Here is a 461,373-nt window from a genome sequence, read left to right as displayed (position 1 = left end):
TTTCCAGCAGAAGTGGTCCTCTAGTTTCATCGAGCACAATGTCCACACCCAAATACCCAAGACCAGACATATCATAACACCGAGATGCCATTTCTAAAATCGTTTCCCAATGAGGCAGAACCCTACCGCTTAATGTTTGTTTTGTGTCAGGGTGTAGGTGAATGATTTTATCATTACAAACGGCATGAGTGAGAGTTCCAGTTCTCAGGTCTACCCCAACACCTAAAGCTCCTTGGTGAAGATTTGCCCTCCCCCCCGATTCTTTAGTCGGTAACCTTAACATAGCCATCACAGGATAACCCAAAAACACAATCACACGAATGTCAGGAATCCCACGAAACGAAATCTCCTGAAAGAAAGAATGACATTCCAACCTTTCTTGTAATACACAAGAATCCGAGTTTCCATCCAAGGAATACAATCCAGATAAAATTCCAGAGATATGGTGATGAAGTTCTTTTTCAGAAAGGGTTTTGTCGTCTACTTTATGATAATGAATCGAACCACTCTCACTTTCTGATTCACGAACAATCACAAGGATTCCGTTCCCCATACCACCGTTAGCTGGTTTTACAACAAAGCCTGGTCGATTTTGAATGAGTTCACGAATCTTTCGAATCCCACCAAAAGTATCGACAACCCCATAATGATGGGGCATAGGAACATTGAATTGCCTAGCAAGTTCCGCTGTTTTCCACTTATCATCAACTAATGGATAATATTCCCTTGGATTGAAGGGTAAAATATATTCACCAATCCTACGATTGATTCCAAGGATTCCTTCTCCTTCAAATTTTTTGAAAAGAGAAATCACTACTTAAAAATTTCCTTAAAACGGAAGAGTTCAGATACTCGATACCCTTTGTATTGGCCAAGAAGGATTTGAATGGCAATCACAACCAATAACAACTCTGGATGTGTAAAAAAGAGAATTTGCAAAGAGCCAAAAAAGAATATCGTATAACTAATGAGGGCAATGAATAGAGTTCCCGCAAGCGTAACAAAGGTATTGAGGATACCTTCCTCAATGATCATAATCGAAAACCTTTCTATAAAAATAGTAGTGATCACAATAGGAAATAAGGTCACACTCATTTGATTAAAAAAAGAAATTTCTTCATTCAGAACAGAAAACAAAATCAATGTAAGAACAGTAATGGTAAGCAAAATCGAAAGTCTAGGAACAGCCAGTAGATAGTATTTATCCAAAGCAAACCGTTCAAAAAAACCTAACCCAATCATCAAAAGGAAAAAACTAATCCCAAAAACCAAATTGGTTTCATAAAAAAACATAGCGAGCAAAATGGGGGTAAAGATTCCAAAGGTTGGAATCCCAATCATATTTCTAGCAACAGACAATACCAAAGCTCCAATGGGAATTAGAATCACCAATCGGAATAAATTTTGCAAAGGTGTTGGCAAACTATATAAGGAATAATAACGTAAAAAACTATTACTCGACGCCACCTCTTCGCTATATTCTTTAAAATTATATCTGTTTACATTCGATTTTGTAATATACGCCGTGTAACGGAAGGTAGCTGGATCTTCACCAAGCGACCTTCTTTCCTCTACTGATTTCCAAAGTGGCAAATATCCATTCACACTACCGGCAAAAATATTTTTGTAAGTAGATACAAAATACCATTTTCCGTGGATACGAATTTCGTTCCAAAAACTGAGTTTTGTTTTACTGTCTTTTGGGTTTTGTTTTGATAAATCAAAACCAGCGACCGTACGAGCCTGGATTCCTTTCATACGACAAAGTAATGAAAACAAAATTGATTGTGTATAGGCGCTGCCATTGTTCAAACGAATCGTATCGGAAAGAGTAATGTCTTTTGTGGTATTCAAAACTTCTTCTGAAATAAAATAATAAATTTGTTTGGCGGCAGCAACATTGTCTTTGTCGTAAGGATGAATCTGTTCGAATAATTTTTTTGCCAAACGAATCTCCTCTGGTGAGAAGTTCTTGAGAGAAAGATAATATGGTTCTTTCGCATTTTGTTTTCCCACCGATTGGGGAATCTCTGGCTCTGGATTCGTATGTGAGTAGGGAAGGATTTTTATTTTTGCATAATATCCGATGGATGAATGCCAATCCTCTCCTTCCCAAATTCCCAAATGACCAAATTGTTTTTTTTGTAATCGAAAATCTAAATCTTCAATTTTGGTATTGGATTTTAAAACCCTTGATTGGATGAATTGTTTGGGAATGGGGAAGGTTACTTCAGAAACGGCGACATTCTCTTTGGGGAGGATGACCACCTGTAAATTCACAGTATCATCAACTTCCACAGGAAGTAAGGACAACGCAGCAATATTCAATTTATAAAGAATCGAAATGATAGGTAATATGATCAGAATGGAAATAGTAATTAAAGTTTTACGATCCAAACTAGTCCCCTAACGCATGTGATAAAGAAACATCCACGAGAAATTTACCCATTAGATAATTACGTCCAATGAGTATGGGATAAGTTAGATTGGTTCTATCGTTCAAATTGATAATCACTTCCTCTTTATACTTTCCCATTTTCATCACTTCACTGATGATGATTCTATTTTCAGAAACACCCGAAGTACTTGTGACTTTTGCTTCTTTTACAAACTTACTTTTTAATCGAACCGGTTTTTCGTCTACAAAGGTATCAAATAAAACGAACACTTCGCCATTTTCAGTCACTCTTTCAATATTGACGGCATGAATGGAACAAGACTTGGCTCCTGTATCTACTCTTGCTCGAAGTTTGAGTTTCCAATTGGGAAATTCGACCCATTCCACTCTACCAACGATGGGTTTTAAATACTGTGGAGGGATGACAATTGGTTTGATATGTGCATCAGTTTTTTTTTCAACCACTTGCCTTGCTCCAAAACAATTGGCGAATAAAACCATACACCCAAGTAAAAATAAATAAAATAAGCGGGGCAAAATTTGACCTAATATTACAAATTGAAATTTCATAAAATGACTAGAGAATCTCATACTGATTTACGTTGTTTATTTTTCACTTCATTTTGGTATGCATTAAACAAATCAATATATCGCAAATAACCCAAACATTTACCATCTTCAACAATCGCAAGTTTGTCGACATCATATTCTAATAGAATTTGCAAAGCTTTACCAAGAGTATCATTTGTGCAAACAGAAGGAACATCTTGCACAATTTCTCCGCAAGTGATCAGGTTTTTTAAATCTTCTTCAAATTCTGGAAGGATTCTATTTTTTCGAAGAGAAACAATCCCCTTATATTCATCTCCCGCACCAAGCAAAATGAAATCACTAGCTTGGATTCCAGGTGCATTGGTTTGTAACTCTGTTAATGACAAGGTTTCAGAGACCATTGCATATTTGCGAAATTCAGAAAAATGATCCGTGATCCGGATCCGATCCATAATGTCTTGGTTCATATCCCAATGATGGGAAGGAGATAAAAATCTGTTTTTAATTTGGTTTCGATAAATAGAGATTTTTTGAGATAAAACAACGGCAATGACGGATACAATCATTAACGGAGGCAGTAATTCATAACTCCCGATCATATCACAAACCATAATCATTCCCGCAATGGGAGCCCTTGCCACCCCTGCAAAAAAAGATCCCATACCCACTAGTAAAAAAGGAAAGATGATGATATTCAGTTCGGGAAATAAAACTTGAGCCATTGTACCCACAAAGGCACCTAACATACCACCGATGGCAAAAGAAGGACCCAGTAATCCGCCAGAACCTCCAGACCCAACCGTAAATGAAGTAGAAAATACTTTAAATAAGGCAACCGCTAGTAGGAAAAAAGGGCCAGAGAATCCAAAACTTGTAGATTCCAAAACTTCTCCATTGATCATTCTTTGGATGAGGCCAAACCCAGAACCCAAAACTTCAGGAAAAAGTAAAGCAATACAACCTACAATCAAACCACCAAACGCTGGTTTTAAGTAATTTGGAAGAGGAAGTTTAGAAAATAAATCTTGTACCAGATGATATACTTTTACAAAAAAATATCCCACTACATAACAAAGTAAACCTAACACAATGTATAATGGAATATGTCGATAATCATTTAAACTATATTCTTGAACTGAAAATATAGAGCCACTTCCGACAATACTGATATAAGTTAAATAAGCAGTGACAGAGGATAGAATACAAGGCACAAGAGAATCACTTTCGATATCTTCTTGGTATACCATCTCTACTGCAGTGATCGCTCCACCAAGAGGAGCGCGAAAGATGGCTCCAAGCCCTCCCGCGGTTCCTGCCAACATCAAGGTTCTACGAGCCCTTGCACCGGCTCCTAAAAACCCAGCCAAACTAGATCCAAAACCGGCTCCAATTTGTGCCGTTGGCCCTTCCTTTCCTCCCGATCCACCGGAGCCTAACGTGAGTATGGTGGCTATCGCCTTATAAAAAGGTACTTTAGCCTGAATCTTTCCTTCTTTAAAATGGAATGCATAAATGAGTGAATCGGTTCCACCACCATGAGCCTCTGAACAAAAGAAGCTAGTAATGATTCCCACAAGGAGACCACCAATGGCCGGTAAAAAAACAACCCAAAGAGGTGAGATCGACCCAACATTCCCCACCGAATGGAAATGCGAATCACCTGAAGGAATGCCTGGATCGTAACCCATTAGGCTACCAAAAGTAAAAGATTCCGTCCAAGTCAAAGCCCAGTTGAAGCCTATGGCTCCGAAACCAGAGAGGAGGCCAATGATTAGGGAATAGACATAAATCGATCTCGGTCCCTGGATAGAAAACACAGTCTTTAGACCGAAATTTGACCCCATAGGGCAAGATTCTATTTTCGTCTAAATTTCCCAAGGAAATTCTGAATCCTCTTGACCAGGGAATGAATTCCTGCGACGATTGGATGGTATGTTTCGATCGATAGTGGTTCTAGTGGCATTTTCCTCCCTTTTTCTGGCTTGTGGTCTTAAAAACGAAAACAAAGCAGAAATCTCATTACTTGCTGATGGAGAACCAGCCCTTTACTTTTTAGGGGAAGTGGACAGCGATATCACAACAAGTTGTGGGCAAGCAACCCCAGCCACAACGACAACCACAGGAACAGGCACTACGACTGGCTCAACAGGATCTACATCAACAACAAATAACACGCGCTTTACGGTTATTTCACAGTTAATTTTTAAAACAAAAGAAACCCTCAATTTACGTTTCACTTACGATAGCACTCAGATCCAAGGGAAGATCGACCCACAACAAGGTTTTGTTCTTGCTGGTGGAGCCTTTGGAAAAACGGTTCAAGGAACACAAGGGACAGTGGAATGGTTCAACCAAGGGATCAACATTGACACGGCTCTTCAAAGTGCCCAACAAATTTCCTTCTTCAATCTAGAAATCACCCTGAATGGAACTTATAGCAATATAGCATCCTCCGCAACTACTGTTCTTAACTCTTGTAATACATTAGATAGCGTGAACTGTACATCGGGAACTTCCACTACGCAATGTTTCACATCAGACAACAAAACTTGTTTGGTACAAAATACAACAACCGATGCCAAGTCTGTCATCATCCGCGGAACCTTAAAGTGTAACGCTCCGAATATTGTTCCACAATAAGATCTAAGATATAAAACCTGATTGTATCGAATTCTTTTTTGCCTGCTCTTCCTTCCTTTGGCTCTTCGAGCAGAAGGAAGTTTGGGACTTTGGCATCTAGGAACCAATTCCGATACAAAAATTTCTAACCTAACCCCTAAAGACTACAACACACATTTTTACTTCGGTTTCACCGAAGAATACCACTACTACCAAATTCAATTTGATGAAGATGCATCAAGATATCTTCATTTTGAAAACGGAATGATCTCTGAACTGGATATGACTCTTTTCCAGAATGATAGGCCGGTCTCTCTAATCCAAACAGGACTTTTAAGAAAAAAACATCCCGATGTTTTATTTACAGGCGGTTTTGTTTTACCCGCTAAAGAGAAAGGAATTTATCAATTTAAAATCCATTCTGATGATGCTCATCGAATCAATTTTCAAGTTCGAAATGAATCTAATATACTACAATATACTAAATCGATTTCTTTATGGCAGGGTTTTCATTTAGGTCTTTGTATCCTAGTCTGTTTAATCTCTGCAACACAGTTTGTATTATTAAGAGAAAGAGTCTATTTATTACTCACTTTTGCGACTCTTACAATTTTATTCACAAACACTCTCAGATCTGGGATATTGTATGAATATGGTGTCAGTAATTTCGAATGGTTTTATCGTTACGTTCCTGGTCTCATTTCCTTAACTCCTTTCGGGCTTGTTATTTTTTTACGAGAGTTTCTGCATACCAAAGAAAAATATCCAAATGCTGATAAGTATTTTGTATCCTATGCGATCTTTATGTTGGTGTCTATTTTTATTGTATTTGTAGATTTACAGATATATTTTCGATTCATTTATTCCAATAGTCTAATTCTCACAACAGTTACGTTCGGCTATGCGATCCTTAGTATGATCAAAAAACAAGAAAATGCGAATGTATTGTTCTACGCATTTCTGGTAAGACAAGTTAGTACGAGCCTTTTAGTTCTAACAAACTTAGGCCTACTACCTTCCTATCCTTTTTTAAGTTCTGCCAATGAGATTGGAGCTGCTTTACAAATGACAATTTTTACAATTGCCATTTCAAAATTTCAGATCCAAACCCGAATGAGAAAAGAAGAATCGGTCACCAAAGAAAATGCAGAACTAGAAACGATGGTGATAGAACGCACAAAAGAAATCCAAACACAGAAAGAGGAACTCGAAAAAGCATTATTACAAATCAGTCATACAGAAAGTAAACTTGTGTTTTCTGAAAAAATGTCAGAGCTGGGAAAGTTGATTGCTGGTGTGGCTCATGAAATTAATAATCCATTAAGTGCCATCAAAGCATCGATTGAAACCCTTATTGAATCCAAAACGAATGAAATCAAACACTTAGGTTCTAAAGAAAATATTTATTCTTCACTGACTCCATCTGAAATTAAAACGATGAAACAAATCCTTAGTTTCCAATCCGATTTTGGACTTGTAGCAAGTTATACAGAACGAAAAGACAAAAAAGCAGACTTAAAAAAAATCTTTAAAGACAATGGACTCGAATATGAGGATGCTATTTTAGAAAGATTTTTAGATGTAGGAATTACCAACCTATACGAAGAAGAAATCCAATTATTAAAATCAGGACAAGAAAAACTTTCTAACCTTATCTTAGAGGAAAAAAATTTTAGACTACACCTATCCATCATTCAAATTGCGGTAGATAGATCCTCCAAAACAATTTTAGCTTTAAAAAACTTCTCTCGCGTTACAAAAGCAGAGGAAAGAAGAATTTTTACCTTACTCGAAAATATAGAAACCGTAATTACAATTTACCAATATAGAATGCGAGGAAAAGTTTCACTCAAAAAAACGTTCATCACAGATGCCACTCTCATCGGTTGGCCCGAAGATTTAATTCGAGTTTGGACCAATCTGATCCTAAACGGATTAGAAGCAATGAACCAATCAGGAAACCTAATGATCACAACGGAAAGAAAAGGATCTCTTGTGGAAATCAAAGTGATCGACAATGGACCAGGAATTTCATTAGAAATACAAAACAAAATCTTTGATCCATTTTTCACTACAAAAAATCACGGAGAAGGAACGGGAATGGGTCTTGGAATTACGAAGTCAATTGTTGAAAAACACAAAGGTAATATTTTTGTGGAATCAGAACCAGGCCGGACTTGTTTTTCAGTCAGACTTCCTGTCATTGAATTTATTGATCCCAACGAACCGTGGGTAGACGAAACTTAAGTCAATCGTTCTAATTGTTCTATAAACAACTGTCTTTCAATACTATCAGGAAATTGATTTAAAAAACCAAGTAGGTAGTTCTTTTCGGAATTCAATTCTTTATGGAGTTTTTCAGCGATTTTTTTAGATTCCATCAAACCAAGAATATAAGACTCATCAGAAGAATTCCTTTCTTCTTTTTTAAATACCGATTCCATTTTTCTTTTTTCTAATACACCAAGGTGACTTCGAAGCACTAAAACTGGATAAGTATATAATCCGTTTTTAAAATCTTTTAAGAACTCTTTACCACTAGCACTGGATTCTACAAAATAATCCAAACAATCATCTTTTTTCTGAAAAAGTTTTCCCAACCTAACACCAAAATCACGAACAAGTGCTCTTTCTTTTTTAGACTTACCCGCAAGGATTGCAGCCGATTCTGTACAAACTCCAAATAACGATGCGGTTTTTCCATAAATGATGGAATCGTAAATCTTTAAGGTAATTTTAGGATTTTTTTCCCATTCCATTTGCAAAAGTTCACTGACAGACAAATCCTTCAAAACTTGGGAAAAAATCTCCATCAGTTCCGGATTTCCAAGTGAATTGAGCCGACTAATTCCACAAGCTAACAGATAGTCGCCGGCAAGAATGGCGGTTTTATTTCCAAACAAAGATCCAATGGTTGGTTTACCACGACGAATGGGTGCATTATCCACCACATCATCATGAAGTAAACTGGCAGCATGGATGAGTTCTGCCACACTTCCTACATCTAGCCAATTTTTATCTTTTACATTTAAGAACTGACAAAATAAATAATGAGAGAAAGGACGAATTCGTTTTCCACCAGAAGTGATGACATGTTTTTTAATCTTTTTAAGAACAGGAATGTCTTCTTTGATAATTCCATCTAAATTTTTATCAAACTTAGTTAGTATAGATTGAATACGAATGTTTTGTTTCATTCATTATTCCACATGAGTGGATCGGCTTTCTAGAATCTGAAGATGATCCTTAATGATGTTCTCCATTTCTTTGGATTGGTTGTCTCTGTAGATATGGATTAGATTTCTGCACATACGTTTGATCATGGAAAGTGTAGATGCTTTTGTAAAATATTTCGGAGAATTACTGTATCCGTTTGCTTCCAAAAATTTTTCACAGGTGAATTTATCTAACAAAACACCACCATGAAATGGATCAATATAGGTAAAATAACCTTCCGACTCATATTGCAAAAGGAAATGAAGAGGTAAATTGGTTCCGTAAAGTGGAAGCCCCAACCTTTGACCAACTAACAGATATACGACAGACAAAGAAATAGGAATCCCTAACCTACTTTTAGTCACTTGGAATAAGTAAGAATTCCCAGGATCATTATAATTTTGAATATTCCCAACAAATCCTTCTTCTTGAAATAAAACTTGGCAAAGGATTTGGACTTTGAGTTCATCTGTTAAATAACCAGAATGGTCATCATACAATTCAGAGACACGAATGGCAATCCGATCCAACTCTTGTTTGATCTCTGCATAGTTTTGATCTGGGAAACCAATGCTGGACAATTGCACAACCATCTCTTCTAAGTCTTTGTAATGGTTTGTATTCCCACGTAACGTAAGTTTAAAGAAGGAATGACGAAGTCTATGACGAGTGATTTCGGATTTTAAACTACGAGCCTGAACTCTTAAGTAAGGATCTTTTACTTCATCCAAAGCAGACTCTAATTGGATCTGCCATGGAATTCGAGATGCGATGAGTTTTAATAAAAAACGTTTTTTCTCAGGTGGCGCAACTTCCCAATCATACAACAAACGAGTGATATCATCTGGATAAAAATCAGGAAAGGAAGTTTGACCCATGCAAAAACTATCGGTATAAAATCAAAAATGTCAACCTAATCTAAAAGATTATACTAATTCTGCAAGTGCTTGCGCTTCTTGTTCTTTGTTGGGAGGAGTTCCATGCCATTTAGGATTGTTTTCCATATAGGAAACACCTTTCCCTAAAATAGTTCTAAAGACAATGAGAGTTGGTCCACCAGTATGTTGTTTTGCTTTTGCAAATGCAGAGAAAATTTCTTCCATATTATGTCCGTCTGCATTGATGACGTTCCAACCAAACATCTCGAACTTTTTATCCAATGGTTCTAACTTCATTACTTCTTCGGTGTTACCATCAATTTGAATGTAGTTACGATCCATAAAAGCAATGAGGTTGTCTGTTTTGAAGTGAACTGCTGACTGAGCAGCTTCCCAAGTCATTCCTTCTCCACATTCTCCATCGGATATACATGTATAAATTTTATATGTCTCTTTTTTTAACTTCGCGCCAAGAGCTAAACCAACTGAAACTGATAAACCTTGTCCGAGAGATCCTGAACTGGATTCGATTCCTTTCATATAACGTGTAGAAGGATGACCTTGGAGATAAGAATTGATATTACGAAACGTAAGTAAATCTTCTACAGGGAAATAACCAGAAAGACCCATAGCAGCATAGCGAACGGCACAAACGTGACCATTCGAAAGAATGAGGCGGTCTCTTTCAGGTAATTCAGGATTTTTTGGATCATGATTTAAAATAGAAGTATAGAGTGCAGCGTAGATATCAGCAAGCCCCAATGGACCACCTGGGTGACCGGAATTGGCAGCAGTTACCATTTTGATCACTTGAATTCGGATATCTTTTGCAAATTTCTTTGCGACTTCAATTTTTTCCATGAACATTCCTTAAAGCGGTTTTGATTGAAATAAAAACAGACCGGAGATATAAACAATCGTGTACAATGGCAAAAAGATGTAATGCAATTTTACATGTAAGTTACGTTTTCTTTTCCATCCCAAATAACCCATACACAACATAAGAACGAGTGCATTCGCTGCAAAAAAACGATGGATATGAATGATGATTTCCGGGGCTGTTGGATAGATTTGGTGCTCCGCAATCCCACCTAACAAATACTTGATGCTCAAGAGATAGACAGCGGCGATGAGATTTGCCAAAATCCCAACAGAATTGAAGACCCTATGTCGATTTCGGTCTCTCTTTCGAAAGAAATACCCCAAATAAAATCCAATTATGGAGATCGTCATCAGAGAATTGACCAAAAACAGTGCCATCTCCGGTCATTCTGAAAGAATCCATCTCCACTCAAAGAATTTTTATTTGACCTTAACAGCTTTTCACAAAAATTGGATATGCATGCCGCCTTAGCTCAGTGGTAGAGCAGCTGTTTTGTAAACAGCCGGTCGGAGGTTCAAATCCCTCAGGCGGCTCCATGCAACTTCTTCGGGTAGGTACTCAAGTGGCCAACGAGGGCAGACTGTAAATCTGCTGGTTTTACCTTCGAAGGTTCGAATCCTTCCCTGCCCAAACTAAGTTCTGAATCACAGAATCAAATCCCCGACTAACAACTGATTGAAGGATTCGAATAGAACCCGAACGACTGCGACAATAGGAGCAGTTTCCGCATGGATGCGGAAAAGTGAGTGGTGACGGGCCCGCGCAAGCGTAGCCAGGATGGCGGAGCGAAGGGTGGGCGAATCAGGGCAACGACCAAAACTGTCCGAACCCTGCTTCAATAAGATTTCCACAATCAATAGCCTTTATTTAGAAATGAATTTCGGAAACACCAAATTGTTGTAAAGAAGGATACTTCAGTTTTCTCACACTGACAAAAAATGGAATTCAATCAACGATTGCAAATAAACTTACCGAAGTTGTCCGACTGAGTCCCGGAACGAGACGTTTGGGACTGGCACGAAACAAAGTGGTAAGTTGCTGCTATGCGTAGTCATTTATTTTAATCAGAAAGAGTTTTTTCTTTTAGATAATTTCTTTTATTTGTGTTTCAAGAACTGGGATTTTGTTTTGAACCAGGTCCCATACTATTTCATAATCAACAATAAAATAGCCATGAATTAAATGGTTTCTAGTGGCAGAGAATTTTCTCCATTCAAGTTCATTTTATTTTTTCAATGTGTTTTGAATAAAATTAAAATTTAGAACTTCTATCGCAGACATACCAATAGTTTGGTCAGTTTAGTTCAAAAGCAAGCGATTGAATATGAGGTCATTGTCTCTTTCTTTGAATTTTTCCTTTGCTTCAAAGTGTTACCCATATCTTAATGGCATACATTTTATCGAATACGCGTGGCCTCTGGCAGAGGCCATGCAGTAGGTTCTTTTTTACATTTCTGTATGTCTTGGTGTGTAATTAGGCAATTTGTCAAAATCAAGTCGACCCTCATATTTCGTTTCCTTTCTTCGTCAGCGTTTTGATAATTCTGAAGTAAGAAAAAACAAACATCATAATTATCATTTGGGGTTTGACTTTCACACTGCTCCTTGAAATTACATTCAATAAAAAATAACCCAGTCAATAGGTAGAATATAAAAGCGAATTTTTTTCTACAACTTCCCATTTATCATTCCTCTTAATACTATACAAAATCTTTGTTCGTCCTAGTTTTTATATGATCTAAAACATAAGTTTATGATGAAGTCCCAATCCTCATTGGATTAAATTCAAATCAAAATAGAAAATGCAACCGATGGTTTCCAAGTCTTCTTTACCACGACTAAGAATCTAATCAGGTATAGGCCAGCGCGTAGATCCTTGAATTTGCCATTTAATCTTCCTCTACTAAACGCAGAAAAAAAATCAAATTCAACTCTTCTTTATTTTTGTGATAGCATCCAAATTTTCCCTGGTTTCATTCATCCCATACAAACCTGGCAAGTATTGATTTTCTTTTCTTTCACATTCCTTTTTCTTTTTAAGGTAGGTCGCGCAACCGACTAACACAATGTTGGAAGCGATAGCTTGTCCTAAATTTTTATCCTCTTTCAATATTGCAGGCGATAAAAGAACTAGTTGTTCACAATATAGTTTAAAATCCCTTTCCAGATAGTATTTACATGCATCTTCCTTTTTACCAACGTTACAGTTTTCCAAAATAACAATGAACACCAGGCAAAATATGTTTCGAAGCTGCTTCATCACTTTCCCCTAATACCCAAAATGTGGGACGAATTCCGATTTTCCTTCACATTTCCGTTCCTTATATGTTTTTTGAAGGCATAATATTAACATGGAGTTTACAATTGAATTTTCCCGAATCGTAATCACTCCATCTTCTCTTTTTTTGTTTAACTCATTATCATAATATACATATAAAGAACCGGCACCTTTGGAATCAATTCCTTGAATATCCGGGCCTTCTTTTAGACTAGAAGAACAATACTCCTTTTGATTTGAGCAACATAAAAAAAATAACAACAGAAAGAGAAACAATCCTTTTTTCAAATGAAGATCCTTATCAAAATTAAATTTAAAATTTCTTTTTAAATACAAAGAGATAGATCCCAAATTTAAATCTCCTACCTTCTAAAAATATAGTCAGGACTTCCAACAATTAAATTCATCCCATACAAGCCTGGGAGGTATTGGTTTTCTTCACGTTCACATTCCTTTTTCTTTTTGAGATAAGTATAACAATTTACCAAATAATAGTTAATCCCAATTGCTCTTGATGGTGCATTTTCTTCTCCAAAGTTATATCCTATGGCAAGACCAAGACAGGCATTTCCATAGTCTCTCTCTAAATAGTATTTACATGCTTCTTCATTTGTCCCAACAGAACAATATGTTAGAATTAGTATGAACACCAGATAGAAAACTTTTCGAATCTGTCTCATCACTTCCCCCTAATACCCAAAATGTGGGACGTACTCTGACTTTTTTTCACATTTCCGTTCTTCGATGGTTTTATAAAGGCAACCCACTAAATTTTGATCAGCAATAAAACGAGTAGCGGATGAAGGGCGTCCACGTTCTTCATTGATTCTTACTGAATTGTCAAGAACTAAATAACCTAAGCAAAGCGATTTAGCCTCACCCTCCAAGCTCCCACCTTTTCTTCTTACGCTTTCCATACAAAAATCCTTTTGATCGGTGCAATTCAAAAAGATCAACAAAAAATAGAATAACATAAATTTCATATTACTCAATCTCCTAGCAAGTATTAGTGGAACATAACATAGATCGACAGTTTTTTTCTAAAAAATATGACTAAAATTATAGATTGCTCCCAAAAACCCATATTGCTATAACAGGCGCAAATGAGTAAAAAAGAAAGAATCCTACAGATCCTATTTTTCCTTGTGTTTCTCATTGGTCTTTCCGGTGGAATTACCAATTTGATCAAAGGTGTTTCCCTGATTCTGCCTGAAGGAACGGCAGTGACTCCTTATGCAGATAACGTCTATCGTTACTTAGCCGGGATTCTTCTCGGTGCGGGCCTCATTGCATTGTGGGTGGCAGTTACTATTCGTAAACAAGGAGATCTTATCTATGTTATGGGTGCTGCTGTTTTCATTTCAGGAATCGGTCGCGTGATTTCGATGACAACGGTGGGAATTCCAACAGAAACTAGGCTCTATGTTTATGTAGTTTTAGAATTGAGTTTGCCTATTGTGATATGGATTTTACAATTTTTAAGACAAAAGGAAATGACGACAAAGTAAGTCGAAATACTTAAATCAACCAGTTCTGCATCTTGGTTCTATAGAAAAAATAGGCTCCGTCTTTCTTTCTTTGTACTTGAACTCCAAACTGACCTCGTTTGGAGCGAACCACTGACACTAAAAAAGAAGTCTCTTGGCCTTCCCAAGAGACGGTAGGAAAAATTTGTTTTCCAGATCCATCATAGAAAGCCCATTGTGTTTCTTCTGTGTCGGTGAGTTCTTCTGTAAAAAAACTATCTAAACTAACCTCCGCTAAAGAAAGATACTGGCAAGTATTTGATGGAGCAATCCCATTCCGACCAAATACTTGAACTGATTTTTGTTTGCAAAAACGAATTTGATCTCTGGAAACCCCACCAAGGTCTAATCGTAAACTCTGTTCTGGTGTGACTAAAAAATTCGATAACAAAGGATATGTGGAAAATAAAAAGAAGGCCACAGAAAACCTTATCAAACAAAGGGATCGATATGATAAAAATTTCATTGATTTGTCCCAGGAAAAAGTGAATTTAGGAATTCATTTCCTTCTCTTTCTGCTAAGATACGAATGCTTGGTTCATACGGTTTCCAAGATGGATTGGCGCTCGGAGAACAATAATAATGCAAAAGAGTTTCGATTTCATCAGTAGAAGAATTACCAAACTTAAAAGTAGTACACATTTCTTTTGTATTCCCTTGGATCACAAGAGATTTGGTAGTTTCTAGATCAGCTCTCGGTTTGGATCCAAAACTTCCACTCATTCGAAAATAACGTGCAGAAAGATCATATTCCTTAGTTTGGCGGTAATACACACCCATCAAATATAAAATGTCCGACTTCTCTTGGTCGGATCGTTCTGTTTCTGATTCGCCTAAAATAGTTTTTAAAAATTCCTTACCGGAATCAGCCCCAATTTTAAACTCAGAAATTCCTATGAATAATGGAGTTTTCGCCATAGATGGGTTTTCTGCATAAATTGATAAAATCACTTTATATTGTTTTCGTTTCAAAAGAATAATGGAAGCAAATTCATATAACTTTTGTGAGTTGGATGATTTCAAATGTTCGGATAGTTCCGTAAATTTATCAGCAGAAGCCTTTGATGCATGGACATAGGTTGCTGAAAGCTCAGAAACACCGATTGGTTTATAAATCTCTGCTAAATGAGACCAAATCCAACTTCTTTCCTTGGAAGGGATGAGAGAAGGAAACTTACTTCCTAAAAATAAAGCATCTAAAAGTTTACCATGTTTTTTATACAAAAAGAAAAGTCGAGAGACTACAGCCTTTTGTAGTTTCCCAGATGGTTTCTGAGTTAAAGCTTTTTCATACAAAGAAATGGCAAAAAGAGTATTCAATTGTTCCATCTCATACCCTTCTTCATAATAGGAATTGGCAGAGACCGATGAAGAAAATAAAAACAGAATCAAAAAAAAACGAACGAATGTTAAGTGAAAAATTTTCATCTAATACAATCCTTTCATTAAATCTTTGTTCTCTGAGTGCGTTGCCTTATGATCTTCTGTACAAATTCCTTCAGGAGGATAATCAGAAAGATATAGTTCGTTTGTCACTGGACAATTCGTACCCGCTTGTTTTCCGGTCAAAGAACAGATTTTATATGATTTTGCATACACCGGTTGGCTGAATTGAATTTTAGGAATGATATTTTTTTTATCAATCGAAGAAACAATCTCTCCCCAAAGTGGTGCTGCCACTGCCCCACCAAGTCCACTCGGCCCCATTCCAAACTTTGGATTGTCGTAACCAATCCAAACTGCTAAAGCTAAGTCGGGCCTTGCTCCCACAAACCACGCATCTTTATAATCATTTGTGGTTCCTGTTTTTCCAATGAGATCACCCGCATAACCACCACCTCGCACTCCACTCGCACGACCACTGTCTCTGAGTAATGATACCATCACTTCGGCTGTGTCTGGTCGGATCACTTGTCTTTCTGGTGGTAATTTTAATTTAAATTCGTCAGAACCACCCACTTCATACAAAACCATCCCTTTCGAATTTTTGATCCTTTGGATGAGATAAGGACGTTTCACTGTACCTTGGTTGACAAAACCAGTAAAGGCAGATGCCATCTCTAAAGGAGAAATTTCTAAAGTCCCAAGTGCCAGAGACAAATCCCCTCGATATCTATTTTTTTTCTCTGTATCATTTGGAAAAAAATATTTTGTGAAATAACGTTCAATCCCTGCACTTCCCAATCGTTCAGCAACTTGAACCGCAGCTGTGTTTTTCGATTTTACAATGGCCGTCCGTAAAGAGATTTCTCCATCAAAACTTCCCCCCAAGTTTTCAGGAGCCCACTCTTTACCCCCACCACCACGGTAATAAAGTGGTGCATCTAAAATTCTTGTTCCCGATTGAATCACACCAGCATCAATCGCGGATGCGTATAACACTGCTTTGATGGAACTTCCAGTTTGTCTACGCATCTGTGTGGCCCGGTTGAATTGGTTTTGTGAGTTAAATTCTTCCCCACCATGTAAAAATAAAACCTGACCCGTGTTTGGTTGAATCCCTACAACAGCAGCTTGGACAGAACTTGTATCTTTTTCTGATTCTAAACTTTCTGTGTTCCAAACCATTTCGTTTAAGATAGAAACTTCTTCCATCTTTTGTCTGAATGCTAAATCCATTGGGGATTCAGGTTTGACGCGGACTCGTTTTTTTTGGATTCTTCCTGACTTACGATTTCGACTCAAATACTCTCGAACCATAGGACCAATGAGTTCCTGTGCCCCGCGGTCCAATGTGGTTTCAACGGTATAACCACCACTTTCGTAAATATTTTTATCCCCTTCAAGAGAAGATAAAATTCCCCGAACATGTTCTGTTACGTACGGTGCAATGTCTTGCCTAGAACCAAAAACAGTTTCATTGGGAGAGCGAGTGGAAAGATTATGATAAAAACTAACAAACTTCTCTCGATCTAGATTGGGATATATTCCACGATTTCGAAACATCTGTAAAATGGCACGGACACGAGAATAAGAATCTTCCGGATTTTTTAACGGTGAATATTTATTAGGAGCAGAAGGAAGAGATGCTAGTAAAACCATTTCTTCTTTACTAAGTTCCATTGGATTTTTTTGAAAATAAAACTTAACCCCTTCTCCAAATCCAAAAGCACCATGCCCCAAATAAACATGGTTCATATACGTTTCTAATATTTGTTCTTTGGTGAGCACTGACTCTAAAGCAAAGGCTAATTGTGCCTCTCGCCACTTTCTGTTCAAACTTTTGCGACGATCGTCTAAAATAATCCGAGCCAACTGTTGTGTAATCGTGGAGGCACCTTGTTTATAACTTAAGTTAATGACGTTTTTAAAAAAGGCACGAAGGATCGCTGAATAATCAATCCCTCCATGAAAGAAAAACTTTTGATCTTCAATATTCAAAAGGATCGAGATCATATCTTCTGGATAATCTTGCAAACGTAAGGTGGAAGTTCTTTTCTGAAAAATTTCACTTACCATTTGTCCGTTACGATCCAAAATTTTAGTGGGGATGTTTTTCGAAAGAGATTCCAAATACAGAGGCACTTCTTTTTTAGTCGCAAGCACTCCCGCAACAAAATAAGAGAATCCAAGGATGAATAAAAACAAACAAACCGAAGTGGCTGTGAACGCAAGTTTTAGATAGGAAAATCTGGGGGACTTACTTCGTCCATTACTGATGAGTCTTTGTTTGAGTGGTTTGGGTTTGAATGTCCTCGTTTCAGGTTCTCTTTCGAAAACCACTTTACGTTCCCAAAATGGTTTCGACTTATATCCGGAATTATCTCTCCTAGAATCTGTTTTTGTCGCTTCAGGAATGGGAATTCGAAAAGGCTGAAATGTCTGGGCAGGTTCAGAAACTTTTTCAGGCGTTTCCTTAGGAACAACTTGTAAAATCTCAAAACGATAGTCAGAAAAATTAAGTATTACCTTCTCACTACAATGAGCACACGTTAGCTGAAACTTACCTTCTTTGGGCAAAGGTTCTGGCAAACGCGATGCTTTTTGACAGTGTGGACAAAGGTATTTGAGAGAAGGGGCCGACATAGGTTCTCCCTATTCTTATCGGCCGTTTGTTAAAATTACAAAATCAGCGATTTTCACAAATTCTCGGCTCTCTTCCCGGTCCTTAACAAATCCAGAGATCACTAAGACAGAAAGCCCCATTTCTCGGAGCCTGTGGACAACTCCACCCTTTCTATCCGAATGAAAACGCCCATTTAAGTGAACCACCCTCTTCCCCGTTTTGTAGAATTCTCGAGAAATGGATTCCGCCATTCCTTGGTCCCAAGTGGCTTGGCCAAGAACCATGTAGCCCGAACCATGCCCTGCTCCATGACCCTCCGCAAATAATGCCGTTAACCTTTGTTTGTAATCTTCGGTTAAATATTTTTCTAAACTATAAGCCGGAGGGAGGTATTGGATGGCAGAATCAGAAAACTCGCGATACGCAGATAAACCCTTTCTCGAAATCGAATTCACATACCGTCTCGGAGGATTGGCAGCAATCACGTTACATTTTTTTTCTTTGGCAATGGATACCAAAGGTAAATAATCCGTTTTAAAAGATTTCCAATAAGAAACAGAAGAAAGAAAATGAGCTTCCGTAATGCTCCCTTGTAAAAATTCATTCACTAAGTTTTGTTGGTCTTTCTCCAACATTTCCAAAGATAAAGAAGTAGGTTCTAAATCAGCTATACTTTTAAATAAAGTATCATAAAAACGATGGAGATCTCCGTTATCATGTTCTTCTCCAAAAATGATAACATTGTATTTAGAAGTTTCTTTAACAATGTCCGCGATAGAAACAGTTTCCATTGTCGCCGTTCGAACAATTTGTACGGGCGGTGGATTCTCTTCAGCAGAAATAACAAAACCAGAAAGGACTAAAAAAGAAAAAACAAATCGACTAAAGAAGGTTTTCAATGGCTTGTTTTAACTCCGCACTTTCTGGTTTGGTTCCTGATGGAAACCGTCCAACAACATTCCCATTTTTATCGATTAAGAATTTTTCAAAGTTCCATTTTACATCGCCTTTGTCTTTAGCGTTCTCGGTTAGAAATTGATAAATTGGATCTTTATCTCCACCTAAAACTTTGGTTTTTTTCATAAGATCAAAACTCACCCCAAAGTTGAGTTTGCAAAACTCAGCAATTTGAGATTCGGATCCTGGTTCCTGGCCACCAAAATCATTCGAAGGGAACCCAACTACTTTTAATCCTTTGTCTTTGTAGGTTTGATGGATTTTTTCTAGACCTTCATATTGTGGCGTATAACCACACTTAGATGCTACGTTGACAACTAAAACGGGATGACCCTTGTATTCGGAAAGGGAAACATCCTTTCCTTGGATGGATACAGATTTAAAATCATGGAATGACATCTTTTTTCCTCCGGCATAGATATGAAAACTCATAAAGAGAAATATAGCAAACAAAACTTTTCTTTGCATGGAACCCCCCTGTTTCATGTTTAGACTATGTCTGCACTGTTTTTCGCTGTTCTTTCTGAAGCCAAACCATGGCTAGAACGTTTACAGGCAAAACCCTTATCTTATACGGGGAAATTTCGGATCTTTCAAAAAAACTCTCATTATATTATCATTTCAGGTACAGGGAAACTTTCTATGGCTTTGGCAGTTTCCGAATTTGCACATCTTATTTCCAAATCAGAACGAAACCAAATGAAAGTTTGGAACTTAGGAATTGCTGGAGCCACAAATCCAGAACTTTCATTAGGTGATTTTTTTTGGATTCATAAAATTACTGACTGGGGTTCTAAAAGAGATCATTACCCTGACAGAATTTTAAAGTCTGAGTTTATAAAAGAAACGACTCTCACAACCTTTGATAGACCCATCACTAAAGAAAAAAATTTAGATCGATTTCAATCTCTCACAAAAGAAGAGTTAAATGGCATTCATTTGGTTGATATGGAAGGATCTGGTTTTTTCGAAGCGGCCTCTCTTTATTTTCCATTAGAAAATATAACACTTGGAAAAATTGTATCCGACCATTTGGAAGGAAAATTTTGCCAATCGGAAGATGTGGAAGTGATGATGTCTAAAGTCAGCGAAAATTTATTTGAAGAATGGACATCCCCTCTACCTTGGATTCAATCTGATGAAGTGGAAACCACTGACTGGCCAAACGTCGAAACCTTCATTCAAAATATCCGCCTCACTGAAACGATGAAACATGATCTGAAAAAATCGGTTCGTTTTTTCCGATTGAGAAATCCAAACAAACCCCTCCCTCTCCCCGAAGAAAATGCTAAGGCAAATTTAAAATCAAAAACAGATCTCAAAAATTACCTAGATGAGTGGAGAGCTGCCCTCCATGTTTAAATCTTTTTCTCATATTTATATTGAAGAAAGTATTAAAGATCATTTCAGAACCAAAGAAATTTTAAGTCGATTTCCAAATGCGGTAAAGATTCCTATCAGGCATTATAAAGATAGTTTTAACCGAAATTCTCAAAACTTTCGAATCCAAAAAGAAACTCCCAAACTCATCCTCGCCGAAAAAAAAGAACATTTTTTGTATCCTGGGAGCGGATTTGCACCTAATTTTTCTAATCCACATTTTTATTATAATACATTAGCACTTAATTGTATTTATGATTGCGAATATTGTTACTTACAAGGGATGTTTCCTTCCGCCAATCTTGTGTTGTTTGTCAATTGGGAAGATTTTTTTACTGCCACAAAAGAGTTTTTAGAAAAAAATAAGTCACTTTACCTTGCTTTATCCTACGATACAGACCTTTTGGCCTTAGAATCTTTTTTTCCTGCAACCAAAGCATGGTTGGAATTTGCAAAGACCGAACCAAATTTAAGTTTAGAAATCAGAACCAAGTCAACTAACTACAGTCAAATTGCTAAAATACCTCCTAATCCCAATGTGATCCTGGCTTGGACCTTAAGCCCCCAAGCAGTGAGCAAAGCTATTGAACATGGAACTCCCTCTTTGGAAGCCAGACTAAAGGCCATAAAACAGGCCATTAACGATGGATGGAAGGTTCGAATTTGTATTGATCCCATCCTTCAAGTTCCTGATTGGCGAACCCATTACCAATCGTTAGCTGATATATTAGGGAAAGAACTAAATCTAGAAGGCATTCTTGACATTAGTATTGGCGGATTTAGGATGAATATTGACTTTTTGAAGAGGATGGTGGATGTCAGAAAGGACTCTTCCATTTTATTTCATGATTTTGAAAAAAAAGATAAAATCGTTTCCTATTCTCAATTAGAAACAGAAGAAATTTTAAATCTTATGTCAGGAGCACTCCAAAAACATTTTTCTCCTTCTCAAATAAAAGTCAGTTATTCTTGAATTTTTCCTTTTCTTTTCCATCACTAGTTCTTAATCTTAGTAGCCTACCTATGAAGAAAAGAGTCTTTTTGTTAATCTTATTCAGCATGATCTTTGGATTGTCTCAATGTAAGGAAGTCAATCGCAACAAACCAATCGCTAAAGAAGGAAAGATGGACTTATCCTCATGGGACTTTCATAAAGATGGGAATATCAATCTTGATGGAGAATGGGAATTTTATTGGAAACAAACTAACAGTGGAATCCAAATGGATTCAGAGTTTGGGAAAGAACCCAAATACATCTACCAAACAGTTCCATCTAACTGGAAGGGTGTCGATTGGTTTGGCGAGACCCTCGATGGTTTTGGTTATGCGACATATAAGTTAAAAGTATTTTTCCCTCCCAACACACCTGCCTTAGCCTTCCACAACCTAGACCTTTCTTCTGCTTATAGAATGTACATCAATGGTAAATTAGTGGTAGAACAAGGTAGCTTTGGAATCAATCCCAATTATTTTGAACCCTCCTACAAATCGGTTCTTATGGATTTAGAACCTTTATCCGGTGAAACTGAAATTGTTTATGAAATTTCCAACTTCCATTATTCCAAAGGTGGGTTTTGGGAAAGTATGGAACTTGGCGAAAGACGAATGCTATATGACAAAGTCAATCGCAGTTATCAAATCACCTCCTTCTTAGCAGGAAGTATTTTCCTTTGGGCCTTGTATCATTTGGGACTATTTGTCATGCGTAGGCAAGACAAGGCTAGTTTGTTTATTTCCCTTTTTAGCCTACTCATTGTTATGCGCCTTCTCACAATTGGAGAAAGAAATATTCTAAGTATATTTCCTGAAATGCCAATGGATTTTTTAATCCGTTTAGAATTTGGTACCATCTACATAGCTACCATTGTTTTTGCTTACTTCTACAGGTTAGTATTTCCCAATACCGTCGGACAAAGAACTATGTGGGTTCTTTATATCCTCATCACACCATTTCTTGTTTCCTTATTTTTGCCGGTTGCTGTTTTTAGTGCCAAAATTCATTTTTTCCAACTCTTTTTAGTTTCGGTCTGCGTTCGGATCACCATTGCGATCATTATGGCTTACCGGTCCGACGCAGTGGGTGCAGGACTATCATTGATTGGTTTTAGTTTTGTTTTTGGAACCGTTGTTCATGACATCCTCTATCAAAACAATGTTATCAACACGATGAACCTGACACCTTTTGGGTTTTTAGGTTTCATTTTGTTCCAGGGATACATTCTTTCTTATGGATTTACCAGAGCCTACCTCTCTATTGAAAAATTAAAAGAAAAACTCGAAGTTTCGAACAAAGAGTTAAACATCCTTAAAGAAGGATTAGAAGACATTGTTGTAGAAAGAACACAAGAGTTAGAAAGTTCGAAAGCCAATATAGAAAAACTAAACGAGTTTGCAAAAACTCTAAACACATCTCTTGAACTAGATAGCATTCTCGCAAAGGCCTTTGATTATTTAAATGAACAAGTTTTTTGTGATTCTATGATTCTACTTTTAGTAGATTCAGAAAACTCAAAAATTATATATCATAAGTCAATTGTTTCACCTAACTCTGGTCTAACCCTAGAATCCAAATTACAAGGAATGAGTTTTCCTTTAGATCCAAACGCTGGACTTTTTTATCATGTATACAAAAGAAACCGCCCTTTCCGGTTTGCAAAGGTTTGGGAATCTCGTCTCAATGAATCAAATCAAAAATTTGTCCAATTAATTGGAAAAAATCCTGGGATGATCATTCCACTCAGTTCGCAAGGAAAAGTCATAGCAATGTTAACACTCCTGAGTGGACAAAAAGGAGCTAGTTTTTCCAAATCACAACTTCAATTGGTAGAAAATACTGCAGAAAACATCGCAACTGCTGTTACCAACTCCATCCTTGTAGAAGAAATGAACCGCGAAAAGTTCATTGCTGAAAATGCAAGAATGCAAATGGAAAATGCTAAAAACGAGGTAGTAAAGTTAAACGAATTCACAAAAAAAATCAATTCGGAATCCAGTCTTTCGCAAATCATTGAAGAGATGTTTAACTACATTTTAAAAACTTTTGAAATAGAAGCGACACTCCTCCAACTGATTGACCCAAAGAAAAAAGAATTATACACTTACAATACTACGATCCCCACTTATGCAACAGAAGAACAATTGTTATTTGCAAAATCATTCAGAGTTCCTCTAAACGAAAAAGGTGGGATCATCTACAAAACTTATTTAAGAAAAAGAGCATTATTTGTTCCGAAACCTCCCAAAAAATATGAATCAGAGTTAGATGAACAAATTTTTACAAACTTGAGCCTAACCTCATTTGTTGCGGTTCCGCTAGTCGTTCAAAACGAAGTGATTGGTATGGCATATTTTACTTCTTACCAAAAACCAATGGAAGTCACACGAGAAGTCCTAAGACGGATCGCTGGATTTTGTGACCAAATTGCCGGAGCCATCCAAAATTCTCTTTTATTACAAATTACCGAAGCAGAACGTAAAAAATCAGAACAAGCCAAAGCAGAAATCCAAAAAATGAATGAGTTTGCCAAAACCGTAAACTCTCAAAATAACTTAGAGAATATTCTGGCAGAAATTTTTGGATTCATCCGCAAAAACTATAAAATCGAACACTGTGTTCTCTACTTTTTGGACAAAGAATACAATGAATTTCGTTACCTAAACCATTCTGGATTTGATCTATTAGTGGATGATAATATAAATTATTTCAAATCTCTCCGTTTCCCACTGAGAGAAGAAAGTGGATTTGTATACAAATGTTACCAAAGAAAACGTCATTTTTATATGAAACACGTTCCCAATTCTATGCCCTATGCCATCGACAAACAAATTACAGAAAAATCGGGGATGAAAGGATTTCTCATCTCTCCTCTAGTCAACAATGATGAAGTGGTAGCGATGGCAGTTTATGGGATCAACGATGAAAATATTAAATTAGATACTGATGAAGTAAATTCCATTGTAGGTGTTTCAGAACACATTGCCAGTGCCATCAACAACCACTTCTTACTGAAAAAAATTGAAGAAGAAAAACAAAGATCTGATTCTCTTCTACTCAACATCCTTCCCAAAAACGTAGCAGAAGAATTACAGAAAAAAGGAAGAGTCAATCCCGTTGAATTTGAAAATGTCACTCTACTAATGACCAGTTTTCCTGGGTTCTCTCAAATCACGGGACAACTCACACCAGAAGAACTCATCGAAGGATTGGATTTATATTTTTCACGTTTTGATGAAATCATCAAGGCACAAGGAATGGAAAAACTTCGGATGACAGGAGATATGTATCTCGCAGCGGGAGGACTTCCCTTAGGAAACTTCACTCATGCAGTTGATGCTTGCCTTGCCGCCTTACAAATCAAAGACGAAGTCAATCGAATGATAGAAGACTTTAGGGACATTCCTTTCCGTCCCAATGGAATTACCATTGCCATCCATTCAGGGCCTGTCGTTGCAGGAGTGATTGGTAAATCAAAGTTTAATTATGATGTATGGGGAAAAACAGTAACACAAACCCAAGCGATACGGAGGGGTGGCGTAGGAGTTCCTATCAACATTTCACAGGAAACTATGGAAAAAGTAAAACGGCTATTCCATATCGGCAACCAACGTCAAATCAATACATACGAAGGTGACCAAGTTCCCATTTACGAACTATTATCCTTAAAACCTGATTTGTCCGATGACACAGGTTCCCTACCCAATGAAAAGTTTGGAAGGTTATACACCCAACAAAAACGAGGAGCTAAAATTCTAATCAAATGATCTACGGACTTTTTGGTATCGCGATTCTTTTTGTTGGAATTCTTTATGGAGCCTATTCTTTATACAAACAAAAGGAAGATAAAGAGAATAAACTCTCAGAGCTCCAAGAAGAATTAAATTCTTTAAAAGAGGAATTAAAAGAAAAGGAAAAAGAACTAGTTAACACAAAATCCATTTCAGAAGATTTTTCAGACAAACTAGTTGATTCCTATAGCCAACTTTCTGATTTGGATGGTCTCCTTAGAGAAATCAATTCTGCCTCTGACTTAAAAGACATCCTTAAGATTTTAGGGCGTTATATCCGAGAGAAGTTCAAAGTTCCACATTACCTTCTCTATGTTTACAAAGAAGAATTAGAATCTTTAGAATTTTTTCACAGTAACTTTCCAGAAGAACTCACCGAACAAGTAAAAGAAGAAATTATGAGCAGGAAAATTCCTGTTTCAGACTCCTATGTTACCATGTATGCACATGCATATGTAAGAAAACGCAAAAGAAGTTTTTACATTCAGGATTTTGAATCTTACAAAACAGAAGGGGTTGAGCTTGCGAATAAAAAATCTGCCAACTTAAAATCTTTACTCATTGTACCACTTTATTTACGTAATAAATTCATTGGGACTTTGGATTTATTGGATTATTCAGGGATTTTTGATCTCACCGAACAACAATTAAATCAAATTAAAATCATTGCCGATTATATCGCGGGGACCATTGAAACGGGATACCTACTCAATGAACTTAAAGAAGGAAATCTCACCATCCAAAAAGAAAAAGAAAATATTGAAATCAATCGAATGAAACTGGAAAACTTACACCGCTTCAATCGAAAGATCAATTCGTTTTCACAAATCGAAGACATTGCTAGAGAGGTTTTTACATATCTCAAAATCAACCACAGAGTAGAACTTGGTTTTATTCTTTTGGTGGATCCAAAAACGCATTCTCTTGTTCCTCTTATGGAAGGTGCGGAAGTTTTTAACAAAGGCCTTCTTGTTACTAATTTTCTAAGAACATTTCGACCTGTATTATCTTCAAACATAGGTTCTCTATTCAGAACTTATGAAAAACAAAAACCGGTTTATTTAAAAAAATCAATTAAATGGAAACAGCTGTCCACCATTGACACTTCGATTGTGGATAGTTTCAAACTAGAGCTCTTTGGACAAATCCCATTAGTAGTCCAAGGCCAAACCATTGGAATCATTTGTGTTACAAGACTCACCAGAGAACAAGACTGGACAAAAGATGAATTTGGAGAAATCACTTCGTTTTGTGAACAAGTAGCTGGTGCAATTCACAACGCAAACCTTAGAAGAGATTTAGAAAAAGAAAGGGAAAAAACCCTACACTTCATTCGAAACATTTTACCAGGTGATTTGGCTGATGAACTGATTGAGAGAGGGGAAGTTGTCCCTATGGAATACGAATCCGTTAGTATTCTTTTCACGGACTTTAAAAATTTTACTACTGCTGCAGAATCTCTTTCTCCAGAAGATTTGATTGAACAATTGGATGGATGTTTTTCTCAGTTTGATGATATTGCTGTCCGCCATAATTTTGAAAAATTAAAAACCATTGGCGATTCTTATATGGCCGCGGGAGGAATTCCTCAAGGAAATTTCACCCATCCAGTGGATGCCTGTTTATTTGCGATGGAAATCAAATCCTTTATGACTCAAATTCGATCTTTCAAACAGATGTTAGGTCAAGATTTTTGGGAAATACGAATTGGGATCCATACGGGTCCCGTAGTCGCAGGTGTTGTTGGTAAAACAAAATTTGCTTATGATGTTTGGGGAGATACGGTCAACACAGCCAGTCGTATGGAAAGTTCGGGAGATGCTGGTGAAATCAATCTTTCTGAAACGACTTATGACAAAGTGAAACGATTCTTTGAATGTGAATACAGGGGTAAAGTCAAAGCAAAAAACAAAGGTGAACTTGGGATGTATTTTTTAAAACGACTCCGTCCTGAATTTTCAAGAGATGCAGAGGGAATGGTTCCCAACCAAATCTTTTTGGACTTATATAAAAACTTACAGATCGGTGCCAAAATCATCTACAGACAAACCGGATCCTAGTTAATTCCCTCCTCCAGAGGAACCGGAACCACTGCCTGATCCCGAACTGGAACTACTACTTCCTCCGCGATTTCCTGAACTAGAAGAACTGCTGGATCTTGTTGTTGTGGTAGACCTAGTCGTAGTCGTAACGGGACATTTTTCATAACACATAACATACAAACTAACACAAGTAACGGTGGCCACCGCCGCATTGTCCATTTGAGGTGCCAAAGCGAGAGCACAGACATACTGTTCACGAACGCAACGATCCATACACTCCGATCTTGTCTCATAGTTTTTGGAATTGGTACACCCCCAAAAAGCCAAAACAAATCCGAAAGAGAAAAACCAAACTTTTAATTTCCATCGGTTCATGCGAATAGGATCTCATGGTTTCTAGAACCTTTCCATGGAGGAAAACCGCAAATGTGGAGATTACCTAAGAAACTGACTTGCCTATCTAGGGACTAGTCACAAAGTTTAGATAGAAGTATGGAGACTCGCAAAGTAAGAATTCTATTTTTAGCATTTTATGTTTTATCTCTCATCGTTTGGATCGCTGAAGAAGTTTTCACTTTAACAAATCCATCCTACTTTGATCGCTTTCGAATCATCATTGCTACGGTTGAATCCTTCATTGCACTCTCCTCCTTTCTTGTCGTCTTTATCCTCTACAAAGAACTAAAAGCTGAGGCTGTTGAGAATGTACATGCAAAATCCCAAATTCATGATTTAAAACGTACCAACAGAATCTTAAAAAATCCAGAACTCGGATTCTGGGCCGAGGCAAAAGCACAAATGGAAGAGTGGAAATTGTCAGAAGCCGAAACAGAAATCGCCATTCTGCTACTTCGTGGATTTTCCCAAAAACAAATTGCTGCCGTTCGGAAAAAAAGCCTCCGTACGATCGAAAACCAAACCGCATCCATCTACGAAAAATCTTCCATGCGAGGGAAATTAGAATTTATTTCTTACTTTCTAACTCCCCTTCTCCCCGAAGAAGACTAAACAAAAAACCTTGACCATTCCCATTTTCTTTGTTTTTTTTAGACTGTTTTATGAAAAATCAGAGAATCCTTCTAACGTCTATTTTTCTAATCTTTCTATCTTTGCCTGTTCTTTCGCAGAATAGCCTCGAAGAAAAAGACAAACAAAGACAATCCGGTCTTGTCACGACAAACCAAAAGAAACAGGAAGAAATTTTACAAAAATACAATGACTTTGTAAATCGTATTCAAAACAGATTTCCTGGGCTCAAAATCTCCTCCTCCCCCATTGATTTAAAACTAGCAGAAGGAATCGCGGATCATAATGCAGCACCTGGTGCCAAAGAAAAAAAATCAAAATCATTATCAGCAATCGCTTCCGATAATTTTTACTTACAATTAGAGCCCTCTAAGAATCCATCCGCTCATGCCTCGGTGAAAGTAAAAAAAGGGGAATCTCTAGAAGTGGTGATGGTTTTAAAGGAAGACGTAACCGCAAAGTCCGAAAAACCTCACTGGGTACTGGTACGAACCAAATCCAAACAGGAAGGATATGTTACACAAGACCTGCTTTCACCAAACAAACCAGCAGTAAAATCCAGAAATACAGAAGGTTTATCTTTAGATCTATCGACCCTCTCTGGTAGAATTACAGAAACACCTAACACAAGCTATAATGATTCTAAAAAAGGAAAGGATCTATGGGTGGGTGCCAGTTCTCTCAATATGAGAGGGGAACCCGATGTCAATGCCTATGTAATTGCCAGATTACCAAAAGGCCTCAAAGTAAAAGTGGAAACATCAAGTGCTACCGAAGAAACCATTGATGGGATCACATCACAATGGCACCAAATTTCTTCTGCCTACGGAAATGGATGGGTATTTGGTGGTTATTTAAGTTCTTCAGAAGTTGTTCCTTATGATGTCCAACCTGGAGAAATCTCTTTCCCACAAGAAAATCCTGATGAATTAAAAATAGGAGAGAAACGATATGTTCGCTCCATCAGTCTAAGAATGAGAGACGAACCAAATGATTATGGTTCGGTTGTTTCAACCATTCCTGGAGATGAAAAAATCAAAATCATCGATACTAAAAAAGAAATAGAAACCATAGGAGGAGTTAGATCCAAATGGTTGTATGTTTCTTGGAATGATGAGTGGGAAGGTTGGGTATTTGGTGGATTTGTTTCCAAAGAACGAGGGCCTCTTGTGGATAACGACGACATTTCCAAATACTTTCAGATTCCAGTAGATAACGACCGTTATGTTTCCTCTAACTTTGGAACCAGAGTTGATCCCGTCACAGGGAAACAAGGAGCCTTCCACTCGGGAATTGATTTACCTGCATCGATTGGCACACCAATCAAAGCTGTCAGTGATGGGAAGGTATGGCGAACCATAACAACTAGCGGTGGTTATGGGATGTTGACAATCTTAAGCCATAAAAACAATATATTCACCTACTATGCTCACCAAAATGAACGCCAAGTAAAAGAAGGTGACAGTGTCCGTTCTGGTGACATCATTGGTCAGGTTGGAAATACCGGAAAATCAACCGGTCCACATTTACATTTTGAAGTTAGGAAAGGCCCTGACCAACAAGCATTGGATCCAGATGCCTATTTACCCAAATGAAACAAAAACTTTTAACCTTTAGTTTACTCCTTTTACTTGTATTTTCCCGAAGTTCTTTTGCTGAAGAAAATATTACCGAATCCATTGCAATTACACCTGTGGCTCCCGACATGGTGCAGATTTTATCCAAAGGGAATCTTAAAGAATTTGAAACTGCTATAACCAATGGTGGTGATATCAATGCCAGCGATGAATCCGGAAAATCTCTCCTCGTTCTTGCTGTTGAAAAAAATAAACCCAAACAATTTGAAATCCTTTTAAATCATGGTGCTGACCTAAACAAAAGAGATTTATCCGGTAAAACATTATTACATTATGTAGTCACCTCTCGTTTCACAAATCAAATCAAAACTATAGTTGAAAAAGGGGCAGATCTAAATGCCTATGATGCCGATGGGAATACAGCCCTTCATGTGGCGATACTCAAATCTAATCTCGCTGTACAGAAGTTACTTGTTGAAAGTAAAGCCGACGTAAATTTAAGAAACAACCCAAGAAAGTCTCCTATCTATTTGGCATTTGAAAAATCAAAAACAGATTCTATAACTTATCTTCTTCAAAATGGAGCGGACATCAATCTCCCGGACCTTACAGGAAGGACTGTGGTTTTTGTGTCCATTGAACAAAAAAACTTAAAACTATTAAACCTAAGTTTGGATTCCAATGCAAATCCAAATGTGGAAGACACAAAGTCAATTCGACCCATTGTATTTGCCATTGAAAAAGGTTTTACGCAAGGTTTAGATGTTCTCTTAAACCGTGGTGCTGATGTAAATACCAAAACACCAGAAGGTGAATCCTTACTTTTTTATGCAGTAGAAAAAAAGAATCTATCTGCAGTGAGCTTACTACTTAAAAAAGGACTAGCTGTAGATTCCAAAAATTTAAGTGGAAAAACTTTATTTGAACTCGCATTACAAAAAAATGATTCTAATTTATTAAAATTAGTTTTGGATGCTGGTGCTAACCCGAACCAACTACTTTCTACAAACAAAAATCCTCTAGAAGAATCGATTGAATCATCCAAATGGTCGGTAACCGAAATTCTAATTCAAAAAAATGCAGATCTCTTAACACCGAATGCATCTGGTTACCTTCCCATTCATTTGGCTTCTAGAAAATCGGGACAAAAAACTGTCGAAGAATTAGTGAAAAAGAATGTTCCCGTTGATGTTTTAAATGAAAAAACTGGTGAAACTTCCCTTGCATTAGCTTTAGAAAACAAACAACTTGGAATCACAAAATTTCTTTTATCCAAAAAAGCCAATCCAAACCACAAACAAAAAGATGGGGCTAGTTTGGTTTTCTCAACCATCGAAAGAAAAGATGCAGAAGGATTTAAACTTTTGGTCGCAGCAGGGGCAGACCTGCAGATGTTAAATGAGGAAGGAGAAAACTTAATCACAACCGTTTGTAAATTAGACATTGATAAAAAAGAACAAAAGTTTGCTGATGAAACAATCAAGTTACTTGTTACAAAATCGGTAAACCCCAACACAAAAAACAAACGGGGGTTAAGTGCTCTTCACATCGCTCTGAATCGAAATCGAATCGAAACCATGTCTCAGCTCATTACCTTAGGTGCTGATCCTAACCTAACAGACAATAATGGTCTTACTGTTTTACACAAAGCAGTACAAAAGTTTCTCTCTTCTCGGGAGAACACACAAACAGAATCCTATAAGAAGTTAGTACTATTCCTAGTAGAAAGACGAGCGAACTTAAACCAACAAGACAAACTAGGGAAAACTATACTTTCCGAACTAGCAATCCAGTTTGATCCTGGTAAAAGTGATTCCATTTTGGAATTGGCGAGAGTTTTCGTTTTGAACGGCGGAGATTCTAAATTAGAAGATAAAACAGGAAAATCCCCTCTGGAATATGCAGAGGATAAGAGAATACCAGAACTGATTGAGATTTACCGCGGCCTTTAATGTCCATTCCTAAAAAAGACAATCGAATCAACATCTTTGACTTCGTGAATACTGTCCCCACCAAGACATTCAAACGAGGGGAAATCATTGTCAGAGAAGGAGAACCATCTAACGAGAAGATGTATTTCATCTTAAGCGGATCTCTTTCTGTAGGGATGGGAGCACCCGACCAAGGAAACTTCCACGAAGTGAGAAAACTTTCCACTGGTGAATTTTTTGGTGAAATTGCGCTCATCTCAAGTCATCCAAGAGCGATGACTGTTTTTATAGATTCGGACCGTGCGCAACTTGGAATTTTAGATAAACAAAATCTAACTCGAATTGCAAATTCAAATCCAATGTTTGTTTATGCCCTTCTACAAACTTACGTAGAACGTTTGATTGAAGCAGAACAAAAACTAAAAGATCTAACGGAGTCAAGTGGTGGGACTTAAAGAATCTCTCGCAAAACTAAGTATGATCAATATCAAACGTGGAGAGGTGCTCTTTAAAGAAGGAGTCCCTTCCAACGGTGCTATGTTCTTTTTATTCGAAGGACAGTTAGATATATATAAACAAATCGAAGGGAAACATATCAAACTAAGAAGTATCCTGCCTGGTGAATTTTTTGGTGAGATGGCGATCATTAATAATAGCCCAAGGGCCGCATCCATTGTTGTAGTTTCGGAAACTGCAAAATTAGGAATCATCAATCGAACCACTTTTGTTCAGATGGGTCAGGAAAGTCCGGAGTTTCTTTTTTTATTACTGAAAAAAGTAATTGAAAGACTTTATGAAACCGATGGAAAAATCAGAGCCATCAAACGCAAACAAGACGAAGATTCAATCATTGCCAAGGTAACAACATCTCCAAACGATTCTGCTGAAGAAGGTGATGGAACAGAAACACCTCCAGATCCATTTGCAGAAAATATAACACCAGTCGGCGAGTGAACTTCCGTTAGTTCTGTTTTTTTCTTTTTAACTTAAATAGTTCGGGTGAAATTTGAATTTCCGGAACCACCCAGCCTTTATCCTCTAGGATCAAATCTTCAATCACTTCTGCAATCTGATTGGGTAACAAATATGATTTTGGATCATCATCAGGTTCAAAGTTTAAGTAATTATAAAAATCCGTTTTGGTGATGTCTGGGATGATCAAATGAACTTTTACACCAAACTTTCTAAGTTCAGCAAATAACTCTCTTGCGTAATGATGGATCCCTGCTTTAAGGGAAGCATATACATTCCCCCAAGGGGAAATTTCTTTTCCAGCAACAGATCCAATAAAAATAATTCGACCTTGGTTCTGCTTTAGAATACGAGTGAAATGACTTGTTAGCAACATAGGAGCTGTTATATGAAGATTCACCATCTCTCGAATTTTTTCAGAGGATAGTTCTTCGACAGGAGCAAAATAAGCAAGGCCAGCATTATGAACCAACAAACTAATATCTTTTTTCTCAAGGATTTGTTGGTTCATTAAATGATCTATTTCTTTAGAATTAGAAAGATCACATCCAATCAATTGGAACAAATCATGTTTAAAATCACATTTTTCTGGATGTTTACAAATCCCATAAACCTTGTATCCCGATCTAACTAACATTTGGGAAATGGAAAGTCCTATCCCTCGAGAAGCACCAGTAACGAAAGCAACTTTTTGTACGGTCACAGGCTTTCCATAAAGTCCCAAACAAGTTTAGAACCATCTAAAACATTTGTTGTTTTTCCTTGGTCAATGAAAGGGATCATTGGAGTTTCTCCAGGCCAACTATGTCCTAGACCATTTAATTGGATCAAACCAACTTTAGTATTTTCCGCACAGGATTCATATCGAATAAAATCTATTTTTAGTTCGGTAGATTCTTCTTTATAATTTTCTGTTTTTTGGTTAGCAGGTTCCTTACAAGAATTCCATTCTTTCCACCTTAAGATAGAGTCTTCTACAGAAAGAATTTCACCCCCATCTCTCACATAACCTCCACTAAATGGAACAATAGGATCTTCTGTCCCTGCCATAATACCAACAGAAACAGGATTAGATTTTAAAGTTAATTTTCTTTTAAGAGTGAAAACAGAAACTTGGGCCGCCACACTTAGAACTCCTTTCCATAACTCAGGTTTTTCTACAGCCAATCTTTGTGCCATAAAACCGCCGTTAGAATGCCCAACCAGAAAAATTTCTTTGGGATTTACCGAACCTTCTGCAATCAATCGTTTTACCAAAAGTTCAATGAAGGTAATGTCGTTGATTTTGTTTTCATCAGCAGGGGTATTCCCCCTCCCATCGGCCCAGCTCCTTTTATAACCGTCAGGAAATACAACAATGAAACCCTTCCTATCTGCTAAAAGATCCAACTTCGTTTGTTTGATCATAGAATTTCCTGATCCAAACCTGCCATGTAATGCCACGAGTAATCGTATTGGTGATCCGTTCCAACCTTTGGGATAATGTACAATATACGTCCTTTTTTGATTTTGAATTTCAATTGAATCTAATTTTTCGTTAGGAGCCAATTCTCGAAAAAATCCCATACAAGAAGAAGCTAAAATAAAAACGAATAAGATATTTAGAATTTTCATATATCTTTAATCTCCAATTCGGTAGCTTCCACCAATTGTTCTTTATAAATTCGTGTAGGCCATTGTATGATCATCAAAATGATTACAGGTATCCCTCTCCACTGGTCCATTCCAATATGATAAACAGATTCCCTTTCTATCACACCAAGTTTGGAATAACGAAATGTAAGGGTTTGTTCTGTCCGAATGTGAGAAGGAATCATTCCACCTGACAAAAAAGTAGCCAATAAATTAATCCGATGTAAAAATAAATATTTATAAACTGGGTCTTTTTTTTGTAAAATTAATTCCAACTCCAAATTTGAATTAGAATCTTCTACTAATCCTCGTTTGATGAGAGTTTCTAGTAATACCTTTTTTTCTTGTTCATAACGGTAAAACCCAGTGAATACAACTTTTATCTTATTTTTATCGATCGGTTGTAACTTACGTTCACTTGAAGTCACAGGATCAGGAAATGCTGCACAACCGACAGAAAAAATCAGAAGTATCAACTGAATGGACAAATGAATTAAAAAATTATATTTCATTACCTGAATCTCCTAAAAATTTTGATACTTTTTCTGTAAGGATAGGTTTCCATTCCTTACGATCATCACCCCAAACCAAAAGGAGCGAGACCCAACCAAACACTCGATAGGATTCCATCGGATACCTGTATTCTTTTTCAAGTTTTCCTTTTTTACTCAGCCTAAAGACCAAGTGGTCATCATCCCGATCAATATCAGGAACCACAAAAAAAGTACTGATTGCAATAAAGCGATTCAACAAATAAGCACCAAACCTTTCCGGGTTACGCTCCGGTAAATACGAAACAGGTTCTGATGATTCACCTAGAAAAAAAACAAACCTCGGACTCGATTCTAAAATGATTTGTAAATGGATATCTGAATTCGGTTGGTTTTGGTACCTGACCGATGAAAATTTTCCTGAATTTTGTAAAGCTGCTAAAATATAAGAAACACGACGACGATCCGTTTCACCATCCCATCCTATCAATTCATAACTTAACGACTTATCTTTTGTTCCAGTAGGAAAATCAATTTTGGGTCGTTCGGAAGAATAAAAAACAGCACAAGAAGATAAAGTAAGAAAGAAAATAGAAATTCCAATACGATTGATGATAACTTTATACATTTTGGCTACTTTTCCTTTTTCAATTCAAATTTTTGCAATTGGTATTCATTTCCATTCAGCAAAATGGAAATGGTCTGTGTTCCTAGATAATAAACTCGGGTAGTGATCGGTGCAAAAGAATGTCGTTTATTTATTTTTATTTTTTCTTTTGGCAATAAAACTCTTTCACCTAACTGAAATACTTTATGGCCATAAGAACCATTTGATAATAAAAAACCAATTTTATATTCTAATCTTATTTTTGTTTTATCTTTTGGTGTTTGTTCAAGAAAAACCTCAAACTCAAGTGAACTTCCAACCTTAACTTCTTTTTTTGATAAAGTAAGTTTTATTTTGGCCGGTTTCCATTTTGTATTATACGAAAAGAATCCTAGAGCCTTTTTATTTCCTTTTTTCAGAAGGGTTCGCAATGCATGTTTTAGATTTTTATCCAACTCTTTTGATTTACCGAATTTACCCTCACAAAATTCTAAAACCAAATTTGGATTTAATTTAGATATATCATTCAAATGATTGGCAACACTTCTACGGACAATTTCATTTTCATCATCCCAAAGAGTTTTGATTATCGATAAATGAATTTCGGGATTTCGTTTGATTTCAGGAATCCCAATTCCCCATGGCAACATAGGGCGACTTCCTTCACTTGCAAGCCTTCTGACAAAAGCCTCTTTATGTTTCGACCATTTCTGCATTTGTTTTAAAGTTTTATCGAAATGGTGTTTATAGAAAAAACGAATCGCAAACTCAGCACTAGAGAAAACTGTAATTTTTTCTAATGCCTTCATTGAAGTTTCGAAATCATCTAACCCAGTTTTGGTGACAAGATCGTTTAAAAAAATATAGGGGAAATTAAAGTCAGCGACCCCTTTTTCGCGAAGGTTACTAATTAATGAGATTATATTTGGATAAATACCAGCAATTGGCCCGGGCCAATTTTGGATCAATACATCAGAGAGTCGGTCTATCCTTTGTTTTAATTCCATGTCCCTCCAGGGGGAGGAAAAAACTTGTTTCTGGAATTCCAGTGGACTAATCCTCACATCCACTTGATTTAAGTGGTTTCCCAATTCGAGAACCCAATCAGGGGAATACATTTCTTTCAAAGGTTCCATACAAACTAGAACGAAATTACATTTCCCTACTCCCAATGAAATCGAAAAAACAATTTAAGAAAATTTACGCAATGCGCATATTTAGCAATTTTAGCCGATTTTCTGGGGGTAATCATGATAATTTGCCTAAGAGTGGCGGATACGCGTATATCTCGCCAGCCAGTTTGTTAGTTCGCAAACTAAAAGATGCTAAGTTGTAATTCTGTTTGGGAAGGTTCAAAAATAAAAATTTTCAGGGAATTTGGATAGTATCCAGAGAATATCTGCTAATCGGATATTACTCATTAAACAAAAGTTAATTTATATCTGCAATAGGCAAACAAACTGAAAAACAAGCACCCCGAGGAACCTCTTCTAATTCAATTGTTCCATCCATTTGCCGAATGATTTTTTTACAAATATCGAGACCTAACCCCATCCCACCACCATCTGGTTTTGTTGTAAAAAAGGGATCAAAAATTTTTCCTTTAATGGAATCAGAAATACCAATACCAGAATCGATGATCGATACTTTAATCCACTGGTCGATACATTGAATTTTGATCTCTAGAATACCGTTGTAAGCCATTGCTTGTAACGCGTTATTCAATAAATTAATCCATACTTGATTTAATTTATCTCTATTTCCTTTGCATTTTTTATCAGTTAAATAAGATTTAACGATTGTTACTTTAGTTAAATTGTAATGATAAAGAGAAAGGATAGTTTCCATTTCAAAAATGATATCGACATTCGTATTACTATGCAAAATATCTTTTTCGGAAACCAAATAACTTTTTAAAGCTTTTATCACATGTGTTGCCTTTTCAGAAGCAACAGAGATAATCTGATTCGAACGATATGCTGCAGAAATGCAGGCAACAACTTCTAAGATTTTTAATGAATTCTCACTTTCTAATAAATCAATTAACTCATCACCTAAACGAAAAGCCCCCGTTTCAAGAACAAGTTGCATATGTTCTCCATACAAATTCATTTTTTCAATGGATACATATTTAGAAGCCAACTCTTTCTTAATCGAACGTTCTGTCTTTCCTTCAATAAAAGTTTGATTCTTTAAACTTTCTTCTAATACTTTATGAAATCGATAAGAATCTTCAGCATTAAACCCAACAATGGCATCGATTGATCTGTTTAATTTATGATTCAAAAAATCAGAAAGTGAAAAATTCGACGAAACGATAGCTCCTAGTGGTGTGTTTAATTCATGGGCCATTCCGGCTGCCAACTGACCGAGAACGGCCAATTTTTCTGAAGCAAGAAGTCTATCTTGTGCTTCCGTTAATTCTCCAAGAGTATTTAGCGAACTTTGGTTCAGAACCTGCAGATAGTCATTCGAATGTTTTAATTCTTCGGTTCTAACCTCGACTTGTTTTTTTAGATTCTCTGCATATTTCTGATTTAATCTTCTTCTTTGAATCACACCAAATACTACTAAAGAAAACAGAATGACTCCAAAAGAATAATAAACAAAATCATAGTTAGTTGGTGGATTTGGATCATAGATAAATCCCTTTAGATTGATATTTTTAGGAAGCATTCCAAGTTCAGAATAAATATCGTTAATATGTTTCCACCGTCCTGGATTCATATATCCAATTTCCACAAGGACTGGTTGGATGAGCGGAGTCATTTGTTTTGCTTCAAAAAGTAATTTTTCCTTCGAGTTTTTTTGCGAATACTTTTCATAAATCAAATCAACAATTTCTTCCTGGTGGCTCATCGCATAGTGCCAACCTCGAAGGCTTGCTTCTCGAAATGCTTTTACCCTCTCTGGGTGTTCACGAACTTCCGCTTCGCTTGTAAAAAAATTATCACCATAAAAATCAATACCCGCAACTCTCGGAGAATATTCCACAAAAGGGAAACCTGCTTTCCTAAAATCATAAGCTTGAGTCGTTGCATAACCAGAATATGCATCGACTCTACCTGAAATTAAATCATCAGGATTAAATCTGTGCTCTAATATTTGTAAGTCTTTTAAATCAATTCCTTCTTTTTTTAAATAGGCAATAATTTCAAGCATTCTTGGGGTCAACATCACTCGTTTCCCAAACAAATCGTGAATGCTTTGGATATTTGAACTCTTTTTAAAAAACAAAACAGAAGGCGAGTGTTGGAAGATAACAGCAAGAATGACTACTGGTTTTCCGTGGTATCTTTCTTGGATTAATTCATTACTACCGACGCCATACTGGCCTGTAGACCGAATGACCTTCTCATGAATTCCTTTGACTCCAACTGTACTTTCCAGAAGTTCTACATCAAGCCCAGCTTCTTTATAATATCCTTTCTCTAAAGCTGTATAATAACCTGCAAATTGAAATTGATGGAACCACTTAAGATGGAGAGTGACCTTTTCCATCCCAAAAATTGGATTATGAAACGGAATTACAAGATAAACTAAAAAGACATAGTAAAACTTTTTAAAGTTAGCTCTCCCGCACATAGATTGTTTATATATAACTTTAATTTTTCAAATCAATAAATTAAATTAATTTGAGGATTTTATTTTGTGATAATTATTTGAACAGTGTGAAACTTGAATCGGATCCTACCAAGGAAAGAATCATTCCTTTATTCTATTTTTTACTTTTTCAATCCAATCTAAATTTAACTTTGTTTGTTTTTCTGCATATTCCAGTGTGAGCGACCAGTATTCTTGATCGGGATGTTTGTTCCAATCTCTGTCTAATTCTTTCTGAAAGCTCTTTAACGATTTTAAATCTTCTTTTTGTTTGTGAACTTCTTCCTCTAATTGTTTCGTCAAAAGTTTAGGACTCATATGCCTTCCAAAAAAAACTTTAAACAATAATTCGTTTCTTTGATTCGTTTGAATGGGTGATTTTTCCATCCATCGACGAAAAACATCTAAACCTGGACGCGTAATTTTATAGACTTTTTTCGTCTTTCCACTAACATCTGTTTTTTCCCATTCTCGAATTAGACCATCTTCTTCTAACTTAGATAACGTTGGATAAATTTGACCAAAACTCTCATTCCAAAAAAAACTTATGGTGGATTCAATATACTTTCTAATTTCATATCCATTCATTTCGCACTGTGAAAGGATACCTAATAGGGCATATTGAGTTTTACTTTCTCGTTTCATTTAATAAATCATTTCCCAAGGACTGCTAACGACTGAACAAACTCTGTCCATTTCAGGAAATCGCGAGTTTTACGAGTTCGCACCTGACCAAATATTTTTACCTTTACTGGAGAGACTCCACAAAACTCTAAAGTTCCAAATTTCAACAATTGAACTCCAGGAGATTTATTAAACCATTGATAATACCAACTTGGGGCATCCATCGTTACAAAGATACGTGCTGATTTACCTAACAAAAGTTTTTCAGGGAATGGAGAATCTTTCCTATACTTAAAAGAAAATCCTGGCAAAAACACACGATCGATCCAAGCTTTTAGAACTGCTGGCATACTTGCCCACCAACTCGGAAAAACAAAAACCAAATGATTTGCTTCCGCAATTAATTTTTGACTTTGGATCAAATCAGGTTCTAAGACTTGTGAAGAATCTTTTTTATGACCTGCATATAAATTATAATCGAATTTTAATTCTGAAAGTTTTAGGAAATTCACCGTATGGCCAGAAACTTTTGCAGCATTTACATAGGTTTCTGCTAAATGTCCACATAGTGAATTCGTATTCGGATGACCAAGTATCACAAGAATATTTTTATCTTTTGTTTTCATATACCACCGTATCTAATAGATATATCTATTAGATACTCATTATTCACGAAAAAGACATTTTTTTTACTAATCTTACTGTTCAGCGCAATAAAATTTTAAGTCACTCGTACATCCTACATTCAAATTACTGAGAACCGAAGCAGATGTGCTGATAGAATCACCCACAACGCCATTGCCAGAAATTGAGTTACCCCAGTTCGAACAATGATCCGGCTGTGAATCCCAAGAACTTCCCATTCCTGTCCATGTTGTCACAGATGCAGAGTCAATCCCAGCTTGAAGTGGAAAAATTAATAATGAAACCGCATTGGTACTTCCAATCAGAGTTATATTATCTGAGCGGTAATATGAGGTAAATGGTTTTAGAACCCAATCCACTTGCCCATCACCAAGATTTCCAGTGACGGTTGCCCTGCGTATTCCTGAATCAGTAACAAGCATTGCCTTGCATTGAGATCCCAAAGGACAATTCGGATCGGAAGAACAGGTGGCATCTGCTCCAGAAATACCACCTAAATTGCCTTTAGTGGTATTTGCATTGAGAAATAAATGTTTTTCATTATCCAAAATTTTCATAGAGATAAATTGCTCTTGGAGTTTTAGCGATGTATCCAAAGAAGTAGGAACGACCCGAATTAAAAAATCTCTAGTTCCATTCAAAAGTGAATCGTTGACTGCGGTGACTGTGACTGTTCTTTCCGAATTCCAATCCGAAGGTTTCCATTGAAACGAAGTTGGAGTTACAGTGGCAAATGCAGGATTGGAAACAATCACCTGAACATTTACTTCCTCTTTGGGTTCTGATCCAAAAGATACAGTAAAGTTTAAAGAAGATCCCTGAACTGAACTCCCGCCATACTCAGAAATTTGGCCAAACGATTGGCTTAGATTTAGACCAGGGTTATTTTTTATGATAACTCCCGGATAACAAACATTCTTATGATCCCCCACAAGTTCCGCTACCAAGGTAGTTTTAGCGTAAGCGTTTGTATTGGGGTCACAAGGGTTGTTGAGGGGAATTCTGCTACAAGAAAGGACAAGAACACTCAATAGAAAGGTTCTAAAAAACATGGGTAAAATATCTCTTACCTTTACCAGATCTTGGAGTTAGTAAATCTAAGCAATGATAAATAGAAATACTTTTCAGCTAACGTAACACAAATGAAACGCCAGAAAATTAATATTCAACACAGGATAATTTTAGCGGATTTGCACAACCATAGTTGGTTCCAAAAAATAAATTGTTAACCTCCTGAGTTCTGAATATAAGTCCTGAATCATTATTTACGAGCGACGTCCAAGTAAAACAACTAGTGTTTGTGTCATAAACCCATCCGGCAGTACCACCAAACCAGGCTCCATAATTTGTTGAGTGAATCGCATTGGAAAACGGAATTTGCAGTAATGAGGTATTGTTTGTATTCGAAATTAAAGTAGATCCACCAGTTAAATAATAATGTGCATTGGGATGTAAAACCCAATTGACTTGCCCATCACCTAAATTCGCAGTAACAGATGCAATGCGAGTGGTTCCATTCAAAATCATTGCCTTACATGTCGAACCATGTGGACATAAAGGATCTGAATTGCAAATGGCATCGGCACCTGCTACCCCGCCAAACCCACCACCTTGGTATGTACCAGAAGATAAAAATAATCTTTTTTCATTATCCAAAATTTCCATTTGGATCTCTGCAGGATTCAAATCTAGTTTTTTATCTTCTGAACTCGGACTTAAAATTACACGAAATTTACGAGTCCCGTTAAATATTGAATCGTTAACACCTGTCACTTGAATGTTCTGTGCGACAGACCAATTGTCCGCTTCAAAAATAAGCGTAGTTGGAGAAACTCGTGCAGAAATAGGATCAGAAACAACCAACTGTATTTGCACTTGTGTTTCCGGTTTTTCTTTTAGGCTAACCGTAAAATCAAGTGGACTTCCAAAAAGTAAACTTCCTCCTTCTTCCGAAACCACTCCTGATTTTGAACTTAAGGAAATCACGGTAGGAAAAAATTCAATCATACCTGTGGAACAGTATCCCTTTCCATTACCTAACAAATTAAAAAGAATTGTAGATTCTAAATAGGAATCGGAATTGATATCACAAGCATTGTTCATAGATTTATCACTGCAGGATAAAACCAAAACGAAAAAAGGAAGACAAAGAAATCGAAACATAGAATAGGAAGAATGTTTACCAATAGAGATAAAAACGGTATATTCACAACCAATAATAAAAAAATGATAATTTATTTCCTAAGTTTATCGTATTCCCTTAAACTAACAAACGTCATCTTAATGGATATCAGCAAATTCGTTACAGTTCTATTTAGAATCTAAAGAATAATTCTACTAAACTTTTAGTGATTTCAGAAATGAATCCATCATGTCATGAACTTCTTTTTTTGTAGATTCATCTATAATCTTACCATCTGCGGCAACTTTCCCTTTGACTCCAGAAATCAAAAGATTCGTATTTTCAGATAACTTTGCTCCAATTGTTTTTAAAACTAATAATAAAGATTCATGGGCTTTCTGCCCAACGGAAGCCGCAGTAATCAACGCAACAGGTTTATCTGTAAACACCACAGATGAAACTGCCCACTCCAATGCATTTTTCAAAACACCAGGAATACTAAATACATATTCAGGAGAACAAATCAGGATACCATCTGCATTCTGAATTTCATTTAAAAACTCCTTCACAATATTCGGAATGTTTTCATCCGAAATTCCCGACAAAAAAAATGGAAATTCAGAAATCCCTTCATATAGTTTGATATTAGAATCTTTTGAAAAATCGAGGAGGATGGTTTGCAAAATCTTTTTATTATAAGAGGTAGAACTAATTCCTCCAGAGATTGCGAGGATTTTTGGTTTTGAATTTTTCATGATTTAAATTGATATACCCATAATTTTTTTTGTTCCGTCCGTTTCTTTTGTATAAGAAAATAATTTTAATATAGAAAACTTTTCATATCCATTCTCTTCTGTTTGGTATTCCCAAAGCCATCCCCAAAGGCTTCCCCTTTTCAAATAACCTCTTTCCAATTCTGTTTTCTCCTGGTATAAGGCTCCGAGTAATATATATGTCGAATACTGTTGATCTGATTTTGTTTTATTGTGATAGTAACCGAGACCAGCGAGCATAAGTTCTGTTTTTTCTTCTTCTGAATCAAAAAGATAATAAAGAAACGGCCCATAGAGCCTAGACTTCTCTTTGTCCGCATCCGCAGTTCTGACTATTGGGAAAAAATTATATATGGTTTTATAAGACCTATCATCATAACCTAACCATAAAAAAGTAATTCTTTCCATCTCAGAAGGTTTTTTTTGAAAACCACTTAACAAACCACCCAAACTTTTAAATTTGTAGTTTGATTCTGTATTTTCCGACTCAAATAAATATAGGAAATTATAATAATGTCCTGTTTTGTTCCAGCTAAGATAATTTAGCAAAGTAAAAGTAGTAAAACTATCCTTTGTCCAAGAATTAAACGAAAGCGGAATCACTGAAAAACTAGTATTCGATTTATAAAAGGGGAATATCAAAAGATGAGATAATGATTCTTTTTTCTCGACATTGATGACAGGTTTCGTTTGAAACTTTGTTGCTAAGTCTGATTCCTTAGACCATTCCCAATCGATAAACCATAATATATTTGTTCTTGTCCCGCTCTCCCTCCAGTTTCGATAGAAAAAAGGAGTGACCCAAAGAGAACTTTCTTTTTGGTAATTAGAGTTATCTCGGTTTTCATAAGAAATCCATAAAGGCCAAAATAGAAAATCACGATGAGATCCAGATGGGTTTTCTGATTTCTGATAAATAGAAAATAAAGTATATGTATTACTTATCTTGGTTTCTGCTTTTTGATTTATACGATGAATGTAGAAAGGAAGAACCCTATGACCCGAACCTTGATCAGATTCATAAACATTTACAATGGGCCAAAGGTAAGATCGTTCCTTTCGATTGTCTTCTTTCGAATCTTCTGTCAGATATACATTAAGTAAATAAGCTCTGAATTCAGAATCTTTATCTTTTTGTTTTCCATACAATGGGAACAAAACTTTATATTCTAAATCATCTGATTGGTAACTCAGCCAGATTGGAAAAAACGGAGGCAGTAAAACAACATTATCATCAGAAGCCTCATCCCAGGTAAACCAAGCAAGTGGCAACAATCGAATGTGTTTTTTCGAATCGGATTTTTCGTATGAAAAAATTCCAAAAAGTAATTGATAACCAATAAAACTATTGCTATTTTCCCGATTAAATTCTCTTTTTTTCACAACCTTCGGATCAGTTGAATCTATAGTTTTATTTTTTGGAGTAGAACCAACACCACTCAATACTTTCGTTCTCTGAGAGAATCCAACTAAATTATAAAAAAGACCAAAGTCAAAATCAAGATATATATTTCCATCATTGGTCGCTAGATTTACATTGGCAGAATTTGTTTTGGTATACCACAATAAATTGATATGATAGTCTTCTTCCTCGTTCGCATAATTGAGGTACAATGGAAAAACTAGATCAAATTCTTTCCCTTCTGCACGGTAATGTGCAATGAACGGAAATCCCACAAACAATCGCTCTTCCTTGGCTTTGTTTGTCCAAAAGTAAATTGGGCCGAACCAATATTCGTTAATATTCGTATGATGATTTTGATAAAACAAAATCAAAGGAAGGAATAAATAATTATCTTTCGAATAATAAATTAAAGGGAAAATAGAAAAATTATGAAACCCTTTTTGATCACTAACCTCTGAGTGAAATAATGTCAAAAAACGAGTGTAATGATTTCTGTTTTCACCAGAAATATCTCGATTATGGTAATATAACAATGGAATAACGGGAAACCCCAACTTACTTTTTGTTTCACTTCTACTTGAGAAAAAAAATGGAATGGAAGTCATATAAGAACTCCCCGTATCTTTTCCCCAAAACAGAAAAGGATAAAAAGATTGGTCAACTGCATCCTTTTCTACTGTTCGGTTTAAGTTGATGATTCGTTTATATTCACGATGATCCGATTTACTTTGAATATGATAGTAAAAAGGAAACACGGACTTTGTTTTGGCTTTAGGGTAATCATAAAAGCGATAAATTCCAAGAGCACGAACAGAATAATGATTTGTCCAATTTTCTACATCATAAAAAATATTACTGGATGTAAACTTAGCACTCCTTTCACTTCCATAAACCTGTATTTCTTTTTCAGATTCCAAATCTGCCCAAGTTTTTGAGAAAATTCCATACGAAAAAATAAAGATAACGAAAATAAAAATATTTTTAACCAAATTAATGATCATTCTTTCGGCCCTCGAACTTTATTCCTATTGAATCAACAATACATCGTTTCTGATTAAAAAACTAATTTGTTGTTTTGGATGGTTCTTTCATTGGAAGAACAACTACCCTTCTCGTTTTTTTCGGAATATGTTCTATAATCTCTGCTGATTTTGGTATTTTAATATTTTTGTTACCACTGGTATATTGATAATTTATTTCTGACAACAAAATCGGTTTAGAGGAAGGGTACATTTGGCCAATTTGTTTTTTCCCATCCCGATCATAAAATGGAATCACTGATTTAGAAATAGAACGATAAGGAAGATAACTAGAAACCTTAGTCAAACGTCCTTCTTTATCATATTGATAATCATTATAACCCAAAACAATTTCCTCATTAGAAACAATGATTCCGTCCATGATATCCTCGGTGAACTCATAAGTTCCTTTTCCCAAACCGACCACAAAAGCAGTCCCAGTAGAAGCAACATATACGATACCAAAAGCAGCAAAGGCGACTACAGCCGAGGTGGCATACACAGGCATATAAACAGGAGAGCTATCTCCGGCCCTTCTAATATCATACTCAGTACGAAAGCGATAACCAAAAGAAAAATGTTTCGAAACATTCACAGCATAGTAAACTGGATAATGTAAATATTCTTCTGGGCTCAGATTTAAGTCTTTTGAATCAACGAGTATAGCAATACTTCTTACAATTCGATTGGATTTTTTATCTCGAAGAAGTCCATAATACATTTCTCCATGAGACGAGGGTCTTTCTATAGGTTCGGATACCTCTGGAAGCAAAGACTCGGAAAACTCTAATTTTTTGACAAATTGTGGCGGGTTTAGCGCAGTATTAAGATTTTCTTTTGGTATGTATACTTTTTGCGTTGAACAAGAATAAAAAGATAAAAGCAAAACACACGTAATGCTATTTAAAAATATAGATTTCATTTCAATATGAAATAAATGAAAAAATAGAGATAAGAAACAATCAATTTTTAATGATTAGATTCAAAATCAGCGCCTTCCAAATAAAACCATTAATTATTTGAGAATTTCTAATATTTATAAGTTTCTACAACAGTTTGTAAATGTTCCCCTGTAACCTCAATGTCTTTTGCTGTTTCAAGAAGAACTAAGGAATTATCAGCGATTACTTGTGTGCCTGTAGCGATTGTCTCTATAGATTTAGAAATTTCTTCAACCGCTATTCTCTCTTGAGAAGCGGCGCTCAGAATCTGAAGAGAATTTTCATTGATCCTATGCACTGACTCCACGATCCGATTGGTATCCGAAGTTTGTTTGTCCTGAGCTATCCTCACGAGTTTCGCCGTTTCTTGGATTTTAGAAATATTGTTTAATAGATCAAGAAAACTTTCTTCCGTATTTTTCATTAGGCCAACACTTGTTTTGATAGCATCTTTTGTATCGGTGGTTAGCGATTGGATATTTCTTGTGTTAAGAGCCGTTTGTTCTGCAAGTTTTCCAATTTCTTGTGCAACCACTGCAAACCCTCGGCCGAGTTCACCAGCCCTTGCAGCTTCGATTGAGGCATTGAGTGCAAGTAAATTAGTTCTCTCCGAAATCTCGTTGATAATAATTACAACTTCATCAATGAGTTCTGCTTTTTTATTTACAACATAAATTGAATCTGCTGTATCTTTTGTTGTTAACATCCCATCGTTTGCCTTTTTATAAAATTCTTCTGTAAGATTGGTCATTGCCATCATTGCATTAGCAACCTCAGACATTGCCATTTTAAAATCTAAAGTTACTTTTTCGATTTCTTTCAAGTGATCTGCTTGTGCAGAAATACTAACAAAAACATTCTCAACGGAAGCCGCCAACTCTTCGGTGGCAGCAGATGTTTCTTCTGTTGAGGCGGCTTGGTCTTGCGTTGTTACCGAATAATTACGAACTAAACTTGCTGCACCTTTTGATTTGTCGGATAACTCACCAGATACTTGTCTCAGAACAAATACAATCTCAGTTATATTTAAGATGAAAACTCCCATCCACTTGAGAAGGCCTCCGATTTCATCGTTAATTCCATAATCCAAGTTTTCTTTTAATTCCCCTGAACCACGTACGATCTGGCTAATGATATTTGTACTATTTCTAATCACGGACATAATGCTTTGAATAATTAGATATTGGAGAATCACTAATAAAACTAAGGTCACTGAAGTAAGAACAAGGATGGCCCTGGCAGAATTTTTTGCAAGATTGGCTCTCTCTGTAAACTTCTCTGAGAGTTGTTTGGATATGAGTTCGTTTACATTAAAGATTTGATCCACCAAATTCGTTGTCGCATTGTAATATTCAAGGGGTTTTACTGTTGGTATTTTTTCTTTGATGATTCTAGATTGAATCAGTTCACGTAAACTAGGGAAGTCTCCTTCCGCATGTTTGTATGCATCCACAATCGTTTTGCTATCAGGATTGAACTTGGTAATTGATGACATACTGACGGCAATGGATTCAAAATGACCTAAAACAGATCCCATGATCTCTTGGATCAAATTTTTTTCTGACGGATCTGCGTTCACTCCTTTCACCAAATAAGCAAGTCCAGTTCCCCGAAGTTGTCCCAGTTTTTCAGCTAAATATGGTAACTTGGTCAAAGATACATCGATCATAAAGTAAGTATCTTTATCTGGATCTAAAAACAATCCCGAAGACTCACCTACTTCATTATTTACATTTAACATTTTTTTAATCAGGCTAACATGTTCTTTATAACTTTCCTTTGTCGTTAAGTTTGCGTTGATATCTCTTAGATGATTCCAATTTTTGAATATTTCTATGGACAATTCATAAACCTGAAAACGATTTCCTTCCGTCTCATTTAAATCTAAAAACACTTTAAAAGCGACTTCTAGTTCCTTTTCAATAGCGACAGCACCTTCTTTGGCTGTGAGATCTCCACTCAAAACTCGAGCCATAAAGCCACGGTGTTTTGCGGTAAGCCGCATTAGTTTTGCTAAACTTAAATTGTATTCTGCTCCTTTGAGTCGGTTAAAAGCTCCTTCATATTCCTGGTTTTTAATTAAAATCAAATTGATACCCAAAACCAACATGAGGATCGCCATAAGACCAAACACAAAGAGAAGTTTGGTCTTTATTTTAAACTTATATAATATTTTTTGCGGATTCAAACTAAAACCAGCTTCTATTGTCTCGGGATTTAAATAGAAACGTTCACCCTCTGTGATTTGCCTTTCTGAAGCCGACCTTATGACATACATATACCCCAAAGTATTTCCTTCGGTATCGTAATAAGGTGTTATGGTTGTATTAGCCCAAAAATAATTTCCCGACTTGGTTTGATTTTTCAAAAAGCCATTCCAAGGTTCATTCGATTTTAAGGTTTTCTGAATGTTTATGTATATGGATTCAGGAGTTTCAGGATGTTGTATCTTTTGAAAGGACTGACCCAATAACTCATTCAGTTCAAATTCACTGAATCTCAGCAAATCTTCGTTAACAGACACGATTTTACCCGCAAGGTCGGTTTTAATCGATAAAGTGGTGTTTTGTGGGATTTTAACCTGAAAACTCATACCGATGCTCCAAACTAAATATTGAATCTAGAAAGAATGAAAAATGAACGAACGAATATGAAAATATGTTAAAACTATCAGATATTTATCTCTAGCTGACAGGACTTGGAAATTCTTTTTTTAGAGATATTCAAAAAAAATAAGTTCCCTAGAGGGGAGTTTTCCTCAGCTAACACGACTTCCGAACTCAAGTTTCTAGTTTTTTCCAGGAATTTCTAAAAAACGACCTCTCTTCTTAGCAAAACCAAGAGATAACAAAAAAAACATAACTCTCGTTAACTATATAAATAAAAACGCAAACACCATTTTTATGATTTCGATCTCGAATTAATGATCCAAAAAAAATAACTCATCTATAATCAGAGCCAAAGGAAACATCAAAGAAAATAAGCACAGTATTTTTAATTAAGAAAATTATACTAACAATTGATAAATGACAAAAAACATAAACAATATTCGAACTATTCTAATAATAATTATAATTTATAAAACCATCGTTTGAATCTTATATTCATTCTAATATTTGAATTTATTAAATTTTAAAAATTTAAGTCGCCTTTGTTTATTTTAAAAAGATACTGTGTACATTGTGTTATAAATATGTCTCGATGAATCAAAAATTACGATTCATTTTATAATCATTCAAAATTTTATAAAATGCTTCATAAGAAGATGGAGGGTCTGGTAGTGGTCGTAAAAAGAAGCGATGTCATTATAGTCGGAGCGGGAATCGCTGGTTTGGTGGCGGCATATGAATGTCTAAACCAAGGGAAATCTGTTTTAATTATTGAAAGAAATACCGAGGAACATTTCGGCGGTCTCGCAAAATTATCGTTTGGTGGTATGGCCCTAGTAGGAACTCCACTGCAAAAACGTCTTGGAATCAAAGATACTCCCGCAATTGCTTTGGAAGATTGGAACTCTTTTGCCAATTTTGGAGCAGACGATGTTTTACCAAAAAAATGGGCTGAACAATATGTTCACGAAAGTGTGGGGCAAGTGTATCATTGGCTTGCAAACCTTGATCTGAATTTTTTTCCCGTAGTCAATTGGGTAGAACGCGGATTATACCATAGAGGAAATTCCGTTCCTCGTTATCATGTTCTTTGGGGAACAGGGTACAGGCTCGTAGAAAGATTTGAAGAATTATTAAAGAAATATCTTCAAAATGGAAAATTAAAATATCTTTTTGAACACAAAGTTACTGATTTAATCAAAGAAAATGGAAGGATTGTTGGTTGCATCGCCGAACAAGAAAAAACGGAGAGTAAAGATCTATTATTTTATGCAGATCATGTGATTGTAGCAACTGGTGGGATCACAGGTTGTTTGGATAAAGTAAGAGAACACTGGTACAAACCTTGGGGGCAAGCACCGAAAGAAATGCTGAACGGTTCCCATCCCTATGCGGATGGTTTGGTTCATGAAGCCGTGAGTCGGCATGGGGGCAATCTAACACATCTAGATAAAATGTGGAATTATGCCGCAGGGATTCCCAATCCAAAACCGCAATTTGAAGCACATGGACTCAGTTTGATCCCTTGTAAGTCAGCTTTATGGTTGGATCATTCGGGTCGTCGAATTGGACCCGAACCTATGATGACAGGATTTGATACCAATGAACTTTGTCGACGTATCTCTCAACTAGAAAAACCCCATACTTGGCAATTACTCAACTGGAGAATTGCTGCCAAGGAACTAGCAGTTTCCGGTTCGGAACATAACCCGATGATCCGTGACCGAAAGTTGGTTTCTTTCCTAAAGGAAATTTTACTTGGTAACCACCGTCTGATACGCCAGTTACAAAAAGAAAGTGATCATTTCATCGTGGCAAAGAACTTACATGAATTAGTTGATAAAATGAATCAATTAAATGGCGACCAGTCCATCAATTATGAAGTTTTAAAACAAGAAATCACTCAATATGATGATGTGATCAAACGTGGGAAAGGACAATGGAATGATGATCAATTAAGACGAATCCTACATGCTAGGTCTTGGCGTTCTGATAAGTTCCGCACTTGCGCGCCAAAACCGATTCTTGATCCAAGTGCAGGTCCTCTCATTGCCATTAAACTCCGATTAATTACAAGAAAAAGTTTAGGTGGGATTCAAACCGATTTACAAAGCCGCGTATTGGACAAGTTAGGTGCTCCTATCGATGGTTTGTACGCAGTTGGTGAAGCCGCAGGATTTGGGGGTGGTGGTGCTAGTGGTTTTAAATCTTTAGAAGGAACTTTTTTATCAGGATGTATACTCACTGCAAGAGCAGCCGCTAAGTCGATCCATGAAAACCTTTCATAAAAAACAAAACAAATTAGAGGAGTATTAATATGAAAAAAACAGGTGCTTGGTTAGTAAGATATGCTTTGGAACAAATTGGAGTTCGTTATACCTTTGGCATTCCAGGAGTTCACAATACTGAAATTTATGATGAGTTAAATAATTCTGATTCAATCCAACCGATGCTCGTGACCCACGAGGGTTGTGGCGCGTTTATGGCTGATGCCATCAGTCGCACGAGTGATTCTATTGGGACAGTTGTCATCGTGCCAGCAGCAGGTGTGACTCATGCGGCCAGTGGGATTGGCGAAGCTTTTTTAGATGGGATTCCGATGCTCGTCATTGCTGGTGGAGTCAGAAGTGATTCCCAATTTAAATATCAATTACATGATATGGACCAACATACCCTACTCAAACCCATAACAAAAAAAACCTTCAAAGTGAATACACAAGAGGAAGTAGTAAAAACGCTTTACGAAGCTTATCAAATTGCTGTTAGTGGAGAGCCAGGACCAGTATTTGTGGAGATTCCGGTAAATATCCAACTCTACACGGGTGAAGTGGAAAATTTACCAAGTTATGAAGAATATTGCAAAGAAAAAAATATAACTACCCTTACGTTTTCTGAATCAAGTCTCGATGAAGCTGTTGAGTTATTATGTAAGGCGAAATCACCAGGATTGTTTCTTGGATGGGGGGCAGTAGATGCAGCAGATTCTAGTGTAGAAATTGCGGAACTAATAGGTGCACCAGTGGCCACCACCTTACAGGGACTAAGTGCATTCCCAGCCAACCACCCATTGCATTGCGGAATGAGTTTTGGTCCTGCTGCCGTTCCAGCAGCCACAAAGGCTTTTTCGGAATGTGATTGTTTACTCGCAGTAGGAACTCGTTTTGCTGAAATTGCGACAGCTAGTTTCGGAGTGACAGTCCCTAAAAATTTAATCCATATAGACATCAACCCCAATGTATTTAACGCAAATTATCCGGCAAAAGTGACCATCCAAGGTGATGCGAAACTGATTTTGCCAGAGCTTGTGAAAAAGTTAAAAGCCAAAATTCTCCTGAATGATTTGAGCCGAAAAGACCGAATGCAAATTGTCTCATCCGAGATTAAACTCAATAAACAAAACTATCTAGAGGAATGGTTCCAACATGATAGTAAAGATCGAGTGAACCCAGCAAGGTTCTTCACCGCCTTAAGAACTACATTGCCAGATGATGGGTTTGTTGTGGTAGATGATGGTAATCATACCTTCCTCACGGCAGAACTGATGCCGATTCACAAACCAAGACATATGATCTCTCCCACAGATTTTAATTGTATGGGTTATGCAGTGCCAGCCACCATTGCCACAAAACTTGCCAACCCAGATAAGGCCGTTGTTAGTATTATTGGTGATGGGGCTTTTCTTATGACTTGTATGGAAATTGTGACTGCTAGTACAAACAATATTGGAGCAGTGTTTGCTGTATTCAATGATGGGGAGTTGTCTCAGATTGCCCAAGCCCAACAAGTTCCATACAATCGAAAAACGTGTACGGTTCTTGGAAACACTCGTTTTGAAGGAATTGCTCTAGCAACCGGAGCCGAATACTTGCGGATAGAAAACAATGAAGACATCGAAAGGCAGTTAGAAACTGCTTGGAACTTGGCAGGACAAGGCCGACCTGTCATCCTAGATGTGCACATTGATTACAGTAAAAAAACTCGTTTCACCCAAGGGATTGTAGGAACCAATCTAAAGCGCTTGCCTTTTGCTGCCAAACTCAGAATGATAGGTAGAGCCCTAGTGCGGAGAGTCACGGGTTAGGATGTTTACTTTTTGCGTATCTTACTTGCTCCTATGGAAGGACTTCTTGATTTTCGATTGCGAGATATTCTAACGCAAGTTGGTGGGTATGATGAATGTGTCAGCGAATTCATTCGTGTGAATGACACATTGCTTCCTTCGCATCGATTCTACAGATATGTTCCTGAGTTATATGAAGGTTGCCGAACCAAATCAGGAGTTCCCGTAAAGGTCCAACTTCTGGGTTCGGATCCAAATTGTATGGCAGAAAACGCAAGTAAGGTGGCATCCCTAGGCGCCTACGGAATTGACATTAATTTTGGATGTCCGGCTCCCACAGTGAATAGAAATCGTGGTGGAGCAGCCCTTCTCAAAGAACCTGATCTTATGTTTACGATTGTGAAAACAATTCGTAGTGCCGTTCCCAAAACAATTCCTGTGACTGCTAAGATGCGACTCGGATACGAATCCACCGAACAAGCGCTTGTTTGTGCCAAAGCCCTAGAAGAAGGTGGGGCCGAAGAAATTGTTGTCCATGCCAGAACCAAAACGGATGGATACAAACCACCTGCATATTGGGATTGGATTCACAAAATTCGCTCTGTAGTAGAAGTTCCCGTTGTGGCCAATGGAGAAATTTGGACTGTAGAAGACGCCAAAAGATGTAGAGAAGTTTCAGGTTGCACAGACATTATGATTGGACGCGGAGCTGTTGCAAATCCAATGCTTGCTCTTTTGATTCGAGGAAATAAAAATCAAAATCTGGCTTGGGAAGAAATCAAAGGAATTTTATTTCAGTACTGGCGAAATCTAGAACCATCCATGGAAACAAAAAGTCGAATCGGAAGAATTAAACAATGGTTACACTATCTTTCGCTTCAGTATCCCGAAGCGAAAGAAGAATTTGAAACCGTAAAACGGTTCACAAACCTAGAAACTTTTGAAAAATACCTTGGTTCTACCTCTCCAACTTTAGCAGTATAAAAAACTTTCTTCGCTAAAGTTAGAGAGTCCACTCTCCCAAAGATTTCTTTAAAAGAATCTGGATATTTTTTTCTTTAAAAACCAACAAGATTCTTTACACTGTTCATTATGTTCGATTCGTTTTCTAATTCTGAAATCCTTTCCGGTATGATCACACCTGCGGTTCTTGTTTCTGCCTGCGCTAGTTTGATATTTTCTACAGCCAATCGACTGGGACGAATTTTTGATCGTGTGAATCTTTTAAAGTCCGAAGTGGAACTTCTTCTAGAAGGCAAACGAGGTTTGCAAAAGGAAAGAATGGTTTACCTTCGAAAACAACTTTCGGTTCAAAAAAAACGGGCCGTCCTCATCCAACGTTCTATGGCTTTTTTGTATTTGGCCACTTCTCTCTTTGTAATTTCTAGTTTGTCCCTTGCCATCACTCTTGCTTTTGCCAAAGATCTGTCTTGGATTCCTACAGTTGTCGCAATATCCGGCGGAATTTGTTTGTTTCTCGCCAGTGCCCTTTTATTTTATGAAAGCAGATACAACCTAACATTCATTAACAGCCAAATTGAGTTCACTGAATTTTTGGAAAGAGAAGTGCAGGAGAAGAAAAGTTAAAAATTCTTTTCTAGGAACAAAGCCCAAAGGGAATTTTTTGGATTCTCCTTTGGGCGCCTCGAATCCGTTAGTTGACTAGAAGGGATTCGAAAACCAGGAAATTCCTTTGATTTCTTTATGTAATAATGATAAATAAATCTAAAGGTTTTGTTTGGAAATATCTTCTAAAAACTGTTCCAAACATCGATTGGTCGCTTTGTCAGCTGCATGTACTTGTCTTAAGCGTCCACTGAACTGTTCAGAACCCGTCGCTATTTCGTCAGCCGAGTAAGAATTAGAAAAAATCTCCTTTTTATCTTTTAATAAAATAAAAGTTAAAGAGAGTTTATGCCTGGCGTTGAATCCACCAAATTCTTGAATTTCCTCTTTTTCGTTATTAAGAACGCGAAGTTGGACATCACCATTAAAATTAACGATGGATTTAAATAAATCCGACTCGATCAGACCTTTTCGGAGAATTGCTCGCATCGCGATTTGAGAATATTCTTTATTATATTTATCGAGTGTGGTGTTCGGTTCGATAACTTCTATTGAGAAATTGAATTTCCCTTCTTTGAAATTTTTATACTTCAGAGGCTGAAGTTCAGCACAAGAAACGAAATTCAATAGTGCCAAAATAGATAAAACTATAAATTTCATTTGATGATTCCTTTTGATTTCCATTGATTCATAGCGTTAAACAAAATATTTCTAACTGTATTTTTTTCTACAACTGGGGTAAAGAAAAAAGGCGAAACTGGAATCAGTATCCACCCGGCATAATGTTTAGTATTAACTTTTTCTTGGTTTGTTGCTAAAAGTTTGTTTTTTGTATCATATATGGAAATTTTTATATTACGATCTAAATCAATACTCAAAGGGAACAACAGAACAGTTAAACCAGAAAGGAATGCTAAAACCATAGAACTTTTTTCATTTACATCGGATTCATAATACATAACATAATCATGAGCCTGATTTTCATCTGTCACAATATTCTGAAATAAATTTGTATCCTTCAGGGTATCGACCATATTTTCTTTTAAAATTGGTAGGTGTTGATACGTTTTGCTGTATTTCCCATTTAGTAAGTAATCACCATAGTATTTTAACAAAATAGTTTTCTTTTCTGTAAATTCAGGATTTGGCGTATTTGCCAATGATGGATTTTCATACTTCACAAAGGAAATGCAATTAAGTAATATTCCTAAACAAAAAGCTGAAACAAATATGACCCATTTGTTGGGGGGTTTTTCTTTCAAATTCATGGACAAAATTAAAAATTAAACATTCGTTAGGTCAAACATTTTTCGAAGTATACTAAATTTTAACTTAAAAAAATTAATGTTTTAATGAATTCTAAAATACTAAATTTTTGTAGTATATAAACTTTCCCATTCGTGGGTCTGTATCCGTTTTTCTTTTTTCCCAAATAGTTTAAATTTTTGAACTCCATCGTTTTTACTAAAAAAACAGCACACTCAATCAACAAAAAGATTTCTCACTGAATCCGACCCAATCCCGCACCAGGATCCGGAGGGCTTGGTCGAAAGAGGCGGTAAGCCTCTGAAGACGGGAGCGAACGCGAACCCCGAAGAGAGCCCGCCCGGGTGCCCAAAGCATAAACTATGAACTTATCGAAATTAAAATCGGGGATTTTGGGAAGTGGCGTGCCGTAGAAAGCAGGTCATGATAAAGGAGAACCATTGGGTGGCGGGTCTAGTTCCCCTCCCTCATTCAGGGCGGGGAGATTGTACCCACACCCCAACCCCCTCCGACCCTCTTTTGTAACAAATCTGACAAAAAAAAACGATTTTCGGGGTACCTCGCATTTCTACAAAGGTAAGTAAAAACTTAGATTCGGAAATTCCTTCATGAGAGAAATCAAAACTGTCACGATTTTAGGTGCCAACGGAGCCATGGGTTCTGGAAGTGCGGGCGTCATTGCTGCCTTCGGTGGTGCTAAAGTCTATATGCTCGCTAGAGATGTTGAAAAAGCAAAACAGGGTATCGAAGCCGCTGTCGCATCCGTAAAAACGGATACAATCCGCGCAAGAATGATCCCCGGTTCCTACGATGCGGATCTGGAAAAAGCTGTCGCAGAGTCAGATTGGGTATTCGAACTCGTGGCGGAAAGTTACGAAGTCAAAGAACCGATCAATACTCGTATTGCAAAAGCACGTCGCCCCGGAACCATCGTATCCACTGTGTCTTCTGGACTTTCCATCGGTCGTTTGGCAAAAGCTTACGATGAAGATGGTCAAAAACATTACTACGGAACGCATTTTTTTAACCCTCCTTATAAAATGATCCTTTGTGAACTCGTAACTCACTCCGGAAATGATAAAAAAGTCACACAAGCGTTAGGTGAATACCTAGACAAAGTTCTAGGCCGTGCTGTTGTTTATACAAATGACACTCCTGCTTTTGCTGGAAACCGCATTGGATTTCAGTTAATGAACGAAGTAGCACACTTTGCAGAAAAATATGCTGACAAAGGTGGGATTGCCCTCCTCGACGAAATCATGTCTGGTTACACTGGTCGCGCTATGGGACCACTCGCCACTGCTGACTTCGTGGGACTTGATGTTCACAAAGCCATCGTAGACAATATCTACGACAATACAAAAGACGAAGCTCACGAAACTTTCAAACTACCTGGTTACTTCCAAAAGTTAATCGATGCTGGTAAACTCGGTATGAAATCTGGTGGTGGTCTTACTAAAGTTGTGAAACACGCTGACGGAAAACGTGAGAAGTTTGTTTACAATATCAAAACGGGTGAGTACGATCCGTATCCAAAATTTGATATTCCTTTTATCAAAGAAGCTCGCCAAAAAATCAAAGACTCCGACTACAAAGGTGCGATGGATGTAGTAAAAAAAGCAAGTGGCGTTGAAGCTGACATTGCTCGTTATTTCATTTCACGTTACATTAGTTACTCGCTCTCTCTCGTGGGAGAAGTGGTTGATACTAAAGAAAACACTGATGGCGCTATGGGTTTCGGTTTTAACTGGGTTCCTGCTTCTGCTTTCGTTGATTTCCTTGGTGGACCAAAAGAAACAATTAAGTTAATGGAAGCGTCTAAAATACCAGTTCCAAAACTTTTAAAAGATGCAAAAGAAGGCAAAAAGTTCTACGAACTTGGCGACAAACTTGATGCAAGGTCTCTCTTCAAAGGTTAATTAGGAGTATCATATGAGTGAAAAAGTATTCGTATTAGGCGGAGAACAAACCGACTTCCAAAGAAACTGGACCAAAGAAGGAAAAACCTTCATGTCCATGATGCGTGAAGTTTTAGATGATGCTCTTGAAAAAGTTGGCATCAGTTATGATGAAATCAAACGATTGAACAAAGAAAACCGAGTGGCTGTTTTTGTTGGTAACTTCGATGCAGAACAGTATGCCAACCAAGGTCACTTGGGCGCTTTCCTTACAGAAGTAAACCCTGCTCTTTTTGGAGTTCCTGGTGCTCGTTACGAAGCAGCTTGTGCTTCTGGTTCCGTTGCCCTTGACGCTGCCATCACACATATCCGTGCCGAAGATTACGATTTAGCGATCGTTCTTGGTGTAGAAGTGATGAAAACAGTTTCTTCTTCTGTAGGTGGTGACTTTCTTGGAACAGCTGCTTACTACGACAAAGAAGCAAAAGGTGTTCAATTTCCTTTCCCTAAACTTTTCGGAAAACTAGCAGATGTGATCCTCGAACGTTACGAACTCAAAGAAGAACGTTTTATGGATGCTCTTGCTGAAATTTCTCGTATCAACTACGCAAACGCAAAACGTAACCCAAAAGCGCAAACTCGTACATGGTTCATGAACAAAGAACATGCTATGGCTCGTGGTGGTGACAACAATATGGCTGTGGGTGGAAGACTTTGTATCACTGACTGTTCTCAAGTAACAGACGGTGCTGCTGTCACTATCCTTGCTTCCAAAGATTACACAAAAGAATACGCGAAGAAAACTGGCCGTAAAGTTGACGATATTCCTCGAGTAAAAGGTTGGGGACACCGAGTGGCTCCTATCACTTTCGAAGCAAAAAAGAACGAATCCGTTGGGGACAAATACATCCTTCCATGGACTCGCCAAACAGTGAAAGATGCTTACAAACGTGCTGACTTAGATGTAAAAAACATTGATGTGTTTGAAACACATGACTGTTTCACTTCTTCTGAATATGCTGCGATTTCTGCGTTTGGAATTTCTGAACCAGGAAAAGAACATATCGCAATCGAAGAAGGAACCATTGACTTTGGTGGCAAAAAACCAATCAATCCATCCGGTGGACTGATCGGTGTGGGTCACCCAGTAGGTGCTTCTGGAGTTCGTATGATGCTCGACCTCTACAAACAAGTCACAAACACAGCTGGTGATTACCAAGTAAAAGGTGCTAAAAATGGCCTTATGCTTAACATCGGTGGATCTGCGACTACGAACTTCGTGTTCATCTTAGGGAAGTAGATTTTGAGTTCGCTGAATACAGAAAAATGGAATCGGATTTTAGTCCGGTTCCTTCTGGCCTTTTCATTTTGGGAAGCAGTTTCCATCCCCCTCAGGATGTTGTTTTTTTCAAAGTTCTACTTTGATCCAAACTTGAGAAACCTTTTCATTCCCATAACAGATGTTTTCTGGCTTGGTCCTGTGTTCAGTGACTTAGTATTTACTCTTTCCTTCGGTTTGTTATACAGTTTAACGAAAGAATCTTTACCCCAAGGTCTTGTTGGTGGGTTTCTTTTAGGAATTTTAGTTTCCGTGATCGGATTTGTCTCACCTATGTTATGGACACTTTCTCTTACAAACTTTGCTCCGACTGTCCTTGTTTGGGTTTGGGTAGCGTATTACGCGATCTTTACAACAGTCACAGCAGTGATCTATTCAATAGGTTGGAATTCAGAAGACTAAGCATTTCCGAGCCGATCGATCATCCTGACCACAGAAAACCTAAGGAATCTCTCCTTGGGTTTTTTTATTGGTTCTTAAGTTACAAATCCTTTTCTGAATCCATTCACGATTCCGCAAACAATAGACAGGGACTTTCTTTCCATTCTTCTTCCTTAATCTTTAAAACTGAAATCGAATGGCAACAGAATCCAATCTGTCCGCCACTTGTGCCAAATTGGCGATGGATCCTTCAATCGCAGCAATCGTTTGTTTTTGTTCGTTTGCAGCAGCGGACAACTCTTCCACAATCGAAGAAGTATGGACCAGTTGAGTTTGGATCTTTTCTATATTCCCTAGAACACTCCCGGACATCGATTCCGTTCCCTCTGTAGACCCATGAATTTTTTCAGCGCTCACTTTGGTTTCTTCTGCATTCTTTAAAATTTTATCCATTTCTACTTGAACGGTTTCAAATTCCAAAGAACCAGTTTCCACTTCTGTAAGTCCATCTTGGATATCAGTCACTGTTTGCAGAATCTTCGTTGTCAGTTCGGCGATAAAACTTGAAATTTCTTTCACGGATTTATTTGATTGTTCTGCAAGTTTTCCCACTTCTCCTGCAACCACTGCAAAACCTTTTCCAGCCTCTCCTGCTCTTGCAGATTCAATGGATGCATTTAAGGAAAGTAAGTTGGTCTTTTCTGAAATAGCTGCAATCGTTTCAGTAATTTTTCGGATGGCCTTGGTTTTTTCTCCCAATTCTTTGATGGTCTCCGAAGTTTTAAAAATTTGATTTTTGGCCTTTAGAAACTGCGCAATTGCTTTGTCAGAGCGATCTTTCCCTATCAGAGAAAACTGATACGCTTCTGTGGATTCGAGTTGTACTGTATTGGATTCCGATCGTATATTTGTAATGAGATGGTTCAGTGAATCCATTTGATGAAAGATGTTTTCCGAACTTTCACGAGTCACATTACTAGAATCTGCTAACGTAAACATGGCATTGGAGAGTTCTTGAAATGCTTTATGGATATGTTCCACTGCATAAGTAAGGCCTCCAATCTGTGATTTTACAATTTCAGCATTTCCGATTAGTTGAGAGATCATCCCACGAAATTCTACCTGAGTTTTTCGGATCAAAATAAGAAGATCTGCACACTCTCCTACTTTTTCCAAATCTACATCAAACTTAAGTTTTCCCCGAATTAAATTTTCGAGATATCTTTTTGCGTGATTGTAAGCATTGGAATTAGTAGTAATCTTCCAATACCCGATTGCAGACAAAATGAAAAATAATCCAAAACCCATTCCATAAAACAAAGGACTTGAAAAAAAAGAAAAACTTGGATTTGAATCTTTTGAAAACAAAACTAACAAAATTCCACTAACAATCGTTTGTGTAATGAAAATCATCCGAGTCGATAACTTAGTCAATAAACCATTTTTCTTTGGTTTATATTTTCCAGAGTTGATTGTATTATATAATTCTTCTGCATTACGAATCTGGTTTCTTGTTGCTTTGGTTCGCACCGACATATAACCCACATGTTTTCCATCTTCATAGATGGGAGACACATTCGCATCGACCCAATAATAATCTCCCGATTTAGCGCGGTTTTTGACAACACCCACCCAAGAGTTTTCGGCCTTGATGGTATCCCATAAATCTTGGAAGGCAAGCTTAGGCATATCGGGATGACGGATGAGATTATGTGGTTCCCCTACCAGTTCCTCTTCTGAGTATCCACTGATTCGCATAAAATCTTCATTCACATAAGTGATGATTCCCTTTAGATCCGTTTTTGAAGTGATCGTTGTCTCTTCCGAAAATTCGATTTCTTTGTCTGTAACGGGCAGATTCTTGCGCATTCTTTCGTTATCACACGAAACCTAGAATCATCCAAGAACAAATTAGAATATTTCCAACCAAAGACCAAAAGTCATAATTTAGAATTCTCTCAAAGAAGTGGGACTTGGCTTGACATTGTATTCGTTTTGTCATAAGTTCTCTCGGGATTCAAGACCCAGAATTTGAGAAACCTATATTCGATGGATCAGGCAAAAACGTGAAACGAGAAACTCTCTTTTGGGATCTAACCCTAAAACTCGAAGCGTTTACCCATACGGTTCCTGTTCCCTTCGCGGTGTATTATGCCATCATCACTCAAAAAATGGAACCAGAACATTGGCAGATCTTCATTGCCCTTTGTTTGTTTTTTGCAACTGGGATTGGTCTACTGGGTACTTTTGTTCGATTCCTCCTTCTTAAATATGTCTATGCAAAAATTGAAAGGATACCCATTCCATCTTCAGGGATTTCTTCTTTGTCCCAAGAAGAAATCGATTATGCCAAGTCTGTCAAAATACTTCTTTTTCGATATCCCTTACTCGAAGCCATCATCATCGTAATACGTTGGTTATCTGGCGTAATCCCAATCAGTTTACTATTTTTTCATTTAGTGACTTATATGCCTTCCGTTGTCCGTTCTGCGATTTTTACGTTTCTAATGATCGCGCCAATTTCATTTGTGACTTATTATTTTATTTCAGAAAGTTGTATCCGTCGTTTATTTGATGTACCACAAATTAAAAATATAGAACTGCAAGAAAAAGACATTCCTAAGTTTAATTATTTCAAAAGAATTCTCGTTGCCTTTTTTAGTTTGGCGGCCCTTCCCTTTGTTATTTTTTCCTATATTCTCTATTCTCTCTCCATGGGAGAAATTGCAGTCGAAGAACCAATGATTCCAATTGTCACAGTTTCATTTATATTTATCGTTCCCTTGATTGTCTGTTCGTACGTGGTAGCCAAGTCCGTGAATGAAGGTTTAAACGAAACAAGTCGATCTTTAGGTGAACTTGCAAAAGGTAATTTTGATGTAATCGTCACAGCAAAGTCGAGCGATGATTTTGCTAAACAAGCTCTGTACCTCAACTCTGTGATTTCAAAACTAAAAGAGATGTATGAAGAGATTAAAAACCTAAACGAAGGATTGGAAGAAAAGGTTACCTTAAGAACCAATGAACTCAAGTTATCCTTACAAGACATTAGTAAACTAAAAATCCAACAAGATGGAGACTATTTTCTCACCTATCAGCTACTCAGTCCTCTTGCGGTCAAAAATGTATCTTCGAAACAGCTGGAAGTAGATCACTTAGTCCGACAAAAAAAAGTTTTCGAATATAAAGACAGAAGGTATGACATCGGAGGTGATATCAACATTTCTCATTCGATTACTTTACAAAAAAGAAAGTTTTTGCTTTTTGTAAATGCTGATGCGATGGGTAAGTCCATGCAAGGTGCTGGTGGTGCTCTTGTTTTTGGGGCTGTTTTTCAATCAATTGTCCAAAGGACAAAAACAGATCCTAACTACGAACAAATCAGACCTGAAGACTGGCTAAAATCTAGCCTTCAAGAAATGCATATGATCTTTGAAGCCTTTGATGGCACTATGCTTGTTTCTCTCACCATGGGTCTTTTAGAAGAGGATACCGGTAAGTTGTATTTTTTAAATGCAGAACACCCTCCCATCGTATTGTATAGAGAAGGGAAAGCAGAATACTTACAGGCAGATGTTTCCTACAGAAAACTCGGAACTTTGGGAGCAACACCCATCCAAAACATAAAAGAATTCCAACTCGAATCGGAAGATGTTCTCATCATTGGTTCCGATGGAAAGGACGACTTACTCCATTTAGATGAAACCGGCAAATGGGAAATCAATTCCGATGAACAGATGTTTTTAAAACTAGTCGAATCCACTCATGGCAATCTACTTGCTATCTCCAAACAAATTGAGTCCCTAGGACAGGTCATCGATGATATTTCTTTGATACGAATCTGCTATTTACCAACAAAAAACTCTGAAACCAAAACTTAAGTCGAGAAAAGGATACAAATTTCTGATCCCAGACTCACCCCATCCCCCGTCCAATACTTGAGTCCAGGGATGAACCAAACCAAATTAAAACTGCCCATAAAATTGGGATATGGGTCTGCAGAAACTGGCATAACAGCTGTTCAACTTTTTACACAAATTTATTTGCTAAAATTCTATACAGAGATTGTAGGATTGAACTCAAGTTTGGCAGGGATTGCCCTTGCCATTTCTGTCATTTGGGACGCAATCAGCGATCCTTTGATGGGAAGAATTTCTGACCACACCCATTCAAGATGGGGACGACGTAGACCCTACATTCTCCTTGGTGGAATTCTCTTATCAATCGCAGTTTTACTTCTATTTTCCCCTCCTCACCTTACCACTCAGTTTGGTAAGTTCGCCTATCTTTTGTCTGTATATCTTTTTGTAAATACAGCCATGACCATCATCTCGGTCCCACACATTGCTTTAGGTGGTGAACTTAGTTTTGAAAGGAATGAAAGGACATCCATTTTTGGATGGAGGTTGTTTTTTAGCAATATTGGAATGTTAGTGGGAATGATTGTACCGGCAGCCATATTACAATCTTTAGGTGATGAATCAAACCAAAACAATATCATCAGTTCTCGGATCATTGCCGGTGAAATTGTATCTTTCTTAATTTTACTTTCTTCTGTAATCAGTTTTTTAGTCACCCGAGGGAAAGACAATACAAGTGAAAAACCCAAAGAGGCATTACCTTTTTTTTCTTCTTTTGCCTCTGTATTAAAAAACAAAATGTTTTTAGTTTTACTCTTTGCCTTCGTCACCGCTGCCATCGGAAGGACATTCAACTCAGCCATTGCACTCTACTACTACGAGTATAGATTGGGGCTCAAAGAATCATTAGTTGTCATCAATATCCTACTTCCTTTTTTTCTAGTTCTCATCCTTTCGATTGGGTTTTGGGTTTGGATCGCCAAAAGAATTGGAAAAAAGATCCCCGCTTTTTTCGGAGTTTTTGGTTTAGGGGTTCTAACGGTGATCGCCTATCCACTTTTTCCTTATGGAGAACTAAGACCGCCGCTCATCGTTGCCTTTGTGGGTGGGATTTGTGCAGGTTCCATTCTCATCATGGACTCCCTCCTAACAGATGTTGTCGATTACGATGAATTGAAAACCGGAGAAAAAAGAGAAGGATTGTATTTTGGAATCTGGAAGATGGGAGTGAAGTTTTCCCAAGCCTTTGGAATTGCTCTCACAGGTTTTTTACTGGATATCATCGGATTTCAAAATGGGGCCACCGTCCAGTCCCCTGAAGTGGGATTTCGACTTGCAATGATTTTTGGCCCGGGAGTTGGATTCTTTTTTATTTTAGGTTCCCTTCTCTTTTTATTTTTTCCTCTAACCGACGAAAAACACATCCAAGTCCAAAGAATCTTATTGAAACGGAATACAAAAAGAAACAATGTATAAGGAAGAATTATTTATATGAAATCAGGCCGCAAAGTACAGTTCATTGCTTTTTTATTAATTTACTTCATCGTTCCTTTTTGTGCCTGTTTGTTCACATTGATTTTTGCGAACTATACAGCTTCGGCTTTTTTACCAACAAAGTTTCTCGGCCTCTTTGAAGCTACACAAGTCACAAAAGATATAACACTTGGTATTTTCACTTGGGCTCCTTTTCCCATCATCACTCTCATTTTGTTTGTGTACAGTCTACCCATTGCGAAATTTCTTTTTTCTTCCAAAGGTTGTAACTTTATCTCTGAAGAAAGAGCTCGTCACAGGATTGTTCATTCACCACTCACTATTAGTTTATTAGGATTTATTGGTTGGGAAATCTCAAACTTTTTAAGTGTTTGTCGGATTGATAACCTGTTTCCAGAAGCACCCCACCAAAGTATCATTACCGTTTCCATTTTGTTTGCATTTTGGGGATTATTTGCTTTTGCTTTTTCTTATGCCACAACAACATACTTAAACAAACTTCTTATCATCCCTTCTGTATTTCCAGAAGGGGGACTTGGTAAATACGCCCATGGAAAACAATTTTCCATCGTCACAAAACAATTTATTTTTTGGGCCGCATCCACACTTTTCCCAATTGTATTACTCATCTTTGGAATTTTACTACGAACCAACCAAAGTATTTTAAACCTCCACGACCTCGTTCACAATGATGTTCTCTTTGAAGTCATTGCCATCATGCTCTTTTTCTCATTTGCCTTTGCTATGTCGTTTGCATCCAGTTTACAACATCCACTCAACCAAATCGAAAAAGCCACAGAACTCATCAAAGAACAAAAGTTTGATACAAGGGTAAAAATCTTTAGTTCTGATGAATTGGGTTTACTTGGGGATGCAGTGAATGAGATGGCAGAAGGGCTTGCCGAAAGAGAAAGAATCAAAGATACCTTTGGCCGGATCGTAGATCCGAGAGTTAGGGACTATCTTTTGTCCAACGAACATAGTTTAGGTGGCAAAGTTGTAGAAGCCTCTATTTTGTTTTCAGACCTCAGAGACTTTACTACTCTTTCAGAAAAAAGAAAACCAGAAGAAGTACTGTATATTCTCAACCGTTACTTTCAAGAAATGAGTAATGCCATCGAAATGCATGGTGGCTTTATTAACAAATTCATTGGGGATGCCATCCTTGCGGTATTTGGAACTCCCATGCCGATGAATGACCATGCCGAACGTGCGTTTGCAACGGCCTTAGAGATGCAAAAAAACCTGGATGCCTTAAATACAAAATTTTTGTCAGAGGGACTTACGGAACTCAAGATGGGAATTGGAATCCACACAGGAAGCCTTCTTGTAGGAAATATCGGTTCCGCAAATCGTATGGAATTTACGGTCATTGGAGATACGGTCAATACTGCTTCACGAGTGGAAGGACTTTGTAAGGGGTTAAAGAAAAACCTCCTCCTCACAGAAAATACTTCCCTACTTTTACCAGAAGAGATCAGATCCAAACTCCAATCGGAAGGTGAATATGAATTAAAAGGTAGGGAGACCAAAGAGAAGATTTATTCCTATTCTTTAGGTGAATAAAATGGTTGAAGAGGATTCAAAAACAATCCAAAATGGAATTGGAATGAAGATAACGTTTGGTTTGGTATTTTTTAGTTTCTTGTTTGTTTCCTGTAACGAGATCAAACTAGTCAACACTCAGGACATCTTAGATCTTCTGGAAGGAGATGGGACACAAGGGGGATATTCCTCTTCAGATTCTTCTGACTCTTCTTCTAGATCATCCACTAACACCGGCAATTCGAACAATTTAAATCACTACGGACTGACGGATCGAGCCACCGGAACCAACACCTACGGTTCCACGGGTACCACAGTGGGAAACCCGCTCGGATATTAATTTTTTCCGCTATTTGATAAATTCAAAAAAATCGTCCATCATCGGTCGAAAACAAGACCTGATGGTGATTTTTGCTACCTTCTCATTTTTTGGTCCATAATTCAAAACAATGTCGTTCGGATCACGAATGAAGGAGAAAATTTTGTTCACTTGCATCTCGGCATGACCATCTCGAATTTTGACGATGTATTCGAATTCATGTTCATTGGCATCCACTTCCCCAATTCCATAGGGAACGTAACATTTAATGAGCCCAGTTCCTCGAAGTTCCCCAGTTTCTTGGTTTTCTAATTCTATTTTAGAAAGTTCTGGATCTAGTTTGTATTCCAACCATTGTTTTGCCTTTAGAAAACTTCGAGTTTTCTGGTAGGTTTTATGGTCCCGAGCGTCTTCCGTAGTTCTGAATTTAGAAGAAACAATCCAAAGTTTCAAACACATAGAGTTTTGAAATAAAAGGAAAAATGCAGATAATAAGATGATTCGTTTTGCCATCATTTCTATGCTTCCCTCTCGTCACCCGGCTCGCAAAACAAATCTTCACAAAGATGGAAAATTTTCTCTTTATTCGGGAGTACGGGGAAGCGCACTACATTCGGCGGCAATAAGGATGTGTTCTGGTTTGTTTTTTTGATCTTATGTCTCTTGGACTCGATTCTATCTCTCACCTTATTATTTTCGGAACTGCCCTCCCCCATTCTAGAGTGCTCAAATAAAAATTGGATTGAATTTGTCGGGGCATCACTTTCAATCTTGATCATGCCCGATTTTGATCGTATTGATCTTATGAATTATGCCATGTACGGAAATGATTTTGATCCCCAATGGGATGAGATCCGTGCATTTTTAAAAACGAATGTATCTGCTCAAAAAGAGTTGGAAGAGATTAAAAGAACCGTTCCCAGCCCTCATGTAGGAAAAAAACGTAGAGAAAATATAAATCCAAGTGATCCCAGGGAGTCCAATGGAGGCGGTGGAATGAGTCCCGAGCCACGGAACCAAATCGCAGACCCAGAGACCAAGTCTTGGTGGCAAAAAATCTTAGGAGAATGAAATGGAAAACACCGTAGACCAAATCAAAAAGAATGTTGAGAACATCAAAAAGTTTGTCACTCCGTTCTTTAATTTGGCAGTCAACACAACTGTCTACGGTTACCATAACATTGTACCCAATGGCAAACTCATCCTCACTTGCAATCATAGAAGTGATATGGATCCCTTTGTCATTGGATCGGTTTTTCCCCGGTTCATTTCCTGGATTGCTGCAGAGTACACGACGAGAATTCCTCTCTTCAAAGACTTAGTCGAAAAAACAGGAACCATTCCTATGGCCATCGATGGCAATATCTCCATGGCCAGTATCAAAAAGGTACAACAAGTGTTTAAGAATGGGGATGTTCTGGGAATCTTTCCAGAAGGCCATGACTATATGGTGCAAAACGATTTTTCCGCACCCCTAGCCAACTTCCATTCTGGATTTGCCGCCTTTAGCCTTCGGAACAAAGTGGATATCCTTCCTACTGTCATCATTCCTGACGAAGAAACAGTCACCGACTATCCCATTCCTCCACTAGTGCGCGCCTTTATGGGAATGCCCAAAGAGGTTTGTGATATCAAACGCAGAGTGGTTTACAAAAAAATCAATGTGGTATTTGGGGAAGTGATTAAGTATGAAAACTACGCCCACCTACCGCTTGACAAGGGTATGGTGGAAGTTTCTAACGAAACCAAACGCAGAATGGGTGAATTACAAAAAGTAGATTATTTAAAAAAATAATCGAAATTATCAGGTTTATCCGACTTCAAGTCTTGGAAGAAATCGGTAAACCTTCATTCGTTGGTAGTGATCAAGAAAAACGACTCAAAAACTCGTCTGTCGATTGTTTGACCGTTTCCTTAGGTTAAATTTCCACTTCTCCTGAGAATACTTCTTTAGCCGGTCCAGTCATCATCACAGATCCATTTTCTTTCCATTCCACATGGAGAGTCCCGCCACGTAGATCGATCTTTACCGATCGTCCGGTTTTTCCATTTAAGATAGAAGCAACTGTCACAGCACAAGCTCCTGTACCGCAGGCCAAGGTTTCCCCAGTTCCTCTCTCCCAAGTTCTTTGGTAAAGATGGTCTTTTCCTCTGACAGAGACAAATTCCACATTCACTCTTCTTGGAAATAAGGGATGGTTTTCAATGATTGGTCCAATTTCGCGAACCGGAAAGGCATCCGCATCATCTACATAAATCACACAATGAGGATTCCCCATACTAACGGCCGTAAAGTGATATTTCTTTCCTTGGACTTCAATCTCTTGGTTGATGACGGGTTCCTCTCCCGGCCAAACGATAGGCACAAGTGTTGGTTTAAGAATGGGTTCACCCATATCCACGGTAACCATTTCTACTTTGCCAGAGTTTCCGGTTTTTAAATCGAGAGTGAGGACACCCTTTCCTGTTTCGATTGTTGGTTTTTGGTTTTTAGTAAGGCCGTGGTCAAAAACAAATTTTCCAACACAACGAACTCCATTCCCACACATCTCGGAAGAACTTCCATCGGCATTGTACATATCCATTTGGAATTCGCCTGTTTTTGAATTACGAATAAAAATCACCCCATCACCGCCGATTCCAAAGTTACGATCGGATAGTTTTTGGATTTGTTCCGAACTTAAGCGAATATCGTTTTTAGTTGCGTCGATATACACATAGTCATTTCCAATTCCTTCCATTTTGGTGAAGTTGATTTTCATTGGTTCCTCTCTTGTCTCACCCCATGATTTTTTTGCCATAGCTATTGGCAAGCCAGATCAAGGTTTTTGGTTTGACCCTTGCCCTCAGTGGTTAGACTGACCCACAGACCATGAAATCTTGTATCCTTTGCCAATCTTCCGAGTCCAAATCCGTATTCAATGAAAATGGAACCCCCATTTTAGAATGTAAAAACTGTGGACATGTATATTCCTCTTATGAACAAGAAGAACATTACGAAGGTTATTGGGACGGGGCAGAACAAACTTATGATTTAAAATGGTGGGATGATGCACACCGTGCTGTGTATTCCGATTTTATTTCTACTTACTTAAAATCAGACAAAGGAAACCTTTTGGATGTAGGATGTGGACTGGGTTTTTTTGTGAAAGCGGTGCTAACGAAAAAACCAGGTTGGTCTGCGGTTGGGTATGAGATTTCAAAACAAGCAGTCAAATTTGCCAACGAACAAAATGGAATGAAAACTGTTTATGCCGGTCTTGTGCAGGATTCCAAACTACCCAAAGAAAGTTTTGATATCATCACTTTATGGGATGTGATCGAACACATACCCAAACCACATTCTCTACTTACTTATCTACATGGACTACTCAAACCCGGTGGAATTCTTTTTTTACAAACTCCTAACTTCCCGATCCAACTAGCCAAAGCCAATCTAAAGGTAAAACTAAAAGGAATGAAGGAAGGAGTTCACTACTTAGAAGTCAAAGACCATGTGAACAATTACAAAATGCATACTCTGGCGGAGCTTGGAAAACAATGTGGATTTAAAGATCCAAAATACAAAGTGCTGATGCCCATTCTTTCTGTATCTGGAAGCAAAAGTAAACTCGCCGTTTATTTTAAGTTAGGTTATTATTATCTAACAAAACTCATTTTTGCAATTAGTTTTGGAACCATTAATTGGAATAATACTTTATTTCTTACGCTTCGAAAGCCATAATTCAGCAAAGTCAAGTGCGGTCATCGTACTCGGCGCCTTCCATATCGCGCTTGAGGATTCAAACGGATATTCCTTCACCTCGGAACCATCAGCCCACATGTCAGGAATGTGAATGCTAACAATTCCATGTCGGTTGGCACCGAGAATGTCATCATCCCAATTGTCCCCAAGTAAAATACAATCCTCTGGATTTTCCTTTGCCTGTTCCAAAACATAAGAAAAATATTTTGTATCAGGTTTTTCAAATCCCACTTCTTCTGATGTGATGAGCGTAAAACGGAAGTCATCTGGTAAAAAAGCAGATATTTTTAATAATTGCGTTCGTAAAGTTTCATTGGTGGTTAAAAAAACTGGAAACTGATTGGATAAGGTTACAAGTTTAGGAAATAACTTTGTTTGGTAAGATTCTTTTTTAGATTCATTTTTTAGGAAATTGGTAAAATGGAAATGGTATCTTTCTTCCATCCATAATAAATCAACAATGTCTTTGGTTTGAAATCCGTTCGTCAATTTTGAGTCAGTATCACTAGAATGATTATTTACGGCGGTATTATTTTTCACTTCATCCAACATCAATTTAAAACACAAGAGTCGCAACCGATTGGAACTATGACCCATGAGTTGGTTTTTTACCTTTTTTCTAGCAGATTCGTATAAGAGAAAAAAGTCTCCACCTAACTCTCGCTCCTTCCAATCTTTAGCACATTCTGTGATGGCAAATTCATATGCCGGTTTCGATGGTAAAAGGGTATTGTCCAAATCCAAAAACAAAGCCATATCAGAAAAGAAAACCGGGGGAAGTCATTCTGTCAACGGTTTGGTTGGAATAATTACTTGTATCGAATCTTTGTTCCACTAAAATAGCGGCATGATTTCTCTCTCCTCAATTCTGGCATTTTTGTTTATGATCCTTGGGTTAGTTTTATCCATTTATGGAGTTTGGACTTGGCCCGATCCTATGTATGAAAAATCTCTAGGTTGGAATCTAAATCTAATTTGGGGAGGAGTTGTTTTTTTGGTGGGGATTTTGTTTGGGATTGGGAACCGGATTTCTGCCCGATTCCCCAAAGAACCAAACCTTTAAACAGCGACTCTTTCTAAAACAAGAGAGAGAAAAGGAATGAAGGCATCGAGTAATTCTGGAAGTTCATATTCCAAAATATCGCCCGCATAAACAATATCATTTTTTTCCATCGCAGAAGCAATGTTAGAGAGGGTTTCATTCAGTTGTCCAATCACATCGGAGAGTTTTTTCTCTTCCACCGAAAGGGATTGCCAATCAAGTTCAGAATGACGAGTTTGAACGGCTACAAGAGCCGACATAAGGCCTGTTAGTCTTCCCACCGCATCATTTAAAATCTCAGAAGCCAAATGATCTTTTCCTGATTGGAAGTTTTCATTTACCAACATAAAATCTTTGATGATTTTTGCTTTATCATCCACAAAACGCGTAATGATTTCAATGAGTTCACTTTCCTCCATACGCATCACAGCAAGTCTAGTGCTAAGATCCATTAAGAAAAGTTTTACATCACGAAGGTCTTCCAAAAAGGTTTCGATGGTTTTTGTGGAATCCAAAACTTCGGATCCATTTTGTAAGGATTCCAAAATCTCTTCTACGTTTTTTCCTTTCCCCATTGGTTGGATGAGGTTTAGGTTTAAATTCAGAATTTTAGTGGTGGTGCGAATCATGGAAATGATCCATGGGATTCCTTCTTTTAAATCTTCAGTTTCTTTTTCCGTTAAAGAATCACGACCAACAAGTGTGGAACCTACTTTATCTACGTAATTATCCACTTCCCAGAGGCTATCTTCCACAACATCCAATTCTTCACCTACAAATAGATCCAAACGTTCTGTTTCTTCAACGCCAACTGTATTTAAATCCGAACGGTTGAACTCTTTGCCATTCACAGTGAAATGACGAAGATACTTTCCATTGGATTCAATCCATTTTTGAATTTCATCAAGCACTTGGCCGAGGTTAGTTTCGCCATCTAATTTAGTATCTAGTTGTTGTTCGTTGATATAAATATTCATCATTCCCCACCATTACCTCTAAACATATTATTCTGCAAATAGTTCCCAACTGATTTGTTTTTCCCCACACCTTGTTCCATGTAGAGAAACCTTTGTTTCAGTTTGGCCTCAAAACTAATGAGATGAGACTCATGTTCTTTGATTTTTTTATTATTTCCTGCGACACTTTCTTCCAGAAGTTTCACTTTGCTTGTGACAATTCCAGAAGCATATTGGTTATATGGTTTTAGGATTTCGAGTAGTCGAATTCCTACCCCTTCTTCCATCTTCGCATCGTTATTTGGGTCAGAAGCAAATAAATCACGAACACCATCTGGATTTTCCGAAAGAACAGCAATGAGTCGCTCCTGGTCAATTTGCAAAAGACCATCTTGGATTTTTTCCCAGTTGGAGCCCACAGCACCGGTAGAAATTCCAATATCAGTGAGCACTCTAAATCCGTTTTCTTTTGTTGCCGGATAATACGAGTTTGCTGTTGTTTTCAAAGAGGCAATGAGTCTTAAAATTGCGTTTTCACCGGCAAGGATTCCGGATTTAGATTTATTGTCCCAGAAATCGCGTGAGATATCCGCAGACTTAGAATCATCACTTTCTTTTTTATCAGAAATTTTTCCGTTCTTTTCAACGGATGTAACTTCCTTCGAAAACTTCATAAGTTCATTATAAGCATCCACCCATTCTTTGATGAGAAGAGATCCTTTGGCATGATCCACATGGATTTTTAAAGTGACAGGTTTTTCAGTCACCTTATGCACATTAAAGGAAATTCCTTCTAAAACATCGGCAATGGAATCGTTTGTCTCACGAGTGATTTCCACACCGTCAATTTTGATTTTGAGATCTTTGCCTTCTTGTAATACTTTCAGTGGTTCTGCAGTTCCTGGAGCAGGTGGAGTCACAAGAGTGACTGATTTAATAAGAACAGGAGTTGTCGCAGCATTTGACAGGATAATTGTTGTTAGGTTTTTATCAGAAGCATAATCTCCGGCAGGGAAAATGTATTTGGATTCTGTTTTGGTAATAGGAAGGAATTTGTTTCGCACACTGCCTTCCTTTTCAAAACCAATTCCAAGCTCCATCACCGCTGGAGCTTCTCCTAAAATTTCAACTTCAACAAAGGCTCTCTCTTTGATTTCTGTGACGGCAATTGGAACCGCAAAAGCAGTGTCTGGTTTGATCGAAATTCCTTCTTCTGTTTGAACCAACTTCTCAGTTTCTGTCTCCGATTTTTTAAACTTAGTCGGTTCCCAGACTTTGGATTTGAGAGTATCCAGGGATAATAATTGTTTTGTGTCTTCTGAGGTAGCTTGATTCTCACCCACAAGACCTGCCAGTTTCAAAATCCCATTTGGATCAGAAAACTGGAGTTCGTTTTTCTTTCCTGTTTTTACGGAAGTGACTGTAAGGATGGAAGAATCTTTGTCAATTTTGATGATAGAAGTTTCGGCAAGACCACCAGCCATGTTTTTGATAGCGTTTGTAAGTTCAGAAAGTCCCCCACCAGGGAAAGTGACGGTTTCTTTGGACTTTCCAGAATAAATCGTAAAACTACCTTCTGGGATCCGAATGTCTGTATCGACCGCAACACCAGATAACTGATGTTTGCTTGCCATTTCTGTAATTTCTAAAGCCCGGTTTCCGGACTTGGCTGCACGAGAAGCCTCACCAGTAATTACCCCTTCTTCCGAAGAAGAGACCGATTTGGTAGCGAAGGGAGCCGTAAAGGAAACAAGGGCACGGCTTTTCGTTTGGAGGTTTGTGGTTAAGTTTTTGACCTCACCCCAAATTTGGACCTGAGCCTTGGAATATTCATTTTCCGTTTCCCACCGTTTGATGGGTCGGCGTTCCAGTTCGACCAGTTTTTTAACGATATCGTTTGTATTTTGACCGGTCATCAAACCCGGCATGGTATATGCTGGCATATCGTCTCAAATTCCTCTGAATCTAATGTCGTCGAATTCTACAAAAGGATTAGGAATTTACAGAATTTTTTCCTTCCCAAATCCTAGAATTATGACCGCTAGCCCTACAGAAAAAATAGAACTGGGGAACCAAAATATCTTCTTCGACCGTGAACTTTCCTGGGTCGACTTCAACCATCGTGTTCTGGAGGAGTCCTTTGACAAAGAGAACCCTCTTCTCGAACGCCTTAAATTTCTTTGTATCACAGAATCCAATTTAGACGAGTTTTTTATGGTCCGCGTGGCCGGACTTTTGAACCTAAAAAATGCAGGAATCGAAGAACGAAGCCTCAATGGAAAACGAACTTCCGAAACCATTGCCGAACTTTATTCCAAAGTGGGACAGTTTGTCAAAAGGCAATACGAATCCTTAGACGAGATCCTAATTGAACTAAAAGAAAACAAAATTGTTGTGGTGCAAGATCCAAGCGAACTTGCTGGGGATGACATCCAGTTTGTAAAAAACTATTACAAAAGGGAAGTGTCTTCTATCTTAACTCCACTTGCCATCGATCCATCACACCCTTTTCCTCACATTCTCAACCGAACTTTAAATCTTGGAATCACCCTATATTCGGATGATGATAAAAACAAAGCAAAAGAACTTTTTGCCATCGTTCAGGTGCCAAGCGTTCTCCCTCGTTTTTTACAATTACCTCCTAATAAAGAAACGGATGTTAGAAGATACTTCCCATTAGAAGAAATCATCAAACTTCATTTAGGTGACCTTTTTTACGGAATGAATGTAAAACAAATCCATACATTCAAAATTGTTCGTGATGCTGATATCTCCATCAACGAAGAACAAAATATTGGTGACCTTCTCACCACCATGAAAAACGAACTAAAAAATAGGATGTGGGGAGATGCCGTTCGATTGGATGTTCATTCCGGTGCCGGCCATATCAAAGAACTATTACGAGGGCTTTTAGAACTAGAAGAATACCAAGTAATGGAAATACCCACCTTACTTAGTTTAAACGATATGATGTTTTTCCAAGGTTTGGAAAAAACAAGCCACTTAAAGTATTCTTATCCTGTTCCGAAGTCTGGATTTGCTGCTAAAAAAAGTGAATCTATCTTTTCTGAAATTCGAAAAAATGATCACCTCCTCCACCACCCTTACGAAAGTTTTAAATCCATCGAGGATATGTTAAAGATTGCAAGCCAAGACCCAAAGGTTCTTGCGATCAAGATGACTTTGTACAGAACCTCTGGAGACTCACCCATCATCCAATACTTAGGGGAAGCTGCCGAAAACGGAAAACAGGTAACGGTTCTCGTTGAACTCAAAGCCAGGTTTGATGAAGAAAGAAATATCCGTTGGGCAAAAAAACTAGAAGATAGTGGTGTTCACGTTGTTTATGGTGTGGTTGGACTTAAAATTCATTGTAAGATGTTACTCATTGTACGTAGAGAAGATGATAAATTAAATCGTTACGTTCACTTGGGAACAGGAAACTACAACTCTACCACAGCTAGATTTTATACTGATTTAAGTTTATTCACTGCAAACCCGGAGATTACAGAAGATGTAGCGATTCTTTTTAATACCATCACTAGTTCTGGAAAGATGCCAAGACTTTCCAAAATTTATGCAGCTCCTACTTTTCTAAAAGAAGAGTTTCTCCACCTCATCCAAAGAGAAACAGACAATGCAAAGAACGGAAAACAAGCACGTGTGATTTTTAAAATGAATTCCCTTGTGGATCCCGATGTGATTCTAAAACTCTATGAGGCTTCACAAGCGGGCGTTAAAATCGACTTAATCATCCGAGGAATTTGTTGTCTTCGACCTGGAATTCCAGGGGTTTCTGATCGCATCAGCGTTCGTTCCATTGTGGGTAGGTATTTAGAACATTCTAGGATTTATAGTTTTGAAAATGGCGGGAAACCAGAAGTGTATTTAGCTTCTGCTGATTGTATGCCAAGAAATTTTCTTCGCCGAATCGAAGTTATGTTCCCAATCTTACAGGATAAACATAAAAAAAGAATCGCTAAAATTTTAGAACTTCTCCTTCGGGACAACACCCAAGCAAGAGCTCTCGAATCTGATGGATCTTACACACGATTGACACCAGGAGATGATGACCCAGCTGTAAACTCTCAGATCGATATGGCGGATATTTAAAGGAAAATTAATGGATTTTACAAAAACAAAAAACGAATTAAGCCAACTGATTGGCGAAAAAAAAGTCATACTAAAAAACGACGGGACTATGGATGAATCTTTGTTCAATTCGTATGGAACCGATCGAACAAAAGTTTATCCTCCCAATTATCAAGTCCTTGTATTTCCAGAATCTACCGAAGACGTAGCTGCCACCATCGCTTATGCTTATCAAAATGAAATTGCGGTAGTACCTTCCGGGGGACGAACCGGTTATGCCGGTGGTGCCGTTGCCAAAAATGGCGAAATTGTGATTTCCTTATCCAAAATGAATCAAGTGGTAGACTTTGATCCTTTCCTTGGCACCTTACACGTACAAGCTGGTATGATCACAAAAAATCTACACAAAGAAGCGGAAGAACGTGGATTTTATTTTCCCGTAGATTTTGCGGCCACTGGGTCCAGTCATATCGGCGGAAACATTGCAACAAATGCCGGTGGTGTTCGGGTGGTTCACTATGGACTGATTCGGGACTGGGTGCTTGGTCTTACTGTAGTCAATGGGAAGGGTGAAGTTTACCGATTTAATGGTGAAATCCTAAAAAACAATACAGGATATGACCTCAAACACTTGTTTATTGGTTCAGAAGGAACTCTAGGAATCATTACTGAGGCCGTTGTCAAACTCACAAAACCACCAAAAGACATTCGTGTGATTTTCCTTGCCGTACCCGAATATAAAAACATCTTAGAAATTTTCAGAGAAACACATAACTTTGATTTACCTCTACTTGCTTTTGAATTTTTGACAGACTATTGTTTGAACAAAGTGAAAGAACATTTAGGAGTTCCCGATCCTTTCCAAGCACCTAGCAAATATTATGTGCTAATGGAATTTGAAGTAACAGGCGAAAAAGACGAAGAAAAACTCTATTCCATTTTAGAATCCATCACCGAAAAAGAACTGATCACCGATGGTTCGATTGCACAGAACTCACGACAAAACGAAACCTTCTGGAAATACCGAGAAGGAATTTCCGAATCCTTATCTCTTGCTTATACAGTTCATAAAAATGATATCTCACTCCCTCTCCGCAATATGGAAGCTTTTTTGGATGAGATGAGTTCCCTATTAAACCAGAAATACCAAGGGTTTCATATCGCCCTTTTTGGACATATCGGAGACGGAAACCTGCATTTAAATATCGTAAAACCCAAAGATCTAACGGACGCAGACTTCTTTTCTCAATGCAAACAAGTAGATCCAGAAATGTTCACCCTCATCCAAAAGTTCAAAGGGTCCATTTCTGCAGAACATGGGATTGGACTTCTCAAGAAAGATTACTTAAATTTCTCCCGGTCTCAGTCGGAAATTGACACGATGCGAGCCATCAAATTGGCATTTGACCCCAAAGGGATCCTAAACCCGGGCAAAGTGCTCTAAATCCAAACAAGGGCAGGTCTCTCAGAACAATCTGGTCGATCTGCCTAATTTATAGGCATACTCCAAAAAAAATGCTAGATTTTAATCAGGAGCCGTCTATACTGTAATTATGTTCAGGAAAGTGATAAAAATATTTGGGATTTCCCTTCTCACACTCTCTCTGGGCAGTGCTTTTCTTTCAGAAGAAAACGTTCTCGTTCGTACTCGTGGTGCCAAGTCCAGTCGATTGGGCAGCAAAAGCCAAGTCACGGGCTCACTTTCAAGTGCGATTAACAGATCTTCTTCTGAGGAATCCTCTGGTACAAAAGATTTAGAAGATGTGCTTACATCAAATGTAAAGGGTCAGTCTGTTTTTTTGGTCTCACCCCTAACACATAACAAAAATCTTCATACTTCCTTTATTTCAGGGCTTTTAGCCTCTCGTTACCTGAGTTTACCTCCACCCGTTTAACTCCTCTCTATCTCTTTAAACCTGTGTCCCGTGAGGGACACAGGATGTTTTTATATATCCATAACATTTTTTACGATTTGTTTCTCATTTGCCAAAGACTCTTAGCGACTGCTCCGGGGATTTCCTGACTCTGGGCAGTCTTTTTTTTAGATCCTATTTCGTCCTATATACCATATCATATTCAATTTGATCAATGTTTGAGTTACCTTTAAACTGTTAGAAGTATTTTAGAATTGAGTACATAGATCCAAATGAATGAGTGGACATTATGACGGCAAATTGGTCGGCAAAACTGATAGCATTTTTCCTAACGATAACCATTGGTTTCCCGTTGGACGGTATGTCAGACGCGGTTTCAGAATCTTTAGAAGCCAATATCCACCAGATCAAGAAATCGATTTCAGCCTCACTAGAAACTCCAGAAGATACATCCATTGATGATCCAAGAATCTCAGCTATTGATGATTCTGCGACCATCAGTCGTTCCAGAGCGGACTTTTTAGATTTTTTTAATGAAAGCAAATCTGATTTGTTATCAGCATTTATGTTGGTTTCGTTCGTTGATTTGATTTCTGATGGAATTTTTGTATCTAATTTACTCTCTTCTCTTCTCTTAAATATTCCTCCCCCAGTGTTTTTCGTTTAGTATATTTCAGCATTCGCTGAATCCAGAAGTATACCTATAACTTCTAGATAGTGGTATACCTATGTTTTCTTTTTTTTCTTAAATTTTGTATGTTTGGTAATTTATGAGTTTTTACAATAGAATTGGTATCTACCTCTTTCTTGTATTCTCTACCTCCTATTTATGGGGAGAAGATAGAGTCGCACAAGCAAGTGAAGCCCTGAAAAGGCAACTTTCAGATGAAAATCCAAGAACTTCTTTGGGTTCGAGTCTCTATCCCGATGACCAAAGGTTAACTCGAGAGATTGATTTAGAGTCTGCCGAAAGTTTGCTCTGGAAAAATAACCTTCTACTCATTGCTTCCCGTTTCCAAGTGGATGTAAAGAAAGCCGGAATTTTACAAGCAGGTCTCTATGCGAACCCAAATGTTTTTATTGACCAAAGTATCTTTGCTGAACCCACACAAAGATATTTTGATACAACAAGATCAGGGCAATCGGTCATCCAAGTTCAACAAGTGTTCCTACTCGGAGGAAAAATTGACAAACGCGTAAAAGTTGCTGAGTTAAACGCAAAGATTTCAGAACAAGAGTTTTATGATCTTGCTAGAGCAGTCATTACCAAACTAAGAAGAACTTTTTACACAATATATTTCTATAAGAAGGCGGTAGTATTTTACGATCAAAGTATTGCTTCCATTGAAAAAACAGTCGAGTCTTCGGAACTTGCATACAAAAGACGAGCCCTCCTCCAAGCCGAACATTTACGATTAAAAGCCCTTTTGTTTTTCTTAAAAAAGGAAAGAGAAGATTTAGCCATCAAGGTCTATGAAAAAGAAGCGGATCTCAAAGTTCTCTTAAATGATGATCTATATCGTAATGCCCAAGTTGAGTTCAATCCTAAAGTCAATGAAACGCAATTAGATTTACTCGTGCCAAACCAATTGCGACTAGAAGACCTAGTCGAAATCGCACGAGAAAATCGACCTGATCTAAAGAAATCCCTACAAACCTTACGATATGAAGAAGCTAACTTAGACCTTCAACATGCGAATGCTATACCTGATTTATCGTTTGGGCCAATGTACAATCGTGGTGGAACTGCTTTCCAAAATTATTGGGGAATCACAGCGCAGCTAAACGTTCCCCTTTTTGATAGAAATCAAGGGAATATTCAAGCAGCTGAAAAAGCCATACTTGTAAGGAAACAAGAGTTAAAGAACAACATTCTCGAAGTAGAAAACGAAGTAGCAGTAGCTTACCAAGCTGCAAGAATCAAGGATGCACTATATAAGCGGTTCATGAACGCCTATATAAAAGATTATGGAAGTTTATCTTTGGATATGATTATGAGTTATGAAAAGAAATACATAACGATCTTAGAATTTGCCGACTTCTTCGAAACTTACCGTTCGAGTATAGTGGAGATGTTAAAACTCCAAACAGATCGAATGGAAGCTATTGAAAATGTAAACTATGCCGTGGGAAAAGGAATCTTTATCCCTAAATCTGAAAACCAAACTAATCCGAAATCCGAGGAATAAAATGTTAATCACTTTAAAATCTTTAAACCAAAAAGCAAAAATCCTCCTGCTTTCAGGAGTATTTCTTGTAGTTGCTGCAGTCCTATTTATGATTTTTTCAAAACCAGCAAAACAAGTTCATAAACATCCAGAAAAAGCGGAAGTTTTTGATGGTGGCCTTCGAATCGTCTTCAAACCGAACAGCCCAGGACTTGAGATTGTTAAATCAACTGCTATTGGCGGCGGTGGAGAATTTGTTAGTTTAGAGGCACCAGCAAGACTAATTGCTTCGACTTCACCTTCTGTAAGTAATGGTGCACGAATCATTCTCTTCGAATCTGCTGAGTTAAATGATCTTTATGTAGGATATGTTCATGCAAAAAACAAACTGCATCGATCAAATAAAAACCTAAGCCGGATCAAAGATATGTTTGTTCACCGAGTTGCAACTGAAAAAGACCTAGTCGAATCAGAAACAGATTCAGGAAACGATGCAGCAGAACTCGCAGAATTTGAAGGTAAACTCCGAGCACAAGGATTAAACCCAAGTGAATTAAGTACAGCAGGAAGTTTAAAAGCATGGATCATCACAGATGTTCCTGAATCTCAAATTTCTACCTTACGCAAAGGGAAAAAAGTGAAAGTAGTTTTTGCCTCTTTTCCTGATGAAGAGTTTATCGGAACAGCAGAAGCTATCGGAGATAACGTAGACCCACTCACCAGAACTGCAAAAATGAGAATTATTGTGGTGAACGACAAATATCGATTAAAACCAGGTATGTTTGGAGTTGTAAAATTCCCAGAGCAAACAGGTGGAGACAGCGTGGTTCTTCCTTACACTGCCATTGTAACCGTTGAAGGGAAAAATTACGTTTTTGTTGAAGAGGAGCCACTCACTTTCAAAAGAAGAGAAGTGGTCTTAGGTATCTCTACAAAAGAAAGAGTCAATATCATTCAAGGACTGAATCCTGGAGAGAAAATAGCCATCCAAGGCTCTATTCTCTTAAAAGGCCTAAGTTTTGGTTTTTAATATGAAAAAACTTATCCTTTTACTAATTATATTATTTTTAGTAGGGTCCTCATTGTCTGCCCAATCCTCACCTTATCCAAAGGACATGGAAGGAAAAGAACTCCAACCAGAATGGACCCCAACTAAGTCCGATCAGTCGGCATTTGGTGAAGATGAAAAACTGAAAGCAGATAGTTTAGATGCCAAAAGACTCCCTAAATCTACAAATTTCTGGGTTTACGGTGCTTCCATCGGTTCTCCTGGAAGTATTAACTTTAATCTCGGTTACTATTTTAAAGACGTCGTATTACGAGGTTCAGGTGGTGCTTGGGGACCACATTGGTATGGTGGTCAAGTAGACCTAGGTTATACTTTTTGGAAAACACCTGTGATTGCTCATAGTATTTCCATCGTTGGCGGATATTTTGAAGTGAATCCATTTGCACCAGAAGTTGGGCGTGGTGGACAATCTTCTTATCCAACTGGAGTTAACATTCCTGGATACAACCGAAGGGACCCTTCCGAAACAGATTTACTCATCAGATCCTACGTAAACTCCATTGATAGTAATGTTGGAGCTTATTTAGAATATGAAAGTCGAGAAAGACAACGGGTACATTTATCCCAACGATACATCGGTCTTACTTACGACTTCCTACTTGGAAATTTCTTTTTACAAGTAGGTGGTGGGGTTGGACAAGGCGACTATAGAAACCCACAATTATTACTACAGATGGGTTACCTCTTCAATACGAGGGAATATCATGATTAAAGATTTTATTGAAATAGCTCTTAAGAACCGTATTTCAACACTGATTGCAGCCGCGGTTGCAATTCTTTTCGGAACATGGGCATGGATTGATATCCGCAAAGAAGCATATTCAGATATTGCAGATACGCAGGTTCGACTCATTGCAAAATTTCCAGGGAAAGCCGCTGTAGAAGTTGAAGAACGTGTTACCCTTCCCATTGAGCGGGTGTTAAATGCAATTCCCAAAGTTGCGGTACGACGATCAAGAACAATTAACGGACTCGTTGTATTCCAATTCGTTTTTGAAGATGGCACAGATGATTATTTTGCTCGTATGCGACTTATGGAACGAGTTGCCGATGCAGATATCCCAGAAGATGTACAACCGGCACTTGGGCCGATGAGTTCACCTGTTGGTGAAATTTATCGTTATGTCGTTGAATCTTCAGAAAACCATACGCCAATGGAACTTCGAACTATACAAGACTGGATTGTAATGCCAAAGATGTTACAAATTCCAGGGATAGCTGATGTTGTAACATTCGGTGGTCTTCCTAAGCAATACCATGTAGTTACATCGCCTGATAAGTTAATTCGATATAAATTAACCATTGGCGATGTCATTAAAGCAATTCAAGAAAACAACCTAAACACAGGTGGTAACTTACTTTTACAAGGGGAACAAGGATTCCCAATCCGTTCTCTTGGAGCCATTAGAGATCCGAAACACATTGAAAACATCGTTGTGAAAACCGTAAACGGGGTTCCTGTCTTTATTAGAGATTTAGGTTCTGTCGAAATTTCACACCCCATCCCCAGCGGTGTTTTGGGATATACCATTCAAAACGAAGAAGAAGGTCTGATTGATGTTGACTCATCGGTTCAAGGTTTGGTGGCAATGCGTCGTTGGGGAGATCCTAACGAGATGGGAGAAAGAATTAGTGCTAAGGTAAAAGAGATCAACGAAAACTATTTACCAAAAGGTGTTCAACTCAGAAATACTTACGACCGAACAGACTTAGTAAACTATACCCTGCGAACCATTGGTAAAACATTAGTAGAAGGTGTTGTTGTAGTTAGCTTAGTATTGATTTTCTTTATTGGAAGTGTACGTGCATCTCTTGTGGTTGTTGCTACGATTCCATTTGCCATGTTGTTTGCATTTTTACTGATGAATATGACTGGAATTCCAGCAAGTTTACTTTCGTTAGGTGCAATTGACTTTGGTATTATTGTGGATGGTGCTGTGATCATGGTAGAAAATATCATGCGACGGTATCGGGATGCAACACCAGAGGAAAAATCCCATGGAATTTTAGCATTTACTAGAGATGCGGCTTCTGAGGTCGGAACAGAAATTCTATTCTCCATTCTGATCATTATTTTAGCTTATCTACCGATTTTCTCTTTCGAAAGAATTGAAGGCCGTTTATTCAAACCAATGGCTTTTACGATTTCATTCGCTATTTTAGGTGCGTTGATTTTTGCGATGGCTGTCATTCCAGTCCTCATGTCAATTATCTACAAAACATACTTTGAATCAAAAAATCCTGGGCCGATAGAATGGCATAACCCAGTCTATGATTGGATCGAAGCTCGATACAAACGAATCATTGAGTTCATTGTTAACCGCTCTAAAAAAGCAGTAAAATACACTTTCAGTGTCGTCACTGTTTTCCTTGCTATAGGGATGTTCTCTCTTGGAACAGAATTTCTCCCTGAGATGGACGAAGGTGGATTCAACATTCGTATCTTCTTTCCTGTTGGGATCTCACTTCCCGAAGCAAGAAAGTTTATGCCTAAAATTAGGCAAACCATTTATAAAAATGAACAAGTCAGCGTAGTATTGTCTCAGTTGGGACGTAATGATGATGGTACTGACCCGCTACCACCTAACCGACTCGAAGTTTTAATTGGTTTGAAAGACTATAATAAATGGAAAGAGAACATCACCAAACAAGAGCTACTATTTCGAATGAGAAACGATTTAGAGGCAACACTTCCTGGGGCTAGAGTTAGTTTTTCTCAGCCGATTATGGATAACCTTTCCGAAGCAATTATGGGAACCATTGCGGATTTAGCAGTTTTCGTTTCAGGTAACGATCTAAAGATCATGCGTGGAATCGGTAACGAAGTCCTGGAAGAAATCAAAGAAATGAAAGGTGCGAGCGAATTCGGTATTGAACAAGAGGCCGAAAGTCCGCAGTTAACCATTAGTATCAATCGAGAAGCTGCTGCACGTTTCGGAATCAATGTGATTGATATCCAACAAATGATTGAAGCTGCCATCGGTATGCAACGAATCAGTACTCTATACGAAGGTCCTTCAGACAATCCTCCCAAAACCCCTGCAAGATTTGGAATTGTTGTTAGATTTTCAAAAGATTACCGTGCTTCCAAACAAGCTATCGAAAACATGCCAATCATTTCTCCAAAAGGGGAAAGGATACCATTGTCCCAGTTAGCTGAGATTGAAGTTGTGGATGGACCAACGATGATCTTTCGACAAGAAGGACGCCGAGTTGTTACCGTTCGAACGAATATTCGTGGTCGTGACCAAGGTGGATTTGTTTCTGAACTCCAAAAACGTGTTAAGAAAAAAATCAAACTCCCAGATGGATATGAAATCCGATTCGGAGGACAGTATGAGAACTTAGCACGGGTTGGTAAAAAATTAGCAATCGTAATACCAATCACCATTCTAATTATCTTTGGTGTTTTGTATATGTTGTATAGAAACCTCAAATACGTATACGTTGCTTTAGCATGTATACCATTATCATTACTCGGAGGTATATATGCATTGTTATTTAGAGGTTACTACTTCAACGTTTCTGGAGGTGTAGGTTTTATCTCACTTTTTGGAATTGCAACTATGGCCGGAGTACTCTTTGTTTCAAGAACCAACCATTTGTTAATCGAAGAACCTGATATCACAACAAAAGCAGCAGTCAAAAAGGCAGCGGTCATTCAATTACGTCCAATGCTTATGACCATGTTGCTTGCACTCCTTGGACTCATCCCTGCAACTCTTGGAACAGGAGTTGGGTCTGACGTTCAAAGACCACTCGCTACAGTCATCGTAGGTGGATTATTTTCTGCAATGTGCTTGGTTCTAACAATCCTTCCTTCCCTTTATTTAGTAGTTGTGGGTGAAAGAAAACCAGACGCAGCAGAAAGAGAAGAGATGAGTCATAAAAAGCATATCCCATTTCTCGACTTTGTTAGTGAACTAAGCGAAGAACCTTTGGAAGAAGAAGATGACGAAGACGGATCTCCGAAGAAAAAGAAAAAACCAATTAAGAAAAAGAGGAAAACCTAAAAGTCCTCCATAAACAAAGAACTTTCTCTCAATTCTCCTATTTTAAACTCCAAACCAGTATAGTGGTTTGGAGTTCTTTCTTAAAAACTTAATACCGAACAGAAAAAGCACCAACAACTAAACGCTCAACCCTCGTATGTTTATTGTTGTCAGTTTCAAATACAGGATCCATAGATTCTCTTTGAATGACTTCAAAACGAACAAGTCCCGGATGCCATTCTAAAAAATCAAAGGTAACCGTATAACCATTGGTAAGAAATCCATTACGTGTATAAGTGGTCGCCATCACTTGTTTGGGATCATAAAATCTTTCGACTCGAAAACTCAATCGATACAAATCTTCATAACGAAAACTTGCCCAAAAAGTTCCATGATACCACTGGTTGTAAACATTCGATTCTCTATTGGTATAAATTCCAAGAGTAGGATTGATTTCTTTCCACCAAGGTTCATATTGAAATGATTCTTTAGCTTTTTGTGCTCCCACATCACCAGAAGCCGCAAAAGACAACCAATCCAAAGCCTTCCATTCAAGAATTGTATTATTATAGAATCTGGTTTGTTTTCGTTCAAAGTCAGGGGCTTCATTTCCGGCAAATTGATTGGCTATGATTGTAAAATTGGGAGCAATCGAAAATTTAAACTGAGTTCCAAGAGATTTATCTTTATTTTGGTCCGTAATGTTTTGCCAACCATTCATAACATGGAATTGAAACTGGAACTTATCAGTAAACTTTGTAGTGAGTCGAACTCCCGATGCATAATAAGGAACAAAGTCTAGAGCCAGCGCTCTTGTATAATTCCAATTTTCAGAAGAAATCCAAGATTCATGCCCAATATGACCAAAATAAATTCCAGCATCGAGCCAAGTGTCTTTTGCAATCTTCACACCCACATAAGCTTCTTGGATATGTTTGACTGAATTTTGATTAGAACTTACATCTTTGTTTGCTTCTGGAGCATAATTCGTGTTTACCGATGTTCCGAACTGCAAGGCGATGCGTCCTCTCACTTTCTCTTCTTGCCATTTGGCATCCACAAATCCTAAATTAATATTAAACTCATCATTACGAACAGCTTGTGTGGTAAACTGTCTTTCTTTCGAAATGGGATGGTTTCTATTATGCGAGTAATAAGTATCAACAAAAGCTCCAAACTTTAAACTAGCAGGGAGCGGATTTGGATTCGATGTTACTACTGATGTTGTAGATACGGATTCTCCTGTTTTGGGTTGCACTTGTTCTTCAGCGGATAATACCGAAAAACAAAACAGCAAAGAAGAAATAAAAATTGGAAGTTTTAAACTAACGATTTGTTTCATGGAGTTCCGCCCCGAAAGAGCGGAGATTTTAATTTATTTTTTCAGAAGTTCTTTGATTTCTTTTGGGAATCCAAGAAGTTCATCTGGAATCACAATTAATTTTTTTCTATATTTCGCTTTGTATTCTTTTTTAAATTTAGTATGACAAGACTTACAGGTCTCATCTGGTTTTCCAACAGCGAGTTTGGCATCAATGATTTCTTTCCATTCTGCTTTTTGATCATCCGGTGCCATGTCAGGAACTTTTTCTAAGATTTTATTAAGATAATCAGGGTTATCCTTTTTATCATATAACTTAGTCGCCGGTTTTGTAAAATCCTCCATAAAATCATGAAGATTCATTTCCGTATTTGGTTTGGCTTTTTTCTCTGCGTTCAGTACAACTCCGAGTGCAGAAAAAAACAGTAATAAACTCAATACCATTCTCAATTTCATAATTACCTTCCGCTAGAAATCTTAAGGACTAGGCAAATGAGAATCAAGCCTGTTTTTACGAAGGATCGTCTCTCCAAGACCAAATTTTTTTACAGATTCCAGGTTCACTCGACCAGTATATTCATCTTCGTAGTTGCCGATAGATTGAATTAAGTCTGGATCCATACCCGCAAGTATCCTTGTTTCAGGAAGATAAAGATAACCCTTCGCCCGTCTAGGTGTGAACGGAAATTTAATTAAAGAAAGATAATGTTCCCATTGGTTTTTATTTTCTGGGATAGAATGTTCAAAGGCACGGAGCCCTCTTTTCACATGTTTGATTTCATCTTCAAAAATTGTTAACATGATCTCTGATGTTGTATGATCACCGTAGTAAGAAAAAACTTGGGCATAAATTTGTGCGTAATCTAAATTTGCTCCTTCAAAGGAAACAGACATGACTGCAGCAAAAGATTCCAAACTTCCAAATTGCCCTAATTGTTTCCAAAAAATATAATTTAATGGAAGATCACCAAAATCAACACCGAACTCTCTCATACGATGTAAATATAACTTTAAATGTGTTTGTTCCTCTTCTATAGTTTTTAAAAAACCGTTACGAACCGATTTAGGTGCCGAAGGAAAGGCGAGTAGAGCCCAAGCAAATAACTCAATTGCCATAAGCTCATGATTTGCAAAATGATGAAGGCTGAGGCCCCGATTGGATACCAAATTCAGATGTTCTAAACGAGGAATTTTTACCTTCTTATCAGAAAACTGAAGTTTGGGAGAACGACCAGGTCTTTCCATTCGTATGGGTGTAAAATCTGTTTCTTCCTCCCAAGGTCTACTTGGAGGAAGGAGTTTATCTTCTAAAGTAGGAGCAAGTAACAAATGTTTTGCGTATTCGGAGACTTTCATTCTGATTTGGTTTTGAAAAGAGATTTACAAGAATAAATTAAAAACTACGATATAAATCCAAATTCGATGGACAGTTCAAAAACTAAAAGTAAGAATTTTTATGATTCTGTTTATGCGGTCGTAAAAAAAATCCCCAAAGGCAAAGTTACCACTTATGGACATATCGCCCTACTTCTTGGGAATCCTAGAGCGGCAAGGGCTGTAGGTTATGCATTGAATGCACTGGGAAAAGATGCGGAACAAAAGGTTCCTTGGCAAAGGGTGATCAATGCCCAAGGAAGAATTTCCTTTCGAGGTGAAGTTTTCCGAGCTTCCTTACAGAAAAAAATTCTAGAATCAGAAGGTGTTTCCTTTGATTTAAACGATGATACGATCAATTTTGACAAGTACGGATGGTTCCCTTAGTATGACCAAAAATTTTCCCATTACTCTAACGGTTGCAGGCTCCGATTCCGGTGGTGGCGCAGGTGTCCAAGCCGATCTCAAAACTTTTTCTTCACTCGCAACTTTTGGAACGACAACCTTTACTTGTTTGACAGCTCAAAATCCCGATGGTGTGACTGGGATCTCTGAAATTTCTCCAGACTTTGTCTCGGCACAACTAAAAGCTGTGGCAGGATACTTTCCCATCAAAGCCGCAAAAACAGGAATGTTATACTCAGCAAAAATCATCGAGGCAGTAGCCGAATTTTTTTATGAAAATCCAGACATTCAACTGGTAGTGGATCCAGTGATGGTTGCTACAAGTGGTGCCAAGTTACTACAAGATGATGCCATCGAATCATTAATCAAAGATCTTTTGCCACTAGCAAAACTAATCACACCTAACCTTGATGAGGCCTCTCTCCTACTTGGTGAAAAAATTAACCAATACGACCAACTAGTTCCTATGGCGGAGAAGTTATACCAAAAGTACAAAGTTCCTATTCTTTTAAAAGGGGGGCACTTACCAAATGCAACAGAAGCTACGGATGTTTTATTTGATGGTAAGTCATCCTATCTATTTTCAAAACCTTTTTTAAAAGGTAAAAACACTCATGGAACAGGTTGTACTTATTCTGCTGCCATCACTGCATTTCTGGCACATGGAAAAAATCTTCCGGAAGCTGTTGGTTCTGCAAAAGAATACCTACATTTAGCACTAGAAGACGAAATCCAAACAGGACCGATCTCCCATTTGAATCATTTTCCAGAACCAACAAATTAAATCAGAACTTAGTATTCGATATTCAGTTCTTTGATTTTTTTATCTAAGGTGTTGCGGTTGATTCCCAAATACTTTGCGACCCGTGTTTTCGTATAACGGAACTTTTTCATTGCATACTGGATGAGTCTTGATTCCACTTCGCTCACCACAATTTCCATGGCACGACCATCAAGGCCATCAAGTTGGCCTGGTGTCAATCGACCCGAACCTAAATCTAAAGGTTCTGCTCCTGATACAGTTTCCACATGATTCAACTGGGTTACTTCATTCGAATGTTCCGGTAAATCTTCCAAACTAGAAAGAATATCTGAAAAATCATCTTCACTTAAAATTTCATCCTGAGCAAGAACCACGGCTCGTTCGATGACATTCTCTAATTCACGAACGTTCCCTGGCCATCGGTATTTTAAAAGGAGTTTGGAAGCTTCGCGAGAAATTCCTTTTACCACTTTATTATTATCTTTTGTATATTTTTCTAGGAAATGATTCATTAACAAAGGAATATCTTCCACACGATCACGTAACGCAGGTGTGTTGATCTTAACCACATTCAGCCTGTAAAAAAGATCAGCTCGAAATTTCTTTTCTGCAACTAGTTGCTCTAATTCTGCATTGGTTGCCGCAATGATCCTAACATCTACTTTTTTTGCTTTTGTAGAACCAATTGCTTCAATCTCTCTCTCTTGCAAAACACGTAGTAGTTTTGATTGTAAGTTTAAATCCATTTCACCGATCTCATCTAGAAAAATGGTTCCTGTATCTGCTAGTTCAAACTTTCCTTTTTTATCGGTCACCGCACCAGTAAAAGATCCTTTTTTGTGACCAAATAGTTCACTCTCTAATAAATTTTCAGGAATCGCAGCACAGTTGATTTTTATGAAAGGATTTTCGGATCGTGAACTATTATAATGAATGGCATTGGCAATCATCTCTTTTCCTGTTCCCGATTCTCCTGTAATCAAAACGGAAGCTCTAGAATCAGCAACTAACTGAATCTTTTCAAACATCTTTTCCATACTAGCTGCTTTGCCAATCAGGGATCCAAATTTATACTTATTCTTTAACTCTCTTTTTAATTGGATATTTTCTCGAGAGATTTCTTTTTTAGCCTCTTCCACCAAGTTCTGAATTTTAATCGATTGAGAGATGATGGATGCAACCACCTGCAAAAAGTCTAAAAATGATTTTAAATCAGTATGTTTGTTTTGAACAATAAAAGCATTCACAACACCGAGCATAGTTTGTTCACTCAAGATTGGAGCACACAATAAACTGACGTTATGTGGATCATGTTTAAAATGAGACAAGTATCCTACACGATTAAGAAAATCTGGATGGCTTGCAACGGATTCAATGATGATCGGCTCTCCCGATTCAAATACTTTCCCCGTAATTCCTTCTCCTGGTTGGTATGTTCCTTTATCAATTTCCTCTGGAGATAGACCGGACGCGGCCACAATTCGAAGAAGAGCCTCTTCCTTATTAAATAAAACAATACTCCCCTTTTCTAATCGAAGAGATTTTTCCATAGTGACCATAATCGAATCAAAAACTTCATTCTGATCCAAAGTGGAACTAACCACTTTGGAAATTTCAATGAGAGTTGCTTGAATTTTCGTTCTTTGTTCTAGACTTCGAATGGTTTGTAAGTTTTTAAAAATTTGACCAGCTTGGTGAGCAAGTACACTTACAATTTCCAACATATCTGCAGTAAAAGCATTTAACCTGTTCGAATCGAGTGAGATGACTCCAATGATATCATCCTCAACAATCATCGGGGCAACTAACTCTGATTTGATTTCTTCTTTTACTTGAATGTAGTCCGGATCTTTAGAAACATCATTCACCAACTTTGCTTTGCCCGTTGAAGCCGCGACCCCAGTAATCCCCTGCCCAATTCTTAGTTTGGTTTCGCGTAAAAGTTGTTGGTTCATCCCCCGAGAAGTAACAGCATCGAGGAATCCGTTTTTTTCATCGATGAGCATGAGCGAGCCGGACTCAACCCCACAGATTTGGATGCAGCGATCCAAAATCAGTTCCAGAAGCCCGTCCGGATCCTGGGTAGAGTTCATGGCAGTTGCGACTTCGTGAATGGATTGGATGGGATTGAATTTTTTGACGCTCATATTTCTTGCTCTTTAGTATTACGCTCTGCCTCGAAAGAATACAGAAGGCGGTTGCCGGTGACAAAAACAGTATGCCTATTATCTGAACAAATAAACCATTTTTTAATCATATTTACCGACATCCTTTCGATTTCTGCAGAAAAAACAACTTTTGCTTATAGATTAAGCATGAATCGTACCAGGTTTCTTTTATTTTAAGGAAATTCTTGTAGCTTATGAAAAAAGAAATCGAATAACCTGGCTTAGAATGGACCGCGAGCCCACCGATGACCGAATCTGTTTGCTCTGCACAGAACCACAGCTCCCCAACGGGATCACGAAAAATGGGCGCTTTTTCTGCCAAACCTGTAACCGGGAATGGATTTTAGAAAAACGGAAAACTCCCCGAATCGGGAAAAACATCCTCACCTCCCAAGAGAAAACAGAATTCCTCCTAGACAACCTTTCCCTGTTCAATTCAAGCATCGACTTGGAAGATTTGATGCAAAGATTTACCGAACTCATCTCTGTTCGTTTGAAACGAGATAAGGTTGCTGTTTTCATCACCAATCTAGAGTTAGGTGAAATTAAATTAGCCTATTATTCTACCAAACAAAAGAACTTACAAAGAGCCATTAAACGAATCACCTTGGATTATGATTTGAGTTACGGAATTTTGATTGAGTCTTTGGCAAAGAGAGAACCCTGTTTTTATAAATTCTCCGAACAATCGCATCCATTCTATGAGTTTTATTCCAAACTCACAGGAACAAAGTCACAACTAGTCATTCCCATCCTTTATGCAAATACAGCCGTAGGTATGGTGTCGATTGATTATGAAGAAGAAGATGAAACCTATTTTATTGAAGACCAGGAAATTTTGCAAATTGTAGTGGGCCAATTTGCCGTTTCACTTCGAAATTCTCTTTTATTTTCCAAATCAGAAAACCAATCTAAAAATTTTCAAAGTTTACATACGGCCGCTCTCACATTGAGTCAACTTTACTTAGGCAACCATGATGAAATGATTCGGATGATTCTTTTAACGCTATCAGGGATTGTGGAATCGTCGATCACTTGTTTAATCGAAAATCAAATTGGTTCATCAAAGACAAAAGTTTTTAAACTTTATAGAGATTTGGAAAATCATTATATCCAAACCAAAACAGAGATTATTGATATAAATAAGATTCTTTCATTATTAGAAATAAAAGAAAACAGAACCATTGATCCAATCACTAATCCTAACTTTGAGACGATTGGAATCGAAGGGAAAGAATCCATACTCTTTCCCCTGACCTTGGAAAATGGAACTCACCTTCTATTCATTTTAACAAAACAAAATAGTAGATTTCCTCATGATGAAATTGAAGCACTGAATGCCTTTGTTTCCTTAGCTAGAATTACGATGGAAAATTCCAACTTATTCCAAAACCTTTCGAACAAAGAAAGATTGGAAAAAGAAATTGAAATTGCAAAGGAAATTCAAAGTACCCTCTTACCAAGAAAAGCTCCCGAAGCCGAAGGATTTTCTTTTGGTGGTTTTATGGTTCCTGCTCGTGGGATTGGAGGGGATTATTACGACTTCATTCTTTCACCTAACAGAAACGAGCTGTTTATTTGTATTGGTGATGTCAGCGGGAAAGGAGTTGCCGCAGGCCTTGTGATGGCAACAGTACGAACCATTCTCCATTCTTTAGTTCGAGTTAAGGACTCTCCTTGGGAAATCTTAAACGATATCAATAATTATCTATATTCTAATTATAAAGAAGCCATCACTCCCCGGTTTATGAGTATGATTTTACTTCGTTGGAACTTAATTACAGGTGAAGTACAATTTTCGGGTGCTGGTCATGGAAATTTTTACCACCACCATGCAGATTCGAATTCTCTGACTGTCATCGAAACGGAAGGGGTGATTTTAGGCATCCAAGCAGATATTTCAAGTTTTCGGAATGAATCTAAATTACGATTTGAATCAGGAGACACCATACTACTCTATACGGATGGAGTGACGGAAGCTCGGAACACCGAGGGACTTCAGTTCGGGGAGTCAAAACTCAAATCGAGTTTTCTTTCCTGGATCAGTCTAGAGCCAAAAAACATTCTCGAGAAGATCTATTCTGAATTAAAAGAATTTGTCAAAGAACTGGAACAACACGATGATATCACTATGGTGGCAGTCAGGAAGATATGATCCCGGAAATTCCAGCTCCGATTGCAAAAATTTTCGAGATGGCTCTTGCCAGAATGGGAACAAAACTCCCAAAACTCTGGGCAGAAAACAAAACTCAGTTTCTTATCTCTTACTCTGGGGGTAAAGACTCCTCTATTTTGGTTTTGTTTTGGAAGTATTTGATGGACAGGTACCAAATCCAAACTCCCAAATTATTTTATTTATCTCATGGCATTCGTTCCATTGAACAGGAAGAGAAGGAATTGTTTCAGTTTCTGGAATCTATGAACTTTCCTTTCCTTTTTGTAAAAAAAAAATCCCAAATCTATCTCTCAAATTAAAAAAGGGATTAGAAGAGACGGGAAGACTCGTTCGGTATCACGAACTCAAAAAAATTACCGATAAAAATCCCTCCATCATCCTAACAGGACATCACTGTAAAGACTATACAGAATCAATTTTTTTACACCTAACAAGGGGTGGTGGGAAAAAAGCATTTTATACACTTCCTCCATTTGATGGAGAACGTTTTTTACCTTTGGTGTTTTTTGAAGATAAAGAATTAGATGAACTATATGAGTTTGTATCCAATCACTTAAAAATTTTTGAAGATGAATCCAACAAAGATTCCGTATACAAAAGGAATCGACTTCGAATGGAATTACTTCCTATCTTAAAAAAAGAAAACTGGAATTTTCATAAAACATATTGGAACTTTCATGATAGATCCCAACTCAATTTACAATTTGATTTAAAAAGAGAAAACATCCAAAAGCCGACACCACATTTGTTTCGAATCCCACACGAAACTTGGATCAGTTTAAATTTATCTGCAAAAAAAGAACTGATCGATTTCCATTTAAAACTATTAGGGCATTACCCCTTATACAAATCAGGATTTGATAATTTTCATCTCCAATCGGAAGGGGAAAGAGCATTTTTAGAAAACAAAAACTGCTTTTTATACAAATCAAAGTTTGGTGACTTATTCATCATTGATAAAAAATCTCCAGCCTTTAAAAAAGCGATCTCCTACAGAGAAGGAAACAATTTATGTATTGAATGGAATCAAAATAAGTTTAAACTCTCTGACCCTGAGGAAAAATACAATCTAGGATCTTGGCATCATGGCCAAAAAATTCAAATTCGCTCAGGAAATAAGGAAATTTCAGAATGTATGCGAGAAAATGGAATTCCTTTCTTCCTCAGGACTTATATTCCTATCCTATCCTTTGAAGGAGAACCCATTCAAATTTTGTTTTCTCTGTTTTCAAAAAGTGAAAAGAATTATCCTAAACGAATCTATCTGGAAAGATGAACTAGATGCATAAGTATTCTAAAGAAATTCCCTTTCCGGAAACTAAGTTCTTCACCTCCATTGCCCAGCTAAATGAAAAAGAAGACTTGGATTCCGTTCAGTCCATTGCCTTTATGGGAAGATCCAATTCTGGTAAATCAAGTTTACTCAATGCACTTTCTAATCATAGAGGTCTTGCCAAGGTTTCTAAAACACCAGGAAAAACAAAACTCATCAATATTTTCAGAACCAAAGTCGGATTTAATTTGATCGACTTACCTGGGTTTGGTTACTCAAAAGCATCTCATAAAGAACACAAAGAGATGATGAAACTTTTAGAAGGATTTCTAAATCATTGGCAAAATTTAAAAGTTCTATTCATTCTCTGTGATTCACAAAGAGAATTTCCAGAAGAAGAATTATCTACAATCGAAGTGGCCATGGAGAAAAAAATCAAACCTGTGGTAATTCGCACTAAAATTGACAAACTCAACCAAAGCGAACAACACAAAGTTCGCACTGAAATGGAATCAGCTATGAATGAAATTGGAGTTCCTTTTCGGGTTTTTTATCTATCTGCAACAACAGGAAGAGGTGTGGGAGAGTTACGTGAATTTATTGTGGAAACAATGGTTCCATCAAACAAAGGTGTCTAAATAATTTCCTGAGTTTGATCCAGTTTGAATGTTCATCATTCCAAATAAATTCGAAGTCATCATTTTACGAAAGTCAGTTAGTAGTGCAAAAGTTTCTCTTAATTGTTCTTTTACACGAATCAGTCGAACTTCTTCTTCCAAACGTTTTTTCTCTGATTCCATTTCTTTCAAACGTTCCTCAGAATGAACATCCGATGATGACTTTTTTGTTTTCTCAGATTCTAAACGTGTTTCTAGTTCTTTAATTTTTGATTCCAAATCTTTCTCATGCGTTTTTTGCATTTGCTCTTTCGCATTCAGTTTGGTTTTCTCGGAAGATTTAGATTTTTTATCATCCTCCTCTTTCAGTTGGAAAAGATCTTTAATTGATTTTCCATCGGAATAAGGAGTTAAAGCAGGATCTTCTTCTGAATTTGGTTTTGCCTTAGTGACCGCATGTGTCTCCCCACTAACTGCAACCATACGACCGTCACGGAGTTCGTAATTGATTTTGACTTGGACAGACTGAACATCACGTCCTTCTCGGAAGGCTTCATTTTTGAATTCAGCGGCATGGCCTAGTTCATGAGAAATCACATGGAGGGCAGAAAGAGATTCTGGAGCAGATTCCAATTGTCCATGGCCGACATAACTCACCCTGCGATCTTTCAGAAGATCGACATTCATACGATTGAATGGGGACTCGTCAATTCTCATGGAAACCTCACCACCTAATGGGTACTTCGGTTTGTTCTTAGAAAATATTAGTAGGAAATTGGATTTTTGGAAAGCGAAAACTCTCCTGAAGACTCAGGAGAGTGAATACAATTGACCTGTTTTAGTCGTAATTTACGGGCCTGTACGAACACAACGGACAAAATTCCTTTGTGTTTTGACGATGGTTTTTTCCACCCCGTAAGACTGCCTGTCAAAGGAAATGGCATGGGCCGTTTCCCCAGGAATGTCTTCGCTATTTGACCATGCTGTCCAATAGTCATCCTCTTGTGTGGAAGGAAAAAATTGGAGAGTGGCCGCCCGACCCGGAACCACAAGTCTTTGGTATTCAACCGCTGTAGGAACTCGCCAGGTTGCACCTAGATAGTTACTATTTTGGCAAGCTCCGTAAAGTTCACTTGCTCCCGCGATGGCAATGGAAGAGAAACCTTGCACCACTTGTGGGAAAGCAATCGAGTTACAGGCATGGGTTTTGGAATCACAATATGCCACCTGCACTGCCCCAGCTCGAGCCGTATCATTAGGATTAAAAATGGATCCTTGAGGAGCTCCCAAACAATCATTAAATCCGGCACGATAGACTTGGCCGTGAGTACATTTTTGCCAAACTAAATTGGCTACTGGATCAGAAATGGTTCCATTTCCATTGTCTCTGAGACTTTGGTTTGCAATGAGACCTGCGAAAAGTTGGTTGGTTTCTTCTGGGCTTAGACCGTAGACATCTTCTACAGGTTTCATTTCACAATTCATGAAAAAAGATAAGACCAAAAGAGCGAAACAATATTGAAGTTTTTTCATAATCTCTGCCCTCCTAAAATATATGGTTAAAGTTAATGAATGTTTGTCTATCTTCATTTGAAATTGCATGATCAATGTAGATAACAGTTGCTTGGTTCCAAGGGATTCGTAAACCCAATCCTCTCGAATGTTTATAGTTTTTAAGATTCGCATCTTCTGTGCGATCCCATACTCGCCCTACATCATAAAACGGAACCAATTGAAAGTCAAAGTGTTGGCCCCAAAATTCTGTTTCAGCAAACTTCCAACGAATTTCGAAGTTGGCGAATGCCATCGTTTGCCCTACAAAACGATCCTGTTTGTAACCACGAATGGTAGTTCTTCCCCCAAGACCCGATTGGTTGGTTTCTGTTCCCCACATATTGCGGTATTCATAAAACGGAGCGTCCCCATTCGTTTGGATCATGGTTCCTCTGGCAGCAACAACAAACTTTTCCAAAATCTCTGGAGGTTTGTTTGTGAACCACTGAACCGGACTTAAAAAAATACGACCAGATACTAAGTTCTTATTAAAATCATAAGTGGAACCAATTGCTTTGGCTGACCTTTCATGCGTATATTCTAAAAATACCCCACGGTTTGGATCCGGCTCAAAGTCACGAGTATCAAATACAATCCCTGCTCGAACTGTATTCGTATAACCACCATTAAGTCCAATAATTTTACCATCTTTATCATCACGGGTTAACTTGGTTTCCCCTTGTGGTGTTCCAAACGTACGTTCCACACCCAAAAGTCCTAAAACTCCGTCTGCAGGTCCTAATAGAGCATCATTATACTTTCCGTCGTAGGTACGGATGATTTGTTTCGAAAGACGAACCCCTGTTACCGTACGAAGTGTTCCCCCAAAGAAGGAATACTCACCCGAAGTACTAAAGTTAGGATTCTCAATATCATAACGATTGTATCTGTGATCACTGACGATAGGAGCTTCTCCCACTCCCGCATCCCCCGGACGGCGATAGTTCAAGTTGTCTTCGTAATCAGCAAAAGGTGCGTTACGTCTGATTTGACCATTCGGATCGTTTCTTTGTAAGTAGGAAAGGGGTTGGAGAGTATCAGATCCGATTCCAAAGAAAAGAGAGTTTGGGTTTCGTTCATAAACTAAGTCCGCACGAAGTCTCCACTTGGTATCAAAGATATACGGAGCATCCACACTCAATTGGTGGTAAGGTGCTCTTTTTGTTGTATTAAAATACTGAGCAAACACCCGAACACGGTATGGAGTGTATTCAAACATAGGGGATGTCTTTGTGCCATTGTAAAAATAAAGCACACGAGCTCCATAACCCACGCCAACGTTAGGATCGGAGTTAATCAAAGGAAGACCTGTAAAGTATCCTCCTTCTTTTTTATTCTTAAAATCCCGCTCGCTCAGCCTCTTTTTTTCAGAGATCTCAAACGGCAGGTCGGTACGGGGTTGACGTTCCTGACCGAAAACCCCATGGAAAAACGAAAAAAACAACAGAAGTGTCAAACTTCTTAAAATATGATTGTACATTCTCTACCTATCAGCCAAAGAAACTGCCTTATGCTGGGAAATTTGAAAAATATGTCAAATAGATTCGGAGATTTATGTTTTTTCCGGTTCGATTCTGTGTAAAATGATGAGCACTTCGTCTTGTTGGACGAGATCCCCTTGCGATTTTCGAATTTCTTCTACACGACAAGGATAAGGAGCCTTAACAGCGTTCTCCATTTTCATCGCTTCCAATATTAAGATGGTTTCGCCTGCTCTATGTTCCTTTCCAACCTCAGTAGAGATTTGCACTACTTTTCCCGGCATAGGACTTTTGATTTCTGGAGATGTTTGGCCTGCACCTTCATAAGAACGTTCCGTTAGTTTACTACTCCAAATTTCTCCTTTCCAATGTAGAAAAATCTCATTTCTTACTTTAAGATATTTTAATATAGATCCATCTTTCATTTTTACAGATTCGAGTGAGTTTGAATCAGAAAGATGGATTTCTTCTTGGATGAAGTCATCTAAGTGGAAAGAAGAAGTATCTTTTTCCAAACGAACACGTATGACAGAACCACTTACATAAACAGAAGCAGAACCAGATTTTGTTTCGAATAAATAATCCATATTAGATGGTTTCCTTAAACCAAGGGTCAGTTGGTTTCTTTGAAGTGAAAAAAGCACCTGCAAGAGCTAATTTTAAATCTTCTTTGGTTTTGTTTGCTAAAAGCTCTGATTCATTATCTGCAATGAAATGTGTGGATACCTGTCCATCAGCAAACTCTTTCGTAGAAACTAACCTTTGCAAAAATTGTAAGTTGGTTTTGGGACCAAACACAATTGTCTCCGATAAACATTCAATTAGGCGGTGAATGGCAGTGATTCGATCTTCACCCCATACAATCATCTTTGCGATCATAGGGTCATAAAACATAGTGATCTCAGATCCAGAAACTACCCCAGAATCAATACGCAAATATTCTCTAGTGGGAAAAGATAGATGGTGGATTTTTCCAGTAGAAGGTAAAAATCCTTCTTTTGGATCTTCCGCATAAATTCGAACTTCTAAGGCATGGCCTTTTTGTGGTGGAGTTTTGATTTCTGGTAATGATTCTCCCTGGCAAACACGAATCTGCCATTCGACTAGGTCAAGTCCTGTTGTCATCTCTGTGACAGGATGTTCCACTTGCAAACGAGTGTTCATCTCGAGAAAATAAAACTCACCTGCTTCACCTAATATAAACTCTACGGTTCCAGCTCCTTCATATTGTACGGCTTTTGCTGCCATCACTGCTGCTTCCGACATCTTTAATTTTAAATCAGAACTGAATCTAGGTGCTGGAGTTTCTTCGACCACTTTTTGGTGGCGTCTTTGTAAGGAACAATCCCTCTCATGTAAGTGAATGATATTTCCCTTACTGTCTCCAAAGATTTGAAACTCCACATGACGAGGGTTAGTAATGTATTTTTCCAAAAGAATACGATCGTCTCCAAAAGCAGAAAGGGCTTCGCGTTTTGCAGATAGAATTCCTGCTTCTAACTCTTCTGGCGAGTTGATCCTACGCATCCCCTTTCCCCCACCACCAGCACTTGCTTTGGCCATCACGGGATATCCAATTTTTTCTGCTTCCGTTTTAAATACGGACATTTCTTGGGAAGCCCCTTCGTAACCGGGAACTACAGGAACACCACTTTTTGCAACTAACAAACGTGAGCCGATTTTATCACCCATAGCTTCAATGGAATGGGGTTTTGGACCAATGAAACGAATTCCATGTTTTTCTAATTTAGCAGCAAAGTCCGTATTTTCTGACAAAAACCCATACCCAGGATGGACCGCATCTGCTCCTGTTTCGAGACAGGCCTGAATCACTTTTTCTACATTTAAATAAGAAGACCGGGCATCTGTTCCCCCCAAAGAGAACGCTTCGTCGGCAGAACGAACAAATAGGCTTTGTGCATCTGGATCGGAATAAACTGCAACTGTTTTGATGCCCATTTTTTTTGCGGTGCGAATGACACGAACGGCAATTTCACCACGGTTGGCGATGAGTATTTTTTGGATCGTCTTCATGTGAGTAGGATCAAAACTAAAGGGAGGTGAAAATAAATCAACAGAAAGATAGTAAGTCGATTGACCAAGTCATTCAATCATTAATTCTTTTTTTATGGTGAAACTGTTCCCCAGATTTAAATTTTCAGATCGAATCTTTCTAACCTATTTCCTCATTGGGTTTTTTACACTTTTTTTTAGCCGAGTTTTGTTTTTAGCAGTTTATTCTTATCGTTTGGAAGAATTTCCTTTTTGGATTCTTTTGAAAGCTTTTTTAATAGGATTTCGTTTCGACTGGGTTACCATATCGATTTTGTTAGTTGGTTTTTACATTCTATCCCTTTGGAACCAGGCCTCCCAATTTAAACTCTATCGATATTTTTGGATCATCACACCTCTTGTTCTTTATCCAATTTGTTTGGTACATTTATTTTCCGACTTAATGTACTTTGAAAACGCCAACAAACATATTGGATACGAAGCCATTGTTTTTCTTGGTGATTTAGATGTGCTCGTTTCTTCAGCTCTGGAAGAAGCTCCTTTTAAAATCTTATTTTTCATTATTTTGATTGTTTTATATATTTTTGGTGTTCGCTACTGGATGAGTAAACACCAAATCTTGAATCTCAAAAACGAAAAGGAAAACCTTCGTTTCAAACTCATAAAGGCTGCCGCTTGGATTTTATTTTTTTTCATTGGCCTACGTGGTGGCCCACAAGAATCACCTTTACGTGCCAGTGAAGCAATCATCTCCGATGACGCCCTAATCAATCAACTTGCGTTAAATGGAATTTATACAACGATCAATGATATCAAAAGCCAAACCATTCCCAAACACCTAAAGATGACGGATGAGGACATGTTGGCAGTGGTTAAAGAAGAAATTCATTATGAAGGTGCTGAGTTTGTTGATGATCCCGAATTTCCTTTAGTACGCAAAATCAAACCCATTCCTGGTAGAAAATCTATCAATGTGGTTTTGGTCATCCAGGAATCTTGGACCGGAAAATATGTTTGGCCAGTATCAAATGGAATTTGGTCGGGTCAGGAAGTAACACCGTATTACAATTCTTTGGCGAAAAAAGGACATAGTTTTCAAAAGTTCTATGCGAATGGTGGAAGAACCAGTAATGCTCTACTTTCTGTTCTCACCAGTGTTCCTGATAGGCCAGGCTTAACAGCAATCCGCACACCACAAATTTTAAGTAACTTTTCTGCCATTGGAAATCTATTTACTGGCTTCGGATACCAAACTAGTTTTATTACGGGGGATGATTTAAAATTTGATAGTTTGGCGACCATCCTTCCTCATTTCGGATTCAAAACATTGATTGGAAAGGAAGACTTTCGGAAATCTGGAAAATATGAAATTGGTGCTTGGGGTTATGATGATGAACATCTTTATTCCAAAGCATTGGAAGAAATGGATTTATATCAAAAAGAAAATAAACCCTTTCTCATGACCATTCTGACAATGACAACACATTATCCGTATAAAGTTCCAAATTCAAAATATGAAATTTATGATTCGAGTGTCACTGATTTTGATTATCTCAATACTTATCACTATTCTGATGCAGCTTTAGAAATGTTTATGAAAGAAATACAAAAACGAAAGTATTTTGAAGATACTTTATTTGTATTTGTCGGAGACCATACCCATCATCGGTATTTGTCATATTATGAAGATCGGATGGTCCCATTTTTATTATATGCACCTAAATACATCAAACCAAAGTTAGATGAAAAAATTGGATCCCAATTAGATGTACTTCCTACGATCTTGGGAGTGGTGGGAAAAGAAACCTACTTTGCTGGTTTTGGAAAAGACTTACGGGGTAAATCAGTCAAATCAGGAAGTACTTACTTTGCTTATGGGAGTGCTTGTGGTTGGATTGATGAAGAAAAAATTCTTTACCAAAGTGTGGATGGTGACACTCAATTTATCTTTCAAATGGTCCCGCCATACGGAGAAGATCCAATCTGCCGTTTGGATAGAAAACACTGCCTTCAGCAAACAGTAAAAGCACGTGCCTTCTTTAATTTATCACTAGAACTAATGAATCGAAATTCTGTATATCCATTAGAAGGATCTTTAAGGTACTCCAGGAAATGAATCCACATACTTAACTTTGAAGTCAGGAAAACTAGTAACAATCTGAACTTTAAAATCAGGAAAGGAAGAAACTTCTTGCCACTTTCCACAATCAGAAGGAAAACTACTGACCCTTTGCACTTTTAAGTCGGGAAAACTATCTACAATCTGTACTTTGAAATCAGGGAAACTCGTGACAAACTGAACCTTTCCGCTTAACTTTTTTCCTTTAAACGTACAATCAGAACCAACTTCCCCGGCAAAAAGCGTAGTTGTGAATAAAATTCCCATGCATAAACCAAGTAACTTCTTCATACAAACTCCTGTTTTTTAAGAAATAAATTCTAGATTTATTTTGGAACCTGTCAATCCTTTTGTCCATGAATTCGGAATCAGCCATTCTCTTCACCCAATGCCTCCAAAATGATTTTGCTGCTCTTTTAGATCAGTATGATCCACTTCCTAATTCCTTACATATTGGATACCAAGAAGCAAATCGATTACTCGGAGAGATGATGGAAGAAGGGCCGGTATTTTCTCTTTTAGATTGGGCTTATGAAACCGATCCCAAAAAATTAAAACTCATTCACATTCGAGACTGGCATGATCCCAATGCAAAGTTACAAGAAGACCACCTAATGCAGTTTGGTGATCACTGTTTAAAAAATACAACGGGTGCTGAATTTGTATTTCAAAAATGGATCGATGAAGAACCTGATCGAGGGGTCATTGTCGACGCTTCTGGACTGAATGACTTTGTGGATACAAATTTAGAGTCTATACTCGACCCATACAAAGGTAAAAAAATAAAAGTAGGAATCACTGGAGTTTGGACAGAAGCAAAAGTTACTTTTCTAGCTTATGATTTAAAAACCAGATACCCAGAATTTGAAATTGGTGTTTGTTCTGCACTCACGGCAAGTTCCTCCCTTTCTATGCACTTCATTGCCCTTGACCAATTAAAACAAATTTTAGGAGTAAAAGTATTTTCCTCCATTGGAGCCTTTACCGAATTTTTAACAGGAAGCCAACCCAATTTAGAAAAACGAATTTCCACAAATTCAAGGATATCAAGCGATAAACTAAAGTTAGATCCCAAATACCCAATTACCAAAACTGACATTCAAATTTTACTTTATCTCTTTCGAGATTGTAAAGAAGTAGAATTCAAAACTCTAGATGGAGGATTTTCCGGAAACGTAGTTTTAAAATCTAAATCCATAGATCATTTGGGACACTTACAAGTACCTTGTGTTGTTAAAATTGGAGACCGGGATTTAATTGCAAAAGAAAGAACCGCTTTCGAAAGAATCCAAGAAGTTCTCGGAAACAATGCCCCTTCCATAGTCGATTTTTGCGAGTTAGAAAACCGAGGTGCTATTAAATATCGTTATGCGGCGATGTTAGATGGGAATGTCAGAACCTTTCAAAAGGTATATGGTTCTATGCCAGATGGAACAGGTCTCGACCGCATCATCGATACGGTGTTTGGGGAACAACTAGGCCGTTTGTTTGAAGCAGCTTCCACAGAAAAACTCAATTTATTAGAATACTACGACTTCCAACCTAAATACGCTAGTTCCGTTCGGACAAGAGTGGAATCCTTACTCAGTGGACCACAAACAAATTCAGAAATCGAAATTCTTCCTGGATATAAACTTCCCAATCCTTGTGTTTTTTATGAAAAAGATTTACTCGAACTAAAAGAATACAATGCCATCACTCACAATACATCTTACATACATGGAGATTTGAATGGGGCCAATATCATTATTGATGGGCAAGACAATGTTTGGATGATCGACTTTTTTCATACTCATAGAGGGCATATCATTCGCGATTTATTAAAATTAGAAAACGATATCCTCTTTATTTTTTGCAAAATTGAATCGGAAATGGAATGGAAAGAAGCAGTCGAACTTACCGACTTTTTACATAGCAGGGAAGATTTGGGAATTGAACTTAGTTTTGAGTCTCCCGAATTCCTAACCAATGAAAAATTGAAAAAAGCCTACCGAGTGATCGCCAAATTAAGATCTTATTATCCTCGTTTGGTGAAATTAGATAGAGACCCTTATCAAATGCATGTGGGTGCTTTAAGATACGCAATGCATACCTTATCCTTTGATGAAAGTAATGAATGGCAAAGGAAATGGGCTTTGTATGTTGGTTCTAAACTGATTATCAAAGTTAAAGAATTTATCAAACGTTCCAAAGTATTGAGAATTGATTATTTAAAACCCTTAGTTAGTTCAGATTCAGATGGAATCACTCGGATTGGTCTTACCATCCTTCCCGGTAGAAAGGATAGAGCCCGTGTTTTAGCTGATGATATAAATACCATCAAAAAAGAAGGCATCACTCATATCTTAAGTCTGATCACTGAACAAGAATACATTCAATATGGAGTTCCTGATCTAAAGTCAGAACTGACTCAAAATAAGATCCAACAAAAACATATTCCTATTTTAGACCAACGAGTTCCAAGCCTCACACAAATGAAGGAATCTATGGACTGGATGGAGGAAGCTCTTTCCAAAAAAGAAAAGGTTCTCATCCATTGTGTGGGAGGTCTCGGAAGGTCAGGAACAGTTGCCGCAGCTTATTTGATTTGGAAACACGGTTTGGATGCAGAATCCGCCATCCAAAAAGTAAGGGAATCGAGAAGTGAACGAGCAGTGGAGTCACTCGAACAAATTCGATTCCTAAAATTTTGGGAAAAAGAAGTAAAAGCTAAAATTTAAACACTTACCTGTTTAGTTCTTTCTGCTTCTAACATGACATCTAACTCTTGTTTTTTGGAGTTCATTAGATTGTTTAAATAGGTTTGAAATTCTTCCCAAGAAGAAAAATCGGTAGGGTCATGAATCCCTAATCCTAAATAACCAACAACATTTCCTTTTTGGTATTCTTGGTAAGTGGTTAGTCCAGACTTCAAAGCAACAAAAACAGGAATTTTTTGATCGAAAGCTATTTTCACCATTCCTTTTTTTAGAGGAATGATTTCTTCAGAATAGGTATTTTTTCCTTCCGGGTAAACAATGTATGAAGTAGTTTTTAAACCTTCGATTAAGTTTTTTACAGAAATGGCAACAGACATAGCTTTAGAATTATCAAACACCTGAGAACCCATGGCAACCATCCACCAATAAGCAAACCAGGCTTTTTTAATGACTTGATTTGCCAAAAACGGTTTTCTAATCACATAACAATCATAAGGAAAATCCATCTCATTGACATGATTCAAAAAAATCATATGTCCTTTTTCAGGTACATCAATTTCATTAAATACTATGAGTTTGGTTTTAGTAATCTTTAGGACATCTTCTGCCCAAATTTTTGTTCCTTCTAGAAATTCACGGATACGTGCTTCTTTGTTCCCTGTGAGTGAACGATAAATCCCTCTGATCAGATATGGGCTTGCTTTTCCAAAAACAAGTAGGGTGATTCTTAAATAAACCTTCATCACCAAACGCCCGTAATGGACACTGAGTCCGTGTAAATTTTTTTTGATGAGATCGTCAACGACCGGAATTTTCGCCATAGCAACAATTAGACAAAAGAGGTCATTTTGTGGAAATAAAAAAGCCCAAGAAAATCTTGGGCTCATCATTCGGAAACAGTGTTAATTAACGTTTCTTATTGTTGCGGAGTGGATGTGGATCCAGCGGCAGGTTTCACAGGGATATTTAATGCTTTTTTACGTTCTTGGTCGTATTTCATGAATACCATATTGTTGGAATCCAAATCATATACCCGACCTCTTACGTCAGCATGATCCACACGATAGTCTTCTGGAACACGAACGTCAAACATAGCTTGTAATCTATTGTCATATTTGATGTAAGGGTTCTTTGTAAAATCGTAAGTGACACCATCAACTTTTACCGGTTGCCCTTCCACTGCCACACCATTTTCATCCTTAAGAGATTCTGATTTTGCTTGGGAATTGTTCAAGTAATAGTTATCATAAGGGTATTTCAACTTATAGATGTTAATTGCATTTGCTTTGGAATCGCGAGCTAGGTTGATTGCACCAAAATACAAATCAATTCGATACTTTCTGTGAGTTGGTTGGAGTTTTTGGTGTTTTTCCAAATTCTTTTCCACTTTCAAAGCATTGGCTCTCGCTTCTTTGGCAAGACCAAGGTGTTTGTATCCTAACTCCAAGTTTTTCTCAATATCATATTTATTATAACTGTAATGAGCTTCTTTTGGATCATACATTCGGCGTGAGTATGGAGCTTCTCTAGGAATGTCCATCACATCTTGACGGAAGTACGATCCTTTACCATATTCAATAGAAATATCAAGAAGGGCTTTATCCATTGGATTGTTTGGATTTTTTCTTTCCATAGCCGTTTTCATCATTTCTTCAGCACGTAAGATATAGAGTTGAGAAATTTCCTCTGTCATCTTCTCGATTCCCAATTGGCATTCGAGAAAACGTTGGTAAGCAGAAGAATAATTACCTTCGAAATGGTATTGGATTCCTTCTTGGTAGATCCGTTTGGCTTCGTTATATTTCTTCATACGAAAGCCTTCCTTCCCTTCCGGAGCATTGATTTCCGTAGGTTTTCCTTCTGGATCTTCACCACGAAAATTTTTTACAATTGGCTCTAACTCTCGTAAGTATGTCAAAAGCTCAATGCGTTTGTGGTATGATTTACTAGATACCGATTCTGCAAACATAGGTGCCTGCACCATGAGACTCGTCATGAGAATAAGAAGGGATTGTTTCATTGCTCTGCCGTTCATTCCGTTTCCGTATTTTCCTTCCTTGGAAGAAATCTTACAAGTAATTTCGGGGTGGCCCCTGTGAGTATTATCGGAGATTTCTGATATTGGATTGACAGATTGTATTTTAAAATTGAGCCTTTTCCTAGATTTTTCCTATGTCCCTAGCCGCAGCCCAGTCCAAAAAAGTATCTTTTCGCGCCAAAGAGTCCACAGCCTGCCCGATTTGTGATGAAAATCACCAAAAAGAACAAATGTTTCAGGGTGGTGGTCGGCTGATCGCAGGAAAGCTTGCCCAAGATTTACGACGTTTGTATGAAAAAAATAGAAAATTTGGTCGTGTCAGCCCACTAGATTATGTCATGTCCGTTTGCCCTCGTTGTTTATACTCTTCCTTTCCAAAAGATTGGAATGCACTGAATCCTGCTGACAATGAAGCCATCCGAATGGCCACCGATAGCCGAAGAAGTTATATTGAAAAAATCCTTGGCCCCCTTGATTTTACGGGTGACCGCCAAATTGCGTTAGGTGCTGCATCCTACCTACTAGGAATGGATTGTTACCAACTTCGCGGGGCGAGTGTTGCCCCTACTCCAAAAAAAGCAGTTTGTGCTATCCGAGCCGCTTGGTATTTTTCTGATCTTCATGATGAATTTCCACATATTGGTTATGATAAAATCAGAGACTTACTCTACCAAAAAGCAGCTGTCATCTATGGTTATACATTAGAACTGATGCAGAATGGAAACGAACCCGTTGACCAAGCTGCGGGAATGCTCGGTCCCGACACCGACAACAACTGGGGATTCGATGGTGTAATTTATTTGAATGCATTTCTCACTAAAAAATTCAAAGACCAGATGGCTCCCAAACCAGAAGACCAAGTTTTACTTTTATCTCGCGCAAAACGCACACTTGCAAGACTTTATGGTTCAGGAAAAGCATCCAAGGGAAAACCAGGTCCTATTGTAGAAATGACACGCGAATTGTATGACGAATATAATGCCATTCTAGAAGCGATGGGCGGCGAGAAGTAAGGGTTTGCCCAACTACGCTCTTCTCGTCGAATACGACGGCACTCATTTTTACGGATGGCAAAAACAAAAAAACTTACCAACAGTCCAATCGGCAATTGAATCAGCTCTTGCCATCATATTAAACAAAAATCCCGCCTCACGTTTGTCAGTTGCCGGGAGAACCGATACAGGTGTCCATGGCCTTGGAATGGTCTGTAATTTTAAAACAGAATTTCCCATTCCTAATTTTCATAAACTTCTTGTTTCCATCAATGCACTGACTCCTAAGGGTGTTTCTGTTAAAAACGTCGTTGAGGTTCCTTTAGAGTTTCATTCACGGTTCAGTTGCACAGGCAGAGAGTATATTTACAAAATTTATTATAATAAATATGAAAGTAGTTTTGTCGAAGGGCGTGCTTTTTGGGTCAAACATCATGTGGACTGGGATTTTGTAGAAAACCAACTCACGACCCTAATTGGAGAAAAGGATTTTCGTTCCTTAACGAAAGCAAAATCTATGGCAGGCAAAAGAGCAGTTCGTGAAATCTTTGACATCCGTTTGGAACGATTGACACCAGATTGGATTCAAATCCGGATCCGTGCCAATGGATTTATGCATAATATGGTTCGTATTACGGTAGGAACTTTACTGGACATTGGGAAGGGACGTTGGAATTCTAGATCCATCGGCTCCATTTTGGAAGAGAAGAACCGTTCGACAGCAGGGACCACCCTCCCGCCGGATGGACTCTATTTTGTCCGCGCATATTACGAAGATTATCCGGAAATTCATGAATTGTATAAAATCACTCTTCCTTAGCCTTTTTTTAGCTCTCACTCTATTTTCCGGTCTTCTTTCCGCACAAACCCTAGAGGAATACAACAAACGACGCTATGAAATTGGGGGTTGGGTCGGAGCTGCAAACCCCATGCCAGGAACCCCTACTGTTCGCATTTTGGACACAACCCTCGGTGGAGGATTTTACGCACGAATGCCCTGGCCTTGGATTTTTTACACTGAAGTGGGTGGTTCTTACGCTGTATTTTTGTCCAGATCCGAACGAGCTCTCACTGCTATGCCACTCTATGCTGCCTTGGCATATAAAATTCCCATTGAGCTTCCCATCCAATTCTTTATCAAAGGGGGCGGAGGCTCCTCTTATGTGGTTGCTCGTCCTTCCGATACGGCTCGTTGGAACCCAACCGCCTTTACTGGGTTAGAAGCAAGTTTTATTGCTGGCCGTAGAATTCGGATTGGGGTTCGATTGGACTATTATAAGATTTTTGAAACCAATATGGATGTTCCCAACCAGTACAGATACCCACTGGCCAGTCCTTATGATGACCCTCGTTTGCAAAACCCAGCCAATTACACTTTGCATAACGTAGATTTTTTCTATTTCGGTCTAACCGTTGGAGTGTTGTTTTGATTTATGAATCACAAGTATTTATCAGTCCTTATTCTTATTATTAATCTTTCAATCTTCCTAAACTGCAAACAAGGATTGGATTTAGGTGAGGAAACCAAACTTCCCGTAATTTCCACCCTCTTCAACAACAGAATGTTATTACTCCTCAAGGGAACCTACGCTACAGACAATCCACTCGACTGGAGTGAACTGAATAATGGAACCGGAGATTTATATGTTGATGCTCAAGGGGAAGGTCTTGATCCAATAATGACTTTGGTCAACCAACCCAAAGCCGGAAATATGCCTATCTTTCTTGATATTGGAGAGGTAAGGATATCCAGTAAATTTGAGAAAGGTTTTAATGAACTGACACAAATTCGAGACACGATAGATTCCAATAGATTCTGGGACTTCATCGCACCTAACAGGCAGGTGTTTTGTACGGTTACTTACTCTTTTGATAACAATACATGTACAGAAAGTAACGGGATTATGAAAGCCTATGACTTTTTTAATGGAATCGGTGCTCAGTTCCCATCCAATGATCCTTCTTCTGAAACTGTTGGTGGAGTTGCATCAGCGCTAACGACCGGAAGGTATTGGTTTGGACGCGAGTATTACTATGCAGGGATTTATTTTCGTTCGCTTGTGACAGGGTACGCACTGGATGCAGGAGCACCAATATCTAGTCGTTTTGACAATAGGCCTCTCATCAATGCCTTGAATATTGTTCCACGTAACAACTATGTAGCGGGCACTACTTCTTCTGCCAAAAGCACAATTGTTCCAAAAATGTTTCCTGCCTTATATTCTCAACTTTTTACTCAAGCGATCCAATCGGATATGATGATTCGGGATGGGTTTGATCCTTACATTTTAGAAGTAAGGATCAATTTAAAAGAAAACCTAATGTTGCATTCTTACTTATCCACTCGAGGAACTCCAGTTACTTATGTTGGCGTAAGCGATATTTTTTATGACCATAATGGGGAAGGAGACGCCGGCGGAAATATCTTGACAAGAGCGAGAATCATCTATCCAGAAACGGCATCCAGCCTCACTATCTCTGGTGGTGGTAACTCATTGTTACATTATTATGGCATTTTCCGGTATCACGAAGAAGAATTTATCAACGTTTTGCCTCTTGCTGCGACACCAGCAAAACAGGATGCTAAAATCAAATACCTAAACCCAGGAACATACAGAGCCGTTTGTTTGGGAGACCTGACGAAACAGGACGGTTATCCTGACACTGTAGTACGGCAGACTACATTTACGATTCCTGAATATCCATTCCGACAAACGTATAACGTCGATTTGGCCTGCCCATAGTAAAAAAATAACTTACCCTTTCAATTTTACTTTTTCTCTGGCACCGTTTTTTGTGAAGTTGGTAAAAGTACCAATGATATGAAAACGATATTGCTAAAACTCCGCTCTCTCTTTTCCAAGGATTCCCTGTCCCACGGGGAATTGCAATTTCCAATTCGATACAAACTCCTACTCATTACCTCGATTGTTTTACTTGTTTCGATGTCGGGGATCATCTTTCTTGCTTCTTATTTTTTCAGAAAAGATAGTGAGGTTCGAGTTAAAGAAAACAACATCAAAATCAATGAAATCCTTTCTTTAAAAGTGAAGTCGGATTTACATTCGATGAAACAGGATGTCCATATTACTGCATCGGCCATTCTTAGAAATCCCAATTCAAGTAATGCCATTGCCAAAGAGTTATTTGAAGAAGACCAAAACTTTCTATTGATTGGTGCCTATGACGTTAGCCTAAATCCAAAATTTGAAGCACTCAATGATGAATTTTTACAAAAATACGATTACCAAAAAGCAGAAGTAAGAACATTACTAAAAAACATCCAACCAAAATTAAAAAAATCATTCAGCGGAACTACTGTTATATGGAATGCAAGTCCCTATTTCCGCCATCCCATTCTTTGTCTTAGTTTCCCTCTATCAGAATCAAAAGACACACATACAATTCTAGTTACACTAATCAAACTGGATAGCCTACTTGATGCCTTTCAAACCTCAGGGCCAGTAGAAACCTTTCTTGTTAGTGAAGATGGAAGTGTCCTTGCTCATCCTGATGCCAAAGTAGTTTTGTCCGGAATCAATTTAAATGATCTGCCTATTGTAGAAAGAATGAAAAAGTCTACGGTTGATAACGGTCAGTTTCGTTATGAATCCAAAGATGGTGTGTCTTATCTCGGATCATTCAAAAAACTGGGACTCGGAGGTGTAGGGGTAATCTCTCAAGTTCGTGAAGCAAAAATTTTTGAAGAAGTTAATAACATTCAAAAACGAAATGTTTATATCTTAATCGTTTCACTAGCCCTATCGTTTATTGTTGTTTATATTTTTGCAAAGTCACTATCAACACCCATTCTAAAATTAGTAGATGCTTCTGAAGAAATTCGAAGAGGTAATTACCATATTGAACTTCATGCAACCACTCATGATGAAATTGGAACATTAACTAAATCGTTTGTGAGTATGGGACGCGGTTTAGAAGAACGTGAAAAACTAAAAGATTCCTTTGGAAGGTTTGTGAACCAAGACATTGCAGAACTTGCAGCGAAAGGAAAACTTTCCATTGGAGGCCAGAGAAAGTATTGTACAATCTTTTTCTCAGATATACGAAGTTTCACATCAATCTCCGAAAAGTTACAACCAGAAGAGGTTGTAGAATTTTTAAACCAGTACATGACAGAGATGGTAAAATGTGTTCAAGAAACCGGAGGGACTGTAGATAAATTTATCGGGGATGCTATCATGGCAACTTGGGGTGCTCTTCGTGACCACAGGCAACATGCGAAAGCAACAGTGGATGCAGCACTCCGTATGCGCGACAGACTCATTGAATTTAACCAAGGAAGAGGGAGTGTCAAAAAACCAATCATCCAAATTGGATGTGGGATTAACACTGGATATGTGATTGCAGGCCAGATCGGTAGCTCAGATAAAATGGAATACACAGTGATCGGAGATTCAGTAAACCTTGCCTCCCGTGTCGAGTCTCTAAACAAAGAAACGCAAACAGACATTCTAATTACGGATACCACTTACCAAGAAATAAAATCAGATTACCATGTCATCAGTATGGGAGAGATTGAGCTAAAAGGAAAATCCAAAGCTCAGAAAGTTTATGCAGTTCTTGGCAGAAAGTCAGATCCCGATTGCCCCAAAAGCTTAAGTGAATTACAAAAGTTAGTTGGAATCACAGCAGTGAAAAAGGGGAAAAAATGAATTTAGACAAACGAGATCGTCTCGTCTTATTTACCCTACTCGGTGTTGCTTTTTTATTTTCGATATTGTTTTATTTGGATTTAAATCGCAAAATTGGAATTGGCGACCGCGAAGTTGTTGGAACTATTTTTTTTAAAAACAATATTGTCCAAAGAAAATTTGAAGACGAAGTCATATGGGAAAAATTAGAAAATAATAGCCCTCTGACAAATAAAGATACGATTCGATCGGAAGCATTTTCTGACGCTCTGATTCGATTAAAAGATGGAACAGAAATTAACATTGATGAAAACTCAATGTTTAACTTGGATTTAACGGGAGAAGAACCAAATTTAGAATTCACTCAAGGTTCACTGGAAGTGAAAAAAGATGATTCTAAACCCAACCAATTAAAAATCACAAGTTCAGGAAGCGAAATCAATGTAGATTCTGGAAATGTCAAAATCGAGAAATCTAAAGAACGAGAACTTAGTTTATTTGTAGAAAAAGGAAAAACCACAGTTAAACAAAAGGACGGTAAATCTCTAGCTGTGGAAGAAGGGAAAAAAGCTGAGTTCAAAAAAACAGGAATTGAAATCAAAAAAATACCCGTTGTTCTTGTCGCTCCTACTTCTCAAAAATTATTTTATACAGAGCCAGACGATGTTTCAGTCCACTTCCAGTGGAAGTTGGAACCAGGATACAAAGATTCTAATTTAGAAATCTCAAGATCACCTAACTTTCAAATGACGTTAATTAACGAAAAAGTGGAAGGAACACAAACCTCTTTCCGGCTAAAGGAAGGAACCTTTTATTGGAGATTAAAAGTTAAAAATAAACAAGGCACAGATTTTGAATTTAGCGAAATCAATAAATTCTTTGTCACAAAACTTGAGTCCTTCCAAGGAGAATCACCAGAACAAGGAGCAGTTTTTCCTTTTGTTCAAACATTTCCATTGGTCACACTCACTTGGTCAAAACTAACAACTGCAAATTCATATAAATTAGTTTTATCAAATTCTCCAAAACTCACAAACCCAATCAAACAATTAGAAACCACGGCCAATCAGATTTCTTATGATGATTTAAAGGAAGGAACATACTACTGGAAGGTAATCGCGAAATCTTCTTTTCCTGATACCAAGGATCGTGAAAGCCAAGTTTTATCCTTTATCATCAAAAAACAAAATTCTATTCCTGCACCTAAATGGTTAAGGCCAACAAATGAATCAGAAATTTCTGCTGATGAAATTAAACAAAACCAAGCAATTCTCATTTGGGATGGGAATGCAGAATTAAAATCCTACCAACTAAAAATAGCAAATGATCCCAAAATGAAAAACATTGTTTTTTCCGAAGAAACTAGTTCTAACTTTCTTCTGCCAAACTGGAACGAACTCGGGAAAGGAAATTTTTATGCGAGTCTCGTTGGTAAATCAAAAGAAGGAAAAGAAACGGAAACTTCAACAATACTTAGTTTTACTGTTGTCGATAAAAAGAAAAAACAAGAACCCATAGAAGAACCAAACGAAAACAAACAAGAACCTAAACTTGAGATGATGTCACCGAACGGAACCATCGTTCAAATGAAGGGAAAAAATAGTTTAGACTTTCAATGGAAGGTATCTGGAACCACCCCAGACAAATATGATTTGGTTTTATACCAACATATAGCCGACAAAAAATCAGCAATCTATAAAATCACAACAAAAGAATCCAAACACAGCCTAAAAGATTTAGGAATCTTAGATGAAGGAACCTTCTCTTGGGACCTCAGTGTATATAAAGATTCCAACTTGTTATTGTCGAGAAAGGGAAGTTTTATTCTGGCATTAGATCAGTTTAAATCTTTAAAACCTTCTGATATTGAATTCATTTCACCAAAACGATTGTATAAAGAGAAACGATGAAACTAAATACAAAACAATTTTTATTATTTTTATGTTTGGTTTCGTTTTCTATCGGAGCTCAGGAAGGAACCAAACTCATTGCTTGGAAACCCATTCCTGATGCCAGTGGGTATCAAATCCAAATCAAAGAAAAGTCTGGCAAAATCATTACTGATAAGAAGATCGATACACCGTATCATTCCATTGAAGACCTCCCTTCAGGAATGTACTTAGTAAGGACTGCGCCCTTAAACTTATTTAAGAAACCTGCAGTTTGGTCTGTATGGAAAGATTTAGAAGTCATCATTTCTGAACCACCTCTAGTAGTGACAGAAGAAGAAAAACCCATCGTTCTTCCCAAATCAGAAACTAAGTCAGAAAAAACAATTTCCAACCTAACCATTGAAGGAGAACATTTTTTAGATGCAACAAAAGTAGATATCACTAAAAAAAATGAATCCCTTCCCATTTTGAGTAAGGAAGTAAAATCATCTGAACGGATCGACCTAAAAGTAGATACAACAGATGCCAAGTCAGGACCTTATGATTTAACAGTAACCAACCCTTACCAGAAACCAAAAGTGGTTACCAATTTTCTTCAGGTGGAAGAACCAAAACATACCCCCACTGCAGAAACTAAACAAGAATCTACTATTTCACAAAAAACTAATACAAAAGAAAATTCTGGACCTAAAAATTCAAAAGTTTCAGTTCCAAAAGGCAAACCATTTCGAGATTTTTCTTACGAGGAAATGTTAGCATTTTTAGAATCAGATGTTGCGCTCAATTGTAGACATACAAAAGTCCCAGCCCTCACTCTCAGCGAATGTCACAAAACATATGTTATTTTGAACTTTTCAAGTGAGGACAATCATTCCGTATTTGAGTTTTATAAATTGATTAGCGATAATGAATCTGACAGGACTAGTGCTTACCAGTATTTTAGTAGTAACTGTTCCCCTAAATTTCGGCCTGCTTTGGAAAGAATGGAAGTACAATCGAAAAATAGAAGTAATCTAGCCCCGGAAGAACGCCAATCGTTAGTCCAAGAATTGGCTAAATTTCGAAATTGTTCGCCATAATTTCTTTTTCTTTTGCTTGTAATGAATTCCTTTTTTTAGTCCTATTAAGAGAATGAGATACTCTTTGATCGCCTCGGTTGGAATTGTACTGGTAACCATACAAACCCTCCATTCCGAACCTTCCGTCCTGAGCCAAAATGTAAAAGAAGTCACAACTAGAATCCAAGATTTGGCTCTCTATCCTACTCTTTCGAAAAAAAGACTCTATGGTGCTGTTGCCAAAGGTGGTGCCATTCGATTTGATTTAAAAGCCGGAGAAGCCTCACCTCAATCCATAGGCATTGGGGTAGCTACTGATGGAAAACTAAAAGAATGGGTTCTAACTGTTTATTCTGGCAACGGACAAAACGAAAACCCATCCATTCTAAGAAAGGAAAAAATTGAAGGGGAAGTACAGTGGGTCTTTGAATTGTTAGCCCCACCAGACGAAATCACTGTAGAAATTCAGAACGTAAACTCTGATACACCTGTTACCGTGGTAGAAATTGTTCATGGTTATTATTATGGATATTCAGTGGATAAAGAAAACAATAACAAACCCCAACCACAGAATCCAACCAAACCAAATCCTACAGATCCAGAAAAACTTTCACCAAATGACGTTCAAAATAGAACTGAGTTTTACCGAGCACCTTTTACTAAAGACTGAAACAAGTTTTTAAAAATAAAATCAGTATACTCATCATAACAAGTCGGTGACATATGACCTGCATCACTAAAGTTGTTGCAGGTATAATTTGGATCGTCGTTCATATTCCAAAATGGAATCCCATTTTTCTTATGATACTCTAACATTCTTGGAAACCAATCGTGATAGACAGTGTCTTCTTTTCCATTCCCTACAGAAACTTTTAAATTTCGGATGTGATCCATATATGGTAAAGATAACCTAACCCAAATCACAGCAGATGGTACATCCAGTTCTTTTGCTAACATAAGAGATTGGTCTGTAAAACTCAAAATCTGATCCGAAAAATGAAATGGAACCAAATAGGAATGAAAATCTCCAAACGCAGATTTTTTTAATAATTCTTGTGGAAGAACAGATTTATGAGTTCCAGGTGTCATTGCAGAACCCTTCCCCCGACTCAAATTCTCCATTAAATTATTTCGTAATTCTCGATACGGAATCAACATTGTATCTTTGTTTTTAGCACGAGTCACAATCACTTCTAATTTAGGACGATATTGGTAAGCTCGAAACATTCGTTTGGCAACAAGAGTTGAGATATCATCTGTTGAAAATGATGAAAAATGTTTTAAAACAAAAGATACATTCAGTCCGTTTGTGAGTGTTTCATCCACTTTCAATGTCGCTGCGGAGTTATACATTTCCACAGAATGATCAAACAAAAAGAAATCTGGTTTTACTTTGTCTTTATGAAACTCTTCCATCCATTGCAAAACATAATCAGGTTTTCCTCCAGGAACAGAGAAGTTAAACATTACCCAACCTGGATATTTTTTATGAATGTATTCGTTATCGAATAATAAAGCACGTGAGTTTCCAAAATAAACAAGTACCTTGTCTCTATCTTTGTTCGATAGATAAACTTTTAAGTCTTCGTATAATTGATTTTTTTGAATGTAATTAATGTCAGAAAGTGATTTGGAAAAATAAGTATGTACATTTTCCAAAAGTAATAATTTATCTAGACAAAAGGTTAAAAATACAACTAGAAATGGGACAAGTAAATATCGATTACGAATTAAATCCACAATGTCTCCTAAAACTTATAATAGATAAATTCTCCGCCATCTTGTGAAAGTGTGGCGAGAAGGAAAATGGTAACAACACCAAGTATGGGAACAAGCCATACATCATGTTTACGAATCCGATCCCAAAACTCAGGAACATACTGGATATGATGAAAAAATAAAAGAGCAATAGAAGTATAAAAGATTCGTTCCAAGTTTTCAATGTGTTGGAACCGAAACGAAGAACCATTTCCAAATAAAGATGTAGCAGAAACCAACCATTCATTGGAATCACCAGAAAACATGATTTCTAAACTATGTGTGAAATGTGTAAAAATTCCGTAGAAATGATCGACCATATTGGTTGCGTTGTTGGATCGAAACATAAGTCCAGAAATAGAAAACAAAACAAAAACAATGAAGGCCTTAAAAACGATAAGAAACTTATTTTTTTCAGGAGTTAACTTCCAACCAAGTTTGTCTTCAAAATACCTTTCCCCCGCAAGAATCACTCCCCAATAAAATCCCCAACAGATAAAAGTATAATCAGCACCGTGCCAAAATCCTCCTAGAGTCATAATGATGATGAGGTTTAAGTAAGTGCGAAGTTCTCCTTTGCGAGATCCACCGAGTGGAAAATAAATATAATCCCTGAGCCAAAAAGAAAGAGTGATATGCCAACGTTTCCAGAGTTCCCTTCCCGATGTAGAGAAAAAGGGAGCTTTGAAGTTTTCCGGAGTTTCAAAACCTAAAAACAAAGCAATGGAACGCGCCATGTCGGTAAGACCAGAAAAATCACTATATACTTGGATGGAATAACAGATACCTGCCATGAACAGAGAGAAGGAATCATACTCGGCAGGAGCACCAAACACTGGTGATATGGTAAGAGACATTGGGTCTGCCACCAAAACTTTTTTTACAAGTCCTGACATAAGTAAATAAGATGCCCGATACATTTTTTCTTTGTTCGGAACGAGTTTGTCTAAGTTTGGAAAGAAGTCAGACATTCTCATGATTGGTCCTGCGATGAGTACAGGGAAAAAAGCAACAAAGAGAAAATAATCGTCTACCTTTACCAGAGGTTTTGAGGAATCGCGATAGGTATCAATGGCTGCGGCAATGACTTGGAAAGTGTAAAAACTAATCGCGAGTGGTAATGCAATGTGAATGAGATCAGGAACTTGTTTAAAGAACGGATAGTTCGTTAGATCAGCAAGAACCTTACTAAAGAAATATATATATTTAAAAAATCCTAAGTTGATTAGGTTGAGGGAAACTGTAATCCCAATCCAAAACTTTGTCGGAGTGGATTTGATTTTTCGATACAATAGATAATTGATGCTGATGACGATCAGAAAATGGAAAGTGAGAGTTAGCGAAAAATAAGCATAAAAGCCAATTCCTGAAATGAGTAGGAAATACTTTCGAAACTCTCTTGGAATGGCCCAATAGAGCAAATAAACAATGGAAAAAAAGATTAAAAATGGGATTGAGTTGAACAACATATCAAGGAAGGAATTGTCTCTCCCAGTAATCGGTTTCTGAACTTGGTGTCAATCCTTCTTTCAGGTGATTAAATTCTGTTTCGTCCTCTTCGGCTTCTCTTTTGAGCCATTCTGCATAAAATTCTTCTGAGCTCATTCGTTTGGCACGAAGCCTTCTGGCAAAACGGATAATTTCCTTATCTGTAGTAACCACCAAACACTGCGCAGGTACTGGACATAAGTTGAGATAACCGATGATGAGTTCGTCTGCTTTTTTTTCATGGCTATAGTGGATGGAAAACTTACCCCAATCTTCCGAATAACAATCAGAGGTAAGATCCTTTTTTCCGTCAAAAAAGACCAAAATTTTGGAGTGTTGATCCTCAGAATAGAATCGATCTAGATGGAGGAGTAACCCATCCCGGGCATCTTGTAGGCGATATTCACCTAAACAAAAAGCCAAATCGGGAAATTTATACATTAGATTCATCCCATCGATCAGGATTCTCTCAATTACGGGCACAACTCTATTGAAACCACTTGCCAGATCCGATTAAACCAAAAAAACGTAAACATGGGGAAAAAAATAATCATCGTCGGTGCCTCTAGTGGGATCGGAAAAGCCATAGCAGAAGCTGAATTGAACGCAGGGAATTCCGTGGTTCTTTTAGCTAGAAGGGAAAAGTCCTTAGAATCGATTGCCAAGAAGGCAAATACAAACAAAGACAAAAGAGCCTTCCCTTTGGTCTTTGATGTGACCAAGTTTTCCACAGCAGAAAAAACCTTTCAGAAAGCAGTGAGTTTACTCGGAGGAGTGGACGAGGTGTATTTTGCTTCGGGTGTGATGCCACAGATTTCTCCTAATGAGTACAATACGACAAAAGATTTAGAAATGTTAAACATCAATCTTCTTGGTGCTGTTGCCTTTTTAAATCCAGTGGCTACTTATTTTACAAACCAAAAGTCAGGTAAAATCATTGGAATCTCCTCCATTGCTGGAGAGCGAGGCCGAAAAGGAAATCCAGTTTATAATACATCTAAAGCTGGATTCAACACATATTTGGAAGCACTACGCAATCGACTTTCAGAATCCAACGTTCAGGTAACAACGATTAAACCAGGATTCGTGATTACTGAAATGACAAAAGGCCTAAGTCTTCCTGAAAAGGGATTACTAAAAGCAATCACTGCCGAAGAAGCCGCAGAAAAAATTCGTAACATCGTAAGTGCTGGAAAAGATGAGGCATTTGTTCCTGGAATCTGGGCTCTTGTTGGTCTTATCATTCGAAACATTCCCAATTTCATTTTTAAAAAACTGAGTATATAACATGGTAGCAAAAAAAACAAAATCCATTTCTGATTTAAAAATACCTCAAAAGGAAAAAGTTGAAGCTTGGGGAATGAGTTCCTTTTCCCTATCGCCAGTATTTCGCCCAGAAACAGAAGAAGAAATCAAAGAACTACTTGTTTGGGCGAACCAAACAGGCACCAAAGTCGCGTTACGTGGTGGCGGTTGTAGTTATGGGGATGCCTCAACAAATACAGATGGAATCGTTTTAGATCTAACTCATTTTAATAAAGTTTTAGATTTTAATGTAAAAACTGGTGTGATGACAGTTCAATCAGGAGCAAGGATCAAAGACCTTTGGGAAACCGGAATTGAAAACGGATATTGGCCTCCAGTAGTTTCTGGAACCATGATGCCTACACTTGGTGGGGCCCTTTCCATGAACATTCATGGGAAAAATAATTTTAAAGTGGGAACCATCGGCGAACACATCAAAGAATTTACTTTTCTCACTGCAAAAGGAGATATCTTAGTTTGTTCTCCTAAAAAAAATACAGACCTATTTTATTCTGCCATTTCCGGCTTTGGAATGTTAGGTTGTTTCTTAACAGTGCAAATCAAAATGAAACCGATCTACGCTGGCAAAATGAAAATTGATCCAGTTTATGTAAGAAACTTTGATGAGTTATTTGCATATTTTGAAGAACATTACAAATCTTCTGATTATTTAGTTGGTTGGATTGATGCTTTTGCTTCAGGGAAAGCGATGGGTCGCGGCCAAATTCATAAGGCTACCAACCTAAAAGAAGGAGAAGATCCTGATTTTCCAGGTAACTGTTTGTTAGAAAGACAACACCTCCCCTCCCGCCTATTCTATGTAATTCCTAAAAAGTGGATGTGGATCCTCATGCGTCCTTTCAGTTTTAATTTAGGAATGCGCCTCATTAATTTGGCAAAATGCATTGCGAGTATTCTAGTAAACAATAAAGCATACTACCAAGGACATGCAGAATATGCGTTTCTTTTAGACTATGTTCCGAATTGGAAATTTGTATATAAACCAGGAGCAATGATCCAATACCAAGTATTCATTCCGAAGGAAAACGCAAAACAAGCGTTCCGTGAAATTTTCACTATTTGTCAAGAACGTGGGATTGTGAATTATCTTTCTGTTTTCAAAAAACACAAACCAGATCCATTTTTACTCACACATGCTGTAGATGGATTCTCTATGGCGATGGATTTTCCTGTAACGAAAGGAAATAGAGAAAAACTTTGGTCTCTTTGTAAAGAGATGGATGAAATTGTTTTAAAACACAAAGGTAGATTTTATTTTGCAAAAGATTCCACTCTTCGTAAACGAGTGATGGAATCTTATTTCCCTAAGGACAATTTAAAAAGATTTTACTCTTTGAAGAAAAAATACGATCCAAAAGGAATTTTACAAACCGATCTCTACAAACGAGTGTTTTTAACAGAGAATTAAATCTTTAACGGTCATTAAAACAAACTTAAGCAGAGCATGAATATTTAGAACTAAAAATCAACTAGTTTTAAATATTCATTCTTCTATACAAAAAGTACGCTGCGGAAGTAAAAATTACCGGTGTCATCCACATTCCAATCCAAATGGGTAAGGCACCGTTCTCAGCCAAAGTTTTGGCTGTTGAATTTAAAATATAATACAAAAGTACAACTGCAATGGTAAGGCCCAAACTCGCTACACCTGCGGAACGTTTGGTGATGGCACCAGCAAGTGCCCCTAAGGTTACTACAACAAAAGCCATGAGTGGCATGGCAAAAGCCATGTGTTGTTGGATGATTACGTTTCGAAAAGGGATTCCTTTAGTAATTCTAGATTCAATTTCATCTGCTAATTCAAAAAAATTCATTTCTTCTGGGTTACGAATTGGTTTGGAAAAATAAGCCAAATCTTCTGGGAAGTCATAAGTTTTTTCTGGATATTTGATCCGAGACACAAGCTCTAGGTTTTCATTGAATCGTACTTCTTCGGCATCATACAAAACCCAACTATGAGGAGAAGGAATGAACTTTGCTTTTTGCGAAGAAACTGTATAGGTAGGATGTCCGTCAGGTTTGATTTCAATATAATTGAATCCACCCTTTACGGTGTTTTCTTTTTCATCGATCCAATAGACGTAATAAAATCCTTTTTTTCCTTTGATATGCAATTGGTAGACAAAATCAATCAGTCGATTGGAACCCTTTGCCATGATACTAAATTCTATCTGTGCTTTTTTGTTGGCTGGTATCACAACCGTTTGGCCAAAGAGAGTCATAATGAGCCACATTGCGATTCCAAAAAGTAAAATTGGTGTGATGATACGTATGAAGGATACCCCTGCTACCATCATCGCCACAAGTTCTTTGTTCACACTGAATTGGCCGATGACAAAACAAACAGAGAACATAAGCGCAGGAGCCACTACCTGATCCACCATCGATGGCAAAGAATATAAAACATGTAAATATACATGCGTTTGATTTACCTTGGAAGAAACCAAATACTTCATCACGTCTGTGAATTTATAAATCACAATCATGGATGTTAACATGATGAGAGTGCCAAGAAAGGTTTTAAAAAAATCTAAAAATAAATAACGATCCAAAGTTCGAAACGGAATGAACTCTCTTTTGAACCAAAGAAATGGTGTTAACAACAAATTCATAAAATTTCCAGTAGTAACATACTCATATCGTCGGAAATTCGTTTTGCCGAAAATGACATAGAGTCCTCATATAAAGCATTCAAAAATTCTTCACCTTTTTTGTCAGAATGATTTTTTATGGATGTTAGTAAATGTTCATCTCCATAGATTTCACCGGCCTCATCAAAAACTTCCAAAATTCCATCAGAATAGATTAAAATTCGATCTCCGGCGTTAGGAGTAATTATAAAATCTTTCAAATTGAGTTTTAAATAAGATACAATGAGGGTTCCTTTACCCTCCATAAAGGTTGGATCAAGATCTTTCTCGATTCGGATGAGGGGTGGATGACCCGCAATCGAATAATGAATTTCCTTTGTCACCGTATCTACAAATAAAACACAAGCGCTGATATGGTTATTCGGAACTAACCCTTGTAAATCGGTATGAATCGACTTTAAACAAGTAGATGGTTCTGGCGCATTTGCATGAATTTTAAAAGCAAGGACAGCCATGGCAGAAACCATAGCCGAAGCGATTCCATGGCCAGAAACATCTGCAAAAAAAAGAGCCAACTTTCCATCTTCTCTTTCCAAATAACTAATGGCATCACCACCTACTTGCCCAAAAGATCGAAAAAAAGAATGAATCCTAATTCCTTTTGTTTTTGGCCATTGTGAAGTTACAAGATTGGATTGAGTTTCATTTGCCTGTTCCAATTCATTCAACATTCGATCCTGAAAACCTTTGAGTTTTGACTCAGAGATTCTTAATTTTTCCACAGAACTCAGTCGGATATTGAGAGTAAGGTAAGAAACCAAAGTTGGTGTGATGATTGCTGATAGGTATAAAGGTAAATCTACTTGTGGTTCCTTTGTGTATAGACCAATGAGAATTCCCGCAGAAGTGACAGTCCCTAAATAAGAAACAAGAGATCTCCGATCCACAAAACTGACACCGATACAAGACAAAACCAAAATCATTCCCACCAAATAACCAATGTAAAGTGAATTCCAATACAAAAGAGCAAGGGAATGAGCGCTCATTGTATAAAAGAAAAACAACATAATGGTTTGGATATGTTTACGAACCCAATCAGAAAAATAAGTGGCAAAGAAAAATCCCAAGGTTAAAAGAGCATGTAAAACACGAATCCATTTTGGATCATATAATCCTAATTCACTAGTAGGAGCAAAAATTCCAAATCCGATAAAACTAAAAAAAACAACAAGGCAAATCCGAGAAATCTTCATCACCTCGTCATCAAGTTTAAATCGTTCTTGGAAAGATTTTTTCATCATACCAAATGGTCTCGTCCAAATTTTGTTTTGAAGTGATCTGGAAGTGCGGAAGGTTTTTGTAATTCAAAATCGAACCAAACAAAAGCAGCATTCCCCGTCAAAACACATTCTTCATTTTCATTCCACATAGAACAAACCACTGTAAAAGCTCTAGAAGAAATGGAATCTACTTCTAAGGTAATTTCCAAAGTTGCGGGGAATACTACCTGTTTGCGATAGTCCATATCTAGATGTGTTAAAACGGGTCCGCCTTTTACTGGTTTTGATGGAGAATCCCACAAACCTTCTTTTGTAAAATAATCTGCTCTTGCAGACTCAAAGTACCTAACGTACGTAACATTGTTTACATGACCGAAGGCATCCATCTCACCCCAAACTACTTGTTGGGTGAATTTATGTTTATATTTGACTGGTTTTGGCATGATTGATTATCGAACTTCAAATGAAGAAAGAGAGATAACTTTACCATCTCTATCCTTTACTTGCAGACGATATTCTCCCTTCTTCGGTTCCCAGAGATAAGGCCCTCTGACAGAACCGATGTTTTCATCGTTTAAATAATAAGAATAAGAAATATCGTAAGAACTGAAAGTAAAGAGGATTTTTTGACGGCCCAAAGGAATATCTGGATCCAATGCAAATATACTTCCATTTACAGGAGTAAGTATCCTTTGTGACTTTGTCTTTTCAATTCTACTCTCATTAGACGAAGTAGAAGTTGGATTTATTAAATTCATTTCTTCTGGACGATTCAATTTTGAACTGAGAGATTCATGAAATAAATCCATTGTTTCACGCCAAACAGGAGCAGCACCTGTAATCCCCGATACATCTAACATAGGATTTCCTGTCGGATTACCCACCCAAACCCCTACCGTAAAAATTTCCGAATAACCAATACACCAATTGTCTCTCATATCTTGGCTTGTTCCAGTTTTAACAGAAGTATAATAAGAAGTAGATAAAAAATTATCCCAACCAAAGCCCAGAGATCTGGCCTCTCGATCGGCGAGAATTTCTGATACCATATAACTTGAAATAGGTGAAAAAACCCTTCTCTGATTGGATGAATTTTCGGAAAGATCGAATGTTACCGAAGAATAAAGACCGCCATTTGCCAAACTTCGATAGGCATTTGTTAATTCCAATAAACTAATATCTGCTGTTCCTAATGCTAAAGAGGGACCATAAAACTCTGGGTATCGAAGCCCAGAGATTCCTAACCTTTCTAATACAGAAACGAATTCGTTGATGTCTAAAAACGATAAAGCTCGAATGGCCGGAATATTTAAAGAAGATCCCAGACTTTGTCTTACCGTCACATTTCCCTTATAAGATTTATCATAATTTAACGGACGATAAATTCCTTGGTAAACAGGGATTCCAACAGGAGAATCGGAAAGAATTGATTCAGGAGTGAGTTTGTTTTCTTGAAAGGTCTGTGCATAAACGAATGGTTTTAAAGTGGATCCTACTTGTCTTTTGCTTCGAATCAAATCGAGTTTTGAAACAGAACTCTCTTCTCCAATATTGGGAACATAAACAAGAACCTGGCCTGTGCGGTTATCGATTACAACCACAGCTCCATCACTCACATTTTTATTTGCGAGAGTTTTTACATTTCGTTTTAGAATCTCTTCTACCTTTCTCTGGAAGTTAAGAGACAGGGAAACATTCAACTTCGAATAAGGTTTTTCATTTCCTTTGGAAAAATCCAAAACTGCTTTTGTGTAAAGAGGAACAAAAGATGGGTATTGTGAATACTCGAAATTCCGAAATAAACTTTCTCTCACCAAACGAGAAATAGATTCACAATCATCTATCCCATCTCTTTCTTTTTTCAAAAGACAAACACGTTTGATTACTTTTTCGATGGAACTTTGAGGAGATCGAATGAGGGCCGCGAGCAAATAGCTTTCATTAGGTGTCAAAGCCTCAGGAGATTTTCGAAAAAGACCTTTACTTGCAGAAGTGATTCCCCTTAATTCTCCTCTAAAATAGATCAAATTGATATAAGCTGTGAAAATTTCTTCCTTTGACCAAGTTTCTTCTAAGTCCACGGCTCTTTGGATTTGTTTTAGTTTTTGAAAGATTGTTTTTCGTTTTGATTCAAAAGGTTTTAATTCTGGGTCCAAAAGAGAAACAAGTTGCATCGTAATTGTTGAAGCACCGCGAAGGGATGACCCTGTTAAGTTACTCCAAAAAGAAGATATAAGTGCATTCGAATCTAAACCCGTATGTTCAAAGAAACGTTTGTCTTCTGCATGAATCACTGAATCGATTAAAAATTTTGGGAGTTGGTTGTATTCTGTCCATTCTTCTGATCGGTAATCATTTCTAATTCGATATCTTTGAATGAGATCTCCAGTTCGATCAAATACTTGTATGTCGGAAGGTAGATATCCTGATTTTACTTCATTGTAAGTTGGTAAAGAGAAAAGTGGAGATCCAAAAAGTAGAAATAAAATGATAAAAACTAAATTTTGAATGGATCTAGAAACAAAACGATCTGTTTTACAGATCAGAAGTCTCGGCATTTTCATAACCTGTTTCAATGATCAAGTGGCTTCCATACTCTCTCACCTTATGTGGTAGATCCGCCCAAATTTTATTTGTAGGTTGGTGTTCCGGTATTTGGCATAAAATTAAAAATGGTTTTTTTAAAGAGACACAAAAGGAATGGAGCTGCTCCAACATCTCTTTCATTCTGGTGGGGGTTTCCGACCAATACGTATAAGGTGGATCCAAATAAAAAATATAAGCTTCTTCTTCTCCGATCTCCCACTTTAGCGCATGTTTGGTTGCATCTTTCCGAAACAACTGAACATTGGGAAGACCGCGAAATAGAGAATGGAGTTGTCTGAACCTAGTTTGGTCCAACTCATAAGTAAGAAGTCGTTTGGCTGATAAACTATAAGCTTCAGCAGAAATCTGTCCACTACCAGCAAAGTAATCACAAAACAAAATCGAATCAAAACCAATTCCCCAGGAAAGTAACCGCGAATCCATCAAAGAAAAAATTGCCTTTTTCACTAGACTATTGGTAAAATTCAAATGGCCTGATACATCAGGTGGTGACGGAATTTCTTTACCCTTCCACTTACCTTGTGATATACGTAACCCTTTCATTTATTTACCCGAAGATTTGATTTCCTCTAATTGAGATAACACATATTTGGAGGGAGAGTTGGCCTCAATTTCTGAAAAAATCTTCTTTGCTTCTGATTCGTTTTTTAGGTCCAAAAGTCCTAACCCATACAAAAGAAGGGCATCATTATACTTAGGGCTTTGTTTTCCCGACTTTTGAAATTCTTTTCCCCATTCAATGAGTAAATCAGGCTCACCAAAAACAAGTGCTCTTTCCATAAATAGGTAAACAGCGTTCCAATAATGAACCGATGATCTAAAGTTAGGTGGAACATCTCGAACCACCTTAGATTTTAATTGGGTCCAATTCTCTTCCGTGGAAACATAAAGAAAAAAAATCCGAGGATCCTTCTCCGTTTCCGACCCATTCAAATACTGAAGGGATCCTTTGGATACTGTGGCATAATTTCCTTTTTTAAATTCTGCATAAAGGGTCGAAAAACCAGAACCTTCACCCCAAAGGAGGGAAGGTAGAATCAAAAAACCAAAAATATACTGAAAATAAGACAAATTACAATTCGGTGATATTAGAAGATCCGCACATAGGGCAGATCAATTCCCAAGAATCGAGGTATTCATCCTCCCCTTCGGCTTCCCAACGGTGGTCACAATCCTCACAAGCATACGTTACGACGTCTTCGTTGAGGCTATCAGCATCGAATTCGTCATCATCTAAAAAGTCATCTTCCATACCCTTCCCACTAAATCACAAAGAAAAAGCCGTGTCAAGTGGGGAGGGCAAAAAAAAATGGGAACCAACGATGGCGATTTACTCCCGGTACGAACCGCACAGAAAGAAGAAATCAAAGACCCCGCTATTTCTATTGGTTTTAGCGCTTGGTCTGTCCGTGTTAGGGTTTACCTATAGAAAAGAAATTTATTTTCTTTTTGCAAAAGACCAAAGTGTCAGAGCGGAAAAAACCAAAGAAAAAACAATCGAACTTTGGAAATCAGGAAATCTGAAAGAAAAGGACATAGAAGACTTCCAATCGATTGCAACCACCTATTCGGAAAAAGATCCCACTGACCCCGTTGCTTTTCATTTGATTGCCCGAAGTTTATTTTGGAATTTATATCGAATTGGAATCTATTTCGATCACGATAGTTTGATTTTACATTTGGGATCCGAATTCAAAGATTTTCTAGGATCTTCTGTTCTTGCGGATTCCACTTTGGATTCCATATTTTGGAATGCAAGGACTGCCGAGTCCTTTGCCTCCTCTCCATTTTCTGACTGGGAAAATAACAAAGTATTGTTATTCCTTGGAGAAACACACCGCCAAGTAAAACGTCCACAAGTTCTCATCAATGAGTATGGAAGTTTGGATCGTTCTAAACTCTCCCCAGAGTTCCAAACCGTTTATATTTGGTTACTCACCTTCAATACTATGTTAGCTGGTGATGCTAGTGGACTCGACAAACTCATAACCATCACGAAAGATCCAACTTACAAAGTGGGAATTCAATTCACTCCTAGAGAGGAGAATTTTTTACGTGGTCTTGGGAAGTATTATAAAAAAGATTATGTAGGTGCTTTGTCACTACTCAGACAAGCGAAGTCAAATAATCCAGATAGAATTACCGAAACTTCAATCATCACGGAAGCCACAATCTTTCACTTACAAAATCTTTCCCAAAAAGGAATTGATTTATTAGAAGAATTTTACCTTTCTACGGGCAAAAGAAATCCAGAGATCCCTCTCCTTGTTGCAAAAATGATTTCCGAAAAACCGGGAACCAAAACAAAATTAGACTTAACACCGGAAAAAAAAGAATGATTGGTTTAGTTTCCCGACTATCTAGTTTTTCATCCAAAAACTTGATAAAAAGTTTTATCATCTCAAACAAAAGTTTTCTTTTTATATTCTTTTCCGTTTCTTTTTTCAACTGCGGATTGTTTTATAAAGGAGTTCCTAAGGCAGGTGAGTTTTGTTATGTTCTTACGAAACCTCCCGAATGTTTGTATGTAGACTTTGAATCCAAAAAATTAATTTGGAATGGTGTAGAATATACTTTGGAAGAAAAACTCCGAATGGATTATTTTTTTAAATCCAATGGAGAGTTGTACGAACTAACGGTTTCCACAGTCAATCGAGTCGATTTAAAAAATCTTACTACTGCAAACTTTAATCAGTTCTACATGAGGAAAAAAGAAAAATTTTCAGAAATCCCTGTACCGAGTATCAAACATGAGTAAGTCGATAGAGGAAATTCAAAAAGAAATCATAGCTGAATTTTCCGATCTCACTGATTGGGAAGAGAAATTTCAATATTTGATTGAGTTAGGTGAAGAACTCCCTCCCTATCCAGATGAAAAACGAACAGAAGAATATATAGTCCCTGGCTGCCAATCTCGAGTTTGGGTCGCACCGAAACTCGAATTAGGAAAATTAGAATTTGATGCTGATAGTGATACTGCTCTCACCAAAGGTCTAATCGCAATTCTGATACGAGTATTTTCAGGACAATCTCCACAAGATATAGCAAATGCCTCACTCAGTTTTATAGAAGAAGTAGGTCTTGCAAAATTTTTATCTATTTCAAGAAGAAACGGACTATTTTCCATGGTACAAAAACTAAAGGGATATGCAGAAAAAGCATAATCTCTTTCTTTTTTCCTTTGCAATCTGATCTAACCCCGCATAGAATTCTGAAACGAATCTGAATTAGGAATTCTATGAAACAAAGCCTTGTCCTTGCCCTCCTTATTTTATTTACCTTTCTACACTGTGGTAAAGACCTCTCTCCTTTTGGAGGAGAACCTGAAGTCACAACCCTCACCGAACGATTAAAACCAGAATGGCCAAGTCCCAACTGGAAAGTAGTTTCTCCCGAATCCGTTGGAGTGTCTACAAGCAAACTTAAGTTAGTAGAAGAATATGCTTTCACTAGAACCGGAGATGAAACTGATAGAAAAGGAAGAAGAACCGATGCACTTGTGATTTTAAGAAATGGAAAACTCATATATGAAAAGTATGGGAGAAATTTTTCCGAAGACAAAGTGCATTTAACTTGGTCAGTTTCCAAAAGCATTTTACAAACTATGTATGGAGTTGCCGTCAAAGCTGGGCTTGTTAAATTAGATGACCCTGGTTATTATCATTATGAACCACTTAGTCGTGACGAAGCTCATAAAAAAATCACCATTCGACATTTACTCAATATGTCCTCTGGCCTTGCTGCAGAAGAAGGATACGAAAGTGGGCCACTCAAATCATCTGTGATTGCTATGTTGTATACGAGGGGTCGTAAAGATATGGGAACATTCTGTGCTGGCCTACCTCTTCGTGCGGAACCTGGAACCCAAGTTTACTATTCTAGTTGTGACACCAATATCCTTTCTGCTATTCTAAAAAAAGTATATGGCGCTGAAGAATACGACAAACTTCCTTTCGAAAAAATCTTCAAACCACTAGGGATTACCAATGTAACTTTTGAAAGAGATGGTTCTGGAACTTATATTGGGTCTTCTTATCTCTATATGACAGCCAAGGATCTAGCAAAAATAGGTTATTTGTATTTGAATGATGGAGTTTGGAACGGTGAACGTCTGTTACCTGAAGGATGGGTTCAATTCACTAGAACTCCTGCTCCTGGATATAAAACAACACCTTACTCAGAAGACTTGGCAGAAGACAATTATACAGCTCATTGGTATGCCAACACAGGAGTGCCAGACAGAGGAATCCACGAACCTTGGCCAGATGCCCCTAAAGATACCTTTGCTGGTCTTGGGCATTGGGGACAAATGTTGTATGTAATTCCTAGTTTAGATTTAATTGTGGTTCGGTTTGGAGATGATCGCGAAAAAGCGTTTATCAAAAATGATTTTTTAAAATTAGTAAAAGAGTCTGTAATTCGGTAAGTTTATGAAAAGAAAAATCTCTGTTCTCATTTCTTTATTATTTTTATTCCTTTTGTTTTGGGCACAATGGAATTGGAAACATTTATCCAGTTTTCCATCCATCATCTCCAGTTTTTATTCAAAGGAATTTTGTAGTTGTTACTTTGTGATGGAACTTTCGGAAGAACAGTGTCACAACTTTGCTCGCCAGTGGGTTCCTATCAGTGAATTTAATCTAGATAAAGAAAACAAGTCGGTAACTGTGAAAGGACTTGGACGAACCAATACAACCAAGTATCTTTCCAAAGATTATGGCTGCACTCTTGTATCAGATTAATTCGTAATTTGTAACTAACGATAGTAGCGGATTCCAGGAAAAATGAAGTTGATTCCAAAGATAAGGCCTTTGGACTTAACTTCTTCTGGAACAGGACCAAAGTTTTGACCACGAATGGAATCCAAACAAGCTTGGTCTACCACCACTTGACCTTGTGAACTCACAAGTCGAACATCCAACACTTGGCCTTGTTCGCTTAACATAAACAAAACTTTGGTTTCCCCTTCTTTGATTCCTTCTCTTGCCACAACACCTGCAATGTCGCGATAGGCATAGTTTCCACCACCAGGGGGAGCAAAAGATTCCTCAATTCGTTTTAACATATTTTTAAAATAATAAAAACCTGCTAATTGTTTGGTGGGGATGGTAAGAGCCTTGGCACCATCCCATCGAAATAAAAAATCCTGTTGGAAGCGATAGTTAAAAGGAATTTTTGTCATTTGTCCAGAACTTGCGGATTGGTTTGGACTTTCTTCGGAGTTAGAATTGGTTTTGGGATCCGCTTTAAAAATTCCTACTTCAAAGAGTTCTTCTTCTTTGGATTGTTCTGATTTGGGTTGGGCTTTGCTCGGAGTAGAGGCAGAACTACCCATGATGAATTCACGAAATTGTGTTAGAGTATGAAAACCTTGTTTTTCAGTAATTCCACCACCACCCGACGAATCTTTGTTCGAAAGAGCTTTGTATTCATCTTTTTTATCTGGGTTGATGAACTGTTGTTCTACTAGAACTTCGTAAATTTTTTCCTGTTCTTTCGGCCCTAACATCTCAGAAGCTTGTTCTTCGGCCCACATCTTCCAAAGCATATTTCTAGTGATGAGGTGTGCGAGTACAAAGGATGACACAAGGACAACAAAGGTGAATGCAAAGAAAAGTCTGCGTTCCCCTTCTTCCTTTTCAGGCAATCGGAAATCAAAAGAGAGTTGGGCCATTTTCACGATTTTCACTTATATTTCCAGTATACACAATTCCCAAATGTTCGTAAGCCTTTTTCGTAGCCACTCGGCCTTGCGGGGTACGATCGATGAGACCTACTCGCACGAGAAAGGGCTCATAAGTGTCCTCTAAGGTGCGTTCCTCTTCTCCAAGGACAACGGCAATGGGTTTGATCCCCACGGGGCCTCCGCCGTAGCGATTGATGAGGATGTCCAAGATTTGACGATCCACGGAATCAAGGCCCAAATGATCCACACCCATCCTTTCAAATGCAAACCGACAGGTATCTAAACTAACAGAAGTTTCGTTCCGAACTTCTGCAAAATCCCGAACTCGTTTCAAAAGATGGTTAGCGATCCTGGGAGTTTTACGGCTTCGTTTTCCAATCTCTAAAGCGACCCCTTCTCCGAGAGAAACTCCAAGTAGTTTAGCCGAGCGATCCACTATGATTTGCATCTCCCCATCCGTATAAAAATCAAGTTTTAGATGGATCCCAAATCTTGTCTTTAAGGGTTCACTCACAAGTCCGGAACGAGTGGTGGCACCCACCAAGGTAAAGGGCTGGAGTTGGATCTGAAGGGCATTGGCCGTGACTCCTTCGCCAACCACAAGATCTACAAAGAAGTTCTCCATGGCAGGATACAAAAGTTCTTCCTGTTTTTTGACAAAACCATGGATCTCGTCGATAAAGAGGACTTCATTTGTTTTGAGAAGGGTTAGAAAACGCACCAAGTCTGCACCTTTGGAGATGGCAGGAGCGGAAGTGGGGGTGAAAGCCACTGCCAATTCATTGGCAATGATATTGGCGAGTGTGGTCTTGCCGAGCCCAGGAGGGCCGGAAATCAAAACATGGTCGAGGGGGCTCTTTCGTTTCCGAGCTGCCTCCACGTAAACCGAGAGATTGGCCAAAACCTCTTTTTGTCCGATAAACTCAGATAATTTTGTGGGGCGAAGGCTAGGTTCATCTTCGCCCGGTTGGATCCAATCTTCTCTTAAACTCACCTCAATTGGGTTTCTGCTCCGGAGTGATGGAAGTCAAGATTTCATTTTTATTTCGAATGATTTTTATCTCAATTCGTTTCCCAATTTTGGAAGATCTGACAAAACCAATGAGTTCTTCTGGAGTTTGGATTTGTTTTCCGCCCATTTCCACAATCACATCTAAAAGTTTCAAACCTGCTTTGTCCGCTGGTGACCCTTTCATGATTTGGCGCACAATGGCACCTTTATTATCTTTTAGTTTTAATTGTTCGATGTCTTCTTCATTCACTGCATCAAGTCCAACACCAATCCAAGGACGAGTGACTTTACCGTTGGTTTTGATTTCTTCCGCAACCCGGCGTGCTTCGTTGATCGGAATGGTAAATCCAATTCCCACTGACCCACCAGACTGAGAAGCAATCATACGGTTGATTCCAATGACCTCTCCTCTGATGTTAAGAAGTGGACCTCCACTATTTCCTTGGTTGATGGCAGCATCCGTTTGGATATAAGAAAGTCCGGAAGAATCAATTCCCCCGCGTTGCACCGCAGAAACCACTCCAACCGTGAAGGAATGTTCAAAGCCCAGGGGAGCACCAATCGCAATCGCCCAGTTTCCCACTTTGACTTTGTTGGAATCAGCAAGAACAATCGGACGAAGTGTTCCCTTAGGAGCATCTATCTTGAGTAAGGCGATGTCCATGGTCTCATCAGAACCAATGAGTTTGGCTTCAAAGGTTTTTTGGTTTTTAAACTTAACTGTAAGTTTGTCCATGTCTTTGATCACATGGTGGTTTGTCATAATATAACCATCTTCGTTAAGAACAATCCCAGAACCAAGGCCAGATTGTTTTTGTTTCATGACACGCGATCCACCATTGGGGCGTCCAAAAAAATGATCAAAATACGGGTCTCCCGAAAAGGGATGTTGTTGGAAATTGACTGTCCTTTCTGTGGCAATCGAAACCACACTAGGAGACACTTTATCAAAAACTTCTTGGAAAGCATCTTCCAGAGCTACGGCTTGTGTCTGAGCCGGAGACAATTTATCACTTCCATCTGCTTTGAGTTGCAGAGGATTTTCGGATGAATCTCCACATGTAAGTATGGGTGACAAAAATGTTCCCAAAAGTAAAAAACTAAAGGCAATCGCAAGGTAACGTAAAGGATTCGTTTTTTTAAGAGTCATAGACAATTAACTTTCTCTCCTACTATATAAGACCCCTGAAGTTCCAGGAAAGTTCTCATTTCTTGGGATCGTTTTTTTACAAAAAAACTTGAACATTTTGTATAAAGTCAATGAAGTCTTTCTATGGCAAAACGAGTTTTTATCCCACTCTGTACGGGCTTCGAAGAAATGGAAGCCATCATCCTCATCGATGTTTTACGAAGAGGGAATGTGGAAGTGGTTTCGGGTGGTAAGTCCAAAGATCCCATCTTAGCTTCGAGAAAAACTCTCCACTTAGCAGACAAAATTTTTTCGGAAATCATCCCCGATGATTTTGATGCCATCCTTCTTCCAGGTGGTTTAGAAGGAACGAGACAACTCATGAATGATCCAGAGATTAGTAGAATTTTAAAATCATTCCAAACAAAAAATAAAATGATCGGAGCCATCTGTGCCGCCCCGAATGTTTTACGAAACTTAGACATCATCACAGGAGAAGATCCTTATACAGCTTTTCCTTCCAACGAAGACCTAACCAAAGGAAAAGGAGGAAAATACACTGGCCAAAGGATAGAATCGTATAACAACATTCATACGAGTATTGGGCCTGGTTCTGCTTTTGAATTTGCTTTGTATATTTTAGAAAAATTAGAAGGGAAGGATGTGATGGAAAAAGTAAAACTGGGGTTACATCTACCTAAATAAACAAAGTAGGATAGATAAAATCAATTTTGTCTAAAGATAGAAGACTCTAATTGATTCGATTTGTTACAGAAACTATTCGGAAGAATCTCTTTCTTTGACCAAAGAAAGAACAGCCTTTTCTTCTGAATCAAATACTTCTAAATGACTTTCCATTCCAGTGAGTTTGAATACCTTCGCTACCGATCCGTGGACACTGCATACCTTTAGGTTTCCATGGTATTTTTTGAGTTTGTACATGGCTGTTACCAATGTCCCAATTCCAGAACTATCCATAAAGGGAACCTTTTCCAAGTTCACAACAATTTCGTATTGGTGTTTGCGCATCTTGTCATCCAGAATGTCTTTCAATTCTTTTGCATTGTACAAATCAACCTCACCTTCTATGGAGATGATAGCGACTTGGTTGGATGACTTCTCTTGGATGATCATTTGTAGTTAGTTTGCATTCTGAATGAGAATGAAAAGACAAAAATTACATTCGAAAGACACCAAATGGTTTTCTTTCTTCTTTTCTTCGGCTGAGAACAGACAAAGCCCTTCCTAAAACTTTTCTAGTATCTGCGGGGTCGATGATTCCATCGTCCCAAAGGCGAGCGGAACTATAGACGGCAGAAGATTTCTTTTCATAATCTTCTAAAATTGGTTTTTTAAAAATGGTCTCTTCACCTTCTGCGATGGTTTCGCCTGCTGCTTCTTTTTGGTCTTTTTTCACAGTCCAAAGAACGTTTGCGGCTTGTTCTCCGCCCATAACAGAGATTCGCGCATTCGGCCACATCCATAAAAATTCGGGAGCAAAAGCACGACCGCACATTCCGTAATTTCCAGCACCGTAAGACCCTCCAGTAACAATAGTTAACTTTGGTACAGTAGTAGTGGAAACCGCATTTACCATCTTGGCACCGTCACGTGCAATTCCATTGTTTTCGTATTTTTTTCCTACCATAAACCCTGTGATGTTTTGTAAGAATAAAAGAGGGATTCTCCTTTGGTCACAAAGTTCAATGAAATGAGAAGCTTTGAGTGCCGACTCAGAAAACAAAACTCCATGATTTGCGATGATTCCCACAGGGTAACCATAGACTTCTGCAAATCCAGTGACTATGGTTGTGGCATAGAGTTTTTTAAATTCATGAAATCTTGAGCCATCGACAATCCTTGCGATGATTTCTCTTGGGTCGTATGATTTTCTAGAATCCCTTTCGATAATTCCATAAATTTCCTCTGTAGGATACAAAGGTTCTTCTGTAGATTTAGGAAGCGTTTCGGTTTTCAGATTTAAATTTTTAACAATGGAACGAGTGATTTCTAAAGCATGGAAATCATCTTCTGCATAATGGTCTGTCACTCCTGAAACACGACAATGAACATCAGCCCCACCTAACTCTTCGCCAGTGACCACTTCTCCCGTTGCTGCTTTTACAAGAGGAGGACCACCCAGAAAGATGGTTCCGTTACCCTTAACAATCACCGATTCATCAGACATAGCGGGAATGTAAGCCCCTCCTGCTGTGCAAGACCCCATAACGACTGCTATCTGCGAAATACCTTTAGCACTCATTCGTGCTTGGTTGAAAAATATTCTTCCAAAGTGATCCTTATCCGGAAACACTTCATCCTGCATGGGTAAAAATGCCCCACCTGAATCCACTAAATAAATACAAGGAAGAGAATTATTCTCTGCAATCTCCTGGGCACGAACGTGTTTTTTTACTGTAAGAGGATAGTAGGTTCCTCCTTTGACTGTGGCATCATTGGCAACAATCATACAGTCCACACCTTCTACCTTTCCAATCCCAGTAATGATTCCTGCAGAAGGAACAGGATCCGAATAAACTCCTTCTCCCGCAAGACCACAAATCTCCATAAACTCAGTTCCCAGATCAATGAGTTCCGCAATACGTTCCCGAGCAGTCAGTTTTCCTCTTGATTTATGTTTTTCAAGAGCTTTCTTACCACCACCTAACTTCACTTGTTCGATTGTTTTACGAATAGGGACGATGGTTTCCAAATATGCTGTACGATTGGCAATAAATTCGGACGTGTTAGGGTTCGCCTTGGAGATGATTCTTTCCATATTAATCCTTATTTTGTTTATTAAAATGAAAGGTTTTTGTTTTTTTATGCGAGAAGGAATCTACAAAGTAGTGAAGTTTTTCGAAAACAATTTCAGGACATTCTTCCATAGGAAGATGTTTGGAAGGAAGGAAAACAAGACTACTTGTTCGCAAAGTTTCCTTCATATACTCGGTTTGGTTTGGAGAAATACGGAAGTCTTCCTCTCCTAAATAAATTTGGCGAAGACCTACAAAGTTTTTTGCACCCTCTTCAATTTCACGAAGCGCATGGGTAGAACGATCCACATTCCGAACAAATTCCAGTGTATTTTTTCGAGCTTTCCCTTCGAATAATAAATGATACATTGTTTTTTCCCATTCATAAGTGAGATGGTGTGTTTTTTTTACTAAAAATAGTTTATAAAAAAAACGAAGGAGTGGCGGGCGAAATAAAAAAGAAAAAACTTCACCCACTAACGGCAAACGAAGAAAATGTAAGGGAAAATAAAACCGAAACTTTGGTAAGTTCATAAACCCACCCAAAATGGATAAGGATTTATATTGATTGGCATGTTCTTTAAACGTAAAACAAAGAATGGGAAGAGCATAATCAAAAGCTACAACGTGAACTTTTTTATCCCCCACTACCTTCTCTAAAAAAGGAGCTAAATAATGTGCTTGGAGCCTATGAGAAAGTGGTCCATCAGGTCTTGAGCTAAACCCTGTTCCTAAAAAATCAAGTGCAATCACTCGGTAATGAGTTGATAACAAATCTACCAATTTACGATAGTTATATGACGTTGTCAAAAAACCAGGAAGTAGAAGAATGATCTCTTCACCTTTTCCTTCATCTAAATAAAAAAAACGTAAATCATCAATTTCTACTGTTTTTCCGGAATTGATATGTTCTAACAAACTGGGCGTCATGTTTACTCCACAAGATTTCCGTATAACTTTCTTAAATACTCTTCTTCAAAATCAAAAAGATTCATTCCACGTCGTGCCATAATTTTTTTGGTATCAAAAAGAAACTCTTCTAAACGGTAACGACCACCTGGCTTAATCCAAGTAAATGCAGGAACGTACCCTTGAATTCTAGATTCAACAATATTACTCGCAATATCAAAAACAGTACCTGTATTTGACATCACTCCAATAGCAAGTTTTGTAAATGGGGCAATGAGAGACCCAAACTTAATGGTGCCAGTATTAACAGTCGCATCACCTACCTTTAACTTCACAATTCCGTAATTGTTTTTTAAGTCACTGGTTGTAGATAAGGCACCTAAATTCACCCAAGTAGAGACAAAACTATGACCAAGAAAACCTTCATGGTGTTTGTTGGTATAATCAAGAATGATCGAGTTCTCCACTTCCCCACCAATCCGACACTGGTTTCCGATAAGGCAACCACCTGTGATCCGAGCATTATCAATTTGAGTGTTTTTTCCAACAAAAAGTGGGCCTTCTAAAAAACTAAAGGAAGATATTTTAACACCATCTTCTATGAGGATCGGTCCATGGGTTGTATCAAATACAACTCCCGGGTAAACAGATGCTCCAGGGTGGATATAAAGATGTTTGTCCTTTCCTACAATATGAAATCCTGATTGTTTTGCTTTGTACTTTTGACGAAACCGTTTCCAATCTTTTTCCAAACTTAAAGTGTCTTCTATAATAGAAGTTACAGTTCCCAAAAGTTCCCAAGGAAGGTACGAATCAGAACTATAAATCGAATCGTAAGACTCTAGATTTGCAGGCAGAACATGTGGATATCTATGAAAAATTAATGTTTCAAAATCCGGATTCGGACCTTTATAAAAAATCTTTGCTCCCGGATATTTCCGTTCTAGTTTTTCCAGTAAACTGACTCCACCTAGGTTCCATTCAAAAAAGGAATGAAACCTAGATAAAGGTTGGAGAGACGGATTTCTTTTAGAATCGTCAAGTAGGAGGTTCACTGTTTACTCCACAGTTACAGATTTTGCTAAGTTTCTAGGTTGGTCCACATTGCATCCCCTAAGGATTGCTATATGGTAAGACAAAAGTTGTAAAGGGATTACCGCAAGTAAAGGTACAAGCGCGTCAGCCGTTTTAGGAATTTCAAATGTATAGTCTGCCATGGACTTAATGTCTGTATCACCTTCGGTTACAACGGCGATGACTTTTCCTTTTCTTGCTTTTACTTCCTGGATGTTAGAAATTACTTTTTCATAAGATCCATCTTTGGTAGCTATGAACACAACAGGCATATCCTCATCAATGAGTGCAATTGGTCCATGTTTCATTTCTGCTGCAGGATACCCTTCGGCATGGATGTATGAAATTTCTTTTAATTTCAATGCTCCTTCCAATGCAACAGGGAAGTTGAATCCACGTCCCAAATAAAGAAAGTTAGACGCACGGTAGTATTTTTCCGCAATCTTTAAAATCTCATCGTCTTTTGTTAGAATTTTTGCTACTTTATCTGGGATGGAATCCAATTCTTGAAGTAAAGTTTGGTATTCAGATAAAGAGATAGAACCTTTTTTCAATCCCAAATACAAAGCCATCATCGTTAAGATGGTGACCTGTGATGTAAACGCTTTTGTGGATGCCACACCAATCTCAGGACCCGCATGGAGATAAGCACCTGCATGAGAAGCACGTGCGATGGAAGAACCCACCACATTACAAACCCCAAATATCAAAGCACCTTTGGACTTAGCAAGTTCGATGGCAGCAAGAGTGTCCGCAGTTTCTCCTGATTGAGACACGGCAATGATCACATCTCTTTCTGTCACAATGGGATTACGATAACGAAACTCGGATGCGTATTCTACTTCTGTAGAAATCCGAGCAAGATCTTCAAATAGATATTCACCAATGGAGCCGGCATGCCAAGAAGTTCCACAACCCACAATGATCAAACGATCCGCATTTAAAAACCGATTGAGGTATTGGTCTATCCCACTCATAAAAAGATGGTGTTCCCTTGAAACAAGGCGACCTCGCATCGCATCACGGACAGACTTTGGTTGTTCAAAGATTTCTTTCAACATAAAGTGTGGATACCCACCCTTTTCGATGTCTTCTAAATCAAGTTCCAATTTTTGAATGAATGGAGTTTTGGTTACGTTTTCTAAGTTTTTAACTACCAAATTTCCGTCTTTGATAATAGCCATTTCTTGGTCATTGAGATAAGTTACATTATTCGTATACTCAATGATAGGTGTGGCATCAGAAGCAACAAAGTATTCATCCTCACCAATTCCAATCACAAGAGGAGATCCTTTTCTTGCAGCAATCATCGTCCGATCGTTTTCTTTGGAAAGAATTACGATGGCATAAGCACCAACCACTTCATTCAAAGCAAGACGGACAGCTTCATCAATCGAACAATTATTTTGTTTTTTGATTTCTTCGATTAAGTGAATGAGAACTTCAGAATCAGTATCTGATTTAAAAACATGACCATTCCCTTCTAATTCTTTTTTGATGGATGCATAGTTTTCAATGATTCCGTTATGAATGATGGCAAGTTTCCCATCAGAACTAGTGTGTGGGTGGGCGTTACGGTCATTTGGTTCCCCGTGAGTCGCCCAACGAGTGTGTCCAATCCCAAGAGTTGCTACTAGTTTGCGATTGCCGATTTCATTTTCTAAGTCGGCAACCTTTCCTTTCTTTTTAACGATATCAAGTCCACCGTTTAACAAAGCTACGCCGGCACTATCGTAACCGCGATATTCTAAACGTTTAAGACCTTTGATGATGAGAGGGAGTGCCTCCCTTTTTCCTAAATAACCTACGATTCCACACATTGTTTTACCCTCTTTAAGGTAGTTTCCAAATCGGATTTGGATTTAGTTTCTGTAATCACACGAAAGATTGGTTCTGTATTGGAAGGACGTATATGAATCCAAGAATCGGATACATACATCCAAAGTCCGTCTTTCTCTGAAATCACTTTCGGAGAAAATGCAGACTGAAATTTTTCATAAAGACTTTCGAGAGACATCCCTTTAGCTAAAGGAAAGGATTGTTTGTCCATATACAACGCGGGCAGTTCATCTAAAAGAGCATCCACAGATTTTCCAGTTTCTGCCATAAGGTTTAGAATATGAGCGATTCCGGACAAAGTGTCCCGACCAAAAGATGGAATGGTGGGGTCAATCACACCACCGTTTCCTTCTCCACCGAACACCGCTTTGGTTTTCATCATCTCTTCCACAACATTGGCTTCACCCACTTTGCTGCGAATGACTTCGGCACCAAACCGTGAACCCACTTCTTCATTCAAAAAAGAAGTAGATAAGTTTACCACGACCTTCGATTTTTTCTTGGCGCTGGATAAAACATTCATTAATGCCAACGGCAATGTGTATTCTTCCGAAACTGCACCGCGTTTTGGGGAAAATAAAACAAGTCTGTCCGCATCTGGATCCAAAGCAAAACCAATCTCTGCTTTGGATTTTTTAAAGTAAGGTTCGACTGATTTTAAAGCAGCGGCCGTAGGTTCTGGAGGTCTGGGGAAAGTTCCATCAGGGTTACAGTTGTGAGCCACCACTTTACAACCTAACATTTGTAAAAATTTAGGAACCACATAAGATCCAGCACCACCAACCGCATCCACAAAGACGGTAAATTTTTTCTTTTTGATTTTGGCGACATTCACACGTTTCAAAACAGAAGACAAATGGAGATCAATATAATCTTCCCCAGAATCAATATAACCTTTAGGTGCAATTTGTTCTTTGGGATAAGAGCCATTTTGAATGATCGAAAGAAGTTTCTTATTTTCTTCAGCAGAAAAGAAAAATCCTTTTTTAGAAATAAATTTAAATGCATTCCACTCCATTGGATTGTGAGAAGCAGAGATCATAATTCCGCCATTGGCTTTCGAAAGATTCACAACAGCTTTAGTAGTCGGTGTCGGAACAAGACCTAATGTTAAAACAGAATTTCCAGAAGCTAACAACGCCGAGGTGAGAAGTGATTCTAAATAAGGACCACTGGGTCTCGAGTCCCTTCCAATCACAGCCGTTCCACCATTCATCATAGAAGCGAAGGATTTTGAAAACGCCAAGGCCTCTTCCAAACCAAATCCCTGCCCAATTTTACCCCGAACACCGGAGATGGAAATCATCAGAGAGGACAGATCATACTCTTTCGTAAATCGCATACAATACTATCAAGGCTCGCGGATTCCCACTGCAAGTCTATCTTTTTGCTTTTTGGAATGTGTCAGTGGAGTGGAATAAAAGTGAAGATAAAAAGAAAAACGGTTTGGGCGATGACAGGATTGAACTGCCGACCCGCTGCTTGTAAGGCAGCTGCTCTCCCAGCTGAGCTAATCGCCCGTTGTTATGACCAGTGAACCGGAGTGCAGATTTTTGTAAATCAGATTTAGAAATAAAAAAGGCCACCATTGGTGGCCTCATTCCTTCTAGCTAAAACCAAATGTTAGGCGGCTTTTGTTTCGATGGCGTTGATACGAAGAGCCATACGTGACTTTTTACGATCCGCATTTTTCTTATGAATTAATTTCGTTTTTGCAGCTCTGTCCAACTTGGAAGCAAGTTTGGAGAATACAGTGAGCGCTTCTGTTTTGTTTCCAGCTTTAATTGCTTTGAGAAGAAGGCGAGCATAAGTGCGCAATTCAGTGCGGTCCTCACCATTTCGCTCTTTTCTACGAGCGGTTCTACGAATGTCTTTTTTAGATGATCTTAAATTAGCCAAGGAATGTCCCCTATGAGGAATTTTTACTTATCTTTTGAGTACCACCCTGCCGGTCAAGGCGAAAGAGAAAAAAATGGAACCAAAGAGGGTTCCAAAAACCTCCTCCCTTAGGAGAAAACTATGTTCCCCATCCTACTCTGGATTGATTCCGAACTCTATGAAATCCTAAAACAAAAACATTTGGATCTGGCCCTTGTCATAAAAATGGCTATTTTGTCCCTGAAAATAGAGGGAATGAAGCCGGGAACCTTTGAGAAACGAGAATCTGGCCATTACGAACGTATGGAGCTTAGCCGGTATGATTTTTTTACCTTAAGTTTAATTTCTCGGGAGAAGGAAGTTGACCCGAACGTATTACTCTCGTATGCTTTCACTGAAGCTTTGTTGGAAATTTTACGACTGTGACCCCTGAAAAATCAAAATACAATTACATAAAAATTGGTTCCATTGCAGAAATTGATCCCATCAAATTATCAATTTCGCAAATCCAACAAAGATATATCGACAAAGATAACAATCGTTATGCACTCCGTTTTAACAAAGATACACGTAGAATCGAGATTTTAAAACTGGTTGGCAATCATTTTGAAGTGGTTCCGCCGTCTTCGCTTTCCGCTTCTTCGGAAACACCAAAACCTTCGACAAACCCGGTGACTGCCACAAACTCACAAACAACAACTCAGATCTCTGAAGGTTTGAAATCAAACCCCATATTAGGAAAGTTAGTTGGATCTCAAACACAAACACAACCTAGTCCTAATGAAAAACAGCAAGAATCGCCAAAAGATAAACTTGGTTCGTCCCCAGAAGAAAACCTAATGCGCGAAGACGTGGATTTGGATATATTTGATGGAGAACCACCACCACCCCTTCCCACCAAAGAACCACTTTCACATGACGGACTCCTCAATACTCCTGATTTGCCAAGTCCAAAAGAAACAGAAGAAACGGTAAGTGAAGAACCTAACCTACAAGTTGGAGCCGATTCCGATGAAAAAACTGCATTTCAAAGTATAGAAGACTTTATCAAATTATTATCCACTTATCGAGAACGAGTCACTGCCATCATTCGTAACTTACAATCTTCTCGAATCTTCGAACTGACAGGGGATCCTTCCGAAAATAAAAACATCGTTGGTAACTTTGCTCGTGAAATGGAATCACAGGTTTTCGAGTCCATCGATAAAATGGTCGACCTTCACAAAGAAATGACATCATATCCTCGTCCTATTACGTATTATATCTCAAAAGCACCTGCAGAAAAAAGAGAAGAAATGAAATTTATTGAATCGGATAAGGAAAAATTAAACAAACTCCACCTGTTTGAAATGCAAAGACATTCCGATACTATAGTGAAAGACTTCAAAAAACTAAGTTTGCAATTGTTGAATATATTGAACTTGAAAAATGAAATTCAGGTCAAACAATTACAATATGCAAATCAGTTAATGTACGTAGATGCAAAAAATGCATCTCTTTATTTTGCACAAGATTTGGATAAAACCATACTTGATATAGAGCACTGGAAACAATCGAAATGAAAGAACTGTCGGAAGCAGAAACAAAAGCAATATTAGAAAAAATCAGATCTGAATACAAAGAACACGGAAAACTAAATCCCAAAGCCTTCGACCAAACGGGTTTCGAACAAAGATATTTACAAGTTCTCAAACTTCGCGGAAACATCACAAAATTTCTAACGGAAGAAGTTACTTTCCTAGAACAATTAAAATCCAAATTCCAAGAACTGGCTGCGAAAAAAGAAGCCGCCAAAGCACAAACCTTAAATCGGATTATGGATGAATCCATTGAAAAGTTAGCTAATTATAAGAAGGTAGATTTCCACCCACTCGCCAAAGTAGAAACAAGGTATTTCTATGGAGCCATGTTGGATTTTACAGAAACAGAACTTCCTGTTCTCATTTATATCTTCAAAGGAACACCAGAGTATTCTTTTTTACAAGATGCTGTTTTGCAAGTGGAACGGATTGGAATGACAAGACGTGGCCTTCCATCCATGAAGATGCAAGAGTTTATCAAAACCTTACTTGATGCCAATGGAAATAATATTGTCATCGAAAAAGCCTCTCAAAATCTTTTGAAAGATGGATGTATTGCCTTAAAGAATATTACCGTTTCCGTTCAGGACTTGGTGAGTAAAAACAGAATCAATCCTGATATGATTGTGCAAGTGAATGAAAAAGATTATCCCCATGCACATGCTTCCTTCGGCGGTAAAAAATTTGGAGAAAGCCTCACTCGGATCACTGAACGATGCAAACAAATCATACAAGATTTTCGAATGAATGCGTTGATGAATATGGAAGGATAATTCCAATGTGCCATCATGCACCCAATTCTCCTCGGTGTCGCAGACACCATCGAATCTGAATTTGATTCGGAAGTTTACAAAAATCTTTCTCCTTTAGAAAAATACCACTCACTCCTTTTTCGTTCCGTAGATAAACTTTTTGGATATCTCGGAACAGATCGTGCTAAAATGGCACCATATCTAACAGATTTTGTTTCTATCGAAGCTCAATCTCTTGGTCGCGAGGGTTATGGATTTACAGTCAAAGATTCCAATGATTTGGGATTTGGTGGTCTTGCCTGCCATACTGTGGATTTAGGTGGAGCCAGTGTAGGTGGTGCCATCCAGCAGGCTCATACAATTGTCAAAGCCAATCCCTATGCGGTTGTCCTCGTAGCGGCCGCAGATGTTCCCAAATCCGTATTCAAACAAGTCTCTGACTTAAAACGACTCACTGCTACCGTCTGTCATAAAGATTGGGAAATGCCTTATGGAGCTACACTCATTGGTCTATATTCATTGTTATGTGAAAGAATGATGTTTGATACAGGAGTGACGAGTGAAGATTTGGAAGAAATCACAAAACACTTTCGTGGTTTAGCAGAAACCAATCCCCGTGCCTTCCAATACCAAAAACCACTGACAGAAAAACAATTAAAGAAACCCCTTTCTGGCGTTTATAGCACACCGATGATTGCCATTGTCACCGATCATGGATTTGCTACCCTCATCACTTCTGAAACCATGAAACAGAAGTTAATCGAAAATAAAATCATCAAAAAAGATGCAGAACATATTTATTTAGCAGGTTCTGGCCACAGTGCCCATGCAGAATACTTCATCCAAAAGAAAGACTTAAAAAGTCCAGCCGCCCTTGCTTGCGAAAGAGCCGTGGCTTCCTCTGGATGGAAACGTTCTGATATCGACTACGCTTGGATTTATGACTGTTTTACGGGAATGATCATTCATGAAGCAGGTTTGTATTTTGGAGTTTCACCCAAAGAAACAGCAACGGCACTCCGCAAAGGTAAAATCTCCAATGGAACCAAAGATATTCCGATCAACCTTGGTGGAGGAATTTTAAATTACCAAGCAGCTATGGCCCTTTCTGGTGCCACAGGACTCATTGACATTGTTAGTCAATATGGGCTTGCCGTTGATCCGATTCCAGAAAAACTAGAAAATCCACCTAATGTAAGTTTACTGGGAGGAAATGGAGGGATTGATAGTATTAATTCTGTTGTTATATTTTCCAAAGAAAAACCAAAATCGGAAGCAAAAGAACCACTCACTTTAAAACCATTGGAAGTCAATGTTCCTATGCCCAAAGTTGGAGAAAAGGCAACCATTCTCACAGCTAGTACCATCTATTTCAATCCCGGTGGGGAGAAAAAACCACCTTACCTCATTGTCTGCTCGACCAAAGAAAATGGAGAAATGGTTCTGACCAATCTTTTTAGTAAAGATGGATCAGAGATTGTATCGAAAGAAGGATTGGTACTAGGAAAATCAAAAATAGAATTCCAAGAGAAGGACGGAAAGATCCAAGCGATTTTACTCGAATAAAAGGTCACTGGCTCACCGAAATAACGTTACTCCTACAAAGGTCAGGTCACTGAGCTCGCCGAAGTGACCTGATTCAAAACTGTTTTAAAAATCGTAAATTCCCAGATTGGAAATAACGAATGTCATGGATTCCGTATCGCATCATGACAAGTCGATCCAGTCCAAGCCCAAAGGCAAACCCAGTCCATTTTTTAGAATCAAGTCCTGCTGCTTCTAAAACATTGGGGTGGACAAGACCACAAGGGAGGAGTTCCAACCAACCGGAATGTTTGCATACACTGCAACCATCCCCACTACAAACCAAACAATTGATATCAAGTTCAAAGCCTGGTTCCACAAAAGGAAAGTATCCTGGACGAAGTCTAGTTTTGATTTCTTTACGAAACACACGAGAAAGAAGTGTTTCCATTGTATAAATCAAATGTGCGACAGAAATATTTTCGCCCACAACCATCCCTTCTACTTGGTAAAAAGTATTTTCATGAGATGCATCCACCTCTTCGTATCGAAACACACGACCGGGTGCAATGATTCGAAATGGGGGTTTCAGTTTGCGAAGGGCACGCACTTGGATGGCAGAAGTATGAGTACGAAGTAAGTTTCCATCTTCTGTATAGAAGGTATCTTGCATATCACGTGCAGGATGATCCTCAGTAAAATTGAGAGCCCCGAAATTGTTTTCATCGGTTTCTACTTCTGGTCCATCCATCACAGAAAAACCCATCGAAGTAAAGATATCTTCGATTTCGTATTGGATTTGGGAAATAGGATGAAGGCTTCCTCGTTCTTTAGGAGCAAGCGGTCGTAAACTATCAAAAAATTCCTGGTTTAGTTGGTTTTCATAAAAACTTTCTTTTAAAGAAGAACGTTTTATTTCCACAAAACTTTCGAGTTTAGTTTGTGCTTCGTTCGCTTGTTTCCCCACTGTTTTTTTCTCTTCTACGGATAAGGAAGCAAGGCCTTTTAAAACAGAAGTGAGTTTTCCCTTTTTACCAAGGAATTGATTTTTTAAAGAATCCAATTCTTGTTCTGAGGTTGCAGAAGATAAAATAGATTCGGCCTCTTTGACTAAAGATTCGATTTCTTGGGATAGGCTCATACAGATTCTCGTAATTCTATTAATGATTTTAATTCAGGATAAATTCCACCAAAAGCTCCATTCGACATCGCAAGGATGATGACTTTTTCCTTTTGGAATTTTGGTAGAATCTTTTTTAAGATAGTAGGAATTTCTTTGGGATCTTTTGCATACAAAGCTTCTTTCTTTGTATTCTTTGCGATGTCTTTTACTAATTTTTTTACATTTAGACGAAGAGATTTGTTTACCTTATCGACTTGGTAAACTTCTGTAATCACACTCACATCGCTTCCTTTAAAACATTTTGCAAAATCATCTTGGAAAACATTTCTATGTGAAGTGGCACTTCTTGGTTCGAAAAGAGCAATGATTTTATAACCTGGATATGCTTCTTTGTGAGCTTTGATGGTTTCTTGGATGGCAACCGGATGGTGGGCAAAGTCTTCCACAAGTAGACTTTTTTCAGAAACAAAAAGATTTTCCTGTCTACGTTTGACACCGGGAAAGGATTCCACTGCTTCTATAATTTCTTTTCTTTTTTGAGGTGCGATTTCTAAACAGATACGTGTTGCCACTTCCACATTTCTATAGTTATGCGAACCAATGAGAGATGGTTTTAATTTGGCCTTGGTTCTGATCTCGGATAATACACCCTTTTCGAATTTAAAAATGGAATTTTTATCCCCTAAATCAAAAGATTCCACAGGTGCATGTTTGTATTCTTTGGTAATCTCCACCAGATTTTTGGATCCCTTCCAATAGAACACCTTTCCCCGTCCAGGCACAAGATTTAACAGGCGTTTGAACATAGTTTTAATTGCACTTAAATCGGCAAAAATATCAGCATGATCAAAATCCAATGCGTTCATCGCTAAATAATATGGTCTATAATGTAAAAACTTAGAACTTTTATCAAAGAATGCAGAATCGTATTCATCTCCTTCAATGACAAAGTAGTCACCTTCGCCAATTGCAAATCCTGGATATCCATCTTTGCGAATCCCACCCACAAATAAACCTGGTTTGAGTCCGATCGATTCCAAAATCCAATGTGTTAAAAAAGTAGTCGTTGTTTTCCCATGAGTTCCTGAGATCACGATTGGTTTTTTTCCTTTAAGGAAAAAAGTTCCAATCGCTTGTGCCATACTCATATATTCCATTCCCGTGTTCAGAACCTCTTCGACTTCAGGATTACCACGTGAGATGGCATTCCCAATAATCACTAAGTCCGCACCTTTTACATTTTCTTTATGGTAACCCGATTTAGGTGACAAACCCCATTCCACCAACTTATCAGACATAGGAGGATAAAGATTCTGATCCGATCCAGATACATCATGACCTTGTTGTTTCAGCATATAGGCCAAATTACCCATAGCAATCCCACCAATGCCGACCATAAAGATTTTCAAAAGAGTACCGTCCTAGCCAGGTTGTAAATAAATAGAGGAACAGAAAGAAGAACTAAAAAAAACAAAACCACTTTCATAAGAAAAAATAAAAAATCAAAGGATGACCATTCTCTTCGATGGGAAAGATAATAATACGCTAAATGTAAGGAATAAAGAAATCCAACACCTAACACTAGCAAGGGGATTGGAGCAGGAAAAATCCAAAAGATTCCCGTTGCACTAAATGGAAGATAAGAAATCAAAAATACATGTGGTTCTGGGCCGTCCCAATCTTTGGTTCGGTCACGCATCTGATGATACATTCGAAAACTATCTACAAGCCGAACGAGAATATAAAAACCCAAATAAAAAAAGAACAAGGTCGCCATTCCTTGTGTATAGGTGAGCTTCGTCTCTTCATCAACTGTGGAAACTTTGAAGAGAAGGATTTGTAAGAGATTTCCAAAAAACTTAGCAATGGGTGCCAGAAGGATGAGTTGGAGATGTGCCAACCAGATATCACGTCCACTTAAATCCGTTTTGTGATAGTAGGATTCAAAGGCAGACATGGGAGAATAAAATAAATCTCGGATCATTTCCATCCGAGATGCGATTGTAGAAACTTTTTGCACCTTATTGGATTTTCTGGTTGGGACGCTCGTAACGGGAAGCATTTTTCACTTTCATGACGGCATTCACCAAATTTTGGAAGCTTTCCTCTCTCATCCAAGTGACAGTCTCTGAAAAATAAGGCAGAAGTTCCCGGCGCACAGGCCTCCACTTTCCCGAATCCGATTCCCATAAAGGGAAAAAGGAAAGGCGAAATTTGATCCCTTCCGACTGGACCACATCCAAAACGGCTTCTGGTGCTTGCGTAGAGGAAAGTTCAGGAAACGATGGGGCACCAGATTCATCGGAATAAAATTCGACCTTTAGTCCTTTGACAACAGATTCCCATTGATTGCCGACATCGGGTGGTAACACAATTCTTTCACCAGTCGTTCGACTCCAATCATTCACATACACATTGTATTGATTTTTTTTTGCACGGTTTTCTGATTTTACATTCACAACTTGACCTGAAAATGAAAGTTCTTTCAGATAACCATTGCTAAACGTAACATACATTTTTTCCCGGAAATTTGTATTTGGTGTTCGAAACTTTTCAATCAAATAGTTATAAGGAGCTATGATTTCTTCATTTACTAAAACAGAAATACGACCTTCATCCGATCCGATTTTTTTGCCAAAAAACAATTGTTTGTCTTTTGAAAATTCAATATTTTCACCGTTATCTTCTGACAAAGACAAAGAAGGTGAACTCATCCCTAAACAATAGGATTTTTGAATCTCTTCTGTTGCCTTTTCAATCAGTTTTGTTTTGAGAACGCTGAGTTCTGAAAAACTATTTTTTACATTGTAATTGGCTTCGTAAGAAACGACCTTTCCATTCTGCGTCAAAGATACCGTATACAATGGAGTTTGGTTCCAACCACGTGGAATTTTCCGAAACACCATAGTTTCTTCCGCAAATTTGGGATCCAAAACACCACACCAATCAGATTTCGGAGGAATGTATTGAATGGATTTCCAATCTTCTTTCCAATAATTCGTTTCGTAAATATTTTCAGGATGGTCTTCCATCCAATAAAAAAGTAAAAATAATCCAACAAAGGCTAAAACAACTAAACTAACTTTCTGTTTCATACTTCAATCATAGAACTTTTTCTTCTGGAATATACAAAGTAAGATCCCACTGCCAAAATAAATCCAGGAAACAAAAACACCCCAATCACCCAAGCGACTAACTTTTGATTGTCGGACAAAGAAATTGTATCCAACTCTTCTTTTTTGAGTGGAATCTCAGCAACAGCCACATCTTGAAATAGTCCAGTGATGGAAACTGTTGAAAATTGAGAATTCATGGCATAAGGAATGAACTGATCAGTTATCCAGGAGGTTCCTGAATGAAGAATGATCTTTCCTGTTTTGTCACCAGCCAGTGTCATTGGTGTCATCGCAATCGACAAGATTTTACTTTCTTTCTTTTCGTTTGGATCTAATTTTCCATTATTGTTTTCATCAGTATAAGCTTCAAAACCAGATTCGAGCAAAGTATCGGACTTAAAAGTAAGTGGAGAGGGAGCAGTTGAATCTGTTTCCAAATAACCACTGTAAGGAAATAAAATCCCCATATCTTTTTTCTGGAGTAAATCAGTCAGTCTGTGATCTGGAAAACGTTTCGCCACAACAAACCCAGGTTTTTCTTCCCTTTCAATCAACTGTGAAGTTTTATATTTAAGACCAGCACTCGCAAGTAACCAAACAAAGTCTTCATTTCCTTTGGGCTCCATAGTGATGAGAAGTTTTCCATTTTTCTCCAGAACAAACTTTGTGAGTTCGTCTTTAGCTTCTTTGGAAAAAGGAACTGTTGGTCCAAGAACCACCAACATATCTGCATCTTCTGGTAATTTCGAAGGCCAACCTTGTGCAAACCCTAACTCAGCCACTTTGAAATTCAGAAACTGTAAAGAAGATACAAATCGGTTTACTTGTTCATTTGGAAGTGCCTTAAAAGACATCCCGTATCTTTCTCCATTGGAAACAGTAAAATAAACCTTTTTCTGTTCTGTGGTAACATTCAAAAGTGCACCCACTAACTTACGTTCTAGGTCCTCTAAGTCTTTAGTTTCTTTTGCAATTACCCTTTCTTCTGCAAAAGGAGTTCCTGATGCTAATAAAGATTGTTTTTGGGAACGAACAAAGATAGTTCCATTGGAAACCTGTCCAAACTCCTTTAATAAATCCACTTCAACGTCAGCATTGATAAACTGCACTGTAATGTGTGAGTTTTCTGCTTTGATTTGGTCCAAAAGAATTTCAATATCAGGGCGAACACGAGTGAGCGCAAAAGCCGTTAATTTATCACCGTTTGCAGGTCCATCCGCTTCTAAGGGACGGGGATAAAAGGCAGTGATGGTAACATCTTTTGTGATTGGTTTGATTAAGTTTCTAGATATTTGCGAAAGGGAAAATTTACCCTGGCTACTCAAATCAAAATTATAATTGCGTTTGATCGCAAAATAATTGACTGCCACTACAATCGGAAGAACAAACAAAAATCCTAAAACTGCATTTTGCAAAAGGGAACTTTTCGATTTGGCTAAATTACTTTGTGCCTCTAAAGATGACTTTCCGATCTCAAGCAAAATAATTTGCAGAAGAAATACGATAGAAAATAAAACCACACAAAGTAGAAGAAATTCTCTGACTTTAGGAATGGCGCTGACTTCTTCATTTAATCCAGCAACTGGTTTTAAATCTAAAAAATCACGTAATACGGATAATAAAAATGCACCGATCCCAAATCCAGCAGCGATGTATCGATTTTGATCTTCTTTTCGGAGTCCTTTGGAAAAGGCTCTGATAATCGTATCTGAAGCTAAAAATAAAAACACGACTCCCAAAAAAATAATTCTTCTTTTGGGATCTACCACCATTCCATCAAACAAGAAATAGGCGAAAAGTGATAATAAACTAATAAATGGTAAAATTCTATCTGCGGTTAAAAACATGGTCTACCCCCTCCATCTCCTGGATTCCAAGACCTTTACAGTAAGGTATAAAAACAAAAATGTTCCACTTAAGAAAAACACAATCCCGGTCAAAGGGACTACTCCTTTTGCAAAAGCAGCGAAGTGAGAAAAAATATGTAAATGGAACAAAACCTTTCTTGTTGTTGCTTGGAATAAATGTGAAAAATATCCCACAACCCAAAGTGTCAGTATGATTAAAACTGATATTAGTAAGGATATCATTTGGTTTTTCCCAAGACTTGATCCAAACATTCCAATGGTAAATGTAAATACACCTAACAAAAACACTCCCACACTTCCCGAAGCTACCATGTAAAATGGAGCTTTCCAAAAGGAATATAGAAGTAATGGAAACAATCCATTGATAAAAATGGTGATGATTCCACAAACCGTAACACCAAAAAGAAACTTACCAAATACGATCTCTAAATCGGTAACTGGGGAAGTAAAAAGTAATTCTAATGTTCCTTTGTTTCTTTCTTCTACAATCGATCCCATAGATATGATCACCATAGCAATGAGAATGGTTGTCATAAAAGAAATGAATGTGATGTAAGTTGCAATTTCATAATTGGCAGTACCATTAAAGTTTAAAATCATCACGAAAAGTGCATTGAGAAATGCAGTTCCGCCCAGAACCAAAGGTCCCATATATGTTCCAAAAAATAATCGTAATTCTTTTTTATAGATCCAAACAGCCGTTTGCCAGTTCATATTTTCTCCATAAAAATCTGTTCTAAGGACACTTCTTGTTTTTTTAAAGATTCAATTTGAATTCCATTCGCCAATGCTTTTGAGAATAAAGATTCTTTAAATTGTTTAGGATCGACGGTTCGAACCAAAAATTGTATTTCTTCTTTATTGGTTCCGAGCTCAGATAAACTATCCCCATCACCAATTACTGATTTCATAAAATTCAAAAGTTCATCAGAATTTTTTCCTGATAATCCAACTTCCCAACCGGCGAGGCGATTCATCTCTTCTTCCAAACGAGTCAGAGATAGTTCTTGTTTCAAACTTCCTTTGTGTAAAAATAAAAACTTATCACAAGTTTTATAAATCTCTGTAAGGATATGGCTAGAAATAAGAACTGTATGATCTCCTGCGAGACTACGAATTAAGTTACGAATCTCCACAATTTGTTTTGGATCAAGTCCCGAAATGGGTTCGTCCATAATCACAATTTCAGGATCTCCAAGGATTGCTTGAGATATACCGACACGTTTGCGATACCCAAGAGACAAAGTCCCTATTAGTTTATCTTTAACAGTCGTAATGTTAGTTTTATTAAGAACCTTTTCTATCTCAGAATCAAGTTTGTTCTCTTCGATTTTTTTGATTCGACCTACAAACTGAAGATACTCCGTGATTGTCATGTCTTCATAGAGAGGTGGAGTTTCCGGAAGATAACCGATTTTCTGTTTTGCTTCCAATGGAAAGTCAAATATGGACTTTCCATCAATCGAAGCATCTCCCGCACTGGGAATCAAATACCCCGTGAGAATGCGAATTGTAGTGGTTTTTCCGGCTCCATTCAGGCCCAAAAGACCGACAATTTCACCTTTTTCTAATTTAAAATTGAGCCCTGAGATGGCTCGTTTTTCGCCGTAAAATTTTGATAAATTGCTGACTTGAATCATAACTCTGGTTTAGTTTTCGTATACCTGCACCTATGAATGAATTTCTGGAAAAAATCAAAAGCTTTTTCAAGGATGAAGACAGCTTTTTTGATGCAAAGCAACTTCTGCAACAAAATTGGCACAAATTTGTCCCTCAATACTTCGACAAAATCCTGGAAACTCGTGCAAATGCCATATTTGTTCTGGATCAAGACCAAAATTATACCTATGTGAACTCTTCTGCAGAAAAGATGGTTGAGAAATCCGCCATTCAGATGTTAGGGCAGAATGTTTGGAGTTTGTTTCCAGACCTTGATTCAACCGAATTTGGTAAAAAATTATCTTATGCCATCAAAAATAGAGAACCATTCCACTCAGATGAGTTCTTTTTGGAATCTAAAGGATGGTTTGCTACCCAAGTTTTTCCCCAAGAAAACTTTACCATCCTCATTGCGACTGAAATCACTTCCGAAAAAAATGCTAAGGACAATTATAGCCAAGTTCTTAACAAAAACAAAGCAATCTTAAGTGCACTTCCGGACAAATTGTACGGTATTCGTAAAGATGGATCCGTTATCGATCACAAAGAATTCCCGGACTTTAAAGGTTGGGATTCCCTACACGAAGGAAAAGAAATTAAATTCACTCAAATTCAAAATCTTTTCCCTACCAGAAAACTTTCCGAAATAGAATCCATTTTGGAGCAAGTTTTAGACGTTGGCGGAACCAAAACATTCGAGTATTCGATTGAAGATTACGATGGAGAAAAATACTTTGAAGCTCGTTTCACCAAAACAGGGGAAGATGATGTTCTTGCCATCGTTCGAAATATTACGGAAAGGAAAAAAGCAGAAGCTTTAAAAAACGAATTCATTAGTTTAGTGAGTCATGAATTACGCACTCCCCTAACCTCTATCAAAGGATCGATTGATTTACTACTAGCTGGGGTTGCTGGTGAATTATCTAACCAAACAAAATCACTTTTAAACATTTGTCGAAAGAACACACAAAGGTTAGTCCGTTTTGTAACGGACTTACTGGATATCGAAGCTTTGGATTCGGGAAATATCAATTTCAAATTCCGCACCTATCGATTAGAAGAAATATTACAAAGTTCCGTGGACGGAATGAGAACCTTCGCAGAACAGTATCATGTTTTACTAAATTATGATCAAAATTTTCCCTCCACTTCTGTTTATGTAGATGAAGATAGGTTAAATCATTGTATTACGAATCTTATTTCCAATGCAGTGAAATACACTCCCAAATTTTCAGAAGTATACATTACTGTTATTCCCACAGAAACTCATGCACGAATTTTGATTAAAGACAATGGCCCTGGAATTGATCCCAATTTTGCACCAAGACTATTTCACCGATTTGCACAAGGAGCACCTCCGAAAGATAAATTAGTTGGTGGATCTGGACTTGGACTTTCCATTACCAAAGGATTTGTAGAAGCAATGAAAGGAAAAATATTTTTCACTTCTGATGATAAAGGAACCGAATTTACGATTGAGTTTCCTATCATACAACCTGGATCGATTCCGGCTGGATACAACCAATGACAGATAATACCTTAAAACATGTGTTAATTGTTGAAGATGAAGAAGATATTGTGGAGATACTCAGAATTGCATTGGAATTCAATTCATCTTATCAAGTCAGTTTTGCCAAAACAGGGCCTGAAGGATTACAAAAAGCAATCATCCTACAACCCGACTTAATTTTGTTAGATGTTCTAATGCCTGGAATGAATGGAATGGAACTGATTGAAGAATTAAAAATTTTTCCAGAAACCAAAGAGATCCCTGTGGCCTTTATGACATCTCGTGTTTTAAAAAACGAAATTTTAGAGTATCAAAAAAGAGGAGGCATTGGTGTGATCGAAAAACCCTTTGCCCCTCTTGAAATTGCTGAGAAAATTCAAACCCTCTGGGAAGATTCAAAAAAAAATTAACAGCCTTATTTGTCTTTAAACCCGTTTAAAATTTCATCCTGTCTTCCCATAAGGCGGACAGACAAACGAGGACCCACTTCACAAACAATACGGGAAGCAACATAGTTTCCCCAACGAGCTGATTTTTGTGCTGAATACCCTTGAGTCAGTCCATACAGAACTCCCGCAGCAAACGCGTCACCTGCTCCCGTTGTATCAATTGGTTTTACAGGGAAACCTGGAACAAGAGTAATGTTTCCATTTTCAGCAACATAAGCACCTTCTTTACCTGCAGTCATAAAGACCAAAGGACAAAGTTTAGAGATAAATTCGACAGCTTCCTCTGCTGTTTTTGCTCCACTAAGAGCCAAACCTTCTTCTGAATTACAAAAAACTACATCTACGTATTCTTTTGTTAGGTGAATAAATTCATCCCGAGAACGATTTACACAAAATGGATCGCTATAAGTAAAAGAAACTTTTACATTGTTTTCCTTTGCCACTTTCATTGAAAGTTCACTAGCCTTTTTTGTGGAATCTCCATCCCATAAGTAACCTTCAACATAAACAAATTTACTTTTTTTGAGATTCTCAACATCGATATCATTAGGGCCTAGTGACGTAGATATTGCAAGATTGGTGAGCATAGTTCTTTCTGCATCAGGCGTTGTTAGTACAACGCAAGTTCCAGTATGACCATTTTTATCAGGAGTGGTTTCAAACAATACGCCAGCTTCTTCCATATCTTTTTTATAGAATTCACCATAAGTATCATGTGTTACTTTTCCCGTATAACAGCAAGTCCCTCCGGAGTTTGCAATGGCAATCATTGTATTAGCCGCACTGCCTCCAGAGCGAAGTTCTTTCTTTTCATCATGAAGGTCTGCAAGGATCTGACCTTGTCGGGATTCATCCACAAGAGTCATAACACCTTTGGTGATATTTTGTTTTTCTAAAAAACTGGGATTTATAAAGGCAATGATATCTACCAGGGCGTTGCCCACGCCGAATACGTCGTAATGCTTCATGGGGACAATGCTTTTTTCCTTTAGGGAATTGACACTCAATTTTCATGTTTCAGTTTGGCAAGTACTGAGAAAATACGGCTTCATGATTTCTAATTTCAGGTTATCAATTCTAGTTTTCTTGAGTTTCACTCCCCTTGTAATTTTTGCACAAGATAAAAGCACAAAAGAAGTAGAAGTTAGAGCTAATGTAGAGAACCAATCAAAAAATTCAAATTTTGCCAAAACCCCAACAGGTTTTCAAAAAGAAATAGATTTATCACAAACTAACACAAGATACACGAGCCTACCAGATGTGTTAAACAGAGAAGCGGGTGTCCGCGTTAGACAATATGGGGGACTTGGCTCTTATTCTACTTTATCTCTAAGAGGAACCAATCCCAACCAATCAAAAATTTATTGGAATGGGGTTCCTATCAATAACTCTATGGGGGGTGAAATCAATTTAGCTGATCTTCCTTTTGACAATTTAGAGAAAATAGAAATTTATAAATCAGGGACACCTACGGGATTTTCAGGATCGTCCATTGGTGGCTCTATCAATTTAGTTTCCAAATCAAAAATTGATAAACCGATCACGCGAGTCAATTTGATGGGAGGAAGTTTTAGAACCGCAAAAGCTAGTGTAACTCATATGGATCAATTTTCGGGTGGTTCTTATTTTGTACAAGCGCTCCAAGAAACTTCTGATCAAAACTTCAGTTATCTCAATAACAAAGGAACTGTTTTATTTAATACTTACGACGATACGATTGACACACGTCGCAATGCTCAATTTAGAAAAACAGGATTTACCGGAAATATCTCATTAGAATTCGGAAAAACCAAAGTGAATGTACTTAACGATTACATTCACAGAAAACAAGGGTTACCCGGTCCAGGAAACAGACAGACTGTCGCAGTAGAAAGAGTATTTAGCAAACTTTCATCAGCAGTTACAACAGAAACAAATGAGTTTCTTTTGCAAAATTTAACTCTTGAAACAAAAACCTACGGTAATTTTTCTAAGGATGATTTTTTTGATCCCAAATCTGAATTTAGTTACGGAACTCCAAATTCGTATACTAAAACCAACCAATATGGGTTTCAACTCACACCAACCTTATACTTATTAGAATACAATCAAGTGCTCCGAGCCTCTTTTCAAACGGAACAAGAATTCTTTACGAGATATGAAAAACGTTACAACCACGAAACAGAAAGAAAGGAGCCAAAAAAACGTAGGGATAGTTTAAGTGCGAGTTTTCAAGATGAAATTAGGTTATTTTCCAATCGTCTTTTTTTGGTTCCACAAGTACGCTTTGAACGATTTACGGACCGATTCGGAAAAGATGAAACCAGTATTCGTAACCAACTGATTGATCCGTTAACAGATGTATTTTATGTTAGGCAAGCTTTTACCAATCCAAGTTTTGGGATTAAAATTGTTTGGATCAAAAAAGAAAATTTGGAATTTGGAACACTTGCAAATATTAGTAAAGATTTTCGAATTCCCACCTTCTTGGAGTTATTTGGTGAAAGAGGAAGTATCGTAGGAAATACCAAACTACGTCCAGAACAAAGCCGAAACGGCGACTTTGGATTTTATCTCCACTCAAAACCTTTCACAAATTGGAAAGTGCAATCAGATGTTTCCATTTTTCAAAAAAGAATCTACGATATGATTTTGTTTTTGCCAAATTCACAATTTACCTTAAGACCAGAAAACGTGGACCAAGCTTTCATCCGTGGTTTAGAAACAAGCCATAATATCATCTGGAACAAAGGAATCAAATTTAACTTTAATTATACGTATCAAGATGCAAAAAACTATTCGGAATCTCCCTCATTAAACGGAAAATATCTCCCGCTACGTTCCAAAAGCCAAGGAAGTGCCTTACTTGCTTTCTTTAAAGAGTATGGGGAGATTGGATTGGAATACCAATACATCGGTGCCAATTTTCGAGACAGAACCAATGAATATTTAGGTTATTTGCCCGCTAGACAATTATGGAATCTTTATATCCAATACACAGCTTATAAAAATTTAGAATCAGGAAACGAATTGATTTTAGGATTCGAAGTTCGTAATCTATCAGACAAACGGGTGGAAGATTTAGTTGGATATCCGCTACCAGGTCGCAGTTACTACTTTACGGGGAGTTACCGATTCTAATGAAAAAAACGACGTTTGAATCCATCTCTTCGCCCATACCTATTTGGTTTTTATCCGCAATGCGTATATTCGCGGGAAGATTATCATTCTTCCAATCTCGATCTATGCTGCGGCTATACGCATTACGTTTATTTCCAAGAAGAAGCCTTTTCAAACTAGTTCGGGGAATATACGCAATACACATATTCGCGGCAAAATCATCATTCTTCCAATCGCGATCTATGTTGCGGCTATACGCATTACGTTTATTTCCAAGAAGAAGCCTTTTCAAACTAGTTCGGGGAATATACGCAATACACATATTCGCGGCAAAATCATCATTCTTCCAATCGCGATCTATGTTGCGGCTATACGCATTACGTTTATTTCCCATATTCTTTTTCTATCTCCAATGTTCCCAGTTAGAGATTGAGAAACCAAATTTATTCCAATTTCTTTTTCTATCAGCTTCTCCTACTTCTGTCGGCGTTGTCACTTCTGACTTTGCTAGTGGTGGAAGGTTTAAAACCTTTGAACCAAACTCTTTTACAACCTTTCCCACTTCGATACCAATCCATTCCGATGCGGTAGGAAGGTATACCAATGATCGAGTGTTCATCGTCAATCGTTTGAATCGCGATAGTATCCAGGTATTAAATCCACAGCTAGGATTTATCACCGAACAAGAGTTTAGTGTTGGACAAGGCAAAAACCCCCAAGATATCTCCGTTTGGAACGATAAATATTTTGTTAGTTTATACAATTCCGATGAATTGGCCATTTATTCTAGATCAAATGGAACAAAAGTAGGTGGAGTTTCCTTTACAACCTTAAGAGAAACTTATTCTACTTCAGGAATTCCTGATAGTTCCGTTGAATCTGCCTATATGCTCCAAGACGGATCGAGTTTATTTGTATTATTACAACGTTTGGATCGGAACGATGTATCTGGATACTTACCACCTAACTCTGATTCTTACCTTGTAGAAATCGATATGGATTTGAATCAAATTAGAGCTGTTTACACTCTTCCTTACAGAAATCCGAGTTCCAAAATCCAAAAGGTAAATCTATTCGGAGAACCTCATTTAGTTTTCTCTTGTGTAGGACGTGTTGGTTTTATATCCCAAATCGATGCAGGAATCATTGCTTTTCGTTTGAGCACTCGCCAATTTCACCCCAACCGTCTTTTTGCAGAAGAGACAGCAGGTGGAGATATCCTCGCTTTTCAAATCAAAAATGAAGAACTAGGTTTTGCTGCTGTCCTTGATTCTGGATTTACGAAAACAGTTCAAGCCTTTCGCCCAAGAACGGGAGAGCGAATTGGAATTCTTTTACAAATTCCAGGGAATATTGGAATTAGCCTTTCGGGTTTACTATTAACGAACGAAGGCAAATTATTAGTAGGATCCACCGATTTCAATAGACCAGGTATCTATGTATATGACTCCAACCTAGGAAACGTACTTCTAAATCCCATACCAAGTTCCGTGGAACTAACACCTTTTGATATCTTCCAGTTGCAAAATCTTCAATAAATCTCAGAGTGGAAAAAGACAGGAGAATCTAATCTATGTTAACTCTAAAAAAACAACCTAAAGGTCCACTTGCCAAACAAGTTTTACTCATCGTCTTAGATGGAGTTGGGTTTACAGAAAAGGGATATGAAAACGGAAACGCCGTAGCCAAAGCACAAATGCCTGTCTTAAAAGGTCTTTGGAATTCGCATCCTACTGTTTTATTAAAAGCACATGGAACCGCAGTTGGTATGCCCAGCGACGAAGATATGGGTAACTCCGAAGTGGGTCATAATGTTTTAGGTTCAGGAAGAATTTTTGACCAAGGTGCTAAATTAGTTTCTCAATCAATCGAAAATGGGAGTTTGTTTATCGGCCCCATTTGGAAAAAAATGGTTTCTAATTGTAAATCGAACCAATCCACTTTTCATTTTCTAGGACTATTCTCAGACGGAAATGTGCATAGTCATATCGATCATTTAAAAGCTCTTATCGATAACGCAATCAAAGAAGACGTCAAAAAAATAAGACTTCACATTCTCCTTGATGGACGAGATGTCCCCGAAAAATCAGCGTTAGACTACCTTAATCCATTCGAAGAGTATTTGGATGGATATCGTAAAAAAGGGATCGATATACTTATTGCTTCAGGTGGGGGACGAATGGAACTCACGATGGATCGTTATGATGCTGATTGGTCTATGATAGAAAGAGGTTGGAATCATCATGTCGAAGGAGAAGGTAGAATTTTTGCAACTGCCAAAGAAGCCATCGAAACCTTTCGCACTGAAAATCCAGCAGTCATTGATCAATACTTACCTGGATTTGTGGTTGGAGATTCGAACGGCAAACCTATTGGAAAAGTGGAAGATAATGATTCAGTTGTATTTTTTAATTTCCGTGGAGATCGTGCCATTGAAATTTCAAGAGCTTTTACAGAAGAAACATTAACAAACTTCAATCGAAAACGGTTTCCAAAAGTCGAATTTGCTGGAATGATGCAATATGATGGAGACCTATTCATCCCCAAACAATACTTAGTTGCTCCACCTGCAATTGATCGTACTATGGGAGAATACTTTGCAAACGAAGGAGTCGCCCAGTACGCCCTCTCCGAAACGCAAAAGTATGGACACGTTACTTTTTTTTGGAACGGAAATAGATCCGGATATTTTAATCAAACTTTAGAAACTTACGAAGAAGTAAAATCAGACATCATTCCTTTTGACCAAAAACCTGAAATGAAAGCAAAAGAAATCACAGACAATCTTGTGCTTGCTCTTACTTCTCATAAATTTCCGTTTTTAAGAGTTAATTATGCAAATGGAGACATGGTTGGACATACTGGAAACATGGATGCCACTGTACGCGGTTTGGAGTACCTAGATGTTTGTTTAGATAGAATCAAAAAAATCTGTGATGAAACTGGTACAGTTTTATGTATTACCGCTGATCATGGAAATGCGGACGAAATGTACCAACTAAACAAAAAAGGAACAGCAGAAACTTCCAAAGAAGGAAAACCTGTTCCCAAAACAAGTCATACACTAAACCCAGTACAATTTGTGTTATACGATCCAAAAGGAAAAATCAAACTCAATCAGAACTTAAAAGAAAAAGGACTCGCTAATGTTGCTGCAACGATGATGGATCTTTTAGGGTTTGAAGCGCCAGAAGGATACCACCCAAGTCTAATCAACAGAGACTAATTTAAATGTTATTTCGGATTCTCATCTGTATTTTTCTCAGTTTATTAGTTACCAACTGTGGAGAATCCGAAATAGGTACTTTTTCAGAAGAAACCAAAGAAAAAATTCGCAGGAAAATCAAACAAGAAGGATTTCAAGGAGCAGTTTTAATTTCACAAGACGACAACATCCTTTTTCGAGAATCCATTTATCCGGGAAAAAAAAGAAAAAATTCACAACTTTATAAAAAACATAATTTTCCATTAGGTGAATCGACAAAAACTTTTACTGCTTATGTAATTCATATATTAGAAGAAGAAAAAAAAATATCATTAACTGACTCTGTATCTAAACACCTAAAATGGTTTCCCTATTCAAAAATCACCATTGGACATTTATTACGCCATACTTCTGGGTTACCAAAAATCATCGAATTTTTACCCAACTTCGATTCAGAAAAAAATCATTTAAAACGCGATGATATCAAACGACTTTTTTTAGAATCCAAATTAAAACCGGCCTTCCCTCCAGGAGAGTATTGGAAATACAGCCGACTTGATTATCTTTTTTTGTCTTATATCATAGAAAAAGTTACAGGAACATCTTATTCCCATTATTTAAAAGAAAAGGTATTTAGTCCTCTTGGGTTTCAAAATACTACAGTGGATTCGGGTGAGGTTTTATTAGGTAATAGCGGAATCTATTCTATCCCGGAAGACCTTTCTCTTTTCAGTTTGGAGTTAAAAAAACCAAAACTGATATCAAAGTTATCCAGAGATACCTTGATTAAAAAAACAGTTTTGTCTGATTCTATATCCGAAGATCCTATTGCTTTTGGAGAAGGAGTTTTTGTAGGAGATTACTTTTATTGGACTTACGGGAAAGAAAAAGGAATATCAAACTTTGTTTATCATGACTTAAAAAGTAGGATCTTTATAACAATTGTAAGTCCTTACGGAAAAAGTAAGGGGGATTTGTCTTCTGTAAAATCGGCACTAACAGAAATCATTTTTTATGCTAAAAAATTAAACCTCAGAAAAAAAACCAATCTTCCTAATGAAGTTTATATCGAAGACTTAATGAAAGAGGAAAAAGTTCCTTCACTTGGTATTGCAGTGTTTAGAAACCACGGATTAAGTTGGAAAAAAATGTATGGAACAAAAAGCCAAAACACTCTTTTCCGCGCAGGGTCACTTTCTAAAACAATGACTGCAACCGCAACACTTAGATTAGTTGAATCTGGCCAACTTGATTTATATTCTAATTGGATAGGAAAACTCAAAACATTTAAAGTTTCCGTACCTAATACAAAAAAAAGATCCCTCGTAAATCTCGACTTAATATTATCTCATACTAGTGGACTGACTGAAAAAGGAAACTGGGATGATCCAATCAATTCAGGAAAAAAACACTTACGAGAATTAAAAGATACAAACACCACAAAAGGAAACGGTTTAAAATTGTATTATAAACCGGGAAGTAAATCTCGTTATTCCGGTGGTGGGTATAGCATTGTACAAGAAATCCTAACTGACCGAACAAAAAAGTCATTTCAAAACCTAATGTCTGAAGTTGTATTCCAACCTCTACACATGACCAGAAGCACTTTCAAGCAGAACCTAACAACTGAAGATGATCGTTGTGATGGTTATGACGAACAAGGAAATTTACTCCCACAAAAATCCTTTGTCACACCAGAACTTTCCTCGGGAGGACTTTGGACAACTCCAGAAGAAGTCGGAATTTTATTTCACGAAGTAGCAAAGGCAAAACAAGGGAAATCAAACTTTCTCACCAAAGAGTCAGCAGAGTATTTACTTTCTCCCAAAATGAGTGCTGCAAATCTTACTGTCCACGCCCTCGTCGCCCATGGATTTTTCTTAAATCGCACAGGAAAAACAGAATATTTCTTCCATGGCGGGCATACAAAGGGACATAAGTCACTTGCCATTTTTAATACAGAAAAAGGTTATGGAGTGGTCATCATGACCAATTCGGAAAACGGTTCCAAACTGATTTGGCGAATCCTTAGATCCATTTCAGTGGAGGAAAAATGGGACAAGTTCGTGAATTAATCTATTGACCAAATCCGAAAATTGGCTATTCTCAAAGCGGTTCAATGGAATATACAGAATCTAAATCTGATGGAATTGTTGTCTTAAAATTGTTCGGCAACTTAGACATGTTAAATGCCGGCATTCTAAAGGAACGGATCAAAGAATCTGCATCACAAGAAGAACATAAATTTATCTTCGATTTAGAAGGAGTCAGCTTTATTGACTCTTCTGGCTTTGGCCTCATCATGTCTCTAAACGACAAATTGACTGAGTTAGGTGGTGGATTAAGAATCGTAAACGTTTCCAAAACGATTCGTCAGATCTTTCGTATTTCTAAAATTTCTTCTGTCATTCAAATCTTTGAAAGCACAGAAGAAGCCATCAACTCTTTTCAATAACTCAAGTTACAGAAGTAGATACCATTTTTTTCCAAAAGTTTTTTAGTTTTAGAAGTTTTGGATTTTCGGGAGCCATTTCTTGCAAAGCCAATAGAACTTCTTTGGAACGTTCAATATCTCTCCTATGCATTAGAATTTCCGCAAGTAACAGAAGGTTGTTAAAATTTTTAGGATCTCTAAAACGAAGTCTTTCTGCAAAATCTGTAGCCAAAACAAAATCTCTTCTTTGTTTGTGAGCATACGCAATATAAAACAAAAAGTCCGTGTCTCCTGGATTTAATTGTAAATAACGATTCGCAAGTTCAATGGCCTTTTCGTAATCTTTAGATTTCATATACAATTTGGATAATTCTCTAAGACAATAAAGATCATCAGGTTCTGAATCTAACGCTAGTTCTAATGCAAAAATTGCATTATTCCATTCACCATCACGATAAGATTGAATTCCTTCTCCCAACATTTGGTAATAGACATTTGTCTTAGTTGATTCTTTGGCAGCATGGGCAACTTCTTCCAAAAAGGAGATTCTCATTAAACTCAAATCATCTGTCAAATCCCCAAACAAAAACATTGTTTTACAGATTTGGTTCAAATCACCGCCACCTTCTTTGACATGGCGAAGGAAAACTGTTTCGTCGTCGTTAATGAGTCGGTTTCCACCAGATTGTCCTACAAATAAATCGTCTCGTCCGTCTGAACCCAAAATTAAAACATCACCCGCACGGAGAGGATAAATCTTAATCACCACTTCATCTCCACTCATCTCAGTAAAACCGATTTTACGTAATGAATGTTCATTCTCAATAAAACTTGCATTTCCATCTCGATACAACACAATCCAAGGATGTTCTGCATTGATATAATACAAAGTTCCTGTTTCCTCATCAACTAATCCGAGTATGGCGGATAGTAACATATGCCCATCAAAACTGATAAAAACATTGTGAACTTCTTGAAAACATTCCTTCAGCCACCTTTCGGGATGCCTATCTTGCATATAACGCAATTTTTGTGTTCTAGTGATGATTGATTTGAAAACTGTTCCCATCACGAGAGCACCACCGGCACCTTGAATGGATTTACCCATAGCGTCTGCGTTAAGGAATACAGTATATTTTTTACCCATCAAAAAGATAGAGTCAGAAACAGAAAGATCACCACCGATTTCAGATTGTTTATTACGAAACTTAAATTGTTTCATCTGGCGTTCAAAGATTTTGATCGAAACTGTTTCGGATTTCGCAAACGAACCACGTAAAGGTTTAATAAGCAAAGATGTTAGAAAGTAATCTCCATCTTGTTTATCCTGAAGTTTTTGCATCTCAGATAAAGTTTCATTTAATTCTCTGGTTCTTTGCTCTACCATTTCTTCTAAATGGTTTTGGTGTTCCGATAACTCTTCTTTCATTTCAACGAAAACTCTTCCCATTTGCCCGATTTCATCACTTCGATGAGTAGGCAAAGTTTCTGGTTTCCACTGGTCTAAATCCACCATAGCAGTGGTGAGTAATTTGATTGCCTCCACCATATCTCGGGAAAACAAAAAGGAAATGAGGAAAATAACACCACACAACACTAGTGATGCGATCACAAAAAAAGACCAAATTTTCCATGTTTTTGACTCTACTTCATTTTCATCAATCAACACATGGAATACTAAATGTTTTACTGATTGAGAACTTCCCACATAAGGTATTTTAACTAAATAATAAGGTTTACTTTGAAAATGAAACCTTTGTTCTTCCATTAACAAATTAGGTTTTTCATTCATCACCAAACGAATCATATCTGATCCAATAGTTTTTACTTTTCCTTCTTGAAAAATTGCTAAATGGATTCGGTTGTCTTTGGAAATGGTTTTTGTAAAGTTGTCATCTACTACTTGACCAATCAGAATTGTTCCTCGACCAAAAAGTGGAGCTGCCAATCGAAATCCAAGTCCACTGTGCCCATCTTCCAAAGCGGCAGTGGATTGCCCATTCAAAGCATTGCGAATGATAGGTTGATTTTTTTTATCATCACCGTAGTCTTTGGGGCGATGTACACGAAACAAAACCCTCCCCTGATTGTCTCCAATCTCGAAAATAGATAGGCCATATCTTTTTAAAATTTGTTGTAAATAAGGAAGTTCCTTTGATAAAACAGAACGATCAGCAAGTCCTCTTTCTAAAATCCCTCGAGTTTGAGAATTAAAAGTGATTTCTTCTAGTAACAAACGTAATTTTTCTTCTTTAAATTCCAGTTCTCTTTGAAAATTCCGCGAAAGGTCCTCCGCTCGTTGTGTTTGGGGGATATTTTTAACCGATTGCAGAAGGTAGGCAAAACTAGTTGTGAGAGCAATCACAAGAAGAATTTGACTCACACTCAATATTAATAAGAATTTGTAACGGATGCTCATAGAAAACTAGGTGAATCTTCTCAGTTTTGGGTTACAATCAAATGACAATCCCTTGAAGGAAATGTATCATCCTGAAAAATTCAAATGAAACCAAACGCCTTTCTTTTTTTTCTAATTATCCTAATACTGTTACTTTACTACACATTTGAATATTTTTTACACAATCGTACAATAAAAAAGTTCAAACATCGAATCCATGTGAATGGAACCAGAGGAAAGTCTAGTGTAACAAGGCTCATACGATCAGGACTTTCTTCTACAGGAATTTCCGTTTTTGCAAAAACCACTGGGACGATGGCTAGAATGATTTTTCCTGATGGATCAGAAGAATCAATTACACGATTTGGAAAACCATCCATTTTAGAACAAATTAAAATTCTAAAGAAAGCAGAACAATCAGGAGCCGAAATTGTTGTTTTGGAATGTATGGCTTTAGAACCGCGCTATCAATGGGCAAGTGAAGGGCAAATTCTAAAATCAGATATAGGTGTGCTTACAAATATCAGGGAAGACCATCTAGAGGTGATGGGACCGGATTTGGTAGACGTCGCCAAATCGTTATTATCTGCCTGTCCAGTCAATGGAACTCTAATTGTCGGGCAAATTGAATTTACATCGTTAGTCCTTAAAGTTTGTGAGGATAGAAATACGAATGCCATTTTAGTGAACGAAAACTCTGATGACTCAATCACTGACGAAGAAATGGCAAAGTTTTCTTATTGGGAACACAAAGAAAATGTGAACCTGGCACTAAAGGTTTGCGAAGTTTTAGGTGTGAATCGAAAACAAGCCCTTGAAGCTATGTGGAAAGTCACTCCAGATCCGGGTGCTTTGTCTGTATCAACAATCCATTTTTTTGGTAAGGAATTTCTTTATGCCAATGCGATGGCTGCGAATGATCCTAACAGCACTAAGTATATTTGGTCATCAGTGATCGAAAGATATCCTCAATATAAAAAAAGATACATTTTATTTCATACACGAGAAGACAGGCCGGAACGAAGCCATCAGCTAACAAAGGAATTTGCCAATTGGGAAGGTTATGATGCGGTAATCTTGATTGGTACATCTACATCTCTTGCTTTTAAATATTTAAAAGCCTATTCAAAAAAAGACATTCCCATCTTTGTTTGGGAACATTTGAGTTTAGATGGAATTTTTGAATCTTTACTCTCAATTCTCCCAAAACAATCTTTAGTTTTTGGTATTGGAAATATAGTTGGTCTGGGAATGGACTTATCTTTATATTTAAAAAACAGGTCGGAACAAATCAATGAATGAAATTCTTCCTCTTTCCATTGGACTCAGCCTTGTGGTTAGTTTAGTTTTTTCGGAATTGTTTGGCATTCTTGGGACTGGACTTGTTGTTCCAGGTTATTTAGCTTTGTCATTTAATCACCCAAAGGATATTGTCCTCACCTTTTTGATTGCGTTACTATCTTATCTTTGTGTGGAAATTTTATCTAACTTTTTACTTATCTTTGGAAAAAGGAAAATTGTTTTTATTTTATTATTTGGTTATTTTTTTGGATACCTTTTAAACTATCAGGTTCTACCAGATTTAGATATATCATATCTTTCCGAAGTTAGAGGGATTGGATTTATCATACCTGGACTCATCGCCATTTGGTATGAAAGACAAGGTGTATTAGAAACTACTTCTGTTCTCATACTCGCCTCTATATTTGTAAAAATTCTTCTTATTTTTCTTTTAGGTACTGAGTTAGAAACATTATGATGACTAAAATTTATTGGTCTCCCTGGAAACATTCCAGGCTTGCATTATTCCTTTTAGTAATTTTAGGAATTCTTGGTCTTATGTTAATTGAGACTTGTAAGGTAAAAAAAGAACAACCTTACTTTAAGAAAAAACTTCATGCAGCAAAACTTGCTGAACGAGGATTTCAAATTTTAAAACCAGAATTACTAAAACATAAAAAACCTGACTATAAAGAATTAGATCCAACAAATTCTGGATTTATTGGCGAATTTCTAACACCTGTTACAAGTAATAGTGGATCTCTTTCTGCAAAACAAACTTCCATCAATCCAAATTTTGCCGCCGTTATGGTTCAGTATTTAAAAAAAGCTAAGATAGAAGAAGGTGATACAGTAGCTGTGGCTGTATCAGGTTCTTTTCCTGCGTTGAATATTTGTTTATTTGCTGCTCTTGATACATTAAAACTAAAGCCGATTATCATCTCAAGTGCTTCCGCATCACAATTTGGAGCCAATCATCCTCAGATGTTATGGTTGGATATGGAAAATGAATTAGTCGAATCAGGAATCTTTTCGTTTAAGTCTAGTTATGCGTCTCTTGGAGGAATTCAAGATAAGGCAATGGGAATTTCCAAAGAGGGTAAAGAACTTCTTGGTCGTGCTTTACAAAGAAACCAAATAAAACTCCTCGATCCCATCCATTTTGATGATTCCATTGAAAAAAGAATGAAACTATATGAAGAATTGGCCGCTGGAAAACCCATCAAACTTTTTGTGAATGTAGGCGGAGGGACAACCATCCTGGGAACAAATCTCGGGAAACAAGTTTTCAAAAATGGACTCATCACTGGATTGCCTGAAGAAATCCACATTCCCAATTCCGTGATCAAATCCTTTTTAGAAAAAGAAGTTCCTGTCATCAATTTCATCCAAATTGAATCCCTTGCTAGAAAGTTTGGTTTACCCCAGACTCCGAAAAAAGCTCCCAAACCAGGCGAAGGAAAGGTTTTTTATTCAGAAGAATACAGTCCCTTACTTTATCTTTCCGTTTTCCTTTTTCTCCTAGTGGGATTGTATGGTGTTACTAAGCTCGGTTGGGGAGAAAATGAGGAAGACAGACACCTTCCCAAATCCCTCCGAGCGCGTTGAGGCATTATGGCAAAAATCCTAGTCCTTTCGATTCTTCTTTTTTTGGTTTTGCGCTGGGTGAGCCGCGTCCTCATTTTACCGGCAAAGATTGCTGAAGAATTCGGGAACAAACAAAGGGAAATGCATCCAGGAAACTCCAGTGAATTCAAAACCAAGGAGAAGGACATCTCGGACCGCGGAAAAATTATAGACTAAAGGTTTGATTTCCTAACAGGCAAATTCGGAATTTTGTCGAAGATAAAACTAAGATGAGACAGAATTCGGTGCCAAGTCCCTTCATTCGGATTTTTTCCAAAAGTATCAGTCCCCTCCTTCCCATTCTCTTCCTAGCCACTCTCATCCAATGCGGGGTTCCCAAAGGTGAATTTGGTTGGACCACCACTCAAATGGAAGAAATGGACATTTTGGAAAAACACATCCAAACCATCACCGACTATAAAATGATGCGAGATGATCTTATTTTTTCTCCCAGTGACACAATCCACTATGTATATCAGTTCTCCAGAAGTCCCGGTTTAGAAACAGATTTTTATATTTCACTCAATCGTTATGAATTGGATTTCGTTGAAATTGATATCAAAAAGAAACGAGTGGAACCCGATTCTCTTGCGATTCGAGATGAATTTTCTCTTTTAAGAACTGGTGAGTATTTAATTAAAATTGTTCACGAAGGTGATACTGTTGACGAAGTAAAATTTCGTGTTTTACCTGATGAAGGTTACACACAAGAGAACTTAGAACAAGAATTAGCTGGTGACCAAACAGACGAAATCATCAAATACTCTCGCTGATTGGTGGTTGTATATTTCCTGTTTCTAAAATTTTTCTAACTCGTTCCAATTCTTTTAGAGCAAGCCTGATTTCCGTTTCGCCCCCAACACTGATAATACGTTCATAAAATTCTTTTGCTTTAACAAAGTCCCTCGATTCCTCTGCAAGAACTCCCAACCTAAATAGTATTTTCATAAGTGGAATTTTACTTTTTTTAGTTTCTAATATACGAATGACTGCTTCTTGATCTTCAATTTTTAAATCCATCAACCTATACTGAGAAAGAATGTCATCCAGTGTAGTGACCATAAGATCTTTTTTAAGAGTTTGTTTTTTCTCAATTAATTCCTTAAGATCATTTTCAGCAAGGATCAATTTTTCATCTAATCTCTTCCACTGCGCATAAGAGATATTGAGTTTATTTTTTTCTAGTTCATTACGTTTGTATTTTTTATCTCTTTTGCTCAGATAATAATAAGCGATCGACTCAAGTTCAGTCAGTCCGGTGTCTGAATCTAAAGAAGGATTCCAGTCTCGACTATTTCGTTCCAGCCAATACTCCAAAAATGGAGTGGCACGATCAGGATCACCAATCTGCGAACTAAAAAAAACTCCAATTTCATAGGAAACTCTCGTTTTATCAGCCGAATCAGGGGATAAACTGAAAAACCTTTCATAATATTGACCTGCAAGGATATTCCGTTTTAGATCAGCATTGATGGTCGCCAAACGAAGATTTGATTTAATGATTTTCTCTTGTTCTTCTGGTGAAGGATTCTTTATTTTTAAAAGCTCATTCAAACCTTTTTCATAAAAATCAGTGGCTCTCTCTTTTCTGCCATCTTGCCTGTATTGTTCTGCAATATCAGTCAAAACGGAAGGGTTCTCATTCCAAACACGATAAGCTCTTTCTAAAATTAATTCATAAGCAAAAAAATCAGTGTTTCTTTTGTAATCGAATAATACATAAATCCCTTTGCCGGCAGTTCCAAGTTTGTTAACAATTTTAAGACGTTCTTTGTTATCATCTTCTAATTTTTTCACCACATTGGCAAATGCGTAAAGATCATTTGATTCAACTTGTTTTCTTTTATCTAGATAAGATAAATATCTCAAATTTACCGATTCATCATATTTCTGTTTTGTGGTTTTACGGTTTTCTTCTGCAATCCGAATATCCTCTTTCCAAATTTTGGACTGAGGCATCAAACTCGATAAACTCTTTCCTTCTCGAATCCAATTACTCTCTTTGATATGGATCTCATCTTTTGTTTTTTTTAATTTTTCTTCTGATTGTTTCCATTCATTAAATAAACGATCATGTTCTTTTGCAGCAGACGCATCATATCCCAAAATATCTTCTTTTTGCCATTCCCCTTTTCGAAATCCTTCTTCTGTCATCTCTAGTGGATGGTATCGAAATGCGGCAAGGTAATGGCGTAATGCAGGGGCATATTTTTCCGACTCAACATACAACTTAGCAAGTTTTATATGCAAATGATATAGTAATGGCGAATCCCTTACGATATATGTTTCTGAATTTTTATGAGTACTTTGCCATAATAAAAGGCGAATGTCATTCATCTCCGTTCTGGAATTATAAACATTTCCTTTTTCTCGATCTTCCCAAATTCTTTTTTCTTCAATGAACTGACTATAATAACGTTTAAGAAGACCTTCCGCCTCACGGATCTTAGTTTCTAAATTTTTCGGACCTGTTTCCAAACCAGGGCCTTCCACAGGGGTATCCGCTCCCGGAACCACGGGAACATCTGCGGCATTGGGATCGACAGCCTTCGGTTCCTCCCGAAGAGCAATCCCAGAATCTTCGTCTATGGGGATTCGTTTTTCTGAATCTAAGGTTTGGACTTCTTCCGTAGAGATCACTTGTAAGGGAGATAGATAAAGGCCAGATAAGGGATTTCGTCGGTCTTCCTCCCCTGCCCAGACTTCCCCATTCCCCAGAACAGCCAGATAAATCAAACCATAGGAAAAAGTTAGGCAGAGGACATGGTAACCCGCACGAAAAGGTAAGTGACTTACTTTTTTCACCGACTGAAAAGCGTGTCTCAATTTCCAAAGAAGGCGACTTTCCCTTTTCACTCGATTACCTTCCCCCAGATTTTCAGGGGTCCTATCCTGATACATCAATTTGTTTTTAGTTCCCTGGTCTTACTATCGGCGAAAAATCAAATTTCGACAACCAAAAGGTGTTGTATAATTGGAATGACTGGCGTTCACTGTAAGGCAATTCACCAGCAGAACTGGATCTCCTATGTCAAAAAACATCGTCGAAAGGTATCTTGTCCTAAAAAACAAATACCGAAATTATGATACCAAATACGCACTGAAACGAATGCAAGCCTTCCGACTTGCCACTCAAGAATTATCAAGAAAAGGTTACGAGGTGGCTTTAGAGTTATTAGGATCTATTAACTTTGGTATCGTGGATCCAACTTCGGATGTTGATTGCATTTTGCTCTTAGAATGTGATCTTCACAAAGACCAGAGTTGTTGCCCCGCACATTGTACAAATTTATCTTTTGTCAAAACGGAAATTTCTAAATTTGTTTCGAAGAGGTTGGCTCCGGAAACAGTTAACATTGATTATTTGGATACAATCAACCTAAAATATGTGGAAGAAAAAATTAGAACAGAGTCAGTTCTCGGTGATGAAACACTATATTGCCTACTATTCTATCGCAATATTGGCAGGCCGGTCAATCGTCCTTTGTTTATCCCTTTTTGTGATCAACTGGAAGAAAACCATGACTTTGTAAAAGAAATTATGTCTTGGGCTGCGGAAGCTTTAGAAGGGTATTTAAACACAAACCAACATCGAATGTCTTTTAATAAGTATAACGAAAGAATTCGTGCGCGGGGTCTTAGCCTTCCAGAAGGTCTACAACAAGAATTACAAGCTTATATGGAAGGGAAACACAATTAATCTCTAGTAACAGTACGAGTTTTTCCCAAACAAAATGGGACTACTAGTAACTTCGGTCTTGTTTTAAAAACAATCGAATTCTTTATTCGAAGCCAATCAGAATATTATTCTTTACCTCTAAAATCGAATCATTAAATTTCTGCCATGCCGGCGAGAATTTGGACCAAAAGAGGTAAATTATTCCCCTATCTGCTTCTAAACATCATTCTCTTTATTTTTGTCGCCATTGCCTTTGTGTTTTATACGGCCAGTGAAAGAAACATCGACGAAGCAGAGGAAAACAGATACTATTCTTTACAAATCGCCAATGAACTCAGACAATCTTCGGACCAATTGACAAACTTAGTTAGGTTATATGTCATTCAAAGAGAAGAAAAGTATAAAACATATTTCCAGATGATCTTAGACATTCGAGATGGAAAACGTCCAAAACCTAAAAACTATAGTTACGCCTATTGGGATCTTGTCATTGCAAACAAATTACCTCCACCCTCCGAAGAAGGCGAAGTCCTTAGCATTTATGAATCCATGCGCAATGCCAATTTTCATGAATCCGATTATAAGTTACTTTCAGAATCAAAACTCAAATCAGACCAATTAACTAAAATTGAATTTGAAGCCATGTCCATTACAGAAAAGGATATGGGAAGAGGATCAAACCATCGGGCTATTAATTTATTATACGATGATAATTACCTTCATGCGAAAGCAGAAATCATGAGGCCGATCAATGATCTGTACAATCAGTTAAATGAACGAACTACAAAAGCAATTCAAGATGCAAAAAAGATAGTTTTTCTTTTAAGAGGAATACTGATAACCACTGGTATTTTTTTCGCGATCAGTTTATTTCTAACACATAGATCTTTAACTACAATCATCGGTGGTAGTGTAGACGAAGCATTCCGAAAAATTTCTTTACTAGGTGACGGAAATTTTTATGGAGAAATCCATCCTATAAACCAAAAAAATTCCATTTTAGGTCGATTGAATATCACTCAAAAAAGATTACAAGAGCTATATGAAGATGGAGAGACAACAAAACAAAGGTTAATTGATAGCGAATATAGACTTCGCGAAATTTTGGACAATGTTTCTGCTTGTATCTATTTAAAAGATAAAAGTGGCAGATACATATTTGCAAACAAAGAAGTTTGTAATTTATTTGGTCACTCACTCGAAGAAATATTAAATCAAACTGATGAAAAATTCTTAGATAAAGAAGCGGCAAAGGTATTAATCGCAAATGATAAATCCGTTCTTTTTGATGGCATCACCTTAAGAAAAGAAGAATCCATCAAAAATTTATACGATGGAAAAACCACATCCTACCTGACTGTAAAAATTCCACTTCGAAATCAGGATGGGGAGATTTATGCACTTTGCGGTATCTCAACAGACATTAGCATCACAAAAGAAATCCAAAAAGAATTGGAACGAGCAAAAGATTCTGCAGAAATTGCCAACCGAGCCAAATCTGAATTTTTAGCTTCTATGAGCCATGAAATCAGAACTCCTTTAAATGGGGTGATTGGACTTACTCAAATTCTTTTCAAAACCAATTTGAATGAAGAACAAAAATCACTCGTAACATCGATTGCTTCAGCAGGAAAATCTCTTCTTATCATTCTCAATGATATTCTTGATTTTTCTAAAATAGAAGTTGGTAAGATGAAAATCGAAAAAATCAATTTTGATCTTCATCATTTAGTATCAGAAGTCTATGATTTGTTATCGATTGAATCAAAATGGAAATCCATTGATTTAAAACTGGAAATCGATCAGAATGTACCAAAAAATATTTATTCAGATCCAGGTAGAATTCGCCAAGTCACTTTCAATTTACTGGGCAATGCAATTAAATTTACAGAAAAGGGTTCAGTTTCCCTTCATATCAAAAGAGAACTTGATAAAATTCGAATTGAAGTCAAAGACAGCGGGATTGGAATTGCAAAAGATAAACTTGAATCTATTTTTCAAAAATTCTCACAAGCAGATACTTCCACCTCACGTAAGTATGGTGGAACTGGTTTAGGGCTTTCTATTTCAGAACGTTTGGTTTCTTTATTAGGAGGAACCATTGGTGTTAGTAGTGAGTTAGGAAAGGGAAGTTTATTTTGGTGTCTTTTGCCTATTGAAAACGAAGAATTAGTCCGAACAAAAATACCATCTAATATCAATAAAAATAATCCAGATTTATTTGAATCTACTTTTACAAATCATAAATTCCTTATCGTTGAAGATAACGATCTAAATCAAAAAGTTATGGGTGGACTCTTAAGAAAGTTTAATATCCAATTTGATGTTGCTGAAAATGGTGAAGTCGCACTTTCTCTCTTTCAAAAAAATAAATACGATTTGATTCTTATGGATTGCGAAATGCCTGTGATGGATGGGTTTGAAGCCACCGAAAAAATTCGAGAACTGGAAAAAAACCAATCAGACAAAACAATCATTATTGCAGTGACGGCACATGTCCTCGATGAACATAAAGAAAAATGTTTTGAAGTGGGAATGGATGGGTTTATTGGAAAACCGTTTTACATAGAAACCTTATTTCAAACCTATCAGGAAATCACTACATCCAGAATGAAAAACTCAAACTAAAATCCTTAGGAAACATTCCTTTTTATCGATTTGTCACATGTGTAATTCCACCATCACCATAAGTTTTTGTAACTTCAGCAATGATCACCTGATAACCCGCATACCATTTTGAATACTGAGACTTTGCAGATTTATGATCGGTATAAGTTTTTAAAGCCTCTAAACCAATATATGATTTAAAATAATAGACTACTGCCATAGTTCCCTGTTCTAAATTCACCCAACTATCTTTTCCAAGATACTCTGAATGATTTTCTACATAAGATTCAATAGAACGATCCAAAGTTTCAAACTCAGAATCTGATTTTTTTTGTTTAAAGATAAATGTTGCCGATATCATTTTTACAGTTTAAATAATGATAACTCTCGGTTCAGTTCCAGAATCAAGGAATTTAATTCTGCTGAAGATTTGGCAGTTTTCTCAGACATCAAAGATAACTTTGCAGTATCATTTGCGAGATTGTGAACAGAAACACTCATTTCTTCATTCACCTTTTTTTGTTCTTCTGTGGCAGAAGATACTGAACTAGAACGATCTACAATATTTTCTGATTGTTTACGTATTTCTTCCACTTCGGCGATTTGTTCTAAATTGGCCTCATTGACTTTGTTAATACTATCGATAATATCAACTACACTTTCCGATAGATACTTAAACGTTTGATTCGCTTCTTGAATTGATTCTACTGATTGTTTTGTAGATGCAGTGACCCGTTTGATTAATTCCGATATTGTTTTTGTAGAGGATGCCGTTCTTTCTGCTAATTTCCCTACTTCAGACGCCACTACAGCAAACCCTTTCCCCATATCACCAGCCCGAGCTGCCTCAATAGAAGCATTTAACGCAAGTAAGTTGACCTGTTCCGAAATTTCTTTGATGATGATCAATATCTTACCAATTTCAATAGCGTTTTTATCAACCTCTTCTATAGATCTAATGGTTGTCAGAATTGAATTAGCACTTTTTGATACTTCTGCCTCCACAGAATCTGTTGTTTCTTTTGCATGTAACGAAACTTGTTTTAAACCAGATGACAAAGTAAATAAATGTATAATGGAATCATTGGTTGAAGCTGTTAACTTTTTTTGTTCCAAAGCATCAGAATAAATTCCATTGATTGAGGATCCATTTTCTTCTAAAGCGGCCGCTACCTCTTCCAAAGAAGCAGCTTGGATCTGAGAATGTTCTGCAGAATCCCCAGACAAAACTTCCAATTTTTTTGCCTCCCCCTCAATCCGAGCGGAATGGTTGGTGATCGAGGTGATCAATCGATTGAGTTTTGTTTTTGCTTCATTTAAATAAATAGAGATGAGTCCAATTTCATTTTTTGTTTGGTCTGTTTTTATCTCTGAACGTAAATCTCCATCAGCAAATGCCTTTAACATTGATGATACGTTTCGAATGGTTGCGGAAGTATTGCCAGTTAATTTCCAAAGAACTAGAAACAAAACAGCAATCATAAAAAGAATAAAGATACTAAGTCCAATACAAATGGATTCTAGTTGTTTAGGATCTACCTGTGATCGAAACTCAGAATAAACATAAAAAGCAAATACAAAATATTCGAGAACAAAAGTGGAAAATACAGGGAAAAGTAAGTTTGCAAATAAACTTAAAGGAGGTAGATTTAGTCGATTATAAACATCATAAAGTTTCTTTTCTACCACTATATAAAAAAAGGAGGAAATAGACATCGCAAGCAGAATACCTTGAATGATAAAAAAGAAAACTTCCCCATAAGTTTTTACTAAACCATAATGATAAGCAAGTAACATTGTCAAGATGGGTCCACCCACATTGGTAGACAAAATGTTCAATGCTCCAGCTTTTGAAAAACCTCTAATGAAACTTAATTCCTTTTCTGTATAGATAATCCCCTCAGGGCGTCGCATCTGTTTGTGGAATTTATGATTTTTAAAATAGAATAAAACAGCATGAAGTCCAATGATCGGTGGAGCCAAATATATCAAAATTCGTAAAATTGCCTCAAAGTTTTCTAATCCAAAAAGGAGAAACATTCCAAGAAAAAAAAACAATGGATCTAAATTGGTGATAAGAAGGTAAGAAATCATAAATCCATAAGATTTCCGGTTTTGGTTGGTTCCATTTTTGATCATTGGAAAAAATCTACTCCCCTTGTTTTCCCTGTGTCAATTTATTTTGGAATCTCTTTCCAGTAAAACTAGAGGTTGGCAAAATAAATCATAAAGGAAGAGGACTATCTGTTGAAAAATTCTACATAATTTATGACTATCAATCAACGAGAGTTCTGCCTCAAAGAATATGAAATAAATACGATGAGTCACCCAAAAACTGATTGTAATTATTGTTAGGTTATGATGTTTTAACGCATACGAGGTCGTATGCGATTCAATCAAAAAAATCAAATTTTATCAGTTTTGACCCTCTTTTCATTTGTTTACCTTTCTTGTAGCAGTCTACAGTCTGTCATTCAAAGTCGTGATGTTTCAAAAATTACTGCTTATTTATCTGAAACACCAAAATCTTCATTAGAAGAGTTTGATGGTGATTGTAAAAGTCCTCTGATGATCGCAGTCGAAACCGACCAACCAGAAATCGTCAAACTCCTCTTAGACAAAGGAGCTGACCCAAACCTACGAGCACCCTCCTGTTTTGTGGCTGATTCCATGCCTTTATTATCAGGACATCATCTGGGCCAAACTGCCATTTTTTATACAAAGTCAGTTCCTGTCGCAAATCTACTGTTAAAAGCTGGTGCAGACATTAATCTAGGAAAAACAATTATTTATGATAACTATTACCGAACTGCTTCTTATAGAACACCCCTCGTCCAAGCAATTATAGCGGGAAATTTATCTTTAGTAGAATTTTTAATCCAGAACAAGGCAAACGTACATTGGTACAGTGCAGGTCTACAAAACACTTACCTTTCATGGAATCGAATTGAAAACAACTCCGATCCTTCTATTTTTTTAGGAATTAAAAAAGCATTACTGGATGCAGGAGCTAAAGAGAAAAAAGAACTCTCACCAGACGAATTCGAAAAAACGAAGTCAAAAACTTATACTCATTACAGACATATTCCCACAGGAGAAATTTATGAATTTAAACCTCATTCATCCAATTTGGTTCCGGTAATTCTAACTTGGAAAAACAAGCCGACACTACTCCCTTTGAAAAATCGCCAGCCGATCATCGAATACCATTTAACTGAGTTTCAATGGTTAGAATCCAAAGAAAATGTTTATGAATGGTATGCCCGTGAAGCCAATCGCGAGAATATGATTGGCCAATAAAATTAAACTAAAGGATATAACAACTATGAATCGAATTCTAAAAACAATAGCTCTTTTGAGTTTCTCTTCCCTAACTTTTGTCTCCTGTGCTAGCGGAGTGGAATTATTAAAACCAAATGCAAACAAACCAGTGGTTAAAAATGGCATCGAAACTACATTAAAAGGGATCAAAGCTACTGAGATGAATGCTAATTTTGTTTTTATCGATATTTCCCTAAAATTCAAAAATCAAACAAGTCAATACATTCGCCTTCAATTATGTGAATCAGAAACTCCTTTGGATAGTTCTAACCTCGAGTATAATCTAAAAAGAAATGGATTTTTAGATTTATATAAAAAATCACCTGAGAAGTTTGATACGAAATTTTGGACAAAAAATTCTGACACCAAAATCCATTCTTCACCAACAATCAACAAACCATATTATTACACTTTATATGTGAATCCAAAAGATGGAAAACGTAACAACTCCTACAATCCAGAAACAAACGTCCAGTTCATAAAACCATCAGATTATAAGGGAACATTTACACTTTCAGGTAAGTGCAGTGGCGTACCAAATGGTTCTTTTTTCGAAACTTCAACAGAATGGATTGCACCTAATGCTAGCATTGAAGTTGATCTTCGCCACTCTCTGATTCGTGGAACAAAACCAGTCCTCCTACAACATCCCGATTATTTTGAGTTTGAATTGGACATTGAACCAATCCGGTAGAACAAATTTAAAATTCCAAAAATCAATTTAAGACTTCTAAACGATAAAGATGGATTAGACATCCATCTTTAAAACGTTCAAATTGTTTAGTCTTAGTTATTGATAAGAGGAACGGTTAGTACCAATATTTTCCAAGTGACGAATGTCTTTACCGGTATTCAGTCGAACGAGTTCTTCTGCAACATTCACTGCATAATCACCTAATCTTTCTAAAGCGAGAATGATGCGATACACATCGGCAAATTCTTGTTTCTCCATATCAGGAACACAGCGATACTTATGGAAGGCTTGGTCACAAAGTGCATTCAATTCATCTTCTAAAGTATTGACACTTCCCATAAATCTTTCTTTTTCTTCCACAAGAGATTCGATAGCCATACCGGCAAGTGTGGTCACACGAGATAAAATGAGAGTCATAGGTTCTTCATTTTTAAAGAGACCTTTACGAATGGTTTTATGACGAAAGACATCCGCACAGTTCACCACTTGGTCTCCCATCCTTTCCATGTTCCTTGTAATCCGAATGGCAGAAAGAGCAAAACGCAAAGGGTCTTTTTTTAAAACGATGTCGTTATCCACATCACCCATACCCAGAATGTTTCGATTGCTCACCGCTTCTAAAATTGCATTTTGGGAAAGGTTATCATTTTCTTTTTCCAAGTCATCAATGAGATCATCTCTTTCGACAATCCGTTCTGCTTGGGCATAGTCATCGTCTTCCAAAGCTTCACTTAAGAGAATCACCTGCTCCAAAACAAGTTCTGCCATGGAGTATAAATTCTTTCTTAAATAATAAAACTTAGAGATGATCATAAATGATTATTTCGAATATAAACCTTTCAGGTTGGAAGTTAGGCAGTTGCTAACTCAGTAACTTCTTCGACCGTTAGGATTTTTTCAATATCGATGAGGATGATGAACCGATTGTCCTTTTTACCTACACCAGTGATGTATCTAGAGGATATTCCTTTCACTGATGGTGGAGGTGGGTCCACCTGGTTTGCTGGAAAATGAACCACATGAGAGACCTTGTCCACAATCACACCAATCGACTTACCAGAGACATTGATGACGATGGCCCGGTCAGCTGTCTCCGTAATATTTTTGATGTTCAGACGTTTGGCAAGGTCAATCATTCGAACTACTTTTCCACGAATGTCCATAATTCCCGCAAAGAAACTTTTGGATTGTGGAACACGAATTAGGTTGGTGATTTTGACAATTTCTTCAACAATCGTAATGGGGATGGCATACTCTTCATCGCCCAAATTGAATATAATGTACTGCTCATGAATGAATTGATTTGCCGATGATGTTTCTTTTGCCATATAACTTTTCTACAGTTCTAGACTACGTATTAGAAGTAGACGTAGCCGTTGTAGAAAAAATATGAACCGAAACTCAGAAATGACAACACTTTTGTCATTAAGACCGAACGTTTTCTCACAAGAAAATCGAGAAGGCCAGCCGCCATTCCCAAAAACCCAAGAGTGAGACCTAATACGACATAATCATAGTAGAGATAATAGACCAAACATCCAAATCCGATGCCCATGCAGATATCTTGCAAATCACCCCAGACTCGCCTCTTAAAACGCAACCAGAGCGATCCTCGTGCCTCTCTAGCCTCCCTTCTTTCCCTTCTCCAACGTTGGAACCGAGTTTCACGGACGATCCCAAAAATAGAATCATAACGAGTGGAAGGAAAGAGCGCTGATTCCAAAGGAAATCTTTGGGAACGACCTTTTTCTTGAGCATCAGGAGTAAACGGGGGATAAATTTCGTACGCCCCACCAATGCATGCAAGCATGTCTTTATCGGGGAGGGTACTAAAGTATTCTCGAAAGGGCCAAATCTTCCGAAAGACGGGATAAGCACGCCCAGAAGTAATATCCTTCTCAGCTTGTACGGTACCATTTTTTACGGTGGCACCATACATACGACCCTTCTCTTCTTTGATTTCGACAGCTAAACGAACGAGACGTTCGTGAAAGTTGAACTCAGCCTCCAGGACATCCCCGAGAGGTGTTTCCATGGTAAATGCTCGGATGAAACCGGGGGTGCGGGGTTTCTGTTTCCTCCAGACTTGTTTCATAACAAATCTATCGGAGGAAAAAGAAAGTCACTGAAGAAAGATTATTTCTTCTTTTTGTGTCTGTTGGCTCTGCGTTTTTTCTTACGTTTGTGTGTTGCGATTTTTCTACGCTTTCTCTTTTTTCCGGAAGGCATTCCTTCCTCCTTATATCAAGCCTGTTCTGTCAAATTTCTAGTCGAGGTACTTTTGTAAAACTTTATTTTTCCTCATTGTGGATAACATCGCTTTGATGTCCCCAACTCCATCACGTGAAGTAACGAGTAAAACATCTGGTTCTTCCACAACGATGAGATCCTTCACACCCAGAAAGGCAATGAGTTCCTTCTGCACCGAAGAAATATTCCCTGAAGCTTTGTGATAAAGAACCTCTTTTCCTTGGTGGTGGTTTTTTTCTTTATCACCAGGTAAGATTCTTTCCAAAGACATCCAAGACCCAACATCATCCCAATTGAAAGTGGCCTCTACCATTCGGATCCGATTGGATTTTTCCATAATGGCAGTGTCAATCGCCTCAGAAGGAAGCATTTGGAAGGCTGTTTTTAAATCCCCAAAACTCTTAAAAGGAAATCCATTTTTTAAAGGATTTAAGATATGAGGAGCGTGGCGTTCTAATTCCGAAAGAATGGTTTCTGTGCGGAAAAGGAAAATGCCCGGGTTCCAATAAAAATTCTTCTTTTTGATGTATTTTAGAGCAGTTTTAAAATCCGGTTTTTCGAAAAAAGCTTTTACCGTATAACCTACATCAGTTGGTTTTCCGGTACTGATATAACCATATCCCACTTCTGGCCGGTTTGGTTTCACTCCGAGTAGAACCATTCCATTTTCTGTCTCGTATAAGGCCTGCTCAATGGTCTTGGTAAATTCTTTAATCGGATCAATAAAGGCGTCCGCCGACAAAACGATTAAGTTGGGATTTCCAAATTTTTTCTGGAAATAAAGAGCCGAAAGAGCAATGATCGGAGCCGTGTTTTTTCCTTCCGGTTCTAAGATGAAATTGGTGGAAGGAAACTTTGGATCTTTTTTTAGGATCTCTGCTTTTAAGTTAGCATTGGTTCCAATATAAATTCTGTCTAGGGTGGTGATGGTGAGTGCGCGATCTATGGTCTCGCGGAGAAGCGTTTTATTGGAATAAACTTTCTGGAGTTGTTTAGGAGAATTGGTACGAGAGCGAGGCCAAAACCTCTCTCCCTTTCCACCAGCCATAATGAGAACAACCGGGGATTCTTTTGGTAATTTTGCCATAGGGTTTGGAACCAGAATTTAGAAAGGGAAACAGAGGAAAACCAGAAAAGAATTAGGCTCCGCCACCTTCTTTTGGTGCATCTTCAGTATGGAGTTTGATGGGTTTTGCTGGGATAATGGTAGAAATCGCGTGTTTGTACACCAAATTCTGTTTGTTATCGTTTTCTAAGATGATGGTGAAGTTGTCAAAACTAACAACCTTTCCTTTCAGCGGAACTCCGTTTAACAAGTAGATGGTGAGATCGATTTTCTCCTTTCTTGCTGTATTTAGAAGTTGGTCTTGGATATTATTTTTTGCCGACATTGGAAATCCCGAGTGTTTTCTCTATATTTTATCTATATTTGTATACAATTGGACGGCTGCTTCGAAGGAAATGGGTGAAAGTAACGGATCTTTTTTGAACCAAGTGATCTGTCGTTTCGCATAATTTCTATGGCTTTGAGCCAGCTGTTCAATGAATGTATTACTGTCTATGGTTCCATTTAAGAAAGCAAGCGCAAAATTATAACCTAAAGTACGTAGGCCCGGACAGTCAGATCCATACCTGGAAATTACTTCTTTTGTCTCCGCTAACATACCCGTGGCGATCTCACCTACTCTTTGGTTGATCCTTTGGTAGAGGATTTCTCGGGGCCAATCCAACCAATGTCCAACCACTTGGACATTTGGGTAATCGCTTAAATACCCTCCAACAGTTTCCGAGGAAACATCAGACCACAAAACTCCCGTGAGCACAACTTCCAAAGCCCTTTTGATTCTGTATCCATCTTGTGGTGACAAAGAGGCTAGGGCAATTGGATCTTTTGCAAAAAGTTCTGCCCTTGCTTCTTCCAAAGGAAGTTCGAGTACATAATCTTTTATTTCTTTGGGTACATTTGGTACGGGATACATACCTAAAAGAAAGGCTCGGAGGTAGAACCCAGTGCCTCCAATGAGAAAGGGAATTTTACCTCGGGCTCGAATGTCTTCAATGGCTTTTCTTGCCCAAAGGGAAAACTGACTCGCGTTGATGGATTCATTTGCGTTCAAAAAACCAATCAGTGAGTGGGGGATATACGTGGACTCTTGGAGAGTGGGGGCCGTCGTGCCTACCGGAAGATCCCGGTAGACTTGGCGTGAGTCAAAAGAAACAATTTCAAAACGTTTGGGGTCGAGAGTTTGAGTGAGAGCGGTCTTTCCAGAACCGGTAGGGCCACCAAGGACGGGGAGAATCACTCCTCTTCCTCGGCTACGACCTCCTCTTCTTCGGTCTCTTCCAATTCTTCTGTTTCTTCCATGAGTTCGTCATCTTCTAGAACTGGCTCTTCCTCTTCTTCCACTTCATATTCGGAACTACGAATGGCTGCCATTCGCGATTTGATTGCGGGTTTTGCCAATTGATCTGCCCCACATTTCGGGCATTTTTTTTCCGGTTTGTACAAATCGTAGAACTTGGTCCCACAAGAGTAACAATTGAATTTTTTGCCGAGTGGGTTGTTCGGATCGATTTTGACGGGAGGAGCCTTAACCACGGGAGCCGGTTTGTCTTTCACAGCGGCTGGGGCCGTTTTAGGGGCTGGGACGGCTTTCGCCTTCGTAGCAGGGGCCTTAGAGCCGGCTACGGCCTTTTTTTTATCTTCCTTCGGGGAAGCGGACTTCGAGTCCTTGGGTTTTTCTTTGGCTACCGCTTTTTTCTTGGGCGGAGCCTGCTTCTTGACTGCTTTTTTTGCGACCATAAACGTACTTTTGACAGTTTTGGAAATCCCCTCTCAGGGACAACCTTTTTGAAATTGGACGGTTTTCTCCTGGATGAAAATTAATGAAAAGTTTTTTTTTTCCTATGACCCAATTAAGTGTCAATGTCAACAAGATCGCCACCTTGCGCAATTCTCGTGGTGGATCCATTCCCAGTGTCATTCAAATTTCTGAGATCATTCTAAACACGGGTGCCCACGGCATCACCATCCATCCCAGAGAAGATGAAAGGCATATCACCAAACAAGATGTATTCGAATTACAAAATTTTCTAAAGTCTTATAATGAAAAATTAGTGAGGGATGGGTTTCCCGAGAAAGAATTCAATATCGAAGGGGAACCAAGTGAACGTTTTTTGGACCTGGTTCTTGCGGCAAAACCAGACCAAGCAACGCTGGTTCCTGTCAAACCAGGAGAAATCACTTCCGACCATGGGTTCGACTTAAAAAACAAAACAGTGTTCCAAACTTTGGAACCAATGGTCAAAAAATTAACCGACGAAGGGATCAGAGTTTCCTTGTTTATGGAAACAGATTTTTCACAATACCCACTGGTAAAAGAACTCGGAGCCCAGCGAATTGAACTCTACACAGGGCCTTTCGCTTATGCTTATGACAAATCTCCTGAAGAAGGGAAATCTAGTTTTAAAAGTTATGAAACTGCAGCCATCGAAGCAAACAAACTAGGGTTAGCTGTGAATGCGGGGCATGATTTGGATACAAACAACTTAAAAGTTTTTGCTAAACTCCCTCATTTGGCGGAGGTTTCAATTGGGCATAGACTGGTGAGCCAAAGTCTCATTGATGGTATGGAAACCACCATTCAGAATTATCTCAAAGTTCTTTCGCAAGGAATCGAAGTTTAGAATACTGTGGGTCTTGTTCCAAAAGTAGTTTTGCAGCTCTTTCCAAAGCAAGGGCCAACTGCCCTTCTAATTTTCCCTTTCGTTTTGCTGATTGGATCTCTGATAAAAAACTACGAAGGCCTTCTCTGCCTTGCGATTCATTTCCAGAAGCAGAGGCAAGTTTCACTTTTTTCCAAGCATCCGTGATCGGAACTCCTGACTTTGCCATCGATGTCTCGGTAGGAGTTCCCCCTTCCGTTCCAAGGGAGGAATTGACAGAAACCACTCCCGCACTTGCTCCCACTGCTTCTTTTGCTGATTCGCCACGGTGATAACTCGCAGTGTCCCAAATGCGAGAAAAAGGATCGGACTTCATTTGATCAGCATAAAGGCGTTCCTTGTAAGAAAGAGAGGAAATGCGAATTTCTTTTTGGAGGGTAGACTTATCTCCATCACTCAAACGTTGGAAACAATCAGCAAGGACTCCCCGTCGCATTGATTCTTTGGTAAGAACCCCTCGTTCGGCCAGAAATCGAAAAGAGGCAAATTCGGGTGGTTTGTTTTCCTTACAGAGTTTTTGTGTTTCTGTAAATACGGCCAAAACCTCTCCATCCCGTGAATGTGCTCTTAAATCTGGTAAATTCCCTGATTTTTCTGCGGAAATCCGCATCATATTTTTATAAAGACTATCGTTTGGATTTTTTTCTAGAGCCTTTCTAAAGGCAGTATAACTCTCTGCATAATTTCCTCGGTGGTATTCGAGTAAACCCCAAGTGTAACACAAGTATCCATCGTCAGTATCCCGAGTTCGGCAAACGTATCTTAGTCGAGACATAGCCCCTTCTCTGGTTTCCGAAGATTCCCATACATCCAAAAGCACCTCTTCCAAAAAGATGAGAGTTTCCAAACTGTACGGATCCCGGGTCGGATTCTTTTGTGGTTCCGAAGTACAAAACCCAAGGGAAAGAGCAAAAATCAGGACAACGAAAGGACGCATGACACCGTCTATGATATACGTGTGTCCCAGATTTGTCCCGATTTTTTTTGAGTTGCATGGACTGGAAAATCGGAAATTCTTAGGATAATCTATCCACTTTACGAGAGTTCCCTTGAAACGAATTGTTTACCTACTTTCCTTTTTCACCCTACTCAGTTTTGCCCTTCCAGTAGGATTCATTTCCTGCGAACCGGAAGCCAAAAAAGCCCCGAATCGTGTAACCAATTTTACCTACCAAGACTTTGAAACAGTGGTCAAATCTGTAGATAAGTACTATATTGATAAAAGTATCAATAAAAACCGAGCTTTCACAGATGCTGCATCCTTTGCCGCTCTTAGTATGCCTCACCCACTTTATATTTATCCAGAAAGTTATTTCAACGAAAGAGAAAAATACGATGAAAAGGAAGACCTCTGGCCAGGAAAAACTTTCAAAATTTCACCTTCCGATAAATTCGTGTTATTTGATCCTGATTATACTCTCGTAGAAAAAATTCAAAAAGAGAAACTAAAGAAAAACGAAAACAGAAAACTTTCGGACGCAGAACTTAAAAAACTGATCGAAAAAGAAAAACTGAAAAAATCAGTGATCGCGTCAAAATGGGAAGAAATTAATTTTTCACGTAAAGAATTTGACCGAGTTATCTCCTACATCCAAGACAATTTGGAAACTTACAAAACTCCTGTTCTCAAAGGACTTGTAGAACTTGATGGGGAACTTCCCGAAGAAGAGGAAGATAAAAAAGAATTTAGCATGGAACAAGTGTTTCTTGCTGCTGCCAATGGTTATCTGAATTCTCTTGATCCACATTCCAATGTTTTCTTGAAAGAAATGTGGGAAGAGTCCATGGCCAAAATCAGTGATGGTTCCTTTGAAGGAATTGGAGCGATTCTATCAGGTGGTGGTAGCCGAGAAGTCGTTGTTGAAAATCCATTAGAAGGAAGTCCAGCCGTTCGTGCCGGAATTCGCAGTGGTGATACCATTGTTGCCGTAGATGGAAAGGTGATTAAAAATCTTTCTCTTGATAAAGTGGTTAAAAAAATCAAAGGACCAAAAGCAACGAAAGTGGTTCTTACCATCACAAGAAAAGGGAATACAGGAAAAACGGATATCGAAGTGATCCGTGATAAGATTACAATTAAAAACGTAACACATCATATCGTAAAAGAAAATCCTCAAGTTGGTTATATCAAACTCACTGGATTTGTAAAACCAGGTCCTGGCGAAGCACCAATTGATACACAAATTGCTAATGCCGTTGTGGAAATGGAACAAAAAGCCAAAGAAGATGGGAAACCACTCAAAGCAATCATCTTAGACTTACGTGGAAACTCTGGTGGGTATTTGGATCTTGCGATTGATATTGCAGATATGTTTATCGAAAAAGGAATGATTGTCTTCACAAGAACTCCATTCCGTAGCGATGAAGAAAAATATGCCAAAAACAAAGACATTACCAAACTTCCTATGGTAGTGATGATCAACTCCAAATCCGCTTCTGCTTCTGAAATTGTGGCAAGTGCGATCCAACATCATGGTCGTGGAATTTTGTTAGGTGAAAGAACTTTCGGAAAAGCAACTGTTCAAAGTTTAAATAACTTAGAAAACAATCCGGATTACCTACTCAAAATCACCAACGCACGTTACTACTCGCCATCTGGAAAAACCATCCAAGTGGTAGGAGTTTCTCCTGATATCGAAGTTTCGGAAGAACCAGATGGCGGATTTCCTTTCCGTTATCGTGAAGAAGATATGTGGAACCACCTTCCACTCATCCCTCACGAAGGAGTTGTGAAATCTAAGTTCAATGTGAACGCAATCAAAGAGTATGCAAAGAAAAATGGGAAAGCAGATACTTTCTTAAAATCACATGCCAATGATGCTATCAAACCAGACTATATGCTCATCAGAAGTTTGGATTACATTGAAGGAATGTTGAACACAAAATAATCTTAAATCCCGAAAGGAATAAGATTAAAATCATTACCAATTATTGGAAACAATGTGACTCGAATTAAATCGGATTTTTTGATCATTGGAAGCGGAGTGAGTGGCCTCTTTACAGCACTCAAACTAGCTCCGCTAGGATCTGTAGTGGTTGTAACAAAAAAAGCAGACTACGAATCCAATACCAATTATGCCCAAGGCGGAATCGCTTCCGTCTTCGATGATAAGGATAAGTTCGAAGAACATATCCAAGACACCTTGGAGTCTGGAGCAGGTCTTTGTGACTTAGAAGCCGTGCGAGTCCTTGTAGAAGAAGGACCCACTCGGGTAAGAGAACTTTTGGACTTGGGAGTCCCTTTTACCAGAAACCAAACTGGGGAACTGGATTTAGCCCGCGAAGGTGGACACAGTAAAAACAGGATCATCCACTCTCTAGACAGAACCGGTAGCGCCGTAGAACAGTCGCTACTTGATCACGTCCATGCTAACAAAAATATCCAAATTTTAGAAAACCATGCTTGTGTGGATCTCATCACCAAACATCATTTAAAGGATAAAGACAATCTTCCTTTAAGATGTTATGGTGCTTATATTGTAGATACAGAAACAGGAGAGGTATTTCCTGTTCTCGCTAAAAAAACCATTCTGGCTACGGGTGGTGCGGGCCAAGTGTACTTACACACAACAAATCCAAACATTGCCACGGGTGATGGAGTCGCTAGTGCTTACCGAGCGGGTGCCATTGTTAAAAACATGGAATTCTATCAATTCCATCCGACTTCGCTTTTTCATGAACAAGGAAATAGTTTTTTAATTTCAGAAGCAGTTCGTGGCCATGGTGGCATCTTACGAGAGATAGGTGGTCGTCCTTTTATGAAAGACTACCATGATATGGGAGAACTAGCTCCGAGAGACATCGTAGCACGTGCCATAGACGATACGATGAAAAAAAGAGGAGAACCACACGTCCTTCTCGACATCACTCATAGACCCGCCAACGATATCATCAACCATTTCCCGTCCATTTATGAACGTTGTAAAAAACTAGGAATTGATATCACAACAGATCCTATCCCTGTCGTACCAGCGGCTCATTATATGTGCGGTGGTGTGGCGACCGATCTTCTCGGACGAACCAATATTGCAGACTTATATGCTTGTGGAGAGACAACCTGCACAGGAGTACATGGCGGAAATAGACTCGCTTCGAATAGTTTACTCGAATGTCTTGTATTTTCTCATCGCATTGCAGGTGATATAGAGTCGCAAGGGAAACTCAGTTATTCCGCAGAAACAGATCTCATTCCTGATTGGAATAAAGAAGGAACTACAAATACGGAAGAGTGGGTTCTTATCTCCCATGATTTGGTGGAAATCAAAACCATCATGAGTAATTATGTGGGGATTGTTCGTTCGGATATGCGACTCGAAAGAGCCCTTCGCAGGTTGAAGCTAATCTCCGAGGAAGTGAAAGACTATTACAACCGAACCACGGTTTCTATTGAATTATTGGAACTTCGGAACTTAGTGAAAGTGGCAGAACTAATTGTTCGCTCTGCTCTCCTACGTAAAGAAAGTCGTGGGCTTCATTTTAGTACGGATTATCCGGAAGACAGAACTCCTTCGAGACAAGATACCATCCTTTCTCACAAACTTTAAATACAAACAAAATTAAAGCGCCAGGGAACCTAGCGGAAATCCTTTCTCGTAAGAGAAAGATTGGAGCGGAGGGCCCGGTCCGTTTTGGGATGAATGTAAGTGAACCAACCAAATCGGAGGCGCCCACATAACTAAAATTTGTTGGACAACACAACCGTTCATCCAACACCTAACAGCCGATAATCAGTCACCTTTGAGCCCGAGGATCGTATATACAATTCCTAAAATGACGGGAAGGATCGAATAACTAAAGACATGGATGAAATACCCACGTTTTTCACCCCATTTTTGTTTCATCGGTTCGAGTTTCCAAAAAAATCCGGGTTTGTAGATCCGAAGGAAGTAGGTTGTGGTTCCGTAGAGAATAAAAAATACGCCGAGTCCAACAGTGATTGGGTTCATAAGTCTCCGTATTCTTAAACTTATGTGGGAATGTGAACTTTCCAAGAAAAAAAATACGTACGGGCAGATTTAGGTATCGGATTTGAGCACTGCGTGATAGAGGGAGCGTATTGGGTGGCGGGTCTAGAACCCCTCCCTAAATCAGGGCGGGGAGACTAGATTCACGCACCCCCACCAAAAAACTTCTCTCCACCACCCAAAATCGAGAACCAAACAAAAAAGAATCCACCTATTCTACTTAACAATACAAGGTTAGGTGCCATATGATCAAACTCCGATTTTCTCTCCCGGACAATCGTTTCTATTTACGATTTCGATTTTCGGAAACATTCGTTTCCATTGCAAAATCCATTCCTAAAGGAAGTTACCATCCAGAAGATAAGTCCTGGTCCTATCCGAACGAACCAACAATCATCAAACAATTGCTAAATGCCTTTGAGCCACACGACATCAGAATTTCACCAAAAGAAATTCCTAAACAATGTGGAATTTTAGAGGATTATTTCAAAGCCACAAGAGAACGAAATTTTACCTTTTGCACAACAAAAACATACTACTCTCATTTATTTCAGTTGTTGGATTTTACGGGGAAACTTCCTGCGAACGTTAAAATGTTCGATTTGGAAAATTACTTAGACCACTTGGTGAAAGAACGACGGACTAAAGTTGCTAGTGTCCGTTCCTCTAGACAAGCTTTTATTTTTTATTTTCGTGAAGTGAGAAAACAGTTCACAAATTTAAAATTCCCACGGATGAAAACCGAATCAAAACTTCCGGAGGTTTTATCCGCAGAAGAAACGAAAGCCATATTCAACGCACTTCCCAATCGAAAACACAAAATGTTACTTCTTATTAGTTATTCCTCGGGACTTCGTGTGAGCGAAGTCATTCATTTAAAAATAACCGATATCGATTTAACACGAAATATGGTGCGAGTGACACAAGGCAAAGGTAAAAAAGATCGATATACTGTTCTTGCTGCATCACTCATCGATGAACTAAAAGAATATTTAAAAGTAAGAGAATACAATTTACTCCTAAGAGAAAGTTATAACGAAATGCGAGCCAATCCTTGGTTATTCCCAGGAGCAAAGAACAGGCCACTTCACATCCGTACCGCAGAAAGTATATTCACAAACGCAGCAAAAAAAGCCAAAATCCAAAAGAAAGTTAGTTTTCATAGTTTGCGGCACGCTTTTGCCACCCATCTTTTAGAATTGGGAACGGATTTACGAATGATCCAAACATTACTCGGACATGCAAGTGTCCGAACCACTCAGATTTATACAAAAGTTGCCCGGAGTCGTTTGGAAAATATTATAAGTCCCTTAGATCGAATTACCAATACGATAGAAAAAACAAATCAAAACAAAGAACAAAAGAAAAATAAGTAAAAGTTTCTCTAACAAAAAATTTACCTCGAACCTACTATCTACTTCCTAACAAATAGTTGACGAAATCCAAACTTCCACTAAACTACAATTCAATTTCCTCTTCATCAAAATATTAAAACATAACAATGAAACTACGAATCTCCAACCTAATCTTATCTTTTTTATTACTTACCACTAATTTATTTGCCCAACTGAAACCAGAATTGGAAAACGAATGGGTACGATCCAAAAGTTTAGGACCAGTGATCGATAAAACAAACATCCGATGGAACTTTTTTGCTGAAATAAAAGTAGATAATCTCGAAAGCATCCAAGGTTACGAAGTCCAGTGGCCAGAGAAAACCAAATACATTTCACAAACCAAAACAATAGGTCAAGGAAACCTTTCCATTTTTAGTGAACCTCTCATTGAAAGTGAATATCTTTGGATTTTTGAAAAAGGGAACACTAGCCTATTTTTTACTTTCGAAATCATCAATACAAAAGGTGAAAAAAAGAATTTAAACATCCCTGTTAATTTTTCAGAAAAAAGCAAAGAATCTCTTCGACTAATTATCGAAAAAAATCTAAACATCAAAAAAGAAACAGTCCAAGTACCTTTTCTTCGAAACTTAGATGGCAGACGTTGGTATGTAGGAAACTCAGGAGAAAACAACGAACAGGTATTAATCGAAATGATTCCAGAAGGAACCAAAATCGAAACATGGACAGAAATCTATAGACTCAATCTTTTGAAAACCATTAGCATGTCCAACAGGAAGGCTTTCGTAAATGCCGTTAAAGATGGGCTTTCTGAAAACTGCCCTTCTTTATTTTTTAATGTCATCTCAGAATCGCAGAAAGAAATTATCTATGAATGGTCGCACGAGGGTTGTAATGGTTGGCCGGCTTCTACCGAAATCACACGAATGGTCTCAGGCCCTTCTAACTCTACAATGTTTACCTTTGCAAACCAAAGCGGCAAACTTTCCAAACAGCTACGAGAAATTTACCTTACCATTTTACAAAACGAAAAATAATAAGTTTTGCGTTCCCCAATCTTTCTTTTACAGAAATCAAATCAAAAAAGGGTCGGGCCACTTCGGGGTGCGCTAAACGCTCCCGTCACCCGTCATTTAACAATGACAGGTGACCAAGCCCTACGTCTCCCTAACGCCTAAAGGAAAATTTGATCTTAGGCTTGGTTTCTAAGCTTTTCCTTTTTGAGCCCAAAAGAAGATAAGCACCAGAACTCCAATTCCAGTCAGTCCAATCAATTGCCACCAACCACTCATTCCTACATCATGCAATCGTCTTGAACCCACACTCAAACTCGGTAGTAAGATTGCTAAAGAGAATATTCCTCCTATGATAGGAAGGATCATATTCAGTGCAAAACTGATGATAATACATGCGAGAACCCACCACCAGAACTCAGGTCGTTTCGCTTTGCCACTAAATTCGGCATACTTTTGTAAACAAACTTTGATCGAATCTTGGAATGACATAAATTTTTTACCTTTTTTGAATGAGTAAATTTGTTTCGTCAAAAACGAATGAAATTGGAAATTAATTTCTCATTATGTAAAGAAAAAAACTATTTTTTTAACCAACGTTAGCATGTAATTTGATCAAAAACTAAACAAACCTTAGTCGAAAATAGAACATTCTCTTAAAAGTTAAGCAAATTTAAAAATGATAAATTTCTGAACTTACAAATAGTTTCTCCCTCGATAGGTTTTCTACTATCCATTTAAATAAATTCAATTTATCTAATATACTAAATAATCATCATAATTTTCAAAAACTAATCAGAGATAAAAGTAAAATCAGTCTTTCCGAATTTACTACTCGAACTCATTTGATTGAGTATTGCTATATTCTGTAAAACTCGCTTCCGATATACCCACCCGAAAATCGAATGAATCCCAATCTACTTTAGTCTTAAATAACTTTTCACTTGTACCAAATTTCCCAATGAATTCGAGTTCTTACTTAGAAATGGCACAGACGCAGAAAAGCATCCAAGGATGGATGCGGGCGGAAGCTCTGGCCACGGAGGGCCAGGCGAACGCGAGGCGTCTGTGCCATTTCTAAGTAAGTATATTCGCAGAAAGGGAAATTAACAATGACGGGAGTTCGCCTTACACGGTTCTCCCCTCCAGGTCGAACTCGTTCCAGGCGGTCTTTTGCGAGCCCTCGCACTTCCTTGTGCTCGGTCGTTCTCGCTTAACGCAAATTAGGCAAGGTATCTTGCCAAATTTGCTACTCGAACTCTATCGCAAAATCGTTCGAATCCCAATCTGTTGGTTTCTTATATAAGTTATTTGGATTATGAAATCGCCGACGGCGATTTTAAGTGGGTGGATGACGGGATTCGAACCCGCGACGACCGGTACCACAAACCGGGGCTCTACCGCTGAACTACATCCACCGTTTCTAGAACAATCATCGACCCGAGAGGGATTCGAACCCCCGACCAACTGCTTAGAAGGCAGTTGCTCTATCCAGCTGAGCTACCGGGTCAGATAGAACCAACTGATTCGGGATGACAGGATTTGAACCTGCGACCCTCTGTACCCAAAACAGATGCGCTACCACTGCGCTACATCCCGAGAAAGTCCTGAATCACCAGTGTTTTTGGTTGAGGGACTGTGTCAACAAAAGGGAGATTTATTTCTTTAGGTTCTTGAGTCTTTCGAGGAGGACAGGGTGGTTCGGGTTCTTTTGCAAGGCTTTGCGGTAAGCCTTCCATGCCTCTTCTGGTTTGCCAATGGACTGTAAAAAATAACCAAAGGAATCCAAATAAGCAGGATTATTTGGATCTAACTCCAATGCTTTTTTCAAAGACCGAATCGCTTCCGAACGTTCCTCGGCACTAATTTTTTTCTTCAGTGCCAAAAGGTAACCAAGGGAGTTCAAACTGTTTTTGTAATCAGGAGTATGTCTTAAAATCCGCCGGTGAATTTCAATGGCCTCTTCCAACCGGTGAGTGTATTCATAGACATGGGCCAAAAAAGAAAGTAACTTCGGATCATCCACTGCTACTTGTAATCGTTCTTTGATGATAGATTCAGCCGTTTCCCAATCCTTTAATTCCACAAGAGCAAATACTTTGAGCCTGTAAACATTGTCTAGTTCAATGAATCCTGGGTATTCACTTAAGATTCGATCCAAAACCTGAATTGATTTTTTAAAATTTTTGGTCTGAAAACAACACAAAGCAAAATTATACAAAAGAATGGGGTCTTCTGGATTTTGGAGTAAGGCCTGGTCTAAAAGATTCAGTGCCATGGCATAATTGCCTTTGTTCATGTAAGCGAGGTAGTCTGTTTCTTCCGCCATTGTCCCTACTTAGATTGTAATTCTTTCAGTCGGAGTTTTTCCGTTAGATCCAATTGGATGGGTGTGACAGGAAGTTTTCCTTGGTAGTATGCTTCAAAGTCTGTTCCTGTTTCCTCATCGTGGCCGAGCAAACTTCCGTTTAACTGAAATTCGCTGACACCTTCAATGATTTGTTTTTTTTCGTACTTTTCGGAATAACGTCTGCGACCAAGTCTCGTAAATACAATTTCGTTTAATGTTCCTGATCCAGAAATTTCGGGAGGGAAGTTTAAATTCCAAACTTCACCAGACTGAATCTGCGATTTGTATTTTTCTAAAAATGATAAAACAAGTTCTGATTCCTTTGTATAACCATCATCTGGATCAATGCGACCTGAACTTACCGCGAGCGATGGAATTCCATGTAAGGCTCCGTGTTTGGCGGCACCGACTGTTCCTGAATAATGGACATCATACCCCATATTCACACCACGATTGATTCCTGAGATCACAAAATCAATTCTGGGGAAGATCTCAGCATACAAACCAATGTTCACACAATCGGCAGGAAACCCATCTGCAATATAATGATTATCGTTGATACGTTCCACTCGCATTCCCTGAAAAACGGTAAGAGCCATAGAGGTTACAGAGCGTTCTTTTAGAGGTGCAATGAGATAAGTATTATACGATTTTCCTAGAACACGTTCCAAAGCCTTAATTCCGGCGGAAGAAATTCCGTCGTCATTTGTGATGAGTATATTCAACTAAAACCCGCCTGAAATCGACTGAAATATACTGGTTGCTGTATATAAATTCATAAGGAAAGGAAAGAGAATTGTAAGTCCAAGTGCATAAAAGGAAAACCTTAGCGCATCACGATTCCGTAGTTCGTAGATTGATTTAAGTCCACGAGAGACCGTTAAACAATATAATACAATAAAACTAAGAAGTAAAAAAAATCCAGACCCAAGCCCCGAAAGGCCAATCGCATGAAACACAATACAAACAGGAGCAAATAACAAAAACAATACCACCGAATGCCTTGCAAAAAGTAACAAAAACAAAAGTTTTTGCGATCTTCCTTTTTTTTGTACGTAGTAATCAGCCACTAAAGAAAAGAAAAAAGGAAAAAATCGAAACATAAACAAATTGGCAATAAAACCAAATAACAAAAATGATAATGTCGAAATCGTATATGGTGCTGAAAGAATACTCATTCCCACTGACAAAGATAAGGCGGAAAGAATAGAGAACATCCAACTGGATACAGGACTAACCGCAAATGGAATCTCTTGGATCTCCTCCGAATACCGAAGTGGATCCAAAAAAACTAATTCCAATACATCAACTAAATCAAAGAAAAAATCTCTCATAACATGAGTTTCCCAAGAGCGGTTGGTAAGATGACCAAAACTTGAGATTGGATGAGAGACTTGATTTTGGATACATGGCTGTTATCACCTAAAAAACTCACACCCAAAGATTGCAAAAATCGATCGAAAGGAGAGATCTCCTGTTCAAAGAGTGGAATGAGTCCATCATACTGACAAAGTTCAGAAAGTTTTTTATGCGCTTCTCTTCTGCCTCCAATGTCATCCACGAGTTTATTACGGAATGCATCTTCTCCAGAATAAATTTTTCCTTCTGCTAACTCTTCGATAGATTTAACAGTTTTGTTTCTTCCTTTGGCTACATCTTCCACAAACTTACGATAGGTGTCTTGCAACTGTTTGCCGATCATATCGTCTTCTTCATTTGTGGAGTCACGAAATGGAGAATACATATCTTTGTATTTTCCGGCCTTGTAAGTGCGAACCCCCACTCCATACCGGTCAAGAAGTCCTTTGACGTTAGGTGCAAAAGAAATCACCCCAATCGAACCAGTAATGGTTCCATTCTGGGCAAAGATATAATCCGAAGCGGCGGCAATATAATACCCACCGGAAGCAGCCACATCCTTCATACTCACCACAATCTTTTTGGTTTTACGTAAATGAAGGAGTTCGTTAAAAATTTCCTGAGAAGCGGCTACGGTTCCGCCGGGTGAATTGATCTCAAGTAAGATCCCCTTTACATTACCATCCTCTTCCAGCTCGCGTAATTGGCGTAAAACGGTATCAGCACCAGTAGAGTCAAAAGTAGACTCACCCGAGTGAATCTCACCTACGATCGGTATGACGACAGCACCGATTTCACTGGCCTGAAACAGACCACCACCAGTTCCGCTAGAGAAACGGGCAAGGCTCGACCCCGATACCAAGATGGCAATTCCAAGAATTGTGGCAATGGTGGAGAACAAAAAGGAGAGAAAGAGAAGAAATTGGTTTCTTTCCATAAACTCCCACAAGCAAAACCTTACAAAAACCCCAGTCAACTTTAATAATTCTTTACTTTTTTTAGAAAAAGTTTATTTTTCTTGTATAGGATCACCGAAAATTAGACAGGTAGTCATAGGATTTATGCCCAGGCACCGCCGAGACATAAGGCCTTTACCAAGGAAGGTAGGACATGGATGTTCGTCTCAATCGTCTCCTCAACTTAGCTGAAAAATTAATCCAGGACAAAAAGGATTCCAAAGATGTCTCTGGAAAATCGGGAGTTACTGTACAAAAGTCAGAAGAAAAATCCGACTTTGTTGTCAGCCTTCCCGTTCAGTACCATAATATCCAATCACGACTCACGGAATTGCAAAAACAACTTTCGAAGGAACAATCTCGGATTGGGCTTTTGGAAGATACTTCTCAAGAAGAAGACAAACTCAAAGAACTTCTGTTTGAAGGAGAGCCACTATTCCCAGAGTTAGGTGAAGGAAAATTTACCAAACCAGAAATTTTAGAAAACAGCAAAGGAAACATTTCTAGCCTTCTTGCTGAACTTAAGAAAAAGGAAGTGGAAAGCGAAAATATCTTTTCTCTTGGAATGATGTTAAGCCCAGAAGAATTCAAAGGTAAAATCGGAACTTTGACTGCTTCTTCTATGAAACCAATTTCTGAAACAATGGTGAAAAGACTCCTCGGCGGTTAATTGGAATTAAAACGTTCCCTTAATACTTTTGATTCCATTTCCGTTCTTTTCTCCTCCATGGTGGGGTCGGGAATTTTTTTCACATCAGGTTATTTAATCAAAGAAACTGGAAATCTTTGGATTGTCCTCCTCTGTTGGATCGTTGGCGGAATTCTAGCCCTCTCAGGTTCCATTACCTATGCTTATGCAGCGCGACTTCTTCCTTTTGCCGGTGGTGATTATGTTTACTTAAAAGTCGCTTATTCTCCTGCCATTGCTTTTATGAGTGGGTGGTCTTCTCTACTCACTAATTTCTCTGCCTGTGTATCTGTGCTTGCTCTCGCTTTTGGGAAATACATTCAAATTTTATTTCCAGGTCTTCCTGTTTGGGAATCTCCCACCTACACTCTATTAGGACTCGATTTACAAATCAGTTCCATCACTTTTATCGGTGTTTTACCCATTCTCTTTTTTAGTGGTCTCAATTACTTTGGAATCAAATCGGCCGTTCGTGTACAAAATGTTTTTGCTGTTTTAAAAATTACAGGATTACTTCTTTTTTTGACACTTGGGTTTTCTATTGGAAATACCAATTGGTCTTATTTGTTTAACACTCCTCTTCCTGATCTAATGGATCTTTCATTTTACTCTAAAGTTTTGATTGGGATTGTTCCCGTATCCTTCTCTTATTTGGGATGGAATATGATCACTTATATTGCCGAAGAAGTCAAAAATCCCGAAAAAACAATTGTTCGTTCTGCCATCACTGCCTGTTTCCTTGTGGCAGGACTTTATTTTGCCATCAATTTACTTTTTGTGATTTCTGCTCCAATCGAAGACTTAAGTGGTCAAGATGGAATTGGAGCCATCGCCTTCCAGAAGTTATTTGGAGTTAACTACTCAATTCTCACTACTAGTTTTATTGCTTGGGTGATTCTCGGATCCATGTCAGCCATTCTCATTGGAGGAAGTCGTGTTTATTTTGCAATGGCAAGAGATGGAGTGTTTTTACCTTCATTTTCGAAAATCCATCCCAAATGGCACAGTCCTTATGTTTCCATTTTTTTTCAGGCTTTTGTCGCAATTCTCTTTTTGTTTGTAAAAGAAATTGAAGCTCTTTTATATATGATCACTTGTTCGATCCTTATTTTGTCATGCCTGACAGCAATCACTCCCTTTCGCTTTGAAAAAATGGGGATGAAGTCGGATTACAAAATCCCCTTTTACCCATTGCCGATCATACTTTATATTTTAGCAAATATTGCTGTGATGGCCATCCTCTTCATTGAAAAACCAATCACTGCTTCTTGGGGACTCATGATCACTCTCATCGCACTTCCTGTCTATTATCTATTCCGGTTGGATAAAAAGATGATAGAAACCAAAAACTTAAAACAAAACTAAAGGATTAGTTTTGTTTTAAGTTCGAAAACTGTTTTTAAAAATATATTTTGTTAAAGAACAATCACTAAGCAATAGACATAAATGTTTTGCCAATGATAGGCATCACATCATCTTTTGCCAAAACCCAAACCACATCCCCACCTTTCACTTGTGTGTTGCCAGATGGAATCAAATACTGTTCCCCTCGGGCAATGAGTAAGATATGAGACTGTTCCGGCAGTTTGATTTCAAACAAGGCTTTTTCCACCACAGTCGAGTTGTATGGAACTATTAACTCTTGTAAGGTCATCCCTGGGAACTCAATGTTATCAAAATCAGTAGGATGATAAATTTTACGGTCTGGATCTTTTTTTAATATTCCTAACCACTGCGCCACCCGAGGGATGAGGGAACCTTGGACAAGGAGGGAAACAAGGACCACAAAGAAAACAATATGAAAAAGTAAATCTCCCCAAACAAGACCTTGAGCAATCGGAAACGTTGCCAAAATGATTGGCGAAGCACCACGAAGTCCCACCCAAGAGATAAATAATTTTTCTTTGATCGGTAAGTTTACTTTGAATAAGGAAATAAACACAGCCAATGGTCTTGCTAAAAGAATGAGTAATACCCCAATGAGAAGTCCAGGTACCCAAATATTCGCCATACGAGTGGGATATACGAGTAACCCAAAACATAGGAACATACCAATTTGCAAAATCCAAACATAACCATTTAGAAAACGAAATATGGACTTTTTATGAATGAATTTGTTTCTTCCAACGATGATACCAGCGATATACACTGCCAAAAATCCATTCCCTTGAAAGACAGTAGTCGTGGCATAAATAAAGGGAACCGAAGCTGTGATAAAAACTAAATAGAGACCATCATAACCTAGTTTCACGGAGTTCATTAAATAAAGAATGAGGATACCCAAACTATATCCCATCATAGATCCCACAAGAACTTGCATCACAAAGAATCGAAAAAACTGAAATCCACTAAAACTTGCATCAGCTGAGATTAGATTCATAAAAATGGTTGTGAGAAGTACACCCACTGCATCATTCGATCCGGATTCAAACTCTATAATTTTTCGAAGATGTACGGGAAGGTCAGAAGAGTCCGTTTTGAAAATATTAAATACAGAAGCAGCATCGGTGGCACTCACAATGGATCCCAACAAAAAGGATTCCATATACCCGAGAACAGGAAATAATAAATGAATAACAACACCTAAGATAAGAGCTGTAAGAATGGTTCCGATAATGGATAATCGAATTCCTACGGATAAAAAGTTTTTAAGACTATCCCACTCGCTTTCAAGACCACCTAGAAATAAAATATAAATTAATGCAAAAATACCAATGGATTGAGCCAAACTATAATCACTGAAATCAATTCCACCTGGACCGTCAGCCCCAGCTAACATTCCAAAGGTTAAGAAAATGAGTAATATAGGAAATCCAAAACGAAAGAATAGTTTACTCGAAAGAATCGAAAATAATATGAGTGTGGATATCACAAGAGCTTGTAAGGTAAAACTGTCTATCATGTTTATTCCTTAGACGATGAGAAAGGGTTATCGTTTAGAAGAAAGTATCTCTAAAGCTTTGGCTTTTAGGATAGGATGAACGACAAAATCATCGGGATTTAATGGACGAGAGTCGGTAGATCCTTTGGTGTCCATTTGGTTTGCAGCTGCGGGGGATTTCCATTTGTCACGACCGAGCCAAACAGAAAGTGCATAGACCATACGTTGGAAAATTTCGTCCACTTTGTCCTGCCGGCCTGCCTTTTTGTAGTATCCGAAGGCGAGCATAGGAAGTTTCCGATCGTACATAAAATGGTCACCCAAACGAATGAGCCCATCTTTGTAATCGGTTTTCAGGAAGAGTTCACGAGCTTTCCGAATATCACCCGCGTTGAAGGCAGTATTTGCTTCGCGAATCAGTGATGCTCTTTCCTTGGAGTCCATACAATGAGTATCGAACCAAATTCCGAAATTGACAACTGAAAATTGTCTAAAACAATGCATTTACGAGGAGAGAAATTTATGTTGGAAGTAGGGAAAAAAGCCCCCAATTTTACAAGTATCAACCAGAATGGAGAAAAAGTAAAACTCGCAGACCTAACAGGAAAAAATGGAGTCGTGGTCTATTTTTATCCTAGAGACATGACACCAGGATGTACGACAGAAGCTTGTGACTTCCGAGACAATTTTGTCCGTTTGAAAAAGTTCGGTTATAATGTAGTGGGAATCTCCAAAGACAATCCCAAGTCCCATACTAAATTCATTGAAAAACAAGAACTCAATTTTGACCTGATCTCTGACGAATCGGGAGAGATCTGTGAAGCCTACGGGGTTTGGAGAGAGAAGGTATTTATGGGAAGACGAGGAATGGGAATCGTAAGATCCACCTTTCTTTTGGACAGTTCGCTCAAAATCAAAAAAATCTATGACAGCGTGAAGGTAAAAGGACACGTTGAAGAAATCATCAAAGACATTCAGGAAATCCAAGGGAAATGAAAATAGAAGTCTCTCCACTACAAATCCAAATCGGTTCACCAAAATCTGGCTCTTATTATAAACTGATCCCTATCTTTGGGGAAGATGTGAAAGAAGAACTTGGGAAAAAATTCCCAGTCCAAATAGAAACAAAAGTTTTTTCAGGGGAACTCGGAAAAGAATTTCGAGATGAATCAGAACAGACCATTTATCTAGGATTAGGTGAAAAGGAGAAATTAAACTTCAGAAAGTTCATTTCTCACTTTTTCAAATACGGCGAAAAAATCTTAAGTTATGATGGAATGGGTCTTGAGATTATCATTTCGAAGTCGCTTTCAAAAAAATTCTCTGCAGACCGCATCGCTTACCAAATTGCAAATACACTTTTTATCGGAAGTTACCCAGTATCCGTTTTACAAACTAAGAAAAAAGAAAAAAAGAAAGTTGGTGCAGTTTATCTAAAATTCGAAGATAAATCTGTATCAAGTTTAGCCGAATCTGGACTTTCCAAAAGTAAAATTGTCGCCAAACATGTAAATGGTGCTCGTCACATTGCTCATTTACCTGCCAACTACTTCACTCCTGATGATTTTGTTTCTCGATCTAAAGAAATTGCCAAAGAGTATAAATTATCTGTAAAAGTTTGGGACGAACCACAATTAAAAAAAGAAGGCCTCGGTGGGATTTTAGCAGTTGCCAGAGGTTCAGAACTCAATGGCAAAATGGTGATTTTGGAATACAAACCAACCAAAGCAAAAAAGAAATTTGCGATTGTTGGTAAAGGATTAACTTTTGATACAGGCGGGATTTCTCTCAAACCTCCCGGTGAAATGCACGAAATGAAATATGATATGTGTGGGGCAGCTGCCACCATACACGCGATTGGTGCCATTGCCGCACTTGAACTTCCGATCCATATCATTGCTGCGATTGGTGTTGCAGAAAATATGCCAGACGGTAAAGCAATCAAACCTGGTGATGTTTATACAGCTTATAATGGAACCACTGTAGAAGTGCAAAACACTGATGCGGAAGGTAGACTTGTTTTAGGTGATGTGTTATCTTATGTTTCCAAAAACTACAAACCAGATTATATGGTGGATTTGGCAACACTCACAGGAGCTGTGATCATTGCTCTGGGACATGAAGCCGCAGCGATTCTTACCAATTCAGATCCGTTACGCGACGCTTTGTTTAAGGCATCTGATGCTTCTGATGACCGCGTTTGGGAACTCCCTCTTTGGGAAGAGTATGGTGAGGATTTAAAATCGGACATTGCTGATCTCAAAAATATCACTGGTGGTGGAAAAGGGGCAGGAACGATCTCTGCTGGAATTTTCCTTTCTAAGTTTGTGGATGAGTCCATCAACTGGGCCCATATTGATATCGCTGGTGCTGCTTGGAGAAAGAAAAAATCAGGAACCCAATTTAGCGGGCCAACGGGTTATGGTGTGCGCCTGTTAGTTGATCTAGCGAATGAGTTAGCGAAAAAATAAAAAGTTTACAAAATCACGGAGGGAAGTTTTATTTTCCCACCGTGATTTTAGAGTTTTACGTTTTATGTGGACTTCTCTACCCGATTCAGGGATTCAAAAAGACGGCGAACTATCATACACCGCCCATCAGCTTAAAATTCTCTAAACAATCTTTCATTTCGAATGTTTGCTATGGACTATTTTGTTTACATTATACATAAGGACGATAGTAATGAGAATCGCTCCCGCAACCACATAACCTAAAATATCATACCTTTCCATATAACCGCTAGAAGTTTGGACAACAATGAGTCCTGCAACCGATGCCGCAATTCCTCCAGATATCTGCTGGATGGAAGAACTGATTGCCATAAAAGCACCTCTATCGTGTAAGTCGGGAACGGCAGAGTTCAAAGCACTAGCAGAAATCATTCGGGCAGAAACAAAAACAAAAAGAATCGAGTTCACAAAAATAACAATTGGTAAGGGAGTAACTCCCATCCTTGTGTAGTAAATGATAACGATCGACGCAAGGACAGAGGCAATCACAAACATTTTGTATTTACCAACCCAGTCACTCAACCTACCGACAATTGGTCCACCGAATATGGACACAATTCCTGTAATCATATAAACCAAAGGTAGATCTTTTAAACTGACCCCAAGGTTATGAACAGAAAATGCAGAACCAAAAGGCATTAGCATAAACCCACCTGTAGCAAGTAAGGTGGTTGCTATAAAAGCGGGAACGTATTTGGGTTCTACTAATGTTTTAATTAAATGCAAAAAGGCATGTCTTTCTATTTGATTATCAAGGTGCGTTGTGACAGGTTTCAAATAAAAGAAAATAACAAATCCAACAAGTCCACTGATCCCTGCAATCATCAAAAATGAAGATTGCCATCCCCATAGATTGGAAATGTAAATACCAATAGGAAGTCCAAAAACTTGACTTGCTGCAAAGGCTGTCATGATAAATCCCATGACCCTACCTCTTACCTGCAAAGGAAACAAGTCTGCAACAATAGCAAATGATATCGAAGAGAGAACACCTGCAAAAATACCAGTTAAGATTCGAGCACTCAGTAAAAAGAAATAATTAGTGGCAATTCCACATAGAAAGGTTGCTAGAACAAATCCTATGTAGAAAAATAATAACATCTTTTTACGATCAAAACGATCTGCAAAACCAGCAGCAAAGATACCTGTGATTCCTGCACTAAATGCATAGGCAGAAACGACAAATCCAAACTGTTGAGTTGAGATTTGTAATTCCTCCATAACCAAAACTCCCAGAGGAGAAAGGATCATAAAATCAAGAACGACTGTGAATTGTAAAAAAGCGAGAATACCGACTACAAAAATATGATATGGAGAGAATTTAAAATCCATTTATTTTCCTTTTCTATTATTTGACGAAACCTACTGAATATTCTACAAGTTAAAGTATACTTTAAGTAAAGCCCAAAGATGAAAAAAAATTCGTATTTCAGAAAAAAATTTAGATCCTGAAAATAACTACATAAGTTAAAGTGCACTTTAACTTGTTCCGACCAAACCGGGAACTCAAATTATGGAAAATTTATTAAGTATCAGCCAAGTAGCAAAACGGAGTGGAGTCAAAGCATCGGCTTTACGTTATTATGAAGAACGTGGGCTCATCACTTCCATCAGAACGAGTTCCGGCAAAAGACATTATATGAGAGAAATTCTCCGAAGAATTGCGTTTATTGTATTTGCTCAAAAGATTGGTCTTTCTTTAGAAGAAATCGGCGCAGAAATTGAAAAACTTCCTCATGGTCATACTCCCAAAGGACAAGACTGGTCCAAACTATCCAAAACCTGGACAGAAAGACTCGATCAAAAAATTGAAGAACTATTGAGGCTTAAGTCAGGACTCACTCATTGTATCGGTTGTGGATGTCTATCTCTCTCAGAATGTAGACTTGTAAATCCAAATGATAAACTAGCAAATTATGGATCGGGGCCAAGAAGGTGGTTAAGGAAAGAAAAGAGTATCACCAAACATTCGTAAATTGAAATAATCTAATCGACGAAATAAGATTAATTTCTGTTATATGAAATGGTTTCTATGGATGTTTTTTCTAAGATGGGTAAAAGCTGTGTTCTTTATCCAAAACTTTCTTTTAGTTTCAAATACTGAAGGTTCTCTGGAGCAATCGATCCGAGTCGTTTGAGAATTTTACGTGCTCTTTCTTCATTTTTTTGGAGTCGGTAACATTCTATCAAGTTAATTAGATTTCGGATATGTTTCGGATCCCGAGCGCGAAGCCTCTCTCCAATATCTACCGCCTTACGGATATTTCGTGATTTCCTGTAAGCATAACTTAACTGCAAAAGAACTTCATTATCAGTAACAAAATAAGGAAAAATAGATTCTAAAGATTCAACGGCCGAATCATATCGTTTCAATAAAAGAGAAATTTTTGCTTTTTCTCTAAGAAGATTGATTCGCACATCATCTTCCAAACTTTCACTTACTAACATTCGTTCAATAGTCCGATACGTTTCTTCTGCATTTCCTGATTCCAAAACCCCTTGGAGTTCTGAATATACAAAATGATCAGAATCAATAGAAGAAAGTGAAATATTCCCTACTCTTTTTGCCGTACCCATCCACTCTAACCTTAGAATCGTTAAATCATCTGAAAAACTTCCCACCGATTGGAGGTTTTGTACAATTTGTTCGATCGCACCTTGTGATTCGTTCACTACTTGTAAGAACTTGGTTTCATCTTCGTTCATCACACGAAAACCATCAGGTCCACTTTCCAAAATCAAATCATCCCTCCCATCCGAACCGATAAAGATCACATCTCCTTTTTCTAAAACAAAAACCCTAACTCTGACATCTCCCGCCATTCCTTTGGTTCCGATCTTTCTCAGTTCCAGTTCATCTTCGAGAAAGGAAGCTACACCATCACGATACAAAACTGTCCAAGGATGTTCCGCGTTGAGATAATAAAGAACTCCTGTTTCTTCTTCAACAAGCCCAAGTACAACAGATACAAGCATAGACCCGTCAAAGGACTCGAAAATGGTTTGTAGTTCATAAAAACATTCTTTGATCCATCGTTCTGGAGATTTGGATTGGCTTTCCAAAATCACTTGTGTGCGTTTGATAAAGGATAAAAAAACAACACCTAACACAAGTGCACCACCAGCACCTTGAATGGATTTGCCCATAGCATCTCCGTTGATAAAAACGAAGTATTTTTTACCATTAAGAACAATATCATCACAAATGATGAGGTCACCACCGATCTCTTTGGTTTTTCCTTTGAATTCGAATTCTTTTTTTTGTTTTGTATAAGATTGGATTCCAATCATTTCTGAACGCGATTTTTTGGAATCGTTCAGTGGATCAAGAAGGAGTGATGTTAAAAAATAATCTCCATCTTGTTGGATTTTTAGTTCCTGGACACGAGTGAGAGTTTCTTGTAACTCGTTTGTCCTTTCCACAACCTTTCTTTCTAAATTAGCGTTTAGTTCTTCTACCTGTTTATGAACCCGTAAAAATCGGTTCGCAAGAACAACAGCAATCCCAAGCACAAAAAACAAAAACCCAAACCGAGATAAATTAAGATTTTGGAGGGGAATCATTCCAGAGGCACCCAAAATATCCCAAATAGCAGTAAACATCAAAAAGAAAATACCAATTAACAAACGCTTGGCGTCTCTATTATTTTTTAGAATCGCCCTGATCGTAATGTAAAACAAAACAATACTGAATGCCAAAACTGATCCCTGCCAAACCCGCAAAAGCATAACAGAATTGGCCCGATTCACAAATATTTGAATGAAAGCGAGTGTCAGACTAAAAACAAAATATCCTTTTGTAATAGGACTGATTCGTTTACGAAAAAAAGTATCAACAAAAAGTAACAACCATGTGGGTGTTAAAAATACGATAAAGTATTCCATTTTGGTTGCAGTAAATGGATCCAAACCCCAACGGTAGATGGCCTGTGACCTAAAATACATATAAATAGATAAAAACACAGCAAACAATGCAAAGTAGAGATTGTATTCTTCATTTCGTCGTTTCCAATAAAACAAAGCATGATAAATCCCCACAAAAAAATATAAAAACAAAAGCATAAACGTAATGTATTCATCTTCAATTTTTTGTAATACCGTATAACGATCTATTGATGACCCAAAATCATTAAATACTTTATAATAATTTAACTCCTCACCAGGTTCGGCCGCAAGTAGGACTCGGATTTCGTTTTTTCCAACACGTAATGAATTTCGAGAAAGTTTGATAAGGATATTTCTTTTATAACCACTTCTGACGATATGATTGTTATCGACAATTCCCCTTGCATTGACAATCTCTCCATTTATGTACACTTTGTACACATTAGAAAGATAAGGAATGTGTAAGGCAAAAACATCAGATTCTGTCTCTTTAAAATCAATTTCAGACAACAAAAAAGGTTTTACCATTGTGACTTTTTGCAAATCTCCAAGAGGAAAATCCAATTGTGATTTGATGGAAACAAGAGGAAGGGATTCTAAAGATATCCATCCACTGCCAGTGGGAATTTCTGATTCCAACCAACCCTTTTTGACATTCCAGTTCTTTGTCAGATCTACTGGTAAGGCCCAAATAGAAATAGGAAAGAGAAGAAAACAAATACAAAAAGTTCGGATCATCATGGTCATAGAGGATATCACAAAGTAAAAGTTTGAAATTCTAAGAACACACCAAAGGTCTCTTCAAAAAGATCTTTTTTCTCAGCAACAGACCAAATTTCTAAATTAGGATCTGTTCCTTTTTTGTGGTACAAACGACAGAGAACCTTTCCCTTTTCATAAACAGCATCAAGCCTTTGGATGATGGATTTTTCGGAACGATCAAGTCCATCTCCAATTCGTAAAAACGCAGCCAACTTTTTGACTAGGAGTTGGTCTTCGGGACGAAGTGCTTTGAACTCTTCGTGTTTTCCCTTTGGGCCTCCCTTTCGATGGTAACGGGCAAGAAGGGCTATGATCTCAATTTCTGCATTGGAAAATCCAACCATGGCTTCGGAGTTTTTGATAATATAATAACTATGTTTGTGGTAGTTATGATGCGAAATACAAAGTCCCACCTGATGTAAATAACAAGCTGTTTCCAGATAATCGCGTTCCAAATTTCCCAGGTTGTGTAAGCCTTTCAAATCATCAAACATTTGTAAGGTGATTTTTGCAACAGCTTCAGCATGGCTTTTGCCGGCAGGATAAAGATTGGCAACGGTTTTAATTGCTTTTTCACGGATATTGTCGAGAGGAGGAAAGGATGTATCCGTATGTCGGAACCAGGATTCGATGGTATCGTAGACAATCCCTTCCCGAAGGGCAAACTCACTCACAGTAAAGGAAGGGGCTTTGATCCTTTGTAACACTTCGTCCAAAACCAAAACTCCTCCCACAATGATATCCCCTCTTTTGGCATCAAGTCCTGGAATTTTAAGTCTCTTTTTTAAACTATCCGCATCTAAGACTTGTTTACGAGCTTCTTTAAACTGATCGATTGTGATTTCTGTTCCGTTCAATCTGTCCCTTTTTTCCATTTTCTTTTCCAGAACAATGGAGGCCACGGAAGATATGGTTCCCGAACTTCCCACTACCATAAAGGGTTTCCAGGTTTCCATTTGGGGTAAAAAGGCAGATAACACCGATTCAATATGGATTTGACATTTCAAAAGATCCGTGGGGTTCAAAGGATCTTTCTTGAGATATTTTTCCGTGAGTCGAATGGCACCGAGTTTCAAACTGGTAGAAAATAGAATCTCACCTTTTTCCCCAATCAGTAGCTCTGTACTCCCTCCTCCAATGTCGATGAGAAGGATACGTTTGTCAAAAACGGGAAGGCCTTGTAAAATTCCTAAATAAATTAGCCTTGCTTCCTCGTTTCCGGAGACCACTTGGATTTTAATCCCGGTTTCTTTCTCTGCTCGGTCGAGAAAGACTTGGCGGTTCTCGGCTTCTCTCAATGCACTCGTAGCTACGGCTCGGATTTCGGCTTTATAGGAGTCTGCTAAAGACTGAAAACGTTTGAGGCAAGCAATTCCCCTATCCATTGCATCGTCTTGGATCACCGCATAATCACTGCTACCACTGCCCAAACGAACCGATTCTTTTTCTTTGGTCAGATATTCAAGTGTTCCATCCGGTCTTAGTTTTACGATAACGATGTGGAAAGAATTTGTGCCCAAATCAATGGCAGCGAGTATCTTTTCCGTGCGAAATGCGGAGTTGGGTTTTCTTAAGATTTGTGAGAAAGGAAGCATTTTGTATCTAACTAGCCTAACGAAAATTTTTACGGTTGAAAGCAAAAACCAGCCGAAAATTATGGGGAACGGGTAGAATTGTATTGTTTTGGTGTTTACCCACCTTAAATTCCGCCTTTCGTACTTCTTTCACAGGATCTGATATGATATTTGATAACCTCTATGGACTATTCTCGAACGATATGGGCATCGATTTGGGAACCGCGAACACCCTCGTGCATGTGAAAGGACAAGGGATCGTCCTATCAGAACCGTCGGTCGTGGCAGTCCAAGCCTCTACAGGCCGAGTCCTCGCCGTGGGACAAGAAGCAAAACGGATGCTCGGAAGAACACCTGGTGACATCGTCGCCATCCGCCCTATGAAAGACGGGGTCATCGCCGACTTCGAAACCGTAGAAAAGATGATTCGTTACTTCATCGCAAAAGTCCACAACCGCACTACATTTGTAAAACCACGTATCGTCATCGGAGTTCCTTCTGGAATTACCGAAGTAGAAAGACGTGCCGTTCGTGAGTCCGCAGAACAAGCCGGAGCTCGCGAAATTTTCCTTATCGAAGAAGCTTTGGCTGCTGCGATTGGTGCCAACATCCCGATCCATGAACCAGCAGGAAATATGATCGTAGATATCGGAGGGGGAACCACAGAAATCGCTGTGATCTCTCTCGGTGGTATGGTGATCGCAGAGTCCATCCGTACCGGTGGTGACGAATTCGATGAAGCGATTGTGAAATACCTTCGTAACCAATACAACCTAGTCGTCGGAGAAAGAACTGCCGAGGATATCAAACTCACGATCGGAAACGCGTTTGCTGACAAACGTGTGGACACTATGGAAGTGAAAGGTCGTGACGCGATCTCTGGTCTTCCGCGCACCTTGGAACTGGACTCTAACGAAATTCGTAAAGCCCTCAAAGAACCAACAGACGAAATCCTAGACGGAATCAAATCCGTTTTGGAACGCACTCCTCCAGAACTTGCAGCCGACATCGTAGAACGAGGAATCGTTCTCACAGGTGGCGGTTGCCTTCTTCGTGGTCTCGAACACTACCTCACCAAAGAAACAGGAGTTCCAGTATTTCGTGCCGAAAACCCACTGACTTGTGTGGTGTTAGGAACTGGAAGATACTTGGACGAATTGAAATATATTAAGCCAGGGATTCGATAGTTCGCATTTCGATACGGCCTTCGGCCTACTCAATGCTCTGGCTATGGTGGTCGGGATACAATTGGTTGTTGTCGGTCGTTGAGAAAACACCAATTGACTGTCGGGGGTCGTTGAGTAGCAAAGCGTATCGAAACGACAGGTATTTAAAACATTCTGTATTGAAACTTAAGGGAACCAAAGTATTGGCTCCCTTTTTTTATTGATCAATGTTTTGACATAGACGCAGTCCCAAAAATTTCGAACCAAAGTTAGTACTTTTTACCTTACTTAAAGATAGAGATTCGCATTTCGATACAGCCTTCGGCCTACTCAATGCTCTGCATTGGTGGTCGGATACAATTGGTTGTTGTCGGTCGTTGAGAAAACACCAATTGACTGTCGGGGGTCGTAGAGTAGTGAAGCGTATCGAAACGACAGGTATATGGGATTTATGTATATTCTAATTTGCTCCGATGGTTCGTATTATACTGGTAGTACGAAGTATTTAGAAAAAAGGATCAAACAACATCAAAGTGGAAAGGGTGCTAATTTCACGAAAAAAAGATTGCCTGTTCAATTAGTATATTATGAAGAATATTCTCGAATCGATCATGCATTTTACAGAGAAAAACAAGTGCAAGGTTGGTCCCGAAAGAAAAAAGAGTCACTGATGCGACAAGACTTTGATGAGTTAAGTTTACTTGCCAAAAAAATTTGGAAACGAAACCAAGAAGTGAATTGAGTTTAAACAAAATATTTTTTGGGCGCACATTTCCGGCTATCCGCTCCAATCTTTGCATTCGCAAAGGATTTCCGCTTCTATCCGGGGCGCGAGGCAATTCTATCTTCATGGAAAGCAATAACGTTTACCAATTTATTCTTGTCGTAGAGTAATCGTTGGATTTCCAGAAGTCACTTCTACAGAATAAATATTTGGGATTTGCCATGACTGTCTGAAAGTGTTTGAATAATATAAATCATACAACTGTTCTGTTGTGGTTACATTCGTTGGGGTTACTGTCGAAAATCCAGAAGAGGCAGAATTACAATTTGTGTTTTCTTTATAAGTAACACTAGTTCCATTTTGTTTTGTAATTCTAAGCAAATAGTTCCTTACTTCTTCTTGCGGTTTTGCATTATCTAAATAGTTGTAATGAAAATAATAAGGTTCACCAATTGCCAAAGTTACGGGATAATCTGTATTTTTTCTTAGGATTTGTGAGGGTATTGGACAATAATTTGCTTTGGACTGATTAACAAGTAATAATGAATACGCAAAAATAAAATTACTCGATGCATTACTTCCGCCTGAGTCCTTGTCAGAACCTGTTAGCAATGGTAAGTAACAGGCAAACGAAACTAAGAAAGAAAATAATAAGAATATAAGTTTAAAATTTGTTTGATGATTAATTATTTTCATAAAATTCAATATTGCCTAATTGTAATCGTTGGATTTCCAAATATGTAATCTATATAGTATCCATTTTCCGATGCTTTTACAGTTTCATACGATTGAAAATCTGATTTGTACAATCCGTATATGACATCTGTACTTGTAGATGAAATGGGCAAACGTTGGTAGGATGAATCAGAATACTGCCCACAATTATTATTGGTATAAAACGAAACCTCGGTACCCGCTTGTTTGGAAATTTTTAAATATAAATTTGGAGGATTGGAACCTAGGGATTTGTAATCTTCAAAAGAAAAACGAAACCATTGTTTCTCATTCTGTTTTAATTCCAAGATTTGGTCTGCATCTTTCCGTAAGGTCAATTTCGGAAATTTACAGGAATTGGAATAATATTCATTTGCAAAGTTAATCACAAATAATTGCACAAGTGGGTCATTAGGAACTTCTTTTTGGTAGTTACATGCAGAGACCCAAAACAAGGAAACTGTGACAGTAAACAATAGGAATTTAGATTTCATTTGTAAGGGTTTCCAAAGGGTTCATCATCGGTTACATATCCTTTCACAAATTTACAGCGTGAAATTGGAAAAAACATATAGGTAGTCTCATTGATTTCAAGGTTTTTAATCCCTTTTTTCCAGTAGCTTTTGAAAGATCATCATCAAATCGCACTTAATAAATATTAATGCATTGGACAAAGGGAACAGATACAAAAATAAAATCCTTTAACAAATCATATCTATATTCTAATTTTTGATTTTTTTTACAGCCTGTTTTATTGGAATTCCGTTCCGTATTATTCTACTTTTATCTTTTACCTAAAGGTACTTTAAAATAACACCAGTTTGGTTTATTGTTTACTTCTAGATTGAAATCCCAATCTGTCACGTAAAAATTCTCAAGGTAGAGAATTAAATTCACTTTATTCGAAGTAGAATGTGGAAATTGTAGTGAAATCTTTCACTCATCGCATGAGAAGCCTTTTGCTGTTTCAGCAGCGGTTGTTTTCAATTCTTTGTTTCAGAAGCTTCGCAATCTAACAATTTAATTCCCCGCACCAGGGATTGCAGTGGAAATCCTTTTCGCGATAGTGAAAAGATTGGAACGGAAAGCCCGGTCGCATATACAAAAAATTCAGAGACAAGCTAATGATTGCGAGGTGCCCAGAATCGGAAATATCTTCCTAGACAGAATCAAATCCGTTCTCGAGCGCACTCCTCCAGAACTTGCTGCTGACATCGTAGGACGAGGAATCATTCTCTCTGTATTGGTGGGGCTGGAAACCGAATTACTTGTGGTACAATACATTCGCTTTTCAGCAGACTGGCTTCCTATCATTGGTATTGTGTTAAGTCAGTGTCAATTTTTCTTTGGCTGGTTTTTCTTTTACATGATTTATTTTCAATGATATATCTCATTTGGTGTAAATGAGTTATTTCCGAATGATTGTCAGTAAATTCAAAACATCGGTTTTTTATTCCGTCAGTATCTTATTTTTATTCGGATTATATTACTTCAAATTTTCATTTTTTTTAGAAGGCAAAGCACTCAACGGTTGGGACACACCCGGACATATTGTATTAAGTTTAGAATTCCAAAAATTATTAGGCAATTTCCAAGCCACCGGTTGGTCCGATATTTGGTTTGGTGGATTTCCCATTTTTTATTTTTATCCGCCGTTTTTTTACCTGATCCCAACGGTATTGTCTTTTGTTTTGGGAGTGTCTATGGAAGTAGCCGTTTATCATGCTATGTTCTTTGTGATTTGTTTTCTTTCTTATGCAATTTTCCAATTTTCGAAAGTTTTCTTCTTTGGAAAACATAATCCAATTATCCAAACCATATTGGGTTTTATTTCTATTTTGTTTTATTTAAATTATGCGGGAGATGGTTTACAAGGTACAAGCCTTGTTGGCATTATCGAAGGAACTTTTATTTCCAGTTTTTCTCATGCTTTATTATTGTTAGCATTTTGTGAGTTGGAAAAGTTCAGAATAACGAATGTAAAATCACATATAATCCGTTTTACAGGTCTTGTGAGTATTTTATTCTATTCGCATTTACTTACTACAGTTTTCTTTTTTATGGCATTTTGTCTTTATTTGGCAATTCGACGTAAGGAAGTTTTGAAATTTAAAAAAACATACCTTGTTTCTTTTTTTTGCATTCTATTTTTGGTGTGGCCTGTGATTACCAATTACGCCTTTTATTCCATTTACACTAGTGGTATTTATTATGGATTTTCGTATCCTCCGTTACTTTCCATATTGGGGCCGGATATTTATAATTTGGCTATAAAGAATAAGGAATTGGGTGGAAGCATATATATAGAATACATTATACAATTATTGTCAACTGGACGCTTCGTTTCTTTTTTTGCAATACTGCTCCTTGCATTTAACTTTAAAAATTTTGCCAGTAGAAAACGTTTCCAATTTACGTTTGCAATGGTGTTGTTTTTTTTGTGGCTTAGTTTGGATCATAGTTTTGGCTATATTTTCCCGAATTTTAAAATCCATACTTATCGTGCTTTTGATTTGTTTTATTTAGGATTTTCGCTTTTATTCTCTTACGCTCTTTTCGTTTATGCAAAAAATATTTCAGGGAAATTAATTCGAAAAGTTTTTTTGTTTTCCACACTCATCATCGAAATTTTAATTTTTCTAAACTTTGATCCATTTTTGCACCAACAGTATAACGGGCCTTTTCGGGATGAAAGAAAAATTGGTTCCGATCAGCTTACGTACGCTTCTCTTGAACAAATTCTCAGCCTTATACCAAAAGGTAGTTTAGTGCAGCCAGAAGTTTTGCGCATGAAAGAATTTGCCGGTTCACCCCATTATATTTTGCCGCTATTGTATAAATTAGGTCTTAAAAATAATATGGGGCTAACTGTTGAGTCATCGCTATATGCGACTTTATTATTCAATTGGCAAGAGTTTTGTTTTCGGAATTCATTTCGCTGGGGTACAGATGTTGATTGGAGAGATTCGTTGTATATTTTTGGCGATCGCAATTCAAACCTTTTTCTGTATTTAGATTTTTTGCGAAGGTCAGGGGTTGAATACATGTTTGGTTCGTCTCCCGAATTTAAAGAGTATATAAAAATAAACCAAAATCGTTTACAAGTCATTGCGGACCTCGACCCTTTTGTATTGGTTAAATTAGAAGACCCAAAAGATTATAACGAAATTGCCCCGGTAGCTATTATAAATTCCAATTTGTTAACTGAAAGTAAATCGATGCATGCAGTGGACTTTATTAAATTATCTAATTATTTTCAGGCGGTTCTTTGCACAGAGAAAATCAGTACTAATCTTTTTTTAGTTGATAATGAAAATAATTCTTCGTTTTTCGCAAACCCAAAAACAGTTTCATTTTTGGTACTTTTGTCTGATGGCGATTCTATAGGTGATGTTTCGTTAAAACAAGAGCTAGAAAACAAGGGATATACAGTATTTTTAGTTTCTAATTATGATTTTTTATTTGACCATCAGAAATTAAAAAAGGAGATGATTGGTTTTTTGCAGGATCATAAATCTAAATTTGCGATCAGAGACAATCGATGGAATTTTACTAGCGAATCATATTTTCCGAAAAACCGTGATTTTGGTGATAATGTCTATATTTCGGATACAGCTAAATTAGCTTATTTTGGCGAAACCAAAACCAAAAATTTCAATTTAAGTTTTGTTTTGAATGGTCGGATTTATTTAACAATGATGTTGTTATCTATTGTTGTTTTTGCAGCTTCTTTTGTAAAAATATACACATTGTACTTTTCGTTTTGGAAATCGAGAGAATAGTTTTTGTTCAGTTTGCCAAAGGTTTCGGCAGAATATGGGTAAAATTGTTTATTGATAATGACTACCTTGTATCCTAAAATTTGAGGTATCATCTGGAATCCGTTAACTGATCCATCGAAAAAATTCTTTTCAGCCAAGTATAATTCAGGATTTTTTGCCCAAGCATATAATGGGTTTAATCCAAAAAGATAAGTATATTCAGGGTTTTTATAGGTAAAATAAGGGTAATCAGCCCAGGACAAAAATATGCGTTCCTTGGGAGGAATGTTTCTTTTAATCCATTCTGTTGTAGCAAATATAAGTTTTGGATTTGTTGTTTTGAAATGGTCGGAATTTTTTTTATAAGTAATCGGTAGTTGTAATAGAATCAAAAAAATTACAGATAGAATTTGTAAATTTTTACTAAGTTGAATATTATGAAATAGAAATAAGAAAAAAAATAGAAAGCTAGCTTCAAACACTCTAAGTGAGGCACCTGCAATAATTAAACTTATGATTGCTAAAAATAAAAAAACAATGGAAGGCGAATTCATTTTTCTCTTTTTTAGTTGGAGAAAGGTGATGCCGAGTAGAGGCAAAATCGGGAAAAAACCTAGAAAAAGAAGTTCCTTTGTCGGAGGAAGCCATTCGGCGATCGGTTCTACAGCCGGAGGAGGAAAGGATTGGATGATGAGTTCCAAAAAATAACCACTCCATTGGTTCGGAAATGAAGGATGGATGACGAGGCCACTCATAATCCCGAGAAGAAGAAAGGAATAATTTCGTCTTTTATTACGGCTCCAGTCCGCCAAACACAATAAACCAAATACTATGAAAAGGAGAGGAAAACCCGAATATGCCCAGACGGAAAGAAAACCTAAACCAAACAGGAACTTGTGCTTATCATCGTTCCATAGTCGTAGAGCTAGAAATAGGATGGCAAATAGAATTACATTACCCCTACCGAAAAGTAACCTTCCTGTAAACAAGGTGGAACCCAAAACAAACCAAACCCCTAAAAAATAATAAGAGTTTTTAAAGCCGATTGATTCGAAATATCGAAATAATTGGAAAAGTAAGAACGCTAAAGTGAAAAAAATATAGAGTTTGATCTTTACATTTTCATCTAGTGGAAGTAAAGTAAACGGAATCTGTGTTAGATGGATTAAGAAATGATAGTCTGTGAATTCAACCGATTGGATGCCTAACTCGGGCCAGGGCAGACTGTGTACAAAACCCTGTGATGCATAGAGTTTGGCCACTGCAAAATGGTAAAAAATATCCGCATCCGGCACGCCGTCAAAAGAAAAAAGAAAAATGAAATATAGGCTAAGGCTTACAAATAAGGGTGAATAGAACTTTAGTTTCAGGGCGCATACCGCAGATAAAAATTAGGATTGATTGATTCGATATTGGCTATACCAATCGCTGGGCTCATAGGATTGATGGTAATGGGTGAGTTTACCCCTCTTGTGATCGATCCGTCAGACATTACCTTGAAGTATTCCAACTGGTAATTGTTAGTTGATCCTCCAGTGTCGGAGGTTAAGTAAATAAACTGACCACTTTTGTCCCAATGGAGGTTTGAAGGAGAATTACCCACAGAGTATTTGGATCCGGTTTCTGAAAGTGCACCGGTTTCTCGGTTGATAGCGAGTAAGCTCAAATAACGGTTGCTTCCTGCAACATACGCAATGGCGAGATACTTGCCGTCCGGATCAATGACCATGTTTGTGGTCATCTGTAATCCGGTGGCGAGCCCAGAAGCAGTTGTATCTGGTGCAAAAGGTGATCCGCTAACTTCCGTTATAGCGCCATCCATTGAATATTGGAAGGCTTTGATGGTATTGGGGAAAGTTGAAATGGTTGAGTAGAAGAAATTTCTTTCTGGATGAATGCAAAGATTGTCATTCGATGTCAATGTTCCGAAATCGAAATTGGGGCTAATCGGTATGAGTGAATCACCCTGCGACTTAAGGAAACTTATGCCCCTCGTACCGGCGTAACCGGTCAGTACGGCAATGGATTCATTTTTTCTATCGTAACGCAAAGACAATGGACTGCAAGCTACGCCAAAAGGATAATTTCCTGAATTCTTTAACGCAAGGGCACCTGTCTCTGAATTAAGACTCCAACGTTGCAATGTGTTGCTCGAGGTATTCAGGGTATAGAACACATCTGTGGGAGTGCTCGCAATCCGTTGTACGTATGGGGACGGCAAATTTCCGTAAAGGAAAGTGTTCCGGATTTCGATGGCTTTGCTGTCGGTGTATTCCAGTGATACTAATGATCCATTATCCCCTGGTGCAAAAATGATCTTTCTGGACTTTGGTGGGACGAGGAGTCTTGCGGGTGCGTTTCCAGGAAACCCCGCGTATGAGAAAGGGGCCATACGTTCTACATAGGCATCGGAACTTGGGCCGTATTCTGCATCGACAGAGTAAATGCGCACACCACTGCTTAAGCCACTTCCAGATCGGAGAATTGCCAGCGAGTCAGGGAGGTAGGTTTCCTTTAGGCTGCGTAAGTAAAATTGGATAAAACTTTGTTGTAGGAATGCCCCAGATTTTGGGTCGTTTGGGTTATTTAGTTCAGGCGCTCGGCAGGCAACTTGTTGGATTAGTAAGAAGACGAATATAAGTTTGACAACTAAATTCATAATTAGTCTCCACGTTAGCCGAATGTACAAAGGGTTCAGTATTTTCTGGTTGTGTAAACAATGTTTTACAAAATTTTAAGTTTGTTGTCAATAAAATTATGACAAATAAAACACATAGACTGATCACCATCCTTGTGCCTGTTTGGAATGAAGCAGAAAACATTCCTGTATTTTTGGAGTCTTTGCGAAAAAACCTAAAGACTCTTCCCGGTCAATTCCATATTCTCTTTGTGGATGACGGTAGTACAGATTGTACGAAAAGTGTAATTCTTTCCTTTCCTCGCTTTACTCATAAATTAACTGTCATTGAACTCAAAAAAAATTACGGGAAAGAAATTGCTATAACCATAGGCCTTAGAGAACACAAGGGAGACGCACTGATTTTAATGGATGTGGACATGCAAGACCCGCCGGACCTCATTCCCATTTTCATCGAACTTTGGAAACAAGGTAGCCCTATTGTTGTGGGAATTCGTACAAAACGAAACAAGGATTCTCTATTTAAACGTTTAACAGCTGGTATGTTTTATCGAGTATTACAATTACTCTCTAATAAAATACCGTTAAAGGGAAGCGGCGATTTTTTTCTTATCGATGATCGTGTTGTCCAATCAATCATTTCACTTCGCAAAAAATATCTTTGGTTTCGGGGCAGTGTTGCCATTGTTGATTTTTGTCAAACTCCCGTGTATTTTGAACGAATGCAAAGAGCCCGAGGGATATCAAAGTGGACTTACTGGAAATTATTTCAATTGGCCTTCGGTGTATTATTTTATATGACAAATATGCCTATGTATCTCGCTAGCGGCTTTTTACTGACAGGATTTTCGTTTATATGGTTTGATTCTTTGCCTTACACATCGTTTTACGAAAACGATGCCAATATTTTTGTTTCTGCCTTTTGTTTTGGAATGGTAATTTGTATATCTCTCTTTCTGTTATTGGCACAAGCGAAAGAACCACCCCCTAATGCGATCAAAAAAATAAATAAACGCATTCGCGGGAAACCGAATATGTTTTGATCAGTTTACTTTCATTCGGCCTTACTCGTAAAAAGTCGGATACCGAAAATCCAATGGCGACTCACGAGCCAATGCCTAAATGAGGTTGGTGTGAAACAGGAGGACCATACAACCCAAACGTTCACTGAAGGTTCAGCACGTTCAATGAACGAAAAGGGAACTCAATCTTAAATATGTTTAGCCAATCGTTCAGATTGTTTTGAGAGCCCGTCCACATTTTCACGTAAGTGGGAAGTATTGGATGCAAGCGAAGAAGCAGATTGTTCAATCGATACAAGAGCTCTTGACATTTCCTGCGTCCCCATTTTTTGTTCTGATGCTAATTCTTCCAATTGTTTGGACAGTGAGAACAATTCTTGAAATGAATGTAAAAAAGATTTATGAATCGATGTTTGTTTTTCCACTTTAATCTTTAAATCAGAAAGGTTTGATACGAGAATACCAAAACCCTTGTCTTGGATTCCCATTTTTTCTTTTGTTTCAGTCGCCGCAGTATTTCCACTTACAATCTGTTTGGCTGCTTGTGTAATGATCTTTGAAATTAACGAAGCATTTTCTTGTGCACTATCAGCAAGTTTAGCCACTTCTTGAGCTACAACTGCAAATCCTCTTCCATGTTCACCAGCGCGCGCTGCTTCGATTGAAGCATTTAACGCAAGCAAGTTGGTTCGATCGGCGATTTCACTTAAAATTTGATTAACTTCTTCTACTTTCTGAAAACTTTCTTTGATTTCTTCAAAATTGGAACTTACTGAATCCATAGCAGTGGTTACTTGAACACTATATTGTTTGGATTCATCTGTGGTTTGTGCCAAATTGATGGTTGATGTGTAAACTTCAGACAAAATTTTATCCATGACCGAACTTTCTTGGTTTAAGTCATCAATTCTTGTAAACTGTGATTTTACAAAATCACTAGCACTGTCCATGGAAGCGGCAAGTTCTTCCATGGAGGCACTGATTTCTTCTACACTTGAAACTTGTGTTTGGATTTCAGTATTTAATGAATCCATAAATTTTAACATTTCTTTGACACTTTGATTCAATGTCTCCGCTTCTGACTGGATGTTTTGTTTTGTTTGATTTGCAGCTTCAGATTTTTGTTTTGCTTCTTCAGCAGATTTTGTTGCCTCATTGCTTGAATTCGACATAAATTTTACGACTGCACTCATCATATGAACACCGCATATCAAAGCAATTGTATTGATTCCTATAAATGGAATCCCAAATTCATTTGCTGCAGTGGCAATAAATTTGATTTCCGCACCTCCTTTTACTCCTAAAAAAACATACAGAAGTAAACTGGAAATTGCAATGTAACCAACTGTCATTGTTAGTTTATACGACAATAGAAACCCGGAATAAATAACGACGAAGAGGAGAACCAACATTACAAAGGGCATTGTTGCAATGGAAACCTTTTCTGCTGGTGTTTTGGACAAAATGACTACAATGGCAAAAACACTCGAGTAGATGATGATATCGAGTAAAATGGAGACATAGGCAAATTTTAAATAGAATATTTTCTTTCTATAGAGCCAGAAAGTATAAACACCATACGATAAAACCACAAATTCCAGAAATGAAAGTATGAGGCTCATCGTTCGTTCGGTTGTGGGAATCGCAATCATAAAGAAAACATTGATAGATAACATCACAACCGCAAAGGAAATACGAATTGTGTTGGCTATCATACTTCCTTTTTCTAAGTAGTTACCAGTAACAGATGACATAGGTTAAAATCTCTAATACAACTGGACGATATTTTTTGAAGAAATTCTCTACGAACCTTATTTTATTTTTAAAAATAGGAAAACTACTGCTCGACACAAAGTAAATTGTTGAGTGTACCTCCACTTCCGTATGCGGAAACAATCGCAATCGCACGGCTATCTGTCCAAGAAGTCACCCCATAGGTTCCGCAATTTCCTGATACGCTATCGGTCCAAGAAGTACATGTATGTGCGGTATCGGTTTGCCAATCCCAAGAGGACGTGTTTTTGATCCCTGTCCAGATTGCGGCCGCTGCAGCCGAAATTAAATTCGTTAAGCTACTGTTATATACCCCATTAGCATCGGATATGAAAATAATCGTCGATGGACTGGAAGACTGAACATAACTTGTATTTGGTGCCAATACCCAATTAATCTGTTCCGTAACTCCACCAGAAGTACAATTCACGCTGGTACAAGCTCTACGATTGACATCATCCACAATTAATGCCTTGTAATTACCTGTGGAAGGTTTATTGGCATCAGACGAACATTTGTTATCTGCACCTACAATACCTCCTAAATTGGCATTATAGGTCGTTGCCGTAACGAACATTTTACAAGGGGAACAATGAGGAACGGTGGGAGATGATGAATTTGACGAAATTGGATTTCGTGTCGCCAATTCTAAGATTCCGCATCGGCTCGTAGTATCAGCTGCATTGCAAAGGTCTGCTGGACTGCAGTTTAGAAAGTACAAAAGGCAGAGACAATAAAATGCTATTTTCAATCTCATAAGTGCAACTATTCGACTCTGATATTACCATATTTTCTATCAGCTTGTCCTCCGGGGACGGGAATCAGGAGGGTAAAAATTTAGGCTTTATGAGGGCTTTTTGGCCGAATATTTCTGGCTATCCGCCAATCTTTGCATTCGCAAAGGATTTACGCTTCTATCCGGCGCGCACGGGAAAAACTGACACAGATTTTATGAACATTTTTTTTCATTCGTAAAACATTTGTTAGATAATTTTCTTGTATTTTAAAATAGAATCATATAAGAATAAAGATTATTTATGAAAAAACTTACCCTTATTTTTTTCTGTTTGTTGGTTAGTTGCTCCACCTTAGAAGAAAGAGCTACAAAAGCGAAAGTGTCCGGAAAAAATGATTTTGTCTCATTCAAAATATTAGATATCGACCGAGGACCCGGCTATTCCATTCATAATAGAGGTTATTATCCTACAGACAAGTCAATTGATGCTGTTCACATCGAAATGGAAATAAAAAACACCTCTTCTTCCCAATTGGAAGTGTCATTACAACCAGTCATACCTTTACAAGGTCAAGAAATGCATAGAATCGTTCGTGTTCACTGGGCAGGTAATTTTTTGGAAAAATTAAAAACAACAGCCGATCTTAGATATGAAACAGAAGCCATTCATGTCAAAAATGAAATGTTGCCTCCACAATATTCTATGTTTCGAGTTTTTACTTTCTTTTATCTCAAAGAAAGACTACCCAACCAGTTTATTTTTCGAGTTAGAAAAGACGGTGACACAACCTTCGAAGAAATTCCTGTGTCTATTGATAGAACTATTCAACCTTAAGGACAATTGGATTGATCGGTGGACAGAATCTATTTCCTGAATTTTCCAACATAGGGTTCGAAAATTGATTTAAATCTGGATTTACTTTCGATTGTATCCTTTGAACCAATGTCTTACCATCCTTTAGATCAATGTCTGTACAGAGAATGCTTAAAGCACTAGGAAAAATTTCGATATCAACTGTCTCATTTACCTTTGATTCATACGTTATTATTTGACGACCAACAATTGTAGAATAACTAAAAAAGGTTTTGATTCTATATTTCCCTGGTTTTAAAAACCCGATTCGCTTGTCAAATTCCGCAGATCTCATTTTTTCATAGCTAGCAACTGAGAAAATTTCACTAGCATTGTCAGGTGAAGAATCGTTCAGATTGGTTAATTCAATATATTCGCCTTTTTCAAAACGAGCAATTGAGAAAATTTTGGTAGATCGATTTGTACTTAAATATCCATCCGCATCTTTTAACTTTCCTCTTCTTTCTTCATAAGAAATATAAGATTTGTTCATGTCATTTTCAGTAAAATTAGAGTTTTTTTGCAGAATGAAATGATCTTTTTCTGCACTATAATGATAGAAGGCATCGTTATAGTAATCAACAAGAACCCCAACAGGATAAAATATCAATAGGAACCCGTTTAAATGTACATTAGTATTAAACTGATACCGTAATTCTACTTCTTCTGGTTTAAAACCAGATTTTTCGACACGAATTTTAATCGTTTTATTAGGAACTTCAGGAATGGGTACTTCTAAAATGGTCTCACTGACTTTTTCGCCATCAACATAAAAACTTGTATCCATTTCATTGGAAGAAAAGTAATAATGTTTGGGCGTATAACCTTTAACAAGTGTAGCACAATTCAGCACAAGTAAAACCAGTAGAATACTCTTTTTCATAATGTCCTAAAACTAAAATCTAACAATTGTAACACAATCAAAAAAGATACATCACCGAATCGGAAGTTTTATAAGTTGAACCTAATTCTTTCTCATACAGAAGGTCAAAGCAACGTTTTTGGGACAGGTTTCATTTCCAAATCGAGGAACACCGTTTAATCCTTGTATAGGATTGCCAACAGTTACCGATGCCTGACCTATATGGGCGGTCCCAGCACCTTCATAAGAGTCTGGTTTTATAAAACTTGCCGACACCCCACTGACATGATGGTAATGTCCAATTGATCGTGATCCACTGGGATCTCTTCCTGTTCCAATTCGGTGTTCCGTTAGTGCCATCAGCTGGGGCCCAACCTTCAGTGCAGTTGGTTAAGTTAAAAGCAACGACAGCACCTTCTGGTGCAGCAATGAGAAAATTCTGATTGATCCTTGCAGAACTAATCACTTCGCCTGGTGCGAATAAATTCATCGCTGTTGCAGCAGCAACAAGACTAGTTGTAAAGAATCCGATGGTAAGTCCCACCCCTTTATAAAAGCCACTTCGTAGATATTCTGTTATACTACCTTTCATTTGATTTTTCCTCTTAATTTTTCCTTAAATTTTTTCAATTAAAAATACGCGTATTATCAAATACGCCTACGTCATATTGGCAAAGAATTCCAAAACCTTTTACGAGTATATTATACGTAGAAGTGAATCCTCCCAGACTGACTGAAATGATACCGGTTCGATCTGTTGGAAAATAACCTGCGATAAACTTTCCAAAATCAGAGAATGGATCTCCAAAAGTACCAATGTATGGATCAGTTGTAAACGTTGGATATACGAATATGAAATTATTAAATTGATCAAATCGACATCTCCACCATAACTAACGTATTTTTTTGATTGCGGGTCATAGTGCTGAATTTGAAGCAAAAAAAGAACCAAACACCATGGTTACCAAACTCATTCCTTCATTTTGTATACAATTATACTGAATCTGTATACAGCCTAAGTTTAATTTTAAATTGAATTCTTTTAAATTTTTAACTTACACTTTATTTATGACAAACATAAGAAAAATTAATTTAGGCAAACAAGGATTAGTTGTTCCCATAGAAGGACTCGGCTGTATGGGAATGTCCACAATGGCAGAAATGAATATTTATGGTATTGCGGATGAGAGAGAATCTATTGCAACAATTCACCGGGCTTTTGAATTAGGGGTAAACTTTTTAGATACAGCTGATTTATATGGTCCTTTGAAAAATGAAAGACTTATTGCAAAAGCAATCAAAGGCAATCGAAATGCTTATATACTGCCAACCAAGTTTGGCTTTGAAGTAGATGATAATGAATTACTTACCTGGCAATTCAATGGAAAACCTGCGTATGTAAAAAAAGCCCTGGAACGTTCTTTAAAAAATTTAGGTACAGATCATATTGATTTGTATTACCTTCACAGACTAGATCCCAATACACCAATCGAAGATACAGTCGGCGCCATGTCGGAACTCGTCAAAGAAGGGAAGGTGCGTTACATCGGACTCTCTGAAGTTTCATCCTCAACCATAAGACGTGCACATAAAATACATCCATTAAGTGCTATTCAAACAGAATATTCTATATTCGAAAGAGAAGTAGAAAGTTCTGGGACTTTAGCGACCATGCGGGAACTGGGAATCGGACTCGTCGCCTATTCTCCGCTCAGCAGAGGTTTTTTGACAGGAGAAATCAAAACTCCTGAAGATTTTGAAGAAAATGATTTTAGAAAAAATATCCCTCGTTACCAAGGAGAACAATTTTATAAAAATTTAGAATTGGTAAATGAAATCAAAAAATTAGCCACTAAAAAGGGAATCACTCCTTCACAACTGGCAATTGCTTGGGTTTTATCAAAAGATGTGGTTACAATTCCGGGAACGAAACGAGTCAAATATGTGGAGGAAAATATTGCGGCAGCCAATGTTATTTTAAACAAAGAAGACCTCGAGCAACTGGAATCAATCATTCCTTTAGGTACTTCTATTGGGGATCGTTATGATGCGGTTTCTATGACTGCCTTAGATCGTTAAAAAGAACTTGCGGGAGTATAAACTCCAATTTTCGTTTTTTCTCCCGCTACAACTTGTTGGACAAACTTATGACAAAAAAAGGACTGATTACATTTGATTCTATTGGTGCTTATCACAAAGCATTACACTTACCTAAACCACAACATCCGTTAGTATCAATTATGAAATATACAGGGAAAACAATGAATCCCTATTTTTTGGAAAATAAATTTGTTTACGATTTTTATAACATTTCGATCAAAAAAAACATTAAAGGCACTATTCGATATGGGAGGCAAAATTATGATTTTAGCGAAGGAATCATGAGTTTGAGTTCTCCCAAACAAGTATTTTCCTTTGATGAATCCACGGATGTTTCCGAACTATCGGGATGGGGTTTGATCTTTCATGCAGATTTTATTCGCAATTCGAATCTAGCAAAACAAATCAAAAACTATGGTTTTTTTTCCTATGAAACCCACGAAGCACTGCATTTGTCCGAAAAAGAAGAAGCGATAATCGAAATGATTATGAAAAACATTGAACAGGAATATTTCTCAACAATTGATACATTCAGCCAGGATGTAATGATTTCCCATATCGAACTTCTTCTTAACTATGCCAATCGATTTTATAATAGACAGTTTATCACCCGCAAACATACCAATGACGATCTTTTGATCCGTATAGAAGGGTTGTTAAAAGAATATTTTGACACAGGTAAAGTGCAACAACTTGGTTTACCCACAGTCAAATACCTTTCTTTCCAACTGAATGTGTCTCCGAACTATTTGAGTGATATGCTGAGGATTATTACCGGCAAGAACACCCAACAACACATTCATACCTGGGTTATTGAAAAGGCAAAAGAAAAATTGGCAACTACTTCGATGTCTGTGAATGAAATCGCAATTCAATTAGGATTCGAATACCCCCAATATTTCAGCAGACTTTTTAAAACAAAAACAAAACTCACACCCAAAGAATTCAGAAATTCATTCGAATGAAAAACAGTTTCATTCTTAATATCACTAATTGAATTTAAATTTCTATTCTTCAATTTTTGGAATCAAAACGACAACGGGAAGTGCTATCGTTTCACGTAAGATAGAATAAAAATCTCGGAATTCAAAATAACGTGCATAACTTGTTTTCACATTTTTAAATCCAGCCCTCTCTACAAGAACCTTGGCTCTGGGAAGATGGAAATATTGGGAAACAATCATGATTGAATTGATAGAACTCGGTTCCAAAAAAAGATTCAAATTGTTCGCTGACTTTTCTGTATTATCACCTAAATTGTCTTCAAGGATCAGATTTGCGGGAATTTTTCTATCCACAAGATATTGTTTCATCACTTTAGATTCATCAAAACCTTCCTTTCCGATTCCCCCGGAAACGATTACTTTTTTGATTTTTCCACTATTATATAAAACTAAAGTTTGATCCAACCTTGCTTTTAAACGAAGAGAAGGCTCGCCCGTGAGTTCAACTTTATTACCAAGCACAAGTGTAATATCTGAAGTAAGATCATCTTCTTCCTGTAATCCGGTCGTAACGATCGATACAACAGAAAAAAATAAGTAAACAAAAGAGATTAAAAATACAATCAACACGATTCTTTTTAGTTTATGGTTTTTCATTTGATTCAATTTTTCCGATTTATAGTAAGATAGTATGCTAAACAAACTTTCTTTTTTTGTCATTTTCTTTTCGGATGGTAAGCAAATATGATTTGTATCAATATAGCATTTTTTGATACATTTGTTTTTTTCCTGTTCTTATAAACTGGAACAAATTGTTTACCATCGCATTGTTTGATATAAACGAAAGTTTATTTATAAATTGAAGATAAGAGAATACACGAGACCACGGCAGGAGACTCACCATGGCAAAAAACAAATTACTTCGAATGGACAATGTCAGCATTGTTGTCGAATCGCTTGACGATATCATTTCATTTTTTGAAGAGATTGGGTTGAAACTCGAAGGACGAGCCGTCATCGAAGGGGAATGGGCAGGTCGAGTTACCGGGGTTCAGTCCCAACGTGTGGAGATTGCTATGATGGTGACTCCCGATGGTCATAGTAAAATTGAACTTTCAAAGTTTCTGAATCCACCAGTTTTGGGAGACCACAGAACGGCTCCTGTCAATTCGCTTGGATATCTCCGTGTGATGTTTACTGTAGAAGACATTGATGAACTGGTATCCAGACTCCTCACCCGTGGTGCCAAACTTGTTGGCGAAATCGTCCAATATGAAGATATGTATCGGCTCTGCTATATTCGTGGAACGGAAGAGCTGTTAATCGGTTTGGCAGAAGAACTTGGGAATCAATAAAGTAATGATACTTTAATTCAGGTTTATATTTTTTTAGTAATTATTTTCTTTGTGGATTCATTTGGAATGTGAGAGAAACTTAATTTCCATCCGCAAAAGAAATCCAGAAACTGAAGATTTCTTAACCATCATCAACATTAAAGCTCAACCAAGTGATTTAGAATTTAATAATATACTTGCTGACCTTTGTAAATATTTATTTAGAGTAGCAATCGCAGTTAAAAATTTTGATTACTTAGTGGAGCCAAAAACAGTCAAAATCAATGATAATTTGGCAGGGTATGCACTTTTTTCTTATACCATCTTGGACGAAAATCAGAATCAAACAAAAGTAGTTTCTGCAATTTGGGTTTTTCCAATGAAAGATTTTTTCTATCTGATAGGATCAGGAATGGTCAATGATAATTTTGAACCTATCTTAGATGAAATTAAACAAATTCTAGGTACGTTCAAAATCAAAAAAAGATAGAACTTTAGAAAATTCAATTCATAATGATTGCCATGATCCTAATCGCAATCACCTCTACCTTTCTCCTCTTCTCACTCGCGGTTATCCATGTTTATTGGGGTTTTGGAGGACTTTGGCCAGGAAAAACAAAACAAGAGTTAATTGATCTTGTCTTCGGAAAAGGAAACCGGTTTCCCTCTCGATTTATGTGTTTGTTTGTAGCTATTTTTTTAATCTTCTTTTCTCTTTTACCAATTTTATGGTCTCTTCGTTTCTATCTAGATTTAGAGCATCAAATTGTAATTGCAGTTCGCTATACGATTGGTTTTGTTTCCTTTGTTTTTTTCCTTAGAGGAGTTCTCGGATATTTCCCGCCAATAACAAGGCAATGGAAACCTATTTTTATACATTACACAAAACGAATTTATAATCCACTTTGCCTTTTGATTGGATCGGCATTTTTGATATTAATCTTATGATTTGAAAAGTTCTGGACAAAGTCTGATGAAAAAATCCAATTTTGCACTCCATTATAAAAGATAAAGGTAAATCACTTATGAAACCAACTGCCGAACACAATGAAAAAATTGCCAAACTGACTTTTGCATCGGTTTATCCTCACTATATTAACAAGGTGGAAAAAAAAGGAAGAACCAAAAAAGAGTTACACCAAGTGATTGAATGGTTAACTTCTTTTGATGAAAAGAAAATCAAAGAGTTAATCGATAAGAATGTAACCTTTCAAACTTTCTTTGAGAAAGCCAAATTAAATAAAAATGCCGAACTCATTAAAGGAACGATCTGCGGATATCGCATTGAAGAAATCGATAATCCTTTAACAAAACAAGTCAGGTATTTGGACAAACTTGTGGATGAGTTGGCAAAAGGCAAAACGATGGAAAAGATTTTAAGGAATGGGTGATTGGTCAGATCAAAATTTTGTATTCAAACAACTTCCATACTATCGCTAAAAGCCCCGCGCCAAGGATTGCAGTGGAAATCGAAGCGGAAGCGAAGATTGGAACGGAAAGCCTGATCGTGCTTCGAACCAATGGAGAAAGAAGATAAGATACGAGGCGCCCTTTTTATTTTCGCAATAAAAAAGAATCCACATAATATGCCACAACGATCAGAAAACCCCATAAGTCGGAAATCAGGGCTGTAGCTTCTTTGAAATTGACGTGTTCGATACCGCGAATGACATGTAGTAGTCCTGCAAGGCCAAGATACAAACCACCGAGAGTTGCCGCAGGACGTAAAGAGGGAAAAAATAAAGACAAGGCTGCTAGGCCTCCCATCAGCAAATTAGCAAAACCTAATTCCCTGATCACAACATGGGCCGAATCACTGAGTTGCATAATACTTGCCGTAAATGCTGGGTTTGCGATTTGACTAGCACCCGCTGTGATGAGTCGGATTCCAATCGCCCAAAAGATAAACCACTTCCAAGTGAGATCTAAAAATCTTATTTGGGAAGAACGATAGTAGAGTTCAAAAATCACGGAAAATAGCGGTGCGACTAACATTGCTGCTACGATGTAAATAAAGTATCCCATTATGTACCCCTCATAAAAAGATCAAATTCCATTGGACTCCACCGGGATCCACCGACCCAATTAAAGTTAACTCACCTGTAATTTGGTTGATGCTAAACTGAAGTAAATCACCACCATTGTCTGCAACATAAGCAAACCTGCCCGTAGGATCGATGACCATAAATCGCAAACTAGTGGTCGAATATCCAGTCACGGCAGACGCATATGCAATTTTTCCCGTTATGGGATCTATCGTATAACAAGCAATAATTCCTTCAATCATATGAATCAAATAATAAAAAAGGCCACTCGGATGGATGGCAGAACCGTTGATACTCTTCGCATGATTTACGGAATCCACAAAGTTCATAGAACCCGTTTCGGGATCTAAACGTAAAATCGTTAAATCGGGATAGGATCCTACATAAAGAAAATTTCCATTGGGATGAGTTGCCACATTGTCGGAACCAGTATTAGTAAACGCTGGACTTACGCCAGCTTGTGTTAAAGTTCCATCAGAGTAGTTAATGCGATACGATACAAGTTCCGTTTGTGCAGAACTTAAATAGAATATAAAATTTCCATTCCTTGAAATTTGAATTTGAGTTTGTAAATTAGATGTGGAATAGGAATTGATAAAGGTAAGTGTTCCATTGGCATTAATGGCGTAAGCTCGAATGGCCATCGTTCCTTGGGAGGCCAAATACAAATACCGTCCATCGGGAGTGATGACTATGTTTCTTGGTTGGATACCAGCTGGCGCAGTGGGAGTAGAATTTGCAGTCAGTACACCTGTTGTTTGGTTGATCAAAAATTGAGAGATGGTTCCGCCATAAAAATCTCCTGTAAATAAATATTTACCAGAAGGATCTGCGGCAATTCCAGTAGGTCCGGTTGAAAGACCAACATAAATAGTTCCGGTAGGAGTTAAAACTCCTGTGGTATGATTCATCGTCAAATGACCGACTAAGTTACTTGTATCCAAACTTGCATAAACATATCCCGTATACACTGTAATGTCTGAACTCGCACCTGCCCTTCCATCTGCGGACGTGGCAGTAATATACACTTTTCCATTGCCAATACTCTGCACAAATCCATTGGCATCGACAGTGGCAACGGAAGGGTTGCTACTTGACCATTGGAAAGTAGAATCCACCTTTGAACCGTACATAAAGTAAGATGCTTCCAATTGCAAACTTTCTCCCTTGCGAACCCCGGCCCAGGAGTGGTTGAGTTCCACTCGAGTATTGGTATTTACCGTCAAGGCCAAAAGTCCGAGTAAAGACTTAGAAGAAGGATCTTTTTCGGGAAAAAGTAGATCCCGGACAATGGGATTGAGAAGACAGGCGTTGAAACTAAAGAGACAACAAAACAAAAAGAAAAAAAATAGAATTCGTTTTAGCATAGATACAAGTAAAGCCATAGGTTTTTGATACGACCAACAAATATAAGTAAAGCGGATATGAGAATTGTCATTCTTAAAATCTGGGTAACGAATTATTTATTAATGCCAGTCAACTTATTTCCGCGCCAGGGATAGAAGCGGAAATCCTTCCCGCAAGGGAAGATTGGAGCGGATAGCCCGGTCGAGTATTGGAACGATCTGTATTTTAAAGAAAATTCGAGGCGCCCCATGGCCAAACAAAGATGGCAAATCTATGGATTTGGTTGAACTTTATGGCTTTCTAGTGAGTCTTATCATTAAAGAATTTAAATATAAGAAACACTATGGCGAACACAAGAACTCTCACTTCCAACGACTGGCTCTCTCTCACTTCCTTTTTGGTTTTGATCGGTGTGATCGTCGCACCCATTGGCGAAGGGCTTCTCATCGCGATTGCCGTTGTGTTCTTAGCTGCAGGAATTTCAAGTGCGGTTCATAGTGCAGAAGTCATTGCGGAACGAGTGGGACCTGCGCTCGGAACTTTGATTTTGGCCATCTCTGTTACCGTAATCGAAGTGGCTCTCATTGTCAGTCTTATGAGTAACGATTCGGCAGATTCCCCTCAGATTGCAAGGGACACTGTTTTTGCAGCGCTTATGATCGTTACCAACGGAATCATTGGAATCTGTATTTTGTTAGGTGGATTGAAGCATAAAGAGTTGGGATTTCAACTCGTGGGAACTACGGCTTTGCTTGGAGTTCTGGCAGTATTATCAACACTTACATTAATTTTGCCATTATATACAACTTCGACAAACAAGGGAACTTATAGTGGAGGACAACTTATCTTTGTTTCTCTTGCATCCCTTGTTTTGTATGGAGCTCTTGTTTGGTCACAAACCAAATCACATAAAAACTTTTTTGCTGCATCAGAAGGAGAGTCCTCTCAAATCCAAACAGACCATCCAAGGCCAAGTCAAAAAAGAGCGATTACTAGTTTCATCTCACTTCTATTCTCTCTTGTGGCGGTTGTAGGATTGTCAAAAATTTTAAGCCCAGCGATAGAAAGCACCATTGCGTCGTTAGGTGCGCCGAAGGCAGTGGTCGGAATTGTGATTGCAATTCTTGTTTTGGCTCCAGAGACATTGGCAGCAATGAATGCGGCTAAAATCAATGAACTACAAACCAGTTTGAACTTAGCTTTGGGATCGGGAGCTGCGAGTATTGCACTCACAATCCCTGCTGTGAGTTTTTATTCTCTTATGTTTGATAAACCATTAACCCTCGGGCTAGACACCAAGGGAATTGTATTCTTAATGGTTACATTTCTTGCAGGAAGTTTTACCTTTGGATCAGGAAGGACCACATCCCTTCATGGGCTCATCCATTTAGTGATTATGGCCTCCTTTTTAGCAATTTCACTTATGCCATAACATTAGTGAGCTTCAATGATCACATAGCCTAACTTCCGCAAAGCAAGCAACCCTCTTCCATAGAACAGGCTTCCCCAACAAATTCGGATTCCGCCTTTTCCTGGTTTGTGGGAGGGACTTTAGCAAATTCGTTTTCTTTTCTGATCTCTTCTTTGTTTTTTTCGACAGTGAATTGGATTGCCTGCGAGGCCGCCTTAGTTCGTAAATAATACATCCCTGTTTTTAAACCTTGTTTCCAAGCATAAAAATGCATGGAGGATAGTTTGGAGACCGTAGGACTTTCTACAAACAAATTCAAAGATTGGGACTGGCAAATAAAAGCACCTCGATCTCTTGCCATATCAATGAGCGATCTTTGTTTCATTTCCCAAACCGTTTTGTAAATTTCTTTGATTGTATCCGGGATGGAAGGAATGGACTGGATGCTTCCACCCGCCGCAATGATTTGGTTTTTCATTTCGGAATTCCATAACCCTAACTCAATTAAATCATGTAACAAATGTTTATTGACAATAATAAACTCACCACTTAGCACTCGCCTGGAATAGATATTGGATGTATACGGTTCAAAACATTCATTGTTTCCTAAAATTTGAGATGTAGAAGCCGTTGGCATTGGTGCCACGAGGAGGGAGTTCCTCGCTCCATGTTGAACCACTTCTTTTCGAAGGGATTCAAAATCCCAGCGTCCTGTAGGTTTGACATCCCATAAATCAAATTGGAAAATTTCTTTTGAGAGGGGAGAACCGGGGAAACTAGGATAGGTTCCTTCTTCTTTCGCAATGTCTTTACTTGCGGTCATGGCTGCAAAATAGATGGTTTCAAAAATCTCAATGTTTAGTTTTTTTGCCGCATCACTTTCATAAGGCATACGAAGTAAAATAAAAACATCAGCAAGACCTTGGACTCCAATCCCAATCGGACGGTGTTTGAAATTGGAATTTTTGGCCTCTGGGACAGGGTAATAATTTTCATCAATGATGCGGTTCAAATTCACCGTCATTTGATAAACAATCTCATACAATTTATCGAATAAAAACTCACCATTAGAAACAAACTTAGGTAAGGCGACCGATGCTAAATTACAAACAGCCACTTCATCAGGACTGGTGAATTCTAAAATTTCTGTACAAAGGTTACTACTTTTGATGGTTCCTAAATTTTTCTGATTACTTTTTGCATTAGCAGCATCTTTGTATAATAAATAAGGAGTTCCTGTTTCAATTTGTGATTCTACAATCGCAAACCAAAGGTCTTGGGCCTTCACTTTGGTTCTAGCACGCCCTTCTCTTTCGTATCTTTCGTAAAGGGAAACAAATTCATCCCCATACACTTCAGAAAGACCTGGAGCTTCGTTCGGACAAAATAAACTCCAATCTCCCCCCTCTTCCACTCGCTTCATAAATAGATCTGAAATCCATAATGCATAAAATAAATCACGGGCCCGCATCTCTTCTTTCCCATGATTTTTCTTTAATTCTAAAAATGGGAAAATATCCGCATGCCATGGTTCCAAATAAATGGCAAAGGCGCCTTTTCTTTTCCCACCACCTTGGTCCACATACCTCGCTGTATCGTTAAATACTCGTAACATGGGAATGATGCCGTTACTCGTTCCATTGGTTCCACCAATGTATGAACCTGTAGCGCGGATATTATGAATGGAAAGACCAATCCCTCCAGCACTTTGAGAGATTTTTGCAGTTTGTTTCAGAGTGTCATAAATTCCATCGATGCTATCGTCTTTCATGGTAAGGAGAAAACAGCTACTCATTTGGGGTTTGGGTGTCCCTGCATTAAAAAGGGTGGGAGTGGCATGGGTAAACCAACGTTCGCTCATTAAATGATATGTTTTGATTACGTCTTCGATTCGATCTTTATGAATCCCGAGGGCCACTCGCATGTACATATGTTGTGGGCGTTCTACGATATCTCCATCGATCCTTAATAAATAGGATTTTTCGAGGGTGCGAAATCCAAAATAATCAAACCCAAAGTCTCTGTCATAAATAATAGAACTATCTAAAAGTTCAGAATGTTTTTTAACAATTTCCCAAACATCCTCTGCGATGAGAGGCATAACCTTTTTTGTTTTTGGGTCAGTATAGGAATACAATCGTTCCATGGTTTCAGAAAAAGATTTCGTTGTGTTTTTGTGGAGATTACTCACAGCAATCCGACTCGCTAGAAGTGCATAGTCTGGGTGTTTGGTGGTAAGAGAAGCTGCAATTTCTGCCGCTAAATTGTCCAACTCCGAAGTGCTTACCCCATCATAAATTCCTTCGATGACTTTTTTTGCCACATCAATGGGACTGACCAAACGACTGAGGCCATAAGATAATTTATCAATCCGAGCCGTAACTTTATCAAACTTTACTGATTCCCTTTTTCCATTTCTTTTCAGTACGAACATATTGTTTCCTTATCTTAAATTTTTAAAAATCTTCATTCAGAGAGAATGTAAAACCTTGTTCCGAACTCAGAACTCCCGCCTTCTGGTAGTCACCCACTCGTTTTTCGAAAAAGTTTGTTTTTCCTTGTAAAGAAATCATTTCCATAAAATCAAATGGATTAGCAGAATAATAAAGTTTATCAAAACCAAGTTCAATGAGCCAACGGTCTGCTACAAATTCAATGTACTGCTGCATCAGTTTTGCATTCATACCAATAAGATCCACTGACAAAGACTCGGTGATAAATTCTTTTTCAATATTCACTGCGTCGGTAAAGATTTCATAGACTCGATCCGCACTTGGTTTCGTTTCTAACATTTTAAAAAGAATACAAGCAAACTCACAATGTAAGGCCTCATCCCGGCTAATGAGTTCGTTCGAAAAACTAAGGCCAGGAAGAAGACCCCGTTTTTTCATCCAAAAGATGGCACAAAAACTCCCACTAAAAAAGATTCCTTCTACGGCTGCAAAAGCAAGAAGGCGTTCAGCAAAATCACTCGAACCAATCCAACGTAAGGCCCATTCTGCTTTTTTTTGTACGGCAGGGATGGTTTCTATGGAATGAAAAAGTCTGTGTTTTTCTTTTGGATCTTTGATGTAGGTATCAATGAGAAGGGAATATGTTTCTGAATGGATATTTTCCATCATAATTTGAAATCCATAGAAACATCTAACTTCAGGTAGCTGGACTTCACGCATAAAGTTCACTGCCAAGTTTTCGTTTACGATTCCATCACTTGCAGCAAAAAATGCCAAAACATTACTTAAAAAAAATCGTTCGTTATTTGATAAAGAATTCCAATCATCCAAATCACTACTCAAATCGATTTCTTCTGCTGTCCAAAAGGAAGCTTGTTGTTTTTTATACATCTCCCAAATTTTAGGAAATTTAATGGGAAGGATCACAAAACGATCCTTATTTTCTTTTAATAAAACTTCTGATTGGTGATCCATTCCAACAACTCCAAGTTACGATTTCTATATTTTATGTGTTCTTCTTTGCCAGAGAAGATACAACATACCAACAAACACTAATTTATTGGTTTAGATTGGTATGGAACGGATATTTTCCACGGCCAAATCTCGTCGACCCGGAACACAACAACTTGTTTGGAAGAAGGTGTGGGTATCCCGGTAGCATTAGTCCGGGGCCCTGAAAAAAATTTCGGTACAGATGATCGTTTACGGGCGATTCATATGTGGGAAGATCCGACTTTCCTGATCCGTAGCGGACAAGGATTTACGGTTGCGCCGTCAGTTGAGGAATTTCACCTCATTCCTCCCGGAATAGAATCTAAAGAAACCGCATGAGACATATTTTGTCAATGGAATAAAACGAGGGGAATTGTGAAAAATGAGATGAGTGGCGTAAATTTAAATAGTCATGAACTTATCGATCTCACTAAATTTAGTAAAAATAGATCATTCATTTAAAAAGGAATTACCTATTCCCAATGAAAAAGTTTTACATTATTTGTTTGTTAATCTTCAACTTTTCTTTTTTAGAAGCACAGGAAGTACCTACTACCAATGAACAAGCGAACGATCCAAAGAATTCTTCTGTTGAAATGAGATCAAGATGGGATTTAGTTTGGCGGAGTGCCCTTCTTCCTGGTTGGGGACTCATTCATGCGAAGTCTTATAGAAAAGGGATCGCAGTGGCAGGAATTACCACCTTACTTGCTAGGTCGGAATATAAAGGTCATCTTGAAGAACTTCATGAAAAAGAAAAATATACGGATTCACAGACATATCTACAATTATCATATCTAAACCAACCCTCTATCAATGACCAAAATTTATTATTAATTCTAAATAGCTTAGATGCAAAAAAAGATCTAGAAAAAATCAAAGAAAACAACGAAACGAAACTAGCCCTTCTTGGATTAAAATATTTTATACAACTTGGTTATACTTATTGGTTTGGAATTTCATGGGAAAAAGGTAAAACCCAATCGGGATTTCAATTTGATATCCAAAGAGATTCGTTTGCTATAGGACAAAATTCCAATGCGCAAAAACTCATGATTTCTTATGAAATAAACTTTTAATATCCCAATTTAGATTCATAATCATCATTGATTATGTTTCAGTTAGTGGATGTTTCTATTAATAGCTGCCATGAGTTCAGAAAGAATGATTGGTTTTTTTACATATCCATTCATTCCGTTTTCCAAGTATTCTTTCAGCTGAGAATCCATACTATTGGCTGTGATTGCGATGATAGGTATTTCGCGATAAGAATCATCTCTTTTCCGAATCAGTTTTGTGGCTTCCATTCCATCCATAAGAGGCATCTGGATGTCCATAAGAATCATATCAAACCTATCATCAATATGAGAAAGAGATTCATCTAACAGTTGGATTACTTCTATCCCGTTCGAGGCGACACTCGCTTTGATATTTTCTTTCTGAAATAGTTTTACGATAAATTTTTGATTTAAAGAATTATCTTCAGCAATTAATACATGGAAACCTTCGTTATCTCCAAATAATTTTGGATTCAAGTTTTCTACTTCTGTTTCTCTTTGATCCGTTTCCTCAAATGGAATTGTAAATCGAAAGGTCGAACCTACACCCAAAACACTTTCGACTTCAATGTCTCCACCCATTATATTTACAAGCTGTTTAGAAATATAAAGTCCAAGTCCAGAACCTTCAAATTTTTTGGTCCTTGAATCTTCTAGTTGGACAAAACGATTGAATAACTTTGATATATTTTCTGATGAAATTCCAATTCCAGTATCTTTAATTGTAAACACTATGTATTTTCTATCTTCACTTAAGTTTACATCCAAACATAAAGATCCGGTGAAAGTGAATTTTAATGCATTTCCAATTAAGTTAATCAATATTTGGCGAAGTCTATTTTCATCTGCCATAACAAAAAGATTTGAATCTAAACTAGCGACATTTACATAGAATTCTAAATTCTTTTTATGTGCATCCGGCAGAAAAAGTTGAATCAAATCTTTGCATAACTTATGTATATTGGTGGGTTTTGGATCCATTTCTAACTTTTTGTTTTCTAATTTAGAAACGTCCAGAATATCATTAATGATTGTCAAAAGAGCCAAAACGGCTCGTTTCGCATTATCCAAATAATCCTTTTGCTCAAAATCAATATTAGTATGCTCTAATAAAGTCAGCATCCCTAGGACTCCATTCATAGGAGTACGAATTTCATGGCTCATGTTAGCCAAAAATTCAGATTTTACACGATTTGCTTTTTCTAGTTCAAATGTTCTTTTTTCTACTGTATCCTGAATGTTTTTTTCCTTACCCATAATGATCAGAAGTAGTATTCCAAGTAGTCCAGTTAAGAGAGAAGATATGATGAGTAAAAATTTAGAGGCAGTAGTAAGATTCAATTGGAAATAGTCTTTGGTTGGAACTATTTTTACGCTAAAAATATGCGAACCAACGGCGATTGGATGTTCAAAAGAAAAATCTGAAAAAATTCGTTCTTCCATGTTCAAACAATTTTTCGAAAATATTTCTATATGATAAGGCCCGCTCCTTTCTTCAATTTTTATGCATAAATAATTATGATCATTTCCTACCAAAGTATTTTCAAGAATACTTGAAATTCGAATCACTGCCGTTGCAAATCCAAACTCTTTATTTTTTCTTGTGATTGGATAAAATACTAAAAATCCCGAATTGCCTTCTAAGTTTTGAACCAAATCTACTTTACTAGTAATATCAAATCCCTTTCTTTCAACGGCACTATCAAGAGCATCTCTTCTTTTGGGATCGGACAATACATCAAATCCTAATGCTTTAGCATTTTGATCATAAGGATAAATGTAACGAATGTAAATATACTCTTCCTTTTCTGGCGAGGAAATCATTTTATTTCCATCTTTTACAGTGATCCCCATTGAATCCGGATATTCTTTTTTTAACTCTATTTCAGCGAGTGAACGTAATGAATTTTTAATAGATCGATTCCAAGATAATGCAGTTACAGCATCAGAATCTTCGATTACAGTTTTAGCAAACTGATCAAAATGATTCCGATTCAATTGGTCCGTTAACGAGATAAAGGAACCTAATGCCTTTGCAACACGTATATTTTCAAATAGCCGGTTTTCTATTTCAGTTGAGATGATTTGTCCATCCGATTTAATTCGATGGTGTATAAACTCCTTCTCCCAATTTCTCGTTAAAAAAAATATTGATAGAGTAAATATAAAAATACTCATGGTGGCGGAAGAAAAAATAATTAGTCTTAATAGTTTTTCTTCTCCTTGATACCACTTCCATATCAGGATGAGTAATGGTGTGAATATGATGATCCCAATCGTATCACCCATCCACCAAGTGAACCATGTTTGGAGAAGAAATTCTGAATAAATGATCTTAAAATAAAATAAAGACAAACTTCCTATGATAGAAGATACGATAGCAGTGACAGGGCCAGCGAAGATAAAAAATTTTAATATATCCCTTGCATGAAAAAAATTCAAACTTGGATCAGAATGTTTTTTTAAGAAATGAGACCCTATGATTGCGGAACAAGTATTTCCGATCGAAATTGTGATGTTTTGCGGATTCGAAATTAAAAAATCAATCCAACTCTCTGCAGCTGGAAAAGTATTTGTATTTGTGAAAAATGCACCTAACAATAAAGCAGGCCAGACCCAATTGCCAAAGATAAGAACAAAACCAAGAGCAATACCAGCCGGTGGCCAAAGTGGTGTGCTGTATCCATCGATGGATGAGAGATTCAAACTCAATTTGCCCGCAACTAAATACAGAAGGAATACCGAAACCAGGAGTGCAAAATCCTTAGTGAAAGCTCTGATATTGGAATTCCCAAGAGGCATATAGTTATAAAGACGATGGAAAACTAAAGAAAAAGAAATAAATTCATGACCATCTTGCCAGGAATTGAATGAATTTTCCCCTGAGACGAAAAAAGTCTCGTACGATCTGAACCTAGGTAAAAATAAAACTCTTTTTCATGACTTTTTATCACCAAATTTTGACTTCAGATCTCGTCATTTTATCATTTTGCTGCTAATTAGTTTCAAAAACTTTTTCTCATTACCGTCGATTTTTCTAGACCAATTCTTAATTCACGAACTGAATGTATTTATATTCAATATTTATGATGAGTGAACTTTTTATTTTAACTTGGAAATAAAAAATGATTTTTAAAGTAATCTTTCTGTTTCTAGCAACCATATTAGCATTTTGGATAAGTGCCATTTGCGGAGGTGGAGCAAGTTTAATCTTAATCCCTATACTTAATCTATTGATACCAAGTTCTGTTGTTCCATTTGCAATCACAATGGGAACATTCACAAGTTCGGCTTCTCGAATCGCTGTTTTCAAAAAACAAATTTACTGGAAAATTGTTTTTTGGTTTGTTCCCTTCTCCATTCCTGCTGTTATTTTTGGTGCTTGGTTGATCAAATATATCGATCCCATGTATCTACAAGTCATTGTTGGTTTGTTTTTGTTTGCAAATTTTCCTGAATTATTCAAATCAAAAATACAACAAAAAAAGGAAGAGAAACCTTATCCTAAATTTATATTAGCCGTTGTCGGATTTTTTGCAGGATTCATTTCGGGGATTACAGGAGCCATTGGCCTTTTGTTTAACCGATTCTACCTACATTTTGGATTATCAAAAGAAGAAATCATTGCGACACGAGCAGCGAACGAAATATTTTTACACTTCATTAAATTAGTTGTTTATTTACTTTTGGGATTATACTCAAAGAATGCGATTGTCTTTGGAATGATCATTGCGATTGCATCAATCATATCTTCCTATTCGATAAAATCAATTCTTCCATTTATATCCGATTATTTATTTCGAAAAATTGGATATGGTGCAATGGTTGTCTCTGGACTTTTTTTATTGGTAATTACCACACAAAACATCATCCAGAAAGATAATTTCTATTTCGAAAAAAATCAATACAATGAAACAACGATGAATTGGCGAGAAAGTAGTTTTGTATTAGAATTTGCCTTTGATGATGGTTTAGAAATCGAAAGACAAATTAGTCCGGAAGAGTTACCCCCAAAACATAAAGCTAAGTATGAGGAACTGATGCCGCAATACGATCAAATTCTATTGGAAGTAGTTTATAAAATTGGTTCCCATCGGAGTTACGAATTTTATTGTTATACGAATCACAAACTTAGCAAATTTAAATTTAAAGAGTAAAGAAAATACACAAAACCGATTTTTGGTTAACGGGACTCTACATACTTTTTAAAGTTATCGAGAATGGCTTGCCATCCACCCTGTTGCATTTCGATAGAATTTTCATTTTCGGCATCAAACTTTACAGTTACCTGTGTATTGTTTCCCAAACTTTCAAACTCAACAGTTGCTTTTCTGCCATCTTCCATGGTATAACCGATTAGTTTTTGATCGATCACCTTGTCATAGGTTGCTTCGAATTCAAAACCAAAACTTCCGTCTTTAGCTTCCATTCTTGCGCTGTATTTACCACCAACTCTTAAATCAATTTTGGCCCACGGGCATTGCCAATCGTCAGAGGCAAAATTCCAATGAGTAATGTGTTCTGGTTGGTTATAGTAATCCCAAACCTTTTTGTTATCTGCATTGATTGTTGATTGAACGGTGATTTGTTGAGAGCCCATTTCTCAGAATTTAAATGAATTAGAACCGGGTTGGAAAGCATTTTATAGGGGATTATAGGGGATTTTTTGACAAAAACCAGCGTATTTGTCGTTCGGAAAATGGGCAGTGGTATGCTTAGACTTCCCAATGAACAGACCAAAGCAGTTTTCTCTTGTTTCCGTTACAAATTGTACTTGAATATCGAAGGAAAAAACCAATAGGTTGTTATACGGTGATTTCCAAAAACCGAAAAATAGGAGTTTTTGATGAATAGAATTTTAGTGATCGCTCTGATGGCATTGGTCTCCAATTGCATCAGTTTTAGAAGTGGAGAATATAAAGGGGTAGAAAAAGTAAATTTCAATACTCCCAAAAAATCAGCTATAAAAATTAACTTAACTTATGAGTACAAAGTGGATGATGCCAAAGAACCAGTCCTCAACCAAGCCATCATTGATAATTGGACAAAACATGGAGAAGACGCCCTCAAGGAAATGCCAAATGTAACTCTAACAAGAGAAGATCTATTAGCCGATTATATTTTTGATGTCAAAGTAACAGAAAGTACAGACTCGTTGTCTACAACCGTTTCTCCTTTTTTAGCTGGTCTTACTTTAATGGTAATCCCTTCCTATACCGCTGCTGAAAATACATTAGAGACATCTGTAAAAAATAAAAAAGGTACTGTTCTTGGAAAAGTAGTCAAAAAAGAAAAAATCACTTTTATTGGTCAGATTTTGTTACTTTTCGCTCTTCCATTTACTAGCCCAATACAAAATGTAAATGATCAAAAAGCAGATTTATTCAAAGCAACCTATAAAGAAATTCATGAAAACAATATCCTAACAGGTGGAAAAAAGTAAATTTATTTCACGACAGATCTGAATCAGGTTTGTCGTGATCGCAGAATCCTTTTAATAAATTTAGCAATGATTATTATAAAAAGCGCTGAATCTTAACGAAAAATCTTCTAAATGAAACTAATTTATACTTCAACCGATTATACAAAGATTAAGGTCATTGAATCAGCTTTAGCTGCCAACCAAGTTAAGTTCATCACCAAAGGGGAAGACCTGGATGTTTTGAATGCAATGATCCCAAGACATTCTAATCTAATTGAAATCTACGTTTCAGATCAGGACTATTCAAAAGCCTTAGAGATTATAGAAAATGGATCTGCCTTGGAAGATTCTCCCGAAGAAGATCCATTCCCGACCCAAAGGTACAATCGATATCGTGAGCTCACAAAACTAAATGCAAAAAAGGACACAAAGTTTTTACTAACGATCATTTCAGCAGTTTTATTCATTTCGAATTTATACTTTCTTTTATTGTATACTTTAGAAAAAGATAAATTTCAAAAGTATAAAAATTCGATGGAAAGTGAATTATATGATTATGTTTTTGATGAAGATTCCTATTGTACTTCCACGCTTTATAAAAAGATGCGAAAGGTAATTCAGATTTCTTGTTATGACAAAGAAACAGATCAAATTCTAAGTCAAAAGAATTATGACCAAAGTGAAATATTAACTTACGAATCTTTTAATCCTTATCTTTTAGATTTTTTTACAATCCAAAGGTCTTACGATATAAACGGCATCAAAACCGCCGAGTTTGCTGACAACGACCAAGATGGTGAATTTGATGAATACATCATCTTTGACCAAAAGGGATCAAAAGTAAAAAGATATTTAGATAAAAACAGGGACCATCGTTTTGATGAATCCGAAATAGTAGATTAGCAAAATATACAGTCTAAAGCTATATAAGGAAAAATGACACCATGCACCCTGTCCTAAAACAAGCTTTCGAAATAGAGATGGATAAGGCAAAAACCCTATACAAAGAATCTAAATACACAGAATGTTTTTCCCATTTGGAAAGGGCTCATATACTAGGGCAGCGGTTTGTTTATCCACATACAGTGAACCATTGGTGGATGTTAAAAGTAGGAATTCGTAAAAAAGACAATCGAGAAATCTTGGGACAATTGGTAAGATTGGCTGTTGCGGGAATTGGCTCTCTTCTCGGTCGGGTTCCTATCGGAAACACTGGTGGTTCGAATATTGGAATCATGAAAGTTTTGCCAATTGAAGGAGACCTAAAAGTTTTATTTGATAGAGCCGGTGAGGTCAAATAGACTAGAAACAAATTTAAGATCAAAACCATTTCGATTCTAAAGCAATGCCTGTGCCAGGGATCTGGAAGGCTTGGTCACCTGCCTTCATTAGATGGCTGGTGACGGGAGCGAAGCGGACCCTGGAGGAGCCCGGTCGTTTTATCATCCATTTCCATTTAGGTAAGATTCGAGGCACCACAATGTAACTTGTCCAATGTACAAGAGGTTCGGATCATATACTACGCAATATTGAATAGATTATCTGTTATAGCGAATATGCGATTTGCCAAGTTCAAAACCTTTCTCCAAGTTCAGTATTACCAATTTGGAGGAAATCAAATGGCGAATACATTATTTGAAGCGAAAGCGTCCTGGGCGGGTGGCCTAAAATTAAATCTGGAATCAAGGCAACACAAATGGGTGATTGATGAACCAGAATTTTTAGGTGGAACCGATTTGGGAGCCAATCCCGTAGAGCATCTATTAGGTGGACTTGCGGCATGTGTTGGAGTTTTAGTTTCTGTTTTTGCACCCGCACATAAAGTGGAGTTAAAAGACTACCAAGTCTTTGCCGAAGGTGATTTGGATTTGGATGGATTTCAAGGTTTATCGGATGTTCGACCAGGTTTTTCTGAAATTCGATACCGTGTGAATATTGAAAGTGATTCTCCCAAATCAAACATCGATGCACTGCTTGCACATATTAATAAGGTATGTCCAGTCAAAGATAGTCTTTCGGGAGTCCCTGTATTAAACAAACAAGAGGTCGTTGCAGGTTAATGGTATGTATCCGGTATACCAATGTTGAAATCCATCATTGGTATACCTCATCTTCTTTGATTGAGTTTGTTTTCTTATTTAAGTTTTAAAAAACGTGACTAAAGTTCACAAATAGTTGTTCATCTTCTCTGGACTTTGCATAATCAATCATAATGATCGTTGCTTGATTCCAAGCAATCCTGAGTCCGAGACCGCGAGAATAAGCATAACCTTTCCAACCTAATTTATGTTCATCGTCCCATACACGACCATAATCAAAGAAAGGAACTAAGTTAAAGGCAAAAAATTCATCTCCAAATCTGGCTTCGGCAAACTTCCAACGAACTTCTGTGTTTCCCCATCCCATGGCACGTCCCACAAACCGGTCCTGTTTGAATCCTCGCAAAGTTCTAAGTCCTCCAAGACCTCCCACGAGACCTTCTGTTCCCCACATATTGCGATATTCATAAAATGGAGATTCACCTTCTGTCACACCGAAACCAAATCGATTGGCAACCACTAACTTATCAAATACCTTAGGAAAAGGGCTCCAAAATAGTTTGGTTTGTGCGAAGTATTTTTGGTAATCATATTCAGAGCCAATGGCTTTTGTATGTTTTTCATAGGTAGCTTCTGCAAAAATACCAGAATTTGGATCGGGTTCAAAATCTCTTGTATCATAGACAAGACCCAAACGTACCGAGTTCACATAACCACCATTATATCCTATTATTTTTTTGGCTTCATGATCTTCTGTAAGACGAGTTTTTGCGTTGGGAACGTCGGCTGTATGTTCTCCACCCAGAAGTGGATCCACACCACGAGCTAACTTACCATCATAAGTTCGAACAATATTATTCGAAAATTTTAAACCAGCAACTAATCTTACCGTTCCACCAAAAAATGATCTTTCTGTACTGGCAGTTGCCATCGGTGTTTCTATGGTATAACGATTGTACATTTTATCAGTCACAACAAAACCAGGTGCTTGCGGAAATCCAGAATAAGTTTTTCCACCTAAACTAACGGGATCAGAACTGGTTCCTGGTCGGTAATATGCCAGGTTATTTTCCTGATCCATATAACTTGCGTTTAAGATTTGCCTTCCATCTTGTTGGTTTCGATCCAAATAGGATAAAGGTTTCATACTATCTTCGCCAATACCAAAATATAGTGTTGTTGGTGTGATGGTTAAAAAGAGGTCGGCACGCAGTCGCCACTGTGTGTCTGCAATGAATGGCATGTCTAAACTAACTTGGTGGTACTGGGCATTTTTATTTGTATTGAAGTACTGACCAAAAACTCGCATCCGATACGGTGTATAATGAAAGAGTGGGTCTGTTTTTTTTCCGTTATCATACACATAAGCACGGGCACCATACCCAATCCCCTCATTTGGATCCGAGTTGATGAGTGGCAAACCAGTCAAATACCAACTATCCTTTTTATCCTCTATATCCTTTTTACAAAGTTGTTTGGTTGGATCCATGGGAAAGGGAAGATTTTTGGGAGGAGGATCTTTTTCACAACCGGCACTGGGTACGTATTCTTGTGCGGAGAGCGAAACCGGAATTGCTAGTACAAAGCAAACCAGAAAGGAAAAAAGAACAAAGGGAAGGTATCGGTTCATAGTTGTGCGAGTGGACACAAACCATGGACAATACGTACGTTGAATCATTAGTCAACCAAGAAATGAGTTCTCACTCACTTTTTCAAGAAGAGGCACCACCCCACCTAGAAAATCCCGCTCGTCAGAAAATAGGCAATTTGAACCTTAATTTTTCATCTCTTGGGCCATAGAATCAAGTTGAACGATGATTCCTCCCGTAGATTTACTACTTTCTGAAATTTGTTTAGAAATTTCGACTATGTTCGCCGCGTATTCTGAGATTGTGGCTGTAATTTTGGTCGATTCTTCAGTAGCAACCTTTTGGAAGTTCGTAGAGTTTTCTATGGTTCTACTCGTTTCATAAATCCGAATGTTGAGATTGTCGATGGTTTCGATTGCTTTGTCGATTTCTACAATTTTAGAACCAACTCCGGTAATCTCATCTTTGATAACTCCAATGGCCGAATCCAATTTCTCCATCATACTTGAGGATCGATTGATGAGTTCACTACTCTCTCCGATAAGAGAAAGATTTTCTTGGATGATCTTAGATATCTCTTTGGAGTTACGAGTGGTTGCCGCAGCTAACTTCGATATTTCTTCCGCAACAACGGCAAAACCTCGTCCATGTTCTCCTGCTCTCGCCGCCTCAATAGCAGCATTCAAAGATAACAAGTTTACTTTATCAGCGATATCATTAATGACAGAAACAAAATCTGCAATCTCTGTACTTTTGTCTTTTAAGGTATTAAACTTATCTATCGAAAGATGGATATGTTCTGATGTATCATTTGAATAACCCATCACAACATCTAAATTTTTATAAATTCTTCCTGTCCCCGTTTGTACAGTTTCATTGATCACCTTTAAATCATTTACAGATTGAATAGAGACCTCTGATTCATTATACAATGATTTTGCGATTTTGTTATTTGAATCTGCTTTGGAAGATAACTCTTTTAAAGAAATGGATATTTCAGAAAGAGAGGATGCTTGGTTTTCTGAAATTTGTTTTAATTCTTCCGAGATAGTATCTTGATTTCTAATTTGTTGTTTCATCGCATCAATGGTTTGAAGGATGGTTTTGGCCATATTTAATAAATTGTCGAAAGCCTTTTTTGCTTCCTTTTGTTTTTCAACCGCTAAGTTTAAAAGAATTCTGGTTGCCGTTGCTCCCACTGTGGCGCCAATCCCGACCCAAACAAAAATAAGAAAACGAACAATGACATTACTTCTGGGACCACCCGGAATTAACTCAGGTCGTAATACAAACAAAAGAACCTCAGAAAAAATGATGAGAATAAAATTGTAAATAGAAGCATTTCTATTGAAATAAAGAACACTGAGAACAAAGGAAATATAAAACGTGGCGGCAAGCTCAGTGGCTCCATAAATTACATATTGGAATACAAGTAAACATAAGGTAACACCCGTAATCGAAATGTAACTAGAAGACCAATGTGTTTTGAGCTTTGTAGAAAGTAAAAATCCAAAAATCAAAATGGAAGTGGCAAGAACGAATTCGATTAAAATACTTTGGTAAGTGAGGTATTCTGAACCTTTCCCGGAAATTTTGATAGAAAGAGTGGCGATATTAGCAAGAACAAGGATGGAAAGAAAGGACAAAAACATCCGTTTGTTGTTTCGCAACATCACTTCCGTAAAGAGATCATCAGAAATGGTCATCGCGGTTTTGGGAGCAAAGAATTTAGCAAACAAACTGAACCGTCCTAGAAACTTAGATTGATTTTAAGCCATTCTTTAGAAATGGAAGCCTTTGGCAAGAAACGTCCCTAAATGTATTAGAAAGATTCAAAAACCAAAAACAAGGCTGAATCATGTTCAGCCCAATAGAAATGGGACGAAAACAAGATGGGATATATAATAAGTTTTCCAAAATTCTGAAAATCAGGTTCTTCTTTACAAGGCAAAATGGCCTAACTCTAGAGAAAAAGGACTGATTCTTAACGAAACTTTTTTAAAAAAAATGGACCACCATGCAATAATTATACGTTACTATGGCATTGGTTAGGTTGATTACAATGTTATTCTTATATTCAATTTTCGATTAACAGGCTTTCTACTACAAACCTTCCGAACACTTTGTTAGTTTTTTAAGAAAAATTTCAAGAGATTGACATAGACCCCACTGCACAATACAACTGTCCAAAAATCATCAGGAGGATCATGTGAAAAAGAGCATTTTTTTTGTAATCTCACTCACATTTATACTTTTCACTCAAAACTGTACAGGTGGTTCTATCCACTCTTTGTACATTGCAAGTGCCAATACAAACCCAACTAGAGACTATGCAACCCCAGCTTCGTACTATCGAGGCGGTTTGTTATTCCACAAATCAAATGTTCCTGGCCCAATTGGAAGTAACGCTGAAGGAATTAACGAAGGAAGAGGTTGTAACCATTCTGTATTGTACTTAGCTTCATTCGGGGATTCTTCTATCGAGTTCGCAAAAAAATCCGCTAACATTACAAAAGTAGCATATGTTGACTATGAGCAGCTTGGCGTTCTTGCAGGATTTCTCTACCATAGAGTATGTACAATTGTTAAAGGATCTTAATCGGAGTTACCTATGAAAATGAAATTAGTATTTGTTTCTCTATTATCTGTATTTCTATTCGCAAATTGTGCGGTTGGTCCAACTCATGGTTTAGTTTTTTCTTCTACAAAATTTGCAGGAACGTTCAACCCTGAAAACAATGTAAAAGCAACGAAAGAAGCAAAAGGATGCCAACTCACTATACTTCACCTAATCAGTGTGGGTGATGCAGGTGCTGGTCTGATTGCAAACAAAAATGGAATTAGTAAAATCGCAACAATTGACCATTCTTCTCTTTCTATTTTAACCGGTTTATTCCGTAACTACTGTACAATTGTAACTGGAGAATAATCATGAAATACATTTTACTTGCAATTTTTAGTTTGGCGTTTTTAACAAACTGTTTGACCACTCCAATCCCTGGAGCTCTCGTCAATGTGACAAGTCAGCACGTTGTTGGTGACGCGACTGGAAACACTTTAACGTCCGCTAAAGTAGATAAATCTGGTAAGTCTTGCAGTATGTCTTTTACTATTGCAAACTACATTTTTTTTGGAGCTGGACATTCTATCGATGAAGCTGCAAAAAGTGCTGGAATTAAAAAGATCGCTGTGATTGATAGAGACTCAATTTCTATCCTCACTGGACTTTTCTACCGTGAATGTGTGGTTGTTTGGGGAGAATAATTCTTTTCTTCTAACATAATTCACAAGAGCTTAAGGCTTCTGTAATTAGGAACCTAACAGAGATTCTATCCCTGTTAGGTTTTTTTATTTCTATTTTGTTTTTGGTTTCTAAATTCTCCGTTTGGATCTCCCAAAAAGAAAAAACCTTTTTTCCTGCCTTTCCTTAACCTTCCTTTTTGGATCCAAACTGATACCAGTCTACTTTCCGAGTGAAATGCATGACTGCGGCAAGAACCATAAAGAGAGCCAGAGATCCAAGAAGTAAGGCTTGTTCTTCAGAAGCTAAGATCACATAAAGGAAAGAATACAATCCAAGATAATAAGAACCGGTGATGATTCCTTTCTTTTTATTTTTCAAAACACTGATCGCATAATATCCTATTAACGCAGTCACTGCCAAAGTAGACAAAATGTAGGCAGGTAAAAATCCAAAATGTTCTGAAAAAGATAAATTGAGAACATAAAACAAAACCATAGCACTGCCAATCAGAACGTATTGGATGGGGTGTAACAATACTCCACCAAACACCTCCATTAAAAAAAACAAAGCAAAACTTGTGACAATAAAAAGAAGCCCATACTTCACGGACCTTTCCATTTTTAGATAGTGGTCCACCGGAATCACAAGACTCACTCCATATCCTGAATTCATAATGGTATCAAGAATCAAGGTATCCATCGAATGAATCACTTGTGGATAAGATCTAGCAAAGTAGGAAGACTCCCAAACAGCAGAAAAACCGGTATCATCAATTGATCTGTCTTTTGGCAAAAGATTTCCATTAAAGGATGGATCTTTCCAATCAGAACTCATCGCTAGTTTGGATTTTTTACCAATGGGAATCACGGAAAAAGATTCAGATCCTTTAACTTCTAGTTGGATTTCAAACGGTATAGAATTAGTGGCTTCCGTAATCAGAACGGGAGCATTGAGTCCAGAATGAAAGGAAGGTGACTTAGTTCCCGGTAAAAACTTTTTGTCTTTTCCGGCCCAAGACAATTTCATTTCTCCGCCAAGTCCCTTCAAATCCGAAACAGAAACAAGAACTCGAGCATCATCCCAATAAATATAGGTTGTATCTAAAGGAAAATCTGATGAGAGGATCGGTGAAAATTTTCCAACAATCTTCACCTTACTTGTGTATAATGGAATTTCATAAATACTTCGTTTACGAAGTTCTGTTTTCATATCTACTACAGAATCAAGTTCATCTGGTAAAAAATAGGCATAATCGGTCACATAGTCCCATTTGTCTTTTTCCTTGGTAGAACCGGATTTGGGAGTCCTAACATTATAAGGAATCATTAGAATGGGTCCCACTAGAGTTTGGTTTGATCCCCATTTTTCTCCGACTTCCGCCACCGCTTGGTTTCTTGATGCACTTCTTTCCTCAATTAATGAACCAACCATCACGAGAGGGATGATAAATAATAAAACCATCCCGCCAAGAATGGCCAAACGAAGGTTTACAGATGTTTGTAATTTACTCATAAAAATCTCCTATTCTTAGGATAGAATTTCTTCGTGAGTTTTTTATGTTCGAAATGTGAGGGTTCTGTGAGGATCTAGGTTTTTGGAAAAAAAAGTGAAACCTTTACACCTCTAGGAGAACGGTTCTGAATCTCCAGATGCCCACCATGAAGGTCTACAATTTGACTGACAATGCTAAGACCCAAACCAGAACTCTTACGGTTGTTATCTGGCCTTGGAAGAGAATAGAATTTTTCAGTCACTCGAGTGAGAGCAAATTCTGGAATCAAATGGCCTTCGTCCATTACAGAAAGATTTAGAGATTGATCAGACCCTTCCCAAATTTTGATTGTGATTGTATCTTTTTCATTGGCAAAGTCGACCGAGTTTCTGATTAGATTTTCAATAGCCAAAAACAAATAATTTCGGTTTCCCTTTATCTCCAACATTTTATCTTCACAATCAATGACCACTTGAATGGATTTCCACTCTAGTTCCGATTGGAAGTTTTGGATCACTTCACTGACCAAAACAAATAAAGAAACTTCGTCATCCATAGAGATGGATTTTTTCCCCTCAAGCGACGTCAGCTCTAACATTTGTTCTATGAGTTTTTGAATTCGTTTGGCCTCCTCGTGGATATTTTTTGTGAGACGATCGGATTCATTCGGATGAGATTGGAGGAGTTCCACTGAGGCCAAAATAGAGGAAAGTGGACTTTTGATTTCATGTGTTAAGTTTTGTACATACGACTCGATGTATTTTTTTCCTTCAATCTCTTCGACGAGTAAATCCACCTCTTTCCCAAGTTCGTTTAATTCTCGAATGCGAATTTTGGGAAATACAATCTTTTCTTTTTTACGTAGCGAACTCACATACTTCGAAAGTCGTATAATAGGACGAAAACTTAAATAAGCTAACAAACTAAATAAAATAGCAATGGCAGAAGCAACGAGAAGAGAAATTCGCCAGAACTTTCGTTTTGCCTCTTCAATAAAGGGAATCACACCTGTTTTTGGTTTGATGACGGTAAGAACACCAACGATTTGATTTTTGTAATGGATGGGTGAGGCAACAAAGAGGGCTCCTTCCCCTTCTGTATCAATCAGTTTACTTGACCTAGCTCCGTATTTTTCCTGGAGAGTCAAATACACATCGTTAAACTTTGAATAGTCGAGTCCTTCTCTGTAAACTTCTGAATCAAAAATGACAATTCCTTTTGCATCAGTAATATAAACTTGAATGTCAGCATTGGTTTTCAAAAGAGAATAGATTTTTGCTTGAAAAGACCGATTGTTTATGTTTTTAAAAACAGGAGAAAACAAAGAGTGGAGAGATGAACTTAAGTTTCTAAATTCGTTTGGGTATTTTTCTAACCTTTCTTCTACAATCGCAGATAAGATATGGGCAGTATCATTCAATGATTCCTCGACTGTTTCCATATAACGAGGTCGGATGGATTCTTCTGTTTTATCGATTAAATAATAAAAACCAATACTTAAGATAAAAAAAAACTAACGATGATACGAATCCAAAGGTTCATATTTTTTCCTTTAGTCCATAACCTTGTCCCCTTCTTGTTTCAATCGGGTCAAAGTCTGGATCAATTTCTTTGAACCTGGCACGGATGTTTTTGATAACTGTATCCACGGCGCGGTCGAAACTATCTTCTGGTTCTGTCCAAACATTGTCCATAATTTCTTCGCGAGTAAAGATACGACCTGGCCACTTAAAAAACAACTCCATTGTTTTATATTCGTAAGGAGAAAAATTCAATGTCTGCCCTTGACAATATACCAACTTTTTGTCCAATGAAATTCTAAGTTTATGCTCTTCTAGATTTTGTATTTGGGTAGTCCGCCGCAAAATCGCACGAATTCTTGCCAAAAGTTCTCTGGGACTAAAGGGTTTTACAATATAATCATCAGCACCAATTTCCAATCCAAGAATTTTATCTATCTCAGTATTTCTTGCAGTTAAAAAAATAACAGGAGTTTGGAATTGTTTTCGAATCTCTTTTAAAACTTCAAATCCGTTTTGGTCCGGTAAACCAATATCAAGAATGATTAAAGAAATTTCATTCGTTACTTTTTGGATGCCTTCTTTTCCGGTGGAAGCGATGGAAATAGAAAATCCTTCCGACTCTAAAGAAATTTGAATGGTTTCTTGGATTCCAGGTTCATCTTCGATGAGAAGTATTTTGGTCATTGGAATGTTTTATTTTCCCTCTGCCCAAGATTCTTCTCTAGGATCAGCAACACCTATCAGTTGTTTATTTGTTTCATCCTTGATGACAGCGCAAACAGATCCCAAATCATTATCTAAGTTTGCCTTTTTATATACCTTGTATCCCTTTTTGGTGAGGGAATCAGAAGTCAGTTGATACAAACCCTCTTCCAGTTCAATCCCACCAGGACGATAAACATGGGGTGAAAAACTATCTGGCCAATTCACCGAACGAAACCTAGGTGCTTCCACTGCTTTTTGCGGATCCATTCCAAAAACTACAACATTCAAAAAAAATTGGATCATTGCTTGGCTTTGTACATCACCGCCCGGTGTTCCAAAACTCATCCATAACTTTCCATTTTTTAAAACCATTCCTGGATTGGGAGTGATCCTTGGTCTTTTACCAGGGGCTAGAGCCGAAGGATGATTGGGATCCAAACGAAACTGAGTCATTCGAATTCCTAAAGTAAGTCCCGTTCCAGGAACCATAGGTGATTGTGGAAAATCACTCGGAGTGAGAGATATGGCATTTCCTTCTGGGTCCACTATAGTCAAATAAGTAGTATCCTTACCGTATTTGATTTCGCTGATCTCCTTCTCCTTTACCTCGTTAGGTGAATTTTGTGAAGATGGTTTTTTTCTAGAAGAAAATGACCAAGGATCTCCACTCGGAGGAGTTTCTCCAAAAGCCTCTTTTTGAATCAGTTTTCGACGAAGTCCTGCATATTTTTTTGATAATAAACCATCAAGAGGGACATCCACAAATTTTGGATCTCCAAAATACCTTTCTCTATCGGCAATGGCAAGTTCAATGGCCTGTGATACAGTGTGAATGTACTCTGGAGAATTATGACCCATCGATTTTAAATCGATACCATCTAATATCTGTAATACCATTGGTACTATAGGTCCTTGTGTCCAAGTTTGGTTTGATAAAATCTGATATTCTCCGAACTGACCAGAAACTGGCTCTTCCCATCCACCTGAATAATTTTCTAAATCCTCTTTAGTAAAGAGTCCACCTTTGTCGGTATGAAGTTTTACAATTGAGTCAGCAATTGCTCCCTTATAAAAATAATCTCTTACAGATTCTAACGCTTGTTCTCTGGTTTTTCCCGTTTTTAAACTTTCTTTTTCCTCAGTTGCCATAGACTTCCAAGTTTTTGCAAGATCTAGTCTTTTCGTCAGTTCCCCTTCCCGAATCCCATACCACCATTTTTTTTCCAGATACACTTCTGAATTGTAAGGCATGATGATCGTGAAACCCAAACGTTTGTACAATGGTAAATCTAAGTTTTTTACAAGAATTCGATTTGCAGGAAACCCTTCCTCGGCGATCGCGATTGCCGGTGCCACTAGTTCAGAAAAAGATTTTGTTCCATGCTCTTGTAAGAGTCTCACGATAACATCGGGTGAGGCCGGTAATAATTGTGATAGTATAGAATTTTTAGGCATCACATCGTAACCTTTTTCTTTAAACCATTCGATGTTTGCTTTTTTGGGAGCAGTTCCCGCACCTATATAACTTTTGATTTGTCCTGATTTTTTATCGTAGATTAACGTTGGAGCCACAGAAGGAAAACTAGCAGCTTCTCCATTTGTTACATTTAACACAAGCAAGGCTGCTACGGCTGCATCAATGGCATTCCCTCCATTTTCCAAAACCTGGATCGCAGCCTTTGTAGCCAATGGATTCCCTGTGGAGACCATAAACTTTTTCCCAACAGCAGCATCACGTAAACTTCCTTGTGGATCTACATAAGAAGGAACAATTGGGCGTCGACTTCCCAAACATTGAACCAAACAAAAGAAGAAAAATAAATAAATGAAACTCTTAAGGAAATTAGACATACACCCTCGGAAGAACCAATAGTGAAAAATGGTGACAACTTCTAATCCCCTGTCGAACCATTTTTTGTAGATCTCTGGGCGCCTTTTCCGGCTCTACGCTGCAATCTTTGTTTCACAAAGGATTTCCGCTACGATCCGGGGCGTGGGTCTCTCGTATAACAAAGATTTAAACAAAGTTACATCAAAGAGGATACCTTCAGTTGTTTAAATATTCCTTTTCGATTCGGAAATCATAAACTAACTTTGTATTTATGATGGTTTCTATGAAACAAAGTACCTTCCTGATTGTATTTACGACTCTTCTCTCTTGCACTACATTACCAAAAAAAGAAAAACCAACCTTCCACGGTTGTGATTTTAATTTCGTACTCACTTCCATTGAAGGCGAAAACAAAACTTATTCCTATGTAGGAATAAGAGAACCTAAAATTAAAATTCACTTTCCTAATTATGAACATCTATCTCAGGTTTCTGAAAATTGGATTCGAGCAAAGAAAAACGGAAAATTTGGATTTATTGATACGAATGATAAAACAGTATTTATATTTCAATTTTCATTTGTTAGTGACTTTGTTGATGGATATGCCGTCTATCGAGATGGAGAAGATAGAAGAGATCCAAAAGGTTATATAGATAAAAAAGGAAACCTACTCGGTGATCTTTATTTTGAAGATGCTTTTCTCTTTCGCAATGGATCAGCACTGGTCAAACAAGCAGGAAAATTTGGAATCATAGATACCAAAGGAAAATTCATAATATCACCTAAGTATGATTATTTAAGTCCATTATATGAAGATTGGGCCATTTTCAAACGAGACGAACACCAAGGCCTCGTCAACAACAAAGGTATAGAAAAGATTTTTGTTCATGATGAATATGAAATCAAAAATACTTATTATGAAGGAGCTGTCACTTTCCAACGTTATGAAAAGACGGGGATGATGGACTATAATTTCAAAGTCATCATTCCACCTAATTATGATTATCTTAGCCTCTTTCATGAAGGGTTGGTTCGATTTAAACTCAATCAAAAATGGGGTTTTCTTGACCAAACAGGGAAGGTAATCATCGAACCAATTTACGATTCAGAATACGACTTTGAAGAAGGTTATGCTGTTGTTGAAATCAACAATCAATACGGAATCATTAACAAACAGGGCAAATATCTATTAGAACCCAAATTTAGTTCAATTCAGTCTTTTTCCAATGGTATGGCAGTGGTCAAAGAAAATGGAAAAAAAGGATTTATCAATACAAATGCGGAATGGTTAGTTCCTCCTATTTTTGAAGACCTGAATTCCTATCATGATGGAATCATTAGCTATTCTTTGAACGGGAAATGGGGTATTATTAATGTAAGAGATTGTCTACAAAAATGAAATCAAAGTAACTTCAGCGGCCTGGATTTTCTCACAAAAAGAAATTTTTTATTTTATAGGAACCGGTTTTGCCTACGACAACTTTGAACCAATATTAATTGGGATCAAATCGATTGTAAATACAGTCAAAATTGATCCCAAATAGATCTTAATAAAATATATTTTATAACTTAAACCGCTCTGTAATCCCTCTGAGTATTTCCGCTGTAGAAGCTAAATTTTGTGCCGAAGATGACATTTCTTCTGAACCAGAGGCTGTACTTAACGTATGTTCATTGATTTGAATGATGACTTCAGAAATTTCTCTCACGGCTCTTTTTTGTTCACTTGTGGATAGTTTGATGGATTCAGCATCAAGACCCATTTGTTCTGCACCTCGGTCTACTTCTCGTTTGATCGATTCTTGAGCGGCAGTGACTTGATACAATTGATTCATGGCAATACTAACTGTTTCCACATTTTGAATGATATTGTGTAACATTTCTGCAGAAGAACGAATGGCATTCGCACCCGAATCTAACTCTCGATTGTTTTTAGTGATCATCGTACCAATCGACTTAATCGATGAGGCAGTTTTTTCTGAGAGTTTTGAAATCTCATCGGCAACCACAGCAAATCCCCTTCCTGCTTCTCCAGCCCTTGCCGCCTCAATCGCAGCATTCAATGCTAACAACTGCGTTTGGTCTGAAATTTCATTGATGATCTGAATGATGGCAGTCATTTCCCCGGAGGAATGAAGGATATTTTCGATCATTTGGCTCATTCCTTGGATGGACTCTTCCCCTTTTTTTGCTTGGTCTGAAATGGACTCTGCCAATTTTAAAGTGCTCTCGATCTCCGATCCAATCTTACGAATACTTTCCGATAACTCTCGAATCTTAGAATGAAAGTTGGTGAAGTTTCCAAACTGTCTATCCGTGGAGGCTGCGATATTTTCCATTCCTGCAGACATCTCTTCCACAGTAGCAGACATTTCTTCTGAAGAGGCCGCAGTCGACTGGGCACCAGTTGCAAAATTATTGGAAGAAGAAGTTAACTCTTCTGAGGCGGAAGCAAGTTCCAAGGTAATTCGTTGAATTTCTTCAAATGATTTTCGTAAGCTTGCAATGAAGGCATTTAGTCCTTGTCCCATTCGTCCAATTTCATCATCGTAAACTACTTTGATGGTAGAAGTTAAATCTCCACCAGCCATCGCTTTGAAAATACCACTGACATCTTCCAATGGATTCAAACGTTTACTGAGTAATACATATAAAAACCAAATCGATATTAAAGCAATCACTACTGAAGAAATAATGATTGTAATCATCAAATCAAATAGTGCCTCTTTGATTTCTTCTTTGGGTTGGACCGCAAGAATGATCACCCCCCATTCTTTTAGCTGATAACTTACAGCAAGATGTTCTTTCTCTAAATAATCAAATTCTAAGACCTCACCTGTTTTTAAAGCCACCATTTTGGCACCAGCTTCATCTTTAGACAAATCATACTTTAATATCTGTGATTTATCCTTTAAAGCAATTAACACCCCTGCTGTCGTTGCAACGACCACATAACCATCTCGACCTATTTTGATTTTATTGATTACTAAATCAGTTAGGTCTGTGAGCGAAAGAGCAATCCCTGAATTACCGATTAACTTTCCATTGTCATACACAGGGTAAGTAATGGTTGCCACTGGATTGTTTGTAAGAGGATTTAAAAGCGGCTTTCCTATAAAATGTCTTTTTTCTTTACCTGCTTTGAGCTCAGCCGGATCCATATCTTCTGGTTTCATTTTCCAACCGATAGCCTGCCCTGTTGCATCAGAGACAACACGAGGATCATTATCGTAAGTATGAGTATAAATATTTTCGTAAACTTTATAAAGATCGGTAAGCTCTTTGTAATAAGATTGAGCAATTGGTTTTCCCGTTTTGATAGAGGCAATAGTCCTTTGGTCATTGGCAACAGTTTTGATCACATTAACGTGGCTCACAAAAAAATCATTAATCGACTGACCAACAATTCCCACTGTCCCTTGCATTTGACTGATATAAGCTTCTTGGATTTTTTTTTGTCCGAAATAGTAAGCGACTGTGCCCACCAAACAGCTGATGATAAAAAGAATGGAAGCTCCACTCAGTAACAAAATGAATTTAATCGAATTACGTTGCATAAATTTTTCCCAAACTTTGTTTCTAGAGATTGTGACCGATGTTTTTATTTTTTTAAGAAGCAATCTTACGGCTTAAATGTAAGGATTCTTAGCTACGGTTTTTTGGCAATCTAGCTAGAATCATTCTGATTAAAATTCCTTTTTTTTAATTTCAGGATGAGTCCTAATGTCAAAGAAATATGAATCACGATCAATACACAATATGGGACGAATCGAACCACCTGGTTACAACTCGTATCACTGGAGCAGTCACAGAAACAGAAATCCTAAGCTGGAAACAAGGTTTAGAAAATACTTTTGCGAACCTTCCCTCCGGTACAAAATTCAAAATCTTTGTAAACCTTCACGGACTGAATCCAGCCTCCGTCTCCGCACATAAGTCTTATCGCGACATAATTCCTTTACTTTTGAGCAAGCACAATTGGCGGGTAGGGTATTTGGATCTATTCGAAGAAGCAAACAACTTAAAACTAACGTCAGAAAATGGAGTGGAGTGTGTAGCAGCAGTTCATTGTCATCATGATAGCTACAAAATTACCGAGTATGAACGTAAATTTGGAAAGGAATCGGAACATTTTTATGATGATCCCCAATCCTCGGAAATCTGGATTCGAAATTATCCGGTTTCCGTTTAAGAATCAAATCTCAAGAAAAGATTGGGACTAAATAAAAATCCCAATCATGTTTAATAGCAAACCTCATTATTTTCTAAAGTATTGATAAATCTTTTTCAAAGGAAGATATAAAATGCCAACCAGTATTAAAAAGGGAATCATCCAAATTAAGTAATACGTTAATTCCAAAAATAAATTTAGAATTCCAATCCAAGCATTTTTATAAATCGGTATTTGGATTCGATCTGGTTGTGTAGGGATTGTAAATTGAATGCTCAAGGTCGCCCATTTAACTTTATCTTTTATTTTCCAAATTTCATGTTCCGAGTTATCTAAACCGTTCTCACTTTCGGAAATTGCTTCTTCGATGGCCTGCCAATTTTTGGATTGAGCAGAAGTTTGGTTGTTTGCGTTCGTTCGCCGTAACAAACGGATTTTTTCTCGATTTGATTTGATCTTTTGTAAGGCCATCCCTTCTGTATGATCCACAGTCGAGATATCCTCGCTCTGCAAAACTCCATAGGAATCTAACTCAATCAAAGCATCATATATTTTCTCAGACCTGATCCGAACTCGTAAACTCATATAAGGAGAATCTGAGTTCACTGCCGAACTACTTTCAATAAAACCATATTTAGTAATAAAACTAAGAAGATCCTTACGTGTTTTGATCAAATCTTGCGTTTCATAACTTAATTGAATTTGGTATTCCAACAAACGTTCTGCGGCATTTTGAATGGGAACAAATACTTGTCCCAATTGGTTTTCTACCGAAGAGGATTCAGAACTTCCTTCCGCTCTAGGAGCACTGGGAGATACCTTTTTTGCCTCAATCATATCGGCAGAAATAGACTTTTCCGTTTCTTCTGGTGAGGTATTTTCTTGGTTAGAATCTTTACCACAGTGTAAGACAAATGCAAATAGAAGAATGACGATCAAACTGGATTTATTTTTCACAAAAATACCGTACCTTTTTCATTTCTCTATTCTATTAACAATTCTGTTTAGAAAGATTCTCAGAACAAATCACTTTGAATGATTTCTGCTAGAACGATCTCAATGATATTGGTTATACTAAAGTTTTTTGCTTAAAAAAGAACTAGAAGGAATGGCAAAAGGAACCTCTAGTTCCACTGTTCCCATCCCACCACTGATCACCTCTACTGGATTTTGTTTATAAAAAATTTGGTCCACAGTGAATGTTAAGGGACTTGGATCTGAAGCTGTGATCACTTCCATCAAATCTCCTTTTTGAATTTTGTTTTTCACTTCAATCACAATTCGTTTTGAATCTGGTTTGTATTCTTTTACAAAACCTGCATATTTTTGGCTCATCTGTAAACTAGTGCCAAATTCATTGTTTTGAAAATCTCTTTCTTCATCAGAAACACGATCTTCCATACCATGGGTTAAGAATCCGGAAAAATATTTTCTAGAAGATACTTTATCCAATTCTTCTAACCACTTCCGGTCAAAACTTTCACCTCTTGCAATTCCATCTAATGTTTGCCTGTAACTACGAGCCACCATACCTACATAATAATCATTTTTAGTGCGACCTTCTACTTTCACAGAATCAACGCCTGCATCACATAACTCTTGTAAAAACTCGATAGCTCGAAGGTCTTTCGAATTCATTAAAAAAGTTCCATCTTCATCTGTGATGAGTTCCATAGGTTCATCATTTTGTTTTGGGTTTGTAACAAACACTTTATACAAATCACGACATGAGTTATTACAAGAACCTTGGTTCGCATCTCGTTTTTTGAAATAATTACTCATAAAACAACGACCACTGTGAGCAATACAAATCGAACCATGAACAAACACTTCAATTTCCATATCAGGAACTTGGTTTTTAATTTCTGCAATTTCAGAGATGGATACTTCACGAGAAAGAATCACTCGAGTGGCCCCAAACTGTTTCCAAAACTTAACAGCAGCATAATTCATAGTATTTGCTTGGACAGAGATATGAATGTCAATTTCCGGATGTGATTCTTTGGTCATTAAAATCAAACCAGGATCTGCCATGATAAAAGCATCTGGTTTTAGTGCTGCCATTTGATCTAAATATTTAGGATAAGATGGAATTTTAGAATTTCGAGGAATATTATTAACAGTGAAATAGATTTTTTTGCCAAGTTTTCTTGCGAGCGAAACTCCCTTTTCTAAAGCCTCCATAGTAAAATCATTTTCTCTTGCTCTTAATGAAAATCGAGGAACACCACAATAAGCTGCATCCGCACCATACATATAAGCAATTTCTAATTTATCTAAACTTCCTGCTGGAAGTAAAAGTTCTGGAATCTTTCTAATTTGGGACATACTCTTTACCCATCCCAAAAGAATCCCTTTTTCTAAAAAGGAAAAATATCTAAAACAAATTTTAGATTGTTTCTAAAATTAAAAAAGGAAACGACAAACAAGTGTATCTATTTGAATTTAAGTTATCGTGTCTTTGTATTTTACTCTACTAATCTTTCATATATTCTCCGCAATGATTTGGGTAGGTGGAATGATCTTCTATGTCATTGTAGTCATCCCCGTCATTAGAAATCCAGAATTGAAAGACCAAAAGTTAAGATTACTACAACTCACAGCAACTCAGTTTAGAAAAATTTCTTACTATATCTTCGTTGTATTTATACTTTCAGGGACAGGTCTTTTAATTCAAAAGGGATATTTTGAGCCTAGTTCTATCAAAGAATTATGGACATCTAACATCGGTTTCATGTTTATCGGAAAAATCACTTTATTTAGCATATTGTTTTTATCATCTTTATATCATGATTTTGTGACTGGTCCCAAAACCTTTACTTATCAATTCACAGATACCGTACGTTTTGAACGGTATAGAAAAACATCCTCTTTCTTCGGAAGGTTCAACTTACTGATTTCAGTCACAATTGCAGTTTTAGGAATTTTAGCCTCACGAGGGTTCTCCATTTTTTAGTCATTTATCACCTTGACAGCCCAGAATGCCCCCTTTCCCTGAAACAAATGATTTCGAGTCGCATTTTCATCATTCCATTCATTCTAATTCTAAGCTTAGCACCCTGGTTCTCCCACGGAGACCTCCTTGCCTTCCACGGGATTATGCAACCTGCCTTTGGAGCCAGGCAAGCCGGAATGGGGGGCGCTTTCCAAGCCGTTGGTGGTTCAGTAATGGACTTAGAATCAAATCCATCCCATCTAGCTCGAGTCAAAAGAACCAAATGGGAGTTAGGTTCAGGAATTCATTTACCATCTATCGAATATAATGATGAATACATAGATCCAGATCCAGCCCGCTCTTATCGCAACACAACTGTTGAACATCCAAAAGCAATATTACCATATATGGGAATCATCAAACCCATAACAGAGAATCTCAGTATCGGTTTTGCTTTGTATGCACAAGGTGGTGGTGGTGGGCAGTTCAAAAATATCAAACGCCATACACCGGATGGAAGAACATTAAATGAAACATTCGGCACAAACATTCCTATCATTGGTGAAAGTACAAAAGCAGTGGAAGATTTAAACTTCCGATTTATGACCATGAAATCCACGTTTGGTGCTGGCTACAAAAAAGGGAACTTTGCAATAGGTGCAGGAATTGACTTTGTTTATGGGTTTATGGAACTAAAAAGAACCTACCAAGATGAAACTAGAAGCCTCACGATTCCGGGGGGAATTCGTTACCAAAGTGATTCTGCTTATACTTTAGGAGGAAAAATTGGAACTTCATATGACCTAACAGAAAACATTCGAATTGCTTATTCTTATACAACGAGAAATGTACTGCCAATGGACGGAACCATGAAGGTGGATGGTTATGCTCCTGAACGGTCCTTTGGAACTAGAGTATCAAGATATATGATTTGGCCTGATAAACATATTGTTGGAATTTCATATCGAACTGATAAATTAATCCTCGCCTTTGATATCAAATACATTCCTTGGTCAGAGAGTTTTAGTTCCACCAAATTTCGAACAGAAGATGTTTGGGTAAGAACACCAGTTGGTATCGAAACCAACTCATTTCAATTTAATCTAAATTGGAAAAACCAAACCATATTTGCAATCGGTGCTGAATATAAATGGAATGATCGTTATATGACTAGAATGGGTTATAGTTACGGAAACAACATAATTCCTGCAAGTGGAGTGAGTCCGATGTTGGGAGCAAGTATCGAACACCATGTCTCTCTCGGAGGAAGTGTCTCCTGGAATGATTCCACATTCCATATTGCTTGTGAATATGGTTTTCCTAAAAAAACATACGGAGGGAAAACTTCAGACTGGACGTTATCACATACTGTCTATTCTAGGACAGAGGTTCATCCATTTCAATTTTCTTATAACAAACAAATGAGTGTATTTAGTATTTATTTAGGAATGGAACAAAATATTTAAAAGGTAAAAAAATGAAATCAATCTCTTTTGGAAAAATTTCTATAGGGCTTTGGATCGCAACAGTAGTGATCTTAGGATACTTTTTTTATTTTGGAAGTACAAGCCGTTCTCTAGATGATCGTACTGCTATTCATTTAACTCCAGCGGAACGCCAACTGGTTTTGACAGAGATGAGAGCATTACTAACATCCGTCAATGGAATGTTAAATGGACTTGCTGAAAAAGATTATGAACGTGCTGCAAAAGCTGCAGATGCTGTCGGTATGGGACTTGTTGCCAGCTTAGAACACCAAGAAAAAACAATCCTTCTCAAACTTCCCGTAGAATTTAAAAAATTAGGATTTGGGACTCACGAAAAATTTGATGAAATAGCTGTTAAAATTCGTAAAAAACAAGACATTCATGGATTATTAAAAGAAATGGATGAACTCACTCGGAACTGCGTTGCTTGTCATGCAAGTTATAAAATTGAACTGGAAGAAAACAAAAAATAAAATCTTTTAAAAGTTTCCGATGCCAAAAATCTCAAGATACTTTATCAAAACAGGTCTCGTGTATTTATTGTCGGGAGTTGTTATTTATGCATTTTCTGAATTTTCAAGTATCCAATGGGAAATTCACCTAATGCCAGTTTACTGGCACATGATTGCCTTAGGTTGGATCACTCAAATTATCATCGGAGTTTCCCTTTGGATGTATCCCAAAGGAAAAAACAACTCTCCTAAAACAGGATCTAAACTTGCTTGGATGGCCTATTTTTCACTCAACCTGGGTTTATTCTTTCGAATTTTTTCTGAACCTTTCATTTATCAAAACCGAGAGATCTCTCTTCTTCCCTATCTCATCTCAATTTTTTTACAATTTGCAGGAATCCTTTGTTATGTTTTGGAAATTTGGCCAAGGTTAGACTCCCAAACAAAAAAATAGATTATGTTCCCCACTCCATCCATTTGGCTCATTCGAACTTCATTGATTTATTTGTTATCAGGAACATCACTAGGTGTAATCTTAATGATAAACAAAGCCTTTCCATTAAATCCAGAAATCTGGAAACTCCTTCCTCTCCATTACTCTATTGTAATATGGGGATTTTTAATTCAGTTTGTTATGGGAAATGCGTATTGGATGTTTCCAAAATTTTTATCTGACCAACCGAGGGGTTCAGTCAAACAGGCTTGGTTCTTATTCTTTAGTTACAATTTTGGTTTGATTTTATATTTAATCACAAAAATAATTCTACCCTTTGCTAAGTTAGCGATATTTGGAAAATTTTTTATTTTTCTGGGACTCGTTACTTTTATGAGATTAATCTGGATTAGAGTCATCTCTTACAGATAACTTAGCAATTGATTCCTTCAGTCAAAAATAATTAAATTTTCCTTATACTTTGAATGAATCAAGTATAAGGAATTAAGTTTTAAATATTAAACTTTATGTATGGTTTATAATCCATATCCTCTTTTAGAATATGATTTGTTAGCCATGCACGTAAAAACTGAAGGAGATCACCAAAAAACTGATTCAATTCTGCATCATTACTCAAAAGATTGCCTGATGTCAGACGATTCTTTAATTCTAAAATTTTATCAGTGAATCTGTCGTGTTGTTTTTTGTGAGCTTCCAAATCAGGATATTGATTTAGTTCCATCACTCGCTCTTCAATTAAAAAATGACTGAGTGTGTAGTCCTCTAGTTCAGAAACTGCATCCAGAAGGATTCTGGATTTTCCTGATAGATGTTCTTTGTTTTCATCGTAAACTGTTTCAATATTATTAATCAATCGAAAGAGTTTTTTATGTTGAGAATCAATCTCTGAAATATTCGTTTCGTATTTCGGATCCCACTGTGTTACCATGAGAAAAACCTCGTTCTTTCAGGTTTTTTTAGTGCACTGAGAGAACAAGTGAATAATCCCATTGTAGATTTCACCAAACAAATATTTTTAATTAGAATCATTCTTAATTAATTATAAAAGCCATCAAAGCCTCCCAATAGAACTAATTACAAATGACTTTCATAACATTTCATTCAATTCGATAGACAATTCATCATCGTCTTCATTGACAAAAATCAACGAGTGAGATGTGACTCATCTTGATTTAGATCAATACAGAATTTTATACAATATTGTTCAATGGATAATGAACTAATAAGTGGGCGGTATCCAATGAACAAAAAAAAATTTCAATTCACTACGATTACAATAGTCACCTTTTTCTCGTTAGCCTGTGTTTACTGCGGAAAAAGTGAAGATTCCAATGTTGGTAAAGGGATTTCAGCGGTTGCAGATGATAAATCACAACAAGATGTTCTAAAAATTGCTTTAGGTTCAAAAGATCATACAACTCTTGTCACTGCTGTTCAAGCTGCTGGTCTTGTAGACTCACTCGCGAATCAAGGACCTTTCACAGTGTTTGCACCAACAAATGATGCATTTGCAAAACTACCTGCAGGAACTGTAGATGACCTTTTAAAACCAAGTCAAAAAAGCACATTAAAAGATATATTAGAATACCATGTAGTTGTGGGTAACTTAACCGAATCCATTTTGAAATCAGAATTCACAGGTAAAGATGATGAACTCGGTATGGCAAACGGCGGCCACACAAAAGTTTCCGTTAAAAATGGGAAGGTTATGATTAATGGTGCCACCATCGTTGCATCCATTCCCGCAGCAAACGGAATCATCCATATAGTAGACACAGTGTTACTACCGCAGGCAAAGAAGTAATCAATACTAAAACAATAAGGAGTATTTGAAATGAACCTTTCAGAATTAAGAGAAGGATCCTTCCGAATGAAACTCGGAATCGTATTAGGAATCTTCGTCACAATGACAATTATATCCTGTGGAGGAGAAAAAACTGAAGAAACACCAACATCTAATGCTAGTTCCAAGGGAATAGGTCCAATAAAATCGATTTCCGTTGGAGATTTAGACCAACCCATGGCTGAACGTGGCAAAAAACAATTTGAAGCCAAATGTTCCGCTTGTCACAAATTTGAAGAAAAGGTAGTCGGACCTGCTCTTCAAGATGTAACACTCCGTAGAACTCCAGAGTGGATTATGAATATGATCTTGAACCCAGTCGAAATGACTCAAAAAGATCCCATTGGACAAGAGTTACTCGGCGAGCACTTAACTCAAATGACATTTCAAAACGTAAAGGAAGAAGAGGCAAGAGAGATCCTCGAATACTTTCGTAAGATGGATTTAAAATAGGTAACTATATGAACAAAAAAACAAATTTAATTCTAATTACCTTAGGAATTGTTGTCCTTTCAATCATTCCTAATTGTAAAAAAGGAGCAGCAACAGCAACGCTTGCTTCTGATGCGGCTTCTAGAGTGTATGTTGCTCCAGGTGAAAAGGACGAAGTGTACGCATTTTTGTCTGGTGGATTTAGTGGTCAGATGTCCGTTTACGGAATTCCATCCGCAAGATTATTCAAAATTATTCCTGTATTTTCCGTATTTCCTGAAAACGGATATGGGTTTGATGAAGAAACAAAAGATATGTTAAAAACAACTCATGGTTATGTACCTTGGGATGATAGCCATCACGTAGAAGCATCTATGACTGATGGAAAACAAGATGGTCGTTGGATGTTCCTCAATGCAAATAACACACCAAGACTTGCAAGGATCGATCTAAAGTCTTTTGAAACAAAAGAGATCTTAGAAATTCCAAACACTGCAGGAAACCATGCATCTCCATTTGCTACAGAGAATACAGAGTATTTGATGGCAGCAACACGTTTCTCGGTTCCTGTTCCACAAGCAAGTGTACCGATTGATAGTTTTTCCAAGGGTGGATTCAAAGGAACTGTCACTATGGTGAAAGTAGATAAAAACACAGGAAGACTTTCTATTGAATTACAAGTCCTTGTTCCTGGTTTTGACTATGACTTATCCCATTGTGGTAAAAAGAAATCCCATGATTGGTGTTTCTTCAGTAGTTACAACTCTGAACAAGCCCATAAAATGTTAGAGGTTGGTGCTTCTAAAAAAGATAAAGACTTTATCTTAGCATTCAACTGGGTTCGTGCTAAAGAATGTAAAGATCAAGGAAAGGCCTACAACTTTGGTGGTGAATACGTAAATAACTTTCGAGAAGAAAACAAACCAGCCGTATCAACTAAGTTAAGCGGTGTAAAGATGTTAAATCCGAAAGACTGTCCAGGTATGATGTATTATATGCCAACACCAAAAAGTCCACACGGAACTGACGTAGACTCTACTGGAGAATACATTGTTGGTGGTGGAAAGTTAGCATCTGTCATTCCAGTTCACTCCTTTAGTAAAATGATCGAAGTAAAAGATAAAAAGGAACATCACTCGACAGAAATCGATGGAATTCCAGTTCTTAAGTATGAATCAACTCTTGCTGGAGAAGTACAAAAACCATGTCTTGGTCCATTACATACTGAGTTTGATGGACAAGGTTATGCTTATACTTCTTGTTTCGTAAGTTCAGAAGTTGTGAAATGGAAACTTGGTACTTGGGAAGTTGTTCAACATCTACCTGCTTATTATAGTGTGGGACACTTGTCTATCGTTGGTGGTAGTTCCACCGAACCTTATGGTAAGTATTTGATTGCCATGAACAAAATTACCAAAGATAGATTTTTACCGGTAGGGATGGAATTACCACAAAGTGCACAACTTTATGATATCTCTTCTGGTAAAGCAGAATTGTTGTCGGACTTTCCTACTGTTGGGGAACCACACTATTCACAAATGATTCCTGCTAAACTAATCATGGATAAAACTGCAAAACTCTATCCGTTAGAAGAGAACAAACATCCCTATGCTACCAAAACTGAAAATGAAGCAAAGATTGTTAAACTTGGGAGTACAACTCATATCTACATGACTGCGATTCGTTCGCACTTCAAACCAGATATCATTGAAGCAAGAACTGGAGAAACTCTTTACTTCCACGTAACTAACCTGGAACAAGATTATGACATTCCTCATGGTTTTGCAATCGGTGGTGCACCTAACATGACTAACCTACTCATCATGCCTGGTGAAACTAGAACCTTCAAATGGGTAGCTCCAAAACCTGGTGTATATCCATTCTACTGCACTGACTTCTGCTCTGCTCTCCACCAAGAGATGCAACAGTACATCCGAGTTAGTCCATAACTTGTATGAAAGGTTTACTTTTCCAAAGTTTAAGTAAAAAAAACCGACTCCTAATCTTAGGGGTTGGTTTGATACTTGTTGCAGTTTATGTGATTCCTATTTGGTCTATTTCCATTTCGGCTCCGCAATATCCAGAAGGACTTGGGATGCATATTTGGATTAGCAAAATCACTGGTGCCACACCTTATGATTTAAAAAACATCAATCTCTTAAATCATTACATTGGTATGCAAGAAATTGTTTCAGAATCCATTCCGGAACTTCTTTTTATGCCGTATGTCCTTGGTTATTTGATCTTTGGTGCTCTCATCACAGGGCTCTATCCTAAAGTAGGGATGGCAATTCTTGGGATCATCAACTTGATTATTGTAGGAATTGTTGGACTTGCTGATTTTTGGAGATGGGAATACAACTATGGACACAACTTAAATCCAGATGCTCCTATCATTGTAGAGGGTATGGCCTACCAACCTCCACTGCTTGGCTGCAAAGAAATGTTAAACATCACAGCTTGTAGTTACCCTTCTTATGGTGGTATAATTCTTGGACTAAGTCTTATTGTATTGGTGTATATCCTTTGGGATGAAAAACAAAGGAAAAAATCCAATGTGGTTTAAAATCCTTAAACTAGTTTCTATTTTCCTCACAGCTACACTCATAGGCTGTGGGGAAGTACAACCAGAAAGACTGACAGTAGGTGAAATAAAATGCAGCCATTGTTCTATGAATATTGTAGATATGAGATTCCATACCCAACTCATTACGTACAAAGGTAAAAGATACCACTTCGATGCCATTGAATGTATGGATCAGTTTCAAAAACAAAAGAATTTAGAAATTCAAAACATTTGGGTTACCAACTACTTAAATACAAAAGAATTCCTTTCAAAAGATAAAGCGATCATCATCCATTCAACCAAAATCCGTTCTCCAATGGGAGCTGGACTTGCTGCTTTTAAAACTCATGAAGACTCTGCTCAATTCCAATAACCAATTCAAATACAAAATACCAAGAATTTTAAAAAGGTCACAAAACCTTTTCATTTTATCTTCTAAAAGCCTAATTCTTTTTTTTATATTATTATTTTTTAATTTAACAGAACTAAATTCAAAAACTATTTCCGTATGTACAAATTGTCCTGTTAATTCCGTCAAAAAAGCAATTTCTCTATCACAAAACGGAGATACAATCAAAATCCAATCCGGAATATATAAAGAAGGATTTTTACCCATTACCAAATCCATATCCATCGTAGGAGAAACAGGAGTTGTTATTGATGGATTAAAACAAAATCATGTATTTGGGGTTTATGCAAATGGAGTTCATCTCCAAAATTTAAAAATCATAGGAAGTGGAATCTCTGACTTAAGTGAATTTGCCGGTGTGTATTCAGAAAAGATTAAAGATTGTTTTTTTGAAAATCTAGTCTTAGAAGACAATGTATATGGATTTTATCTAGCTGAAACAAATGGTTGCACTCTCAAAGATAATATATCCATAGGAAATGCAGAAAACGAAGTACTTGGTGGAAATGGAATTCATCTTTGGTCTTCAAACCATAACAAAATTATTGGGAATCAATTACAAAAGCATCGTGATGGTATTTATTTAGAATTCTCCGAAAACTTAAAAATAGAAGGAAATCAATCAGAAGAAAACATTCGTTATGGAATGCATTTTATGTTTTCTGGGCATAATCAATTCAGTAAAAATATTTTTAAGAATAATTCTGCCGGTGTCGCGGTCATGTATAGCAAAAACATTACCATGGAAGAAAACCAGTTTATTGAAAATTGGGGAGAAAGTTCCAACGGGATTTTACTCAAAGATATTGCTGATAGTAAACTTTTAAAAAATCGATTTGAAGGAAATACGATTGCCGTTTTTGCAGATGGGATTACTAATATTGAATTTTTAAAGAATGACTTCATCAACAATGGATGGGGAATTAAAATTTTAGGAAACACTGACCATAATCAAATCAAAGACAATAATTTTATTAAAAACGTCTTTGATGTAAGTACCAATACAAAATCTACCACCAATGAGTTTATAAATAACTATTGGGATCATTATGAAGGTTACGATTTGGATAAGGACCATATCGGTGATGTTCCCCATAAAACCATTCATTTCTTTGGATACTGGATTGCCGTGTATCCTTTCCTCATGGTTTTATATGAATCACCAGTAGTTCTTTTTTTACAAGGAATCGAAAAAGCATTCCCTATAGTAACACCCATTGAATTTGAAGACCAACATCCTAGGATGAAGGAACGAATATGATAGAAGTAAAAAATCTAACGATCAGTTATGGAGTTAATTCTGTTGCAGTCAAAGATATAAACTTTCAAACCGAAGCGGGGAAGATTCTTTCCATCATTGGACCCAACGGATCAGGCAAAAGTTCACTCATCAAAGGAATTCTCGGACTTGTGCAACCCTCTCACGGTGAAATTTTATTCCGAACCAAAACAGGGAAAGCACATACCTTAGGTTATATGCCACAAACTCCAAGATTCCCAACAAACATAAAAGTTAGGGAACTTATTTCTTTTTTTAAAAAACTAGAACCTGTAGAGGAAGAAAGATTTCAAAACCTATTTTCCGTTTTAGAATTAAATAACCACATGGATAAAAAAATTGGCTCCCTTTCAGGTGGAACCAAACAAAAAATCAGCATCTTACAATGTTTTTCTTCAAAAAAAGATTTATATGTAATCGACGAACCTACTGCAAGTTTAGATCCTTATGTTTCTCATTTATTAAAATTACTTTTAAAAGAAAAAAGAAATGAAGGTTCTCTTGTCATTTTTTCTACTCACATTCTAGCTGAATTACAAGAGTTAGCAGATAGATTTATACTTTTATCGGAAGGATCTATTCTTATCGATGATTCTCCCCAAAATTTCCTTCAAAAAAACAACAAAACTGATTTGGATCAGGCTTTGATGAATTTCTGGAATGAGGAATACAAAACAAAATCATGAAAGAAATTTTATTTTTTGAAATCAAAGAAAATATAAGAAGCCGATGGGTATTTATTTATTCAGGACTTCTGATCCTTGTGATGATGATCTTAAGTTTTTTTGGCGACCAAAACGGAATTCGTTTACTCGTTAGTACATTAAACTTAACTCTCATAGTCATTCCTCTATTTTCCATAACATTTTCAGGAATGTCGTTTTTAGAATCCATGCCTTTTGCTGAGGTATTACTCTCTAAATCAGTTAGCAGAACTGCTCTGTTTTTTGGAAAGTATTTAGGAATCACCATATCACTTTCGTTAGGTTTAATCATCGGACTTGGGCTTCCTGGAATTTTTCTTTTTATCAGTGAACTCAAGTTTCTCTTTTTATTCTTTGAACTTCTATTATTTGGAATTTTTTTAACTTGTATTTTCGTTGCGATTGCATTTTTGGCTTCTTCTTTTATTAGAAGAGGTGAGATTGTTTTAACAGTTTCTCTTTTGGTTTGGTTGTACTTTTTTATTTTCTTCGATGCTTTGGTTTTTATATTCAGTTTATATTTGGGAGATTATCCCATCGAGATTCCATCACTCATCGTAATTTTACTAAACCCCATTGACTTAATTAGAATTCTTCTGATTCTACAAACCAGCTCTTCAGCGCTGCTTGGATTTTCTGGAGCTTTGTTACTAAAACAATTAGGTTTACTCGGAGTATTTGGAATCACAATTTTGTTTTTATCTTTATGGATCAGCATTCCACTTTTTATTTCTTTTAAACGATTCCAAAAACGTAATTTCTAATTTATATATGAATTTAATGAAAATCAATGAATGCTCTTGATCTAGATCATGGTAATAGAAAAATGGATGAGTAGAATGATATGCAACTGTCATGAAACGTTCGTTACAAATAGTTTCGGTTTTGATCCTTCTTCCTTTTATAGGTAAAATCCTATTTTTGGAAACAGGATTACTTGCTCAATCTATGTACCAACTTTCCATGATCTGTCATTGTAATCACGGTTCTAAAAACGAAATTCACAAAGAAGAATCTTCTCCTACAAACCGAATCACTTGCCATTTAACAAAAGGTAATGGATTACATCCTTGCTCCTGTACAAAGAGAAAATCAGCAACCAAAACTCTTCAGTCCCAATCAATGAATCCAAGTTTCAACTGTGAAACTCAATTCATTCAACTCATCACCTACGATACAATAATTCTTTCATTTTTTATCGGATCCCATTTGCCTAGTGGGTTCTCGCACTTACCATACAAACCACCGCGAAATCTTCCTTCTTAAAATTCACAAATCGAATCTGTTCCTTTTCAAAGAAAGGACAGTCAAGTCAACGAGGCTAACTAAAATTTAATTTTAGTCCTCAGAATTTTATACAAAGGTAATTTTATGTTTAAGAATTTAATTTCCCCTTCTCTCTTATGTTTGATTTTTATTCAATGTAGTATGGCAAAAAACACAGAGGCCAACAACGCATCCAATCTACTTTCTCTTATTGCCGCGAACTTCAATCAAGGTTGTATGATCTCTTCTGTTAGTGGAATTACAAGTAACCTCACACAAGTAGAAAACAAAGTGCGAACCAAGTATTCAATCTCAGCTTGCGACGAAACCGGCTTTAACAATTTAGATTTAATTCAAACCCAAGTAACAAAAGGAGCTACAGGACTGAGCAACTCTTCCTTGATCACCACAAAGGGAGATGTTATGTTAGCAACAAACAAAGGAGGAACCAATATCGAAGTTAATTTTACATTAAACTCAGAGACAAGCACACTTGATGTCATTGCTTACGGAACAGGAAATCCTTTGAGTGGACCTACTTACCGACTGGTTGCAGGAGCTCAAACACAATACAAAAATGCTTCTGGAGTTTATGCCAATACCGGGAAAGGTGGATCAGTTTCCGCACCCATCCCAAATGTTGGCACAAGTTATACATTTTGTTTAGACTTTCAATCTACAGTTGGAGGTTCAAGATTCTTAAATGGTTTCAACAAAGCATGTTCCGAACTAACAGATACAGAAAGAGGATCTATGTCCTACTATCCGATCATGCAAATGATGAATGTTCCAACTTATGCTGGCGGCAATCAACTGGGTTTTGTTTTAAACGGAGTTACATTAACTTCATTCACAATCGGATCCATTGTATCTAACACAGAAATGTAAAACCTCTCTCCAAACACTTGTCATACTGGTGAATTAAGTAGCCAGTATGATTTTTTGGAAAGGAGCACAAATCAAATGAAACTATATAAAACAATCATCCTATTTTTACTAACAATCCCTCTATTTTCGAAAGATATAAAAATTGAGAACGCATATATCAAATATACTTCCTCAAGAACATCCGTAGTATATTTAACAATAAACAATAAACTAGGTGTAGAAACAAAACTCATCCAAACCAAGTCAAACATTGCTGATCGCGTGGAGTTGTTCACCATGATATCGCAAGAATCGGGGATGAAGATGATTCCTGTTTCGGAGATCCCCATTCCTAAAAATGGTAGTGCCCACCTTACTCCAAGAGGATATCACATTATGCTCTTCGGAATCAAATCACCCCTCAAACTAAAAGATTCCATACCATTTCGTTTTCTTTTTTCTGATGGGTCTGAATTACAAACAAACATTTCTGTTGAATCCACACCACCAAACAAAGATTTAGTTTATAAACTTACTCCTACTAGTAAAGAAGATCTTAACAAATCAAAAATTTCTCTAGAAGATGAAAACGACATTGATATGTCTAATTTTGATTCAAACGAAATAACCCAGGAAAACGATTCTCAACATGATCATTCTGAACACCAAGATCATTCAGAACACAACCGAGCTGACATTTTAGCACCTGCAGGAATCATGAATCCACATATCCATGAAAAAGGAAAATGGATGATTGATTATCGTTACATGGGTATGAAGATGTGGGGTTTACAATCAGGCACAAGTGGTCTGAGTGATTTAGGTACTTTATACTTACCGTTTACTGATCCCACTGTACAAATGCCCTCTGGTAGTTTGATTACTAATTCTCCGATTGGAACCGCAATTCCCATACTATCACCTAACAAATATAACTATATGTCTGTTCCTACGGAAATGACAATGGAAATGAATATGGTAAGTGCCATGACTTCCATTTCTGATAAGTGGATGCTTATGTTTATGGTTCCTGCCGTGAAAAACAAAATGACAATGTTATCTAGTAATTTTGACAAGGCACCTATGAGTTCTGCTGGTATTGGCGATGTTAGTTTTAGTACAGCTTACCGACTCATCAAAACAGAGCATCAAAATCTTTTTACCGGAATGGGCATTTCTTTACCTACGGGTTCCATTGACGAAAGAGACAATATGCCTATGATGGGAAAACAAAAAGTTCCTTACAATATGCAACCAGGAGTAGGAACTTATAGTTTATTACCACAAGTATCATATAACGGAAATTACAAAAAATTTTCTTGGGGAGCACAATCACAAGCAAGTTTACGGATCGGAAAAAACGATAACCATTACAGATTTGGAAATCGATACGAAATTTCTGGATGGCTATCATTTCTTGTGCACGAAACTACATCATTCTCACTTCGTATAGCAAAGCAAAGGTGGTTAAATCTACAAGGTTCCGATGCAACACTCGACCCAAAGATGGACCCCCAAAATGATCCTTATCGTCAAGGTGGTATGCGTAGCGACTTACTCATCGGTGTTAACTTTTTAGTGACAAGTGGTATCTTCCAAGGTGCTCGTTTTGGTTTTGAATACGGCAAACCCTTTCATCAAAATTTAAATGGCCCTCAACTAGCAACAAGAGAACTCATCAACATGTTTGTTTCCTTTACATTTTAAAGAAATGTTTTTTTTGGGGCGCACAGTTCCGGCTCTACGCTGCAATCTTTGTTTCACAAAGGATTTCCGCTACGATCCGGGGCGCGTCGTAAATAAAAATTCTCTATTGACGAAAGAACTTAATCCAAGAAACACTTGGAAGAATCCAACTTGTTTCGATATTACTCATATTACCTACCATGACAGATTCTAAACTTATCATCAGAAATGCCACACCGAAAGATGTGGACTCAATAGTTCCTTTAATTTATTCCTCTGGCCCCAAAGCATGGAACTTTGTTTTCCAAGAAGGAAAAAAAACGAGCTTTGATTTTTTAAACTCATCCTATATACGAAGAGGAAACACTGTTTCGTATACCAATCATTATGTGGCAGAAATTGATGGCAAAGTGGTAGGATCAATTCTTTCCTATACACAACCCAGTTTCTTAACCCTGACAGTGGGAACTGCCCTTCGCATTCTTTCCGTATATAAATGGAATGCACCCAAAGTGATGGCAAGAGGCCTCAAAACAGAAACCATCATCCAACCTCCAAAATCGGGATGTTTGTATTTAGGTCATATCGCTGTTTCAGAAACAGAAAGAAACAAAGGTATCGCCAAACAACTGATAGAATATATGATTGGTAAATACACAAAACATAAAACCATTTCTTTGGATGTATCAGCAGAAAATAAACCGGCCATTTCCCTTTACCAAAAATTAGGTTTTGAAATCAAAGAAACCAGACATCCTTTGGGTTGGGAAGGGACCATCCCATCTCATTATTATATGGAGAAAAAACGTTAATCAATCTTTATGGTAGAGGATTTGACAAAAGCAAAAGTACAATTAGAAACTTTGGGTTACTATTTGTTCCCTAACTTCTTTCCTCTAAAGACAATTGAAGATTTAAAAAAAATTTTAATTCCTTCTAACGAAGAATGGTCAAAGGAATTTAATCATCCAAAAAATGTAAACAGTGCTTACCTCACTTCCACTAAGTTTACAAAAGATAAAAAAGATAGAGAAACTCTCTTTCAATTTATCAATTCTGACCCACTACTTGGTGTTTGTGATCTTGTATTCAAATCTCCTCCCTACTTTCTCAACACACAAATTTTTTTTAACCCAAAGGATCCAAGTAAACTTCCTTATTGGCATAGAGACATTCAATACTTAGGCATCCCAGAGGATGAACAAAGCAAAAGAATCCAAAAAGACTTTGTTTGGCACTTTCGGATTCCCTTAGAAAAGGATCCGGGTATTTGGCTCATTCCAGGTTCGCACAATCGTTGGGATACGGAAGAAGAAAGAAAAGTTCGTTTAGAACTAGAAGGAAGAAAAAACCACGAAAATCTTTCTGATCAAATTCTAATTCCTCATTCTCCTGGTGATTTATTTGTATTTTCGGCTCATCTCATTCACAAAGGGCATTATGATTTGGATCGATTTTCCTTTGATATTTTATATACAAACTTTCCCGAACAGAAACAAACCGCAGAACATTGGAATCACTTTCCCAACGAAGAAATTAAATTCGAAAACACCAAAAAACAATCTATCTTTCACTTGGTTTAAAAAATAAAACAATGAAATATTTAGAAATATTTTTTACTGCATTAAAACTCGGTTGCACTTCGTTTGGTGGACCAATTGCTCACTTAAGTTATTTTCATAACGAATATGTAACAAAAAAAAGATGGATCAATGCCCAAGCTTATGCCGACTTAGTATCACTTTGTCAGTTCCTTCCTGGGCCTGCCAGTAGCCAAGTAGGAATGGCATTGGGATATACAAGGGGAGGAGTGATTGGCGCGACTCTTTCTTGGATTGGTTTTACTTTGCCATCCGCAATCATTCTCATTCTTTTTGGATTAGGTGTTACCAAAATTGACTTATCAGTTCACAAAAATTGGATTCATGGTCTAAAAGTGGTAGCAGTCGCTGTTGTTGCCCAAGCCATTTTGGGAATGGGGAAAAAACTTTGTCCCGATAAAGAAAGAATTACAATTACAGCAATAACAAGCGTTATTCTTCTTTTTTTCACATCTGCATTTCTTCAAATACTAATTCTCATTTTTTTTGGAATCGTTGGTATCTTTTTTCTCAATCCATCCAATGATTTACCTCATGAACCTCTCCATAAAGGAAACAAAAAATTAGGAATTTTATTTTTATGTCTTTTTTTCGGACTACTGATCGGCCTTCCAATCCTAAGAGAGATTTATCCCTACCAAGAAATCAAACTAGTGGATAGTTTTTACAGAGCAGGAGCACTTGTATTTGGTGGCGGACATGTTGTCCTCCCTCTTTTACAAGCAGAAGTAGTTCCTTCTGGTTGGGTGGACCATGACCTTTTTCTTGCGGGATATGGAATCTCAAATGCCATACCTGGTCCATTATTTGCATTTAGCGGATATTTAGGAGCGGTATCAAAGTTAGAACCAAATCTTTATACAGGAGCTACTATTTGTTTGGTGGCGGCTTTTTTACCTTCTTTTCTTCTCATCATTGGTATTTTACCATTCTGGGAAAATCTAAAAAAGAATCCAAACATTCGAAAAGCAATGTTAGGAATCAATGCCGCTGTGGTTGGAATATTAATCGCTGCATTTTACCAACCTGTTTGGACAAATGCGATTTTTACTGCCAAAGACTTTGCCCTAGCAACATTCGGATTTTTCCTTTTAGAATATTGGAAAATACCTTCCTGGACAGTCGTAATCGCGACAGTTCTCGTAAGTTTCTTCATTTATTAAAACTAAAAATACAAATTTCCGCAATAAACCAAACTCTAAATTAGTCATTGATCTCCACGAACGTTTAGAAAATTCTTTCTCTATGAAAGATTTTTTCTTAAGAAACAATGCTTATCATATTTGGGCCACAAATCTTTTATATGAATCACTCGAAACGATCTCTGACGAAAACTACAAAAAAGATGTTTGTTTATTTTTTAAATCGATACATGGGACTTTAAACCATTTGTTACTTGTTGAAAAAGTTTGGTATTCTCGCCTTGTGGGAGAACTTTATATCCCAAAATCATTAAGTGAAGAGATCGAGCAAAACCGCCAAACATTAAATAGTCGAATGTTCCAAAGTTTAGAATTATGGAATTCTTGGTTAGAGAAAGTTGATGATACAGCTTGGCAAACTATCTTTCGTTATAAAACCATGAGAGGATTTGAAGCCGAACTTATTTTTTGCGATGTGATCCAACACAACTTTAATCACAGAACTCATCATAGAGGTCAAATCACTGCAGCCATCACTCAATTAGGTGGGAAATCTCCAGAAATTGATTATGTATTCTATCTTCAAACCAAAGGAAAATAAGATGTGGAATCCATCTAAAAAAATCAGATCCATCGCGAGCAAAATTTTAATCGGTTTGTTTTCATTTACGATGATCTTCCATATCCTTGCTTTGTTCCAAGTCATTCCCTACAAATATCTTTGGGGAGGACGACTGGGAAACTTAGAAGAAATGTATGTTATGGAATCGGTTTCCCTAATCGTAAATGCGTTTTTTTTATGGGCCAGTTTTCAATACATCCAATACCTAAACAAAGGTTTGGTGCCTCTTTGGATACGTATTGTATTTGGTCTCATTGGATTTATATTTTTAGCCAATACCGTAGGGAATCTTGTTGCAGTCACTGATTTAGAAACTTTACTGGCTACACCGGTAACAGCAATTTTATCGGCAATTTGTTTCTCATTGGTACCAAAATATGAAAATAAGACAAGCTAACTATAAAGACGTTTCTAAAATCTCTCCGGTGTTTGATGAATATAGACAGTTCTATGGACAAAATCCCAACATAACAGGTGCTTCTCGTTTCTTACAAGATCGAATGGAACATGCTCAGTCCATTATTTTTGTAGCTGAGGATCCGAATACGGGCGAAATCGCAGGATTCACTCAACTTTATCCGGTATTCTCTTCTATCTCGATGCAGAGATCATACCTCCTCAACGATCTATTTGTGAAAAAAACATTTCGCAAACAAGGAATCGCCAAACAATTAATTGCTGAAGCAAAGTCCTTTACAAAATCAAATTCAGGAAAAGGATTAGAGCTTTCTACATCCACACATAACAACGAAGCTCGCACTTTGTATACAAATGAAGGATTTGAACAAGAGAAGGAATTTTTAACTTACTTTTGGAAATCTAGTTAACACATTTTTAAGGAGTAAGTAACTGTGTACATTCCCGATCATTTTCAAATGGAAACAAATTTCATTTATCAATCCATCGACGAAAATCCATTTTCTATCCTAGTTTCTAATAACCAAGGAGAGATGATGGCCACTCATTTACCGCTCCTCCTCTCTGAAGATAAAAAATCCTTAATCGGTCACTTTGCAAAACCAAATCCACAATCGCTTTCTAGTGGAACAGAAGTACTTTGCATATTTTCTGGACCTCATTGTTATATCTCTCCTGCTTGGTATGAAACAGAACGCGCGGTCCCTACTTGGAATTTCACAGCCGTACATGTAAAAGGAATTTTAACAACTGTAGAAGATCCAAAAAAAATTCATGAAAGTTTACTAAACTTGGTCAAACGTTTTGAATCCCAGGATTCTAAATATAAAATTGATTCTGTGGATACAAATTACATTGAAGGATTAAAAAAAGGAATCGTTCCTTTTGAAATCAAAATCACCCATATTGAAGGAAAACAGAAATTAAGCCAGAACCACTCAGTCGAACGAAGAAATCTTGTGATTTCAAATTTAGATTTGATGTCTGGAGAAAATGAAAAAGCGATTGCATCTTTAATGAAAAAGGGTTTGAATCAAAAAACCCCATAATCAGTTATCATAATTTTGAGATTTGGATTAGCAATTTAACCTTGAAACTAGAATTAAATGTCAGAGTCACTCCAGAGATTGCAACAAATCCAGATCATTTGTTACAATTTGTATCTAAACAAAATAAAATTCCAAAATCTGATATCAAACATATTGAATGTACTTCTCGTTCGATTGATGCCAGACAAAGGAATGTGGTTTTTCAATTACGTTTAGATGTATATGTAAACGAAGATTATATTCCATTAGAATATCCTACTCCGAATTTCCCTAATGTAAATTTAGCAGAGCCGGTAATTATCATTGGTGCAGGACCCGCTGGACTTTTTGCTGCCTTACGCGTCTTAGAATTGGGAAAAAAACCAATCATCCTGGAACGAGGAAAAAATGTAAAAGATCGAGTGGAAGATCTTCGGGGAATCAATGTCCATCACATTGTAAACGAAGATTCCAACTATTGTTTTGGAGAAGGAGGAGCCGGAACTTATTCAGATGGAAAACTTTATACAAGATCTAAAAAACGGGGTAATATTCGAAAGGTTTTGGAATATTTAGTTAGTTTCGGTGCCACCAAACAAATACTAGTTGATGCACACCCACATATCGGAACTAACAAACTTCCTCGTATCATCCAAAATATTAGAGAGTGTATTTTATCTGCAGGTGGAGAAATTCACTTTAAAACAAGAATCACCGACCTAATTCTTGTTGGTAATTCCATAGCTGGGGTTAAGTCAGCATCTGGTGATCAATGGAAAGCAAAAAATGTGATCATTGCAACCGGTCATTCCGGCAGAGAAATGTTTCAACTCCTATATGAAAAAGGAATCGAAATTGAAACCAAACCTCTTGCGATTGGTGTTAGAGTCGAACATCCGCAAAGTTTGATTGATTCTATTCAATATCATTGTGATGTTAAAAATCCATTATTACCGGCTTCGGAATATTCCCTTGTAAAACAGATCAATGGAAGAGGTGTTTATAGTTTTTGTATGTGCCCAGGTGGGGTCATTGCTCCTTGTGCCACCAAACCAGGAGAAGTTGTCACCAACGGTTGGTCAAGTGCGGAACGTTCTCGTCCAACTGCCAACTCTGGAATCGTCGTAGAACTTCGATTTGATGATTTTAAGCCATTTGAATCTTATGGAGTGTTTTCTGCTCTCCAATACCAATCCTCTATAGAACAAAAAGCATTTTTAATGAATGGAGGCACACAGAAAGCTCCAGCACAACGTATGGTTGATTTCACAAACAACAAAGTTTCAGCCGAGCTTCCAAAAACTTCCTATACTCCAGGACTCGTATCAGTTTCACTTTCAGAATTACTTCCTCCACTCATTGCAGATGCTCTAAAAAAAGGATTTCAAGAATTCGATTCTTCTATGAAAGGATACTTTACTAACGAAGCCATCATCCACGCACCAGAAACACGTACATCTTCACCCATCCAAGTTCCGAGAAACCCAGAAACATTAGAACACATTCGAATCAAAGGATTGTTTCCTTGTGGGGAAGGTGCAGGTTATGCAGGTGGGATCGTATCTGCTGCCATCGATGGAATGAAATGTGCTGAGGCTGCGATTACTGGAAGTTTCTCTAAGTAAAAATGAAAAGTTTTCGTTACCACCTTCCATCCATATTACTTTGGTTGGTTGTATTTTATTTTTTATCAGAAAGATCAATCTTTCGTTACCAAAATATGGGTGCCGGTGTAGACATCGGTCTTTTTGAAAATCTATTTTATAATTTGATTCATAATGCAAAAGCAGTCACTACTTTAGGAGTTAGTGGCAATCTTCATCATTATTTTTCTGATCATATCAATTTGTATATTTATCCACTATCTTTATTATATAAATTTTTTCCTTTTGTAGAGAGTTTACTAATATTCCAGGCATTTGTTCTAAGTTCACCGATTCTCATTTTTCCATTTTACAAAAAAAATGACTTTTATCAATGGATCTTCCCTTTGTTATACGGACTCTATTTACCAATTTACTGGATTCAAATTTTTGATTTCCATCCAGAAGTTCTTTGGATTCCTTTATTTTTTTTATTTTATCACTTTTGGAAACAAAATTCTGTCTGGTGGATTTTGTTTTTTACTTTCAGTTTGTTTGTAAAAGAAGAATGTGCACTCGTTTGGATTGTTTTTGCTTTCTTAGAATACAAATTTAGAAAAAAAGAAAGTATCTTGATTGGAATCATTTCTTTAGTCTACTTTTTTCTTTGTATCCTTTTACTCGGAGAACTCCAAAACTCTGGTTCAGAAATTCCTTTGCCTGCCCACTTAGAGCGTTACCAAAATCCGATAGCTGCCTTAAACAATTTACATTTATTTCCTTATCTCCTTTTATTTCTAAACTTACCTTTTTTATTTTTTCAATTTCGAAACAAACTCATTCTCTGCTTAGTTCCTTATTTTTTATATTCCCTTTTTTCTAGTTATGAAGTAAATAAAACTCCATTCACTCACCATAGCTTTGTTGCCATTCCCATCATAATACTTAGTTTTACGGAATCTATAGAAAACCTTCATCCAAAAAACAGTCGTTTGTTTCTTTACTTGTCAGTATTTGTTTCCATTTGTTTATTTATTTTTTGGGGACCACCTTCCAAGTCTTATTCCTTTAGAAAAGATTTTATGAATCCAGGTGTTTCCCAAGAAGATGTAAAAACCTTGCGGACTTTATTTGAAGGAAAATCCATAGTTTCCAACGTACCACAGTATTTAGCAAACCGAACAAGTGTTTATTTGTTTTTACCCAATCACGATGATTACGCAGACTATTTAATATTTTACCAATTTCCATTAATCACTCAAATTCCCCCGATACCGAAACAATACCAATGGGAACAAACAATAGAAAACCATATACAAATCTATAAACTTAAGGAAAATTGATTGATTCATTTCAGAAACCAATCATTCTAAATACCTGAAAAATGAGAACCATCCCCTCTTATCTATTGTTTTTTTTACTCATTCACTGTTCTGTTGATTTGCGTCAGGTACCACCTCCATCTCCGAATGGAAATACAAATCGAACACAAACTAACCTTCCCTTAGTGATTGGAAAGTTTGAAATCCTTTCGGCAGATCGCGGAGTTTACACAGATGCTTGGCGGATGGCGTGGAAAGGTCACCTAACCTCTTCCGGTCTATTTCCAAATGTCGTTACTGAATTGGATGCGAAAATTACATCCGATTTTTATACCATTGATGTTGAAATGAAATCCCATTATGAAGACAAATACAATTGGTGGTATACTTGGCCTGCTCTATGGCCATTCACAATGGTTTGGCCCATCCAATATAGATTAGCTGAATACACAGTTGATTTCAAATATAAACTTTATAAAAACAAAACTCTTATTAAAGAGGAGACCATCTCCAAAAATGGAAACACATCGGAATTTTTATATGGTCTATTCAAAGTGCGAAACTTTCAACGAATGATTGAAGAAACAAATTTGGAAGCAGTTAGAACATGTATTCAAAATTTATCCGAATCATTGTAGTTTTAAATCTATTTAGTATTATTGGCTGCGTCAGTATTCCTTTTCACCCTGCCAACAATACAGAAGAGTGTTTAGCATATTATTACCAAACGAAAAGGCAAGTCACAGAAGTTTTCGATGAAAACACATTGACACTAGGACTTATTGTGGTTTTTTCTCTTCTCAATTCTGCATTTTCACCCATCTTTCTACTTCCAATTCTCACAACACCGTACATTCAGTATCAGAATAAGTTAAAATCAGATGAAATTTTAAAACAATGGAAAAAGGAAAGATGTGGAATTGCTGAATTTGATCCAGAACAAAATCATACCAGGCCAACAGATCTTTAATTGGTCAAAAATTTCATAGTGTCTCCGAGAAGGAGACCAATTTGAAGTCTAAGTTGAATCAAATCATAACGGTTTTGAATTTCATTTCGCATTACATCGCGAAGGCGTCTATCAACCGTTTGTAATTCAATTACAGAAGCAGAGCCCGTTTTATATGCTTTTTCCATAATTTGATAATTTTCTTCGGCTATTCTTTTGCTTTCACGAGAAATGTCATACAACTCAACTAAATTATTATGTTGTTGTATGAGCTCATAAAGATATAATCCAGTATTCTCTCGCAGAAACTGTGACTGGGACTTTGCTAATTTAATTTCAATTTTTGATTTATCAAATTCATTTTTAGACAACCAACGATTAAATAAAGGGAATCTAAATCCAAAATTTCCACCAACATTAAAATCTGCATCAGATGACCTGGCATACCGACTAAAGTCATTACGGCTATAATCATAAACTTCCATGGAGTTTGTCCACGTTCCACTTAATCCAGAAAACGACTCACGACTGGATTGATTGTAAACATTCACAAAAAAATCAGGAACCCAAAGTTCATTAAAACGAACTAACTTTTGCACTTCCAATATCTTTACTTGATTGATAGTCAAAATAATATCAAAATTTAAATCGGTTAAATTCTTCTCATATTCAGATAAAGTCGATTCCAAAGGTAAAATTTTGTATTCCCGTTCCGGAATTTGTTTCAAAGAAACTTCTTTTAATAAAAACTTTCTTCTAAAGATTGACTGACTTTTTTGTTGGTCCAATCTCGATTTAGTTACATTATATTTATAAAAGAAATAATCTACTTTGGAGTTTTGTGTTACTAAATAAGATTCTATTCCTTGTTTATAAAGTTTTTGGACTGTCTGAAATTGTTTATCAGCACCGGCTTCATTCGAAAAATCATAATCATAAAATGCCAGAAGTTTCAATGTTTCTGCATATTGAAAAGCCTGGTCAAATAGTTCTTTTTGGAACAAAGCTTTGTATTCTAACAACAATCGCTCATATTCCAATTCCATAATCATATTAGTAAGAACTGTATTTCCTTGTTCTTGGAAATTCCAATTGAGATTTAAAGATGTGCTCCAACCTTTTCTGTTATAGCCATCGCCACGTAAAGATTCAAAAAAAGGAGAATGGTCAAGGTTAACGGAAGGTAAATAACGTAGAGTTTTTGAGTCAATATCAACTTTTTTTCGCTCAATTTCCATTTCCTTTAGTTTCAATTCGTATGACTTTTCTCCAACTAACTTTGGTAAGTCATAAAAATCTACCGCATCTGGCCAAAGGTAAAAAAATGGCGAGATACCTAGCAAAAACAATGTTACAAGCTTATAAAAACGAACCACTATTTCGATTATCGGATCGCTTCCTGTTTGGAATGAAGTAATTGATAAATTCCACCTTTAGAAAGTAACTCTCTGTGAGTGCCCATCCCCTCTAATTTCCCGCGTTCCAAGACAAAAATTTGATCATAATTACGAATTGTATCCAAACGGTGTGCAACCGTGATGATGGTTGCATTTGCAAATACAGAATTTATATGAGACAGAATCCGGAATTCGGTTTCTTTATCCAAGGCCGCCGTTGGTTCATCCAATAACAAAACGTTGGGTCTCTGTAAAAACAAACGGGCCAATGAAACTCTTTGTTTTTGACCACCTGAAAAAATAAAACCTTTTTCCGAAATTTCCGTATCATAACCAAGCGGGAGTTTTACGATATCATTATGAATACAAGCTAATTTAGCTGCCTCGACAACCTCACTTAAAGTTGCTTCAGGTTTAGTGATGGAAATATTTTCTCTCACTGTTCCCGCAATTAATGGATTCTCCTGAAAAAGAACACCAATTTTAGTTCGTAAGCTTGGTAACCAAATTTCATCTAATGAAACATCATCAATAATGATCTGACCTTCTTGTGGATTGTACAATCCAAGAATTAGCTTTAGAATGGTTGATTTTCCACTGCCACTTCTACCAACAAAGGCTACTTTTTTACCTGGTTGGATTTTGATTTTTAAGTTACGAATTCCAGACTCTGGCTTTAAAGTATCATAAGAAAAACTAATATTTCTAAATTCGATTTGTCCCTTTACTTCTGGCAAATCTACTTTAAATAAATTATCTCTATCGGTAATTTCGCTATCTAAAGATTCGAAACTACGCAAACGATTCCAAGAGACATTGGCTTTCTGTAGTTTTAAAAAATCGTCATATAAAGAAAGAATTGGATTTCGAATGTAAGCGATAAGACCAATGATTGCATACAAAGTTCCCAAGGTCATTTGATCTTTTAGAATCAAAATACTACCAATTAACATAACCACAACAACCGTAATCTGTTTAAAAAATTCAGTATTCGTAAAAAGTAAGTTGGAATAAAATAATTTTTTTCCTTCTGAATTTAACTGAGTTGTGAGCCTTTTTTCGAAGTCCCAACGGTGCGAATAAGTAGCTCCTAAATTTTTTATTGTTTCAAAACCATTGATGGTCTCGATAAAATAACTCAGTGTTTCCGATTTTTTTAAAGATTCCTTTTTTGTTTCTTCTGTTATTTTTGGAGCAAGAGAACGAAGGATCAACATTTCAGGTAAAATCAATAAACCAATGATGAGTAATAATATTGGAGAAAGAAATAAAAAGATGACAAACACCAAAGAACTAAAAACTAAATCAAATATTTTCATTGCTCCTTGATCAGAAAAATATAAAATTACAGATTCAATTTCCTCCCAACGATTTAAAATTTCACCTTTTCTATTTCTTTCAAAAAAAGAGATAGGTAATGAAATTAATTTTACTAAAAATCGAATCGCAATTGTTTGATTCACACGATTGCTTGTAAAAAAAATAACATTCGATCTAAAATATGCTAAAAAAGATTGCGAAAAACTAAGCAAAACTACTGCAAAAATCACAGGAAAAAAAAACTCTTTGTTTTCTTTTAACAAAACCGCATCAATTAAATATAAGTTGATTAGTGGTATAAATACTTCCAAACCTTTGATCACAAAACTAGCAACAATCCCTGCTTTTAAGTATTTAAGTGCGGGTAAAAAATACTCAGCAAGTCCTGCAAAAAATTTACTTTTCCATTCCCATTGGTTTTCTGGTTTTATCTTGGGAACAAAATAGATCACGACACTCGAGGATTTTTTTTCCCATTCTTCACGAGAAAGACTTATCTCACCGAATTCTGGATCTATAATTAAAACTTTCTTTTGTCCAATGGACTTTACGATTATATACTTTGAATTTTCAAAGAAATTGATAGTTGGATGATTATTTAATTCTGATTCGTGGTCTTTCCAATTAACAAAATAACAATCACCTTTTCCTTCCCCAAAACTACTTTTCCAATGAGTTGGTCGAATGTCTGGATCAAAGTCAGGAAAGGCAGAATCAGCATCATAATTTGCAAATGAATACCCCCAATAACGAAATATCATTTTTCGACAGGCATCACCAGACTGAGACCGACCATCTTGAAATAAAAAAGGAAAGCTGATTTGATTTCTAAGTGGAGGACTAAATTTTAGTTTTGGTAGAATATGGAACTGATCTTCTTCATAAATTGTAGACGTAACAAATTGTTCATCTTCCGATCCATCACCTAAATTTAGTTTCCTTTCGCTCATAATCGAACGAATTGTGATAAGTAAACTTTCCGATTTTTTAAAAAAGTTACTCGCATCTGTAGAAGATAACTCATAAACAAAACTTTCTTCTACAGCAGATACGGTGGCATTCCTGGTTTTTTTTTCCAATACCCCCATTTCACCTAACACTGAACCTGCTTCCACAAAAGAAAAATAATCTTTTTGCCAGGTAGACTTAGTGACTTTAAAGCGGCCAGAACGAATGAAAAATAAAGAAGAACTTTTACTTCCTTCTTTGATCAATACTTGGCCAGGAGATATTTTTCTTTTTACCAGTACTTTTGATAAATCTTCAATCTCTGAATTTGAAAGTTTTCGAAAATAAGGATGGATTCTTAATTCATCACGAAGTTGGGCATTTTCTTTGTATTCGTTCCATAACCCTTTTCTTTTTTTATCTGATTCAATAAACTTTAAAAACTGATTAGAAGGTAAAACGCGAACTTTTGAATTTTCTTCCACCTGAAAGATTTGTTTCTCTAACAAATCAGACGATAATTCCAAAATCCCATAAAAAGAATTTTCTGTTAGTGTTCTAATTAATAATTCTTTTTCATTGATTTTTAGTTTTACTTGGATTCTTCCTGTTTCTACAAAAAGGATTGGTGTTGGTTCTGATTGAGTAGCACCAATTCTATCATTGGCAACTAGAGATCTAAATTCAAATAACCCTATTAGTTTTTTTAAATCGACTGATGATAATGTAGATAAAAAATCATCATCGGCAAAAACGTTAGGAATTTCTTTTAAACTTTTTTTCAAAACTAGTTCCTAGGATCAGCATAACGAAACAAAATTTTATAAATACTCTTTCGATCGATGATGATATCAGCGACAACCTTTAAACCCGGAAATAAATGAAACTCCTTTCCATCTTGGTTCAAATCTTGAGTTCCTAAAACAAGAACTACAGAAAAGGAATCCTTATCTTTGGTATTAGGAATGATTTGAGAAACAGTACCTTCCACGACACCAAAATCATTTTGATGAAATGCCTTTACTTTGATTACTGATAATAAACCAATTCGAACAGCCGCAATATCCTTACTACTCACCTCAACGATTGCTTCGAGTGGTTGTCCCTCTTCCATTAAGGATGCAACAGTTTGCCCACGGATGATATTTTGCCCTACGTTATTCACCGAAAGTTCACCAATGATTCCAGAAAAAGGCATTCGGATGATTGCATTCGCAACTCTTTCCCGTTTTAATTTGGTATCACCCCTAAGACTTAAAATGATATTTTCTTCTCTTTGGATTTCATCTTTTAAGTTTCCAAATTCTTCATTAAACTCTAATAAATTTTGATCATAAATAAACTTCGCACCAACACCATTTTGAAAATCCATAAACGCTTTTTTTAGATTTACAAATTTGCTTAAGACACCACCGGAAAGTGCAGAACCAGAATTATTTTCTAAATTATAAGCAAGATTCTTTAAAATTTTTTCAGCTTCTCTTTTGTTTCGAATTAGTCTTTGTAATTTCTTTTCTTCATAATCTAAATTGTTTGTATCTTTTGATAATTCAATTTGTTGTTCTGAAAATTCTAACTCCATAATGGGATCACCTTTCTTTAAGAAATCCCCTGATTTTACATATAGATTGGTTAATGTTCCCGTTTCCAAAGCTTCCACGACATGGTAGTTACCTTTAGGACGAATGGAACCTGTCGCTTGGACAACCACATCGACCTTTCCAAAAACCAAAAACAAAATGAAACATATAAAAAATCCTGTAATGAGATAAATTCCTTTTCGTTCCCAGTTTGGTGCAGGGTGTTTTAATAATTCATCATAATAAGATGCAGAATGGCGAGATTCCCAATTGGAATCTGTTTCTTTTATATTCCCAAATTTTTTAAACATCTTTATCTCCTTCGCTAAGTGTAGGAAACAAATGGTAATAAAAACCTTTGGTAGTGATTAACTCGGCATGAGTTCCCATCTCGACAATCCGACCTTCGTCCAAAACTATAATTTTATCCGCACTGACTGTGCTATGAAGTCTATGTGAAATTTGAATGACAGTTCTATCTTGAAATACAGTTTCCCATTGAGATTGGATATGGGATTCTGTTTCTGAATCCAAAGCAGATGTAGGTTCATCCAAAAATAAAATACTTGGGTTCGTTACAAGAGCTCTTGCAATTGCCAACCGTTGTCTTTGCCCACCCGAAAGACCAATACCAGATTCACCAATTTTTGTTTCATATTTCATTGGAAATCTTTCTACAAATTGATCAACGGAAGCAAGTTTTGCTCCAGCTAACAATGATTCCTTGTTTAAGGAAGGATTTTTTTTGGAAAGATTTTCAGCAATACTACCTGAAAAAAGAATGGGATGTTGTTCTACAGCTCCAAACTGAATTCGAACTTCTTCAGGATCTAAAGTGGAAAGATCAAAGGAATCAAAAAAAACTTTCCCTTTACTAGGAGCAAGTGTTCCCATAAGTACCCTCATCAAAGTAGATTTCCCACACCCACTCCTTCCAACAATCGCAACTTTTTCACCTGCTTCGATTTCTAAATTGATATCCGATAAAATTTCGGGACTTGTTTCAGAATAACGAAAACTAATATGATCTAAAGTAATTTTTCCGGTTAGTCTTGGAAGCTCACCAAACGGCCGTTGGCTGACGACTTCACCAGGTAAAGAATAAATTTCGGTGAGTCGCATTCTAGATTCTCGTAGCTCACTCAAATCTTCATATACATGGCATAGTCTGACAATTGGTTCCATAAGGAGTGAGTATAAAACCAAAAATGCTAGGAAACTTCCAAGTGTAAGCGATTCACCCAAAACATCGCTAACACCAAATGTGATAACGGCAATTAAACCCATTTGTTCAAAAAACTTACTCACAAGTTCTAATACATGAACCCGTTTTCCCACTCTTAAGTTCGTAAGGATCGTTCTTGCAATTTCATTTAAACCTTTCGAAAGATAACGACTTTCCATTGCGGATGATTTGATCAAAGGCATCCCTGCAAATAAAGAGAGAAAGAATGAAGTTGTTTTCTTTTTTGATTCAAAACTATGCTTTTGTAATTTTTTAATTTTTGCACTCGACCTAACAACAAACAAGGAATATACGACAAGAAAAAATAGACCAACAAAAGACAAACTACTATCCAATCGAAACAATATAAAAAGATAAATTGGTAAGGTAACTAAATCTAAAATCAAAAACAATCCCGATCTCTGCGTAATTTCTAATATCCTCTGATTTTCTTTTAACCTTTGCGTAAAGTCGCCGGTTTCAAATTTTCGGAATTCGGGTAAGGTTAAATTCAATATATGTTGAAAAAACCGAACAAAATAATTATATTCCAAACTTTGCATAAGCCCAATCGCAATCAAATTTCGGAACAAGGAAAACAAGGTTTGAAAAAGAACAGCTAATCCTACACCAAACACCAATGTGAATAAAAAGTTCCGATCTGAAAAAACCAAAACTTGGTCTACAACCTGACGAACCAAATAAGGCAAAGACAATGTCAAAAGCGCCGATAAAACCGTTGCTACCAAAATCCACCGAACTTCTCTTCGTTTCGGGCTGAATAACATTCGAAGTTCTTTAAAAAAACTAATCAAACTAACATCAGCGGACATGGCGGCCGGTGCCGGCGAAAACTGTAATATCACTCCATCCCAAATTTTTAAAAATTCTGAGATGGAAAGTTCATAAACACCTTTGATTGGATGAGAAATAAGAACAGCATCTATCTCTGGTTCATATAGATACAACAAACAAGGAACAGTTTCATCATCAGTGATAAATACAGGATTTTCTAAATCAACAAGTTGTTCTACAGACAAATGTTGTTGTTTGGTTAAAAAACCCAACTTCTCCAGTTCAATTGCTAGTTCAAAAATACCAGGAACAACATTTCTGGTTAATTCATTTTTGATTCTTATTTTCCAATTTGTTGGTAGAGGTTTATCAAAGGCTCTTAATGCAAGTTCACTACAGACAAGTCCAACTAAGGTCAACTGATCCGTTGTCACCTGCTCAATGTATATTTTTTTAGTTGTTTTTCTAATTTCGAAACGTTTGGAAACAAATGGCCGTATTGAGTTTTCTTCTTTTTCTTTTGCTTTGTACGTCGAATAACGTAGCAAACGCGATTGAACAATTTCTTCTAATTTGTTTCCTTTCTCAACACCAATGACTTTGCGGAATACGGAACCTGGAATTTTATATAATTCGGAATCTTCGGAAGCAAGAGCACTCGCTAAACGTTTTTGTTGTTTGAAGATCGCAATTTCACCTAAGATATCTCCCGAACGCATAATCGAGATAATTTTCCTTGGATTTTCCGTACGTATCTGGACTTTACCTGATCTAACAATATAAGCAGCATCCCCCTCTTCCCCTTCCGCAAAGATAAATTCCCCTTGTCCAAGTTTTACAAGTTGAATGGATTTAAGAATGAGTTTGATCTCTTCTGGTGATAGTTCTTCAAAAAAACTTAGTTTACGAACATAATAAAACTTTTCTTGTTCTTCTTCTCTATGTTTTGCTTTTTCAGCAATCTCCGGATGAGATTCAACTAACTTTAAAAAACGAGATACAGGTAATAAAAGAACTATAGATGGTTCAAGGGCATAATAATCATGTTTCGATGGAGTTTTAGTGAGAGTAATCCTTTCGCCAATAGATTCACCAACTTCAACGAAAGCAAATCTTCCTAAACCAACTCCCTGTTTGTTTTGTTTCATTCCCAATCGACCAGTTAATACAAAATGGATGTATTCTGGCATTTGATTGGCTTTGATCAAACTTTGTCCTAAACGAACAAAACGTACTTCAATAAATGGGATTAAGTTTTCTCTTTCTGATTCTTCTAATTCCGCTAATAAATAATTGCTGCGAAATACTGTTCGGATTTTATCAAGGTTTCGCCTAACTTCAGATTGCATTTATTTATCCGCTAATACCAAGATATGAGTGACGGCGAAGTCCAAAAAAAATGGGTTTTTTCTACTTTTAGGAGAGAAATCCGTAAACATCGCCAAATTTCATACGTTTGTATTCTATACCATCGACGAAAACCGGCTCAGTCCTAAGCACATAACCTTCTTCCTTACGAAAGGAAGATGATTTGCTTTCGGGAATTGGGAAATCCCGATGGGACTTCCCAATGATTTTTTACTTCCGAGAGGCCTTCCTTTGCCAACTAGATTAGATAATCCTTTTGGTACCTTGTCAGGAGGTGATGACGACCCGGAAATAATTGATAAATGTAGTTTAAGCTTTCGGATTTTCTAAAACGATAGCAATTCCTTGGCCACCACCAATACAAAGAGAAGCAACTCCGTATTTCACCCCGCGTCTTTGCATCTCCAGTGCCAATGTCAAAGTCACACGGTTACCAGAAGCTCCGAGTGGATGTCCAATTGCCACCGCTCCACCATTCACATTGGTGATTTTTGGATCAAGACCTAGCTCTTTTTGAACGGCTAAGTATTGTGCAGCAAAGGCTTCATTCACTTCGACAAGACCGATGTCTTTTAAACTAAGTCCGGCTTTTTGTAATGCAGCAGGAATGGCAATAGCAGGACCAATTCCCATCTTCGCAGGATCGCAACCAGCATGACCCCATGATTTCACAATGGCCAAAGGTTCTTTTCCTAATTTTTTTGCTTGGGAAGCAGAAGCCACGATCAAAGCAGAGGCACCGTCGTTAATACCGGATGCATTTCCCGCAGTCACCGTTCCATCTTTTTTAAATGCAGGTTTTAAGTTTGCAAGTTTGGTGGCACCTGCTTTCCCTTTGATGAACTCGTCTTTATCAAATACAATAGGATTTTTTCCATTGATCGTAATGGCATGAATCTCATCTTTGAAGATTCCTTTGTTTGTTGCTTCTTCTGCTCTTTCTTGTGAAGTAGCAGCCCAAAGGTCTTGTTCTTCTCTGGAAATTTTATATTGGTCAGCCAAATTTTCTGCAGTCATCCCCATTGGAAGTTCTACATATACATCAGTTAAACCAGTTGCCAATGAATCTTCAAATTCAGTATTTCCATAACGAACTCCGAACCTAGCATTTCTCACCACATAAGGTGCGTTACTCATAGATTCCACACCACCGGCAAGAACCGTATTTGCTTCACCTAACATAATTTTTTTGGCAGCTTGGATGACAGCTTCCATTCCAGAACCACAAAGCCTATTGAGTGTGAGTGCTGGGCTTGCAATTGGAACTCCTGATTTCAAACCAATATGTCGTGCTAAATAGATTCCGTCTTTGCCTGTAGGGATAACGTTTCCAAAAATACTTTCTTCAATGAGAGAAGGATCCACGCCAGTCTTTTGAAGTGCTGCTTTTGAAACTTCGACTCCGAGGTCTACGGCACTCATATCTTTGAGAGTTCCGCCAAAACTACCGAATGCGGATCTAAGTCCGCCCAAAATGTAAACTTGTTCCATAGATACCAGGAATAGCCAAATTTAGTCATCTGTCAGCTAAGAATTGAAATTTCACTTGAAAGAGATTCTGACATGGATACACTTCCTTGAATGAATCGAGAACCCTTGTTCGGCCTGGAAACCGGCTTTTTATCCAAACAAACCGCTGGTCTCATTCGTGGAATCCTCGCGAAAAGTTACTCCATCGGGAATTCGCCCGTTTCCTTGTATTCTTCTCCCTCTCCTTTATATCCAGGTTTGGAACTCATTTCAGACGAAGGAACAAATCCCATCCAAAAACGATTGGTGGTCGGGAGCATCCGTATGGGTTATGGCCACCACCGTATGGCTCTTTCTGTTTATTCTCATTCGTTAAAAAAACAAATCCCTACTTACCTACATGACCTTTTGGCAATCAATTCACCCGAAGCTTCTGCCATTGCCGACATTGATTCAGGTTACAGTTATTTTTCAAGACTCAGTGCTGAAATGGGGGGACCTGTGGAATGGTTCTGGGGTGGACTTATGTCCCAAGGAAATCTAACCTCACTAGAACTTTCTTGTCAGTTAGCAGAACTTTATAAGGGGCTAATGAATGGGATCCCCACTGATTCCCCAATCATCACCACATATCCGTTAAATGGTCAAATTGCAGTCGCCTCTGGATTTCAAAAAACCATCCACCTAATCTGCGATAATTTCCCCCAATACTATTTATTAGTTCCGGGTGCAATGAATTTAGTCCAAACCCCTTCTGCTTATACAAAGTTTGTGGAGATGGGTGTTCCAAAAGAAAACTTAGCTGTAGCCGGTCATTGGGTTTCCGAAGACATTGTATCAGGTGCCGTTACTGATAGTGAAAATCGAGTACGTCGAATTGATGCTAAAAAATGTAGACGGTTTCTCATTCCCATTGGAGGAGCCGGAGCACAAAAGGGATATATTTTAGATTTAATCAAACTTTCCAAAAAACATCTGCAAAATAAAAAAGCAGTCTTTTGGATCAATACAGGAGACCATTCTAAAATTTTAAATTCCATTGAAGAATTTCTGATACTACAAAAAATTCCTTATTTGTCCATCAACACTTGGGAAGATTTAATCCACTTCATCGAACGCCATCCTCTACGTTCCGAAGACAATGAAAACAATCCCCCTGTTGTGTTATTTCATTTTCCTTCACATACAGAAGCTTTTTCTGCCACTGACAAACTCATTCGTATTACAGATGTTCTCATCACCAAACCATCAGAACTTGCTTTTTATCCTGTTCCCAAACTTTTCATTCGAAGAGTGGGAGACCATGAAGCCGCATCGGTTCAGAGGTCATTGGAACTTGGTGAAGGAACTGTGGAATGTCGTGAAGCGAAACATGCAAAAGAACTCATTCATATTTTTACGGAATCGGATGATTTGTTGCTGCGAATGAACGAGTCCGTGATAAAAAACATCATAGAAGGAATCTATAACGGAGGTAAGACGGCCGTTGCCATGTCGACCGCTAATTAAATATGTTCTAATTAGAAAACTTTACTTCTAATTCTTTTCTAGTGGATAACCAGATGCCAGCAATCTTTTTTCCCTCTTCCACTGCCGACTCAATCTCCCCAGTTTTTGCTAAACTTTCTGCTTTGATCACCACTTCAGAAAGTCCTGCCAAACCAAAATTTGCAGCCACACCCTTAATTTGGTGTAATTCGGCCTGTAATTCTTTTGGTTCTTTCGATACCAAAAGTCGGTCTAAATTTTCGATCCGAGTTGTCATGTTTTCCAAAAGAGAGGTAATCATCTCCTTAAGCCATGCCAAGTCCTCGGGATCATTCATATCCACTAAAGATTCTATTCGAGACCAATCTATTAGCAAGTTACACCTTCCTACCAAAAGTAAACAGACTCTAAAAAGCGTGTAAATTACATTTTAAAAAATCATTTGCATGGCTTCGGAACCGTATTTTTTTGTAAAACACTATGAAAATTCACCCCACAGCCATCATCGATCCGAAGGCGGAACTCCACGAGTCCGTAGAAGTCGGACCATTTTGTATCATTGAAAAAGATGTCAAAATCGGCGAAGGAACCGTCATCGAATCGCATGTCAAAATTCAATCTGGAACTCGAATTGGTAAGTTCAATAGACTCTTTTCTGGGGGAAGTTACGGTGGATTGCCTCAAGATCTAGGATTCAAACCGGAAACTAAGACCTATTTAGAGATTGGTGACCATAATATTCTGCGAGAGAATGTTGTTTTCCACCGCGGAACTGTGGAAGGAAAAGCTACAACTGTGGGGAACCACAATTACCTTATGGGGAATGTCCATCTGGCTCACGACGTGATCGTAGGTGACCACAATATCATGGTTCAAAACACGATGCTTGCCGGCCATGTGGTCATTGGTAACAAAGTTTTTATTTCGGGTTCTGTGGGAGTCCACCAATTTGTTCGTGTTTCTGATTATGCAATGTTAGCTGGGCTCACGAAAGTAGTAAAAGATGTTCCTCCTTATGCAACAGTGGATGGACATCCCGGTGCTGTGGTGAGTTTGAACGTTGTTGGTATGAAACGAGCAGGAATTGCTGCCGATGTTCGTTTGGCAATCAAACGAGTGTACAAAACTATTTACCATAGTGGACTCAACACCAAACAAGCACTTACGGAGCTAAAGAAAGATCCCAATCCAGCACCAGAAGTTCAAAAAATCATCGAATTCTTTGAAACTAGTAAACGCGGAGTCGTAGACCATCGTTTTGTATCTGGTGGATCAGACGAAGAATGAGAGTTCTCGTGACCGGGGGAGCCGGTTATATTGGTAGTCATATTGTTTTAGAATTAATGGAACTTGGACATGAGATTCTTGTGGTAGATGACATGGAAAAAGGAAATGAAGCCAATTTGTTTCCTGGAAACGAATTCATCAAAGGCGAAATCCAAAACCCAGAAATTTTAAAACAAACCTTTGCTAAAAAAATTGATGCAGTATTTCACTTTGCTGCTTGGAAAGCAGCTGGTGAATCCATGACAGATCCACTTAAGTATACAATGAACAACCTAAGTGGAACCTTTACTTTGTTAGATGCAATGATAAAGAATGGTTGCCAGTATTTTGTTTTTTCTTCTTCGGCAGCTGTTTACGGAGCACCAAAATACCTTCCTATCGATGAAAACCATCCTTTAAATCCTGAAAACTACTACGGATATACAAAGTTATGTATTGAAGAAAACTTGGAATGGTTTGATAAATTAAAAGGTTTAAAATCAGCTAGATTACGTTATTTCAATGCAGCTGGTTATGATCCAAAAGGTAGGGTTAGGGGAATTGAAAAAACTCCTGCGAATTTACTACCAATCATTATGGAAGCAGCTTCTGGAATTCGAAATGGTTATGAAATCTTCGGGACCGATTATGAAACAGAAGATGGAACTTGTATCCGAGATTACATCCATGTTTCCGACTTAGCAAAGGCTCATGTTTTGGCACTGAACTATATCATGTCAAAGAACGAAAGTTTAACGGTAAATTTAGGTTCAGAGGCTGGTTATTCCGTAAAAGAAATGGCAGATCTTTCTGAAAAAGTAGTTGGGAAAACCATTTCTCACAAAACAGGACCTAGGCGACCAGGTGATCCAGCTAAACTACTCGCCTCTTCTGCAAAAGCGAGAGAACTTTTGAACTGGAAACCACAGTACAGTGATGCAGAAACTCTGCTCGCCAGTATGTGGAGTCTTTACAAAGACCTATAAAGAAGGGTTTTGAATTTTTTCACAATCCGGGTTGATGGAACGAACATAGTCCAAAGCCCGGTTTCCTAAAACATCAGCACCTAAAAAACTTCCTGTTAGTTGAATCTCACCGGATTCAAATCCTTTCACCCAAGCCTTGGTGAGTTGGTTTGAAATGGGAGCATAAGACCAATGCCACTTTTCTTCTTGGTATCCTTTATTGTTCCTAGTCGACAAACTATTGTAAGGTTGGCAAAACCCATATTTATGAGCATTTTGTTTCAACCAATCGTAAAGAATTTTCCCTTTTCCCGTTTCTTCAAAATAACCGTTGTCTAAAGCATTGAGGTCAAAATCAGTTCCCCAATGGTGACGAGAAGTTCCTGGGGCACTAGAAAACTCTAAAATCAAGTTGGTGATTTCTTCGGGAGATTTTCCTTTGATCGGAACTCGCATCGCCTTTTTACCAGTGAACTTGGATTCCCAAATTCCCTTTTGATGGGTAAAATTTCGAAAAGAAGATACTAAAAAGATATGTTGTTTATAAGAAACAGGTTTAGAATCTTCAAAATCATTTACCATTTGGTGAAGTGCTTTTTTGACTTCCGGTCTAAGGAAATGATCTTTTCCATTTTCTTCTAAAATAACAGGCGCTAGTGGCCCAGGGGAATTAAATTTACCAGTCAAATAAGAAGTTTTTTCGATTCCCAAATACAAATCTGTTTGGGAAGGTTTGACTGGTTTTTCTCCGCAAACTAAAAAGAATGAAACAAATAAAAGGGATAAATACTTAGTTCGTAACATGGTTAAGTTCATTAAAAAATCCAGGATTAATTCGCAAATAAAAATTTACCTTCACTGAATCTTGTACTTAATTCTGCAAGTTCCTTAGGATCATCCAAAGGAAAAGAAGAAGCATCTTCTTTTGCCTCATCGAGTAAACTTCGATCAGAAACTAAATCAGCAATCTTAAATTCAGGGAGCCCACTTTGTTTGACACCCAAAAGTTCTCCCGGGCCTCGAATGGCTAAATCTTTTTCAGCCAAATAATACCCATCATTCGAAGCTACTAGTGCCTCCAAACGATCACGACCCTCATCGCTGATAAAATCGCCTGTCATCAGTATACAAAAACTTTCGAGATCACTCCTTCCCACTCGACCACGTAACTGGTGTAATTGGGAAATACCAAATCTCTCTGCATGTTCCACTACTAGAATCGTTGCATTCGGAACGTCCACTCCCACTTCCACAACGGTAGTAGTGACAAGAATTTGAATTTCTCCTGATTTATACTTTTCCATTACGAATTCTTTTTCTGAACTTTTCATCTTTCCATGTAATAAACCAATTTTTAAATCAGGGAAAACTGTGGTTCTTAAATTTTCGTAAGCAACAGTACAAGATTCTAAGTCTACTTTTTCTGACTCCTCTACCAATGGATATACAATATAACACTGTCTACCAGAACTCACATACTTACGTATAGAATTATAAACTCCCGCACGGCGGTCTTCTTTGTACCAACGAGTGTCAATGGGTTTACGACCTTTGGGTTTGGTTTTGATATTTACAAGTGTCAAATCCCCATACAAAGTGAGACAAAGTGTACGAGGAATCGGCGTAGCAGTCATCGCCAAAATATCTGGATTTTTTCCTTTGGAACGAATGGTTTCCCTTTGATCCACTCCAAACTTATGTTGTTCATCAATGACAACCAGGCCAAGATCAGAAAAAATCACATCTTCTTGTAATAAAGAATGAGTTCCGATGATGATATTGGATTCGCCAGTTTTGATCCTGTTCAGTTTTTCAGAACGATTTTTTTTATTCTCACCACCAAGCAAGAGTTCAATGCCAAGAAATGGCATATTCCCCATAAATTTATATATGGTTTGGTAGTGTTGCCGTGCTAAAATTTCTGTCGGTGCTAAAAATACGACCTGAATATGATTATCGATATAGTGTAGACCAACAAGAAGTGCCGTAATCGTTTTTCCAGAACCCACATCCCCTTGGAGTAAAAAGGCAGCAGGAGAGTCAGAACTAGTTTGAGACAAAATTGTATTTACCGCAACCTTTTGGTCTTCTGTCAATTCGAAGGGAAGATTTTTTTCCAAGTTCTCCCTTGAAGGAGATTTAGGAAGCGGCCAAAGCAAACGTTTTACTTTTTGACGTTCCCTTTGTTTGTATAAAAGAAGTCTTTGGAAATAAAAAAACTCTTCATAAGCAAATCTTTTCCGTGCAATTTGTACAGCCTCCATCGTTTCAGGAAAATGGATTTCATGAAAGGCTTTGTCCCGGTCAAGTAATGATCGTTTTTTAATTATTTTTGCAGGTAAATTTTCGGAGATCACCCCGCCTTCCAAAACTTGATGGATGAGTTTTCGTAAACCCTTAGAGTCTAAACCATCCTCTTTCAGCGCTTCAGTCGATGGGTATAGTGGAATGATTCGACCTGCATGGATGGAATCTTCAGGATCATCTTTGTCCGATAAAAATTCATACTCAGGATGAACAATTTGATATCCTTTAAAGTATTCCAGTTTCCCTGAGATTACTACTTTTCGATCAACTGTAAAAATTTTATGAAAAAAATTCACACCACGAAAGAAAACTAAATTGATCCTTTCGTTGTTTAAGGTCCGAAACCCAACAAGTAACCGGCTTTTTTTTCCATGAACAATATAACTGTCCGCAATGGATCCGAGAAGGGTTACAACATCCCCTTGTTTTAAAATGATATCTTTTGTAAAATTGCGATCTAGATAACGCCGAGGGTAATAAGTTAGGAGGTCAAAAAAAGTAAAGATTCCATGTTCTAAAAGGACTGACTTTCGTTTGGGTCCGATCCCTTTTAATGTAGATAAACTTTGTAATAGGTCAAGGTTTTGTTTCATAGTTCATCTGTAGGTTTCGGAGGTCCAAAACCATTTTCATTTGTCCCAGAAGATTCTGTTGTATTTTTTTCTGAATCCAAGATCAAATAACAATACTTACATCCATAAATTTGTGCCTGTTTTTTGCCTTCACTATTTGTATAAGTCGAAATGGCAGCATATAAAAATTCATTTTTGTTTAAAACTGTCCCACAAACAGGGCATAGACGAAGCCTCGGAAGATTTGGATCTTTTTCCTTTCCATATACTTTTCTTGGATCTCCAACACGCAGAGACCCTTCTTTTGCAAGGCGTTCTTTTTCTTTTTTGTTTAAACTTTGGTTGTCAACGGCCGAGAGTGCATATATAAAAAATGCTACCGTAAATAGGACACCGCAAATCGTAAGAAAGGTGACCATTTAATTGCCTCGAATATAATCTTCTGAACTCACCGTTGAGATAGGATTTTGAGAGATGAGTTTTAATTGTTTTTCAGAACAATCCACTTCAATGAGTGTATGCCAATCCTCACCACGCAATTGACAAAGATTTGACTGGACTACGTTTTTTCCGTCCATAATGATTTCTGCATAATATCCACCTTCCTGGAACCCATGAAGGGAATCCACAGCACCAAAGTTAGATGGATTGATAAAAACAGTATTTTTTGTTTTTTTTATTCCTTGGTCTTCATGTACATGGCCTGAAACCACAAGAGACGGAGATTCATCATCCAGATACCTACGAATCCCTTGGCTTCCACATTTCCCTACACCAGGAATGTTATCGAAGTACCCATAGGGAGGATTATGAATCCAACAAATATCTGGTAGTTCTTGTCGAAAAAAATCTTCTGGTTCGCTATAATTTTTTCCATTCTTTGTGTACTCATGAAAAACTACAGTGAGTTTTTCTGGAATTCCTGATGTCCAAATAGGAGCACCACCATAACCAGAAACTTTTAAATTTCCAAATTCAAAACTTTTCCGATGAACTTCGCGTTGGTAAAGTTCTGTATATTGTAAATCCAAATCATAATTTCCCGGCAAACAATATACAGGTGACTTGGCGTATTTTATAATAAGTTTTTCGATGATTTCATATTTTTCTTTCATCGTTTTAGCAGCTAGTTTGTATAAATCGCGATACTTTTGTGATTTTTCTACAATCGCTGTGGAATACTTTTCAGGAAATCGAATGGCGTGGGTTGTGAAATCAAAAGGAGTGGAATCATCCTTTCTTTCCGTTAACAAATAATATAACTCTTCTTGGACTCCACAAAAATCGATGATACGATCAAAAGAAAAAAATGCCTTATAAATGATATCTCCGGAAAACATATACAAATCTGCTTCTGTAGTTTGTAAGATTCGTTTTAAACCATGAAGTCCATCATGGATGTCCGTTAGATAAATGATCTTCATTTATTTATTTTCCCAAAGTAACATCTGTATATCGCGATCTTCTTCTATATAATCGATCTTCAAATACTCAGGCCCAAAAAAATCCACAAGTGGTTTTAGAATGGTAGAGGATCTTACAAAGATATACAGTTCGTTGTTATCACCGATAATGTATTGGATGTCGATTTTTCCGGCGATGGAAGGAACCAAATTCAAAAAATAATTTAGATCAAATAGAATTTCCCACTGAAGTCCAGTGATGGAAAGAAGATGAGGTGCTGCATTTAAGATGGATTCAAAAACCTTTTTTTTATGGAAAGGATCTACTTTGCCAAACCACCTAACAAAATCAAATCGTCTTGGTTTTGTGTCCCAAACCCGGTACCCCACAATTTTTAACCGCGCCTTATTGTCTTTTACCGAAACTGGCTTTAGGCGGACACGATAACGAATGGACTCTACATTTAAAAAACGAGCAATCCAGAGCCATCCCATTCGGTACACTCCAGTCAAGATGACTTCACCCTTGGCAGAAGAGACTTCCAAACTCTCTAAATCGGGATCTTCTGCAATGATCTCAGTCGATATGACCTCATGTAAGCTACCAAGAAGCAAGGTAACCTTATAATTACTCTTTGGGACCACTTTGGGTGGCAAAAAGAGATTTAGCGGATTGAAACGGAAGAGATCCGTTAAAAGCATATTTTAATTTTTATTTTCTATTGCCTTTTTGGAAAGCAGATTTAGAATACTGAACTCATGAAGATTGGTATCATTGGCGCCGGAAGTTTTGGCACTGCACTAGGTAGTATTTTAGCGGACAAGGGTTATGACGTGACCCTTTGGACCAGAAGCGAGGATCAGGCTAGATCCATCAATGAAAACCATATGAATTCCAAACATATGCCGGATTTGGTGTTACCAGAAAAATTAAAGGCGGATACAAATCTCATCCATGTCGTCAAAGACAAGGAGATGATTGTCTCGGCTCCTCCAAGCCATGCGCTTTCGGGAATTCTAAAAGAAATTAAAGACCATATCCCTCCCAAAGTGCCCATTGTTTCTGCCTCCAAAGGGATCGAAAATGAAAGTCTCCGACTTGTTTCTGAAATTTTTGAATCTGAGCTCCCTGGTCAATTCCACTCCCAACTTTCTTATCTTTCCGGACCAAGTTTTGCCAAAGAAATGGTGAAACGAGTTCCGACCATAGTTTCCATCGCTTCCAAAAACGAAGCCACCGCCAAACGAGTGCAAGAAATCTTTAGTTTTACTTACTTCCGAACGTATTGGACCCCTGATGTGGTAGGTGTGGAAGTCGGTGGTGCCTTAAAGAATGTCATCGCCATTGCCGCCGGGGTTGCCGATGGACTTGGGTTTGGTCAAAATACAAGGGCTGCTCTCATCACACGCGGGTTAAACGAAATCACTCGTATGGGAATCAAAATGGGTGCCGATCCCATGACTTTCCTTGGACCTTCCGGTATGGGAGATTTAGTTCTTACTTGTTGTGGGGAAGGATCGAGGAATAGAACCGTTGGCTTTCGTCTCGGTCAGGGAGAAAAACTAAACGCAATTTTGGCTTCTATGAATGAAGTAGCGGAAGGTGTCAAAACAACTCTCTCGGCAAAAAATCTTTCTGACAAACTGGGTGTGGAATTGGCCATCACCCAGGAAGTCTATCGAATGTTATACGAAGATAAAGATCCGAAAGAAGTAGTCAAAGCTCTGATGAGCCGTGATTTAAAACGGGAAGGAGTCTAAACAAGACGCACTAGTAGAACAATATAGGTTACAATTTGTATCATATAAAATGTAAACCGAACATTCACTGCAAGAACACTAGTAGAAGTTAGATGAGTGAAGGATTGTAAAACCCTTGCTCCTAAAATCAAAAGGCCTGCTTGGTTCACAAACTCGTCAATCATACCAAAGTTAGCTGTTAAAAATACAACGGTTAAAAAAAGAGGAAGGTTTTCTAAACTATTGATATGAGCTCGGTTCAGCCTCCAATTGAAGTCTGATCCATGTTGGATTCCCGCAGGAAACTCATTTGATTTCTTTTTGCCCAGTAATACCAACACCCCTCTGTAGGAAGTTAAAGAAACTCCCAGACCTAAAGTCCAAAGTGTAAATCCGATTAACGTAAAATAAATGGTTTCCACAAATTCTCCTTTTGTATCCAAACTTAGATATTGTTTTTAAGATACGGAAAGAAATTTTACAAGAATCAAAAACCCTTGTAAATCAATTAATGAAATTAAAATTCTTTTTCATAATTTAAAAATAGGATTTCTTAACAAAATTTCAAAAATCCGATGTTATACGAAACGAATCAAGATACCGAGGTCGAAACTCTAATCTATTTATACTTTAAATTTTTTTCAATAGCTGGTTGATAAATATACCGTTAATCAAAGTCCAAGAAAAAAGGGCAAAACCCATTAATACTGAACCTTTGCCCCATACCTCATATGGGAGAAATGCCAAGGAACTAATAAACCCCAAAAGAATCGTATGTTTGATTTCAATTTGTTTGATCAGCAAAAATTTTGTCATTAGATGGAATAGGAATGCACCAATCAAACCGGCAAGGATGGTTATGAATTTGATTTGATTTTCAAAAGTAAAAAGGTTGGCGACGGCATAGTAAATTGTAATCGAAAGAGTTAGGTGGATCAGCTTTCGAATGAGACCTCTCCTTAAGTTAAAATAAAGAGTTGAGATTGGAAAAGTAAACCCAGGAAGAAAAAACATTGTTAACATAAAAAGCTCTTTAATACTTTTACTGACATTAATTAAAGAAGCAAAAACAAAATAAAACAACCCAAACATTATGGAATTCACAAGGGGTCTGTTTTTTTTACAAAAGTTTTTAAAAATCATATAACAAACCTAATGTGTTTATGTTCTAAAAAGAAGTCAATTCGATTGATTAAGAAAACCCAATCGTTTTGATTTCTTTCCATATCCTAAGCCATGAAGAGGAAAAAAAATGATCTGGAGCCTCTGGAATTTCGATCGAGTTCAGTCCGTTCGCTTTTGAAAAATTGATAGTATATTCTTTCGGAAACCATTTATCCTCTTTTGGGAGAAAGATTGTATATTGGGTTCGTTTTTGAATTTCCTTTGGTGTAACAACAAATCCAGGCAAAAATAAATTCTTTAAAAAAACAGATAGGTCCTGCAAACGAATTCGACTGTTTTCGATAACAAATTTTAAGTGTTCGATCTTTCCATCTTCTAACCATTGGGGCGTAGAAAGAGTCTCTAATATTTGTTTGTTGGGAGTTTCCTCATCGGATAGACCCGGAACTAGGAGTAGTCGACTAAACTCTTCAATGGAACCTGATTCATATAAATACCGAAGGCTAAGAACACTATCTAAAATCGGAGAAAGTAAAAATAATTTACGAAACGGGACTTCTTTAGCATACATCATCAGCGCGGCCCCACCTCCACTGTGTCCGATGCCATAAAGTTCTTTGTTAAGATATCCTTTTCTCTTTAAGTAACCATCTAACAACCGTATGGAGGATTTAGGATCGTAGATTCCTTTTGAATTTCCATGAGAAGGAGGATTGAATCGAATCAGTCTAAGACCTAATTCTATTAATTCGGAATCCCGAATCCGAAACGATCTGGCATTCCCACCAGTACTTGGCCAAAGCACAAGCACCCCTCTCACCTCTTCAGGAGAGGCCCCAGATTCTGTGATTTCCAAGGATTCTGAAAAGGATGATTCGATCTGTTCCAAAGAATATCTAGTTAATTGAATTTGGTTAAAATTTCCAGCTAACAGTAACTAGCTGGCCACTATGATTCTTATAATGTGGCAATGATAGGCTTTCCATTCTGAACAATTACAGTATGTTCGCACTGAGCCACGAAACTAAGTTCACCACGACGGTTCCCAGCCACAAGTGTCCAACCATCTTCTTCTTCATAAGCAGTTTGGCTTCCAGTAGAAACAAAAGATTCAATCGCAAGGACAAGACCATTGTTCAATTTTCTATGATCTCTTTTGTCTTCATAAACCAATACTTGTGGTTCTTCATGAAGTTTTTTTCCCGTTCCATGACCTGCTAGATTTTTGATTACAGTAAATCCATTTTCAATAGCTGTTGAGTGGATTTCCTTACCAATGTTACGCAGATAATTTCCAGTATATGCTTGTTTTGTGGCGCGAAGAGTTCCCTCGATCGCTGCTTCACAAAGTTTTTGGAGTGTTTCGTTCTGAGAATTCCCAACCACAAAAGAAATTCCTGTGTCGGCATAGTATCCATCTAATTTTGCGGATACATCGATATTTACTAAATCACCCTCTTTCAAAATCGTATCTTTTTTAGGAATCCCATGAGCGATTTCAAAGTTAGTGCTGATACAAGTATAACCAGGAAACTTGTAATCATTTTTAGGGGCAGAAACCGCACCTGCTTTTTCAAATTCAAGTTTGGCGATATTGTCCAATTCCAAAGTCGAAACTCCTGGTTTGGCAAGAAGTTTCAAAAGTTCACGAACTTTAGCAACAAACTTTCCTGCTTTTAAAATACCCTGAAGGTCCTTTTCATTTTGAATCGACATCTACACAATCTCCCCACCGCAACTGGAACCTGCACCAGCAGTACATCCATAACAGTGATTTGCTACAACGATATCGCGGCTTAAGAATTCTCGCAAATCGAAATCCTTTAGATGTTTTACCTTTTGTGATTTCAAATCCAACATTTGGTTAAAATCACAATCATAAACCGAACCATCATACCCTACAGAAATTTGATCCAAACACATAAGACCGGCAACTGTCGCAGGATTATAAGCATTGGCTAAAGTTTCCATATACATTTCAAACTTACCACCTCGAACTAGTGCCCCTAAAAATCGGCTGATGGGAAGGTTATTAATACAAAATAATTGGTTGAATACAATTCCGTATTTTTTTTCCAAATTTTCTTTGTATTCTCTCTCTAAAACAGATTGTCCCGAACCTAAAAATAATCCATTGGGATTATAAACTAAATTCAAAGGAAGTTTGGTTCCATAACCAAGAGCATTTAATTTTTGTAATGCGGTTATGGATTTTTGATAAACACCTTTTCCTCTTTGGTTGTCTGTCGTACTTTCAATGAACGACGGTAACGAGGATACAACTTCCACCTGATTGGATGCTAAAAATTCATACAACCAATCATTCCCTGGTTCTTCCAAGATGGTGAGATTACAACGATCCATCACTCTTTTGCCGAGTTTTCTCGCACCTAAAACCAAATCCTTAAAATGAGGATTTCCTTCAGGGGCACCACCTGTGATATCTACAGTTTCTATACTGGGAGTTTTTTCAATAATCTCCAAACAGAGATCCACTGTAACCTTATCCATCATCTCAGTTCTTATGGGAGATGCATCTACATGGCAATGCCTACAAGCTTGGTTACACCATTTTCCTACATTGATTTGGAAAACCTTCAAAGACCGAGCCCCGATAGAATGCCCTACAGAATCGGAAAACTTTTTTCCGCTAAAGGATTGTAAGGTGGATAGTTGTTCCTTCGTTTCCATAACTAAAAAGAAAGTTCGTCGATTTTGTTTTGCATTTGAACGCTATGAACTAAATTGATTCCGGCAGCCATTGCTGCAGCTACATGAACCGCTTCGTTCATTTGCGCCTCGTTAGCGCCTTTTTGAAGGGATGTGGAAGTGTACGCATCAATGCAATAAGGGCATTTTAATGCATGAGAAACTGCCAAAGCAATCAGTGCCTTTTCTCTTTCTGAAAGTGCACCTTCTGCCATCACGGCCCCATAATATCCAAAAAATTTCTCTGCTAAAGCAGGGTTAGTGCGTCCGATCTCTCCAAATTTTCCAAGATCCGTTGCGTTGTAGTAGTGATTTGTTTCTGCCATGTTTTTCCTCAACTTGTTAGCTATCGTTATCGTATCAAAATCCAGATTTTCAAATCAAATATTCTGAACAACGACAGTAACGATCAGGTTATCTTCCGATTGTTGGATTAGTACAACATATTGGACAAATTACAATATTTAAATCCATCATCCTAAATCATTCTTCAGAAGATTGTGTACCCGTAAGGAGGGGGAGTTCACCTGTGGCAACACCTAGTACGACTCGATTTAAATGCCTTTGGTAATTCATCTTTTGTAATGCCATTTTAGAATTAAGAGTGCTAATTTTAGTTCCGATTAAATCCGCCAAACTGGTTCGTCCTAAATAATAAGCTGACTCCTGGCTTTTTAATGTATCCAAAGCAAATTGGTAAGCCTTTTCATAAATTCCAAATAACTTCTCTGAATTCTTTAAATTTTGGATTGCATTCTGAATTTCTTGGACGGCTGCCCTTCGGGTTTGAGAAGCCGTCAGTTTCGCTTGTTTAGTTGCCGATTCTGCCATTTCTAAATCTGCATATTGTGTGAGTGGTGTCAGTGGCATCGTAATGGCAAGCTGAGCAGTCACATCTTTGCTATGTGTTTGCCCTGGTGTAGGGAATGAATAAAAAGTATTCACAGCAACATTGGGAGCAAAACCAAACATAGCTTTTGTTTCATTTGCTTTTGCGACCTCGATTCCTTTTTTGGATGAAATCACATCATATCGTTTTACTAAAATATCATCCACATTTTCAATATTAGGTGATTCAATACGAGGAACGGAACTTTCCAAAGTTATCTTAGAATCCATTCCCACCATAGTCGACAATGTTAACTGAACCTGTTCCAATTGTGATTTTGTGTCTTCTAATACTGCTTGGGCATTTGTTACGGCTGTTTCAGAATTTAAAAGTTCATAACGAAGTATTTTTCCAAGTGAAAAAAGTCTCCTTTTTTCTTTCGCGGCTTCTAAATGTAAATTTAGAGATTCTTCTGCTTGGTTTAAACTATCTTCTAGTTGCAAAACATTATAATATGCTAGTGCAATTTCCATATACATTCGTCCAGCTTCGAATTTAGCCTCCATTCTCCTTTGTTCGGCCAAACTTGTATAAGCTTTGTAATCTTGGTAAGCCAAAAGTCCATTTGATAAAGGAAAACTTAATAATAAACGAGAACCGGCTCCTACTGTTGGAGGAAGAGTCGATGAGGTTGTTCTTGATGGCAAAAGGGATGCATAATTTTCGGTTTGTATTGCCTGGTATGTTTTGTAATTATCTAAAGGAGTTGGGTCAGCGGTATGACCCGGAATAGAATAAAATTTATTGTAAACATAAGATAAAGTGGGTAAAAAACCTGCCATGGCTTTATTTTTGCCATACTTTGCGAGGTTTGTAGCCTCATCTTTAAGTGCGATTCTTTCTGTTTTTTCCACAGCTAACACAAACAAATCATTCAAACCCATTGAATTTTTTGATAATGTTCGTTCCAAATCTTTTGTAGTAACGCCTGTTATTTTTTTTAAACTATCCTCAACAACTCCATCACCTACCTTTATATCCTGTCTAGACGAACAGAAAAAAACAAAAAAGGATCCAATGAAAAACAATCCGAATCGAAATAAATGGCTATTCACTAAATTCATTTTGATTTCTCTTTTTCAAAAAGTACGTAAGCTGCTGGAACCACAATAAAGGTAATGAGAGTGGATAGAATCAAACCACCAAGAATCGTCACAGCCATGGGAATTCTTGTTTCTGCACCAGGCCCCAATGCAAGGGCGGGAGGGATAGCTGCCGCAATGGATGCAAACGAGGTCATCAGAACTGGCCTTAGCCGAACAGGACAACCTTCTAATATTGCATCCTTTATGTCTTTACCTTGAGAACGTACGAAATTTACGAATTCTACAAGTAAAATGGAATTTTTTTTCACAAGACCCAATAACATGATGAGACCTATAAAACTATACATATTAAACGTTTGTCCCGTTACATATAGGGCAACCAATGCACCAGAAAAACTAAAAGGCATGGCAAGAAGCACATATAACGGTTGTTTTAGACTGTTGAACTGACTTGCCAATACCATATAAGAAATTAAAATTCCCAAACAAAGCGCAAAGACTAATCCGTTTGTTGATTCATTTGCAGTTTTCGCTGAACCTGAAACAGCAACAGAATATCCTTCAGGAAGGTAATCTTTTGCAATTTTTATAGATTTTTCCATGGATACAGTTTGTCCCAATTGGATGGGAGGATTTCCAAATAATTTTATCGCCCTATCACGATTCACTCTTGTAATGCTCTTTAAGGCTTTTTTGGATTCAAATACCAAAATTTCTTGTAACCGAATGAATTCTCCATAGGTATTTCTTACTTTGATATTTGGTATAATGTCTGCGTTTTCACCTTGTGCTTTATTGATTTTGATTCGAACATCATAACTCCTACCATTTTCTGTAAATCGACTTACCTTTCTTCCTCCCATAAGAGGACCAATGGTATTACCAATATTAGCCATACTCACGCCTCTTGCAGCAGCCGCATCACGATTTGGTAATATACGAAGTTCGTCTTGTCCTAATACATAGTCTGTATCGATGTCTTGTAAAACAGCTTCTTCTTCCAATTTTAATCTGATTTGATCAGACACTTTTGCCAAAACATCCCAATCAGGACCAGTTAACACAAGTTCAACTGGATAACCACGACCTGCACTAAAACCTCTTTGTGAAATGTCTATAATGGTGAATTTGGCTTCTGGTACGATCGGTTTTAATTCTTTACGCAAATCTTCAAAAATTTCCATTTGTGTGATTTCTTTGCCAGTTTTCGGGTTGATAGGTCGTTTGCCCATAGATTGCATCGAAACAAAAAACATGGCAGCGTTTGATTCTGATCCATCAAAGCCCCCTACGTTTCCCATATATCGTTCAATGCCTGGTTTAGAAAGTAGATATTCTTCCACCTTCCGCATTGCGGAGTCTGTCCCTAAGATGGAGGTCGTAACAGGTAATTTAGCACGCAGAATAAACCTGCCCAAATCTTGCGATGGAATGAATTCTTTCTTTAACAATAGAAAAAATCCAAGTGAGAATAGAAACACCAAAGTAGAAACTATGAGTATGGTAATAGGATATCGAATTACATATTTTAATGTATTTTCATAAAATGTTTCTGCTCTTTTGAGGAAAGCTTCTATAATGGGATCTAAGAACTTAAAAATTCCTACCTGGTCCCAAAACCTCAAAAACAGTTGAATCCATCGATTCTGTTTCCAATTCAACACTTCATCTGTCATTGGAAGTTTTTGTTTTGACTTCGATTTTTCTTTGTCTTTGTATCGGGAAGCTCGCATAGGTGTAAAACTAAGTGCTTCAAATAAAGAAAGTAAAACTGCAACCGCTACCGTAATTCCAAATTCTAAAAAGTATCTCCCGATCACCCCTTGCATAAAAGCAACAGGTAAAAAAATGGCAATGATCGCCAGTGTTGCTGCAAGGGCCGCAAAACGGATCTCAGCGGCACCTTCTAAAGATGCTTGGTACCAAGTTTTACCCATCTCTTTATGGCGACTTATATTTTCAAGAACCATGATGGCATCATCGACAACAATACCCACTGCAAGTGACAAACCAAGTAAGGTGAATGTGTTTAATGTAAATCCAAGTATATATAAAACTAAAAATGTTCCAATGATGGAAGTAGGTATGGCGAGTAAAACATTTCCTGTACTACTCCAACTTCCCAAAAATAAACGACAAACCAAGCCAGTTAATATAATAGAAAGAATCAAAGTAAAAAGAAGTTCTTCAACCGATTCACTGATAAATGTTGTATTATCATTGGCAACACTCAAACGATAACCTTTAGGTAAAAATGGTTTGAGTTCTTCCATTTTTAGTTTTACTGCGTTTCCAACCGCAACGGCATCCGAACCCTTGATTTTTTTGATACCCAATCCAACTGCAGGAATTCGATTAAACCGACTAATTCGTTTAACCTCATCTAACCCATCTTCTACGGAGGCAACTTCCTTTAATTTCACCGGTCGGTACATTGCTGAACCACTACGTGAATTTATATAAATATTTGAAAGTTGTTCCACTGTAGGTACATCACCCACTGCACGAAGTGAAACTTCAGATTTTTTGTTCTCTAATTTCCCAGATGGAACTTCAATGTTTTGTTCCAATAATGTATTGGCGATGTCGTCTACTGTTAGTTCGTTGCGAGCTAACCTGTTAGGATCCAAATATACGTTGATGGTTCTTTCTACATACCCACCAAGTAAAATCTCCCCAACCCCTGGAATCTTTTGGAATTTATCTTTGAGGAATGATTTTACAAAAATCATCTTTTCCTGTTCCGTTTTTCCCTCGGCAGTGAGAGCAACCCAAATGATAGGTGTATCATCTGGATTTGCTTTTAATAATATAGGGGGATCAAGTGCATCGGGGAGTTTGTTCTGAACCTGAGCAATTTTAGTTTGGATTTCTTGTAAGGCAACATCCACATCTCTGTTCAACCCAAGTTCTACAGTAATTGTGGCAGCACTTTCTGTAGAGGTAGATCGAATTTCTTCAACCCCTTCCACCGTCAAAAGAACTTCTTCCAATGGATCCACAACATCTGACTCCATTACGGAAGGGTTAGCACCTTGCAAAGTGAGAACGATATTTACAACAGGAAAGTCAACATTGGGCATCTGCGAAAGCCCTAGTCGAGAAAGTCCGATGACGCCAAGGAGAACCATGGCGAACATCATCATCCAAGAAAAGATAGGATTGCGGATGGAAATTTCAGAAAGATGCAAGTAACCTCAACTTTTAAGCGAACAGCGCCTAAAAGTAAGACCCCTCATTCCACCACAAGGTTCCAGACAAAAAGAAAAAAGACTAGAAGCTAGTGCAAGTACGATCGAAAAGTTGCCCTTTCAAGTAAGGAACTTTGGTCTACGTTTTTCGATGAGAGAAAGAAACCCTTCCTGTCCATCATGAGACAAAATCACTTTTACGAATAGATCTGCATCTATTTGGAATAAAGATTCCATTTTTTTTCGATAAGGTTCCCGTAGGGCTGTTTTCATTCCACGGCTAGAATTGTTTGTAAGTTTAGAAAGTGACTCAGCAAATTTCAAAGATTCACCAAACAATGATTCGGCGCTAAATAGTTCATCTACAAGACCAATTTCTTTGGCTTCTGGGCCTTTGATTTGTTTGCCGGTATAAAGAAGGTCACGAGCCACTTTTACGCCTACCAAGTCTTGTAACACAATCGTAGGAATGGATGGAAAATTAAGGCCAACAATGGCTTCGGAAAATCCAATCCTTGCCCCTTTGTCTACCATGTACCGGTAATCAGAGAAGAGAGCAAAAACAGCTCCCGCTGCCATACAATGTCCATTCACTACAGCGATGGTAGGAACAGGAAAGTGGAAATAGGTTTGGGCAGTCTTTAACAACTGTTCCACGGATTTTCTAACATCCTCTTCTGTTTTCCCATACATTAAAGTGGGTTCAATCCCGTTGGAAAAAAACTGTGTTTGTGCGGAGGTAAAAAGTAAAACACGTAAATTTGGATTGTTTGCGTGTTTCTTTAAGATTTGTTCGAATAATACAAAAGCTTCGTAATCAAAAGTGTTCTTTTCATTGGACTGCATCTTGATTTCCAAGATGCGGTCTCCATGAAAGATCTCTGCAAAAGGATTCATATTAACTGTTTTTGTAGAGTTCCAAGATTCTGTCTTTGTATTTTTCCGTAATTACGTGTCGTTTCATCTTCATTAAGTTAGTAAGCTCATCTCCAACCTCAAATGGTTTTGTAATGAGGGTTACATACTGAACTTGTTCAAAGTTTTTGAATCCCGTTTTAACACTGTTAAAATTACGAACTTCCTTTTTGTAGAAATCTACAATTCGCGGATTGGCGATTAATTTCTCAGGATTCTTTTCTGAAATTCCATTTTCTTCGGCCCAAGGAATGAGCGCATCAAAATCAGGAACAATGATGGCTCCTAATACTTTCTGATCCTGGCCCACAATCATTGATTGTTTGATATATGTGGATTCATCAATTTTATTCTCAATAGGCACTGGCTCTACGTTTTCCCCACCAAGTAGAACGATGGTATCTTTCGCACGACCAGTGAGTGTCAGCGTTTTTTTGAAGTTGATCATACCGATATCACCGGTATTCATCCAATTGTCTACAATGGTCTTATTGGTAGTTTCTGGATTTTTATAATATCCTTTCATTACCTGAGGCCCCTTGAGATGAACTACACCCTTAACACCTAACTTACCAAAGATGATATTTTTTTTGTCATCAATATGGCAGAGGACATTTCCAGCATCATCCCGAATTTGCACTTGGCTGAGAGGAACAATATCACCCACAGAACCCATAATCGGACGATCGAAGGTTCTTGCAGAAATGACCGGACCAGTTTCTGTCATTCCATAACCTTCCAGAACGGTAATCCCAATATCCATAAAGAAAGCATCTACGTGCTTTTGAAGGGCTCCTCCACCAGAAAGAGTGGCGCGTAAATGTCCACCTGTCGCTTGGCGGATTTTGGAAAGAACAATGCGATCCAAAGTAAAGGAGTTAAAAATCGCTCCGAGTCCAGCAATTACGTAAAGTGGAGTTTTAAGAGCACTTTCTTCCGGTAGTCCCAATTGAGCTGCTAAAATAGCTAAAATAGTAACGGTAAATGGACCAGTTAACAAAAGTTTAACTACAGCTAGAAGTGATAAACCTAAGGATTGAAAAATATTTCTACCTACGTAATCCACTTCCCAACCTTTGAGGAAACGAACCGCAGCATGGTAATGTTTGGAAAAAAAGTAAGCTACCTTAAACAACAATCTTCTGACAGGAGGAGTTTGTTTTGGATCATTGATACGAGTGTAAATTCCGTTATAAATACTTTCCCAAACACGTGGAGCCGAAGCCATAAAGGTAGGTCTTGCTTTTTGGATGTCATTACGAAGTTCCGTTACTTTTGTGTAGTAAGTAGAACCTCCATTGATAATTGCAAAGTATTCTACAACTCGCTCGAAGATATGCCAAACAGGAAGGATAGACAACATACGATCGTCAGGTGAAACTTTCGCCACACGAGGAACCACATAATGCATTTGGTGGATCATATTGGAATGCATGAGCATAACACCCTTTGGCATTCCCGTAGTTCCAGAAGTGTAAATCAGAGTGTACAAATCGTCCGGTTTGATTCCCGCAATTCGTTTCTCTACTTCTTTACTTCCTTTGGCTCTCATTTCCCTCCCTTTTTCTAGGAGATCATAAAAATGAAGGATTCCAGATCCAGATTTAAGTTTGGTTTCTTTATCCATAATGATGACGGTTTTCACCGATTTCACTTGGGATTTGTTGTTTTTATATTTTTCGTAGACTTTATCGTTTTCAACAAAAACGACCTTCGCTTCAGAATGATTCAAAATATAAACAATTTCAGAATCGGTGATATCAGAACCTCGAGGAACGTTGGCTGCACCTGCAGTGAGCACCGCACAATCGGCGATGATCCATTCCATACGGTTGTCAGCAAGAACACCAACGTGTTCTCTTGCCTTAACTCCTAAATCAATGAGGGCTTCCGCCAATGCGAGTCCGTCTTCGTAGAGTTCTTTGTAAGTGAGGGCTTGGTAATCCTTTTGAGCATTCTTATACCAGAATGCGGGTCTTGGACCGAATTTTTCTGCGGATTCCTTATAAACGTCTGCTAGGTTATTTGCCATATCTCTCCATCTAAAAGCGGTCTTTATGATAGGGCCTACTTTTAGATGGTCAAGAGAAATTTAGGTGTTTAATCCCAGTGGAACCCTTCGCGTTGGTGTCCTTTTTTCAAATGTCGTTTGCGAATTTCGCGAAGTTTGGTCATTTGTTCGAGATTGAGTAGGTTACGAGCCGCAAGTCCCATTTGAGGGAGAAGGGTTTCGTCTTGTGTGTTGGCTAAAAACTGGTTGGTCTTCACAAAGGAGCTTTTAAACTCCAAATTCATATCGGGATAGAAATCCATACAAGCCTCCGTGCTTTCCGGTTTCCGGGGTATTTGTTTTTGGAGATTCCCACCATCCGTGGTAGGTAGCCTCCCCCCGATATATGTATCGCCGGAAAATGAATATCCTGAAGCAAAAAATTTTGCTTGTACTATTTTTTTTTATCTGATTATTGGTATTCGTTCATGACGATTCGATTGGAAAATTCTACTGGCAGACGAAACGGGCGTTTCGTTGCTTACGAGTATGGAGAAGACCTATTTGGCACTCTCTATTTGAATAAATTTTCTGGTCGGGAAAAAGGTCGTCTGATCGACAAGTGGAGATTAAATGATTTAGGAAGTCTCATTCGTGTACTAGATACAGAGATTTCTCGTAGGGAAGAAGAAAATTACGAACGACCCCTTTTCCACTAATCCAACCTATGTTTTCCTAAACTTTAGGAACAAACGTTACAAATCCAAAATACAATACCTTTCTAAGAAACTAAAGAAAATTGCTTTATTGCGGTTTGTTACCTTTACCGCTTTTATCGGAGCCTTACTCTTTTGTTATCTAAATCAATTCTCTTGGAAAGAATATTCGGCCTCTTTTTTAGTCCTGGTTCCTTTTCTCTATTTAGTGAGATTGTATTCGAACCGCAAAATTCAAATCCAATATGCCAAAAAAACATTTAACTTCCTTTTAGAGGAAATTCATAGATTACGTGGTGAATTTAAAAAAATAAAAACGAGAGAACATTGGGAATATCCAGAATCTGTAAGAAACCATCCGCTCTCTATTGATTTAGATCTTTGCACCAAACAAGGATTTATTGGAATTTATGATGTTACCATCACTGAGATTGGTTTTCAAACTTACCTAAAACGTTTTTTACAAGAACCTTTAGAAGATACAAAATTCAATTTCCATTCACAAGACATTGAAAAAATTCTAAAGAAAGAAACCAAAACGCAAGCCTACCATCTTTTGCGAAAGTTTCTGGTTCCAGAAGCCGAAACCAATGAAAAGTTTCCTTTACCTGAAGTAAACGCAGAAGATTTTTTCTGGAAAAAAAGACGGCTTTTAAAGGTGATTTTTCCTATTTGGGGAACCATCACTCCGCTTTACTTAGTTCTCGGATTGTTATTTGATTTACCACTCATCCCCTTACTCCTCCTAATCAATGGGATTTTATTTTTTTCCTACCGAAGTGACTCCCTGAAACAATGGAAAGAAATTAAATCATTATCCAGTGGAGCGTCACGGTTTCAAAAAACCTTTATCTATTTAGCAAAAAATAGAAAGGCAACCAAACAAATGATTGGTCGCATAACTTCCTTAGGTGACTCTTCCGAATTACTGATTTCCCCATTACCACATTTGATTCTCAATTTACTCTGTTTATGGGATCTTTGGAAAATCAAATCCCTCGAAAAATGGAAACTAAAGTTTGGAAATCTTTGGAATGAAATACAAATTCAAATTGTACAAACAGATGTTATCCTTCCTTTTGTGAACTTTGGATTTTTATTTCCGGAAGTTAGTTTTCCGATTCCTTCTAGTTCGGGAGACCTCAGTGCTAGAAGTTTAGTTCATCCTTTACTTCCGATAGAAAGTCGAGTGTTCAACCCTTTGACTCCCATGTTACCTGGTGATCTGATGATTGTGACTGGATCGAATATGAGTGGAAAAACAACATACATGAGATCCATCGCCATGTCTTTATTACTTGCAGGAACAGGAGCTCCCATACTTGGTTCGGAGTTTACATTTCCAGAATTTCAAATCCATACTCTCATTCGTTCTCAGGATTCTATGGAAGATGGGGTTTCCTTTTTTTATTCTGAAGTGAGACGTCTTTCTTCGATCATTCAAAATGCAGAATATTCAAAAAAGGTTCCTATTTTATTTTTAGATGAGATCTTGAAAGGTACCAATTCCAAGGAACGATACATCGCAACACGTGAAATTCTTTCTGTATTACGCGAAAAAAAATGTATCGTATTTTTAACGACTCACGACTTAAAACTGGCAGAAATTCCTTGGGCGAAACGATTCCACTTCACCGAACTTGAGATTGATGGGCAAATGGACTTTGATTACAAAATTCGAGATGGAGTTTCGGGTTCGACAAATGCACTCAAAATTCTAAAAAAAGAAGGAATTCCGATTCGAAATGAAGAGGAGTAAAAAGTAAACACTTCACCTGCCACCTGCGGCAAACTCTAAGATAGAAAGTTCCTTGGAGTGAAGGAATGTCTTTCTATCCTTTTATTTAGGTTTATTTTTCCTGTTCTTCTTCCTTACCACCAAACAACGACTTAATCCCCTTCCAACCTTTTTGAACACCACCGGTCACATTATCCACTGCATTATTCACATAGTCGGACATGGCTGAACCTGCAATCCCACCAACAGCAGCGCCCGCAGGGCTTGCGAGAAAAATTGTTCCTGCATAAACGGAACCGAGCCAAATAGGATCAATGAATGGGGACGAAACTCCATAAGTTCCTTTGTAAATGATAGGAAGTTTTAAAGCTCTACCGGCAACGCCAGGAAAAGCAATAGTAAACCTCATATCGATATTTTTATTAAATCCGATTTTACCACCACCTGAACCAACAATCCCATCTGCTTTTAATGCAAAGTTTTTTACTTCGATCATTTCTTTAGCATAGAGAAAATCAAACTTTAGCTCGTTATACGGTGTGGCCCGGCTAAAATCTATTTTTTTGAGATTGATCACACTACCAATAGAACTGATCGGTTTTAAGATATTTGTATAACTTAACAGTTCTCCATTGTTTGCATTGATGTTCCCGATGATTTGCAGATTGGAAATAAGTGCCTCTTCTGTGTCCGCAGGAGAAGCCAATATAAATTCAGAATCTAATTTACCAGTGATTGGAGAAATTTTAAATAGATCAGAAAGGATAGGTGCTACACTTAAATTTTTGATATTTCCTTTGATCTCAAGGCCAGGGTTTTTTCCAAAAAGATAATGCCCTGTTCCCGTTGAAATTCCTTCATAGGCTCTTAATTCATATTTAGTAATATTAATTTTTCGTTTGGCATAATGAACATTTAATTTAAGGGAATCAGCATGAAAATCACCTGCATTTAAATTCCTAAAATTAAAATTGAGATACACGTTCATCCGATTCACATAACCCGTGCTTGGTATGTTTCTTGTGAGGATCGATTTTTCTAAATCGGGATCGACCCAAATTTTAATGACCTTAACAATACTTGGCACATCTAAATAATCAGAAGTTCCCTCAAAGGAAATTGTGGGAGATAATGGTGGTTTTAGAAAATTTACAAACCCAGATCCATATAATTTAGATTTGCCTTTCCAATCGACAACGATATCAGCAAATGCTAATTTACTTTCACGAATGTCATAACTCATGACAGTAGATGCATAACCATCAGCAAACGTTTTACCATCTTTTAAAGCCAAATCACGAATATGTAATTTATCGGCGATTGCAAAAATTTTTGCTTCGTCGCGTTTGTAAAATGGAATGTTTCCACTTGCTTTAGCGAATCGTAAATCACCATAAGTGAAAATGATGAGTATATCATGAAGATCGATACCTTTTAAGTTCTGAAATGTAAATTCTCCTTCTATACGAGCAGATTCATAAGACATTTCATCGGTAACAAAATAAATATTTGTACTAAAAGTTATAGGCTCTTCGTTTAACTTTCCATAAATATATACATCTAAATCACGTAAGTCTTGATCCAATTGAAACGTAGTTTCCCAAAGATACAATTTGATATTACGTGAATACAGTTTATCTTCAAAGAGAATGGTGATATTTTTGATTTCTATGTGGTTTACAAAATTTGCAAAAGTCCTAGAAAAAAGGAGATTTGTATCTTGCGAAACTGTTTCTTCCGTTTTCTTTGTTGTCTCTTTAGTCGTATTCTCTGACTTAGAAACGATTCGTTCAAACAAAGGAAAGGATTCATCCTTTTCGCGTGTGATCTCAACTGTACCTGTATTCAGATAAATTTTACGAATTTCTAGAGGTTGTCCAATAAAAACACCGTAATAAACTTCGATCCTAAGTTTATGAACTTGAATCAATTCATCTTGATTTTTGGATACACTTACTTCTGTGAGTTCAATTCCAGGAAACGGGAAAAAAACAGGTTGTGAGCTTTGATAATTCACCTCTAATCCTGTTAGTTGGTTTGTTGTATCTAAAATTAGTTTTTTATAATAATCTGGATCGGCAAGGAGCGGATACAAAATAAAAAACATCGTCATAGAAATGACAAAAATAAAAGTTAGTAGGATTTTACCAACAACCCCTTTGATTCTGTCTCGAATGCTTAGTTTCATAATAATATCACTTTAAGGGAAAGTGGCATTTCACTCTTCTTGTTTCAGAAGGATATGACTCCACTGGCTCTTGTGTTTTACAAATATCCTGAACAATAGGACATCTCGTATGAAATCGACAACCTTTAGGTTTATTCATTAGACTAGGAATTTCTCCAGTTAATGGTTTAGAAATTCTGGTTCGATCTTTTAAGTCAAAACTAGCAGAAAATAAAGCCTTCGTATAAGGATGAAGTGGCGTTTTACTAATCTCATCACGACTACATTCTTCGACAATTTGTCCTAAATACATGACAGCGATGCGATCTGATACGTGTTTTACAATGTTCAAGTCATGAGATATAAACAAATAAGATAGTCCATATTTCTCACGTAATAACAAAATATTATTAATCACTTGGGCCTGGGTAGAAATATCCAAAGCAGAAACCGCCTCGTCACAAACAACAAGGCTAGGTTCCAAAATCAAAGCTCTTGCAATGGCAATTCTTTGTCTTTGTCCTCCACTAAACTCATGAGGATACCGGTGTAAAATATCAGCAGGTAAATTCACCTCAGAAAGAGCTTTAATCGCCTTTTCTTTTTTTTCTGCGACACTTAAATTTGGAAAATGAATTTGTAAACCTTCGGTGATGATTTCTTCAATCGTGAAACGTGGGTTTAGTGAGGAATACGGATCCTGGAATACAACTTGGATTTTTCGTTTGAGTTTTTTCTTATCTTCTTTCGGGACATTTTTGATTTCTTGATTTTCAAACTGAATCGAACCAGAATCAAAAGGTAACAAGGATAAAATGGCTCTGCCAATGGTAGACTTACCGCAACCTGACTCACCCACAAGACCTAAAATTTTTCCTTCCGGGATTGTAAAACTCACCCTTTCCACAGCCACAAGACGTTTAGAAGAAAAGGAAAGAGATTGAGATTGTTTATAAGAAACAACTAAGTCTTTTACATTAAGCACTTTCTTTCCCTCCATATAAAAAACATTCTACAGATTGGTATTCAGAAACTTTAGTAGCTTTCGGTATAGAAACATTACAAACCGGAAGTTTATCGTTACATCGTGTGTGAAAACGACATCCAGATGGATATGCTTTTGGCGAAGGAACAATCCCTTCGATAGTCACCAATTTTTTTCCAATATTTTCATGACTAGGATAAGCTGCAATTAATGCCTTTGTATAAGGATGTTTGGGGTTATCAATCACCTCATTCACAGTTCCTTGTTCGATCATTTTTCCCGCATACATCACTGCAATTCGATCTGCGATATGACTTACGAGTCCAATGTCATGTGAAATAAAAAGGACAGACATTTCATTTTCTTTACGCAGCTCTTTGAGAAGTTCAATCAATTGTAATTGGATTGTGACATCGATAGCACTTGTTGGTTCATCGGCAATTAATACTTTTGGATCACACATAAGTGCCATCGCAATACAAACTCTTTGTAACATCCCACCAGAAAACTGATTCGGATACTGATTCAGTCTTAGTTTTGCATCAGTAATCCCAACTCTTTCCAACAAATAAATAGCTTTATTTTCAGCTTCCTCTTCTGAACCAAGACCATGTAACAAAAATCCTTCGATTAGTTGGGATCCGATTTTATGAAGTGGATTTAAAGCAGAAAAAGGTTCTTGGAATACATAAGAAATTTCTCGTCCACGAACTGATCTTAAGTGTTCTGGGGAAGCATTCAGTAAGTTTTGGTCATTAAACAAAATGGATCCCGTAGGATACAAAGTTGTGTTGGAAGGAAGTAATTTCGTGAGTGCTAAACTTGTAATAGACTTTCCACAACCAGATTCACCCACAAGAGCCAAAGTCTCACCTTTCATTAAATGAAAACTAACACTATCAACAATAGGTAAAACTCCATCGTCTGTTTTGATTTGTATCGAAAGATCTTTCACTTCGATGGCTCTAACAATATCTGTCATTTGTAAACCACCTTATCCTTAGGATCAAAGGCATCTCGTAACCCTTCTCCAACAAATGCTGAAAATAAAATGGTGAGAAAAAGGGCTACCGAAGGAAAAGTAATCAACCACCAAGCAGTGAGCCTCTCCCTTCCTTGCCCAATGAGTTCTCCCCAAGAAGGATTAGGAGCCGGAATTCCATAACCCAAAAAATCAAGGGCTGATAAAACAGAGATGGCAGAGATTAAAATAAAAGGTAAAAAAGTAACAAGAGGAGTGATCGAATTTGGTAATAAATGACGCATGATGATAGAGAAAGAAGAAGCACCCAAAGTTTTTGCTGCATCGACAAACTGTTGTTTGCGTAGTTTTAAAAATTCTCCTCTCATATAATAACTAAGACCTATCCAACTAAGTGATCCATACGTCACAATGAGAACAAAAAACCCACGCCCAAAAAAAGACCCCATAATTAAAATGAGATACAGGAAAGGAATAGCAGAAAGAATTTCAATGATTCGTTGTAAAAACAGATCTAGTCTCCCTACAAAATAACCTTGAACCCCACCAATAAAGGAAGCAAGAAAGATCTCCACAATGATTAAGATCAAACTAAAAGTCATAGCAAGTCTGTATCCATATATGATACGAGTGAACACATCTCTGCCCCTGTCATCGGTTCCCATCCAATGTTTGAGTGTCGGTTTAGAAGGTGGATTTGTCCCTTCCTCTAAACTTTCTAAATTATCTTCGTTCACTCCAAAGGGAATGGGTGGAAATACCATCACATTGGAAGAATTAGAAAATCTTGGTTCTTTATTTAATTTTTTATAATTGGGTTCTGTGAGATTGGCTCCCCCAAATTTTGTTTCTGGATAAAAACTAAAAATAGGAAAGGAAATACTCCCTTCATACAAAATAAACAGAGGTTTATTGTTAATAAGAAGTGGAGAAAACAAAGATAAAATATAAGTATAAAGAAGAATCAACATCGAGTAATAAGCACGTTTATTCTTTTTAAACTTTTCCCACTTACGCAAGTTTGCCGGGTTTGAAATAAAATTCATTCGAAATCAATCCTCGGGTCGATGAGTATATAACAAAAATCTGAGACGATTTTTCCAATCAGTCCTAAAAAACTCTGAGCAAGAAGTAATCCCATCATTAGATCTGTGTCTCTTTCTCTGACTGCTTCAAAACTAAGGAGTCCCATTCCATCTATATTAAATACTAACTCGATAAATAATGATCCTGAAAAAATTAAAGTTAAGTTACTTCCAAAACCAGTAGCAATCGGAATAAGAGAATTTCGAAAAGCATGTCGAAAAATCGAATCAGAAAAACTAAGTCCTTTTGATACTGCAGTTCGAACATATTCTTTTGCGATTTGATCCAGTAGACTGTTTTTCATAAGTAGTGTGAGAACAGCAAAACTACCTACCACATAACAAATCACAGGCAAAAACATATGAGTCAGGCGATCTTTTACCTTCCCCCAAAAACTCAAATCCTCATAAAAGTCCGATACTTCATGTCCTAACGGAAAAAAGGAAAATACTTCACCAGAAGCAAACAAATATAAAAGTAACATCGCAAAGGCGAAAACTGGAAGGGAATATGTAAAAAAGATAATGAAGCTGGAAATGAAATCAAACTGACTTCCTTCTTTTAAGGCCTTTTGAATCCCCAACGGAATACAAATCAAATAAGTTAAAAAGAAACCAGAGAGTCCAAAAAAAAGTGATACAGGAAGTTTTTCTACAATGAGATCTGACACTTTGCGTGAGTGCAAACGAGACTCTCCCAAGTCAAACTGAATGATTTGTTTTAACCAAAGTAGATAAGCCACCGGCGCCGGTTTGTCTAAGTGGAGCCTTTGTTTGATTAGTTCTATTTCTTCTTGCGAAATTTGTTTGGTTGAGGCACCGGCTAAATTGCCTGAACCTTTTAATTTTGCAATTTCACTATTGAGTGGCCCACCAGGAGCAAAATGAGAAATCAAAAAAACAAGGAAAGTGATTCCAAGTAGGGTCGGAAAGATGAGCAAAAAACGTTTGAAAAAATATTTCCACATATCTTAGAACTCCCACCATAGTTTCGGTTTTTTATAACCTTTCAATTCTAAATATCCCTTGGCGGACTTTTTTTCTTTAGAATCTATGGCCACCACTCCACCTTCCCAATAGATAGTTGCTGTTGATTTAGTTCCATCAAACTCTTGTTCATTGAAAATAGGAGAAACCATCCATTCGCCACCTGGGTATTGAATTTTCCAATGGAGGGGGTATTCTATTTTTGTCTTTGGACTTTTCCAAAAAGAACCGACAAACTCCATTTTGATTTGGCCTGGTTCTGTCCAGGAAGTGAGTTTCCCTTTGGGATCTCTGTACGTTCCAAAAATTTCGGGAGGAACTTCTTGCGATTCACGAAACCGAAAAAAAACATAATCTCCTCCGAATTCATCCGACAAACAAATCCAATCCCAACTAGTATCTCCCGTGGCAAGTGTAGGAATAGACTTTGCATTTTTTTCACTCCATTCATGGTCCATCCAAGAATTTCCCGAAACTATTTTTTCCAACTTCCCATACATGGATATTTTTCCCGAAGTTTTTAATCTCGGATAACTATAGTAATATGAAAATATATTTGGGTTACGATTGGATTTAATAGAAATTCCATCTTTGCCATGAATTAAAATTTTCCCATTTCCTTGCAGTTCTAAATCCAAACTAAGATCTTTCGATTTTGATCGTGCAAAAATATGGAACTTATCTTTAGAAATGATTTCTAAACGATAATCCCCACTATAAATAGTTTGATCCGTATATCCCGCAAGTCCACCTATGGTTCGTTTAATGGTTTGAGAATTTTTATACTTTTGGGAAGAAAAATCAGAAATCGCAAAATGAACAGGGAATACTTCTGGATTCCAATCTTTGCCGTCAGAAAACTTTAATCGAAAAAACGACAATTCATAACCATAAAGATTTCCAGATTCGGATTCTAAATGACCAACAAAATAACACCACTCCAGTCCATAATCGGAATGAAAACTATGATCTTTCGGAAAACTAAAATGAAAAAACCAAACTGATAATAATAAAATGATAATTCTATTCATCGGGAAGAGACTCCCACTTCTTTTCAAGTGGAAGGATATGAAGGTATGTTTTTTCAATTCGTTTCATCTTTTCGATGACATCTTTCATTTTTTTCTTTTCATTTAATTTCCTATAAACTTGTGCCAAGTTATATAAATTAGATAAATTTGAGTCATCGATGGAATGCGCTTTTTTCCATTCGAGTTCTGCTTTTTCAAACATTTCCATTTGGTAATAACAATATCCCAAAACAGAATGTGATTTAAAATGATTGGTTTTGAATTTATTATAAGATTCTAACAGTTGAATTGCTTTTTCAAAACTTCCGCTATAGGCAAGGGCCTTTCCATACAAAAGTTGGGTCTCCAATTCTCTAGGTAAAATTTGATGAGCCTTTTCATAATAACTCACAGCATTTTGAAATTCTTTTTTTCTGTACGCTTCGTCACCTTTTGTTTTGATGATATTAAACTCAGGGAGTCTGGGAGATAATTGAAGTCCAAGAAGAGTGATATCATCCATCGGATCAGTTCCCATAGTAAATTCTTTATGAATGGTCATTATGGTTTCCACTGTTTCCTGGATGGATTTTTCAGCACAAGATTCTATGATTTGAATGAGTTTTGATTCCCCAAATGCGTTGCCTTTATCATTTTCTGCCTCAGTGAGTCCATCCGTGTATAAAAACAATTTATCTCCTGGTTCCAATTGGATTTGGAAATCCAAAAAGGTTTCACCAGCATCAGGAAACATTCCAAGAAATGTCCCATCCCCTTCGCAAATTTCAGCTCTATTTGTTTTTGCTCGAAACAAAATGGGCCTTGGATGTCCAGCGATGGAGTATAAAACCTTGTAGTCATCATGGATTAAAACATAAACACAGGTTGTATATCCTTGTTGTTTGACTAAATCCAATAGTTCTCGATTGATGAGTTTAAATGTTTCAGATGGTTTTGTTTTTTTATAATTCGAAAACAATAACTTTGATAATGCGGTGATAAAAGCGGCCGGAACCCCATGGCCAGACACATCACAAACAGCAACACCTAGTTTATGTACATTGTATGGAAAATAATCGTAATAATCACCGCTGACTTCTTGCATAGGGGTAAATCCAGTCCAAAACTGAATCCCATTCCAATCAGGAATGATTTCCGGGATGAGTCCTTTTTGAATGTTCTTTGCAAGCCGTAAGTCTTTTGCCATAGAGAGTTGTTTTTTTTCCAACTCTTGTTTGAATGATTTTAATACTTCAACCGCAGCTTCCAAATCTCGATTTTCAATGGCAAGTTCTCTTGACCTTCGCACTACGTCTTTGACATCCACAATGGAAATTTCTTCCAATTGAGAGTCTGACCTAGAAGTGACTAAAACTCTATGTCGGTTGCTAACATCATCTTTAGTCAAACGAGACCTAGACAAAAACAAACTATCTTCTGACCATTCCAACTCATATTCATTCGATTCAGCTCCAAACTGAATATCATCACCTAACTCTTTATGTGCGATATGAATCCCAAAAAGCCTAGTTTGGGTCATTCGAATCTTAAAAGTTTTAAGTTCAAAAAGAACGGCAAGACCGTTAAGCATACCCTGAAAAAAAACAGCGTCATACCACTTCTCTTGGTACTCAGGTAAATACTTGAATACAAATAATACTTTATGTTCAGAAATTGGTTTTACATTCAAATAAACTGCACGCGTTAGCCGGCCTATCAAAATCGGCAACCGTTGGATCATTTCTTCTAAATCAATTCGCGAATCGTCAAGAGGTAATAAATCATAAGCATTGGTGATCAGACTTTCCGTTCCCAGATGGTACAAAATGCCTGAAATATCCAAAGACTGGGCAATGATTTGAATGATTTTATCTTCCAGATCTTGCGAAATCCAATAATTGGGATCTTTCAAAATTCGAATGTAAATGGTATCATCTAAAATTTCAGGAAACGGATTGGTATGGCGTGATAGATGATTTTCTCGTTGGTACACTTGCACCAGCCCCGAGACACGTTTTGATGAAATTTCTCTTCCTGAATGCAGTGGCAAAACCCTCACCTTGGTTTCCCTTCGGTAGGAGAAAAATAAATTTCAATCGATCCCTAGGCAATAGATTTTTCAATGGAGATATGATTTGGTATCTTCGTGTCTTCGGTGTTTTTGTTTTGGTTTTTGCGGTCGCCGTTACTCGGCAAAGTGAAACGCGAGTGGAGCGGACATGGGATGTATCCATAAAACCTGAACAAGTGCAGAAGATTCTTTATGAGTCTTTCCAACCCAAATCCTTTCGAACACCTGTGACAGGAGAATCCTGGGAATCCAAAGTAATGGGTGAACCAGTAAAAAGCACAACCACCAAAACAAACTTACAACCACCTGAATTCCAAGTCTCAATGGAAGGATTCAAACATTACCGAATTCTAAAAGAGTCCTATCGCCTAGAATCCATCCAGAACGGTGTTCGTATCTTTGGAACCTGGGAAGCAGAACCAAATCCAAACTCCCTTTCCAAACTTTTGTTTCTATTTTTTAGCAATGCAGATTTAAATCATATTGCCGATGGAAAACAAAAACTCTTCTAAGATTTTGCCTTTGTACTTTCGAGTAAAACAGTAGCCATTACCATCACTCCTTCGCTACGTCCAAGGCTACCCATTCCTTCTGATGTGGTGGCTTTAATGGAAACACAATCTAACGGAAGTTTTGTGATATTTGCCAAAGAAGCATTCAACTCTGCGCGGATAGGACTAATTTTTGGATGATCACCCACATAAGTACAATCCACATTCACTAATTTGAATTTTTTCTCAGAGATCAGTTCCAGACATTTTTCAACAATACGAGAAGAATTCATGTTTTTGTATTGAGGATCTGTATCAGGAAAGTGTACACCAATATCACCTAGTGCCAGAGCTCCAAGAATAGCATCTGCTACTGCATGTAAAACCACATCGGCATCACTATGACCAAGAAGTGCAAATTCTGATTTTACCTCTACTCCCGCAAGGATTAGTGGACGAAAAGGTTCATGGATTAATTTATGAAAATCGATTCCGTTTCCAACTCTAAACATAATTCCTACTTTTTATAACTCAATTCTAACATTCTATTTACGGATTTCTGAGCAAGACGAATCACTTCTTCATCCAAAAAGATCTCATACTGTTCTTTGAGAAGTGCATCTCTTACTTTTTCCAAAGTAATTTTTTTCATGTGGGGACAAGTTTGGCATGTAGAAACAAATTCCTTTTCAGGAAACTCTGCCCGAAGGTTGTCTCCCATCGAACATTCGGTTACCAACATAATTTTATTTGTTTTACTTTGTTTAATGAAATCCACCATTTGCGAAGTGGATCCAGAAAAATCTGCTTCTTTCACAACATCTTCATGGCATTCAGGATGAGTGATCACAGTCAAATCACCAGAAAACAATCGTTTTGCGGACTTAATGTCTTCTGGTGTATACATTTCGTGAACCATACAACGACCAGGGTGAGAAATGATGGTTTTTGTCGTATGATTGCGAACATTCCCTGCCAAATATTCATCCGGCAAAAAAATCACAGTATCCCCTTCCACAGCATTCACGATTTGCAAAGCATTAGCTGAAGTACAACAAACATCGGTTTCGGCCTTCACTTCCGCCGAACAGTTCACATAAGTAACAACAGGAACACCAGGGTATTTTGCTTTGAGAGCTTTCACATCCTCTCTTGTGATGGCTTCTGCGAGTGAACAACCAGCTTTCAGATCAGCAATTAATACTTTTTTTTCTGGAGATAGAATTTTGGCAGTTTCTGCCATAAAATGAACTCCATTAAAAAGAATCATATCTGTCTTAGTTTCCTTTGCCATTTTGGAAAGATACAAAGAGTCTCCAATGATATCGGACACACCCCAAAACACATCAGGAGTCATATAATTATGACCAAGGATCACAGCATTTTTTTCTTTTTTGAGACGATTGATTTCTTCGGCGAGAGGAATGATCCTTTCTTCAATTTCATGCGGAAGATAAATAGGATTTAATTTTTGGACCAATTGGTCTTTAGTGACTAATGACATATAACACTCCTTAAGTGAATATTAAAACGGATCGGAACGAAGGATGGTGTCAGTTTCCGAAATTCCAGAATCGGCAGGTGGAACTTCATTTTCCAAAGACCCACACTGGTTAAATGCTTCGCGCCAAGATATTTCTGCCTGAGAGGTCCCTGTTCTTTGGACTCTTCTGTAATCCGAATTAGAATTAAAAGAATTTTGGTTACAGGCCTTAGCAATATTGTAAGTGTAATTCGTTCTTGTAAAACAATCAAAGTATAAAATGGCAACAGAATCCGTACTCAATTCTTGAGGGAGGATTTCTCCTTTTAGGTTTGAAATGAGTCCAGAACAAACACTGGCACTTGAATCAGAAGTCGCCACACAGTTTGATTCCGATAAAATAAATCTTTGACAAGCAGCTTGAATCGCGCTTCCTTGCGAAAGGATTGAACCAAGTAATTCTGTTTCAGAATCGTCGGTGGATTCTTTCTTACAACCATTTGCCGAAAAGACAATGCCTGCTAATAAAAAGAAAATTATCATCTTCCTTTTCATGTTGATTCTACTTTCCCTCCTTTTGGGTGGCCTTGTCTATTTCCTTTTTCAGAAAAAAACGAACCCGGATCATAAGGAATCTTCGTTTGACTCCCGCTCTGAGGTCTATTGGCAGAGGTTACAAAACCGTCCAGAGGTTCTACAAGGTCCTGGATATCCTTCCGATTTACGTGATTTTTTAGAAACCCTGCGCGGAAAAGAATCCTATCTTTGGGAAGGGGAAAGAGACAAAACTTATGCGTACTTACTCGAAACCTATCCAGACGAAAGAGGCCATGTCCTTTATGCTGTGTATGTTGCCTTTATGAATTGGAAGGAAAAAACTTTAGAGGTGGAAAAAAGAGAAGACCTCACTTCCTTCGAAAAACTAACAGCCGTGAATCGTATCTCAGAAGAAATTTTTCCAGTGGTATTACGTCATCTTTTATTTCCCAAACACCCCACAACCCCACCGGTTTGGCTTCTCTCTTACCTAGAAGATTATGTTCAGAAAAATCCCTACAGTTATTCCAGGGAACGAAAACGAATTTTTCTAAAGAAAAAAGCAGAACTTTACCAAAAAGAAAAATGGGAAATTCAATCCTGGGAAAGCCCTATGTTTTTCCGCCAGGTGGTCGAACTCATTTATGCAAGAGAATTATTAGAAATGTCCGAAGAAGAAAAAACTTCTTATCGTAGTGCCAAACAGGAAGAACTGAAAGTCGATTTTTGGAATTGACAAGTCCCCACTGAATCCCTCATATAAATGGGGTTATGAAACAAATTCTTTTCTCGTTTCTCTTAGTAGGATTCTTATTCCAATGCAGTAGCAGTCCCAAACGACTCGACAACGCTGATGATTATATCTCCGACTCAGGTGGGCTCACTAGCCAAGAATTGGTGAAAGCTGCCGATAAACTGGCAGGCCAAATTGGGGAGTATTTCAAAGAAAACCCACACGAAGAAGGTGTTTTTGTTGCCCACTTCCCTACTCGTAACGATACATCAGAACAAATCCAAACAGAACTTTTTGACAACGCCTTTGTTTCGAAACTCATCAAAGGAAAAATTTATACAGTTCGCACAAAAACAAGAGAGCAGTCTCTCAATGAAATTCAATTCAGTTTGTCTGGACTCACTTCCAACAGACTATCCATTGGAAAACTCAAATCTCCAAACTTCTTTGTTCGTTGCGAGATTAACGAAAACATGTTTACCTCTGATGGAGAAAAAATCGTAGAACAATCCATCAACATCGAACTTGTAGAAGTAGAAACAACAATTGCCGTTTGGTCTGAAAAAGTATCCTACCGCAAACTAGCCGTTCGAGGAAATAAAGGGGTTAGCTGGTAATCCCTTCCATCATTTCATGAAAAAAACCATTCTCTTTCTTTCTCTTTTTATTCTCGGTTGTGCCAGTGATTATAACAAAATCATCCAAGCAACCGAATCGGCGTACTATGGGCAGAACTATGATTCTGCCATTCCTAAAATTAGAGAACTCTATGAAGGTTCCTCTAACAAGGACAAACTTTTGTTTCTAATGGAAGCAGGTATGATCTTTCATACCAAAGGAGATTATGTAACCTCTAATAAAGTTTTCAAAGAAGCAGAAGATATTGCAGACAATATCAAAGTTAGTATGACGCGGTCTGGACTTTCGTTTATTTTATCGGATAACGAATCCAATTATACCGGAGAAGACTTCGAAAGAGTAATGATCAAGTTTTACATTGCGAACAATTACCTTCTTCAAGGTGACACAAACAATGCAAAAATTTATTTCAGAAGGTTAGATTTCGAACTAAAAGAAATGCGTTTTCTTGCGGCCGAATATCGCCAAAACAATGCCGCAAGATTGATTGATGCCTATGTTTCTGAAGAACTAGGTCGTTACAATGACGCTCGTGTCCAATACAAAAACATGGAACAACTCATTGGAAAAAGCCAAAACCTAATTGCCGACAGATATCTGTTAGCTGTTAGGGAAGGAGACTCTGGTGACCAATCAAAGTATGCAGCGGGACGTGCAAGTTTACAAGCCTACAATAGCTCGATGCAAAGAACATCTCCAGAAAACGAAAAACTATCTGAGGTCATCATCATTCATGAAGCAGGAAAGTCCGCGATCAAAATGTCTCGTGGAAAACTTATGGACGATGAATATTTTGCCGTAGCCCTCCGAGGTGCTGTTGAAATTGGGTTACGTTCGAAAGGAGCTGGTGCTTCTCTAGCTGGTGCCGTTGCGGCGCTATCAGTAGCCGAAAATCCTATTCCTATTTATAAAGAAAGAGATCCCAAAGGTTCTCTTCCTAAAAAATATTACATCAACGGAGTGGATGTCGGATATTCCGATATTATGAACAATTACTCCGAGACTGCGATGAATAACTTCAATGAAAGTTATAAAACACTCATCACCAAAAACTTAACATCCATTTCTTTGAAGATTGTAGCTGCTGTCATTGCCTCTGAAGCGATGGCAAGAGCGATAGAATCTGGTGGGAAAAATAAAAATAACGATTTAGTTTCCACTTTGATTCGTGCAGCAGCAGGGGCGGCCGCAGGGCTTGCTGTTTCACAAACCATTGCTCCTGACTTACGTTGTTGGAGAACCATTCCGGCTAACTTTCAAGTGAAACGGATCCTTCTGGCTCCAGGAGAATACGACTTCAAAGTAGAATCTCCGGGTTCAGTGGTGACTGCCGCTCCGAAAAAGCTTCTCGTCGAAGCCGATAAACCTCTGTTTGTTTCCGTTCGTTCTTATTCGAACTAACTAACCGATTGATTGACTGAACAACTTTAGTATTAATCAACCACCCAATCAACCAAATGACCGACCACTGACTGACATCTAGTTTGTCGGTGGGTCGAACCCACTGCTGATTTTAATCAGTCTTTCTTCTTAGAAAAGCAGGAATGTCGTAATCCTCTCCGTAGTTTTGAAACGGGGAGTTTTGTTTTTGAGAAGAAAATCCTCGGTTCGTTTGGCGGATGGAGCGAGTCGAATCCACATCCTTTCCAAATCCAGATTCTTTTTCTTCTGACTTTCTGATGTAAACCATTGGAGAAATGGATTCTTCGGAACCCACAACCTTTTGTTCTCTCTGGTATTGTTTTCCCTTTTTGTTAAATCCAGTGGCAATCACTGTCACTCGAATTTGATCCGATAGGGATCCGTCTTCGTTTAGTCCAATGATGATATTCGCGTCGGGATCTGCTTGTGCAGTAATGATTTGTGAAACTTCATTCCATTCATGAATGGTAAGATCATTTCCCCCAGTTACATTGATAAGAAGGGACTTAGCCCCTTGGATGCTTGAGTCTTCCAAAAGTGTATTATTGATGGCCTGTTCTACAGCTTCACTCACGCGAGTTTCTCCACGTCCCTCACCCACACCTAAAATCGCATCCCCAGTATCTTTCATAATGGTTTTTACATCAGCAAAATCTACATTGATGATTCCTGGATGGTTGATGATGTCACTAATCCCACGAACACCATTTAACAAGATATCGTCGATCACACGGAATGCCATATCTACAGGAGTATTTTTATCCACCACTTGAAAGATAGAGTCATTACGGATCGTAATGAGAGTGTCTACATTTGCACGAAGTTGATCAATTCCTTGTTTAGCAAGTTCAGCTCTACGTTTTCCTTCAAAAGAAAATGGAACTGTGACTACACCCACAACCAAACATTTCATTTCTTTGGCAATCGCTGCAATAATAGGAGCGGCCCCAGTTCCGGTTCCTCCACCCATTCCCGCAGTGACAAAAACCATATCTGCACCTTTGAGTGCCGATACAATTCGTTCCTTATCTTCCAGGGCTGCTTTTTCTCCGAGTTCCGGATCACCACCGGCACCCATCCCTCTTGTTACTTTATTACCTAACTGGATTTTAACTTCTACTGGTGATTTTAGTAACACTTGTTCGTCGGTGTTCATCACAATAAAGTCAACACCTGTCATTTTAGAATGAACCATACGAGTGACGGCGTTCATTCCACCGCCACCAACTCCAATGACTTTAATGATTGCGGGGCTTGTTTTTTCTTCTTCTAGGTACAACATCGACATATCCTTAGAGATTATTCTCCATCCAACGACGAACCTTCTTCATCCAACCGTCTGAATCAGATCCGGAATGCATGTTTCTTTGTTCTAGGTTTTGTATTTTTGAACTGTATTTAATTAGGCCAACGGCAGTAGCATATTCAGGGGATGCAATTTTATCCACAAGGCCACTGAGTCCCGCAGGTTTGGCACGACCCACTGACAACCGTAAAACTTCTTCGGCTGTGGCTTCAATCCCTTGTAAAAGAGAAGTTCCTCCTGTCAGGATCACTCCTCCCGCCAAACTTGACTTAAACCCTGAACGAACCAGTTCATGATCAATCATCTCTAAAATTTCACGAACCCTTGGTTCTAAAATCTCTACAAGTTCCTGGCGAAATACTGAACGTGCAGGCCTTCCTGAAATCGAAGGAATTTCAAACTTCTCTGTTGGATCGACCATATCAATCCGAGTGTGGCCATACCTTTTTTTGATGACTTCCGCTGTTTCTACAGTGGTTTTTAAACCAATGGAAATATCGCTAGTGATATGAAATCCACCAAAAGGAACTACTGAGGAAAAGGCAATTCCCCCATCTACATAAATGATAATGTCGCAGATTCCGGCCCCAATATCGATGACGGCAGTTCCCAAATCTTTTTCACCTGAAGTGAGTATGGCTTCCGAAGAAGCAAGGCTGGATAAAACTCGGTCTACTTGCAAAAGACCTGCTTGTTCTACGCAACGATCAATATTATTCAGGGCTGTGTTTCCACAGGATACTATATGTACTTCAGCTTCTAAACGAACCCCTGTCATCCCTATTGGATCTTTGATATTGACCTGATCATCTACTTTGAATTCTTTTGTGAGGACATGAATAACTTGTTGGTCGTTTGGAACATGAACTGCTTGTGCTGCTTCCACCACTCGCATAATATCTGTTTCAGATACAATTCGTTCTCTGTTAGTAACAGCAATGATTCCTTTTTCATTGAATCCATACACCGACTTTCCAGAAACATTAACCACTACAGCATTCACTTCTTGGCCAGCCATCAGTTCGGCATCACCAAATGCTTCAATGATGGACTTAGTTGTTGTTTCTACATTGACAATAGAACCATTTTTGATTCCAGCAGAAGGATAAACTCCCGTTCCAATGATTTCGATCTCATGATCCCCGACCAGTCGTCCAATGACAACTTTCACAAGAGAGGATCCTAAATCCAAGGCCGTTATGATAGGTGCATCATCATAGCTCATATTAGTGGTAAATTGCGTCCTCTCCTCTTAAATCTATAGAAACAGCTTTTACAGACTCTGCTTCCATGTAAGCCAAGGATGCATATAATTTGCGAAAAATATTTAGTTCCAATTTATCACCCAGATACACTTTTATCGAGTTAGGTGATTTTAAATACATGGTAAAATTGCCATCACGTTCAGCGACAAGTTCGGAGATTCTGGATTTAAGTGTGGGGTAAAGGGAAAGAGCATGTCGCATTTCTTTGGTAATATCAAAAATCTGTCGGCCTTCTAGTTTGTTTTCCCCAACGGTGAACTGTCCACTAATCACAATTAAATGATCAGCTAACACATGATCTCTGGAAAGTATCTCCAGATCTTCACTCACTTCATACAGGGAATTTTCTACATGTATGACAAATTCAGCGACTTTCTCCTGTATATTGATAATCAAAAATCCATCTGGGTCCCTAGTGATTCGCACCTTTCGAATTCGAGGATGGTTTGAGAGTTTTTTCTCCCAATCCTTCCAATCTCCGATCTTTGGTGATTCTGGATCCACTTCCAGATACCGGAGAACTAGAGGAGGAGAAAGAGCCACAAGCCCTTCCCATTCTAAACGGTCTACCGGCTTCACAGGTCTTCCCCAACGGAAGACAAGTCCTAGAGCCAGAAGGCCCACAAAGACTAACAGGAACGGAACCACACGCCCAAATCGTTTTTCTTTGATTTCTTGGGGAGTGTCAACCATATATTGATTATGTCACATACCAAGGCTGTTTGGAAAGCATTAATATAAATTAGGAAGGTACAAAAAAAGGTCAGGCGAACCTGACCTTTCTCACAAATCTCAAACTGGCGTTTGGGATTGTTTAGTTTTGTGCTACCTGCATGGATGCTTGGCTTAGATCCATAGAGACAGTGCGGTATTTTTTAGCTTCTTTTTCAAGAGCCTCAGCACGGCGAAGAAGGTCTTTCTTCTCGTTCATTTGGCTTACTACTTTACCGCCACGAGTAGAGTTTGCTCTGTCACGAAGTGCTTGAGCTAATTCTACTTTTTCTTTTGCGACATTCGCAAGGTATTCAGAAACGGCAGACTTTTGCGCTGGAGTGGTTGCTTGGTCAATCATAGCAGACTCTAAAAGCTCTAGTCTTTCGTTTGTATCTAAAGCCTGAAGATTTGCTGTTGCAAGTCCGAAAGCTAAGATCCCTGTTGCGATAATCTTTGTTGTTTTCATGTGATCCTCTCTAGATTGGGAACCTCTTTTTCCGATTCCCTATTTGTATTCTATGACTCTAGAAAGCTTCTCGTTACGATTAAATTCAATCGGAAATTCCATAAAATTCGACATCTATTGCGCCAAAATAGGAAAAAAAGTTAAATCCGGATTAATATTAATCATTTTATGATTAATATTAATCAATCTAAGAAAATCTTAATCGAATTTAGTATCTTACTCATACTTTTCTCTGTTGGAAGGATTTCCGAAAGAGAGAGCTTTGTCCAAAATTCACAAACAAAAAAACCCTCCGAAGAGGGTTTTCTAAAGTTGGAACCAAAGACTTTTGAACCAGAAATCAGTATTTTGTCTTTGTATAACTCAGTTTTTTATTGAGGATGATGTCCACATTGGTCACTTCCCCTGGCTGAACATGGATTTCCGAATTCTCTAATTTCATTTCTTCCATGAAACTAGCTCGGATTTCATATTTTCCCGGTTTTAGGTTGGTGAACCAAAAATACCCATCTTTGTCGGTAGTAACCTTGAAGATCTGGTTGGTAGAGACCACCGTCGGCATATAGATAGGGTGTTTTTCAATGGGATTGTCCAGGGTTTTGAAGAAAACACGACCTCGAATCGCTCCAAATCCATCCATGGAGTTGATGGCATCCACTGTAACTGTTTGTTTGGGAAGGACCGCCGCTGCGGTTTTGTAAATAGGGTATTTGTCGGCCCGAATCTCAATTTGGTGCACACCGGCCGGAAGGTTGTCAATTTTGATATTATAAATATCACCTTGGACCAAAGTTCCGTTTTTGGTGACGGATCCCCAAATTTTCGACTTTTCCGTTGTGACTTGGGAAGTGTATTCCTGGTCATCCACTAGAACTTTGATGGACCTTACCTTGTCCTCTGCAGGGGATGATTTTAGTTTTCCCTGTTTGTTTAAGAGATCGTAAGGCGACTTAGTCGCAGCCCCACCGTAAGATTTATCTTTGATGATGGAAGTTCGGATGAGGATACTTCCTGTTGTGACAGAAGGTGGTGCTGGTGGTTCTTCCACAATGGGAGGAATGACGACTGTGGTTTCGTTGGCCGGAGTTGGTTCTGGCTCAGGTGTCACGGGTGGAGTCGTGGTATTATTATTTGGTGGTGTTGTGTTTTCCACCGGTGTGATCGGCACGTTGATGACTACGTTTGGTGGTTTTGGTGGGGGAGGTTGTGGTTTCGGAGAACCTGTTAACAAAATTCCAGCTGCATTTCCAGAAACTTGGGGTGTTTGTTCGTGGTTGAACTGGCGCGCCATCTTTACAGTTTCTTCTTTAGCAACAAAGAAGGCTTCGAGAGCCGTCACCACACTATCTTTGTTTAAATCTGCTTTTTCTAAAGCATTTCCAAAGTTATAAGTAAAGATACCATGGTTGATGGTTCCTCCCACTTCGATAGAAGTTTGGTCATCATCTGAAGAGGAAATGACCGCTTTGTCTTGGAAAAAATAGTCTTCTGCGTTTTGACGCACAACCCCGTCGTTTCCTTGCGCAATGGGGATCTCTGCGGCACCACGAGTGTTTTTTCCTTTTTTAGCAATCCCACCTGAATAACAACAATCCATCACAAGAACCGTTTTTTGGGATTTGATTTCTGTTAAAAATTCGTTTAACTCTTCATCAGAGATATGAGGGCGATCGTAACAAATGAGATAGTTACGCATACCGTTCTTTGCCTTCGCATCTTTCATGTACATCCCGTGACCGGAGAAGTATAAAAAAACAGAATCTTCTTTCCCAACAACTTTACCCAATTGGGTAATTGCATTTTTCACGTTGTCGCGAGTGACCATGGAACCTAACAGGACTTTGATATCCTTGAAGTTTCCTTTTTTTTGGATTTTTTCTTTTAGAAAGTTTGCGTCTGCTTCACAAAGATTCAACTCAGGAATTTTTGCAGTGTTTCCTTTGTAGTTAGTTCCAATGAACAACGCATAACGGTTCTGGCCAAATACCGGTAAACCGATGAGATAGGCCGATAGAATACAAACAAATATGTTTCGAAACGAAAACATGATTGGGTTTCCTCTTATCCGGATGGAGTGCCTCATTCTCCATCACCGGAAAACGGAAATCAATTGGATTTTTACTGAGAATGCAAAAAACGGAACACTTGAGGAAGGACATTGTTACGAAATTCTTCGTTTACCCGTTTTTCTCCTCGGCAATCGTAATGGATATTATCTACAAATCTCTCCGTAGGATAAGACGAATCGGGAAAGAAAAATAGGCCCGCATCGGGATTCTCTTTGAAAAAAGTTTTTAGATCCACTAGTAGGTCCTGAGATTCACGTGTTTCTTGCCTTTCTTTCAACCATGGCATATAAACGAGTCCAAACCCAATTCCCCGTGCTCGAGTGTATTCAATCAGATCTTTTAAAACAGTAAAGTCTGGCCTGGTATAAGTATAAGGGATTGGATTTTTAAGTTCTTCCTCTAGTTCCTTTCTAACGAGTTGTTTCGAAAATAAAACAAGTTCTGGTTTCAATCGATTGGAGATATTGTATTTTCCAGAATGGCGCCAAATTTGGTCTTCAATCGTGCGATTGTCTTCTAGTTGGGAAGAAGATGGTTTACAAAGTCCTGCTTCAATGTTTTCACAAGATTCACAAAAGAGTGATTTTTCTTTATAATTTTTATCCACTTTCCAATTGGAAACACTCAGTGCATTGCGAATCGCACCATGAAAACGATAGGATTCGTATAAAAGTGGTGCGGCTTTCGATAAAATGAATAATCGCTCCACCCCAGAGTATTGTTCGGATAGTTCGGAAAAAGTAAATTGGTGTAAGTATCTATGGCCAAAAAATTCCCAAAGAATTTGGTTAAAATCTTCTTGTTTTCCACTGTAACTGACAATATTACTCGGAGTTGCTGTTCGGAAAAAATTCTTCTCGATCCCTTCATTCCATCTGCGATTCAGATAAGTAGATACGGATTCATTTTCTTTCACCGACTTGGCATCTGGGTCATAAAGTGGAGGGCCGTATCCCGTAGAATACAACGTAGGTGAAGCAGCAAACAAAACCATTTTAGGTTTTACATTTCCTTTTTGTAGATATTTATCCAAAAAGAAACGATAATACTTTGGTCCCATCGCCGGCAAACTATGGTTATAAACAGAAAATTCAATTCCAGGTTGCTTCGGATAACCAGCAAGAGCCATGGAACGAGAATCACCCAAAATAATGATATCGGCATCCCCTTTTCCCGATTCGACAAAGTCCTTTTTTAAGTTTACAAAAAAGATTTCCGGTTGTTCCAAATAGTGAATTCCGGTAACTCGAACTACAAGTTCAAGGATCAAAAACAATAAAAGGGTAATCCCAATTCCTAAAAATTTAGAACGCAAAGTAGATTACCTCCTTACCAAAAACTCCCCGAGTGAGGATGAGAAATGCCATAAAAGATAATACAAAAACTTGAACGACAGGATGAGAAACAAAAACCCAATACCTTTCCTTTTTGAAATATGTGATTCCATCAATGATGAGAAGTGGCAAAAAGATTTTAAAATATTCTTCGAACAAACCAAACATATCTTTGATATTATTGTTTGGGTTCATATCCCAAGTCCAAACAGATAAAAACTTTTTCATATAAAGGAACATCATATCGGCATCATAGGAACGAAAACCGACAGCACTAAAAACAACCAATGTGTAAATGAATACACGACTGAAAGTTCCTGTGAGAATACTAAGAAGTTTATCTTTTAAGGATGGTTTTGTGTCTTCAAGAGATTCTGTTTTGTCTTCCTTCTTTTTAGCAAAGGCTACCAGATAAATGATGGTGTATACACCTTGCAAACATCCCCAAGTGATAAAAGTCCAATTGGCCCCGTGCCAAAGTCCAGATAAGAAAAAGATAATAAATAAGTTTCTATACTGAGCAAACTTACCGTATTTACTTCCCCCCAAGGAAATATAAATATAATCGCGAAACCACCGATTCAGTGTTACATGCCAACGATTCCAAAATTCGGTAGGAGTTTTTGAAAACTCAGGTGTTTCAAAGTTAACAGTCAGTGTCACACCAAGTAGCCTAGAAACACCAAGGGCAATAAAAGAATAACCAGCAAAGTCACAATAAATTTGAGTTAAAAATAAAAATCCACCGGCAAAAACCTGGGAACCATCCATGGCTTGGATGATACTTGGGTTTTGAGTGTAAAGAGACTTCCCTGCAAGGAAAACTTGATCCACATAAGTGGCTAAGTTATCTGCCACATAAACCTTCATAAAATACCCAAGAAGGATATCGTACAAACCTTTTTGGACTCCCTCCCAAGTAGGAAATTTTGGTTTTTTCAATTGGGGCAAAAGATCCTGTGCCCTTTCAATGGGCCCTGCCACAAGTTGTGGGAAGTAATTTACGAATAATGCAAAATCAAAGAAATCACGTTCGGCATTGATTTGTTTTCTGTACACATCAATGGTGTAAGACATGGTTTGGAAGGTATAAAAACTAATCCCTACAGGAAGGATGATATTTCGAAGCAAATAGGTATTCGAATCGGCAGCCGCAGTAGACCCCATCCACAGTGCCAATTGGTTCCAAGAATCAATGAGGTTCACCGCGAAAAAATCGTAGTACTTCATTGTAAAAAGTAGGCCCAAGTTAGCAATTATGGAAACTGATAGATAGAGACGGCGGCGGACTTGGTTCTCTGTTCCATCAATCAAAATGGCGGCACAGTAGTCGATGATGGTACTGACGAGAATCAGAGTGAGAAAAAACCACTCCCACCATCCGTAGAAAAAGTAAGATGCAAATAGTAGCCAAAGATTTTGTGCGCGGTAGGCCCATTTTTGTTTTCCGGCAAACCATCCGAATCCCAAAAAGACCGCATACACAAAAAGAAAGAAAATCAAAAAGACAAAGGTATTAAAAAGCATCGGTCTTCGTTACAATTTCTTGGTCACTGGATTCTGTAAAATTGAAAAAATGAGGGTAAAATGGGGAATCTTATCGTTGACCCGTTCGTATTTACAGAAATCTTGAGAGTTACCTTGGATCTACGTTCGGAACTCAAAACCAAATTCGGTTTTTCGGAATTTCGCCCGGGCCAAGAAGAGGCCATTCGTTCTGTCCTTCTTGGGCAAGATACTCTAGCCATTTTACCAACAGGAGCTGGGAAATCTCTCATCTACCAACTTCCCGCTGCCATTCAGAAAAATAAACTCACACTTGTCATCTCTCCTCTGATTGCTTTGATGAAAGACCAAACAGAGAGTTTACTTGCGAAAGGAATTCCTGCGGCTTTTTGTAATTCTACCCAAGATGAAGTAGAACAGATGTCCATCCTTGCCAAATCGGTAAGAGGAGAAATTCGTGTTCTACTCGTTTCACCGGAGAGAGCTTTGTCAAATGGGTTCCTTCGTATCTTTCGTGAATTGGATTTGTTTTCCCTTGTTGTGGATGAAGCACATTGTGTTTCCCAATGGGGACATGACTTTCGTCCCGAATATCGCCAAATCCATGTTCTACGAGAGCGCCATCCACGTCCCAATTTTCCCATCCTTGCTCTAACAGCTACAGCTACAGAAAAAGTCCAATCCGATGTCCAATCAGCGCTCGGAATGAAAACACCTAAAGTGGTTCTTTCTACTTTTTACAGACCCAATTTAAAGTTCAGTGTGGAATACCCTTCTGCCGAAAGGGACAAAGCCGATCGTTTGATCGAACTTTTAGAACCTTGGAAGGATGGAAGGAAATTCCCTGGCCGAGCCATTGTTTACTGTGCCACTCGGAAAAAAACCGACGAAGTGTATGATCTTTTAAAAGACTTTGGATTCTCTGTGGGAAAGTATCATGCGGGCCGAACCGATGGAATTCGGGAACGGACTCAAAATGCCTACACCTCAGGTAAAGTTCCTATCCTTGTCGCAACGAATGCTTTTGGAATGGGCATGGACCAACCTGACGTTCGTTTGGTGGTGCATTACCAAGTTCCAGCCTCTCTCGAAGCTTATTACCAAGAAGCTGGCCGGGCCGGAAGGGATGGACTAAATTCAGAATGTGTTTTGTTTTATAAAGCCGGTGATGTAGCCACACAGGCCTTTATGTTATCGAAGGAAACCAACTTCAAAGGGGGGGACACTCTACTCAAATTCATAAAAGAATATGCAGGCAAAGAAGAATGTAGGCAGGTCCAACTTTGTTCCTACTTTGGGGAAACCATTTCTCCTTGTGGAAGTTGTGATATCTGCACAGAAATTGGTGCCAATGTCCATCGTTCCAAGTTCTTAAAAACAGAAGCCGTCAAGGTTCAAAAGAAAAATGAAAAACGCGATTATCCACTTTCTGAGTGGGAAGAAGAAACCATCCAAAACTTTTTAAAAGAACATCCGGCTGTATTTGGAAAAACCATCATTGCCAAAACTCTTGTGGGAAAACGTACCAAAGATGTCCTTCGTTACCGAATGGAACGAAACCCCTTCCACGGAAAATTGGATGGGATTCCCGAGGAAGCTGTGGTCGCAAAACTAGAAACTTGGGTGGAAGAGAAAAAAGTTCTCGTAGCTGGGGCAAAATACCCAAAACTTTATTTGCCTAATTTTGCCAAAATCAAATCCAAATTTGCACCAACTAACTCTGATGATACGAACAGTTCTCAGGTAAAAACAAAAAAACCTCCTACCTTAAATTCTCAAATTTTACGAGAGCTGATGAATTACCGAGATCGTAAAGCAAGACAGCTCAAATGGAAGAAGTTTATGGTATTTCAAAATCCTGTACTCAAACGAATTGCGGAAAGAAAACCAAAAAACTTATCGGAACTAGAAGCGACGAAAGGCGTAGGTCCTGCCAAAGTAGAACGGTTTGGGAATGATATTATCGAAATCTTGTCCAAATGGAACTGAATATTTAAATTTTCCTCGTACAGATTGGATCTTGGAACATAGTTCTTTGTCTTTTCCTCAAAATGTAAATTCCCTTGAAACTTTCCAAGTCTCTTAGAATCTGCAGATTCATAGGGGCAAAATGGAAAAAATTGCAGGGAAAATCGTTACGCACGAAAGAGAGTTTGAAGGAACTATTTCTTTTGATCCTAATTCAGGACTCATCACAGCTGTAAAAGAAGGGATCGATCCTGATGCACGCCTGTTTTCCGATGGTTCGGTGATTTTTCCCGGTTTTGGTGATATTCACATCCACGCAAGAGAAGATGTGAGTGGAAAACATACTTACAAAGAAGATTTTATCTCTGCTGGGAATGCGGCCATCAACGGTGGTGTGATCCATGTGGCTGATATGCCAAACAATCCCGTTCCTCCCATTGACGACGAGACATACTCCGCAAAACAAGCGCTCACTAAAAAAGCTCCCATCCACATCACTTTGTATGCTGGTATTGGCCCTCATACCAAACCCTTAACAAAAAAAGTTCCGTATAAGGTCTTTATGGGGCCATCCATTGGTGAACTATTTTTTCATGACAATCCATCACTAGAAGAAATCATCAAACACTATGTTGGCCAAGACATTAGTTTCCACTGCGAAGACCCAGAGATCTTAATTGCTAACCAGTCACAACCAACCCATGAAGAAAGACGCCCCAAAGAAGCAGAAACCGTTGCCACAGACTTTGCTTTGTATTTGATCGAAAAATACAATCTCAAAGGAAAACTCTGTCACTATTCCACAAAGGATGGGCTTTCTAAAATCATTGCCGCTAAAAAAAGAGGGGTGAATGTCACTTGTGAAGTCACACCCACTCATTTGATGTTTGATACTGATATGTTAACAGAAACCAATCACAAATGGTTTCAGATGAACCCACCACTTCGTGGTAAAGAAGACCGCGAAGCCATGGTCAAAGGGATTTTGGATGGACATATTGATTATTTGGCAACAGACCATGCCCCTCATTCCATCGAAGAAAAACAAAAAGGAACCAGTGGAATCTCACAACTCGATACCTATGGGTTATTTGTAACCTATATGATACTCAAATTAAACATTCCCATGACAACCATTGCCAAGATCTGTTCCAAAAACCCTGGGGAATTCGTGGCTCCCTACCTTCCTTCCGAGTTTGGGAAAGGAGTTGGAGTCATTAATGAAGGTTATGCGGCGAATTTTTCTATCCTAAATTTAAAAAAACCAGTTGAATTTCAAAAATCAATGGTTAAAAGTAAGTCCGGATGGTCACCCTTTGAAGGATTCAAATTCCCTGGATCCATAGAAGCCGTCTACTTTTTGGGCAAAGAAATACATGCAAAATGAGCCATTAGGCAGTAAAATTCTCTCTGGTCTCACAGTTAAATCACTCCTGGCGGAGTATCCAAATAGCTTTCAAGTGATGGATTGGAGCGGAAATTTTATTTCCGTTACCGAACGATTTGCTCGGTTTTTGGAGTTTGAACCAAAAGAGATTGTTGGTAAATCCATTATCGATTTTGCCCATGAAGACGATCGCGAGAATACACAATACACATTCGATAGTTTGGGCGAAAATCCGAATATTGTAAATTTTGAAAATAGACTGGTCACCAAATCCAAAGAAGAAGTTTGGATCATTTGGTTGATCATCCCTTTACGAGAATCCAAAATTATTTTGGGTTTTGATCGAGATGTCACCATCCAAAAAGACATTTCTTTTGAATTCCTACTCCAACAACAAAAGTATAAATCCATCTTCGATAACCTTCCCATGGGAATTGCCATCACTGATGAAAAAGGGAAAATTGTTGAAACCAATAAAACTGCCCGAACCTACTTTGACATCCAAGATGGGGAATTATTAAATCGAACGCTAAACATCAAAAAATATACCCTGATCCAACCCAACGGAAACAAAATTTATCCCAGAAAATCAAGTCTTATGCGTGCACTTCGTCACAAAGAAGTGATTCGAAATTTAGAAATTGGGATGATCAAGGAAGATAAAATTACTTGGTTCGATATTTTAGCAACACCCATCCCACTGGAAAATTTTGGTTTAGCTGTTGCTTTTCTCGATATCACCCAAAGGCGACATGCGGAAGAAAAAATTGCTTATATGGCTTTTTTTGACCAACTCACCAACCTTCCCAATCGAAATTCTTTAATTGATAAACTCTTTCCAATCTTTGAAGAAGCAAGAAGGCATGGAAATCTTGTTGGAGTTCTTGCGATTGATTTAGACAATTTCAAAATCATCAACGATTCTAGAGGTCATGAATTCGGTGATAAAATCATCAAACTCGTTGCTTACCGAATTCGCGAAAGCATTCGAGTGTATGACTTGATTAGTAGACAAGGTGGAGACGAATTTACTGTTGTTTTACCGGATCTATCCAATGAAAGAGATGCAGCCGTCATCTCTGAATCTATTTTAGATGCGATGACCCATCCCTTTGTGATTGATGGGGAAAGAATTTTTGTTAATATTTCGATTGGGATCGCCTTATACCCAACAGACGGAAAAGATTCCAATACACTTTTAAAAAATGCAGACAGTGCTCTCAACTTAGCCAAATCGCAAGGCAAAAACTGTTATGTGTTTTTTACTGAAGAATTACAAACTGTTGTTGCTGAAAGATTAGAAATTGAAAACAGAATGCGGATTGCCATCATCGAAAACCAATTCACTTTGATGTACCAACCCAAAATTGATTTATACACAAAAAAACCATTGGGCGTTGAAGCTCTCATCCGTTGGCGTCATCCGGAACGAGGTCTTATCTCTCCCAATGTATTCATTCCCATTTCTGAAGAAACAGGAATGATTTTTGCGATTGGAGAATGGGTGATCAAATCTGCCATCCAAACGATGCGGTATTGGAAAGACGAAGGGGTTAATGATGTTTCGATGGCGGTAAATATCTCCACCAAACAATTCAAACACGAAAGGTTGATCTCTACCATTGCTGAAAACCTAAAACTTTTTAAAGTGGATCCACATGACTTAGAAGTAGAACTAACTGAAAGTTCGGTTATGGAAAATGCGGATGCTGCCGTTCGCACCATGCAAGAAATTCGAAAACTCGGAGCAAAAATCGCCATTGATGATTTCGGAACTGGATACAGTAGTTTGGGGTACTTGAAAAAACTTCCCATCTCTTCTTTAAAAATCGATCGTTCTTTTGTCTCAGAAATCACATCGGATAAGGACTCCAAAACCATCATCCATGCTGTTTCTAACCTGGCACATAACCTCGGTTTGAGTGTGGTGGCAGAAGGGGCAGAAACCGAGGAACAAGTGCGTCTACTTGCGGAAAGTGGAGTGGATCTCATCCAGGGATTTTATTTTGCCAAACCGATGACTTCCGAGGATTGCCTTCAATTTCTGAAGACAGAACTTGGAATTTCGGATTGACCCGTTCGCTTTCCCGCCGTTTTTATCAATTAAGGATTTCACTTGAAACTTTCAGTTGATTGGTTAAACGAATTTACCCCGCTCGCCCAGATTCCCTTTGAAAAGGTTCTGGAAAAAATTAATACCTCCATTTGCGAGATCGATGATGTTGAAGAATTTAAAGTTCACCTATCATCGGTTATTACGGTAAAAATCAAATCACTTGAAAAACATCCCAATGCTGAAAAGTTGCAAACCACCATTGCCACTGATGGTTCGAAGGATTACCAAATTGTTACAGCCGCCACCAACGTAAAGGCGGGAGACATTGTTCCTTTAGCCCTTCCAGGAACCAAACTTGACGGAAAAGAAATTTTAGATTCAGAACTACGTGGGGTTAGATCCCAAGGGATGTACTGTTCCGAAAAAGAATTAGGCCTTGCCTTAGAATCTTCGGGAGTTTTGATTTTTCCTGCAGATACAACACTTGGAATTTCTGTTCGTAAACTTTTTTTATGGGAAGATACCATCCTTACGATTGATAACAAATCAATCACCCATAGACCCGACCTTTGGAATCATTTTGGATTTGCTCGTGAACTTTCTTCTCAACTCCAATTGCCTTTAAACCAGTTTCCTTTCCAAGCGGAGTCAAAATTAGAATCAGGAGATGGAGGACTGACTGTTACAAAATCAGAACATGCCCATGCGTATTATGTTTGTTCCATCCAAGACGTAAACATTGCACCCTCCAATACCAAAATCAAATCAAGACTCGAAAAATGTGGAATTCGTTCCATAAACAATGTCGTGGATGTTTCCAATTACTTACTTCTGGAACTGGGACAACCCACTCATTTTTTTGATAAAGAAAGATTACAATCCACAACTTTCTCTGTTATCAAATCAGTAGAAGGAACTTCCTTTCCTCTACTCGATGACACCACACCAAAATTACAAAAAGATCTCCTTCTCATTCAAAATGGAAAAGATCCTGCAGCACTAGCAGGTGTTATGGGAGGAAAAGATTCAGCCGTAATTGATTCTACAAAAAACATTGTAATGGAATCAGCTGTTTTCAAAAGAGAAGATGTTCGTTATACCATTCGTAAAACTAATATCCGTACAGAATCAGCAGTTCGTTATGAAAAAGGTTTGGATAGTTACACTTGTTTGCCGGTGATGAGACGCGCAGTCCAATTACTGAAAGAAAATGGGAATCCTAACATTAAGGTTTATGAACCACAAGGATTCAACCATACAGAATCCAAATCGGTAACCATAACTACCAATCTTAGTTTCCTTCGTCATAAATTAGGTAAAAACATTTCGCAGGAAGAAGTAACCGAGATTTTAAATCGATTGGGATTTAAAGTCACAAACCAAGGCGAAGATTTATCGGTTCTTGTTCCAAGATACAGACAAAACTACGATGTCACAATCCCCGAAGATCTTGTAGAAGAAATTGGAAGGACCATTGGATACGCATCCATAAAAACAGAAGCCCTTTCCATGGCAGTGGAAACACCGATTCGAAATCCACTTCGCGAACTGGAAAGAAGAGTAAAAAACTTCCTCTCTTTGGAAGTAGGATTCAACGAAGTTTATAATTATTCTTTTGCTTCTCCTAGTGATTCTAAACTGGAAGCTACAGAAGAAAAATCATCATTAAAAATTGCAAACGAGATGCCCGACGAACATTCGTTACTACGAAATAGTTTGTTTCCAGGCCTAATCAAACAAGCTAAACTCAACCAAGATCGATTTGAATCTGTAAATCTATTTGAATTGGGAAGAACTTATCATAAAAAGGGAAAAGATTCTGAACTCGCAGAAGAGAGACGTTGGATGGCCATCCTTTCTCTTTCAACAAACAAACCAAATGATATTGCGGCGATTGAATTGGAATTTTTACGTTTAAGAGAAACCCTTTCGGAACTATTTTTTTATCTGAACCTTCCCAAGTTCCAATGGTCAAAAACGAACAAAAACTATTTTCATCCAAATGTGGGACTTGTTTTGACTTACGATGGAATTGAAATTGCCGAATTAGGAATCCTTCACACGCGTTATGCGGATGAATATGACTTAAAACGCAGAGCCATTCTTTCTAAAATCAATATGGAAAAGTTAGTGGAAGTTTGGGAAAAGTATGGAAGGAACTCACATTTCATTCCACCATCCAATTTCCCGCAAGGACAACTGGATCTTTCTTTACTTTTGAACGAAAAAGATTCTACCGAAACTTTTTCTAACTTAGTTCAGAACATGAAAATTCCAGAGTTAGAATCAGTATTTGTTCAAACCATCTTCAAAGGTGAAACTGTGGGCGAAGGAAAAAAATCTGTAACCTACAGATTCAAACTCATGTCCTATGATAAAACATTCACCCAAGAAAGGTTTAAAGAACTATCTGATTCACTAGTAGAAACAGCTAAAACGAATGGATATACCTTAAGATAAATTTGCTTTGACATTTCCCGATTTTTATCGGGAAATCATCCATGGCCTATTCCGAAATTCCAGTTTTTACTAAGCCATTCATCCACCCAGCTGCCACTGCCTTTGGTATGGTAGAATATGGAACTTCTGTTTCACTTTGGCCAGGTGCTGTGGTTCGAGCCGATATGAACTCGATTCAATTAGGAAACTACGTCAACATCCAAGACAATTCTACATTACACACAGATAGCACTAGCCCGATATCAATCGGCGAATGGACATTAGTTGGTCATAATGTAATGATCCATGGATGTAAAATTGGAAGAGGAGTTCTTGTTGGGATTGGTTCCATTGTTCTTGACAATGCAGAAATTGGTGATGGTTCCCAAATTGCCGCAGGATGTATGATTCGTGGTGGGAAAAAAATTCCACCGAGGTCACTCGTTGTGCCTGATGGATCTGATATCAAAATTTTCCCTGGAAAAGCAAAACCAGAATTAACGGTTGCAGGATGTATTGAATACGCCCATCTTTCTGTTCGTTTTGAAAAAAATATATTTGTTCCCTTTCAAAAAGAAGAAGAACTACATTTTATAACACAAGCAAAAGAAATCATTTCCCAAATGGGTATCTAATCACACCAAACCCAATCTAAGTTTTGTCTAATCAATACATCTCTTATGAAAAAAATTATAGATAAACTACAAGTATTGGGAATCTTCTCCATCACTCAAACTGTCTTCCAAATTGGAACAGTGATGATCATGACTGTTTCTGCTCTTGCGGGTCAAAACATCGCACCCTCTCCTGAATCCGCATCTTTACCCATTTCATTTGTTATTTTAGGAACCCTACTTGGTCTTGTTCCAGCATCAAGAATTATGAAATGGAAAGGGAGTAAATTCGGTTTATTAACTGGAACAACCATTGGAATTTTTGGTGCGATCCTGATTTCCTTTGCCATTTATGAGAGAAATTTTATCCTATTCTCCATAGCGCATTTGTTATACGGATTTCATCAGTCTTTTGTACAATACTTACGATTTGTTGCTATGGAATCAGTTCCAACACATGATAGAGCCAGTGCTTTGTCTTGGATTTTGATTGCAGGGATTCCAGCGGCTTTTCTTGGCCCTCTTGCTGGCCTTCACGGTATGCACCTTGTTCCCAACGCTTTATACTTAGGATGTTATATCATTCTTATTTTTAGTTTGTCGTTGCAGTTTATTTTGATTAGTTTCATTCCAAAACAAAAAAAACATACAAACCAAGAGCAATCGAACGAAACGATTTCTTCGCCAAGAGAATCTATACGACCATTGTCTTACCATATCCAAAACTTCGGGCTTTGGGTATCAGTTTTAGCAACTGCTTTTAGTTTCGGACTAATGGCAATGCTTATGTCAGCAGTTCCTGTGGCGATGAAAACACATGGTCATGAAATGCATGCATCTACTACCGTCTTACAATGGCATGTTTTAGGAATGTACATACCTTCTTTTTTTTCAGGGTTCCTCGTTAGAAAGATGACCGCACCCTATTTAATTCTACTCGGAATTTTTGTGATGGGCTTGGAAAGTTTTACTGCACTCCAAGGTACTAACTTCTTACCGTTTGCCACAGCTCTCATCTTACTTGGAGTTGGTTGGAACTTTATGTACGTAGGAGGAACAAACTTACTCGTTGAACAATACCATCCTTCCGAAAAAAACACCATCCAGGCGGTAAATGATACAATTGTTTATTCTATGGCAATTTTATCTACATATAGCGCAGGTTATTTGGAAAATAAAATCGGTTGGCTTCGTTTAAATTTAGTAAGTATTCCTTTTTTAATACTAATGGCTATCCTGATTATCATTTATATTGAACAGAATCGAAGGAAAGCAAAAGTTTAAGAAACAATTCGGATTCAAAAAGCTCTGTTACTAAATTAGTTTTCTTCCGGCTTTGATTTTAGCTGCAAATTCTTTTGCCATTTCGATTCGGAGTTTCCCTTCTGCAAACCTACGTTTTTCCAGTTCTGTTTCCAATCGTAAAGGAGGGACTGGGCAAGGTTTTTTATTTTCATCCAAAGCAACAAACGATAAATAGGCGGTAGTGGCTCGCACCATTTCTCCCGTGTATGGATTTTCACGATTTACCTGAACACCAACCTCCATTGAAGTGGTTCCAACATAATTGACCATTGCTTTTAAATTGACATGATCACCAATTTGAATAGGTGTAATAAAATTAATTCGATCAATGCTGACTGTAACAGCTTCGTGACCAGAATGTCTTTGTGCTGACATGGCTGCGATTAAATCGATCCAACTCATGATCGCACCACCGAATGCTGTTCCATAATGGTTTGCATCGTTGGGAAGGACAAGATGTCTCGTTTCTACCGCAGAATCTTGGGGTGACTTGGCTGGTAAATCATTAGTATTCGTCACAATGAGGATAACTTAACCTTGACCAACCGTTAAGGAAAGGCTTTTTTCAGGTTTTTAGAAACAAGTTCAACTCGTCTAATGAAAACTAAATGGCAACAAAGAAATACAACTATGTCTATTGGGCAAAGTTCAGAAAGGATACAAGTCCTCTCCTTCGTCGTTTCTTACTCGTCACCTCTGCTTTATTCATTTTCGCTGCTATTTTACATATCATCCCCCTTTTTACAAACCAAGGTGAAATTGATTTTATTTTTCTTTTTGTGGATCTTGGAATTTCCCTCATCTTATATCTTGAATATATTTTAAAAAATAAAATCCCACTGATCATAAGAGTCTTTAGTTTAATTGGTACGACTATTTTTATATCTGTTTTATCTTTTCTGAGGAGTGGACTTTTAGGAACTGGGGAAATTTCATTAGCGTTTATCATCATTACATTTTTTGTATTCCTACCACCAATTCTTAGTTTGGTTGCATCTCTATCAATTTCTATTTTACCTGGAATATTTGGGCTTCTAGTTTATCTCTCTTGGCTTCAATTCCCTGATTTTTTAGGAATCAGAAATAATAGTCCGAGAGAGTGGTATTTTAAATCAGTTAGTCTCATTATATTCTCAATTCTAAGTGGGTTTTTAATCCAAAGGCTGAGAGGAAAACTCATAAAAAATATCATGCACTTAAAAGAATCAAGAAGTAAGATTCTAAATACAAAAAAACATTTAGATAAAATTGCCTTCTATGATTCTTTAACACTTTTACCAAATCGTTATCTCTTTGAAAAACTCATTAACCAAAGGATTCATTCAGGAATTTCTGAATCATTTCTCTTATTAATCAATATTAAGGGACTAAAAGTCATTAACGCATTACATGGAATTGGTTTTGGTGATCAAATATTGACTCTGATTGCTAGTGTTTTAAAACAATTCACAGAGGATAGACCTGAAACTATCGTCGCAAGTTTGGGTGGAGATGAATTCATTTTTTGGGTTGAAAATTCAACAAAAACAAAAATTGAAGAGGCAATTGTCAAGTTTGATCTCAATAACAATAAAATACTGACACCTGAACGATTAGGACATAGATTACAATACCGAGTTTCTGGAATTGAATTTCCAAAAGATGCTAGTGGACTTGATTCGATCATACGAAAACTTTCCATAGGAATGAATGTTGCCCGAGAAGAAACACATTCAAAAATTGTTTGGTTTCAAAGCCACATGGAATCAAAAATAGAAAGAGAACAAAAATTAAAAATATATTTAGAAAAAACAATTAATGATAAAAATTTCAAAATTGCTTATCAAGAAAAAGTTGATATTAGCAACAAACAAACCATTGGACTCGAAGCTTTAGCACGTTGGAACGCACCTGAGTTTGGAAACATCACACCTGATGAATTCATTCCAATTATCACTAAATCAGAGTTAATCGTTCCATTTGGAAAATGTATTTTTGAAAAAGTAATCTCCCATATCCCTAAACTATTGGATTTATATGGAAAACAAATTCAGGTATCTATCAATATCTCACCTATTTTTTTCCTATATCCCAACTTTAACGAATACATTCTACATTATTTGACGGATCACAAAGTTAACCCCAAAAACCTCATATTTGAAATCACCGAAGATGTTTTTTTAGACGAAATAGAAACCATCCAAAAAATTGTATCGGAACTTAGAACCCAAGGAATTTCAGTATCTTTGGATGATTTTGGTAAAGGATATTCATCCCTTCATTATATGCAAAAAATCCAATTTGATGAATTAAAAATTGATAAGTCTTTTTTAGATGATATTGCAAGTTCTGATCGAAACTTTCTTTTACTAGAATCTATTTGTCATTTAGCTGATTCATTGGGATTAAAAACGATTGCCGAAGGAATCGAAAGTGAGGAACAATTACTACGATTAAAACAAACCTCGTGTCATGTGGTACAAGGTTACCTATATTCAAAACCTCAAATACTCTTTGATTAATTTCTTTCTAATTCTTAACATATTTTTTTTCTCTTTCTGACTTGCAGAGAAAAAACGAATCTAAAAATATATCCTCTATGGGATCAGGTCATAATCATTCTAAACACGACCACCACTCGCACGACCATAGCCATCACCACACTTCCTCTTCGTCTAAGAATTTGGCCTTAGCTTTTGCACTTAACCTAAGTTTTTCCTTATTAGAACTGATTGGTGGAATTTTTTCCAATAGTATTGCGATTATCTCAGATGCCTTTCATGATTTCGGTGATGCATTGTCACTAGCTCTTGTTTGGTATTTACAAAAGATTTCCACAAAACCCAAAGACAATCTTTTTGATTATGGATACAAACGCTTTTCCATTTTAGGTGCACTGATCATTTCTCTCATTCTTTCCGTTGGATCTATATTTATGATCATCGAATCGATTAAAAGATTCATCACTCCAGAAGAAACAAAAGCCGACGTTATGTTTGCACTTGCAATCATTGGAGTTGTTGTCAACGGCGTAGCCATGATTCGATTAAATCAAGGTAAATCACTAACAGAAAAAGCAGTGTTTCTGCATTTTTTAGAAGATATACTGGGATGGATCGCAGTCCTTATTGGAAGCGTTGTAATGATGTATTATAAATTTCCTTGGTTTGATCCATTACTTTCTCTAGTTATCGCTCTATGGATCCTCTGGAATGCTTATGGGAATATCAAACAAGTAATGATTGTTATGTTGCAGGCAGTTCCAGAATCTGTGGATCGGAATGAACTGATTGATAAATGGGAAAAGATTAAAGGAATTCAATCTGTCCATGATATTAAAATCTGGAGTTTAGACGGGAATCATCATGTTGCTTCCTTACATGTACTCATTGAAAAAGCAGTCAAACTAAACGAATTTTCATTTATTAAAGAGAAAATTCGAAAGGTTGCATCAGAATTTGAAATCATTCATACAACCATCGAACTAGAAACAGACGCTGAAGCTTGTAAACTACATTCAGACTAAATTTCCGTTTTCTTTTCTGTAGAGGTCAGGTAAAAAACGTTCAAACTGACCCACCTCTTCAATGTTATGTTTGATCCAAAAAAATCCATGTTTTTTATCAAATAGGAAAAATTCAAAGATCGGTCGGAGTACTTTAAAGCTGACTCCTTTCCAACCAACAATCAAACAGTTTTCATAAAGAGTTCCATCTTTTGTTTCTTTAAAACTATACTCCATTCTCGCAATAGGTAAAAAACCATACAAACGAGGATTATGAATGAATCCTTCTTTATCTAATTTTTCGATTGGACTCACGACATTTACTAAGTATTTTTTTTCTCTTCCTAAATACTCAACGATCCGAAGTTTAGCTCCAGGTCCCACACTACCGTCAGATTTTTTTGTCTCGTAACTTACATGAACATGGTCTTCTGGGTGCCAAACATGATACCTATTATATACATTCCCCTCATATTCAAGATCTCCTTCTAAATGTTGGAACCACCAGGCCAACATCTTGGGGAAGACACCCTTAATTATATCATGTCGAATCCAATATTTGACTCGTCCATCAGCCAGAACCTCTCGACCAGATTCAGCAGAAGACACAGGTTTCCTATTCCACTTAATTGGTAACTTTGGTAATAATCCCAATTTAACTTTCTTCATTCATTTCTCCAAGTATAGTAAATGCTATACCTCAACAATTTCATTGTAAAGTAAATACTATACAAAAAATCAATCGAAAAAATTAGATATCTTTAAAAAAATGATTCAAACGGCCAGAGTGATTTATGAAACTTACCCTAAAACTGCTACAAAACGAATTTATTGTTTACCAAAATCCCCAATCGGAAAAGGAAAAAGACATTGTGGATGCAGCTGAGGATGTTTTCGCAGAGTTAGGTTTTGCTGGTGCGACAACGGCGGAACTCGCAAAACGTGCAAATGTGACAGAACGCACTTTATTCAAATACTTTCCTTCCAAAGTGGACCTATACAGAAGAGTGTTATCCGGTTTACTTTTATCAACTATTGTACCTGGACATATGTCCGATCTCAAAACAAGATTACAGTCGTTAAAACCAAATTTTAAAGATTGGTATATTTCCCTTCTGAAAGCAAGATTCGATGCTGTTTCCAAAGAACCCAAAAAACTAAAACTACTACTCGGTGCCCTATTATTTTCTAAGGAGTTCTCTGATATTTTTGGAACGCTTTGGAAAACAAATTTATATGATACTTCTATAGAAGCCATCAGGTATTTTCAAGAGATTGGTGATATCAGGAAAGATTTAGATCCAAATCAAATTGTGAGAGCATCCTTTAGTCTTGGTGCAAGTTTTCTAATTACAAAATTTGTGTTGGCTCCGAAGTATCCTATAGAACCAGACAAAGAAATCGAAACCCTTTTTATTATTTTTTACCAAGGAATCTCAAGTGAAAGATAAGGTCTTAGGTGAACCCTTTGATTTGATATTATTTTCTATTTCGATTTTTTCGTTCTTTTCGGAAGTAATAGGATTACTTTTCCTTTTGTTAATAGATTGTTTGCAGCCTCTTCCACACCATCACCACTTCCTAAATAATAATCCAACCTTCCTTCACCAAAAATTGCATTCCCTCTATCATGAACGAAAACCAAATGATTGTTTATCAACATATTATCCGACTGAAATGAAAGAAGGACTGGTAATCCCAAGGGGATTTGTTTATCCATAGCAACAGAACGAAACGAAACCAAACGAATTCCCCCACTTCCCATTGGCCCGAAAGAATATTCCTTTGTTCTTATCTTTGGTAAAGTTTCCTTCTCGAAAAAAATATATCTTGGATTTTTTAAAATCGCTTCCGTAACTTCTTTGGGTTTTGATTGAAAACAATTTGCTAGATGGTATGGTTTTAAACTAGGGCAAATTCCTTGCAGATAAACCGAAGGACTGATATAGTTCTTACCATTGTCACCTGCATAATTAATTCGAAATGTTTCTTTTGTTTCTGTTTCGACAAAAGCAGATCCTTCCAGCTGAGCTAAATGTAAGTCTGTTAAACGTAAAAAAACAATCACCCTGGAATATTTTTCCCAGATTGATTTTTGATTCCATTTTTCGCGATGAAAGAAAATTGGATTATCGGCCACTGTATCTCCTGATTTTGGAAGAGATAAAACAGGATATTGATGTTCTTCGTCAGGTTTTGTTTTTCCTTGAATCCGTACTTCATAATATCCGGTTATAGTTGGTGATTCGTTAAGAGGTTTCAATTCAATCAACTGAAAACGTTTTTTAATTTCAGTCTGAATTTGGTGATCAGAATGATTGTGAACTATTGTTTGAAGATCCTCAATTGAACTTAATATCTCTTCATTTGTATAATTCTCTTTGAAAATTTGGAATTTCGTATCTTTCGGAATTCGTTTAAAATACAAAATAGATTCTTTTAAAGCAAACTCAAGATTTGAATCCTTTGAAGAAATCTCATTTCCCCAAAACTTAGGAGGCTGCGACGGATTAGAAATTGAAGATAGGTCTGTTTGTTTTAGACTCTGATGGGAATTCTTCCTTGGCTCCGTAGATAAAGCCGTGAACGAAAGTGCGCTAAGCACAAAAGAAAGTAAGTTAAGTTTTACAGTCAGGCGAAAAGGTAAGTGACTTTCTTTTTTCAGCGTATGAACACTAAACATAAAAACCTATCTCATTTTCTAGGACGGATGGGAATCTGAAAACCATTAAAGCGGTAAAGATTAGGCATGGGGTCAGTGGGACTTAAGAAATTAGATCCAAAAAAGTAACTCACTTTCAAAAGAACTTACTGGGATTTGGTAACTCGGTTTCAAAATTGGATCATTAGAAAAGGCAATCCACTGACCAAAGTAACCCGAGGGAAAAATCCACCCGCTTTCCCCAATTCAATCATTTGGTCTATCTCCAAGGAATGGGGAAAAAGGTAAGTCACTTACCATACGCAGTCTCCTAATCCCTTCTGGCTCGGAGTTTTTGCCTTATGTCTCATAAGAAAGACGCTGTCCAATCATTTTTCCCAATTCACCTTGACTTCCATGGGGGTACCAAAAACCTTTCAAAAGACCTCATATTTTTGCGATCATATATAGATTAATTAGGTGTTTCATGAAACGTACATTCCAACCGAGTAAAATTAAACGCGTGAGAACTCACGGATTCCGAGCCAGAATGGCTACCCCAGGCGGAAGAAATGTGATAGCCTCCAGAAGAAGAAAAGGACGCTATAAATTGACTGTTTCCGACGAAAAAATCGGGAGAAAGTTCTAATTTAGGAGCTTCCTTCGGAGACCCTTCACGACCAAACCAGGATCCAGGAACTCTTTCGTCAGAATCGTAAAATGGGCAGGCCACCGATGCGATGGCTTGTTCGAAAAAACGGCCTTCCGTTTGCCAGTTTTTTATTTTGCCCCGATAAAACTCACAAAACAGCCGTTCTTCGCAACCGTTCCAAACGAATTCTCCGAGAGCTGGTTCGGAAACATCTTTCTTTAATACCTGTGGGATATGACTGTGCCCTACTCGTTCAGAAAGAATTTGCGAAGTTATCTAAGGAAGATCGAGAGGGTTTATTCCTTTCGGTTCTAAAACAATTCCCATGAATCGGCTGTTTTTGGTTCTTATTTACCTCTACAAAAAACTGCTATCCCCTCTATTACCTCCGGCTTGCCGGTTTACCCCCAGTTGTTCTGAATACGCCAAACAAGCGTTTGAAACCTATCCATGGTACAAAGCGTTTGTTCTTAGTGTTGTTCGAATTTCTAAATGCCACCCACTTCACGAGGGAGGGCATGACCCTTTACCGAAATCAATTAACAAGAGTTAACTTATGCAAAATGATTCCACAAACAGACAAAGTCGTTTATTCCTAGCGCTATTTTTAAGTTTAGCGGTGTGGATGGGTATAAACTATTTCTTCTTTCCCCCACAACCACCGAAACCAAAAACTGCTGACGAAGTTTCTAATAAAGAAAATTCCGAAAAAGAAAAAACTAGCGAAAGTTCGGCGGATAAAAAATCAGAATTAAAAAAACCATCAACTGAAACAAGCAAACTGAATCCAGTAAAACCTGAGGATGTAAAAACTTTCTCACTCAAAACGGATTCTTTTTTAATTCGATTTTCTAGTTTAGGTGGAAGAATCACTGAGTATTATATCAAAGATCATAAAGAACCAGACGGTTCAGAATTTGCTGTTGCCAAAGATCCTAAGTTCGAAATCGAATTTGATGGAAAAAAAGAAAAGGCAGTAGAACTCACTAGAGGACAAGGTTTTGACTTCAACATCATCGAAGACAAAGATACTATCCCTTTTTCAGCATATAACTTAGTAAATTTTAGTTCTAGTTACAATGCAGAAACTAAAACTGTTGTCTTCGAAGCGCCTTCGTTAGATGGTAAATTCACCATCCAAAAGAAATTTCAATTTTTCCCTTCTGAAAATTATTTTAAATTTCATTTAACACTTACCAATAGATCCAACGAAACCATCAATATTTCATCATCAAAGTCTGATGTTTACTTTAGATCCTTTAGTTCTCTTGGGCCAGTACTTAAGAAAAAAGAGGATTTTAACGATCGTGACAATGCTCACTACTTTCGTTATTACTACTTGGATGGAAGTTTCAAAGACCACGTAGATGGAACAAGTACACAAGGATTTTTTGATAACTTATTTGGTTCAAATGATGGAAAAGATACTCGTTACGAAATCAAAAAAGGCTCAAACGACAAAGTTGACTTTGTGGGAACAGGAAGCCGTTATTTCATCGGTGTTATCGATCCATTGAATGATAATCCTTCAGGGGTTCTTCTTGATAATCGTAAAGGAAACGAAACAGGAGTTCTTCTTGTTTATGATAATTGGAAACTTGGGCCTGGTGAAGAAGTAAACTTAGATTTTGCGGCTTATGTCGGAGTTCGTGAACTTGACGGAACTGCTTTCCGTGATAGTTCACTTGATCCAAAAATCAATAAAAACTCTGTGTTTGCAGGACTGAGTGATTCTCTAGACAAATCCTTTAACCAAGGGATCACAACCCCTTTACGAAATGGAATCGTTTGGATCTTAAAAAAGATCTATTTAGTGATTCCTAACTATGGTTGGGCGATTGTAATTTTTGCCATTCTTTTCAAATTAGCATTTTATCCGCTGAACAAAAAACAGGCGGAATCAATGAAAAAAATGCAAGAGTTATCTCCTCAGATTAAACTCATCAATGAAAAGTATGCAGACGATCCAAAGCTCAAACAAGAAAAAACAGTAGAACTGTACAAAAAGAACGGAACCAACCCAATGTCTGGTTGTCTTCCGATGCTCGTTCAGATTCCTATCTTTATCGCATTATATACTGCGTTCTCTGATACTGTGGATCTTTGGAATTCTCCATTTTTGTGGATCAATGATTTAAGTGAACCAGATACAGTTTATACAACACCTAAATTAGCATTTATTGGAGCTCTTGCCATCAATGTGCTTCCACTGATTATGGTGGCTACACAAGTGGTTCAGTCTCGAATGACAACTGTTTCGAGTGATCCAAACCAAAAGATGATGATGTACATGATGCCAGTAATCATGTTATACTTCTTCTGGTCCATGCCAGCAGGTGTGACTATGTATTGGACAATGCAAAACATTCTATCCATCATACAACAAGTATATACAAACAAATTCGGTAAATCCGAAGATAAAAAACCAACAAACAACGGCCCTGAGCCAGCAAACAACGCTTCCGCGGTAGCCAGACCTGGATTTAGAAACCAGAACAAAAAGAAAAAATGAAATCATTGTTTAACAAGGAAGATCACAGATGAATAATTACATTTTCGAAGCCGAAGGAAAAACGAAAGGTGAGGCAGAAGAATATTCGCTCGAAACCCTTCGCCTCCAACCCGGCGATTTACGATTCGAAGTAGTTGATTCCGGAAAATCCGGATTTTTAGGAATCACTCAAAAAAAACCAGCCGTTGTACGTGCGTTTGTTGCTAACAACGACATCCCATCCGAAAAAATCATTCACGGGGTAATCATTACCATTTTGAAAAAAATGGGAATCCCTGCGGAAGTGGTTGGGATGGGTGATGTAGATGGAAAAATCTATGTCGAACTTACCAGTAAAGAATCTGGACTCATCATCGGAAAACGAGGTGGCACTTTAGATTCACTACAGTTCCTTCTCAACCTAATGGTTGATCCAAAAATTCGTCACAATAGAAAAATTGTATTAGATATCGAATCCTATCGCGACAAACGAGAGTTATCTCTCATTCGATTGGCAAAATCTGTAGCGGCGTCGGTAATCAAATCAGGAAGATCTAAACTACTTGATCCAATGAATCCATTTGAAAGAAGAATTGTTCACATGGCAATCCAAGAGGATGAAAGAGTATTTACTAGATCAGAAGGAAATGGAACTTTTAAAAGAGTTCGAGTCATCTCTGCAAAAGAAAAACACAAATACAAAGATTTGGAAGACCCATCCAAAAAAGGTCTCCCAGTAGAAGACTTTGCAGACGGAGTAGACCAAGAAGATCTTGATTGATACCATAGCGGCATTGTCCACTGCCTCAGGTCCCGGAGCGATTGGCATCCTTCGGGTATCGGGCTCTGCCGTTTTGCCCATTGCCCTTTCCGTTTTGCAAAAAAACGGCTCTCCTCTGACTGAAGAATTCATTAAAAATCAAAAACGCACTGCTATCTTCTGCGATTTCGTAGACCAAGAAAAACCTTTAGACCAAATTGTATTTTTTTATTTTCCATCACCTAACTCTTATACAGGTGAAGATTTGGCAGAGTTTCACTTACATGGAAATCCAATCCTTCTCAAACGAGCTCTACAAATTTTATTTGAAAAGGGATCCCGTCCTGCACAGAAAGGTGAGTTCACCAAACGCGCTTACCTAAATGGAAAAATCAATTTATCGGGTGCTGAAGCCATCAGCCGACTCATAGAAGCACGTTCCCGGTATGAACTAGAATTAGCTCAGAAAAACGTATTTGGCGAAATTACAAAGTTAAGTTCCAAAATCAGAAGTGATCTCATTTCATTAAAAGCAGAATGCGAAGCAGAAATTGATTTTTCAACAGAAGATTTAACCTTTGAAAGTTTGGAACAAAGAAAAAATCGAATGTCTTCTTTACGTGATCTTTGTTCTAAATTAATTCAAGATTCGGAAAGGGCGGAAACTCTCATCTTACAATCTACTGTTGTTTTGTTTGGAGAACCTAACACAGGAAAGTCGAGTTTAATGAACTTACTCATTGGAAAGGATCGCTCCATTATCTCTGATATTCCTGGTACAACTAGGGATTATATAGCAGAAGAATTAAGTTTGGATGGAATTCCGATCCGTCTTGTTGATACAGCAGGTATCAGAGAAACTTCTGATAATATTGAACAAATGGGAATTGAAAGGAGTAAACGAGAAGCAGACAGTGCCAATGTAAAACTACTGCTCATTGATACCTCAATTCCATTCGATAAAAGTTCTTTTCTAACGAAACATAAAGATAGGCTTCACAGTTCTATCCTTGTGGCAAACAAAGTTGATCAAAAACATAAAAACTGGAACCGTAAGGATTTAGAAGATTTACAAAAAGATTTTGATTTAGAAATCACTGAAATTTCTTGTAAAACAAAAGAAGGAATTCCTCAACTATTAGAAATTCTAAAATCAAAACTTACATCCAAAGATAATTCCGAAGATATTGTATTGTTAGAAGATAGACAAAGATATCATATTCAAAAAATTGAATCTAGTTTATCAGAAGCGATTCGACTGATGGAAGATGAGGCACCTGCTGAAATTTATATCCAAGAAATCAATTCCTCTCTCAAAGAAATTGGCGAAGTCAACGGTCATGTTGAAAATGAAGAAATCCTTGGTAGGATTTTTAGCAAATTTTGTGTTGGTAAATAATTCACAAAAATTCTAAAATTTACGATTGTCTATTCATCGAAATAGTATCTAATAGGTGCACATTCCATACGAGGTAAAAAATGAAAAAAATTCTTGTGATTCTCTCTATTTTCTCTTTCAGCACTTTTGGTGTTTTTGCTCAAACAGAAGCAGACGAAGAACCAACAATGCAAGCAGAGGAAGCTTCCGAAACCGTTAAACCGAAAAAAGAAAAAATCAACAATAAAGACGGTGAGAAGAAAGAGAAAAAGAATAATAAACATGGCGAGAAAAAGGCTAAAAAAGCTAAGAAGGCCAAAAAAGAGAAAAAAGCAAAAAAAGACGCTGAGTAATCTTAGTCTTTCTCAGATCAGAAACCCCTGGAAGCAGGGGTTTTTTTATGCCATAAATCAACAAATGAAACCATTCACAAAAACTACCACCTATCTTCCATTCACATTACTTTTGTTTTTTGTAATTTCTTGTTCAGGTTCCCAGGAAAAGGAATCCGAAGTTTCGAACTTAGGACCTATTGGATTTCAGCTCAGACTGAAATCCATTCCCAAGGAATTAAAAGGAGAAAGTGTTTCGTATTCGGTAAAATTTTATTTTTGTCCGACAGTAACATTTAAAGATTGTTATACGCCTGTTTTAATACATACACATCCAATTACAAAAAAAATTCAATCTTCCTCTGAATCAATTAGTTTCAAACAAGAAACACCAAACAAGTGGACTCATCTTTCTGTAAGTCTGGAAGGAATTCAAAAGGTATATGGAAAATATTCACCTGGTCACAATCCTTTTTGGGTTAGAAATTCTGATTCTCTTGTCAAAAGTCCAAACATCTCTCACGAGTTTCAATTCGTAAGCCAAGAGAATCTAATTCCCAACTCTAAACAAGAGGAACTAGCACTTAAGTTTTCTCCCATCCTTGTCTTTCATAAAGATAAAAAATACTTACCCACCAATATGGAAAAGTATTCCAACTTCTTTCAGTCGAAAGAATATACACTTCCAAATAAGGATATTCGTCGTAAGTCCCTTGGCCAAACCACTTGGAACTATGTGGAATTTCCGGACCTAAGAGAAACAGACAAACAAACACATTTATACTATCATGTTCGTTATGCAAATGCAACTGTATCAGGAACACAGAAGGAAGCTCTTCCTGGATTTAGAGACAACGCCAACTATTGGTATGAAGTGGGAAATGGAGATATGGTCATCTCTTATTGGATTTGGTATGATTGGAATGAAGGACCAACTAAATTTGGAAACGTCCACCAAGGTGATCTAGAATCATATGCCTTACTTGTATCGAAAGAGGGAAAACCAAAACGGATTTTACTCACAGGACATGATCATATCTTACTCGATACTGATTTTCGAAATATCAATTCCTTAAAAAACCATCCTATCCTTTATGTAGCAAAAGGGAATATGGGATCTGATGGTGGGAATCCAACATCAGCTTATGGTGGTTATACTGTTAAATTACATGCAGGAAATGCAGTTTTTAATTATATTTCTGACCCTTGGGATGTATTTCCAAGTTTCGACCCAGAAACTTCCATTATAATTATCCCCATAAATCTTTCTGAGAAGGATTTATCGAATGTAAAAATTGGTCCAAGTACGAAACAAAAAATAACTCCTGTAGAAAATTCTGAAACAGAAAAAGATAAACCTTTGGAAACTCGTTATGTTGACGCACGTAATATGATCAAAGGACGAATTCAAAAACTCGTGGCCTGGGAAGAACCTGGTTGGATAGGTCAAAACGCTGACAAAGATCCCGACGGTCATCATAAAGTAGATCCCAAATTATCTTCCTTCTTTCAGTTCCAAGGTCGACTCGGCAAACATCCCAGGTCAGATTTAAGGATTAGAGAACTCCATCAGTATGGAGAGTCTCCAGAAAATGCACCTTTCAAAACCAATATAGAACAACATTATACTTTTGAAAGTCCAAGGACAGAACGCTCTTATAGTGATCGCGATGGAAATTATGGACCTAAATTTTTAGGAGATGATTCTACTCCCCAAAAATAAATTAAACTTACTGAAACTAGATCAAATCAACTAACTTTGCCTTGGTGAGTTCTTCTGGTTTGAACGGTTTTTCCTTTCGAATGTAATTTATCATTTCCTCTCGGCGTGAATATCCAGCGCCGAGAATTGCCTTTTGAATCACGAAGTCTTTCCAGGTTTTGAAAGAATGACCAAACTTTTCACGGTCAAATAACCTTGTGATTGATTCCTCGTTTTCTCCCCAAATAAAAGGATTGGCTCCCGCATCCAAAATGTCTTTCAAACATTCAACAGCATCAGCAGAGGCAGCTAAAAATAAAGCAGTGTTACCAAAACTATCTTTTGTTTCTAAAGAAACATCTCCTTCTTCGAGTAAGTAAGAACAAAGCTCATATAAGTTTCTTTCTGCTACCAAATGAAGTGCTGTTTTTTCTTCATGATCTATATGTTTGATGGAATTTGGAAACTGGAGCAAAAGTTTAGTGACAATCTCTAATCGGTCTTCGATAATCGCTTCTAAAAATAAAGACCTGCCTTCTTCATTTCGTAAAGAAACAATCTCTTCCGTTAAAGAGTCATTCAAAACTTCCCAGAGAGGTTCTGCAGATTCAAGGAGAGCCTTATGAAAGAGAGTGTTTCCATTTTTGTCTCTTACCAGTTGATGAGATGAATTTTTCCAAATAGAAATTGTTTCTACAAGGATCTGTAAAAAAGACTCTTTATTTTGATCAATGATGTCAAAAATAACATTTCCTGGAGTTCGGTAAGGAAAAGAAGGATCGGCTCCTTCTTGAATGGCATGCCGAAACAAATCCTCGTTTCCCATCTTAAGCATCCAAGAGAGGGCATTGGTTCCATAAGAATCTAATTCATTGGGATCAGCACCCGCATTAATTTCCGCATTCCATTCTTCGATACTTCCTGATTTGGCAACGTCAATCAAACTCATTTAGGTTATGATACGCGCCTCCTCACAGAAGTCGATTTTTTAACGGAAAGTTTTTTAGGAACAGAACTAAGGATTTTATCAAAACCTTTCTTAGTTTCAAAAGACAAAAATGGGACTCTTCCCTTATCTTTGGTAGGAACAAAGCTCATGGCTCGTTCCGAAAGTGCTGTGATGGTTAAACTTGGATTGACCCCTAAGTTGACGGTGAGCATGGATGCATCACAAACACGTAGGTTCTCATACCCAAAGACTTTGTTTTCCATATCAATCACCCCGCGTTCCGGTGAGTCTGCCACAATGCAACCACCCATGATATGACCTGTCAAAGGAGCACCAAGAAGAGTGTCATTAAAGGAACTACGGGGAATTCCACCTACAATTTCCGCAAGTTTTCTTGTAAAGGCGTTGGCAATCGGAATATAGGTTGGTGTTGGTTCGCCTGTCGAAAGTGCAGAGGTAATGGTTCTTTGAAAAGGCCAAATGATTCTTCTTTTCCGTACAAGTCGTACGCTATTATCAACAGTTTGCATCACAAGTAAGATAATAGAGTTTTTTGCAAAACCAATTGGGTTGTGGGCCTTTAAAAAATACAAAGGATGACGAACCATAGTCCAAAAAAATTTAAGAGGTCTTGGAAAGATTCCTCCTCCATCAGTCATGACACTAGCGAGGAGAGCAAAAAAGTCTGATCCTTTTGAATAACGCACAGGTTCAATATGGGTGTTTTCATCGGGATGAACAGAGGATGTGATGGCAATGCCTTTTGAATAATCCACTCCTTTACTTGCGGGAACCGTAACCGGTAATACTGTTTCGCTATTAGTTCGGACTGTATCACCTAACTTTTCTGACAATCGAATCATTTTGTTTTCAAATTGCATTTTGAGAAGAAGACCAACCGTTCCCATCACACCAGCAGATAGAACAACTTGTTTTGAACGAAATTTTCTTTTTGGATATCCGAACCATCCTGTTGTACTATTTGTTTCTAATTCATATCCAAATTCGCCACTGGCCTCTGGATCAGGGATTCCTTTTTCATTTAAAGGAATGAGAGAAGTGACTTTCGTTTCAGGGAGGATTTCTGCTCCCAACTTTTCTGCTAAGTATAAATAGTTTTTGTCCAAAGTGTTTTTGGCATTGTGACGACAACCCACCATACAACCTCCACAAAAATTACAAGGTTCACGGTCTGGACCATCACCACCAAAGAACGGATCCTTCGGATCTTTTTTGTTTCCAAAATAAATTCCCACAGGTGTCCTTCGGAATGTATCTTCTTTACCAAATGTTTTGGCCGTTTCTAATAAAATCTGATCAGGCTCCCACAGTTGGGGATTTTCTGTCACACCAAGCATATGCTTTGCAACATCATAATATGGTAATAATGCTTTTTCCCCTCCCATTTTGGAATATAAGGAAGAGTTTAATACTTTAGAAGATGGGACATACAATGTACAAGCATAAACTAAAGAACCACCACCCACACCTGCACCACTCACAAGTAAAAAATCGTTCAGTAAATTGATTCTTTGGATTCCATAAAAACCTAACTTTGGCATCCATAAATACTTATGAAGACTCCAATTGGTTTTAGGAAAGTCCTTGGACTTCCATCTTTTTCCTGATTCAATTACTAAAACTTTATAACCTTTTTGTGATAAACGATAAGCAGAAACAGATCCTCCAAAACCGGATCCCACTATAATAAAATCATAATCATAATTTTGTTCTTTTGGAATGGATTGACTCATGGTTCGTTTTTCCTTGTTTACGGGTGCGTAAGAGAAACCGAGTCTGACAAAGAATTCAATTCCTGTCAATTCGCTCTTAAAGATTCCCTTAAAAACTTCTAGCCGAAAGTGATTCGTCCTTTTGAATCAGTTTATGCCTGAAATTAAAAAACAAATCCCTTTACTAAATTCTAATGGAACCCTTACCGAAGAGGGTTGGGCTCGATCTCCTTTTTGGACTTATAATCGCGAAAGTATTGCTGCCTCTGCTCTACGAATTAAAGAATGGGACTACTATTCGATTCTTTCTCCTACAAAAGAATTTGGAATTACTATAACTGCATCTGATTTAGGTTATGCGGGATTGTTTGCCATTTGTTTTTTGGACTTTAAAAAAGGAACATTCAAACAAATTGATACACTTTCAGTTCTCCCTCTAGGTAAAACAGGATTTCCTCGAGTGAGTAATAGCGGTGTCATTCAATTTGAAGATAAAAAACTCCGAATTCGATTTGAAGTCACTGAGGGAAAACGAGTTTTAGAGTTTGAATCAAAAACCTTTGAGGCACCGGATGGAACCAAAGGCATCCAAGGAAAAATTGAACTTAAGGAACCCAAGATGGATTCAATGAATATTGCAACTTCTTGGAAAGAAAATAGAAAGGCATTTTATTATAATACTAAAATCAATTGTATGCCTGCTTCGGGCCAAGTGCAAGTAGGTAGTACCATTTATCAATTTGATAAACAAAAGGATTTTGGTGCACTCGATTGGGGTCGTGGTGTATGGACTTATAAAAACAGATGGTATTGGGGTTCTGTATCTACTTTGGTCGGAGGAAAACCATTCGGCCTAAATTTAGGTTATGGATTTACAGATAGAAGCCCAGCTTCAGAAAACATCATTCTTTATGATGGAAAAATTCATAAGTTAGATGAAGTGAAATTTATCATCGATACCAAAAACTATATGGCACCATGGAAATTTACATCCAACAACAATCGTTTGGATTTAGATTTTACTCCCATTGTCGATAGAAATTCATATATGAATTTTTTAATCATCAAAACAGTACAACACCAAGTGTTTGGAACTTTTAATGGAACAGTGGTGTTAGACGATGGGAAAAAACTAAAACTCGAAAACATCCTCGGGTTTGCCGAAGATGTCTTGAATCATTACTAAAGTTGAAAGATTTACTTTCGTTTCTTTAGTTTGTAGTAAGCAGAGAAACTGGCCGGGATGAAGATAAGAGACCCAAAGGTTCCGAATCCAAGTCCCCAAGCCAAAGAAAGTGTCATGGGAATGAGAAGGGGATCCGATCCCCCGATGGCATAAGCAGTAGGAATCATTCCAGCCATAGTGGTAAGTGTTGTCACCAAAATGGGTCGAAATCTTTCAGAAGAAGCTGTGATGAGAGATTCATACAACCCTTCTCCTTTCGCTTGAAACTCTTGGATGGTGTCCACAAGCACAATGGATGCGTTGACGATCACCCCCGCAAGACCAATGATTCCGATCATCGCAAGAAAACTAAGTGCTTTTCCTGAAATCAAAAATCCAAATACCACTCCAACAAACCCTAATGGAATCGATAACAAAATCAAAACTGGTTTTTTAATGCTATTGAAGATGATCGCAAGGATCGCAAAAATTCCAAAGAATGCAAGAACACCAGCAGTGAGGAGCGAAATCATTGATTTTTCTGTTTCTTCTTGTTCTCCTCGGAATTTGATTTTATAACCAGGATACTTTTTCCCGATATTTCCAAACTCCTCCACAATCTTTCCATTTACGATGGAAGAACTGGTTTTAGCTTCATCAACATCGGCAAGAACGGTAATAGCTTTTTCGTAATCATTGTGATATAAAGCTTCTATCCCTTGGACCGTGGTTTTTGTAGTGACTGCTGTAATCGGCGTTAGTAGGCCAAATTTATTTGATATCTGTATCGAATCTAAATCTTCGACCCCATCACGAAACTTATCATCGTTTTGAATGACAATTTTAACCTCATCCTTGCCCTTACGCAAGTTAGATGCCTCTAAACCTTCCATAGCTGTTCGAACGTAGTAAGCAGTAATTTCCGTATCAATTCCTGTAATGGCAGAGGCAGTGTCCTTCATACGAATTTGAATTTCTTCCCTACCTGGTTTGTAATCATCATTGATGTTCACAACACCCTCTTGTTTCTTTAGAAAACCTTGCATCTCGTTGGAAATTTGTTTCAAAGTTTTATAATCACGGCCTTCGATCGCGACAGTTACAGCGGCACCAATCGGTGGCCCATTCACTACCAAATCCACCATCACCGAAACTGCACCGGGAAGTTTTTTTAAATCAGGTTCCAACTCACCAAAAATTTCTTGGGCAGTTCTTTTCCGTTCTGTTTCAGGAACCAGAATGATTTGTGCCATTCCTAATTGTTCCCCAATCCTTGTAAGTGGATCTGTTGGATCTGTTTGTTGAATTCCCACTTTTAAAATGATACTTTGCACTTCTTCTTTTGGAATTTTATCCAAAATTGGTTGGAAGTATTGCAATTGTTTGGTGGTTTCTTGTGCAGAATAGTCTGGAGGAAATTCTGCACGAACCATTACATAATCAATTCCTTCTTTAGGGAATAAATTGAAGTTCATGAGTCCCACAAGCCCACAAGAAGATAAAAATACGATAAGGATACAACCGAGTGTTATGAAAGGACGGTTCACAACCTTTGTAATAAAATTGGTGAACCCAGATTTTAAAGACTCAAATCCATTTTCTAACACTGAACGAAATTTTTCGCGGTGTTTAGAACGTTTTTTCACTTCGTGTGATGTGAACTGAGCATACCGAACTGGAAGTAATAAAAAGGATTCAAACAATGATAAAGTCAAAGCAACAATCACCATAAATGGAATTTGCCAAATGAATTTACCCATAATCCCCGACATAAATGCCATCGGTAAAAAAGCAGCAACCGTTGTTAGATAAGATCCAATAATAGGAACAAAAAGTTCGCTGGCTCCAAGGACTGCAGCTTCTTTAGAATCAACTTTTTTAGATCTATGTTTGTAAATATTTTCAGAAATGATGATACTATTATCAACTAACATCCCCAAGGAAATGATAATCCCTAACATCGACACTAAATTAAAAGATACATCAAAGATAGGAAATGCAATGGTTGTTGCAAACAGAGTTAATGGTAAAGAAAGACTTGTGAGAAGTGAATCTTTAAAACTAAAAAAGAGAATAAGAACCACCACAACTAAAAACAAACCTTGTAAAGAGTTGGTGATCACTACATCTAAACGTTTGATGGCACGTGCACCTTCGTTGTTTAATTCAGTAAATTGGATGTTTGCAGGAATTTGTTTTTTTAATTCATCGATTCGTTCTTGCACAGCTTCTACTGTTCGAATGATGTCAGCACTGTCTTTTTTAATGATCTGAAGGACATAAGCTGGTTCTCCATTCACAACAGCGATCACACGTGGTCTTTCATAAGTATCCTTTACATTAGCAACTTGTGATAAAAGAATCGTATTTCCAGTTTCATTGGAACGAATGGGAATATTTTTAATATCGTTGATTTCATTAATTTCACCAGTCACACGGATGTCTTGTGTGAGGGGTCGTAAAAAAGATCCCGCAGGAACACTGATATTTCGTCTTGAAATAGCATTGATGATATCTGCAAAACCCAGTGTGTAACGTTTCTTTAAGTCAGGATCCACACGGATCCTCCACTCTTCTTTTCTTTTACCAAATGCATCCACACGAGACACTCCAGAGACTTTTCGCATCTCATCTTCAATGAAACGTCCCATTTCTTGAAGTTCCATTTCGTTCATGGCTCCATGAATTGCCATCTCTAACACAGGGAAGTTGGAACTTTTTTGTTCTGTAACAATCGGACGATCTTTAACTTGTGTAGGTAGATTGGTAACACGATCCACGGCACGGCGAATATCGTTCACAACCCCATCAGGATTACTATGTTCTAAATCAATTTTGATACTGATATCTGATTCGGAGTTACGAGAGATAGAACGAACAGAATCCAAACCTTCTACTTCGCGTAACTTTTCCTCGATGGGAATGGTTACCTTTTTTTCCACATCCACGGGACTTGCCCCAGGATATACAGTGAGCACACGCACTTGACGAAAGTTAACCCTTGGAAATGCCTCTCGCTTCATCGATAAAACAGAGATCATTCCCGCAAGGAATAAAAAGATAAAAACCAAATTAGCAACTAATGGTTTATAAACAAAGAAATGTATAATTTTTTTCATAAATATAATTCGATTAGAATCAATCTAAGTAGATTGATCGTTTGGTCAAGGTGAAATGAAAATTTATTGACTTAAGTTTCTGATTTGCGTTCTTTTAAAACGGTTTCAATTACTTCCACAAAAACAGAAGGGTCTTGTGCCCCACTGACTGCATACTTCCCACCAATAATAAAATAAGGAACCCCGCTGATTCCATTTTGATGATAATATGAGATTTCTTGTCGGATGTGTTCCTTTAGTTCTGGGTCTGCGAAAATAGCATCAAACTTAACACGGTCTTTGTATATAGGTTCGGCTACTTTCCAAATCACTTCTTTATCAGTCAGATCCTTTCCTTCCGTAAAGTTCGCAGCAAAAAACAGATCCACTAACTTTGCCTGTTCTTCTAAAGTAGAAAGTCCTGCTACGAGTGCATGTAACACCAATGTATTTGTGGCTTTGGGTATGGCTTCGAATTGGAATGGAATTCCTACAGATTTTCCGATTTCTGTAAGGCGTTGCCAAGCACCGTCCAATCTGTCTAAACTTCCAAATTTTTGTGTTAGGTGCTCTTTATAATCAATCCCTTGTTCTGGAATTTCAGGAGATAACTGAAACGGTCTCCATCGAACTTGCGGGTTGATTTGATCTCCAACAGTTTGAAGAGCCAACTCCAATTTCTTTTTTCCTACATAACACCAGGGACAAGCTACATCGGATACGATATCAATGGAAAAAGGTTCAGAGTTGGTTGACATTTTATATTAGACTCCTATCCAATTAGAGACTAGAACCATAAAAGGGAAAATAATGAAACTCACAAGAAAAAGATTTTTAATCAACAGTTTTGCCTCTGGTGCCTTGGTTTCGCTGCCTGCTTTACAAAAAAACTTATATGCGTATAGCGGAAAGGAAGCCAACTTCCACAGGCAAGACCCTCTTGGGTTTGCTGAATCCCTTGGTTTTACGAAACCCCTAGACCAAATCCTCCTAACCGCCCTCCTAGCACCCAATTCCCATAATTCCCAGCCCTGGAAACTAAAACGGGTCTCTGACTCGGAATTTCTCTTGTTTGGAGACAAAGAAAAACAACTCCCGGAAATCGATTCTTTGAACCGTCAATTTTTCCATACGCAAGGTTGTTTTTTGGAACTTGCTCACCTAGCAGCCGATAAACTTATGTTCGATTCAAAAATCACATATTTCCCAAAAGGAAAACCAAGTTCCCTTTCTTTCTTAGCCTTACCTGTTGCTAAATTTGAAATTTCTCCCAAATCCAAATGTGTTCACGATTTTTTGTTCTCTGGTGTTCCCCATCGCAGGATGAACCGTTCCGTTTACTCAGGAGATTACATCAAAAATGAAGAAATCGATGACTTAAAAATGTTAACTGGTCCAAGCCTACACCAAATCCTTTTTATCAATGATCCTCAAAAATTAGAAACTATTCTTCCTATACTCGATTCTGCTTTTGCCATGGAAACCAATCGCACCGTATCCAATGAACTCAATCGTAAGTGGTTTCGAGTTTCCAATGAAGATATTTATTCAAAACGGGATGGGCTCACACTCGAAGGAAACGGGCTTTCCGGAATTAAACTTTGGTTTGCGAAAAACTTTTTTGTTTCTTTAGCCAAAGAAGATTGGCATTCTGAATCCTCTAAAAATGCGGGAATCCAAATGTTTCAAAGCCAAGTATATTCTTCTAAGGCACTTGTTTTTTTCATCACAGAAGGCACCGATACAGAACGAACTTGGATCGAAACGGGAAGAGATTTCATGCGTCTAACACTAGCATGTGCCGTAAGGAAAATTGCCTTCCATACGATGAACCAAGCAGTAGAAGATTATCCAGAAAGCCGAAAGTTCACTGAACAACTAAAAACTCTCCTGGGTTTAAAACCCAAACAACAAATTCAGTTGATTGCTAGATTAGGAAGAAGTTCTTATGATTATGATTCGCCAAGACGAGAGTTGGAAAGTTTTATGATTTAAAAAATCTTAAGTATATCTTGAAACGCCAGGGAAACTAAAACTTGGGAAGTTTCCCAATCACATACCAAATCACTACTAAAAATTGGAAGGTGGCCGTAACCAGAAGTATGGAATAAGGTTTAGCATTGATTGCTTTCAAAGAACCAATCCTGGCACCAAAAAACCCACCCAGACTTCCAATGAGTGCTAATTCCAAATGTAACTTTCCTTGCATATAAAACATAATACTCGTTCCAAAAGAAGTAAGAAAAATTCCAAGAAAGGAAGTGGCAACCGCTTCCACAGGACTCATTCGAAAGTAATACACAAATAGAGGTACAGCTAAAAACCCACCTCCAATTCCAAAAAAAGAAGAAAACAAACCAAAAAAGATTCCCGTAAGAAGAACAATGAAAATCGATTTACGAGAATAAGAAAATGAAGACACCTGATCTATATTAGGTGAATGCGCCGAAATTAATTTTGTTTCTGAGTCTTTTGTTAGAACAGAGGGATTAGAATTTAAACTTTGAGCCTGAACTTCGAGAGATTGGTAGTATTTCTTTCTCCTCTTCAAAGCAGTGATCAAATTGTAGATAGCAAGAATCCCTAAAAAAACAGTAAACACTATCAGATAAATCAATTCTGACAATGGAACTCCATAATACAACTGTTTGCCGAACTCGGTATCTTCAAACCTTCCAAATTTATAAGCTGTGTACTGTGCTGTTGGAATCGAAGTACAAAGTAGAAGAAACCCTTGTTTCCATCTGATTTTATTGTTTTTGTAATAAACAAAAAGGCCGGATAGAGAAGAAACGGGCATTTGTGCTAAGGAGACTGCAACCGCCTGCACTGCACTGAGATGAAAAAAACTATGGAAAAAGGGAGTGTAAATAAACCCTCCCCCGACTCCTAAAAAAGAAGCTATGTATCCAACAAAGAATCCAACTCCAAAAACAACAATGATCCCCGGCCAAAAACCCCAGACAAAATCATAATAGATTTGGAAGTTAAAATCCAATGGTTTTAGAAATGATCCTTCGCATCTTCAAAAAACTTAAGTGTCATTCTCTCAAACACTTCTCGTTCAGTTGCAGTTTCAAAATTGTACCAAGAGATAGGAATAAATAATAACCACTGTGCATAGTTTCTAAAGATATGATATTCGTAAGTTCCTACTTTCTTTCCATCTTTATAAAGAAGATACTGAACATCATATCCATCTTGTGTAGACCAAGCAGGAAGTAAAGTTGCGGTTAATGTAGAAATACCAAGAAACACAGTGGCTTCAGGAGAAGGAGAACGATAATTCACTTTTACATTCACCAAGTATCCAGTTTTTGGAACATCAACCCCTTCTACTGTATTTTTAAAACGAGTTTTGTTTTGAAAGTAGTTCTTTAGAGCTTCCCTTCCACCTAAGTTCATTTGAGGAAATGTAGGAAGTGCATAAACAAAATTAGCGTCGTTTGTTTTTTCTTCCGAAGGAAGTGGTAAAATTTTGGGATGATCTTTATAACTGATCAAACAATTGGAAAAAATCAAACTGAATGCAATCAGTTGTCCAACAAATAAAATTTTAGTTTTGGCTATGGTCATGTAAACCTTCCTCGTCATGTCTTCTTTCTAATTCTTCGTATAATTCTTCTTGGTCTTCACTGAAAAATAATTCAAATCCAATTCGCAAACAAACAGGATCATCTTCAATCGAAACATTACTCGGCAAAATTAAATTCATTACATAGAATGTATTGGATTCTGCTTCTTCTAAAAAAACTTCAGTGGCATCCCACTCATCAAATTCTTCTACATCCGGTTTACGAAATTCCTTCAAAATTTCGTCGAAAGGTTCCGTGATGTAGTTAAATTCGCCTGATTCACTATCAATGATGAATTGAATGTGGTGGCAACCAGGCCCCTCTTCTTCTAAGGGACTGAGGACAAGACTACCACAAGCAGGGCAATGAATGACTGGATCGATGGCTCCACTCGGCCAATTGATATTGATAGTTTCGATCATAGGTTACAAACCTCAAGTCCCCATCTTAACGAATCTCATTCTTAGGGAAACCGGAATTTCCCCTTCTTTTTTAAAAAACTGAATCGGAACTTTAGACGGGGGAAGAGATAGAGTTTGCTTTAAAACTGGCCTTGAAATTTTATCAAAAAACAAATGGGGATTACTGCCGAATACCAATCTGCTTTTACATCTAGTTTCCAAGAGTTTTTTGGGAACGCGAAAGATATCGGTTGGGAACTCTATCATTTGAGTTCGGAACCAGAAAATGATTTTCCCTCTTGGCTTACCTTTACCATAAGAAATCCGTTAGGTGGAAGAGCACTGGTATTTCGTTACCAAAGACTCGAAAATAAATTTTATGCTCTTCTCAAAGTCCAAGTCATTCCCGGAGAAGAAAACTGGAGTTTAGATCAGTTGTTTCATAAAAAAGGATACACCGATTTAGATGCCGACGATATCCTTTCTTCTGGTGGAGAGTGGCTCTTCCATTCCCTAGCACGCCACTACTTTGGAATCATTATTTCTTTTTGTCCAAGAATCCTAGAGCCCGATTACTTTTTAGATTGAGATTTTTTATTTCGATCGTCCGCAAGGACTTGGTTCCATAAAAATCCCCAAATAAAAAATGTTGAATTGATATAAGTATACAACATGAGCACAACCATTTTGGAAATCAAATCATAGGCTAAAGAATAATTCACACCTACGTTTTTCATTTTTAAATAAAATTGAAATCCAAAACTCATCCCAAGAACAAGAAGAGAAGCAAAGATAGCACCAGGTAAATTTTCTTTTAAAGTGGTTTTTGCTTTGGTAATATAAGCATAATAAAACGTAAACAAACCTATGCTATAAGGTAGAATGATCAGTGATACTGACAAATAAGGATTGTTTCTAAAAAACCCAAACCGAAAGGAACGAAATAAAAATCGTTCGGCCTGAACCAAACCATAAGTCAGATAAAAATACAATACGAGTAAAACAAGAGAAATGACGAGCAACCGAAAGTTGATCCACTGCGAACCAATAAAACCCACTGTAGTTTCGTCTCGTGAAATAAACCTGAGTGCTTTGGAAATCGTTCCAAAAATAGTCAAACTGGAAAAAAAGGAAATGGCAATGCTAAGAGCAATCACATTATAACTCTTAACTCTTGTTAAATTTTCAACACTTTTGTCTATGGGCTGAAAGATCGGAGCCGGCAAAAATTTTCCAATTTGATCTGTCATCAAATTGATGGTTTTTGGATCCTGCAAAAGCCCAAGTAGGGTCACAAATACAACAAGAAGAGGAAACAGGGTCAGAAGGAAGGTAAACGAAAGTTCCGAAGCTAGGCCATGGACATCGTACAAGTACACTTCACTGAAAAATCGTCGGAGGCGTTTCATGCGGTCAGTTTGAAACTTGTCCGTATTTTTGTCTTATTTTTCTTGCAGTCTCCTAACCAGAGGAAACCCTGGAAGAATCTCAGTGACGTACCTAAAAGGGGAAAACTTCCATGTCAGAAGAAAAAGAAAAGAAGAACAAAAAAATCGCGAAGATGACAGTTGCAGAAATTGATGCAGCCATCAAAAAATCCGTGGAAACCATGAATGGCGAATCTAGCCTTTATGTGAAACACCTTCGTGAAAGAAAAGAGGAACTTCTAGCCAAGAAATAAGGTTAGTCCCTCCTAAACTCCCCGCCCTCCCGGCGGGTTTTCCACAGCTTTGATCCAATTCATCCAAATCCACCAACACTTCGGCCCCAAGGTTCTCTTTGAGGGATTCAGCTGGCATATCAAACCAGGCTGCCGTGTTGCCATCGTAGGTCCCAATGGATCGGGAAAAACCACCCTCTTCCAAATGGCCGCAGGAAAGATGAAACCCGAATCCGGGGAAGTCATTCGTTCCAAAAACACAGTCCTATCCCTTTTCCAACAGATCCCTGAATTCAGTCCCGAAACATCGGTGATAGAGACTGTCCTCGATGAAAACAAACTCTATGCCGAGTATGATGGAAAAAGAAAACTCATCGAATCTAAATTCGAAACCATCGATCATGAAGACCCTGCCTTTGAGGAACTCCTTCACGAACAAAGTGATTTAGAAGAATTTGCCCACTTACATGACTTACACGGTCTAGAAGCTCGGGCCAAAAAAATTTTATCCGGTCTTGGATTTTCTACGGCAGACTTTATTCGTAAAACAAAAGAATTTTCACCGGGATACCACCATAGAATTGGTCTTGCCATTGCCCTACTCAACCCACATAATTTATTACTTCTGGATGAACCCACAAATCATTTGGATGATAAAACCAAATCTTGGTTAGCTGACTTTCTTGTATCCCAAAACCAGGCCTTTGTTCTTGTCACTCACGATCCAGAATTTTTAAACCAAACGGTTGATACCATCATCGAAATCAATCCTCATGGAACTTTTGAATTCCAAGGATCTTTGGAAGAATTTTTTGAAGCCAAAAATGAAATCCAAGAAAAACTAAAAGCCCAATTCGAAAAAGAAGAAACTTATCTAAAAAGCCGAATGGAATGGGTGGAAAGGTTTCGTGCCCAAGCAACCAAAGCAAGGCAAGTACAGTCTGTCATCAAACGTTTGGAAAAAAGAGATAAGGTGGAAAATCCAGAAGAATCTTTTTGGAACCAAAAACCCGACTACCAATTCCAATTTGTTCCTTCGAGTAATATCATTTTACGTTTAGAAAATGCCTCCTTTTCTTATCCTGATAAAAATACAGGAGTAAAGAAACAGATCTTTGAAAATGCAGAAATTGAAATTTCCGCGGGCGATAAAGTAGCGTTAGTGGGTCCAAATGGAGCTGGTAAATCCACTCTTATGCGTTGTCTTTTGGAAAAACATAAATTAGATTCTGGTTCTCTCTATTATGGCCCCAAAACCAAACTCGGATACTTTTCCCAAACTCACGGGGAAGATTTAGATGAAAGTTTGAACCTTGTCGAAACGGTGATTAAAAAATATCCAGAACTGAGCGAAGAAAGAGCAAGGACACTCCTTGGACATTTTGCCTTTCCAGGAGACGGAGTGTTTAAGTCCGTAAAACATTTATCAGGTGGAGAACAAAGTAGACTCCGGCTTGCACTTCTTGTCCAACATCCCACCAATTGTTTATTTTTAGATGAACCCACAAACCACTTGGACATAGTGATCCGAGAAGCGGTCAAACGTTCCCTCATTGATTTTCCAGGAAGTCTCCTCATCATCAGCCACGACCCCGATTTTATGAAGGGACTTTGTAACCGCACCTTCCAACTCTCTGGCGGTGTTTTACAAAACCTAAATTGCAGTTTTGACGACTACCTTAAGTTCCATAAAGAAGACGAAACAGAATCCCCAGCTCAAAATAATTCGGGCAAAGCAAAATTTGAGGAAAAAAAAGCCAATCCTCAAGCGAGTAAAAATAAAAGAAAAAAATTAGAGAAAGAAATTTCAGATTTGGAAGTCCAAATAGAAAGACTGGAAAAAAATAAAAAGGACAAAGAGGAACTTTTACAGGATCCAGAGTTCTTTAAAAACAGAAGTTTTCAGTTGGAAATGGACACTTATAACGATATTAAAAGAGAGATTGCACTCCTTACGAAACGTTGGGAGGATGTAACTCTAGAACTAGAAGAATTGGGCGGAGTCACATAATGGTACCGGAAATAGATGTAGTGAGTTTTAAAAAACGTTTGGATGCACGTGCAGAAGGAAAAGATGATTTTTTTGTATTGGATGTAAGAAATCCTAATGAACAAGAAATTGCCTTAGTACCTGGAACAGACAAACTCATTCCTGTTAGTGAACTTGCGGCACGGATTGAAGAAATCAAAAACCAAATCGACAAAGAAATTTTAGTGTATTGCCGTTCGGGTGGAAGGTCTGGAATGGCTTGTGGAATTTTGGCCCAAGCAGGGTTCAAATCCTACAAAAACGTGGCTGGCGGAACTTTAGCTTATTCCGATTTAGTCGATCCTTCCATGCAAAAGTATTAATTATGAAACCTACAGCCAATTTAAGAATTTTAGAACAACATAGTCTCATTCCTCCCTCCGTTATCATCGAGGAACATCCTTTAACAGACGAAGCATGCGAAGTTGTCGTACGCACAAGAAGTGAAATTTCTGATATCATTCACGGAAAAGACAACAAGCGAATGTTAGTTGTCGTTGGACCATGTTCTGTTCACGATATCGGTGCCGTGATGGAATATGCATCCAAACTCAAACCAAAAATCGAGGAATTCAAAAACGAACTTCTTATTGTGATGCGAGTTTATTTTGAAAAACCAAGAACTACTGTGGGTTGGAAAGGCCTCATCAATGACCCAGATTTAGATGGATCATTTCATATCAACAAAGGTCTCCAACTTGCCCGCAAACTTTTGTTAGATTTAAACAATATGGGAATCCCTTGTGGAACCGAATTTTTAGATGTGATTTCTCCCCAATATATCGCAGACTTAGTGGCTTGGGGTGCGATAGGTGCGAGAACCACAGAAAGCCAAGTACATCGGGAATTGGCTTCTGGTCTTTCTGCCCCTATTGGTTTTAAAAATGGAACGGATGGAAATGTTCAAATTGCAGTGGATGCGATTCGTTCTGCCAGTTCCAGTCACCATTTCCTATCAGTCACAAACCAAGGAAGTAGTGCCATCTTTCGTACCGCAGGAAACAAAGACACTCATGTCATTTTACGTGGTGGAAACAAAGGGCCTAACTTTGATGAAGCGTCGGTCAACGAACTAGGTGCACAAATTGAAAAAGCAGGTCTTCCGTCTAAAGTTATGATTGATTGTTCTCATGGAAATAGTCAAAAAGATTTCCGCAAACAACCATCTGTGATTGAATCAGTGGCAGAACAATTCGGAAAAGGCAGCAAACATATCTTAGGTGTGATGATTGAAAGCCATTTAAAAGAAGGAAACCAGTCTATCGACGCTAAACCTTTGACTTATGGTCAGTCCATCACCGATGCTTGTGTTTCTTGGGAAACCACAGTTCCGATGCTTGAAAGATTGGCGGAAGCTGCAAGAAAAAGGCCTAAACCTTATTTTGATTCGTTTACGAGAACAATATAAGACCAATTACCGACTATAAACTAATTACTAAGACAAAAAAAGATCTATTTTTGTCTTAGTAAATTCCTTCCGCACTATGTATCAGAAAAGGCGTGGGCTTCCGATGGATACTCACGTTTCGAAACTTCGCGGTGGTAAGCATTCACCGCATCCTTCACTGGCCCACTGAGATTTCCAAACTTCTTGAGAAACTTAGGATGAAAGTCCTCATTTAAACCAAGTAAATCCTGCATGACAAGTACCTGGCCTGAAGTGTATTTTCCAGCACCAATCCCAATCGTCGGAATGCGAATGGATTCTGTGATTTCTTTTCCTAAGGATTCAGGAACCATCTCGAGTAACAAAGCAAAAGCGCCTGCTTCTGCAAGTTCTCTGGCTTTTCGAACCATTTTGGAACGAGCCGCATCTGTTTTTCCTTGGACCCGGTGTCCACCTAAAGTGTGAACCGATTGTGGCGTGAGACCCAGGTGTGCAAAAACGGGAATCCCTGATTCTGTCATCCGTCGAGTGAGTTCGATGATAAATTCAGAATCTCCTTCCAGTTTCACACAAGAGGCATTGGTTTCTTTGAGTACCCGGCCGGCAGAACGAATTCCCTCTTCAATGGAGGTTTGGTAAGATAAAAATGGTAGGTCGGCAACGATGGTTTTATCAGGAGCTCCCTTACACACTGCTTTTGTATGATAAATGATCTCATCCAAAGTGACAGGAAGTGTGGACTGGTTTCCTTGGATCACCATTCCCAGAGAATCTCCAACTAAGATACAATCAATTTCTGTTCGATTGAAGAGAGTGGCAAAGGTATAATCATAACAAGTGATGACAGAGATGGGTTCTCCTGCATCATACTTTTTTTTATACTGTAGAATAATGTTTTTCATGGTTTAGTTCCAAAAAGAGTGCATAAACTCCAATTTCTCCCATATCGGTTAACAATTGTTTTATGAATGGTCTAGAATATAACGAATGGTGCGGAAGGTGTAAAAAATCTGTTTTCATGACTACCGCTTCATAGGTGAGGATATCGATATCAATTTCACGCGGACCTTTCCAAGACCTACGTTTCCGTCCTAGTTTGTCTTCAATTCCTTGAAGTGAATCGAGTAAACAAGGAAGTGTGAAAGCAGAAGACACCATCACCTTCAAAATTTGATTTAAAAAATAAGGTTGGTTTGTGTTTTCTAAAGGAGCCGTTTCCAATCGTTCCGATTGTTTTAAGATTTGAATTTCGGGTAATGTAGAAATCTCCCAAATTGCCTGATCCATAAAATGGTGTCTGTCACCGATATTAGAACCCAGAGACAAAAAGGCAATGTTGGAATACTTCATGATCTTACCTCTTTACGAACTTAGTGCGATAGTCCGGACACTTTAACTCAATTTCTTTGGTCATTTCCATCAGCCTTGAATAAATACGGCCTTGACCCCGATCCCTCCACTCCACCAGAGAATGGTTCGAAGTAAGAAGAGTCAGTTTTTCTTGTTCATAACGACTATCGATGAGATCGTATAACTTTCTATTGTTGAATTCGGATTCTTTTTGGACTCCGAAGTCATCAATCACAAGTACATCGACGTTCGCAAATTCCCTTTCAATGGATCGTTCTTGGCCGTGAGTTTCGCTATCAGATTGATAGGTATCACGGATGGCAGATAAAAAGTCTTTATTCACCTTAGCGTACTTACAAGTAATCCCATAACGAAAGATAAGCTCATTTAATATGACGCAAGCAAGTAAGGTTTTCCCAGACCCAGTCCCACCCCAGAGGTAAAATCCTTGGGGCGAAAAATCTGCATTTTTAAACTTGTGAACCAGTTCGTTTGCCCAGTCGTGAGCAATGATAAAGGACATATCCGGATCGTTCGCTGTGTCTCCAATATCAATATTGGATAAAAATTGGAAACGGTAACGCGCAGGAATGTTTGCTTTTTCGACTAAATTCTCTAAGTTACGAAGGGAAAACCTTGCATTATGACAAACACAAGGGAGCATTTTGTCTAATTTCCGATCAAAAGTCATATAGGGGGGTTGCCCCTTCGACTCACAAGTGTTACAGTCACTTCCTATACAATGACAAAGGACAAGAGCCCCAGAACGAGAGCCCCGAACATGTTCGGCTAAGGTAATTCCAACCCCACCACAGGTCTTACACTGTGGATTTCCGTCCCGGATAGCAGTAATTTCGGATAAATTCATCTCCAAGGAGCAATCTTCTCGAATTCTCTAAGCTGTCAAGGAATGAGATTTTTTAGGAGTTTAAGGACTTATGTCCCTTTAAATCAAAGAGAATCGGAAGAAAAAGTTCACGATTAGGTTTTTTTCCTCATTAATTCGTTATTATTGACTCTTGCCATTCCGATACTTTCATTGAAGAAATAGATAAACCTATTCCTTCAAAATATTGAAAGAGACAAAAGGGTCACACGACTATGAAGATTATTAAGTATCTCCTTATTCTCCAACTGGTGTCCGGCTTTAGTGTGCTTTTCGCACAAGCTCAGCCTGCGAACGCTCAAGACAGCCAAGCGGCTAAAGACCAAGTCGACGAACTTCTCAAAGGTGAGCTCGTTCCTGAAAACGACGACGCGGAACTTACAGAAGACCAAAAAAAGAGAAAGAAAGAAATTATGGAACAGGAATCTCTTTGGAAGAATCCTGATTTTAAAGGGTATAACAAAACTTTCCAAGAGTTACACCAACTTTCTAAAACTTTCGCTAACAACCAATTCCGTTTGGCTCTTTCCAACTACCAATCCGGTGTTAACACCGTTATGAAAAATAGAGATTGGGTGGAACAGTACCGCAAAGAAGAAGCTGAGAAAAAACGCTTAGATGAAAAATGGTACTGGCAAAAAGTAGATCGTAAAGCAAGAGAAGAACGCGTTGTTTACCGTGAAAAAATGAAAGCGAAACAAGACGCTCTCAACTACTTCTCTAAAGCGATCAATCACCTTGATGAAATTAAAAACCCTGACTTAAGAGAAAGACCTGAGTTCAAAAGACTTCTTTCTGACGTTTATCGTTCTTGGATTATGGCTGAGTATGACCTTCAAAATCTTCCTCAAACCATCCCAATTCTTGAGCTTTACATCGAGATTGACGATAACGAGAAAGAATACCCTGCTCACAAGTATCTTGCAAGTGCATATAGCTTCGAAGAAAACATGATCAAAAAGACAAAAGGTCCAGATGATATGCTCTTCAAGTATCGTTACAAAAAGAACGTTCACTTATTACGTGCCACTGAGTTAAAATATGGAAAAGATTCTCCTGAATACAAACATATTGTTAACGTAATCAACCGAGATGAGGTTATTTCGGTAGCACAATAATCCCGAAAAGATCTCTTTCAATGAGAAAGCCCGGCATGAAACCCGGGCTTTTTTGTTTTTAGGTTCATAGATAACAGAGTGAATTGAATCTAAACAATGACTCTTCCCTCGAATCTATTTTCTTTATTTGATTTCTTTCAGAACTGTTTTGGTTGGCATTCGAAAGAAACTAAAAAGTCCGAGCGCATACAAACTCACAGTCACCAAACAGATTCCCAAAAACACCAGTGTAAGTTGTCCATAAGGATATACACTTCGGAGTTCTAAAACGGATCTGTTCAAAACTTCATTCGAAACCACAGAATAAATGAGTCCCAGTAAAAACGAAATGACAGAAACGAGTAAGGCTTCCCGTAGAAAATGTTTTACCATAAAACGACTGTTGGCTCCAATCACTCGTAACAAAGCAAATTCCCGTTTTCGTTCTGATTGGCTTGCATAAAGAGTGGTGAACACAAGAACAAAAGATGCCGCCAAGATAAAAGCCGTCATCAGTGCCATCATCTGAGTAACTTTTTCCAAAATTCCCATAAAGGCTTGGATGGTTTTTTCTGTATCAATGACGGTGATGTTGGGAAACTGATTCACAATTACCTTTTGTAATTGGTATCTGTCTTCACCGGAATCAATGAGTAAGGAAACAATGTAAAACCGAGGGGCTTTTTCCAATATCCCTTTGGAAAAAAGAACCACAAAGTTCGGTTTCATATCGGCCCAGTTTACGGATCGCAAGTTTGTGATTTTTCCGGAAACTTCGCGGCCTTGGACATTGAAAGTCAGTTCATCACCCACTCCCGCTTGTAAATACCCTGCAAAATCACGTTCTACAGAGATTTCATTCCTTCCGGATTCATTCCACCAAGACCCATTCGTTACTTCTTCCGTATCATACAACTCATCTCTGTAAGATAAAAAGTATTCCCGAGTTCTGGCGGTAGCCCGCCAATTCCGATCCATCGCGTTTTTGATGGTATCTTCTTTTTTAATGGGTTCTCCATTGACTTTGGAAAGGCGAGCTCCAATCACAGGGGCCAAATATTGTTTCTCCACAGGAAATGATTTAATTGCGGTTAGGAGATCGTTTTTCTGAGTTTCCCTGATGTCTAGAAGAAACATATTGGGTCTACGTTCGATCTCACGGGCACCACTGAGTTCCAGTAAACTCTCTTGTAAGATGAGCGATAAAGTAAGGATAAAGAGTGCAGACCCAAGCCCAATGATGGAAAGTCGTAAGGCTCCTGATTTACGTGTGACTTTTTTAGTCACAAGGCTCCATTCCTTCGAAAGCCATCCTAGTTTCGAGATTTTAGTAATGAATAATCCAAGAAGTATGTACAATCCGTACACAAGGACTGGTAAGGTTAATAAAACGAATGTAAAAAGAATTCCTTTAAAAATACTTTCTGTTTCAAGAATGGCAAGGCTCGTAAACAGAAGGTAAATCAAAAGAAAAGATCCAAATTGCCATTTCGATGTAGATAACTTCCCACTGGTTTGTGATTCCACTTCTTTTAATGCTGCAAGTGGTTTCACCGATCTTGTTTCCAAAACAAGAGGAATGGAAATGAGTAAAGGAAGCACCACTCCGAGCACAAAACTCCAAAGAAGAGAAGATAAGGAAAGCCCAAAGACAATCCCTGCTTTCACAGACATAAGTCCACTAATATCAGGCAATAGTGATTGGATTCCATATCCAAGGATAAGTCCAAAAATAGTTCCAAGGAGTGAGAGGATTAAAATTTCAGCAAATACCAAAAGTAAAATCACATTCGGTTTGGCACCGAGACACATGAGGATGGCGATTTCATTTCGTTTTTCGAGTAAACGAGTTCTTACCGCTGTGTATACAGAAATGGCTCCTAAGAAAAATCCAGCGAGAGCCAGAAGGGCCATATAATCAAAAGTGTTCTTGATAAATTGTTGGGACCCAGAATTTACTTCTGTATTGTGATAAATAGTTAAGTCTTCTTTGATCAGGGCTTCAAACTCTTTCTCTTTCCAACCCAAACTATCAACAGAATCAGGAAACTTTGCATAGATGGTATAACGGATCCGACTTCCTCTTTGTACGAGTCCCGTTTTGTTTGCGGTATCTTTTCGAATGATGGATCCTGGAGCAGAGCCCACAAATGATCCAAGGGCACCTGGTTCTTTCACCACAACACCAGCAAGCTCAAGCAAACTATCACCCAAACGCACCCGGTCTCCCCGTTTTAGTTTTAAGTTTTCCACAAGAGATTGATCGAGTAATACCTGATTTGGTTTTAAATTTCGATACGCTGATTCTGGTTCGGTTTTCATTTCCCCGTAAAAAGGATAATTGGTTTCCACAGCTTTGACAAAACTTAAGGAATTCTCCTCTCCCGATTCATTGGAAATCATTGATAAAAACTGAATGGAGGCACTGGTTTCCGAACCTTTCGGAAGGCTGGTTTCGACCAATTTTTCCGCTGATTTTGTGATTTCTTGGGGGGATTGGAGGGCAATATCGGCCCCCATAATCGATTTGGCCTCTCTTCTGATGGCATTTGCAGTATTGTCTTTGTAGGAATGGATTCCAATCACAGAACCAACCCCAAGAGTGATCGAAACCACAATGAGTAAAGAATACCGAAACCGAGAGAAAAGTTCCCGTTTTAAATAAAAACGAAACAGAGATGCTTTCATCGACTCGCCTGCTTAGTATTTATGTTCGTTTTCTTGTGTTTGGTGGTCTTTTTTGTAGGTGTTTTTTTAGAAGAAGCAGATGAATTTTTCTTTTTGTTCCAAGAATCAGAAACAATTTCCCCATCTTTCATTTCTAACACACGATCGGCAAGTTTTGCCACATCTGGGTCATGAGTGACCACAACTAAAGTTGTTCCTTGTTCTTTGTTTCGATACAACAATAAATCTAAAACTGTTTTACTATTTTTAAAATCCAAGTTGGCAGTTGGTTCATCCGCAAAAATAATCTTTGGATCATTTACAAAACTTCGCGCAATGGCGATCCGTTGTTCCTCTCCACCTGACAACTGTTTTGGGAAGTGAGTCGCACGATGGGACATAGAAACAGATTCTAAGATTTTTTCTGATTTTTTTAAAATTTCTGCTTCTGTGAGTGATGATTTTAAATACAATGGAATCCCTACATTTTCAATTGCATTGAGGCCAGGTAATAATTGAAAATTTTGAAAGATAAATCCTATCTTATCAGCACGTAAATCAGCTAAATTTGATTCATTTTCCTTTGTGATATCAATTTCGTCCAAGGAAACAATGCCTGTATCAGGTTTATCTAGACCGGCTGCTACACCAAGTAGTGTTGATTTACCTGAGCCTGATGGGCCTATAATCGCTACAAATTCGCCTGTTTCAATGCGAAATGAAATATTTTTCAACACATCAATCGTTTCCGATTCATTGTGAAATGACTTAAACACATTTTTAAATTCCAACACTAGGTTTTTCCCCCAAAGATTTTATCACCTAACAAAAAAGATATGACTAATAACGGGCATTTATCAGAAAAAATACCGCCTAACAACGATTTTTTAATTTTTTCCATAACAGTTATAATTTTTTCAATTTTCATTTCCGTTCCAACTATATTGCACATAATGAAAAAAATCTGACAAAAAAGTACTGATCTTTTCGAGTGTACTTCTTAATTTTTTTTGACCCCAAAGGGAGGGTTTCATATAAAGTAACTTCATCGTAGTGTTTCCCCTCTCCCTTTTTTGGGGAATTTTGAGGAGTTATGAACAGCACTGTCGATAAGCGGACTCATACAGGTAAATATAGAATGCTCGAAAGCAATACAAAGATAAAAACTGCAGACTTTATGAATGTGAAAATTAATAATCTTAAACCTTGTGCGGAATGTGGATCCGTCACGAACCTTTATCAATACAATCTCTGCAAAGTTTGTTTGTCCAAGAGTTTCAAAAAGCTTGTAAAAATCATCGACTCCGTGAGAAAGTAGAATTACTACACTTTCTCTACGTTAGTCGATGAATTATCCATTCCAAGATATTGAACAAAAATGGCAAAAACACTGGGACGAAAACCAGACCTTTCGCACAAACGCCCACTCAACCAAACCTAAATACTATTGTTTAGACATGTTTCCCTACCCAAGTGGCGCCGGACTTCACGTAGGCCACCCTGAGGGATATACAGCCACCGACATCATTTCAAGACTCAAACGGATGGAGGGATTCGAAGTCCTTCACCCCATGGGATGGGATGCCTTTGGTCTTCCTGCCGAAAGGTACGCGATGACAACGGGAGTCCACCCGCGAACCACCACAAAGAACAATATTGATACCTTTCGCCGCCAAATCAAAAGTCTTGGCCTTTCTTATGACTGGAATCGCGAAATTTCCACTACCCACCCGGACTATTACCGTTGGACCCAGTGGATTTTCCTCCAAATCTACAATTCCTACTTTGATCGGAAAACAAACAAAGCAGTTCCTATCTCTGCACTCGTTCAAACCTTAGAATCAGAAGGATCTTCCTTTTTTGAAGGAAAGGAACTTCCGAAAGGAATTCAGTTTACTGCCTCCGAATGGAAGGCAAAATCCCGTAAGGAAAAAGAAGACATTCTTTCTTATTTCCGATTGGTATATGAGGCAAACATTCCAGTCAATTGGTGTGAGGCTCTCGGAACCGTTCTTGCCAACGAAGAAGTAGAAGAATGGACTTCCAAAGGGTATTCTGTCGAAAGAAAACCCATGCGCCAATACATGATGCGGATCACTTCTTACGCCGAACGTTTGCTAAATGATCTTTCTCTTTGTGAATGGCCCACATCTACCTTAGAGATGCAACGCAATTGGATTGGAAAATCCGAAGGTTTAGAACTTAATTTTTATGTTCCTACCTTATCGAAAGACATTACTGTTTATACAACAAGACCTGATACGATTTTTGGTGCTACTTACCTTGTCCTTGCTCCAGAACATCCTTTTGTGGCAGACCTGACCACTGCGGAACAAAAATCAGCAGTCGAAAAATACCAAAAAGATTGTTCTTTAAAAAGTGATTTGGAAAGAACCGAACTGAATAAAGATAAAACCGGAGTGTTTACTGGATCTTATGCCAGTTTACCAACCGATTCTTCTGTAAAAGTTCCGATTTATATTTCTGATTATGTTTTAATTTCTTATGGAACTGGTGCCATTATGGCGGTTCCTGCTCACGACCAAAGAGACTACGACTTTGCGGTGAAGTTCAACCTTCCCATCCAACAAGTCATCGATGGCAAAATGGAACCAAATCTAGCTTTTGATTCCAAAGATTCGGTTTGTATTAATTCTTCTTCCGCAGAAGTTCAGTTAGATGGTAAATCTTACAAAGATGCCTTCCAAACCATGTCCACTTGGGCGGAAGGTAAAGGGATTGGTCGTAAAAAAATCCAATTCAAACTGAGAGATTGGCTTTTTGCCAGACAAAGGTATTGGGGTGAACCCATTCCTCTCGTTCACTTCGCGGATGGAACTCCGAAAGCACTCTCTGATGCGGAACTTCCTTTGGTTTTACCAGACTTGGAAGAATTCAAACCTTCTGGAACGGGAGAATCCCCTCTTGCTTTAGCAAAAGATTGGCTTGTCTACACGGATCCTGTAACAGGTGAAGTAGGAAAAAGAGAAACCAACACCATGCCACAGTGGGCAGGATCTTGTTATTATTATCTTCGTTATATCGATCCAAGGAATAATGACAAACTCATTGATCCAGAACTGGAAAAGGTTTGGATGCCTGTGGAAGTCTATGTGGGTGGGGCTGAACACGCCGTATTGCACTTGTTATACTCCAGATTTTGGCATAAAATCCTTTTTGATTTGGGTCATGTTTCTTCCCCAGAACCTTTCCAAAAGTTAGTTCACCAAGGTTTGATTTTAGGGGAAGATAAAGGAAAAATGTCCAAATCTCGAGGAAACGTTGTCAATCCTGATGATGTTGTTTCTGAATTTGGAGCAGATACACTTCGCCTTTTTGAAATGTTTATGGGTCCGTTTGAAATGTCCAAACCTTGGAGTAAAAACGGAGTAGATGGTGTGTTCCGTTTCTTAAATCGAGTATGGAGACTTTTCCATTCTGGTGAAAATGAATCCTTCTTTGTAGAAGACATTGAACCGAACGAACAAGAACTCAAAACACTTCATCGTACGATTAAAAAAGTTAAAGACGATATTGATCATTTTTCATTCAACACAGCTGTGTCGCAAATGATGATCTTCATCAACGAGTTCACAAGTAATCCTAGAAAATCCAAAAAAGTTTTAGAACCTTTTGTTCTCGCTCTTTCTCCTTTTGCTCCTCATTTAGCAGAAGAACTTTGGTTTAAACTCGGACACAAAGAATCTCTTGCTTACCATCCCTATCCTAAGTGGGATGAGAAGTATTTGGTGGATGCGAATATTACCATTGTAGTCCAAGTGAATGGAAAGATGAGAGGAGAGTTCCTTGCTCCAAGGGACATCGAAGAAAAAGAAGTTTTGACTCTCGCCAAAGCAGTGGAAAAAGCAAAACCATTCTGGGAAGGAAAAGAAATCAAAAAAGAGATCTATGTGAAAGGAAAACTTGTCAACATCGTAGTGGCGGGATAATTTCTTTCTCTAGAAATTAAGATCAAATTTACTTTTAAGTTCAAGAATCCAAACCTAAAAACAAAACCCCTACTTTCCACTTCGGGAACGTTAGGGGTTTTTTAGTTAAAAAACTTTTTTACAAAATTACCATCACGAAGATCAACACTCCAAAGAGTACGATCGTGATAAAGGCTCCCATAAGCATAAACAAGTTGGCACCAGAAGACTTCGTGTCTTGAGTTTGTGTATTTCCTGTTTTTTTCTTTTGGCCTTGTCCCGCAGAACCTTTGTTTGCTCCACTTGTCATACCTGCTGGTTTGGGAATCGCCACCTTTACGGGATGTTCCTCGACAGAATGAAGTAGATACTGGTTGGGGCCTTCCGCAAAAATATGGTATTCTGTTTTGCTACCAGCAATTCCGAGAAATCTTCCCACCACTGGCTCTTTTGAGATTTTTCCTTCGTCATCAATGAGACCAAGGATCTGTGCATTAGTAAGTCCTTCAGGAGTTTCTGTGGGAACTCGGAATAAAATTTCCATACCTTCAACGAGATTATCAAACTCCACTCCATTGATCGGTGAAATGACAGTTTTCATATTCAATTCTTTTGGAAAGGAAGTTCTGTATTGAGCAATTTGGCGTTCAAGAGAAGACAATTCTCCTCGGTTCGGCTCTGTCGATACACCAGGAACAGAAGCATCCTTTGCAGAACCGGTATCATCTTCTGGCTTAGGAATGGGTAAAATTACACCTTTCATAGGATTTTCATAACGAAACTTCGCTGTGGAAAGTTTATCTACTTCTGCTTGGAGTTTTATATTTCTTCCTTTAGTTGCCATAAGGATTGGATTTTCCAAAAGTTCTGCAATATGGGAAGGGTCTTTTTTTTGCCAAAGAGGAAGTAACTCCTCTAACTTTTCTTTGGTGAAGGCTCTATGAACGGCGCGGCCGATATTTTCAGAAATCGCCGGGTCATAACCTCCTGACTTTCCAATATCACCTAAGTCAGTAGAAATTTGAACATGATCAGCAAAGGTTCGGATCCTTCTAAAAGTTGGAGATGTTCCCACAACGGCATAAAGTTCCATCACATGTTTCCGTATGGAAGAGACGAGGATAAGGACCATTCCGTTCAAACTGTCCAAGTCGATCTTTACTTTCACCAGGTAACCATCAGTAATTTTACCTTGTAAAACTTCCTTGGCTTGTTCGTCCGTAAACACGGCTTCTCTTGTCAGACCAATTAAGTCTGCTTGTCGTTTGAGTTGTTCTGCTTTTGAGTTTAGTTCGGACATTATTCTACAAACAATTGTTCGTGGGTCTCTGGAGATTTTGGAATCTCACTTAGATGAACTTCCACGCGCGCTATTGTTTCCTTTTTCCTTTCTGATGAATATATAGAGAGCAATCGACGGTCAAACCCAGATTGAGACAATAGTATCTCTACCATTGTAATTCCCATTCCTGCTCCTTCCGTACTATCACCGTGTTCCATAAAGAACTCGAATAGATTATCATACTTTTTCGCATTAATAAACTTTTCTTTGACTCGTTCTGCCTCAATGGGCAATAATGGAAAATTATTTTTGATTTCTAGGTCAATTTTATCCTGTCTATAAATGCAGGTGATTTTGACAAATAAACCAGTCTCACGCATTTTCTTTTTATAATTGGGAAACTTTCTTTCATTGAGACTGGTTTTAAAAAGTTTCATCCCTTCTTCATAATCTTTTACATTTTGTATGTTTAGATTCAGTTCTTCAAAAATGATTCTTTTGATGGCAGCTTTGGTGGAATTGACAATGAGTTCCTTGGCCGCTGTATAAAAAAGTTCCATCAAATCATCCCGGCCGACAGAACTTAAAATCCGCAACAAAATGTATTTGAGTTTGGCCTCACCGACATCCCCCATCACGTAAGTGATCATCGAGACCTTTTTCCCCAACTCCACGGCCCGGTCCACAGAAGTGCAAAACTGAGAAGTGAGTTGGATCTCTTGAGACATACCGGTAAACTGAAAAAATTTGCCAACATGTAGGGGATTTGTCTAGCGATTTATGATTTCTTCAGTTGTTTGCCTAGGATTTCCATCACTCCGCTGATGTTCGGTTTGCAAGCCTGGATGCGGTTTCTTAGTTTCTCATCAATGTTAGGGATTTTCCCTTCATGGTAGGCTAACTTAAATTCCGTAAATTTGAGGCCATTCGCAGTCGAAATCACAACAACCGATTCACCTTTTTTAACAACACCCGATTCCAAAGATTTCAGTAAGGCAGCAAGAGCCACACCCGTATGAGGATCATTATAGAGTCCGTATAAATCCCCACGAGCCGCGGCATTGGCCAATTCTTCTTCTGTGGCCACTTCCACGATTCCATTGAATTTCTTTAAAACACGGATTGCTTTTTTGACAGAAACAGGATCTCCAATTTGAATCGCAGAGGCCAAAGTTTTTTCAGCGGTTACTGGAGAGAAGTCCGTATAACCTTTCTTAAACGATTCGTAGAGTGGACTTGCATTTTTGGCTTGCGCCAAAATAATTCTTGGCAATTTATCGATGAGTCCAAGCTCAAACATCATCTCAAACCCCATTCCGAGTGCAGAAACATTTCCTAAATTTCCACCTGGGATCACAATCCAATCGGGAACCTTCCAACCTAACTGTTGAGTGATCTCAATCGAAATGGTTTTTTGACCTTCGATTCGAAGTGAATTCATTGAGTTTGCTAGATAAATTGATTTTTCTTTGGTGAGTTCTTTCACCACTGCCATACAACCATCAAAGTCTGTTTCAAGTGCCAACACAAGAGCTCCATTGGATACAGGTTGGATGAGTTGGGCCGTTGAAACCTTGTTTGCTGGTAAAAGAATGATAGAAGGAATTCCTGCTTTGGCTGCATAGGAAGCAAGAGCTGCCGAAGTATCGCCAGTCGAAGCACATGCGACTGCCTGGATGGGCACTCCGTCCGCAATCATTTGTTTGACCTGGCTCACAAGAACCGTCATTCCTAAATCTTTGAAGGAACCGGTGTGTGAAACTCCGCACTGTTTGACATGAAGGTTTGCCAGTCCCAAATCTTTGGCAAAACGAGATGCATCATAAAGATGAGTTGTCCCTTCTCCTGAAGTGATGATGTTTTCATCGTTTATCCCTGGGAGAACCCATTCTTTTTTCCCCCAAACCCCAGAAGCATTCGGGAATTGGCTAGAACGGAACCGGGTTTCAAATTCCGACTTCCATTCCTTAGCAGAAACTTGTTTGAGACTGTCTATATCATGTTCGACATTTAAAAGTTCCCCACAAGCTTCGCAGGAATAAATCACCTGGTGGAGGGGGTAGGTTTTGCGACAAGAGTCATTGGTGCAACGAAACTGTGCTCGGAATTGATATTTTGTAAGTGACATAGACTTCTCTAGGCTTCAGATTTACGGAAAGTTCCTTTTCCATTTTTGAGAAAGGGGAAAAATGCACGAATGATTTTTATCGTTTTTTGATGGATATGGAAACAGAAACTAAACTCTCCCGATGGTGGGTCAAATTCAAACGCTACACCCGTCGTAGCATTTTGATCTTTTTCTTTCTCGGTTTTCTCCTATTTGTCCGTATCTTTTTATTCCAAATTTATTCCATCCAGGGTAACTCCATGTATCCGACTTTGGAACATGGCTCTGTCGTTTTTGTTTGGAAGGGTGGATTTGCCATTTCTGCCAAATTCTTTGGAACCGAACTTCTTTATACTGACCCCGAAATCAACAAATTAGATTTGGTACTTTTTGTCAGCGAACAAGATGAACTTGTCGTCAAACGAGTGATAGGTTTGCCAGGTGAATTTTATTCCATTGAAGGTGGACGGGTTTTAATTGATTCAACTGAGTTATTAGAAAATTATCTTCCGAAAGGAACTTACACAAGCGAACCAAGTACTTCTATTTTTATCAATCGTCATAACTCTCCTTTTCTCGCCATGGACAAACAAGGAAGAATTCCGCCAGGGTATTATCTCCTATTAGGTGATAATAGACAGTATTCCACAGACTCTCGTTCCTTTGGTTTAGTGCCTGTTGAAAAAATCAAAGGCAAAGTAATCTTTTATTTCTAACGATGACTGAATACAAACAACGTTTTAAGTATATCATTCTTTTTATACTCTCACTTTTTGCAATTTTACTCTTCCGAGTGATTTATCTTACCTATTTTAATGATAATATTATCAATTTAAAATCTAGTAAGTATGTACAAAGAGGAACCATCTTTGATAGACGAGGGATTGAACTTGCGATCTCTCGTGAGTCAGCAACAGTAGGGATTGATCCCACCAATATTTATGATCCAGAACTTACGGCTCAGGAATTAGGTCCCATTCTTGGAGTTCCACCAAACAAACTCATTGATACCATCCGAGAAAAACAAAACTACTTTTTATTAAAAAGAGAAATTGAACTGACCAAAGCTGAAAAAATAAAAGCTTTATCCCTTCCTGGAGTTCGTGTAGAAAAAGAATACAAACGAATTTATCCGCAAGGAAGTTTAGCAGCAAGCCTACTTGGATTTACAGGATACGATGATGACAAAGCACTCTCAGGCCTTGAGATGTTATTTAATTTGGAATTGTTATCTACCCCAGATGCTGAATCTAGCAAAGGAAATAATGTCCATTTAACAATTGATAGTATTATTCAATACCGATTAGAGAAATCTTTACAAAAAGCTTTTCTACAAACTGCATCCAAACGCGGGATCGGTATGATTATGGATACAGAAACAGGGAAAATTTTAGCGATGGCTTCTTTTCCAAATTTTGATCCCAACCACTTCCAAGATTTTCCTTTAGAATCTCATACCAATTGGTCCATCCGCCATGTTTATGAACCAGGCTCCACAATGAAAATTTTCATTGCTCTCATGTTACTGAATGAAGGAAAAATTCTGCCAGGCGAAAGGTTCCATTGTCCGGGGTACATTGAAATTGGAAAAACCACCATTCGTTGTACAGACAATCATGGCCATGTCAATTTAGATGAAATTTTACAATACTCTTGCAACGTAGGAATCATCAAAGCAGCCCAAAAAATTGACGAAGCAACTTACTATAATTATATGGAAAAATTTAAGTTTGGAAAACGAACCAATTTTTCGATTCATGAAGCAAAAGGATATTTACCTCCTCTGAATAAATGGAACAAAAGTACTCCTTACTTTTTATCCATTGGGCAAGGACTTTCCGTCACACCCATCCAACTCATTTCGGCAGCAGCTGCAGTTGTCAATGGAGGAATTTTATTTGAACCTTCGGTAGTTTCACAAGTGACCAACTCTTATGGAGAACTTGTTCATGAGTTTTCGATTAAAAATGAATTACTCGGAATCAAAGAAGGGGCTGCTAAAAAAACCTTAAATGCAATGAGTAAAGCAGTCTCCCAAGGAACAGGAAAAAAAGCTTATTTAGAAAACTACTTCATCGCCGGAAAAACAGGAACTTCACAAAAAGCAAAAGCTGGTGCGGGATACCAAGCTGGTCTTTTTACTGCGAGTTTTCTTGGATTTTTTCCAGCAGAAAAACCTAAGTATGTGGGTCTGATTGTTTTTGATGAACCAGGTGGAGATTCTCATACAGGCGGTGGGATTGCAGCACCTGTGTTTCGTGAGGTGGTAGAAAGTATCATCCCCATTGTGGAAAAAAGTGAGAAGGCACTTGTTTACCGACTGAAGGGTGAACGAAATAAAATCTATAAACTAGATCCCAAAGTTATGCCTGATCTCACAGGATTCACTGCTTCAGAAACCATTCAAATTTTAAAACAGTTACACCAAGAGTATAAAATCGAAGGATCAGGATTTGTGAAATCACAAGATCCAAAAGCGGGAACTTCCCTTGGGCCCAATGCCTCCATCAAAATTGTTTTGGAACCTTAAGTGAACGATTCCTTATTTCAAAAAAATTTAGCAGCTCTACCTTCTTCGTTAGCCGATGCAGTTCAAAACCCACCGAACACAATGAATGCATTGGATTTGAATTCGAAAAATTCCGAAACTAAAATCTCTTATGAACTGACAAAATCCAAAACAGGTGATCCCACTTTAGAACTAGATGGAGTTTGGATCCATAGTCGGTTTGATCCCAAAAAAGAAGCAGAACGATTTGCCACAGAACTCCCACATGATGGAAGTGAACGCATTTATCTTTTGTTTGGTGCAGGCCTTGGTTATATCATTCCTTTTTTGATGGAAAGAAAAAATATAACCACTATTTGGATGGAACCAAATTCATTTTTCATTCGAGAATCTTTTCGTATTTTTGATTTTTCCAAATCATTCCTAGAAGGAAAGTTAATCCTCATCACGGGAGAAGGAATGGAAGACCAACTTTCGGAAGCTGTGAAAGGAAAAGGAACTCACCCCATTAGTTTTGTCCCTCACCGCGGGTCTTGGCAATGGAAAGAAGACGAATACTTAAGGCTAAAATATACCGCCGAACAGATGTTTCACAAAAAAGATGTAAATCTTGCCACACTCACTCGTTTTGAAAAAATCTGGGCGAAAAACATCTGTTATAATCTTCCCGAATTATCCAAATTTCGTCCTGTCTCTGACCTTTTTGGAATCGCAAAAGAGATTTCCATTGTTGTTTGCGGTGCAGGTCCCAGTCTTTCCGAATCCATACCAGAGATCATCAAATTTAGAAAACAATTCCTTCTCCTTGCGGTGGACACAGCCGTTCCCATCCTCACCTCTTTTGGAGCGGAACCCGATTTAATTTTTTCTGTCGATCCGCAAGCACTGAATAGTCAATATCTGGAAGACTATTCAGGGGAAGCCATTTTGGTATTTGACCCAACCTCTACTTATATCAGTTTAAGATTAGAAAAAGGACCAAACAAAGGTTTTGTGACATCCTCCCCTTTCCCTTTGATTGGGCTTCTTGAAAGGACTGGATCCGATGAAATTGGGTCTGTACCTTTTGGTGGATCAGTTTCTACCAATGCGGCTAGTCTTGCCACTCTGATGGGTGCAAAGTCTGTTTATTTAGTAGGACAGGATTTAAGTTTTACGAAAGGTCTTGCTCACTCCAAAGGGGCAGTTCTCGAAGAACGTTTAAACTATTTAGAATCTAGAAAATTTCGCAGGGAAAAACACAACTACAAACAACTGTTTGCTTTACCAAGAAAACAAGTGAAGGGAAACCAAGAAGAAATCTATATCACGAACGAAAAGATGTTAATCTTTAAAAAATGGTTCGAAGATCACGCCAAAGAAAATCCCTGGATAAACCTCACACGGTTTGGTGCCAAACTCGAAGGAATTCCTCATTCTGAATTTTCGAATGAATTTTCAAATGACGCGTTTGAAACCAAAAACCAAACCAATTTAGTGCAATCGGTCCGGAATCAAATCCATTCCCTACTCCAAAATGAGATTTCTTTTTTCAATCAAGATCAATTGGTTTCAGAAATTAAATCTACAACAGAGGCACTATTAGACTTTGTGACAACGGTTAAACGTGGTCTCACAGTCTCACGAAGGATTTACAATCAAATCCAAAAAAACCAAATCAATCCCAAAACATTTTCAGAAGATATCAAACAAATGGATTCAATTGATGAACAAGTTTCTGGAAAAAAAGGTTTAAATGAAATTTTAAGTTTAGGAATTCAAAGAGTGATTTTAACCATCACAGAAGGTTATGATGACCATTTGAGTGTAGAAGAAAAAGAAAACGCACAATTGGGTGTGGCAAAAAAATCTTTATTACTTTATGAAGGGCTTTATGAATCCGTTCGGACTACCAAACGGATGCTCATTAAATCTTTATACAGAATGTTGTGATTGGTTCAACTATTCAGTTACTGATAAAACTGTAAAATCCACTCGTCTATTTTTAATTCGACCAACTTCTGTAGAATTGGATTCAATTTCAGCAGTTTCACCAAATCCGCGATAGTCGAGTTGAGTTGCATTTACGCCACTTTTTACCAATTCATCAAAAATAAACTTTGCACGTTCATCGGACAAAATTTTGTTTTCGTCCATCTCACCAATAAAACAAGTATGTCCTTTCACTCGGATACGAACGGCAGGATAAGCCTTTAATGCTTCTGCCAATGTCGCAATTTTATCAGCCGCAGAATCTTCTGTTTGCATACTTTGTTTGATAAAACGAATTTGAAGTTCATTGATATAACGAATGGCTGAGGCTCTAGACTCAAATCGGCTTGATACCTTTCCTTGAGACAACTCCACTCGTTCTAAAGACCTAGTTCCTGATTCTGAAGATACGTTAGAACTTTGGTTTGCATTTTGTGATGGTTTCGAATTTCTGTTACAACTACGAATTCCAAAAATAATCAAAACAATAAAGAAAACAATAACCAGTCCCAATAAAATCAATCGTCCTACTCGATTTTGTTTGGGAGTGATTTGAAATTTATTTAACGCAACAAGTTCGTTGTATTCAGGAGTAGGAGCTACATCATCCTGAGAAGAATCTCCTACTTCATAACTATCCATATAAGAAGGAGTAAAATCATCATAAGTTTGTTTTGCGGAACGTGCAGAACTACGTTTAGGTGCAGATTCTTTTTTTGAAGTTCCCTTTGTGACTGTTTTTTTCTTAGCAGCAGGAACAGAAATTTTGGCGGCCCATTTACGAACCTCTGAACGAAGATACTCGTCTGCTTCAGGAGAAAATTTAAAATGATCACGAATGTATTTTACAGTACGTTTTTCAATGTCTGTGTAATCACCACCATCTTTGATGGCATCAAATAAGGTTTTAGCAACGTTTTTGCCAATAGGAGCTTTACTACGTTTGGTGGCTTTCTCAGCAATTTCTAACAATTCATTATCATATTGTTTACCACTTATGGTACGGTAATAACTATCTGCCACGTGAAAGCTCCTTTGTAATAATATCGACAGGTAAGGTCAATCTCTCCAACCTTTTCTTGGACTTTAAGAGTTGAATCCATCCAGAAATTGGTTATTTTTGATCTTATACTGCAAAGAACCTCGGCTTATTCCTAAAAGTTTTGCAGCTTCTTCCTGTGTGGACACCCTTTGGAAGGCTTCTTTGATCCAAATGGCTTCTAACCTTTCGATTGCTATATTGAGTGATAAATTCTCAGCAGGGGATAGAATCTCTGTCCCAACACCAAAATTCCTTACCTTTGTGTTCGATTCGGTTTCTCGTTTCCCATCTTGGAGGAAGGAATGTGGTTCCAAAACTGTTTCCGGAGGGACAAGGACAGCATATTGAATGACACTTTGTAATTGTCTTACATTCCCACTCCAAGGCATACCTGTGAGTGCTTTTAATGCATCTGTTGAGAAGGATTTATTCCTTCCATATTGTTTGTTGTATTGGTATAAAAAATGATGAGCAAGAAGAGGAACATCCCCTCTTCGTTCGCGTAATGGTGGCATTCGTAAAGGAACTTCTGCTAGGCGGTAATACAGATCCATCGAGAAGGTTTCTTTCTGGATATCTTCTAATAAATCTCTTTTACTTCCCGTAAAAATTCGAATGTTCAAAACCTCATCCTTTTTTTTTGCAGATGGGTTTGGTGTTATTTTATCTCTTAATGTATGAAATAATCTAATTTGTAAATTGGATGGTAAGTCTCCAATAGATTCAATGTATAAAGAACCACCATTGGCTTGTTCTAACTTTCCGGGATTAAAGATTTTTCCGCTTTGACCACCAAATAATTCGGCTTCCAAAAGTTCGTAACTAAGTCCCGAACAATCAACCGTAAGAAATGGACCATTTTTTCTTTGGGAGAAATAATGTAAGGCCTTAGCGATTAATTTTTTTCCAGCTCCTTCTTCCCCAATGATCATCACTGATGTATCGGAGGGACCAACTTGCCTAATCCTATGTTTTAAAAATAAAATACTTGGATCATAACCCAGAATTTCCTCAACAGGATCTTCTTCTCTTTTGGATTTTTCAAACGCTTCTTTTGCAATTCGTTCTTCTAAAATAACAATTGTTAATTGTGAAGCAAATAATGTGGCCTGGTTGATGATCTCCGATGAGAAAAAATTTACCTTATCGGACTCTAAGTTCAAAACACCGATGGTGGAGTCTCTTGTGACAAGAGGGATGGCAAGTTCGGAACGAACGGTTTCGATCAGTTTGACATAGTCTTTATTTAAAGTAACATCGGGAACATAGATAATTTCTCTTGTCGAAGCAGCACGTCCTGTCACTCCCAAATTAAACGGAAGTTTGGCCGCGATTTTTTTTTCCCAGTCCATACCTTTTGCTGCCACAATGGTAAGGACTTTTTCTTCCTGGTCCATGATGGATATACTTCCCGTTGAGGCTCCAAACAAAGTTAGAGTCATATCCAAAATGAAATTCAAACGATCCGTAATATTCGGAAGTTGTTGAATTTCTTTTTGGATTTTCCTTAACGTAGCGGAAATATCCTGTTTTACAGACATTTGTTTATACTTTCGCGTTTGCCTTTTGGTTTGTCAGGTATTTTAAGTAGGCAATAATAAAATCTTCCAAGTCTCCGTCCATCACCGCGTGAACGTTTCCTGTTTCAAAATCGGTTCTGTGGTCTTTTACCAAATTGTAAGGATGAAACACATAACTTCGAATTTGTGATCCCCAAGCAATGTCCCTTTTTTCACCGGCTTTTTTTGCGTTCTCTTCTTCTGCTTTTTGTTTTTCCATCTCATACAAACGGGCACGAAGCATTTTCATAGCCGTATCACGGTTTTTGATTTGGGATCTTTCATTTTGACATGAAACCACAACTCCGGTAGGAATATGTGTGATTCGCACCGCAGAGTCAGTGGTGTTGACGTGCTGACCACCAGCCCCAGAAGAACGATATACATCCACACGAAGGTCTTTTTCTTCGATATTCACTTGGATGTCATCATCCACTTCCGGAGTTACATAGACGGAAGCAAAGGAAGTATGTCTTCGTTTATTGGAATCAAAAGGTGAGATACGAACGAGACGATGAACACCTGATTCACATTTTAAATATCCAAAAGGATGATCCCCCTGGATGTAAAGTGTGGCATTTTTGATTCCTGCTGTTTCCCCTGGTTGGTAATCCACAAGTTCTGCACGATAACCTTTTTGTTCACAAAATCTTGTGTACATACGAAGTAACATATCAGCCCAATCTTGGGACTCTGTTCCTCCCGCACCAGGATGAATATTGATAAATGCTGCTTTTCCATCATCTTTGCCGGCAAGGGCATCTAACATTTGTAAGTTTTCAAATGTTTCAAACATACGATCAAAATCATCATTTAAAGATTTTAAACCTGTCTCCCCCATTTCTTCTGAAGTGAGTTCAATCAAATCTGGAAAATCAATCAGTTCCTTTTTTAGCTCCAACCAAGGATCTAATTTTAATTGTAACTCGTTTCGTTTTTGAGTTACTGTTTTTGCTTGGTCAGGTGAGTCCCATAACTTTGGATCGTTTGCTTTTTCAATGAGTGAAGATAACCTGTCATAATCTTCTTGAAAATTTTGAGCTGTCCAATAAGAACTGAAGGTCTCAATCATTTCTGATGTTTGTTTTTTTAAGTCTTTTAGTGATCTATCCATAATACGTAAATCCGAAACGGAGGTTTTAAAATAGGGAGTCTTTGCGGAGTCGTTCCACTTCCCATTGGAAAGTGGTTTCTCTCAGTTGAGGAGTATTTCCTTCTACAGTTCCCACAAGTGAATAACTAGATTCTTTCCCATAAGTGTCAGGCAAACGTTTGAGAATGAATTTTCCTGACTTGATAAGTTCGATGACATGTAATAAAAAAGGATCTTTTTCTTTACGATTCATCTCTTCCATTGCATAATAAAAAGTAGAAAGACCTTTATAAAACCAATCAATGTATTCGTTTTTACCACGAGGCCAAATTTGTTCCAAACGAATTTCTGATTCTTGGACAAGTGATTTTCCAAGAAAAGGTTTCTGTAATACTCGACACTGCGAATAAATTTCGAAGTTTAAATCTCGATCCCCACCCTTTTCAAAATCCACACCAATCCATCGAATCCATGATTTTTTTTCTTTGATGGATAAAGCGGGAATGAGGGCAAACAAATAACCTTGGTCTTTGAAAATCCTTTCGTGAGCAAGATGTTCTAAGATCTCCATAGGAATCATATAATGACCTTTGGCCCACTCAATCACATAAGGAATGGATTCTAACTGAAGATACTCCGGTGGAGTTTCTGAACGGATGATGTCGCCGAACTGCGTGAGAATAAAAATAAAAGATAATAATTCCTGACGACTGAGTCCCGAAAGCACACTCACTGATCCACTTAAGTTTTGAAGGGCTCTGCGAATCATCAAATGTTGTTGGAGTTGTGTTTGGTTTTCAGATAAAATGATCCCTAGATGTTTTTCAAAATTGCGAAGGTTCGTACGTTCACAATTTTTAAAATTTCCAGAGATACTAAACGGCATTAGAGAGCTCGCCTTCCTATATCTTTCCTATAGAATGTATCAGGTGCTTTGATTTTTGTTAAGAACGAATAACAATCCTGAATGGCATCTTTTAAAGAGTTACCAATAGAAGTGATTCCAAGAATTCGTCCCCCATTTGCCAAGATTTGGTTTTCTACACGTTTAGTTCCCGCATGATAAACAACCACATTACCTTCATTTGGTGGAATTTCTAAAACCATTCCTTTTGCGGGTGAATCTGGATAACCTTTTGCAGCAAGCACTACAACTGCAGACGATCCTGTTTTTAATTTTAAGTTTCTGACAGGTAAATTTCCAATAGCGGAAGCATAAAAAATAGGCAAAACATCTTCATCTAACAAACGCAATACACACTGAGTTTCGGGATCTCCAAAACGACAATTGAATTCCACTACATTCGGGTTTCCTTCTTTTGTGATCATGAGTCCCACATAAAGAAGCCCTTTGTAGGGATGGCCGGAAGTTCTAAATTCAACTAACATAGGTTCAATGACCTGTTCTTTCACTTTCGCAAGAACAGATTCTGTCACAATTGGGGCTGGTGCATAAGCTCCCATTCCACCCGTGTTTGGACCAATGTCTCCATCGTAAGCACGTTTATGATCTTGAGCAGCAGGAAGGCACATATACCTTTCCCCATCGGTAATGACAAAAAGTGACGCTTCTTCTCCTTCTAAAAAGGATTCCAAAACCACTTTGTTGCCACTTTCACCAAACTTAGCTTCCAGAAAAATTTCATCTAAGGCTTGTTTCACTTCTTTCATTTCGAAAGCAACGGTAACACCTTTCCCTGCAGCAAGACCGTCCGCTTTGACCACCAAAGGTAAAATTTCTTTTTGTGCATAACTCCAAGCAGATTCATGATCAGTAAATACCGCAAAGGATGCCGTAGGAACTTTGGCTCGTTTCATCATCTCTTTTGCAAAATGTTTACTTCCTTCGACTTGTGCGCAGTATGCAGAAGGTCCAAAACAAGGAATTCCTATCTCAGCACACCAATCAGAAAGCCCATTCACAAGTGGATCTTCCGGACCAACCACAACGAAATTTGTTCCAGAAGATTTTATATAATCAAAAAATTTAGATTTATCAGTAATGGAAATTTCGGAAGCATCAACCAATACTTCTTTCGAAAATCCCCCATTTCCTGGGAAAACTTTTAAAGACTCTAATGATTTTGATTTGGAAATAGCATCCGCTAACGCGTGTTCCCTTCCGCCACTTCCAATGAGTAAAACTTTAAATTTATGTTCCAATTTTTTCCAAAGCCCTTAACGTACTATCTAGTTTTTCTTTCCAAGTGTTGTACTTTTCTCTTTCTTTTTCGACAACATCTGGTTTTGCTTTTTCTAAGAATGACGGATTGTTGATTTTGTTTTCCAACTTCTCCATTTCCAATTGGATTTGTTTTTTCTCTTTTTCCAATCGTTGTTTTTCTTTTTCGAAATCAAAAATACCTTCCAATGGAAGAAAAATTTCTCCAATCGAAAATGCACCTACAGAATCCGTATTTTTCGCTTCATAAACATCTATAAATTCTAAACTTTCTGCTTTCGAAAGTTGTAAGATGGATTTGATTTCTCTTTCCATCATTTCTTTTAATTCTTTATGATTACACTTGATTATGACCTTACATTTTTTTTCAGGTTTCACACCAAGTTCAGCACGCATGTTACGAATCTTTGTGATGATTTCACGAACAAGTTCCATCCGAACCACAGCCGGCGCTAAATCTGAAACTCCATAGGGTTTCGGAAATTCGGTTTTTGCAAGTTCCGTTGGTTCCAGTAAGGAATGAATTTCTTCAGTAATAAAAGGCATAAAAGGATGTAAAAGTCCGAGTGACTTTTTCAAAACACTGACCAATACAAGTCGAGCTTTCTCTTGTGACTCTGGTGTTACGTTTCCATACACACGAGCTTTGGTTAATTCCAAATACCAATCACAAAAAGATCCCCAAACAAAATCATAAATAGCATTTGCCATTTCGAAAAACAGATAACCGGAATAGGCTTTTTCATACCTACCAAGCATCCGATCAAATTCATTCAAAATCCAAAGGTCAGTGTCTTCCAATGTATTGATATCTGGTTCTTTTGCTATGAACTCTTCTGGTAGGTTCATAAAGATGAAACGACTTGAATTCCAAATTTTATTGCAGAAAGACCTATAACCATCTAACCTAGATTCGTCGAAAAGAATATCTTTTCCTTCTGGCAATACAGCTGCGAGAAAAAATCGAAAGGAATCTGTTCCGTATTTACTCATCATGTCCAAAGGATCCACTACGTTTCCAAGAGACTTACTGAACTTCTTACCATCCTTGTCACGAACGAGGCCATGGATGAGAACTTTCTGAAACGGAACATCACCCATAAATTTGAGGCCGTTCATAATCATCCGGGCCACCCAGAAGAATATGATATCAAATCCTGTGACTAAAACGGATGTAGGATAGTATTGTTTGAGTTCTTCCGAATTTTCAGGCCAACCGAAAACAGTAAATGGCCAAAGCCCTGATGAAAACCAAGTATCAAGAACATCTTCATCTTGTTTGATGGTCTCTTTGGTTACACTAATTCCTTTTTTTGCAAACAAAGATAAGGCTTCTTCCACTGATTCTGCCACCACCATCTCTCCGTTTGGTGCATAATAAGCAGGAATACGATGACCCCACCAAAGTTGGCGAGAAATACACCAATCACGAATGTTTTCCATCCACTCAAAGTATGTTTTTTCCCACATTTTTGGTTGGAACTGAACCTTCCCTGATTTCACAACTTCAATGGCAGGTTTTGCGAGAGATTCAATTTTCACAAACCACTGTGTCGATAACAGCGGTTCAATGACAGCTCCACCTCTTTGGTTATGGCCCACACTATGAATATGAGTTTCAATTTTTTCAATATAACCATTCGTCTCAAGTTCTTCCACAACGCGTTTACGAGCTTCGAACCGGTCGAGGCCATTGTATTTGCCAGTTTGTTCATTGAGAGTCCCATCTAAGTTCATAATATTGATAGGAGTTAATTTGAGCCTAAGTCCAGCTTCATAATCGTTAGGATCGTGAGCAGGAGTGATTTTCACAAGACCTGAACCAAACTCCTTGTCCACAAAGGAATCAAAGAGGACGGGAATTTCTTTTCCGGCAATTGGTAAAAATACAAATTTATCTTTTAATTCCGTATAACGAAGATCATCCGGGTGGGCACAAACAGCCACGTCCCCAAACATCGTTTCCGGTCTTGTGGTTGCTACAACGATGTATTCCCCTTTGACCAAAGTTTTTGGATCTTTCGATTGAAACTCCGCTTTGGGATATTTGATATGATAGAGTTTGCCTTGTTTTTCTTTATACTCAACTTCGATGTCAGAGATAGCAGTTTTGGTAACCGGGCACCAATTGATGATTCGTTCCCCACGATAAATCAAACCTTCATCATACAAACTACGAAATACTTTGATAACTGCCTTGGATAAACCTTCATCAAAAGTAAACCGTTCTCTCGACCAGTCAACCGACTCACCGAGTAACCGTTGTTGCTTGGCAATCATTCCACCAGAATGTGCTTTCCATTCCCAAACTTTTTCTATAAATCCTTCACGAGTAAAATCGGTTCTTGATTTTCCTTCTTTACCAAGCTCACGTTCCACAACCACTTGTGTGGCAATACCTGCGTGGTCCATCCCAGGAACCCAAACCACATTTTTACCTTTTTTACGTTCAATACGAATGATGATGTCTTGGATCGTATGATTGAGTGCATGCCCAATGTGTAAGTTCCCTGTTACGTTTGGTGGAGGGATGACGATCGAGAATGTTTCTTTGCGAGAAGAGTCAGGAGCGAAGGTTTGTTTTTCTTCCCAGGTTTGTATCCATTTGGGCTCTACAGATTCGGGATCGTAACGGTCAGGTAGCTGTGATTTCATAGGGTCTTTGGATTTCTTGCACTTTACTATGTTTCGTAAAGAGTTTAGGGGTCAAGGATGAAACAGCAACCAAGGTTCGCATTGACAGAAAGGAGAGGCAAAAGAATCTGGTTGGCATGAACGCAAAAACAGCAAAAATCCTCGGCAAATATGCAACCTTCAAAGGTGTTTCAGAAAAACAATTGAAACGCGATTGGTTGTCTCTTTCCCATATTGAGAAAGATAAAAAAAGACAAGAAATCCTTAAAGAAATCGCAAAGAAGTAAGATATGCGGAAGAATCCTTCCGCTTTTTTTATGGAACGTAAGTTTCAATTTCTCCTCTCCCTCCTTATTTTTGGATTCTCATTCACCACCCTTTCTTACTGCTCCAAACAAAGTGACATAATATTTTCTCAGTTGGAAGAAAGCCTGACCTTCGCGAAAGACTCCAACCGAAAACTCATCGTTGTTTTTGGTGCCGATTGGTGTCCCGACTGCAAGGCATTAGATGGAATCTTTGAGGAACCAGAACCAAAAGCACTACTCAAAGAAAATTTTATCCTCTTCAAAGTGGATGTGGGTCGCTTTGATAAAAATTTAAGTCTAAATGATAAACTAGGGAACCCTATCCAAAATGGAATTCCTGCTCTTGTTGTCTTAGATCCTTCAGGAAAAATTCTTACCTCAACAAAAGGAGGAGAATTCTCTAACGCGAGTAAGATGACAAAAGAACAAGTTTTAGAATATTTATACCGTCTTTAGGAGAATGTTTGTGATTCACAATCAAACAAAAAGTATGCACCCATCAAACAACCAACAAACAAATAAAAAACCATTTCTAAAATTGAAAACTACGCTCCACTCCCTAATCATCCTTTTGGTTTTATCTTCTGCTCTAACACTCTATGCAGAAGAACCAACAACAACAGTTTTAGTTCCAGGCAATACACTTCCAGAAATCAATTACACAAACCAATGGGAAGAACCAAGTCCCATTCCAATGGAAACAACAAAGGTTTTGTTTATTTCTGATATGGATGCGAGTAAAATCATCCACCCTATTTTAGAAAAGGAAGGGAAAGGTTATTTAGAATCCAAACAGGCCGTGTTAGTGTCCGATATCCACAGAATGCCTTCACTCATTTCTAAATTTGTGGCTTTACCAAAAATGAAATCTTATCCGTATACTCTTCGTTTGGTGAGAGAAGAAAAACTGGCAGATCCTTACCCAAGAACGAAAGGATCCGTAACCCTTATCCAGTTGAAAGAAGGGAAAATTTCCAAGATCCAAATCTCTAGTTCAGAATCAGAAATTCGTAGTTTTATCGAAACCCAAGAAAAGCCGAACAAAACCGGTCGCTAACGCGAAAAACTGTGTCAAAACGGCGTTTTTTTTCTTAGAATTGTTAAAAAATTCTTGAAAACGCCGTTCTCTTTTCATACATTCTCTCTCTGAACCTATCTTTTAGTTTTGAGAGAAATACTATGGCACTTCCCAAAGTTTGTGTAATTGGCGCTGGATCTTCTGGCATAACAGTCATTAAATCATTGAAGGAACATGGGATTCCCTTCGATTGTTACGAAAAAGGAAGTGATGTTGGTGGTAACTGGCGATATAAAAACGACAATGGATTAAGTAATATTTACAAGTCCCTACATATCAATACACATCGGGATCGGATGGAATATCGCGACTACCCGATGCCAACAAACTATCCTGATTACCCAAACCACGAACCCATTCAAAATTATTTTTTATCTTATGTGGATCACTATGGTCTCCGTAAACATATCCAATTCAAAAATGGAATCAAAAAAGCAGAGAAAACAGAAAATGGAATTTGGAAAATTACTCCTGAAAAAGGACCTATCAAATACTACGATGTGTTAGTTGTTGCCAATGGCCACCACTGGAGCGAACGTTGGCCGGATCCGGCTTTTCCTGGAAAATTTTCTGGCCAAGTGATGCATTCTCACTCCTATGTTGACCCAAGAACACCCGTTAACTGCGAAGGAAAAAATGTCGTCGTTCTGGGAATGGGAAATAGTGCGATGGATATCTCCGTTGAATTATCGAGACCCGGTGTTGCTAAAAAAGTTTTTTTATCTGCAAGACGTGGTGCTTATGTCATCCCTAACTATCTTTTTGGAAAACCTCTAGACAAATTAACAGAATATACACCTCATTGGGTTCCATTTTTTATCCAACAAACACTCGCTCATCTTCTCATTCGATTCGGTGTAGGAAAAATGGAAGACTTTGGATTACCAAAACCTGATCATAAATTTGGGTCTGCTCACCCAACGATTTCACAAGACTTACTCGTAAGACTCGGACGTGGTGATATCAAACCCAAACCAGTAATCACAGAACTCAAAGGTAAAAAAATCGCTTTTGCTGATGGAACAGAAGAGGATGCAGATGTTCTGATTTACTGCACTGGATACAATATTAAGTTTCCTTTCTTTGATGAAGACTTTTTATCAGCACCTAATAATTATATTCCTCTTTACTACAAAATGATCAAACCAGGGATGAATGATTTGTTTTTTGTAGGTCTTATGCAGCCGTTAGGTGCCATTATGCCACTAGCAGAATGCCAAGGAAAATGGATTGCTCAGTATCTTACTGGGAATTATGAACTGCCTTCTAAAGAAGATATGGAAAAATTCATTGAAGAAGATCAAAAAAAGATGAAAAAGAGGTATGTAAGTAGTACACGCCATACCATCCAAGTAGATTACGATTCCTTTATTTATGATATGAAAGAAGAAATGACAAATGGTAAAAAAAGAGCGGCAAAACTCGGAAACCAATTGCCAATCAAAGCGCAGGCGGGATTTCTTTCGGAAGGCTCTCATGAATCTTCAAAATCTTCTAAAAAGAAATTGGTGCGCAAATAACCTATTTTTTTCCTTCCTTTTCACAACCTGTCTTTCTCTACTCGGGACAGGTTGTGTTTCTAAAGGTTACTCCTACCAAGGAAACCCACTCTTTGGTTGGATGGAATCTTCTGGCGAAGTTCGCACTACAGACCCTTATCCCATTTTAAAACGTTATCCCTCTTTCCAAGCTACCGACTTTGAATTTCCTGTTGGGGGAAAGTATGCAGAAGGTTATTACTTAGCTCAAAAATTTGGTGCGGAGAATGGAAAGTTTGGAGGTAGGAAACATCTTGGAGAGGATTGGAATTCTGTCACTGGTGGAGATAGTGATTTTGCGGCACCTGTGTATAGTTTTGGGAATGGGGTGGTTTCGGAAATTGCTGACTATGGTGGCGGTTGGGGGAAAGTGGTTCGCATTGTCCACTACCATAATGTAGGTAATGGAGACTTTTGGTTTTTAGAAACGGTCTATGCCCACTTACATACAATCGATGTAGAACCAGGACAGTTGGTTAAAAAAACGGAATGGATTGGAACCATTGGAGATGCGGGAGGAAGTTACCCGGCACATTTACATTTTGAACTTCGATCTGCTATTGGTGCTCCGTTAGGTGGAGGATATGCTCTCAAAACCGAAGGTTTTTTACCACCAACCAGATGGCTTATGCAATACGGACCGAAAGAAAAGTCCTTTTCTGAGGAAAGTTTTCAGTTTCTAATCGAAAAGGGTGGAACACTTTAAATTTTATATTTTTCGAAAAATTAGTAACTGCTGATAAAACTTAATACCTCGTCTTCTTTTTCAGCATTTGTGTCATAAAAATTACAATGAATTTCATACAAGGGTTCACTACCTACTTTTTCGCTCTTTAAGGTTTTCACGAGGAAATCAACGGAACCTGTCATAGAGATCATCTTCAATGATATTTTTAATATCGAAGGCACTTCAATGTCATAAGGATGGTAAAACATGATTCCCCGAGCACTGATGTGTTTTTTCGAATCATAATCCTTTAGATGTTCCAATAGAACTTCGAATGTGGCTGGAATTTCTGTATAATGATTTGGTTTCATGGTCTTAGTGTATATTGCAACAAACATAAGATAATTAAACTCTCATTCAATTACTATTTTATTACGTACGTATAAATCTTTATGCAAAAATGATATTAAAGCCGGCAAGAAGGACAATAAGTCCAACTCCCCAGGCTAAAATTCTTGGATCCCAAAATGAATTTGTTTTATCCCTATCTGAATAAACGAGCCCATGTAAGTCTCTCCGGGGATCTTCTTTTTCTATCAAACTAACAACGACCATAGTAGAAAAACAAACCAAACCAGAAACAATGGCCCCATAAAAATTGGAAACCATATCCGATTTGTAATATAAAATTCCTAATGAATATAGGATAAAATGAACCAGTCCGCTCCCTGTTCCGAGTAACATTCCATAAAAACCACTCCAACCAGAAGCTCGTTTCCAAAACATTCCAAGTAAAAATATAGCAATCAAAGGAGCATTAAAAAAGGAGAATAACAATTGGATGTAATTCATTATATTCTCAAACTGCATTGCAATATAAGAAGAGAAAATTGCAAACAACACGGTAAACATTGTACAAAGTTTTCCAATCCTTAGATAATCTTTATCTTCTTTATTTTGGTTGATATAAGTTTGATAAATATCGTAAGTGAAGATAGTATTCATTGCTGTGATGGAACTGGACATACCTGCCATAAAGGCTGCTAGTAATGCAGTGGTTCCAAGACCTAACATCCCAGAAGGATAAAAATTCTTAAGTAATATCAAAAAACTTTTATTGTATTCTCCATTCATCTCCTTTGAAAATTCGGTGAGAGCAATTAATCCTGGTATCACGGTCAAAAATGGTAAAAACAATTTGAACATAGCTCCGATAAGAGGAGTCCTTCTGGCTGATCTATAGTCCTTTGCGGCCATCGCTCTTTGTACTTCCGCGAATCCACAAGTCCAATACGAAAAAGACAATACAAATCCTAATCCAACGGTCACACTCAGTAGATCCCAACCCAATTCATTTTGTCCTCCCGGCAACCCTACCCACATATGTTTATGAGAGTCTGGAATTTTTCTCATCAAACCATCCCAACCACCTAACTTCATTAATCCGATAATTACTAGTGGGAAAAGTCCGAGAACTGTTAGGAAAAATTGCATTACCTCTGTATAGATAGAGGAACTGAGTCCACCGAAGTATGTATAAACCAAAACAATACAGGCACTAAAAAGAATCGAAACATGTGGATTCCAACCAAACATAGTTTCAAATACCAAAGACAAAGAATAAAGATAAATCCCTGACCCAAGTGCTAAGGATACTAAAGTAATGATTGAATTCACTAAATGAGCGGGCCTATTGAATCGATAACGCAGGTATTCTGGGACACTTCTGATTTTTGAAGAATAATAAAATGGCATCATAAAGATCCCAAGAAAAATCATACCGGGAATCGCACCTAAGTAATAAAAATGGAAGGTCAAAAATCCATATTCCGCACCACTCGCACTCATCCCTAACAATTCAAGGGCAGAAATATTGGCAGAGATAAAAGCAATCCCTGTAATCCAACTGGGAATCTTTCGACCGGCTAACAAAAAATCACTAGATTGGGATATGGACTTCTTTAGGAGGATCCCGATCACAACCATAAACCCAACAAAAATGAAAAGGATCAAATAATCAATGGGAGCGAGGGATACAAACATACGCTCGTAAGTGATGGGAAAACGGCACTTTGTAAAGAGGAAATCCCGAATCTCACCTATCCTAAATTATTTTCCTCCAAAATTTTGAGATCCAACCGACACTCAAGGTAACTCTTTGCACGAAAAAGACTTTTCGAATTATGTCACATTGATAGATTCGGAACCACCAGGAGGATCTATGTTCTATCTTCTTTTAGCCCTTCTCCACGAAGACTATTCTTCGGGCAGAATCGATTTCTCAACCTATTTTGAGAATACGGTTCTTCTTGCTTTGGATCATGAACGCATTAAATCCAATCTCGAACAAAGTAAAGCCGCATAATTTGGAAACGCACGCGATTTGGAAAGTCGCTCACTTTGGTGAGGGGCTTTCTTAGGAGAGGCACTTTCTCTCGAAATCCAGTGTAAAAGGTAACTGACTTTCCTTTTACACTCACGATCTTTCTCCAAGCGGGGCGAAAAATTAACCCACTTACCTTTTTCACCCCGTTTCTTTGGAAACTCACTTTCCAAATCCACTGAATTTCCTTCGAAACGAGCTCACCAAAACAACCTACTTTCAAATTTCAGCCCCGATCCAAGGTTCCTTACTCGAATTTTCTCCTTGTTCTAGGAGGTCAAATCTGTACGGTAACAGAAAAATCATATCTCAGGAAGATTAAATGACATCGGCCAAACTCCTTACTGCTACCCTCCAAAATTCACAAAAATTTTTCCTTCAATTTGGAGGACAGGGTTCACCTTATTTAAAAGAACTCGTAAAATTATACGCAGAACCAGAACTCAAAGAATTTTTCGAAACAAGTTTCAAAACCATTGGTGAAATTGCTGCTCGTGATGGCAAAAGTCCCCTTCTCAATGAAGGCTTTGATTTCAAATCCTGGATCGAAAATCCAGATGCCGCACCTTCAGAAGACTACTTAGCTCGTGCTCCGATTTCTGTACCAGGAATCTTTATGACTCAAATTGCAAACTACGTTTTGGTTTCCAAACGTGGGTATCCAACGGCAGAACTCATTGCAGCAACTGGTGCAATGAGTGGGCATAGCCAAGGTGTGATTGCTTCAGCACTCGTGGGTCTCGGAAAGGACGGAGACGATTTTCTAAAAACTTATGCTGATTTCCTAAAATTCATTTTCTATCTAGGATTTAACGGACAAAAAGTTTATCCTAACTTTGTTGTTTCTGAAGAAGTTGTCAAAGAAAACGAAGCCAATGGAGATAAAAATCCAGCGCCAATGGTTGCTGTCATTGGTTACACAAAAGACGAATTAGAAGAAAGAGTAAAAAAAACAAATGACTCTCTTGGACTGAAAGGTCAAGATACGGTTTTCATTTCACTTTATAACACTCCTGATTCTATGATTCTTTCGGCGCTTCCTTCTTCTCTTCTTGCCTTCCGTAAACAATGGAAAGCAGAGATGGACGAAAAGAAATTCAAATTTGTTTATTTAAAAACAACTGCACCTTTCCATTGCCCATTTATGGAAACTTCCCTTGATAAATTCAATGCGGAAGATGCTTCTGTGGTTCCATTTCCTTATACTGGTGCTGATTTAAAAGTTCCTGTATACAGTATCTATGATGGTCACAACCTTCAAAAAGATGGAAACCTTCGTGACATCCTTTTTAAGATGGTTCTCATTGAGCCACTTTATTGGGATTTGGCGATTGCACCAATTTTCAATGACAGCGCCATTAACACAATCATTGACTTTGGACCAAGTGTTGTCAGCCAACGACTTACTGGTGGCCACTTGAAGGCAAAAAACATCGAAAAACAATCATTATGTGCATCTAATGCGAAGGAATTAAAAGTAATTCTCGAAGCATAATGAACCCATCCACTGCTCGGGCCGCTTCTAAGTTAAATCTAATCCGCCTTCTGGCTTCACATCCAGAAGGTCTTGGTTTAGAAGAAATTCAAAGCGTAACAGGACACAAATCCATCGCAGCTCTCAAAAAAGATTTGGGTGAGTTGTATATGATTGAGATGTATCCTTATTCACCTACCGATGCTGTGGATTTAGATTTTGATGGGGAGAAGGTAAAAATCCGACTCCCCATTGCAGTTGATTCAGCACTCCCACTTTCCCCGAAAGAATGGTCACTCCTTAGATCACTCCTCGTTGCACAAAAATCCAAAGAAGATTCCAAACTCAATCTTTCCATCCTAAACAAAATTGATTCGGTGATTCCTTCTGGAGATTGGTCTCCTTATCAAAAATCGAAAGAGACAATTGTAAAAGCAATTGGCGAAAAAAAAATACTAACAATTGTTTATTGGAAAAGGGACACGAAAGAAAAAGAAACAAGGACACTGGCACCTTGGTTACTTTGGGAAGAAAATGATTCTTACCTTTTGGCCTATGACATCGCCAAAAAAGGATTCCGATCCTTTCGACTGGATTTTATTTTAGACATTACCATCACTGATACAAATTACCCGAACCTACCGGACACAGCAGGTGAATTTTTAGAAGGGTTCAAACAATTGTTTGGTGCCGATTCTGAAAACAAAGACTTGGCAAAACTATGGATCACTGACGGAGCTTCTTACCACTTAGGAATGAAACTAAACCTAACGCCCACAGGAATTCAAAAAAATATAAGTGGCACCGTATACCGCGAATTCCAAGCTCCGATTCGAGACAAAAATTGGTTTGCCCAAACGATTTTGGGATATGGAACCTCGGTTCTTGTTTCTGAGCCGAAGGAATTAAAAGAAACCATCCAATTCCACTTACAATCAATCGCTCCTTCCAAACCCAATCTTCACTCGCAGTCATAAATGGTATCTTTCAAAACTCTTTCACAAGGAAAGATTAACATTGGTTTGTTTGTTCCTTACAAAAGGGAAGACGGGTTACATGAAATCCATAGTGTTTTTGTTCCGATTAGTTTTGGGGATCCTATGGAAGTCCAGATCACTCCCCTTCCCAAAGACCAAAAATCAAGTTTTCAGTTAGTGTCGGAAAACCATCTGCATGGTTATCGACATACGAAGTTCGAAGAAGTTTCCGAAAGAGGAGATTTTACCAAAAACATTCTCTATAAGGCCTTTCAAAAGTCAGTCACTCACCTGCAAAAGCCTGTTTCTATCACCATCCGTTTGCAAAAACACCTCCCTCCCGAGGGAGGAATCGGGGGAGGAAGTAGCAATGCGGGCCTTTTTTTAAAAGAACTCTTCCCCTGGACCGACCTTCCGAAAGAAGAGGAGATTCCTCTCGCAAAGTCCATTGGAGCCGATGTTCCTTTTTTCCTACAAAGCTCAGCTTGTTTTGTCAGTGGGATTGGCGAGGTGCTCGAACCCATCTCGGTAGCCCAAGGTTCTGGGATTTTGGCCATCCCTCCCTTCGGACTTTCTACAGCATCTATGTACGCAGGCCTTCAAAAAAGTTTACAAAAACCCTATGGTTCCCAAGTATGGAAATCTCTGGCAGAGGATTTACTTCGAAGTCTTCAAGTCGGGGATTGGGCATACCTGCAAAACAGGCTTGAGAACGAGTTTGAAAAAATCGCTTTTCAGACCCAACCCTTACTAAAGGAATTGCGATTAGGGTTCTTTGAGTCGGGAGCAGTCTATGTTTCTTTATCAGGATCGGGTTCGTGCTATTATGGCATTTATCCTTCAGATAGAGAAAGAGATGAAGCCCTTCACATTGTCTCCAATCGATTTCCCGATATGGAATTTCGAACGTTCTCTTTTTAGAAACTGGCCTGTAGCCAAGCGGTAAGGCAGCGGTTTTTGGTATCGCCATTCCCTAGGTTCGAATCCTAGCAGGCCAGCCAGTTTTAAAAGATCCGATAGAACGAACGATGAACCTACATAATACTGTAACTGCTGTTATTTTGGCGGCGGGGAAAGGAACTCGAATGAAGAGTGAACTTCCCAAGGTTGCGGTTGTACTAAACGAATCACCACTTTTACTTCACGTTCTTCGTAATATCGAATCCGCCGGCATCAAACGAAAAGTCGTGGTTGTCGGTTACCGCAAAGATGTTGTGACAGACATCGCAAAATCATTTTCCGGTGTAGAGTTTGCCGAACAAACAGAACAGTTGGGAACGGGGCATGCAGTCATTTCTGCAGAACCAGCACTTGCGCCTTACTCCGGTTACACGATAGTAGCATGCGGTGATGCACCCTTAATTTCTGCAAAATCATTTTCAGAACTCATAGAACTTCATAAAGAAAACGGATATTCTGCGACCGTTCTTTCAGCAAAAATGGAAAATCCAACGGGATATGGTCGTATCATTCGATCTGCTGATGATGGTAGCCTTTTACGCATCGTAGAAGAAAAAGATGCAAGTCCTGAAGAAAAGGCCGTTAACGAAGTGAATACAGGAACTTACTGTTTTAATACAGAAGATCTTTTCGGTGCCTTAAAACAAATAGGTAACGATAACGCTCAAAAAGAATATTATCTCACTGATGTGATTAAGATTTTTCGATCTTTGGGAAAAAAAGTCGGAGCGAAAACTCTGACAAATGCTTTGGAAAGCCATGGTATCAATTCACCAGATGATTTGGCTCTTGCAAAACAATATATAGATAAAGGGTTGGTTGGAGTATGAATCCCAGCGAAGTAGTTGTATTTTCTGGAAATGCAAATAGGCCTCTTGCCGAGGAAATCTGCAAACACCTGGGCATTCCCAATGGACAAATCACGGTAAAAAGATTCTCCGATGGGGAAAGTTCCGTAAAAATCGAAGAAAATGTTCGTGGACGCGATGTTTTCGTCGTTCAATCCATTAGCTATCCAGCTAACGATAGTTTAATGGAACTTCTTCTCATCATTGACGCTGCAAGAAGAGCTTCTGCTCGTCGTATCACTGCCGTTGTTCCTTATTATGGATATGGACGCCAAGACAGAAAAGTAGAACCACGGGTTCCGATTTCTGCTCGTATGGTGGCCGATTTAATCGAAACTGTTGGTCCTGACCGAGTTCTCACTATGGACTTACATGCTGACCAAATCCAAGGTTTCTTTCGTATCCCTGTAGATCATTTATACTTCTCACCGGTTCTTGCAGAATACATCAACTCACTGGGTATGGAAGACCTTGTGATTGTTTCGCCAGACTCTGGTGGAGCAGAAAGAGCTCGTAACTTTGGTAAAAAAGTAAACGGATCACTTGCCATCATTGACAAACGTAGACCAAAAGCTAACGAGTCTGTGGTGATGCATGTCATTGGCGAAATCAAAGACAAAAACTGTTTATTACTGGATGATATGATCGATACTGGTGGAACGATTGCGAAAGCCGCAATGGCACTGTACCAAAATGGTGCAAAATCGGTATTATGTTGTGCATCACATGGCGTTCTTTCGGGAGAAGCGCCTGCCAAATTGAATGAAGCCGACTTCAAACAAATTGTGCTCTCAAATTCTATCGCCATTCCGGAGACCAAAAAAATAAATCACTTGAAAACGCTCTCCATCGCCCCACTCTTTGCTAAAGCCATCGAGCGGATTCATAACGAAGAATCAATCTCTAGTCTGTTTTCATAACTTTAAGGAACATAATCATGGAAAAAATCAGTATCAAAGCACAAACAAGAACTTCTAAAGGAAAAGGTCCTGCAAGAAGAATGCGTGTGGAAGGTTTAGTACCGGCAAACATCATCGGAAACGGTGAAGCAAGATCGGCAAGTGTTGTCGAAAAAGAAATCCAAAGACTCATCGACTCAGGAATCCGTAAGGCAACTCTGATCGACCTAGAACTTGATGGTAAAACAGAAAGAGTTTTCGTAAAAGAAATCCAAAGATTTCCACACACAGGTCAAATCCGTCACATCGACTTCTTTAAAGTAACTCCTGGCAAAAAGATCCTAACAACAGTCGCTATCAAAACTTCTGGTGTTGCAAAAGGTTCTAAAGCGGGTGGACAGTTCGAACACCTCGTTCACGAAATCAAAGTAAAATCAACTCCAGAAGATTTAACTGACGTAATCACTTTAGATGTAAGTGGTTTGGATATCGGAATGATGATTAAAGTTTCCGAACTTCCTCACCCAGCATCTTGGGAAATCTTGGTGAATGGTGATCCGATTGTTGCTTCTTGTAACAAAACAAAAGCAATCCTTGCTGCTGAACGTGCTGAAAAAGCAGAAGCAGACAGCAAAGGCAAACCAGCAGCTAAAAAAGCTGGAAAGAAATAAGATCTACTTTTAAGAACCAATGAAGTTAATTGTAGGGCTAGGAAATCCTGGCGATAAGTATAACAACAATCGATCTAACATTGGTTTTAAGATTCTCGATGTCATTGCAAACAACATTGGCATCGAAATCAAAACGAAGAAAAAGAAATCTCTCATTGGTCGAGGTGACTTTGAAGGGGATGAAGTGGTTTTACTCAAACCACAAACCTTCAGTGACCTTTCCGGTGAGTCAGTTCTTTACATTGCCTCCTTTTTAAAAATCCAGGTAAAAGACATCGTTGTCATCCACGAGGATGTAGGCCTTGAACTCGGCCAAATCGTCGTCACCAAAGGTGGAGAAAACGACGTCAACCCTGGGGTCAACTCGGTTTCTGTCTCATTACGATCTCCCAATTTTATACGAATTCGGATCGGCGTTCTTAATTCGAGCTTCAATCCTAAAAAAAGAGAAGAATTTTTACGTGAAGATTTTGAGCCATTAGAGAACCTGAGCTTGATACAGATCATCAATGACGCCGAAGCGGCGATTCGGTCAATATCCATGGGGGATATTGACGAAGTGATTCAGAAATATCACCTTTGATTTCAGTCTAATCATCGAGAAGTCTTTACATGAATAAAAACATCAAAACCGTATTTCTATTTTTACTCGTATTCCTTGTCATTTTGGCAACGGTTTATAAAGGTCAGGACTTCGCCGGTAAACCCGACGAAATCAGTTATTCCGATTTTTTGAATATGGTGGAACCCATTGAAGGGAAAAAGCCGATTGGGAAAATTACTTCCAAAGATGGAAAGGAAGCTTCCGCAAAACAACAAATCGTCATCGATCGAGAGCTCATTGAAGGTTGGTACATTCCAGAAAATAGTAAGGATAACAAACCAAAACTCTTCAAAACCAATGTAGCACAAGTGAACGATGATTTGGTGACAAAACTTCGTAAGTCACGCCTTAGTTTTACTGCAAAATCCACGGAAGAAAACAAGTTTTGGAGTGTTGTATCAGGCATCATTCCTTGGTTGTTTGCTCTTGGTATCATTTGGTTCATTATGATGCGTCAACTCCAAGCATCTGGTAACAAAGCATTTACCTTTGGTAAGTCTCGGGCCAAAATGAATGTAGATCCAAAAGTCAAAGTAACATTTAACGATGTTGCTGGCTGTGAAGAAGCAAAAGTTGAATTACTCGAAATCATTGAGTTTCTAAAAGATCCAAAAAAATTCCAAGCGATTGGAGCACGAATTCCTAAAGGAGTTCTTCTTGTAGGTCCTCCAGGAACTGGTAAAACCTTACTTGCGAAAGCGGTTGCGGGAGAAGCGGGTGTTCCTTTCTTTTCTATTTCTGGTTCTGACTTCGTAGAAATGTTTGTGGGTGTGGGTGCCTCTCGTGTTCGTGATCTTTTCGACCAAGGAAAAAAGAATGCACCTTGTATCATCTTTATTGATGAGATTGATGCTGTGGGTCGCCTCCGAGGTGCCGGTCTTGGTGGTGGTCATGATGAAAGAGAACAGACCCTCAATCAGATGTTAGTCGAGATGGACGGATTTGAAATGAACGAAGGTGTGATTGTGATGGCAGCAACAAACCGTGCTGATGTCCTTGACCCAGCCCTTCTTCGTCCAGGTCGTTTTGACAGACAAGTGATTGTAGACCTTCCTGACCTAAAGGGCCGTGAAGAGATCCTTGCAGTTCATGCTAAAAAAGTTCCATTAGTATCTGATATTTCACTGAATTCCATTGCTCGCGGAACTCCTGGATTTACAGGAGCCGATCTTGCCAACCTGATCAATGAAGCAGCCCTTCTTGCAGCGCGTCGTAACAAAAAACGTGTGACTCAAGAAGAACTAGAAGAAGCTCGTGATAAAGTTATGATGGGACCTGAACGTAAGTCTATGTTTATCTCTGACAAAGAGAAAGAAATGACTGCTTATCATGAAGCGGGGCACGCTCTTCTTGGCACCTTACTGCCGTATACTGAACCAGTCCATAAAGTGACCATCATTCCACGCGGTCGAGCTCTTGGTCTTACCCAATCCCTTCCTGTGGAAGATAGACATTCGTATCGCAAAAACTATTGTTTGGATCGGATTGTCATGTCTATGGGTGGATACATTGCTGAAGAACTCATCTTTGGTGATCCTTCCAATGGATCTTCCAATGACATCCAACAAGCAACCAACATCGCTCGTCGTATGGTTTGTGAATGGGGAATGTCGGAAAAACTGGGAACCATCCATTACGGATCAGGTGAGTCTTCACCGTTTATGGGAAGAGATTACGGTCATACCAGTAAACCATACTCAGAAGAATTTGCAGCAATGATTGACCAAGAGGTCAAACGTATCATTCAAACTTGTCTCGATAAAGGTCGTGATTTGGTGAAAAAGAACCAAAAGAAATTGGATGCCATTGCCAAAGCACTTCTTGCAAAAGAAACTATTGATGCAGATGAATTAACTAGCATTGTCCAACCTGCTTTTGATAAATTCTCTGATTCCAAATCAGGGCTTGGATCTAAAAAAGGAAAAGGATCTTCGGCTACAAAACCGGCTTATTCGACGTAATGAAGTATTGGCTTTTTAAAACAGAACCCGATGTGTTTTCCATCGACGACCTAATCAGAGAAAAACTCTCTTATTGGGAAGGCGTAAGAAATTACCAAGCACGTAATTATCTTCGCGATGAAGTGAAGTTAGGTGACTTGGTTCTGTTTCATCATAGTCGGCTGGATCCACCTGGTATTGTTGGAATTGCCGAAGTAGCAAAAGAAGCAACTCCCGACCCTTACCAATTTGATCCGAACCACAAATACTTTGATCCTAAACTGAAAGGTACAGAACCCAGATGGTATGGAGTCCACTTAAAACCCCATACCAAGTTTAAAGAATTAATTTCTTTGGATACACTTCGTAACACGAAGGGATTAGAGAAAATGGTTGTGACACAAAAAGGATCTCGGTTGTCGATTCAACCTGTGACTAAAAAGGAATTTGAGATTGTTGTCAAAATGGCAAAATAAAGTTCTTTGTACTTAAAACAAAAACCGTTCAACAATACAATTCGTCAAATCAAAACCTAAAACTAAAAAGTTTCAATTCATTGCGTAAATAATTTCTTTTAGTTTTTCTAATGTAATGGGTTTTACAATGTAATTGTCGCTGAGATTGTATTTCTCTGCTCGCCTTATGTCATCCTCGTTGGAAGAACTAGTGACAATATAAATGGTTATTTTTTGATCCAGAGATAAAGAAGTGATTTCATCTAAAAATTGCCAACCGTCCCAAACCGGCATGTTTAAATCCAATAATATCAAATCAGGTAAAGTTTCCGAACTAGAAATTCGAGAGACAAGCATATCATAAGCGTCTTTTCCATTTTGGCAAACTACAGTTTGTTTTACCATTCCGGAGAGGGTAATGACTTGTTTTGTCAAAAAAAGGTGAACCGGATCATCTTCCACAACACAGGCTAAATTAATTTTATTCATAGGGCAAAAATACAGTAAACTTTGTACCGGTTCCTACGGTACTTTCAACCTCTATTTTTCCTCCCATCGTTTCTATTTGATTTTTTGAAATAAATAATCCGACTCCTCTGGCCTCTCTATTTTCATGAAAAGTCTTATACATGCCGAACAGTTTATCACCGTGTTTTTTTAGGTCAATTCCTTGGCCGTTATCTTCAAATTGGATCACAACAAATTTGTTTTTATATGCCCCAGATATCTTTAAAAAACTACTTCGGTCATTCGCTTTGTATTTAATAGCATTGGTCATTAGATTTAGCGCAATGCTATCCAAATAGGCAGGGATCCCTCGCACCAATAGTGGCGATGAGAGGTTCACTTCAATTTTTAATTTTGATTCTAAAATTTGTAAGGCTAAACTTTCGATATTTTTCCGAACCACCTGACCAATATCGATCAATTCATAATTTTCTTGGGCCAGATTCACCTTAATCACTGCGGTAAGGTCTTCGATGGTTAGTTTTAGATTTTCAGTGGCTCCAAATAACAATTGCATCATCTCATTTTGAAAGTAATCGGGATATGATTTTTGTAATATATCCATCATTCCACTGATTCCAAAACTGTGAGATCGCAAATTATGAGATACAATGTTAGTAAAATTTTTCAGTCGATGGTTCTGCTCATTTGTGATATCTAGTAAAGACTGGATTTCCGCTTCCGCTTTTTTTAATTCAGAAATATCTAGAGCGACACCTAAGTAACCTGAGATTTTTTCATTTTGTTTCATAGCAGTAATGGAGATAAGTACTGGAAAGGTGGATCCATCTTTCCTTTTATAAATCCATTCGAGAGTGTTGGGTTTTCCTATTTTTGCATTATAGACCAAAACATTAAAACCTTCAATGGTTTGATTATATTCACTTGTTAGTAATTTAGAACGACTTTCTATTTCACTTTCGATATGAAGGATTTCTGGTGTAAACTTTCCAATCAACTCATCAGAATTATACCCCAACATTTTTTCTGCACCATTATTAAAATCGGTGATAGTTCCTTCTGCATCGGTAGTAATAATGGAAACAAGCGTACTGGCATCTAAAATGGCTTGGTTTTTTGCTAATGCTATTTTTAACTTTTGTTCAACTAACTTCCATTCAGTGATATCAATGATCTGTGAAACAAAATAATTAACTTTTCCTTCCTCTGTTTTTACCATCGAAACTGCCAAAATGATGTACACGGTATTTCCATTTTTATGAAAATATCTTTTTTCCATTTGGTAAAACTTTCGTTTGTCAGCGACAAGTTCTTCCAGATAACTTAAATCTGCATTCAGATCCTCAGGATGAGTGATATCTTGAAAGGTTAACTGCATCAGTTCCGATTCGGTATAACCTACGATTTCACAAACCCTTTTGTTGACCTTAAGCCATTTCCCATTTTCATCAATAAGAGCCATCCCAACGGCCGCATTGTCAAAGTTTCCGCGAAACGCAGTTTCACTGGCTCTAAGTTCCTTTTGTAACTTTTGAATTTCTGAAATGGCCTGGCTTGATCCAAATAAAGACAATGGTTCGTCACCAGGATTTCTGCCTTGTAAAATCAATTCATCGGTGGGCAATTCAATGGGCTTTTGGCAAATTAAGTCTGATATTCGTGATGTAATTTCTGTAAGCAACTGAATCTGTGATTGATTCAAGATTTTGGGTTTATCATCAAAAATCGAAAGGTGACCCATAACCAAACCGTCTTTTTTGTTCCGAATGATGGGAATCCCAAGAAAGAACTGAATTGGGAAGTCTGGTAAAAACTGCCGATTCTTTTGAAAACCTGGTTCCTCTTCGAAGTTCTGAAAAGTAACAATATCCTTTTTTGAATCTAAAAACTGCCAAGAAAAAGAAACAAACCTTGGAATTTGATCGAACAAAATTCCATACTCCGCAACAGGCTTTGGTTCATTGTTATCAACAGTTGTGATCAGCGAAATTTTTGAATCAGTAATCTGAGTTGCCAGTTTTGCCAAAAAATAAAATTCATTTAGATCCAATAATAAAACTTCCTTAAACTCAAATCAATGGCAACTTATCACAATTGTTTTTAAGGTTTTGCTGTGAATACTTGTACAGCTTTCACCTTATCTATATCATAAAACTTTTTATCTTTATAAAAGGAAGTTCCTGCACCCATATAGGTAAACTCTGGATTGAGAATGTTTTTTCTGTGACCTGGGGAATTAAACCAAGTTTCAACCACAGCCTTCGCCAAACTTAAATAAGTATGATTGGGAATCGGGGCTCCTGCTTTTGTATAACTAAAAAATGGTCCCCCATTTTGAGTTGGAGTGAATACTGCCCGACCACCTTGGTATTGGATTCCAAACGAGTTGATGATATTTTCTGCTGAATAAGTATCTGTAATTCCCACCAAATCCAAACGATCCCGTAAAGTTTCTTTCCCATTCACAGTACTTGTATGTGAATAAAAATCATAAGTGACCATGTCTTGTGCATGACCAAAGGCCGCTTGTTCGCATCTTTCTGAGTATTTAAAAGGACGAAGACCAAGAGATTTTCTTTCTTTAGAACTTACATAGAAAACAGCAGCATTTAATAAAGGATAATCGACTTTTGAAAAATCGATAGTTGCATTGGCAGGACCATAGGACGGAAAAGTATCTTCTGTAAAAACATCATACTGCTCTACTTTCCATTTATCAGACTCTGGTAATTCACGACCATCTTCAATGCTCTCTAAAAAAGCTAAGTTGGGATCTTGTTGTTCTACAACCTTTTCCACAGGTTCAGGTTTTTTCACTTCTACAACAGGTGCTTTTTTGACTTCCGGTGTTTTACAAACAAAAGTAAAGGAGCTAAAAAGGAGTAGGAAAACAAATGTTCGAATTTGAATTGTGGAAGGGTCTAGATTTCTAAAAAATTTCATAAAAGCTCCTATAGGTAACGATTGTAATCTTGTACTACATTGTGGATAAGATTTCTTTCTTTATTAAAATGAATGGTTTTCGCTTCTTTGATTCCTTTTTCCCAAATAAAAATAAATGGAACTCCAAACAAAGTAGAATGTTTTTGGCGATATTTTTCACGCCCAATGAGTTTCTCATTTAAATAAAAATCGGCATGAAGCACTCTTTCTTTAGAGTAAATAGAAGGCAAAAGTCCAACAGTCCCTATCATAAACAATGTTGATATAGATGAAACCCAAAAATGTTCATATTCATTTACTTCACTCGTATACAAATCAATATGATGGTTGGCTCGAACTCCGTCCGAAAGAACCCGACCGAAGTATCCTGTTTCCATTAAGTATTTTGTATAAACGGATGTGATCTCTCGTTTGGTTTTATCGTTTTCCGGGGTGGAAACTTTGATGGTCAGGATTGTTATTTGTTGTTTGAAGTCTGGTCTTGTGATGATGGGAACATCTTCACTTATGTAATTGTAACAAGAAAAAAGAAAAAATGGGAGAAACACTAATAGAATTATAAAAGGCCGAAAACTAAACATAATTCGAAAGTAGAGTAATGGAAGTTGAGGAGAGGAAAAGTCTTTTTTTTAAAACTTAGAAAAATCGACAATTCCAGATATGTGTAAAATAAAGCCCCCGATCGTGACAAAAAAGGTCCAAGCAACGATCGAAATGATTCCACCAACCTTTAACATCTCAAAACTTCGGATGCCGCCATAACTGAAGGCCAAAGCATTTGGAGGTGTGGAAACCGGAAGTGGCATCGCGAGAGAAGCACCGATCGTTGCACCAATGGCTGCCGGCATAATGAGATCGACTGGTAAACCCATGGTGATCGGGAGAATCAAATTGGCGACACTTGTGTTACTTAAAAAACAAGAAAGTCCCAGTGAAAGAATAGAGAAGAATAAAAATAAACCCAATTGGCCAAAATCACCTAACATAAATAATTCGACAAAATGTTTTGCAAGGCCAGTTTCTTCAAAGGCTTTTCCCAGTGCAATCCCACCGCCCATAAGAATGAGAACATCCCAAGACAAATTACGAAATTCTTGTAAGTCCAAAAGTCGAAATCCAAAAAATACAATCACTGGAAATAGAGCCACCGTTCCATTGGAAAACCCATGTAGGTCGGAAGTGATCCATCCCAAGATTGTGATGATGATGATTGCCAAAGAAAAGGAACGATCTCTTTTAGAAATAGAAGCATTTGTTTCACCAACTTGGATGGAAGAGAGAGAATTTCCAGAATTGTCGTGTTTCAAGTACACTATGTACAATAGTATAGCAAGTGCCAAAACGGAGAGAATGAATACGGGAAAACCAAAACCCATCCAGTTCAAAAATCCAATTTCCAAACCCTTTTCTTGTAAATAACCGATCCCAATCACATTAGGAAGGGTTCCTACTGGTGTTCCGATCCCACCTAGGTTGGCAGAGAAGGGAACGACGAATAATAGTGACTTTCTTAAAGGATTGTTCTCTTCCAAAGATTTCATCATAGAAGAAACGAGTCCGAGCATCATAGCTGCTGTGGCAGTATTGTTCATAAAGCAGGATAAAAAGGAAGTGGCAAAACCTAAAGAAAGAACCAAAAGAAAGGCTGAACCTTTGGTTTTTTGGATCACAAATCTAGCAATGGCTAAATCCAATCCGTAAGAGGTAATGGCCGATGAGATCACAAACCCACCTAAGAATAGTAAAATGGTCTCTGAAAAATAACAAGAAAGGAAAGTAATCGTTTTTGGAGCACCTGGCCCCCAAGCAGGAAGTAACCAGACGAGTTCCAAAAAAAGAACTAAAAACCCCGTAACATAGAGAGGAAGGAGCTCCGTCACCCAAAGAAAAGAAACAAGTAAGGCAATGGCCAAATTGATCTCTTGCGGAGGAGTGAGACCGAGCCAGATTTGATACCAGCCAAATAGGGCAGGAATCACGGATAGACTTGAAAATACAATACCAGCTCGAATCATTGTGACTTGACGATTTACACTCTCCTGATAGTTTTTCTATAGACTTGAATCGTTTCAAGCAACCAAATAAAGTGAGATTTTCACCCGATTCGTATTGTTAATTTTTTATGCAAATAGCCTACAACGACTTAAAACATGCAGTTCTGGGAAGCGGCCCCATGGGGATTATCATCGCTTCCGTTTTAGCACAAAAGTTCGACTCCATCACACTCTGGATTCCTGACAAAGAATTAGTAGAGACTTTAAAAAAACGCCGCCAAACCGAAATTATGGGAAAGACAATAGACCTTCCCGACCATATAGATATAGTCTCCAGTTTGGATTCTTTTGGTAGAGATGATTGGGTTTTTCATGTGGCAGTTCCATCCAGATCTTTTTTGGACAGTGTCCACGCTCTTTTGGAAGTTTTAGAACCCACAAATAGTTATGTTTTTTCTTTTTTAACGAAAGGAGTTTTGGATTCCAAAAATAGAAAAAAAACAGGATTCATCACATACTCTCAATACTTACAAAATTATTTAAAAGAAAGAAGTTTTTCCAATGCCTCTGTTGCTGTAGTCAACGGTCCTTCGCTTTTGGGAGAGATCTTGGATGAAAAATTTAGTTTCTTTAACATTGGATCTACAGAAAAACAAACATCCGAATTTCTTGCAGAAGTCCTCACTTCTAATTTTATCAATACTTCTGTTACCGATGATGTGATTGGAATGGAAATTGTTGGTGTGGCAAAAAATCCAATGGCCATTGCCAGTGGAATCGTATCTCTTCTTCCTCGTTATGGTTCAAACTTATTGGGAGAAATTTTATCTGTAGGATTTCAAGAAGTGAGAGATCTTGCCATGCGTTATGGTGCAAGACCAGATACAGTGATGGGTAGATCGGGTCTTGCCGATTTTATCACCACTGCAACTAGTAACAAAAGTAGAAACAGAGGGTTTGGACAAAAAATTGTCGGAGAACTTTTGTCAGGTGGTGAGAAGTTAAGTATCAAAGATCGAATCGAAATTTTTTTCACACCCAGATCTTTTATCGAAAGAGAATCGACCAAATGGCATGACAACGTAGAAGGAACTTATGCACTCAGTATTCTCATTGAACTTGCCAATGAAATTCGCCTGCCGTTTACTTTACACAGAACTCTATTTGATGTTCTCACAAGAAAACAACCACCAGATGCACTGATTGATTTGATTTGTGGTAAAAAAACAGAATCAAAAAACATTCCGCTCGTTGTTCAAAAGAAAGTTGGTTTAAACTTAACATCAGGAATTGATTTTCAAAATCTCCTTGTTGATCGAATCATCAAACATATTAACAATATGCCGGGAACTGTAACTCGAGTGAAAAAACAATCCTCAGCAGTCATTGAATCCACACAGAAACGACTGACAAAGGCCACTCGTAAAAAACAAAAACTGGAAGAAGTTAAATTTGAAACAGAATTAGAAATTTGGCAAAGATTTCAAAATTGTCAAAAAGACGAAGAAAGCACTCTCGTCAAAGAACTAGTTCGTTTTTATGTCACTGAAATTGCTGACAATTATAGTCCTACGGTTCGGGAATCTGTTCTGCGTTTTGTGGCTCCCATTCGCCTTTTCTCTGGTGGTTTTCTAAAAGGATCTATGATTCCTCACGTCGGTGGTAAAACAGAAGTGGTAAAAGCACTTTCTTCTAAATACAATTTATTGTATGCACCGACTCATAGATCTCACTTAGATTCAGTAGAAGTTGCTTATTCTCTATTTCATTTAGGATTACCTGTTCCTCGTTATGCGGCTGGTATCAACTTAATGTCCAATCCATTTTGGGAATGGATGTTAAAGTCACTCGGTGCCTATGCCGTAGATCGTGAGAGAACCAGAAACAGTTTGTATTTAGAATGCCTCACACTCTATTCACAAGTGATGTTGGAACAAGGAATTCCGTCACTAGTTTATCCAGAAGGAACTCGTTCTAGAACTGGGGGGATTGTTCCTGTAAAAACTGGATTATTAACTACAGCGGTAAATGCATTCCGAAGTTCAGGAACAGAGATTGTCATTGTTCCCATCTCTGTGTCTTATGAAACCGTTCCGGAAGATAACCAATTCTGCAATATGCCAGAAGATTTAGGGATGGCGGGATTTCTTGCTAAACGCTCTAACGTTTATGTTGAATTTTGTGATCCAATTCCTATTTCCGAATATGCACATACAGAAGATCCAACATTGGAGCTCAGTTACCGTATCACCAAAGGTTGGAAACAATATCATAAAATTCTACCAAACCAAATCGTTGCAAAAATCTTAGTTGAGAATGATTTTTCAGTCGAAGTATCACAGAGTACAATGTTAGTTGAAGACTTTATTTCCCGCCACGCTGGAAATTATCTCACAAAAGATCCGGAAGAAGTTTGGGAAAAAGGAAAACGAATTTTAGAAAAACGCAAAATGATCGAAGAATCCAATCGTGTGGTGCATTCGAAAAATGATGCATTACTTCAGTATTACGCGAGTATGATTCCAGAAGACGAAGATAAAAAATACTAATTCTGAACGGGGAGCCTTCCCCGTTTACGGATGTAAACTGTCTTCTCTAGTTTGGCGACCACTTCACCTGCTTCATTTTTTACATCGGTTGTGAATAGATAGTCGCCCTTTTTCTTAACTTCGATTTCTTCTTTAATTTTTTGGATTTCAGAATCAGAAATTCGAAACTCAGCTATGACCTTTCCCATTCCTGGTTTTACAAAGATCATATTACCTGCTTTGTCCCAAACAATATAATCGGATCCGAGTCTTTCCAAAAGAATTAACATAAAAAATGGATCACACATGGAATACAGAGACCCACCAAAATGAACTCCCACATAATTCCGATTATAAAATTTTAATTTCATCTCAGATCGAAAATAGGAAAAGTCAGGCGCAATTTCTTTGATGCGAATCCCAGCTCCAATATAAGGAGGATAAAAGTTATACAACCAAACTTTGAATCTTTTTTTCCAAGAGGTAGATATCATTAAAGATTTGGTTCCTTTGGTTTTTGTTTCGAATTGATCAAGTATACTGCAAGGATTGCTAAAGATCCTCCAATGATCACAGGAATTTGAACTACCTCATCCAAAATCAAAAAACTACTTAAATAAGCAGAAAGAGGAACAATAAAGATAAAACTACTCGCTATCTCGGAACCGAGTCTTGTTGCTGCGTAAAAATAAACCGTGGTTCCAAAAGTGGTCGAAATCACTGTTAAGTAAAAGATAGAAGCCCAGAAGGAAAATCCTTCATCCCATACCTTCCAAAAACTTGGGTCATTAAAACAAAACAATAACTCAATGATCGATCCAACTGCATATACATAAAAACTATAAGTAACAGGAGACATCGATTTTCCCGTAGATTGGCTATTCAAAGAAAGGATGGCCCAAACAAAAGAACATAACAGAAAAAACAAATTACCAGATAACAATAAATAATCGATACTGATCTTCCAAACTTGTAAAATCACAAGCCCACCCAGAAATCCAAAAAACAAACCGATGACTTGGCGTTTGGAGATTCGTTTCTTTTGTACGAGTACAACGATAAAAAAAGTAACGATGGGATTCAGAGTGGTGACGAGAACTCCGCCAGCTCCGGGAAGCCCGTTTTTTAAACCCATAAAAAAGAACTGGTTATAAAAAGTATAAATGATCCCACCAATGAGAACATTCCAGTAATCCCTTCCTGTTTTGAGTAAAAAAGGAATTCGCATAACAATGAGAAGTGGAATTACGGAAAGGAAAGTAGCTAGAAATCGCCAAAACACTAAAACAGAAACAGGAACTGTTCCTGCGATCATTTTACCAATGGGCCAAGAGATTCCCCAAGATACCATTGCCAGTATGAGTAAAAGTAAAAATTTTACGTTCAAATATAGTTTCCTTTCAACAAAAAGTTGAGAACATACGTTGTGCCAAAGGATATAGGAATTCCAATTCCTAACATAAGGCTTGCTAAATGAGGGGAAATATTTTTTTCAATTGTAATGACTGTGGAAGTGACCATGGGAGCCATTGCCGATTCTAAAACAATGGTTTGGTAAAGAAGAACATCCTCTTTTAAGGGTGAATAAACCCAATATACGAGCAAAGGAGCGAATAGGAGTTTGAATCCAAGTCCTAAGGCCAATACTTTTCCATGACCTGCAATGGTTCTTAGATCCAACATAAATCCTACAGAAACAAGAGCAAGTGGGGTGAGAGTATCTCCCAAACGAAGTAAAACCAGTTTGATAGCCTCAGGATAAACAAATTGACGAGTGATTATGGCAACAAACAATGCATAGATGGGAGCAAATCCCAACACTCGTTTGATCAGTGTTTTAAAATTCCAATTTCCATCCATCGCAACAGAAGCCAAAATGATTCCAGGAAAACTTAAAACCATAAAGGTTCCGAGTTGATCAGCCAAAATTCCATACCCGAGCGATCCTTTTCCTAAATAGGTTTCGAGTAAGGGGAATCCAACAAAGGAAGTGTTTCCAAATCCAGCCGTTAATACCAAACAAACTGCCGTATGAAATTTCAAAAAACCAAGTTTGTATAAACCAAGAAAAAAAACAACAGCAACTCCAAAGATTAACCATGGCATGGAGGAAGGCAAAAGTGAAGTAACATCCACCTTTAATTCGTGTACATGGTACAATACAAGAGCTGGCAATGAGATAAAAAGAATGAATCCGTTTAACACTTTGGGAGTGGTTTCAGGAAATTGGGGAAGCCTTCGAAAAAACAACCCCAACCCAAAACAAACTCCCAATAGTAAAAAATTTTCCATATATTAAAAAGACAAAAAGGTCTCCATCGCTTTGGAATCAAAAAACACTCCATCCTTTTGTCTTGGTGCCTCTAACCCATCACGAACCATTTCTGCATATCCATTGGCAAAGTGTAGATACTTTGTCTGTAACTTATTTGTGATGTCGTAAGTTGTTTGTTCCAAAAACTCTGCCAGTAAAAACACTTGGTAGGTGACATCAGCGATGTAGACTCGATTCATGTCCTTCCAATCTTTGGACTGATTTTTGATACAATCTTCCAATTCTTTTCGTTTGGACTGGAATGTTTCGAATGTTTTTTTTAATTCTGGATGTTGGTTTGCCGACTTTGTTAATTCATCAAGTAGGGATTGAAACGCAGTATACACTTTAGGTTTTTGTAAGGCATGCAAACAATGATCGGTAATGATGAGATGTGTTCCCTCCCAAGTTTCATTGATGATGGAATCGTTGTGAAGACGAGGGAGTGGAGAAAAATCACCAATGATTCCATTTCCACCAAGAGTGAGGATCGCTTTTTGAGTGATGTAACTTGCTTGTGAAGAAGATTTATATTTCATAAGAGGGACTGTGATCTCTGCCGCATCATGATCTCGCTCAGCTAAATTGGCCGAACGAAAGTTTACAAAACAATTTCCTGTTTGTAAAATTTGCATTTCTGCTAGTGTCTTTGTGAAAGAAGGAAATTCTAAAATCTTTTTCCCATAGGCCGTTCTAAATTTAGCATACTCAGAAGCTTCCATCACTGATCTTCTTGCATTTCCACTAGACCCAAGTCCCACGTGTAAACGAGAAGTTTTGATGATGTAACGAATGAGATTCACAAGTCCATGACCAGGGCGACCAAACTCTTCTGCTTCCACTTGGTCATAAATAATTTCAACAGTGAGTTTTCCGCGTGAACCAATAATATCTTTTTTACGTAAGATATGATGCCCGTTCAGCTCTCCATTTTCTTTGATTCTGGGAACAAGAAACATACCGACAGTATTTGTTCCCTCCATCTTAGCTGTTGTGACCCAAAGATCACCAGGATTAGAACAAAACCATTTTTCACCAGTTAACTCCCATTTGCCGTTTGGAAGTTTTTTGGCAATGGTGCGATTGGCAGAAACATTACTCCCACCCACTCGTTCAGTAACATATTGACCGGCCATAAAATGAGAAGAACTTCCCTTTCCCGCCACGAGTGGTAGGTATTTTTTCTTTTGTTCTTCTGTTCCAATTTTTTTGAGGGCTAAAATAATGCCATCTGTCATAGCCAAAGGACAGGCAACTCCACCTTCCCCATTCATATTCATCAAATAGGTGAGCGCATAACGATGGATATGTGTAAAATCATATTTCCATTCCGGATGAAAGTCTAAATTTACAACACCGTGGTCATAAGAAATTTTTCGGGCTAGTTTTTGTTCTTCTGAATATTTGATAAAATCAATACGTTTCCCAGTTCTGTCGAATTTAACAACCTCACCATATTTTCCTTCTTTATGGCATTCTTCTGTGAGTTCATCTAAAATTCCACCGACAAGTTCCCCATACTTTCTGATATGTTCTTCCATGGCTTGTTTGTGGTCTGGCGCATAGGTTTCTGAGTAACGGTGAACCATCCGTTGTAAGGCGGGATCCATCTCGTAAAAGTTTTTCCCTCGAACTCCCTTGTATTCGGAAATATCGAACGGCTGTAAGGAAGGATGTTCTGAAATATGGTGGCTCATTCTTCCAGTTGAAAAAAAGGAATAGGATTCACTAGCAAAAAAGTCGCCCAGGTTTGAAATTGGTTCTAGAGTCGATTCTTTATGGTCCAAAGAACGGAAACAAAAAAATCCAAACAAATTCTGCACGATGTCATATTTGAACTCCAAAACGTTTCGGAATCGATGCAGTGGTTTTTGTCCTATGACCGGCTTTCGGAACTTCTAGAAATAAGAAAGGAAGAATGCCTTCGCAAAGTTTACCAATTCAAAGCCGCAAAACCACAAATGACACTTTCTGGTGGTTTCCATGAAGTGGATGGGGACTTGTTAGTGGACTTCTTAGCTTGGAGTTTGGAATTAGACGAAGTCGCAGAAGAGTTTTTAAAGGGAGGGATATTTTTTAGTGAACGTCCGTTATATGAACTTCGTGAATCTTATAAAACTCTCATCCAAAAAACAATTGCCAATCATAAATTAGACCGCGAACTTCTATTGCTGCTCACTGCGGCCACAGTTGATTTTGATGATGCGGTTGATTCCTATCTAATGGATAAATTCGAAATTGATTTTTTTGTAAGAAGGTCCATCCACCAATTTTTAGAAAAGTTCGAAATCCATTCAGAGTTTGGCGCCGAAGAATTTTTATACGAATACTTAAAAAGTCTAATCCCTACAAAAATTCTCAACTTTCGGGACATCACTCGCGAGTTTCGAGACAGAACCTATTACGAGTTATATGGCAGATTTCGTGAAACCAAAAAGAAGAAAAAAAAGATCGTTCAAACTGTTTCTGTCGAACTAAAAGATCTATTGGCATTCTTTGATTTGGAACCAGGTGCAGGCATCACTGAAGTAAAAAAGAAATTTAAAGAACTCTTAAAAAAATACCATCCCGATATCAATAAAAAAGGGGAAGAGATGACCAAACGAATCATCTTAAAATACAATCGTTTGGTCGAATTGTTGGGGACTTAAAAATTTTCATTTTTACAAACGTTAAATACGCTTTGGTCCAATTTTCAATACAACATCCAATTAATTTATTTCAACTTGATTTGAAACTGATACTTTACTTCTATTTCATCCTTTGTTTTCATAAAAAGTAAAGATGGATTTTCCAATTCGTATTCAGACAATTTTACAATCACGGATCCATCGACATTGATTAAATTTGGATTTTCTGGACTAACAACTGCTTCTGATGTAAAGGCTTTTGTTTTTCCATGAATGGTTAAATTTCCCTGAATTGTATAAGTTTGATCTTTTAGATAATTTACGGATTCTATCTTCGCAGTGATCAAAGGAGATTCAGGATAACCCAGTATTTCCTGAATATGCGCATCTCGTTTTTTATCCCCAGAAGAAATTTTCAAAACTGGGATTTGAATTAAAAATGGTGACTTTAAAGTATAGTTCTTTCCTGAAACAACAACTTTTGGTTCTTCGATTTGGATTTCTTCACAAACACCAGTTATATTCTTTGTTGTATGTTCTACATAAAACTCTATGCTTTTTTTTGTGACTTGCGCCGCAAAAACACCAGGAACTAATAAAAAACTAAAAATAATACTGACAATGATCCGACTCATATAACTTTCACTCTCCACTTGTTTAGACAGATGTTCCAATCTACTTGGGAAAAAGCAGAACAGTATTATGTCGAAAAATAAAATCTGATTTGAAATGGAATCATTCTAGATCCAGCAAAAGCAACTAACTTCATTTATGTGAAGAAACGGGAATCGAACCTTTCCAAGTCGAAACACCACTACCTTCTATCGGATAAGGTTTTCCTAAATACTTTGGGGGAGTGTCCCATTGGATGTCCCACCAAGCGAGAATTCTTGCTGAAAACTCGCGAAAAGAATAATAAGTTTCTTTTTTATAAGTTCGCAAATTACATTCATAACCGTATAACTCTAGTTCTAGTTCCTTTCCTAGATAAATCGCTCTTGGCAAAAAGAAAGACTGGCTGACAAAAATTGCTTTTTTGACAAGAAATACTTCCTTAGCACGAATGAGAGTGTCAAGAGTTCGAAAACCAGCATGGTCTACAAAAATATCTTCTGGTTTAACCTTGTGGTTCAACATAAATTCCAACATAGGCCGAAGTTCATTGTAGTCAGATTTTCCATTGTCTCCAGAAAGTAAGATTTTTTTTACCCGGCCGGCTTTGTACAAATCCAAACCGCAAGCCAAACGATCCATAAGAATGGGGGAAGGAGTTTTTCCATAAACGGCCGCTCCAGGAACAATGGCCACCTCTGCTTCAGGGATTTCCATTGGTTGGTTGGAGTGGATTGTTGTTTGGTATACATACCAAAATCGCAAATTCGTTGCCAATGCGACAAAACCAAGAAACCCCAAAATTAGACTCATTAAAAGAAATAGGGATTTCCACTTGACCCTTGAGAGGAATCGGAACGATATATTTATGTAGGGCACACGGTTCGTCATGAAGAAAAAAATTAAAGAGATTACGTCTGTTTTTTCACAGGACAATCCGAAAATCAAGAAACAGATTGATAAGGTGAAAGAAAAAGGTCACCAACGGATGACCATTCTTGTCATTCCTCACGGATACGATAGTTCTTTCCACTTCCAAATTTCTCATTTTACCATTCTATTTTTTTTGGCTTTGACTGTTGGTCTCTTAAGTCTTGCTATCTTTGGGATTGTTGGTTCTAGCACAACCCAAAGGCAAATCAACCAACTTTCTAAAATTTACGGAACTTATTTTGATACTTACATCACCCATGCCAACCAATTGGAAGAAATGAAAGAAGAGTATTCTAAATTAAATGATAGTATGCTCGAACTCTTTACACTCATCGATGGTCAGGATGAAGAACTTTTAAAAATCCCGGCAGAGGACTTAATTGAAACTTCGGCGATCGAATCTCTTCAAAAAGAAGAAAAAGAAGATAAACAATTGGATGTGGGTAGAAAGTATTTAAATGAAATTTATGAACTCCGCCAATTAAAACACAGAATGGACAATTACCAGCGTTTGGTGGAAGCGAATTATCAATTTTTATACCAACGTTCTGATATTCTCTCCAGGTCCCCTCTCTTTAATCCTATGTATTCTTATAACTTAACTTCTCCTTTTGGAATGAGAAAGTCACCTACCACTGGTTATTGGGAATACCATGATGGTTTGGATATGGCAAATGCTACGGGAACACCCATTTATGCATCGGCACCGGGTCGCGTGGTTCGGGTCACCTATTCCAATGTAGGATACGGACACCACGTGATCATCCAACATGATTTCGGCTTTAGCACGTTATACGGACACTGCTCTCGAATTTATGTAAGAAATGGACAGGAAGTCAAAGCTGGAGAACAGATTGCAGAAGTAGGTGCCACAGGAAACGTAACAGGTCCACATTTACATTATGAAATCTTCATTTCCGAAGAAGGAAAAACGGATCCAGAACAATACATGCAAGCCGGAGTTTACTGATTGGCTAAAAAAGAAAATCCTGCCAAACGGATCGCGGAACTTCGCAAAGAGATCCAAAAACATAACGATCTTTATTATAAAAAGAATACACCAAAGATTTCAGACAAAGAGTTTGATCTTTTAGTCAAAGAATTACAATCGCTAGAAAAAGTTAACCCTGATTTGGCGGATAGCTCTTCCCCTACATTGCAAGTGGGGTCTGATCTTTCCCCACAATTTAGCAAATTCAAACATAAGGTTCCCGTTTTATCTTTAGAAAATACTTATAATGAAACTGAACTTTCCGAATGGTTGGAAAAAACTGGGATCGAAGAACTTTATTCCCTAGAATGGAAAATTGATGGCGCCTCTATCTTGTTATACTATGAAAACGGAAAACTCACTCATTGTGTGACAAGAGGGTCTGGTGGAATCGGAGACATTGTTACAGAAAATGTAAAAACCATAACATCCATTCCGCAATCTCTTTCTGAACCTTTAACCCTTTCTGTCCGAGGGGAAATTTTTATGACCTTCGCTGACTTTGAAGAATTTAACGAGGAATATGGGGGAAAATTTGCCAACCCACGAAATCTCGCAGCAGGTTCCATCAAACAGAAAGATCCACAAGAGGTCGCCAAACGTCCGTTAAGAATTTATGTTTATGATGTATACTTTTCCACGTCCCGTAAGGGAATTAACAAACATGGAGACATTATTAGTTTATTAAAAAAAGAAAAGTTTCCACTCGCTCCCGATTCCACCATCATTTCAGGAAAAACTCTTCTAAAAGAAATTGAATCTTTTCGAAAGAAAAAAGACAAAATGCCATTCCCTGTAGATGGACTTGTCATCAAACTCGATAACCTGAATCTTCGCGAAAGTCTCGGGGAAACCAGTCATTCTCCGCGTTGGGCTCGGGCTTTTAAATTTGATGCCTTACTCAAAGAAACCACCATTGAAGAAATTGACTTTGCCATCGGAAGAACAGGAAAAATCACACCAAGAGCGAAAGTCACACCGATCTTACTTGCAGGAACTACAGTCACCTACGCCACCTTACACAATCAAGACTATATTGATCAACTTGGTGCGGGCATTGGAGCAAAAGTTTTAATCTCGAAACGTGGCGAAATCATTCCTGCTGTGGAAAAAGTTACCGTTCCTCCAAAATCTGTTTTTGTTCTTCCGAAAGATTGCCCATCCTGCAAAACAAAACTAACTAAGGTAGACGACTCGGTTGATTATTTTTGCACCAATCGCAATTGTCCCGAACGTAAACTCAACCAACTCATTTTCTTTTGTTCCAAAAAACAAATGAACATCGAAGGTCTTGGAGAAAGGCAAATCCAAATCTTTTTTGAAAAAGGTTGGGTCAAAGACATACCAGATCTATATACACTAAATAAATACAATGACACCATACTTGAGTTAGATGGCTTTGGAGAGAAATCGGTTAAAATCATTTTTGATGCCATTGAAAAATCAAAAGAGAAAGATTTTCGATTCACCTTACCTTCCATCGGCTTGAATGAAGTTGGCCCGAAAGTCACAGAAATTCTCATTGAACATGGGTTTGACTCGTGGGACAAACTTGTTACACTTTCTAAATCCAAAAATGCCGAAGAAGAATTAACCTCCATCCACGGAATTGGACCAAGAACCATTGACGCCTTACTAACCCATTTGAAAGACAAAGAAACTTTAAAACTTGTCAAAAACCTAATCAACCTGGGATTAAAATTTCAAGCTGATGAAACCGAAAAAAGCGACATACAACCGTTTCTTGGTCAGAGTTGGTGTGTGACGGGGAGTTTTGAAAACTTCCAACCTCGCGACGTTGCTATGGATCTCATCACAAGACACGGCGGAAAAAAAGTGTCCGGTGTCTCTTCCAAAACCACTCATCTTCTCTATGGCCCTGGTGCTGGCTCCAAATTAGACAAAGCAACTGAACTCGGAGTCACTTTAGTTTCAGAATCTGATTTTTTGAAACTTTTGAAAAAAGAAGGGATAACGTTAGCTTAAAGAGAAAGCAGTTTTATTTGTAATACGAATAACAAGCTTGAGGGGTTTTTATACGCACTACAAATAAACGCAGAGAAAATGCAGGCTATGCGCAATGCGTTTATCACCGGATTATTTCCACGTTATCCGAGTTACAATTAACCGGCACCCTCAATATCCCCCGCCACCACCAAAATGAAGAAGTCATCACTTAGTTAAGAAAAGAATTGATAAATGTTCATTTGGACGCCTCGAATCCGTTAGTTGATAAATATTTTTCTAAAACCGACCGCGCTATACGCTCCAATCTTTCCAATCTGCTAGTGGATAAAAATAATTACCAATAAGGAAAGGATTTCCGCTACTATCGCTGGCGCAGGGACTTGACTAACAAAACAAAAACCAGTCATCAAATTTACTTTTAGGAAAAAGGAATTGGAAACTGAAGGAAATGCTTACAAAATCTATTTTGTCACCTGTCTAGCTTAAAAATTTTGGAGGTCAATATACGCAATGCGTTTAAACAATTGAAAATTGCGGAATTAACGTGATTCGTATAAATGCCCGGTTAAAAATAGTATTGCTTTTTATTAAAATTGAATTACGGCGATTGATCAACCATTAACCCAATGGATAATAAAAATGAACTACACCCTCTGCTCTTGCACCTGTTGACCTATAAAAATCCAAAGCATAGTCATCAACTAAATCTGCTTGGACAAACACCTCTTCAACTCCCAAATCTTTACAATATGAATTGATACTCTGAATGAGTGATTTCCCAATTCCTTGTCGTTGGTATTTGGTGAGAACGGCTAAATCAAAAATATACACTAAAGGTTTTTCTGAATAGTATTGGCGAAGCGTGTACGTTGTCAGACCCCCAATCACTTGGCCTTCAAAGATAGAAACAAAAACGTAAAAATCATCTCGATTCAAAAGTGTTTGCAGATATTCAGACTTAGGTATTTGAAAATTCTTCATTTCAAATACATCTTCAAAAACACAAATGAGTTCGATAAATTGATTTAAATCACTAGAGGTTAATTTTTTGATTTCTATGTTTTCCATCATTTCCTTATCAAATTCTTATATACGTGCTTCGTTTATTTCCCTCATTACTTTAAGTTATTCGCATTGCATATAACCGCCCGCACTCTAAGATTTATTTATATAGCGTTTAACCAAGACCGATACTAAAACTTCACTTCAACCGTTCCAAAACTCCTTTTCGTTTTACAATATTTTTATAATCCCATTGGATTTTCTTTGCTTGGCCGAGCCAACGTTTCAGGTCTTTTTTCTTGATTTGACTCACATCCGTATAACGAACGTCCGCTGCCTTAAAACTACCTTCCGGAGTGAGTCCTTCCTCTTCAAAACTTTGCCCGCTCCAAAATAGAAGTCGAATGCAAGTTTTTAATTTGCTATATCCAACAATCGGATTCCCATCTAAAAACCAAACCGGATGAGCATGCCAAATTTTCTTTTCTGCCTTCGATAAGTTTAAATTAATTTCCTGATACAAAAGATCACAGATTTCTTTATCTGTGGACGATTGGGATTGATTATATGTTTCGATCTCTTTACTCATTTAGATTCACTCATCTTTTTCGCTGCTACAAAATACAAATAATACAACTAGTGTAAAACAATAAATTCTAAGTTACAATATAGATCTAGAAATAGAAAAACTAAACACAGAAGAAAGACTAATACAGATTAAAAAGATTTAGAAAACGATTCGTAAATTATTTCACACAAATGGATTATGAACCAATCATAATCGTTGGAATAAAATATGTATTGGCCAAATCGTTAAGGAAGTTTCCAAAAACGATTTGGTTATGAGTTTTACTTACAGACTTTTTTGACGATTGATATAACTTTTACATCTACAGCAGGCCATAGTTTACTCACACCATCAGAACCTTTATGTAAATCATTACACTCAGCATTCAATTTAGTAAGGCCCGATTGCAAACCAAGAGAAAGAACATCTACTGTTCCTGTAACTTCTACAGAATTCTCTTTCCATACAAAATTTACCGGCACTGATGTTTTAGAATTTCCAAATTTCAAATTTAATTTTGCAGTTCCTGTTTCTCCAGCAGCAATATCCGAAAAAGATCCGGAGATTTTTCCATTTCCTTTCACTGCACCAAAAAAGAATTTTTTAATTTTTCCATCTCTGTCTGGAACACCTGAATTCACAGAAGAAGAATCAATTTGAAACTGAAAAGAAGATACAGCACTAAACTTTGATTTGTCTTTTTGTTTTCCGATCACCTTAATAGAATCAAACTTACCTTTAACACCCGTTTTCTCTGTAAATTTGAACGCTGTCCACTCTAATGAGGTTTGAGAAGGATCATATTCATACGTACAATTCTCTTGTGCAAACAGTTCGGTGGTCAAACAGAGTGCGATTAGTACCAAAATGGAATTAAAAATTTTCATGGGAACCTCTAGATGAAAATAGAAAATGCAGAACAAAGTTTTGTCAAGTGCAGTCTAAGGTTCGAATCGCAATTCACATGTTAAAATTTTTACGTTTGTTGGTATTTCATTTCAAGAACCAACTCTTCAAGACAAAGGAAGAAAGTTATGACCCAAGACTTTTTTCCCATGAAGATTTGGCAAAGTCTATTTTAGATTTTCTATCAGAGTCTTTACATATCCACTCAGTTCCGAGTCAAATCATTGAAGGTTTTCGTTCCCTCCGAAGTAAGTACAAAAGCCTTACCAACCAAAACTTCTACGACTTTCTCTTTTCCGCTTCTCACCAATACCAGATCCGCCTTAACCTTGTTCAAAAATCATTACAAGACATAAGATCTTACATCACACAAGACTCTCCTTTTGTATTTCAAATTACAGACTCAGATCATAATTTATCTGAGTTTTATGCGATCACCAATTACCAAACTTCTTCTTACTTAGTGAAACCATTACATGGATTCGAAAATGAAGGGGAATGGTATTCCGAAAAAGAGTTGATGAAGTTCATCGGACTCAAATCAAACAAAGACTTTGTAGATTGGATCATTGCCGAGCCAACTTTTCCTTTTTCAACAAACAAAGAAATTACGAGTTCCTATTCTGCTGTCAAAAATGCCCTAAAACAAATTTCTCATCTGATCCGAATGGAATCCAAAGATGTCTGGATTGTTTTCATCTACGGGATTGGAATTGGAATTTTATCTTTAGTTGTACCTGTTGCCACCTCATCACTTGTCAACATTGTAGCCTTTGGCGTTTTGATCCAACCTGTTATCATATTGACTCTGTTAGTTGTATTTTTCCTCGGATTTGCCGGCGCGATGCAAACCATCCAAATCTATGTTGTAGAAATTTTACAAAGACGAGTTTTTGTTAGAATCGCAACTGAGTTTGCCATCAAATTCCCCAAAATTCGCCAAGATGCTTTAGACAAACATCACAACCCAGAACTTGTAAATCGTTTTTTTGATACAATGACGATTCAAAAATCCATTCATTCAATATTAGTTGATGGTCTTTCTGTTGTTTTAACTACTGTAATTGGATTTGTTTTAATTTCTTTTTACCATCCGATCTTTATCGTTTTTTCTTTTCTTATTTTATTTATCGGTGGGTATTGGGTTACCTACCGTTTAGGCAAACCAGCAGCAGAAAACTATATCAAAATTTCTAAAGAAAAATACAAAGTGGCTGCATGGTTGGAAGAAATATCCAGACATTCTGCTTTGTTCCATTCTACATTTGGTTCTAATTTTGCTTTGGACAAAGCCGATTCATTCATTCGAGATTATTTGTACGCGAGAAAAAAATATTTTTTCAACTACATCCGCCAGATCGCAGGGCTTGTCGGCATTCAGGCATTGGCAAGTGCCATTGTACTTGGATTAGGTGGTTATTTGGTTATTCATAGACAACTTACTATTGGACAACTTGTGGCTGCAGAACTTGTAATTGCTAAAGTACTCAGTGATATCTCCAAGTTTGGAAAACAACTGGATAGTTTCTATAGTTTGATTGCTGCAGTTGATAAAATCAATTCTGTTTTCCATCTACCTACTATGCCAGTCAAAACAGTTGAATTCGAAGCTCCTCAAGGACCCATCCAAGTCCAGTTATCAAGAATCAACTATTCCTTAAACAATGGTCACAAAATCTTTGGTCAATTTGATTTAAAAATAGGAGCCGGTAAATCCATTGGAATCTCTTCCAATACACCTTACGACGCTCATATCTTACTCGATTTAATCTGTGGAATGCGAACCCCAACCGCGGGAATTGTAGAATACAACCACCAAAACATCCACGAAGTTTCGAAAGAACAGATTCATTCTTTTACTTTTTTAGTCAGAGGAAATGAAATCTTTGAAGGAACTGTACTCGAAAACATTCGCGTGGGACGAGAAGAAATTTCCTTAATTGAAATCAGAGAACTTTTAGAAAACTTGGGTATTTGGGAAATCGTTCAATCCTTTCCCAACGGAATTCACACACCACTTTTAACATTTGGTCATCCACTTGACACAATCCAAACTACTGTGATATCTTTAGCGAGAGCACTCCTTGGAAAACCAAAACTTTTGTTAATTGATGAAAACTTGGACCTTTTACCACCACAACTTCTCTCTGCTTCTCTCAAAGTTTTGTTACAGAAAAATAGAGAATGGACTCTCCTTGTTGTTTCCAAATCACCGGCCGTCCTCTCGCAGATGGACCAAGTGTTACGTTTAGAAAACGATTCCTATTCCCTAAAGGTTAACTCTTAAAGATATTATATGAAATCTGATACGTCACAAAAATGGAAACTTCATAAGAATTTACCATCGTTTCGATTGGTACAAACAGCTTTGCCTGCACAGAGCCTTGCTTACCTTCTTACTATCATTTTCTTTTTGAGTGTTCTGATCCTTCTTTATGTACCTTGGCAACAAACAACGATGGGATTTGGAAGGGTTGTGGCTTATGCTCCCCTGGATCGCCAACAGGTGATTGAATCTCCCATCAGCGGCCGCGTTGTCAAATGGCATGTACATGAGGGAACCAGAGTCAAAAAGGGAGACCCTATCATTGATATTTCCGATAACGATCCCAACTTTATTAGTAGGATTCGAGAAGAGAAAAATGCCCTTTTACAAAGATTAGAAGCCGCAAGATCCAGAGAAGACAATATCCGTTCCAGGATCATCAGCTTACGATCCTCGAGAGGAAGTGCTGTGGATGCAGCTGATTCACGAAGGATGATGGCAAAAGACCGCGTGCGTGCCAGCGAACAAGCAGTAGATGCTGCGAAAGCCGCTCTAAAAACTGCCAACCTCAATTTAGACCGCCAAAAACAATTATGGGAAAAAGGTTTAACTTCCAAACGAACCTTGGAACTTGCAGAACTAGATCATACGAATGCGGAAACGGGTCTGGATCGTGCAAAAGCAACGTACGATGCAGCCATCAAAGAAGAAAAAGCTCTTCGCAGTGATACCGGAAAGGTTTCACAAGATGCTGATGCCTCGATCAATGATGCAAGGGCTTCCTTAGCATCGGCTCAATCAGAAGTGGCTCGTGTTTTGGAAGACCTACCGAAACTGGAAGCAAGGTTATCTAGACAGGAAACCCAAGAGATATTTGCACCCAGAGATGGAACCATCATGCGGATTTTGGTAAATCCTGACACCCAACAAGTCAAGGAAGGAGATGGTGTGGCCATCCTTGTTCCCGATGCCGAAGACAAAGCTGTCGAACTTTTTATCTCAGGCAACGACATTCCGTTAGTTGGCGAAGGAAGAAAAGTTCGGTTACAATTCCAAGGATACCCTGTTTTGCAAATCAGTGGATGGCCAGAAACTGCCGTTGGTACTTTTGGCGGAACGGTAAAGTTAGTAGACATCACAGACAATGGTTCTGGAAACTTTAGAGTACTTGTCATCCCTGATAGGGAGGACAGACAATGGCCTTCCAGCCGTTATTTGAGACAAGGGGTTCGTGCCAAAGGTTGGATTTTTCTCAATCGTGTGAGTGTAGGTTACGAACTCTGGAGAAGATTTAATGATTTTCCACCGAACCTACCCATGGATGATCCAGAAATGAAATCATTGTTAGATGAAACTGGTAGTGGGGATAAGGTCAAATGATCCAAAGATTGAATCAATCTCTGTTTGCATTACTTTATCCTTTTGGGATGTTTTTTACCTTCGTTCTGGAGGCAGATCCCACACGTGATCCGTTTGAGTCCTTACATGGTCCTAATATTTATTCTCAAGATTATATCAACCAACAACCGGGAGTTCTAACTCTAGAAGAACTTCTTAAGTCAGTAGAAAAGTCTTATCCACTTGTCCTTGCTGCTGAGAAACTTTTAACCGAAGCCGAATATAACTACCTAGCCGCTGAAGGTGCTTTTGACTTACAATTTAAATCCATGGGAACTACAAAACCAATGGGTTATTATACAAACAATGCAGCAGATGCCATGTTTGAAAAACCAACACCACTTGGAGGAACTTCCTTTTTTGCTGGTTATAGAATCGGACGTGGAACCTTTCCTGTTTATGATGGAAAAAGAGAAACCAATGACCATGGTGAAATTCGGGCCGGTGCCATCTTTCCCCTAATGCGTAACCGTGAGATTGATAAAAATAGAGCGGATATCAAAAAAGCCGACCTCGACAAAAGACTCGCAGAGCTCTCCATTCAAAAATTAAAAATCGAAGTCATTAAAGAAGCCACCAAACGTTATTGGAAATGGGTTGCTAGCGGACAAGAATATTTGGTCAACAAAGACTTGTTAGCAATAGCTAAAAACAGACAAAATCAAATTACCGAACGTATCAAGTTAGGTGATATTCCGAAAATGGAAGGAACAGAAAATGACCGTGCCATTTTACAAAGAGAGTCTCAATTTGTATCTGCAGAAAGAGAGATGCAAAAAGCCGCCATCGACTTATCTTTATTCCTACGAGCTCCGGATGGAAATTTAATCCTTCCGACAACGAGCAGGCTCCCCATCGGATTTCCCAAACCCATCGATTATAAAAAAGTGGATTTGGAAAAAAGTATCAAACTAGCATGGAAGTTTAGACCGGAACTGCAAGACTTCGAATTCAAAAGGGACAAAGTCCGGGTAGACCAAGATATGGGTTACAATTCATTAAAACCTCAAGTGGATTTAGTGGTCGCAGGCTCCCAAGACTTTGGACCGGGATCCGTCACAAAAGCCAAACCGGAACTCGAAGCCTCTCTCATTCTCAACCTTCCTATCCAAACCAAAAGGCCAAGAGGACTCATTGGTGCAGCTGAAGCAAAGATCGCCCAACTTGACCAAGAATTACAATTCTCCAAAGACAAAATCAAAACGGAAGTGCAAGATTCTATTTCAGAGGTGATTGCCTCAGCAAAACGTGTAACAGTTACTCAAAATGAAGTGGAACTTGCCAGAAAGTTAGAAGAGATGGAAAGAGAACGGTTTGCACTGGGAGATTCTACACTTCTATTTGTTAATATTCGAGAACAGACAAGTGCAGAAGCAGCTGTGCGTGAAATTAAGGCATTGTACGATCACCATGTAGCTCTAGCCCATTTCCAAGCATCCACCGCGGCCATTCTACAAATTTCACCCTTCCCTTAGTCCGATTTACGCTTCAGAAAAAAAAACGACTTTCACTACTCAATGAATTTCTAAACTTCTTCCTAAAGAAGGTTTCTATGCACGGGGAAGAGTCACTATTACAAGACATCGGTCTTAGTATTATTTTTGCAACAGTCTTAAGTCACATTGCCAGAGTCCTCAAACAGCCGTTAATTTTGGGTTATATCATCGGTGGGGCCCTACTCGGTAAGGAAATGGGATTTGGATACGTAACCAACGAAGCCAGTATTGAACTCATATCCGAAATCGGACTCATCCTACTCTTATTCATCATTGGTTTAGAAATCAACTTGGCCGAACTTGCCAAAATGGGTAAGGCAATGTTTACCCTCGGGATTTTGCAATTCACTCTTTCCGTTGCTTTTGTTTATTCCGTGTTCCCTTTTTTAGGACTTTCCATCGGTTCAGAAAAATTTGACCTTCTTTACATTGCGGTTGCCCTCTCACTTAGCTCAACATTAATCGTTGTTAAACTCTTACAGGACAAAGTGGAGATCAACACTCTCTCAGGAAAACTAACTGTGGGGGTTTTGGTATTCCAAGACATCTGGGCCATTTTGTTTATGGGGGTACAACCCAACCTAAACAATCCAGAAATCTTAAAAATTCTAACTTCCGTTGGAATCATTGTTTTACTCATCGCATTTAGTTTTAGTGTCAGTCGTTATGTTTTAGCTAGGTTATACAAAGCCTGTGCGAGTAGCCCGGAATTAATTCTTTTAACATCGATTATGTGGTGTTTCTTTGTCTGCGGGATTGCAGGAGAAGCTGGACTTTCCAAAGAAATGGGTGCCCTCGTTGCCGGTATGAGTATAGCGGCTTTCCCTTATGGGGCGGATGTCATCTCCAAACTCATTGGAATTCGAGACTTCTTTGTGACTTTATTCTTTGTGGCTTTAGGTCTAAAGGTTCCTCTTCCTAGTTTAGAAGTCATTGGACTATCAACAGCCATCATTGCCCTTATGTTATTTGTCAGGATGATTACCATTGCTCCGGTCATTATCAAACTAAACAAAGGGGTTCGAAATGGATTTCTGACTGCACTGAATTTAGCTCAGATTTCAGAATTCTCTCTCGTAATATTAGCATTAGGTGCTGGATTCGAACATATCACACCCAAACTACAAGCAGTGATTCTTACTTCTACGATCATTGCATCAGTTCTATCTACATATATTATTATGTTTAATCATAACATTGCCGCTGTATTAGAAAGACTACTTGCTAGATTTGGAATCTCTGACCAAACAGAGGAATCAGGGAAAGATGACAAGTCAGGCCATGGGGGACATGGCGATGGAATGGTAAGAGACATCATTGTTCTCGGATACTTCCGGATTGCACGTGCCTTTGTCGAATATTTGGAGGACTTATCGCCTTCTCTCATCAAACGGATCATCATAGCCGATTACAATCCAGCCTTTAAGGAAGAACTCACAAACAAAGGATTCCAGTGGGCTTATGCTGACCTTGCCCATCCAGATTCCTTATCACATATCGGCCTCCACGATGCTTCTATGGTCATTTGTACCATCTCAGATTCCTTTCTCAAAGGAACCAATAACAACCGTTTACTTTCAACACTTAGCAAACTAGCACCGAACGCAAAAATCATTCTGACTGGTGACGAACCAGGAGAAGCAAAAAAATTAGTCGCCGATGGAGCTCAAAAAGTCATCGTCCCTGGAGTCATTACGGGAGAATTTTTGTATGAGTATATTTCTCGAGGGATGAGAAATAACGAACGCGAAGTTTAATCAATTGATTTAGAAGAACTTGGAATCAAATTGTTTTAAATGAATTCGAAATAAAATTTCAAAGATGATTAGAATTTCCATTCTAAAGAGAAAGAGCCGGTAAGAAATTACCGGCTCTTCTATTATCACCAAGTGATGTAAAATTAGATTTTTCCCATATCAATCACAAACCGGTAACGAACATCACTTTTCAAAACTCTTGCATACGCATCATTGACTTGGTTTGGCTCTATGAGTTCAATCTCTGGAGTGATATTGTGTTTTCCACAAAAATCCAACATCTCTTGAGTTTCTTTGATCGAACCGATGGCAGACCCTGCAAAATTTCTCCTCATCAAAATGAGTGGAAATGGATGGACACTCAGTGGTTTTTCTGGCGCACCAACAGACACTAAAGTTCCATCTAATTTCAAAAGGCCAAAATACGCAGCCATATTCAAATCGGCAGAGGAAACTGTATTGATGATTAAATCAAACTGCAAAGCATTTTTCTGAAATACATCTTTAGATTGTGTATTTAAAAAATGATCGGCACCAAGTTGATTTGCATCGTCTTTTTTGTTCGCTGATTGGCTAAGCACAGTAACTTCTGCACCCATAGCCTTGGCAAGTTTAACAGCCATATGACCAAGACCACCAAGTCCCATCACAGCAACTTTTTTTCCCGGTCCCACATTCCAATGTACTAATGGTGAATAGGTGGTAATTCCTGCACATAAAAGTGGTGCTGCTTTATCTAATGGCAAACTATCTGGAATTCGCAAAACAAAATCTTCATTCACAACAATCACATCTGAATAACCGCCTTGGGTGACAGCTGATCCGTCTCTTTCCTTACCACCGTATGTCAAAGTATTTCCAGGAATACAATACTGTTCCAATTCTGCTTTGCAATGTTCACATTCCCTGCATGAATCCACCATACAACCAACACCAACATGATCACCTACTTTGTATTTGGTGACTTTGGAACCAACAGTTCGAACAACGCCGGCAATTTCATGTCCAGGCACCATAGGGAAATTAGAATTTTCTCCCCATTCATCTCTTGTCATGTGGATGTCTGAGTGGCAAATCCCAGAGTATTTGATATCAATGACAACATCATAGTCTTTTGGATTTCTTCTTTCGAAACTGTAAGGGACAAGAGCCTCTTTTGCTTTTAATGCAGCCATACCTTTTGCTTGAATCATTTGATTTTCCTTATCTTCTCCCTCCTTAGTTCCCATCGATTGCCGGATCCTTTCGGAAACGAGGCAAAAAGGGACCAAGGGATGATTACATAATACTATTGGAAAAAACGAAAAACAATACACAGAACTCTATTTTATTGCCTAATTCTATAGCTCCTAAAAATTATTGTTGTCTTTTGCTCTTTTTGATTCGTCTTTTTTAGTATGGGACGAATCGAAGAAAACAACAGAGAAATTGCCAAACACCTGGAAACTCTTTTGCCAAAAGAAGGGAATCTCATCACGGATATCCCTGGACTGAACTTGTTTCGCATTAACGAGTCATTTGTAAGAGTTCCTCTCACCTACCACCCACGCATCATCCTTATGGCCCAAGGATCCAAACGTGTTTTTTTAGGAGATGATACCTTTCAGTATGATCCAACACAATACCTAGTTCTTTCAGTACCCATCCCTCTTGAATGTGATGCAGTGGCCGATAAGGACAAACCCATACTTGGTTTTGGAATTGATGTAGATCCACAAGAAGTGGCAGAAATACTACTGTTAGCTGATGAAGCAAAATATTCAGGAGAAAATTTACCCAGAGGAATTTATGGAGCCAATGTTACGGAAGAAATATCAGATGCTTCTCTTCGTTTGGTGAAAACCTTAACTTCTCCAATAGACCGCCGTGTACTCGGAAAACCCATAGTCAGAGAAATTATTTATCGGGTTTTAACGGGAGAAAACGGAGAAGCATTGCAAGCATTGGCCCATAGAAACAGAAGATTCTTTCAAGTAGCACAAATTCTAAATCGAATTCATAAAGAATATACAAACAATTTGGATATCAATGAATTAGCGATGCAAATTGGAATGAGTGTTTCGAACTTTCATGTTTGTTTTAAAGCAGTCACAAACACCTCTCCCTTACAATACATAAAAATCATTAGGTTACAAAAAGCTAGGGTTCTGATGTTAACAGAAGGAGCAAATGCCATTACGGCAGCACACCAAGTAGGTTACGAAAGTCCTTCCCAATTTAGCAGAGAATACAAAAGATATTTTGGTGTCTCCCCCGCCAAACACCAAACACAACCGCAGGTGGTAACGGCAAATTAATTTTCGTTAAATTAAACCCTTTTGTTTGAATTCATTGATCACAATTTCTAAATCCGCCGGTGAATCCACACCTAAGTTTGCTTTGTCAGAAAGATAAACTCCGATGGTAGATCCATTCTGCAAAGCACGAAGTTGTTCTAAAGATTCTACTGTTTCCCAATCAGAAGCCGGCAAGTGGTTGTAATTCATTAAAAAATCTCTTTCATAAGCATAAATCCCTAAATGGCGATGATACTTAGCATCCGCTTTAAAAGAAGCGGGAATCGGAGAACGAGAAAAATAATTCGCACGTCCAACCCTATCAAAGACCACCTTTACTTTGTTAGGGTCTTTTGGATCTTCGGAACTAGTAAAAGGAACTGCTGCTGTGGTCATGTCCCAATCTCTATATTTGGTTTTTAAACCAAGAACTCCATCGATAAGAGAAGTCTCCATTCCTGGTTCATCTCCTTGGACATTGAGAATGATTCCATAACCTGGGTATTTTTCTGCAACTTCAATGATCCTGTCGGTACCGGTAGGATGGTCGGGACTTGTGAGTATGGACTCTCCACCAAAACCCAAAACAACATCATGAATTCTTTGGTCATCAGTTGCGACCACCAAACGGTGGATAGACTTGGAAAGAGAAGCGTGGTGGTAGGTCCACTGGATCATTGGTTTTGTGCCAATGAGGGCCAGTGGTTTTCCAGGGAATCTTGTGCTCGCGAACCTCGCGGGGATCACACCAAGGATTTGGTCGGACATAGTCCTAGTTTACCAAGAACTCGGTAAAGTAAACCTCTTTGATTTTTCCATTGGTCAAAATGTGATTTAAGTGGGCTTTGATTTCCTCACGTAAATCCAATTGGTTGGTAATGGATTTTAAATCGTCTTTTGTTTTTCGTGCAATGACTAAGTTGATGATGTTTTGCATTTGAGCCACACGAGCCGCAAGTTCCGCAGAAAGTGCAGGTTGTCCAGATTCAAATCCAAGAGACATCTTCAACTTAACAAAGTGTGATTCTCCAACATCAGAAGTATTCACTCTAAATTCTTCTTGAAATGTGTAAACTTCCAAAGGAGGGGGAGCTTTCACAAGAGATATATTCTTTTGTTGTTTAAACACACTTGTTGCTGTCTTTTGAGCAACAAACATTGATATAACGGTTACAATGATAATTCCAAAAATGGCCGCAGCAATGTACAATAACCATTTTACAATGGGGGACATCCCTGCAGAGGCGGAACTACCTTCGGCTAACCCACCTTCTTCTTCATCTACTTCACGGTCACCCATGTTAAAATTCTCCTTCTACATTTGTTTCAGTGTTCGGCAAACGAGTGTCAGGTAGACCGTATTTACTTTCTCCTGGTGCACGTTTGGTAGACTTCTCGGTTAAAATGATGATATCCACACGACGGTTGAAAGCTTTGGCTTCCGGTGTTCCTTCATTTTCCAATACAAGAGGTCTGTAGGATCCAAAGCTTACCGCTTGGAACCAACTTGGTTCAATTTCTTCTGAATTGATCATAAAAACGGTCGCGTTCACTGCCCTTGCTCCCGCCAAATCCCAGTTATTAATATATTCTCTTTCTTCTCTTCCAGGGCGGTTCACCGGATTAACGGCATCATCATCACTATGTCCTTCCACCCGAACAAAACGTTCGAGTCCTTTGATGAGTCCTGCAGCTTTTCGTAAAGTCTCTCGAATCGCTGGTGTTAGAATTGCTGAACCCGGATAAAAATAATCAGCACCTACAAGAGAAATCACAAGTCCTCTTTCGTTTTCAGAAATACGAACTTTGCCTGCTTCCACTTCTGGTTTAAAAACTTCTTGGGCATCTTTTTTGGACTTAGAAAGGTTTCTTCCCACTACTTGAGACGGCAAAGATTCAATTTGCATTCCCATCTCTTCCAAAGATCCTTTGGAAAGAGTTTGTCCCCCGGTGAAAAATCCTGTAGTGGATTTAAATGCAGATAAAATGATCTGCATTTCTTTTGCATCTGTTTTACCCGTTGTATACAAAAGGATAAAGAAACAAAGGAGAAGTGTCACCATGTCCCCGTAAGTTGCCATGAACTCGGGAACTTTTTGGATGCACTCAGGACATTTATCTTTTTTAGCCATAACTAAAAATTAATCTCCGTCGTCTTTCAATGCAGTTCTTTCTGCAGGAGTTAAGAAACTCGCTAATTTCTCTTTTACAATCCTTGGGTTGTCCCCTGATTGAATCGATAAAGTTCCTTCCACCATCACTTGTTTGACTACAAGTTCATCTTCCGATCGTCTTGTTAGTTTTCTTACAATTGGTGCTGCAAATAAGTTCTGTGCCAGTGATCCGTATAATGTGGTAATAAGAGCTGTCGCCATACCTTGTCCAATCGCACTGGCATCCCCACCACCTAAGTTCTTTAACATCCCCACAAGACCCACAAGGGTCCCAAGCATCCCGAACCCTGGCGCAAAACCAGCGTAAGCATCCCACCAAGACCGGCCATACGCATGTCTTGTGGCTGTGTTCCCAATTTCGGTTTCCATAATATTACGAACCAGTTCGGGATCGGTTCCATCCACAACGAGTTGGATTCCCTTCTTTAAAAATTCCTCAGGAAGTTCGTTGATATCATCTTCTAAGGCAAGAAGACCTTCCCGTCTTGCTTTTTCAGAAAAACTAACAAGTGTCGTAATGAGACCAGGTAAATCTGAGGGAGGATTTTGAAAGGCCTTCTTGGTGACAGCCCCCACTCCAATGGTGGAAGTCCAAGGAAAGGAAATGATCGTAGCGGCGGCGGCACCACCAAATGTAATCATTACCGAGGGAATATCGATAAGGTCTGTTAGAGCAAGACCCCCCGTAACCACCCCAAGTAACATCAAACCCGCTCCCAGGGCCAAACCAATGACTGTAGCTATATCCATTTCTTATGTTTCCTCAGGTCTATCTTTGACTCGCGGAAGATTGTGAATCCGAGTTTGGTAAGCAACTACCTTTTCCAACACTTCCGCAACGGGCTCTTGTACAATGAATTTCTTCTCATTCACAAGAGTGATGATCGTATCCGGATTCGCTTCAATGGTCTCAATCAAATCTGCATTGAGAACAAATTCAGCACCTTTGAGTCGATGTAAAATGACCAAGAGATCCCCCTTCAGAGATTTCTATTTATGTCTATCGACTACCTTTCGAATTTCGCTTACGAATTTTTCTTCAGTAAACCGATTGATGGAATTTTGGAAATCTCCGCGTTTGAAATGGATCTTTTCTGCCCTTTGGATGGCATCATTTAAGGATTTTACGGTCTGCTCTTTGAAAAATACCCCAGTCCGGTCCTCCTTGACTGATTCCAGGGCACCTCCCTTCCCATACGCAATCACGGGAGTGGCATAGGCCTGGGACTCTACCGGAGTGATTCCGAAGTCTTCCATCCCCGGAAAAATAAACCCTCTGGCCTTTTTGTAAAGTTCCACCACTTCCGTCCGGGGTAGGCCCTTTTTCCAAAGGATGTTTTTTGGCAAATTTTTGACTAGTTTGCCCTCTTCCTGGCCCCCGCCCACAAGGATAAGAGGTTTTCCGTTTTCTCGGAAGGCTTCAATGGCTAGATCAATTTTTTTATAAGGAGCAAAGGCAGAAACCATCAGATAATAATCATCTTTGGAGTTATCATGAACTCGGAAATCTTGAGGCAAACATGGAGGATAAACAATTTTATAATCACGGCGATAGTATTTTTGAATCCTTCTTCCCACAAAATGAGAGTTACATGTAAAATAATCCACCCGGTTTGCGGATGCAGCATCCCATGTGCGCAGGTAATTAGCAATGGACTGTAAAAGAAAAAATTTTAAACCACTTCGTTTTGGAAAATAATCATAATACATATCCCAAACATACCGCATAGGACTATGGATATAACTCAAATGGAAAGTATCTGGATGAGGGATCACACCTTTTGCAACACAATGCGAAGAACTAATGACCACATCATAACCTTTTAGATCCAAAGATTCAATCGCAGTGGGAAATACTGGTAAGTAGTAACGATAGTATTTTTCTTTAAAAGGAAGATTATTTGTAAAAGCCGTAGTGATTTTACGTCCCTCAATCCTTTCGTTCAGTTTGCCTTTGGAATAAAAAAGAGTAAATAAATCAGCTTCAGGAAATGCTTTTAATAAACTATCAAGAACTATCTCGCCACCGCGCATACCGGTGAGCCAATCATGTATAATTGCAACTTTCATTAATTTTGTGGTCCAATCCTTCTTCCCGTAATTGGCGTTGTACGTCCGTAATACGATGCTGTAATTAAAAAAGGAATCGGCATGGTGCTCTCTAAATTGCGAGAACTTTCCATATAACGTCTTCCTTCTTTTCCTATGTTTTCTGCGTCTTTAATCGTCGCAAGAAGTTCATCATACATTTCCGTACTCCCTACTAATTTGGGAATCGTACCTTCTGTTTGATTTAATTTATCGGTGATCGAACGAAAATCCAAGGTGATTTGTCTGAGGTCTGCTCGATTTTCTTCCATTGTCACCGAGGTCGCTTTGAAAAAATCATCAAAATAACGAGCCGACGGTAGGTAGTCAGGAGTTTTTTCACCCTCACGGAATGTGGGTTTAAAAAAAGGTCGTTTCCCATCCGAACTTCCTGGGTTGATATTGATAATCCTTCCCGAAAATAATGTTACCGTTTGAAAATCCACTTCATAGTTATCCCACAGAGTTAAGGGATCTTCTAAAGCAATGTGGAGTTCAATCGCATGATCCATGTTATGATCGAGGAATCGACGGTCAGGAACATCCATTAGCGGTTTGGAATCAATATGGGCCACATATCCTTTTTGGATTCCCAAAATCCGAACCTCAGTTCCCTCTTTGATTCCATCGATTCTAGAGTAAAAAAGCGACAACCGATAAGGATATTTTTTGGCAGGACGATCCGGCTCAATGACCGTTGTGAAAAATGCGAAGACTAAAATAGAAAAAAAAACGATCCCCGTAAGAGATTCTTTGGATAACTTTTTCGATTTCACAGCAGACTTAAAATTCTTCCTTCTAAAGAAAGAGTTGGCAAGCAGATTTTAAATGACTGAATGGGACTCAGATGAAAGCAGTCACCATCCTAAAATACGACGAATCCGAACCCCAATTGGAACTCCGAGAAAAAGACATCCCCACTCCCAAAGATAACGAAGTGCGGATCAAAATCCATCTTTCTCCGATCAATCCTTCTGACCTTATGTTCATTCGTGGACTCTATGGTTTTAAGAAAAAAGCACCGGTGTCTGCGGGATTTGAAGCCAGCGGAACCGTAGATGCTGTCGGAGCCTCTATCAAAACTCTGAAAGTTGGAATGAATGTTTCTTGTGTGGCTCCTCAAAATGATGGGGCTTGGGCCGAATACATGATCACAACGGAAGAAAATTGTTTACCGTTAGCGGATGGAGTGAGCCTAGATGAAGGTTCTAGTTTTTTTGTAAACCCAATGACTGCTTGGGCCATGGTTGCAAAAGGTGCTAAAGAAGGACATCCCGCAATGATCCAAACCGCTGCTGCCAGTGCTCTTGGAAAAATGGTAGTGCGACTTTGTAAAGAACGTGGAATTCCTTTAATCAATGTTGTGCGAAAAAAAGAACAAGAAGAAAGTTTAGCGGAAATCGGCGCAGAAAACATTTTAAATTCCAGTTCTCCCAACTACCAAAAAGACCTATTTAAAATTTCTAAAAAACTAAATGCAACTTATGCAATCGATGCCGTGGCAGGAGAAACAGCACAGTCCCTTGTGGAATGTATGCCTTATGGTTCCAAACTTGTTTGTTACGGTGCGCTCTCGGAAAAACCATTTGCAGTCAATTCTGGAATCATTTTATTCCAAAACAAAAAAATCGAAGGGTTTTGGTTGTCTTCTTGGATTTATGAAATTGGATTAGAAGAATTTCAAAAACAAGCAACGGAAGCTCAGAAATATTTAAAAACAGTTTTCCAAACCAAAATCAACAAACGGTTTAAATTTGAAGATTATAAAGAAGGTTTGGAATTTTATAAACAAAATATGACCGAAGGGAAGGTAGTGTTTGGTCCGTAAGTTTTTATTTTTATTCGTCGTTCTAACTTCTTTATCTTTTACTCATTGCCTCAGTGATACAAAAAAGAATTTAGAAAGCCTCAAGGCTTGTAAGTTTGATTTGGTAGATGTTCGAGTTGACCTAAAACCAAATCCAAACTTTCCATTAATCCCTTTGGTAGATTTATTCCCGCAGGTTTCCGTAGTAAATCCGAACAACACAAAAGTGAGTATTTACCAATTTGATTTAGAGATCGAACTTGTGACTCCCAATGGGAAAGAATACATTGGAAAACTTCAAAATGAAACTCCTCTCGAAGTGGAACCCAATTCAGAATCCATGGTCGTTCTCAAACTCATTCCAGAACAAAAACAATCCATCCTTCCTAAACTTCTACTTTTAGCCAGACAACTAACGGATGCTGCAAAACGAGGAGAAGATGCAGAGTTTGAAATTTATGGAACTGTTCAAGTCGACAGTGCCCTGGGAAAACTTCCAATTCCCGTCCGCGAAGTTTCTCGGATCAAACTAAAAAAATGAAGTTATTCTTCCAAAGGAAATGGATCCTTTTATTTTTCATTGGATCCACTTTCGATTGCATCCAAAATCGAGATGATTTGTTTTATTCTGCTTATGAAGGAAATCAAAAAACCTTTGAAACTTATGCGGCGAAAAACTCTGCCTGTGGCAAAGAAAAACTTCCAGGAACACTTTTCCTAGGAAGGGTCAAAATTGATGATCTCAAACTTTGTTTTCGAGCCATTGAACTCGTTACCTGCACTACTTGGAATACAGAAGGTTATCTTCCCGATTCCTGTAAGTCAATTGGAACGAAATTTAATTAATTATGTGGCGTTATTTATTTGATTTATCTAGTTCTGAAATCTTTTTATTCGCATCACTAGCGTTTGCTGGCATTTTCTTACTGCTTTTTGGAAAACTCAGAAAAAAAGAATCCCCTTCCAGCTCCAAATCAAAACAAGGATCTGGTTCCGAAGACCCTTCCAATACGAACTCAGGAAAACCAAAAAAAGATCCAAAATCTACAAAAGACAATAATCTAAAGGTGATGGAAATTTTTGATTATAATGGAATCAAAATCCTCCACCAAGACGGAGCTTATACGGTCAATGACCAAGGAGTCGTTAGCAACTATATGAATTGGAACCTACTCCCTTCCAAATACCAAAAAATGGTCAAAGAACTAGACAATCGGTCGTTAGGTGAAAAAGGGGA

420 protein-coding genes, 7 tRNA genes and 4 pseudogenes (2 of these 431 running past the window's edge) are annotated in these 461,373 nt (G+C 37.9%); 210 read left to right on the top strand and 221 right to left on the bottom strand.

Annotated elements, in window-relative coordinates; all coding sequences use genetic code 11:
- The 4 genes in view from CH361_RS05835 to CH361_RS05820 are tightly spaced (at most 1 nt apart) and all read right to left on the bottom strand, a layout consistent with a single transcriptional unit that may run on beyond the window.
- A protein-coding gene (locus CH361_RS05835) for an alpha-L-glutamate ligase-like protein (RefSeq protein WP_100789875.1) crosses the window boundary here: on the bottom strand, nt 1-814 show its 5' portion. The gene continues 137 nt to the left of window position 1, outside the view; the window shows 814 of its 951 coding nt (coding positions 1-814); the start codon lies at nt 812-814; its stop codon lies off the left edge, out of view.
- Nucleotides 814-2,397, bottom strand: coding sequence for a 7TM domain-containing protein (locus CH361_RS05830; protein ID WP_100789874.1), 1,584 nt, complete (start codon nt 2,395-2,397; stop codon nt 814-816). The genes CH361_RS05835 and CH361_RS05830 overlap by 1 nt, the downstream gene beginning before the upstream one ends.
- A gap of 1 nt (nt 2,398) precedes the next feature.
- Nucleotides 2,399-2,989, bottom strand: coding sequence for an ATP-dependent zinc protease family protein (locus CH361_RS05825; RefSeq protein ID WP_100789873.1), 591 nt, complete (start codon nt 2,987-2,989; stop codon nt 2,399-2,401).
- Nucleotides 2,986-4,794: a chloride channel protein gene (locus CH361_RS05820; RefSeq protein ID WP_100789872.1), complete on the bottom strand. Its 1,809-nt coding sequence runs from the start codon at nt 4,792-4,794 to the stop codon at nt 2,986-2,988. The genes CH361_RS05825 and CH361_RS05820 overlap by 4 nt, the downstream gene beginning before the upstream one ends.
- An 88-nt stretch (nt 4,795-4,882) precedes the next feature.
- Between CH361_RS05820 and CH361_RS05815 the strand changes: the two genes are divergently transcribed.
- Together CH361_RS05815 and CH361_RS05810 are read left to right on the top strand one after the other, a co-directional pair.
- Entirely contained in the window at nt 4,883-5,590 is a 708-nt protein-coding gene (locus CH361_RS05815) for an LIC10920 family plasminogen-binding lipoprotein (protein WP_100789871.1), read from the top strand.
- A gap of 21 nt (nt 5,591-5,611) precedes the next feature.
- Nucleotides 5,612-7,816: an ATP-binding protein gene (locus tag CH361_RS05810; RefSeq protein ID WP_100789870.1), complete on the top strand. Its 2,205-nt coding sequence runs from the start codon at nt 5,612-5,614 to the stop codon at nt 7,814-7,816.
- On the opposite strand, the gene CH361_RS05805 is transcribed toward CH361_RS05810, so the two are convergent.
- Genes CH361_RS05805 through CH361_RS05790 form a run of 4 tightly spaced genes read right to left on the bottom strand, consistent with a single transcriptional unit; the run spans nt 7,813 to nt 10,923 of the window.
- Nucleotides 7,813-8,766: a polyprenyl synthetase family protein gene (locus CH361_RS05805; RefSeq protein ID WP_100789869.1), complete on the bottom strand. Its 954-nt coding sequence runs from the start codon at nt 8,764-8,766 to the stop codon at nt 7,813-7,815. The genes CH361_RS05810 and CH361_RS05805 overlap by 4 nt on opposite strands.
- Nucleotides 8,767-8,769: 3 nt before the next feature.
- Nucleotides 8,770-9,663, bottom strand: a complete 894-nt coding sequence (locus tag CH361_RS05800; protein WP_100789868.1) for a transglutaminase-like domain-containing protein — start codon at nt 9,661-9,663, stop codon at nt 8,770-8,772.
- Nucleotides 9,664-9,711: 48 nt separating this feature from the next.
- Nucleotides 9,712-10,524 (bottom strand): transketolase, encoded by an 813-nt coding sequence (locus CH361_RS05795; RefSeq protein ID WP_100789867.1) that lies wholly within the window; start codon nt 10,522-10,524, stop codon nt 9,712-9,714.
- Nucleotides 10,525-10,533: 9 nt separating this feature from the next.
- Nucleotides 10,534-10,923 (bottom strand): hypothetical protein, encoded by a 390-nt coding sequence (locus CH361_RS05790; RefSeq protein ID WP_100789866.1) that lies wholly within the window; start codon nt 10,921-10,923, stop codon nt 10,534-10,536.
- A gap of 84 nt (nt 10,924-11,007) precedes the next feature.
- On the opposite strand from CH361_RS05790, the gene CH361_RS05785 reads away from it, so the two are divergent.
- Nucleotides 11,008-11,082: transfer RNA gene (locus tag CH361_RS05785), tRNA-Thr, on the top strand.
- A 12-nt stretch (nt 11,083-11,094) separates the two neighbouring features.
- A tRNA-Tyr gene (locus tag CH361_RS05780) sits at nt 11,095-11,176 on the top strand.
- A gap of 430 nt (nt 11,177-11,606) precedes the next feature.
- On the opposite strand, the pseudogene CH361_RS05775 reads toward CH361_RS05780, so the two are convergent.
- The 5 genes and pseudogenes from CH361_RS05775 to CH361_RS05750 form a co-directional block, all read right to left on the bottom strand.
- Nucleotides 11,607-11,770 (bottom strand): annotated as a pseudogene (locus CH361_RS05775) (HepT-like ribonuclease domain-containing protein); the annotation flags it as partial.
- Between the two features lie 703 nt (nt 11,771-12,473).
- Complete coding sequence (locus CH361_RS05765) at nt 12,474-12,806, bottom strand: hypothetical protein (RefSeq protein WP_100789864.1); 333 nt, start codon at nt 12,804-12,806, stop codon at nt 12,474-12,476.
- Nucleotides 12,807-12,815: 9 nt separating this feature from the next.
- Nucleotides 12,816-13,175: a hypothetical protein gene (locus CH361_RS05760; protein WP_100789863.1), complete on the bottom strand. Its 360-nt coding sequence runs from the start codon at nt 13,173-13,175 to the stop codon at nt 12,816-12,818.
- Between the two features lie 11 nt (nt 13,176-13,186).
- Nucleotides 13,187-13,474 carry a hypothetical protein gene (locus CH361_RS05755; protein ID WP_244279616.1) on the bottom strand — a complete coding sequence of 96 codons (288 nt, stop codon included), beginning with the start codon at nt 13,472-13,474 and terminating at the stop codon, nt 13,187-13,189.
- A gap of 39 nt (nt 13,475-13,513) precedes the next feature.
- A complete protein-coding gene (locus tag CH361_RS05750) occupies nt 13,514-13,807 on the bottom strand; it encodes a hypothetical protein (RefSeq protein WP_100789861.1) in 294 nt (97 codons plus the stop codon).
- A 120-nt stretch (nt 13,808-13,927) separates the two neighbouring features.
- On the opposite strand from CH361_RS05750, the gene CH361_RS05745 reads away from it, so the two are divergent.
- Complete coding sequence (locus CH361_RS05745; protein WP_100789860.1) at nt 13,928-14,332, top strand: DUF4345 domain-containing protein; 405 nt, start codon at nt 13,928-13,930, stop codon at nt 14,330-14,332.
- A gap of 10 nt (nt 14,333-14,342) precedes the next feature.
- On the opposite strand, the gene CH361_RS05740 is transcribed toward CH361_RS05745, so the two are convergent.
- Genes CH361_RS05740 through CH361_RS05720 form a run of 5 tightly spaced genes read right to left on the bottom strand, consistent with a single transcriptional unit; the run spans nt 14,343 to nt 19,781 of the window.
- Nucleotides 14,343-14,816, bottom strand: coding sequence for a hypothetical protein (locus CH361_RS05740; RefSeq protein ID WP_100789859.1), 474 nt, complete (start codon nt 14,814-14,816; stop codon nt 14,343-14,345).
- Nucleotides 14,813-15,778: a hypothetical protein gene (locus CH361_RS05735; RefSeq protein WP_100789858.1), complete on the bottom strand. Its 966-nt coding sequence runs from the start codon at nt 15,776-15,778 to the stop codon at nt 14,813-14,815. Before CH361_RS05735 ends, CH361_RS05740 begins: the two co-directional genes overlap by 4 nt.
- A complete protein-coding gene (locus CH361_RS05730; RefSeq protein WP_100789857.1) occupies nt 15,779-18,376 on the bottom strand; it encodes a transglycosylase domain-containing protein in 2,598 nt (865 codons plus the stop codon).
- A 15-nt stretch (nt 18,377-18,391) separates the two neighbouring features.
- On the bottom strand, nt 18,392-19,255 hold the full coding sequence (locus CH361_RS05725) for a ChaN family lipoprotein (protein ID WP_100789856.1): 864 nt from the start codon (nt 19,253-19,255) through the stop codon (nt 18,392-18,394).
- Nucleotides 19,239-19,781, bottom strand: a complete 543-nt coding sequence (locus tag CH361_RS05720) for a glutathione peroxidase (RefSeq protein ID WP_279627934.1) — start codon at nt 19,779-19,781, stop codon at nt 19,239-19,241. Before CH361_RS05720 ends, CH361_RS05725 begins: the two co-directional genes overlap by 17 nt.
- Before the next feature lie 27 nt (nt 19,782-19,808).
- On the opposite strand from CH361_RS05720, the gene CH361_RS05715 reads away from it, so the two are divergent.
- Genes CH361_RS05715 through CH361_RS05700 form a run of 4 tightly spaced genes read left to right on the top strand, consistent with a single transcriptional unit; the run spans nt 19,809 to nt 27,538 of the window.
- On the top strand, nt 19,809-20,675 hold the full coding sequence (locus CH361_RS05715) for a phosphorylase (RefSeq protein WP_100789854.1): 867 nt from the start codon (nt 19,809-19,811) through the stop codon (nt 20,673-20,675).
- The gene (locus CH361_RS05710; protein ID WP_100789853.1) at nt 20,668-21,666 is read left to right on the top strand and encodes an SPL family radical SAM protein; all 999 of its coding nucleotides are present in this window, start codon (nt 20,668-20,670) and stop codon (nt 21,664-21,666) included. The genes CH361_RS05715 and CH361_RS05710 overlap by 8 nt, the downstream gene beginning before the upstream one ends.
- A 50-nt stretch (nt 21,667-21,716) precedes the next feature.
- Complete coding sequence (locus CH361_RS05705; RefSeq protein WP_100790041.1) at nt 21,717-25,454, top strand: adenylate/guanylate cyclase domain-containing protein; 3,738 nt, start codon at nt 21,717-21,719, stop codon at nt 25,452-25,454.
- A complete protein-coding gene (locus tag CH361_RS05700) occupies nt 25,451-27,538 on the top strand; it encodes an adenylate/guanylate cyclase domain-containing protein (protein WP_100789852.1) in 2,088 nt (695 codons plus the stop codon). The genes CH361_RS05705 and CH361_RS05700 overlap by 4 nt, the downstream gene beginning before the upstream one ends.
- On the opposite strand, the gene CH361_RS05695 is transcribed toward CH361_RS05700, so the two are convergent.
- Nucleotides 27,539-27,793 carry a hypothetical protein gene (locus tag CH361_RS05695; protein WP_244279612.1) on the bottom strand — a complete coding sequence of 85 codons (255 nt, stop codon included), beginning with the start codon at nt 27,791-27,793 and terminating at the stop codon, nt 27,539-27,541. It abuts the gene before it with no gap.
- A gap of 219 nt (nt 27,794-28,012) precedes the next feature.
- On the opposite strand from CH361_RS05695, the gene CH361_RS05690 reads away from it, so the two are divergent.
- Genes CH361_RS05690 through CH361_RS05670 form a run of 5 tightly spaced genes read left to right on the top strand, consistent with a single transcriptional unit; the run spans nt 28,013 to nt 33,008 of the window.
- The gene (locus tag CH361_RS05690) at nt 28,013-28,528 is read left to right on the top strand and encodes a helix-turn-helix transcriptional regulator (RefSeq protein WP_100789850.1); all 516 of its coding nucleotides are present in this window, start codon (nt 28,013-28,015) and stop codon (nt 28,526-28,528) included.
- Nucleotides 28,529-28,578: 50 nt separating this feature from the next.
- Nucleotides 28,579-30,141, top strand: coding sequence for a peptidoglycan DD-metalloendopeptidase family protein (locus CH361_RS05685; RefSeq protein WP_100790040.1), 1,563 nt, complete (start codon nt 28,579-28,581; stop codon nt 30,139-30,141).
- Entirely contained in the window at nt 30,138-32,075 is a 1,938-nt protein-coding gene (locus CH361_RS05680) for an ankyrin repeat domain-containing protein (RefSeq protein ID WP_100789849.1), read from the top strand. The genes CH361_RS05685 and CH361_RS05680 overlap by 4 nt, the downstream gene beginning before the upstream one ends.
- On the top strand, nt 32,075-32,509 hold the full coding sequence (locus CH361_RS05675) for a Crp/Fnr family transcriptional regulator (protein ID WP_100789848.1): 435 nt from the start codon (nt 32,075-32,077) through the stop codon (nt 32,507-32,509). The genes CH361_RS05680 and CH361_RS05675 overlap by 1 nt, the downstream gene beginning before the upstream one ends.
- On the top strand, nt 32,499-33,008 hold the full coding sequence (locus tag CH361_RS05670; RefSeq protein ID WP_100789847.1) for a Crp/Fnr family transcriptional regulator: 510 nt from the start codon (nt 32,499-32,501) through the stop codon (nt 33,006-33,008). Before CH361_RS05675 ends, CH361_RS05670 begins: the two co-directional genes overlap by 11 nt.
- 7 nt (nt 33,009-33,015) lie before the next feature.
- On the opposite strand, the gene CH361_RS05665 is transcribed toward CH361_RS05670, so the two are convergent.
- The 14 genes from CH361_RS05665 to CH361_RS05600 form a co-directional block, all read right to left on the bottom strand.
- Nucleotides 33,016-33,729 (bottom strand): SDR family oxidoreductase, encoded by a 714-nt coding sequence (locus CH361_RS05665; protein ID WP_100789846.1) that lies wholly within the window; start codon nt 33,727-33,729, stop codon nt 33,016-33,018.
- Nucleotides 33,726-34,640, bottom strand: a complete 915-nt coding sequence (locus tag CH361_RS05660) for a CE1 family esterase (protein ID WP_100789845.1) — start codon at nt 34,638-34,640, stop codon at nt 33,726-33,728. Before CH361_RS05660 ends, CH361_RS05665 begins: the two co-directional genes overlap by 4 nt.
- Nucleotides 34,637-35,170 carry a hypothetical protein gene (locus CH361_RS05655; protein WP_100789844.1) on the bottom strand — a complete coding sequence of 178 codons (534 nt, stop codon included), beginning with the start codon at nt 35,168-35,170 and terminating at the stop codon, nt 34,637-34,639. The genes CH361_RS05660 and CH361_RS05655 overlap by 4 nt, the downstream gene beginning before the upstream one ends.
- Nucleotides 35,160-35,777 carry a hypothetical protein gene (locus tag CH361_RS05650; protein WP_100789843.1) on the bottom strand — a complete coding sequence of 206 codons (618 nt, stop codon included), beginning with the start codon at nt 35,775-35,777 and terminating at the stop codon, nt 35,160-35,162. The genes CH361_RS05655 and CH361_RS05650 overlap by 11 nt, the downstream gene beginning before the upstream one ends.
- Before the next feature lie 5 nt (nt 35,778-35,782).
- Nucleotides 35,783-36,892, bottom strand: coding sequence for a DNA alkylation repair protein (locus tag CH361_RS05645; RefSeq protein ID WP_100789842.1), 1,110 nt, complete (start codon nt 36,890-36,892; stop codon nt 35,783-35,785).
- A 295-nt stretch (nt 36,893-37,187) separates the two neighbouring features.
- A complete protein-coding gene (locus CH361_RS05640; protein WP_244279656.1) occupies nt 37,188-39,257 on the bottom strand; it encodes an ABC transporter substrate-binding protein in 2,070 nt (689 codons plus the stop codon).
- A gap of 204 nt (nt 39,258-39,461) precedes the next feature.
- Nucleotides 39,462-40,004, bottom strand: coding sequence for a PadR family transcriptional regulator (locus tag CH361_RS05635; protein ID WP_100789840.1), 543 nt, complete (start codon nt 40,002-40,004; stop codon nt 39,462-39,464).
- 8 nt (nt 40,005-40,012) lie between these two features.
- Nucleotides 40,013-40,609, bottom strand: a complete 597-nt coding sequence (locus CH361_RS05630) for an NAD(P)H-dependent oxidoreductase (protein ID WP_100789839.1) — start codon at nt 40,607-40,609, stop codon at nt 40,013-40,015.
- Nucleotides 40,610-40,681: 72 nt separating this feature from the next.
- The gene (locus CH361_RS05625) at nt 40,682-41,680 is read right to left on the bottom strand and encodes a DUF1554 domain-containing protein (protein ID WP_100789838.1); all 999 of its coding nucleotides are present in this window, start codon (nt 41,678-41,680) and stop codon (nt 40,682-40,684) included.
- Between the two features lie 106 nt (nt 41,681-41,786).
- Nucleotides 41,787-42,731: a DUF1554 domain-containing protein gene (locus tag CH361_RS05620; protein ID WP_244279610.1), complete on the bottom strand. Its 945-nt coding sequence runs from the start codon at nt 42,729-42,731 to the stop codon at nt 41,787-41,789.
- A gap of 234 nt (nt 42,732-42,965) precedes the next feature.
- Nucleotides 42,966-43,505: an NADPH-dependent FMN reductase gene (locus tag CH361_RS05615; protein ID WP_100789836.1), complete on the bottom strand. Its 540-nt coding sequence runs from the start codon at nt 43,503-43,505 to the stop codon at nt 42,966-42,968.
- A gap of 3 nt (nt 43,506-43,508) precedes the next feature.
- Nucleotides 43,509-45,929 carry an LA_1737 family protein gene (locus CH361_RS05610; RefSeq protein WP_244279608.1) on the bottom strand — a complete coding sequence of 807 codons (2,421 nt, stop codon included), beginning with the start codon at nt 45,927-45,929 and terminating at the stop codon, nt 43,509-43,511.
- A 61-nt stretch (nt 45,930-45,990) separates the two neighbouring features.
- Complete coding sequence (locus tag CH361_RS05605) at nt 45,991-46,668, bottom strand: hypothetical protein (protein ID WP_244279606.1); 678 nt, start codon at nt 46,666-46,668, stop codon at nt 45,991-45,993.
- Nucleotides 46,669-46,976: 308 nt separating this feature from the next.
- A complete protein-coding gene (locus CH361_RS05600) occupies nt 46,977-49,481 on the bottom strand; it encodes a methyl-accepting chemotaxis protein (protein ID WP_100789834.1) in 2,505 nt (834 codons plus the stop codon).
- 657 nt (nt 49,482-50,138) lie between these two features.
- Between CH361_RS05600 and CH361_RS05595 the strand changes: the two genes are divergently transcribed.
- The 4 genes from CH361_RS05595 to CH361_RS05580 all read left to right on the top strand — a co-directional run bounded on the left by CH361_RS05595 (nt 50,139) and on the right by CH361_RS05580 (nt 55,144).
- Nucleotides 50,139-51,785: an FAD-binding dehydrogenase gene (locus CH361_RS05595; protein ID WP_244279604.1), complete on the top strand. Its 1,647-nt coding sequence runs from the start codon at nt 50,139-50,141 to the stop codon at nt 51,783-51,785.
- Between the two features lie 29 nt (nt 51,786-51,814).
- Nucleotides 51,815-53,578, top strand: a complete 1,764-nt coding sequence (locus CH361_RS05590) for a thiamine pyrophosphate-binding protein (protein WP_100789832.1) — start codon at nt 51,815-51,817, stop codon at nt 53,576-53,578.
- A 12-nt stretch (nt 53,579-53,590) separates the two neighbouring features.
- Nucleotides 53,591-54,541, top strand: coding sequence for a tRNA dihydrouridine synthase (locus tag CH361_RS05585; RefSeq protein WP_100789831.1), 951 nt, complete (start codon nt 53,591-53,593; stop codon nt 54,539-54,541).
- A 108-nt stretch (nt 54,542-54,649) separates the two neighbouring features.
- Nucleotides 54,650-55,144: a DUF2721 domain-containing protein gene (locus tag CH361_RS05580; protein WP_100789830.1), complete on the top strand. Its 495-nt coding sequence runs from the start codon at nt 54,650-54,652 to the stop codon at nt 55,142-55,144.
- A gap of 138 nt (nt 55,145-55,282) precedes the next feature.
- Here the strand turns inward: CH361_RS05580 and CH361_RS05575 are convergent, their stop codons facing one another.
- Nucleotides 55,283-55,783 carry a hypothetical protein gene (locus CH361_RS05575; RefSeq protein WP_100790037.1) on the bottom strand — a complete coding sequence of 167 codons (501 nt, stop codon included), beginning with the start codon at nt 55,781-55,783 and terminating at the stop codon, nt 55,283-55,285.
- Entirely contained in the window at nt 55,780-56,391 is a 612-nt protein-coding gene (locus tag CH361_RS05570; RefSeq protein ID WP_100790038.1) for a hypothetical protein, read from the bottom strand. The genes CH361_RS05575 and CH361_RS05570 overlap by 4 nt, the downstream gene beginning before the upstream one ends.
- 606 nt (nt 56,392-56,997) lie before the next feature.
- On the opposite strand from CH361_RS05570, the gene CH361_RS05565 reads away from it, so the two are divergent.
- The 3 genes from CH361_RS05565 to CH361_RS05555 are packed head-to-tail and all read left to right on the top strand — an operon-like array spanning nt 56,998 to nt 60,028.
- Complete coding sequence (locus CH361_RS05565; protein WP_100789829.1) at nt 56,998-58,308, top strand: 3-hydroxyacyl-CoA dehydrogenase family protein; 1,311 nt, start codon at nt 56,998-57,000, stop codon at nt 58,306-58,308.
- 13 nt (nt 58,309-58,321) lie between these two features.
- Nucleotides 58,322-59,587, top strand: coding sequence for an acetyl-CoA acetyltransferase (locus tag CH361_RS05560; protein WP_100789828.1), 1,266 nt, complete (start codon nt 58,322-58,324; stop codon nt 59,585-59,587).
- A gap of 3 nt (nt 59,588-59,590) precedes the next feature.
- Nucleotides 59,591-60,028, top strand: a complete 438-nt coding sequence (locus CH361_RS05555) for a hypothetical protein (RefSeq protein ID WP_100789827.1) — start codon at nt 59,591-59,593, stop codon at nt 60,026-60,028.
- Between the two features lie 159 nt (nt 60,029-60,187).
- Here the strand turns inward: CH361_RS05555 and CH361_RS05550 are convergent, their stop codons facing one another.
- Complete coding sequence (locus CH361_RS05550) at nt 60,188-61,876, bottom strand: methyl-accepting chemotaxis protein (protein ID WP_100789826.1); 1,689 nt, start codon at nt 61,874-61,876, stop codon at nt 60,188-60,190.
- 197 nt (nt 61,877-62,073) lie between these two features.
- On the opposite strand from CH361_RS05550, the gene CH361_RS05545 reads away from it, so the two are divergent.
- From CH361_RS05545 to CH361_RS05530, 4 genes are all read left to right on the top strand, one after another.
- Complete coding sequence (locus CH361_RS05545; RefSeq protein ID WP_100789825.1) at nt 62,074-63,888, top strand: SpoIIE family protein phosphatase; 1,815 nt, start codon at nt 62,074-62,076, stop codon at nt 63,886-63,888.
- Between the two features lie 69 nt (nt 63,889-63,957).
- The gene (locus tag CH361_RS05540) at nt 63,958-65,343 is read left to right on the top strand and encodes an MFS transporter (protein ID WP_100789824.1); all 1,386 of its coding nucleotides are present in this window, start codon (nt 63,958-63,960) and stop codon (nt 65,341-65,343) included.
- Between the two features lie 15 nt (nt 65,344-65,358).
- Nucleotides 65,359-66,927: an adenylate/guanylate cyclase domain-containing protein gene (locus tag CH361_RS05535; RefSeq protein WP_100789823.1), complete on the top strand. Its 1,569-nt coding sequence runs from the start codon at nt 65,359-65,361 to the stop codon at nt 66,925-66,927.
- 1 nt (nt 66,928) lies between these two features.
- Nucleotides 66,929-67,246 (top strand): hypothetical protein, encoded by a 318-nt coding sequence (locus CH361_RS05530; RefSeq protein ID WP_100789822.1) that lies wholly within the window; start codon nt 66,929-66,931, stop codon nt 67,244-67,246.
- Nucleotides 67,247-67,255: 9 nt separating this feature from the next.
- On the opposite strand, the gene CH361_RS05525 is transcribed toward CH361_RS05530, so the two are convergent.
- On the bottom strand, nt 67,256-67,741 hold the full coding sequence (locus tag CH361_RS05525; protein WP_100789821.1) for a DUF4468 domain-containing protein: 486 nt from the start codon (nt 67,739-67,741) through the stop codon (nt 67,256-67,258).
- Between the two features lie 261 nt (nt 67,742-68,002).
- On the opposite strand from CH361_RS05525, the gene CH361_RS05520 reads away from it, so the two are divergent.
- Nucleotides 68,003-68,296, top strand: a complete 294-nt coding sequence (locus CH361_RS05520; protein WP_100790036.1) for a hypothetical protein — start codon at nt 68,003-68,005, stop codon at nt 68,294-68,296.
- Between the two features lie 22 nt (nt 68,297-68,318).
- The gene (locus tag CH361_RS05515; protein ID WP_208729552.1) at nt 68,319-69,020 is read left to right on the top strand and encodes a lysophospholipid acyltransferase family protein; all 702 of its coding nucleotides are present in this window, start codon (nt 68,319-68,321) and stop codon (nt 69,018-69,020) included.
- A 124-nt stretch (nt 69,021-69,144) separates the two neighbouring features.
- Here CH361_RS05515 and dapF read toward each other — a convergent pair whose 3' ends face one another.
- Nucleotides 69,145-69,987, bottom strand: coding sequence for a diaminopimelate epimerase (gene dapF / locus CH361_RS05510; protein WP_100790035.1), 843 nt, complete (start codon nt 69,985-69,987; stop codon nt 69,145-69,147).
- A gap of 110 nt (nt 69,988-70,097) precedes the next feature.
- On the opposite strand from dapF, the gene CH361_RS05505 reads away from it, so the two are divergent.
- Nucleotides 70,098-70,949 (top strand): class I SAM-dependent methyltransferase, encoded by an 852-nt coding sequence (locus CH361_RS05505; RefSeq protein WP_100789819.1) that lies wholly within the window; start codon nt 70,098-70,100, stop codon nt 70,947-70,949.
- Here the strand turns inward: CH361_RS05505 and CH361_RS05500 are convergent.
- The gene (locus CH361_RS05500) at nt 70,923-71,726 is read right to left on the bottom strand and encodes an HAD family hydrolase (protein WP_100789818.1); all 804 of its coding nucleotides are present in this window, start codon (nt 71,724-71,726) and stop codon (nt 70,923-70,925) included. The two genes, CH361_RS05505 and CH361_RS05500, sit on opposite strands and share 27 nt — an antisense overlap.
- 91 nt (nt 71,727-71,817) lie before the next feature.
- Here CH361_RS05500 and CH361_RS05495 point away from each other — a divergent pair, with 91 nt between their 5' ends.
- Nucleotides 71,818-72,033, top strand: a complete 216-nt coding sequence (locus CH361_RS05495) for a hypothetical protein (RefSeq protein WP_100789817.1) — start codon at nt 71,818-71,820, stop codon at nt 72,031-72,033.
- Here the strand turns inward: CH361_RS05495 and CH361_RS05490 are convergent.
- Nucleotides 72,030-72,992, bottom strand: a complete 963-nt coding sequence (locus tag CH361_RS05490; RefSeq protein WP_100789816.1) for a hypothetical protein — start codon at nt 72,990-72,992, stop codon at nt 72,030-72,032. The two genes, CH361_RS05495 and CH361_RS05490, sit on opposite strands and share 4 nt — an antisense overlap.
- Nucleotides 72,989-74,911, bottom strand: a complete 1,923-nt coding sequence (gene fliD / locus CH361_RS05485) for a flagellar filament capping protein FliD (RefSeq protein WP_100789815.1) — start codon at nt 74,909-74,911, stop codon at nt 72,989-72,991. Before fliD ends, CH361_RS05490 begins: the two co-directional genes overlap by 4 nt.
- 25 nt (nt 74,912-74,936) lie before the next feature.
- On the opposite strand from fliD, the gene ppk1 reads away from it, so the two are divergent.
- The 8 genes from ppk1 to CH361_RS05445 all read left to right on the top strand — a co-directional run bounded on the left by ppk1 (nt 74,937) and on the right by CH361_RS05445 (nt 86,184).
- A complete protein-coding gene (ppk1, locus tag CH361_RS05480) occupies nt 74,937-77,081 on the top strand; it encodes a polyphosphate kinase 1 (RefSeq protein WP_100789814.1) in 2,145 nt (714 codons plus the stop codon).
- Nucleotides 77,082-77,091: 10 nt separating this feature from the next.
- On the top strand, nt 77,092-78,504 hold the full coding sequence (locus CH361_RS05475; RefSeq protein WP_100789813.1) for an FAD-binding oxidoreductase: 1,413 nt from the start codon (nt 77,092-77,094) through the stop codon (nt 78,502-78,504).
- Between the two features lie 121 nt (nt 78,505-78,625).
- Nucleotides 78,626-78,955 carry a hypothetical protein gene (locus tag CH361_RS05470; protein WP_100790034.1) on the top strand — a complete coding sequence of 110 codons (330 nt, stop codon included), beginning with the start codon at nt 78,626-78,628 and terminating at the stop codon, nt 78,953-78,955.
- Between the two features lie 268 nt (nt 78,956-79,223).
- A complete protein-coding gene (locus CH361_RS05465; RefSeq protein WP_100789812.1) occupies nt 79,224-79,601 on the top strand; it encodes a hypothetical protein in 378 nt (125 codons plus the stop codon).
- A 103-nt stretch (nt 79,602-79,704) separates the two neighbouring features.
- A complete protein-coding gene (locus CH361_RS05460; RefSeq protein WP_100789811.1) occupies nt 79,705-81,123 on the top strand; it encodes a TolC family protein in 1,419 nt (472 codons plus the stop codon).
- 1 nt (nt 81,124) lies between these two features.
- Nucleotides 81,125-82,132 (top strand): efflux RND transporter periplasmic adaptor subunit, encoded by a 1,008-nt coding sequence (locus CH361_RS05455; RefSeq protein ID WP_100789810.1) that lies wholly within the window; start codon nt 81,125-81,127, stop codon nt 82,130-82,132.
- Nucleotide 82,133: 1 nt separating this feature from the next.
- Nucleotides 82,134-82,883: a hypothetical protein gene (locus CH361_RS05450; RefSeq protein ID WP_100789809.1), complete on the top strand. Its 750-nt coding sequence runs from the start codon at nt 82,134-82,136 to the stop codon at nt 82,881-82,883.
- Entirely contained in the window at nt 82,876-86,184 is a 3,309-nt protein-coding gene (locus CH361_RS05445) for an efflux RND transporter permease subunit (protein WP_100789808.1), read from the top strand. The genes CH361_RS05450 and CH361_RS05445 overlap by 8 nt, the downstream gene beginning before the upstream one ends.
- An 88-nt stretch (nt 86,185-86,272) precedes the next feature.
- Here the strand turns inward: CH361_RS05445 and CH361_RS05440 are convergent, their stop codons facing one another.
- The 3 genes from CH361_RS05440 to CH361_RS05430 are packed head-to-tail and all read right to left on the bottom strand — an operon-like array spanning nt 86,273 to nt 88,840.
- Nucleotides 86,273-87,505: a porin gene (locus CH361_RS05440; protein WP_100789807.1), complete on the bottom strand. Its 1,233-nt coding sequence runs from the start codon at nt 87,503-87,505 to the stop codon at nt 86,273-86,275.
- A 33-nt stretch (nt 87,506-87,538) separates the two neighbouring features.
- Nucleotides 87,539-87,940 (bottom strand): hypothetical protein, encoded by a 402-nt coding sequence (locus tag CH361_RS05435; RefSeq protein WP_100789806.1) that lies wholly within the window; start codon nt 87,938-87,940, stop codon nt 87,539-87,541.
- Between the two features lie 21 nt (nt 87,941-87,961).
- The gene (locus CH361_RS05430) at nt 87,962-88,840 is read right to left on the bottom strand and encodes a DUF455 family protein (RefSeq protein WP_100789805.1); all 879 of its coding nucleotides are present in this window, start codon (nt 88,838-88,840) and stop codon (nt 87,962-87,964) included.
- Nucleotides 88,841-88,906: 66 nt separating this feature from the next.
- On the opposite strand from CH361_RS05430, the gene CH361_RS05425 reads away from it, so the two are divergent.
- Together CH361_RS05425 and thiD are read left to right on the top strand one after the other, a co-directional pair.
- Nucleotides 88,907-89,245: an MGMT family protein gene (locus tag CH361_RS05425; protein ID WP_100789804.1), complete on the top strand. Its 339-nt coding sequence runs from the start codon at nt 88,907-88,909 to the stop codon at nt 89,243-89,245.
- Nucleotide 89,246: 1 nt separating this feature from the next.
- Entirely contained in the window at nt 89,247-90,047 is an 801-nt protein-coding gene (gene thiD / locus CH361_RS05420; protein WP_100789803.1) for a bifunctional hydroxymethylpyrimidine kinase/phosphomethylpyrimidine kinase, read from the top strand.
- A gap of 8 nt (nt 90,048-90,055) precedes the next feature.
- Here thiD and CH361_RS05415 read toward each other — a convergent pair whose 3' ends face one another.
- The gene (locus tag CH361_RS05415) at nt 90,056-92,119 is read right to left on the bottom strand and encodes a sigma-54-dependent Fis family transcriptional regulator (protein ID WP_165782229.1); all 2,064 of its coding nucleotides are present in this window, start codon (nt 92,117-92,119) and stop codon (nt 90,056-90,058) included.
- Between the two features lie 301 nt (nt 92,120-92,420).
- Between CH361_RS05415 and CH361_RS05410 the strand changes: the two genes are divergently transcribed.
- The 4 genes from CH361_RS05410 to yihA are packed head-to-tail and all read left to right on the top strand — an operon-like array spanning nt 92,421 to nt 96,281.
- Nucleotides 92,421-94,349: a GAF domain-containing SpoIIE family protein phosphatase gene (locus CH361_RS05410; protein WP_100789801.1), complete on the top strand. Its 1,929-nt coding sequence runs from the start codon at nt 92,421-92,423 to the stop codon at nt 94,347-94,349.
- Nucleotides 94,346-94,669: a tRNA lysidine(34) synthetase gene (locus CH361_RS05405; protein WP_100789800.1), complete on the top strand. Its 324-nt coding sequence runs from the start codon at nt 94,346-94,348 to the stop codon at nt 94,667-94,669. Before CH361_RS05410 ends, CH361_RS05405 begins: the two co-directional genes overlap by 4 nt.
- On the top strand, nt 94,645-95,646 hold the full coding sequence (locus CH361_RS05400) for a PP-loop family protein (RefSeq protein ID WP_100789799.1): 1,002 nt from the start codon (nt 94,645-94,647) through the stop codon (nt 95,644-95,646). The genes CH361_RS05405 and CH361_RS05400 overlap by 25 nt, the downstream gene beginning before the upstream one ends.
- 5 nt (nt 95,647-95,651) lie before the next feature.
- On the top strand, nt 95,652-96,281 hold the full coding sequence (gene yihA / locus CH361_RS05395; protein WP_100789798.1) for a ribosome biogenesis GTP-binding protein YihA/YsxC: 630 nt from the start codon (nt 95,652-95,654) through the stop codon (nt 96,279-96,281).
- Here yihA and CH361_RS05390 read toward each other — a convergent pair.
- From CH361_RS05390 to CH361_RS05370, 5 genes are all read right to left on the bottom strand, one after another.
- A complete protein-coding gene (locus tag CH361_RS05390) occupies nt 96,264-96,977 on the bottom strand; it encodes a hypothetical protein (RefSeq protein WP_100789797.1) in 714 nt (237 codons plus the stop codon). The two genes, yihA and CH361_RS05390, sit on opposite strands and share 18 nt — an antisense overlap.
- Nucleotides 96,978-97,109: 132 nt before the next feature.
- Nucleotides 97,110-97,793, bottom strand: coding sequence for a surface adhesin Lsa25 (gene lsa25 / locus CH361_RS05385; RefSeq protein ID WP_100789796.1), 684 nt, complete (start codon nt 97,791-97,793; stop codon nt 97,110-97,112).
- A 13-nt stretch (nt 97,794-97,806) separates the two neighbouring features.
- On the bottom strand, nt 97,807-99,294 hold the full coding sequence (gene omp85 / locus CH361_RS05380) for an Omp85 family outer membrane protein (protein ID WP_100789795.1): 1,488 nt from the start codon (nt 99,292-99,294) through the stop codon (nt 97,807-97,809).
- A 72-nt stretch (nt 99,295-99,366) separates the two neighbouring features.
- Nucleotides 99,367-99,882, bottom strand: a complete 516-nt coding sequence (locus tag CH361_RS05375) for an acyl-CoA carboxylase biotin carboxyl carrier protein subunit (RefSeq protein WP_100789794.1) — start codon at nt 99,880-99,882, stop codon at nt 99,367-99,369.
- Nucleotide 99,883: 1 nt separating this feature from the next.
- Nucleotides 99,884-101,329 (bottom strand): acetyl-CoA carboxylase biotin carboxylase subunit, encoded by a 1,446-nt coding sequence (locus CH361_RS05370; protein WP_100789793.1) that lies wholly within the window; start codon nt 101,327-101,329, stop codon nt 99,884-99,886.
- Between the two features lie 94 nt (nt 101,330-101,423).
- Here CH361_RS05370 and CH361_RS05365 point away from each other — a divergent pair, with 94 nt between their 5' ends.
- Nucleotides 101,424-103,424, top strand: a complete 2,001-nt coding sequence (locus CH361_RS05365; protein WP_100789792.1) for an LTA synthase family protein — start codon at nt 101,424-101,426, stop codon at nt 103,422-103,424.
- On the opposite strand, the gene CH361_RS05360 is transcribed toward CH361_RS05365, so the two are convergent.
- Nucleotides 103,404-103,718, bottom strand: coding sequence for a 7(1) septoil knot domain-containing protein (locus CH361_RS05360; RefSeq protein WP_100789791.1), 315 nt, complete (start codon nt 103,716-103,718; stop codon nt 103,404-103,406). The genes CH361_RS05365 and CH361_RS05360 overlap by 21 nt on opposite strands.
- Before the next feature lie 65 nt (nt 103,719-103,783).
- Here CH361_RS05360 and CH361_RS19610 point away from each other — a divergent pair, with 65 nt between their 5' ends.
- The gene (locus CH361_RS19610; protein WP_125232058.1) at nt 103,784-106,147 is read left to right on the top strand and encodes a dual specificity protein phosphatase family protein; all 2,364 of its coding nucleotides are present in this window, start codon (nt 103,784-103,786) and stop codon (nt 106,145-106,147) included.
- On the opposite strand, the gene CH361_RS05345 is transcribed toward CH361_RS19610, so the two are convergent.
- Together CH361_RS05345 and CH361_RS05340 are read right to left on the bottom strand one after the other, a co-directional pair.
- Nucleotides 106,144-106,869 carry a lysophospholipid acyltransferase family protein gene (locus tag CH361_RS05345; RefSeq protein ID WP_244279655.1) on the bottom strand — a complete coding sequence of 242 codons (726 nt, stop codon included), beginning with the start codon at nt 106,867-106,869 and terminating at the stop codon, nt 106,144-106,146. The genes CH361_RS19610 and CH361_RS05345 overlap by 4 nt on opposite strands.
- Nucleotides 106,870-107,042: 173 nt before the next feature.
- Nucleotides 107,043-108,146: an LIC11274 family protein gene (locus tag CH361_RS05340; RefSeq protein WP_244279598.1), complete on the bottom strand. Its 1,104-nt coding sequence runs from the start codon at nt 108,144-108,146 to the stop codon at nt 107,043-107,045.
- Between the two features lie 152 nt (nt 108,147-108,298).
- Here CH361_RS05340 and CH361_RS05335 point away from each other — a divergent pair, with 152 nt between their 5' ends.
- The 8 genes from CH361_RS05335 (at nt 108,299) to CH361_RS05300 (ending at nt 117,428) form a co-directional block, all read left to right on the top strand.
- Nucleotides 108,299-109,177: a DUF2225 domain-containing protein gene (locus tag CH361_RS05335; protein WP_100789789.1), complete on the top strand. Its 879-nt coding sequence runs from the start codon at nt 108,299-108,301 to the stop codon at nt 109,175-109,177.
- 4 nt (nt 109,178-109,181) lie between these two features.
- Entirely contained in the window at nt 109,182-109,976 is a 795-nt protein-coding gene (gene truA / locus CH361_RS05330) for a tRNA pseudouridine(38-40) synthase TruA (RefSeq protein WP_100789788.1), read from the top strand.
- Nucleotides 109,948-110,586, top strand: a complete 639-nt coding sequence (locus tag CH361_RS05325) for a hypothetical protein (RefSeq protein ID WP_100789787.1) — start codon at nt 109,948-109,950, stop codon at nt 110,584-110,586. Before truA ends, CH361_RS05325 begins: the two co-directional genes overlap by 29 nt.
- 3 nt (nt 110,587-110,589) lie before the next feature.
- The gene (locus CH361_RS05320) at nt 110,590-111,900 is read left to right on the top strand and encodes an LIC11270 family surface protein (RefSeq protein ID WP_100789786.1); all 1,311 of its coding nucleotides are present in this window, start codon (nt 110,590-110,592) and stop codon (nt 111,898-111,900) included.
- A 78-nt stretch (nt 111,901-111,978) separates the two neighbouring features.
- Complete coding sequence (locus CH361_RS05315) at nt 111,979-113,829, top strand: adenylate/guanylate cyclase domain-containing protein (RefSeq protein WP_100789785.1); 1,851 nt, start codon at nt 111,979-111,981, stop codon at nt 113,827-113,829.
- On the top strand, nt 113,826-115,718 hold the full coding sequence (locus CH361_RS05310) for a FecR domain-containing protein (RefSeq protein ID WP_100789784.1): 1,893 nt from the start codon (nt 113,826-113,828) through the stop codon (nt 115,716-115,718). The genes CH361_RS05315 and CH361_RS05310 overlap by 4 nt, the downstream gene beginning before the upstream one ends.
- Nucleotides 115,715-116,779, top strand: a complete 1,065-nt coding sequence (locus CH361_RS05305) for a hypothetical protein (RefSeq protein WP_100789783.1) — start codon at nt 115,715-115,717, stop codon at nt 116,777-116,779. Before CH361_RS05310 ends, CH361_RS05305 begins: the two co-directional genes overlap by 4 nt.
- 52 nt (nt 116,780-116,831) lie before the next feature.
- A complete protein-coding gene (locus CH361_RS05300) occupies nt 116,832-117,428 on the top strand; it encodes a hypothetical protein (protein ID WP_244279596.1) in 597 nt (198 codons plus the stop codon).
- Here CH361_RS05300 and CH361_RS05295 read toward each other — a convergent pair.
- Genes CH361_RS05295 through CH361_RS05285 form a run of 3 tightly spaced genes read right to left on the bottom strand, consistent with a single transcriptional unit; the run spans nt 117,401 to nt 120,487 of the window.
- Nucleotides 117,401-118,498: a DUF1574 domain-containing protein gene (locus CH361_RS05295; protein WP_100789782.1), complete on the bottom strand. Its 1,098-nt coding sequence runs from the start codon at nt 118,496-118,498 to the stop codon at nt 117,401-117,403. The two genes, CH361_RS05300 and CH361_RS05295, sit on opposite strands and share 28 nt — an antisense overlap.
- Before the next feature lie 8 nt (nt 118,499-118,506).
- The gene (locus CH361_RS05290) at nt 118,507-119,985 is read right to left on the bottom strand and encodes an MBOAT family O-acyltransferase (protein WP_100789781.1); all 1,479 of its coding nucleotides are present in this window, start codon (nt 119,983-119,985) and stop codon (nt 118,507-118,509) included.
- Nucleotide 119,986: 1 nt separating this feature from the next.
- Nucleotides 119,987-120,487: an NYN domain-containing protein gene (locus CH361_RS05285; RefSeq protein ID WP_279627933.1), complete on the bottom strand. Its 501-nt coding sequence runs from the start codon at nt 120,485-120,487 to the stop codon at nt 119,987-119,989.
- A gap of 51 nt (nt 120,488-120,538) precedes the next feature.
- Here CH361_RS05285 and CH361_RS05280 point away from each other — a divergent pair, with 51 nt between their 5' ends.
- Entirely contained in the window at nt 120,539-121,291 is a 753-nt protein-coding gene (locus CH361_RS05280; protein ID WP_100789779.1) for an SDR family NAD(P)-dependent oxidoreductase, read from the top strand.
- A gap of 1 nt (nt 121,292) precedes the next feature.
- Complete coding sequence (locus CH361_RS05275; protein ID WP_100789778.1) at nt 121,293-122,738, top strand: FAD-binding oxidoreductase; 1,446 nt, start codon at nt 121,293-121,295, stop codon at nt 122,736-122,738.
- A gap of 67 nt (nt 122,739-122,805) precedes the next feature.
- On the opposite strand, the gene CH361_RS05270 is transcribed toward CH361_RS05275, so the two are convergent.
- From CH361_RS05270 to CH361_RS05240, 7 genes are read right to left on the bottom strand one after another with little or no spacing between them, the layout of a single operon-like run.
- Nucleotides 122,806-123,942, bottom strand: a complete 1,137-nt coding sequence (locus CH361_RS05270; protein ID WP_100789777.1) for an LptF/LptG family permease — start codon at nt 123,940-123,942, stop codon at nt 122,806-122,808.
- Nucleotides 123,939-125,222: a PP2C family protein-serine/threonine phosphatase gene (locus CH361_RS05265; RefSeq protein ID WP_100789776.1), complete on the bottom strand. Its 1,284-nt coding sequence runs from the start codon at nt 125,220-125,222 to the stop codon at nt 123,939-123,941. The genes CH361_RS05270 and CH361_RS05265 overlap by 4 nt, the downstream gene beginning before the upstream one ends.
- Nucleotides 125,219-125,644, bottom strand: a complete 426-nt coding sequence (locus CH361_RS05260; protein ID WP_100789775.1) for an acyl-CoA thioesterase — start codon at nt 125,642-125,644, stop codon at nt 125,219-125,221. The genes CH361_RS05265 and CH361_RS05260 overlap by 4 nt, the downstream gene beginning before the upstream one ends.
- A 6-nt stretch (nt 125,645-125,650) precedes the next feature.
- Entirely contained in the window at nt 125,651-127,759 is a 2,109-nt protein-coding gene (pbpC, locus tag CH361_RS05255; protein ID WP_100790030.1) for a penicillin-binding protein 1C, read from the bottom strand.
- Nucleotides 127,737-128,351 (bottom strand): RsmD family RNA methyltransferase, encoded by a 615-nt coding sequence (locus tag CH361_RS05250; protein ID WP_100789774.1) that lies wholly within the window; start codon nt 128,349-128,351, stop codon nt 127,737-127,739. Before CH361_RS05250 ends, pbpC begins: the two co-directional genes overlap by 23 nt.
- Nucleotides 128,352-128,879, bottom strand: a complete 528-nt coding sequence (locus CH361_RS05245) for a hypothetical protein (protein WP_100789773.1) — start codon at nt 128,877-128,879, stop codon at nt 128,352-128,354.
- Between the two features lies 1 nt (nt 128,880).
- The gene (locus tag CH361_RS05240; RefSeq protein ID WP_004787310.1) at nt 128,881-129,060 is read right to left on the bottom strand and encodes a hypothetical protein; all 180 of its coding nucleotides are present in this window, start codon (nt 129,058-129,060) and stop codon (nt 128,881-128,883) included.
- 157 nt (nt 129,061-129,217) lie between these two features.
- On the opposite strand from CH361_RS05240, the gene CH361_RS05235 reads away from it, so the two are divergent.
- The 5 genes from CH361_RS05235 (at nt 129,218) to CH361_RS05215 (ending at nt 132,550) form a co-directional block, all read left to right on the top strand.
- Nucleotides 129,218-130,147, top strand: coding sequence for a hypothetical protein (locus CH361_RS05235; RefSeq protein ID WP_100789772.1), 930 nt, complete (start codon nt 129,218-129,220; stop codon nt 130,145-130,147).
- A complete protein-coding gene (locus CH361_RS05230) occupies nt 130,144-130,566 on the top strand; it encodes a hypothetical protein (RefSeq protein ID WP_425268667.1) in 423 nt (140 codons plus the stop codon). The genes CH361_RS05235 and CH361_RS05230 overlap by 4 nt, the downstream gene beginning before the upstream one ends.
- Complete coding sequence (locus CH361_RS05225) at nt 130,559-130,972, top strand: SufE family protein (RefSeq protein WP_100789771.1); 414 nt, start codon at nt 130,559-130,561, stop codon at nt 130,970-130,972. Before CH361_RS05230 ends, CH361_RS05225 begins: the two co-directional genes overlap by 8 nt.
- Nucleotides 130,973-131,046: 74 nt before the next feature.
- The gene (locus CH361_RS05220; protein ID WP_100789770.1) at nt 131,047-132,234 is read left to right on the top strand and encodes a serine hydrolase domain-containing protein; all 1,188 of its coding nucleotides are present in this window, start codon (nt 131,047-131,049) and stop codon (nt 132,232-132,234) included.
- A 4-nt stretch (nt 132,235-132,238) separates the two neighbouring features.
- Nucleotides 132,239-132,550: a hypothetical protein gene (locus CH361_RS05215; RefSeq protein ID WP_100789769.1), complete on the top strand. Its 312-nt coding sequence runs from the start codon at nt 132,239-132,241 to the stop codon at nt 132,548-132,550.
- 14 nt (nt 132,551-132,564) lie between these two features.
- On the opposite strand, the gene CH361_RS05210 is transcribed toward CH361_RS05215, so the two are convergent.
- Genes CH361_RS05210 through CH361_RS05200 form a run of 3 tightly spaced genes read right to left on the bottom strand, consistent with a single transcriptional unit; the run spans nt 132,565 to nt 135,656 of the window.
- On the bottom strand, nt 132,565-133,482 hold the full coding sequence (locus CH361_RS05210) for a TonB family protein (protein WP_100789768.1): 918 nt from the start codon (nt 133,480-133,482) through the stop codon (nt 132,565-132,567).
- On the bottom strand, nt 133,463-134,488 hold the full coding sequence (ruvB, locus tag CH361_RS05205) for a Holliday junction branch migration DNA helicase RuvB (RefSeq protein ID WP_100789767.1): 1,026 nt from the start codon (nt 134,486-134,488) through the stop codon (nt 133,463-133,465). Before ruvB ends, CH361_RS05210 begins: the two co-directional genes overlap by 20 nt.
- Before the next feature lies 1 nt (nt 134,489).
- Nucleotides 134,490-135,656: a trypsin-like peptidase domain-containing protein gene (locus tag CH361_RS05200; RefSeq protein WP_208861388.1), complete on the bottom strand. Its 1,167-nt coding sequence runs from the start codon at nt 135,654-135,656 to the stop codon at nt 134,490-134,492.
- 123 nt (nt 135,657-135,779) lie between these two features.
- On the opposite strand from CH361_RS05200, the gene CH361_RS05195 reads away from it, so the two are divergent.
- Complete coding sequence (locus CH361_RS05195; protein ID WP_100789765.1) at nt 135,780-136,340, top strand: DJ-1 family glyoxalase III; 561 nt, start codon at nt 135,780-135,782, stop codon at nt 136,338-136,340.
- Nucleotides 136,341-136,412: 72 nt separating this feature from the next.
- Here the strand turns inward: CH361_RS05195 and CH361_RS05190 are convergent, their stop codons facing one another.
- The 8 genes from CH361_RS05190 to rpsT all read right to left on the bottom strand — a co-directional run bounded on the left by CH361_RS05190 (nt 136,413) and on the right by rpsT (nt 144,112).
- Nucleotides 136,413-136,769, bottom strand: coding sequence for an STAS domain-containing protein (locus tag CH361_RS05190; protein ID WP_100789764.1), 357 nt, complete (start codon nt 136,767-136,769; stop codon nt 136,413-136,415).
- Between the two features lie 43 nt (nt 136,770-136,812).
- Nucleotides 136,813-138,414 carry a carboxyl transferase domain-containing protein gene (locus tag CH361_RS05185; RefSeq protein WP_100789763.1) on the bottom strand — a complete coding sequence of 534 codons (1,602 nt, stop codon included), beginning with the start codon at nt 138,412-138,414 and terminating at the stop codon, nt 136,813-136,815.
- Nucleotide 138,415: 1 nt separating this feature from the next.
- The gene (locus CH361_RS05180; RefSeq protein ID WP_100789762.1) at nt 138,416-139,321 is read right to left on the bottom strand and encodes an alpha/beta fold hydrolase; all 906 of its coding nucleotides are present in this window, start codon (nt 139,319-139,321) and stop codon (nt 138,416-138,418) included.
- 2 nt (nt 139,322-139,323) lie between these two features.
- Nucleotides 139,324-140,355, bottom strand: a complete 1,032-nt coding sequence (locus CH361_RS05175) for a GlmU family protein (RefSeq protein ID WP_100789761.1) — start codon at nt 140,353-140,355, stop codon at nt 139,324-139,326.
- Between the two features lie 3 nt (nt 140,356-140,358).
- Nucleotides 140,359-142,194 carry a glutamine--fructose-6-phosphate transaminase (isomerizing) gene (gene glmS, locus CH361_RS05170; protein ID WP_100789760.1) on the bottom strand — a complete coding sequence of 612 codons (1,836 nt, stop codon included), beginning with the start codon at nt 142,192-142,194 and terminating at the stop codon, nt 140,359-140,361.
- Nucleotides 142,179-143,555 (bottom strand): phosphoglucosamine mutase, encoded by a 1,377-nt coding sequence (gene glmM, locus CH361_RS05165; protein ID WP_100789759.1) that lies wholly within the window; start codon nt 143,553-143,555, stop codon nt 142,179-142,181. Before glmM ends, glmS begins: the two co-directional genes overlap by 16 nt.
- Nucleotides 143,556-143,660: 105 nt before the next feature.
- A tRNA-Val gene (locus CH361_RS05160) sits at nt 143,661-143,733 on the bottom strand.
- Between the two features lie 103 nt (nt 143,734-143,836).
- Complete coding sequence (gene rpsT / locus CH361_RS05155; protein WP_100789758.1) at nt 143,837-144,112, bottom strand: 30S ribosomal protein S20; 276 nt, start codon at nt 144,110-144,112, stop codon at nt 143,837-143,839.
- A 120-nt stretch (nt 144,113-144,232) separates the two neighbouring features.
- On the opposite strand from rpsT, the gene CH361_RS05150 reads away from it, so the two are divergent.
- The 4 genes from CH361_RS05150 to CH361_RS05135 are packed head-to-tail and all read left to right on the top strand — an operon-like array spanning nt 144,233 to nt 147,989.
- Nucleotides 144,233-144,517 (top strand): hypothetical protein, encoded by a 285-nt coding sequence (locus CH361_RS05150; RefSeq protein ID WP_100789757.1) that lies wholly within the window; start codon nt 144,233-144,235, stop codon nt 144,515-144,517.
- Nucleotides 144,514-145,653, top strand: coding sequence for an LIC_10450 family protein (locus tag CH361_RS05145; protein ID WP_100789756.1), 1,140 nt, complete (start codon nt 144,514-144,516; stop codon nt 145,651-145,653). The genes CH361_RS05150 and CH361_RS05145 overlap by 4 nt, the downstream gene beginning before the upstream one ends.
- On the top strand, nt 145,650-146,444 hold the full coding sequence (locus CH361_RS05140) for a hypothetical protein (RefSeq protein ID WP_100789755.1): 795 nt from the start codon (nt 145,650-145,652) through the stop codon (nt 146,442-146,444). Before CH361_RS05145 ends, CH361_RS05140 begins: the two co-directional genes overlap by 4 nt.
- A 15-nt stretch (nt 146,445-146,459) precedes the next feature.
- The gene (locus CH361_RS05135) at nt 146,460-147,989 is read left to right on the top strand and encodes a thiolase C-terminal domain-containing protein (protein WP_100789754.1); all 1,530 of its coding nucleotides are present in this window, start codon (nt 146,460-146,462) and stop codon (nt 147,987-147,989) included.
- Between the two features lie 73 nt (nt 147,990-148,062).
- Here the strand turns inward: CH361_RS05135 and pheS are convergent, their stop codons facing one another.
- From pheS to CH361_RS05100, 7 genes are read right to left on the bottom strand one after another with little or no spacing between them, the layout of a single operon-like run.
- Nucleotides 148,063-149,088 (bottom strand): phenylalanine--tRNA ligase subunit alpha, encoded by a 1,026-nt coding sequence (gene pheS / locus CH361_RS05130; RefSeq protein ID WP_100789753.1) that lies wholly within the window; start codon nt 149,086-149,088, stop codon nt 148,063-148,065.
- Entirely contained in the window at nt 149,085-150,479 is a 1,395-nt protein-coding gene (locus CH361_RS05125) for a UDP-N-acetylmuramate--L-alanine ligase (protein ID WP_100789752.1), read from the bottom strand. The genes pheS and CH361_RS05125 overlap by 4 nt, the downstream gene beginning before the upstream one ends.
- Nucleotides 150,476-151,090 (bottom strand): hypothetical protein, encoded by a 615-nt coding sequence (locus CH361_RS05120; protein WP_100789751.1) that lies wholly within the window; start codon nt 151,088-151,090, stop codon nt 150,476-150,478. The genes CH361_RS05125 and CH361_RS05120 overlap by 4 nt, the downstream gene beginning before the upstream one ends.
- A 1-nt stretch (nt 151,091) precedes the next feature.
- Complete coding sequence (locus tag CH361_RS05115; RefSeq protein ID WP_100789750.1) at nt 151,092-152,165, bottom strand: hypothetical protein; 1,074 nt, start codon at nt 152,163-152,165, stop codon at nt 151,092-151,094.
- Complete coding sequence (locus tag CH361_RS05110) at nt 152,162-154,033, bottom strand: motility-associated ABC transporter substrate-binding family protein (protein WP_100789749.1); 1,872 nt, start codon at nt 154,031-154,033, stop codon at nt 152,162-152,164. The genes CH361_RS05115 and CH361_RS05110 overlap by 4 nt, the downstream gene beginning before the upstream one ends.
- Before the next feature lie 3 nt (nt 154,034-154,036).
- Entirely contained in the window at nt 154,037-154,768 is a 732-nt protein-coding gene (locus tag CH361_RS05105; RefSeq protein WP_004786382.1) for an ABC transporter permease, read from the bottom strand.
- Nucleotides 154,765-155,694, bottom strand: a complete 930-nt coding sequence (locus tag CH361_RS05100; RefSeq protein WP_100789748.1) for an ABC transporter ATP-binding protein — start codon at nt 155,692-155,694, stop codon at nt 154,765-154,767. The genes CH361_RS05105 and CH361_RS05100 overlap by 4 nt, the downstream gene beginning before the upstream one ends.
- A gap of 32 nt (nt 155,695-155,726) precedes the next feature.
- Here CH361_RS05100 and CH361_RS05095 point away from each other — a divergent pair, with 32 nt between their 5' ends.
- Both CH361_RS05095 and CH361_RS05090 read left to right on the top strand, forming a co-directional pair.
- Entirely contained in the window at nt 155,727-157,241 is a 1,515-nt protein-coding gene (locus CH361_RS05095; protein ID WP_100789747.1) for a PAS domain-containing sensor histidine kinase, read from the top strand.
- Nucleotides 157,238-157,633, top strand: a complete 396-nt coding sequence (locus CH361_RS05090; RefSeq protein ID WP_100789746.1) for a response regulator — start codon at nt 157,238-157,240, stop codon at nt 157,631-157,633. The genes CH361_RS05095 and CH361_RS05090 overlap by 4 nt, the downstream gene beginning before the upstream one ends.
- Before the next feature lie 5 nt (nt 157,634-157,638).
- Here CH361_RS05090 and CH361_RS05085 read toward each other — a convergent pair whose 3' ends face one another.
- A complete protein-coding gene (locus CH361_RS05085) occupies nt 157,639-158,640 on the bottom strand; it encodes an adenosine kinase (protein ID WP_165782227.1) in 1,002 nt (333 codons plus the stop codon).
- 82 nt (nt 158,641-158,722) lie between these two features.
- Here CH361_RS05085 and CH361_RS05080 point away from each other — a divergent pair, with 82 nt between their 5' ends.
- The 5 genes from CH361_RS05080 (at nt 158,723) to CH361_RS05055 (ending at nt 166,431) form a co-directional block, all read left to right on the top strand.
- On the top strand, nt 158,723-160,792 hold the full coding sequence (locus CH361_RS05080; protein WP_100790027.1) for a TonB-dependent receptor: 2,070 nt from the start codon (nt 158,723-158,725) through the stop codon (nt 160,790-160,792).
- Between the two features lie 338 nt (nt 160,793-161,130).
- A complete protein-coding gene (locus CH361_RS05070; RefSeq protein ID WP_100789744.1) occupies nt 161,131-162,309 on the top strand; it encodes a hypothetical protein in 1,179 nt (392 codons plus the stop codon).
- Nucleotides 162,310-162,344: 35 nt separating this feature from the next.
- A complete protein-coding gene (gene gpmI, locus CH361_RS05065) occupies nt 162,345-163,997 on the top strand; it encodes a 2,3-bisphosphoglycerate-independent phosphoglycerate mutase (RefSeq protein WP_100789743.1) in 1,653 nt (550 codons plus the stop codon).
- 5 nt (nt 163,998-164,002) lie between these two features.
- On the top strand, nt 164,003-166,051 hold the full coding sequence (locus CH361_RS05060; RefSeq protein WP_100789742.1) for a serine hydrolase domain-containing protein: 2,049 nt from the start codon (nt 164,003-164,005) through the stop codon (nt 166,049-166,051).
- Between the two features lie 44 nt (nt 166,052-166,095).
- On the top strand, nt 166,096-166,431 hold the full coding sequence (locus tag CH361_RS05055; protein WP_100789741.1) for an STAS domain-containing protein: 336 nt from the start codon (nt 166,096-166,098) through the stop codon (nt 166,429-166,431).
- A gap of 1 nt (nt 166,432) precedes the next feature.
- Here CH361_RS05055 and CH361_RS05050 read toward each other — a convergent pair whose 3' ends face one another.
- A complete protein-coding gene (locus tag CH361_RS05050; RefSeq protein WP_100789740.1) occupies nt 166,433-168,829 on the bottom strand; it encodes a SpoIIE family protein phosphatase in 2,397 nt (798 codons plus the stop codon).
- Nucleotides 168,830-168,913: 84 nt separating this feature from the next.
- Here CH361_RS05050 and pgsB point away from each other — a divergent pair, with 84 nt between their 5' ends.
- From pgsB to CH361_RS05025, 5 genes are read left to right on the top strand one after another with little or no spacing between them, the layout of a single operon-like run.
- The gene (pgsB, locus tag CH361_RS05045) at nt 168,914-170,110 is read left to right on the top strand and encodes a poly-gamma-glutamate synthase PgsB (protein ID WP_100789739.1); all 1,197 of its coding nucleotides are present in this window, start codon (nt 168,914-168,916) and stop codon (nt 170,108-170,110) included.
- Nucleotides 170,103-170,567 (top strand): poly-gamma-glutamate biosynthesis protein PgsC, encoded by a 465-nt coding sequence (gene pgsC / locus CH361_RS05040; RefSeq protein WP_100789738.1) that lies wholly within the window; start codon nt 170,103-170,105, stop codon nt 170,565-170,567. The genes pgsB and pgsC overlap by 8 nt, the downstream gene beginning before the upstream one ends.
- Nucleotides 170,567-171,697: a poly-gamma-glutamate system protein gene (gene pgsW, locus CH361_RS05035; RefSeq protein WP_100789737.1), complete on the top strand. Its 1,131-nt coding sequence runs from the start codon at nt 170,567-170,569 to the stop codon at nt 171,695-171,697. The genes pgsC and pgsW overlap by 1 nt, the downstream gene beginning before the upstream one ends.
- 6 nt (nt 171,698-171,703) lie before the next feature.
- Nucleotides 171,704-171,892 carry a hypothetical protein gene (locus tag CH361_RS05030; RefSeq protein WP_100789736.1) on the top strand — a complete coding sequence of 63 codons (189 nt, stop codon included), beginning with the start codon at nt 171,704-171,706 and terminating at the stop codon, nt 171,890-171,892.
- Nucleotides 171,893-171,945: 53 nt separating this feature from the next.
- Entirely contained in the window at nt 171,946-172,488 is a 543-nt protein-coding gene (locus tag CH361_RS05025) for an LIC_12238 family plasminogen-binding lipoprotein (RefSeq protein WP_100789735.1), read from the top strand.
- Here CH361_RS05025 and CH361_RS05020 read toward each other — a convergent pair.
- On the bottom strand, nt 172,472-174,616 hold the full coding sequence (locus tag CH361_RS05020; RefSeq protein WP_100789734.1) for a tetratricopeptide repeat protein: 2,145 nt from the start codon (nt 174,614-174,616) through the stop codon (nt 172,472-172,474). The two genes, CH361_RS05025 and CH361_RS05020, sit on opposite strands and share 17 nt — an antisense overlap.
- Before the next feature lie 127 nt (nt 174,617-174,743).
- On the opposite strand from CH361_RS05020, the gene CH361_RS05015 reads away from it, so the two are divergent.
- A complete protein-coding gene (locus CH361_RS05015; RefSeq protein WP_100789733.1) occupies nt 174,744-175,415 on the top strand; it encodes a hypothetical protein in 672 nt (223 codons plus the stop codon).
- Nucleotides 175,416-175,559: 144 nt separating this feature from the next.
- Complete coding sequence (locus CH361_RS05010) at nt 175,560-178,022, top strand: PAS domain-containing hybrid sensor histidine kinase/response regulator (RefSeq protein WP_100789732.1); 2,463 nt, start codon at nt 175,560-175,562, stop codon at nt 178,020-178,022.
- A 22-nt stretch (nt 178,023-178,044) separates the two neighbouring features.
- Here CH361_RS05010 and CH361_RS05005 read toward each other — a convergent pair whose 3' ends face one another.
- Nucleotides 178,045-178,362 (bottom strand): hypothetical protein, encoded by a 318-nt coding sequence (locus tag CH361_RS05005; RefSeq protein ID WP_100789731.1) that lies wholly within the window; start codon nt 178,360-178,362, stop codon nt 178,045-178,047.
- Between the two features lie 2 nt (nt 178,363-178,364).
- Complete coding sequence (locus CH361_RS05000; RefSeq protein WP_100789730.1) at nt 178,365-180,140, bottom strand: methyl-accepting chemotaxis protein; 1,776 nt, start codon at nt 180,138-180,140, stop codon at nt 178,365-178,367.
- Between the two features lie 246 nt (nt 180,141-180,386).
- Here CH361_RS05000 and CH361_RS04995 point away from each other — a divergent pair, with 246 nt between their 5' ends.
- Together CH361_RS04995 and CH361_RS04990 are read left to right on the top strand one after the other, a co-directional pair.
- Nucleotides 180,387-181,301, top strand: a complete 915-nt coding sequence (locus tag CH361_RS04995; RefSeq protein ID WP_100789729.1) for an ankyrin repeat domain-containing protein — start codon at nt 180,387-180,389, stop codon at nt 181,299-181,301.
- A 25-nt stretch (nt 181,302-181,326) separates the two neighbouring features.
- A complete protein-coding gene (locus CH361_RS04990; protein WP_100789728.1) occupies nt 181,327-182,016 on the top strand; it encodes a hypothetical protein in 690 nt (229 codons plus the stop codon).
- Between the two features lie 96 nt (nt 182,017-182,112).
- Here the strand turns inward: CH361_RS04990 and CH361_RS04985 are convergent, their stop codons facing one another.
- The 7 genes from CH361_RS04985 to CH361_RS04955 all read right to left on the bottom strand — a co-directional run bounded on the left by CH361_RS04985 (nt 182,113) and on the right by CH361_RS04955 (nt 187,069).
- Nucleotides 182,113-182,829 (bottom strand): phosphate signaling complex PhoU family protein, encoded by a 717-nt coding sequence (locus tag CH361_RS04985; RefSeq protein WP_208861387.1) that lies wholly within the window; start codon nt 182,827-182,829, stop codon nt 182,113-182,115.
- A gap of 38 nt (nt 182,830-182,867) precedes the next feature.
- The gene (locus CH361_RS04980) at nt 182,868-183,344 is read right to left on the bottom strand and encodes a chemotaxis protein CheW (protein ID WP_100789727.1); all 477 of its coding nucleotides are present in this window, start codon (nt 183,342-183,344) and stop codon (nt 182,868-182,870) included.
- Between the two features lie 29 nt (nt 183,345-183,373).
- Nucleotides 183,374-184,111 carry a hypothetical protein gene (locus tag CH361_RS04975; protein ID WP_100789726.1) on the bottom strand — a complete coding sequence of 246 codons (738 nt, stop codon included), beginning with the start codon at nt 184,109-184,111 and terminating at the stop codon, nt 183,374-183,376.
- A gap of 171 nt (nt 184,112-184,282) precedes the next feature.
- Nucleotides 184,283-185,353 (bottom strand): mannose-1-phosphate guanylyltransferase, encoded by a 1,071-nt coding sequence (locus tag CH361_RS04970; RefSeq protein WP_100789725.1) that lies wholly within the window; start codon nt 185,351-185,353, stop codon nt 184,283-184,285.
- Nucleotides 185,354-185,405: 52 nt separating this feature from the next.
- A complete protein-coding gene (gene hfq, locus CH361_RS04965; RefSeq protein WP_100789724.1) occupies nt 185,406-185,657 on the bottom strand; it encodes an RNA chaperone Hfq in 252 nt (83 codons plus the stop codon).
- A 21-nt stretch (nt 185,658-185,678) separates the two neighbouring features.
- A complete protein-coding gene (gene miaA, locus CH361_RS04960; protein WP_100789723.1) occupies nt 185,679-186,569 on the bottom strand; it encodes a tRNA (adenosine(37)-N6)-dimethylallyltransferase MiaA in 891 nt (296 codons plus the stop codon).
- Nucleotides 186,566-187,069 carry an FYDLN acid domain-containing protein gene (locus CH361_RS04955; RefSeq protein ID WP_100789722.1) on the bottom strand — a complete coding sequence of 168 codons (504 nt, stop codon included), beginning with the start codon at nt 187,067-187,069 and terminating at the stop codon, nt 186,566-186,568. Before CH361_RS04955 ends, miaA begins: the two co-directional genes overlap by 4 nt.
- 104 nt (nt 187,070-187,173) lie before the next feature.
- On the opposite strand from CH361_RS04955, the gene CH361_RS04950 reads away from it, so the two are divergent.
- Nucleotides 187,174-187,953, top strand: a complete 780-nt coding sequence (locus tag CH361_RS04950; RefSeq protein ID WP_208861386.1) for a pyridoxine 5'-phosphate synthase — start codon at nt 187,174-187,176, stop codon at nt 187,951-187,953.
- Here the strand turns inward: CH361_RS04950 and CH361_RS04945 are convergent.
- Entirely contained in the window at nt 187,922-188,929 is a 1,008-nt protein-coding gene (locus tag CH361_RS04945; RefSeq protein WP_100789720.1) for a tetratricopeptide repeat protein, read from the bottom strand. The two genes, CH361_RS04950 and CH361_RS04945, sit on opposite strands and share 32 nt — an antisense overlap.
- Nucleotides 188,930-189,041: 112 nt before the next feature.
- Between CH361_RS04945 and CH361_RS04940 the strand changes: the two genes are divergently transcribed.
- Together CH361_RS04940 and nadB are read left to right on the top strand one after the other, a co-directional pair.
- Nucleotides 189,042-190,880, top strand: coding sequence for a S41 family peptidase (locus CH361_RS04940; protein ID WP_100789719.1), 1,839 nt, complete (start codon nt 189,042-189,044; stop codon nt 190,878-190,880).
- Nucleotides 190,881-190,934: 54 nt separating this feature from the next.
- Nucleotides 190,935-192,536, top strand: a complete 1,602-nt coding sequence (gene nadB / locus CH361_RS04935; RefSeq protein ID WP_100789718.1) for an L-aspartate oxidase — start codon at nt 190,935-190,937, stop codon at nt 192,534-192,536.
- A 183-nt stretch (nt 192,537-192,719) separates the two neighbouring features.
- Here nadB and CH361_RS04930 read toward each other — a convergent pair whose 3' ends face one another.
- A complete protein-coding gene (locus CH361_RS04930; RefSeq protein ID WP_100789717.1) occupies nt 192,720-192,938 on the bottom strand; it encodes a hypothetical protein in 219 nt (72 codons plus the stop codon).
- A gap of 263 nt (nt 192,939-193,201) precedes the next feature.
- Here CH361_RS04930 and CH361_RS04925 point away from each other — a divergent pair, with 263 nt between their 5' ends.
- Nucleotides 193,202-194,332, top strand: coding sequence for a tyrosine-type recombinase/integrase (locus CH361_RS04925; protein ID WP_100789716.1), 1,131 nt, complete (start codon nt 193,202-193,204; stop codon nt 194,330-194,332).
- A gap of 125 nt (nt 194,333-194,457) precedes the next feature.
- On the top strand, nt 194,458-195,351 hold the full coding sequence (locus tag CH361_RS04920) for a hypothetical protein (protein WP_100789715.1): 894 nt from the start codon (nt 194,458-194,460) through the stop codon (nt 195,349-195,351).
- A 168-nt stretch (nt 195,352-195,519) separates the two neighbouring features.
- On the opposite strand, the gene CH361_RS04915 is transcribed toward CH361_RS04920, so the two are convergent.
- The 8 genes from CH361_RS04915 to sppA all read right to left on the bottom strand — a co-directional run bounded on the left by CH361_RS04915 (nt 195,520) and on the right by sppA (nt 199,973).
- Nucleotides 195,520-195,819, bottom strand: a complete 300-nt coding sequence (locus tag CH361_RS04915) for a DUF805 domain-containing protein (RefSeq protein WP_100789714.1) — start codon at nt 195,817-195,819, stop codon at nt 195,520-195,522.
- A gap of 854 nt (nt 195,820-196,673) precedes the next feature.
- A tRNA-His gene (locus CH361_RS04910) sits at nt 196,674-196,745 on the bottom strand.
- 18 nt (nt 196,746-196,763) lie between these two features.
- Nucleotides 196,764-196,837, bottom strand: a tRNA-Arg gene (locus tag CH361_RS04905).
- A 17-nt stretch (nt 196,838-196,854) separates the two neighbouring features.
- Nucleotides 196,855-196,926 (bottom strand) — tRNA-Pro (locus CH361_RS04900).
- 58 nt (nt 196,927-196,984) lie between these two features.
- Nucleotides 196,985-197,656, bottom strand: a complete 672-nt coding sequence (locus tag CH361_RS04895; protein ID WP_100789713.1) for a tetratricopeptide repeat protein — start codon at nt 197,654-197,656, stop codon at nt 196,985-196,987.
- A 5-nt stretch (nt 197,657-197,661) separates the two neighbouring features.
- A complete protein-coding gene (gene surE, locus CH361_RS04890) occupies nt 197,662-198,402 on the bottom strand; it encodes a 5'/3'-nucleotidase SurE (RefSeq protein ID WP_100789712.1) in 741 nt (246 codons plus the stop codon).
- Nucleotides 198,403-199,011, bottom strand: coding sequence for a hypothetical protein (locus CH361_RS04885; protein WP_100789711.1), 609 nt, complete (start codon nt 199,009-199,011; stop codon nt 198,403-198,405).
- The gene (sppA, locus tag CH361_RS04880; RefSeq protein WP_100789710.1) at nt 199,008-199,973 is read right to left on the bottom strand and encodes a signal peptide peptidase SppA; all 966 of its coding nucleotides are present in this window, start codon (nt 199,971-199,973) and stop codon (nt 199,008-199,010) included. The genes CH361_RS04885 and sppA overlap by 4 nt, the downstream gene beginning before the upstream one ends.
- 173 nt (nt 199,974-200,146) lie before the next feature.
- Here sppA and CH361_RS04875 point away from each other — a divergent pair, with 173 nt between their 5' ends.
- Nucleotides 200,147-200,662: an LIC10415 family protein gene (locus CH361_RS04875; RefSeq protein WP_100789709.1), complete on the top strand. Its 516-nt coding sequence runs from the start codon at nt 200,147-200,149 to the stop codon at nt 200,660-200,662.
- On the top strand, nt 200,663-202,045 hold the full coding sequence (locus tag CH361_RS04870; protein WP_100789708.1) for an APC family permease: 1,383 nt from the start codon (nt 200,663-200,665) through the stop codon (nt 202,043-202,045). It abuts the gene before it with no gap.
- 64 nt (nt 202,046-202,109) lie between these two features.
- Here CH361_RS04870 and CH361_RS04865 read toward each other — a convergent pair whose 3' ends face one another.
- Both CH361_RS04865 and CH361_RS04860 read right to left on the bottom strand, forming a co-directional pair.
- Nucleotides 202,110-203,582: a potassium/proton antiporter gene (locus CH361_RS04865; RefSeq protein ID WP_100789707.1), complete on the bottom strand. Its 1,473-nt coding sequence runs from the start codon at nt 203,580-203,582 to the stop codon at nt 202,110-202,112.
- A 27-nt stretch (nt 203,583-203,609) separates the two neighbouring features.
- A complete protein-coding gene (locus CH361_RS04860) occupies nt 203,610-204,005 on the bottom strand; it encodes a hypothetical protein (RefSeq protein ID WP_100789706.1) in 396 nt (131 codons plus the stop codon).
- A 78-nt stretch (nt 204,006-204,083) separates the two neighbouring features.
- On the opposite strand from CH361_RS04860, the gene bcp reads away from it, so the two are divergent.
- Nucleotides 204,084-204,557, top strand: a complete 474-nt coding sequence (gene bcp, locus CH361_RS04855; RefSeq protein WP_100789705.1) for a thioredoxin-dependent thiol peroxidase — start codon at nt 204,084-204,086, stop codon at nt 204,555-204,557.
- The gene (locus tag CH361_RS04850) at nt 204,554-206,032 is read left to right on the top strand and encodes a leucyl aminopeptidase (protein WP_100789704.1); all 1,479 of its coding nucleotides are present in this window, start codon (nt 204,554-204,556) and stop codon (nt 206,030-206,032) included. Before bcp ends, CH361_RS04850 begins: the two co-directional genes overlap by 4 nt.
- A 153-nt stretch (nt 206,033-206,185) precedes the next feature.
- Here the strand turns inward: CH361_RS04850 and CH361_RS04845 are convergent, their stop codons facing one another.
- On the bottom strand, nt 206,186-207,403 hold the full coding sequence (locus tag CH361_RS04845) for an MFS transporter (RefSeq protein WP_100789703.1): 1,218 nt from the start codon (nt 207,401-207,403) through the stop codon (nt 206,186-206,188).
- 181 nt (nt 207,404-207,584) lie between these two features.
- Here CH361_RS04845 and soxR point away from each other — a divergent pair, with 181 nt between their 5' ends.
- Nucleotides 207,585-208,046, top strand: a complete 462-nt coding sequence (gene soxR, locus CH361_RS04840) for a redox-sensitive transcriptional activator SoxR (protein WP_100789702.1) — start codon at nt 207,585-207,587, stop codon at nt 208,044-208,046.
- 95 nt (nt 208,047-208,141) lie between these two features.
- On the opposite strand, the gene CH361_RS04835 is transcribed toward soxR, so the two are convergent.
- A complete protein-coding gene (locus CH361_RS04835; RefSeq protein ID WP_425268665.1) occupies nt 208,142-210,697 on the bottom strand; it encodes a SpoIIE family protein phosphatase in 2,556 nt (851 codons plus the stop codon).
- A gap of 14 nt (nt 210,698-210,711) precedes the next feature.
- Nucleotides 210,712-212,313 (bottom strand): Ppx/GppA phosphatase family protein, encoded by a 1,602-nt coding sequence (locus CH361_RS04830; RefSeq protein ID WP_100789700.1) that lies wholly within the window; start codon nt 212,311-212,313, stop codon nt 210,712-210,714.
- 143 nt (nt 212,314-212,456) lie between these two features.
- Between CH361_RS04830 and CH361_RS04825 the strand changes: the two genes are divergently transcribed.
- Nucleotides 212,457-213,479, top strand: coding sequence for a rod shape-determining protein (locus tag CH361_RS04825; protein WP_002972591.1), 1,023 nt, complete (start codon nt 212,457-212,459; stop codon nt 213,477-213,479).
- 430 nt (nt 213,480-213,909) lie between these two features.
- The gene (locus CH361_RS04820) at nt 213,910-214,200 is read left to right on the top strand and encodes a GIY-YIG nuclease family protein (protein WP_244279579.1); all 291 of its coding nucleotides are present in this window, start codon (nt 213,910-213,912) and stop codon (nt 214,198-214,200) included.
- Nucleotides 214,201-214,332: 132 nt separating this feature from the next.
- Here the strand turns inward: CH361_RS04820 and CH361_RS04815 are convergent, their stop codons facing one another.
- Together CH361_RS04815 and CH361_RS04810 are read right to left on the bottom strand one after the other, a co-directional pair.
- Nucleotides 214,333-214,878, bottom strand: coding sequence for a hypothetical protein (locus CH361_RS04815; RefSeq protein WP_100789698.1), 546 nt, complete (start codon nt 214,876-214,878; stop codon nt 214,333-214,335).
- Nucleotides 214,879-214,883: 5 nt separating this feature from the next.
- Nucleotides 214,884-215,390, bottom strand: a complete 507-nt coding sequence (locus CH361_RS04810) for a hypothetical protein (protein WP_100789697.1) — start codon at nt 215,388-215,390, stop codon at nt 214,884-214,886.
- A 665-nt stretch (nt 215,391-216,055) separates the two neighbouring features.
- Between CH361_RS04810 and CH361_RS19815 the strand changes: the two are divergent.
- Nucleotides 216,056-216,163 (top strand): annotated as a pseudogene (locus tag CH361_RS19815) (rod shape-determining protein); the annotation flags it as partial.
- A gap of 136 nt (nt 216,164-216,299) precedes the next feature.
- Complete coding sequence (locus tag CH361_RS04800; protein WP_125232056.1) at nt 216,300-218,678, top strand: hypothetical protein; 2,379 nt, start codon at nt 216,300-216,302, stop codon at nt 218,676-218,678.
- On the opposite strand, the gene CH361_RS19600 is transcribed toward CH361_RS04800, so the two are convergent.
- Nucleotides 218,582-219,919 carry a hypothetical protein gene (locus CH361_RS19600; RefSeq protein ID WP_165782226.1) on the bottom strand — a complete coding sequence of 446 codons (1,338 nt, stop codon included), beginning with the start codon at nt 219,917-219,919 and terminating at the stop codon, nt 218,582-218,584. The genes CH361_RS04800 and CH361_RS19600 overlap by 97 nt on opposite strands.
- A 104-nt stretch (nt 219,920-220,023) precedes the next feature.
- Nucleotides 220,024-221,109: a beta-propeller fold lactonase family protein gene (locus CH361_RS04790; protein WP_125232054.1), complete on the bottom strand. Its 1,086-nt coding sequence runs from the start codon at nt 221,107-221,109 to the stop codon at nt 220,024-220,026.
- Between the two features lie 305 nt (nt 221,110-221,414).
- On the opposite strand from CH361_RS04790, the gene CH361_RS04785 reads away from it, so the two are divergent.
- A complete protein-coding gene (locus tag CH361_RS04785) occupies nt 221,415-222,338 on the top strand; it encodes a glycosyltransferase family 2 protein (protein WP_100789693.1) in 924 nt (307 codons plus the stop codon).
- A 167-nt stretch (nt 222,339-222,505) separates the two neighbouring features.
- Here the strand turns inward: CH361_RS04785 and CH361_RS04780 are convergent, their stop codons facing one another.
- Complete coding sequence (locus CH361_RS04780; RefSeq protein WP_100789692.1) at nt 222,506-224,071, bottom strand: methyl-accepting chemotaxis protein; 1,566 nt, start codon at nt 224,069-224,071, stop codon at nt 222,506-222,508.
- Between the two features lie 83 nt (nt 224,072-224,154).
- Nucleotides 224,155-224,667, bottom strand: a complete 513-nt coding sequence (locus CH361_RS04775; RefSeq protein WP_244279577.1) for a DUF1554 domain-containing protein — start codon at nt 224,665-224,667, stop codon at nt 224,155-224,157.
- 460 nt (nt 224,668-225,127) lie between these two features.
- Between CH361_RS04775 and CH361_RS04770 the strand changes: the two genes are divergently transcribed.
- Entirely contained in the window at nt 225,128-225,661 is a 534-nt protein-coding gene (locus CH361_RS04770; RefSeq protein ID WP_100789690.1) for a hypothetical protein, read from the top strand.
- Here CH361_RS04770 and CH361_RS04765 read toward each other — a convergent pair.
- Together CH361_RS04765 and CH361_RS04760 are read right to left on the bottom strand one after the other, a co-directional pair.
- Nucleotides 225,648-226,562: an LEPBI_I2678 family protein gene (locus CH361_RS04765; protein ID WP_244279575.1), complete on the bottom strand. Its 915-nt coding sequence runs from the start codon at nt 226,560-226,562 to the stop codon at nt 225,648-225,650. The two genes, CH361_RS04770 and CH361_RS04765, sit on opposite strands and share 14 nt — an antisense overlap.
- A gap of 220 nt (nt 226,563-226,782) precedes the next feature.
- Nucleotides 226,783-227,133 carry a hypothetical protein gene (locus tag CH361_RS04760; protein WP_244279573.1) on the bottom strand — a complete coding sequence of 117 codons (351 nt, stop codon included), beginning with the start codon at nt 227,131-227,133 and terminating at the stop codon, nt 226,783-226,785.
- A gap of 440 nt (nt 227,134-227,573) precedes the next feature.
- Between CH361_RS04760 and CH361_RS04755 the strand changes: the two genes are divergently transcribed.
- Both CH361_RS04755 and CH361_RS04750 read left to right on the top strand, forming a co-directional pair.
- On the top strand, nt 227,574-228,620 hold the full coding sequence (locus CH361_RS04755) for an aldo/keto reductase (RefSeq protein WP_244279571.1): 1,047 nt from the start codon (nt 227,574-227,576) through the stop codon (nt 228,618-228,620).
- Nucleotides 228,621-228,688: 68 nt separating this feature from the next.
- Nucleotides 228,689-229,606 (top strand): helix-turn-helix domain-containing protein, encoded by a 918-nt coding sequence (locus CH361_RS04750; protein WP_100789688.1) that lies wholly within the window; start codon nt 228,689-228,691, stop codon nt 229,604-229,606.
- A gap of 42 nt (nt 229,607-229,648) precedes the next feature.
- Here CH361_RS04750 and CH361_RS04745 read toward each other — a convergent pair whose 3' ends face one another.
- Nucleotides 229,649-230,305: a YdcF family protein gene (locus CH361_RS04745; protein WP_244279569.1), complete on the bottom strand. Its 657-nt coding sequence runs from the start codon at nt 230,303-230,305 to the stop codon at nt 229,649-229,651.
- Nucleotides 230,306-230,487: 182 nt separating this feature from the next.
- On the opposite strand from CH361_RS04745, the gene CH361_RS04740 reads away from it, so the two are divergent.
- From CH361_RS04740 to CH361_RS04725, 4 genes are all read left to right on the top strand, one after another.
- Nucleotides 230,488-230,940, top strand: a complete 453-nt coding sequence (locus CH361_RS04740) for a VOC family protein (protein ID WP_100789687.1) — start codon at nt 230,488-230,490, stop codon at nt 230,938-230,940.
- A gap of 61 nt (nt 230,941-231,001) precedes the next feature.
- Nucleotides 231,002-231,409, top strand: coding sequence for a hypothetical protein (locus CH361_RS04735; RefSeq protein WP_165782225.1), 408 nt, complete (start codon nt 231,002-231,004; stop codon nt 231,407-231,409).
- A gap of 32 nt (nt 231,410-231,441) precedes the next feature.
- Nucleotides 231,442-231,867 carry a DUF3995 domain-containing protein gene (locus CH361_RS04730; RefSeq protein WP_100790023.1) on the top strand — a complete coding sequence of 142 codons (426 nt, stop codon included), beginning with the start codon at nt 231,442-231,444 and terminating at the stop codon, nt 231,865-231,867.
- Nucleotides 231,868-231,944: 77 nt separating this feature from the next.
- Nucleotides 231,945-232,310 carry a DUF2200 domain-containing protein gene (locus CH361_RS04725; RefSeq protein ID WP_100789685.1) on the top strand — a complete coding sequence of 122 codons (366 nt, stop codon included), beginning with the start codon at nt 231,945-231,947 and terminating at the stop codon, nt 232,308-232,310.
- A 163-nt stretch (nt 232,311-232,473) separates the two neighbouring features.
- On the opposite strand, the gene CH361_RS04720 is transcribed toward CH361_RS04725, so the two are convergent.
- Nucleotides 232,474-232,944, bottom strand: a complete 471-nt coding sequence (locus CH361_RS04720) for a DUF6790 family protein (RefSeq protein ID WP_100789684.1) — start codon at nt 232,942-232,944, stop codon at nt 232,474-232,476.
- Nucleotides 232,945-232,954: 10 nt separating this feature from the next.
- A complete protein-coding gene (locus tag CH361_RS04715; RefSeq protein ID WP_100789683.1) occupies nt 232,955-234,349 on the bottom strand; it encodes a beta-propeller fold lactonase family protein in 1,395 nt (464 codons plus the stop codon).
- A 305-nt stretch (nt 234,350-234,654) separates the two neighbouring features.
- On the opposite strand from CH361_RS04715, the gene CH361_RS04710 reads away from it, so the two are divergent.
- Nucleotides 234,655-235,743: a calcium:cation antiporter gene (locus CH361_RS04710; protein WP_100789682.1), complete on the top strand. Its 1,089-nt coding sequence runs from the start codon at nt 234,655-234,657 to the stop codon at nt 235,741-235,743.
- Nucleotides 235,744-235,771: 28 nt separating this feature from the next.
- Here the strand turns inward: CH361_RS04710 and CH361_RS04705 are convergent, their stop codons facing one another.
- Nucleotides 235,772-238,156, bottom strand: a complete 2,385-nt coding sequence (locus tag CH361_RS04705; RefSeq protein WP_100789681.1) for a ribonucleoside-diphosphate reductase subunit alpha — start codon at nt 238,154-238,156, stop codon at nt 235,772-235,774.
- Between the two features lie 22 nt (nt 238,157-238,178).
- Nucleotides 238,179-239,150, bottom strand: coding sequence for a ribonucleotide-diphosphate reductase subunit beta (locus CH361_RS04700; RefSeq protein WP_100789680.1), 972 nt, complete (start codon nt 239,148-239,150; stop codon nt 238,179-238,181).
- 500 nt (nt 239,151-239,650) lie between these two features.
- On the opposite strand from CH361_RS04700, the gene CH361_RS04690 reads away from it, so the two are divergent.
- On the top strand, nt 239,651-240,247 hold the full coding sequence (locus tag CH361_RS04690) for a hypothetical protein (protein ID WP_100789678.1): 597 nt from the start codon (nt 239,651-239,653) through the stop codon (nt 240,245-240,247).
- 42 nt (nt 240,248-240,289) lie between these two features.
- Here the strand turns inward: CH361_RS04690 and CH361_RS04685 are convergent, their stop codons facing one another.
- The gene (locus CH361_RS04685; protein WP_100789677.1) at nt 240,290-243,028 is read right to left on the bottom strand and encodes an ATP-binding protein; all 2,739 of its coding nucleotides are present in this window, start codon (nt 243,026-243,028) and stop codon (nt 240,290-240,292) included.
- A gap of 323 nt (nt 243,029-243,351) precedes the next feature.
- On the opposite strand from CH361_RS04685, the gene CH361_RS04680 reads away from it, so the two are divergent.
- The gene (locus CH361_RS04680) at nt 243,352-244,383 is read left to right on the top strand and encodes a sulfite exporter TauE/SafE family protein (RefSeq protein ID WP_100789676.1); all 1,032 of its coding nucleotides are present in this window, start codon (nt 243,352-243,354) and stop codon (nt 244,381-244,383) included.
- 26 nt (nt 244,384-244,409) lie between these two features.
- Here CH361_RS04680 and CH361_RS04675 read toward each other — a convergent pair whose 3' ends face one another.
- A complete protein-coding gene (locus CH361_RS04675; protein WP_100789675.1) occupies nt 244,410-244,826 on the bottom strand; it encodes an SRPBCC family protein in 417 nt (138 codons plus the stop codon).
- Nucleotides 244,827-245,072: 246 nt separating this feature from the next.
- Between CH361_RS04675 and CH361_RS04670 the strand changes: the two genes are divergently transcribed.
- From CH361_RS04670 to CH361_RS04655, 4 genes are all read left to right on the top strand, one after another.
- On the top strand, nt 245,073-245,669 hold the full coding sequence (locus CH361_RS04670; RefSeq protein WP_100789674.1) for a hypothetical protein: 597 nt from the start codon (nt 245,073-245,075) through the stop codon (nt 245,667-245,669).
- A 111-nt stretch (nt 245,670-245,780) separates the two neighbouring features.
- A complete protein-coding gene (locus tag CH361_RS04665) occupies nt 245,781-246,551 on the top strand; it encodes a putative signal transducing protein (RefSeq protein ID WP_100789673.1) in 771 nt (256 codons plus the stop codon).
- Between the two features lie 41 nt (nt 246,552-246,592).
- On the top strand, nt 246,593-246,949 hold the full coding sequence (locus CH361_RS04660; RefSeq protein ID WP_100789672.1) for a DUF3703 domain-containing protein: 357 nt from the start codon (nt 246,593-246,595) through the stop codon (nt 246,947-246,949).
- Nucleotides 246,950-247,267: 318 nt separating this feature from the next.
- On the top strand, nt 247,268-247,708 hold the full coding sequence (locus tag CH361_RS04655; protein WP_100790022.1) for an OsmC family protein: 441 nt from the start codon (nt 247,268-247,270) through the stop codon (nt 247,706-247,708).
- A gap of 85 nt (nt 247,709-247,793) precedes the next feature.
- Here CH361_RS04655 and omp85 (CH361_RS04650) read toward each other — a convergent pair whose 3' ends face one another.
- Nucleotides 247,794-249,365 (bottom strand): Omp85 family outer membrane protein, encoded by a 1,572-nt coding sequence (gene omp85 / locus CH361_RS04650; RefSeq protein WP_208861385.1) that lies wholly within the window; start codon nt 249,363-249,365, stop codon nt 247,794-247,796.
- 96 nt (nt 249,366-249,461) lie between these two features.
- Entirely contained in the window at nt 249,462-251,015 is a 1,554-nt protein-coding gene (locus CH361_RS04645) for a methyl-accepting chemotaxis protein (protein WP_100789671.1), read from the bottom strand.
- A gap of 470 nt (nt 251,016-251,485) precedes the next feature.
- On the opposite strand from CH361_RS04645, the gene lsa14 reads away from it, so the two are divergent.
- The 3 genes from lsa14 to CH361_RS04630 are packed head-to-tail and all read left to right on the top strand — an operon-like array spanning nt 251,486 to nt 252,540.
- Complete coding sequence (gene lsa14, locus CH361_RS04640) at nt 251,486-251,875, top strand: adhesin Lsa14 (RefSeq protein ID WP_100789670.1); 390 nt, start codon at nt 251,486-251,488, stop codon at nt 251,873-251,875.
- Nucleotides 251,876-251,887: 12 nt separating this feature from the next.
- Nucleotides 251,888-252,205, top strand: coding sequence for a TRL-like family protein (locus CH361_RS04635; RefSeq protein WP_100789669.1), 318 nt, complete (start codon nt 251,888-251,890; stop codon nt 252,203-252,205).
- A gap of 2 nt (nt 252,206-252,207) precedes the next feature.
- Nucleotides 252,208-252,540 carry a TRL domain-containing protein gene (locus tag CH361_RS04630; RefSeq protein ID WP_100789668.1) on the top strand — a complete coding sequence of 111 codons (333 nt, stop codon included), beginning with the start codon at nt 252,208-252,210 and terminating at the stop codon, nt 252,538-252,540.
- A 163-nt stretch (nt 252,541-252,703) separates the two neighbouring features.
- Here the strand turns inward: CH361_RS04630 and creD are convergent, their stop codons facing one another.
- The 4 genes from creD to CH361_RS04610 form a co-directional block, all read right to left on the bottom strand.
- Entirely contained in the window at nt 252,704-254,032 is a 1,329-nt protein-coding gene (gene creD, locus CH361_RS04625) for a cell envelope integrity protein CreD (protein ID WP_100789667.1), read from the bottom strand.
- A gap of 74 nt (nt 254,033-254,106) precedes the next feature.
- Entirely contained in the window at nt 254,107-255,516 is a 1,410-nt protein-coding gene (creC, locus tag CH361_RS04620; protein WP_100789666.1) for a two-component system sensor histidine kinase CreC, read from the bottom strand.
- 34 nt (nt 255,517-255,550) lie between these two features.
- On the bottom strand, nt 255,551-256,219 hold the full coding sequence (locus CH361_RS04615) for a response regulator (protein WP_100789665.1): 669 nt from the start codon (nt 256,217-256,219) through the stop codon (nt 255,551-255,553).
- A gap of 9 nt (nt 256,220-256,228) precedes the next feature.
- Nucleotides 256,229-258,091: a gamma-glutamyltransferase family protein gene (locus tag CH361_RS04610; RefSeq protein WP_100789664.1), complete on the bottom strand. Its 1,863-nt coding sequence runs from the start codon at nt 258,089-258,091 to the stop codon at nt 256,229-256,231.
- Between the two features lie 263 nt (nt 258,092-258,354).
- Here CH361_RS04610 and CH361_RS04605 point away from each other — a divergent pair, with 263 nt between their 5' ends.
- Nucleotides 258,355-259,470, top strand: coding sequence for a WG repeat-containing protein (locus CH361_RS04605; RefSeq protein WP_100790020.1), 1,116 nt, complete (start codon nt 258,355-258,357; stop codon nt 259,468-259,470).
- Nucleotides 259,471-259,633: 163 nt separating this feature from the next.
- Here CH361_RS04605 and CH361_RS04600 read toward each other — a convergent pair whose 3' ends face one another.
- Entirely contained in the window at nt 259,634-261,628 is a 1,995-nt protein-coding gene (locus CH361_RS04600) for a methyl-accepting chemotaxis protein (RefSeq protein WP_100789663.1), read from the bottom strand.
- A gap of 179 nt (nt 261,629-261,807) precedes the next feature.
- Between CH361_RS04600 and CH361_RS04595 the strand changes: the two genes are divergently transcribed.
- Nucleotides 261,808-262,263 (top strand): hypothetical protein, encoded by a 456-nt coding sequence (locus tag CH361_RS04595; RefSeq protein WP_100789662.1) that lies wholly within the window; start codon nt 261,808-261,810, stop codon nt 262,261-262,263.
- 66 nt (nt 262,264-262,329) lie between these two features.
- Here the strand turns inward: CH361_RS04595 and CH361_RS04590 are convergent, their stop codons facing one another.
- Together CH361_RS04590 and CH361_RS04585 are read right to left on the bottom strand one after the other, a co-directional pair.
- Complete coding sequence (locus tag CH361_RS04590) at nt 262,330-263,199, bottom strand: DUF4349 domain-containing protein (RefSeq protein WP_100789661.1); 870 nt, start codon at nt 263,197-263,199, stop codon at nt 262,330-262,332.
- Nucleotides 263,200-263,316: 117 nt separating this feature from the next.
- The gene (locus CH361_RS04585; RefSeq protein ID WP_100789660.1) at nt 263,317-264,570 is read right to left on the bottom strand and encodes a U32 family peptidase C-terminal domain-containing protein; all 1,254 of its coding nucleotides are present in this window, start codon (nt 264,568-264,570) and stop codon (nt 263,317-263,319) included.
- Nucleotides 264,571-264,760: 190 nt separating this feature from the next.
- On the opposite strand from CH361_RS04585, the gene CH361_RS04580 reads away from it, so the two are divergent.
- The 5 genes from CH361_RS04580 to CH361_RS04560 are packed head-to-tail and all read left to right on the top strand — an operon-like array spanning nt 264,761 to nt 267,981.
- Nucleotides 264,761-265,198: a hypothetical protein gene (locus CH361_RS04580; protein WP_244279567.1), complete on the top strand. Its 438-nt coding sequence runs from the start codon at nt 264,761-264,763 to the stop codon at nt 265,196-265,198.
- A gap of 47 nt (nt 265,199-265,245) precedes the next feature.
- On the top strand, nt 265,246-266,643 hold the full coding sequence (locus tag CH361_RS04575) for an OmpP1/FadL family transporter (protein WP_100789658.1): 1,398 nt from the start codon (nt 265,246-265,248) through the stop codon (nt 266,641-266,643).
- Between the two features lie 11 nt (nt 266,644-266,654).
- Entirely contained in the window at nt 266,655-267,137 is a 483-nt protein-coding gene (locus tag CH361_RS04570; protein WP_100789657.1) for a hypothetical protein, read from the top strand.
- Nucleotides 267,138-267,156: 19 nt separating this feature from the next.
- Nucleotides 267,157-267,570 (top strand): hypothetical protein, encoded by a 414-nt coding sequence (locus CH361_RS04565; RefSeq protein WP_100789656.1) that lies wholly within the window; start codon nt 267,157-267,159, stop codon nt 267,568-267,570.
- A gap of 3 nt (nt 267,571-267,573) precedes the next feature.
- Nucleotides 267,574-267,981: a heme-copper oxidase family protein gene (locus tag CH361_RS04560; RefSeq protein ID WP_100789655.1), complete on the top strand. Its 408-nt coding sequence runs from the start codon at nt 267,574-267,576 to the stop codon at nt 267,979-267,981.
- Between the two features lie 79 nt (nt 267,982-268,060).
- On the opposite strand, the gene CH361_RS04555 is transcribed toward CH361_RS04560, so the two are convergent.
- Complete coding sequence (locus CH361_RS04555; protein WP_100789654.1) at nt 268,061-268,498, bottom strand: bacteriohemerythrin; 438 nt, start codon at nt 268,496-268,498, stop codon at nt 268,061-268,063.
- A gap of 312 nt (nt 268,499-268,810) precedes the next feature.
- Between CH361_RS04555 and CH361_RS04550 the strand changes: the two genes are divergently transcribed.
- From CH361_RS04550 to CH361_RS04445, 22 genes are all read left to right on the top strand, one after another.
- Nucleotides 268,811-269,374, top strand: a complete 564-nt coding sequence (locus CH361_RS04550) for a fasciclin domain-containing protein (protein WP_244279565.1) — start codon at nt 268,811-268,813, stop codon at nt 269,372-269,374.
- A gap of 30 nt (nt 269,375-269,404) precedes the next feature.
- Complete coding sequence (locus CH361_RS04545; protein WP_100789652.1) at nt 269,405-269,866, top strand: c-type cytochrome; 462 nt, start codon at nt 269,405-269,407, stop codon at nt 269,864-269,866.
- Between the two features lie 8 nt (nt 269,867-269,874).
- Nucleotides 269,875-271,794: a Sec-dependent nitrous-oxide reductase gene (gene nosZ, locus CH361_RS04540; protein WP_100789651.1), complete on the top strand. Its 1,920-nt coding sequence runs from the start codon at nt 269,875-269,877 to the stop codon at nt 271,792-271,794.
- A gap of 5 nt (nt 271,795-271,799) precedes the next feature.
- Nucleotides 271,800-272,411, top strand: coding sequence for a hypothetical protein (locus CH361_RS04535; protein ID WP_100789650.1), 612 nt, complete (start codon nt 271,800-271,802; stop codon nt 272,409-272,411).
- Nucleotides 272,401-272,784 (top strand): nitrous oxide reductase accessory protein NosL, encoded by a 384-nt coding sequence (locus CH361_RS04530; RefSeq protein WP_100789649.1) that lies wholly within the window; start codon nt 272,401-272,403, stop codon nt 272,782-272,784. Before CH361_RS04535 ends, CH361_RS04530 begins: the two co-directional genes overlap by 11 nt.
- Nucleotides 272,759-274,081: a nitrous oxide reductase family maturation protein NosD gene (locus CH361_RS04525; protein ID WP_100789648.1), complete on the top strand. Its 1,323-nt coding sequence runs from the start codon at nt 272,759-272,761 to the stop codon at nt 274,079-274,081. Before CH361_RS04530 ends, CH361_RS04525 begins: the two co-directional genes overlap by 26 nt.
- Nucleotides 274,078-274,785, top strand: coding sequence for an ABC transporter ATP-binding protein (locus tag CH361_RS04520; RefSeq protein WP_100789647.1), 708 nt, complete (start codon nt 274,078-274,080; stop codon nt 274,783-274,785). The genes CH361_RS04525 and CH361_RS04520 overlap by 4 nt, the downstream gene beginning before the upstream one ends.
- On the top strand, nt 274,782-275,567 hold the full coding sequence (locus CH361_RS04515; protein ID WP_100789646.1) for an ABC transporter permease: 786 nt from the start codon (nt 274,782-274,784) through the stop codon (nt 275,565-275,567). The genes CH361_RS04520 and CH361_RS04515 overlap by 4 nt, the downstream gene beginning before the upstream one ends.
- Nucleotides 275,568-275,658: 91 nt before the next feature.
- On the top strand, nt 275,659-276,069 hold the full coding sequence (locus CH361_RS04510) for an LIC_11090 family protein (protein ID WP_100789645.1): 411 nt from the start codon (nt 275,659-275,661) through the stop codon (nt 276,067-276,069).
- A 105-nt stretch (nt 276,070-276,174) separates the two neighbouring features.
- Nucleotides 276,175-276,957 carry a hypothetical protein gene (locus CH361_RS04505; protein WP_100789644.1) on the top strand — a complete coding sequence of 261 codons (783 nt, stop codon included), beginning with the start codon at nt 276,175-276,177 and terminating at the stop codon, nt 276,955-276,957.
- A 75-nt stretch (nt 276,958-277,032) separates the two neighbouring features.
- Nucleotides 277,033-278,643: a copper chaperone PCu(A)C domain-containing protein gene (locus CH361_RS04500; protein ID WP_100789643.1), complete on the top strand. Its 1,611-nt coding sequence runs from the start codon at nt 277,033-277,035 to the stop codon at nt 278,641-278,643.
- Nucleotides 278,644-278,822: 179 nt separating this feature from the next.
- Nucleotides 278,823-279,434, top strand: coding sequence for a GNAT family N-acetyltransferase (locus CH361_RS04495; protein ID WP_100789642.1), 612 nt, complete (start codon nt 278,823-278,825; stop codon nt 279,432-279,434).
- A 9-nt stretch (nt 279,435-279,443) separates the two neighbouring features.
- Entirely contained in the window at nt 279,444-280,205 is a 762-nt protein-coding gene (locus CH361_RS04490) for a phytanoyl-CoA dioxygenase family protein (protein WP_100789641.1), read from the top strand.
- Between the two features lie 11 nt (nt 280,206-280,216).
- The gene (gene chrA, locus CH361_RS04485; RefSeq protein ID WP_100789640.1) at nt 280,217-281,386 is read left to right on the top strand and encodes a chromate efflux transporter; all 1,170 of its coding nucleotides are present in this window, start codon (nt 280,217-280,219) and stop codon (nt 281,384-281,386) included.
- A gap of 82 nt (nt 281,387-281,468) precedes the next feature.
- A complete protein-coding gene (locus CH361_RS04480) occupies nt 281,469-281,966 on the top strand; it encodes a DinB family protein (protein ID WP_100789639.1) in 498 nt (165 codons plus the stop codon).
- Nucleotide 281,967: 1 nt separating this feature from the next.
- Nucleotides 281,968-282,384 carry a hypothetical protein gene (locus CH361_RS04475; RefSeq protein ID WP_100790019.1) on the top strand — a complete coding sequence of 139 codons (417 nt, stop codon included), beginning with the start codon at nt 281,968-281,970 and terminating at the stop codon, nt 282,382-282,384.
- Complete coding sequence (locus CH361_RS04470) at nt 282,365-282,814, top strand: GNAT family N-acetyltransferase (protein ID WP_100789638.1); 450 nt, start codon at nt 282,365-282,367, stop codon at nt 282,812-282,814. The genes CH361_RS04475 and CH361_RS04470 overlap by 20 nt, the downstream gene beginning before the upstream one ends.
- Before the next feature lie 24 nt (nt 282,815-282,838).
- Nucleotides 282,839-283,453 carry an FMN-binding negative transcriptional regulator gene (locus CH361_RS04465; protein ID WP_100789637.1) on the top strand — a complete coding sequence of 205 codons (615 nt, stop codon included), beginning with the start codon at nt 282,839-282,841 and terminating at the stop codon, nt 283,451-283,453.
- A 41-nt stretch (nt 283,454-283,494) separates the two neighbouring features.
- Nucleotides 283,495-285,057: an NAD(P)/FAD-dependent oxidoreductase gene (locus tag CH361_RS04460; RefSeq protein ID WP_100789636.1), complete on the top strand. Its 1,563-nt coding sequence runs from the start codon at nt 283,495-283,497 to the stop codon at nt 285,055-285,057.
- A gap of 2 nt (nt 285,058-285,059) precedes the next feature.
- Nucleotides 285,060-286,358: a DUF2079 domain-containing protein gene (locus CH361_RS04455; protein ID WP_100789635.1), complete on the top strand. Its 1,299-nt coding sequence runs from the start codon at nt 285,060-285,062 to the stop codon at nt 286,356-286,358.
- Nucleotides 286,359-286,399: 41 nt separating this feature from the next.
- The gene (locus CH361_RS04450) at nt 286,400-286,975 is read left to right on the top strand and encodes an LBF_2127 family putative lipoprotein (protein ID WP_100789634.1); all 576 of its coding nucleotides are present in this window, start codon (nt 286,400-286,402) and stop codon (nt 286,973-286,975) included.
- On the top strand, nt 286,945-287,307 hold the full coding sequence (locus CH361_RS04445) for a hypothetical protein (protein ID WP_100789633.1): 363 nt from the start codon (nt 286,945-286,947) through the stop codon (nt 287,305-287,307). Before CH361_RS04450 ends, CH361_RS04445 begins: the two co-directional genes overlap by 31 nt.
- Here CH361_RS04445 and CH361_RS04440 read toward each other — a convergent pair.
- The 5 genes from CH361_RS04440 to CH361_RS04420 form a co-directional block, all read right to left on the bottom strand.
- Nucleotides 287,304-288,635, bottom strand: coding sequence for a TolC family protein (locus CH361_RS04440; RefSeq protein ID WP_244279653.1), 1,332 nt, complete (start codon nt 288,633-288,635; stop codon nt 287,304-287,306). The genes CH361_RS04445 and CH361_RS04440 overlap by 4 nt on opposite strands.
- 35 nt (nt 288,636-288,670) lie before the next feature.
- Entirely contained in the window at nt 288,671-291,736 is a 3,066-nt protein-coding gene (locus CH361_RS04435; RefSeq protein WP_100789631.1) for an ATP-binding cassette domain-containing protein, read from the bottom strand.
- A 2-nt stretch (nt 291,737-291,738) separates the two neighbouring features.
- Nucleotides 291,739-292,842, bottom strand: a complete 1,104-nt coding sequence (locus CH361_RS04430; protein WP_100789630.1) for a beta-barrel domain-containing protein — start codon at nt 292,840-292,842, stop codon at nt 291,739-291,741.
- Nucleotides 292,835-295,900 carry a peptidase domain-containing ABC transporter gene (locus tag CH361_RS04425; RefSeq protein ID WP_100789629.1) on the bottom strand — a complete coding sequence of 1,022 codons (3,066 nt, stop codon included), beginning with the start codon at nt 295,898-295,900 and terminating at the stop codon, nt 292,835-292,837. Before CH361_RS04425 ends, CH361_RS04430 begins: the two co-directional genes overlap by 8 nt.
- Nucleotides 295,901-296,228: 328 nt before the next feature.
- Nucleotides 296,229-297,410, bottom strand: coding sequence for an acetyl-CoA C-acetyltransferase (locus CH361_RS04420; protein ID WP_100789628.1), 1,182 nt, complete (start codon nt 297,408-297,410; stop codon nt 296,229-296,231).
- 90 nt (nt 297,411-297,500) lie between these two features.
- Between CH361_RS04420 and CH361_RS04415 the strand changes: the two genes are divergently transcribed.
- Complete coding sequence (locus CH361_RS04415) at nt 297,501-298,898, top strand: DUF6938 domain-containing protein (RefSeq protein WP_100789627.1); 1,398 nt, start codon at nt 297,501-297,503, stop codon at nt 298,896-298,898.
- A 7-nt stretch (nt 298,899-298,905) separates the two neighbouring features.
- Here the strand turns inward: CH361_RS04415 and CH361_RS04410 are convergent, their stop codons facing one another.
- Nucleotides 298,906-299,214 carry an Hpt domain-containing protein gene (locus tag CH361_RS04410; protein WP_100790018.1) on the bottom strand — a complete coding sequence of 103 codons (309 nt, stop codon included), beginning with the start codon at nt 299,212-299,214 and terminating at the stop codon, nt 298,906-298,908.
- 143 nt (nt 299,215-299,357) lie between these two features.
- On the opposite strand from CH361_RS04410, the gene lpxA reads away from it, so the two are divergent.
- Nucleotides 299,358-300,164 carry an acyl-ACP--UDP-N-acetylglucosamine O-acyltransferase gene (gene lpxA, locus CH361_RS04405; protein WP_100789626.1) on the top strand — a complete coding sequence of 269 codons (807 nt, stop codon included), beginning with the start codon at nt 299,358-299,360 and terminating at the stop codon, nt 300,162-300,164.
- The gene (galE, locus tag CH361_RS04400) at nt 300,161-301,129 is read left to right on the top strand and encodes a UDP-glucose 4-epimerase GalE (RefSeq protein WP_100789625.1); all 969 of its coding nucleotides are present in this window, start codon (nt 300,161-300,163) and stop codon (nt 301,127-301,129) included. Before lpxA ends, galE begins: the two co-directional genes overlap by 4 nt.
- Here galE and CH361_RS04395 read toward each other — a convergent pair.
- The 5 genes from CH361_RS04395 to CH361_RS04375 are packed head-to-tail and all read right to left on the bottom strand — an operon-like array spanning nt 301,124 to nt 306,092.
- Nucleotides 301,124-301,924, bottom strand: a complete 801-nt coding sequence (locus tag CH361_RS04395) for a M15 family metallopeptidase (protein WP_244279562.1) — start codon at nt 301,922-301,924, stop codon at nt 301,124-301,126. The genes galE and CH361_RS04395 overlap by 6 nt on opposite strands.
- A gap of 14 nt (nt 301,925-301,938) precedes the next feature.
- A complete protein-coding gene (recG, locus tag CH361_RS04390) occupies nt 301,939-304,008 on the bottom strand; it encodes an ATP-dependent DNA helicase RecG (protein ID WP_100789624.1) in 2,070 nt (689 codons plus the stop codon).
- A complete protein-coding gene (locus CH361_RS04385; RefSeq protein ID WP_100789623.1) occupies nt 304,005-304,406 on the bottom strand; it encodes a hypothetical protein in 402 nt (133 codons plus the stop codon). The genes recG and CH361_RS04385 overlap by 4 nt, the downstream gene beginning before the upstream one ends.
- Nucleotides 304,407-305,411, bottom strand: coding sequence for a metallophosphoesterase family protein (locus CH361_RS04380; RefSeq protein ID WP_100789622.1), 1,005 nt, complete (start codon nt 305,409-305,411; stop codon nt 304,407-304,409). It abuts the gene before it with no gap.
- Complete coding sequence (locus CH361_RS04375) at nt 305,412-306,092, bottom strand: hypothetical protein (protein ID WP_100789621.1); 681 nt, start codon at nt 306,090-306,092, stop codon at nt 305,412-305,414.
- Between the two features lie 57 nt (nt 306,093-306,149).
- Here CH361_RS04375 and CH361_RS04370 point away from each other — a divergent pair, with 57 nt between their 5' ends.
- Nucleotides 306,150-307,151 (top strand): NAD(P)H-dependent glycerol-3-phosphate dehydrogenase, encoded by a 1,002-nt coding sequence (locus CH361_RS04370; protein WP_100789620.1) that lies wholly within the window; start codon nt 306,150-306,152, stop codon nt 307,149-307,151.
- Here the strand turns inward: CH361_RS04370 and CH361_RS04365 are convergent.
- From CH361_RS04365 to CH361_RS04315, 11 genes are all read right to left on the bottom strand, one after another.
- Nucleotides 307,148-307,552 (bottom strand): MAPEG family protein, encoded by a 405-nt coding sequence (locus CH361_RS04365; RefSeq protein WP_100790016.1) that lies wholly within the window; start codon nt 307,550-307,552, stop codon nt 307,148-307,150. The two genes, CH361_RS04370 and CH361_RS04365, sit on opposite strands and share 4 nt — an antisense overlap.
- A 208-nt stretch (nt 307,553-307,760) precedes the next feature.
- The gene (locus CH361_RS04360) at nt 307,761-308,153 is read right to left on the bottom strand and encodes a hypothetical protein (protein ID WP_125232053.1); all 393 of its coding nucleotides are present in this window, start codon (nt 308,151-308,153) and stop codon (nt 307,761-307,763) included.
- 169 nt (nt 308,154-308,322) lie between these two features.
- On the bottom strand, nt 308,323-309,111 hold the full coding sequence (locus CH361_RS04355) for an alpha/beta hydrolase family protein (protein ID WP_100790015.1): 789 nt from the start codon (nt 309,109-309,111) through the stop codon (nt 308,323-308,325).
- A gap of 101 nt (nt 309,112-309,212) precedes the next feature.
- Nucleotides 309,213-309,971: a type I methionyl aminopeptidase gene (map, locus tag CH361_RS04350; RefSeq protein ID WP_100789618.1), complete on the bottom strand. Its 759-nt coding sequence runs from the start codon at nt 309,969-309,971 to the stop codon at nt 309,213-309,215.
- The gene (gene arsS / locus CH361_RS04345) at nt 309,972-310,946 is read right to left on the bottom strand and encodes an arsenosugar biosynthesis radical SAM (seleno)protein ArsS (protein WP_100789617.1); all 975 of its coding nucleotides are present in this window, start codon (nt 310,944-310,946) and stop codon (nt 309,972-309,974) included. It lies immediately after the preceding gene.
- 2 nt (nt 310,947-310,948) lie between these two features.
- Nucleotides 310,949-311,290: an arsenosugar biosynthesis-associated peroxidase-like protein gene (locus CH361_RS04340; RefSeq protein WP_100789616.1), complete on the bottom strand. Its 342-nt coding sequence runs from the start codon at nt 311,288-311,290 to the stop codon at nt 310,949-310,951.
- Nucleotides 311,291-311,447: 157 nt separating this feature from the next.
- A complete protein-coding gene (locus CH361_RS04335; protein WP_100789615.1) occupies nt 311,448-312,917 on the bottom strand; it encodes a TolC family protein in 1,470 nt (489 codons plus the stop codon).
- Complete coding sequence (locus CH361_RS04330) at nt 312,914-316,045, bottom strand: efflux RND transporter permease subunit (RefSeq protein WP_244279651.1); 3,132 nt, start codon at nt 316,043-316,045, stop codon at nt 312,914-312,916. The genes CH361_RS04335 and CH361_RS04330 overlap by 4 nt, the downstream gene beginning before the upstream one ends.
- Before the next feature lie 165 nt (nt 316,046-316,210).
- Nucleotides 316,211-316,987, bottom strand: a complete 777-nt coding sequence (locus tag CH361_RS04325) for an enoyl-CoA hydratase/isomerase family protein (RefSeq protein WP_100789613.1) — start codon at nt 316,985-316,987, stop codon at nt 316,211-316,213.
- A 1-nt stretch (nt 316,988) separates the two neighbouring features.
- Nucleotides 316,989-319,037 carry an AMP-dependent synthetase/ligase gene (locus tag CH361_RS04320; RefSeq protein ID WP_100789612.1) on the bottom strand — a complete coding sequence of 683 codons (2,049 nt, stop codon included), beginning with the start codon at nt 319,035-319,037 and terminating at the stop codon, nt 316,989-316,991.
- 68 nt (nt 319,038-319,105) lie between these two features.
- Entirely contained in the window at nt 319,106-319,318 is a 213-nt protein-coding gene (locus CH361_RS04315; RefSeq protein WP_231292475.1) for a hypothetical protein, read from the bottom strand.
- Nucleotides 319,319-319,483: 165 nt separating this feature from the next.
- Between CH361_RS04315 and CH361_RS04310 the strand changes: the two genes are divergently transcribed.
- The gene (locus tag CH361_RS04310) at nt 319,484-319,714 is read left to right on the top strand and encodes a hypothetical protein (RefSeq protein ID WP_004785568.1); all 231 of its coding nucleotides are present in this window, start codon (nt 319,484-319,486) and stop codon (nt 319,712-319,714) included.
- Between the two features lie 229 nt (nt 319,715-319,943).
- Complete coding sequence (locus CH361_RS04305) at nt 319,944-321,470, top strand: MutS-related protein (protein WP_100790014.1); 1,527 nt, start codon at nt 319,944-319,946, stop codon at nt 321,468-321,470.
- A gap of 91 nt (nt 321,471-321,561) precedes the next feature.
- On the opposite strand, the gene CH361_RS04300 is transcribed toward CH361_RS04305, so the two are convergent.
- Genes CH361_RS04300 through CH361_RS04270 form a run of 7 tightly spaced genes read right to left on the bottom strand, consistent with a single transcriptional unit; the run spans nt 321,562 to nt 330,658 of the window.
- Nucleotides 321,562-323,637, bottom strand: coding sequence for an AsmA family protein (locus CH361_RS04300; protein WP_100789611.1), 2,076 nt, complete (start codon nt 323,635-323,637; stop codon nt 321,562-321,564).
- 7 nt (nt 323,638-323,644) lie between these two features.
- On the bottom strand, nt 323,645-324,601 hold the full coding sequence (locus CH361_RS04295) for an ABC transporter ATP-binding protein (RefSeq protein WP_100790013.1): 957 nt from the start codon (nt 324,599-324,601) through the stop codon (nt 323,645-323,647).
- Entirely contained in the window at nt 324,594-325,583 is a 990-nt protein-coding gene (locus CH361_RS04290; protein WP_100789610.1) for an ABC transporter ATP-binding protein, read from the bottom strand. The genes CH361_RS04295 and CH361_RS04290 overlap by 8 nt, the downstream gene beginning before the upstream one ends.
- Complete coding sequence (locus CH361_RS04285) at nt 325,580-326,629, bottom strand: ABC transporter permease subunit (RefSeq protein ID WP_100789609.1); 1,050 nt, start codon at nt 326,627-326,629, stop codon at nt 325,580-325,582. The genes CH361_RS04290 and CH361_RS04285 overlap by 4 nt, the downstream gene beginning before the upstream one ends.
- A complete protein-coding gene (locus tag CH361_RS04280) occupies nt 326,626-327,636 on the bottom strand; it encodes an ABC transporter permease subunit (protein ID WP_100789608.1) in 1,011 nt (336 codons plus the stop codon). Before CH361_RS04280 ends, CH361_RS04285 begins: the two co-directional genes overlap by 4 nt.
- A gap of 3 nt (nt 327,637-327,639) precedes the next feature.
- A complete protein-coding gene (locus CH361_RS04275) occupies nt 327,640-328,686 on the bottom strand; it encodes a carotenoid 1,2-hydratase (protein ID WP_100789607.1) in 1,047 nt (348 codons plus the stop codon).
- A complete protein-coding gene (locus CH361_RS04270) occupies nt 328,679-330,658 on the bottom strand; it encodes a SpoIIE family protein phosphatase (RefSeq protein ID WP_100790012.1) in 1,980 nt (659 codons plus the stop codon). Before CH361_RS04270 ends, CH361_RS04275 begins: the two co-directional genes overlap by 8 nt.
- Before the next feature lie 137 nt (nt 330,659-330,795).
- On the opposite strand from CH361_RS04270, the gene CH361_RS04265 reads away from it, so the two are divergent.
- On the top strand, nt 330,796-331,248 hold the full coding sequence (locus CH361_RS04265) for a hypothetical protein (protein WP_100790011.1): 453 nt from the start codon (nt 330,796-330,798) through the stop codon (nt 331,246-331,248).
- On the opposite strand, the gene ispF is transcribed toward CH361_RS04265, so the two are convergent.
- Genes ispF through CH361_RS04250 form a run of 3 tightly spaced genes read right to left on the bottom strand, consistent with a single transcriptional unit; the run spans nt 331,245 to nt 333,265 of the window.
- Nucleotides 331,245-331,739: a 2-C-methyl-D-erythritol 2,4-cyclodiphosphate synthase gene (gene ispF / locus CH361_RS04260; protein ID WP_100789606.1), complete on the bottom strand. Its 495-nt coding sequence runs from the start codon at nt 331,737-331,739 to the stop codon at nt 331,245-331,247. The two genes, CH361_RS04265 and ispF, sit on opposite strands and share 4 nt — an antisense overlap.
- 5 nt (nt 331,740-331,744) lie before the next feature.
- Nucleotides 331,745-332,731 (bottom strand): quinolinate synthase NadA, encoded by a 987-nt coding sequence (gene nadA, locus CH361_RS04255; RefSeq protein ID WP_100789605.1) that lies wholly within the window; start codon nt 332,729-332,731, stop codon nt 331,745-331,747.
- Nucleotides 332,732-332,752: 21 nt separating this feature from the next.
- Nucleotides 332,753-333,265 (bottom strand): hypothetical protein, encoded by a 513-nt coding sequence (locus CH361_RS04250; RefSeq protein WP_100789604.1) that lies wholly within the window; start codon nt 333,263-333,265, stop codon nt 332,753-332,755.
- On the opposite strand from CH361_RS04250, the gene CH361_RS04245 reads away from it, so the two are divergent.
- From CH361_RS04245 to CH361_RS04235, 3 genes are read left to right on the top strand one after another with little or no spacing between them, the layout of a single operon-like run.
- Entirely contained in the window at nt 333,225-333,983 is a 759-nt protein-coding gene (locus CH361_RS04245; protein WP_100789603.1) for a hypothetical protein, read from the top strand. The genes CH361_RS04250 and CH361_RS04245 overlap by 41 nt on opposite strands.
- Before the next feature lie 35 nt (nt 333,984-334,018).
- Nucleotides 334,019-334,597, top strand: a complete 579-nt coding sequence (locus CH361_RS04240; protein ID WP_100789602.1) for a penicillin-binding protein activator LpoB — start codon at nt 334,019-334,021, stop codon at nt 334,595-334,597.
- Nucleotides 334,598-334,613: 16 nt separating this feature from the next.
- Nucleotides 334,614-336,020: a COG3014 family protein gene (locus tag CH361_RS04235; protein ID WP_100789601.1), complete on the top strand. Its 1,407-nt coding sequence runs from the start codon at nt 334,614-334,616 to the stop codon at nt 336,018-336,020.
- A 112-nt stretch (nt 336,021-336,132) separates the two neighbouring features.
- Here the strand turns inward: CH361_RS04235 and ftsZ are convergent, their stop codons facing one another.
- The 7 genes from ftsZ to CH361_RS04195 form a co-directional block, all read right to left on the bottom strand.
- Entirely contained in the window at nt 336,133-337,323 is a 1,191-nt protein-coding gene (ftsZ, locus tag CH361_RS04230; protein ID WP_100789600.1) for a cell division protein FtsZ, read from the bottom strand.
- Nucleotides 337,324-337,333: 10 nt separating this feature from the next.
- A complete protein-coding gene (ftsA, locus tag CH361_RS04225) occupies nt 337,334-338,572 on the bottom strand; it encodes a cell division protein FtsA (protein WP_100789599.1) in 1,239 nt (412 codons plus the stop codon).
- Between the two features lies 1 nt (nt 338,573).
- Nucleotides 338,574-339,305 carry a cell division protein FtsQ/DivIB gene (locus CH361_RS04220; RefSeq protein ID WP_100789598.1) on the bottom strand — a complete coding sequence of 244 codons (732 nt, stop codon included), beginning with the start codon at nt 339,303-339,305 and terminating at the stop codon, nt 338,574-338,576.
- Between the two features lie 121 nt (nt 339,306-339,426).
- Entirely contained in the window at nt 339,427-339,792 is a 366-nt protein-coding gene (locus CH361_RS04215; RefSeq protein WP_100789597.1) for an LIC_10421 family protein, read from the bottom strand.
- A 340-nt stretch (nt 339,793-340,132) separates the two neighbouring features.
- On the bottom strand, nt 340,133-341,839 hold the full coding sequence (locus tag CH361_RS04205; RefSeq protein WP_100789595.1) for a caspase family protein: 1,707 nt from the start codon (nt 341,837-341,839) through the stop codon (nt 340,133-340,135).
- Nucleotides 341,840-341,910: 71 nt separating this feature from the next.
- Nucleotides 341,911-343,176, bottom strand: a complete 1,266-nt coding sequence (locus tag CH361_RS04200; RefSeq protein WP_100789594.1) for a DUF1574 family protein — start codon at nt 343,174-343,176, stop codon at nt 341,911-341,913.
- Entirely contained in the window at nt 343,166-344,722 is a 1,557-nt protein-coding gene (locus tag CH361_RS04195; protein WP_100789593.1) for an MBOAT family O-acyltransferase, read from the bottom strand. The genes CH361_RS04200 and CH361_RS04195 overlap by 11 nt, the downstream gene beginning before the upstream one ends.
- Before the next feature lie 60 nt (nt 344,723-344,782).
- Between CH361_RS04195 and CH361_RS04190 the strand changes: the two genes are divergently transcribed.
- The 6 genes from CH361_RS04190 to CH361_RS04165 all read left to right on the top strand — a co-directional run bounded on the left by CH361_RS04190 (nt 344,783) and on the right by CH361_RS04165 (nt 354,449).
- The gene (locus tag CH361_RS04190; RefSeq protein WP_100789592.1) at nt 344,783-346,690 is read left to right on the top strand and encodes a RecQ family ATP-dependent DNA helicase; all 1,908 of its coding nucleotides are present in this window, start codon (nt 344,783-344,785) and stop codon (nt 346,688-346,690) included.
- A 121-nt stretch (nt 346,691-346,811) separates the two neighbouring features.
- Nucleotides 346,812-348,056: an amidohydrolase family protein gene (locus CH361_RS04185; RefSeq protein ID WP_100789591.1), complete on the top strand. Its 1,245-nt coding sequence runs from the start codon at nt 346,812-346,814 to the stop codon at nt 348,054-348,056.
- A complete protein-coding gene (locus tag CH361_RS04180) occupies nt 348,046-350,130 on the top strand; it encodes a sensor domain-containing protein (protein WP_100789590.1) in 2,085 nt (694 codons plus the stop codon). Before CH361_RS04185 ends, CH361_RS04180 begins: the two co-directional genes overlap by 11 nt.
- A 42-nt stretch (nt 350,131-350,172) precedes the next feature.
- Nucleotides 350,173-352,572 carry a phenylalanine--tRNA ligase subunit beta gene (gene pheT, locus CH361_RS04175; RefSeq protein ID WP_100789589.1) on the top strand — a complete coding sequence of 800 codons (2,400 nt, stop codon included), beginning with the start codon at nt 350,173-350,175 and terminating at the stop codon, nt 352,570-352,572.
- A gap of 41 nt (nt 352,573-352,613) precedes the next feature.
- The gene (locus CH361_RS04170; protein ID WP_100789588.1) at nt 352,614-353,186 is read left to right on the top strand and encodes a gamma carbonic anhydrase family protein; all 573 of its coding nucleotides are present in this window, start codon (nt 352,614-352,616) and stop codon (nt 353,184-353,186) included.
- 45 nt (nt 353,187-353,231) lie between these two features.
- On the top strand, nt 353,232-354,449 hold the full coding sequence (locus CH361_RS04165; RefSeq protein WP_100789587.1) for an MFS transporter: 1,218 nt from the start codon (nt 353,232-353,234) through the stop codon (nt 354,447-354,449).
- A 30-nt stretch (nt 354,450-354,479) separates the two neighbouring features.
- On the opposite strand, the gene CH361_RS04160 is transcribed toward CH361_RS04165, so the two are convergent.
- Nucleotides 354,480-354,989, bottom strand: coding sequence for an acyl-CoA thioesterase (locus tag CH361_RS04160; RefSeq protein WP_100789586.1), 510 nt, complete (start codon nt 354,987-354,989; stop codon nt 354,480-354,482).
- Nucleotides 354,990-355,078: 89 nt separating this feature from the next.
- Here CH361_RS04160 and CH361_RS04155 point away from each other — a divergent pair, with 89 nt between their 5' ends.
- Both CH361_RS04155 and CH361_RS04150 read left to right on the top strand, forming a co-directional pair.
- Complete coding sequence (locus CH361_RS04155) at nt 355,079-356,971, top strand: putative bifunctional diguanylate cyclase/phosphodiesterase (protein ID WP_100789585.1); 1,893 nt, start codon at nt 355,079-355,081, stop codon at nt 356,969-356,971.
- A gap of 77 nt (nt 356,972-357,048) precedes the next feature.
- The gene (locus CH361_RS04150; protein ID WP_100789584.1) at nt 357,049-357,975 is read left to right on the top strand and encodes a cation diffusion facilitator family transporter; all 927 of its coding nucleotides are present in this window, start codon (nt 357,049-357,051) and stop codon (nt 357,973-357,975) included.
- On the opposite strand, the gene CH361_RS04145 is transcribed toward CH361_RS04150, so the two are convergent.
- A complete protein-coding gene (locus CH361_RS04145) occupies nt 357,967-358,623 on the bottom strand; it encodes a DAPG hydrolase family protein (RefSeq protein ID WP_100789583.1) in 657 nt (218 codons plus the stop codon). The genes CH361_RS04150 and CH361_RS04145 overlap by 9 nt on opposite strands.
- A gap of 125 nt (nt 358,624-358,748) precedes the next feature.
- Between CH361_RS04145 and CH361_RS04140 the strand changes: the two genes are divergently transcribed.
- Nucleotides 358,749-359,405, top strand: a complete 657-nt coding sequence (locus CH361_RS04140; RefSeq protein WP_100789582.1) for a TetR/AcrR family transcriptional regulator — start codon at nt 358,749-358,751, stop codon at nt 359,403-359,405.
- A gap of 35 nt (nt 359,406-359,440) precedes the next feature.
- On the opposite strand, the gene CH361_RS04135 is transcribed toward CH361_RS04140, so the two are convergent.
- Nucleotides 359,441-360,637, bottom strand: a complete 1,197-nt coding sequence (locus tag CH361_RS04135; protein WP_100789581.1) for an MltA domain-containing protein — start codon at nt 360,635-360,637, stop codon at nt 359,441-359,443.
- Nucleotides 360,638-361,082: 445 nt separating this feature from the next.
- Here CH361_RS04135 and rpmH point away from each other — a divergent pair, with 445 nt between their 5' ends.
- The 8 genes and pseudogenes from rpmH to CH361_RS04095 all read left to right on the top strand — a co-directional run bounded on the left by rpmH (nt 361,083) and on the right by CH361_RS04095 (nt 367,931).
- Nucleotides 361,083-361,244, top strand: coding sequence for a 50S ribosomal protein L34 (gene rpmH / locus CH361_RS04130; RefSeq protein ID WP_004785725.1), 162 nt, complete (start codon nt 361,083-361,085; stop codon nt 361,242-361,244).
- Between the two features lie 26 nt (nt 361,245-361,270).
- Nucleotides 361,271-361,576 (top strand): annotated as a pseudogene (gene rnpA, locus CH361_RS04125) (ribonuclease P protein component); the annotation flags it as partial.
- Nucleotides 361,573-361,800 (top strand): membrane protein insertion efficiency factor YidD, encoded by a 228-nt coding sequence (gene yidD / locus CH361_RS04120; RefSeq protein WP_100789579.1) that lies wholly within the window; start codon nt 361,573-361,575, stop codon nt 361,798-361,800. The pseudogene rnpA and the gene yidD, both read left to right, overlap by 4 nt.
- A gap of 3 nt (nt 361,801-361,803) precedes the next feature.
- Nucleotides 361,804-363,759: a membrane protein insertase YidC gene (gene yidC, locus CH361_RS04115; RefSeq protein ID WP_208861384.1), complete on the top strand. Its 1,956-nt coding sequence runs from the start codon at nt 361,804-361,806 to the stop codon at nt 363,757-363,759.
- Between the two features lie 28 nt (nt 363,760-363,787).
- On the top strand, nt 363,788-364,519 hold the full coding sequence (gene jag / locus CH361_RS04110) for an RNA-binding cell elongation regulator Jag/EloR (RefSeq protein WP_100789578.1): 732 nt from the start codon (nt 363,788-363,790) through the stop codon (nt 364,517-364,519).
- Nucleotides 364,512-365,897, top strand: coding sequence for a tRNA uridine-5-carboxymethylaminomethyl(34) synthesis GTPase MnmE (gene mnmE / locus CH361_RS04105; RefSeq protein WP_100789577.1), 1,386 nt, complete (start codon nt 364,512-364,514; stop codon nt 365,895-365,897). The genes jag and mnmE overlap by 8 nt, the downstream gene beginning before the upstream one ends.
- A gap of 80 nt (nt 365,898-365,977) precedes the next feature.
- The gene (locus tag CH361_RS04100) at nt 365,978-366,229 is read left to right on the top strand and encodes a hypothetical protein (protein WP_100789576.1); all 252 of its coding nucleotides are present in this window, start codon (nt 365,978-365,980) and stop codon (nt 366,227-366,229) included.
- Nucleotides 366,230-366,293: 64 nt separating this feature from the next.
- On the top strand, nt 366,294-367,931 hold the full coding sequence (locus tag CH361_RS04095) for a hypothetical protein (protein ID WP_100789575.1): 1,638 nt from the start codon (nt 366,294-366,296) through the stop codon (nt 367,929-367,931).
- Between the two features lie 16 nt (nt 367,932-367,947).
- Here the strand turns inward: CH361_RS04095 and CH361_RS04090 are convergent, their stop codons facing one another.
- Together CH361_RS04090 and CH361_RS04085 are read right to left on the bottom strand one after the other, a co-directional pair.
- On the bottom strand, nt 367,948-368,859 hold the full coding sequence (locus CH361_RS04090; protein WP_100789574.1) for an ankyrin repeat domain-containing protein: 912 nt from the start codon (nt 368,857-368,859) through the stop codon (nt 367,948-367,950).
- Between the two features lie 5 nt (nt 368,860-368,864).
- Complete coding sequence (locus CH361_RS04085; RefSeq protein WP_100790009.1) at nt 368,865-370,613, bottom strand: GMC oxidoreductase; 1,749 nt, start codon at nt 370,611-370,613, stop codon at nt 368,865-368,867.
- 133 nt (nt 370,614-370,746) lie between these two features.
- Here CH361_RS04085 and CH361_RS04080 point away from each other — a divergent pair, with 133 nt between their 5' ends.
- The gene (locus CH361_RS04080; protein WP_100789573.1) at nt 370,747-371,778 is read left to right on the top strand and encodes a DUF2804 domain-containing protein; all 1,032 of its coding nucleotides are present in this window, start codon (nt 370,747-370,749) and stop codon (nt 371,776-371,778) included.
- Between the two features lie 11 nt (nt 371,779-371,789).
- On the opposite strand, the gene CH361_RS04075 is transcribed toward CH361_RS04080, so the two are convergent.
- Together CH361_RS04075 and CH361_RS04070 are read right to left on the bottom strand one after the other, a co-directional pair.
- Entirely contained in the window at nt 371,790-374,876 is a 3,087-nt protein-coding gene (locus CH361_RS04075) for an efflux RND transporter permease subunit (protein WP_100789572.1), read from the bottom strand.
- 71 nt (nt 374,877-374,947) lie between these two features.
- Nucleotides 374,948-375,613 (bottom strand): DsbA family oxidoreductase, encoded by a 666-nt coding sequence (locus tag CH361_RS04070; protein WP_100789571.1) that lies wholly within the window; start codon nt 375,611-375,613, stop codon nt 374,948-374,950.
- 52 nt (nt 375,614-375,665) lie between these two features.
- Between CH361_RS04070 and CH361_RS04065 the strand changes: the two genes are divergently transcribed.
- On the top strand, nt 375,666-376,850 hold the full coding sequence (locus CH361_RS04065) for an Acg family FMN-binding oxidoreductase (protein ID WP_100789570.1): 1,185 nt from the start codon (nt 375,666-375,668) through the stop codon (nt 376,848-376,850).
- 34 nt (nt 376,851-376,884) lie between these two features.
- Here the strand turns inward: CH361_RS04065 and CH361_RS04060 are convergent, their stop codons facing one another.
- From CH361_RS04060 to CH361_RS04050, 3 genes are read right to left on the bottom strand one after another with little or no spacing between them, the layout of a single operon-like run.
- Nucleotides 376,885-377,853, bottom strand: coding sequence for a sulfite exporter TauE/SafE family protein (locus CH361_RS04060; protein WP_100789569.1), 969 nt, complete (start codon nt 377,851-377,853; stop codon nt 376,885-376,887).
- A 5-nt stretch (nt 377,854-377,858) separates the two neighbouring features.
- A complete protein-coding gene (locus CH361_RS04055) occupies nt 377,859-378,431 on the bottom strand; it encodes an LIC12231 family lipoprotein (protein WP_100789568.1) in 573 nt (190 codons plus the stop codon).
- On the bottom strand, nt 378,412-378,852 hold the full coding sequence (locus CH361_RS04050) for a hypothetical protein (RefSeq protein ID WP_100789567.1): 441 nt from the start codon (nt 378,850-378,852) through the stop codon (nt 378,412-378,414). Before CH361_RS04050 ends, CH361_RS04055 begins: the two co-directional genes overlap by 20 nt.
- Nucleotides 378,853-379,005: 153 nt before the next feature.
- On the opposite strand from CH361_RS04050, the gene CH361_RS19790 reads away from it, so the two are divergent.
- On the top strand, nt 379,006-379,419 hold the full coding sequence (locus CH361_RS19790) for a hypothetical protein (protein ID WP_135676730.1): 414 nt from the start codon (nt 379,006-379,008) through the stop codon (nt 379,417-379,419).
- Here CH361_RS19790 and CH361_RS04040 read toward each other — a convergent pair.
- Nucleotides 379,404-380,240 (bottom strand): YihY/virulence factor BrkB family protein, encoded by an 837-nt coding sequence (locus tag CH361_RS04040; protein ID WP_100789565.1) that lies wholly within the window; start codon nt 380,238-380,240, stop codon nt 379,404-379,406. The genes CH361_RS19790 and CH361_RS04040 overlap by 16 nt on opposite strands.
- Before the next feature lie 110 nt (nt 380,241-380,350).
- On the opposite strand from CH361_RS04040, the gene CH361_RS19665 reads away from it, so the two are divergent.
- From CH361_RS19665 to CH361_RS04025, 4 genes are read left to right on the top strand one after another with little or no spacing between them, the layout of a single operon-like run.
- Nucleotides 380,351-380,512 (top strand): hypothetical protein, encoded by a 162-nt coding sequence (locus tag CH361_RS19665; RefSeq protein ID WP_004786402.1) that lies wholly within the window; start codon nt 380,351-380,353, stop codon nt 380,510-380,512.
- Between the two features lie 49 nt (nt 380,513-380,561).
- A complete protein-coding gene (locus tag CH361_RS04035; protein WP_100789564.1) occupies nt 380,562-382,502 on the top strand; it encodes an ABC-F family ATP-binding cassette domain-containing protein in 1,941 nt (646 codons plus the stop codon).
- On the top strand, nt 382,502-382,843 hold the full coding sequence (locus CH361_RS04030; RefSeq protein WP_100789563.1) for a rhodanese-like domain-containing protein: 342 nt from the start codon (nt 382,502-382,504) through the stop codon (nt 382,841-382,843). The genes CH361_RS04035 and CH361_RS04030 overlap by 1 nt, the downstream gene beginning before the upstream one ends.
- Nucleotides 382,844-382,845: 2 nt before the next feature.
- Nucleotides 382,846-383,928: a 3-deoxy-7-phosphoheptulonate synthase gene (locus CH361_RS04025; protein ID WP_100789562.1), complete on the top strand. Its 1,083-nt coding sequence runs from the start codon at nt 382,846-382,848 to the stop codon at nt 383,926-383,928.
- Between the two features lie 74 nt (nt 383,929-384,002).
- Here CH361_RS04025 and panB read toward each other — a convergent pair whose 3' ends face one another.
- Genes panB through CH361_RS04010 form a run of 3 tightly spaced genes read right to left on the bottom strand, consistent with a single transcriptional unit; the run spans nt 384,003 to nt 386,125 of the window.
- Nucleotides 384,003-384,809: a 3-methyl-2-oxobutanoate hydroxymethyltransferase gene (panB, locus tag CH361_RS04020; protein WP_100789561.1), complete on the bottom strand. Its 807-nt coding sequence runs from the start codon at nt 384,807-384,809 to the stop codon at nt 384,003-384,005.
- Nucleotides 384,784-385,257, bottom strand: a complete 474-nt coding sequence (gene folK, locus CH361_RS04015) for a 2-amino-4-hydroxy-6-hydroxymethyldihydropteridine diphosphokinase (RefSeq protein WP_100789560.1) — start codon at nt 385,255-385,257, stop codon at nt 384,784-384,786. Before folK ends, panB begins: the two co-directional genes overlap by 26 nt.
- Before the next feature lie 4 nt (nt 385,258-385,261).
- Nucleotides 385,262-386,125 carry an ATP-binding protein gene (locus tag CH361_RS04010; RefSeq protein ID WP_165782224.1) on the bottom strand — a complete coding sequence of 288 codons (864 nt, stop codon included), beginning with the start codon at nt 386,123-386,125 and terminating at the stop codon, nt 385,262-385,264.
- A 233-nt stretch (nt 386,126-386,358) separates the two neighbouring features.
- On the opposite strand from CH361_RS04010, the gene fcpA reads away from it, so the two are divergent.
- Nucleotides 386,359-387,261, top strand: a complete 903-nt coding sequence (gene fcpA, locus CH361_RS04005) for a flagellar coiling protein FcpA (protein WP_100789558.1) — start codon at nt 386,359-386,361, stop codon at nt 387,259-387,261.
- 123 nt (nt 387,262-387,384) lie between these two features.
- Here fcpA and CH361_RS04000 read toward each other — a convergent pair whose 3' ends face one another.
- Together CH361_RS04000 and CH361_RS03995 are read right to left on the bottom strand one after the other, a co-directional pair.
- Entirely contained in the window at nt 387,385-389,928 is a 2,544-nt protein-coding gene (locus CH361_RS04000) for an ABC transporter permease (protein ID WP_100789557.1), read from the bottom strand.
- On the bottom strand, nt 389,925-390,701 hold the full coding sequence (locus tag CH361_RS03995; RefSeq protein ID WP_100789556.1) for an ABC transporter ATP-binding protein: 777 nt from the start codon (nt 390,699-390,701) through the stop codon (nt 389,925-389,927). The genes CH361_RS04000 and CH361_RS03995 overlap by 4 nt, the downstream gene beginning before the upstream one ends.
- A gap of 552 nt (nt 390,702-391,253) precedes the next feature.
- Here CH361_RS03995 and leuS point away from each other — a divergent pair.
- Nucleotides 391,254-393,857, top strand: a complete 2,604-nt coding sequence (gene leuS / locus CH361_RS03985; RefSeq protein WP_100789554.1) for a leucine--tRNA ligase — start codon at nt 391,254-391,256, stop codon at nt 393,855-393,857.
- Between the two features lie 118 nt (nt 393,858-393,975).
- Here leuS and CH361_RS03980 read toward each other — a convergent pair whose 3' ends face one another.
- The 3 genes from CH361_RS03980 to thrC are packed head-to-tail and all read right to left on the bottom strand — an operon-like array spanning nt 393,976 to nt 397,246.
- Entirely contained in the window at nt 393,976-395,136 is a 1,161-nt protein-coding gene (locus CH361_RS03980; protein WP_100789553.1) for an LIC10486 family protein, read from the bottom strand.
- Nucleotides 395,136-395,846 carry a hypothetical protein gene (locus CH361_RS03975; RefSeq protein ID WP_100789552.1) on the bottom strand — a complete coding sequence of 237 codons (711 nt, stop codon included), beginning with the start codon at nt 395,844-395,846 and terminating at the stop codon, nt 395,136-395,138. The genes CH361_RS03980 and CH361_RS03975 overlap by 1 nt, the downstream gene beginning before the upstream one ends.
- Before the next feature lie 50 nt (nt 395,847-395,896).
- On the bottom strand, nt 395,897-397,246 hold the full coding sequence (thrC, locus tag CH361_RS03970; RefSeq protein ID WP_100789551.1) for a threonine synthase: 1,350 nt from the start codon (nt 397,244-397,246) through the stop codon (nt 395,897-395,899).
- 95 nt (nt 397,247-397,341) lie between these two features.
- On the opposite strand from thrC, the gene lepB reads away from it, so the two are divergent.
- The 3 genes from lepB to CH361_RS03955 are packed head-to-tail and all read left to right on the top strand — an operon-like array spanning nt 397,342 to nt 401,666.
- Nucleotides 397,342-397,941 carry a signal peptidase I gene (gene lepB / locus CH361_RS03965; protein ID WP_244279554.1) on the top strand — a complete coding sequence of 200 codons (600 nt, stop codon included), beginning with the start codon at nt 397,342-397,344 and terminating at the stop codon, nt 397,939-397,941.
- Between the two features lie 2 nt (nt 397,942-397,943).
- Entirely contained in the window at nt 397,944-399,755 is a 1,812-nt protein-coding gene (locus CH361_RS03960) for a penicillin-binding protein (protein ID WP_100789549.1), read from the top strand.
- Complete coding sequence (locus CH361_RS03955) at nt 399,756-401,666, top strand: motility associated factor glycosyltransferase family protein (protein ID WP_100789548.1); 1,911 nt, start codon at nt 399,756-399,758, stop codon at nt 401,664-401,666.
- Nucleotides 401,667-401,675: 9 nt separating this feature from the next.
- On the opposite strand, the gene CH361_RS03950 is transcribed toward CH361_RS03955, so the two are convergent.
- The 6 genes from CH361_RS03950 to CH361_RS03925 form a co-directional block, all read right to left on the bottom strand.
- The gene (locus CH361_RS03950) at nt 401,676-402,728 is read right to left on the bottom strand and encodes an OmpA family protein (protein WP_100789547.1); all 1,053 of its coding nucleotides are present in this window, start codon (nt 402,726-402,728) and stop codon (nt 401,676-401,678) included.
- A gap of 63 nt (nt 402,729-402,791) precedes the next feature.
- Nucleotides 402,792-404,288 carry a sigma 54-interacting transcriptional regulator gene (locus CH361_RS03945; RefSeq protein ID WP_100789546.1) on the bottom strand — a complete coding sequence of 499 codons (1,497 nt, stop codon included), beginning with the start codon at nt 404,286-404,288 and terminating at the stop codon, nt 402,792-402,794.
- A gap of 4 nt (nt 404,289-404,292) precedes the next feature.
- Complete coding sequence (gene prfB, locus CH361_RS03940) at nt 404,293-405,420, bottom strand: peptide chain release factor 2 (RefSeq protein WP_100789545.1); 1,128 nt, start codon at nt 405,418-405,420, stop codon at nt 404,293-404,295.
- A 25-nt stretch (nt 405,421-405,445) separates the two neighbouring features.
- Nucleotides 405,446-406,285 (bottom strand): hypothetical protein, encoded by an 840-nt coding sequence (locus CH361_RS03935; protein ID WP_100789544.1) that lies wholly within the window; start codon nt 406,283-406,285, stop codon nt 405,446-405,448.
- Nucleotides 406,285-407,562 carry a phosphoribosylamine--glycine ligase gene (purD, locus tag CH361_RS03930; RefSeq protein ID WP_100789543.1) on the bottom strand — a complete coding sequence of 426 codons (1,278 nt, stop codon included), beginning with the start codon at nt 407,560-407,562 and terminating at the stop codon, nt 406,285-406,287. The genes CH361_RS03935 and purD overlap by 1 nt, the downstream gene beginning before the upstream one ends.
- Nucleotides 407,552-410,236: a valine--tRNA ligase gene (locus CH361_RS03925; RefSeq protein WP_100789542.1), complete on the bottom strand. Its 2,685-nt coding sequence runs from the start codon at nt 410,234-410,236 to the stop codon at nt 407,552-407,554. The genes purD and CH361_RS03925 overlap by 11 nt, the downstream gene beginning before the upstream one ends.
- A gap of 116 nt (nt 410,237-410,352) precedes the next feature.
- Here CH361_RS03925 and CH361_RS19660 point away from each other — a divergent pair, with 116 nt between their 5' ends.
- From CH361_RS19660 to CH361_RS03905, 5 genes are all read left to right on the top strand, one after another.
- Nucleotides 410,353-410,502, top strand: coding sequence for a hypothetical protein (locus tag CH361_RS19660; protein WP_012387282.1), 150 nt, complete (start codon nt 410,353-410,355; stop codon nt 410,500-410,502).
- A 3-nt stretch (nt 410,503-410,505) separates the two neighbouring features.
- Nucleotides 410,506-410,979, top strand: a complete 474-nt coding sequence (locus tag CH361_RS03920) for a thioredoxin family protein (RefSeq protein ID WP_100789541.1) — start codon at nt 410,506-410,508, stop codon at nt 410,977-410,979.
- Nucleotides 410,980-411,013: 34 nt separating this feature from the next.
- Complete coding sequence (locus CH361_RS03915; protein WP_100790008.1) at nt 411,014-411,580, top strand: hypothetical protein; 567 nt, start codon at nt 411,014-411,016, stop codon at nt 411,578-411,580.
- Between the two features lie 122 nt (nt 411,581-411,702).
- Nucleotides 411,703-413,121 (top strand): flavin-containing monooxygenase, encoded by a 1,419-nt coding sequence (locus tag CH361_RS03910; protein WP_100789540.1) that lies wholly within the window; start codon nt 411,703-411,705, stop codon nt 413,119-413,121.
- Nucleotides 413,078-413,845: a M23 family metallopeptidase gene (locus CH361_RS03905; RefSeq protein WP_100789539.1), complete on the top strand. Its 768-nt coding sequence runs from the start codon at nt 413,078-413,080 to the stop codon at nt 413,843-413,845. Before CH361_RS03910 ends, CH361_RS03905 begins: the two co-directional genes overlap by 44 nt.
- Before the next feature lie 20 nt (nt 413,846-413,865).
- Here CH361_RS03905 and CH361_RS03900 read toward each other — a convergent pair whose 3' ends face one another.
- Nucleotides 413,866-414,177, bottom strand: coding sequence for a hypothetical protein (locus CH361_RS03900; protein WP_100789538.1), 312 nt, complete (start codon nt 414,175-414,177; stop codon nt 413,866-413,868).
- 79 nt (nt 414,178-414,256) lie between these two features.
- The gene (locus CH361_RS03895) at nt 414,257-415,849 is read right to left on the bottom strand and encodes a sodium:solute symporter family protein (RefSeq protein WP_100789537.1); all 1,593 of its coding nucleotides are present in this window, start codon (nt 415,847-415,849) and stop codon (nt 414,257-414,259) included.
- A gap of 178 nt (nt 415,850-416,027) precedes the next feature.
- Here CH361_RS03895 and CH361_RS19655 point away from each other — a divergent pair, with 178 nt between their 5' ends.
- The 11 genes from CH361_RS19655 (at nt 416,028) to CH361_RS03835 (ending at nt 425,038) form a co-directional block, all read left to right on the top strand.
- A complete protein-coding gene (locus tag CH361_RS19655; protein ID WP_002972181.1) occupies nt 416,028-416,171 on the top strand; it encodes a hypothetical protein in 144 nt (47 codons plus the stop codon).
- 340 nt (nt 416,172-416,511) lie between these two features.
- Nucleotides 416,512-417,684, top strand: a complete 1,173-nt coding sequence (locus tag CH361_RS03880) for an ACP S-malonyltransferase (protein WP_100789534.1) — start codon at nt 416,512-416,514, stop codon at nt 417,682-417,684.
- Complete coding sequence (locus CH361_RS03875) at nt 417,684-418,640, top strand: WYL domain-containing protein (RefSeq protein ID WP_100789533.1); 957 nt, start codon at nt 417,684-417,686, stop codon at nt 418,638-418,640. Before CH361_RS03880 ends, CH361_RS03875 begins: the two co-directional genes overlap by 1 nt.
- Nucleotides 418,641-419,561, top strand: a complete 921-nt coding sequence (locus CH361_RS03870; protein ID WP_100789532.1) for a 4-(cytidine 5'-diphospho)-2-C-methyl-D-erythritol kinase — start codon at nt 418,641-418,643, stop codon at nt 419,559-419,561. It begins immediately after the preceding gene.
- 4 nt (nt 419,562-419,565) lie between these two features.
- Nucleotides 419,566-419,641 (top strand) — tRNA-Gln (locus CH361_RS03865).
- Between the two features lie 27 nt (nt 419,642-419,668).
- Entirely contained in the window at nt 419,669-420,430 is a 762-nt protein-coding gene (locus CH361_RS03860) for a sugar phosphate nucleotidyltransferase (RefSeq protein ID WP_100789531.1), read from the top strand.
- Nucleotides 420,427-421,368, top strand: a complete 942-nt coding sequence (locus CH361_RS03855; RefSeq protein WP_100789530.1) for a ribose-phosphate diphosphokinase — start codon at nt 420,427-420,429, stop codon at nt 421,366-421,368. Before CH361_RS03860 ends, CH361_RS03855 begins: the two co-directional genes overlap by 4 nt.
- A gap of 17 nt (nt 421,369-421,385) precedes the next feature.
- Nucleotides 421,386-422,018 (top strand): 50S ribosomal protein L25/general stress protein Ctc, encoded by a 633-nt coding sequence (locus CH361_RS03850; protein WP_100789529.1) that lies wholly within the window; start codon nt 421,386-421,388, stop codon nt 422,016-422,018.
- Nucleotides 422,019-422,037: 19 nt separating this feature from the next.
- Nucleotides 422,038-422,601: an aminoacyl-tRNA hydrolase gene (pth, locus tag CH361_RS03845; RefSeq protein ID WP_004786830.1), complete on the top strand. Its 564-nt coding sequence runs from the start codon at nt 422,038-422,040 to the stop codon at nt 422,599-422,601.
- 29 nt (nt 422,602-422,630) lie between these two features.
- Complete coding sequence (gene ftsH, locus CH361_RS03840; protein ID WP_100789528.1) at nt 422,631-424,583, top strand: ATP-dependent zinc metalloprotease FtsH; 1,953 nt, start codon at nt 422,631-422,633, stop codon at nt 424,581-424,583.
- Complete coding sequence (locus tag CH361_RS03835; RefSeq protein WP_100789527.1) at nt 424,583-425,038, top strand: EVE domain-containing protein; 456 nt, start codon at nt 424,583-424,585, stop codon at nt 425,036-425,038. The genes ftsH and CH361_RS03835 overlap by 1 nt, the downstream gene beginning before the upstream one ends.
- Before the next feature lie 72 nt (nt 425,039-425,110).
- Here the strand turns inward: CH361_RS03835 and CH361_RS03830 are convergent, their stop codons facing one another.
- The 5 genes from CH361_RS03830 to CH361_RS03810 all read right to left on the bottom strand — a co-directional run bounded on the left by CH361_RS03830 (nt 425,111) and on the right by CH361_RS03810 (nt 430,443).
- The gene (locus tag CH361_RS03830; protein ID WP_100789526.1) at nt 425,111-425,506 is read right to left on the bottom strand and encodes a response regulator; all 396 of its coding nucleotides are present in this window, start codon (nt 425,504-425,506) and stop codon (nt 425,111-425,113) included.
- Nucleotides 425,499-427,535 carry a PAS domain S-box protein gene (locus tag CH361_RS03825; RefSeq protein WP_100789525.1) on the bottom strand — a complete coding sequence of 679 codons (2,037 nt, stop codon included), beginning with the start codon at nt 427,533-427,535 and terminating at the stop codon, nt 425,499-425,501. The genes CH361_RS03830 and CH361_RS03825 overlap by 8 nt, the downstream gene beginning before the upstream one ends.
- Nucleotides 427,536-427,585: 50 nt before the next feature.
- Nucleotides 427,586-428,428, bottom strand: a complete 843-nt coding sequence (locus CH361_RS03820) for a CAP domain-containing protein (protein ID WP_100789524.1) — start codon at nt 428,426-428,428, stop codon at nt 427,586-427,588.
- 8 nt (nt 428,429-428,436) lie between these two features.
- Complete coding sequence (locus CH361_RS03815) at nt 428,437-428,937, bottom strand: hypothetical protein (RefSeq protein ID WP_100790007.1); 501 nt, start codon at nt 428,935-428,937, stop codon at nt 428,437-428,439.
- 120 nt (nt 428,938-429,057) lie between these two features.
- On the bottom strand, nt 429,058-430,443 hold the full coding sequence (locus CH361_RS03810; protein ID WP_100789523.1) for an SLC13 family permease: 1,386 nt from the start codon (nt 430,441-430,443) through the stop codon (nt 429,058-429,060).
- 107 nt (nt 430,444-430,550) lie between these two features.
- Here CH361_RS03810 and CH361_RS03805 point away from each other — a divergent pair, with 107 nt between their 5' ends.
- Complete coding sequence (locus tag CH361_RS03805) at nt 430,551-432,971, top strand: 1-acyl-sn-glycerol-3-phosphate acyltransferase (protein WP_100789522.1); 2,421 nt, start codon at nt 430,551-430,553, stop codon at nt 432,969-432,971.
- Here CH361_RS03805 and CH361_RS03800 read toward each other — a convergent pair.
- The 4 genes and pseudogenes from CH361_RS03800 to CH361_RS03785 form a co-directional block, all read right to left on the bottom strand.
- The gene (locus tag CH361_RS03800) at nt 432,968-433,444 is read right to left on the bottom strand and encodes a DUF4442 domain-containing protein (protein ID WP_100789521.1); all 477 of its coding nucleotides are present in this window, start codon (nt 433,442-433,444) and stop codon (nt 432,968-432,970) included. The genes CH361_RS03805 and CH361_RS03800 overlap by 4 nt on opposite strands.
- Nucleotides 433,444-434,337: a DMT family transporter gene (locus CH361_RS03795; protein ID WP_100789520.1), complete on the bottom strand. Its 894-nt coding sequence runs from the start codon at nt 434,335-434,337 to the stop codon at nt 433,444-433,446. Before CH361_RS03795 ends, CH361_RS03800 begins: the two co-directional genes overlap by 1 nt.
- Entirely contained in the window at nt 434,334-435,242 is a 909-nt protein-coding gene (locus tag CH361_RS03790; RefSeq protein WP_100789519.1) for an AEC family transporter, read from the bottom strand. Before CH361_RS03790 ends, CH361_RS03795 begins: the two co-directional genes overlap by 4 nt.
- A gap of 84 nt (nt 435,243-435,326) precedes the next feature.
- Nucleotides 435,327-436,961: pseudogene (locus CH361_RS03785) on the bottom strand (acyl-CoA dehydrogenase family protein); the annotation flags it as partial.
- Between the two features lie 81 nt (nt 436,962-437,042).
- On the opposite strand from CH361_RS03785, the gene CH361_RS03780 reads away from it, so the two are divergent.
- Complete coding sequence (locus CH361_RS03780) at nt 437,043-437,915, top strand: molecular chaperone DnaJ (protein ID WP_100789518.1); 873 nt, start codon at nt 437,043-437,045, stop codon at nt 437,913-437,915.
- 65 nt (nt 437,916-437,980) lie between these two features.
- On the opposite strand, the gene CH361_RS03775 is transcribed toward CH361_RS03780, so the two are convergent.
- Together CH361_RS03775 and CH361_RS03770 are read right to left on the bottom strand one after the other, a co-directional pair.
- A complete protein-coding gene (locus CH361_RS03775) occupies nt 437,981-438,529 on the bottom strand; it encodes a YceI family protein (RefSeq protein ID WP_100789517.1) in 549 nt (182 codons plus the stop codon).
- Between the two features lie 130 nt (nt 438,530-438,659).
- The gene (locus tag CH361_RS03770; RefSeq protein ID WP_208861383.1) at nt 438,660-439,319 is read right to left on the bottom strand and encodes a SanA/YdcF family protein; all 660 of its coding nucleotides are present in this window, start codon (nt 439,317-439,319) and stop codon (nt 438,660-438,662) included.
- Nucleotides 439,320-439,395: 76 nt separating this feature from the next.
- On the opposite strand from CH361_RS03770, the gene CH361_RS03765 reads away from it, so the two are divergent.
- Together CH361_RS03765 and ligA are read left to right on the top strand one after the other, a co-directional pair.
- Complete coding sequence (locus tag CH361_RS03765; protein WP_100789515.1) at nt 439,396-440,409, top strand: M23 family metallopeptidase; 1,014 nt, start codon at nt 439,396-439,398, stop codon at nt 440,407-440,409.
- Nucleotides 440,410-442,416 (top strand): NAD-dependent DNA ligase LigA, encoded by a 2,007-nt coding sequence (gene ligA / locus CH361_RS03760; RefSeq protein WP_100789514.1) that lies wholly within the window; start codon nt 440,410-440,412, stop codon nt 442,414-442,416. It abuts the gene before it with no gap.
- Nucleotides 442,417-443,016: 600 nt separating this feature from the next.
- On the opposite strand, the gene CH361_RS03755 is transcribed toward ligA, so the two are convergent.
- From CH361_RS03755 to CH361_RS03745, 3 genes are all read right to left on the bottom strand, one after another.
- Complete coding sequence (locus CH361_RS03755; protein ID WP_100789513.1) at nt 443,017-443,466, bottom strand: GNAT family N-acetyltransferase; 450 nt, start codon at nt 443,464-443,466, stop codon at nt 443,017-443,019.
- A 133-nt stretch (nt 443,467-443,599) separates the two neighbouring features.
- Nucleotides 443,600-443,989: a DUF1801 domain-containing protein gene (locus CH361_RS03750; protein ID WP_100789512.1), complete on the bottom strand. Its 390-nt coding sequence runs from the start codon at nt 443,987-443,989 to the stop codon at nt 443,600-443,602.
- A gap of 260 nt (nt 443,990-444,249) precedes the next feature.
- Entirely contained in the window at nt 444,250-444,855 is a 606-nt protein-coding gene (locus tag CH361_RS03745; protein WP_100789511.1) for a YceI family protein, read from the bottom strand.
- A gap of 77 nt (nt 444,856-444,932) precedes the next feature.
- On the opposite strand from CH361_RS03745, the gene CH361_RS03740 reads away from it, so the two are divergent.
- From CH361_RS03740 to CH361_RS03725, 4 genes are all read left to right on the top strand, one after another.
- Nucleotides 444,933-447,161: an ABC transporter transmembrane domain-containing protein gene (locus CH361_RS03740; protein ID WP_100789510.1), complete on the top strand. Its 2,229-nt coding sequence runs from the start codon at nt 444,933-444,935 to the stop codon at nt 447,159-447,161.
- Nucleotides 447,162-447,170: 9 nt separating this feature from the next.
- Complete coding sequence (locus tag CH361_RS03735; RefSeq protein WP_100789509.1) at nt 447,171-448,520, top strand: HlyD family secretion protein; 1,350 nt, start codon at nt 447,171-447,173, stop codon at nt 448,518-448,520.
- Nucleotides 448,517-450,013 carry a TolC family protein gene (locus CH361_RS03730; RefSeq protein WP_100789508.1) on the top strand — a complete coding sequence of 499 codons (1,497 nt, stop codon included), beginning with the start codon at nt 448,517-448,519 and terminating at the stop codon, nt 450,011-450,013. The genes CH361_RS03735 and CH361_RS03730 overlap by 4 nt, the downstream gene beginning before the upstream one ends.
- Before the next feature lie 77 nt (nt 450,014-450,090).
- On the top strand, nt 450,091-451,791 hold the full coding sequence (locus CH361_RS03725; protein ID WP_100789507.1) for a cation:proton antiporter: 1,701 nt from the start codon (nt 450,091-450,093) through the stop codon (nt 451,789-451,791).
- A 143-nt stretch (nt 451,792-451,934) separates the two neighbouring features.
- On the opposite strand, the gene CH361_RS03720 is transcribed toward CH361_RS03725, so the two are convergent.
- Nucleotides 451,935-452,984: an NAD(P)-dependent alcohol dehydrogenase gene (locus CH361_RS03720; RefSeq protein WP_100790005.1), complete on the bottom strand. Its 1,050-nt coding sequence runs from the start codon at nt 452,982-452,984 to the stop codon at nt 451,935-451,937.
- A 204-nt stretch (nt 452,985-453,188) separates the two neighbouring features.
- Here CH361_RS03720 and CH361_RS03715 point away from each other — a divergent pair, with 204 nt between their 5' ends.
- On the top strand, nt 453,189-454,088 hold the full coding sequence (locus tag CH361_RS03715) for an AraC family transcriptional regulator (protein ID WP_100789506.1): 900 nt from the start codon (nt 453,189-453,191) through the stop codon (nt 454,086-454,088).
- A gap of 6 nt (nt 454,089-454,094) precedes the next feature.
- Here CH361_RS03715 and kdsB read toward each other — a convergent pair whose 3' ends face one another.
- The 7 genes from kdsB to CH361_RS03680 are packed head-to-tail and all read right to left on the bottom strand — an operon-like array spanning nt 454,095 to nt 459,105.
- On the bottom strand, nt 454,095-454,835 hold the full coding sequence (gene kdsB, locus CH361_RS03710; protein ID WP_100789505.1) for a 3-deoxy-manno-octulosonate cytidylyltransferase: 741 nt from the start codon (nt 454,833-454,835) through the stop codon (nt 454,095-454,097).
- Nucleotides 454,836-454,839: 4 nt separating this feature from the next.
- Nucleotides 454,840-455,367 (bottom strand): flagellar basal body-associated FliL family protein, encoded by a 528-nt coding sequence (locus CH361_RS03705; protein WP_002972703.1) that lies wholly within the window; start codon nt 455,365-455,367, stop codon nt 454,840-454,842.
- A 1-nt stretch (nt 455,368) separates the two neighbouring features.
- On the bottom strand, nt 455,369-456,199 hold the full coding sequence (motB, locus tag CH361_RS03700; protein ID WP_100789504.1) for a flagellar motor protein MotB: 831 nt from the start codon (nt 456,197-456,199) through the stop codon (nt 455,369-455,371).
- A 9-nt stretch (nt 456,200-456,208) separates the two neighbouring features.
- The gene (locus CH361_RS03695) at nt 456,209-456,991 is read right to left on the bottom strand and encodes a motility protein A (RefSeq protein WP_100789503.1); all 783 of its coding nucleotides are present in this window, start codon (nt 456,989-456,991) and stop codon (nt 456,209-456,211) included.
- A 3-nt stretch (nt 456,992-456,994) separates the two neighbouring features.
- Complete coding sequence (locus CH361_RS03690; protein ID WP_100789502.1) at nt 456,995-457,210, bottom strand: flagellar FlbD family protein; 216 nt, start codon at nt 457,208-457,210, stop codon at nt 456,995-456,997.
- Between the two features lie 21 nt (nt 457,211-457,231).
- Nucleotides 457,232-458,311 (bottom strand): glycosyltransferase, encoded by a 1,080-nt coding sequence (locus tag CH361_RS03685; RefSeq protein WP_100789501.1) that lies wholly within the window; start codon nt 458,309-458,311, stop codon nt 457,232-457,234.
- Nucleotides 458,311-459,105: an MlaD family protein gene (locus tag CH361_RS03680; protein WP_100789500.1), complete on the bottom strand. Its 795-nt coding sequence runs from the start codon at nt 459,103-459,105 to the stop codon at nt 458,311-458,313. The genes CH361_RS03685 and CH361_RS03680 overlap by 1 nt, the downstream gene beginning before the upstream one ends.
- A 71-nt stretch (nt 459,106-459,176) precedes the next feature.
- Between CH361_RS03680 and CH361_RS03675 the strand changes: the two genes are divergently transcribed.
- The 4 genes in view from CH361_RS03675 to CH361_RS03660 are tightly spaced (at most 2 nt apart) and all read left to right on the top strand, a layout consistent with a single transcriptional unit that may run on beyond the window.
- Nucleotides 459,177-460,157: a zinc-binding dehydrogenase gene (locus CH361_RS03675; RefSeq protein WP_244279548.1), complete on the top strand. Its 981-nt coding sequence runs from the start codon at nt 459,177-459,179 to the stop codon at nt 460,155-460,157.
- Nucleotides 460,147-460,677 carry an LEA type 2 family protein gene (locus CH361_RS03670; protein ID WP_100789499.1) on the top strand — a complete coding sequence of 177 codons (531 nt, stop codon included), beginning with the start codon at nt 460,147-460,149 and terminating at the stop codon, nt 460,675-460,677. Before CH361_RS03675 ends, CH361_RS03670 begins: the two co-directional genes overlap by 11 nt.
- On the top strand, nt 460,674-460,982 hold the full coding sequence (locus tag CH361_RS03665; protein WP_100789498.1) for an LIC13255 family lipoprotein: 309 nt from the start codon (nt 460,674-460,676) through the stop codon (nt 460,980-460,982). The genes CH361_RS03670 and CH361_RS03665 overlap by 4 nt, the downstream gene beginning before the upstream one ends.
- Nucleotides 460,983-460,984: 2 nt before the next feature.
- Nucleotides 460,985-461,373 carry the 5' portion of a hypothetical protein gene (locus CH361_RS03660; RefSeq protein WP_100789497.1) on the top strand. The gene runs 121 nt beyond the window's last position, so only the first 389 of its 510 coding nucleotides appear in the window; it begins with the start codon at nt 460,985-460,987; its stop codon lies beyond the right edge, outside the window.

Source organism: Leptospira brenneri (assembly GCF_002812125.1).
Taxonomy (GTDB): Bacteria; Spirochaetota; Leptospiria; order Leptospirales; family Leptospiraceae; genus Leptospira_A; species Leptospira_A brenneri.
This window is presented reverse-complemented; position numbering and strand designations above follow the sequence as displayed.

Excerpts from the sequence above, each read along its gene's own strand:
- CH361_RS04785 (WP_100789693.1), top strand. The coding sequence starts at position 221,415 with ATGACAAATAAAACACATAGACTGATCACCATCCTTGTGCCTGTTTGG.
- CH361_RS05445 (WP_100789808.1), top strand. The coding sequence starts at position 82,876 with ATGATTAAAGATTTTATTGAAATAGCTCTTAAGAACCGTATTTCAACA.
- CH361_RS04780 (WP_100789692.1), bottom strand. The coding sequence starts at position 224,071 with ATGTCATCTGTTACTGGTAACTACTTAGAAAAAGGAAGTATGATAGCC.
- CH361_RS05345 (WP_244279655.1), bottom strand. The coding sequence starts at position 106,869 with ATGAAGGTTTATTTAAGAATCACCCTACTTGTTTTTGGAAAAGCAAGC.
- CH361_RS04235 (WP_100789601.1), top strand. The coding sequence starts at position 334,614 with ATGAAAAAAACCATTCTCTTTCTTTCTCTTTTTATTCTCGGTTGTGCC.
- CH361_RS05525 (WP_100789821.1), bottom strand. The coding sequence starts at position 67,741 with ATGATGGCAAAACGAATCATCTTATTATCTGCATTTTTCCTTTTATTT.
- CH361_RS04415 (WP_100789627.1), top strand. The coding sequence starts at position 297,501 with ATGAATCGAGAACCCTTGTTCGGCCTGGAAACCGGCTTTTTATCCAAA.
- CH361_RS04450 (WP_100789634.1), top strand. The coding sequence starts at position 286,400 with ATGAGAACCATCCCCTCTTATCTATTGTTTTTTTTACTCATTCACTGT.
- CH361_RS04325 (WP_100789613.1), bottom strand. The coding sequence starts at position 316,987 with ATGAATCCTTTTGCAGAGATCTTTCATGGAGACCGCATCTTGGAAATC.
- CH361_RS05550 (WP_100789826.1), bottom strand. The coding sequence starts at position 61,876 with ATGCGCAAGAATCTGCCCGTTACAGACAAAGAAATCGAATTTTCGGAA.
- CH361_RS05495 (WP_100789817.1), top strand. The coding sequence starts at position 71,818 with ATGATTTCTCTCTCCTCAATTCTGGCATTTTTGTTTATGATCCTTGGG.
- CH361_RS04835 (WP_425268665.1), bottom strand. The coding sequence starts at position 210,697 with ATGATGATCCGAACTTTTTGTATTTGTTTTCTTCTCTTTCCTATTTCT.
- CH361_RS04335 (WP_100789615.1), bottom strand. The coding sequence starts at position 312,917 with ATGAATTTAGTGAATAGCCATTTATTTCGATTCGGATTGTTTTTCATT.
- CH361_RS04215 (WP_100789597.1), bottom strand. The coding sequence starts at position 339,792 with ATGAAAACAACAAAGATTATCGCAACAGGGATCTTAGCTTTCGGACTT.
- CH361_RS05340 (WP_244279598.1), bottom strand. The coding sequence starts at position 108,146 with ATGAAACAATCCCTTCTTATTCTCATGACGAGTCTCATGGTGCAGGCA.
- CH361_RS05150 (WP_100789757.1), top strand. The coding sequence starts at position 144,233 with ATGTTCCCCATCCTACTCTGGATTGATTCCGAACTCTATGAAATCCTA.
- CH361_RS04515 (WP_100789646.1), top strand. The coding sequence starts at position 274,782 with ATGAAAGAAATTTTATTTTTTGAAATCAAAGAAAATATAAGAAGCCGA.
- CH361_RS04885 (WP_100789711.1), bottom strand. The coding sequence starts at position 199,011 with ATGAGAGATTTTTTCTTTGATTTAGTTGATGTATTGGAATTAGTTTTT.
- CH361_RS05070 (WP_100789744.1), top strand. The coding sequence starts at position 161,131 with ATGTTGCGGCTATACGCATTACGTTTATTTCCCATATTCTTTTTCTAT.
- CH361_RS05645 (WP_100789842.1), bottom strand. The coding sequence starts at position 36,892 with ATGGAACCTTTGAAAGAAATGTATTCCCCTGATTGGGTTCTCGAATTG.
- CH361_RS05240 (WP_004787310.1), bottom strand. The coding sequence starts at position 129,060 with ATGGAAGATGACTTTTTAGATGATGACGAATTCGATGCTGATAGCCTC.
- CH361_RS04860 (WP_100789706.1), bottom strand. The coding sequence starts at position 204,005 with ATGGACTCCAAGGAAAGAGCATCACTGATTCGCGAAGCAAATACTGCC.
- CH361_RS04610 (WP_100789664.1), bottom strand. The coding sequence starts at position 258,091 with ATGTCTAATTTCCTTAAGAGTTTCATTTATTTATTTTTCTTCTTTTGT.
- yihA (WP_100789798.1), top strand. The coding sequence starts at position 95,652 with ATGCATAAGTATTCTAAAGAAATTCCCTTTCCGGAAACTAAGTTCTTC.
- CH361_RS05270 (WP_100789777.1), bottom strand. The coding sequence starts at position 123,942 with ATGAATTTGTTGTTAACACCATTTCTTTGGTTCAAAAGAGAGTTCATT.
- CH361_RS05410 (WP_100789801.1), top strand. The coding sequence starts at position 92,421 with ATGGACCGCGAGCCCACCGATGACCGAATCTGTTTGCTCTGCACAGAA.
- CH361_RS04165 (WP_100789587.1), top strand. The coding sequence starts at position 353,232 with ATGAAAAAAATTATAGATAAACTACAAGTATTGGGAATCTTCTCCATC.
- pgsC (WP_100789738.1), top strand. The coding sequence starts at position 170,103 with ATGAATGAAATTCTTCCTCTTTCCATTGGACTCAGCCTTGTGGTTAGT.
- CH361_RS05720 (WP_279627934.1), bottom strand. The coding sequence starts at position 19,781 with ATGCAAAGAAAAGTTTTGTTTGCTATATTTCTCTTTATGAGTTTTCAT.
- CH361_RS04380 (WP_100789622.1), bottom strand. The coding sequence starts at position 305,411 with ATGAAGATCATTTATCTAACGGACATCCATGATGGACTTCATGGTTTA.
- rpmH (WP_004785725.1), top strand. The coding sequence starts at position 361,083 with ATGAAACGTACATTCCAACCGAGTAAAATTAAACGCGTGAGAACTCAC.
- CH361_RS04950 (WP_208861386.1), top strand. The coding sequence starts at position 187,174 with ATGACCCAATTAAGTGTCAATGTCAACAAGATCGCCACCTTGCGCAAT.
- CH361_RS04510 (WP_100789645.1), top strand. The coding sequence starts at position 275,659 with ATGAAACGTTCGTTACAAATAGTTTCGGTTTTGATCCTTCTTCCTTTT.
- CH361_RS04090 (WP_100789574.1), bottom strand. The coding sequence starts at position 368,859 with ATGAGTTTGATTGACGTTGCCAAATCAGGAAGTATCGAAGAATGGAAT.
- motB (WP_100789504.1), bottom strand. The coding sequence starts at position 456,199 with ATGGCTAAAAAAGATAAATGTCCTGAGTGCATCCAAAAAGTTCCCGAG.
- chrA (WP_100789640.1), top strand. The coding sequence starts at position 280,217 with ATGAAATATTTAGAAATATTTTTTACTGCATTAAAACTCGGTTGCACT.
- CH361_RS05620 (WP_244279610.1), bottom strand. The coding sequence starts at position 42,731 with ATGAACAATGCTTGTGATATCAATTCCGATTCCTATTTAGAATCTACA.
- CH361_RS05730 (WP_100789857.1), bottom strand. The coding sequence starts at position 18,376 with ATGTCGGCCCCTTCTCTCAAATACCTTTGTCCACACTGTCAAAAAGCA.
- fliD (WP_100789815.1), bottom strand. The coding sequence starts at position 74,911 with ATGCCAGCATATACCATGCCGGGTTTGATGACCGGTCAAAATACAAAC.
- CH361_RS03920 (WP_100789541.1), top strand. The coding sequence starts at position 410,506 with ATGCGGAAGAATCCTTCCGCTTTTTTTATGGAACGTAAGTTTCAATTT.
- CH361_RS05005 (WP_100789731.1), bottom strand. The coding sequence starts at position 178,362 with ATGATATCGGCAACATTTATCTTTAAACAAAAAAAATCAGATTCTGAG.
- CH361_RS04170 (WP_100789588.1), top strand. The coding sequence starts at position 352,614 with ATGGCCTATTCCGAAATTCCAGTTTTTACTAAGCCATTCATCCACCCA.
- CH361_RS04895 (WP_100789713.1), bottom strand. The coding sequence starts at position 197,656 with ATGGCGGAAGAAACAGACTACCTCGCTTACATGAACAAAGGCAATTAT.
- CH361_RS04800 (WP_125232056.1), top strand. The coding sequence starts at position 216,300 with ATGAGTTATTTCCGAATGATTGTCAGTAAATTCAAAACATCGGTTTTT.
- CH361_RS04975 (WP_100789726.1), bottom strand. The coding sequence starts at position 184,111 with ATGAAACAAGTCTGGAGGAAACAGAAACCCCGCACCCCCGGTTTCATC.
- CH361_RS04145 (WP_100789583.1), bottom strand. The coding sequence starts at position 358,623 with ATGAAGAAAGTTAAATTGGGATTATTACCAAAGTTACCAATTAAGTGG.
- CH361_RS03735 (WP_100789509.1), top strand. The coding sequence starts at position 447,171 with ATGAAATCTGATACGTCACAAAAATGGAAACTTCATAAGAATTTACCA.
- CH361_RS04395 (WP_244279562.1), bottom strand. The coding sequence starts at position 301,924 with ATGAACTTAACCATGTTACGAACTAAGTATTTATCCCTTTTATTTGTT.
- CH361_RS05230 (WP_425268667.1), top strand. The coding sequence starts at position 130,144 with ATGATTGGTTTAGTTTCCCGACTATCTAGTTTTTCATCCAAAAACTTG.
- CH361_RS04630 (WP_100789668.1), top strand. The coding sequence starts at position 252,208 with ATGAAATACATTTTACTTGCAATTTTTAGTTTGGCGTTTTTAACAAAC.
- CH361_RS04700 (WP_100789680.1), bottom strand. The coding sequence starts at position 239,150 with ATGGATCACCAATCAGAAGTTTTATTAAAAGAAAATAAGGATCGTTTT.
- CH361_RS04660 (WP_100789672.1), top strand. The coding sequence starts at position 246,593 with ATGCACCCTGTCCTAAAACAAGCTTTCGAAATAGAGATGGATAAGGCA.
- CH361_RS19660 (WP_012387282.1), top strand. The coding sequence starts at position 410,353 with ATGAACGCAAAAACAGCAAAAATCCTCGGCAAATATGCAACCTTCAAA.
- CH361_RS04265 (WP_100790011.1), top strand. The coding sequence starts at position 330,796 with ATGATTTGGTATCTTCGTGTCTTCGGTGTTTTTGTTTTGGTTTTTGCG.
- thrC (WP_100789551.1), bottom strand. The coding sequence starts at position 397,246 with ATGTCACTTACAAAATATCAATTCCGAGCACAGTTTCGTTGCACCAAT.
- CH361_RS05675 (WP_100789848.1), top strand. The coding sequence starts at position 32,075 with ATGTCCATTCCTAAAAAAGACAATCGAATCAACATCTTTGACTTCGTG.
- nosZ (WP_100789651.1), top strand. The coding sequence starts at position 269,875 with ATGAACAAAAAAACAAATTTAATTCTAATTACCTTAGGAATTGTTGTC.
- CH361_RS04080 (WP_100789573.1), top strand. The coding sequence starts at position 370,747 with ATGCCTGAAATTAAAAAACAAATCCCTTTACTAAATTCTAATGGAACC.
- lpxA (WP_100789626.1), top strand. The coding sequence starts at position 299,358 with ATGAAAATTCACCCCACAGCCATCATCGATCCGAAGGCGGAACTCCAC.
- CH361_RS04920 (WP_100789715.1), top strand. The coding sequence starts at position 194,458 with ATGAAACTACGAATCTCCAACCTAATCTTATCTTTTTTATTACTTACC.
- fcpA (WP_100789558.1), top strand. The coding sequence starts at position 386,359 with ATGAAGATTATTAAGTATCTCCTTATTCTCCAACTGGTGTCCGGCTTT.
- sppA (WP_100789710.1), bottom strand. The coding sequence starts at position 199,973 with ATGGAAAGAAACCAATTTCTTCTCTTTCTCTCCTTTTTGTTCTCCACC.
- CH361_RS05655 (WP_100789844.1), bottom strand. The coding sequence starts at position 35,170 with ATGAAATATAATTTTTTAATTCATTTGTCCATTCAGTTGATACTTCTG.
- pbpC (WP_100790030.1), bottom strand. The coding sequence starts at position 127,759 with ATGCCGAGACTTCTGATCTGTAAAACAGATCGTTTTGTTTCTAGATCC.
- CH361_RS05575 (WP_100790037.1), bottom strand. The coding sequence starts at position 55,783 with ATGAAATTTATAGTTTTATCTATTTTGGCACTATTGAATTTCGTTTCT.
- CH361_RS05370 (WP_100789793.1), bottom strand. The coding sequence starts at position 101,329 with ATGAAGACGATCCAAAAAATACTCATCGCCAACCGTGGTGAAATTGCC.
- CH361_RS05505 (WP_100789819.1), top strand. The coding sequence starts at position 70,098 with ATGAAATCTTGTATCCTTTGCCAATCTTCCGAGTCCAAATCCGTATTC.
- CH361_RS05465 (WP_100789812.1), top strand. The coding sequence starts at position 79,224 with ATGACGGCAAATTGGTCGGCAAAACTGATAGCATTTTTCCTAACGATA.
- CH361_RS03810 (WP_100789523.1), bottom strand. The coding sequence starts at position 430,443 with ATGATTCGAGCTGGTATTGTATTTTCAAGTCTATCCGTGATTCCTGCC.
- CH361_RS03745 (WP_100789511.1), bottom strand. The coding sequence starts at position 444,855 with ATGAAAATTTTTAATTCCATTTTGGTACTAATCGCACTCTGTTTGACC.
- CH361_RS04075 (WP_100789572.1), bottom strand. The coding sequence starts at position 374,876 with ATGAAAAAAATTATACATTTCTTTGTTTATAAACCATTAGTTGCTAAT.
- CH361_RS04570 (WP_100789657.1), top strand. The coding sequence starts at position 266,655 with ATGAAATCAATCTCTTTTGGAAAAATTTCTATAGGGCTTTGGATCGCA.
- CH361_RS03925 (WP_100789542.1), bottom strand. The coding sequence starts at position 410,236 with ATGAAATCACAGCTACCTGACCGTTACGATCCCGAATCTGTAGAGCCC.
- CH361_RS05635 (WP_100789840.1), bottom strand. The coding sequence starts at position 40,004 with ATGAAACGAGAAAGTAAAACTCAATATGCCCTATTAGGTATCCTTTCA.
- CH361_RS04185 (WP_100789591.1), top strand. The coding sequence starts at position 346,812 with ATGGAAAAAATTGCAGGGAAAATCGTTACGCACGAAAGAGAGTTTGAA.
- CH361_RS05405 (WP_100789800.1), top strand. The coding sequence starts at position 94,346 with ATGATCCCGGAAATTCCAGCTCCGATTGCAAAAATTTTCGAGATGGCT.
- CH361_RS04765 (WP_244279575.1), bottom strand. The coding sequence starts at position 226,562 with ATGAAAAAGAGTATTCTACTGGTTTTACTTGTGCTGAATTGTGCTACA.
- pheS (WP_100789753.1), bottom strand. The coding sequence starts at position 149,088 with ATGAGCCTATCCCAAGAAATCGAATCTTTAGTCAAAGAGGCCGAATCT.
- CH361_RS05080 (WP_100790027.1), top strand. The coding sequence starts at position 158,723 with ATGATTTCTAATTTCAGGTTATCAATTCTAGTTTTCTTGAGTTTCACT.
- CH361_RS05060 (WP_100789742.1), top strand. The coding sequence starts at position 164,003 with ATGTTATTTCGGATTCTCATCTGTATTTTTCTCAGTTTATTAGTTACC.
- CH361_RS04330 (WP_244279651.1), bottom strand. The coding sequence starts at position 316,045 with ATGATGATGTTCGCCATGGTTCTCCTTGGCGTCATCGGACTTTCTCGA.
- CH361_RS05795 (WP_100789867.1), bottom strand. The coding sequence starts at position 10,524 with ATGGAAAAAATTGAAGTCGCAAAGAAATTTGCAAAAGATATCCGAATT.
- CH361_RS05365 (WP_100789792.1), top strand. The coding sequence starts at position 101,424 with ATGGTGAAACTGTTCCCCAGATTTAAATTTTCAGATCGAATCTTTCTA.
- CH361_RS05440 (WP_100789807.1), bottom strand. The coding sequence starts at position 87,505 with ATGAAACAAATCGTTAGTTTAAAACTTCCAATTTTTATTTCTTCTTTG.
- CH361_RS04155 (WP_100789585.1), top strand. The coding sequence starts at position 355,079 with ATGGCAACAAAGAAATACAACTATGTCTATTGGGCAAAGTTCAGAAAG.
- CH361_RS03715 (WP_100789506.1), top strand. The coding sequence starts at position 453,189 with ATGGGACGAATCGAAGAAAACAACAGAGAAATTGCCAAACACCTGGAA.
- CH361_RS03695 (WP_100789503.1), bottom strand. The coding sequence starts at position 456,991 with ATGGATATAGCTACAGTCATTGGTTTGGCCCTGGGAGCGGGTTTGATG.
- CH361_RS04290 (WP_100789610.1), bottom strand. The coding sequence starts at position 325,583 with ATGACAGATATTGTTAGAGCCATCGAAGTGAAAGATCTTTCGATACAA.
- CH361_RS05580 (WP_100789830.1), top strand. The coding sequence starts at position 54,650 with ATGTTCGATTCGTTTTCTAATTCTGAAATCCTTTCCGGTATGATCACA.
- CH361_RS05745 (WP_100789860.1), top strand. The coding sequence starts at position 13,928 with ATGAGTAAAAAAGAAAGAATCCTACAGATCCTATTTTTCCTTGTGTTT.
- pgsW (WP_100789737.1), top strand. The coding sequence starts at position 170,567 with ATGACTAAAATTTATTGGTCTCCCTGGAAACATTCCAGGCTTGCATTA.
- CH361_RS05540 (WP_100789824.1), top strand. The coding sequence starts at position 63,958 with ATGAACCAAACCAAATTAAAACTGCCCATAAAATTGGGATATGGGTCT.
- CH361_RS05200 (WP_208861388.1), bottom strand. The coding sequence starts at position 135,656 with ATGACTCTTAAAAAAACGAATCCTTTACGTTACCTTGCGATTGCCTTT.
- CH361_RS05140 (WP_100789755.1), top strand. The coding sequence starts at position 145,650 with ATGAAAGAACTGTCGGAAGCAGAAACAAAAGCAATATTAGAAAAAATC.
- CH361_RS04095 (WP_100789575.1), top strand. The coding sequence starts at position 366,294 with ATGAAACCATTCACAAAAACTACCACCTATCTTCCATTCACATTACTT.
- CH361_RS04670 (WP_100789674.1), top strand. The coding sequence starts at position 245,073 with ATGAATAGAATTTTAGTGATCGCTCTGATGGCATTGGTCTCCAATTGC.
- CH361_RS05710 (WP_100789853.1), top strand. The coding sequence starts at position 20,668 with ATGTTTAAATCTTTTTCTCATATTTATATTGAAGAAAGTATTAAAGAT.
- CH361_RS05375 (WP_100789794.1), bottom strand. The coding sequence starts at position 99,882 with ATGGATTATTTATTCGAAACAAAATCTGGTTCTGCTTCTGTTTATGTA.
- recG (WP_100789624.1), bottom strand. The coding sequence starts at position 304,008 with ATGAAACAAAACCTTGACCTATTACAAAGTTTATCTACATTAAAAGGG.
- CH361_RS03915 (WP_100790008.1), top strand. The coding sequence starts at position 411,014 with ATGCACCCATCAAACAACCAACAAACAAATAAAAAACCATTTCTAAAA.
- CH361_RS04850 (WP_100789704.1), top strand. The coding sequence starts at position 204,554 with ATGAAAATAGAAGTCTCTCCACTACAAATCCAAATCGGTTCACCAAAA.
- CH361_RS05095 (WP_100789747.1), top strand. The coding sequence starts at position 155,727 with ATGAATGAATTTCTGGAAAAAATCAAAAGCTTTTTCAAGGATGAAGAC.
- CH361_RS04635 (WP_100789669.1), top strand. The coding sequence starts at position 251,888 with ATGAAAATGAAATTAGTATTTGTTTCTCTATTATCTGTATTTCTATTC.
- CH361_RS05530 (WP_100789822.1), top strand. The coding sequence starts at position 66,929 with ATGGTTGAAGAGGATTCAAAAACAATCCAAAATGGAATTGGAATGAAG.
- CH361_RS04980 (WP_100789727.1), bottom strand. The coding sequence starts at position 183,344 with ATGGCAAAAGAAACATCATCGGCAAATCAATTCATTCATGAGCAGTAC.
- CH361_RS04690 (WP_100789678.1), top strand. The coding sequence starts at position 239,651 with ATGAAAAAGTTTTACATTATTTGTTTGTTAATCTTCAACTTTTCTTTT.
- CH361_RS04585 (WP_100789660.1), bottom strand. The coding sequence starts at position 264,570 with ATGTCCCAAATTAGAAAGATTCCAGAACTTTTACTTCCAGCAGGAAGT.
- CH361_RS04575 (WP_100789658.1), top strand. The coding sequence starts at position 265,246 with ATGATTTCGAGTCGCATTTTCATCATTCCATTCATTCTAATTCTAAGC.
- creD (WP_100789667.1), bottom strand. The coding sequence starts at position 254,032 with ATGAGTAAATTACAAACATCTGTAAACCTTCGTTTGGCCATTCTTGGC.
- CH361_RS05220 (WP_100789770.1), top strand. The coding sequence starts at position 131,047 with ATGAAACAAAGCCTTGTCCTTGCCCTCCTTATTTTATTTACCTTTCTA.
- CH361_RS04730 (WP_100790023.1), top strand. The coding sequence starts at position 231,442 with ATGATCCTAATCGCAATCACCTCTACCTTTCTCCTCTTCTCACTCGCG.
- CH361_RS03755 (WP_100789513.1), bottom strand. The coding sequence starts at position 443,466 with ATGGAAAACATAGAAATCAAAAAATTAACCTCTAGTGATTTAAATCAA.
- CH361_RS04685 (WP_100789677.1), bottom strand. The coding sequence starts at position 243,028 with ATGCCTCTTGGGAATTCCAATATCAGAGCTTTCACTAAGGATTTTGCA.
- CH361_RS04490 (WP_100789641.1), top strand. The coding sequence starts at position 279,444 with ATGGTAGAGGATTTGACAAAAGCAAAAGTACAATTAGAAACTTTGGGT.
- CH361_RS03740 (WP_100789510.1), top strand. The coding sequence starts at position 444,933 with ATGTTAAAATTTTTACGTTTGTTGGTATTTCATTTCAAGAACCAACTC.
- CH361_RS04300 (WP_100789611.1), bottom strand. The coding sequence starts at position 323,637 with ATGAAACTAAGCATTCGAGACAGAATCAAAGGGGTTGTTGGTAAAATC.
- CH361_RS03835 (WP_100789527.1), top strand. The coding sequence starts at position 424,583 with ATGAAGTATTGGCTTTTTAAAACAGAACCCGATGTGTTTTCCATCGAC.
- CH361_RS04030 (WP_100789563.1), top strand. The coding sequence starts at position 382,502 with ATGGTACCGGAAATAGATGTAGTGAGTTTTAAAAAACGTTTGGATGCA.
- CH361_RS05325 (WP_100789787.1), top strand. The coding sequence starts at position 109,948 with ATGAATTGTATAAAATCACTCTTCCTTAGCCTTTTTTTAGCTCTCACT.
- CH361_RS03910 (WP_100789540.1), top strand. The coding sequence starts at position 411,703 with ATGGCACTTCCCAAAGTTTGTGTAATTGGCGCTGGATCTTCTGGCATA.
- CH361_RS05190 (WP_100789764.1), bottom strand. The coding sequence starts at position 136,769 with ATGATCATCCAAGAGAAGTCATCCAACCAAGTCGCTATCATCTCCATA.
- CH361_RS03770 (WP_208861383.1), bottom strand. The coding sequence starts at position 439,319 with ATGAGTCTAATTTTGGGGTTTCTTGGTTTTGTCGCATTGGCAACGAAT.
- CH361_RS04085 (WP_100790009.1), bottom strand. The coding sequence starts at position 370,613 with ATGAGTCAATCCATTCCAAAAGAACAAAATTATGATTATGATTTTATT.
- ftsA (WP_100789599.1), bottom strand. The coding sequence starts at position 338,572 with ATGAGCTATGATGATGCACCTATCATAACGGCCTTGGATTTAGGATCC.
- CH361_RS04025 (WP_100789562.1), top strand. The coding sequence starts at position 382,846 with ATGAAACCTACAGCCAATTTAAGAATTTTAGAACAACATAGTCTCATT.
- CH361_RS05455 (WP_100789810.1), top strand. The coding sequence starts at position 81,125 with ATGTTAATCACTTTAAAATCTTTAAACCAAAAAGCAAAAATCCTCCTG.
- CH361_RS04430 (WP_100789630.1), bottom strand. The coding sequence starts at position 292,842 with ATGTTTAAAAAATTTGGGAATATAAAAGAAACAGATTCCAATTGGGAA.
- CH361_RS03855 (WP_100789530.1), top strand. The coding sequence starts at position 420,427 with ATGAATCCCAGCGAAGTAGTTGTATTTTCTGGAAATGCAAATAGGCCT.
- CH361_RS05215 (WP_100789769.1), top strand. The coding sequence starts at position 132,239 with ATGAAAAGAAAAATCTCTGTTCTCATTTCTTTATTATTTTTATTCCTT.
- CH361_RS04180 (WP_100789590.1), top strand. The coding sequence starts at position 348,046 with ATGCAAAATGAGCCATTAGGCAGTAAAATTCTCTCTGGTCTCACAGTT.
- CH361_RS05310 (WP_100789784.1), top strand. The coding sequence starts at position 113,826 with ATGAATTTAGACAAACGAGATCGTCTCGTCTTATTTACCCTACTCGGT.
- CH361_RS04845 (WP_100789703.1), bottom strand. The coding sequence starts at position 207,403 with ATGGATTTTAAATTCTCTCCATATCATATTTTTGTAGTCGGTATTCTC.
- CH361_RS05475 (WP_100789813.1), top strand. The coding sequence starts at position 77,092 with ATGGATTTTACAAAAACAAAAAACGAATTAAGCCAACTGATTGGCGAA.
- CH361_RS03730 (WP_100789508.1), top strand. The coding sequence starts at position 448,517 with ATGATCCAAAGATTGAATCAATCTCTGTTTGCATTACTTTATCCTTTT.
- lepB (WP_244279554.1), top strand. The coding sequence starts at position 397,342 with ATGGAAACAGAAACTAAACTCTCCCGATGGTGGGTCAAATTCAAACGC.
- CH361_RS05260 (WP_100789775.1), bottom strand. The coding sequence starts at position 125,644 with ATGCCAAAACCAGTCAAATATAAACATAAATTCACCCAACAAGTAGTT.
- CH361_RS05600 (WP_100789834.1), bottom strand. The coding sequence starts at position 49,481 with ATGAGTTTTCAGGTTAAAATCCCACAAAACACCACTTTATCGATTAAA.
- CH361_RS04190 (WP_100789592.1), top strand. The coding sequence starts at position 344,783 with ATGGGGAATCTTATCGTTGACCCGTTCGTATTTACAGAAATCTTGAGA.
- CH361_RS05565 (WP_100789829.1), top strand. The coding sequence starts at position 56,998 with ATGAGAGAAATCAAAACTGTCACGATTTTAGGTGCCAACGGAGCCATG.
- CH361_RS05265 (WP_100789776.1), bottom strand. The coding sequence starts at position 125,222 with ATGATGAAAAAATCTTTCCAAGAACGATTTAAACTTGATGACGAGGTG.
- CH361_RS03880 (WP_100789534.1), top strand. The coding sequence starts at position 416,512 with ATGACATCGGCCAAACTCCTTACTGCTACCCTCCAAAATTCACAAAAA.
- CH361_RS05570 (WP_100790038.1), bottom strand. The coding sequence starts at position 56,391 with ATGAATTTGAAAGAAAAACCCCCCAACAAATGGGTCATATTTGTTTCA.
- CH361_RS04600 (WP_100789663.1), bottom strand. The coding sequence starts at position 261,628 with ATGCAACGTAATTCGATTAAATTCATTTTGTTACTGAGTGGAGCTTCC.
- CH361_RS03805 (WP_100789522.1), top strand. The coding sequence starts at position 430,551 with ATGCAAATAGCCTACAACGACTTAAAACATGCAGTTCTGGGAAGCGGC.
- CH361_RS04250 (WP_100789604.1), bottom strand. The coding sequence starts at position 333,265 with ATGAAAAGGAAGATGATAATTTTCTTTTTATTAGCAGGCATTGTCTTT.
- CH361_RS05250 (WP_100789774.1), bottom strand. The coding sequence starts at position 128,351 with ATGAAAGGGTTACGTATATCACAAGGTAAGTGGAAGGGTAAAGAAATT.
- CH361_RS04340 (WP_100789616.1), bottom strand. The coding sequence starts at position 311,290 with ATGGCAGAAACAAATCACTACTACAACGCAACGGATCTTGGAAAATTT.
- CH361_RS03685 (WP_100789501.1), bottom strand. The coding sequence starts at position 458,311 with ATGAAAGTTGCAATTATACATGATTGGCTCACCGGTATGCGCGGTGGC.
- CH361_RS03675 (WP_244279548.1), top strand. The coding sequence starts at position 459,177 with ATGAAAGCAGTCACCATCCTAAAATACGACGAATCCGAACCCCAATTG.
- CH361_RS05085 (WP_165782227.1), bottom strand. The coding sequence starts at position 158,640 with ATGAAGCATTACGACGTATTCGGCGTGGGCAACGCCCTGGTAGATATC.
- CH361_RS04245 (WP_100789603.1), top strand. The coding sequence starts at position 333,225 with ATGCCTGCTAATAAAAAGAAAATTATCATCTTCCTTTTCATGTTGATT.
- CH361_RS05690 (WP_100789850.1), top strand. The coding sequence starts at position 28,013 with ATGGAGACTCGCAAAGTAAGAATTCTATTTTTAGCATTTTATGTTTTA.
- CH361_RS05225 (WP_100789771.1), top strand. The coding sequence starts at position 130,559 with ATGAGTAAGTCGATAGAGGAAATTCAAAAAGAAATCATAGCTGAATTT.
- CH361_RS05590 (WP_100789832.1), top strand. The coding sequence starts at position 51,815 with ATGAAAAAAACAGGTGCTTGGTTAGTAAGATATGCTTTGGAACAAATT.
- CH361_RS03765 (WP_100789515.1), top strand. The coding sequence starts at position 439,396 with ATGAAGAAAAAAATTAAAGAGATTACGTCTGTTTTTTCACAGGACAAT.
- CH361_RS04280 (WP_100789608.1), bottom strand. The coding sequence starts at position 327,636 with ATGTGGAAATATTTTTTCAAACGTTTTTTGCTCATCTTTCCGACCCTA.
- arsS (WP_100789617.1), bottom strand. The coding sequence starts at position 310,946 with ATGGAAACGAAGGAACAACTATCCACCTTACAATCCTTTAGCGGAAAA.
- CH361_RS05605 (WP_244279606.1), bottom strand. The coding sequence starts at position 46,668 with ATGTATTATGGACTTCTTCGAGATAAAAAATCCAATCGAATTGTAAGA.
- CH361_RS03790 (WP_100789519.1), bottom strand. The coding sequence starts at position 435,242 with ATGGAAAATTTTTTACTATTGGGAGTTTGTTTTGGGTTGGGGTTGTTT.
- CH361_RS04050 (WP_100789567.1), bottom strand. The coding sequence starts at position 378,852 with ATGATCGAAACTATCAATATCAATTGGCCGAGTGGAGCCATCGATCCA.
- CH361_RS05630 (WP_100789839.1), bottom strand. The coding sequence starts at position 40,609 with ATGAAAACAAAAGATAAAAATATTCTTGTGATACTTGGTCATCCGAAT.
- CH361_RS04555 (WP_100789654.1), bottom strand. The coding sequence starts at position 268,498 with ATGGTAACACAGTGGGATCCGAAATACGAAACGAATATTTCAGAGATT.
- CH361_RS04825 (WP_002972591.1), top strand. The coding sequence starts at position 212,457 with ATGATATTTGATAACCTCTATGGACTATTCTCGAACGATATGGGCATC.
- CH361_RS03935 (WP_100789544.1), bottom strand. The coding sequence starts at position 406,285 with ATGCCGTTTAGTATCTCTGGAAATTTTAAAAATTGTGAACGTACGAAC.
- CH361_RS03980 (WP_100789553.1), bottom strand. The coding sequence starts at position 395,136 with ATGTCCGAACTAAACTCAAAAGCAGAACAACTCAAACGACAAGCAGAC.
- CH361_RS19665 (WP_004786402.1), top strand. The coding sequence starts at position 380,351 with ATGTCAGAAGAAAAAGAAAAGAAGAACAAAAAAATCGCGAAGATGACA.
- CH361_RS04360 (WP_125232053.1), bottom strand. The coding sequence starts at position 308,153 with ATGTTAACAATGTTTTTTCTTCCTGGGTTTACTTTTCCAATCTCAACT.
- CH361_RS05615 (WP_100789836.1), bottom strand. The coding sequence starts at position 43,505 with ATGAAAAATTCAAAACCAAAAATCCTCGCAATCTCTGGAGGAATTAGT.
- dapF (WP_100790035.1), bottom strand. The coding sequence starts at position 69,987 with ATGAAAATCAACTTCACCAAAATGGAAGGAATTGGAAATGACTATGTG.
- CH361_RS05490 (WP_100789816.1), bottom strand. The coding sequence starts at position 72,992 with ATGATGAATATTTATATCAACGAACAACAACTAGATACTAAATTAGAT.
- CH361_RS04520 (WP_100789647.1), top strand. The coding sequence starts at position 274,078 with ATGATAGAAGTAAAAAATCTAACGATCAGTTATGGAGTTAATTCTGTT.
- bcp (WP_100789705.1), top strand. The coding sequence starts at position 204,084 with ATGTTGGAAGTAGGGAAAAAAGCCCCCAATTTTACAAGTATCAACCAG.
- galE (WP_100789625.1), top strand. The coding sequence starts at position 300,161 with ATGAGAGTTCTCGTGACCGGGGGAGCCGGTTATATTGGTAGTCATATT.
- CH361_RS05335 (WP_100789789.1), top strand. The coding sequence starts at position 108,299 with ATGTCCCTAGCCGCAGCCCAGTCCAAAAAAGTATCTTTTCGCGCCAAA.
- CH361_RS04725 (WP_100789685.1), top strand. The coding sequence starts at position 231,945 with ATGAAACCAACTGCCGAACACAATGAAAAAATTGCCAAACTGACTTTT.
- CH361_RS03665 (WP_100789498.1), top strand. The coding sequence starts at position 460,674 with ATGAAGTTATTCTTCCAAAGGAAATGGATCCTTTTATTTTTCATTGGA.
- CH361_RS05415 (WP_165782229.1), bottom strand. The coding sequence starts at position 92,119 with ATGAACTCTACCCAGGATCCGGACGGGCTTCTGGAACTGATTTTGGAT.
- folK (WP_100789560.1), bottom strand. The coding sequence starts at position 385,257 with ATGAAGTATTCCAACATTGCCTTTTTGTCTCTGGGTTCTAATATCGGT.
- pth (WP_004786830.1), top strand. The coding sequence starts at position 422,038 with ATGAAGTTAATTGTAGGGCTAGGAAATCCTGGCGATAAGTATAACAAC.
- panB (WP_100789561.1), bottom strand. The coding sequence starts at position 384,809 with ATGAAAAACATTATTCTACAGTATAAAAAAAAGTATGATGCAGGAGAA.
- CH361_RS04315 (WP_231292475.1), bottom strand. The coding sequence starts at position 319,318 with ATGGATTTCTATCCCGATATGAATTTGGAGTTTAAAAGCTCCTTTGTG.
- CH361_RS05560 (WP_100789828.1), top strand. The coding sequence starts at position 58,322 with ATGAGTGAAAAAGTATTCGTATTAGGCGGAGAACAAACCGACTTCCAA.
- CH361_RS04720 (WP_100789684.1), bottom strand. The coding sequence starts at position 232,944 with ATGGGATACTTTATTTACATCGTAGCAGCAATGTTAGTCGCACCGCTA.
- CH361_RS03860 (WP_100789531.1), top strand. The coding sequence starts at position 419,669 with ATGAACCTACATAATACTGTAACTGCTGTTATTTTGGCGGCGGGGAAA.
- CH361_RS05320 (WP_100789786.1), top strand. The coding sequence starts at position 110,590 with ATGAATCACAAGTATTTATCAGTCCTTATTCTTATTATTAATCTTTCA.
- CH361_RS04240 (WP_100789602.1), top strand. The coding sequence starts at position 334,019 with ATGAAACAAATTCTTTTCTCGTTTCTCTTAGTAGGATTCTTATTCCAA.
- nadA (WP_100789605.1), bottom strand. The coding sequence starts at position 332,731 with ATGTCATTAGTCACTAAAGACCAATTGGTCCAAAAATTAAATCCTATT.
- CH361_RS05595 (WP_244279604.1), top strand. The coding sequence starts at position 50,139 with ATGCTTCATAAGAAGATGGAGGGTCTGGTAGTGGTCGTAAAAAGAAGC.
- CH361_RS04530 (WP_100789649.1), top strand. The coding sequence starts at position 272,401 with ATGTGGTTTAAAATCCTTAAACTAGTTTCTATTTTCCTCACAGCTACA.
- CH361_RS04375 (WP_100789621.1), bottom strand. The coding sequence starts at position 306,092 with ATGCTTTTAACGGATCTCTTCCGTTTCAATCCGCTAAATCTCTTTTTG.
- CH361_RS05210 (WP_100789768.1), bottom strand. The coding sequence starts at position 133,482 with ATGGCCCAACTCTCTTTTGATTTCCGATTGCCTGAAAAGGAAGAAGGG.
- CH361_RS04705 (WP_100789681.1), bottom strand. The coding sequence starts at position 238,156 with ATGTTCGTACTGAAAAGAAATGGAAAAAGGGAATCAGTAAAGTTTGAT.
- CH361_RS03800 (WP_100789521.1), bottom strand. The coding sequence starts at position 433,444 with ATGATATCTACCTCTTGGAAAAAAAGATTCAAAGTTTGGTTGTATAAC.
- CH361_RS04370 (WP_100789620.1), top strand. The coding sequence starts at position 306,150 with ATGAAGATTGGTATCATTGGCGCCGGAAGTTTTGGCACTGCACTAGGT.
- CH361_RS03850 (WP_100789529.1), top strand. The coding sequence starts at position 421,386 with ATGGAAAAAATCAGTATCAAAGCACAAACAAGAACTTCTAAAGGAAAA.
- CH361_RS05705 (WP_100790041.1), top strand. The coding sequence starts at position 21,717 with ATGAAGAAAAGAGTCTTTTTGTTAATCTTATTCAGCATGATCTTTGGA.
- CH361_RS04550 (WP_244279565.1), top strand. The coding sequence starts at position 268,811 with ATGAACAAAAAAAAATTTCAATTCACTACGATTACAATAGTCACCTTT.
- prfB (WP_100789545.1), bottom strand. The coding sequence starts at position 405,420 with ATGGATAGATCACTAAAAGACTTAAAAAAACAAACATCAGAAATGATT.
- CH361_RS04140 (WP_100789582.1), top strand. The coding sequence starts at position 358,749 with ATGAAACTTACCCTAAAACTGCTACAAAACGAATTTATTGTTTACCAA.
- CH361_RS05520 (WP_100790036.1), top strand. The coding sequence starts at position 68,003 with ATGCCCGATTTTGATCGTATTGATCTTATGAATTATGCCATGTACGGA.
- CH361_RS04275 (WP_100789607.1), bottom strand. The coding sequence starts at position 328,686 with ATGAATAGAATTATCATTTTATTATTATCAGTTTGGTTTTTTCATTTT.
- CH361_RS05695 (WP_244279612.1), bottom strand. The coding sequence starts at position 27,793 with ATGGATCGTTGCGTTCGTGAACAGTATGTCTGTGCTCTCGCTTTGGCA.
- CH361_RS05135 (WP_100789754.1), top strand. The coding sequence starts at position 146,460 with ATGCACCCAATTCTCCTCGGTGTCGCAGACACCATCGAATCTGAATTT.
- CH361_RS04710 (WP_100789682.1), top strand. The coding sequence starts at position 234,655 with ATGGCGAACACAAGAACTCTCACTTCCAACGACTGGCTCTCTCTCACT.
- CH361_RS05680 (WP_100789849.1), top strand. The coding sequence starts at position 30,138 with ATGAAACAAAAACTTTTAACCTTTAGTTTACTCCTTTTACTTGTATTT.
- CH361_RS05105 (WP_004786382.1), bottom strand. The coding sequence starts at position 154,768 with ATGAACTGGCAAACGGCTGTTTGGATCTATAAAAAAGAATTACGATTA.
- CH361_RS05790 (WP_100789866.1), bottom strand. The coding sequence starts at position 10,923 with ATGGCACTGTTTTTGGTCAATTCTCTGATGACGATCTCCATAATTGGA.
- CH361_RS04715 (WP_100789683.1), bottom strand. The coding sequence starts at position 234,349 with ATGGCTTTACTTGTATCTATGCTAAAACGAATTCTATTTTTTTTCTTT.
- CH361_RS05715 (WP_100789854.1), top strand. The coding sequence starts at position 19,809 with ATGTCTGCACTGTTTTTCGCTGTTCTTTCTGAAGCCAAACCATGGCTA.
- leuS (WP_100789554.1), top strand. The coding sequence starts at position 391,254 with ATGAATTATCCATTCCAAGATATTGAACAAAAATGGCAAAAACACTGG.
- CH361_RS05425 (WP_100789804.1), top strand. The coding sequence starts at position 88,907 with ATGGACAGTTCAAAAACTAAAAGTAAGAATTTTTATGATTCTGTTTAT.
- CH361_RS05825 (WP_100789873.1), bottom strand. The coding sequence starts at position 2,989 with ATGAGATTCTCTAGTCATTTTATGAAATTTCAATTTGTAATATTAGGT.
- CH361_RS05010 (WP_100789732.1), top strand. The coding sequence starts at position 175,560 with ATGCCGGCGAGAATTTGGACCAAAAGAGGTAAATTATTCCCCTATCTG.
- CH361_RS04675 (WP_100789675.1), bottom strand. The coding sequence starts at position 244,826 with ATGGGCTCTCAACAAATCACCGTTCAATCAACAATCAATGCAGATAAC.
- CH361_RS04970 (WP_100789725.1), bottom strand. The coding sequence starts at position 185,353 with ATGGCAAAATTACCAAAAGAATCCCCGGTTGTTCTCATTATGGCTGGT.
- CH361_RS05800 (WP_100789868.1), bottom strand. The coding sequence starts at position 9,663 with ATGGGTCAAACTTCCTTTCCTGATTTTTATCCAGATGATATCACTCGT.
- glmM (WP_100789759.1), bottom strand. The coding sequence starts at position 143,555 with ATGCGATTTACGAAAGAGTATGATCTGTCCTCTCTGATGATTTCCATC.
- kdsB (WP_100789505.1), bottom strand. The coding sequence starts at position 454,835 with ATGTCCGACCAAATCCTTGGTGTGATCCCCGCGAGGTTCGCGAGCACA.
- lsa25 (WP_100789796.1), bottom strand. The coding sequence starts at position 97,793 with ATGAAAAAACTTCAATATTGTTTCGCTCTTTTGGTCTTATCTTTTTTC.
- CH361_RS03960 (WP_100789549.1), top strand. The coding sequence starts at position 397,944 with ATGACTGAATACAAACAACGTTTTAAGTATATCATTCTTTTTATACTC.
- ftsZ (WP_100789600.1), bottom strand. The coding sequence starts at position 337,323 with ATGTTGTACCTAGAAGAAGAAAAAACAAGCCCCGCAATCATTAAAGTC.
- CH361_RS04875 (WP_100789709.1), top strand. The coding sequence starts at position 200,147 with ATGGATGTTCGTCTCAATCGTCTCCTCAACTTAGCTGAAAAATTAATC.
- CH361_RS04320 (WP_100789612.1), bottom strand. The coding sequence starts at position 319,037 with ATGGCAAATAACCTAGCAGACGTTTATAAGGAATCCGCAGAAAAATTC.
- CH361_RS05700 (WP_100789852.1), top strand. The coding sequence starts at position 25,451 with ATGATCTACGGACTTTTTGGTATCGCGATTCTTTTTGTTGGAATTCTT.
- CH361_RS04565 (WP_100789656.1), top strand. The coding sequence starts at position 267,157 with ATGCCAAAAATCTCAAGATACTTTATCAAAACAGGTCTCGTGTATTTA.
- CH361_RS05685 (WP_100790040.1), top strand. The coding sequence starts at position 28,579 with ATGAAAAATCAGAGAATCCTTCTAACGTCTATTTTTCTAATCTTTCTA.
- CH361_RS04470 (WP_100789638.1), top strand. The coding sequence starts at position 282,365 with ATGAAAATAAGACAAGCTAACTATAAAGACGTTTCTAAAATCTCTCCG.
- CH361_RS05660 (WP_100789845.1), bottom strand. The coding sequence starts at position 34,640 with ATGAAAATTCTAAATATCTTATTCGTTTTTATTTTAGCTTCTTCTTGT.
- CH361_RS05055 (WP_100789741.1), top strand. The coding sequence starts at position 166,096 with ATGGAATATACAGAATCTAAATCTGATGGAATTGTTGTCTTAAAATTG.
- CH361_RS05435 (WP_100789806.1), bottom strand. The coding sequence starts at position 87,940 with ATGAAATTGAGAATGGTATTGAGTTTATTACTGTTTTTTTCTGCACTC.
- CH361_RS04995 (WP_100789729.1), top strand. The coding sequence starts at position 180,387 with ATGCGATTCAATCAAAAAAATCAAATTTTATCAGTTTTGACCCTCTTT.
- CH361_RS03750 (WP_100789512.1), bottom strand. The coding sequence starts at position 443,989 with ATGAGTAAAGAGATCGAAACATATAATCAATCCCAATCGTCCACAGAT.
- CH361_RS04525 (WP_100789648.1), top strand. The coding sequence starts at position 272,759 with ATGAAGACTCTGCTCAATTCCAATAACCAATTCAAATACAAAATACCA.
- CH361_RS05020 (WP_100789734.1), bottom strand. The coding sequence starts at position 174,616 with ATGTATCAGGATAGGACCCCTGAAAATCTGGGGGAAGGTAATCGAGTG.
- map (WP_100789618.1), bottom strand. The coding sequence starts at position 309,971 with ATGTCGATTCAAAATGAAAAGGACCTTCAGGGTATTTTAAAAGCAGGA.
- CH361_RS05765 (WP_100789864.1), bottom strand. The coding sequence starts at position 12,806 with ATGAAGCAGCTTCGAAACATATTTTGCCTGGTGTTCATTGTTATTTTG.
- CH361_RS04865 (WP_100789707.1), bottom strand. The coding sequence starts at position 203,582 with ATGATAGACAGTTTTACCTTACAAGCTCTTGTGATATCCACACTCATA.
- CH361_RS04385 (WP_100789623.1), bottom strand. The coding sequence starts at position 304,406 with ATGGTCACCTTTCTTACGATTTGCGGTGTCCTATTTACGGTAGCATTT.
- CH361_RS19655 (WP_002972181.1), top strand. The coding sequence starts at position 416,028 with ATGTTCTATCTTCTTTTAGCCCTTCTCCACGAAGACTATTCTTCGGGC.
- CH361_RS05735 (WP_100789858.1), bottom strand. The coding sequence starts at position 15,778 with ATGAAAATTTTTCACTTAACATTCGTTCGTTTTTTTTTGATTCTGTTT.
- CH361_RS04150 (WP_100789584.1), top strand. The coding sequence starts at position 357,049 with ATGGGATCAGGTCATAATCATTCTAAACACGACCACCACTCGCACGAC.
- CH361_RS04930 (WP_100789717.1), bottom strand. The coding sequence starts at position 192,938 with ATGAACCCAATCACTGTTGGACTCGGCGTATTTTTTATTCTCTACGGA.
- CH361_RS04475 (WP_100790019.1), top strand. The coding sequence starts at position 281,968 with ATGTGGAATCCATCTAAAAAAATCAGATCCATCGCGAGCAAAATTTTA.
- CH361_RS05280 (WP_100789779.1), top strand. The coding sequence starts at position 120,539 with ATGGGGAAAAAAATAATCATCGTCGGTGCCTCTAGTGGGATCGGAAAA.
- CH361_RS05180 (WP_100789762.1), bottom strand. The coding sequence starts at position 139,321 with ATGACGCCCAGTTTGTTAGAACATATCAATTCCGGAAAAACAGTAGAA.
- CH361_RS04545 (WP_100789652.1), top strand. The coding sequence starts at position 269,405 with ATGAACCTTTCAGAATTAAGAGAAGGATCCTTCCGAATGAAACTCGGA.
- CH361_RS04595 (WP_100789662.1), top strand. The coding sequence starts at position 261,808 with ATGAATCACGATCAATACACAATATGGGACGAATCGAACCACCTGGTT.
- CH361_RS04810 (WP_100789697.1), bottom strand. The coding sequence starts at position 215,390 with ATGAAATCTAAATTCCTATTGTTTACTGTCACAGTTTCCTTGTTTTGG.
- CH361_RS04605 (WP_100790020.1), top strand. The coding sequence starts at position 258,355 with ATGAAACAAAGTACCTTCCTGATTGTATTTACGACTCTTCTCTCTTGC.
- CH361_RS05315 (WP_100789785.1), top strand. The coding sequence starts at position 111,979 with ATGAAAACGATATTGCTAAAACTCCGCTCTCTCTTTTCCAAGGATTCC.
- CH361_RS05390 (WP_100789797.1), bottom strand. The coding sequence starts at position 96,977 with ATGAGAATTGACGAGTCCCCATTCAATCGTATGAATGTCGATCTTCTG.
- ispF (WP_100789606.1), bottom strand. The coding sequence starts at position 331,739 with ATGTTTAGAGTTGGAAACGGAATCGATTTTCATAAATTAATCCATGAA.
- CH361_RS05100 (WP_100789748.1), bottom strand. The coding sequence starts at position 155,694 with ATGATTCAAGTCAGCAATTTATCAAAATTTTACGGCGAAAAACGAGCC.
- omp85 (WP_100789795.1), bottom strand. The coding sequence starts at position 99,294 with ATGTACAATCATATTTTAAGAAGTTTGACACTTCTGTTGTTTTTTTCG.
- hfq (WP_100789724.1), bottom strand. The coding sequence starts at position 185,657 with ATGTCGGCAAAAAATAATATCCAAGACCAACTTCTAAATACAGCAAGA.
- CH361_RS04055 (WP_100789568.1), bottom strand. The coding sequence starts at position 378,431 with ATGACCATAGCCAAAACTAAAATTTTATTTGTTGGACAACTGATTGCA.
- CH361_RS04410 (WP_100790018.1), bottom strand. The coding sequence starts at position 299,214 with ATGAATGATCCCGAGGACTTGGCATGGCTTAAGGAGATGATTACCTCT.
- CH361_RS19610 (WP_125232058.1), top strand. The coding sequence starts at position 103,784 with ATGAATTCGGAATCAGCCATTCTCTTCACCCAATGCCTCCAAAATGAT.
- CH361_RS04740 (WP_100789687.1), top strand. The coding sequence starts at position 230,488 with ATGGCAAAAAACAAATTACTTCGAATGGACAATGTCAGCATTGTTGTC.
- omp85 (WP_208861385.1), bottom strand. The coding sequence starts at position 249,365 with ATGATTCAACGTACGTATTGTCCATGGTTTGTGTCCACTCGCACAACT.
- CH361_RS03905 (WP_100789539.1), top strand. The coding sequence starts at position 413,078 with ATGAATCTTCAAAATCTTCTAAAAAGAAATTGGTGCGCAAATAACCTA.
- CH361_RS05460 (WP_100789811.1), top strand. The coding sequence starts at position 79,705 with ATGAGTTTTTACAATAGAATTGGTATCTACCTCTTTCTTGTATTCTCT.
- CH361_RS04535 (WP_100789650.1), top strand. The coding sequence starts at position 271,800 with ATGAAAGGTTTACTTTTCCAAAGTTTAAGTAAAAAAAACCGACTCCTA.
- CH361_RS04985 (WP_208861387.1), bottom strand. The coding sequence starts at position 182,829 with ATGATCATCTCTAAGTTTTATTATTTAAGAAAGAATTTATACTCCATG.
- CH361_RS05805 (WP_100789869.1), bottom strand. The coding sequence starts at position 8,766 with ATGAAACAAAACATTCGTATTCAATCTATACTAACTAAGTTTGATAAA.
- CH361_RS05050 (WP_100789740.1), bottom strand. The coding sequence starts at position 168,829 with ATGAGCATCCGTTACAAATTCTTATTAATATTGAGTGTGAGTCAAATT.
- CH361_RS04655 (WP_100790022.1), top strand. The coding sequence starts at position 247,268 with ATGGCGAATACATTATTTGAAGCGAAAGCGTCCTGGGCGGGTGGCCTA.
- CH361_RS03870 (WP_100789532.1), top strand. The coding sequence starts at position 418,641 with ATGGTATCTTTCAAAACTCTTTCACAAGGAAAGATTAACATTGGTTTG.
- CH361_RS04135 (WP_100789581.1), bottom strand. The coding sequence starts at position 360,637 with ATGTTTAGTGTTCATACGCTGAAAAAAGAAAGTCACTTACCTTTTCGC.
- CH361_RS05625 (WP_100789838.1), bottom strand. The coding sequence starts at position 41,680 with ATGTTTTTTAGAACCTTTCTATTGAGTGTTCTTGTCCTTTCTTGTAGC.
- CH361_RS03900 (WP_100789538.1), bottom strand. The coding sequence starts at position 414,177 with ATGAAACCAAATCATTATACAGAAATTCCAGCCACATTCGAAGTTCTA.
- CH361_RS04220 (WP_100789598.1), bottom strand. The coding sequence starts at position 339,305 with ATGGTTGACACTCCCCAAGAAATCAAAGAAAAACGATTTGGGCGTGTG.
- CH361_RS05610 (WP_244279608.1), bottom strand. The coding sequence starts at position 45,929 with ATGATCATTAATTTGGTTAAAAATATTTTTATTTTCGTTATCTTTATT.
- CH361_RS04820 (WP_244279579.1), top strand. The coding sequence starts at position 213,910 with ATGTATATTCTAATTTGCTCCGATGGTTCGTATTATACTGGTAGTACG.
- CH361_RS03775 (WP_100789517.1), bottom strand. The coding sequence starts at position 438,529 with ATGAGTCGGATCATTGTCAGTATTATTTTTAGTTTTTTATTAGTTCCT.
- CH361_RS04945 (WP_100789720.1), bottom strand. The coding sequence starts at position 188,929 with ATGCGTCCTTTCGTTGTCCTGATTTTTGCTCTTTCCCTTGGGTTTTGT.
- ftsH (WP_100789528.1), top strand. The coding sequence starts at position 422,631 with ATGAATAAAAACATCAAAACCGTATTTCTATTTTTACTCGTATTCCTT.
- CH361_RS05000 (WP_100789730.1), bottom strand. The coding sequence starts at position 180,140 with ATGATCAAAAATGGAACCAACCAAAACCGGAAATCTTATGGATTTATG.
- CH361_RS04615 (WP_100789665.1), bottom strand. The coding sequence starts at position 256,219 with ATGACCAAAATACTTCTCATCGAAGATGAACCTGGAATCCAAGAAACC.
- CH361_RS03705 (WP_002972703.1), bottom strand. The coding sequence starts at position 455,367 with ATGGGTGACCGTGAAGTAGATGAAGAAGAAGGTGGGTTAGCCGAAGGT.
- CH361_RS04070 (WP_100789571.1), bottom strand. The coding sequence starts at position 375,613 with ATGTCAACCAACTCTGAACCTTTTTCCATTGATATCGTATCCGATGTA.
- CH361_RS05275 (WP_100789778.1), top strand. The coding sequence starts at position 121,293 with ATGGTAGCAAAAAAAACAAAATCCATTTCTGATTTAAAAATACCTCAA.
- yidD (WP_100789579.1), top strand. The coding sequence starts at position 361,573 with ATGAATCGGCTGTTTTTGGTTCTTATTTACCTCTACAAAAAACTGCTA.
- CH361_RS03945 (WP_100789546.1), bottom strand. The coding sequence starts at position 404,288 with ATGTCTGTAAAACAGGATATTTCCGCTACGTTAAGGAAAATCCAAAAA.
- CH361_RS04915 (WP_100789714.1), bottom strand. The coding sequence starts at position 195,819 with ATGTCATTCCAAGATTCGATCAAAGTTTGTTTACAAAAGTATGCCGAA.
- CH361_RS19790 (WP_135676730.1), top strand. The coding sequence starts at position 379,006 with ATGGGGATTACTGCCGAATACCAATCTGCTTTTACATCTAGTTTCCAA.
- CH361_RS05195 (WP_100789765.1), top strand. The coding sequence starts at position 135,780 with ATGGCAAAACGAGTTTTTATCCCACTCTGTACGGGCTTCGAAGAAATG.
- CH361_RS04065 (WP_100789570.1), top strand. The coding sequence starts at position 375,666 with ATGAAACTCACAAGAAAAAGATTTTTAATCAACAGTTTTGCCTCTGGT.
- CH361_RS04750 (WP_100789688.1), top strand. The coding sequence starts at position 228,689 with ATGACAAAAAAAGGACTGATTACATTTGATTCTATTGGTGCTTATCAC.
- soxR (WP_100789702.1), top strand. The coding sequence starts at position 207,585 with ATGGAAAATTTATTAAGTATCAGCCAAGTAGCAAAACGGAGTGGAGTC.
- CH361_RS05290 (WP_100789781.1), bottom strand. The coding sequence starts at position 119,985 with ATGTTGTTCAACTCAATCCCATTTTTAATCTTTTTTTCCATTGTTTAT.
- CH361_RS04925 (WP_100789716.1), top strand. The coding sequence starts at position 193,202 with ATGATCAAACTCCGATTTTCTCTCCCGGACAATCGTTTCTATTTACGA.
- jag (WP_100789578.1), top strand. The coding sequence starts at position 363,788 with ATGAATAATTACATTTTCGAAGCCGAAGGAAAAACGAAAGGTGAGGCA.
- CH361_RS05820 (WP_100789872.1), bottom strand. The coding sequence starts at position 4,794 with ATGGGGTCAAATTTCGGTCTAAAGACTGTGTTTTCTATCCAGGGACCG.
- CH361_RS04195 (WP_100789593.1), bottom strand. The coding sequence starts at position 344,722 with ATGCTTTTTAATACCTTTGTCTTTTTGATTTTCTTTCTTTTTGTGTAT.
- CH361_RS05360 (WP_100789791.1), bottom strand. The coding sequence starts at position 103,718 with ATGAAGAAGTTACTTGGTTTATGCATGGGAATTTTATTCACAACTACG.
- CH361_RS03875 (WP_100789533.1), top strand. The coding sequence starts at position 417,684 with ATGAACCCATCCACTGCTCGGGCCGCTTCTAAGTTAAATCTAATCCGC.
- CH361_RS05015 (WP_100789733.1), top strand. The coding sequence starts at position 174,744 with ATGTCAAAAAACATCGTCGAAAGGTATCTTGTCCTAAAAAACAAATAC.
- CH361_RS05650 (WP_100789843.1), bottom strand. The coding sequence starts at position 35,777 with ATGTATAAAGTTATCATCAATCGTATTGGAATTTCTATTTTCTTTCTT.
- thiD (WP_100789803.1), top strand. The coding sequence starts at position 89,247 with ATGACCAAAAATTTTCCCATTACTCTAACGGTTGCAGGCTCCGATTCC.
- CH361_RS04100 (WP_100789576.1), top strand. The coding sequence starts at position 365,978 with ATGAAAAAAATTCTTGTGATTCTCTCTATTTTCTCTTTCAGCACTTTT.
- CH361_RS04040 (WP_100789565.1), bottom strand. The coding sequence starts at position 380,240 with ATGAAACGCCTCCGACGATTTTTCAGTGAAGTGTACTTGTACGATGTC.
- CH361_RS04500 (WP_100789643.1), top strand. The coding sequence starts at position 277,033 with ATGAAACTATATAAAACAATCATCCTATTTTTACTAACAATCCCTCTA.
- CH361_RS04745 (WP_244279569.1), bottom strand. The coding sequence starts at position 230,305 with ATGACAAAAAAAGAAAGTTTGTTTAGCATACTATCTTACTATAAATCG.
- CH361_RS03780 (WP_100789518.1), top strand. The coding sequence starts at position 437,043 with ATGGTCCAAAGAACGGAAACAAAAAAATCCAAACAAATTCTGCACGAT.
- CH361_RS04760 (WP_244279573.1), bottom strand. The coding sequence starts at position 227,133 with ATGAAAGGTAGTATAACAGAATATCTACGAAGTGGCTTTTATAAAGGG.
- CH361_RS04770 (WP_100789690.1), top strand. The coding sequence starts at position 225,128 with ATGAAAAAACTTACCCTTATTTTTTTCTGTTTGTTGGTTAGTTGCTCC.
- CH361_RS05090 (WP_100789746.1), top strand. The coding sequence starts at position 157,238 with ATGACAGATAATACCTTAAAACATGTGTTAATTGTTGAAGATGAAGAA.
- CH361_RS04680 (WP_100789676.1), top strand. The coding sequence starts at position 243,352 with ATGATTTTTAAAGTAATCTTTCTGTTTCTAGCAACCATATTAGCATTT.
- CH361_RS03975 (WP_100789552.1), bottom strand. The coding sequence starts at position 395,846 with ATGTCTCAAGAGATCCAACTCACTTCTCAGTTTTGCACTTCTGTGGAC.
- CH361_RS05110 (WP_100789749.1), bottom strand. The coding sequence starts at position 154,033 with ATGTTTTTAACCGCAGATAGAATTTTACCATTTATTAGTTTATTATCA.
- CH361_RS05740 (WP_100789859.1), bottom strand. The coding sequence starts at position 14,816 with ATGAAATTTTTATCATATCGATCCCTTTGTTTGATAAGGTTTTCTGTG.
- CH361_RS03725 (WP_100789507.1), top strand. The coding sequence starts at position 450,091 with ATGCACGGGGAAGAGTCACTATTACAAGACATCGGTCTTAGTATTATT.
- CH361_RS04425 (WP_100789629.1), bottom strand. The coding sequence starts at position 295,900 with ATGCAATCTGAAGTTAGGCGAAACCTTGATAAAATCCGAACAGTATTT.
- CH361_RS05185 (WP_100789763.1), bottom strand. The coding sequence starts at position 138,414 with ATGGAAAGAATCATCTCCAAGGCGAACCCTAACACGTCCGAATTTATT.
- pgsB (WP_100789739.1), top strand. The coding sequence starts at position 168,914 with ATGAAACCAAACGCCTTTCTTTTTTTTCTAATTATCCTAATACTGTTA.
- CH361_RS04815 (WP_100789698.1), bottom strand. The coding sequence starts at position 214,878 with ATGAAAATAATTAATCATCAAACAAATTTTAAACTTATATTCTTATTA.
- CH361_RS04010 (WP_165782224.1), bottom strand. The coding sequence starts at position 386,125 with ATGAATTTATCCGAAATTACTGCTATCCGGGACGGAAATCCACAGTGT.
- CH361_RS05500 (WP_100789818.1), bottom strand. The coding sequence starts at position 71,726 with ATGGCTTTGTTTTTGGATTTGGACAATACCCTTTTACCATCGAAACCG.
- CH361_RS05430 (WP_100789805.1), bottom strand. The coding sequence starts at position 88,840 with ATGAAAGTCTCCGAATACGCAAAACATTTGTTACTTGCTCCTACTTTA.
- glmS (WP_100789760.1), bottom strand. The coding sequence starts at position 142,194 with ATGTGTGGAATCGTAGGTTATTTAGGAAAAAGGGAGGCACTCCCTCTC.
- CH361_RS04665 (WP_100789673.1), top strand. The coding sequence starts at position 245,781 with ATGAAACTAATTTATACTTCAACCGATTATACAAAGATTAAGGTCATT.
- CH361_RS04420 (WP_100789628.1), bottom strand. The coding sequence starts at position 297,410 with ATGGAACAAGTTTACATTTTGGGCGGACTTAGATCCGCATTCGGTAGT.
- CH361_RS04445 (WP_100789633.1), top strand. The coding sequence starts at position 286,945 with ATGTATTCAAAATTTATCCGAATCATTGTAGTTTTAAATCTATTTAGT.
- CH361_RS05030 (WP_100789736.1), top strand. The coding sequence starts at position 171,704 with ATGGCAAAAATCCTAGTCCTTTCGATTCTTCTTTTTTTGGTTTTGCGC.
- CH361_RS04830 (WP_100789700.1), bottom strand. The coding sequence starts at position 212,313 with ATGCTTCCTTTCTCACAAATCTTAAGAAAACCCAACTCCGCATTTCGC.
- CH361_RS04580 (WP_244279567.1), top strand. The coding sequence starts at position 264,761 with ATGATCTTCTATGTCATTGTAGTCATCCCCGTCATTAGAAATCCAGAA.
- CH361_RS04480 (WP_100789639.1), top strand. The coding sequence starts at position 281,469 with ATGAAAGATTTTTTCTTAAGAAACAATGCTTATCATATTTGGGCCACA.
- CH361_RS04000 (WP_100789557.1), bottom strand. The coding sequence starts at position 389,928 with ATGAAAGCATCTCTGTTTCGTTTTTATTTAAAACGGGAACTTTTCTCT.
- CH361_RS05025 (WP_100789735.1), top strand. The coding sequence starts at position 171,946 with ATGAGACAGAATTCGGTGCCAAGTCCCTTCATTCGGATTTTTTCCAAA.
- CH361_RS05750 (WP_100789861.1), bottom strand. The coding sequence starts at position 13,807 with ATGAAATTTATGTTATTCTATTTTTTGTTGATCTTTTTGAATTGCACC.
- CH361_RS04990 (WP_100789728.1), top strand. The coding sequence starts at position 181,327 with ATGAATCGAATTCTAAAAACAATAGCTCTTTTGAGTTTCTCTTCCCTA.
- CH361_RS04495 (WP_100789642.1), top strand. The coding sequence starts at position 278,823 with ATGACAGATTCTAAACTTATCATCAGAAATGCCACACCGAAAGATGTG.
- CH361_RS03720 (WP_100790005.1), bottom strand. The coding sequence starts at position 452,984 with ATGATTCAAGCAAAAGGTATGGCTGCATTAAAAGCAAAAGAGGCTCTT.
- CH361_RS05815 (WP_100789871.1), top strand. The coding sequence starts at position 4,883 with ATGTTTCGATCGATAGTGGTTCTAGTGGCATTTTCCTCCCTTTTTCTG.
- CH361_RS03830 (WP_100789526.1), bottom strand. The coding sequence starts at position 425,506 with ATGAATAAAATTAATTTAGCCTGTGTTGTGGAAGATGATCCGGTTCAC.
- CH361_RS05640 (WP_244279656.1), bottom strand. The coding sequence starts at position 39,257 with ATGGAAAAGGTCACTCTCCATCTTAAGTGGTTCCATCAATTTCAATTT.
- ppk1 (WP_100789814.1), top strand. The coding sequence starts at position 74,937 with ATGTCGTCGAATTCTACAAAAGGATTAGGAATTTACAGAATTTTTTCC.
- CH361_RS05450 (WP_100789809.1), top strand. The coding sequence starts at position 82,134 with ATGAAAAAACTTATCCTTTTACTAATTATATTATTTTTAGTAGGGTCC.
- CH361_RS04285 (WP_100789609.1), bottom strand. The coding sequence starts at position 326,629 with ATGAATTTTATTTCAAACCCGGCAAACTTGCGTAAGTGGGAAAAGTTT.
- CH361_RS03820 (WP_100789524.1), bottom strand. The coding sequence starts at position 428,428 with ATGAAATTTTTTAGAAATCTAGACCCTTCCACAATTCAAATTCGAACA.
- CH361_RS05300 (WP_244279596.1), top strand. The coding sequence starts at position 116,832 with ATGAGATACTCTTTGATCGCCTCGGTTGGAATTGTACTGGTAACCATA.
- CH361_RS04560 (WP_100789655.1), top strand. The coding sequence starts at position 267,574 with ATGTTCCCCACTCCATCCATTTGGCTCATTCGAACTTCATTGATTTAT.
- CH361_RS04955 (WP_100789722.1), bottom strand. The coding sequence starts at position 187,069 with ATGGTCGCAAAAAAAGCAGTCAAGAAGCAGGCTCCGCCCAAGAAAAAA.
- CH361_RS04310 (WP_004785568.1), top strand. The coding sequence starts at position 319,484 with ATGACGATTCGATTGGAAAATTCTACTGGCAGACGAAACGGGCGTTTC.
- CH361_RS04205 (WP_100789595.1), bottom strand. The coding sequence starts at position 341,839 with ATGTTTTCGTTTCGAAACATATTTGTTTGTATTCTATCGGCCTATCTC.
- CH361_RS05535 (WP_100789823.1), top strand. The coding sequence starts at position 65,359 with ATGAAATCAGGCCGCAAAGTACAGTTCATTGCTTTTTTATTAATTTAC.
- CH361_RS04455 (WP_100789635.1), top strand. The coding sequence starts at position 285,060 with ATGAAAAGTTTTCGTTACCACCTTCCATCCATATTACTTTGGTTGGTT.
- CH361_RS05305 (WP_100789783.1), top strand. The coding sequence starts at position 115,715 with ATGAAACTAAATACAAAACAATTTTTATTATTTTTATGTTTGGTTTCG.
- CH361_RS04505 (WP_100789644.1), top strand. The coding sequence starts at position 276,175 with ATGTTTAAGAATTTAATTTCCCCTTCTCTCTTATGTTTGATTTTTATT.
- CH361_RS05115 (WP_100789750.1), bottom strand. The coding sequence starts at position 152,165 with ATGAAACAGAAAGTTAGTTTAGTTGTTTTAGCCTTTGTTGGATTATTT.
- CH361_RS04775 (WP_244279577.1), bottom strand. The coding sequence starts at position 224,667 with ATGTTCGTTACGGCAACGACCTATAATGCCAATTTAGGAGGTATTGTA.
- gpmI (WP_100789743.1), top strand. The coding sequence starts at position 162,345 with ATGTTAACTCTAAAAAAACAACCTAAAGGTCCACTTGCCAAACAAGTT.
- yidC (WP_208861384.1), top strand. The coding sequence starts at position 361,804 with ATGCAAAATGATTCCACAAACAGACAAAGTCGTTTATTCCTAGCGCTA.
- CH361_RS03895 (WP_100789537.1), bottom strand. The coding sequence starts at position 415,849 with ATGTTTGTATCCCTCGCTCCCATTGATTATTTGATCCTTTTCATTTTT.